Annotated in this window: 416 protein-coding genes, 2 tRNA genes, 1 other RNA gene, 10 pseudogenes and 1 riboswitch (2 of these 430 cut by a window edge); of the genes and pseudogenes, 197 read left to right on the forward strand and 232 right to left on the reverse strand. The window is 60.3% G+C overall.

What is annotated here, in order from left to right; translation table 11 throughout:
• The 4 genes from K3819_RS22120 to acs form a co-directional block, all read right to left on the reverse strand.
• A protein-coding gene (locus tag K3819_RS22120) for an ABC transporter permease (protein WP_039772064.1) crosses the window boundary here: on the reverse strand, positions 1–304 show its 5' portion. 395 nt of this gene lie to the left of the window's left edge; the window shows 304 of its 699 coding nt (coding positions 1–304); it begins with the start codon at positions 302–304; its stop codon lies beyond the left edge, outside the window.
• Positions 301–990 (reverse strand): ABC transporter permease, encoded by a 690-nt coding sequence (locus K3819_RS22125; protein WP_007951063.1) that lies wholly within the window; start codon positions 988–990, stop codon positions 301–303. The genes K3819_RS22120 and K3819_RS22125 overlap by 4 nt, the downstream gene beginning before the upstream one ends.
• A gap of 91 nt (positions 991–1,081) precedes the next feature.
• The gene (locus K3819_RS22130; RefSeq protein ID WP_011335541.1) at positions 1,082–1,855 is read right to left on the reverse strand and encodes an ABC transporter substrate-binding protein; all 774 of its coding nucleotides are present in this window, start codon (positions 1,853–1,855) and stop codon (positions 1,082–1,084) included.
• A 715-nt stretch (positions 1,856–2,570) separates the two neighbouring features.
• Complete coding sequence (gene acs, locus K3819_RS22135) at positions 2,571–4,526, reverse strand: acetate--CoA ligase (protein ID WP_007951065.1); 1,956 nt, start codon at positions 4,524–4,526, stop codon at positions 2,571–2,573.
• Between the two features lie 452 nt (positions 4,527–4,978).
• Here acs and K3819_RS22140 point away from each other — a divergent pair, with 452 nt between their 5' ends.
• The 9 genes from K3819_RS22140 (at position 4,979) to K3819_RS22180 (ending at position 15,584) form a co-directional block, all read left to right on the forward strand.
• Entirely contained in the window at positions 4,979–5,239 is a 261-nt protein-coding gene (locus K3819_RS22140) for a DUF2790 domain-containing protein (protein ID WP_007912695.1), read from the forward strand.
• A gap of 553 nt (positions 5,240–5,792) precedes the next feature.
• Positions 5,793–7,043 (forward strand): ribonucleotide-diphosphate reductase subunit beta, encoded by a 1,251-nt coding sequence (locus K3819_RS22145; protein ID WP_007951068.1) that lies wholly within the window; start codon positions 5,793–5,795, stop codon positions 7,041–7,043.
• Between the two features lie 255 nt (positions 7,044–7,298).
• Complete coding sequence (locus tag K3819_RS22150) at positions 7,299–8,279, forward strand: DNA cytosine methyltransferase (protein WP_221397942.1); 981 nt, start codon at positions 7,299–7,301, stop codon at positions 8,277–8,279.
• Between the two features lie 58 nt (positions 8,280–8,337).
• Entirely contained in the window at positions 8,338–10,455 is a 2,118-nt protein-coding gene (locus tag K3819_RS22155) for an ATP-binding protein (RefSeq protein WP_221397943.1), read from the forward strand.
• Positions 10,455–11,741, forward strand: a complete 1,287-nt coding sequence (locus K3819_RS22160; protein ID WP_221397944.1) for a hypothetical protein — start codon at positions 10,455–10,457, stop codon at positions 11,739–11,741. The genes K3819_RS22155 and K3819_RS22160 overlap by 1 nt, the downstream gene beginning before the upstream one ends.
• Before the next feature lie 175 nt (positions 11,742–11,916).
• The gene (locus tag K3819_RS22165) at positions 11,917–13,104 is read left to right on the forward strand and encodes a restriction endonuclease (RefSeq protein WP_221397945.1); all 1,188 of its coding nucleotides are present in this window, start codon (positions 11,917–11,919) and stop codon (positions 13,102–13,104) included.
• Positions 13,105–13,524 carry a very short patch repair endonuclease gene (locus K3819_RS22170; protein ID WP_221397946.1) on the forward strand — a complete coding sequence of 140 codons (420 nt, stop codon included), beginning with the start codon at positions 13,105–13,107 and terminating at the stop codon, positions 13,522–13,524.
• A 390-nt stretch (positions 13,525–13,914) separates the two neighbouring features.
• The gene (locus K3819_RS22175; RefSeq protein WP_221397947.1) at positions 13,915–14,424 is read left to right on the forward strand and encodes a Bro-N domain-containing protein; all 510 of its coding nucleotides are present in this window, start codon (positions 13,915–13,917) and stop codon (positions 14,422–14,424) included.
• Positions 14,425–14,597: 173 nt separating this feature from the next.
• Positions 14,598–15,584, forward strand: coding sequence for a hypothetical protein (locus K3819_RS22180; RefSeq protein ID WP_221397948.1), 987 nt, complete (start codon positions 14,598–14,600; stop codon positions 15,582–15,584).
• Positions 15,585–15,587: 3 nt separating this feature from the next.
• Here the strand turns inward: K3819_RS22180 and K3819_RS22185 are convergent, their stop codons facing one another.
• From K3819_RS22185 to K3819_RS22195, 3 genes are all read right to left on the reverse strand, one after another.
• Positions 15,588–16,784, reverse strand: coding sequence for a hypothetical protein (locus K3819_RS22185; RefSeq protein WP_221397949.1), 1,197 nt, complete (start codon positions 16,782–16,784; stop codon positions 15,588–15,590).
• 86 nt (positions 16,785–16,870) lie between these two features.
• Entirely contained in the window at positions 16,871–17,590 is a 720-nt protein-coding gene (locus K3819_RS22190) for a DUF6933 domain-containing protein (RefSeq protein ID WP_221397950.1), read from the reverse strand.
• 55 nt (positions 17,591–17,645) lie between these two features.
• Positions 17,646–18,461: a sulfite exporter TauE/SafE family protein gene (locus K3819_RS22195; RefSeq protein WP_221397951.1), complete on the reverse strand. Its 816-nt coding sequence runs from the start codon at positions 18,459–18,461 to the stop codon at positions 17,646–17,648.
• 112 nt (positions 18,462–18,573) lie between these two features.
• On the opposite strand from K3819_RS22195, the gene K3819_RS22200 reads away from it, so the two are divergent.
• The 3 genes from K3819_RS22200 (at position 18,574) to K3819_RS22210 (ending at position 20,024) form a co-directional block, all read left to right on the forward strand.
• Positions 18,574–19,341 (forward strand): helix-turn-helix domain-containing protein, encoded by a 768-nt coding sequence (locus K3819_RS22200; RefSeq protein ID WP_221397952.1) that lies wholly within the window; start codon positions 18,574–18,576, stop codon positions 19,339–19,341.
• A 93-nt stretch (positions 19,342–19,434) separates the two neighbouring features.
• Positions 19,435–19,752 (forward strand): XRE family transcriptional regulator, encoded by a 318-nt coding sequence (locus K3819_RS22205; protein WP_221397953.1) that lies wholly within the window; start codon positions 19,435–19,437, stop codon positions 19,750–19,752.
• Between the two features lie 11 nt (positions 19,753–19,763).
• The gene (locus K3819_RS22210; protein ID WP_163976215.1) at positions 19,764–20,024 is read left to right on the forward strand and encodes an XRE family transcriptional regulator; all 261 of its coding nucleotides are present in this window, start codon (positions 19,764–19,766) and stop codon (positions 20,022–20,024) included.
• A gap of 43 nt (positions 20,025–20,067) precedes the next feature.
• Here K3819_RS22210 and K3819_RS22215 read toward each other — a convergent pair whose 3' ends face one another.
• Complete coding sequence (locus K3819_RS22215) at positions 20,068–21,120, reverse strand: MBL fold metallo-hydrolase (RefSeq protein ID WP_221397954.1); 1,053 nt, start codon at positions 21,118–21,120, stop codon at positions 20,068–20,070.
• Positions 21,121–21,335: 215 nt separating this feature from the next.
• Here K3819_RS22215 and K3819_RS22220 point away from each other — a divergent pair, with 215 nt between their 5' ends.
• The 4 genes and pseudogenes from K3819_RS22220 to K3819_RS29765 form a co-directional block, all read left to right on the forward strand.
• The gene (locus K3819_RS22220; RefSeq protein ID WP_221397955.1) at positions 21,336–21,944 is read left to right on the forward strand and encodes a TetR/AcrR family transcriptional regulator; all 609 of its coding nucleotides are present in this window, start codon (positions 21,336–21,338) and stop codon (positions 21,942–21,944) included.
• A gap of 146 nt (positions 21,945–22,090) precedes the next feature.
• On the forward strand, positions 22,091–23,143 hold the full coding sequence (locus tag K3819_RS22225) for a diguanylate cyclase (protein ID WP_221399726.1): 1,053 nt from the start codon (positions 22,091–22,093) through the stop codon (positions 23,141–23,143).
• A 265-nt stretch (positions 23,144–23,408) separates the two neighbouring features.
• A pseudogene (locus tag K3819_RS29760) lies at positions 23,409–24,044 on the forward strand (PAS domain-containing protein); the annotation flags it as partial.
• 156 nt (positions 24,045–24,200) lie between these two features.
• Positions 24,201–24,638, forward strand: a pseudogene (locus K3819_RS29765) (methyl-accepting chemotaxis protein); the annotation flags it as partial.
• Between the two features lie 6 nt (positions 24,639–24,644).
• Here the strand turns inward: K3819_RS29765 and K3819_RS22235 are convergent.
• Positions 24,645–25,586, reverse strand: coding sequence for a LysR family transcriptional regulator (locus K3819_RS22235; RefSeq protein WP_221397956.1), 942 nt, complete (start codon positions 25,584–25,586; stop codon positions 24,645–24,647).
• A gap of 15 nt (positions 25,587–25,601) precedes the next feature.
• Between K3819_RS22235 and K3819_RS22240 the strand changes: the two genes are divergently transcribed.
• A complete protein-coding gene (locus K3819_RS22240) occupies positions 25,602–26,309 on the forward strand; it encodes a CTP synthase (RefSeq protein ID WP_221397957.1) in 708 nt (235 codons plus the stop codon).
• Positions 26,306–26,620: an antibiotic biosynthesis monooxygenase gene (locus K3819_RS22245; RefSeq protein ID WP_085610752.1), complete on the forward strand. Its 315-nt coding sequence runs from the start codon at positions 26,306–26,308 to the stop codon at positions 26,618–26,620. The genes K3819_RS22240 and K3819_RS22245 overlap by 4 nt, the downstream gene beginning before the upstream one ends.
• Positions 26,621–26,767: 147 nt before the next feature.
• Here the strand turns inward: K3819_RS22245 and K3819_RS22250 are convergent, their stop codons facing one another.
• Positions 26,768–27,094: a DUF2025 family protein gene (locus tag K3819_RS22250; protein ID WP_039773311.1), complete on the reverse strand. Its 327-nt coding sequence runs from the start codon at positions 27,092–27,094 to the stop codon at positions 26,768–26,770.
• A 218-nt stretch (positions 27,095–27,312) separates the two neighbouring features.
• Here K3819_RS22250 and K3819_RS22255 point away from each other — a divergent pair, with 218 nt between their 5' ends.
• Positions 27,313–28,440 carry a glycerophosphodiester phosphodiesterase gene (locus K3819_RS22255; RefSeq protein ID WP_221397958.1) on the forward strand — a complete coding sequence of 376 codons (1,128 nt, stop codon included), beginning with the start codon at positions 27,313–27,315 and terminating at the stop codon, positions 28,438–28,440.
• A gap of 138 nt (positions 28,441–28,578) precedes the next feature.
• Complete coding sequence (locus K3819_RS22260) at positions 28,579–28,884, forward strand: PepSY domain-containing protein (protein ID WP_007963131.1); 306 nt, start codon at positions 28,579–28,581, stop codon at positions 28,882–28,884.
• A 122-nt stretch (positions 28,885–29,006) separates the two neighbouring features.
• On the opposite strand, the gene K3819_RS22265 is transcribed toward K3819_RS22260, so the two are convergent.
• Both K3819_RS22265 and K3819_RS22270 read right to left on the reverse strand, forming a co-directional pair.
• Complete coding sequence (locus K3819_RS22265; RefSeq protein ID WP_221397959.1) at positions 29,007–29,450, reverse strand: hypothetical protein; 444 nt, start codon at positions 29,448–29,450, stop codon at positions 29,007–29,009.
• A 112-nt stretch (positions 29,451–29,562) separates the two neighbouring features.
• On the reverse strand, positions 29,563–31,185 hold the full coding sequence (locus K3819_RS22270; RefSeq protein ID WP_221397960.1) for a methyl-accepting chemotaxis protein: 1,623 nt from the start codon (positions 31,183–31,185) through the stop codon (positions 29,563–29,565).
• A 275-nt stretch (positions 31,186–31,460) separates the two neighbouring features.
• Here K3819_RS22270 and K3819_RS22275 point away from each other — a divergent pair, with 275 nt between their 5' ends.
• Positions 31,461–32,483, forward strand: a complete 1,023-nt coding sequence (locus K3819_RS22275; RefSeq protein ID WP_064598851.1) for a transporter — start codon at positions 31,461–31,463, stop codon at positions 32,481–32,483.
• 108 nt (positions 32,484–32,591) lie between these two features.
• Entirely contained in the window at positions 32,592–34,205 is a 1,614-nt protein-coding gene (locus K3819_RS22280; RefSeq protein ID WP_064598853.1) for an inorganic phosphate transporter, read from the forward strand.
• Positions 34,206–34,258: 53 nt separating this feature from the next.
• On the opposite strand, the gene K3819_RS22285 is transcribed toward K3819_RS22280, so the two are convergent.
• Positions 34,259–35,155 carry a LysR family transcriptional regulator gene (locus K3819_RS22285; RefSeq protein WP_221397961.1) on the reverse strand — a complete coding sequence of 299 codons (897 nt, stop codon included), beginning with the start codon at positions 35,153–35,155 and terminating at the stop codon, positions 34,259–34,261.
• Positions 35,156–35,275: 120 nt separating this feature from the next.
• Between K3819_RS22285 and K3819_RS22290 the strand changes: the two genes are divergently transcribed.
• The gene (locus tag K3819_RS22290; protein ID WP_221397962.1) at positions 35,276–36,031 is read left to right on the forward strand and encodes an SDR family NAD(P)-dependent oxidoreductase; all 756 of its coding nucleotides are present in this window, start codon (positions 35,276–35,278) and stop codon (positions 36,029–36,031) included.
• 60 nt (positions 36,032–36,091) lie between these two features.
• Here the strand turns inward: K3819_RS22290 and K3819_RS22295 are convergent, their stop codons facing one another.
• Positions 36,092–36,529: a multidrug/biocide efflux PACE transporter gene (locus K3819_RS22295; protein WP_074688259.1), complete on the reverse strand. Its 438-nt coding sequence runs from the start codon at positions 36,527–36,529 to the stop codon at positions 36,092–36,094.
• Between the two features lie 88 nt (positions 36,530–36,617).
• On the opposite strand from K3819_RS22295, the gene K3819_RS22300 reads away from it, so the two are divergent.
• Positions 36,618–37,472 carry a LysR family transcriptional regulator gene (locus K3819_RS22300; RefSeq protein WP_221397963.1) on the forward strand — a complete coding sequence of 285 codons (855 nt, stop codon included), beginning with the start codon at positions 36,618–36,620 and terminating at the stop codon, positions 37,470–37,472.
• 1 nt (position 37,473) lies between these two features.
• On the opposite strand, the gene K3819_RS22305 is transcribed toward K3819_RS22300, so the two are convergent.
• Entirely contained in the window at positions 37,474–38,310 is an 837-nt protein-coding gene (locus K3819_RS22305) for a LysR family transcriptional regulator (RefSeq protein ID WP_221397964.1), read from the reverse strand.
• Between the two features lie 111 nt (positions 38,311–38,421).
• Between K3819_RS22305 and K3819_RS22310 the strand changes: the two are divergent.
• Positions 38,422–39,147, forward strand: a pseudogene (locus K3819_RS22310) (SDR family oxidoreductase).
• Between the two features lie 122 nt (positions 39,148–39,269).
• On the opposite strand, the gene K3819_RS22315 reads toward K3819_RS22310, so the two are convergent.
• From K3819_RS22315 to K3819_RS22325, 3 genes are read right to left on the reverse strand one after another with little or no spacing between them, the layout of a single operon-like run.
• Entirely contained in the window at positions 39,270–40,499 is a 1,230-nt protein-coding gene (locus tag K3819_RS22315; RefSeq protein WP_221397965.1) for an RNA polymerase sigma factor, read from the reverse strand.
• Entirely contained in the window at positions 40,492–40,836 is a 345-nt protein-coding gene (locus K3819_RS22320) for a YciI family protein (RefSeq protein WP_007951101.1), read from the reverse strand. Before K3819_RS22320 ends, K3819_RS22315 begins: the two co-directional genes overlap by 8 nt.
• A 40-nt stretch (positions 40,837–40,876) precedes the next feature.
• Positions 40,877–41,302: a nuclear transport factor 2 family protein gene (locus tag K3819_RS22325; protein ID WP_221397966.1), complete on the reverse strand. Its 426-nt coding sequence runs from the start codon at positions 41,300–41,302 to the stop codon at positions 40,877–40,879.
• Positions 41,303–41,443: 141 nt separating this feature from the next.
• Between K3819_RS22325 and K3819_RS22330 the strand changes: the two genes are divergently transcribed.
• Both K3819_RS22330 and K3819_RS22335 read left to right on the forward strand, forming a co-directional pair.
• Positions 41,444–41,929, forward strand: a complete 486-nt coding sequence (locus K3819_RS22330) for an N-acetyltransferase (protein ID WP_221397967.1) — start codon at positions 41,444–41,446, stop codon at positions 41,927–41,929.
• Between the two features lie 17 nt (positions 41,930–41,946).
• Positions 41,947–42,552 carry a pyridoxamine 5'-phosphate oxidase family protein gene (locus K3819_RS22335; protein WP_221397968.1) on the forward strand — a complete coding sequence of 202 codons (606 nt, stop codon included), beginning with the start codon at positions 41,947–41,949 and terminating at the stop codon, positions 42,550–42,552.
• Positions 42,553–42,687: 135 nt separating this feature from the next.
• On the opposite strand, the gene K3819_RS22340 is transcribed toward K3819_RS22335, so the two are convergent.
• The 3 genes from K3819_RS22340 to K3819_RS22350 all read right to left on the reverse strand — a co-directional run bounded on the left by K3819_RS22340 (position 42,688) and on the right by K3819_RS22350 (position 44,719).
• Positions 42,688–43,176 (reverse strand): GNAT family N-acetyltransferase, encoded by a 489-nt coding sequence (locus K3819_RS22340; protein WP_064383694.1) that lies wholly within the window; start codon positions 43,174–43,176, stop codon positions 42,688–42,690.
• A 317-nt stretch (positions 43,177–43,493) separates the two neighbouring features.
• Positions 43,494–43,988: a GyrI-like domain-containing protein gene (locus K3819_RS22345; RefSeq protein ID WP_085647330.1), complete on the reverse strand. Its 495-nt coding sequence runs from the start codon at positions 43,986–43,988 to the stop codon at positions 43,494–43,496.
• A 68-nt stretch (positions 43,989–44,056) separates the two neighbouring features.
• A complete protein-coding gene (locus K3819_RS22350) occupies positions 44,057–44,719 on the reverse strand; it encodes a LysE family translocator (RefSeq protein ID WP_064598875.1) in 663 nt (220 codons plus the stop codon).
• A 140-nt stretch (positions 44,720–44,859) separates the two neighbouring features.
• Between K3819_RS22350 and alaC the strand changes: the two genes are divergently transcribed.
• Positions 44,860–46,071 (forward strand): alanine transaminase, encoded by a 1,212-nt coding sequence (gene alaC, locus K3819_RS22355; protein WP_221397969.1) that lies wholly within the window; start codon positions 44,860–44,862, stop codon positions 46,069–46,071.
• Positions 46,072–46,167: 96 nt separating this feature from the next.
• Here the strand turns inward: alaC and K3819_RS22360 are convergent, their stop codons facing one another.
• Together K3819_RS22360 and K3819_RS22365 are read right to left on the reverse strand one after the other, a co-directional pair.
• Positions 46,168–47,520, reverse strand: a complete 1,353-nt coding sequence (locus K3819_RS22360; RefSeq protein ID WP_085610768.1) for a GntP family permease — start codon at positions 47,518–47,520, stop codon at positions 46,168–46,170.
• Positions 47,521–47,603: 83 nt separating this feature from the next.
• Complete coding sequence (locus K3819_RS22365) at positions 47,604–48,137, reverse strand: gluconokinase (RefSeq protein ID WP_064598881.1); 534 nt, start codon at positions 48,135–48,137, stop codon at positions 47,604–47,606.
• Between the two features lie 216 nt (positions 48,138–48,353).
• Here K3819_RS22365 and K3819_RS22370 point away from each other — a divergent pair, with 216 nt between their 5' ends.
• Positions 48,354–49,385, forward strand: a complete 1,032-nt coding sequence (locus K3819_RS22370) for a LacI family DNA-binding transcriptional regulator (RefSeq protein WP_221397970.1) — start codon at positions 48,354–48,356, stop codon at positions 49,383–49,385.
• A gap of 1 nt (position 49,386) precedes the next feature.
• Here K3819_RS22370 and K3819_RS22375 read toward each other — a convergent pair whose 3' ends face one another.
• Positions 49,387–50,259: a LysR family transcriptional regulator gene (locus K3819_RS22375; protein ID WP_221397971.1), complete on the reverse strand. Its 873-nt coding sequence runs from the start codon at positions 50,257–50,259 to the stop codon at positions 49,387–49,389.
• 121 nt (positions 50,260–50,380) lie between these two features.
• Here K3819_RS22375 and K3819_RS22380 point away from each other — a divergent pair, with 121 nt between their 5' ends.
• The 4 genes from K3819_RS22380 (at position 50,381) to K3819_RS22395 (ending at position 53,657) form a co-directional block, all read left to right on the forward strand.
• The gene (locus K3819_RS22380) at positions 50,381–50,821 is read left to right on the forward strand and encodes a PACE efflux transporter (RefSeq protein WP_064598890.1); all 441 of its coding nucleotides are present in this window, start codon (positions 50,381–50,383) and stop codon (positions 50,819–50,821) included.
• 125 nt (positions 50,822–50,946) lie between these two features.
• A complete protein-coding gene (locus K3819_RS22385) occupies positions 50,947–52,368 on the forward strand; it encodes an MFS transporter (RefSeq protein WP_221397972.1) in 1,422 nt (473 codons plus the stop codon).
• Positions 52,369–52,521: 153 nt separating this feature from the next.
• The gene (locus tag K3819_RS22390) at positions 52,522–53,088 is read left to right on the forward strand and encodes a hypothetical protein (protein WP_085647327.1); all 567 of its coding nucleotides are present in this window, start codon (positions 52,522–52,524) and stop codon (positions 53,086–53,088) included.
• Between the two features lie 200 nt (positions 53,089–53,288).
• Positions 53,289–53,657, forward strand: a complete 369-nt coding sequence (locus tag K3819_RS22395) for a hypothetical protein (protein WP_221397973.1) — start codon at positions 53,289–53,291, stop codon at positions 53,655–53,657.
• 90 nt (positions 53,658–53,747) lie between these two features.
• Here the strand turns inward: K3819_RS22395 and K3819_RS29770 are convergent, their stop codons facing one another.
• The 6 genes and pseudogenes from K3819_RS29770 to K3819_RS22420 all read right to left on the reverse strand — a co-directional run bounded on the left by K3819_RS29770 (position 53,748) and on the right by K3819_RS22420 (position 59,081).
• Complete coding sequence (locus K3819_RS29770) at positions 53,748–54,287, reverse strand: methyl-accepting chemotaxis protein (protein WP_371320920.1); 540 nt, start codon at positions 54,285–54,287, stop codon at positions 53,748–53,750.
• 57 nt (positions 54,288–54,344) lie between these two features.
• A pseudogene (locus K3819_RS29775) lies at positions 54,345–55,067 on the reverse strand (PAS domain-containing protein); the annotation flags it as partial.
• Between the two features lie 590 nt (positions 55,068–55,657).
• The gene (locus tag K3819_RS22405; RefSeq protein ID WP_064598898.1) at positions 55,658–56,671 is read right to left on the reverse strand and encodes an ABC transporter substrate-binding protein; all 1,014 of its coding nucleotides are present in this window, start codon (positions 56,669–56,671) and stop codon (positions 55,658–55,660) included.
• A complete protein-coding gene (locus K3819_RS22410; RefSeq protein WP_085647325.1) occupies positions 56,668–57,213 on the reverse strand; it encodes a sigma-70 family RNA polymerase sigma factor in 546 nt (181 codons plus the stop codon). The genes K3819_RS22405 and K3819_RS22410 overlap by 4 nt, the downstream gene beginning before the upstream one ends.
• A gap of 127 nt (positions 57,214–57,340) precedes the next feature.
• Positions 57,341–58,132, reverse strand: coding sequence for a phosphate/phosphite/phosphonate ABC transporter substrate-binding protein (locus K3819_RS22415; RefSeq protein WP_221397974.1), 792 nt, complete (start codon positions 58,130–58,132; stop codon positions 57,341–57,343).
• Between the two features lie 7 nt (positions 58,133–58,139).
• A complete protein-coding gene (locus tag K3819_RS22420) occupies positions 58,140–59,081 on the reverse strand; it encodes a fatty acid desaturase (protein WP_221397975.1) in 942 nt (313 codons plus the stop codon).
• Between the two features lie 337 nt (positions 59,082–59,418).
• Between K3819_RS22420 and K3819_RS22425 the strand changes: the two genes are divergently transcribed.
• A complete protein-coding gene (locus tag K3819_RS22425; protein ID WP_064598907.1) occupies positions 59,419–59,838 on the forward strand; it encodes a GNAT family N-acetyltransferase in 420 nt (139 codons plus the stop codon).
• Here K3819_RS22425 and def read toward each other — a convergent pair whose 3' ends face one another.
• The 3 genes from def to K3819_RS22440 all read right to left on the reverse strand — a co-directional run bounded on the left by def (position 59,839) and on the right by K3819_RS22440 (position 61,700).
• The gene (def, locus tag K3819_RS22430; RefSeq protein ID WP_221397976.1) at positions 59,839–60,378 is read right to left on the reverse strand and encodes a peptide deformylase; all 540 of its coding nucleotides are present in this window, start codon (positions 60,376–60,378) and stop codon (positions 59,839–59,841) included. It abuts the gene before it with no gap.
• Between the two features lie 2 nt (positions 60,379–60,380).
• Entirely contained in the window at positions 60,381–61,331 is a 951-nt protein-coding gene (locus K3819_RS22435) for a YihY/virulence factor BrkB family protein (protein WP_039766115.1), read from the reverse strand.
• A gap of 177 nt (positions 61,332–61,508) precedes the next feature.
• Positions 61,509–61,700, reverse strand: a complete 192-nt coding sequence (locus K3819_RS22440) for a CsbD family protein (protein ID WP_064598911.1) — start codon at positions 61,698–61,700, stop codon at positions 61,509–61,511.
• Positions 61,701–61,897: 197 nt separating this feature from the next.
• On the opposite strand from K3819_RS22440, the gene K3819_RS22445 reads away from it, so the two are divergent.
• Entirely contained in the window at positions 61,898–62,275 is a 378-nt protein-coding gene (locus K3819_RS22445; protein WP_007951149.1) for a hypothetical protein, read from the forward strand.
• Positions 62,276–62,439: 164 nt separating this feature from the next.
• On the opposite strand, the gene fadD1 is transcribed toward K3819_RS22445, so the two are convergent.
• Positions 62,440–64,137 carry a long-chain-fatty-acid--CoA ligase FadD1 gene (gene fadD1 / locus K3819_RS22450; protein WP_074688296.1) on the reverse strand — a complete coding sequence of 566 codons (1,698 nt, stop codon included), beginning with the start codon at positions 64,135–64,137 and terminating at the stop codon, positions 62,440–62,442.
• A 346-nt stretch (positions 64,138–64,483) separates the two neighbouring features.
• Positions 64,484–66,172: a long-chain-fatty-acid--CoA ligase FadD2 gene (gene fadD2, locus K3819_RS22455; protein ID WP_221397977.1), complete on the reverse strand. Its 1,689-nt coding sequence runs from the start codon at positions 66,170–66,172 to the stop codon at positions 64,484–64,486.
• A gap of 248 nt (positions 66,173–66,420) precedes the next feature.
• On the opposite strand from fadD2, the gene K3819_RS22460 reads away from it, so the two are divergent.
• The gene (locus K3819_RS22460) at positions 66,421–67,365 is read left to right on the forward strand and encodes an alpha/beta hydrolase (protein WP_221397978.1); all 945 of its coding nucleotides are present in this window, start codon (positions 66,421–66,423) and stop codon (positions 67,363–67,365) included.
• A gap of 42 nt (positions 67,366–67,407) precedes the next feature.
• Positions 67,408–67,878: a MaoC family dehydratase gene (locus tag K3819_RS22465; protein WP_003227420.1), complete on the forward strand. Its 471-nt coding sequence runs from the start codon at positions 67,408–67,410 to the stop codon at positions 67,876–67,878.
• A 70-nt stretch (positions 67,879–67,948) separates the two neighbouring features.
• Here the strand turns inward: K3819_RS22465 and K3819_RS22470 are convergent, their stop codons facing one another.
• Complete coding sequence (locus K3819_RS22470) at positions 67,949–68,416, reverse strand: PA2169 family four-helix-bundle protein (RefSeq protein WP_064598919.1); 468 nt, start codon at positions 68,414–68,416, stop codon at positions 67,949–67,951.
• Positions 68,417–68,620: 204 nt separating this feature from the next.
• Between K3819_RS22470 and K3819_RS22475 the strand changes: the two genes are divergently transcribed.
• Both K3819_RS22475 and K3819_RS22480 read left to right on the forward strand, forming a co-directional pair.
• Positions 68,621–68,857 carry a DUF3820 family protein gene (locus K3819_RS22475; RefSeq protein WP_003213031.1) on the forward strand — a complete coding sequence of 79 codons (237 nt, stop codon included), beginning with the start codon at positions 68,621–68,623 and terminating at the stop codon, positions 68,855–68,857.
• A gap of 30 nt (positions 68,858–68,887) precedes the next feature.
• Positions 68,888–70,069, forward strand: a complete 1,182-nt coding sequence (locus K3819_RS22480) for an aminotransferase class V-fold PLP-dependent enzyme (RefSeq protein ID WP_085610781.1) — start codon at positions 68,888–68,890, stop codon at positions 70,067–70,069.
• On the opposite strand, the gene K3819_RS22485 is transcribed toward K3819_RS22480, so the two are convergent.
• The 4 genes from K3819_RS22485 to zwf form a co-directional block, all read right to left on the reverse strand.
• On the reverse strand, positions 70,066–70,782 hold the full coding sequence (locus K3819_RS22485; RefSeq protein ID WP_221397979.1) for an intradiol ring-cleavage dioxygenase: 717 nt from the start codon (positions 70,780–70,782) through the stop codon (positions 70,066–70,068). The genes K3819_RS22480 and K3819_RS22485 overlap by 4 nt on opposite strands.
• A gap of 183 nt (positions 70,783–70,965) precedes the next feature.
• Positions 70,966–71,631 carry a bifunctional 4-hydroxy-2-oxoglutarate aldolase/2-dehydro-3-deoxy-phosphogluconate aldolase gene (locus tag K3819_RS22490; RefSeq protein ID WP_221397980.1) on the reverse strand — a complete coding sequence of 222 codons (666 nt, stop codon included), beginning with the start codon at positions 71,629–71,631 and terminating at the stop codon, positions 70,966–70,968.
• A gap of 17 nt (positions 71,632–71,648) precedes the next feature.
• The gene (gene pgl / locus K3819_RS22495) at positions 71,649–72,362 is read right to left on the reverse strand and encodes a 6-phosphogluconolactonase (RefSeq protein WP_221397981.1); all 714 of its coding nucleotides are present in this window, start codon (positions 72,360–72,362) and stop codon (positions 71,649–71,651) included.
• Complete coding sequence (gene zwf, locus K3819_RS22500; protein WP_221397982.1) at positions 72,349–73,815, reverse strand: glucose-6-phosphate dehydrogenase; 1,467 nt, start codon at positions 73,813–73,815, stop codon at positions 72,349–72,351. The genes pgl and zwf overlap by 14 nt, the downstream gene beginning before the upstream one ends.
• A gap of 226 nt (positions 73,816–74,041) precedes the next feature.
• On the opposite strand from zwf, the gene K3819_RS22505 reads away from it, so the two are divergent.
• On the forward strand, positions 74,042–74,902 hold the full coding sequence (locus K3819_RS22505; RefSeq protein WP_169842436.1) for a MurR/RpiR family transcriptional regulator: 861 nt from the start codon (positions 74,042–74,044) through the stop codon (positions 74,900–74,902).
• Positions 74,903–75,039: 137 nt separating this feature from the next.
• Here K3819_RS22505 and K3819_RS22510 read toward each other — a convergent pair whose 3' ends face one another.
• The 11 genes from K3819_RS22510 to edd all read right to left on the reverse strand — a co-directional run bounded on the left by K3819_RS22510 (position 75,040) and on the right by edd (position 88,476).
• Positions 75,040–75,894, reverse strand: a complete 855-nt coding sequence (locus tag K3819_RS22510; protein WP_085610785.1) for a D-hexose-6-phosphate mutarotase — start codon at positions 75,892–75,894, stop codon at positions 75,040–75,042.
• 116 nt (positions 75,895–76,010) lie between these two features.
• Positions 76,011–77,357: a carbohydrate porin gene (locus K3819_RS22515; RefSeq protein ID WP_039766091.1), complete on the reverse strand. Its 1,347-nt coding sequence runs from the start codon at positions 77,355–77,357 to the stop codon at positions 76,011–76,013.
• A gap of 132 nt (positions 77,358–77,489) precedes the next feature.
• The gene (locus tag K3819_RS22520; RefSeq protein ID WP_221397983.1) at positions 77,490–78,650 is read right to left on the reverse strand and encodes an ABC transporter ATP-binding protein; all 1,161 of its coding nucleotides are present in this window, start codon (positions 78,648–78,650) and stop codon (positions 77,490–77,492) included.
• Between the two features lie 2 nt (positions 78,651–78,652).
• The gene (locus K3819_RS22525; protein WP_007951164.1) at positions 78,653–79,498 is read right to left on the reverse strand and encodes a carbohydrate ABC transporter permease; all 846 of its coding nucleotides are present in this window, start codon (positions 79,496–79,498) and stop codon (positions 78,653–78,655) included.
• Positions 79,491–80,399 carry a carbohydrate ABC transporter permease gene (locus K3819_RS22530; RefSeq protein ID WP_011335609.1) on the reverse strand — a complete coding sequence of 303 codons (909 nt, stop codon included), beginning with the start codon at positions 80,397–80,399 and terminating at the stop codon, positions 79,491–79,493. The genes K3819_RS22525 and K3819_RS22530 overlap by 8 nt, the downstream gene beginning before the upstream one ends.
• A 142-nt stretch (positions 80,400–80,541) precedes the next feature.
• On the reverse strand, positions 80,542–81,843 hold the full coding sequence (locus tag K3819_RS22535; protein WP_085610788.1) for an ABC transporter substrate-binding protein: 1,302 nt from the start codon (positions 81,841–81,843) through the stop codon (positions 80,542–80,544).
• A gap of 118 nt (positions 81,844–81,961) precedes the next feature.
• Positions 81,962–83,221 carry an AGE family epimerase/isomerase gene (locus K3819_RS22540; protein WP_085610789.1) on the reverse strand — a complete coding sequence of 420 codons (1,260 nt, stop codon included), beginning with the start codon at positions 83,219–83,221 and terminating at the stop codon, positions 81,962–81,964.
• Between the two features lie 104 nt (positions 83,222–83,325).
• On the reverse strand, positions 83,326–84,753 hold the full coding sequence (locus K3819_RS22545) for an ATP-binding protein (protein ID WP_201816532.1): 1,428 nt from the start codon (positions 84,751–84,753) through the stop codon (positions 83,326–83,328).
• Positions 84,754–84,784: 31 nt separating this feature from the next.
• The gene (locus K3819_RS22550) at positions 84,785–85,516 is read right to left on the reverse strand and encodes a response regulator (RefSeq protein ID WP_011335612.1); all 732 of its coding nucleotides are present in this window, start codon (positions 85,514–85,516) and stop codon (positions 84,785–84,787) included.
• A gap of 177 nt (positions 85,517–85,693) precedes the next feature.
• On the reverse strand, positions 85,694–86,653 hold the full coding sequence (locus K3819_RS22555) for a glucokinase (RefSeq protein ID WP_221397984.1): 960 nt from the start codon (positions 86,651–86,653) through the stop codon (positions 85,694–85,696).
• The gene (gene edd, locus K3819_RS22560; RefSeq protein ID WP_085610793.1) at positions 86,650–88,476 is read right to left on the reverse strand and encodes a phosphogluconate dehydratase; all 1,827 of its coding nucleotides are present in this window, start codon (positions 88,474–88,476) and stop codon (positions 86,650–86,652) included. The genes K3819_RS22555 and edd overlap by 4 nt, the downstream gene beginning before the upstream one ends.
• Before the next feature lie 220 nt (positions 88,477–88,696).
• Here edd and gap point away from each other — a divergent pair, with 220 nt between their 5' ends.
• The 9 genes and pseudogenes from gap to K3819_RS22600 all read left to right on the forward strand — a co-directional run bounded on the left by gap (position 88,697) and on the right by K3819_RS22600 (position 99,247).
• A complete protein-coding gene (gene gap, locus K3819_RS22565; RefSeq protein ID WP_064598953.1) occupies positions 88,697–89,698 on the forward strand; it encodes a type I glyceraldehyde-3-phosphate dehydrogenase in 1,002 nt (333 codons plus the stop codon).
• A gap of 189 nt (positions 89,699–89,887) precedes the next feature.
• Positions 89,888–90,406: an RNA polymerase sigma factor gene (locus K3819_RS22570; RefSeq protein WP_064598955.1), complete on the forward strand. Its 519-nt coding sequence runs from the start codon at positions 89,888–89,890 to the stop codon at positions 90,404–90,406.
• A 124-nt stretch (positions 90,407–90,530) separates the two neighbouring features.
• Positions 90,531–91,496 carry a FecR domain-containing protein gene (locus K3819_RS22575; protein WP_221397985.1) on the forward strand — a complete coding sequence of 322 codons (966 nt, stop codon included), beginning with the start codon at positions 90,531–90,533 and terminating at the stop codon, positions 91,494–91,496.
• A 122-nt stretch (positions 91,497–91,618) separates the two neighbouring features.
• On the forward strand, positions 91,619–94,204 hold the full coding sequence (locus K3819_RS22580; RefSeq protein ID WP_221397986.1) for a TonB-dependent receptor: 2,586 nt from the start codon (positions 91,619–91,621) through the stop codon (positions 94,202–94,204).
• 111 nt (positions 94,205–94,315) lie between these two features.
• Entirely contained in the window at positions 94,316–94,912 is a 597-nt protein-coding gene (locus tag K3819_RS22585; protein ID WP_221397987.1) for a biliverdin-producing heme oxygenase, read from the forward strand.
• A gap of 163 nt (positions 94,913–95,075) precedes the next feature.
• Positions 95,076–95,471: a YbaN family protein gene (locus K3819_RS22590; RefSeq protein WP_221397988.1), complete on the forward strand. Its 396-nt coding sequence runs from the start codon at positions 95,076–95,078 to the stop codon at positions 95,469–95,471.
• Between the two features lie 453 nt (positions 95,472–95,924).
• Positions 95,925–96,884, forward strand: a pseudogene (locus tag K3819_RS29780) (chemotaxis protein); the annotation flags it as partial.
• A 381-nt stretch (positions 96,885–97,265) separates the two neighbouring features.
• Positions 97,266–97,790 (forward strand): annotated as a pseudogene (locus K3819_RS29785) (methyl-accepting chemotaxis protein); the annotation flags it as partial.
• A 107-nt stretch (positions 97,791–97,897) separates the two neighbouring features.
• On the forward strand, positions 97,898–99,247 hold the full coding sequence (locus K3819_RS22600) for a CoA transferase (RefSeq protein ID WP_221397990.1): 1,350 nt from the start codon (positions 97,898–97,900) through the stop codon (positions 99,245–99,247).
• A 230-nt stretch (positions 99,248–99,477) separates the two neighbouring features.
• Here the strand turns inward: K3819_RS22600 and K3819_RS22605 are convergent, their stop codons facing one another.
• Positions 99,478–100,329, reverse strand: a complete 852-nt coding sequence (locus K3819_RS22605; RefSeq protein ID WP_221397991.1) for a DNA-3-methyladenine glycosylase — start codon at positions 100,327–100,329, stop codon at positions 99,478–99,480.
• Entirely contained in the window at positions 100,326–101,753 is a 1,428-nt protein-coding gene (arcD, locus tag K3819_RS22610) for an arginine-ornithine antiporter (RefSeq protein ID WP_064598968.1), read from the reverse strand. Before arcD (K3819_RS22610) ends, K3819_RS22605 begins: the two co-directional genes overlap by 4 nt.
• Positions 101,754–102,201: 448 nt before the next feature.
• Between arcD (K3819_RS22610) and arcD (K3819_RS22615) the strand changes: the two genes are divergently transcribed.
• From arcD (K3819_RS22615) to K3819_RS22640, 6 genes are all read left to right on the forward strand, one after another.
• A complete protein-coding gene (gene arcD / locus K3819_RS22615) occupies positions 102,202–103,629 on the forward strand; it encodes an arginine-ornithine antiporter (protein ID WP_039766045.1) in 1,428 nt (475 codons plus the stop codon).
• Positions 103,630–103,663: 34 nt separating this feature from the next.
• The gene (arcA, locus tag K3819_RS22620; RefSeq protein WP_064598972.1) at positions 103,664–104,920 is read left to right on the forward strand and encodes an arginine deiminase; all 1,257 of its coding nucleotides are present in this window, start codon (positions 103,664–103,666) and stop codon (positions 104,918–104,920) included.
• A 69-nt stretch (positions 104,921–104,989) separates the two neighbouring features.
• Positions 104,990–106,000, forward strand: coding sequence for an ornithine carbamoyltransferase (locus K3819_RS22625; RefSeq protein ID WP_039766039.1), 1,011 nt, complete (start codon positions 104,990–104,992; stop codon positions 105,998–106,000).
• A gap of 180 nt (positions 106,001–106,180) precedes the next feature.
• Positions 106,181–107,110 carry a carbamate kinase gene (gene arcC / locus K3819_RS22630; RefSeq protein ID WP_127799554.1) on the forward strand — a complete coding sequence of 310 codons (930 nt, stop codon included), beginning with the start codon at positions 106,181–106,183 and terminating at the stop codon, positions 107,108–107,110.
• 62 nt (positions 107,111–107,172) lie between these two features.
• Positions 107,173–107,535 carry a DUF5064 family protein gene (locus K3819_RS22635; RefSeq protein ID WP_039766036.1) on the forward strand — a complete coding sequence of 121 codons (363 nt, stop codon included), beginning with the start codon at positions 107,173–107,175 and terminating at the stop codon, positions 107,533–107,535.
• A 265-nt stretch (positions 107,536–107,800) separates the two neighbouring features.
• Complete coding sequence (locus K3819_RS22640; protein ID WP_064598978.1) at positions 107,801–109,309, forward strand: sigma-54-dependent transcriptional regulator; 1,509 nt, start codon at positions 107,801–107,803, stop codon at positions 109,307–109,309.
• A gap of 20 nt (positions 109,310–109,329) precedes the next feature.
• Here K3819_RS22640 and K3819_RS29790 read toward each other — a convergent pair.
• Positions 109,330–109,416: pseudogene (locus K3819_RS29790) on the reverse strand (metal ABC transporter ATP-binding protein); the annotation flags it as partial.
• Between the two features lie 329 nt (positions 109,417–109,745).
• On the opposite strand from K3819_RS29790, the gene gcvH reads away from it, so the two are divergent.
• The 6 genes from gcvH (at position 109,746) to K3819_RS22670 (ending at position 116,996) form a co-directional block, all read left to right on the forward strand.
• Positions 109,746–110,129, forward strand: a complete 384-nt coding sequence (gene gcvH / locus K3819_RS22645) for a glycine cleavage system protein GcvH (protein ID WP_074688335.1) — start codon at positions 109,746–109,748, stop codon at positions 110,127–110,129.
• Positions 110,130–110,139: 10 nt separating this feature from the next.
• Positions 110,140–112,992, forward strand: coding sequence for an aminomethyl-transferring glycine dehydrogenase (gcvP, locus tag K3819_RS22650; protein WP_221397992.1), 2,853 nt, complete (start codon positions 110,140–110,142; stop codon positions 112,990–112,992).
• A gap of 206 nt (positions 112,993–113,198) precedes the next feature.
• Positions 113,199–114,575, forward strand: coding sequence for an L-serine ammonia-lyase (locus tag K3819_RS22655; protein ID WP_221397993.1), 1,377 nt, complete (start codon positions 113,199–113,201; stop codon positions 114,573–114,575).
• Between the two features lie 93 nt (positions 114,576–114,668).
• Positions 114,669–115,793 carry a glycine cleavage system aminomethyltransferase GcvT gene (gcvT, locus tag K3819_RS22660; protein WP_085610804.1) on the forward strand — a complete coding sequence of 375 codons (1,125 nt, stop codon included), beginning with the start codon at positions 114,669–114,671 and terminating at the stop codon, positions 115,791–115,793.
• A 404-nt stretch (positions 115,794–116,197) separates the two neighbouring features.
• Entirely contained in the window at positions 116,198–116,410 is a 213-nt protein-coding gene (locus tag K3819_RS22665; RefSeq protein WP_003237709.1) for a cold-shock protein, read from the forward strand.
• A 97-nt stretch (positions 116,411–116,507) separates the two neighbouring features.
• Positions 116,508–116,996: an RDD family protein gene (locus K3819_RS22670; RefSeq protein WP_085610805.1), complete on the forward strand. Its 489-nt coding sequence runs from the start codon at positions 116,508–116,510 to the stop codon at positions 116,994–116,996.
• Positions 116,997–117,054: 58 nt separating this feature from the next.
• Here the strand turns inward: K3819_RS22670 and nadA are convergent, their stop codons facing one another.
• The 19 genes from nadA to K3819_RS22765 form a co-directional block, all read right to left on the reverse strand.
• Entirely contained in the window at positions 117,055–118,113 is a 1,059-nt protein-coding gene (gene nadA / locus K3819_RS22675) for a quinolinate synthase NadA (RefSeq protein ID WP_064383746.1), read from the reverse strand.
• Between the two features lie 271 nt (positions 118,114–118,384).
• Positions 118,385–118,460 (reverse strand) — tRNA-Lys (locus K3819_RS22680).
• A 62-nt stretch (positions 118,461–118,522) separates the two neighbouring features.
• Positions 118,523–119,215, reverse strand: a complete 693-nt coding sequence (gene queC / locus K3819_RS22685) for a 7-cyano-7-deazaguanine synthase QueC (protein ID WP_221397994.1) — start codon at positions 119,213–119,215, stop codon at positions 118,523–118,525.
• A gap of 1 nt (position 119,216) precedes the next feature.
• Positions 119,217–119,864, reverse strand: coding sequence for a 7-carboxy-7-deazaguanine synthase QueE (queE, locus tag K3819_RS22690; RefSeq protein WP_085647304.1), 648 nt, complete (start codon positions 119,862–119,864; stop codon positions 119,217–119,219).
• Positions 119,865–120,028: 164 nt separating this feature from the next.
• A complete protein-coding gene (gene ybgF / locus K3819_RS22695) occupies positions 120,029–120,868 on the reverse strand; it encodes a tol-pal system protein YbgF (protein ID WP_221397995.1) in 840 nt (279 codons plus the stop codon).
• 6 nt (positions 120,869–120,874) lie between these two features.
• Complete coding sequence (gene pal / locus K3819_RS22700; protein WP_003178634.1) at positions 120,875–121,372, reverse strand: peptidoglycan-associated lipoprotein Pal; 498 nt, start codon at positions 121,370–121,372, stop codon at positions 120,875–120,877.
• Positions 121,373–121,424: 52 nt separating this feature from the next.
• On the reverse strand, positions 121,425–122,705 hold the full coding sequence (tolB, locus tag K3819_RS22705) for a Tol-Pal system beta propeller repeat protein TolB (protein ID WP_166742344.1): 1,281 nt from the start codon (positions 122,703–122,705) through the stop codon (positions 121,425–121,427).
• A gap of 17 nt (positions 122,706–122,722) precedes the next feature.
• On the reverse strand, positions 122,723–123,802 hold the full coding sequence (gene tolA / locus K3819_RS22710; protein WP_064383749.1) for a cell envelope integrity protein TolA: 1,080 nt from the start codon (positions 123,800–123,802) through the stop codon (positions 122,723–122,725).
• A complete protein-coding gene (tolR, locus tag K3819_RS22715; protein WP_162130475.1) occupies positions 123,802–124,254 on the reverse strand; it encodes a protein TolR in 453 nt (150 codons plus the stop codon). The genes tolA and tolR overlap by 1 nt, the downstream gene beginning before the upstream one ends.
• Positions 124,255–124,277: 23 nt before the next feature.
• Positions 124,278–124,973 carry a protein TolQ gene (gene tolQ / locus K3819_RS22720; RefSeq protein ID WP_039766018.1) on the reverse strand — a complete coding sequence of 232 codons (696 nt, stop codon included), beginning with the start codon at positions 124,971–124,973 and terminating at the stop codon, positions 124,278–124,280.
• Positions 124,963–125,430 carry a tol-pal system-associated acyl-CoA thioesterase gene (gene ybgC / locus K3819_RS22725; protein ID WP_007951203.1) on the reverse strand — a complete coding sequence of 156 codons (468 nt, stop codon included), beginning with the start codon at positions 125,428–125,430 and terminating at the stop codon, positions 124,963–124,965. The genes tolQ and ybgC overlap by 11 nt, the downstream gene beginning before the upstream one ends.
• Before the next feature lie 127 nt (positions 125,431–125,557).
• A complete protein-coding gene (gene ruvB, locus K3819_RS22730; RefSeq protein ID WP_085610808.1) occupies positions 125,558–126,619 on the reverse strand; it encodes a Holliday junction branch migration DNA helicase RuvB in 1,062 nt (353 codons plus the stop codon).
• Entirely contained in the window at positions 126,620–127,228 is a 609-nt protein-coding gene (ruvA, locus tag K3819_RS22735; RefSeq protein ID WP_007951205.1) for a Holliday junction branch migration protein RuvA, read from the reverse strand. It abuts the gene before it with no gap.
• 114 nt (positions 127,229–127,342) lie between these two features.
• Complete coding sequence (gene ruvC, locus K3819_RS22740) at positions 127,343–127,870, reverse strand: crossover junction endodeoxyribonuclease RuvC (protein WP_007962095.1); 528 nt, start codon at positions 127,868–127,870, stop codon at positions 127,343–127,345.
• A gap of 157 nt (positions 127,871–128,027) precedes the next feature.
• Positions 128,028–128,774, reverse strand: a complete 747-nt coding sequence (locus K3819_RS22745; protein WP_003227527.1) for a YebC/PmpR family DNA-binding transcriptional regulator — start codon at positions 128,772–128,774, stop codon at positions 128,028–128,030.
• 125 nt (positions 128,775–128,899) lie between these two features.
• Entirely contained in the window at positions 128,900–130,675 is a 1,776-nt protein-coding gene (gene aspS / locus K3819_RS22750) for an aspartate--tRNA ligase (protein WP_064599001.1), read from the reverse strand.
• Between the two features lie 108 nt (positions 130,676–130,783).
• Entirely contained in the window at positions 130,784–131,005 is a 222-nt protein-coding gene (locus K3819_RS22755) for an FmdB family zinc ribbon protein (RefSeq protein ID WP_007951210.1), read from the reverse strand.
• Positions 131,006–131,118: 113 nt separating this feature from the next.
• On the reverse strand, positions 131,119–131,466 hold the full coding sequence (locus K3819_RS22760) for a ribbon-helix-helix domain-containing protein (RefSeq protein WP_085610809.1): 348 nt from the start codon (positions 131,464–131,466) through the stop codon (positions 131,119–131,121).
• A 245-nt stretch (positions 131,467–131,711) separates the two neighbouring features.
• On the reverse strand, positions 131,712–132,182 hold the full coding sequence (locus K3819_RS22765; protein ID WP_007951212.1) for a Dps family protein: 471 nt from the start codon (positions 132,180–132,182) through the stop codon (positions 131,712–131,714).
• A gap of 308 nt (positions 132,183–132,490) precedes the next feature.
• On the opposite strand from K3819_RS22765, the gene K3819_RS29595 reads away from it, so the two are divergent.
• The gene (locus K3819_RS29595) at positions 132,491–133,093 is read left to right on the forward strand and encodes a cold-shock protein (RefSeq protein WP_011335647.1); all 603 of its coding nucleotides are present in this window, start codon (positions 132,491–132,493) and stop codon (positions 133,091–133,093) included.
• 94 nt (positions 133,094–133,187) lie between these two features.
• On the opposite strand, the gene K3819_RS22775 is transcribed toward K3819_RS29595, so the two are convergent.
• Both K3819_RS22775 and K3819_RS22780 read right to left on the reverse strand, forming a co-directional pair.
• Complete coding sequence (locus K3819_RS22775) at positions 133,188–133,394, reverse strand: SlyX family protein (RefSeq protein WP_039766003.1); 207 nt, start codon at positions 133,392–133,394, stop codon at positions 133,188–133,190.
• Between the two features lie 3 nt (positions 133,395–133,397).
• Complete coding sequence (locus tag K3819_RS22780) at positions 133,398–133,823, reverse strand: HIT domain-containing protein (RefSeq protein WP_041475414.1); 426 nt, start codon at positions 133,821–133,823, stop codon at positions 133,398–133,400.
• Positions 133,824–134,713: 890 nt separating this feature from the next.
• Here K3819_RS22780 and K3819_RS22785 point away from each other — a divergent pair.
• Positions 134,714–136,060, forward strand: a complete 1,347-nt coding sequence (locus K3819_RS22785) for an OprD family porin (RefSeq protein WP_085606620.1) — start codon at positions 134,714–134,716, stop codon at positions 136,058–136,060.
• A gap of 122 nt (positions 136,061–136,182) precedes the next feature.
• On the opposite strand, the gene K3819_RS22790 is transcribed toward K3819_RS22785, so the two are convergent.
• On the reverse strand, positions 136,183–137,022 hold the full coding sequence (locus tag K3819_RS22790) for a mechanosensitive ion channel family protein (protein WP_064599011.1): 840 nt from the start codon (positions 137,020–137,022) through the stop codon (positions 136,183–136,185).
• Positions 137,023–137,160: 138 nt separating this feature from the next.
• Positions 137,161–137,646 (reverse strand): YajQ family cyclic di-GMP-binding protein, encoded by a 486-nt coding sequence (locus tag K3819_RS22795; RefSeq protein ID WP_011335651.1) that lies wholly within the window; start codon positions 137,644–137,646, stop codon positions 137,161–137,163.
• 140 nt (positions 137,647–137,786) lie between these two features.
• Here K3819_RS22795 and K3819_RS22800 point away from each other — a divergent pair, with 140 nt between their 5' ends.
• Genes K3819_RS22800 through K3819_RS22810 form a run of 3 tightly spaced genes read left to right on the forward strand, consistent with a single transcriptional unit; the run spans position 137,787 to position 141,374 of the window.
• On the forward strand, positions 137,787–138,704 hold the full coding sequence (locus K3819_RS22800) for a putative 2-dehydropantoate 2-reductase (protein ID WP_221397996.1): 918 nt from the start codon (positions 137,787–137,789) through the stop codon (positions 138,702–138,704).
• Positions 138,705–138,749: 45 nt separating this feature from the next.
• Complete coding sequence (locus tag K3819_RS22805; RefSeq protein WP_085610811.1) at positions 138,750–140,786, forward strand: HAMP domain-containing sensor histidine kinase; 2,037 nt, start codon at positions 138,750–138,752, stop codon at positions 140,784–140,786.
• 3 nt (positions 140,787–140,789) lie between these two features.
• Positions 140,790–141,374, forward strand: a complete 585-nt coding sequence (locus K3819_RS22810; RefSeq protein WP_221397997.1) for a cob(I)yrinic acid a,c-diamide adenosyltransferase — start codon at positions 140,790–140,792, stop codon at positions 141,372–141,374.
• A gap of 136 nt (positions 141,375–141,510) precedes the next feature.
• Here K3819_RS22810 and K3819_RS22815 read toward each other — a convergent pair whose 3' ends face one another.
• The 4 genes from K3819_RS22815 to secA form a co-directional block, all read right to left on the reverse strand.
• Positions 141,511–142,455: a Nudix family hydrolase gene (locus K3819_RS22815; RefSeq protein ID WP_085610813.1), complete on the reverse strand. Its 945-nt coding sequence runs from the start codon at positions 142,453–142,455 to the stop codon at positions 141,511–141,513.
• A complete protein-coding gene (locus K3819_RS22820) occupies positions 142,452–143,084 on the reverse strand; it encodes a glutathione S-transferase family protein (protein ID WP_221397998.1) in 633 nt (210 codons plus the stop codon). Before K3819_RS22820 ends, K3819_RS22815 begins: the two co-directional genes overlap by 4 nt.
• Positions 143,085–143,146: 62 nt before the next feature.
• Complete coding sequence (gene argJ, locus K3819_RS22825) at positions 143,147–144,364, reverse strand: bifunctional glutamate N-acetyltransferase/amino-acid acetyltransferase ArgJ (RefSeq protein ID WP_039765981.1); 1,218 nt, start codon at positions 144,362–144,364, stop codon at positions 143,147–143,149.
• 122 nt (positions 144,365–144,486) lie between these two features.
• Positions 144,487–147,225 (reverse strand): preprotein translocase subunit SecA, encoded by a 2,739-nt coding sequence (gene secA / locus K3819_RS22830; RefSeq protein WP_221397999.1) that lies wholly within the window; start codon positions 147,223–147,225, stop codon positions 144,487–144,489.
• Between the two features lie 307 nt (positions 147,226–147,532).
• Here secA and K3819_RS22835 point away from each other — a divergent pair, with 307 nt between their 5' ends.
• Positions 147,533–147,988, forward strand: coding sequence for a DUF721 domain-containing protein (locus K3819_RS22835; RefSeq protein ID WP_085610816.1), 456 nt, complete (start codon positions 147,533–147,535; stop codon positions 147,986–147,988).
• Between the two features lie 11 nt (positions 147,989–147,999).
• Here the strand turns inward: K3819_RS22835 and K3819_RS22840 are convergent, their stop codons facing one another.
• Positions 148,000–149,487 (reverse strand): helicase HerA-like domain-containing protein, encoded by a 1,488-nt coding sequence (locus K3819_RS22840; protein WP_085610976.1) that lies wholly within the window; start codon positions 149,485–149,487, stop codon positions 148,000–148,002.
• Between the two features lie 331 nt (positions 149,488–149,818).
• On the opposite strand from K3819_RS22840, the pseudogene K3819_RS29795 reads away from it, so the two are divergent.
• From K3819_RS29795 to K3819_RS22860, 5 genes and pseudogenes are all read left to right on the forward strand, one after another.
• Positions 149,819–150,658, forward strand: a pseudogene (locus K3819_RS29795) (cache domain-containing protein); the annotation flags it as partial.
• A 141-nt stretch (positions 150,659–150,799) separates the two neighbouring features.
• Positions 150,800–151,564: a methyl-accepting chemotaxis protein gene (locus tag K3819_RS29800; RefSeq protein WP_371855245.1), complete on the forward strand. Its 765-nt coding sequence runs from the start codon at positions 150,800–150,802 to the stop codon at positions 151,562–151,564.
• A 159-nt stretch (positions 151,565–151,723) separates the two neighbouring features.
• Positions 151,724–152,836, forward strand: a complete 1,113-nt coding sequence (locus K3819_RS22850) for a glycosyltransferase family 1 protein (protein ID WP_085610818.1) — start codon at positions 151,724–151,726, stop codon at positions 152,834–152,836.
• A complete protein-coding gene (locus tag K3819_RS22855) occupies positions 152,829–153,605 on the forward strand; it encodes a DUF2334 domain-containing protein (RefSeq protein ID WP_085610819.1) in 777 nt (258 codons plus the stop codon). The genes K3819_RS22850 and K3819_RS22855 overlap by 8 nt, the downstream gene beginning before the upstream one ends.
• Positions 153,602–154,600, forward strand: a complete 999-nt coding sequence (locus tag K3819_RS22860) for a lysylphosphatidylglycerol synthase transmembrane domain-containing protein (RefSeq protein WP_221398000.1) — start codon at positions 153,602–153,604, stop codon at positions 154,598–154,600. Before K3819_RS22855 ends, K3819_RS22860 begins: the two co-directional genes overlap by 4 nt.
• Here the strand turns inward: K3819_RS22860 and K3819_RS22865 are convergent.
• Together K3819_RS22865 and purU are read right to left on the reverse strand one after the other, a co-directional pair.
• Positions 154,584–154,760 (reverse strand): hypothetical protein, encoded by a 177-nt coding sequence (locus K3819_RS22865; protein WP_007951232.1) that lies wholly within the window; start codon positions 154,758–154,760, stop codon positions 154,584–154,586. The two genes, K3819_RS22860 and K3819_RS22865, sit on opposite strands and share 17 nt — an antisense overlap.
• A 58-nt stretch (positions 154,761–154,818) precedes the next feature.
• Positions 154,819–155,667: a formyltetrahydrofolate deformylase gene (gene purU, locus K3819_RS22870; protein ID WP_011335666.1), complete on the reverse strand. Its 849-nt coding sequence runs from the start codon at positions 155,665–155,667 to the stop codon at positions 154,819–154,821.
• A 339-nt stretch (positions 155,668–156,006) separates the two neighbouring features.
• Here purU and mvaT point away from each other — a divergent pair, with 339 nt between their 5' ends.
• Positions 156,007–156,384, forward strand: coding sequence for a histone-like nucleoid-structuring protein MvaT (mvaT, locus tag K3819_RS22875; protein ID WP_007951234.1), 378 nt, complete (start codon positions 156,007–156,009; stop codon positions 156,382–156,384).
• Between the two features lie 100 nt (positions 156,385–156,484).
• On the opposite strand, the gene sbcB is transcribed toward mvaT, so the two are convergent.
• Positions 156,485–157,915, reverse strand: a complete 1,431-nt coding sequence (gene sbcB / locus K3819_RS22880) for an exodeoxyribonuclease I (RefSeq protein ID WP_221398001.1) — start codon at positions 157,913–157,915, stop codon at positions 156,485–156,487.
• A gap of 180 nt (positions 157,916–158,095) precedes the next feature.
• Here sbcB and K3819_RS22885 point away from each other — a divergent pair, with 180 nt between their 5' ends.
• From K3819_RS22885 to K3819_RS22920, 8 genes are all read left to right on the forward strand, one after another.
• Positions 158,096–158,821 carry an RDD family protein gene (locus tag K3819_RS22885; RefSeq protein ID WP_064599028.1) on the forward strand — a complete coding sequence of 242 codons (726 nt, stop codon included), beginning with the start codon at positions 158,096–158,098 and terminating at the stop codon, positions 158,819–158,821.
• Positions 158,818–159,795 carry a stage II sporulation protein M gene (locus K3819_RS22890; protein ID WP_221398002.1) on the forward strand — a complete coding sequence of 326 codons (978 nt, stop codon included), beginning with the start codon at positions 158,818–158,820 and terminating at the stop codon, positions 159,793–159,795. Before K3819_RS22885 ends, K3819_RS22890 begins: the two co-directional genes overlap by 4 nt.
• Positions 159,782–161,326, forward strand: coding sequence for a DUF4129 domain-containing protein (locus K3819_RS22895; protein ID WP_221398003.1), 1,545 nt, complete (start codon positions 159,782–159,784; stop codon positions 161,324–161,326). The genes K3819_RS22890 and K3819_RS22895 overlap by 14 nt, the downstream gene beginning before the upstream one ends.
• Positions 161,323–162,489 (forward strand): DUF4350 domain-containing protein, encoded by a 1,167-nt coding sequence (locus K3819_RS22900; protein ID WP_221398004.1) that lies wholly within the window; start codon positions 161,323–161,325, stop codon positions 162,487–162,489. Before K3819_RS22895 ends, K3819_RS22900 begins: the two co-directional genes overlap by 4 nt.
• On the forward strand, positions 162,486–163,487 hold the full coding sequence (locus K3819_RS22905; protein WP_221398005.1) for a MoxR family ATPase: 1,002 nt from the start codon (positions 162,486–162,488) through the stop codon (positions 163,485–163,487). The genes K3819_RS22900 and K3819_RS22905 overlap by 4 nt, the downstream gene beginning before the upstream one ends.
• Complete coding sequence (locus K3819_RS22910; RefSeq protein WP_221398006.1) at positions 163,484–164,818, forward strand: DUF58 domain-containing protein; 1,335 nt, start codon at positions 163,484–163,486, stop codon at positions 164,816–164,818. The genes K3819_RS22905 and K3819_RS22910 overlap by 4 nt, the downstream gene beginning before the upstream one ends.
• A gap of 194 nt (positions 164,819–165,012) precedes the next feature.
• Entirely contained in the window at positions 165,013–165,228 is a 216-nt protein-coding gene (locus K3819_RS22915; protein ID WP_041475416.1) for a hypothetical protein, read from the forward strand.
• Positions 165,229–165,770: 542 nt separating this feature from the next.
• Entirely contained in the window at positions 165,771–166,175 is a 405-nt protein-coding gene (locus tag K3819_RS22920) for a DUF6124 family protein (protein WP_011335674.1), read from the forward strand.
• 44 nt (positions 166,176–166,219) lie between these two features.
• Here the strand turns inward: K3819_RS22920 and K3819_RS22925 are convergent, their stop codons facing one another.
• Together K3819_RS22925 and K3819_RS22930 are read right to left on the reverse strand one after the other, a co-directional pair.
• Positions 166,220–166,579, reverse strand: coding sequence for a PilZ domain-containing protein (locus K3819_RS22925; protein WP_007951248.1), 360 nt, complete (start codon positions 166,577–166,579; stop codon positions 166,220–166,222).
• Positions 166,580–166,797: 218 nt separating this feature from the next.
• Positions 166,798–167,184 carry a tol-pal system YbgF family protein gene (locus K3819_RS22930; protein WP_011335675.1) on the reverse strand — a complete coding sequence of 129 codons (387 nt, stop codon included), beginning with the start codon at positions 167,182–167,184 and terminating at the stop codon, positions 166,798–166,800.
• Between the two features lie 173 nt (positions 167,185–167,357).
• On the opposite strand from K3819_RS22930, the gene pyk reads away from it, so the two are divergent.
• Positions 167,358–168,809, forward strand: a complete 1,452-nt coding sequence (gene pyk, locus K3819_RS22935) for a pyruvate kinase (protein ID WP_007951250.1) — start codon at positions 167,358–167,360, stop codon at positions 168,807–168,809.
• 292 nt (positions 168,810–169,101) lie between these two features.
• Here pyk and K3819_RS22940 read toward each other — a convergent pair whose 3' ends face one another.
• The 3 genes from K3819_RS22940 to K3819_RS22950 are packed head-to-tail and all read right to left on the reverse strand — an operon-like array spanning position 169,102 to position 171,915.
• Positions 169,102–169,851, reverse strand: coding sequence for an enoyl-CoA hydratase-related protein (locus K3819_RS22940; RefSeq protein WP_064599042.1), 750 nt, complete (start codon positions 169,849–169,851; stop codon positions 169,102–169,104).
• 29 nt (positions 169,852–169,880) lie between these two features.
• Positions 169,881–170,816 carry an iron-sulfur-binding ferredoxin reductase gene (locus K3819_RS22945; protein ID WP_221398007.1) on the reverse strand — a complete coding sequence of 312 codons (936 nt, stop codon included), beginning with the start codon at positions 170,814–170,816 and terminating at the stop codon, positions 169,881–169,883.
• Positions 170,809–171,915, reverse strand: a complete 1,107-nt coding sequence (locus tag K3819_RS22950; RefSeq protein ID WP_221398008.1) for a diguanylate cyclase — start codon at positions 171,913–171,915, stop codon at positions 170,809–170,811. The genes K3819_RS22945 and K3819_RS22950 overlap by 8 nt, the downstream gene beginning before the upstream one ends.
• A gap of 311 nt (positions 171,916–172,226) precedes the next feature.
• Between K3819_RS22950 and K3819_RS22955 the strand changes: the two genes are divergently transcribed.
• From K3819_RS22955 to K3819_RS22980, 6 genes are all read left to right on the forward strand, one after another.
• Positions 172,227–173,750 carry a fumarate hydratase gene (locus K3819_RS22955; protein ID WP_007960181.1) on the forward strand — a complete coding sequence of 508 codons (1,524 nt, stop codon included), beginning with the start codon at positions 172,227–172,229 and terminating at the stop codon, positions 173,748–173,750.
• 247 nt (positions 173,751–173,997) lie between these two features.
• Positions 173,998–175,758 carry an ATP-binding protein gene (locus K3819_RS22960; protein ID WP_221398009.1) on the forward strand — a complete coding sequence of 587 codons (1,761 nt, stop codon included), beginning with the start codon at positions 173,998–174,000 and terminating at the stop codon, positions 175,756–175,758.
• Positions 175,758–177,086 carry a sigma-54 dependent transcriptional regulator gene (locus tag K3819_RS22965; RefSeq protein ID WP_221398010.1) on the forward strand — a complete coding sequence of 443 codons (1,329 nt, stop codon included), beginning with the start codon at positions 175,758–175,760 and terminating at the stop codon, positions 177,084–177,086. The genes K3819_RS22960 and K3819_RS22965 overlap by 1 nt, the downstream gene beginning before the upstream one ends.
• 295 nt (positions 177,087–177,381) lie before the next feature.
• Positions 177,382–178,701 carry an MFS transporter gene (locus K3819_RS22970; protein ID WP_085610836.1) on the forward strand — a complete coding sequence of 440 codons (1,320 nt, stop codon included), beginning with the start codon at positions 177,382–177,384 and terminating at the stop codon, positions 178,699–178,701.
• 297 nt (positions 178,702–178,998) lie between these two features.
• Positions 178,999–179,316 carry a hypothetical protein gene (locus tag K3819_RS22975; RefSeq protein ID WP_085610837.1) on the forward strand — a complete coding sequence of 106 codons (318 nt, stop codon included), beginning with the start codon at positions 178,999–179,001 and terminating at the stop codon, positions 179,314–179,316.
• Between the two features lie 124 nt (positions 179,317–179,440).
• Positions 179,441–180,070, forward strand: a complete 630-nt coding sequence (locus K3819_RS22980; RefSeq protein WP_039765924.1) for a flavin reductase family protein — start codon at positions 179,441–179,443, stop codon at positions 180,068–180,070.
• Between the two features lie 4 nt (positions 180,071–180,074).
• Here the strand turns inward: K3819_RS22980 and K3819_RS22985 are convergent, their stop codons facing one another.
• A complete protein-coding gene (locus K3819_RS22985; protein ID WP_007960172.1) occupies positions 180,075–180,317 on the reverse strand; it encodes a hypothetical protein in 243 nt (80 codons plus the stop codon).
• Between the two features lie 43 nt (positions 180,318–180,360).
• Positions 180,361–180,714 carry a putative quinol monooxygenase gene (locus tag K3819_RS22990; RefSeq protein ID WP_064599069.1) on the reverse strand — a complete coding sequence of 118 codons (354 nt, stop codon included), beginning with the start codon at positions 180,712–180,714 and terminating at the stop codon, positions 180,361–180,363.
• A 337-nt stretch (positions 180,715–181,051) separates the two neighbouring features.
• Here K3819_RS22990 and K3819_RS22995 point away from each other — a divergent pair, with 337 nt between their 5' ends.
• Complete coding sequence (locus K3819_RS22995) at positions 181,052–181,981, forward strand: AraC family transcriptional regulator (protein ID WP_064383794.1); 930 nt, start codon at positions 181,052–181,054, stop codon at positions 181,979–181,981.
• Between the two features lie 112 nt (positions 181,982–182,093).
• Here the strand turns inward: K3819_RS22995 and K3819_RS23000 are convergent, their stop codons facing one another.
• The 6 genes from K3819_RS23000 to K3819_RS23025 all read right to left on the reverse strand — a co-directional run bounded on the left by K3819_RS23000 (position 182,094) and on the right by K3819_RS23025 (position 189,507).
• Positions 182,094–183,149 (reverse strand): ABC transporter ATP-binding protein, encoded by a 1,056-nt coding sequence (locus K3819_RS23000; protein WP_085709574.1) that lies wholly within the window; start codon positions 183,147–183,149, stop codon positions 182,094–182,096.
• Positions 183,150–183,166: 17 nt separating this feature from the next.
• The gene (locus K3819_RS23005) at positions 183,167–184,015 is read right to left on the reverse strand and encodes an ABC transporter permease (RefSeq protein WP_221398011.1); all 849 of its coding nucleotides are present in this window, start codon (positions 184,013–184,015) and stop codon (positions 183,167–183,169) included.
• Positions 184,012–184,920, reverse strand: coding sequence for an ABC transporter permease (locus K3819_RS23010; RefSeq protein ID WP_039765919.1), 909 nt, complete (start codon positions 184,918–184,920; stop codon positions 184,012–184,014). The genes K3819_RS23005 and K3819_RS23010 overlap by 4 nt, the downstream gene beginning before the upstream one ends.
• 180 nt (positions 184,921–185,100) lie before the next feature.
• Positions 185,101–186,204 (reverse strand): ABC transporter substrate-binding protein, encoded by a 1,104-nt coding sequence (locus K3819_RS23015; protein ID WP_085606688.1) that lies wholly within the window; start codon positions 186,202–186,204, stop codon positions 185,101–185,103.
• 217 nt (positions 186,205–186,421) lie between these two features.
• The gene (locus tag K3819_RS23020) at positions 186,422–187,870 is read right to left on the reverse strand and encodes an aldehyde dehydrogenase family protein (RefSeq protein WP_221398012.1); all 1,449 of its coding nucleotides are present in this window, start codon (positions 187,868–187,870) and stop codon (positions 186,422–186,424) included.
• Positions 187,870–189,507, reverse strand: a complete 1,638-nt coding sequence (locus K3819_RS23025) for a 5-guanidino-2-oxopentanoate decarboxylase (protein ID WP_221398013.1) — start codon at positions 189,505–189,507, stop codon at positions 187,870–187,872. The genes K3819_RS23020 and K3819_RS23025 overlap by 1 nt, the downstream gene beginning before the upstream one ends.
• 139 nt (positions 189,508–189,646) lie before the next feature.
• On the opposite strand from K3819_RS23025, the gene K3819_RS23030 reads away from it, so the two are divergent.
• Positions 189,647–190,525: a LysR substrate-binding domain-containing protein gene (locus tag K3819_RS23030; RefSeq protein WP_064599082.1), complete on the forward strand. Its 879-nt coding sequence runs from the start codon at positions 189,647–189,649 to the stop codon at positions 190,523–190,525.
• 242 nt (positions 190,526–190,767) lie between these two features.
• On the opposite strand, the gene K3819_RS23035 is transcribed toward K3819_RS23030, so the two are convergent.
• Together K3819_RS23035 and K3819_RS23040 are read right to left on the reverse strand one after the other, a co-directional pair.
• Positions 190,768–191,382, reverse strand: a complete 615-nt coding sequence (locus tag K3819_RS23035; RefSeq protein WP_085647272.1) for an NAD(P)-dependent oxidoreductase — start codon at positions 191,380–191,382, stop codon at positions 190,768–190,770.
• A gap of 46 nt (positions 191,383–191,428) precedes the next feature.
• Positions 191,429–192,307: an MBL fold metallo-hydrolase gene (locus tag K3819_RS23040; protein ID WP_221398014.1), complete on the reverse strand. Its 879-nt coding sequence runs from the start codon at positions 192,305–192,307 to the stop codon at positions 191,429–191,431.
• Positions 192,308–192,422: 115 nt separating this feature from the next.
• On the opposite strand from K3819_RS23040, the gene K3819_RS23045 reads away from it, so the two are divergent.
• Entirely contained in the window at positions 192,423–193,328 is a 906-nt protein-coding gene (locus K3819_RS23045) for a LysR family transcriptional regulator (RefSeq protein ID WP_221398015.1), read from the forward strand.
• 86 nt (positions 193,329–193,414) lie between these two features.
• Positions 193,415–193,591, forward strand: coding sequence for a hypothetical protein (locus K3819_RS23050; RefSeq protein ID WP_007953274.1), 177 nt, complete (start codon positions 193,415–193,417; stop codon positions 193,589–193,591).
• A gap of 8 nt (positions 193,592–193,599) precedes the next feature.
• On the opposite strand, the gene K3819_RS23055 is transcribed toward K3819_RS23050, so the two are convergent.
• Positions 193,600–194,496 (reverse strand): helix-turn-helix domain-containing protein, encoded by an 897-nt coding sequence (locus tag K3819_RS23055; RefSeq protein WP_085610843.1) that lies wholly within the window; start codon positions 194,494–194,496, stop codon positions 193,600–193,602.
• Positions 194,497–194,683: 187 nt separating this feature from the next.
• Between K3819_RS23055 and pobA the strand changes: the two genes are divergently transcribed.
• Both pobA and K3819_RS23065 read left to right on the forward strand, forming a co-directional pair.
• Entirely contained in the window at positions 194,684–195,868 is a 1,185-nt protein-coding gene (pobA, locus tag K3819_RS23060) for a 4-hydroxybenzoate 3-monooxygenase (protein ID WP_221399727.1), read from the forward strand.
• 79 nt (positions 195,869–195,947) lie between these two features.
• Positions 195,948–197,465 carry an MDR family MFS transporter gene (locus K3819_RS23065; RefSeq protein ID WP_085610845.1) on the forward strand — a complete coding sequence of 506 codons (1,518 nt, stop codon included), beginning with the start codon at positions 195,948–195,950 and terminating at the stop codon, positions 197,463–197,465.
• A 44-nt stretch (positions 197,466–197,509) separates the two neighbouring features.
• Here K3819_RS23065 and K3819_RS23070 read toward each other — a convergent pair whose 3' ends face one another.
• The 4 genes from K3819_RS23070 to K3819_RS23085 all read right to left on the reverse strand — a co-directional run bounded on the left by K3819_RS23070 (position 197,510) and on the right by K3819_RS23085 (position 201,461).
• Positions 197,510–198,358: a cache domain-containing protein gene (locus tag K3819_RS23070; protein WP_163976312.1), complete on the reverse strand. Its 849-nt coding sequence runs from the start codon at positions 198,356–198,358 to the stop codon at positions 197,510–197,512.
• A gap of 122 nt (positions 198,359–198,480) precedes the next feature.
• Positions 198,481–199,356 (reverse strand): ATPase, encoded by an 876-nt coding sequence (locus K3819_RS23075; protein ID WP_221398016.1) that lies wholly within the window; start codon positions 199,354–199,356, stop codon positions 198,481–198,483.
• 116 nt (positions 199,357–199,472) lie between these two features.
• Positions 199,473–200,465 (reverse strand): NAD(P)-dependent oxidoreductase, encoded by a 993-nt coding sequence (locus tag K3819_RS23080; RefSeq protein WP_039765898.1) that lies wholly within the window; start codon positions 200,463–200,465, stop codon positions 199,473–199,475.
• 108 nt (positions 200,466–200,573) lie between these two features.
• Positions 200,574–201,461, reverse strand: a complete 888-nt coding sequence (locus K3819_RS23085; protein WP_085610848.1) for a LysR family transcriptional regulator ArgP — start codon at positions 201,459–201,461, stop codon at positions 200,574–200,576.
• Between the two features lie 96 nt (positions 201,462–201,557).
• Between K3819_RS23085 and K3819_RS23090 the strand changes: the two genes are divergently transcribed.
• The 10 genes from K3819_RS23090 (at position 201,558) to K3819_RS23135 (ending at position 215,547) form a co-directional block, all read left to right on the forward strand.
• Positions 201,558–201,959 carry an ACT domain-containing protein gene (locus tag K3819_RS23090; RefSeq protein ID WP_085610849.1) on the forward strand — a complete coding sequence of 134 codons (402 nt, stop codon included), beginning with the start codon at positions 201,558–201,560 and terminating at the stop codon, positions 201,957–201,959.
• A gap of 5 nt (positions 201,960–201,964) precedes the next feature.
• On the forward strand, positions 201,965–202,567 hold the full coding sequence (locus K3819_RS23095) for a LysE/ArgO family amino acid transporter (protein ID WP_085610850.1): 603 nt from the start codon (positions 201,965–201,967) through the stop codon (positions 202,565–202,567).
• A gap of 176 nt (positions 202,568–202,743) precedes the next feature.
• On the forward strand, positions 202,744–203,340 hold the full coding sequence (locus K3819_RS23100) for a superoxide dismutase (protein ID WP_003227660.1): 597 nt from the start codon (positions 202,744–202,746) through the stop codon (positions 203,338–203,340).
• A 354-nt stretch (positions 203,341–203,694) separates the two neighbouring features.
• Positions 203,695–205,746 (forward strand): bifunctional diguanylate cyclase/phosphodiesterase, encoded by a 2,052-nt coding sequence (locus K3819_RS23105; RefSeq protein WP_039765890.1) that lies wholly within the window; start codon positions 203,695–203,697, stop codon positions 205,744–205,746.
• 194 nt (positions 205,747–205,940) lie between these two features.
• Positions 205,941–207,287: an imelysin family protein gene (locus tag K3819_RS23110; RefSeq protein WP_085610851.1), complete on the forward strand. Its 1,347-nt coding sequence runs from the start codon at positions 205,941–205,943 to the stop codon at positions 207,285–207,287.
• A 287-nt stretch (positions 207,288–207,574) separates the two neighbouring features.
• Entirely contained in the window at positions 207,575–209,002 is a 1,428-nt protein-coding gene (locus tag K3819_RS23115; RefSeq protein WP_221398017.1) for a di-heme oxidoredictase family protein, read from the forward strand.
• Positions 209,003–209,028: 26 nt separating this feature from the next.
• On the forward strand, positions 209,029–210,093 hold the full coding sequence (locus K3819_RS23120) for an imelysin family protein (protein WP_085610853.1): 1,065 nt from the start codon (positions 209,029–209,031) through the stop codon (positions 210,091–210,093).
• A gap of 14 nt (positions 210,094–210,107) precedes the next feature.
• The gene (locus K3819_RS23125; RefSeq protein WP_207983804.1) at positions 210,108–211,208 is read left to right on the forward strand and encodes a DUF1513 domain-containing protein; all 1,101 of its coding nucleotides are present in this window, start codon (positions 210,108–210,110) and stop codon (positions 211,206–211,208) included.
• Between the two features lie 147 nt (positions 211,209–211,355).
• Complete coding sequence (locus tag K3819_RS23130) at positions 211,356–212,504, forward strand: efflux RND transporter periplasmic adaptor subunit (protein ID WP_085610855.1); 1,149 nt, start codon at positions 211,356–211,358, stop codon at positions 212,502–212,504.
• A 13-nt stretch (positions 212,505–212,517) separates the two neighbouring features.
• Entirely contained in the window at positions 212,518–215,547 is a 3,030-nt protein-coding gene (locus K3819_RS23135) for a multidrug efflux RND transporter permease subunit (RefSeq protein ID WP_221398018.1), read from the forward strand.
• Positions 215,548–215,619: 72 nt separating this feature from the next.
• Here the strand turns inward: K3819_RS23135 and K3819_RS23140 are convergent, their stop codons facing one another.
• The 5 genes from K3819_RS23140 to colR form a co-directional block, all read right to left on the reverse strand.
• Positions 215,620–215,847, reverse strand: a complete 228-nt coding sequence (locus tag K3819_RS23140) for a hypothetical protein (RefSeq protein WP_011335717.1) — start codon at positions 215,845–215,847, stop codon at positions 215,620–215,622.
• Between the two features lie 2 nt (positions 215,848–215,849).
• Positions 215,850–216,563 (reverse strand): lipopolysaccharide kinase InaA family protein, encoded by a 714-nt coding sequence (locus tag K3819_RS23145; protein ID WP_064599119.1) that lies wholly within the window; start codon positions 216,561–216,563, stop codon positions 215,850–215,852.
• 4 nt (positions 216,564–216,567) lie between these two features.
• Positions 216,568–217,236: a class I SAM-dependent methyltransferase gene (locus K3819_RS23150; RefSeq protein WP_221398019.1), complete on the reverse strand. Its 669-nt coding sequence runs from the start codon at positions 217,234–217,236 to the stop codon at positions 216,568–216,570.
• Positions 217,237–217,398: 162 nt separating this feature from the next.
• Positions 217,399–218,673: a HAMP domain-containing sensor histidine kinase gene (locus K3819_RS23155; protein WP_064599121.1), complete on the reverse strand. Its 1,275-nt coding sequence runs from the start codon at positions 218,671–218,673 to the stop codon at positions 217,399–217,401.
• Entirely contained in the window at positions 218,663–219,346 is a 684-nt protein-coding gene (gene colR, locus K3819_RS23160) for a two-component system response regulator ColR (protein ID WP_085610857.1), read from the reverse strand. Before colR ends, K3819_RS23155 begins: the two co-directional genes overlap by 11 nt.
• Before the next feature lie 218 nt (positions 219,347–219,564).
• Between colR and K3819_RS23165 the strand changes: the two genes are divergently transcribed.
• A complete protein-coding gene (locus K3819_RS23165; protein ID WP_221398020.1) occupies positions 219,565–220,308 on the forward strand; it encodes a phosphatase PAP2 family protein in 744 nt (247 codons plus the stop codon).
• Between the two features lie 75 nt (positions 220,309–220,383).
• Here the strand turns inward: K3819_RS23165 and groL are convergent, their stop codons facing one another.
• The 4 genes from groL to K3819_RS23185 form a co-directional block, all read right to left on the reverse strand.
• A complete protein-coding gene (gene groL / locus K3819_RS23170; protein WP_039765873.1) occupies positions 220,384–222,030 on the reverse strand; it encodes a chaperonin GroEL in 1,647 nt (548 codons plus the stop codon).
• A gap of 49 nt (positions 222,031–222,079) precedes the next feature.
• The gene (locus K3819_RS23175) at positions 222,080–222,373 is read right to left on the reverse strand and encodes a co-chaperone GroES (RefSeq protein WP_003227685.1); all 294 of its coding nucleotides are present in this window, start codon (positions 222,371–222,373) and stop codon (positions 222,080–222,082) included.
• 257 nt (positions 222,374–222,630) lie between these two features.
• Positions 222,631–223,107, reverse strand: coding sequence for an FxsA family protein (locus tag K3819_RS23180; protein ID WP_085610860.1), 477 nt, complete (start codon positions 223,105–223,107; stop codon positions 222,631–222,633).
• A gap of 65 nt (positions 223,108–223,172) precedes the next feature.
• Complete coding sequence (locus tag K3819_RS23185; RefSeq protein ID WP_085610861.1) at positions 223,173–223,904, reverse strand: HugZ family protein; 732 nt, start codon at positions 223,902–223,904, stop codon at positions 223,173–223,175.
• Positions 223,905–224,064: 160 nt separating this feature from the next.
• On the opposite strand from K3819_RS23185, the gene K3819_RS23190 reads away from it, so the two are divergent.
• Positions 224,065–224,823, forward strand: a complete 759-nt coding sequence (locus K3819_RS23190) for an SDR family oxidoreductase (protein WP_011335726.1) — start codon at positions 224,065–224,067, stop codon at positions 224,821–224,823.
• A 68-nt stretch (positions 224,824–224,891) separates the two neighbouring features.
• Here K3819_RS23190 and apbC read toward each other — a convergent pair whose 3' ends face one another.
• A complete protein-coding gene (gene apbC / locus K3819_RS23195) occupies positions 224,892–225,986 on the reverse strand; it encodes an iron-sulfur cluster carrier protein ApbC (RefSeq protein WP_221398021.1) in 1,095 nt (364 codons plus the stop codon).
• Between the two features lie 155 nt (positions 225,987–226,141).
• On the opposite strand from apbC, the gene metG reads away from it, so the two are divergent.
• The 8 genes from metG to K3819_RS23235 all read left to right on the forward strand — a co-directional run bounded on the left by metG (position 226,142) and on the right by K3819_RS23235 (position 233,177).
• Complete coding sequence (gene metG, locus K3819_RS23200; protein WP_221398022.1) at positions 226,142–228,193, forward strand: methionine--tRNA ligase; 2,052 nt, start codon at positions 226,142–226,144, stop codon at positions 228,191–228,193.
• 131 nt (positions 228,194–228,324) lie between these two features.
• Positions 228,325–228,894 (forward strand): electron transport complex protein RnfA, encoded by a 570-nt coding sequence (locus tag K3819_RS23205; RefSeq protein WP_103387009.1) that lies wholly within the window; start codon positions 228,325–228,327, stop codon positions 228,892–228,894.
• Positions 228,891–230,105: an electron transport complex subunit RsxB gene (gene rsxB / locus K3819_RS23210; RefSeq protein WP_221398023.1), complete on the forward strand. Its 1,215-nt coding sequence runs from the start codon at positions 228,891–228,893 to the stop codon at positions 230,103–230,105. The genes K3819_RS23205 and rsxB overlap by 4 nt, the downstream gene beginning before the upstream one ends.
• On the forward strand, positions 230,092–231,075 hold the full coding sequence (locus tag K3819_RS23215; RefSeq protein WP_221398024.1) for an RnfABCDGE type electron transport complex subunit D: 984 nt from the start codon (positions 230,092–230,094) through the stop codon (positions 231,073–231,075). Before rsxB ends, K3819_RS23215 begins: the two co-directional genes overlap by 14 nt.
• Positions 231,072–231,677, forward strand: a complete 606-nt coding sequence (locus tag K3819_RS23220) for an RnfABCDGE type electron transport complex subunit G (protein ID WP_221398025.1) — start codon at positions 231,072–231,074, stop codon at positions 231,675–231,677. The genes K3819_RS23215 and K3819_RS23220 overlap by 4 nt, the downstream gene beginning before the upstream one ends.
• Positions 231,674–232,255 carry an Rnf-Nqr domain containing protein gene (locus K3819_RS23225; protein WP_221398026.1) on the forward strand — a complete coding sequence of 194 codons (582 nt, stop codon included), beginning with the start codon at positions 231,674–231,676 and terminating at the stop codon, positions 232,253–232,255. The genes K3819_RS23220 and K3819_RS23225 overlap by 4 nt, the downstream gene beginning before the upstream one ends.
• Complete coding sequence (gene nth, locus K3819_RS23230; RefSeq protein WP_039765852.1) at positions 232,252–232,890, forward strand: endonuclease III; 639 nt, start codon at positions 232,252–232,254, stop codon at positions 232,888–232,890. Before K3819_RS23225 ends, nth begins: the two co-directional genes overlap by 4 nt.
• Positions 232,891–232,997: 107 nt before the next feature.
• Positions 232,998–233,177 (forward strand): PA3496 family putative envelope integrity protein, encoded by a 180-nt coding sequence (locus K3819_RS23235; protein WP_039765850.1) that lies wholly within the window; start codon positions 232,998–233,000, stop codon positions 233,175–233,177.
• Positions 233,178–233,265: 88 nt separating this feature from the next.
• Here the strand turns inward: K3819_RS23235 and K3819_RS23240 are convergent, their stop codons facing one another.
• Positions 233,266–233,892 carry a response regulator transcription factor gene (locus tag K3819_RS23240; RefSeq protein ID WP_007953203.1) on the reverse strand — a complete coding sequence of 209 codons (627 nt, stop codon included), beginning with the start codon at positions 233,890–233,892 and terminating at the stop codon, positions 233,266–233,268.
• A gap of 398 nt (positions 233,893–234,290) precedes the next feature.
• Here K3819_RS23240 and K3819_RS23245 point away from each other — a divergent pair, with 398 nt between their 5' ends.
• The gene (locus K3819_RS23245; RefSeq protein ID WP_221398027.1) at positions 234,291–234,872 is read left to right on the forward strand and encodes a hypothetical protein; all 582 of its coding nucleotides are present in this window, start codon (positions 234,291–234,293) and stop codon (positions 234,870–234,872) included.
• A 133-nt stretch (positions 234,873–235,005) separates the two neighbouring features.
• Here K3819_RS23245 and K3819_RS23250 read toward each other — a convergent pair whose 3' ends face one another.
• Together K3819_RS23250 and K3819_RS23255 are read right to left on the reverse strand one after the other, a co-directional pair.
• Entirely contained in the window at positions 235,006–236,223 is a 1,218-nt protein-coding gene (locus K3819_RS23250) for an argininosuccinate synthase (RefSeq protein ID WP_007953201.1), read from the reverse strand.
• Positions 236,224–236,352: 129 nt separating this feature from the next.
• Entirely contained in the window at positions 236,353–237,261 is a 909-nt protein-coding gene (locus K3819_RS23255; protein ID WP_007953200.1) for an OmpA family protein, read from the reverse strand.
• Between the two features lie 160 nt (positions 237,262–237,421).
• Here K3819_RS23255 and pyrC point away from each other — a divergent pair, with 160 nt between their 5' ends.
• Both pyrC and rnt read left to right on the forward strand, forming a co-directional pair.
• Complete coding sequence (gene pyrC, locus K3819_RS23260; RefSeq protein WP_221398028.1) at positions 237,422–238,468, forward strand: dihydroorotase; 1,047 nt, start codon at positions 237,422–237,424, stop codon at positions 238,466–238,468.
• Positions 238,465–239,139 (forward strand): ribonuclease T, encoded by a 675-nt coding sequence (gene rnt, locus K3819_RS23265; RefSeq protein WP_007953196.1) that lies wholly within the window; start codon positions 238,465–238,467, stop codon positions 239,137–239,139. Before pyrC ends, rnt begins: the two co-directional genes overlap by 4 nt.
• A gap of 74 nt (positions 239,140–239,213) precedes the next feature.
• On the opposite strand, the gene K3819_RS23270 is transcribed toward rnt, so the two are convergent.
• Positions 239,214–239,816: a peroxiredoxin gene (locus K3819_RS23270; protein WP_007953195.1), complete on the reverse strand. Its 603-nt coding sequence runs from the start codon at positions 239,814–239,816 to the stop codon at positions 239,214–239,216.
• Positions 239,817–240,107: 291 nt separating this feature from the next.
• Between K3819_RS23270 and K3819_RS23275 the strand changes: the two genes are divergently transcribed.
• Together K3819_RS23275 and bfr are read left to right on the forward strand one after the other, a co-directional pair.
• The gene (locus K3819_RS23275; protein ID WP_085610872.1) at positions 240,108–240,326 is read left to right on the forward strand and encodes a bacterioferritin-associated ferredoxin; all 219 of its coding nucleotides are present in this window, start codon (positions 240,108–240,110) and stop codon (positions 240,324–240,326) included.
• Positions 240,327–240,525: 199 nt separating this feature from the next.
• Positions 240,526–241,002, forward strand: coding sequence for a bacterioferritin (bfr, locus tag K3819_RS23280; protein WP_064599145.1), 477 nt, complete (start codon positions 240,526–240,528; stop codon positions 241,000–241,002).
• A 105-nt stretch (positions 241,003–241,107) separates the two neighbouring features.
• Here the strand turns inward: bfr and grxD are convergent, their stop codons facing one another.
• The 3 genes from grxD to K3819_RS23295 all read right to left on the reverse strand — a co-directional run bounded on the left by grxD (position 241,108) and on the right by K3819_RS23295 (position 244,074).
• Positions 241,108–241,449 carry a Grx4 family monothiol glutaredoxin gene (grxD, locus tag K3819_RS23285; protein ID WP_039765841.1) on the reverse strand — a complete coding sequence of 114 codons (342 nt, stop codon included), beginning with the start codon at positions 241,447–241,449 and terminating at the stop codon, positions 241,108–241,110.
• Between the two features lie 97 nt (positions 241,450–241,546).
• Positions 241,547–243,652: a molybdopterin oxidoreductase family protein gene (locus K3819_RS23290; protein WP_221398029.1), complete on the reverse strand. Its 2,106-nt coding sequence runs from the start codon at positions 243,650–243,652 to the stop codon at positions 241,547–241,549.
• A gap of 131 nt (positions 243,653–243,783) precedes the next feature.
• Positions 243,784–244,074 (reverse strand): hypothetical protein, encoded by a 291-nt coding sequence (locus tag K3819_RS23295; RefSeq protein WP_085610874.1) that lies wholly within the window; start codon positions 244,072–244,074, stop codon positions 243,784–243,786.
• 406 nt (positions 244,075–244,480) lie between these two features.
• Between K3819_RS23295 and argF the strand changes: the two genes are divergently transcribed.
• Together argF and K3819_RS23305 are read left to right on the forward strand one after the other, a co-directional pair.
• Positions 244,481–245,401 carry an ornithine carbamoyltransferase gene (argF, locus tag K3819_RS23300; protein WP_064599150.1) on the forward strand — a complete coding sequence of 307 codons (921 nt, stop codon included), beginning with the start codon at positions 244,481–244,483 and terminating at the stop codon, positions 245,399–245,401.
• The gene (locus tag K3819_RS23305; protein ID WP_064599152.1) at positions 245,398–246,507 is read left to right on the forward strand and encodes an ABC transporter ATP-binding protein; all 1,110 of its coding nucleotides are present in this window, start codon (positions 245,398–245,400) and stop codon (positions 246,505–246,507) included. Before argF ends, K3819_RS23305 begins: the two co-directional genes overlap by 4 nt.
• 50 nt (positions 246,508–246,557) lie before the next feature.
• Here the strand turns inward: K3819_RS23305 and K3819_RS23310 are convergent, their stop codons facing one another.
• Both K3819_RS23310 and ybaK read right to left on the reverse strand, forming a co-directional pair.
• The gene (locus K3819_RS23310) at positions 246,558–247,340 is read right to left on the reverse strand and encodes a PhzF family phenazine biosynthesis protein (RefSeq protein ID WP_221398030.1); all 783 of its coding nucleotides are present in this window, start codon (positions 247,338–247,340) and stop codon (positions 246,558–246,560) included.
• An 89-nt stretch (positions 247,341–247,429) separates the two neighbouring features.
• Positions 247,430–247,900 carry a Cys-tRNA(Pro) deacylase gene (gene ybaK, locus K3819_RS23315; protein ID WP_007953184.1) on the reverse strand — a complete coding sequence of 157 codons (471 nt, stop codon included), beginning with the start codon at positions 247,898–247,900 and terminating at the stop codon, positions 247,430–247,432.
• A gap of 360 nt (positions 247,901–248,260) precedes the next feature.
• Between ybaK and K3819_RS23320 the strand changes: the two genes are divergently transcribed.
• From K3819_RS23320 to K3819_RS23370, 11 genes are all read left to right on the forward strand, one after another.
• Entirely contained in the window at positions 248,261–249,112 is an 852-nt protein-coding gene (locus K3819_RS23320) for an MIP/aquaporin family protein (RefSeq protein ID WP_085610878.1), read from the forward strand.
• 78 nt (positions 249,113–249,190) lie between these two features.
• Entirely contained in the window at positions 249,191–250,693 is a 1,503-nt protein-coding gene (gene glpK / locus K3819_RS23325) for a glycerol kinase GlpK (RefSeq protein WP_221398031.1), read from the forward strand.
• Positions 250,694–250,788: 95 nt separating this feature from the next.
• Positions 250,789–251,544: a DeoR/GlpR family transcriptional regulator gene (locus K3819_RS23330; protein WP_007953179.1), complete on the forward strand. Its 756-nt coding sequence runs from the start codon at positions 250,789–250,791 to the stop codon at positions 251,542–251,544.
• A 248-nt stretch (positions 251,545–251,792) separates the two neighbouring features.
• A complete protein-coding gene (gene glpD / locus K3819_RS23335; RefSeq protein ID WP_064599158.1) occupies positions 251,793–253,331 on the forward strand; it encodes a glycerol-3-phosphate dehydrogenase in 1,539 nt (512 codons plus the stop codon).
• Positions 253,332–253,671: 340 nt separating this feature from the next.
• A complete protein-coding gene (locus tag K3819_RS23340; RefSeq protein ID WP_039765825.1) occupies positions 253,672–254,586 on the forward strand; it encodes a glutamate/aspartate ABC transporter substrate-binding protein in 915 nt (304 codons plus the stop codon).
• A gap of 194 nt (positions 254,587–254,780) precedes the next feature.
• Positions 254,781–255,527 carry an amino acid ABC transporter permease gene (locus K3819_RS23345; RefSeq protein WP_007953174.1) on the forward strand — a complete coding sequence of 249 codons (747 nt, stop codon included), beginning with the start codon at positions 254,781–254,783 and terminating at the stop codon, positions 255,525–255,527.
• The gene (locus tag K3819_RS23350) at positions 255,527–256,198 is read left to right on the forward strand and encodes an amino acid ABC transporter permease (RefSeq protein ID WP_007953172.1); all 672 of its coding nucleotides are present in this window, start codon (positions 255,527–255,529) and stop codon (positions 256,196–256,198) included. Before K3819_RS23345 ends, K3819_RS23350 begins: the two co-directional genes overlap by 1 nt.
• Entirely contained in the window at positions 256,195–256,929 is a 735-nt protein-coding gene (locus K3819_RS23355) for an amino acid ABC transporter ATP-binding protein (protein ID WP_007953170.1), read from the forward strand. The genes K3819_RS23350 and K3819_RS23355 overlap by 4 nt, the downstream gene beginning before the upstream one ends.
• Positions 256,930–257,094: 165 nt before the next feature.
• Entirely contained in the window at positions 257,095–259,008 is a 1,914-nt protein-coding gene (locus tag K3819_RS23360; RefSeq protein ID WP_085647247.1) for a sensor histidine kinase, read from the forward strand.
• A 44-nt stretch (positions 259,009–259,052) separates the two neighbouring features.
• Positions 259,053–260,333: a sigma-54 dependent transcriptional regulator gene (locus K3819_RS23365; protein WP_235375867.1), complete on the forward strand. Its 1,281-nt coding sequence runs from the start codon at positions 259,053–259,055 to the stop codon at positions 260,331–260,333.
• Between the two features lie 20 nt (positions 260,334–260,353).
• Positions 260,354–260,683, forward strand: coding sequence for a GlpM family protein (locus tag K3819_RS23370; RefSeq protein ID WP_162831789.1), 330 nt, complete (start codon positions 260,354–260,356; stop codon positions 260,681–260,683).
• A 1-nt stretch (position 260,684) separates the two neighbouring features.
• Here K3819_RS23370 and K3819_RS23375 read toward each other — a convergent pair whose 3' ends face one another.
• Together K3819_RS23375 and metE are read right to left on the reverse strand one after the other, a co-directional pair.
• Complete coding sequence (locus K3819_RS23375) at positions 260,685–261,719, reverse strand: alpha/beta fold hydrolase (protein WP_221398032.1); 1,035 nt, start codon at positions 261,717–261,719, stop codon at positions 260,685–260,687.
• A 130-nt stretch (positions 261,720–261,849) separates the two neighbouring features.
• Positions 261,850–264,162: a 5-methyltetrahydropteroyltriglutamate--homocysteine S-methyltransferase gene (gene metE, locus K3819_RS23380; protein WP_221398033.1), complete on the reverse strand. Its 2,313-nt coding sequence runs from the start codon at positions 264,160–264,162 to the stop codon at positions 261,850–261,852.
• A 111-nt stretch (positions 264,163–264,273) separates the two neighbouring features.
• Here metE and metR point away from each other — a divergent pair, with 111 nt between their 5' ends.
• Entirely contained in the window at positions 264,274–265,191 is a 918-nt protein-coding gene (metR, locus tag K3819_RS23385) for a transcriptional regulator MetR (RefSeq protein WP_007953158.1), read from the forward strand.
• Here the strand turns inward: metR and K3819_RS23390 are convergent.
• The 4 genes from K3819_RS23390 to K3819_RS23405 are packed head-to-tail and all read right to left on the reverse strand — an operon-like array spanning position 265,175 to position 268,220.
• Positions 265,175–265,705 carry a GNAT family N-acetyltransferase gene (locus tag K3819_RS23390; RefSeq protein ID WP_085647243.1) on the reverse strand — a complete coding sequence of 177 codons (531 nt, stop codon included), beginning with the start codon at positions 265,703–265,705 and terminating at the stop codon, positions 265,175–265,177. The two genes, metR and K3819_RS23390, sit on opposite strands and share 17 nt — an antisense overlap.
• 2 nt (positions 265,706–265,707) lie before the next feature.
• A complete protein-coding gene (locus K3819_RS23395) occupies positions 265,708–266,346 on the reverse strand; it encodes a LysE family translocator (protein ID WP_085610884.1) in 639 nt (212 codons plus the stop codon).
• A 23-nt stretch (positions 266,347–266,369) separates the two neighbouring features.
• Positions 266,370–266,804 (reverse strand): NUDIX domain-containing protein, encoded by a 435-nt coding sequence (locus K3819_RS23400; RefSeq protein WP_221398034.1) that lies wholly within the window; start codon positions 266,802–266,804, stop codon positions 266,370–266,372.
• A 57-nt stretch (positions 266,805–266,861) separates the two neighbouring features.
• Positions 266,862–268,220, reverse strand: a complete 1,359-nt coding sequence (locus K3819_RS23405) for an HD domain-containing phosphohydrolase (protein WP_064599172.1) — start codon at positions 268,218–268,220, stop codon at positions 266,862–266,864.
• Positions 268,221–268,476: 256 nt separating this feature from the next.
• Between K3819_RS23405 and K3819_RS23410 the strand changes: the two genes are divergently transcribed.
• From K3819_RS23410 to K3819_RS23430, 5 genes are read left to right on the forward strand one after another with little or no spacing between them, the layout of a single operon-like run.
• Complete coding sequence (locus K3819_RS23410; protein ID WP_221398035.1) at positions 268,477–270,750, forward strand: EAL domain-containing protein; 2,274 nt, start codon at positions 268,477–268,479, stop codon at positions 270,748–270,750.
• On the forward strand, positions 270,747–272,621 hold the full coding sequence (locus K3819_RS23415) for a bifunctional diguanylate cyclase/phosphodiesterase (protein ID WP_221398036.1): 1,875 nt from the start codon (positions 270,747–270,749) through the stop codon (positions 272,619–272,621). Before K3819_RS23410 ends, K3819_RS23415 begins: the two co-directional genes overlap by 4 nt.
• On the forward strand, positions 272,618–273,565 hold the full coding sequence (locus tag K3819_RS23420; RefSeq protein ID WP_085647238.1) for a cytochrome-c peroxidase: 948 nt from the start codon (positions 272,618–272,620) through the stop codon (positions 273,563–273,565). Before K3819_RS23415 ends, K3819_RS23420 begins: the two co-directional genes overlap by 4 nt.
• The gene (locus tag K3819_RS23425) at positions 273,562–275,376 is read left to right on the forward strand and encodes a DAHL domain-containing protein (protein WP_085610889.1); all 1,815 of its coding nucleotides are present in this window, start codon (positions 273,562–273,564) and stop codon (positions 275,374–275,376) included. The genes K3819_RS23420 and K3819_RS23425 overlap by 4 nt, the downstream gene beginning before the upstream one ends.
• On the forward strand, positions 275,373–276,776 hold the full coding sequence (locus tag K3819_RS23430) for an ATP-binding protein (RefSeq protein ID WP_085610890.1): 1,404 nt from the start codon (positions 275,373–275,375) through the stop codon (positions 276,774–276,776). Before K3819_RS23425 ends, K3819_RS23430 begins: the two co-directional genes overlap by 4 nt.
• A gap of 7 nt (positions 276,777–276,783) precedes the next feature.
• On the opposite strand, the gene K3819_RS23435 is transcribed toward K3819_RS23430, so the two are convergent.
• Complete coding sequence (locus tag K3819_RS23435) at positions 276,784–278,109, reverse strand: APC family permease (RefSeq protein ID WP_221398037.1); 1,326 nt, start codon at positions 278,107–278,109, stop codon at positions 276,784–276,786.
• Between the two features lie 146 nt (positions 278,110–278,255).
• Positions 278,256–279,071: a carbon-nitrogen hydrolase family protein gene (locus K3819_RS23440; RefSeq protein ID WP_221398038.1), complete on the reverse strand. Its 816-nt coding sequence runs from the start codon at positions 279,069–279,071 to the stop codon at positions 278,256–278,258.
• A gap of 125 nt (positions 279,072–279,196) precedes the next feature.
• Between K3819_RS23440 and K3819_RS23445 the strand changes: the two genes are divergently transcribed.
• Together K3819_RS23445 and K3819_RS23450 are read left to right on the forward strand one after the other, a co-directional pair.
• The gene (locus tag K3819_RS23445) at positions 279,197–279,997 is read left to right on the forward strand and encodes a LuxR C-terminal-related transcriptional regulator (protein WP_011335770.1); all 801 of its coding nucleotides are present in this window, start codon (positions 279,197–279,199) and stop codon (positions 279,995–279,997) included.
• 36 nt (positions 279,998–280,033) lie between these two features.
• Positions 280,034–281,653, forward strand: a complete 1,620-nt coding sequence (locus tag K3819_RS23450; RefSeq protein WP_085610893.1) for an FMN-binding glutamate synthase family protein — start codon at positions 280,034–280,036, stop codon at positions 281,651–281,653.
• Positions 281,654–281,657: 4 nt separating this feature from the next.
• On the opposite strand, the gene K3819_RS23455 is transcribed toward K3819_RS23450, so the two are convergent.
• From K3819_RS23455 to K3819_RS23470, 4 genes are all read right to left on the reverse strand, one after another.
• Entirely contained in the window at positions 281,658–283,226 is a 1,569-nt protein-coding gene (locus tag K3819_RS23455; RefSeq protein WP_221398039.1) for a glycosyltransferase family 39 protein, read from the reverse strand.
• On the reverse strand, positions 283,223–283,597 hold the full coding sequence (locus K3819_RS23460) for a GtrA family protein (RefSeq protein ID WP_085610895.1): 375 nt from the start codon (positions 283,595–283,597) through the stop codon (positions 283,223–283,225). The genes K3819_RS23455 and K3819_RS23460 overlap by 4 nt, the downstream gene beginning before the upstream one ends.
• A gap of 108 nt (positions 283,598–283,705) precedes the next feature.
• Entirely contained in the window at positions 283,706–285,211 is a 1,506-nt protein-coding gene (locus K3819_RS23465) for a glucosyltransferase domain-containing protein (protein WP_221398040.1), read from the reverse strand.
• A 171-nt stretch (positions 285,212–285,382) separates the two neighbouring features.
• Positions 285,383–286,804 (reverse strand): amino acid permease, encoded by a 1,422-nt coding sequence (locus K3819_RS23470; protein WP_115079077.1) that lies wholly within the window; start codon positions 286,802–286,804, stop codon positions 285,383–285,385.
• A gap of 498 nt (positions 286,805–287,302) precedes the next feature.
• On the opposite strand from K3819_RS23470, the gene K3819_RS23475 reads away from it, so the two are divergent.
• Positions 287,303–290,434: a transglycosylase domain-containing protein gene (locus tag K3819_RS23475; RefSeq protein WP_085610897.1), complete on the forward strand. Its 3,132-nt coding sequence runs from the start codon at positions 287,303–287,305 to the stop codon at positions 290,432–290,434.
• 290 nt (positions 290,435–290,724) lie between these two features.
• A complete protein-coding gene (locus K3819_RS23480) occupies positions 290,725–295,644 on the forward strand; it encodes an NEL-type E3 ubiquitin ligase domain-containing protein (protein ID WP_260328992.1) in 4,920 nt (1,639 codons plus the stop codon).
• Between the two features lie 64 nt (positions 295,645–295,708).
• On the opposite strand, the gene K3819_RS23485 is transcribed toward K3819_RS23480, so the two are convergent.
• From K3819_RS23485 to K3819_RS23505, 5 genes are all read right to left on the reverse strand, one after another.
• Complete coding sequence (locus K3819_RS23485) at positions 295,709–296,209, reverse strand: CS1 type fimbrial major subunit (protein WP_221398042.1); 501 nt, start codon at positions 296,207–296,209, stop codon at positions 295,709–295,711.
• Between the two features lie 33 nt (positions 296,210–296,242).
• Entirely contained in the window at positions 296,243–296,986 is a 744-nt protein-coding gene (locus K3819_RS23490) for a pilus assembly protein (RefSeq protein WP_085610899.1), read from the reverse strand.
• A 43-nt stretch (positions 296,987–297,029) separates the two neighbouring features.
• The gene (locus tag K3819_RS23495) at positions 297,030–298,244 is read right to left on the reverse strand and encodes a hypothetical protein (protein WP_221398043.1); all 1,215 of its coding nucleotides are present in this window, start codon (positions 298,242–298,244) and stop codon (positions 297,030–297,032) included.
• A 4-nt stretch (positions 298,245–298,248) separates the two neighbouring features.
• Positions 298,249–300,771, reverse strand: a complete 2,523-nt coding sequence (locus K3819_RS23500; protein ID WP_064599205.1) for a CS1-pili formation C-terminal domain-containing protein — start codon at positions 300,769–300,771, stop codon at positions 298,249–298,251.
• 81 nt (positions 300,772–300,852) lie between these two features.
• On the reverse strand, positions 300,853–301,347 hold the full coding sequence (locus K3819_RS23505) for a CS1 type fimbrial major subunit (RefSeq protein WP_064599207.1): 495 nt from the start codon (positions 301,345–301,347) through the stop codon (positions 300,853–300,855).
• 478 nt (positions 301,348–301,825) lie between these two features.
• Here K3819_RS23505 and K3819_RS23510 point away from each other — a divergent pair, with 478 nt between their 5' ends.
• Both K3819_RS23510 and K3819_RS23515 read left to right on the forward strand, forming a co-directional pair.
• A complete protein-coding gene (locus tag K3819_RS23510) occupies positions 301,826–302,401 on the forward strand; it encodes a PadR family transcriptional regulator (protein ID WP_221398044.1) in 576 nt (191 codons plus the stop codon).
• Positions 302,398–303,183 carry a siderophore-interacting protein gene (locus tag K3819_RS23515; RefSeq protein ID WP_221398045.1) on the forward strand — a complete coding sequence of 262 codons (786 nt, stop codon included), beginning with the start codon at positions 302,398–302,400 and terminating at the stop codon, positions 303,181–303,183. The genes K3819_RS23510 and K3819_RS23515 overlap by 4 nt, the downstream gene beginning before the upstream one ends.
• A gap of 18 nt (positions 303,184–303,201) precedes the next feature.
• On the opposite strand, the gene K3819_RS23520 is transcribed toward K3819_RS23515, so the two are convergent.
• Both K3819_RS23520 and K3819_RS23525 read right to left on the reverse strand, forming a co-directional pair.
• Complete coding sequence (locus K3819_RS23520; RefSeq protein ID WP_221398046.1) at positions 303,202–303,840, reverse strand: Pr6Pr family membrane protein; 639 nt, start codon at positions 303,838–303,840, stop codon at positions 303,202–303,204.
• A 1-nt stretch (position 303,841) separates the two neighbouring features.
• Entirely contained in the window at positions 303,842–304,072 is a 231-nt protein-coding gene (locus K3819_RS23525; RefSeq protein WP_007956650.1) for a VF530 family DNA-binding protein, read from the reverse strand.
• 301 nt (positions 304,073–304,373) lie between these two features.
• Between K3819_RS23525 and K3819_RS23530 the strand changes: the two genes are divergently transcribed.
• The 10 genes from K3819_RS23530 (at position 304,374) to cmoB (ending at position 316,427) form a co-directional block, all read left to right on the forward strand.
• Positions 304,374–305,735, forward strand: coding sequence for a carbohydrate porin (locus tag K3819_RS23530; RefSeq protein ID WP_221398047.1), 1,362 nt, complete (start codon positions 304,374–304,376; stop codon positions 305,733–305,735).
• A 135-nt stretch (positions 305,736–305,870) separates the two neighbouring features.
• Complete coding sequence (locus tag K3819_RS23535) at positions 305,871–308,282, forward strand: glucose/quinate/shikimate family membrane-bound PQQ-dependent dehydrogenase (protein WP_221398048.1); 2,412 nt, start codon at positions 305,871–305,873, stop codon at positions 308,280–308,282.
• Between the two features lie 394 nt (positions 308,283–308,676).
• Positions 308,677–309,045 (forward strand): DUF6124 family protein, encoded by a 369-nt coding sequence (locus K3819_RS23540; protein ID WP_221398049.1) that lies wholly within the window; start codon positions 308,677–308,679, stop codon positions 309,043–309,045.
• Positions 309,046–309,792: 747 nt separating this feature from the next.
• Positions 309,793–312,216 (forward strand): endopeptidase La, encoded by a 2,424-nt coding sequence (gene lon, locus K3819_RS23545; protein WP_085610905.1) that lies wholly within the window; start codon positions 309,793–309,795, stop codon positions 312,214–312,216.
• Positions 312,217–312,384: 168 nt separating this feature from the next.
• Positions 312,385–312,762 carry a hypothetical protein gene (locus K3819_RS23550; RefSeq protein WP_085610906.1) on the forward strand — a complete coding sequence of 126 codons (378 nt, stop codon included), beginning with the start codon at positions 312,385–312,387 and terminating at the stop codon, positions 312,760–312,762.
• 121 nt (positions 312,763–312,883) lie between these two features.
• Positions 312,884–313,276: a protease inhibitor I42 family protein gene (locus K3819_RS23555; protein WP_085610907.1), complete on the forward strand. Its 393-nt coding sequence runs from the start codon at positions 312,884–312,886 to the stop codon at positions 313,274–313,276.
• Between the two features lie 2 nt (positions 313,277–313,278).
• Positions 313,279–313,929 (forward strand): lysoplasmalogenase, encoded by a 651-nt coding sequence (locus K3819_RS23560; protein ID WP_221398050.1) that lies wholly within the window; start codon positions 313,279–313,281, stop codon positions 313,927–313,929.
• Between the two features lie 123 nt (positions 313,930–314,052).
• Positions 314,053–314,538, forward strand: a complete 486-nt coding sequence (locus tag K3819_RS23565) for a hypothetical protein (RefSeq protein ID WP_221398051.1) — start codon at positions 314,053–314,055, stop codon at positions 314,536–314,538.
• A gap of 228 nt (positions 314,539–314,766) precedes the next feature.
• Positions 314,767–315,474 carry a carboxy-S-adenosyl-L-methionine synthase CmoA gene (gene cmoA, locus K3819_RS23570; RefSeq protein ID WP_234420636.1) on the forward strand — a complete coding sequence of 236 codons (708 nt, stop codon included), beginning with the start codon at positions 314,767–314,769 and terminating at the stop codon, positions 315,472–315,474.
• Positions 315,471–316,427: a tRNA 5-methoxyuridine(34)/uridine 5-oxyacetic acid(34) synthase CmoB gene (gene cmoB / locus K3819_RS23575; protein WP_064599221.1), complete on the forward strand. Its 957-nt coding sequence runs from the start codon at positions 315,471–315,473 to the stop codon at positions 316,425–316,427. Before cmoA ends, cmoB begins: the two co-directional genes overlap by 4 nt.
• Positions 316,428–316,550: 123 nt before the next feature.
• Here cmoB and tadA read toward each other — a convergent pair whose 3' ends face one another.
• The 3 genes from tadA to K3819_RS23590 are packed head-to-tail and all read right to left on the reverse strand — an operon-like array spanning position 316,551 to position 318,590.
• On the reverse strand, positions 316,551–317,048 hold the full coding sequence (tadA, locus tag K3819_RS23580) for a tRNA adenosine(34) deaminase TadA (protein ID WP_221398052.1): 498 nt from the start codon (positions 317,046–317,048) through the stop codon (positions 316,551–316,553).
• Positions 317,048–318,424, reverse strand: coding sequence for a multicopper oxidase family protein (locus K3819_RS23585; protein ID WP_221398053.1), 1,377 nt, complete (start codon positions 318,422–318,424; stop codon positions 317,048–317,050). Before K3819_RS23585 ends, tadA begins: the two co-directional genes overlap by 1 nt.
• A 13-nt stretch (positions 318,425–318,437) precedes the next feature.
• The gene (locus tag K3819_RS23590) at positions 318,438–318,590 is read right to left on the reverse strand and encodes a hypothetical protein (protein WP_158090085.1); all 153 of its coding nucleotides are present in this window, start codon (positions 318,588–318,590) and stop codon (positions 318,438–318,440) included.
• Between the two features lie 31 nt (positions 318,591–318,621).
• On the opposite strand from K3819_RS23590, the gene K3819_RS23595 reads away from it, so the two are divergent.
• The 3 genes from K3819_RS23595 (at position 318,622) to K3819_RS23605 (ending at position 328,523) form a co-directional block, all read left to right on the forward strand.
• A complete protein-coding gene (locus K3819_RS23595; RefSeq protein ID WP_221398054.1) occupies positions 318,622–321,699 on the forward strand; it encodes a membrane-targeted effector domain-containing toxin in 3,078 nt (1,025 codons plus the stop codon).
• Positions 321,700–321,983: 284 nt separating this feature from the next.
• On the forward strand, positions 321,984–326,216 hold the full coding sequence (locus K3819_RS23600; protein WP_409348358.1) for a membrane-targeted effector domain-containing toxin: 4,233 nt from the start codon (positions 321,984–321,986) through the stop codon (positions 326,214–326,216).
• A gap of 234 nt (positions 326,217–326,450) precedes the next feature.
• Complete coding sequence (locus K3819_RS23605) at positions 326,451–328,523, forward strand: TerD family protein (protein ID WP_221398056.1); 2,073 nt, start codon at positions 326,451–326,453, stop codon at positions 328,521–328,523.
• Between the two features lie 163 nt (positions 328,524–328,686).
• Here the strand turns inward: K3819_RS23605 and guaA are convergent, their stop codons facing one another.
• The 4 genes from guaA to K3819_RS23625 form a co-directional block, all read right to left on the reverse strand.
• Complete coding sequence (gene guaA / locus K3819_RS23610) at positions 328,687–330,264, reverse strand: glutamine-hydrolyzing GMP synthase (protein ID WP_064599229.1); 1,578 nt, start codon at positions 330,262–330,264, stop codon at positions 328,687–328,689.
• Between the two features lie 99 nt (positions 330,265–330,363).
• Entirely contained in the window at positions 330,364–331,833 is a 1,470-nt protein-coding gene (gene guaB, locus K3819_RS23615; RefSeq protein ID WP_011335798.1) for an IMP dehydrogenase, read from the reverse strand.
• 115 nt (positions 331,834–331,948) lie between these two features.
• A complete protein-coding gene (locus K3819_RS23620; protein WP_085610914.1) occupies positions 331,949–332,497 on the reverse strand; it encodes a sugar ABC transporter ATPase in 549 nt (182 codons plus the stop codon).
• Between the two features lie 163 nt (positions 332,498–332,660).
• Entirely contained in the window at positions 332,661–333,428 is a 768-nt protein-coding gene (locus K3819_RS23625) for a sulfite exporter TauE/SafE family protein (RefSeq protein WP_074691031.1), read from the reverse strand.
• 100 nt (positions 333,429–333,528) lie between these two features.
• Between K3819_RS23625 and K3819_RS23630 the strand changes: the two genes are divergently transcribed.
• The 4 genes from K3819_RS23630 (at position 333,529) to leuA (ending at position 338,654) form a co-directional block, all read left to right on the forward strand.
• The gene (locus K3819_RS23630; protein ID WP_221398057.1) at positions 333,529–334,416 is read left to right on the forward strand and encodes a LysR family transcriptional regulator; all 888 of its coding nucleotides are present in this window, start codon (positions 333,529–333,531) and stop codon (positions 334,414–334,416) included.
• Between the two features lie 10 nt (positions 334,417–334,426).
• Complete coding sequence (xseA, locus tag K3819_RS23635; protein ID WP_007956669.1) at positions 334,427–335,806, forward strand: exodeoxyribonuclease VII large subunit; 1,380 nt, start codon at positions 334,427–334,429, stop codon at positions 335,804–335,806.
• A gap of 3 nt (positions 335,807–335,809) precedes the next feature.
• Positions 335,810–336,631: a peptidoglycan DD-metalloendopeptidase family protein gene (locus K3819_RS23640; protein WP_221398058.1), complete on the forward strand. Its 822-nt coding sequence runs from the start codon at positions 335,810–335,812 to the stop codon at positions 336,629–336,631.
• Between the two features lie 343 nt (positions 336,632–336,974).
• A complete protein-coding gene (gene leuA / locus K3819_RS23645; protein ID WP_064599237.1) occupies positions 336,975–338,654 on the forward strand; it encodes a 2-isopropylmalate synthase in 1,680 nt (559 codons plus the stop codon).
• Between the two features lie 202 nt (positions 338,655–338,856).
• Here the strand turns inward: leuA and K3819_RS23650 are convergent, their stop codons facing one another.
• From K3819_RS23650 to trmJ, 21 genes are all read right to left on the reverse strand, one after another.
• On the reverse strand, positions 338,857–339,648 hold the full coding sequence (locus K3819_RS23650) for an amidohydrolase (RefSeq protein ID WP_221398059.1): 792 nt from the start codon (positions 339,646–339,648) through the stop codon (positions 338,857–338,859).
• The gene (locus K3819_RS23655; RefSeq protein WP_085610919.1) at positions 339,636–340,784 is read right to left on the reverse strand and encodes a pyridoxal phosphate-dependent aminotransferase; all 1,149 of its coding nucleotides are present in this window, start codon (positions 340,782–340,784) and stop codon (positions 339,636–339,638) included. Before K3819_RS23655 ends, K3819_RS23650 begins: the two co-directional genes overlap by 13 nt.
• A gap of 119 nt (positions 340,785–340,903) precedes the next feature.
• Complete coding sequence (gene der / locus K3819_RS23660; protein WP_007956675.1) at positions 340,904–342,376, reverse strand: ribosome biogenesis GTPase Der; 1,473 nt, start codon at positions 342,374–342,376, stop codon at positions 340,904–340,906.
• A 136-nt stretch (positions 342,377–342,512) separates the two neighbouring features.
• Positions 342,513–343,664 (reverse strand): outer membrane protein assembly factor BamB, encoded by a 1,152-nt coding sequence (gene bamB / locus K3819_RS23665; RefSeq protein WP_085610920.1) that lies wholly within the window; start codon positions 343,662–343,664, stop codon positions 342,513–342,515.
• On the reverse strand, positions 343,657–344,298 hold the full coding sequence (locus K3819_RS23670; RefSeq protein ID WP_011335807.1) for a tetratricopeptide repeat protein: 642 nt from the start codon (positions 344,296–344,298) through the stop codon (positions 343,657–343,659). The genes bamB and K3819_RS23670 overlap by 8 nt, the downstream gene beginning before the upstream one ends.
• A gap of 41 nt (positions 344,299–344,339) precedes the next feature.
• The gene (gene hisS / locus K3819_RS23675) at positions 344,340–345,629 is read right to left on the reverse strand and encodes a histidine--tRNA ligase (protein WP_064383908.1); all 1,290 of its coding nucleotides are present in this window, start codon (positions 345,627–345,629) and stop codon (positions 344,340–344,342) included.
• Positions 345,630–345,651: 22 nt separating this feature from the next.
• On the reverse strand, positions 345,652–346,761 hold the full coding sequence (gene ispG / locus K3819_RS23680) for a flavodoxin-dependent (E)-4-hydroxy-3-methylbut-2-enyl-diphosphate synthase (protein WP_007956680.1): 1,110 nt from the start codon (positions 346,759–346,761) through the stop codon (positions 345,652–345,654).
• Between the two features lie 3 nt (positions 346,762–346,764).
• Positions 346,765–347,823, reverse strand: coding sequence for a RodZ domain-containing protein (locus tag K3819_RS23685; protein ID WP_085610921.1), 1,059 nt, complete (start codon positions 347,821–347,823; stop codon positions 346,765–346,767).
• Positions 347,823–348,581 (reverse strand): type IV pilus biogenesis/stability protein PilW, encoded by a 759-nt coding sequence (pilW, locus tag K3819_RS23690; protein ID WP_007956682.1) that lies wholly within the window; start codon positions 348,579–348,581, stop codon positions 347,823–347,825. Before pilW ends, K3819_RS23685 begins: the two co-directional genes overlap by 1 nt.
• A gap of 12 nt (positions 348,582–348,593) precedes the next feature.
• Positions 348,594–349,742: a 23S rRNA (adenine(2503)-C(2))-methyltransferase RlmN gene (gene rlmN, locus K3819_RS23695; protein ID WP_007964428.1), complete on the reverse strand. Its 1,149-nt coding sequence runs from the start codon at positions 349,740–349,742 to the stop codon at positions 348,594–348,596.
• Positions 349,743–349,770: 28 nt separating this feature from the next.
• Positions 349,771–350,196, reverse strand: coding sequence for a nucleoside-diphosphate kinase (ndk, locus tag K3819_RS23700; RefSeq protein WP_039765715.1), 426 nt, complete (start codon positions 350,194–350,196; stop codon positions 349,771–349,773).
• A gap of 88 nt (positions 350,197–350,284) precedes the next feature.
• Positions 350,285–350,485, reverse strand: coding sequence for a Fe-S cluster assembly protein IscX (iscX, locus tag K3819_RS23705; protein ID WP_008084655.1), 201 nt, complete (start codon positions 350,483–350,485; stop codon positions 350,285–350,287).
• A 14-nt stretch (positions 350,486–350,499) separates the two neighbouring features.
• Positions 350,500–350,841, reverse strand: a complete 342-nt coding sequence (gene fdx, locus K3819_RS23710; RefSeq protein WP_007956685.1) for an ISC system 2Fe-2S type ferredoxin — start codon at positions 350,839–350,841, stop codon at positions 350,500–350,502.
• Positions 350,841–352,706 carry a Fe-S protein assembly chaperone HscA gene (hscA, locus tag K3819_RS23715; RefSeq protein ID WP_007956686.1) on the reverse strand — a complete coding sequence of 622 codons (1,866 nt, stop codon included), beginning with the start codon at positions 352,704–352,706 and terminating at the stop codon, positions 350,841–350,843. The genes fdx and hscA overlap by 1 nt, the downstream gene beginning before the upstream one ends.
• 51 nt (positions 352,707–352,757) lie before the next feature.
• Positions 352,758–353,279, reverse strand: coding sequence for a co-chaperone HscB (gene hscB / locus K3819_RS23720; protein ID WP_039765708.1), 522 nt, complete (start codon positions 353,277–353,279; stop codon positions 352,758–352,760).
• An 8-nt stretch (positions 353,280–353,287) separates the two neighbouring features.
• Entirely contained in the window at positions 353,288–353,611 is a 324-nt protein-coding gene (gene iscA / locus K3819_RS23725) for an iron-sulfur cluster assembly protein IscA (RefSeq protein ID WP_003227904.1), read from the reverse strand.
• 34 nt (positions 353,612–353,645) lie between these two features.
• On the reverse strand, positions 353,646–354,032 hold the full coding sequence (gene iscU, locus K3819_RS23730) for a Fe-S cluster assembly scaffold IscU (protein WP_003227907.1): 387 nt from the start codon (positions 354,030–354,032) through the stop codon (positions 353,646–353,648).
• Positions 354,033–354,133: 101 nt separating this feature from the next.
• Entirely contained in the window at positions 354,134–355,348 is a 1,215-nt protein-coding gene (locus tag K3819_RS23735) for an IscS subfamily cysteine desulfurase (RefSeq protein WP_007956689.1), read from the reverse strand.
• 50 nt (positions 355,349–355,398) lie between these two features.
• Entirely contained in the window at positions 355,399–355,890 is a 492-nt protein-coding gene (iscR, locus tag K3819_RS23740) for a Fe-S cluster assembly transcriptional regulator IscR (RefSeq protein WP_007956690.1), read from the reverse strand.
• A gap of 168 nt (positions 355,891–356,058) precedes the next feature.
• Complete coding sequence (gene cysE, locus K3819_RS23745) at positions 356,059–356,835, reverse strand: serine O-acetyltransferase (RefSeq protein WP_007956691.1); 777 nt, start codon at positions 356,833–356,835, stop codon at positions 356,059–356,061.
• Positions 356,836–356,837: 2 nt separating this feature from the next.
• Entirely contained in the window at positions 356,838–357,608 is a 771-nt protein-coding gene (trmJ, locus tag K3819_RS23750) for a tRNA (cytosine(32)/uridine(32)-2'-O)-methyltransferase TrmJ (RefSeq protein ID WP_221398060.1), read from the reverse strand.
• 145 nt (positions 357,609–357,753) lie between these two features.
• On the opposite strand from trmJ, the gene suhB reads away from it, so the two are divergent.
• A complete protein-coding gene (gene suhB, locus K3819_RS23755; protein WP_007941397.1) occupies positions 357,754–358,572 on the forward strand; it encodes an inositol-phosphate phosphatase in 819 nt (272 codons plus the stop codon).
• A gap of 97 nt (positions 358,573–358,669) precedes the next feature.
• Here the strand turns inward: suhB and K3819_RS23760 are convergent, their stop codons facing one another.
• From K3819_RS23760 to queA, 6 genes are all read right to left on the reverse strand, one after another.
• The gene (locus tag K3819_RS23760; RefSeq protein WP_007956693.1) at positions 358,670–359,218 is read right to left on the reverse strand and encodes a glycine zipper 2TM domain-containing protein; all 549 of its coding nucleotides are present in this window, start codon (positions 359,216–359,218) and stop codon (positions 358,670–358,672) included.
• Positions 359,219–359,338: 120 nt separating this feature from the next.
• A complete protein-coding gene (gene secF, locus K3819_RS23765) occupies positions 359,339–360,253 on the reverse strand; it encodes a protein translocase subunit SecF (protein WP_007956694.1) in 915 nt (304 codons plus the stop codon).
• Between the two features lie 9 nt (positions 360,254–360,262).
• Positions 360,263–362,131 carry a protein translocase subunit SecD gene (gene secD / locus K3819_RS23770; protein WP_039765691.1) on the reverse strand — a complete coding sequence of 623 codons (1,869 nt, stop codon included), beginning with the start codon at positions 362,129–362,131 and terminating at the stop codon, positions 360,263–360,265.
• Positions 362,132–362,195: 64 nt separating this feature from the next.
• On the reverse strand, positions 362,196–362,531 hold the full coding sequence (yajC, locus tag K3819_RS23775; RefSeq protein ID WP_007956696.1) for a preprotein translocase subunit YajC: 336 nt from the start codon (positions 362,529–362,531) through the stop codon (positions 362,196–362,198).
• 43 nt (positions 362,532–362,574) lie between these two features.
• Positions 362,575–363,690 (reverse strand): tRNA guanosine(34) transglycosylase Tgt, encoded by a 1,116-nt coding sequence (gene tgt, locus K3819_RS23780; RefSeq protein WP_161794909.1) that lies wholly within the window; start codon positions 363,688–363,690, stop codon positions 362,575–362,577.
• A gap of 14 nt (positions 363,691–363,704) precedes the next feature.
• Positions 363,705–364,754, reverse strand: coding sequence for a tRNA preQ1(34) S-adenosylmethionine ribosyltransferase-isomerase QueA (gene queA, locus K3819_RS23785; protein ID WP_221398061.1), 1,050 nt, complete (start codon positions 364,752–364,754; stop codon positions 363,705–363,707).
• Positions 364,755–364,862: 108 nt separating this feature from the next.
• Here queA and K3819_RS23790 point away from each other — a divergent pair.
• From K3819_RS23790 to K3819_RS23810, 5 genes are all read left to right on the forward strand, one after another.
• Positions 364,863–364,947, forward strand: a tRNA-Leu gene (locus K3819_RS23790).
• Positions 364,948–365,040: 93 nt separating this feature from the next.
• Positions 365,041–365,370, forward strand: a complete 330-nt coding sequence (locus tag K3819_RS23795; RefSeq protein ID WP_085610937.1) for a hypothetical protein — start codon at positions 365,041–365,043, stop codon at positions 365,368–365,370.
• Positions 365,371–365,525: 155 nt separating this feature from the next.
• A complete protein-coding gene (locus K3819_RS23800; protein WP_085610938.1) occupies positions 365,526–365,897 on the forward strand; it encodes a hypothetical protein in 372 nt (123 codons plus the stop codon).
• A gap of 119 nt (positions 365,898–366,016) precedes the next feature.
• The gene (locus K3819_RS23805; RefSeq protein ID WP_085610939.1) at positions 366,017–366,763 is read left to right on the forward strand and encodes a hypothetical protein; all 747 of its coding nucleotides are present in this window, start codon (positions 366,017–366,019) and stop codon (positions 366,761–366,763) included.
• 71 nt (positions 366,764–366,834) lie between these two features.
• Positions 366,835–368,754, forward strand: a complete 1,920-nt coding sequence (locus tag K3819_RS23810; RefSeq protein ID WP_221398062.1) for an alkaline phosphatase D family protein — start codon at positions 366,835–366,837, stop codon at positions 368,752–368,754.
• Between the two features lie 53 nt (positions 368,755–368,807).
• Here the strand turns inward: K3819_RS23810 and K3819_RS23815 are convergent, their stop codons facing one another.
• On the reverse strand, positions 368,808–369,980 hold the full coding sequence (locus K3819_RS23815; RefSeq protein WP_221398063.1) for an aspartate aminotransferase family protein: 1,173 nt from the start codon (positions 369,978–369,980) through the stop codon (positions 368,808–368,810).
• 102 nt (positions 369,981–370,082) lie between these two features.
• Between K3819_RS23815 and K3819_RS23820 the strand changes: the two genes are divergently transcribed.
• From K3819_RS23820 to K3819_RS23835, 4 genes are all read left to right on the forward strand, one after another.
• Entirely contained in the window at positions 370,083–370,988 is a 906-nt protein-coding gene (locus K3819_RS23820) for a LysR family transcriptional regulator (protein ID WP_007956710.1), read from the forward strand.
• Between the two features lie 45 nt (positions 370,989–371,033).
• On the forward strand, positions 371,034–371,438 hold the full coding sequence (locus K3819_RS23825; RefSeq protein ID WP_085610942.1) for a GNAT family N-acetyltransferase: 405 nt from the start codon (positions 371,034–371,036) through the stop codon (positions 371,436–371,438).
• A gap of 64 nt (positions 371,439–371,502) precedes the next feature.
• Positions 371,503–372,027, forward strand: coding sequence for a hypothetical protein (locus K3819_RS23830; protein WP_221398064.1), 525 nt, complete (start codon positions 371,503–371,505; stop codon positions 372,025–372,027).
• Between the two features lie 173 nt (positions 372,028–372,200).
• Positions 372,201–372,905 (forward strand): hypothetical protein, encoded by a 705-nt coding sequence (locus tag K3819_RS23835; RefSeq protein WP_085610944.1) that lies wholly within the window; start codon positions 372,201–372,203, stop codon positions 372,903–372,905.
• Between the two features lie 70 nt (positions 372,906–372,975).
• Here the strand turns inward: K3819_RS23835 and K3819_RS23840 are convergent, their stop codons facing one another.
• The 9 genes from K3819_RS23840 to hmpA form a co-directional block, all read right to left on the reverse strand.
• On the reverse strand, positions 372,976–373,467 hold the full coding sequence (locus tag K3819_RS23840; protein ID WP_064599271.1) for a RidA family protein: 492 nt from the start codon (positions 373,465–373,467) through the stop codon (positions 372,976–372,978).
• A gap of 230 nt (positions 373,468–373,697) precedes the next feature.
• Positions 373,698–374,585 (reverse strand): heme o synthase, encoded by an 888-nt coding sequence (cyoE, locus tag K3819_RS23845; protein WP_085668163.1) that lies wholly within the window; start codon positions 374,583–374,585, stop codon positions 373,698–373,700.
• 10 nt (positions 374,586–374,595) lie between these two features.
• Complete coding sequence (gene cyoD, locus K3819_RS23850) at positions 374,596–374,931, reverse strand: cytochrome o ubiquinol oxidase subunit IV (RefSeq protein ID WP_007956718.1); 336 nt, start codon at positions 374,929–374,931, stop codon at positions 374,596–374,598.
• Complete coding sequence (locus K3819_RS23855) at positions 374,931–375,557, reverse strand: cytochrome o ubiquinol oxidase subunit III (RefSeq protein ID WP_007956720.1); 627 nt, start codon at positions 375,555–375,557, stop codon at positions 374,931–374,933. Before K3819_RS23855 ends, cyoD begins: the two co-directional genes overlap by 1 nt.
• 3 nt (positions 375,558–375,560) lie before the next feature.
• Positions 375,561–377,591 (reverse strand): cytochrome o ubiquinol oxidase subunit I, encoded by a 2,031-nt coding sequence (gene cyoB / locus K3819_RS23860; RefSeq protein WP_064383941.1) that lies wholly within the window; start codon positions 377,589–377,591, stop codon positions 375,561–375,563.
• A 3-nt stretch (positions 377,592–377,594) separates the two neighbouring features.
• Positions 377,595–378,536: a ubiquinol oxidase subunit II gene (gene cyoA, locus K3819_RS23865; RefSeq protein ID WP_011335843.1), complete on the reverse strand. Its 942-nt coding sequence runs from the start codon at positions 378,534–378,536 to the stop codon at positions 377,595–377,597.
• 825 nt (positions 378,537–379,361) lie between these two features.
• Positions 379,362–379,871 carry a disulfide bond formation protein B gene (locus K3819_RS23870; RefSeq protein ID WP_007956723.1) on the reverse strand — a complete coding sequence of 170 codons (510 nt, stop codon included), beginning with the start codon at positions 379,869–379,871 and terminating at the stop codon, positions 379,362–379,364.
• Between the two features lie 25 nt (positions 379,872–379,896).
• Positions 379,897–380,457: an ester cyclase gene (locus tag K3819_RS23875; RefSeq protein ID WP_011335845.1), complete on the reverse strand. Its 561-nt coding sequence runs from the start codon at positions 380,455–380,457 to the stop codon at positions 379,897–379,899.
• A gap of 210 nt (positions 380,458–380,667) precedes the next feature.
• Complete coding sequence (hmpA, locus tag K3819_RS23880) at positions 380,668–381,849, reverse strand: NO-inducible flavohemoprotein (RefSeq protein WP_221398065.1); 1,182 nt, start codon at positions 381,847–381,849, stop codon at positions 380,668–380,670.
• A 163-nt stretch (positions 381,850–382,012) separates the two neighbouring features.
• On the opposite strand from hmpA, the gene norR reads away from it, so the two are divergent.
• The 5 genes from norR (at position 382,013) to K3819_RS23905 (ending at position 386,321) form a co-directional block, all read left to right on the forward strand.
• Positions 382,013–383,569, forward strand: a complete 1,557-nt coding sequence (gene norR / locus K3819_RS23885; RefSeq protein ID WP_221398066.1) for a nitric oxide reductase transcriptional regulator NorR — start codon at positions 382,013–382,015, stop codon at positions 383,567–383,569.
• A gap of 147 nt (positions 383,570–383,716) precedes the next feature.
• Positions 383,717–384,619, forward strand: coding sequence for a chemotaxis protein CheV (locus K3819_RS23890; RefSeq protein WP_011335848.1), 903 nt, complete (start codon positions 383,717–383,719; stop codon positions 384,617–384,619).
• A 27-nt stretch (positions 384,620–384,646) separates the two neighbouring features.
• Positions 384,647–385,105: an N-acetyltransferase gene (locus K3819_RS23895; RefSeq protein WP_085610948.1), complete on the forward strand. Its 459-nt coding sequence runs from the start codon at positions 384,647–384,649 to the stop codon at positions 385,103–385,105.
• A gap of 61 nt (positions 385,106–385,166) precedes the next feature.
• Positions 385,167–385,484 (forward strand): hypothetical protein, encoded by a 318-nt coding sequence (locus K3819_RS23900; protein WP_039765638.1) that lies wholly within the window; start codon positions 385,167–385,169, stop codon positions 385,482–385,484.
• A gap of 87 nt (positions 385,485–385,571) precedes the next feature.
• Positions 385,572–386,321: a YkgJ family cysteine cluster protein gene (locus K3819_RS23905; protein ID WP_221398067.1), complete on the forward strand. Its 750-nt coding sequence runs from the start codon at positions 385,572–385,574 to the stop codon at positions 386,319–386,321.
• Here the strand turns inward: K3819_RS23905 and K3819_RS23910 are convergent.
• The 4 genes and pseudogenes from K3819_RS23910 to K3819_RS23920 all read right to left on the reverse strand — a co-directional run bounded on the left by K3819_RS23910 (position 386,318) and on the right by K3819_RS23920 (position 388,776).
• The gene (locus K3819_RS23910; protein ID WP_409348359.1) at positions 386,318–387,382 is read right to left on the reverse strand and encodes a methyl-accepting chemotaxis protein; all 1,065 of its coding nucleotides are present in this window, start codon (positions 387,380–387,382) and stop codon (positions 386,318–386,320) included. The two genes, K3819_RS23905 and K3819_RS23910, sit on opposite strands and share 4 nt — an antisense overlap.
• 243 nt (positions 387,383–387,625) lie before the next feature.
• Positions 387,626–387,907 (reverse strand): annotated as a pseudogene (locus K3819_RS29805) (PAS domain-containing protein); the annotation flags it as partial.
• Between the two features lie 147 nt (positions 387,908–388,054).
• Positions 388,055–388,282 carry a hypothetical protein gene (locus tag K3819_RS23915; RefSeq protein WP_039765632.1) on the reverse strand — a complete coding sequence of 76 codons (228 nt, stop codon included), beginning with the start codon at positions 388,280–388,282 and terminating at the stop codon, positions 388,055–388,057.
• Between the two features lie 134 nt (positions 388,283–388,416).
• Positions 388,417–388,776: a DUF6124 family protein gene (locus K3819_RS23920; RefSeq protein WP_085610952.1), complete on the reverse strand. Its 360-nt coding sequence runs from the start codon at positions 388,774–388,776 to the stop codon at positions 388,417–388,419.
• Positions 388,777–389,668: 892 nt separating this feature from the next.
• Here K3819_RS23920 and K3819_RS23925 point away from each other — a divergent pair.
• The 7 genes from K3819_RS23925 to K3819_RS23955 all read left to right on the forward strand — a co-directional run bounded on the left by K3819_RS23925 (position 389,669) and on the right by K3819_RS23955 (position 399,526).
• Positions 389,669–390,829, forward strand: a complete 1,161-nt coding sequence (locus tag K3819_RS23925; protein WP_074691007.1) for an efflux RND transporter periplasmic adaptor subunit — start codon at positions 389,669–389,671, stop codon at positions 390,827–390,829.
• Entirely contained in the window at positions 390,826–393,927 is a 3,102-nt protein-coding gene (locus K3819_RS23930) for a multidrug efflux RND transporter permease subunit (protein WP_221398069.1), read from the forward strand. The genes K3819_RS23925 and K3819_RS23930 overlap by 4 nt, the downstream gene beginning before the upstream one ends.
• 8 nt (positions 393,928–393,935) lie before the next feature.
• Positions 393,936–394,613, forward strand: coding sequence for a heavy metal response regulator transcription factor (locus K3819_RS23935; RefSeq protein WP_011335857.1), 678 nt, complete (start codon positions 393,936–393,938; stop codon positions 394,611–394,613).
• Complete coding sequence (locus K3819_RS23940) at positions 394,603–395,967, forward strand: heavy metal sensor histidine kinase (protein ID WP_221398070.1); 1,365 nt, start codon at positions 394,603–394,605, stop codon at positions 395,965–395,967. The genes K3819_RS23935 and K3819_RS23940 overlap by 11 nt, the downstream gene beginning before the upstream one ends.
• Before the next feature lie 210 nt (positions 395,968–396,177).
• Entirely contained in the window at positions 396,178–396,399 is a 222-nt protein-coding gene (locus K3819_RS23945; RefSeq protein WP_039766234.1) for a hypothetical protein, read from the forward strand.
• 196 nt (positions 396,400–396,595) lie between these two features.
• The gene (locus K3819_RS23950) at positions 396,596–397,912 is read left to right on the forward strand and encodes an OprD family porin (protein ID WP_221398071.1); all 1,317 of its coding nucleotides are present in this window, start codon (positions 396,596–396,598) and stop codon (positions 397,910–397,912) included.
• A gap of 108 nt (positions 397,913–398,020) precedes the next feature.
• A complete protein-coding gene (locus K3819_RS23955) occupies positions 398,021–399,526 on the forward strand; it encodes a sensor domain-containing diguanylate cyclase (RefSeq protein ID WP_085610957.1) in 1,506 nt (501 codons plus the stop codon).
• Positions 399,527–399,657: 131 nt separating this feature from the next.
• Here K3819_RS23955 and lpxC read toward each other — a convergent pair whose 3' ends face one another.
• The 18 genes from lpxC to rsmI all read right to left on the reverse strand — a co-directional run bounded on the left by lpxC (position 399,658) and on the right by rsmI (position 419,211).
• The gene (gene lpxC, locus K3819_RS23960; RefSeq protein ID WP_007956752.1) at positions 399,658–400,569 is read right to left on the reverse strand and encodes a UDP-3-O-acyl-N-acetylglucosamine deacetylase; all 912 of its coding nucleotides are present in this window, start codon (positions 400,567–400,569) and stop codon (positions 399,658–399,660) included.
• A 112-nt stretch (positions 400,570–400,681) separates the two neighbouring features.
• The gene (gene ftsZ / locus K3819_RS23965; RefSeq protein ID WP_007956754.1) at positions 400,682–401,878 is read right to left on the reverse strand and encodes a cell division protein FtsZ; all 1,197 of its coding nucleotides are present in this window, start codon (positions 401,876–401,878) and stop codon (positions 400,682–400,684) included.
• Between the two features lie 67 nt (positions 401,879–401,945).
• Positions 401,946–403,205, reverse strand: a complete 1,260-nt coding sequence (gene ftsA, locus K3819_RS23970) for a cell division protein FtsA (protein ID WP_007956755.1) — start codon at positions 403,203–403,205, stop codon at positions 401,946–401,948.
• 15 nt (positions 403,206–403,220) lie between these two features.
• Complete coding sequence (locus K3819_RS23975) at positions 403,221–404,087, reverse strand: cell division protein FtsQ/DivIB (protein WP_039766241.1); 867 nt, start codon at positions 404,085–404,087, stop codon at positions 403,221–403,223.
• Positions 404,088–404,091: 4 nt separating this feature from the next.
• Positions 404,092–405,066, reverse strand: coding sequence for a D-alanine--D-alanine ligase (locus tag K3819_RS23980; protein WP_064383956.1), 975 nt, complete (start codon positions 405,064–405,066; stop codon positions 404,092–404,094).
• On the reverse strand, positions 405,063–406,523 hold the full coding sequence (gene murC / locus K3819_RS23985) for a UDP-N-acetylmuramate--L-alanine ligase (protein WP_085610958.1): 1,461 nt from the start codon (positions 406,521–406,523) through the stop codon (positions 405,063–405,065). The genes K3819_RS23980 and murC overlap by 4 nt, the downstream gene beginning before the upstream one ends.
• Positions 406,516–407,586: an undecaprenyldiphospho-muramoylpentapeptide beta-N-acetylglucosaminyltransferase gene (gene murG, locus K3819_RS23990; RefSeq protein ID WP_221398072.1), complete on the reverse strand. Its 1,071-nt coding sequence runs from the start codon at positions 407,584–407,586 to the stop codon at positions 406,516–406,518. The genes murC and murG overlap by 8 nt, the downstream gene beginning before the upstream one ends.
• Positions 407,576–408,793, reverse strand: a complete 1,218-nt coding sequence (ftsW, locus tag K3819_RS23995) for a putative lipid II flippase FtsW (RefSeq protein ID WP_409348310.1) — start codon at positions 408,791–408,793, stop codon at positions 407,576–407,578. The genes murG and ftsW overlap by 11 nt, the downstream gene beginning before the upstream one ends.
• Positions 408,790–410,136: a UDP-N-acetylmuramoyl-L-alanine--D-glutamate ligase gene (gene murD / locus K3819_RS24000; protein ID WP_221398073.1), complete on the reverse strand. Its 1,347-nt coding sequence runs from the start codon at positions 410,134–410,136 to the stop codon at positions 408,790–408,792. The genes ftsW and murD overlap by 4 nt, the downstream gene beginning before the upstream one ends.
• Before the next feature lie 5 nt (positions 410,137–410,141).
• Positions 410,142–411,224, reverse strand: coding sequence for a phospho-N-acetylmuramoyl-pentapeptide-transferase (mraY, locus tag K3819_RS24005; protein ID WP_007956769.1), 1,083 nt, complete (start codon positions 411,222–411,224; stop codon positions 410,142–410,144).
• Entirely contained in the window at positions 411,224–412,591 is a 1,368-nt protein-coding gene (gene murF / locus K3819_RS24010) for a UDP-N-acetylmuramoyl-tripeptide--D-alanyl-D-alanine ligase (RefSeq protein ID WP_085610961.1), read from the reverse strand. The genes mraY and murF overlap by 1 nt, the downstream gene beginning before the upstream one ends.
• Complete coding sequence (locus K3819_RS24015; protein WP_221398074.1) at positions 412,584–414,047, reverse strand: UDP-N-acetylmuramoyl-L-alanyl-D-glutamate--2,6-diaminopimelate ligase; 1,464 nt, start codon at positions 414,045–414,047, stop codon at positions 412,584–412,586. Before K3819_RS24015 ends, murF begins: the two co-directional genes overlap by 8 nt.
• Positions 414,047–415,786: a penicillin-binding protein 2 gene (locus tag K3819_RS24020; protein WP_221399729.1), complete on the reverse strand. Its 1,740-nt coding sequence runs from the start codon at positions 415,784–415,786 to the stop codon at positions 414,047–414,049. Before K3819_RS24020 ends, K3819_RS24015 begins: the two co-directional genes overlap by 1 nt.
• Entirely contained in the window at positions 415,786–416,079 is a 294-nt protein-coding gene (gene ftsL / locus K3819_RS24025) for a cell division protein FtsL (RefSeq protein ID WP_007956777.1), read from the reverse strand. Before ftsL ends, K3819_RS24020 begins: the two co-directional genes overlap by 1 nt.
• On the reverse strand, positions 416,076–417,023 hold the full coding sequence (gene rsmH / locus K3819_RS24030) for a 16S rRNA (cytosine(1402)-N(4))-methyltransferase RsmH (protein ID WP_039766256.1): 948 nt from the start codon (positions 417,021–417,023) through the stop codon (positions 416,076–416,078). Before rsmH ends, ftsL begins: the two co-directional genes overlap by 4 nt.
• The gene (gene mraZ, locus K3819_RS24035) at positions 417,020–417,475 is read right to left on the reverse strand and encodes a division/cell wall cluster transcriptional repressor MraZ (RefSeq protein ID WP_007917012.1); all 456 of its coding nucleotides are present in this window, start codon (positions 417,473–417,475) and stop codon (positions 417,020–417,022) included. Before mraZ ends, rsmH begins: the two co-directional genes overlap by 4 nt.
• Before the next feature lie 403 nt (positions 417,476–417,878).
• Positions 417,879–418,232: RNase P RNA component class A (rnpB, locus tag K3819_RS24040), an RNA gene on the reverse strand.
• A 73-nt stretch (positions 418,233–418,305) separates the two neighbouring features.
• Entirely contained in the window at positions 418,306–419,211 is a 906-nt protein-coding gene (gene rsmI, locus K3819_RS24045) for a 16S rRNA (cytidine(1402)-2'-O)-methyltransferase (RefSeq protein ID WP_373874503.1), read from the reverse strand.
• A gap of 177 nt (positions 419,212–419,388) precedes the next feature.
• Between rsmI and K3819_RS24050 the strand changes: the two genes are divergently transcribed.
• From K3819_RS24050 to K3819_RS24065, 4 genes are all read left to right on the forward strand, one after another.
• Complete coding sequence (locus tag K3819_RS24050) at positions 419,389–421,200, forward strand: penicillin-binding protein activator (protein WP_064599306.1); 1,812 nt, start codon at positions 419,389–419,391, stop codon at positions 421,198–421,200.
• Positions 421,200–421,562, forward strand: a complete 363-nt coding sequence (locus K3819_RS24055) for a YraN family protein (protein ID WP_085610965.1) — start codon at positions 421,200–421,202, stop codon at positions 421,560–421,562. Before K3819_RS24050 ends, K3819_RS24055 begins: the two co-directional genes overlap by 1 nt.
• Positions 421,563–421,664: 102 nt before the next feature.
• Positions 421,665–422,258, forward strand: a complete 594-nt coding sequence (locus K3819_RS24060) for a phosphoheptose isomerase (RefSeq protein ID WP_007928463.1) — start codon at positions 421,665–421,667, stop codon at positions 422,256–422,258.
• Complete coding sequence (locus K3819_RS24065; protein WP_011335871.1) at positions 422,255–422,833, forward strand: BON domain-containing protein; 579 nt, start codon at positions 422,255–422,257, stop codon at positions 422,831–422,833. The genes K3819_RS24060 and K3819_RS24065 overlap by 4 nt, the downstream gene beginning before the upstream one ends.
• Before the next feature lie 98 nt (positions 422,834–422,931).
• On the opposite strand, the gene K3819_RS24070 is transcribed toward K3819_RS24065, so the two are convergent.
• The 7 genes from K3819_RS24070 to rplM form a co-directional block, all read right to left on the reverse strand.
• A complete protein-coding gene (locus K3819_RS24070; protein WP_007956787.1) occupies positions 422,932–423,345 on the reverse strand; it encodes a ClpXP protease specificity-enhancing factor in 414 nt (137 codons plus the stop codon).
• A gap of 16 nt (positions 423,346–423,361) precedes the next feature.
• The gene (locus K3819_RS24075; RefSeq protein WP_011335872.1) at positions 423,362–423,979 is read right to left on the reverse strand and encodes a glutathione S-transferase N-terminal domain-containing protein; all 618 of its coding nucleotides are present in this window, start codon (positions 423,977–423,979) and stop codon (positions 423,362–423,364) included.
• A gap of 147 nt (positions 423,980–424,126) precedes the next feature.
• Positions 424,127–424,909 carry a cytochrome c1 gene (locus K3819_RS24080; protein ID WP_085668170.1) on the reverse strand — a complete coding sequence of 261 codons (783 nt, stop codon included), beginning with the start codon at positions 424,907–424,909 and terminating at the stop codon, positions 424,127–424,129.
• Positions 424,909–426,120, reverse strand: coding sequence for a cytochrome bc complex cytochrome b subunit (locus K3819_RS24085; protein ID WP_007956792.1), 1,212 nt, complete (start codon positions 426,118–426,120; stop codon positions 424,909–424,911). Before K3819_RS24085 ends, K3819_RS24080 begins: the two co-directional genes overlap by 1 nt.
• A complete protein-coding gene (gene petA, locus K3819_RS24090; RefSeq protein ID WP_007917031.1) occupies positions 426,120–426,713 on the reverse strand; it encodes a ubiquinol-cytochrome c reductase iron-sulfur subunit in 594 nt (197 codons plus the stop codon). Before petA ends, K3819_RS24085 begins: the two co-directional genes overlap by 1 nt.
• A gap of 268 nt (positions 426,714–426,981) precedes the next feature.
• Positions 426,982–427,374: a 30S ribosomal protein S9 gene (gene rpsI, locus K3819_RS24095; protein ID WP_039766266.1), complete on the reverse strand. Its 393-nt coding sequence runs from the start codon at positions 427,372–427,374 to the stop codon at positions 426,982–426,984.
• Between the two features lie 14 nt (positions 427,375–427,388).
• Entirely contained in the window at positions 427,389–427,817 is a 429-nt protein-coding gene (rplM, locus tag K3819_RS24100) for a 50S ribosomal protein L13 (protein ID WP_003228062.1), read from the reverse strand.
• Positions 427,818–428,061: 244 nt separating this feature from the next.
• Here rplM and K3819_RS24105 point away from each other — a divergent pair, with 244 nt between their 5' ends.
• Positions 428,062–429,102: an NADP(H)-dependent aldo-keto reductase gene (locus tag K3819_RS24105; RefSeq protein ID WP_085610968.1), complete on the forward strand. Its 1,041-nt coding sequence runs from the start codon at positions 428,062–428,064 to the stop codon at positions 429,100–429,102.
• Positions 429,103–429,167: 65 nt separating this feature from the next.
• Here the strand turns inward: K3819_RS24105 and K3819_RS24110 are convergent, their stop codons facing one another.
• On the reverse strand, positions 429,168–430,304 hold the full coding sequence (locus K3819_RS24110) for an acyl-CoA dehydrogenase family protein (protein WP_221398075.1): 1,137 nt from the start codon (positions 430,302–430,304) through the stop codon (positions 429,168–429,170).
• A gap of 246 nt (positions 430,305–430,550) precedes the next feature.
• Here K3819_RS24110 and K3819_RS24115 point away from each other — a divergent pair, with 246 nt between their 5' ends.
• Positions 430,551–431,447, forward strand: a complete 897-nt coding sequence (locus tag K3819_RS24115) for a GlxA family transcriptional regulator (RefSeq protein ID WP_178076451.1) — start codon at positions 430,551–430,553, stop codon at positions 431,445–431,447.
• A gap of 62 nt (positions 431,448–431,509) precedes the next feature.
• On the opposite strand, the gene zapE is transcribed toward K3819_RS24115, so the two are convergent.
• The 3 genes from zapE to K3819_RS24130 all read right to left on the reverse strand — a co-directional run bounded on the left by zapE (position 431,510) and on the right by K3819_RS24130 (position 434,704).
• Complete coding sequence (gene zapE, locus K3819_RS24120) at positions 431,510–432,604, reverse strand: cell division protein ZapE (protein ID WP_064599321.1); 1,095 nt, start codon at positions 432,602–432,604, stop codon at positions 431,510–431,512.
• A 90-nt stretch (positions 432,605–432,694) separates the two neighbouring features.
• Positions 432,695–434,050: a tryptophan--tRNA ligase gene (locus tag K3819_RS24125; RefSeq protein ID WP_221398076.1), complete on the reverse strand. Its 1,356-nt coding sequence runs from the start codon at positions 434,048–434,050 to the stop codon at positions 432,695–432,697.
• Positions 434,051–434,074: 24 nt separating this feature from the next.
• Positions 434,075–434,704, reverse strand: coding sequence for an alpha/beta hydrolase (locus K3819_RS24130; RefSeq protein WP_085610982.1), 630 nt, complete (start codon positions 434,702–434,704; stop codon positions 434,075–434,077).
• A 144-nt stretch (positions 434,705–434,848) separates the two neighbouring features.
• On the opposite strand from K3819_RS24130, the gene K3819_RS24135 reads away from it, so the two are divergent.
• Positions 434,849–435,283: a YhcB family protein gene (locus K3819_RS24135; RefSeq protein WP_039766275.1), complete on the forward strand. Its 435-nt coding sequence runs from the start codon at positions 434,849–434,851 to the stop codon at positions 435,281–435,283.
• A gap of 67 nt (positions 435,284–435,350) precedes the next feature.
• On the opposite strand, the gene K3819_RS24140 is transcribed toward K3819_RS24135, so the two are convergent.
• Together K3819_RS24140 and K3819_RS24145 are read right to left on the reverse strand one after the other, a co-directional pair.
• Complete coding sequence (locus K3819_RS24140; RefSeq protein WP_007956806.1) at positions 435,351–436,082, reverse strand: OmpA family lipoprotein; 732 nt, start codon at positions 436,080–436,082, stop codon at positions 435,351–435,353.
• Positions 436,083–436,196: 114 nt separating this feature from the next.
• The gene (locus K3819_RS24145) at positions 436,197–436,841 is read right to left on the reverse strand and encodes an MBL fold metallo-hydrolase (RefSeq protein ID WP_085610971.1); all 645 of its coding nucleotides are present in this window, start codon (positions 436,839–436,841) and stop codon (positions 436,197–436,199) included.
• A 199-nt stretch (positions 436,842–437,040) separates the two neighbouring features.
• On the opposite strand from K3819_RS24145, the gene K3819_RS24150 reads away from it, so the two are divergent.
• Positions 437,041–443,373 carry a M10 family metallopeptidase gene (locus tag K3819_RS24150; RefSeq protein WP_221398077.1) on the forward strand — a complete coding sequence of 2,111 codons (6,333 nt, stop codon included), beginning with the start codon at positions 437,041–437,043 and terminating at the stop codon, positions 443,371–443,373.
• A 98-nt stretch (positions 443,374–443,471) separates the two neighbouring features.
• On the opposite strand, the gene K3819_RS24155 is transcribed toward K3819_RS24150, so the two are convergent.
• The 5 genes from K3819_RS24155 to K3819_RS24175 all read right to left on the reverse strand — a co-directional run bounded on the left by K3819_RS24155 (position 443,472) and on the right by K3819_RS24175 (position 452,481).
• Entirely contained in the window at positions 443,472–446,207 is a 2,736-nt protein-coding gene (locus K3819_RS24155; protein ID WP_221398078.1) for a LuxR C-terminal-related transcriptional regulator, read from the reverse strand.
• A 187-nt stretch (positions 446,208–446,394) separates the two neighbouring features.
• Positions 446,395–447,759 carry a DUF1329 domain-containing protein gene (locus tag K3819_RS24160; protein ID WP_085613376.1) on the reverse strand — a complete coding sequence of 455 codons (1,365 nt, stop codon included), beginning with the start codon at positions 447,757–447,759 and terminating at the stop codon, positions 446,395–446,397.
• Between the two features lie 27 nt (positions 447,760–447,786).
• Positions 447,787–449,676: a DUF1302 domain-containing protein gene (locus K3819_RS24165; RefSeq protein ID WP_064383978.1), complete on the reverse strand. Its 1,890-nt coding sequence runs from the start codon at positions 449,674–449,676 to the stop codon at positions 447,787–447,789.
• Between the two features lie 336 nt (positions 449,677–450,012).
• Entirely contained in the window at positions 450,013–451,695 is a 1,683-nt protein-coding gene (locus K3819_RS24170; protein WP_085613377.1) for a fatty acid--CoA ligase, read from the reverse strand.
• Positions 451,696–451,851: 156 nt separating this feature from the next.
• Positions 451,852–452,481, reverse strand: coding sequence for a LysE family translocator (locus tag K3819_RS24175; protein ID WP_007956831.1), 630 nt, complete (start codon positions 452,479–452,481; stop codon positions 451,852–451,854).
• Positions 452,482–452,572: 91 nt separating this feature from the next.
• Between K3819_RS24175 and K3819_RS24180 the strand changes: the two genes are divergently transcribed.
• From K3819_RS24180 to K3819_RS24190, 3 genes are all read left to right on the forward strand, one after another.
• Positions 452,573–453,538 (forward strand): 2-hydroxyacid dehydrogenase, encoded by a 966-nt coding sequence (locus tag K3819_RS24180; protein WP_221398079.1) that lies wholly within the window; start codon positions 452,573–452,575, stop codon positions 453,536–453,538.
• Between the two features lie 33 nt (positions 453,539–453,571).
• Positions 453,572–454,570 (forward strand): class I SAM-dependent methyltransferase, encoded by a 999-nt coding sequence (locus K3819_RS24185; protein WP_085613380.1) that lies wholly within the window; start codon positions 453,572–453,574, stop codon positions 454,568–454,570.
• Positions 454,571–454,610: 40 nt separating this feature from the next.
• Positions 454,611–454,733, forward strand: a riboswitch (yybP-ykoY riboswitch).
• A gap of 88 nt (positions 454,734–454,821) precedes the next feature.
• Complete coding sequence (locus K3819_RS24190) at positions 454,822–455,406, forward strand: TMEM165/GDT1 family protein (RefSeq protein ID WP_007956837.1); 585 nt, start codon at positions 454,822–454,824, stop codon at positions 455,404–455,406.
• A gap of 44 nt (positions 455,407–455,450) precedes the next feature.
• Here K3819_RS24190 and K3819_RS24195 read toward each other — a convergent pair whose 3' ends face one another.
• Positions 455,451–456,269: a M48 family metallopeptidase gene (locus K3819_RS24195; protein WP_039766290.1), complete on the reverse strand. Its 819-nt coding sequence runs from the start codon at positions 456,267–456,269 to the stop codon at positions 455,451–455,453.
• Positions 456,270–457,710: 1,441 nt separating this feature from the next.
• On the opposite strand from K3819_RS24195, the pseudogene K3819_RS29810 reads away from it, so the two are divergent.
• A pseudogene (locus tag K3819_RS29810) lies at positions 457,711–457,767 on the forward strand (hypothetical protein); the annotation flags it as partial.
• A 201-nt stretch (positions 457,768–457,968) separates the two neighbouring features.
• Complete coding sequence (locus K3819_RS29815; RefSeq protein ID WP_409348360.1) at positions 457,969–458,673, forward strand: methyl-accepting chemotaxis protein; 705 nt, start codon at positions 457,969–457,971, stop codon at positions 458,671–458,673.
• Positions 458,674–458,677: 4 nt separating this feature from the next.
• Here K3819_RS29815 and K3819_RS24205 read toward each other — a convergent pair whose 3' ends face one another.
• Genes K3819_RS24205 through K3819_RS24215 form a run of 3 tightly spaced genes read right to left on the reverse strand, consistent with a single transcriptional unit; the run spans position 458,678 to position 459,790 of the window.
• Positions 458,678–459,301, reverse strand: a complete 624-nt coding sequence (locus tag K3819_RS24205) for an SOS response-associated peptidase (protein WP_085613382.1) — start codon at positions 459,299–459,301, stop codon at positions 458,678–458,680.
• A gap of 36 nt (positions 459,302–459,337) precedes the next feature.
• On the reverse strand, positions 459,338–459,598 hold the full coding sequence (locus tag K3819_RS24210) for a putative signal transducing protein (RefSeq protein ID WP_011335895.1): 261 nt from the start codon (positions 459,596–459,598) through the stop codon (positions 459,338–459,340).
• A gap of 9 nt (positions 459,599–459,607) precedes the next feature.
• Positions 459,608–459,790 carry a CPXCG motif-containing cysteine-rich protein gene (locus K3819_RS24215; RefSeq protein ID WP_011335896.1) on the reverse strand — a complete coding sequence of 61 codons (183 nt, stop codon included), beginning with the start codon at positions 459,788–459,790 and terminating at the stop codon, positions 459,608–459,610.
• A gap of 142 nt (positions 459,791–459,932) precedes the next feature.
• Here K3819_RS24215 and K3819_RS24220 point away from each other — a divergent pair, with 142 nt between their 5' ends.
• Positions 459,933–461,096 (forward strand): 1-acyl-sn-glycerol-3-phosphate acyltransferase, encoded by a 1,164-nt coding sequence (locus tag K3819_RS24220; RefSeq protein ID WP_221398081.1) that lies wholly within the window; start codon positions 459,933–459,935, stop codon positions 461,094–461,096.
• Between the two features lie 49 nt (positions 461,097–461,145).
• Here K3819_RS24220 and K3819_RS24225 read toward each other — a convergent pair whose 3' ends face one another.
• Positions 461,146–461,373, reverse strand: partial view of a hypothetical protein gene (locus K3819_RS24225; RefSeq protein ID WP_007951673.1) — the 3' portion only. The gene runs 51 nt beyond the window's last position; only the last 228 of its 279 coding nucleotides appear in the window; its start codon lies beyond the right edge, outside the window; it ends in the stop codon at positions 461,146–461,148.

Below are 461,373 nucleotides of genomic sequence, written 5' to 3' on the forward strand. Positions count from 1 at the left end.
GGCACGCACAGAACGTTGCGCTGGACAGCCACGGCCACAAGAAGCTTTCACGCACCGCTTCGAACTGGGCCAGACCGTAGTAGATCAGGAACAGTTGCACCAGCATCGGCGTGCCACGAATCACGTAGGTGTACAGCCAGGCCGCGCCGTTGACCACGGCGTTCTTGGACACACGCATCAGCCCCAGCGGCAGGGCCGCGAGCAGGCCGAAGAACAGCGACAGCGCGAGCAACTTGAGGGTCGTGACCAGACCGCCGAAGTACAGCGGCAGGGCCTCCCAAATGACGTTGTAGTCGAAGATCATAGATCAGCCGCCCTTACGCCTACCGAGTAGCGCTTCTCAAGGTGACGCAGCGCCAGCAACGAGACACTGGTGATCACCAGGTACATCGCCGCCACTGCGAGGAAGAAGGTGAAAGGCTCGCGGGTGGCGTCGGCCGCCTGCTTGGCCTTGAACATCATGTCCTGCAGACCGACCACGGAAATCAGCGCGGTGGCCTTGGTCAATACCAGCCAGTTGTTGGTGAAGCCCGGAATCGCCAGACGGATCATCTGTGGCACCAGCACGCGGAAGAACACCTGGAAGCTGCTCATGCCGTACGCCATGCCGGCTTCGGCCTGACCTTTGGGGATCGCCATGAACGCGCCGCGGAAGGTTTCCGACAGGTACGCACCGAAGATGAAACCAAGGGTGCCGATACCGGCGGCCAGCGGGTTCAGGTCGATGTAGTCGTCATAGCCGAGCATCGGTGCGACGCGGTTGAGCAGGTCCTGACCGCCGTAGAAGATCAGCAGGATCAGCACCAGGTCGGGAATCCCGCGAATCACCGTGGAATACAGATCGCCCAGCCACGCCAGCCAGCGTACCGGCGACAGGCGCAACGCGACGCCGATCAGCCCGAGAACGATGGCCAGGGCCATGGACGACAAGGCGAGCTGAAGCGTCAGCCAAGCGCCATCGAGGATGACAGCCCCGTAGCCTTTCAACATGATTCAGGTCCTCGAAAGTTGGGATGAAAAAATGGCGCAAACCGCAGAGATCCTGTTGCTTGCGCCATTTCGGACGGGTCGAGCGACGTCTTTACTTGCCGTAAATGTCGAAGTCGAAGTACTTGTCCTGGATTGCCTTGTACTTGCCGTTCTCGCGGATGGCCGCGATGGCGGTGTTGATCTTGTCTTTCAGGGCGTCGCCCTTGCGTACCGCGATGCCTACGCCGTCGCCGAAGTATTTGACGTCGGTGAACGCCGGGCCCACGAACGCGAAGCCTTTGCCGGCGTCGGTTTTCAGGAAGCCGTCATTCAACAGCGTAGCGTCCGCCACGGTGCCGTCGAGGCGGCCGGCGGCCACGTCGAGGTAGATTTCGTTCTGCGAGCCGTACGGCTTGATCTCGGCACCCAGCGGGGCCAGGACTTCGCGGGCGAAACGCTCGTGGATCGAACCACGCTGCACACCGATGTTCTTGCCTTTCAACTCAGCCAAACCTTCGCTGACCTGAGTGCCTTCCTTCATCACCAGGCGAGCCGGGGTGTTGTAGTACTTGTTGGTGAAGTCCACGGACTTCTTGCGGTCGTCAGTGATCGACATGGACGACAGGATCGCGTCGATCTTGCGCACTTTCAGTGCCGGGATCAGACCGTCGAACTCTTGCTCGACCCACTGGCACTTGACCTTCATTTCTTCGCACAGCGCGTTGCCGATGTCGTAGTCGAAACCGACGATGCTGCCGTCCGGCGCTTTGGATGCGAATGGAGGGTAAGCCGCTTCGATACCGATTTTCAGAGGCTTTTCATCGGCGAATGTCGGCAGGGACAGCACGGACAGTGCCAGGGCGCCAAGCAGCACAAGTTTCTTCATCTTGGGACTCCATCGGTAAAGGGCAAAAACGGCAGAGTGAGCGACAGCCCAATATGCGAATGGGTGTAACGAAATCGGTTGCTGCGTGCGTGGGACAGTTCCAGTCAAAACCGCGAAGGCTTCAACGCAAGCCACGACGAGCGAGTGATCGGCATTCTAACGACAGGCCCGAAGCCGATATTTCTTCAATGCGACAACTAATTACAGATGCACCGAGAAACCCGCTTGAGCACATTGACAGCCCTGCAATTTCATGCAAGAGCGAAAGACAGTGAACCGATCTATGCTGCAAATTGCGGGCCTATTATTCGCAAACCCTTCTAATCCGGCAAGCGCGGGGTTATGTCTTATTTTTCACCGGGTGTTTTGAGGCTCTAAAACGGGGCGATGCGTTTCTCATTGCCCCGTTGCGGGGCGGGAGGTTACACATTCGGTTACTTGAAGGCGAACGGGTAACAGTGGGAATGTTCTGACAAGTGAAACCGATAATTATTGGCTGGATGCCGATGAGGTAAGACAGCGGAACACTGCGGAGAATGACAGGCCGTCTTCGCGAGCAAGCCCGCTCCCACACTTGATCCGCGCCAAACACAATCCCAATGTGGGAGCGGGCTTGCTCGCGAAGAGGCCCATCCCGACGCTACAAAAACATCAGACACAAAAAAGCCCCACCCGGCGAAACCGGACAGGGCTTTCTGCACTTCAGACCCGCCGCTTACGCGACGTTCATGGTCTTGTGCGTATCGATCAGGTGCTGCACCACACCCGGATCGGCCAGGGTGGAGATGTCGCCCAACCCTTCGTATTCAGCCGTGGCGATCTTGCGCAGGATGCGGCGCATGATCTTGCCCGAACGGGTCTTCGGCAGCCCCGGCGCCCACTGAATCACGTCCGGCGAAGCGATCGGACCGATCTCCTTGCGCACCCAGTTCTTCAGCTCCAGGCGCAGTTGCTCGCTCGGCTCTTCGCCATTTTTCAGGGTGACGTAGACATAAATGCCCTGCCCCTTGATGTCGTGCGGCACACCGACCACCGCCGCTTCGGCGACTTTCGGATGAGCAACCATCGCGCTTTCGATCTCGGCAGTACCCATGCGGTGGCCGGAGACGTTGAGCACGTCGTCCACGCGACCGGTGATCCAGTAGTAACCATCGGCATCACGGCGCGCACCGTCCCCGGTGAAATACATGCCACGGAAAGTCTTGAAGTAGGTATCGACGAAACGGTCGTGGTCGCCGTACAGGGTGCGCGCCTGACCTGGCCACGAATCGAGAATCACCAGATTGCCTTCGGCCTCGCCCTCGATGATGTTGCCAAGGTTGTCCACCAGCGCCGGCACCACACCGAAGAACGGACGTGCCGCCGAACCCGGCTTCAGCGCATGGGCGCCCGGCAGCGGGCTCATCATGTTGCCGCCGGTTTCGGTCTGCCACCAGGTATCGACGATCGGGCAACGGGATTTGCCGACGTTCTTGTAGTACCAGTCCCAGGCTTCCGGGTTGATCGGCTCGCCCACCGAACCCAGCAGACGCAGGCTGCTGCCGTCCGCGCCTTCAACGGCGGCGGTGCCGGAGGCCATCATCGCGCGGATCGCGGTCGGTGCGGTGTAGAGGATGTTGACCTTGTGCTTGTCGACGATCTTCGCCACCCGGGTGATGTCCGGATAGTTCGGCACGCCTTCGAACAGCAGCGTGGTCGCGCCGTTGGCCAGCGGGCCGTAGACAATGTAGGAGTGACCGGTGACCCAGCCCACGTCGGCGGTGCACCAGTAGATTTCGCCCGGACGGTAGTCGAACACGCGCTCGTGGGTCATCGCTGCATACAACAGATAACCGCCGGTGGTGTGCTGCACGCCCTTCGGCTTGCCGGTGGAGCCGGAGGTATAAAGGATGAACAGTGCTTCTTCGGCGCCCATCTCTTTCGGCGCGCAAACGGTGCCCGCCACTTTCATCAGGTCTTCGTACCAGATGTCGCGATGCTGGTTCCACTTGATGTCGCCGCCGGTGCGCTTGCACACGATGACTTTCTGGATGCTGCTGGTTTCCGGGTTGGTCAGGGCGTCGTCGACGTTGGCCTTGAGGGAAATCTTCTTGCCGGCACGGATGCCTTCGTCAGCGGTGATCACCACTTTCGAGCGGCAGTCGATGATGCGACCGGCCAGGGCTTCCGGCGAGAAACCGCCGAACACCACCGAGTGAATCGCGCCGATCCGGGTACAGGCCAGCATGGCGACCACGGCTTCGGGGATCATCGGCATATAAATGGTCACCACGTCGCCGCGGTGCACGTCCTGGCCACGCAGGGCGTTGGCGAGTTTGCACACTTGTTCGTGCAGTTCGCGGTAGGTGATGTTGCGGCTTTCGGAAGGATCGTCGCCTTCCCAGATGATGGCGACCTGGTCGCCGCGCTCGGCCAGATGACGGTCGAGGCAGTTGTAGGAAACGTTCAGGGTGCCGTCGGCAAACCACTTGATGTCGACATGGTGATCGTCGAACGAAGTCTGTTTCACCGTGGTGAAAGGCTTGATCCAGTCGAGGCGCTTGGCTTGTTCACGCCAGAAGCCGTCAGGATTGACGACCGACTGTTGGTACATGGCTTTGTAGGTCGCCTCGTCGGTCAGCGTATTGGCCAGAACCTCGGGACGAACGGGATACAGGGAAGCCGCACTCATCTTTCCTACCTCGGTGTAATAGTTGTTTTTGTATGACCCTGTTGTAGCCGGGGCGCCCGTATAGAACCATTCGACGATGGTAGTAACAAGCCCCTACAAAACATCCAGAAATGCCACAGACACCCCTGAAGCAAACCCCGCAACCCTTGTGGGAGCTGGCCTGCCAGCGATTCAGACGACCCGGTTTCCCGAGAAAACCGCAGCGCTGGTAACACCCTCTCCAAGGATTGTTACCAAATCTGCCAAAGGTGTTTATCAAAACCGGGTCTGTTTACCCCTGCCCCGCCTCCCTAAAATTCACCTCGCCGACAAGGCAAAGCGATTAACAAGGTTACAGCCCCCACGAAGGCCGTTAATCCAGTTCTGAAGTAACAAAGCAAAACGATGAAGTTCCACACGCAACCCCAAAAAGGTTGCGTGACCCCACTCGACCTCAAGAAGGTAAATTTCAAATGAAAGCTTTATTGGTTCTGGCCCTCAGCAGTCTGTGCGCAACCGCCATGGCAGACGAGGTTCCGACTGATGTCGCACAGCAACAACCGGTTATCGAGGAATACACTTACTCCACTCACCTGGACATCGCCAAAGTTGTATCGATGAGCGAAGTTCCAAATGTCTGCGAAGTTGTTCCGGCAAAAATGGAGTACGACGACTCCAAGGGTCAGCGTCACATCCTGCGTTACAGCATCATGGGCAACGGCTGCACCAATTGATGCGTTGAGACTGCACCGAATCGGATCACTCAGCGCAACATCGAGGGTCGATTCCAGCCCGGCTTCGGTCGGGCTCAGTTGTGTTTGAAGCGGCGCAAAAGGGTTGCAAAACACAAGATATAGTGAAAAACGCGGTTTTTTGCTCGTTTTTTGAGCAATCAATCACACGCCAAAAAATTAATGAAAAAAAATTCTCCGGGGCCAATCCCGGCGAAAGCCCTGTAAACCCTCGCTCCGATCGAAATCACCCGCGCGCTCGACCGCCCTGCGCTGTTTCGCCCTCCCCCACGCCCGTGTTTTTTTCCCTATAATGCCGCCCTAATCGGGTCAGCAATATTCCCTTACAGGGATCAAAGCCATTCTGAAGCCCCGCAGCAGCGACAACGCTGACCTGCGCCCGTCAGAGGCTCTCGGAAACCCGTAAAATTTTCTGTTTATTGCCTGCGTAGCACCGCTGCAAAAAACGACATCCAACGCGGCCTGTACGGCCGTGTGAAAAACCAACAATCAGTTTTCACACGGGCACAGGCCCTCACGCAGGAGACGACACGTCATGCTGAGCTGGGACGAATTCGACAAAGAAGACAGTGAAGTAGCAGCAGTGAAAGGCGCCAACGCCGGCCACGCTAGCGAAGCCAACATGGACCGCCTCGACAGCGCCGGCGGTGCCGCCGCCCTCGAAGCCCGCGCCGTGACCGCCGAAGACTCGGCCGCCGTGGCCCGCGCCAAGGCTGCACTGGATTCCCTCGACGTCGCCGAAGGCCTCGCCGAACTCGAAGGCTCCGCCGCCCGTGTCGCCGTTGACGAAAAGCGCATGATCAACTGCCGCGCCGACCTCAACCAGCTCGTGCCATTCAAGTACGACTGGGCCTGGCAGAAATACCTGGACGGCTGCGCAAACCACTGGATGCCGCAAGAAGTCAACATGACCGCCGACATCGCCCTCTGGAAAAACCCGGAAGGCCTGACCGACGACGAGCGCCGCATCGTGATGCGCAACCTCGGCTTCTTCTCCACCGCCGACTCCCTGGTTGCCAACAACCTGGCCCTGGCCGTGTACCGCCTGATCACCAACCCGGAATGCCGCCAGTACATCCTGCGCCAGGCGTTCGAAGAGGCGATCCACACCCACGCCTACCAGTACTGCATCGAATCGCTGGGCATGGATGAAGGCGAGATCTTCAACATGTACCACGAGATCCCGTCGGTCGCGAAAAAAGCCGCCTGGGGCCTGAAATACACCCGCGCCATCTCCGACCCGGAATTCAACACCGGCACCGTAGAAACCGACAAAGAACTGCTGCGCAACCTGATCGCCTACTACTGCGTTCTGGAAGGCATCTTCTTCTACTGCGGCTTCACCCAGATCCTCTCCATGGGCCGCCGCAACAAAATGACCGGCGTCGCCGAGCAGTTCCAGTACATCCTGCGCGACGAATCCATGCACCTGAACTTCGGCATCGACGTGATCAACCAGATCAAAATCGAAAACCCACACCTGTGGGATGCCGAAATGAAGGAAGAAGCTTCGCAGATGATCCTGCAAGGTACTCAACTGGAAATCGAATACGCGCGTGACACCATGCCTCGCGGCGTACTGGGCATGAACGCGGCGATGATGGAGGACTACCTGAAGTTCATCGCTAACCGTCGCCTGTCGCAGATCGGTTTGAAGGAAGAGTACCCAGGGACCACTAACCCGTTCCCTTGGATGAGCGAGATTATGGACTTGAAGAAAGAGAAGAATTTCTTTGAGACTCGTGTGATTGAATATCAGACTGGTGGTGCGTTGAGCTGGGATTGACTTCTACGCTCCTTGGATACTGGCCTCAATCGAGGCCAGATTACAAAAGCCCTGACTTGCTCAGGGTTTTTTTTATCCTAGAGTATCGGTAATCGAAAAATGCGTAGACACACCATGTCTCTTGAGAAAGGTTTTTAGGTATATTCCGGATCTGAACCTGACCAATCGATAGACATTTTTTAAAGCCTCACCTTGACCAAGGCTAGAAAACCAATTGAGCCGTTCAAGGAAATCTATACACCCAAGGAAAACGCAATGGAAGAAATCCGAGCTTTTGACATGTTTTGCGGAGCCGGGGGAAGTAGTCTAGGTGCATACGAAGCTGGGGTTAAGATCGTTGGCGGCGTCGATCTTTGGAAACCCGCAGCTGACTCATTCCTACTAAATTTTCCAAATGCGACAGTTTTCAATGAAGATCTTCGTCCACTCGCTCCAGAAGACGTACTGAAAAAAACAGGGCCTATCGATTTACTAATTTCCTCACCTGAATGCACTCATCATACCTGCGCTCGAGGAAGCAAGCCGAGGTCTGATGAAAGTAAAGATACCGCATTCGACGTAGTGCGTTTTGCAGCAGTTATGAAGCCAAGATGGATCACTCTTGAAAATGTAGTACACATGAAACCTTGGCCACGATACCGAGAACTAAGAGAGGAAATTGAAGCTTTAGGATATAAGGTTCGAGAGCAAGTAATTGATGCTTCGCTGTTTGGGGTCCCTCAGCGACGAAAGCGCCTTTTCATGATCGCGGATCTAAATGGAATGCCAAGCGAAGTAACACCACTAGTATCCGATCAAAAAACCGTACTCGACATTCTAGATAAAACCGATCGGTACAAGATGACTCCGTTGCGCATTCCAAAGCGAGCGAAGGATACCTTAGCAAGAGCAGATAGAGCGATTGCAGCTTTAGGAGAAAGTGAACCTTTTCTGATTGTTTATTATGGCACTGATGGCAGTGGTGGCTGGCAGCCCTTAAACACTCCGCTACGAACCATAACTACCGTAGACCGCTTTGCCTATGTCCAACCGACAGATAGAGGACATATGATGAGAATGTTGCAACCAGAAGAACTACGTCAGGCAATGGGCTTTCCCGACACATATAAATTTCCTGATGTCACACGCAGAGAAAAAGTTAAATTAATGGGAAATGCGGTGTGCTCTCCGGTAATGAAAGCTATCGTCGAGTCACTAATTCGAGACGCTGCAAACCTTAAAATAAAAGCAGCTTAAAGAAATAGCTGGCAAACTGAACCATCTAGCGCATTAACTTTAACAGAAGAGAATCTAAGTGAGCACTTCAGACCTAGAATTCAAACAACCCTTCCGCCCTCGCGCTAGAGTCCTTCAGCTACTTGGCGATGAACTTATAGGCAGCCCGCGCCTCGCTGTATTTGAATTAGTAAAAAATGCCTATGACGCCGATGCGAACGAATCGATCGTAACCCTTGATCTAAAAGACGAAGAAAACCCAAAAATTACGATCTTCGATGACGGCACAGGGATGTCTCCACAAATAATCAAAGATATTTGGTTAGTACCTGGAAACAACCATCGACAAGAACAACGCAAACTAGAATTACGTACAGAAAAGCACAAACGACTACCTCTTGGTGAAAAGGGGTTAGGCCGCTTTGCAGTCCACAAACTTGGAAATCGCATAACACTTACCACAAGAGCTTCCAATGAACTTGAGTGTGTTGTTGAAATAAACTGGAATGAAATAATTCAAAAGCCTTTCTTAGATGATGCCCCAATCAGCGTAAAACTGAGAAACCCTATCGTATTCACTGAGAACACCACTGGAACCAAAATTGAAATAACAGACCTAAGATCCAAAAAATGGACCCGAGGAGATGTTCGTCGCCTACACAAACAAATAACGTCGATTTGCTCACCCTTCAATAGTCCAGAAGGCTTCAAAGCTGAACTGTTAGTTCCTGGTCACTCCGAATGGACTAAAGATCTACTAGACCCAGAAGCGATTCTTAGAAGAGCACCGTGGAAATTCAAGTTTCAAATAAAACCCAACGGGTCCTTTACCTGGGATTATAAATTTCAGCCCTCACCTGGAATAAAAATCGAAGGGCGAAATAACGAAGAGGTTGACGTTCCCCTTCTAATCCCACCGCTTAAGGGAACAACAAAAAAAAATGAAATTGCTAACGCCGAAACATTAAGCGGGATAGGCGAAATCAGTGGAGAGTTTTATATATACGACAGAGATCGTGAAACTCTAAAACTCATGTCCGACACTCAAACCCTTACAGAATACCTCGATGAAAATGGTGGCATACGCGTATATCGTGATGGCGTACGAGTATACAACTATGGAGAGCCTGGAGAAGACTGGCTTGGTCTTGATCTAAGACGAGTGAACAAACCAACGAAAGGGATAAGCAACAACCTTATAATTGGCGCCATACATCTGTCCCTGAAAGACTCTACTGACTTAGTTGAAAAAACCAACCGCGAAGGTTTTATGGAGAGCGCCGCCTTAACCAATCTCCAACGCGTAGTCTTAGGCTTGCTTGCATCAGTGGAGACAGAGCGAAAAATCGACAAAGATCGCATTCGAAAAATAATTGACAAAAGCCAAGACCCCATCGCTGCAAATGTCGAAAGGCCTATTGAAGAACTACGCGCAGCATTAAAAAAACATGGTGTCATTGAAAAATTCGAACCTTATATAAAAAAGCTGGAAGAAGATTATCACACGATGCAAGAAACCCTGCTTTCAGCAGGTATGTCTGGTCTAAACTTAGCGGTAGTTTTCCATGAAGTAGAGCGTGGTGTAAGAACTCTGCACAAAGCCATAGAGAGCGGAGCCGACTTGCAAAGCGCGGCCGATCAAGCCAGAGACCTAACAAAGCTGCTTGATGGCTTCTCTAACTTACTGAGGCGTGATGATCAAAAACCTCATAGTGCTCGAACTCTTATCACACGAGCTAGGGATCTTACAAAGCCTAGATTCCGTTTTCATGAAACCACATTAAGCTGCTCCTTTTTAGAAAAAGAAGAAGATGGCTTCAAATCCATTTTTGCCTTCGGCTTAGTGCTGAACGCAGTAGTAAACCTCATCGACAACTCCATCTACTGGCTACAAGTTAGATGGCCAGAGTCGAAGGCCGCAAGTCGAAAAATATACCTTGGAATATCTCACGACTTCGAACTAGGACCAGCATTAATAATCGCGGACAACGGACCAGGCTTTCAAGATGATCCTGAAAACTTAGTTCGACCTTTTTTCACGAGAAAGCCAATTGGCATGGGACTTGGCTTGTACTATGCAAATCTAGCCATGGAGCTTAACGGTGGGATTTTAGCGTTTCCTGAGAAAGGCGAAGTTGATTTACCAGAAGAGTTTGATGGCGCCGTCATCGCATTAATTTTTAAGGATTCTAAATAATGCTCCCTTCACCAAGAATTGTAGCCATTGATGATGACGCGCGCGAGCTTTACGCTTTGGTAAATGCACTCAATGAAAAAGGCCACTCTTGCCTAGCCATTCAGTACTCGTCCGCGGGTATCAATCACAACATAAAAGATGCACGCGTTATCTTTTTTGACCTACACCTTAACGGAAACTCCGCTGCTCCACTAAATATTCACTTTAGTATAATCCTTTCCATATTGGAGTCTCTCGCCCCCCAAGGTCCATACGTAATAATACTTTGGACCAAGTATGGTCAGAGCGAAGGAACTCATGCAGACACCGAACTTCAACAGTACCTATCAGCCCGACTCGACGAAAATTTAGCTCGCCCCTACAAGGTACTTGCTTTAGACAAAGCCGGACACCTCCTGAATGGCAAAGTCACAAATCCAGATGTACTTATTACAGAAATCGAAACATTGCTTTGCTCACACCCTCAAATTAGAGCACTTTTAAGCTGGGAAAGTAATGTCCAATCGGCTGCAGCCCAAACACTTGGGCACCTACTACAACTTACCTCTCCTAATGGACTAGAGACCGCTTCTGTAATGGCAGTACTTGCGGATGCTGCCGTGGGAAAAGCAAATATAGACATAGACCGATACCATGCATTAAATCAGGCACTGATCCCTATACTCTCTGACTACATTTCAAACCTATCGATCCCAGAGAAAGAGCAAAAAATTTGGGAACAAGCCTATTCCGCATCAAACTACGGCAGTGTATTGACTTCCGACCAAAAAGCGGACTTCAATAAATTTATAAACCTTTCAACAAGAACACATGGAATTTCTTTAGCTGATAGGGGCGCAATTTCAAGCCTAAATAATATATTGACTGCTAAAGACTTTATAAACACATTCGGCATAAGCCAAGAGCAGGCGGCAATAGAGTTATTTTCCGTGACAAAACCCGAGCATCTTTCAGAAGCACGCTGGGTCATTTGTCAAGCTCATGCGGCGTGTGACCACGCTCAGAACAAATCAGTTCCTATGAGCTATTTTGTTGGTTTGGAAATAGAAGACCGATTTCTTAAACCTAGGAAAAACAGACCTGAATTCCTTTGGGTTTCACCGGCTTTTAAAATTAATGGAAAAGTTCGTTCCCTGGTATTTAATGCCGGCGCCAACATTCCATTACCAACGATCCGCACCAAAAAAGTAACCGCCTTATATCGCCTCAACGAATCGATACTCAACGATTTATTGTTCAAGCTTAGAACCCATCTTGCACGACCTGGAATTATTGGGGTTTATTAAAAACAGTCTAAAAAAGCGGCACGTGAGTGCCGCTCCTATCCGAAGTCTTATACCTGCCCACTGACACTTAATAAACTCATCATTTTTCGCCATCAGCGCTACTCAAAACCTATCTGATGGAAAAGTCTTAACTTTTCAGGCACCATTCACACAGTGATGGCACCTGGACAGCACCATGATGAAAAATGAAATTTTTTCAGTAGATGAACTGGCGAACGCAGACTTAGTTATTGATGCTCGATATTCCGGCAGCAGAAATGGAAACGCGAGTGATGACCCACTTAACAAGCTGCTAAAACTAAGCAATCAAGGTGGGTTTAGGATAAGAGGGAAAAGAGAATCCCCCAACGTGATTGCTCTATTATCAAGCATGGAAGATCTAGATTGGCCCGACGAACTCGACCTCTCAACCGGGGTGTTCACCTATTACGGCGACAACAAGAAGCCCGGGCGTAAATTGGACGAAACCAATCGCTATGGCAACAATCTTTTGGAGCTGATTTTCGAGCGACAACACTCAGGCTCCCGGGCAGATATCCCACCTATTTTCGTTTTCACTAAAGCTGGGATCTATCGAGATGTGATTTTCAGAGGGCTTGCCGTCCCTGGTCGGATCGGAAGCACCCACAATGATGATTTGGTGGCCGTATGGCATGCCAGCAAGGGCCAGCGTTTTCAGAATTACAGAGCGACTTTCACAATTCTCGACCTGCCTGAGATTTCAAGAGATTGGCTGACGGACATCATTAATGGCGTGCGCGCAAGCGATAGCGAGCATGCACCGCTCGATTGGTTGAAATGGGTGCGATCCGGACAATACACACCTCTGATTGCCAAGCGGTCTCAGCCTATTCGCTCCAAAAAGGAACAACTGCCATCTTCGAAAGAAGACATGAAAATGCTTTCGATCCTACACAAGCATTTCGAGTCAGATCCCTATGCATTTGAAGAATGTGCGGCGCATCTGGTAAGAGTCTGTTTGCCTGACACAGTCGAGCTCGATCTGACGAGACGTTATCGTGATGGTGGGCGGGACGGTACAGGTAAGCTCAGAATTGGAAGGCCTGAGACGTCGGTTTTGGTGGATTTTGCAATCGAGGCTAAATGCTACGGGATCGCCAGCTCAGTTGGCGTCCGTCATGTTTCCAGGCTTATTTCTCGCCTACGACATCGGCAATTTGGGGTAATCATCACCACATCCTGGCTTAACGACCAAGCCTACAAAGAGATCGTGGAAGACGGCCACCCTGTGATGATTCTTGCTGGAAGAGATATTGTTGAGCTTCTTCGCGAAACTGGGCTTCAGGACGGCAATGCAGTGATGGCATGGTTGAACATGAATTTCCCTTTGACCGAGGTGTGAATGAGTGCAGACATAGTCTCCCCCGAGCATCGCTCGAAGATCATGTCCAAGATCAGAGGGAAGAACACCAAGCCAGAAATGGTGGTGCGCTCGCTATGTCACGAAATGGGGTTTCGCTTCCGTTTACATAGAAGAGATCTGCCGGGAACGCCTGATCTGGTCTTCCCGAAGCATGGTTTGTGTATGTTCGTTCACGGGTGTTTTTGGCACCGACATCCCGAGTGCAAATACGCGTACATGCCTAAAAGCAGAGTGGATTTTTGGCAAAACAAGCTAGCAAAAAATGTCGAAAGAGATCTTAAAACCCAGCAAGCGCTAATCAATATGGGCTGGCGAGTTGTGACCATCTGGGAGTGCCACACAAAAAACAGAGATCTCCTACGCCTTGAAATCCAAAATGCATTCAAGCGTGATGCCTAAGGCCTACGACTCTTTTTGCATCAAAACATTTGTCGCTTCTGAAGGGTTGACCATGCTGGGTTGAGCCCATAGGCTCCCAGTTCGGCGCCTAAGAAACGCCACAACCAGAGCGGTCCTCCGCACCCGACAGTCATGCGGCTTTTTTTCGTCTGCGGTTTCTCTACGCCTGCGAAAAGTCCCGTTATGTCGGGAGTGGGCGAATACAAGACCCGAAAGGGGAATATGTCCGGCCCGTCTCTGGTGGGTTTCTTAGCTCCCGACACCCTTAACGAATGCCCTAAGAAAGCAGCCAGAGGTAAATGGAAATGCCTGACTACTCAGCCTTCATGATGAAGGCGACTCGCTGTACCCGCCGTTTGAATCCCGTGCTCCCGACTCGGGAGGCACGCCATGTCTGAACCACTTCTTCCAACTCGATTTGTCCGTAACCAAACCCACCTGCATGCCCTTCTGGTGGAGAACCAGGCCTGGTTCTGCGTCCATGAACTGGGGCGGCTGATGGGCAAATATCTGGATGAGCGACAGCTGCGCAAACTCGATGCCGATCAGCGGCAGATGATGTGCGTGGAGACCTACGGCGAGCCCGGAGAACATCTGATGGTGAGCGAGTCAGGTGTGTATGCGTTGCTGATCTATCACTACTGCCCCGAGTATCGGCAGCTTCGTGAGTGGGTGACGCATCAGGTTGTGCCTGCGCTGCGAGATGCCCGTCCGATGCGCTCGGTTGAGCGTCCAACGTTGAGCGTTTTGAGCTGGCCCAAGATGTCGTTGAGCACGCTGCACTGGCAGGATGAGCCGTGGATTCGGTTGCGGGACATGCCGTGTTTGCTGGCGGAAGATCCGTTCAATCGGCAGGAATCCTGGTGGCGTAAAGCTTCACGAGTGCTGCGTAGTTACTGATATCAAAAAGACCGCTGCTTGAAAACTCAAGCAGCGGTTTTTTATGACCCGAAGTGTCGGGGACAGCCAGTCCTCGGCAGACGGGTTCCGCATCATCCTGAAAACAATCAGTGCAACCCACCCCACCACCCGCTATTAATACCCCTCCCCCACTCAAGGACCCGAGCCCCACCATGAAATTCGACCTCGCCTACTGCCTCAGCCTCGACGACAAGTTGTCGATCTATGACGTTCGCGATCTCAATTTCGATGAGACGGTGGCGTTCGATTCTGCGAAGGAGCACTTCCAGTGCCCCAACGACGCCTGTCGTTCGGTGTTCGATGCTTCCAACGAGTTGGGTACGTTCAACGCCAAGAACGTGAATTACGTGCGCACGCCGCACTTCAAGAATCTGCCCGGTACGCAGCATGTGGCGGGTTGTCCGTATGTGAGTTTGAAGACGTCGGCGTCGGGGGTTGAGGCGGGGGATGGGGAATCGGATGACGGGCGGGAGGAGCATTTTCCGTCGGAGTTGTTGCTGACGCGCCGTGAGTATGTGCGCAAACCTGCTGCGCCAGCGGGGGCGGCGGATGTGTTGCGGGATGATCCGGTGCGGGTGGCGGCTACCCCCTCAAAAGAATCGCCGAGTCGTGAAACGGCGCCGGACAAGACCAGTGTCTTCGCTCACCCCGTGGAGTGTTTTGTGTCGAACTTCGCGGACAAGGATTTGCTCAAGCGCATGCCGTTGAAGATTGGCGAACATACGGCGCCGTACAGTTCGTTCTTCAAGAAGATTGAGTATTTGATGGACAACAAGGGGCTGATTTACTGGGGCAGGATCAAGAAGATCGAGGACTTTCACAGCGCCAGTTTCCGGATCGATTTCGAGGACAAGGTCTGGTTCAAGAAGCCGGATGACAGCAAGAAGAAGCCTTATCCGGTCAGTGTCTATCTCAATAAAAAGCTGATCGACAACTACCGCAAGCGCAAGGCGTTTCTGGAAGAGATCAACCACGCGATCGACAGTGACAAGGAGTTGTTCTGCTTCTTTTATGGCGTGACGCCGGAGTTGAAGCAGGTGCCGGGCAAGAAGAACCCCGAAAAGCCTTTCGAGGTCTTCAATGCCAATATCGAGAACCTGGATCACTTCATCATTCGTGAAGCGCCGGGGCTGGCGTGATGGTCAGCCCTGGGGCAGTTGCAGTTGGGCGGCGCCGGGGTGTTGTTTGACGACTGAGTACGGCAGGACTGACCAGTCCGGCGCATCGCAGGCGCGGGCGACGCGAGCGAAGTAGGCGCCCAGGTACAGGCCTTTCGGAGTGAAGTGCCAGGACGGATAACCCCAGATGCTTTCATCGGTGTAGTCGCAACTGTCCTCATCGCCCTCCGCCGGTTTCTTCATTTCATCTGGGTAGAGCGCGGTGAGTTGTTTTATCAGCCACGGCACCAGCACTTCGCGCTGGTAAGTCGAGTGCGCTGCACTTTCTTGTTCGTTCAGCGGCTGATCGCCCAGGCTGTCGCGCTCGGCGTGCAGCAAAGGTTTGCCCTCGCCTACCCACAACACATCTTCCAGCGACAACGGATGGCCGGTGTTCACGTCGATGTTGAGCGGCGAATCGCCGAAGTCCGGATGCGCGCCGCCGCAGTAATAGCTGGTCGAGATATTCAGGCTGACCACGGCTGGCGAGATCAGTTGCGGTTGTGCCTGCTGCATGAACTCGACGTTTTCCCCGCCCTGCAACTGGCAGCCGTGATAGCTGATGACTTCGCTCCACAAGCGCCCGAGCAACTGTTGGTTGACCCGCTGCAGGTCATCTTTCGGCAGGCCGGATTCCACGGTAAACAAGGCAATCTTTGACTCGGGCTCCGTCCACCATTGCAAGGTGTAGCCCATGAAATCTTCTTTCTTCGTGGCTTTGAGCTTGAGCCCCTGTAGCCGCAGATATTCGTACGGTTCGCTGGCGGGCAGCGTGGCGATGAAGGGCAACATGGTGGCGGTCGGCGTAGCGATTTTGGCCTCGGAGAGTTGTACCGCAAGTTTTTTGCCCTGAGGGCTTTGCCATTCGCCCTGCCAGCCGTTGGCGGTTTCTTCCAGCTTGAGGGTCGGCAAAGGCTTGTCATCGCCGTAGCGATTATTGCCCTCGACCAACGTCAGCGTGCTGTCCTGCAATGCGCCGCTGAGGGCCAAATCGCGGTGATACTTCTCGTAGAAGTAACGGCCGGTCACTTCATCCTGCTGCTGAGTGTTGAGTTCCACCACAATCGGCGTCTTGCCCAGCGTGCCGGTGAACACACGTCTGCCGTCGTCAGCCTGAGCAGTGGAAAGCAGTGAAAACAACGCGGCGGCGTATGGCGCCAGGCGCAACAGTCCCTTGAGCATGGATCGATCCCTGAGTGAGTCGGAGGTCGCGCCGGGACGTGAGTGCCGGCGCTAGTGAATGCGGGGCGGATTATGGCGGGGGTGGCTTAAGTAATCGAGTTTTGTCGGTTGTACTCTTCCAGCCAGGCTTCGCGCTCGACTGCTGCTATCTCCCGATACACTTGCATGCGGCGCGTCTTTGCCGCTTGAACTTCGTCCTCATCCAGCGCGCAATAACGACGAAGCCAATGAACGGTCATCTCCTCATCCGGGTAGTAGTAACCCTTGGCGCCCTTGCTGTTTCTCGGGGTGTCGTTCATCTGCGCGTCGAACACCATGGCTGCGACTTCATCAGGCGGTAAACAACCGGCCCCTGCGGCCTTGTCCTGGAAGACCCAGGCAATTTCATCGATGTGTTTTTGTGCGCTGCGATGGCTGCGGCGATAGAACTGCTGCGGTCGACACATCCATCGGAATCGCTCAATCAACGGTTCGATATCAATCCACTCGGAGAGTCCGTGATGGGTTGCATGAAGCATGACACCGTTGAACCAGCGATCAGCGAATTGCCCCACAAATGCATCCAGATCCGCCTTTTTCATGTCGGCGAAAACCATGCAATCGCGAGTCTTGATGTGCATGGCGAACAGCACATGCTTTCGTTGCAAAGTGATCGCATGCACCAACCACTGCTCGACAGCACTGTCCATCTCATCATCTTCGATGGTTGATGATGGCGGGGCGAAATCCACCGGGGTGATCTTTTTTCCCTGGTGGACACGACTGAAGAACTTGCTGGCAGCTTCGGTGCAATTGAAGATCAGCATCCTTGATCTCTAATAAATAATCGGGAGGATTAAACAGGGGACTGTCGACTCACGACTACTTCACCGACATTCCCAACATCACAATAACCAACAATCCAATATAAACCCAAGCATGCACCCGATCCGGTATCCGCCCGATCCATCGTGTGGCCAGTCGAATCCCCAGCATCGAGCCCAGCGTCAGCACCGCAAACGCGAGCAGATCCACATACCCGATAAACCATGGCCCAAGTTTTGTCTCGCTGAGTCCCGCCATCGCCATGTACGTCAGGGTTCCCGCCAATGCCACGGGCACGCTCAACGGGTTGGCCATCGACGTCGCCTGCGACATGCTCAAACCGCAACGCCGCAATAACGGCACGGTCATGACGCTTCCTCCTACACCGAGAAAGGTTGCGATGGTGCCAATGCCTACACCGCCGCCAGACGTTTCCAGTGTTCCCAATCGCCGTGGGATGGCGCCTTCGGACTGCGTAAGAAATCCGCGTCGCAGCAGGCAATCGACAATCGTCACGCCGAGGTAGGCGATGAAGGCATAACGAATGATTTCGCCGCTGACCCACACCGCGGCGATTGCGCCGACGACCGCGCCTAACCCGATGAACCCGCCCAAGGGCCACAGGTAATCACGGATGAGGTTGCCGGCGCGGCGATGTTTGCCGGTGGCGACCAGGGCGTTGACGATCATCACGCAGGTCGAGGTGGCGACGGCGATGTGCATGGCGGATTGGCTGATCGGGTCGTCGGCGCCGTGGCTTGCGGTGAGCATGCGGTACAGCAGCGGCACGACGACGAAGCCGCCGCCGAAGCCGAAGAGCACGGCGGTGACGCCGGTCAGGCAGCCGAAGAGTGTCAGCAGGAGGTAGAACATGGCGCGTCATCCGTTGGTTGGGAGCGGTCGACGATAGAGCGGCGGCGCTTGGCCTGCTTCAGCAACCCAGCCAATAATGTTTGCGTTTACGCCAACTGCTGGATGCCGCTCGATGCGCAATGTTTCGATTAATCTGCTGGATGACACGCCGCGCCCGGTGGTGGCGATCGGTACGGATTATTCCCACGGCTATCTGTTGCCACGTCATACGCATCGACGGGCGCAATTGTTGTACGGCGCGACCGGGGTGATGCAGGTCAGCACGCATGATGGCAACTGGGTGGTGCCGCCGCAGCGGGCGGTGTGGATTCCGCCGGGGGTGGCGCATGAGGTGTTGATGCTGGGGGTCAGCACGCGCAGTTTGTATATCGAGCCGGGGGCGGTGGATCTGGGTGAGCGTTGTCAGGTGGTCAGTGTGTCGCCGTTGATGCGGCATTTGCTGATGGAAGCCGTGGAGTTGCCGCTGACCTATGACCTGACCGGGCGCGACGGCGTGCTGATCGATCTGTTGCTGCATGAATTGGTGCGCAGTGCACCGTTACCGTTGCATATCCCGCTGCCGTCTGACGGACGACTGCTCGAGCTGTGTCAGACCTTTCTGCATCAGCCGAATGCCCACCAATCACCCCAGCAATGGGCCGATCAGCTGCACGTAAGCTTACGTACCTTCAACAGGTTGTTTCGTCAGCAGACCGGCTTGAGTTTCAGTCAATGGCGCCAGCGCGCCTGCGTGGTATTGGCACTGGCACGGCTGGCGGCGGGTGAAGCAGTGACGCGGATTGCCCTGGATTTCGGCTATGACAGCCCGGCGGCGTTCTCGACGATGTTCCGTCGGACCCTCGGTCAGGCACCGTCCGTCTGGTTGGAGGCGGCGAACTAGGGCAAATCAAAAAATGCGTTTGATCCCGGTCGAAAACAACTGTACAAAAACACAGTACATTTTCCATCAGCACTCTCGAGCCCGGAGCACACCATGGCCTCTTCAGCGATGAACCTCATCCTCGAACGTATCGCCCTTTTCCAGTTCACCCCGACCCATTGCGCCCAGGCCCGAGGGATGTTGGGCTGGAGCATTGAACAGTTGTCGCGGGAGGCCAAGGTTTCAGTAGACGACATTCAGCGGTTCGAAGCGCAGCTGGACGTGGCGGATGAGGTGCGGCTGGCGTTGACCTATCGGTTTGAAGCGCAGGGGTTGGTGTTCTTTCCGGGGTTTGCGCCGGGGCGCTCCACAAGCATCAAAGGAACCACGGCCGAGTCGGTGGAACGTGGGAATTATGCAATGGCAGACTGAGGACTCAGGACTTGATCGAAATTGAGGAAAGCACAGGTAACGTTTATCAAGACCTAGGGGTTGGTGATGCATGCGAGATGCAGACCAAATCTGAAGCGGTGATGAAGTTGGCTGCACTGATGGAAACTGCGCAGTTGAGCGGAAGTGAAGCGGCGGACAAACTTGAGATATCGCTGGAGAAACTAGAGGAAATTCTCCGTGGGCGGTTCCGCGACGTTCCATCCGCCGCAATTTCAAAATACCTGAATCAGATATCGGTAAACGAAGCCTGAAAGAGCGGTTCGCTCCCGTGGGGGAGCGAACCTGAGAAACTCGTCAGGCCCCTTGCACCACCGCTTCACTCTCCCCTTCAACCGCCAACCACCATGCATTCCCCCGTTGCGGTTGTGCCAGGTTGAATGCCTCGCCCATTTTCGGCGTGGTAATCGACACGCTGCGTTCCCAGGCCAGCGCCAGAATGCGGTCAAACGGCTCATGCCAGGCATGCATCGCCAGGTCGAACGTGCCGTTGTGGATCGGGAACAGCCAGCGGCCCTTGAGATCGATGTGGGCTTGCAGGGTCTCTTCCGGCTGCATGTGCACGTGGGGCCATTCGACGTTGTAGGCGCCGGTTTCCATCAGGGTCAGGTCGAACGGGCCGTATTGTTCGCCGATGCGTTTGAAACCGTCGAAGTAGCCGCTGTCGCCGCTGAAGAAGATGCGAGTGTCTCCGTCGATGATGACCCACGAAGCCCACAGCGTCTGATTGCCATCGAACAAACCACGGCCGGAGAAGTGCTGCGACGGAGTGGCGATGAAGCGGATGCCGGCGACTTCGGTGCCTTGCCACCAGTCGAACTGGCGAACCTTGCCGGCATCGATGCCCCATTTGATCAGGGTGTCACCGACGCCCAGCGGGGTCAGGAACACGTTGACCTTGTCCGCCAGTTTCAATACGGCCTCGTAGTCGAGGTGGTCGTAATGGTTGTGCGACAGGATCACAGCTTCGATCGGCGGCAACTCGTCAATGCTGATCGGCGGCTGGTGAAAACGTTTCGGCCCGGCCCATTGCACAGGCGAGGCGCGCTCGGCAAACACCGGGTCGGTGATCCAGAACTTGTCTTGCAGTTTCAACAGCAAGGTCGAGTGGCCGAGGCGGTAGACACTCTGGTTGGGAGCGGCGATCAGGTCGGCGCGGGTCAGTGGCTGCACCGGGATAGCTGCCGCCGGCCGAGTGTTACGTGGTTTGTGGAAGATCATGTTCCACATGATGCGCAGCATCTTGCGCAAACCTTCGCGCTGCACCGGCGCGTGGTTACGGAAAGTCCCCTCGGCCTGGCGCGAAGCTTCAGGTGCTGGACTAACCGCGGAAGAAATTGATTTGGCCATGACTGAAAGACTCCAGGTAAACCGCGCAATTCACGGCTTTCCACGGTGGGACGATAAATGGCCAAGGCACGCACGCATCAGCCGGACATCTGGTTTTAGGGTGCACCGATTAAGGCAACATTACACTGATCGGTGTAGTTTCTAGGTTGCATCAAACCGGATGCCAAGTAAACTGCCGAGTGTAATTCTCTCCTTTTTCCTGCCGAATCCAATTTATGACAGCTCCAACGCGCCTCACCGACCGCAAACGCGAAGCCATCATCCTCGCGGCCATTGCCGAGTTCCGGGCCAACGGTTTCGAGGTCACCAGCATGGACAAGATCGCGGCCACGGCCGGGGTTTCGAAGCGCACGGTGTACAACCATTTCCCCAGCAAGGAAGAGCTTTTCGCCGAAATTCTCAATCAGTTGTGGGCACGGATCAGCACTGAGCAGGCCGTGGCGTATCAGCCCGATCAGCCCTTGCGGGATCAGTTGCGAACGATGCTGTTGGCCAAGTTGCAAATGATGGCGGACGACAACTTCATGAATCTGGCCCGTGTCGCCATCGCGGCTGCGATCCACTCGCCGGAACGCGCGCAGAACATGGTGGCGCGCATGGGCGAACGTGAGGAAAGCGTGACCGTGTGGATTCGTGCCGCACAGGCGGATGGTCGATTGAAACCGGTCGATCCAGAGTTCGCCGCCCATCAAGTGCAGGGGCTGCTGAAAACCTTTGCCTTCTGGCCGCAGATCTCCCTGGGCCAGCCCTCGCTCGAGAGCACGATGCAAAATGCCGTGGTCGATTCTGCAATCGACATGTTCCTGGCCTGCTACCAGCTCTAGATCAGGCCTGCGCCACGGTAAATGGCTCACAAGGACACTGAATTTTCCCGCTGGAATAAATGACAATGCCTGCCATTGGCCGATGAACGGTCACGCTGAAGAATTACACTGCAAAGTGTTTCAGAATGAATCTGGCGCAGAACACCATGGAAAACCAACGCGGCAAAGGCTTGTCATTCGCCAGACGCATTTACCTGCCGCGAGCCATCGGGCTTGGCATCGGCTTCTTCAGCGTGGGCGCCGCGGTGTATCCGTTGAACATGCCGTCCTGGCTATGGACCTTGTTGCTGTTTAACGGCTTTCTCTGGCCGCATGTGGCCTATCAATGGTCGACCCGCTCGGCCTTTCCCTATCGCGCCGAACGCCGCAACCTGCTCTATGACTCAGTGTTCGGCGGTTTCTGGACCGCGTGTTTCCAGTTCAACCCACTGACCACCGTGACCATTCTGTCGATGATGACCATGAACAACGTGGCCGCCGGTGGCGTGCGCCTGTTCTGGCTCGGCGCGCTCGCCCAGGTGATCGGCGTGCTGCTGGGCTGGTCAATGTTCGGGGTCAAGTTCACTCTGACGGCCACGCAGACTCAAGTCTGGGCCTGCCTGCCGATGCTGACGCTTTATCCGCTGGCTTTGGGAATGGTTTGCTACCGGTTGGCGATCAAACTCGCCGAACACAAACGCACTCTAAGCGCCCTGAGCCGCACCGACAGCCTGACCGGCCTGCTCAACCACGGCGCCTGGAAAGACCTGCTACATCTCAAGTTCCAGCAGTGCCGGCAGCACAATTCCCAAGCGATTCTGGCGCTGATCGACATCGATCATTTCAAGTCGATCAACGACAGTTACGGACACATCGTCGGCGATGCGGTGCTGCGGCAATTGAGTCACGAGCTGAAGTTCGTGCTCGACGGAAGCGAGCTGGCCGGACGATACGGCGGCGACGAATTCTGCGTGATCCTGCCCAACCTGCCCCTGAGCAAGGCCGAAGCGCTGATGAAGCAATTGCGTCAGGGAATGGATCGATACCGCCATCCCGACGTCCCCGAGCTGCGAGTCAGCCTGAGTATCGGGCTTGCTCGCTATCAAACCTCTTACGCCGATGCCCTTGAGTGGTTCGAAGATTCCGACAAGGCGCTGTACACGGCCAAGCACACGGGACGTAACACAATCAGCGTAGCGTTGAGCCGATCGCCCGCCTGAAAAAACTTGTACAAAATTGAGAAAAATCGATTTCTTGTACAAGTTTATAAAGTTTTGTATAAGTTAATCCGCCAGCCGGGATGCTGGCACACTGCTTCCAGCCATCGAGATATCTGGCTGGCTGACGCGGAAACAGGGACCCCACCTTCAGTCCTATTTCCAGAGTGCCATGAACATGATTTTCAACCGCCACAAGACTGCCCTCGTCGATCTCCAAAACACCATCAACCAACAAGCCGGCCTGCTGGAGGCGATCAACCGCTCCATGGCAGTGATCGAATTCGATGTCGACGGTGTGGTTCTGCGCGCCAACGACAACTTCCTGAAAACCATGGGTTACACCCGCGAACAGGTGATCGGGCAGCCCCATCGCCATTTCTGTTCTCCCGAGTTTGCCCGTGGCAATCAGTACACCGAGTTGTGGTCGCGATTGAAAAGCGGCCAATTCCAATCTGGCACCTTTGAACGCATCGACAGCCAGGGCCGTCCGATCTGGCTCGAAGCCAGCTATAACCCGATCAAGGATGACTCGGGTCGCGTGGTGAAAGTGGTCAAGTACGCCATGGATGTCACCGCCAAAGTGCAGCAGGAAAGCGAAGCCAATGCGAAATTGCAGGCGATCGACCGCGCCATGGCGGTGATCGAATTCGATCTCGACGGCAATATCCTCACCGCCAATCAGAATTTTCTGACGCGCATGGGCTACACCCTCGCCGAACTGAAAGGCAAACATCACCGTTTGTTCTGCCCCGCGCAACTGGTCAACAGCAGCGCCTACCAGGATTTCTGGCGCCGACTGAATCAGGGCGAACTGTTTCAGGGCCAGTTCGAACGCGTCGACAAACGCGGGCAGACCGTGTGGCTTGAAGCCAATTACAACCCGGTCTACGACGCCGCCGGCCGCTTGTGCAAAGTGGTGAAGTTCGCGTCGGACGTGACCGCCCGGGTCGAGCAGCACGAGCAGGATGCGCGCAGTGCCAGCGCCGCCTATCACATCTCGGTGGCCACCCGAAAAGTCGCTGAGCAAGGTACGCAAGTGATTCAGCAAGCGGCCAGTGAAATGCGCGAAATTGCCGACGACATCGCCGAATCCTCAACCCTGATCGCACAACTCGGCGAGCGCTCCGAGCAGATCACCGCCATCGTCAACACCATCCGCGCGATTGCCGATCAGACCAATCTTTTGGCCCTGAACGCCGCCATCGAAGCTGCGCGTGCCGGCGAGCAGGGTCGCGGCTTTGCCGTTGTAGCCGATGAAGTGCGGCAACTGGCGGCACGCACCAGCGGTTCTACGGCGGAGATTTCCAACATGATCGGCCTGATCCAGACGGAAACCCGTCAGGCGATCAAAAGCATGGATGGCACCCGTGGTCGCGCGGCGCAGGGTGTCGAACTGGCGGATCAGGCCGGTACGGTGATTTTGCAGATTCGTGACGGCGCCAGCGAAGCGGTGGAAGCCGTGAGCATGTTCGCCAATGACCGGGCGCCGGGTTAAACGCGATCACGGCCACCGCAGCGCCCGCCCCAGTTCATCGAACAGCGTGACCACCGAGCGCAATGCGCGGCAGTCCGGGCGGGTGAGCAACCACAACGCGGTGTCGTAACCGTGCAAGGGTTCGCTCAGGGCTTGCAGACCATCACCGATCAGAAAGTCCGGCAACGCCGCCACGCCCAGTCCGGCGCGGACCAGTTCCGTGACAGACAGCATGCTATTGCAGCGATAGCTCGGCGTCACACCGGGCAACTGCTGACGGCGCCAGGCGACGGTCGGGTGATCAGGCAAAAAGTCGTCAGGGGCGATCCAGGTCAGCGCCGCCAGATCGGCCGCTTCAACCTTTTGTAGATAACGCTGACTGGCGCAGACCCGGTAGGAAATCTTCGCCAGCTCCCGTCCGACCAGATGCTCCGGCGGTGTGCGTGTCAGACGCAGGGCGATGTCGGCATCGCGGCGGCTGAGGTTGGCGAAATCGTTGGAGGTGCTCAGCTCGATGGTCAGTGCCGGATAGTTCGGCATGAACTGCGCGAGCGCCGGCAGCAGCAGACCTTGCAACACCGAATCGGTACAGGTCAGGCGCACCGTGCCGCTGACCACTTCGCCGCCCTGCTCCACACCGATACGCGCCGCTTCCAGTGCTTGCTCGGCACGTTCGGCCTGCTCGGCCAAGGTCTGCGCGAGGCTGGTGGGCAAATAACCGGCGCGGCTTTTTTCGAACAGTTGCTGGCCGAGTGACGCTTCCAGTCGGCGCACGGCGCGAAACACCGTCGACACATCGACCCTCAACAGCTGCGCGGCCCGGGCCAGAGAGCCGCCGCGCACTAAAGCGAGGATCAGGGCCAGATCCGGGAAATCCAGTTGGTATTGCGTGGCTGCATTGATCACTTGGGCAAACGCCAATTTCGAGTGCGTGAACGCCAATCTATAGTGAGCTTCGTCCCTCAACAAGCACAGCGAGTCCTCATGGAATCCAGAGCCCTGCGCATCGCCCTGATCGGTGATTTCGACCCGCAAGTCACCGCCCACCAAGCCATCCCGGTCGCCCTTGGACTGGCGGCGGAACACCATCGCCGTCCGATCGATTTCGAATGGTTGGCCACCGACCGAATCCTGCCGGAGACACCGCTGGAACATTTCGACGGCTTCTGGTGTGTGCCGGCCAGCCCCTATAAAAGTGAAGACGGGGCCCTGCGGGCCATCCGCTTTGCCCGCGAGCAGCAGCGCCCTTTCCTCGGCACCTGCGGCGGTTTTCAGCATGCGGCGCTGGAGTTTTCCCGCCACGTGCTGGGCTGGGCCGACGCCGAGCATGGCGAAACCTCGCCAGACTCCAGCCGCGCGGTGCTCACACCGCTGACCTGCTCGCTGGTGGAGGCAGTGGACAGCATTCATCTGGTGCCCGGTTCGTTGATCGCCAGGGCGTACGAAACGTCGGAAATTCGCGAAGGCTATCGCTGCCGCTACGGTGTGAATCCGCAGTTCGAAAGGGAGTTGCTGACCCATGAACTACACGCCGTGGGTCACGATTCGGCAGGCGATCTGCGCGCCATCGAACTGCAAAACCATGTGTTCTTTGTCGCCACACTGTTCCAGCCGGAGCGTGCGGCGCTCAAGGGGAACTTGCCACCGCTGGTGCGAGCGTTTGTCGAAGCCTGCTCGGAGCACTGTCGATGAATCCGAACACTGCGTGTTTCGCCGTGATCTTCACTTCGACCCGCACCGAGGGCGATAACGGCTATGCCGAGGCCTCCGAGCGCATGATGCAATTGGTTGCCGAGCAACCGGGTTTTCTCGGCGTCGATTCGATCCGGGGCGCGGACGGGGTGGGGATTACGGTTTCGTACTGGGAGAGTGAGGCGGCAATTCTGGCGTGGCGCGAGCATCCGGAGCACCGGATGATTCAGGCGCGTGGACGGGCCGAGTGGTATTCGGCGTATCAGACGCGGGTGTGTCGGGTGGAGCGGGAATATCGGTTCGGCCAGTGACTATTAAGGTGTACTCACTGGCCCCTTCGTCGGAACGCCGCCCGGAGCAAGCCCGCTCCCACAGGGTACTGCGTTGTTCTCAAGATCACGCGGTACCTGTGGGAGCGGGCTTGCCCGCGAAGGGGCCAGAACAGTCGCAGCAGAATCTCAGCCCTTCACCAGACTACGCACCGCCTCAATCTCCGGCACTTCGCGTTTACTCATATAAACGCGCAACGGCTCGGTAATGTTGATCCGGTCATCGATATTCTGGTCCAGCAGCAACTGGATCAGTTCGCGCTTGAGGGTCATGGTCTGTTCGGTGGTCGGTGCCCAGACGAATTCGCTGCACGGAATGATGCCGTCATCGGCCACGTCCATGCCGAACGAATCCTCACTGAAGCGCACGATGTACTGGCCGGTCTTGCGGTTGAGGCCGACAAAGCCCTTGAGGTCGTCGGCGGCCTGGCAGATGAGTTGCGATGTGATGCGCATGGTAAACCTCACAAAAGTGATCGAAGGTTTACACGCAGGGCAATGGGTGGCGCGCCCTCTGCCGGGGCGGTTGCCGTGGCCAAGCGTACTGCAAACGAACGCACAAAAGTGCGCAAATTTTCGCTTTCAGTACGTTTATGTCGGTCTCGCGATAGCAGGTTTTCGTTTGAGTTGCTAAAAGGTACATCTTTGAAAATGCCTGCGAAAGGAACTCGATAATGCCCGCCACTTTCACCAAAAGCGCACTGCTGCTGAGCCTGATGCTCGGCCTCGGTCAGGCCCACGCCGCCAACCAGTCGAGCCCCGTCGCACTGGCCGCCACTCACGGCATTCCGCACCCGGCGGTGATCGCCCACCGTGGCGCCTCCTTCGATGCCCCGGAATCCACCGCTGCGTCCTACAAACTGGCCCGCGACCTGGGCGCCGATTACCTGGAAATGGATTTGCAACGCAGCAAGGACGGCGTGCTGTTCGCCCTGCACGACGACAACCTGCAACGCACCACCGACGTCGCCACCAAGTTCCCGGAGCGCAAGGACAGCCCGGCCAATGCCTTCACCATGGCCGAACTGAAAACCCTCGACGCCGGCAGCTGGTACAACGCCAAGTACCCGGATCGCGCCCGCCCGTCCTACGTCGGTCTGAAGATTCTGACCCTCGACGAAATCATCGACATCGCCCAGGCCAACCCAAAGCACAAACCCGGCCTGTACATTGAAACCAAGGAGCCGAAGCTGTTTCCGGGGATCGAGCATGACCTGAAGGAAAAACTCCAGGATCGCGGCTGGTTGAGCCCGGCCGGTTCGAAACTGGCGAAAAGCGCTCTCGGTGTCGGTCAGGGCAAAGGCAAGGTGATCCTGCAGACGTTCGAGAAGAGCAGCCTGGAAATGCTGCAGAAGGAAATGCCGCAGGTGCCGAAAATCCTGTTGCTGTGGGTCGGCGAAGGCAGCATCGAGCCGAAATCCAAAGTGACCTTTGCCGAATCCGGCGAGAAGGACAAGAACGCTTTCTACGGTAAGCAGGAGCCGAAATCCGAAGCCGAGTTCAAGCAGTGGATCGACTACGCCAAGGCTCAGGGCGCGATCGGCACTGGTCCTTCGGCGAAGCTGACCCACGGCGGCGATCAGAGCTATTCGGATCTGGTGCAGCCCTGGATGAACCAGTACACCCACGATCAGGGCCTGCTGGTGCACGTCTACACCGTGGATGAGCCGGTGGACTTCGAGAAAGTCATGGCCGCCGGCGTCGACGGCATCTTCACCAACCGCGCCAGCGAACTGCTGAAGTTCTACAAACGCCCGGCCGCCGCCAGTGTGGATCAGGTGTTGAAGAACAACGGCTTCTGATCTGCAAATTCGGGCGTCAGTATCGCGAGCAGGCTCGCTCCCTCGGGGAGTCCGGCCTGCTCGCTGCGTTTTAAGGGTGAATTAAGTTGCGGCGATTAACCTGAACTCACTTAAACGAATCACCCAAAGGAATAACCGATGAAAACTTTGACTGCCCTGTTTACCGCTGCCGCCCTGACCCTCACCGCTGGCCTGGCCCAGGCTGACGTTCGCGTTGACCAGATCCCGCAACTGGTCAAGGAAGGCAAGATCAAATCGCTGGAGTCGATGAACGCAGAAGCGCTGAAACTGCATCCGGGTGCGACCATTACCGACACCGACCTGGATAACCACTTCAATGGTTATGAGTACGAAGTTGAACTCAAAACTGCCGATGGCAAAGAATTCGATGTGGACTTCGATGCCACCACCGGCAAAGTGTTGAGCAACAAGCAAGACACTTGATTCACCCCAACAATCCCCGTGGGAGCGAGCCTGCTCGCGATAGCGCTGGATCAGTCAATATTGAATCGGCTGACCGGACGCCATCGCGAGCAGGCTCGCTCCCACATTGTTTTGTGGTGACCTTAAGCTGAGGTGCTGACCAGCGAGCCGGAAGTACCGCTGTCCGAATCCTGCAACGCCGCCAACAACGCCGCCGTCGCCGTCTGCAACGAAGCCGACGTCGTCGCGATCTGCGATTGTGCAGCCGCCACATCCGCAGCCTTGGCGTCCTGACTTTCCTGCTTGGCCTGAGCCGCTTGCAACGCCTGCTGCTCTTCCTGCAACTGCTTCTGCAGCTCGGCAATCTGCTTGCGCAGTTCCTTCACCGTATCCGATTCATCGCTGCTGGAACTGCTGTCGCCCGCCGGCGCCGCGCCACCGCCCGCCGCCACTTTGCTGGTGTCTGCCTTCACGCCAGTGCTGGCCGCCGCAGTGGTCGAGGTGTCGTCGCCCGTGTCGGCAATCGAGGTTTTGCTGGTAGACGTAGTGACGGTCTGATTGATCGAAACAGACGTGATGCTGACCATGGGAAATCTCCAATGCCGGTGATAGATAACCGGGCATCGGCGGCGGTCTGCACGAATTGAGATCGACTGTGTACCGACTCGGTATCCGAACCGGTACACAGTCCCTGGCCGGTCAGACGCTCAGGCGAGCGGTGACGTCGTTCAGTTGGCCGGACAGGCCATGCAGGTTCTGGCTGGCGCTTTCGGTGCGCTGCACGTTGTCGAGGTTGGTGCTGGCGATCGAGGTGATCTCGGTCAGGTTGCGCGAGATGTCTTCGGCCACCGAGGTCTGCTCTTCGGCTGCCGTGGCGATCTGACGGTTCATGTCGCGGATTGCTTCCACCGCGTGGGTGATGCGCTCGAGCATGGCGCCGGCCTGGGTCACTTGCTCGACGCTTTCATCGCTGCGGGTCTGGCCGCTGTCGATGGCGTGGGCCGCATCCACCGCGCCGGTCTGCACGCTGTGGATGATCTGGTTGATCTCGATGATCGACTCCGCCGTACGCTGCGCGAGGTTGCGCACCTCATCGGCAACCACCGCAAAACCACGCCCGGCTTCACCGGCACGGGCCGCTTCGATGGCGGCGTTGAGCGCCAGCAGGTTGGTCTGCTCAGCGATCCCGCGAATCACTTCCAGCACCTTGCCGATGCGGCCGCTGTCGGCTTCCAGACGACGGATGACCGTGGCGGTGTTGGCGATTTCGCCACGCATCTGGGTGATGCTGTGGATGGTGCTCTGCATGACCTTCTCGCCCTGTTGCGCGGACTGGTCGGCATCGTCGGCAGCACGAGCGGCGTCGGCCGCATGACGGGCGACTTCCTGGGCAGTGGCGGACATTTCGTTCATCGCCGTGGCCACCTGATCGGTGCGGCTGAACTGCTCATTGGTGCCGCCGGCCATGACGGTGGCGATGGCGTTCAACTCACCGCTGGCACTGTCCAGATCCTTGGCGCTGCGTTGCAGATGATTGAAGGTTTCGGCGAGGAAATCGCGCAGGGTGTTGGCGGCAGCCGCCAGGTTGCCCAGTTCGTCCTGACGGTCGCTGACCACGCGCTCGACCAGACGGCCCTTGCTCAATTGGGTGACATAGTCGATGAGCTTGCGGATCGGCTCGACCAGGTTGCGGTTGACCAGCCACAGGCTCAGCAAACCAATCAGCAAACCCGACGCGAGCATCACCAGCAGCCCCAGCCACACAGTGCGATCAGCACTGGCGCTGATCTGCGCCGATTGCTCGGTGCCCTGCTTGCGCAACTCGGCGACCAGTTCGCTCATCTGATCGCTGGCGGCACGGTCAACGCCTTTGACGGCGGCATCGCCAGCAGTCGGATCGGCACCGGCGGCGACGTAGGCATCACGACCCTTCTGGTACGCAGCGCCGAGCAGACGATGTTCTTCGCGCAGGCGTTCGATGCGGGTTTTCAGCGCAGGCTCGAGGCCTTTCTGGTTGGCCAGCTCACCGAGGATGCCCTGCACATCGCGCTGACGGTCTTCGAACTGGCCCCAGTACTTGGCCAGATCCGCCGGTTGCTTGCCGCGCAGCAGGACGTTTTTCCACTCCTGGACCTGCACCTTGAATTGCAGGTTGGCTTCGTCGATCAGTTGCGAAGTGTGCAAGGGGCCGGCGATCAACTGGCTGTAACTCTGCACGCCGTTGGACAGGAAGTGAAAGCAGGCCAGCGCGATCAACAGCATCGCCAGCAGGCTGCCGCTCAGCAGGGCGAGAATTTGCGCTCTCAGGGATTTTTGCAGCATTGCAGGTACTCGGGACAGGGATGAGGCACGTCCGGTAAGACGTGATTTTTTAGCCGGACATCCGTGTCGGCGGACCTTGGCTCTTGGCCGAAGGCGCGCAACCTAACTCATGCGTGATCGGCGTGCCAGAGGCCTTCTTGAGTCATTTCCGACGGCCGGTAACGCGTTGATTTGACGTCATTTTGCTGTCACACAAGCGTCATGTGACATTGCGATGATGCGGCTCAGGTGAATCTGCAAATCCCGCGACAGACGCCTCCTCGCAGCGAGCCTTCATGAACCACAGCCTCGATATCAGCCATCGCGATCCTGACCTGTTCGGCCTGCTTTACGGCTTTCGATTTCGCCCCGGCGAACGCGGGCGCGAGGTGGATTCGGCGACCGCCCTGCGCTGCCTGCAAGACGATAGCGACAGCGATGAGTTTCTCTGGCTGCACCTGAACCTGGCCCACGCCGCGTGCGAGCGCTGGATGAAAAGCCATCTGCAGTTGCCCGAAGAATTTTTCGAAGCGCTGCACGAAGGTTCGCGTTCGACCCGCATCGAGCATGTCGATTCGGCGTTGCTGGCGGTGGTCAACGATGTGGTGTTCAACCTCAGCAGCATGGTTTCTTCAGACGTTTCGACGTTGTGGGTCTGCGTGCGCAGCAAACTGATCGTCAGTGCGCGTCTGCAACCGCTGCACTCAGTGGACAAGCTGCGTTCGTCGGTGAAGTCCGGCGAGTGTTTTCGTTCGCCGCTGGAACTGCTGGTGCACCTGCTGCGCGATCAGGGCGAAGTGCTGACCCAGATCGTGCGCAAGACCAGCATGAGCGTCGATCAGGTCGAGGACGAATTGCTCTCCTCGCGGCTGTCGACCAACCGCGCCGAACTCGGTGCCAACCGGCGAGTGCTGGTGCGCCTGCAACGACTGCTGGCGCTGGAACCGGGTTCGCTGCTGCGCCTGCTCAATCGGCCGCCGCCGTGGCTGCAGAAGGAAGACGTGAAGGAGCTGCGCAAGTCCACCGAGGAGTTCGCGCTGATCATCAACGACCTCACGGCTCTGGGCGAGCGGATCAAGCTGTTGCAGGAAGAGATCGCCGCCAACCTCAACGAACAGAGCAACCGCACGCTGTTCACCCTGACCGTGGTCACGGTGCTGGCGCTGCCGATCAACATCATTGCCGGTTTCTTCGGCATGAACGTCGGCGGTGTGCCACTGGCCACCGACCCGGAGGGGTTCTGGATTCTGGTGGCGCTGGTGGCAACGTTTACCGTGATCGCCGGGCGCTGGGCGTTTCGCAAACGCCGGGATTATTAAGACCGGCGGCGCGGCTAATCCGCCAAACACTGATCTGTCGCAGCCTCTCTGTAATATTTAGCAACGATCATGGGCGACACTCCTTCCCCCGCTCAGGATTGTCCGCCCATGGCTACTCCCTCCCTGACCGTCAGCCCGGCCTCCGCTGCCAGTGGCAGGCCGGCGCTCGACAAAAAAACCGGCCCCTTCACTTACGTGGTGTTCTTCGCCGTGCTGGCCATGGGAATGCTGTTCACCGCCTACAGCCTGATGCACGACATGCACGAACTCGGCACGGTGGTCACCACCTGGACCCCGTTCCTGCTGCTCGGCGTGGCGCTTCTGATTGCGCTGGGCTTCGAGTTCGTCAACGGCTTCCACGACACCGCCAACGCCGTGGCCACGGTGATCTACACCCACTCTCTGCCGCCGAATGTGGCCGTGGTGTGGTCGGGATTCTTCAACTTCCTCGGCGTGCTGCTGTCCAGCGGTGCAGTCGCGTTCGGCATCATTGCGCTGCTGCCAGTAGAGTTAATTCTGCAGGTCGGCTCGTCCGCCGGTTTCGCGATGATCTTCGCCCTGCTGATCGCGGCGATCCTGTGGAACCTCGGCACCTGGTGGCTGGGCCTGCCGGCCTCGTCGTCGCACACGCTGATCGGTTCGATCATCGGCGTCGGCGTGGCCAATGCCCTGATGCACGGTCGCGATGGCACCAGCGGTGTGGACTGGGCCCAGGCGACCAAGATCGGTTACGCGCTGCTGCTGTCGCCGCTGGTGGGTTTCGGTTGCGCGGCGCTGTTGCTGCTGGCGTTGCGCGCGTTCGTGAAAAACCGTTCGCTGTACAAGGCGCCGGAAGGCAATACCCCGCCGCCGTGGTGGATTCGTGGCTTGCTGATTTTGACCTGCACCGGCGTGTCGTTCGCTCACGGTTCCAACGACGGTCAGAAAGGCATGGGCCTGATCATGCTGATTCTGGTCGGCACCCTGCCGATGGCTTATGCACTGAACCGCACGATGCCGGAAGAACAGTCGCTGCAATTCGCCGCCGTCGCCCAAGTGACCCAGCAAGCGCTGGTGAAAAGTGCACCACTGCCGGCACCGGCCGATCCGCGCGCCGTGCTCTCCGACTACGTGCGCAGCAAGGAAGCCACGCCACAACTGATCCCGGCCCTCGCCGTCCTGACCGGGCACATCGGTGAAGAAGTCAAAGGCTACGGCTCGCTGGCGAAAGTCCCGGCCGAGGCCATGGGCAACGTGCGTAACGACATGTACCTGGCCAGCGAAACCATTCGCCTGATGGACAAGAACAAGGTCGGCACCTTCGACGCCGACACCAGCGGCAAGCTGCAACTGTTCAAGCAACAGATCGACAACGCCACCCGGTTCATTCCGTTGTGGGTGAAGATCGCGGTGGCGATTGCGTTGGGGCTGGGCACCATGGTCGGCTGGAAGCGGATCGTGGTCACGGTCGGCGAGAAGATCGGCAAGACCCACCTGACCTACGCCCAGGGCGCCTCGGCGGAAACCGTGGCGATGCTGACCATCGGCGCCGCCGACATGTTCGGTCTGCCGGTGTCGACCACTCATGTGTTGTCCTCGGGCGTGGCCGGGACCATGGTCGCCAACGGTGGCGGTTTGCAGATGAAGACCATCCGCAATCTGCTGATGGCGTGGGTACTGACATTGCCGGCGGCGATTCTGTTGTCGGGCAGCCTGTATTGGCTGTTTACCCAGATTTTCTGATCCAGCGGAATCCCTGTGAGAGCCCTTGCTCCCACAGGGATTTGCGGCAGAAATCAGAGCGTCGAACGAATCAAATCCCCCAGCCAGTCCATGAACACCCGCACCCGCAACGGCAGCTGCCGCTGCCTCGCGTACAACAGTGAAATGCCCATCGCCGGCGCGGTGTATTGCGGCAACACCGTCACCACCTCACCGGTGTCCAGATAGGTATTCATGCCGGTGCGCGGCACCTGGATCAGACCAAACCCGCCCAGACATGCCGACTCGTACGCATCGGTGCTGTTGACCGTCACACTGCCGGCCATCGGCACCCGGTGGACCTGTCCGTCCTGCTCGTAGACAAACCCTTCCGAACGCGAACCCAGCACACCGACGTAGTGCACCAGTCGATGCTGCGCCAGATCTTCAATGGTCTGCGGCACGCCGTAGCGCTCCAGGTACTCGGGGCTGGCGCAGTTGATCATGCTGAAATCCCCCAGGTGCCGCGCCACCACCGATTGATCGGGCTGCGCGCCGATGCGCAGCACGCAATCGAAACCTTCGGCGAGCAGGTCGACCCGGCGATCAGTGCTGCTGATTTCCAGTTCCAGGTTCGGATGACGGGCCATGAATTCCGGCAGCTTCGGCATGATCAGCCGCCGCGCCAGAATGTTCGGCATGTCAATCCGGATCCGCCCGGTCAGCGACGCTTCGTCCTGACGGAACAGGTTTTCGATTTCGTCCATGTGCGACAGCAGATCCTTGCTCCGCTCATACAGCGCGAGGCCGTCCTGAGTCGCCTGGACCTTGCGCGTGGTGCGTTGCAGCAGGCGCGTGCCGAGCAGGCTTTCCAGCGCCTGCACCTGCTCGGATACCGTTGAGCGCGGCAGCCCCAGACTCTCCCCCGCCATCGTGAAACTCGACAATTCGCTGACCCGGACGAAGGTGCGCAGCAGTTCCAGTTTGTTCATGGGCCACCCGTTGATTGTTCGGACAGTTCGACCAGTGATTCCGGTTTCAGTCTGTTTATCACCTCATGGCGGATAAATAAACTGTGCCCCATCAACCGTCACCGCCATCGAGGAAAACCCATGAACCGCAAAATCGCATTGATCACCGGTGCCAGCCGTGGCCTCGGCAAGAACGCCGCCCTGCACCTCGCCGCGCAAGGCGTGGACATCATCGGCACCTACAACAGCCGCACCGATGAAGCCCAGGCGCTGGTGCAGGAACTGCAAACACTCGGCGCCAAAGCCGTGATGCTGCAACTGGATGTCGGCCGCAGCGAAGGCTTTGCCGATTTCGCTGTGCGAGTCGAACAGGCGCTGCAACAGCTCGAGTGTCCGCGCTTCGATTTCCTGATCAACAACGCCGGAATTGGCGTGCATGCGTCGTTCGCCAACACCACGCCGGGGCAGTTCGACCTGCTGATGAACGTGCAGTTGAAAGGGCCGTTCTTCCTGACTCAGCAACTGCTGCCGCTGATCAACGATGGTGGGCGAATCATCAACATTTCCAGCGGTCTGGCGCGCTTCACCCTGCCGGGTTATGCCGCTTACGCTGCGATGAAAGGCGCGATGGAAGTGTTGACCCGTTATCAGGCCAAGGAGCTGGGGGCGCGGCAGATCGCCGTGAATATCCTGGCACCGGGCGCCATCGAAACCGACTTCGGCGGCGGCGCGGTGCGCGACAATTCGGCGTTGAATGCAATGGTCGCCAGCAACACCGCCCTGGGCCGTGCCGGGCAGCCGGATGACATCGGCGGTGCGCTGGCGCTGCTGCTGTCGCCGGGGGCGCAGTGGATCAACGGTCAGCGGATTGAAGCGTCGGGCGGGATGTTTCTCTAAACCCTGCAAAAATCCCGGACAAAAAAAATCGCAGCCCTCACAGGCGGCGATTTTTTGTTTTCAGCTCTGGCAGACGCTCCGCATCACCAGTCGCTCGCGCACCACGTCATAACCCCAGTGGTAGACGTAGGTGTACGGCAGGAAGAACAGCAGCACGCCGATGTCGAGCAGGAACGCCTGCCACAGGCTGACCGACAGCCACCAGGCAATCAGCGGCACGCCCATCACGATCAACCCGCCCTCGAACAGCAGCGCGTGCGCCACTCGCACCCAGGCGTTGTGGGCGATGTTCCAGCGCTTGAGCATCCGGTCGAAGAAGCCGTTGAACACCACGTTCCAACCCAAGGCCAGCAACGCGATGGCGATAGTGACGGCGCCCATTTCGACCAGCGGTTTGCCCATGATCCACGCCAGCAACGGGGTACAGATCAGGATCGCCAGCAGTTCGAAACCGATGGCCTGGAAGATACGCTCAGTGATGGATTTGTTGGCAGTCATGGCCGAAGTCCTCTGTGAAGATGGTTGTCATGATCCAGCACCACACCGATACTTCATAACCAATAACCATCGATCAAGGCGATAGTTCATGGCATCTCAGGAAGTGTTGCTCGCGTTTGTACAGGCGGCGACTCAAGGCTCGTTTTCAGCGGCAGCGCGCAAACTCGGGCGCAGTCAGTCGACCGTGAGTGCGGCGGTGGCGAGTCTGGAGATTGATCTGGATCTGGTGCTGTTCGACCGCAGCAGCCGCAAGCCGACCCTGACCCCGGCCGGGCACGTGATGCTGCAACGGGCCGAGGCGATTCTGTCGGCCACCAGCCGAATGGAAATGACCGCCCGGCAATTGGCCCAGGGCGTCGAGCCGAAACTGACGGTGGCGATTTCCGACACTTATCAGTCCGACCGCTTCGAAGCGGCACTGGTGGGGTTCGAGCAGCGTTATCCGGATCTGGAGCTGGAATGCCTGATCGCCGAGTGCGATGACCTGATCGAACTGGTGCAGCGCGGTCGGGCGCACCTGGCGTTCGCCGAGATGCAGGAAAACTACCCACCGGATCTCGCGAGCGCGACCGTCGCCGAGCGTACGGAAATCGCCTTGTTCGTGGGACGTGGCCATCCGTTGGCGACACAGGAATCCATCGATCAAACGGTCCTTGAACAGCATCGCGAGCTGCGCCTGGCCACCATCGTCAATCCCTATGACAGTCGCGGCAAAGGCCGGGTGTGGTCGGCGCCGAGTTATCTGATGTTGCTGGAAATGGCCGAGAAAAGTTTCGGCTGGGCGCCGCTGCCGCGCTGGCTGGTGGAGCGTTTCGGCAATGACTTGCTGGTGGAACTGAAGGTGCGCGGCTGGCCGAAACCGGTGTTCGTCGATGCCCTGTGGTCGCGGCTGTACCCGCCGGGGCCGGCGGGGAGCTGGTTGCTGAGCAAGATGCTGGAATAGCTCAGGCCGCCTCGATGGCTGCCGGGCGGTTCACCTGAAAATACTCGTGCAACCCGCGCATCGTCGGCAACTCCAGCGCTTGCGCCGCGTAACACAATCCCACCCGTCGGGTCGGTGCCGGCAGGTGCAGCGCGCGCACGACAATGCGCTCATGCCCGCTCACCAGCGACTGCGGCAACATCGCCACGCCGACACCCGCCGCCACCATGTGCAACGCCTGTTGCAGTGAACCGGCGTGCCCCGCCACCGCTTCCGGCGAGCGTCCGTACAGCGCCATCAACCGTTGATGCGAAGGATGTTGCGGACAGGTGATCCAGTCTTCGATCGGCGCCCAGCCTGCCTGCGCGTTGGCCATCGGATGGTCGAGAGGCAGCGCCATCACATACGACTCTTCCCACAGCGGCAGGAACAGTTCGTCCTCGCAGCACATGTCCTCGACCGCCAATCGACCATCGCCGTGGCAGCCCTCTTCCAGGGTCAGCAGCAGATTGGGCAATGCCTGATGGGCCATCCGCACGAAGGCTTCGATGTGGCTGGCGGCGATGTCGCCCTCGATGCCGAGGGTCAGCGGTACGCGATTTTCGCGGCCGCGAAACATCCGGCTCAGCGCCTCGGATTCGGCCACCATCCGGCGTGCCTGCGGGTACAGCAGTCGCGCTTCGTCGCTGACGTCCACACCACGGGGCTGACGCACGAACAGCGTCGCGCCGAGTTCTTCTTCCAGCTGTTTGATGGTCACCGACAACGTGGGCTGGCTGATGAACAGCCGTTGCGCGGCAGCGGTGATGTTGCGTTCTTCGAACACCGCGAGGAAGGCTTTGAGATGGCGGAGATCCATAGGAGATTCCGATAGCAGACAGAGGAATAAGGCATTTTTCAGCCTCCAGCGGGCTAAATATACTGCGTCACGAATCTGGTTATTTGTTTTTCTTATTTCAGGAGTTCAACCATGAGCAAGCCCTTGATCATCATCACCGGCGCCAGCTCGGGCATCGGCGAAGCCACCGCCCGCCGCTTGAGCGCGGCCGGCCATCCACTGTTGTTGCTGGCCCGGCGCATCGAACGCCTTGAAGCTCTGGCACTGCCGAACACCCTCAGCCGCCGCGTCGACATCACCGACCGCGGCGCTTTGCTGGAAGCTGTGGCCGAAGCGGAAGCGCAATTCGGGCCGGCCGATGCGCTGATCAACAACGCCGGGGTGATGCTGCTGGGCGAGATGAGCAAGCAGGATCCGGCGCAGTGGGACCAGATGCTCGACGTCAACGTGAAAGGCCTGCTCAACGGCGTGCACGCGGTGGTGGCCGGGATGATCGAGCGCAAGCATGGCACCATCATCAACGTCAGCTCGGTGGCCGGGCGCAAGACCTTCCCCAACCATGTGGCCTATGTCGGGACCAAGTTTGCGGTGCATGGGCTGTCGGAGAATCTGCGTGAAGAGCTGTAGCCGCATAACGTGCGGGTGACCACGATTGCGCCGGGTGCGGTAGAGACCGAGTTGCTGAGCCACACCACGGATGAGGCGATCAAGACCGGGTATCAGGCCTGGAAGCAGGACATAGGGGGGACGGTGTTGAGTGCTGAAGATGTGGCGACGGCGATTGCCTATGCGTATGGGCAGCCGCAGGGGGTTTGTATTCGCGAGATTGTGATGGCTGCCACGCGCCAGCAAGCCTGATCCATTGTTACAGACCTTGATGGCCCCTTCGCGGGCAAGCCCGCTCCCACATTTGATCGCATTCCAATTGTGGGAGCGGGCTTGCCCGCGAAGAGGCCAATATTGCCAACGATCCTTTCGGATCAGTCCAATGCTTTAAGCCGCCCCTCGATAAACCGCCGCTCCGGCTCCTGCCGGGTCAATTCCAAGGCTCGCCGGTAAGCCACCCGCGCCTCCTCAACCCGCCCCAACTGCCGACAAAACTCCGCCCGCGCCGAATGCGCCAGGTGGTAATCCTGCAACTCCCCACGCCCCAGAATCCCCTCGATCAAGGTCAACCCCGCCAGCGCCCCGTCACGCTTGGCCACCGCCACCGCCCGGTTCAATTCGATCACCGGCGACGGCACCGCTCGCAGCAACACGTCATACAGCCCGACGATCTGCGCCCAGTCCGTTTCCCCCGCCGTCGGCGCTTCGGCGTGCACCGCCGCAATCGCTGCCTGCAGGCAGTAAGGCCCAAAGCGTCCCGTGGTCAGCGCCTTTTCCACCAGATCACAGCCTTCGGCGATCAGCTCGGCATTCCACAATCCGCGATCCTGATCATCCAGCAGAATCAGTTCTCCATCCGGCGTCGACCGCGCCGAGCGCCGCGATTCATGCAGCAGCATCAACGCCAGAAGCCCCATGACTTCCGGGTCCGGCAACAACTCCAGCAGCAACCGCCCGAGGCGGATCGCCTCACGGGTCAAGTCTTCGCGGGTCACCTGGGCGCCACCGGATGCCGAGTAGCCTTCGTTGAACACCAGATAAATCACCCGCAACACGCTGTCGAGGCGTTCGGGCAATTCGCTCAGGCTCGGTACTTGATAAGGGATTTTCGCGTCGCGGATCTTGGCCTTGGCCCGCACGATGCGCTGGGCAATCGCCGCCGGGGCCGAGAGGAATGCCCGGGCGATTTCCTCGGTGGTGAGGTCGCAGACTTCACGCAGGGTCAGCGGCACTTGCGCGTCCGCCGCCAGCGCCGGGTGGCAGCAGGTGAAGATCAGGCGCAGGCGATCGTCTTCCACGTCTTCGGCGTCCCATTCGGACTGTTCCAGTTCTTCCAGTTGCGCCAGCAACAACGGTTGCGAGGCCTTGAACCGTGCGCGACGGCGCAACACGTCAATTGCCTTGAAGCGTCCGGTGGACACCAGCCAGGTCCGCGGATTGTCCGGCACGCCGTCGCGCTGCCAGCGTTCGACCGCGACGAAGAACGCCTCGTGCAAGGCTTCTTCGGCGAGGTCGAAATCGCCGAGCAAGCGAATAAGGGTCGCGAGGATCCGCCGCGAGTCTTCGCGATAGACCTGCTCGACCCGCGCCCTGACTTCAGACATTCAACTGGCGCACGGGACGCACTTCGACGCTGCCGACCCGGGCCGCCGGAATGTTGCCGGCGACCTGAATCGCTTCGTTGAGGTCCCGCGCGTCGATCAGGTAGAAGCCGGCCAACTGCTCCTTGGTCTCGGCGAACGGGCCGTCGGTGATCGACAGCTTGCCGTTACGCATGCGCACCGTGGTGGCGGTCTGCACCGACTCCAGCGCTTCGGCGGCGACCATTCGGCCGCTGCCCTGGATCGACTCGGCGTAGGCCCAGCATTCGGCATCTTCCGGGCTGTCGGGCGACGAATGCAGCAGGCGCTCATCGCTGTAGACCAGGCATAAATACTTCATGGCGTTCTCCTGAATCGGACGAATCAACTATGGCTGAAGATCAGGGTTTCGCATCGAACAGGGTCGAGCCGGTCATCGGATCGAACGGCGCCGACCAGTGCTCGTGGGCAATTTTCCAGGCACCGCCGACCAGCCGATAACAGGCGGTGGCGCGCATCCAGCAACTCTGGGTTTCGCCCTGTTCATTGGTACCGCCGCAGTTGGCAACCCAGTGGGCGAAGGCGATGTTGTCGCCTGTTTCGATCGCGATTTCGTGGAACTCGAAGATGTGCGGGCCGGGGCACATTTCCATGCAATCCACCCAGTGCGCGCGGTAGGCCGGTTTGCCCTTGAATTGCAGGGCCTTGATCGCATCGAACGAGAGGATGTCGTCGGCGTACAGCGCCATGACTTTCTCGACGTCCTTGGTCATGACGGCTTCGCGGTAGGTGGTGATCAGGGTCTGGATATCGCTTTGTGCGCTCATGGTGTTCTCCGTGGTTTTTGTTGTGAAGACACACTTAGTCGTTCGGCGATTTGCCGGATCGACAGCTGAAACAAAAAAATTCCAGCGAACGCAAAGTCGCTAGAATCCGAGGCTCATCTTTGTAGGAAAAAGGAAATTCCCTTGTCAGCCAAACTCGTGCCGTACGAGAGCCTTAACGCCTTGCAGCGCCAGCAGGTCGAAGCGATTGAAATCCACGCCGAGCAGATCAAGTTCTCCGGCGACATCCACGGCGCCCTGCACACGCTGCTGTCGAAACCCGGCCCCGGCGTAAAGGGTTTTGCCCTGCTGGCAGAAGATAAGCCAGTGGCGTTCCTGCTGCTCAAGCGCCCGCCGGTTCTGCCGGAATGGGCCGATGAACACAGCGCCACCCTGCATGCGTTGCAGGTCGATCACCGCGCACAGGGCAAGGGTTACGGCAAGGCCTGTCTGCTGGCGCTGCCGGAAGTTGCGCGCCAGACCTGGCCGGAAATCAAAGGGCTGGAGCTGTCAGTGGACGCCGACAACGACGCTGCGATTGCGCTGTACGCCAAGTACGGCTTCGTCGACAGCGGCGAAGCGTACAAGGGCCGCATCGGTTACGAGCGGCGCATGGGGTTGTTCTTCTAATCGTCGAGGGAGCAACGATGATCGATTCAATCGAAGCGCTGGAAGCCATCTACGGCTTGCCCCACGAGCGAGCGGTGCGCAAGCAGATCGGTTTTCTCAACGAGGATTATCAGGCGATGGTCCGGGTTTCGCCGTTGGTGATTGTCAGCTCGGTGGGTGCCGACGGCATCGACGGTTCCCCGCGTGGTGATGCGCCGGGGTTTGTGCGGATCATTGACGAGCGCACCCTGGCCCTGCCGGATCGTCCGGGCAACAACCGCATCGATACCTTGCGCAACGTGTTGCACGATCCACGGGTGTCGCTGTTGTTCATCATTCCGGGAATTGGCGAAACGTTGCGGGTCAACGGTACGGCGACCATCAGCGCTGATCCCGAGTTGCTGGATAGCTTCGCGGTGAACGGCAAACCGGCGCGTACGGTGTTGCTGGTGACGGTGGAGGCGGCGTTCTTTCATTGCTCCAAGGCATTCGTGCGTTCGGATGCGTGGAACCCTGAAACGCACTTGCCGCGCTCGACGCTGCCGACGGCGGGCGCGTTTCACAAGCGTCTGAATGATGGGCAGTTTGATGCCGAGGCTTACGACCGCGAGGCCCCGAAGCGAGTGCTCGACACGCTGTACTGACCAAAACTTGCAAACACCATTTTCCCTTGTGGGAGCGGGCTTGCTCGCGAAGGCGGTGGGTCAGTCAAACTAAATATCGACTGACACGACGCCTTCGCGAGCAAGCCCGCTCCCACAGGGGATTTGCAGTGTTCTTCAGAGAGTCAGAATCATCTCGTGCCACGCCATCCCGCCGTGGTCGGATTCGGACGGTTTGATGTAGGCAAAACCGAACCCGGCGTACAGCGGGATGTGCCGTTCCTTGCACATCAGGTGAATCGTCGCCTTGCCCTGCTCGCGCATGCGTTCGATGAATTCGCCCAGCAGACGCTTGGCCAGGCCCAGGCCCTGATAGTCCGGGTGCACCACCACCGACATGATCACCACGTTCGGCCCCGCCGGGTCGTGGCCGATCAACTCCTTGAACGCCTCGTCGGACATCTGCACGTCAAATGCCGCACCGGAGTTGATGAAGCCGGCAACCTGCCCGTCCACCTCGGCGACGATGAAACCGTCCGGCCAGGTGGCGATGCGCGTGGCGATCTTCTCGCGGGTCGCGGCTTCGTCGCCCTCGTAGGCGAGGGTTTCGATGGCGTAGCAGCGATCCAGGTCGGCGGCGGTGACGTGGCGGATGAGGGTGTTCATGGCGGCTCGAAATCAGTGGAAACAAGGCCGCCAAGGATAAAGGAATAAGGTGTTCATATCGATCCGCGCAGGGGGCGTAAAGCCTGCGTATAAGCGCTTTTCTTCGGATTCGGGACGGTCTATTTCTGGTGCCTGTCTCTGATCACCCGAGGGGGGAACCGTTTATGAGCAGCGTGGAAATCGGTTTGTTGATGGTGTTGGGCATCAGCTTCTTCGGCTTCATTACCCTGGGCATTGATCTGTTGCGGGCACGACGGATCAAGGGCAAGTAAGGCTCGACCGGCAGCGCGAAGCGGGGTCGCGCTGCCGGTTGCCGATCAGGTTTTCTTTTCCACCGGGACGCAGATTTCCAGCTTGCCGGTATTGAGCTTCGGGTTGAAATCGGCGCTGTAGCGTTCCAGCTCCGGGGCGTTGAGCCCTTTGTATTCGGATGCCGGCAGCCAGGTTTTGTAGATGTAATCAATGGTCTGCGGCAACTGATCCAGCGAACCCTTGTGTTCGAACACCGCGTACTGGCGCGGGAGGATTTCGATCCACGGATACTTTTCCTGTGGAAACTCATCGAGCTTGCTGATCTCGACCCCGGCCATGTAGTCAAAACCGCCGTTGCCGTCGAAATTGCTGCAGACACCGTAGGTCACTTCGCCCTTCTGCCCCGGAATATGTCCGATGTGCGGGATCAGTTTTTCCCACAGCGCAGGGATGTCCTGAACGGTCTCTTTGGTGAAGCGATCGCGAAAACCTGCAATCAGCAGGAAGTGTCCATGTTCGAAGCGAGGTTCAGCCACTTCGACGCGTTTTTGCTCATCCATGACTCGACTCCTTGAACGAAAAAAGTGGGTTCGGCTGGGAGTATAGAAGCCAAACCCGATTCGCACATTTACAGCGTATGCAGGGCCTCGGCGGCCCCGGAGCCGACAAACTCGTTATAACCGGATACGATCACGTAGACCGCGAAATAGCAGAAGATCGCGGCAGATGCCATGTACGAATAGCGCAGCAGTTTGTCGCCCAGCAACTTGCCGCCATGGCTCGCGGCGAAACACAGTCCCGCCGACCACAGCAGCCCGGCGCACAGGAAACCACCGAGAAACAGCGCAGAGCTGAGTGGACCGCCGCCACCGGAACGGGCGATCAACGTACCGCCCACCGCCGCAAACCAGAGGATGGCGCTCGGCGACGACATGGCGAGAAAAATCCCACGGAAGAACTCCTTGCGATGGGAGTTCTGGCCGACCTCGGCGGTCGCCGCCAATTGCGCCTCGTGGTGGATCGCCGAATAGATCATCTTCGCCGCGAAGTAGATCAAGAGCGCCGAACCGCCGATCCACAGCACCCAGCGCACGGTTTCGTATTGCAGCAGAACGGTCATTCCGGCTAGCGCCAGCACCGCGTAGACCAGGTCACCGACGCAGGTGCCGAGGCCCAGTGCAAAGCCTTGAAAATAGCCGCGCTGCATCGCCAGGGTGATCATCGCGATGTTGGCCACGCCGATATCCAAGCACAGCGAAAGGCTCAGCAAGAAGCCGCTGGTAAATTCCATCAACCGGTTTTCCTTGAGAAAAATTTGTTTACAAAGGCTCTGGACAGTATGCCATCGCTGACCTTATCGTCCGCCACAGGTCACCGCAGTGACCAGCGTCGCTCGGACGGTTCCGGGCGCTTACGTTATCCGAGGCAACAATGGCTGAACAAGGTTCGCCGCGCCGCTTTGCGCGCATTGATCGACTCCCCCCTTACGTTTTCAACATCACCGCCGAGCTGAAGATGGCCGCCCGACGTCGTGGCGAAGACATCATCGACTTGAGCATGGGCAACCCCGACGGCGCCACGCCGCCGCACATCGTTGAAAAACTGGTGCAGGTTGCGCAACGCGAAGACACCCACGGTTACTCCACGTCCAAGGGCATTCCGCGCCTGCGCCGGGCGATTTCCAACTGGTACAAGGAGCGCTACGCGGTCGATATCGACCCGGAAAGCGAAGCCATCGTCACCATCGGTTCCAAGGAAGGCCTGGCGCACCTGATGCTGGCGACCCTGGATCAGGGCGACACCGTGCTGGTGCCAAATCCGAGCTACCCGATTCACATCTACGGTGCCGTGATTGCCGGCGCCCAGGTGCGGTCGGTGCCGCTGGTGCCGGGCGTGGACTTCTTCGCCGAGCTGGAGCGGGCGATTCGCGGCTCGATCCCGAAACCGAAGATGATGATCCTCGGCTTCCCGTCGAACCCGACCGCGCAGTGCGTGGAGCTGGACTTCTTCGAACGGGTGATCGCCCTCGCCAAACAGTACGACGTGCTGGTGGTGCACGACCTGGCCTACGCCGACATCGTCTACGACGGCTGGAAAGCCCCGTCGATCATGCAGGTGCCGGGCGCCAAGGACATTGCGGTGGAGTTTTTCACCCTGTCCAAGAGCTACAACATGGCGGGCTGGCGCATCGGTTTCATGGTCGGCAACCCGGAACTGGTCAGCGCCCTGGCGCGGATCAAGAGCTACCACGACTACGGCACCTTCACCCCGCTGCAGGTGGCCGCGATTGCTGCGCTGGAAGGCGATCAGCAATGCGTGCGCGATATCGCCGAGCAATATCGCCAGCGCCGCAACGTGCTGGTCAAAGGCCTGCATGAACTGGGCTGGATGGTCGAAAACCCGAAAGCTTCGATGTACGTCTGGGCGAAGATTCCCGACGCCTACGCGCACCTCGGTTCGCTGGAATTCGCCAAGAAGCTGCTGGCCGAGGCCAAGGTCTGCGTCTCGCCGGGTGTCGGTTTTGGTGAGTATGGCGACGATCACGTGCGCTTCGCGCTGATCGAAAACCAGGACCGGATTCGCCAGGCGGTACGCGGGATTCGCGGGATGTTCCGGGCGGATGGTCTGGTGACCAAATCCTGAGGTGATGATTGTTCCCACGCTCTGCTTGGGAACGATCAATCCACCAAGCACAAAAAAACCGCATCGCTGCGGTTTTTTTGTGTCTTGCGTTCGAGGTTAAACGAACAGCGACAACAACAGAATGAAGCCCAAACCCACCACCGACAGGATGGTTTCCATCGCGGTCCAAGTCTTGAAGGTCTCGGCGACGGTCATGTTGAAGTACTGCTTCACCAGCCAGAAACCGGCGTCGTTGACGTGGGACAGAATCAGCGAGCCGGCACCGGTGGCCAGCACCAGCAGCTCACGGTTCACGCCCGGAATCATCCCCACCACCGGCACCACAATGCCTGCACCGGTGATGGTCGCCACGGTGGCCGAACCGGTCGCGATGCGGATCACCGCGGCCACCAGCCATGCCAGCAGGATCGGCGAGATCTGCGCGCTGACCGCCATGTGGCCGATCACGTCGCCCACGCCGCTGGTCACCAGCATCTGCTTGAAGCCACCACCGGCACCGATGATCAGGATGATCGCGGCAGTCGGCGCCAGGCTCGCGTCGAGCCATTTGAGCATCTGCTGAGAACCGATGCCCTGCTTGTGACCGAAGGTGTACAGCGACAGCAGCAATGCCAGCAACAGTGCCGAAATCGGGTGACCGATCATGTCCATCCAGGTGCGGAAGAAATGACCGTCCGGCAGCGCCACGTCAGCGAAGGTTTTTAGCAGCATCAGGAACACCGGCAGCAGCACGGTGACCAGGGTGATGCTGAAGCTCGGCAGATTGGCCGAATCGTTTTCACGGGCCAGTTGATCGACCAGTTCCTGGTTCGGATGACCCGGAATGTGCTTGGCGATGAACGTACCGAAGATCGGACCGGCGATGATGGCGGTCGGCAGTGCGACGATCAGACCGTAAAGAATGGTCTTGCCGATGTCGGCACCGAACACGCCGATGGCCAGCAGCGGGCCCGGGTGCGGCGGCACCAGACCGTGCACGGCGGACAGGCCGGCGAGCAGCGGGATACCGATCTTGATGATCGACACACCGGTGCGGCGAGCCACGATGAACACCAGAGGAATCAGCAGCACGAAGCCGATTTCGAAGAACAGCGGAATGCCCACCAGGAACGCGGCGAACATCATCGCCCACTGAACCTTGTCCTTGCCGAAGGCGCGGATCAGGGTCTGGGCGATCTGATCGGCACCGCCGGATTCGGCCATCATCTTGCCGAGCATCGTACCCAGCGCGAGGATGATGCCGACGAAACCGAGCACGCCACCGAAGCCGTCCTGGAACGCCTTGATGATGGTGCCGATCGGCATGCCGGAGGTCAGGCCGAGGAACGCGGCGGCAATGGTCAGGGCAATGAAGGGGTGAATCTTGAATTTGGTGATCAGGACGATGAGTCCGATCACCGTAACCACTGCATCGAGCAGCAGGTAGGCGTCATGGGACATGCCAAACATGAGGGGGTGTCTCCTGGTTTGTTGTTGTTATTAAAGCGGGTTAATCAGAAGTCGCATGGACAGCGCTATCTTCGCAATCACACTCATACCGCCTGTTTCAGGCCATGGGCCTGCCACCAGACGTGGGCTTGCGATGCGAGCTCTTCAACGCTGTGGATCGAAGCATTCAGGGCCAGGGTCAACGGCTCGCCCTTGGGCGATTCGAGGGTGGCGAACTGGCTTTCGATCAAGGTGGCCGGCATGAAGTGGCCCGGACGGTGGGACACACGTTCGGCGGCGACTTCAGGCGTCAATTCGAGGAACACGAAACCCAGACCCGGCAAGGCGCTGCGCAGCACTTCGCGATAACTGTGTTTGAGGGCCGAGCAGGTCAACACCGGGCGTTCGCCCAGGGCGTCGACGCGGCGCAGTTCGTCGCACAGGCTGTCGAGCCAGCCGGCACGGTCTTCGTCGTTCAGGGGGATCCCCGCGCTCATCTTTTCGATGTTCGCGGCCGGATGGAAAGTATCGCCTTCAATGGCAGTGGCGCCGCTCAATTGGCACAGGGCCTCGCTGACGCACGTCTTGCCGCAACCGGCAACGCCCATGATGACCAGGGCGGTGATGGGATGATTCATGTAACACCTCAGCGCGCAGACAGCGCTACCTTTGCTAGCTATGACTCTAGTGCACAGGCAGAAGTTGCCGACGCCTTCTTGTCGTTTTTTTGGGTTGCAGCAGGTTTTGTCCGTACGCCAAAAAGCGAGGATCAGGCAGGACCTCGCTTACGCATTTGCAGCTGCATAAGGACAGCGCTACCTTAGTGCCTTGATTTTTGTTTGGCAAGCTGCCCGATGACCACCCCTAAAAACGATAAAAACACCCGCACCACCGGCCGTCCCACCCTTAATGAAGTCGCCCGTCTGGCCGGCGTCAGCCCGATTACCGCTTCCCGCGCCCTGCGTGGGGTCAGCACGGTTGCCACCGAACTGGTGGAAAAAGTCCAGAAAGCCGCGCTGGAACTCAACTATGTGGTCAACCCCGCCGCCCGCGCCCTGGCCTCGGCCCAGAGCCATTCGGTGGTGGTTCTGGTGCCTTCGCTGTCCAACCTTTTATTCATCGACACCCTGGAAGCCATTCATCGGGTACTGACGCCCAAAGGCTTCGAAGTGCTGATCGGCAACTTCCACTATTCGCGCGATGAAGAAGAAAACCTGCTGCGCAACTACATGGCCTATCAGCCACGCGGTTTGCTGCTGACCGGTTTCGACCGCACCGAAAGTTCGCGGCGGATGATCGAGGCCAGCAACATTCCCTGCGTGTACATGATGGAACTGGACAGCGCCGCCGGGGTGAACTGCGTCGGCTTCTCGCAGCTCAGCGCCGGCGAAACGGCTGCCGAACATTTGCTGTCCCGTGGCCGCAAGCGTCTGGCGTACATTGGCGCGCAGCTTGACCAACGCACCCTGCTGCGCGGCGAAGGCTTTCGCAAAGCGCTACAGAAGGCCGGTCGCTACGATCCGGATCTGGAAGTGCTGACCCCGCGCGCATCGTCCGTGGGCCTGGGTGGCGAGTTGTTCCTGCAATTGCTGGCGGCGCATCCGGATGTCGATGCGATCTTCTTCGGCAATGACGACCTGGCTCAGGGCGCCCTGCTCGAAGCGCTGCGCAACGGGATCAGGATCCCCGAACAAGTGGCGATCCTCGGCTTCAACGACCTGCCGATGTCCGAGCACATGGTGCCGCGCCTGAGCAGCATCAACACGCCCCGCGAGGCGATCGGCAAGCGTGCAGCGGAACAGATGCTGACATTGATGGCGGGCAACAGTGTGGCGTGGCCGGTGGAAGACATGGGCTTCGAACTCAAAATCCGCGAGAGCACCTGACTCAACCGCCCAGCAACTCCACCAGAGCCAGCGCGCCCTTCTGAAGCGGCTGGCTCTTGAGCCATACCGCATGCACCGGCAGCACCAGGCCGTTTTCGATGTTGCGGAAATTCAGCCGTTTCAGCCGTCCGCTATCAAGCCAGGGCTGCACCACCGACAGCGGAAAATTGCCCCAGCCCAACCCTGCCTCGACCATCTCCAGCGCCGTTTCCAGGTTGTCGGTGCGCCAGTGGGATTCGGCCACCAGCGGCCGGGTTTCGCTGATCGGCAAATCACGACTGCCGACGACGATCTGCCGCACATGCACCAGATCCTCGAGAAACAGATCCTGTCCCTGCAACAGCGGGCTATCCGCCGCCAGCGTGGCGATCATTCGCTCACTGCCGACGAACTGAAACCGTTCCAGCACATTCACGCTCAACCCGGCGAACGCCAGGCACACGCTGACCCGGCCACTGTGAAGCATTGCCAGCACATCATCCTGCGGCGCAGTCAGCACTTCGATGTCGAGCAGCGGATGACGTTCGCTGAGGTCCTTGATCGCTGTCAGCAACCGTCGGCGGTCGATATCCGCCGCCACGCCGATCGACAACTTGCTCTCCAGCCCCAGCGACAACTGCACCGCGTGTACCTGCAATTGCTTGAGCTGATCGGCGATCAGCCGCGCATGGGGTACCAGCGACAGCGCCATCGCAGTGGGTTGCGGTTCGCGATGGCTGCGATCAAACAGCGAGTAACCGAGTTCGGCCTCCAGATTGCCGATGGCCATGCTCACCGCCGACGGGACTTTGCCTAATGCCCTGGCCGCGGCGGAAAACGAGCCGCGCTCGATCACGGCAAGAAACAGCTCGATGCTTTCACTGTTGAAATTCACGTCTCACACCTGTCAATAAAACTGAAAGCTACTGACTTTTTCTGTCACCTCTATTGAAGCTATCTTTCGTCGCCTTCGCCAGTCCCACTGGCCACAAGTCGCAAGAAAGAGGCAATTCCCCATGCAAGGCGTTAAACGCAAACTGGTCTATGTGTCGCTCTATGAAGTGATCGGCATGACCTTCTCGGCCCTTGGCCTGGCCCTGTTGTCCGGCACTTCGCCCGGCAGCACCGGCCCGCTGGCGGTGATCATCACCACCATCGCCGTGACCTGGAACTTTATCTACACCTCGCTGTTCGAACGCTGGGAAAGCCGTCAGGTGTCGCGCACCCGCACGGTGAAACGGCGCATCGCCCACGCCGTCGGCTTCCAACTGACGCTGATCGTGTTCCTGATTCCGCTGATCGCCTGGTGGATGAACATCAGTCTGGTGCAGGCCTTTTTGCTGGATCTGGCGCTGATCGTGTTCATCCCTTGCTACACCTTCGCGTTCAACTGGCTGTTCGATAAGGTGTTCGGCCTTCCGGCCTCGGCATTGCCGGATCCGCAGCCCGCGACATAAATCGTTAATTGGTAAGCGAATATTGCAAGAAATCGGCGGTTTTCCCGTGCCAACCGCCGATATAAACAATCCTTGATTTCCGATAGCAGGCTAAGCTTTTCCATCAATAAAAAATGGATCAGCCCATGACTGCAAACGCCCCCGCCGTGCAATGCGACGGCATCGACCCGATACGCGCCGCCGAGATCTCCGCCCGCATCGACCGCCTCCCGGCAGTCGCCACCCTCTGGCGGCTGGTGGCGCTGCTGTCGATTGGTGGTTTTTTCGAACTCTACGACCTGTTCCAGACCGCCTACATCAGCCCCGGCCTGATCCGCGATGGCATCTTCGCCACCGGCAATCAGGGCGTGTTCGGTTTCTCCGATCAGGCTGCGTTCGCCTCAGCGACGTTCCTCGGTTTGTTTCTCGGCGCCAGTCTGCTGAGCCCGATGGCCGATCGGTTCGGTCGGCGGGCGATCTTCACCTTCGCGCTGGTCTGGTACACCGTGGCCACGGTACTGATGGGCGTGCAGAGTTCGGCGTTGGGGATCATCTGCATGCGTTTTCTGGTGGGCATCGGCCTCGGCATCGAACTGGTGACCATCGACGCCTACCTCTCGGAACTGGTGCCCAAGCGCATGCGCAGTTCGGCGTTTGCCTTCGCATTTTTCGTGCAGTTCCTGTCGGTGCCGGCAGTGGCGTTGATATCCTGGTGGCTGGTGCCGCAAGCGCCGTTCGGGGTGTCCGGCTGGCGTTGGGTGGTGTTGGCCAGCGCAGTGTTTGCACTGTTCATCTGGTGGCTGCGCAAACGTCTGCCGGAGTCGCCGCGCTGGCTGGCGCAGCATGGCCGCTTCGATGAGGCGAACCGGATTCTCGATAACATCGAGGCGCGCTGCGAGAAGGATCACCGCAAGCCACTGGATGCACCGGAAGCGGTAGCCGTCGATGTCGAAGGCAAGGGCCGTTTCGCCGATATCTGGCTACCGCCCTATCGCCGCCGCGCGTTGATGCTGATCGTCTTTCACATTTTCCAGGCCATCGGTTTCTTCGGCTTCGGCAACTGGCTGCCGGCGTTGCTTTCCGGTCAGGGCGTCAGCGTCACTCACAGCTTGATGTACGCGTTCATCATCACCCTCGCCTACCCCCTCGGCCCGCTGCTGTTCGTCAAATTCGCCAACCGTTTCGAGAACAAGTGGCAGATCGTCGGCTCGGCCCTCGGCGCCATGACCTTCGGCACCCTGTTCGCGTTGCAGACCAGCGCCTTCGGCCTGATCTTTTGCGGCGTGATGATTACCTTCTGCAACGCCTGGCTGAGCTTCAGTTATCACTCCTATCAGAGCGAGCTGTTCCCCACCAACATCCGCGCCCGGGCGGTGGGCTTCTGCTATTCGTTCAGTCGCTTGTCGACGGTATTCAGCAGCCTGTTGATCGGTCTGTTCCTCGACCACTTCGGCACACCGGGCGTGTTGGCGTTCATCGTCGCCAGCATGCTGATCGTGATGCTGACCATCGGCTATTTCGGCCCCCGCACCCGAAACCTGGCGCTGGAAAACATTGCCCATCGCTGACGGACAACGGTCATCCTCTGCCGCCCACCGGCAAGGGATGACCGCTTTACCTGTTCACGAAAAACGACAAGCCATTGATAAATATTAATTTATTCAACAGGCACGGTAATTGCTGCCTAGGGCTGACAGTCATTACCTACAGGTTCATTCATCATGTTGGTCAGTGCAAAACAACAACAAATCATTCATCTACCCAAGCAGCTGAATGACGATGCAACCGCCACCGCCGCAGCCGGACTGCAAGGCGGCCTGCACGGCGCGATGCTGCAAACCCTGCAAAACCAGGCCCAGGCGCAAACCGCCGAAGCCACCGCCAAGGTGCAGGAATCGGCCACGCAACTGGCGACCCAGCAAGTCAGCGAAGCCACGCGCATCAGCGACAACGTCGACGAGGCGTTCGCCAAGACCCGTGTCGCTCTGCAAACCTCCGATTCTTCGCAGACCAAATCCACGGGCTCATCGGCTATGGATGAGTTCAAGGACTACATGAGCAAAACGCCGGAACAGCGTCTGCGCGACAGTATCCTCCAGGAAATGGGCCTGACCGAGGACGACATCAAAGCCATGCCGCCGGAGAAACAACTGGCAATCGGCAAAGAGATCGCCGAGCGTCTGCAGGACAAGATGAAGCTGGCCGAAGCCGAGAAGCAGAACAAGCAAGACGCCAACTCGGCGAAGATCAGCGACGAGTCGGCTGACAAGTTCCTCGCCTCACTTTAATACCCGTAGACAGTACTCAATCGAGTACTGTCTGCTCTGTTTCCCGGTGTTTGTCTCGCACACCACCTTGACCACTCATCGGAAAGAACGACTTACCTGTCAGATATGACAGTAGCCATCGTCAGATCAGATCCGTTTAATCGAGCTGGTAGCTGCCATGCATCTACACAAAGATTAATGACGCTGAGCAGGAGTTCATCATGAGAAGGGATGGTTTCGTTGGTCATTTAAAAGCAAAGAGTTTCTTCAACAACGTGGAATTGGGAAAGGACTACGATTCGGAGCGTATCGAATTCACCGTTGAGCAGTTCCTTGCCTACGCACCAGTCGGCAATGTGGTCATCGTTTATGGCGTCCCGATCTCGGAGGGCCTCAACACCATCCGGGTGGGGACGGGCCACAATGGCCTCATGACATATCTGGGATACCATTGCGACGGGGAGGTAAGGTTGACAGTTGATCCTACTTTCGCTCATCACACTGCGACTTTCACTGTGTACTATTACGATGGCATAGGCCGGCTCTTGAAGTTAGAGGGAGAGTTTGACGGAACGTATGACCTACTGTAACAAGCATCAAGGGCTCTGAATGTTGCCAGAGCCCTTGATTCTAATCGAGGCTTACTGAACGAGCGGCATTACCATCACTCGCAGACTTAATTAATTTAGCTGCAACGTCTCGTTGAACTGGCTGATCGCATCCACCACATGCCGCGAGCCCTGCTGAATCTCCCGAATCGCATCCCCCGCCTCGTTCGCCAGTTCCACCCCGAGCCCGGTGCGGCTCAGGCTCGACTGCATGCTCGACACTGCGCTCAATGACAACTCGTGGTTCTTGCGCACCACATCAACGATCTCCAGGGTTGCCTGACTGGTCCGCGCCGCGAGGCTGCGCACCTCGTCCGCCACCACGGCAAAACCCCGCCCGTGCTCACCCGCCCGCGCCGCTTCAATGGCGGCGTTGAGCGCCAGCAGGTTGGTCTGATCGGCAATGCCGCGAATGGTCTGAACGATGGTGCCGATGATGTCCGACTGTTTGCTGACCGCATCGATGCTCAGCGCCGCTTCGTTGAGGTCGCGGGAAATGTCCTGAATGATCTGCACCGTTTGCTGCACGACCTGTGAGCCTTTTTGCGCACAGGCGTCATTTTGTACCGAGGTGCTGTGAGCCGATTCCGCAGCAGTCTGTAAGGTAGTCATCTGGTGGGTGATGTCGCTGGCGAACTTCACCACTTTGTACAACCGGCCCTTGGCGTCGAACAGCGGGTTGTAAGAAGCTTCGAGGTAAACGGTCTGCCCGGACTTGTTCTTGCGCTCGAAGCGGTGCGAGTGATATTCGCCGCGATTGAGCGAAGCCCAGAACGCCTTGTATTGCGCGGATTCGGCTTCGACCCGGTGACAGAACAGACTGTGGTGATGGCCGACGATTTCGTTGAGCGAGTACTGCATGGTTTTGAGAAAGTTGTCGTTGGCCGTGATCACATTGCCTTCCGGGGTGAACTCGATCACCGCCATAGAGCGACCGATGGCGGCCAGCATGCTCTCCTCTTCCTTCTCCTTGTTCACTCGCGCGGTGATGTCCGCCGCCACTTTGATCACACTTCGGACCTGTTTGTCCGGGCCATACACCGGCATGTAACTGGCTTCGAGCCAGATCTCCCGACCGCTTTTGTTCAAACGCAGGAAAGTGCCGCTGATGGGTTCGCCCCGGGCCAGGTCACGCCACAATTTGGCGTATTCCTCGCTGCGGTAAAACTCCTCTTCACAAAAGATCCGGTGGTGTTTGCCACGCACTTCATCGGCGCTGTAGCCCATGGTCTTGCAGAAGTTGTCATTGGCATCCAGAACGATGCCCTCGGGGGTGAATTCGATCATTGCCATCGAACGGCTGATCGCCGCCAGCTTGGCGTTGGCTTCGGTCAGGGCACAGCTGAAACGTTCGATTTCCTGCAGATCAGCCTTGTGATGTAGGTTGAACATGTCTCTATCACCTTCCGCGCGTTCTTTTGATTTGATGAAAGTTCAGGTCTTTCAGAATCCACCACTACGTTCCACAGAACAGGCACACGCCTTCCTCCACGGGAGGAAGTTGTCAGGTGATAAACGATGACTAATCAAAGAGTCCATGCAGCGACGCTCTAATCAAGACATCCTTTTCTTGATAGCCCGCAGGCGGGCCATTCCTAACATGCAGAAGAACTTCCATTTAAAAAACAGCTCCTTGTCGGTCAAGTGTCGGTGCCTTGGATTGCGCACTCTGGCAGCTTTGTTCACGGCTAACCGATTGCCGCCGGAGCGCTTTGAATGGCGGTCGACATAGTTAGTTATGAATGAGCATAGACAGCGCAAGGCCTTGCGCAAGGCCACTAGTCGGCCAGTAATGCGGGAGTTCGGACAGGAAGCGGACGAGAAACGGTTCAGCGCAAAAACGTTTTTGCCGGTCGGACGCCATCGCGGGCAAGCCGCGCTCCCACAGGTACCACGCTGGCTTTAACATTGCGCACAACCCTGTGGGAGCGGGCTTGCCCGCGATGGCGTCGGTGCAGCACTACAGAAATATCGGAAAAGAACTACAGACTCCCACTCACCTTGTTCGCCACATCACCCGGCACCCAAGGCTTCCACACTTGCGGTTGATCGCGCAGGAACGCCTCGGCCACCTGCCGTGGCTGCTGGCGCTTTTCGCTCATCCCGGCCAGAGTCTGGTTCAGCAGATCGATCGGCAAGTCGACCTTTTCAAAGAACGTCACCAGCTCCGGATACTGCGCCTTGAACGGCGCCGACACGCCAATCGCCAGGCTCGCCGGCATCGAACGGGTGCCTCTCGGATTGGGGTTGTTGGCATCGGCCAGGGTTTTCCAGGCTTCGGCGTCGAACGGTGGCTCTTCCAGCTTCACCAGTTTGAAGCGACCGAGCAGCGGCGTCGGCGACCAGTAGTAGAACAGCACCGGTTTGCCCCGCTTGATCGACGACGCCACCTCGGCATCCAGCGCCGCGCCGGAGCCGGTGCGGAAGTTGACGTAACTGTCGTTCAACGCATACGCCTTGAGTTTCTGGCTGTTGACGATTTCAGAAGTCCAGCCGGTCGGGCTGTTGAGGAAGCGCCCGCGGCTCGGGTCTTCCGGGTCCTTGAACACATCCTTGTAGCGCGGCAGATCGGCCACGGATTTCAGTTCCGGCGCCAGCGGTTTGATCCCGCGCTCCGGGTCGCCCTTGATCACGTATTCCGGCACCCACCAGCCTTCGGTGGCGCCCTTCACCGTGTCGCCGAGGCCAAACACCTTGCCCTCGGCGGCAGCCTTGACCCACGCGGGACTACGCCCTGCCCACTCTTCGCCGATCACCTGAATGTCGTTTTTCGCCAGCGCCGCCTCCAGGCTGACGGTGCTGCCCGGCAGGGTGTCGGTCGGGTAGCCGTAGCCTTTCTCGACGATCAGGCGCAGCACTTCGGTGATGAAACTGCCGCTTTCCCAGGTGATGTCACCGAAGTGGATCGGCGCGGTTTTTTCCGCTGCCACGGCGTGGCCGGCGGTCAGGGTCAGGGCCAGCAGCGAACTGCCGAGCAGGGTTTTGAGCGATCTCATGCGGACCTCTTGTTCTGGGAGGAAATCAGGGTTTGGTTGGCGCTGTGGCGGTTGCACAAGGCCTGGGAGCGGGTCATGTACAGGCTCACCGAACGTTGGGAGATACCCAGTTCGGCGGCGATTTGCGGGTAGGTCAGGCCGTCGATTCGCGCCAGCAGGAAGGTCGAACGCACCTTGCCCGGCAGGCGCTGGAGCGTCCGGTCCAGGTGCTTGAGGCTCTGCGACAGGTCGGCGAGTTCTTCGGGAGACGGCGGGTGATCGAAGTCACCCTGATGAAGCTGATGCAAATGCCGACGCTCCAGATCACGCCGCCGCCAGCGCTCGTACAGCAGGCGTTGGGCGATGGTGGTGAGCAAGGCGCGGGGTTCACGGATGGCGGTCAGGCCCGGCGATTCGAGCAGTTGCGCGAAGGTTTCGGCGGCGATGTCTTCGGCGGTGGCCGCATCATTCGATTGCCGACGCAGACGTGTGCACAACCACTGGTAATGGTCGCCAAACAACGTGTGCACATGATTGCGATGGGATGAGTCGGCGCCGGACATGGGGGCTCCTTGGTCAAGGGTCGCTGAATGTCCGGTCGTCCGGTGGCGCGATCCTAGCAAGGCGCCTTATGCGTTAAAAATACTTAAAAAGAATTTTTATATTCCATTAGTGAATTACAAGAGACTGCTAGCGCAAGCGGCCATAACCCAGTTCTTCGGCCTCGCGCTGATAATCCAGCAGGACGAGGTAATCACTTTCACTGGCGGGCAGGACTTCGGGCAAACCGAGGATGCGGGCCACATCGGGCAGGTCTTGAAGGCTGCGATTCATCGCCCGGCGCAGGTGTTCAATCTGTTCGTCCGTCGTGCTGGCAGCGGTGATGAAGGGCAAGGTCGGGCTGAACGCACTGCGTGCCACCACCCGCAAGCCGCTGACCTCTGCGGCGGCGTATTGCGCCAGATACGCAAAGGTCACGCTGTCGATGGCCGCCAGATCGGCGCGGTCTTCGCGCAACCAGCGCAGGCTTTCGCGATGCCCGCCACTGATGCCCACAGAGGCGAAAAACTGACCGTCCCGAAGCAGCGGCGCCAAACGCTGACGCAACAGGTTCATGCCGCTGTTGGAGTCCTCGCTGTTGATCACCCCGCGACTGTCGAAGAACTCCGCCAGATTGCGGCGCGGATCCTCGGCCCGGGCGAGGATCAGGCTGCAATGGTTGCCGGCGCTGGCGTCGGGCAATTCGTAACGCGGACGACCGACAATCCTGACCTGCCCACGCAGCGCGGTCATCAGCGGGTAGCCGCAGGTCTGGGTCAGCAACAAATCAGGCGAGCGCCAAAGTTCAAGCAACGACAAGCCGTCGGCATCGAGCCGCGAACGGCCGAGGTGTTCGAGAATCCGCGCCAGCCACTGCTCGTTCGCCGCGCGAATCGGCTCGGGTGCGATGTACATCAACAGTTCTGCGTAACCTGACGTCATGGTCGCCTCAAATAAACGGATGCTGCGGGCTGTCGATCGGCTTGATGCCGTGCCGGCGCCACAGTTGCCCATAACCTTGCACCAGAAACCCGCCGCTGCGCGCCACCCACTGTTCCCGGCGCATGCGGTAGGCCTCGGGCAAGTCGTACCACGAAAGCTTCGGCAAGTCGTGGTGCACCAGATGGAAATTCAGGTTCAGGAACAGCCAGCGCCACGGCCATCCGGCTTCGTTGAGCACCGTGCGCTGCTCCGGTTGCGTGTGCGGTCGGTGTTCATAGTAGGAGCGAACCATCGCGATCGACAGCGCCGGCACGCTGATCAAAAACAGGTAATGCCACACCGGCAATACGCTGTAGCGGGCGATGAAAAAAAGCATCAGCACGGTCAGGGCGCCGTGGGTCAACCACATCAGCCAGGCCTGGCGCTCGCCGCTTTTCAGACGTTGCAGTTCTTCACCGGCCAGCGCCAGCAACGCCAGCGGCGCGCCAAGAATGAATCGGCCCAATACGGTTTTGTTCAGCCAGTGCAGGCTGCGTTCGAACAACGAACGGCCCTGCCAGCGCTCGGCACTCAAGTAACGGCTTTCGGGATCGACGCCGGGAATCGTCAGGTCTTCATCGCGATGGTGCTGCAAATGGCTGTCGCGATAGAGCGTGTAGGGATACCACACCGCGAATGGCGCATAGCCGAGGATTTTGTTGACGAAGGTCCAGCGCGTCGGATGACCGTGGAGCAATTCGTGCTGCACCGACAGCCACAGCACCAGTAACGGAATCAGCAGCAGCGTGCTCCACCAGACGCCGAGCCATTCGCTGCCCAGCACAATCGCGAACCAGCCACCATATACGCCAATCAGCAGCAGCCAGGTCGGCCACTCGGTGCGGGCGGTGAAGCGCTGGCACAGGGTTTCGATCTGTAGGCGATGGGCATCGTCGAAATAGTGGGGCATGGCGTGGCTCGGAACGAGGGTCTGATCGTTCTGTGCAACACCAACGGGAAATCTTGCAGATTATTTTTGCGGGCTGTTTTCAAGGGCAAGACAGGAGCCCGGATCCGGGCTCCCGAACGGCGTGATCAATGGCCAAAGATGTCGACTTTTTTCGCCCTCTTCTCGTGGCGTTTTTCGATGGCGGTCTTGGCCGGTTTCTTCTTCGCGGCTTTCTTCGAATCCATACCTTTGGACATGATGCGTACTCCACTCAGAGGGGATGTGAGATCAGGTATACACCTATCCCGGCGGGCACGTTGTTTTATAATCCGCAGCTTTTGCACCGGCAGTCCGATTCATGACCGACATCCGTTACAGCCAGCTCGACGACCTCTCCTGGCCGTTGATGAACAAGTTCTACCGCCAGCATCAATCGTCGATGAAAGCCGTGCGCGAGGCGCAATTGTGGGTGGCGCGGCGGGAGGAAATCGTGGCGGCGCTGTGCCTGCGGCCGGTGTTCGGCGGACATTGGTTGACCGGGTTGTTCGTCGATCCGGCCTGCCGTGAGCAAGGCATTGCCGCACAGCTGATTGCCGAAGCGGTGAAGGACGTCGAGGGGCCGGTGTGGTTGTTCTGCCACCCGGACTTGCGCGGATTCTACGAGCGGCGCGGCTTCACCTTCGACCCCGCCCTGCCCCAGGCCATGGCCGAACGCTTGAGCCGGTATGCGCGGAGCAAGCCGATGATTGCCATGGAACTGGCACCGCGCGCGGGCTAGTCAGTCGTCAGCGTTGGGATCGAGATCCGGAAACATCACTTCGGTAAAACCGAACTTGCTGAAATCGGTAATGCGCGACGGGTACAGCCGCCCGATCAGGTGATCGCATTCATGCTGTACCACCCGCGCATGGAACCCTGAGGCCTCCCGCGAGATCGGCCCACCCTTGGGGTCGACGCCTTCGTAAAGGATCCGCTGGTATCGATCCACCGCGCCCCGCAGGCCCGGCACCGACAGGCAGCCTTCGAAGCCCTCTTCCATCAGCGGACTGAGCGGCGTGATCAGCGGGTTGATCAGGATCGTCTGCGGCACTGCTTCGGCGTCCGGATAACGCTCGCTGTGCTCGAAACCGAAGATCACCAGTTGCAGATCGACACCGATCTGCGGCGCGGCGAGACCGACGCCGCCGACGCTTTCCATGGTCTGGAACATGTCGTCGATCAATTGCCACAGCTCGGGACTGTCGAGCATTTCGGCGGGCACTGGCGGGGCGATGCGCAACAGGCGGTCATCGCCCATCTTCAGGATTTCACGGATCATGATCAGGCTTCGTCAGTGTTCGGCTTGAGCGAGTGATCGCGCCCGAGGCCGGAAACGTGTTGTTTGGGATGTTCATCGAGTTCGCCGGGGACTTTCTCGCCCGAATCCTTGCCCTCGCTGGACATGTGTTCGATCACCGCATTCATCTCCGCACCGAGCAACAACACGGCGGCGGAAATGTAGAAATACAGCAACAGCACGATGATTGCACCGATGCTGCCATACATGGCGTTGTAGTTGGCGAACGTCTTGACGTAGAACGCGAAGCCCAGGGACGCGATGATCCACACCACCACCGCCAGCACCGAGCCCGGCGTGATGAAGCGGAATTCCTGTTTGACGTCGGGCATCACGTAGTAGATCAGCGCCACGGCCACCATCATCAGGATCACGATCACCGGCCAGCGGGCGATGGTCCACAGGGTGACGATGACTTCTTCGAGCCCGACCTGCGCGGCGATCCAGCCCATCACCTGCGGGCCGAGCACCATCAGCGCTGCGGCCACCAGCAACATGCCGGCAATGCCGACGGTGTAGATGATCGACAGCGGAAAGCGCTTCCACAGGGGCCGCCCCTCGACCACGTCGTAGGCGGCGTTCATCGCGCTCATCATCAGGCGCACGCCGGCAGACGCGGTGTACAGGGCGATGACGATACCCACCGAAAGCAGGCCGCCCTTGGATTGCTGCAGTTGATCGATCACCGGGTTGACCTGCTCCAGCGCCTGGGGCGGCAACACCAGCTCCGATTGCAGGCGCAGCCAGGAGAAGAAGTCCGGCAGGTGCAGGAAACCGATCAGGGCAATCAGAAACAGAATGAACGGGAACAGCGAGAACAGCATCTGGTAGGCCAGTGCCGAGGCATAGGTCGACATCTCGTCGTCGACGAATTCGGTGACCGTGCGCACCATCACCCGGTGCAGGGGCAGACCTTTCATGTCGGGGAAAATCATTCGCGTCTCCTTTCGCCGCAAAACAGGTTGAAGTCGTGGCGACTCAGGGGCCGTTTTTCTCTCATCAAAGTAGCTTACTTGGCGACTTTGAAACACTGTGTTCCTTGACCGCATGTGAGCGGGATACGAAAACGGCCATCCTTGGATGGCCGCTTCGCTGTTTCGTTCAAGGCCTGATCAGGCCTTGTCGACGCCTTTCTTGACCGCGTCCTTGGCTTTGCCCACCGCTTGCTGGGCCTCGCCTTTCTTCTCTTGCACTTTGCCTTCGGCCTGCAGTTTGGTGTTATCGGTGGCTTTACCGACACCTTGCTTGACGTTGCCGACCGCTTCGTTGGCCATGCCTTTCACTTTATCGCTCGTGCTACCCATGGTGATTCTCCTTGGAACATTAACGGGGAAAGTCAGTACGTAATGATTGACTGACCCGGTTTGCGCCAAGTTTCATTTATTTTCAGGGCTTCATTTCGTCGCGGTGTGCAGGTTGGGCTTTATGTTTACGAGCGTACCCCCGAGAATGCCCATCAAAAGGGCGCCAGGCGCCACAGAACCGACCCCGCAGGAATGTTATGAAACTCGATAAAAAGCAGGCCATCGCCCGTCGCAACCAGGAATTGGGCGGTGCCGTGCTCGGCACCAACAACTGCCACTTCGCCGAACTGAACCGTAACCGCAACATCTGGTGGTTCGACCTGCCGGTGTCGCGCCTGGCGATCGGTCAGTACGAGTGGATCCACCTGTTGATGCACACCCCGGCCACCGACGAACTGCTGCACCTGAAAGTGCCGACCGTGTTCCTGCGCGAGAAACTCGAAGGCCTGGTGATCCGCAACGAAGGCAAACGCAAGGCGGCCCTGAGCCTGGAACTGAGCGCCGACAAGGACTCGTACCTGCAGGACATGCGCCCGGCGGGCACCAACGTGAACTTCGCGCCGTTCCGCCAGTAGCAGAAAAAGCTTCGCGAGCAAGCCCGCTCCCACATTCGCCTGTATTCCAATTGGAGGAACGCGGTTGAATGTGGGAGCGGGCTTGCTCGCGAAAGCGACCTCACAGTCACTACAAATCTACAACCTGCACTAACAAAAAGCCCCGCATCTGCGGGCTTCCTGTTTTACGCGGCGTTCTTCGCCTTGATCTTCTTCAGCTCTTCGTCACGCAGTTCGCGACGCAGGATCTTGCCGACGTTGGTGGTCGGCAACGCATCGCGGAACTCCACGGAACGCGGCACCTTGTAGCCGGTGACGTTGGCGCGCATGTGCTCCATCACCTGTTCCTTGGTCAGGGTGACACCCGGTTTGGCGACGATGAAGATCTTGATCGCCTCGCCGGATTTTTCGTCCGGAACGCCGATGGCTGCGCACTGCAACACGCCCGGCAGGGCCGCCAGCACGTCTTCCAGTTCGTTCGGATACACGTTGAAACCGGACACCAGAATCATGTCTTTCTTGCGATCGACGATGCGCATGTAGCCGTCCGGCTGGATCAGCGCGATGTCACCGGTCTTCAGCCAGCCTTCGCTGTCGAGCATTTCATCGGTGGCTTCCTGACGCTGCCAGTAGCCTTTCATCACTTGCGGGCCCTTGACGCACAGCTCGCCGATTTCGCCCAGCGGCTGCTCGACACCGGCGTCGTCAATGACTTTGCACAGGGTCGACGGCACCGGAATGCCGATGGTGCCGATCTGGATGTTCTGGATCGGGTTGACCGTGGCCACCGGGCTGGTTTCGGTCATGCCGTAACCTTCGCAGATCGGGCAACCGGTGACCGCTTTCCAGCGCTCGGCTGCGGCCAGTTGCAGGGCCATGCCGCCGGACAGGGTGACTTTCAGCGCCGAGAAATCCAGCTTGCGGAAACCTTCGTTGTTGCACAGGGCCACGAACAGCGTGTTGAGGCCGACGAAGCCGCTGAACTTCCACTTCGAGAGTTCCTTGACCATCGCCGGCAGGTCGCGCGGGTTGCTGATCAGGATGTTGTGGTTGCCGATCAGCATCATCGCCATGCAATGAAAGGTGAACGCATAGATGTGGTACAGCGGCAGTGGCGTGATCAGGATCTCGCAACCTTCATTAAGGTTGGAGCCCATCAGCGCCTTGCACTGCAGCATGTTGGCGACGAGGTTGCGATGGGTGAGCATCGCGCCCTTGGCCACGCCGGTGGTGCCGCCGGTGTATTGCAGCACCGCGACGTCGCCGCTGTCCGGGTTGGCTTCTGCCACCGGCTGGCCCTGGCCCTTGCTCAGCACGTCGTTGAACTTGACGGCTTTTGGCAGGTGATAGGCTGGAACCATTTTCTTCACGTACTTGATGACGCTGTTGATCAGCAGGCGCTTGATCGGCGGCAGCAGGTCGGCGACTTCGGTGACGATGACGTGTTTGACGCCGGTTTTCGGCACCACGGCTTCGGCCAGGTGCGCCATGTTCGCCAGGCACACCAGCGCCTTGGCACCGGAGTCGTTGAATTGGTGTTCCATTTCCCGCGCGGTGTACAGCGGGTTGGTGTTGACCACGATCAGCCCGGCACGGATGGCACCGAAGACGGCGACCGGGTACTGCAGCACGTTGGGCAGTTGCACGGCGATTCGATCACCGGGCTGCAAATCGGTATGCTGTTGCAGATAAGCGGCAAACGCACCGGACAATTCGTACAGTTCACCGTAGGTGATGGTCTTGCCCAGGTTGCTGAACGCCGGTTTGTCGGCGAAGCGTTGGCAGGATTGCTTCAACACTGCCTGAATATTCGGGTACTCGTCTGGATTGATGTCGGCAGCAATTCCAGCGGGGTACTTATCCTTCCAAAAGTCTTCGATCATGGAAGCCCACTCCTCAGCAACGCGAATTCAGCACCGCATTTGATGCGATTATTATTGGTGTTTGTTTATTGGTGAGTCTGGCTTTTTACAAGGCCGAGAAGTCACAAAGCGCGCCGAGAGTAGCAGCTTTGCCAAGGGTCGACTAGAGCCAAAAGCGGCCCCTACAGTCATTTTCATGACTCAAGAACTACTGGCAGTCATTTTAGAGCAAAAATCCTATAACACCTTGAAAGTCCCGGTTTTCGGGGGCTTGAAACAAAAAAATCGCGAGCGGGCTCGCTTCCACAGGTTCACTGATGATCCTGTGGGAGCGAGCCCGCTCGCGATAGAGTGAAGCGCAATTCTTTTATGCGATATCGCGTAACTCTCTGCGCAGAATTTTCCCGACAGGCGTCATCGGCAACGACTCACGCAGCACGATGTGTTTTGGCACCTTGTAAGCGGTGAAATTTTCTTTGCAGTAGGCCTTCAGCTCTTCCAGGCTGACTCCAGTTTCCCGCGCCACCACAAACAGCTTCACCGCCTCGCCGGAACGCTCGTCCGGCACGCCGATCACTGCGCAGTTGGCAACTTTCGGGTGGGCCATCACCACGTCTTCGATTTCGTTCGGATACACGTTGAAACCGGAGACGATGATCATGTCTTTCTTGCGGTCGACGATGCGCACGAAACCGTCCGGGTCGATGACTGCAATGTCGCCGGACTTGAACCAGCCCTCGGCATCCAGCACTTCGGCGGTGGCCTCGGGTTTGTTCCAGTAGCCCTTCATGATCTGCGGGCCCTTGATGCACAACTCGCCGCGCTCGCCCAGCGGCTGCTCGACGCCGTCGTCGTTGATGACTTTCAACAAAGTGCCCGGCACCGGCAGACCGACCGTGCCGATCCGCGACAGCTCGCCGTACGGGTTGGTGCAGGCCACCGGCGAGGTTTCGGTCAGGCCGTAACCTTCGGTAATCCGGCAACCGGTGATCTGCTCCCAACGCTCGGCGGTGGCCTTGACCAGCGCGGTGCCGCCGGAGTTGGTGAGCTTGAGGGTGGAGAAATCCAGGGTCTTGAAGTCCGGGTGGTCCATCAGCGCGACAAACAGCGTGTTGAGCCCCAGCAGCGCCGAGAATTTCCAGTTCTTCAGCTCCTTGATGAAGCCGCCGATGTCCCGCGGGTTGGTAATCAGAACGTTGTGGTTGCCCGACACCATCATGCACATGCAATTCGCGGTGAAGGCATAGATGTGGTACAGCGGCAGCGGCGCAATCATCACCTCCTGCCCTTCGCGCAACAGCGGCTGGCCGTCGCTGCCGAACTGACCAAGGCAGGCGCGCACCTGCTGCATGTTCGCCACCAGATTGCCGTGGGTGAGCATCGCGCCCTTGGCCAGGCCGGTGGTGCCGCCGGTGTATTGCAGGACGGCGATGTCATCCAGGCCGACCTTCAACGGCTTGATGCCCAGGCCCCGCCCCATGCGCAACGCGCTCTTGAAGGAAATCGCCTGGGGCAGCGAATACGCCGGCACCATCTTCTTCACTTTGCTGACCACAGTGTTGACCAGCCAGCCCTTGGCGGTGGGCATCAGGTCGCCCATCTTCGCTTCGATCAGATACTGGATGTCGGTGTCCGGCAGCACTTCCTGGACCTTCTGGCCGAACATGTTCAGGTACACCAGCGCCCGGGCGCCGGAGTCCTTGAACTGGTGACGCATCTCCCGCGCGGTGTACAGCGGGTTGGTGTTGACCACGATCAGCCCGGCGCGCAACGCGCCGAACACGGCAATCGGATAATGCAGGACGTTGGGCATCTGCACCGCGATGCGATCCCCCGGCGCCAGATCGGTGTGGGCTTGCAAATAACCGGCGAACGCGGCGCTCTGGCGCTCAAGCTCGGCGTAGGTCAGGGTCACGCCCATGTTGCTGAACGCCGGGCGATCAGCGAATTTCTTGCAGGAACGCTCGAACACCTCGATCACCGACTTGAACTCACCCGCGTCGATGTCCAGGGGTACGCCCGCCGGGCGTTTGTCATTCCAGAAATCAGGTTGCATTGTTCTTGTCCTCTTTACCTGAGCCGATCCGGGGCCGCTTCGCTGTCATTTCTTTCGGTCCCTGAAAAAGCCGAGAGCAAAAAGCGGGGCTTCACGGACACTAGCAGCTATGGTCAATCAGGCAAATATGGGCAAGGTCGTCATTGATCGTGTGAATCTTCCTGCCGTGGCGTGAGCTGATCGGACGCGCTATACAATGCAAGCTCTGCAAGACGCTTGAGCAAAAACAGGCCGCAAAAGGAATCGCCATGATCCACGACACCTTCTGGCTGGACGCGAGTGACCGCAGCCGTCTCTTCGTCAACCTGTGGCTGCCGAACGCGCCGCTGAAAGCGGTGATTCTGCTGGCCCACGGCATGGCCGAACACAGCGCCCGCTACGCTCGGCTGGCAGAGGCGTTCTGCGCCGAAGGCTACGGTGTGTACGCTCTTGACCAGCGTGGCCATGGCAAAACCGCCGATCATGGGACGCTCGGGCATTTCGCCGATGACGACGGCTGGTGCAAGGTGGTTGGAGATATCGCGAGCCTCAACCAGTTCCTCGGCCAGCGTCATCCAGGGATTCCGATCGTGCTGCTCGGGCACAGCATGGGCAGTTACATTGCCCAGGCTTATTTACTGCATCACAGCGCCAGCCTGCATGGCGCGATTCTCAGCGGCTCGAATTTCCAGCCGGTTGCGCTGTACCGCGCGGCCCGGCAGATCGCCCGGTTTGAAAAGCTGCGCCAGGGCGCCAAGGGTCGCAGCGCGCTGATCGAATGGCTGTCGTTCGGCTCGTTCAACAATAAATTCAAACCGGCGCGCACCGCATTTGACTGGCTGAGTCGCGACCCGGCCGAGGTCGACAAGTACGCCACCGACCCGCTGTGCGGCTTTCGCTGCACCAATCAGATGTGGATCGACTTGCTCGGCGGGTTGCAGCAAATCAGCAAAGCGTCCAATCTCGCCCAGATTGATCCGGGCCTGCCGCTGCTGGTGATCGGCGGCGAATGTGATCCGGTGAGCGAAGGCAAGCGTCTGACTGATCTGGCCAATGCCTTGCGCGCGGCCGGCAGCCAGAACCTGCAACTCACGATCTACCCGCAGGCGCGGCACGAATTGTTCAACGAGAGCAACCGCGACGAAGTGACCGCCGATGTGCTGGCTTGGATCGACCAGGCCCTGAGCCATCGCCGGCCGCACCGCAGCGAATAATTTTTTGTGGATTCATTTCATCCGTCACAGGAATTCAGACCCATGACCCAGGTTACCAACATCCCTTACGAAGCCCTCGAAGTGGGCCAGACCGCGAGCTACAGCAAGACTGTCGAGGAACGCGACATTCAGCTGTTCGCCGCGATGTCCGGTGACCACAACCCTGTGCACCTGGACGCCGAGTTCGCCGCCGCCAGCATGTTCAAGGAACGCATCGCCCACGGCATGTTCAGCGGTGCGCTGATCAGTGCGGCCGTGGCTTGCGAGCTGCCTGGACCGGGCACCATTTATATTGGCCAGCAGATGAGCTTCCAGAAGCCGGTGAAGATCGGCGACACCCTGACAGTACGTCTGGAGATTCTGGAGAAACTGCCGAAATTCCGCGTGCGTATTGCCACGCGCGTATTCAACCAGCGCGATGAGCTGGTGGTGGATGGCGAAGCCGAGATCCTGGCCCCGCGTAAACAGCAAACCGTTACCTTGCCGACCTTGCCGGCCATCAGCATCGGCTGATGGTCCCCCGGTTAAATCCGGACACAAAAAAACGCCAGACCAGCTGGCGTTTTTTGTGAGCTTCGAACGCTTACGAGCGTGCGCGAGCCTGGTTACGCAGCGCCTTCACCTGATCGTGATTGCGTTGCACGCCGTGGTACTGGCGCTCCACCAGGTCACGAATGCCGACCAGGTTGTGCTTGTTGATCTTCTCGATCGCTTCACGATAAGCCTTCAGGGCGTGGTCTTCACCGCGCTCGGCTTCGTTGAGCACAGCCTCTTCGTCCTTGCCGGTGAACATCGCTTTGACGTCGACCCAGCGACGGTGCAGATCACCGCTGACGCTGGTCGAGGTTTCCGGATCGCCGCCCATCGAACGCACGGCCGCCTGCAACTCGGCCGCCGCCGTGGCGCAATCGGCAGAGCGCTGGGTGAACAGGGCTTTCAGTTCTGGGTGCTTGATGTCTTCAGCGCAGGTCTTGAAGCCTTCCTGACCGTCCTTGCTGGTTTCGATCAGGTCGTTGAGGACGGAGATGGCTTCTTTATTCATGTCAGTCATTTTTCAATTCCTTGCGTGGTGAAAGATGCAAGGAGTGTTGCAGTGGTCGTGCCAGCTTTTCGAAAAGAAATTAATCGTTAATTTTCAATGACTTAAAAATAAAACGAAAATCTGTATGCCTGTTATTTGCATGATCTGTCATTTGGCCTGCATGCAGAATGCCTGTATTTTCCAACGTGTTTTCCAACCCAGACGATTCCAACGATGAACCCCGAAAAGCTCGAACTGTTGATCACCCGCGAAATGCCCTTCGGCAAGTACAAGGGCCGGATCATTGCCGACCTGCCGGGCCCGTACCTGAACTGGTTCGCCCGGGAAGGTTTTCCCCATGGAGAACTGGGCGGGCTGCTGGCATTGATGCAGGAAATCGATCACAACGGCCTGTCGGAACTGCTCGAACCGCTGCGCGCCAAACATGGCAAGCCTGCCCCGCGCCACTGAGGCGTCATCCTGATCCGAGTCGAGTCGACCATGCCCGATAACACCCGCCGCGCCCGAGATGAAGCCTTCTGGCAAACCTTCGCCGACCGTTACGATCGCCACCCCGGCCCCGTGAACCTGGAGAACGGCTACTTCGGACGGATGTCACGCACCGTGATCGAGGAGTATCAGCGCAACGTCGAGCTGATCAACAACAGCAACTCGATCTACGTGCGCCAACGTTTCGAACAGCACGACCTCCTCGACATCCGCGCGCAACTGGCCGAGCTGATCGGCGTCCGCGCGCAAAGCGTGGCGTTCACCCACAACGCCACTGCCGGCCTGCAATCGCTGATCCGCAACTACAACCGCCTGCAGCCAGGCGACCAGGTGCTGATCTGCGATCTGGAGTACGACACGGTCAAGGGCGCCATGCGCTGGCTGGCGCAGCATCGCGGGGTCGAGGTGATCGAGATCGAGCACGCCCACCCGGCCAGCTTCGACAGCCTACTGGCAACTTACCGCGAAGCCTTTACCCGCTATCCGAAGCTCAAATTGATGGCTTTGACTCACGTCACCCACCGCACCGGGCTGGTGATGCCGGTGCAGGCCATTGCCTCGCTGGCCAAGGAGCATGGCGTCGATATCATCCTTGATGGCGCCCATGCTCTCGGGCAGATCGAGTTCGACCTCGAAGCGTTGGGCATCGCCTTCGCCGGGTACAACCTGCACAAGTGGATCGGCTCGCCGCTGACCCTCGGCTTTATCTACATTGCACCGCAGCGCCTGGCCGACATCGACCCGGACATGGGCGAGATGCATTTTTCGGCTGACGACATCCGTTCGCGCACGCCTTACAGCACGCCGAACATTCCGGCGTTGATGACCTTGCCACTGGTGTTCGAGGAACACCGCGCACTGGGTGGCGCGGCCGCCAAAGGCGCGCGGATGAATTACTTGCGCAACCTGTGGGTGAGCGCCGTGCGCAATCTGCCGGGCATCGAAGTCACGACCCCGGACGATCCGCGTCTGTATTGCGGCATCACCTCGCTACGCTTTACCCGTCATGCCGACCAGCAGGCGATGGTCGAACGCCTGCTCAACGACTACAACCTGTTCACCGTGGTGCGCAACGGCGCGGCCTGTGGGCCATGCATCCGTATCACGCCGTCGCTGACCACCACGGCGACGGAAATCCAGCTGCTGGTTCAGGCGCTGAACGAACTGCGTTAAACCGTGTACTTGTCGAAGTCCTCGGGCTTGATCTGCGACGACACCGCAAAGGTGTCGATGCCGATCGTGAGGTGGCCAAAGTAGCCGTCCTCGTGCGAGTCGCGGCCGATCGGCCAGACGGTCAGGGTCGATGCTTCTCCGCCCATAGTGGTGTAGTAGGCATCGTCAGCGTTACACACCGGCGCCGAGCCTCGCCCGCGATAGGCCTTGTTGTTGAGCACGCCGCGGGAGACCACCTCCGGGAAATACAGTTGGCCGACCCAGGCTACATTGCGCTCCTCCAGATATTCATTGCCGGCAACGATGCGCACCGCCACGTGAATGTGCAGGGCTCGCCCGGCGTAGAAACCCGGATAGATCGTGGTGAAGCGCACCCTGCCCTTGTGGTCGCTGAACTGACCACCGCGCAGGTAGGTGTCATCGTCGGTTCGCGGGATCGAGCCGATGTCCTCGACGTCGACTTCCAGATCCGGATTCACCCGACTCCAGCCGGAATACGCGCCACGTGCGTTGCAGTGCCAGATATCCACCAGCGCACCACTGACCGGCTCGGCGGTCATGGCATCGACGATGGTCAGGCGCAGCAGCAACGGCAGGCCCTCGGCGCCTTCGCTGATGTTGCGGCGCAGCAGTTTGGGATTGCGAAAATAAGGCCCCGCGACTTGCTCGGGGGCCAGTTGATAAACCGATGGAGCTGAAGACTGGTTATCCATGACGCATTCTCTCTTCCATAAGATGAACGCAGGTTAGCGCCACACGCGAGGCCGGGTGCGGTAACTATGTATCTCGAGATAACGAAGGTTTTTTCGGGCAAAAAAAACGGCGCACCGACCAAGCGCACCGTTAAAGCCGTAGAACACACAACGAAGTGTAGGGTTGCAACTAATTGAAAAGTATCAGTCCAGCAGCGCCAACGCCTCGGCAGTGCATTCCTGAATGCGGGCCCAGTCGCCGTTCTTGATCCACTCCGGATCGAGCATCCAGCTACCGCCCACGCACATGACGTTTTTCAGCGCCATGTAGCTCTTGATGTTGGCCGGGCCGACGCCGCCGGTCGGGCAGAATTTCACTTCGCCAAACGGGCCGCCGAGGGCCTTGATTGCCGCTACGCCACCGCTGACTTCAGCCGGGAACAGCTTGAAGCGGCGATAACCCAGGCCATAACCTTCCATGATGCCGGAGGCATTGCTGATGCCCGGCAGCAGCGGGATCGAGCTTTCGACACTGGCTTCCAGCAGGTCACGGGTGATGCCCGGGGTGACGATGAATTGCGAACCGGCGGCTTCGGCGGCGGCCAGCATATTGCGGTCGAGCACGGTGCCGGCACCGGTCACCAGTTCCGGGCGCTGTTCGCGCAGGATCTGGATCGCCTTGAGGCCGAACTGCGAACGCAGAGTCACTTCCAGCGCGGTCAGACCGCCGGCAGCCAGAGCGTCGGCCAACGGCAGCACGTCCTGTTCACGGGCGATGGTGATCACCGGCAGGATCCGCGCCTTGGCGCAGAGGCTGTCGATCAGGGCAACTTTGTCCGCCATGGAAACGGTCGGGGATGGAATTGTCATAGCGGCTGTTCCTTGGCTCATGGGCACCAGTAAATCTCTAACGTAGGTTGCAGAAACGCGCGAACCGGCATGGCGGCGACGTCGTTGGATGCCAGTGCGGCATTCAGGGTGGTCAGTTTCGACTGACCGGAAATCGACAAAATCTTGTGCCGCGCCGAGGCCAGCAGCGCCCGGCTCATGGTCAGGCGCTGGCGTGGCACGCTTGGTGCGAGCATCGGCCAGCAGCGACGGGGGCCGTCGGCTTGCAGGGCTTCGGCCAGGTTCGGGCTGTCCGGGAACAGTGATGCGGTGTGACCGTCATCACCCATGCCCAGCACCAGCACGTCAATGGGCGGCAATTCGGCGAGCAAACGATCAGCCTGCTCCGCAGCCTGCTCGACGTTGGCCGCCGCGCTGTAGAGGCTGAGGAACTGCGCCTTGGCCGCCGGGCCCTTGAGCAGATATTGCTTGAGCAGACCGGCGTTGCTGTCGGCATGTTCGACCGGTACCCAGCGTTCGTCGGCCAGGGTCACGACGACCTTCGACCAGTCCAGTTCCTGCTTGGCCAGGTGCTGAAAAAACGCCACCGGGCTACGGCCGCCGGACACCACCAGCACGGCGTTGCCACGTGCCGCCAGCGCTTCGCTCAACTGCTTGGCGACATTCAGCGCCAGGCCTTCGGCGAGCAGCACCGGGCTCTTGAATTCGCGGGCATTCACGCCCTCGGGCAGTTTCACATCAGATATCGCCATACCACGACCTCCCGTCCCGCGTGATCAATGCAATGGAGCTCATCGGCCCCCACGACCCGGCCGCATACGGCTTGGGCGCGTCACCGGATTTTTTCCACCCGGCGATCAGCTGGTCACACCATTTCCACGCGGCTTCGATTTCATCTTTACGGACAAACAGGTTCTGATTGCCGTTCATCACTTCCAGCAACAAACGCTCGTAGGCATCGGGGATCCGAGCGCTGCGCCAGGTGTCGGAAAAATTCAGTTGCAGCGGACCGCTGCGCAGTTGCATGCCCTTGTCCAGGCCTTGCTCCTTGGTCATCACGCGCAAGGAAATGCCTTCGTCCGGTTGCAGGCGGATGATCAGTTTGTTGCTGATCTGCAGGCGCTGTTCGGGGGCGAAGATGTAGTGCGACGGTTCCTTGAAGTGGATGACGATCTGCGACAGTTTCTGCGGCATGCGCTTGCCGGTGCGCAGGTAGAACGGCACGCCGGCCCAGCGCCAGTTGCGGATGTCGGCACGCAGCGCGACAAAGGTTTCGGTGTCGCTCTGGGCGTTGGAATTCGGCTCTTCGAGGTAGCCCGGCACGGACTTGCCTTCACTGTGCCCGGCGATGTACTGGCCGCGCACCACCTGCGTGGTGAGGCCTTCCGGACTGATTGGCGCCAGGGCCTTGAGCACCTTGACCTTCTCGTCGCGGATGCTATCGGCGGACAGGTCGGCCGGCGGATCCATGGCGATCAGGCAGAGCAGTTGCAGCAGGTGGTTCTGGATCATGTCCCGCAGTTGGCCGGCCTTGTCGAAGTAACCCCAGCGGCCTTCGATGCCGACCTTTTCGGCCACGGTGATTTCCACGTGGGAGATGTAGTTCTGGTTCCACTGGGTTTCGAACAGGCTGTTGGCGAAACGCAGGGCGATCAGGTTCTGAACGGTTTCTTTGCCCAGGTAGTGGTCGATGCGGTAGGTGCGGTTCTCCGGGAAGAACTGCGCCACGGCGTCGTTGACCTTGCGCGAGGATTCGAGGTCGGAGCCGATCGGTTTTTCCAGCACCACGCGGGTGTTTTCCGCCAGACCGACGTTCGCCAGGTTCTCGCAGATCGCGCCGTACACCGCCGCCGGAGTGGCGAAGTAGGCAATCATGCGCTGCGTGCTGCCGGCCAGTTCGGCCAGCGCCACATAATCTTCAGCCTTGAGGAAGTCGACGTGCAGATAAGTCAGGCGCGCCAGAAAGCGCTCGGCCACGGCCTCGTCCAGTTCCTTGCCCACGTAACGGCGCAGCTCGGCGGCGATGAACGCCAGGTGCTGCTGCTCGCTGCCCGCCTCACGGGCCAGTGCGATAATGCGCGTGTCCTCGTGCAGCAGGCCGGCGCCATCCAGGTGATAAAGGGCAGGAAACAGCTTGCGCAGGGCCAGATCGCCCAAGGCGCCGAACAAGGCGAAGGTGCACGGTTCAACCGTAATCGAAGGCATGATGTTTGTTCTTTTATCAAGTTAAGCTACAAATACCTTTTTTCAAGGCATCACTCAAGGGAAAATGTAGTAATAACCACAACATTTTCGCAAAATACAGATTCCGAGTGGTGGTCGGTTGGAGCCATCAGTAGGATAGGCCACCGTCACGGGCCACATCAAAGGCCCAATTTGCATAGCCGCGCGCTTATCGGCGCCGGTGAATCTAGGAATTCTTATGGACCGCGTGCGAAATTTACTGGAACAGATCCAGAGTCGCCTTGAAGAGCTGAACAAGGCCGAACGCAAAGTCGCTGAAGTGATCCTGCTCAACCCACAGCAGGCCACCCGCTTCAGCATCGCCGCCCTCGCCCAGGCAGCGTCGGTCAGTGAACCGACGGTCAACCGTTTCTGCCGTTCGTTCGGCGTCAGCGGCTACCCCGAACTCAAGTTGCAACTGGCCCAGAGCCTGGCCAGCGGCGCGGCCTATGTCAGCCGCGCAGTGGAAGCTGACGACAATCCCGAGGCCTATACGCAGAAGATTTTCGGCAGTGCGATCGCCTCGCTGGACAGCGCGTGCCAGGCACTGGACCCGAACCTTATCAGCCGCGCCGTCGACCTGTTGATCCAGGCCCGGCAGATTCACTTCTTCGGCCTCGGTGCTTCGGCTCCGGTGGCGCTGGATGCGCAGCATAAATTCTTCCGCTTCAACCTGGCGGTGACTGCTCACGCCGATGTGCTGATGCAACGGATGATTGCCTCGGTGGCGCACACCGGCGAGCTGTTCGTGATCATTTCCTACACGGGCCGCACCCGCGAACTGGTGGAGGTGGCGCGCATCGCCCGCGAGAACGGCGCTTCGGTACTGGGCCTGACGGCAGAGAATTCGCCGCTGGCCAAGGCCAGTACGCTGAGCCTGAATATTCCGCTGCCGGAAGACACCGACATCTATATGCCGATGACTTCGCGGATCATTCAGTTGACCGTGCTGGATGTGCTGGCGACGGGGATGACGCTGCGTCGCGGGGTGGATTTCCAGCCGCATCTGCGCAAGATCAAAGAGAGCTTGAATGCGAGCCGGTATCCGGTGGGTGACGAGTTCAACTGATCCGAATTTTGGGCTGAATTGTCCGGCCTATTCGCGAGCAAGCCCGCTCCCACATTCGACTGTATTTCTCCAGATGGAATGCAGTCACCTGTGGGAGCGGGCTTGCTCGCGAAGGCGTCAGCCAACTCACCGCAAATCTAGGCCGCAGCCCACGCCTGCAAACTCAAATGCGCCTTCTCCCCCGGCGCCAGATGCAGGCTGTCGGTGCCACCCGCCGCCGCTTCAACACACACAAACTCCGAGATCTCATCCCAGGTTACGCCCAGCAATGGCCGCGCGCCCGGATGCCACACCACCGTGTCCGCGCTGTCACCGGTATCGATGCACAACTCGCGCTGCCAGGCGTGATCCTTGAGCTGCAATTCGCCGTCATGCTGGAACACTCGCTGACAGCCGCCATCAACCCGCAACTCGCCTTCCTGCTGGCAAACCTCACGGTTCAACTGGTCATAACCCTGCGCCCCTTCGAGCCCAGACAGCGCTATCTCACTCACGTCACCAATACGCCAGTAAGCGTGCAAAGCCTGGCTCAACTGGCACGGCATGTCGTCCTGATGCTCGGTGCTCAGGCGCAATTCCATGCGTTCGCCCAGGTGTGCGTGCAGGTCCACCTGCCAGTCGCACAGCTGCAATTGCCAATGCAGGCGCACGCCGTCCTCGGCGCTGCTGCTGTCGAGCAGTTTCCAGTCCAGCAGGCGTGCCCAGCCATGGGATGGCCATGCGTTTTCGCTCGGGTGACGGCCATACCATGGCCAGCACACCGGCACGCCGCCACGAATCGCGCCGACATGCGGCCATTTCGCCGCGCACCACAACCACGGCTTTTGCCCGCGCGGTTGAAAATGCAGCAATTGCGCGCCCTGGCGACTGAACACCGCCTGACACAGCGGATGATCGATCACCAGCACATCGCGCATCTGATAGCGCTCCCAGGCGAACACCGGACGTTCGCGCAAGGATTTGAAGAAGCGTTGCAGCGGATGCTCATGCATGGGCCACGGTTCCAGATTCAACTTTCATGGGCTGCGACACCCCTGTCCAAAAAAAAGCGGACAGCCTTGGCTGTCCGCAAATATGCGCACATAGAGAGGAGCTTATCGCAGACGCGTCAGAACGTAGACTGAATTTTCAGGCCAGCGACCAAAGCGTTATCCACTTCATCCACACCGCCCGGATGAGTGATGTATTGCAGGTTCGGGCGCACGGTCAGCCAGTTGGTCACGTGGAAGCCGTAGTTGATCTCGTAGTTGTATTCGGTTTCACGAATCGGCGAGAACACCGGATTGTCGTAATCCGAAACGCCATTGGAGACGTTAAGCAGTTCGGCGTTTTTCTTCACGTCATCGTTGACGTGAATACGCGCAGCACCGATACCGAAGTCATCCTTCGGACGCGCATCGAACAGACCTTTGTACACAAACATCACGGACTGATAGTTGTCGATGAAGTTGGTGTCCTTGTCGTGGAACGTGGCGTTGGCGGCGATGCTCAGACCACGGCTCTTGTCACCGTTGTGGCTGGTGAGTTGTTGCTGTGCAACGAACCAGTAACCGTGCTTGCTGCTGTGGGTACGGTAGGCATCACCGGTGGTCGCCGCGTCGAAACCGTTGACGTCTTCGCGAACGTCGTCGGCATCGGCCGTGCTCTTGTAATAACCGACACGGTATTCGCCCGGCAGGCTGTTCGGGTTAGGCAACCAGACCAGTTCCACTGGCAATACGGTGCCTTTGGTGCCACTGCCGCTCAACTTGAAGCCGTTGCCATGTTCCAGCTGCGACGGGTTCTGGTTGTACGCACCGATCTGCGCGTAGAGCTCGTCGTTGATGTTGTATTTGACGCGAATGGCCGCCTGGCTGACCGGCCAGTTGTACCAGATGTTGGTCGCCCAGTTACCCACTTGCGAGCCGCAGAACGCCAGGTTCTGGAACTCGCACGGGAAGGTGTTGAAGTCTTCGCCTTCGCCGAAGTAACCGGCCTTGACGTCGAGTTTGTTGTCGAAGAACTGGTGTTTGATCCACAACTGGGTCAGCCGCACCATGTGGCCACGACCGTAGACTTCCTGCGAGGAGCTGAGTGTCCCGGCACGCGGATCGCCAACACGGTCGTTGGAAATGTTTTCGCCATTACGGTTGGTCAGCTGGATCTTGGCCTGGGTGTTGTCCCAGCCCCACAGTTTTTGCAGGTCCAGCGCCACGCCCAGACCGAACTGGTCGGAGTAACGCGCCGTCTTGTCGTTGTTGTAGCCGCCGTGAAGGTTGCCGCCCACCTCACCGACGTAGTCCATCTTGATGTCGATGCCCTGCTCGATCAGCTTGGTCCGCTCGCCACCCCAGTCCCCGGTCATCCACTCCGAATCGGAGCTGAACGCGTCAGCCGCGTGGACGCTGCCGGCCAGCATCATTGCCGCAACTGCTGACAACTGGCCGATTCGCTGAGCGTTGTTGTTCTTCTTCATCCCTACATCCTCGTTTTATTGTTATTAACTGTTCTTCTTATTTAACGCGGTTTACATCTGATGCGGCGCGCGACAGGCCACGCACCGCGTGCTCCCTGCGGGAACGGGCCTGCCCGCTCCCGCCTGTGTTCATCAGCGACCCTTGAACTGGGCCACGTTGGCGCTGTGCGGTTCGGCTTTCGGCAGGCCCGCAATCCCCAGGCGTTCGCCGGACTGGGCGTCGAACAGCAGCACTTTCGACGGATCGAACTGCAGGGTCAGGGTTTCGCCCACCTGCGGTGCCACATCCGGCGCCAGACGGCAGCAGACCTTGGTGTCGTTAAGGTTGACGAACACCAGGGTGTCCGGACCGGTCGGCTCGGTAACCTGCACTTCGGCCTTGATACTCGGCAGACCGTTGCCCTCGCCGTAGGCCAGCGCGATCTGCTCCGGGCGCAGGCCGAGGATCACTTCGCGGTCTTCGAGACCGGCGTCCTGCATTGCCATCGGCAATTCGCACCGGGCCTGGCCGCTGTCGAGCAGCGCCACCAGACGGCCGTCCTTGCGCTGCAGGCGCAGTGGAATGAAGTTCATCGGCGGCGAACCGATGAAGCTCGCCACGAACAGGTTGGCCGGGTCGTTGTAGATCTCTTTCGGCGTACCGAACTGCTGAATGATCCCGTCCTTCATCACCGCCACTTTATCGCCCAGGGTCATTGCTTCGATCTGGTCGTGTGTCACGTAGACCGTGGTGGTTTTCAGGCGCTGGTGCATCAGTTTCATTTCGGTACGCATCTCGACGCGCAGCTTGGCGTCGAGGTTGGACAGCGGTTCGTCGAACAGGTAGATCTTCGGACGACGCGCCAGCGCACGGCCCATCGCCACGCGCTGCTGCTGACCGCCGGAGAGCTGGCCCGGCTTGCGATTGAGCAGGTGCTCGATCTGCAACAGCTTGGCCACGCGGGCGACTTCTTCGTCGATCGCCGACTGGCTCATCTTGCGGATCTTCAGACCGAACTCGATGTTCTCGCGCACGCTCATGGTCGGGTACAGCGCGTAGGACTGGAACACCATGGCGATGTCGCGATCCTTGGGGCTCATGCCGCTGACGTCCTGGTCACCGATCATGATCGCGCCGCCGGTGATGGTTTCCAGGCCGGCGATGCAGTTCATCAGGGTCGACTTGCCGCAGCCCGAAGGCCCGACGAGGATCAGGAACTCACCGTCCTTGATCGACAGTTCGATGTTCTTCAGGGTGTCCGGCAGGCCGGCACCGTAGGTCTTGTTTACATTGCGAAGTTCGAGCGTAGCCATGATTACCCCTTGACTGCGCCGGCCGTCAGCCCGCGCACGAAATACTTGCCTGCGACCACATAGACCAGCAGGGTCGGCAGCCCGGCGATCATCGCCGCCGCCATGTCCACGTTGTATTCCTTGGCCCCGGTGCTGGTGTTGACCAGGTTGTTCAGCGCCACCGTGATCGGTTGCGAATCACCACTGGAGAACACCACGCCGAACAGGAAGTCGTTCCAGATCTGGGTGAACTGCCAGATCAGGCAGACCATGATGATCGGCGTCGACATCGGCAGGATGATCTGGCGGAAGATCGTGAAGAAGCCCGCGCCATCGAGACGCGCCGCCTTGATCAGCGCATCCGGAATGCTCACGTAGTAGTTACGGAAAAACAGCGTCGTGAACGCCAGACCGTAGACCACATGGATGAACACCAGGCCGGTGGTGGTACTCGCCAGGCCCATTTTGCCGAGGGTGAACGAGGCCGGCAGCAGCACGGTCTGGAACGGCAGAAAGCAGCCGAACAGCAACAGGCCGAAGAACAGCTGCGAACCGCGAAAGCGCCAGAACGACAGCACGTAGCCGTTCAACGCACCGATGGCGGTGGAGATGATCACGGCCGGCACGGTGATCTTGATCGAGTTCCAGAAGTAGCCGTCAACGGTGGCCCAGGCTTTCACCCAGCCAATGCCGCTGACCACGGTCGGCCAGCTCAGCAGGTTGCCGGTGGAGATGTCTTCCGGGGTCTTGAAGCTGGTCAACAGCATGACCACCAGCGGTACCAGGTACAGCAGGACCGCGAGGATCAGCACCGCGTAGATCGCGATGCGACTCAAGCTGATGGCAGGTTTCGAAGCGAGACTAGTCATGACGCTTGGTCCTCAGCTCGGAGTACAGGTAAGGCACGATGATCGCGAGGATCGCACCGAGCATCAGGATTGCACTGGCCGAGCCCATGCCCATCTGTCCACGGCTGAAGGTGAACGAGTACATGAACATCGCCGGCAAATCGGAGGAATACCCCGGGCCGCCGGCCGTCATGGCCGCCACCAGGTCGAAGCTCTTGATCGCGATGTGCGCCAGAATCATCACCGCACTGAAGAACACCGGACGCAGGCTTGGCAGCACCACTTTCCAGTAGATGCGCGGCATGCTCGCGCCGTCGATCTGGGCAGCACGGATGATCGATTGATCGACGCCACGCAGACCGGCGAGGAACATCGCCATGATGAAGCCCGAGGCTTGCCAGACCGCCGCGATCACCAGGCAGTACACCACGCGATCCGGGTCGATCAGCCAGTCGAGACGGAAGCCTTCCCAGCCCCAGTCCCGCAGCAATTTGTCCAGGCCCATGCCCGGGTTGAGCAGCCATTTCCACGCAGTACCGGTGACGATCATCGAGAGCGCCATCGGGTACAGGTAAATGGTGCGGATAAAGCCTTCGCGACGGATGCGCTGGTCGAGGAACACTGCCAGCAGCACGCCGATCACCAGGGTGATGCCGATGAACATGCCGCCGAACACGGCCAGGTTCTTGCTCGCCACCCACCAGCGGTCGTTGTCGAACAGGCGCTCGTATTGCGCCAGCCCTGCCCACTTGTAGTTCGGCAGGAAGGTCGACGTGGTGAACGACAGGACAAACGTCCAGAGGATATAGCCATAGAAGCCCACCAGAACGATGAACATGCTCGGCGCCAGCACCAGTTTCGGTAGCCAGCGCTGCAATGCGTCGAACGGCGAGGCCTTGCTGAACACAGCAACAGAACTCATGGGAAGATCCAGTAGAAGGATTAAGAATTACGGATGCGATCCCTGTGGGAGCCAGCCTGCTGGCGATTGCGTTGTGTCAGTTCACACTTTCGGTGGCTGACGGTCCGCTATCGCGAGCAGGCTCGCTCCTACAGGCCAAGCATTACTTGGCAGCCTTGATGGCAGTGCCGAGTTTCTTGGCAGCGTCGGCCGGGTCGGCTTTCGGGTCGTTGATGAAGTTGGTCACGACATCAAAGAACGCACCCTGCACGGCCAGCGTGGTCGCCATGTTGTGCGCCATGCTCGGTTGCAGGCCGCCGCTCTTGGCGTCTGCCAGGAAGTCCTTGGCAGCGGTCTGGGCGCAGGAATCGAAACCGTACTTGCCCATGTCGGCGAGCATGTCGTTGCGCACCGGAATCGAGCCCTTGTTGATGCTGAAGACTTTCTGGAAGTTTTCACCCAGCACGACTTTGGCGATGTCCTGCTGACCGGCCGCGGTGCCCGCGTCCTTCTGCTTGAACACGGCCAGCGAGTCGATGTTGTAGGTGAACGCCTTGTCGGTGCCCGGGAACGCTACGCACTCGTAGTCCTTGCCGGCGACTTTCTTGGCGGCGGTCCATTCGGACTTGGCCCAGTCACCCATGATCTGCATGCCGGCCTTGCCGTTGATGACCTTGGCCGCTTCCAGGTTCCAGTCCTGGCCTTTGCCGTCCTGGTCCATGTAGGTCGCGACTTTCTTCAGCTCGGTCAGGGCCTTGACCATTTCCGGGCCGGTCAGGGCAGCGTTGTCCAGGTCGACCAGGGCTTTCTTGTAACCATCAACGCCCATCACCGACAGCACGACCGCTTCGAACACGGTGCTGTCCTGCCAAGGCTGACCGCCGTGGGCCAGCGGGATGAAGCCCGCAGCTTTCAGCTTGTCGCCGGCGGCGTAGAATTCTTCGAGGGTGGTCGGGGCTTTTTCGATACCGGCTTTCTTGAAGACTTCCGGGTTGATCCACAGCCAGTTCACGCGGTGAATGTTCACCGGCACGGCCACGTAATCACCTTCGAACTTCACGGTGTCGGAGACTTTCTTGTCGAGCAGGCTGTCCCACTTCTCGGACTTGGAAACGTCCTTCAGCACGTCAGTGTCGAGCAGACCGGTCGACGCCCATTCCTGGATGTCCGGGCCCTTGATCTGGGCAACGCCTGGCGGGTTGCCGGCTACTGCGCGGCTTTTCAGCACGGTCATGGCCGTTGCACCGCCACCGCCGGCGACAGCGCCGTCTTTCCAGGTGAAACCGTCTTTCTCGACTTGTGCCTTGAGCACATCGACGGCAGCTTTTTCGCCACCGGACGTCCACCAATGCACGACTTCCACCGAACCTTTGGATTCGGCAGCGGAAACACTCAGGGGCAGCACAGCGAGCGGGAACAGGGAGGCGACAGAAATGACAGTAGCGAGGCGAGAAATCGCATTCATCTGAGATGTACCTTTCTTGTTGTTATGCATGCAAGTCTGGTGCTTGCGCTGCACACGAGTTTAAACAGAGCGTTTCCCCCCGCAGGTAACGAAGGGACGCGCGAATGTCACCACATGGTTACACAGGAACGCTTCGAGACAGGTGTGCCAGAGCACTGGCCATGCTCGGTGCCAGCGGCAGACGCGGAATCAGAACAGCCTGCCAGGCGTGGTACAGATCCGGTTTGCCCGCCCAGATATCGGCACTTGGACGGTTTTGCGGGTCGAGTTCGTGATGCCAGCTGCCGTCGCAGCGGTCGATGAAATACGTTTCGCAAAATTCCCAGAACAGGCGATACCAGGTTTCGTACTGCGCATCGCCGGTGCGTTTGAGCAAGGCACTGGCGGCAGCGCTGGCCTCGGCGTGGGTCCAGTGCAGGCGATGACGCACCACCGCTTTGTTGTTCCAGTCGAGGGTATAGACGATGCCCGGCGCACCATCGACATCCCAGCCATGGCGGCAGTTTTGTTCGAACAGCTTTTGCGCATCGGTGGCCAGCCAGCCGGGCGTGAGCATGCCGGCCTGAACCCGCGCGGCTTCGAGGTGCAGCAACAGCCGCGCCCACTCGAAACCATGGCCCGGCGTGGTGCCGTAGGGACGGAAACCGTCGGCGGGATTGTCGTGGTTGTAGTCGCGCAGCGGTTGCCAGTCGCGGTCGAAATGCTCGATCACCAGGTAATCGTTGGCGGCAGCGTGCCCGTGAATCACCCGCTCGACGATGCGTTGCGCACGCACCAGCCAGCGTGGGTCTTCGGTGACATCGGCCAGCGCAAGGAAGGCTTCGGTGGCGTGCATGTTGCTGTTGGCGCCGCGATAGGCTTCCTCTTCACGCCAGTCGCGATTGAAGAACTCGCGCATGGCGCCCTCTTCTTCGCTCCAGAAATAGGTGTCGATGATGTCGATGGCGTCATCCAGTAATGCCTGCGCACCGGGGCGTTGCGCAACCACCGCCGAACTCGCCGCGAGGGCAACGAAAGCATGCAGATAAGCGTTCTTGCCGGTGTTGCCGTCGCGGTGTTCGGCGACGGCGAACCAGCCGCCGTGCAGCGCATCGCGCAACGGGCCGCGCAGGGCTGCAATGCCGTGATCGACCAGCTCGGCGAATCCCGGCAGGCCCTGAATGTGGGCCATGGCGAAGCTGTGGGTCATGCGTGCGGTGTTCATGGTTTCGGCTTGCGCGCCGGCCTGGAGCTGGCCGCGCTCATCGAGATTGCCAAACCCTTCGGGCAGCCGTGAAGCCTTGGCAAATGCCAGCAGGCGCAGGCCTTCATCGGCGAGCCATTGCTGGTGGGCAGGGGCGTTCAGCCAACTGCTGAAGCCCGGATTGAAATGATCCATGGGTGGCCTTTTTTGTTGTTATGACTGCGGGCAGTCTAAACAACGGGCCGGGAGGGGCTTGTAACGAAGGGGGCGGGTTTTGTCACCGACTAGTGACAATCAGATCAATCCGCCGAACGCGGCAATTGCAGGGTCACGCGCAATCCGCCTTCGCGCAGGTTCTGCAGCGTCACTTCACCGCCATGGCTATGGGCAATGTTGCGGGCGATCCCCAAACCGAGACCGTAACCCTGCTGCTGTCCCGCCAAGCGGAAGTGCGGCTCGAACACCTGCTCCAGCCGCTGCTCCGGTACGCCCGGCCCTTCATCGTCGACATGCAGCACGAATGCGCTTTCGTCGTCATCGATGTGCAAGTGCGCGTTCTGGCCGTACTTCAACGCGTTGTCGATCAGGTTGCCGATGCAGCGCTTGAGCGCCAATGGCTTGCCCGGATACGCCGCCAGCGCCCGCCCCTGCTGGGTCACGCGGCCGTTGCCGTTGGGCGCCAGATACGGCTCCACCAGACAGTCGAGCACATGGTTCAGATCCACCGGCTCGATGTTTTCGTGGATGTCGGTGTCCTTCACGCATTGCAGTGCGCCTTTGACGAGCAACTCCAACTCGTCCAGATCACGGCCGAACTTGGTCTGCAATTTTTCGTCTTCCAGCAGTTCGACCCGCAGTCGCAGGCGAGTGATCGGCGTGCGCAGGTCATGGGAAATCGCGCTGAACAACTGGCTGCGCTCGGTCAGGTAACGGCTGATCCGCTCACGCATGGTGTTGAAGGCGCGGCCCACTTCGACCACTTCACTGCCGCCGCCCTCGGCCACCGGCTCGACATCGGCGCCCAGCGACAAATCCCGCGCGGCCCGTGCCAGACGCTTGAGCGGCCGACTCTGCCAGTGCACCAGCAGGCCGATGAACAACAACAGAAAACCGCTGGTGAAGACGATGAACCACACCTGCTGAGTCGGCAGGCCTTGTTCTTCGAGACTGGTGTAGGGCTCGGGCAACAGCGAGGCGATGTACAGCCACTCACCCGGCGCCAACTGAATCTGAGTCACGAGCACCGGCGGATTCACCGGCTCAAGCGTCAGCGCGTAATGCGCCCAGGAACGCGGCAACTCATCGAGCTTCAACCCGGCGTTGAAGATCCGTAGGTCATCGGGGCTGACGAAGGTCACCAGAATGTCGGTGTCCTGGCCCAGCGACTGACGCAGCACTTCATCCACCGCTTTCAGCACCGCCGCCTTGCGCGGCGTCACCGGCAGCACTTCCATGCCCAGCGGTTTGTCATTGAGCGTCACCACAAAACGCGTGCCGCCCATGCTGCGCAATTGGTCGAGCACCAGAGGCCGATAGGCCACCGGCAACGAGCGGAAATAACTGACGCTGGCGGTCATCGAATGGGCGAGGCTGCGGGCGCTGGTGACCAGCCCTTCGAGCTGGGTCGCACGCAGTTGGGACACCCAGATCACGCTGGACAGCGTCTGGGCGAACAACACCGCGAGCAACGTCAGCAGCAGCATTCGCCCAAGCAGCGAACGCGGCATCGGCACTTTGCGCGCGGTGGTGCGCAGGAACTCAATGACCATTGCCGGCAACCACATTGGCTGCCAGTTGGTAGCCGCTGCCGCGCACGGTGCGGATCAGGCGTGGCGGTTTTTCGGTGTCGCGCAGACGCTGGCGCAGGCGGCTGACGGCCATGTCGACGATGCGGTCGAGGGGCATCAGGTCGCGGCCACGGGTGGCGTTGCCGATGGTGTCGCGGTCGAGGATTTCCTGGGGATGATCGAGGAACAGTTTCAACAGGGCGAAGTCGGCGCCGGACAGAATCACTTCCTCGCCGTCGGCGTGAAACAGCCGATGGCTGACCATGTCCAGCCGCCATTCATCGAACGCCAGCACTTCACTGCCGCCACGTTCCTGGCCGAATTGGGCGCGGCGCAGCAGGGCCTTGATCCGGGCTTGCAGTTCGCGGGGGCTGAAAGGTTTGCCGAGGTAATCGTCGGCGCCGAGCTCCAGGCCGATGACCCGGTCGGCTTCGTCGGAACTGGCGGTGAGCATGATGATCGGCACCTGGGCCTGACGCGGATGCTGGCGCACCCAGCGGCACAGGCTGAAGCCGTCTTCATCGGGCAGCATCACATCGAGGATCACCAGATCGCTCGGCGCTTCATTGAGCGCCTGACGGAAACCGGCGCCATCCGCCGTGGCCCGTACCTGAAAACCCGCGCGGGTCAGGTAGGTTTCCAGCAACTCGCGTATCTCCTGGTCGTCATCGACCAACAAAATCGACTTGTTGACTGAGCTCACTTCGAAGGCATCCTTGTTGTTGGAATTGGGCGGATTATGCCTTAAGCATCGAACTTGCAAACACCACAGAACCACTGTGGGAGCGGGCTTGCTCGCGAAAGAGGTATATCAGAGACATCAAGGTGACTGACACACCGCTTTCGCGAGCAAGCCCGCTCCCACAGTTTTTACCGTATTTCAGGTCGGGATTGATTGATTCAGGGCCACGCCGGCGCCAACCAGGCCGGAATACGGCGCTGTCACCAACCACACCGGAATTCCCTTGAAGTAATCGCTCATGCAGCCCTTGTCGGCGAAGCTGCGGGCGAAACCGCTTTCGAGGAAGAAATCGGCAAAGCGCGGAATCACGCCGCCCACGATGTACACCCCGCCACGGCCGCCGGTGGTCAACACGTTGTTGCCGGCCACGCGACCGAGCCAGCAGCAGAACTGCTCCAGCACTTCCAGGGCAATCGGGTCGCCTGCAAGACCTGCCGCAGTGATGGCTTCCGGTGTGTCGAGTTTCGGTTCATGACCATCCACCGCGCAGATCGCCCGGTAGACCCGAGGCAAGCCGCCGCCGCTCAATGCGGTTTCCGCGCTGACGTGGCCGATCTCGTTGTGGATGTGCTGCCAGAGCTGGGTTTCACGCGGACTGCTCAGCGGCAGATCGACGTGACCGCCCTCTCCCGGCAACGCGGCAAACCGACCTTCCCCCAGATCGAGCAAGGTGCCGACGCCCAGGCCAGTGCCCGGGCCGATCACCACTGCCGGACGCAACGGCTCCGGCGTGCCTTCGCAGACCACGCGGAATTCGCCGGGCTGCAAACGGGTCATGCCCAGGGCCATGGCCGAGAAGTCATTGATCAGCAACAGCTGATCGACCTGCAAGGTCTGGCAGAACGCCTTGCGGCTCAGGCGCCAGTGGTTGTTGGTGAACTTGAATTCATCACCGCTCACCGGCCCCGCCACCGACAGGCACACCGAACCGATGGCGCCCGGCGCCAGACCGAGCCCGCTCAGGTAGAGGCCGATCGCCTCTTCCGGGCTGGCATGGTCGGCCGTGGCCAGCACCTGAACCGATTCGAGCTGCTGATCTTTCCACAACGCAAACCGCGCGTTGGTGCCTCCGATGTCACCGACCAAAGCCAGTTTCAATTAAGCGTCTCCAGGGCAGAAGTGAAGGCGCTGGCGCCCTGCTCCGCCGAGCTGAAGGCCAAACGCATGAAGCCAAACAGTTCGCGACCGCTGCCGATGTTGTTGCCCAACAGGCCTTTGGCAGGTTCGCGCGCTGCGAATTCGGCGGCGTCCACCTTGAGTTCCAAGGTGCCTTTGACGCCATCGACGCGGATGATATCGCCCTCTTGCACGCGCGCCAAAGCGCCGCCGACATAAGCTTCAGGGCTGACATGAATGGCCGCCGGGATTTTCCCCGACGCGCCGGACATGCGCCCGTCCGTCACCAGCGCCACCTTGAAGCCGCGATCCTGCAGCACGCCGAGGAACGGCGTCATCTTGTGCAGCTCAGGCATGCCGTTGGAACGCGGCCCCTGGAAGCGCATCACCGCGACAAAATCCTTCTCCAGCAGACCGGCCTTGAAAGCGTCGGCCAGATCCTGCTGATCCTGGAACACCATGGCCGGTGCTTCGACGATCTGGTTTTCCAGCGCCACGGCGGACACCTTCATCACGCCGCGACCGAGGTTGCCTTCCATCACCCGCAAGCCGCCCTCTGCCGAGAATGCACGGGCCACCGGACGCAGGATGTTTTCGTCGAGGCTGTCGGTCGGGCCTTCGCGCCACACCAGCTTGCCGTTATCGAGGAACGGCTCTTTGGTGTACTGGCTCAGGCCGTGGCCGAGCACGGTGTTGACGTCTTCGTGCAACAGGCCGGCTTCGAGCAGTTCGCGGATCAGGAACGACATGCCGCCCGCCGCCTGGAAGTGGTTGATGTCGGCCTTGCCGTTCGGATAGACGTGGCTCAGGGTCGGCACGACTTCGGAGAGGTCGGCCATGTCCTGCCAGGTCAGTTGAATGCCTGCCGCCATGGCGATGGCCGGCATGTGCAGGGTGTGGTTGGTCGAACCGCCGGTAGCGTGCAGCGCGACGATCGAGTTGACCAGCGCCTTCTCGTCGACGATTTCGCCGATCGGCAGGAAGTTGCCATTCTGTTTGGTCAGGCGCGTGACCTGATGCGCGGCTTCGCGAGTCAGGGCCTCACGCAGCGGCGTGTTCGGGTTGACGAACGATGCGCCCGGCAAGTGCAGGCCCATCACTTCCATCAGCAACTGGTTGGTGTTGGCAGTGCCGTAGAAGGTGCAGGTGCCCGGGCTGTGGTAGGACTTCATTTCCGATTCCAGCAGCTCTTCGCGGGTTGCCTTGCCTTCGGCGTACTTCTGCCGCACGTCGGCTTTTTCCTTGTTGGAAATCCCCGAGACCATCGGCCCGCCCGGGACGAAAATCGTCGGCAAGTGACCGAAACGCAGGGCGCCCATCATCAGGCCCGGCACGATCTTGTCGCAGATGCCGAGCATCAGCGCGCCGTCGAACATGTTGTGGGACAGCGCCACCGCCGTCGACATCGCGATCACTTCGCGGCTCGGCAGGCTCAGTTCCATGCCCGGCTCGCCCTGGGTCACGCCGTCGCACATGGCAGGCGTGCCGCCGGCGAACTGGCCGACCGAGCCGATTTCGCGCAGGGCGTTCTTGATCTGTTCCGGGAAGACTTCGTACGGCTGATGCGCCGAGAGCATGTCGTTATATGACGAAACAATTGCGATGTTCGCCGAGTTCATCATCCGCAGGCTGTGCTTGTCTTCGCTGCCACACCCGGCCACGCCGTGGGCGAAGTTGGCGCATTGCAGTTTGCCGCGCATCGGCCCGTCGGTGGCGGCGCCGCGAATCAGCGCAAGGTAAGCCTGACGCGTGGCGCGGCTGCGGGCGATAAGCCGTTCGGTGACCTCAAGAACGCGGGGATGCATGTGTAGAACTCCAGGCTAACGGATGTGGCGACCTGATTGTCTATGCTGATCAAAAGCCCGTTCGCGTGGGATGACGAACGGTTTTCTTGATCATTCGGACCAGTTGATTCAGGTCACTCGTTGTAGATAAAACAAAATATTGCCACTAAAAAGGCTTGTTTTCTATTTTTATGCGAATAATCTTGTAATTCCAACAACAAAACGACGGCGGCGCTGTTCAATGACTCTTCGAATCGCAATCAATGGTTTTGGCCGCATCGGCCGTAATGTCCTGCGCGCACTGTATACCCAAGGCTATCGTCAGGATTTGCAGATCGTCGCCATCAACGATCTGGGCGACAGCGCGATCAATGCGCATCTGCTCAAGTACGACACCGTTCATGGCACATTCGACGCCGAAGTGGCTCATGACAACGAGAGCCTGACCGTCAACGGCGACCGCATTTCGGTCAGCGCCATCCGCAACCCGGCCGACCTGCCTTGGGCCGCGGAAAAGATTGACGTGGTGTTCGAATGCACCGGTCTGTTCACCGACCGCGCCAAAGCCGCTGCGCATATTACCGCCGGCGCACGCAAAGTGATTATCTCGGCCCCGGCCAAGGGCGCCGATGCCACCGTCGTTTATGGTGTGAACCACGACATTCTGCGCCAGTCGCACCAGATCATTTCCAACGCCTCGTGCACCACCAACTGCCTGGCCCCGGTGGCTCAGGTGCTGCACCGCGAACTGGGCATCGAAAGCGGCCTGATGACCACGATTCACGCCTACACCAACGACCAGAACCTGACCGACGTTTACCACACCGACCCGTACCGCGCCCGCTCCGCCACCCAGAACATGATCCCGAGCAAGACCGGCGCTGCCGAAGCCGTGGGCCTGGTGCTGCCGGAACTGGCCGGCAAACTGACCGGCATGGCCGTGCGCGTGCCGGTGATCAATGTGTCGCTGGTTGACCTGACCGTGCAGTTGAAGCGCGAAGCCTCGGCCGATGAAGTCAATGCACTGATGAAAGCCGCGAGCCAGCATTCGAAGATCCTCGGGTACAACACCCTGCCGCTAGTATCGAGCGACTTCAACCACAACCCGCTGTCGTCGATCTTCGACGCCAACCACACCAAATCCACCGGCAAACTGCTGAAAGTGCTGGCCTGGTATGACAACGAGTGGGGCTTCTCCAACCGGATGCTCGATAACTGCCTGGCGCTGTGCAACGCGGAATAAAACGCCTAACCCCTGTGGGAGCGGGCTTGCTCGCGAATGCGGTGGGTCAGTCGACATATTTATTGCCTGACACGACGCTTTCGCGAGCAAGCCCGCTCCCACAGGGTTGATTTCAATCTGAAATCAACACTTGACCACTCGGGCGGATGATAAGCATTATCATTCGCTCGAAATGGATCAGGTCTTCCCGTGAGTCAATCACACTTCAATCACGTGTTCCTCGCCCAGCGCACATCGCTGCTGCGGACCCTGGAACGGATGGTCAACAACCACAGCACCGCCGAAGACCTGTTGCAGGAAACCTACCTGCGCGTCACCCGGGCGCTGAGCGAACGGGCCATCGATCACCTTGAACCCTTTGTCTTCCAGACCGCGCGCAATCTGGCGCTGGATCATCTGCGTGCGCGCAAGATTCATTCGCGCACGATGGTCGACGACGTGCCGCAAGACGTGGTGCACAGTGTCGCCGCTCCCGCCAGCAGCGCCGAAGACGCCGCCCACGCCGAACAATTGCTGGAGCGCCTGAACGTGAGCCTCGGTGAACTCAGCCCCCGCCAACAGCAAATCTTCATCCTCAGCCGCCTGCACGGGCACAGCTATCAGGAAATCGCCGAAGAACTGAGCGTCTCTCTCAGCACGGTGCAGAAAGAACTCAAACTGATCATGACCATCTGCATCGGTGTCGCCGAACGCTTGAACAACGACTGATGGCGTAGGGCTTTTCTGTAAACCTCAGGATCGACTGCACTGATCATCGGGCTTTGTTACCCTTGCCCGACTTTTACGCTTCACTAAAAAAACAGCCGTGCACAGACACTGCCGAGGAAACACCGTGACGGACACCCACCGCTCCCCTTCGCCTTCATCGGCGCAGGACGCCGCCAGCGCAATGGACCAGGCTCTGGACTGGCTCATCGTGCTCGGCAGTCCGGACGAGGAGCAGACCCGGCAATTCCATGCCTGGCTGGCGGCCGATCCGTTGAATGCCGAGGCGTTCGCCAAGGCCCAGGCAATCTGGGACGGCCCGCAGATCGCCCAGTGCGCACAGAACCTCGCGGCCAAACCGAAGAAAGTCACCGTCCTCACTCGTTTGCGCCCGCACTGGAAGCCGCTGGCCACCGCCGCCGCTCTGCTGCTCGGGCTGTTCAGTTTCAGCAACCTGCCGATGCGTCTGCAGGCCGATCACCTGACCGTGGTCGGCGAGCGTCAGCGCCTGCAGCTTGAGGACGGTTCGAAAGTCCTGCTCAACACCAATTCCGCGTTCTCCAGCACGATCAACGATCAGCAGCGAGTCGCGCGGCTGTATCAGGGCGAAGCGTTTTTCGAGATCCCGGCCAGCCGCAGCCAGCCGCTGGAAATCGATGCCGGCCCGGTGAAAGCCAGCGTGCGCGATACCGCATTTGCCGTGCGTTATCTGGACGGCGTGGCGCAGGTGCGGGTGCAGCGCGGCGATGTCGATTTGCGGGCGACCCGCGACGACGCACGGGTGCGGCTGACCGCCGGGGAAAGCATCCGCATCGGTCCCAACGGTTTCGACCGTCCGGCCAAGGTCGACGCCGCCACCGATCTGGCGTGGGTGCAGGGTCGGCTGATCTTCGAAAACTGCCCGCTGAATCAGGTGCTGGCCGAACTGCGCCGCTACTACCCGGGCTTCATCATCAACGCCAACGAACAGTTGGCCGACGTCGCCGTCACCGGCAATTACCGTCTCGACCAGCCGCTGGACGTGGTGCGTTCGCTTGCTCACATCACCTCGGCCAGGCTTCGGGAATTCCCGGCGCTGGTGATCTTGAACTAAATGAGAATTATTTTTACTCGATAGCCAAAGCTCGTTCGTCTCGTTATAGCCAATGCAATTGATTCGCATCTCGCGAGATCAATCAGCACCTATAAAGATTCGTGCGACACGGAGCGCTATCGATGTCCTCACGCCTTACCCGCCAGACTTCTTCCCCTTCCCGCGTGCTGTCGCTGCTGACCGCCGCCATCCTGATGGCCGGCACCGCGCCGCTGATGGCCGCCACCGAACAGCCGACGCGCAACATGGGCGACTACTCGTTCGCCATCGGCCAGCAGCCGCTGGTGTCGGCGCTCAATGCGTTCACCGCCGTCACGGGCTGGCAGGTCGGTTTGCCGGCGCAACTGGGTCAGGATGTGTCGTCGCCGGGTGTGCGCGGTTCGCTGCCACCGGAAAAAGCCCTGGAGCGCCTGTTGGTGGGGACCAACCTGAGCTTCCGCAAACTGAGCAACAACAACGTCGTGCTGGAAAAACGCGCCAGCGGCGGCGCACTCAATCTTGATCAGGTGACCATCAGCGCCACCCGTCAGGAACAGTCGGTGAGCAGCGTGCCGGCCACCGTCTCCGTGCAGACCCGTCAGGATCTGGACCGCAACAACGTCAACACCATCAAGGATCTGGTGCGCTACGAGCCGGGCGTCTCCGTCGGCGGCGCCGGCCAGCGTGGCGGGATCAGCGGCTACAACATTCGCGGCATCGACGGCGACCGGATTCTGACTCAGGTCGACGGCGTCGAAGTGCCGGACGGTTTCTTCAACGGCCCATACGCCAAGACCCAGCGCAATTACGTTGACCCGGAAATCGTCAAACGCGTCGAAATCCTCCGTGGCCCGGCCTCGGTGCTGTACGGCAGCAACGCCATCGGCGGCGCCGTGAGCTACTACACCCTCGACCCGGACGACATCATCAAGCCCGGCAAAGATGTCGGTGCCCGCCTGAAAACCGGCTACAGCTCCGCCGACGAGAGCTGGCTGAAATCCGCCACCGTCGCCGGCCGCGCCGACCAGTTCGACGGCTTGCTGCACTACAGCCAGCGCGACGGTCACGAAACCGATTCCTACGGCAGCAACAACGGCACGGGCCTGGAGCGCACCGCCGTCAACCCGGAAGACGTGAAAGCCAGCAACGTGCTGGCCAAGATCGGCTGGAACTACAACGAAGGTTCGCGCCTGGGCCTGACCTACGAAAAGTACAAGGATGATCGCGACACCGATCAGAAAAGTGCTTACGGCGGCCCGTACTTCAACGGTGCCCCGACAATCCCGGACAGCGTGCTGCCCGGCGGCATGTACCAGTGGCGCACCGGCAACGACACCATCACCCGCGAGCGTTTCGGCCTGGAGCACAGCTTCGAGCTCAACAGCCTGCTGGCGGACAACGTGAAGTGGAGCCTCAACCACCAGACCGCCAAGACCGATCAGAGCACCGACGAGTTCTACTACCCGATCACCCGCAAAGTGCTGCGTACCCGCGACACGATTTACGAAGAGAAACAGTGGGTCTTCGACGCGCAACTGGACAAGGCATTCGCCATCGGTGACACCGATCATGTGCTGACTTACGGCACCACCATCAAGCAGCAGAAAGTCACTGGCTCGCGCAGCGGCGACGGCAAGTGTCTGGCGGTCGGTCGCGGCTGCACCGCCATCGGCGCCACCAGCGCGGCTGACGTGCTGAAAAAATCCAGCGACTTCCCGGACCCGACCATCAACACCTACAGCCTGTTCGCACAGGATCAGATCAGCTGGAACAACTGGACCTTCCTGCCGGGCCTGCGCTACGACTACACCCAGCTCAAGCCGCACATCACCCAGGAATTCCTCAACACCGTGGCCGCCGACGGCCAGGGCACGGTCAGCGATTCGAACAAGACCTGGCACAAAGTCTCACCAAAATTCGGCCTGACCTACGCACTGACTGAAAACTACACCTGGTACGGTCAGTACGCCGAAGGCTTCCGCACCCCGACCGCGAAAGCGCTGTATGGCCGCTTCGAGAACAGCACCACCGGCTACAACGTGGCGCCGAACCCGGACCTGGAACCGGAAAAAAGCAAAAGCTATGAAACCGGCCTGCGCGGCAACTTCGAGCAAGGCTCGTTCGACGTGGCGGTGTTCTATAACAAGTACCGCGACTTCATCAACGAAGACGCTGTCACCCCTGGCTACGACGAGTTGACCTTCCAGTCGAGCAACATCAAGCACGCCACCATCAAGGGTGCCGAAGTCAAAGGTCGCCTGAATCTCGATTCCTTCGGCGCGCCGCAAGGCCTGTATACCCAGGGTTCGATCTCCTACGCCTACGGACGCAACAACGACAACGGCGAGCCGCTCAACAGCGTCAACCCGCTGACCGGCGTGTTCGGCCTCGGTTACGACCAGGACAACTACGGCGGCCTGCTGAGCTGGACCGTGGTCAAGAAGAAGGATCGCGTCGACGACAGCAACTTCAAGTCGCCGGACGGTGTGAGCAGTCAATTCAAGTCGCCGGGCTTCGGCATTCTCGATCTGGCCGGTTATTACAAGGTCACCGACGACGTCACCGTCAGCGGCGGCATCTACAACCTGACCGACAAGAAGTACTGGCTGTGGGATGACGTGCGCGGTTACGACAGCGTCGGCGAAGCTTCGGTGACACAACCGGCCAACCTTGATCGCCTGACCCAGCCGGGTCGCAACTTCGCGATCAACCTGGTCTGGGATATCTGATCCGGATGACCTAACGGCGCGTGTGCATGGCCGCGCCGTGAGGTTTTTTTACTGTCCGGCGCTTGCCCGTACGTCTCGTTATCAAGCGCCTCTTCTTTTCAAGGACATCTCATGAGCACCCCGGAAAAAGCCCTGCGTTCGCAACGCCTGAACCAGATCACCCACGAGCCGCACAGCAAGCTCGATGCGCTGGTCAAGGCGCACGCACCGTTCGAGGCCCGCGCCAATTTCGCCCGTTTCGTGGTCGCGCAGTACCTGTTCCAGTCGGAACTGGTGTCGCTGTACAACGATGCCGAACTGACCGCCATCGTCCCTGACCTGCCGGCCCGCTGCCGCGCCGAAGCTGCCAGGGCCGACCTCGCCGACCTCGACACCGAAGTGCCTGCGCCAGTCGCCGGCGCCGTGAAAAACCCGAGCAAGGCCCGCGCCCTGGGCTGGATCTTCGTCTCCGAGGGCTCCAAGCTCGGCGCCGCGTTCCTGATCAAACGCGCGGTTGCGCTGGAGCTGAGCGAAACTTTCGGCGCCCGTCACCTGGGCGAACCTGAAGGCGGTCGTGCAGAAGGCTGGAAGCGCTTTGTGCGCACCCTCGATTCGCTGCAATTCAGTGCTGAAGAAGAAGCGGAAGTGGAGCAAGGTGCGATTGATGCGTTCAACCGCTTCACCGTGCTGCTGGAACAGGCTTACGCCACAGAAGCCGAGCCGGCCTGAAGCCACACCGACTGCCCATTGTGGGAGCTAGCCTGCTAGCGATTGCGGCCTGACATTCAATTCAGATGTCGACTGATATACCGCCATCGCGAGCAGGCTCGCTCCCACATGGGAACCGAGCAAGTCTGTAGAATCCCCGTTTCGCCGCATACACATCGAGCCCATGCCCCAACCCGCCGCCTCCCGACTCGCCCGCCTGCTGTTCGGCCTGCTCGCCTATGTCAGCCTCGGCATCGGCCTGGTCGCCATCGTCGTGCCCGGCCTGCCGACCACCGAGTTCATCCTGCTCGCCGCCTGGGCCGCGACCCGCAGTTCGCCGCGCCTGAGTGCCTGGCTGGAAAACCATCGACTGTTCGGGCCGATCCTGAGCAACTGGCGCAACGGCAAGATCATCGCCCGCAAGGCCAAGGTCAGCGCCACGGTCAGCATGCTGCTGTGCGCCACGCTGATGCTGGTGATGCTCGATCACGGCTGGCCGATTTATCTGGCGATTGCCGGGATGACCCTGGGCAATCTGTGGATCTGGTCGCGACCGGAAGCGTTGCCGAAGATTTCCTGATTTTCCCCTTGCTTTCAGGGTATTTACCCGCGCAAACGTTTAGCCGTGACCGCTCGTCGGCTGGTAATTCATGCCTCTGCGCCTCGCGCCGATGAGCATTGAATGGCGCTGAATGGATTTGGCGAACCCGGCACCTTCCTGCCTCATAGCCAACAGCTCATCCATTCGCGAGAACGTCCCATGTTCGACTCTCTGTCCATCCGCCTGAAAATCGTCCTGCTCTCCGGCCTGTGCCTGCTCGGTGTGGTGGCGCTGATCGTTGGCATCAACATTTACCAGACCAACCAGAACGACGAACTGGTCAGTGCTTCCAGCAGCAAGATGCTCACTGCCAGCGTGCAGGACCTGCTGCAGGCCAAGGCCGCCGAGCAAGCGGTGCGGGTGCAGAAAACCTTCGGCGAGAGCCTGTTGGTGATCACCGCCCTGGCGGACCAGATCAAGGACATGCGAGTGATGGCCGCCAAGCGTTCGCTGGACGCCGGCGCCCTGCGTGAAGAGTTGAACCTGAGCCTGAAAACCGCCTTCGAGCGCAACAGCAAGGTGCTTGGCATCTGGCTGGCGTTCGAACCCAACGGACTGGACGGCAAGGACAGCGAATTCGCCAACGATGCCGCGCATCAGTCCAATGAAGCGGGACGTTTCGCCAGTTACTGGAGCCGTGCTGCGGGTCCGTCGTTGAACACGATCATGGTCGAAGACGACATGAACAAGACCACCCTCAGCGTCAGCGGCACGCCTTACAACAGCTGGTACACCTGCCCTCGCGACAACAAACGCACCTGCCTGCTCGACCCTTACGCCGACACCGTGGGCGGCAAGGAAATGCTCATGACCACCATTTCCGTGCCCCTGCTGGTGGACGGCAAGGCCATCGGCGTAGTCGGTGTCGACATCGCCCTCGATGCCCTGCAAGCGGCGGCCGTGGACTCTCAGCGTGACCTGTTCAACAGCGCCGGGCACATGCTGATCGTCTCCGGCAGCGGCGTGCTCGGTGCCTACAGCGCGGATGCCGGCAAGGTCGGCAAAAGCATCGGCGACACCCTCGGCGTCGAGGGCAAGGACGTGCTGCAACTGCTGAGTGCCGGCACACCGAAGATTCTCGAACGGGGCGACCTGATCCGCGCCGTGTATCCGGTCAACCCGATTGCCGACTCCAAGGCCTGGGGTGTGGTCATCGACCTGCCGAAACAAGTGCTGCTGGCCGACTCGGTCAAGCTCCAGGCAGTGCTCGACGACGCGCAGCAAACCGGCACCATTACCGCCCTCGCAGTTGCAGTGATCGCCGGCCTGATCGGTCTGCTGCTGATCTGGCTCACCGCCTCCGGCGTGACCCGTCCGATCAACAGCGTCGCCGAGATGCTGAAGAACATCGCCAGCGGCGAAGGCGACCTGACTCAGCGCCTGAACTACACCAAGCAGGATGAACTGGGCGAACTGGTGAACTGGTTCAACCGCTTCCTCGACAAGCTGCAACCGACCATCGCCCAGATCAAACAGAGCATCACCGAGGCTCGCGGCACCGCCGATCAATCGTCGGAAATCGCCCGCCAGACCAGTGAAGGCATGCAGGTGCAATTCCGCGAGATCGATCAGGTGGCCACCGCCTCCAACGAAATGAGCGCCACCGCCCACGACGTGGCCAACAGCGCCTCGAACGCTGCCAACGCCGCGAAAGGCGCCGACCAGTCGGCCAAGGACGGCATGTCGATCATCGAGCGCAGCACCCGTGACATCAATCAACTGGCCGATGAAGTCAGCAGAGCGGTGACCGAGGTCGAAGAGCTGGCGGTGAACAGCGAGCAGATCGGTTCGGTGCTGGAGGTGATCCGCAGCATTGCCGAGCAGACCAACCTGCTGGCGCTGAACGCCGCGATCGAAGCGGCCCGTGCCGGCGAAAGCGGTCGTGGTTTTGCCGTGGTGGCCGACGAAGTCCGTAACCTCGCCAAGCGCACCCAGGATTCGGTGGAAGAAATCCGCGTGGTGATCGAACGCATCCAGACCGGCACCCGTGGCGTGGTCGCGACCATGCATTCGAGCCAGACCCAGGCCCACAACAACGCCGGGCAGATCCGTCAGGCCGTGGATGCCCTCGGCAAGATCAGCGACGCGGTCACCGTGATCAGCGACATGAACCTGCAAATCGCCAGCGCCGCCGAACAGCAGAGCGCCGTGGCCGAAGAGGTCAACCGCAACGTCTCGGCGATCCGCACCGTCACCGAAACCCTGACCGAACAGGCCACCGAATCGGCGGCGATCAGCAGCCAGCTCAATGCATTGGCCAGCCAGCAGATGAAATTGATGGATCAGTTCCGCGTCTGAAAATCACCACTGCCCGCTCCCACAGGGGCCAGTGCTTGTACCAGAGCTTTCATCTGCCCAAACTTTGTTTTGCACTATCATCGCCCTCTCGTCCCGGAGGGCCTTCGATGACTGATCTGCTCACGTCCATTCAAGCCGCGCTCGGCTTGTCCCGCATGCCGATTCCGTTCACCGGCGAGGGCGCCCTGCCCTCGGCGTTTGCCGTCACCGACCTGGCCTGCGCAAGCATTGCTGCTGCCGGGCAAGCGGTCGCCGAACTCCTTCAGCAGCAAACCGGCCACTTGCCCGAAGTTGAAGTCGACCGCCGCCTCGCCTCTTTCTGGTTCGCCACCTCGCTGCGGCCGATCGGCTGGGAAGCGCCGCCGCTGTGGGATCCGGTCGCCGGCGACTACGCAACCCGAGACGGCTGGATCCGCCTGCACACCAACGCCCCGCATCACCGCACCGCCGCTGAAAGTGTACTCGGCACCTGTGTCGACCGCGCGGCCATGGCAGCAAAAGTCGCGCAATGGGCCAGTGCCGATCTGGAGCAAGCGGTGGTCGAGACCAAGGGCTGCGCCGCCGAAATGCGCAGTTGGGAACAGTGGCAGCAACATCCGCAAGGGTTGGCGGTGAACGCCGAACCCTTGGTGCATTTCAGTGATGGAGAAGAACAAGACAGTCAGCCATGGCAAGGCTCGGTGGCGCGGCCATTGGCGGGGCTCAAGGTGCTTGATCTGACCCGCGTACTGGCCGGCCCAACCGCCAGCCGCTTCCTCGCGGGGCTGGGCGCCATCGTGCTGCGCATCGATCCGCCGACCTGGAACGAACCCGGTGTGGTGCCGGAAGTGACCCTCGGCAAACGCTGTGCGCGGCTGGATCTGCATGAGCCGGCAGATCGCGCAGTGTTCGAAAGTCTGCTCAAGGATGCCGACATTCTGTTGCACGGCTATCGCGCCGACGCCCTTGAACATCTCGGCTTCGGCGTCGAACGCCGCCGACAACTGGCGCCGGGGCTGATTGATGTCTGCCTCAACGCCTACGGCTGGAGCGGCCCGTGGCAGAACCGGCGCGGCTTCGACAGTCTGGTGCAGATGAGCAGCGGGATTGCCGAGGCCGGGCAACGCTGGAAGCAGGCTGACAAACCGACGCCGTTGCCAGTGCAGGCGCTGGACCATGCGACGGGGTATCTGATGGCGGCGAGTGTGCTTCGGTTGCTGGCTGAACGGTTACGCAGTGGTCGAGGTGGATCGGCGCGGTTGTCGCTGGCGCGGACGGCGAAGTTGTTGGTTGAGCATGGGGCTGGGACGGACGAAGCGTTGCGTCCGGAGGAGGTAAAGGACCAGAGCTTGCAGATGGAACACACGCCATGGGGGCCGGCACGTCGGCTTCAAACGCCGCTGCGTATTGCTGGAGCGCCGTTGCAGTGGGCTTTGCCGGCGACTGAGTTGGGGTCGCATCGTCCGCAGTGGTTTTGAGATTTGTGCATGGTTTGAGATCGCTGCCCTCACCCCAGCCCTCTCCCGGGGGGAGAGGGAGCCGACCGAGTTTTCTGGCGCCATGCATCGACCTGAGAGATCGAGTCGATTTTGGATTCGATGCAGAACGTTCAAGTCGGTGTACTTCTCAAATATCCCCCAATCGGCTCCCTCTCCCTCCGGGAGAGGGCTGGGGTGAGGGCCGCGATCTCAAGCCGTACACCACAATCTCAATCGAATCGGCTCAAAGACGCCCACAACACCTGCGCCGCATACCCCCGAAACGGCCGCCACGCTTCAGCGCGGGCAGACAACTCCCGTGCCGTCATCCGCTCCCCTTCCAGCACCTCCAACGCCCGCAGCAACCCCACATCGCCAGTCGGAAACCCGTCCATGTCCCGCAACTGGCGCAAGGCAATGTACTGCGCCGTCCAGTCGCCAATCCCGTGCAGCGCCAGCAACCGCGCCGTCCCGGAGGCAAACAGCAGCGGATCCTCCATCGACGCCTGCGCCACCCCGGACAAGGTGCGCCCGCGACTTTTCGGCATGCCCAGCGCCGCCAGATCAGCGTTCGCCAAAACCTTTGCCTGAGGAAAGACGTGAGTCAGGCCCGGCACTGCAGAACGCAAAGGCTCGCCATACTGCGCCACCAGTTTTCCCGCCAGCCGAATCGCCGCGACCACGGTGATCTGTTGCCCCAGTACCGCCCGAAACGCCAGTTCCAGACCATCCCACGCCCCCGGCACCCGCAACCCCGGCCGCTCGGCGATCAGCCGCGCCAGCAGCGGATCTACCGCCAGATGCCGCTGCATCCTGGGTAGATCCGCATCCAGATCAAACATCCGTCGCAAGCGCACAACAATCTCGGGAACCGCCGACGGATCCGGGAAATCCAGCTCCACCTCCAGCGCATCAGCGTCACCGGGCCAGACCGAAACCGTGCCGTGAAACCCGTTCAACCCGATGCTGCGCGAATACACGCCATCGACCACCGTCTCCATCCCCGCCACCGCCCGCGCTGCCAAAAACCCGAGCATCGCCGGCCAGTCGCAAGATCCGTGATAGTCGAGCCGTAACCTCACAGAGACAACACGCCGCTGTACAACCCATACGCCGCAAGCCCGGCCCCGGCGATCACGCAGGTGAAAATCCCCTTCTCGAGCGTGGTGAACAACGGCTCGCCCTGCTCATGCTTGGCCTTGGCGAACAGGATCACCCCCGGCGCATATAGCAGCGCCGACAGCAGCAGGTACTTCACCCCGCCGGCATACAACAGCCACACCGCGTAACACAGCGCGATGCCGCCGATCAGCAGATCCTTGGTGCGTTCGGCAGAGGCATGTTCATAGGTTTCTCCCCGCCCGCTCAACAGCACCGCATAGGCTGCCGACCACAGGTACGGCACCAGAATCATCGACGAGGCGAGGTAAATCAGACTGGTATAGGTGCCGGCGGAAAACAGCGTGATCAGCAGGAAAATCTGGATCATCACGTTGGTCAGCCACAACGCGTTGACCGGCACATGGTTGGCGTTTTCCTTTTTCAGGAACGCCGGCATCGTATTGTCCTTGGCGGTGGCGAACAGGATCTCCGCGCACAACAGCGCCCACGACAGCAACGCACCGAGCAACGAAATGGCCAGGCCCACGCTGATCAGCAACGCGCCCCATGGCCCGACGATGTGTTCCAGCACCGCGGCCAGTGACGGGTTCTGCAAGGTCGCCAGTTCCGGCTGACTCATGATCCCCAGCGACAACACATTGACCAGCACCAGCAGCGCCAGCACACCGATGAAACCGATCACCGTGGCGCGGCCCACATCCGTGCGCTTCTCCGCCCGGGCCGAGTAAACGCTGGCGCCTTCGATACCAATGAACACGAACACGGTGACCAGCATCATGTTGCGCACCTGATCCATCACGCCGCCGAAATTCGGGTTGCTGCGGCCCCAGATGTCGCGGGTAAAAATCTCGGCCTTGAACGCCACGGCGGCAATGACCACGAACATGATCAACGGAATGATCTTGGCCACGGTGGTCAACTGATTGATCAGCGCCGCCTCCTTGATCCCGCGCATCACCAGAAAATGCACGGCCCACAGCAACACCGAGGCGCAACCGATGGCGATCGGCGTATTGCCTTGGCCGAACACCGGAAAGAAGTAACCGAGGGTGCTGAACAGCAACACGAAATACCCGACGTTGCCCAGCCAGGCACTGATCCAGTAACCCCACGCCGAAGAAAAGCCCATGTAGTCGCCGAACCCGGCCTTGGCGTAGGCATACACGCCGGAGTCCAGTTCCGGTTTGCGATTGGCCAGGGTCTGGAACACGAAAGCCAGGGTGAGCATGCCGATCGCCGTGATGCCCCAGCCGATCAGGATGGCGCCGGCATCGGCCCGGGCTGCCATGTTCTGCGGCAGGGAAAAAATCCCCCCGCCAATCATCGAACCCACCACCAGGGCGATCAGTGCGCCAAGGCGCAGCTTTTGCGTCGGTTGCGACATTCCAGCGTCTCCAGGTTCCCGAGGTCGGCATTGGCCGCCCATGGTGATGTAACCGGTATTAACCAAACGGTTAGAGCGTAAGTACGTTTATTGAATAACGCCAATCAGCGTCTTTTATATATAGCGGATGGCACTAATGCGTAGCACGGATAGGCAGTTTTGTGTGCGAATCCTGATAATTCGATTCTGTACTGAAAACAGAGGCGAAAAATTTGCCAAACCTTGAAAACGGACTAGCGTGATAACTCGAAAGTAATAGGAAAAGTTCCCAACTACATATGCCGAAAGCCTCTGGGACAGGCCTTACAGGCAGGAGCCTTATGCCATCAGACGTTTCATAAGTCATTCATTAACAATGGAATGTGACCATGCACTGATCTAAGTCAGCTGTTTGAATAGCCAACAGAACTACGCTGTGAACTCTTCTCTCCTGCAATGGAGTCATGCAATGTCTGAAGCTCCCGGAAAACTGCGACTAGGTGCACTGGTTGCATTGGTAGTCGGCTCAATGATCGGTGGCGGGATATTCTCTTTGCCACAAAACATGGCCGCCAGTGCCGACGTCGGCGCGGTTCTGATTGGCTGGGCCATCACCGCTGTCGGCATGCTCACCCTCGCTTTCGTCTTTCAAACCCTCGCCAATCGCAAGCCTGACCTGGACGGCGGTGTCTACGCCTACGCCAAGGCCGGTTTCGGCGATTACATGGGTTTCTCCTCGGCCTGGGGTTACTGGATCAGTGCCTGGCTGGGCAACGTCGGTTACTTCGTTCTGCTGTTCAGCACCCTCGGGTATTTCTTTCCGGTTTTTGGAGAAGGCAACACCGTTGCTGCTGTGATCGGCGCCTCTGTGCTGTTGTGGGGCGTGCACTTTCTGGTGCTGCGCGGAATCAAGGAGGCGGCGTTCATCAACCTGGTGACCACCGTCGCCAAGGTCGTGCCGCTGCTGCTGTTCGTGCTGATCGCGATCTTCGCCTTCAAACTGGACATCTTCACCGCTGACATCTGGGGCGTGAAAAACCCGGATCTGGGCAGCGTGATGAACCAGGTGCGCAACATGATGCTGGTCACCGTGTGGGTGTTCATCGGCATCGAAGGCGCGAGCATCTTCTCGGCCCGGGCGGAAAAACGTTCGGACGTCGGCAAGGCGACCGTGATCGGTTTCATCACCGTGCTGCTGTTCCTGGTGCTGGTGAACGTGTTGTCGCTGGGCATCATGACCCAGCCGGAACTGGCCAAGCTGCAGAACCCGTCGATGGCCGCGGTGCTGGAGCATGTGGTCGGTCACTGGGGCGCGGTGCTGATCAGCGTCGGTCTGATCATCTCGCTGCTGGGGGCGCTGCTGTCGTGGGTGCTGCTGTGTGCGGAGATCATGTTCGCCGCCGCCAAGGACCACACCATGCCGGAGTTCCTGCGCAAGGAGAACGCCAACCACGTGCCGGTCAACGCCCTGTGGCTGACCAACGCGATGGTGCAGCTGTTCCTGATCATCACTCTGTTTTCGGCCAGCACTTACCTGTCGCTGATCTACCTCGCCACTTCGATGATTCTGGTGCCGTACCTGTGGTCGGCGGCCTACGCCCTGCTGCTGGCGGTGCGCGGCGAAAGCTACGAAGGCTTCGCGGCCGAACGGCGCAAGGACCTGATCATCGGTGGCATAGCCCTGATCTATGCGGTGTGGCTGCTCTACGCCGGTGGCGTGAAGTACCTGCTGCTGTCGGCCCTGCTCTATGCCCCCGGCGCGATCCTGTTCGCCAAGGCCAAGCTCGAACTCAAACAACCGGTTTTCACCAACGTCGAGAAGCTGATTTTCGCCGCAGTGGTCGTGGGCGCCCTGGTGGCAGCCTACGGACTGTATGACGGCTTCCTGACTCTGTAATTGCCCAACGTTTTCTCTCTGGAGGATCACTGAAATGACCACGGAAAAAGTCAAGTACGGCGTCCATTCCGAAGCCGGCAAACTGCGCAAAGTCATGGTTTGCTCCCCAGGTCTGGCCCATCAGCGGCTGACCCCGAACAACTGCGATGAACTGCTGTTCGACGACGTGCTGTGGGTCGCCCAGGCCAAGCGCGACCACTTCGACTTCGTGACCAAGATGCGTGAGCGCGGGATCGACGTGCTGGAAATGCACAACCTGCTGACCGACATCGTCGCCATCCCTGAAGCGCTGGACTGGATCCTCGAACGCAAGGTCACCGCCGATTCGGTGGGCCTGGGCCTGATCAACGAAGTCAAATCCTGGCTGAAAAGCCTGGAGCCGCGACACATCGCCGAATTCCTGATTGGCGGTGTGTCCGCCGATGACCTGCCGGACAGCTTCGGTGGCAAGACCATCCAGATGTTCCGCGACTTCCTCGGCCACTCCAGTTTCATTCTGCCGCCGCTGCCGAACACTCAGTTCACCCGCGACACCACCTGCTGGATCTACGGTGGCGTGACGCTGAACCCGATGTACTGGCCGGCGCGTCGTCAGGAAACCCTGCTGACCACCGCCATCTACAAATTCCATCCGCAATTCACCAACGCCGATTTCGAAATCTGGTACGGCGATCCGGACAAGGATCACGGCAGCTCGACCCTCGAAGGCGGCGACGTGATGCCGATCGGCAACGGCGTGGTGCTGATCGGTATGGGCGAGCGCTCGTCGCGTCAGGCCATCGGCCAACTGGCGCTGAACCTGTTCAAGAACAAAGCCGTGGAAAAAGTCATCGTTGCCGGCCTGCCGAAGTCCCGCGCCGCGATGCACCTGGATACCGTGTTCAGCTTCTGCGACCGCGACCTCGTCACGATCTTCCCGGAAGTGGTCAACCAGATCGTCGCCTTCACCCTGCGCCCTGACGAAAGCAAACAGGGCGGCATCGACATCCGTCGCGAAGAAGGCACGTTCCTCGACGTCGTGGCCAAAGCCCTCAACCTGCCGAAACTGCGCGTCGTCGAAACCGGCGGCAACAGCTTCGCCGCCGAACGCGAGCAATGGGACGACGGCAACAACGTGGTGGCCGTGGAGCCGGGCGTGGTCATCGGCTACGACCGCAACACCTACACCAACACCCTGCTGCGCAAGGCGGGCGTGGAGGTCATCACCATCAGCGCCGGCGAACTCGGTCGTGGCCGCGGCGGCGGCCACTGCATGACTTGCCCGATCATCCGCGACCCTATCGATTACTAAACGACCATCTCCCCGGCCGCACCTATCCCGTAGTGGCCGGGCCGATTACCGAATCCAAGGAGAATCATCATGGCGTTCAACATTCACAACCGTAACCTGCTCAGCCTGGAACACCACACCCCACGCGAGCTGCGTTACCTGCTAGACCTGTCCCGCGACCTCAAGCGCGCCAAGTACACCGGCACCGAGCAGCAACACCTGAAGGGCAACAACATCGCCCTGATCTTCGAAAAAACCTCGACCCGCACCCGCTGCGCGTTCGAAGTCGCCGCTTATGACCAGGGCGCCAACGTCACCTACATCGACCCGAACTCCTCGCAAATCGGCCACAAGGAAAGCATGAAGGACACCGCCCGCGTGCTGGGTCGCATGTACGACGCCATCGAGTACCGTGGCTTCAAGCAGGAAATCGTCGAAGAGCTGGCCAAGTTCGCCGGCGTGCCGGTGTTCAACGGCCTGACCGATGAATATCACCCGACCCAGATGATCGCCGACGTGCTGACCATGCGTGAGCACGCCGACAAGCCGATCCACGAGATCAGCTACGCCTACCTGGGCGACGCGCGCAACAACATGGGCAATTCGCTGCTGCTGGTGGGCTCCAAACTCGGTATGGACGTGCGCATCTGCGCGCCGAAAGCCCTGTGGCCGCACGACGACCTGGTGGATCGCTGCAAAAAATACGCAGAGGAAAGCGGCGCCCGCATCACCCTGACCGAAGACCCGAAAGCCGCGGTCAAGGGCGTGGACTTCATCCACACCGACGTCTGGGTATCGATGGGCGAGCCGGTGGAAGCCTGGGCCGAGCGTATCCAGCAACTGCTGCCGTATCAGGTCAACGCCGAGCTGATGAAAGCCACCGGCAACCCGCGCACCAAGTTCATGCACTGCCTGCCGGCGTTTCACAACAGCGATACCAAGGTCGGCAAACAGATCGCCGAACAGTATCCGCACCTGAAAAACGGCATCGAAGTGACCGACGACGTGTTCGAGTCGCCAGCCTGCATCGCCTTCGAGCAAGCGGAAAACCGCATGCACACCATCAAGGCGATTCTGGTGTCGACTTTGGCTGATCTGTAACCCACTGAGGGAACCGCCTCCCCATGTGGGAGCGGGCTTGCTCGCGAAAGCGGAGTGTCATTCAACAGTGATGTCTACTGATCTGACGCCTTCGCGAGCAAGCCCGCTCCCACAAGGGATCCTGGTTTCAACATGGACACGAGTCGTTTGCCATTCCTCTGTACAAGAAGGACATGCACCATGCGTATCGTCGTAGCCCTGGGCGGTAACGCCCTGCTCCGCCGTGGTGAGCCGATGACCGCTGACAACCAGCGCGCCAACATCCGCATCGCCACCGAGCAAATCGCCAAGATCCATCCCGGCAATCAACTGGTCATCGCCCACGGCAATGGTCCGCAAGTCGGCCTGCTGTCGTTGCAGGCAGCGGCCTACACCTCCGTCACCCCTTACCCGCTGGACGTGCTCGGTGCCGAAACCGAAGGCATGATCGGCTACATCATCGAACAGGAACTGGGCAACCTGCTGGACTTCGAAGTCCCGTTCGCGACCCTGCTCACCCAGGTCGAAGTCGATGCCAACGACCCGGCCTTCAAGAACCCGACCAAACCGATCGGCCCGGTCTACGAGAAGGCCGAAGCAGAAAAACTCGCCGCTGAAAAAGGCTGGGCCATCGCCCCGGACGGCGACAAGTTCCGCCGCGTGGTGGCCAGCCCACGGCCCAAACGCATCTTCGAAATCCGCCCGATCAAGTGGCTGCTGGACAAGGGCAGCATCGTGATCTGCGCCGGCGGTGGCGGGATTCCGACCATGTACGACGAGAACCGCAATCTCAAAGGCATCGAAGCGGTGATCGACAAGGACCTGTGCTCGGCACTGCTGGCCGAACAGCTGGAGGCGGATTTGCTGGTGATCGCCACGGACGTCAACGCCGCGTATATCGACTTCAAGAAACCCACCGAGAAAGCCATCGCCCAGGCTCACCCGGACGAACTCGAACGCCTGGGCTTCGCCGCCGGCTCCATGGGGCCGAAGGTGCAGGCAGCCTGTGAATTCGCGCGCCATACTGGCAAGGTCGCGGTGATCGGTTCGCTCTCGGACATCGAAGCCATCGTCCAGGGCACCGCCGGTACGCGGGTCAGCACGGCAGCGCCGGGCATCACCTACCGATAAAAAGAAACTCCGGGGGCAGACCTCAGGTCTGCCCTTCTCCCATGCCTTGAAAGGAGAAAACCATGGCCCAGTTCGAACCCGGTCATTTGCATATCGAGCGGCACGCGTTGACTGACGACGACGTCAATTACAACGTGCACCTCGACTATGAAGTGTTCACCGACCCTCAGAAAGGCAAAGGGATACAGTTCACCCTGCATGGCAGCATGCAGGGCAAAGAGGTCAACGAACCGTTCTTTCTGCCCAAGGAGGAAGCCTACAACTTCGCTCGCAACGTGACGCAGATTGCCGAAAAGTACGGCATTCCCAAGAGCCACAGCCAGATCGGCTCGGTGCACAAGCATTACGACCTGATGTTTGAGGACATCCGCAAGCAGCTGAATATGCAGTCCGGGGATCCGGTCAATCCCGAGCATTTCGAGTAACCCCAAAAGCCCCCTCACCCTAACCCTCTCCCGGAGGGAGAGGGGACTGACCGAGTTGCTCGCTCAAGGTACACCGACCTGAATTAGCGAGCCGAACTCAAGTTTTGAAAAGCCCCCAATCTGCTCCCTTTCCCCCTCGCCCCTCTGGGGAGAGGGCTGGGGTGAGGGGTGGATTTCAAGTACGACGCCGATCTCAAGATTTCACCCCAGTCCCCCATCAAGGCATACTTGCCCCCCTCCGCACTCCAGAACCCAGAACCGCCCCATGCGTATCCACGTCAGCTTCATCGACCGCGTCGGCATCACCCAGGAAGTCCTGGCTATCCTCGGCGGGCGCAATCTCAATCTGGATGCGGTGGAGATGATCCCGCCCAACGTCTACATCGACGCCCCGACCCTGAGCCCGCAAGTGCTCGAAGAACTCAAAGATGCGCTGTTTCGCGTGCGTGGTGTAGAAGCAGTGACCGTGGTCGACATCCTGCCCGGCCAACGTCGGCACTTGCAGCTCGACGCGTTGCTCGCGGCGATGACCGACCCGGTGCTGGCGCTGGACAGCGCCGGCAAGGTGCTGCTGGCCAACCCGGCGCTGATCGCCCTGTACGGTCGCGAGCCGGCGGGCGAAAGCGTTTCGGAACTGTTCAACGATCCGGGTCTGCTCGAAACCCTGCTCGAACAAGGCTTCCGCCTGCCGCTGCGGGAAATCACCGTCAATGGCCAGACCCTGTTGCTCGACGCCACGCCAATCACCGACGCCGGCGCCCTGCTCACGCTGTATCAACCCAACCGCATCGGCGAACAACTGTCGGCGCTGCATCACGACCATGCCGAAGGTTTCGATGCGCTGCTCGGTGAATCGCCGCCAATCCGCACCCTCAAGGCCCGCGCCCAACGGGTAGCGGCCCTCGATGCGCCGCTGTTGATCCAGGGTGAAACCGGCACCGGCAAGGAACTGGTGGCCCGCGCCTGTCACGCCATCAGCGCCCGACACAACGCGCCCTTCCTCGCACTGAACTGCGCGGCCCTGCCGGAGAACCTCGCCGAGAGCGAACTGTTCGGCTACGCCCCCGGCGCCTTCACCGGCGCACAACGCGGCGGCAAACCGGGGCTGATGGAGCTGGCCAACCAGGGCACGGTGTTCCTCGACGAGATAGGCGAGATGTCACCGTACTTGCAGGCCAAACTGCTGCGTTTTCTCAATGACGGCAGCTTCCGTCGGGTCGGCGGCGATCGTGAGGTAAAGGTCAACGTGCGGATTCTCAGCGCGACCCACCGCGACCTGGAGAAAATGGTCAGCGAAGGCCTGTTCCGCGAAGACCTGTTCTACCGCCTCAACGTGCTCAACGTCGAAGTGCCGCCACTGCGCGAACGCGGTCAGGACATTCTGTTGCTGGCGCGCTATTTCATGCAGCAGGCCTGCGCGCAGATCCAGCGCCCGGTCTGCCGCCTCGCCCCGGGCACTTACCCGGCGCTGCTCGGCAACCGCTGGCCGGGCAACGTGCGGCAATTGCAGAACGTGATCTTCCGCGCCGCCGCGATCTGCGAAAGCAGCCTGGTGGACATCGGCGACCTCGACATCGCCGGCACCTCGGTAGCACGCCAGACCGACACCGACGTCGACAGCCTCGAAGAAGCCGTTGAAGCCTTCGAGAAATCGCTGCTGGAAAAGCTCTACGTCAGCTACCCCTCGACCCGCCAACTGGCCAGCCGCCTGCAGACCTCGCACACCGCAATCGCGCATCGGCTGCGCAAGTACGGCATCCCCAACAAACCCTGAACCGGACTCGGTCAAAAATGTGGGAGCGGGCTTGCTCGCGAATGCGGTGTGTCATTCAACATTGATGTCGACTGATCTAACGCCTTCGCGAGCAAGCCCGCTCCCACAGCGGGTCATGTGGTGAATTAAAAATCCGTTCAAAAGCGACCTCCATCTGTACTGAAAGCGCTACACCGGAACGATATCGATACACACTCCTCCGATCACCGCTGTGCAAGGCTTTGATCCGCTTCAGCTTTTTTCTTCGCCCCAAGCTGTAGCGATTTCGCTACACACCTTCCCCTCAAAGCCTAGCAAATAAATATCAACTAATTGATTTATAACGATATTTTTACGTTGGCCGCGTTCTTGCTAAGCAACCGTTCATAAAATCAGGGCATTGCCGCCCGAGTATTCCACCGCGTCCACCAGACGAGTCTGGCCCCTAGGAGATTCCATGAGCGAGTTGCGTTTTACTGAAGATCACGAATGGCTGCGCGCCGAAGCCGATGGTTCTGTCACCGTTGGCATCACCGCTTTCGCGCAGAACGCCCTGGGCGACGTGGTGTTCGTGCAACTGCCTGAATTGCAGGCGTACGACAAAGGCGCCGAAGCCGCCACCGTGGAATCGGTAAAAGCCGCCAGCGGCGTTTACATGCCGCTGGACGGTGAAGTCCTGGCCACCAACCCGGCCCTGGAAGACAGCCCTGAGCTGGTCAACGAAGATCCGCTGGGCGAAGGCTGGTTCTTCCGCTTCAAGCCGGCCGACGCTTCGGCCGTCGCCAAGCTGCTGGATCAGGACGCCTACGACCGTCTGATCAAAGCCCAAGCCGAAGCCTGAGGAACCTGACATGACCCAAGTAAATCTCGGCACCGCCAACGAATTCATCGCCCGTCACATCGGCCCGCGCGCCGGTGACGAGCAAGCCATGCTCAACAGCCTCGGCTTCGACTCGCTCGAAGCCCTGAGCGCCAGCGTCATCCCGGAAAGCATCAAGGGCACCAGCGTGCTCGGCCTCGACGACGGCCTGAGCGAAGCCGATGCCCTGGCAATGATCAAAGGCATCGCCGGCAAGAACCAACTGTTCAAGACCTACATCGGCCAGGGTTACTACAACTGCCACACGCCATCGCCGATCCTGCGCAACCTGCTGGAAAACCCGGCCTGGTACACCGCCTACACCCCGTACCAGCCGGAAATCTCTCAGGGCCGTCTCGAAGCGCTGCTGAATTTCCAGACCCTGATCAGCGACCTTACCGGCCTGCCGATCGCCAACGCCTCCCTGCTCGACGAAGCCACCGCCGCTGCCGAAGCCATGACCTTCTGCAAACGCCTGAGCAAGAACAAGGGCAGCCACCAGTTCTTCGCCTCGATCCACAGCCACCCGCAAACCCTCGACGTGCTGCGCACCCGTGCCGAGCCACTGGGCATCGACGTGGTCGTGGGCGATGAGCGTGAGCTGACCGACGTGACGCCGTTCTTCGGCGCACTGCTGCAATACCCGGCCAGCAACGGTGATGTGTTCGACTACCGCGAACTGACCGAACGCTTCCACGCTGCCAACGCCCTGGTGGCCGTAGCCGCTGACCTGCTGGCCCTGACACTGCTGACCCCGCCGGGCGAATTCGGCGCCGACGTGGCCATCGGCAGCGCGCAACGCTTCGGTGTGCCGCTGGGCTTCGGTGGCCCACACGCGGCTTACTTCTCCACCAAAGATGCGTTCAAGCGCGACATGCCCGGCCGTCTGGTCGGTGTCTCGGTTGACCGCTTCGGCAAACCGGCCCTGCGTCTGGCGATGCAGACCCGCGAGCAACACATCCGCCGCGAGAAAGCCACGTCGAACATCTGCACCGCACAAGTGCTGCTGGCCAACATCGCCAGCATGTACGCCGTCTACCACGGCCCGAAAGGCCTGACCCGGATCGCCAACCGTGTGCATCACCTGACCGCGATTCTGGCCAAGGGCCTGAGCGCACTGGGCGTGACCGTCGAGCAAACCAGCTTCTTCGACACCCTGACCCTGGCCACCGGCGCACAAACCGCCGCGCTGCATGACAAGGCTCGCGCTCAACAGATCAACCTGCGTGTGATCGATGCCCAGCGTCTGGGCCTGTCGGTCGACGAAACCACCACCCAGGCCGACATCGAAACCCTGTGGGGCCTGTTCGCCGACGGCAAGACCCTGCCGGATTTCGCTGCTCTGGCCGCTGCCGCGCAAAGCACCATTCCAGCCGCACTGGTGCGTCAGTCGCCGATCCTCAGCCACCCGGTGTTCAACCGCTATCACTCGGAAACCGAGCTGATGCGCTACCTGCGCAAACTGGCGGACAAGGACCTGGCACTGGATCGCACCATGATTCCGCTGGGCTCGTGCACCATGAAACTCAACGCCGCCAGCGAAATGATCCCGGTGACCTGGGCCGAATTCGGCGCCCTGCACCCGTTCGCCCCGGCCGAGCAAAGCGTCGGTTACCAGCAACTGACCGACGAACTGGAAGCGATGCTCTGCGCCGCCACCGGTTACGACTCGATCTCGCTGCAACCGAATGCTGGTTCCCAGGGTGAGTACGCAGGTCTGCTGGCGATTCGCGCCTATCACCAGAGCCGTGGCGAAGACCGTCGCGACATCTGCCTGATCCCGTCGTCCGCCCACGGCACCAACCCGGCGACCGCCAACATGGCCGGCATGCGTGTGGTCGTGACTGCGTGCGACGCCCGTGGCAACGTGGACATCGAAGACCTGCGCGTCAAGGCCATCGAGCACCGCGAACACCTCGCGGCGCTGATGATCACTTACCCGTCGACCCACGGCGTGTTCGAAGAAGGCATCCGCGAAATCTGCGGCATCATTCATGACAACGGCGGCCAGGTGTACATCGACGGCGCCAACATGAACGCGATGGTCGGCCTCTGTGCACCGGGCAAGTTCGGCGGCGACGTCTCGCACCTGAACCTGCACAAGACTTTCTGCATTCCGCATGGCGGTGGCGGTCCAGGCGTCGGCCCGATCGGCGTGAAATCGCACCTGACTCCGTTCCTGCCGGGCCACGGCCACATGGAGCGCAAGGAAGGCGCGGTCTGCGCAGCACCGTTCGGCAGCGCGAGCATTCTGCCGATCACCTGGATGTACATTCGCATGATGGGTGGCGCAGGCCTGAAGCGCGCTTCGCAGCTGGCGATCCTCAACGCCAACTACATTTCCCGTCGCCTGGAAGAGCACTACCCAGTGCTGTACACCGGCAGCAACGGTCTGGTGGCGCACGAGTGCATTCTGGATCTGCGCCCGCTGAAAGACAGCAGCGGCATCAGCGTCGATGACGTCGCCAAGCGCCTGATCGACTTCGGCTTCCACGCCCCGACCATGTCGTTCCCGGTGGCCGGCACGCTGATGATCGAGCCGACCGAAAGCGAATCCAAAGAAGAGCTGGACCGCTTCTGCGACGCCATGATCCGCATTCGCGAAGAAATCCGCGCGGTGGAAAACGGCACGCTGGACAAGGACGACAACCCGCTGAAGAACGCTCCGCACACCGCAGCGGAACTGGTGGGCGAGTGGACTCACCCGTACAGCCGCGAACAAGCGGTGTACCCGGTGGCGTCGTTGATCGAAGGCAAGTACTGGCCGCCGGTCGGTCGCGTCGACAACGTGTTCGGCGACCGCAACCTGGTCTGCGCCTGCCCGTCGATCGAAAGCTACGCTTAAACGAATAGGGGGGCAGGTTTACCTGCCCCGATTTCAGCATCACCACAGATCCCCCTGTGGGAGCGGGCTTGCTCGCGAATGCGGTGTGTCAGGCAACATTGATGGCGACTGATTCACCGCATTCGCGAGCAAGCCCGCTCCCACAAGGAAATGCATCAAGCCTGATATTCCGCCAATTCCTATAACAAGAAACCGGAGAACAACTCATGTCGTTAAGCGTGTTCGACCTGTTCAAGATTGGCATCGGCCCCTCCAGCTCCCACACCGTCGGCCCGATGCGCGCAGCTGCGCGCTTCGTCGAAGGCCTGCGCCGGGAAAACCTGTTGTCGGCCACCACCAGCGTCAGGGTCGAGTTGTACGGATCCCTCGGCGCCACCGGCAAGGGCCACGGCAGCGACAAGGCCGTGCTGCTGGGCCTGGAAGGTGAACACCCGGACACCGTGGATACCGAAACCGTCGCCGCCCGTCTCTCGGAGATTCGTGGCAACGGGCGTTTGAACCTGCTCGGTGAACACAGCATTGCGTTCAACGAGAAAGAACACCTGGCAATGATCCGCAAACCGTTGGCTTATCACCCCAACGGCATGATCTTCCGTGCCTTCGATGCGGCGGGATTGCAGATCCGCAGCCGCGAGTATTACTCGGTCGGCGGTGGTTTCGTGGTCGACGAAGATGCGGCTGGCGCCGACCGTATCGTCGAAGACGCCACCCCGCTGACCTTCCCGTTCAAGAGTGCCAAGGACTTGCTCGGTCACTGCGCCACCTATGGTCTGCCGATCAGCCAGGTGATGCTGACCAACGAAAGCGCCTGGCGCCCGGAAGCGGAAACCCGCGCCGGCCTGCTGAGAATCTGGCAAGTGATGCAGGACTGCGTGGCCGCCGGCTGTCGCAACGAAGGCATCCTGCCGGGAGGCCTGAAGGTCAAGCGGCGGGCGGCGGCGTTGCACCGGCAGCTGTGCAAGAACCCGGAATCGTCGCTGCGCGATCCGCTGTCGGTGCTGGACTGGGTCAACCTCTACGCGCTGGCCGTCAACGAAGAAAACGCCAACGGCGGGCGCGTGGTCACGGCACCGACCAATGGCGCAGCGGGGATCATTCCTGCGGTGCTGCATTACTACATGCGCTTTATTCCCGGCGCGAACGATGACGGCGTGGTGCGTTTTCTGCTGACTGCGGCGGCCATCGGCATCCTGTACAAGGAAAACGCCTCGATTTCCGGCGCCGAAGTCGGCTGTCAGGGCGAGGTCGGCGTGGCCTGTTCGATGGCAGCTGGTGCGTTGTGCGAAGTCCTCGGCGGCAGCGTTCAGCAAGTGGAAAACGCCGCTGAAATCGGCATGGAACACAACCTCGGCCTGACCTGCGATCCGATCGGCGGGCTGGTGCAAGTGCCGTGCATCGAGCGCAACGCCATGGGCTCGGTCAAGGCGATCAACGCCGTGCGCATGGCCATGCGCGGAGACGGGCAGCACTTCGTCTCCCTCGACAAGGTCATCCGCACCATGCGCCAGACCGGCGCCGACATGAAAAGCAAATACAAGGAGACCGCCCGTGGCGGTCTGGCGGTCAACATTATCGAGTGCTGATCGCGCCATAAACTCGCTCTCCCTTTAGGAGAGAACACAAAACTGGCCCCCTCTCCCTCCGGGAGAGGGTTGGTGTGAATCAAGGAGTCACGCATGTCCACCGAACAACTGTCGAAAACCCCGCTGCACGCTCTGCACCTCGAACTCGGCGCCCGCATGGTGCCGTTCGCCGGCTACGACATGCCGGTGCAATACCCGCTGGGCGTGATGAAGGAACACCAGCACACCCGTGAGCAGGCCGGGCTGTTCGATGTCTCGCACATGGGCCAGATCCGCCTGACCGGCGCCAATGCCGCCAAAGCCCTGGAAACCCTGGTGCCGGTGGACATCATCGACCTGCCGGTGGGCATGCAGCGCTACGCGATGTTCACCAACGAAACCGGCGGTATCCTCGATGACCTGATGGTCGCCAACCTCGGCAATGACGAGCTGTTCCTGGTGGTCAACGCCGCATGCAAGGACCAGGACCTGGCCCATCTGCAAAAACACATCGGCGATCAATGCAAGATTGAACAACTGTTCGAAGAACGCGCCCTGCTCGCCCTGCAAGGCCCGGCTGCCGTGACCGTGCTGGCACGCCTGGCGCCGGAAGTGGCGAAAATGACTTTCATGCAATTCACCCGCGTGAAGCTGCTGGGCGTTGACTGCTTTGTCAGCCGTTCGGGCTACACCGGTGAAGACGGTTTCGAAATCTCGGTTCCGGCAGCCGACGCGGAAAAACTCGCCCGCGCCCTGCTGGCCGAACCGGAAGTCGCCGCCATCGGCCTTGGCGCCCGTGACTCGCTGCGCCTGGAAGCCGGCCTGTGCCTGTACGGCCACGACATGAACACCGAGACCACGCCGATCGAAGCCAGCCTGCTGTGGGCAATCTCCAAACCTCGGCGTGCCGACGGTGCGCGTGCCGGTGGTTTCCCGGGTGCAGAACAGGTCTTCGCTCAGCAGCAGAACGGCGTTCAGCGCAAACGCGTCGGCCTGCTGCCGCAAGAGCGTACGCCGGTCCGTGAAGGTGCAGAGATCGTCAACGAAGCGGGCGAGATCATCGGCAGCGTGTGCAGCGGCGGGTTCGGCCCGACCCTGGGCGGCCCGTTGGCCATGGGTTACCTGGACAGCGCCTACGTCGCACTCGATACGCCCGTTTGGGCAATTGTTCGTGGGAAAAAGGTGCCATTGCTTGTAAGCAAAATGCCATTTGTTCCACAACGCTACTATCGTGGTTGATCGACTGTTTCTATAAGTAACGCGATTGCGTTATGCGTGCACTAATGTGTAACGCAATCGCCATAAAACAGTGCACTCCACTTACATGCGATTCGAATTTGAACTTGGCTTATAACGTTCGAAAACAATTGAACAAGCTAATCGTATAAGCCGTACTAGTGAATCGACTAAGTGCCAGCAAGCGCAGGAAAACCGGGGCCTTCGCGGGGCTTGTTTTTTCTCCCGTAGTTGGCGTAGAGTTTGTCCACTGTGTTTGCATGGGTCAGCTTGGAATCGTGACCTGGGCAGTAGCCTACAAGTTAGCTACATCCCGTTCGACGTCTTCTTACTCTCCTGCAACCAGCCCCAGTACTCTTTCATGAGAAGGAGACTGTCATCAATTTTTGCGTCAAAGGAAATAAGAAATGTCCACACGTCAGAGCGGTACCGTCAAGTGGTTTAACGACGAGAAAGGTTTTGGTTTTATCACTCCAGAAAGCGGTCCGGATCTGTTCGTGCATTTCCGCGCCATTCAGGGCAACGGCTTCAAGAGCCTGAAAGAAGGCCAGAAAGTGACCTTCGTTGCAGTGCAAGGCCAGAAAGGCATGCAGGCTGACGAAGTACAAGCCGAAGGCTGATCTTCTGTTACGAAAAAGCCCCTGATATTGATATCAGGGGCTTTTTTGTGGGCGCAAATCCGTAAAATGGCGCTTCACTTTCCGTCCAGAGGCTGCCATGTCGAAACACCTGCTCACCCCCCAGGGCGATTTCCCCGCCGTCGGCCTGGGTCGTCGTCTGGCAGCGATGTTCTATGACTTTTTGCTGTGCACCGCTCTGCTGATCGTGACCGGTTTTGTTTACAAGCTGATCCAGGCGGCAATCATCGGCGAAGAGCGCCTGCGCGTCATGACCGACGCCGGGCAGCTGGATGGCGATCCGCTGTACTCCACGGTGTTGCTGTTGGTGCTGTTTGGCTTCTTTGCCAAATTCTGGACCCACGCCGGGCAGACCCTGGGCATGCAGGTCTGGGGCATTCGCGTGCAGAACGCCGATGGCACTGCGATCAGCCTGTGGCAGGCGTTGCTGCGGTTCATGGTGTCGATGGCGTCGTGGCTGTGCCTGGGCCTGGGTTTCTTCTGGTCGCTGCTCGATAAGCAGAAGCGCGCCTGGCATGACATCTACTCCGACACGCAGCTCGTGCGAATTCCGAAGAAAACCAAATAATCCTCCAGATGCAAAAACGCCCCGATCCAATCGGGGCGTTTTTGTTTGCGTCGCAAGGTCAGGCGTTGCCGGCCAGCTTCATCCGCGCGGCCTGAGTGAAATCGAGCATGCGCTTGAGCGGGCGGATCGCCTGAGGAATGAGAGCCGGGTCGACAAAGATCTCGTTCGAGCCGTCCTTCAGGCACTTCAGCGTGCGCTCAAGGGTGTTCATGGCCATCCACGGGCAATGTGCGCAACTGCGGCATGCCGCGCCGTTACCGGCGGTTGGTGCCTCGATGAAGACCTTGTCCGGGCACAGCTGCTGCATCTTGTAGAAGATACCGCGATCGGTGGCGACGATCAGGGTCTTGTTCGGCAGCGATTGAGCGGCGGCAATCAGCTGACTGGTGGAACCGACGGCGTCCGCCAACTCGATCACCGAAGTCGGCGACTCCGGATGCACCAGAATGGCCGCGTCCGGGTACAGCGCTTTCATGTCTTCCAGCTGCTTGGACTTGAACTCTTCGTGGACGATGCATGCACCATCCCAGAGCAGCATGTCGGCGCCGGTCTGACGCTGGATGTAGGTGCCCAGGTGCTTGTCCGGGCCCCAGATGATGGTTTCGCCGTTGTCCATCAGGCTTTCGACGATTTCCAGTGCACAACTGGAGGTCACTACCCAGTCGGCCCGGGCTTTGACGGCGGCCGAGGTGTTGGCATACACCACCACGGTGCGTTCAGGATGCTGATCGCAGAACGCCGAGAACTCATCCACCGGGCAACCCAGATCCAGCGAGCAGGTGGCTTCCAGGGTCGGCATCAACACACGTTTTTCAGGGTTGAGAATCTTCGCGGTCTCGCCCATGAATTTCACGCCGGCAACCACCACGGTCTTGGCCGGATGGGCGTTGCCGAAGCGCGCCATTTCCAGGGAGTCGGAAACACAACCGCCGGTTTCTTCGGCGAGGGCCTGGATGATCGGATCGCAATAAAAGTGGGCAACCAGCACCGCGTCCTGAGCCTTGAGCTCGGCGGCGATGGCGGAACGGTAATAAGCCTCCTCCTCGGCTGTCAGCGGCTTGGGCTGCTTGGCGTCGAGATGGGCTTGTACCAGAAGGCGTTCGGAAATCTGCGTCATGTTCGCAAGACCTGCAGGCGCATTCGCGCGAAAGTCGAGTATACACCCGGCTCCGGACCGCTTGAGGGTACCGCCGGGAAAGTGAGTATTATCAGGCACGGACAGCAATGAAGCTGCGCAAGGCTACAGAATATCCCGTTGATACAAAAGATGATTCTGACCTGCGTCACGGCGGGAAGAAACGAAGGGAGAGATGCACGAATCTCAGGCAAAAAAAAACCCGGAAATCCTCACTTTCGTGGGCCTTCCGGATTTTCTAAACCGCCAAATATGGTGGGTCGTGTGGGATTCGAACCTACGACCAATTGGTTAAAAGCCAACTGCTCTACCAACTGAGCTAACGACCCGCTGTGTGGTGGCGCGTATAATACTGATTTTTAAGGACTATTCAACACCTAATTTAAAAAAATCAAAAATAAGGTGTCGGGTCGCTGATTCCGGCCGCCGCGAAGCCTTCTGCACGCAGTCGGCAGCTGTCGCATTTGCCGCAAGCGCGGCCATCATCGTCCGCCTGATAGCAGGAAACGGTCAGCCCGTAATCTACTCCAAGCTTCACGCCTGCCTGGACGATCTGCGCCTTGCTCAGGTTCTGCAGCGGTGCCTGGATGCGGAAACCATTGCCTTCCACACCGGCCTTGGTTGCCAGATTGGCCATGCGCTCGAACGACTCGATGAACTCGGGACGGCAATCCGGGTAACCGGAATAGTCCACTGCGTTGACGCCGATAAAGATGTCGCGGGCGCCGAGCACTTCAGCCCAGCCCAAGGCCAGCGACAGGAAAACCGTGTTGCGCGCCGGCACATAAGTCACCGGAATGCCTTCGCCCAGCTCTTCCGGGATATCGATGCTAGTGTCGGTCAGGGCCGAACCACCCATGCCGTTCAGGTTCAGGCCGATCACCTTGTGCTCGACAACGCCCAGGTCGCGGGCAACGCGAGCGGCGGCATGCAGTTCGGCGTGGGAACGCTGACCGTAATCGAAACTCATGGTGTAGCAGGCGTAGCCTTCAGCGCGGGCCATGGCCACGACAGTGGCCGAGTCCAGGCCACCCGACAGCAGGATTACCGCACGTTTTTCGCTAGTGTTCAGTTGTTCAGTCATCTCAGCGCCCCGGCTCATCATTCCATAGATATTTATGCAGCTGCAGTTGCAGGCGCACTGGCAGGTTATCCGCCACGATCCAGTCCGCCAGATCCCGAGCATTCAGGTCGTGGTGACTTGGGGAAAACAGCACTTCACCCGTACGTCGCTCAAGACCGTACTGGATCAGCTTCGATACCGCCCAGTCATAGTCGTCCCTCGAGCAGATGACAAACTTCACCTGATCGTTGGGCGTCAGCAGTTCGATGTTCTCGTAACGGTTACGATGGGCTTCTTTGGAGTCTGGCGTCTTCAGGTCGACCACCCGACTGACCCGTGGATCGACCGCCGAGATGTCGAGGGCGCCACTGGTTTCAATCGAGACTTCATAGCCGGCATCGCACAATTGCTTGAGCAAAGGGATTGCATTGGGCTGTGCCAACGGCTCACCGCCAGTGACGCAGACGTAGCGCGGGCGAAAGCCGGCCACTTGCTCGAGGATGTCGTCGAGGGTACGGATCGTGCCACCGCTGAACGCGTAGGCGCTGTCGCAGTATTGGCAACGCAATGGGCAACCGGTCAGGCGCACAAAAACAGTGGGCAACCCGGCAGTCCGCGTTTCCCCCTGCAACGAGTAGAAAACTTCGGTAATTCTCAATGTGTCTTGCATAGTCGCCACGGGCGTAACAGCTAAACAGGCTGTCCGCCTCCGTCAGGCACCTCTGGCAACCCCGCCAACGCGTAGATCACCAGAAGCGTGTTTCATAAAAGGGCGTGAATTCTAACGAAAAAACCCGCGACAAGCGCGGGTTTCTTCCAAACGGGTCAACGCTGTTACATGCGTTGCAGATCGCGCTGGGCCAACTGAGCGGCGGACGTACCCGGATACTGGGCCACCACCTGCTGCAGAATGCCTTTGACCTTGTCGGTATGACCGAGGCGGCGCTCTACGTCAGCCAGCTTGTACAGCGAATCCGGCACTTTGGCGTGCTTGGGATACAGCTGCGAAACCTTGGCAAAAGCCTGACCTGCACCTTGCAGATCGCCTTTGGCCAGGTTCACTTCACCCAGCCAGTACTGGGCGTTGCCCGCGTATTGGCTGTTCGGGTATTTACGCAGGAATGCGGCAAACGCCTGGCTGGCCTTGTCGAAATCCTTGGCTTTGATCAGGTCGAAAGCTGCGTCGTAATACAGCTTTTCCTTGGCCGGATCAGCCGGTTCGCTACCTGCGGCAGGTGCCTGGGCGGCAGCAGCGGCGCCGGCTCCAGCAGCAGCACCGGCAGCAGCACTTGCATCGCCACCGGCAGAAGAATTCTCGGGAGTCGCGGCTGGTGCAACGCCGGATCCTATGCGCCGATCAAGATCCTGGTATCGCTCCAGGGATTCCTGCTTCATGCGCGCAACCTGATTCTGCAGTTCTTCGATCACGCCTTGCTGGCGAGATATCTGATCCTGCATTTGTTGCAGTTGGTTGAACAGCATGCCTTGTGCCGAGGCAGGGGCCGAAGCCGCTCCCCCGGCATAGGCGCCGTTCGTACCGTAACCTGCAGGCGGATAACTGCTCCCGCTATTGTTATAACCGGAGTTGTCATCGACCACAGGAACCGCAGCCCACGCCGCAAGCGGCGCGAGGCTGAGAGCCAGAACAGTTACAGCACGACGGCACGTTCGCATATCGAATTACTTACGCAGTTCGACGCGACGGTTTTGAGCCCAGGACTGCTCGTCGTTGCCGGTAGCAACTGGACGCTCTTCGCCGTAGGAAACCAGTTCCAGCTGAGCTGGGGAAACACCTTGCAGTACCAGGTAGCGCTGAACGGCTTTCGCACGACGCTCGCCCAGTGCCATGTTGTACTCACGAGTACCACGTTCGTCGGTGTTGCCTTCCAGAACAACGCGAGCGCCGTTTGCTTTCAGGTCTTTGGCGTGAACGTCCAGAGCGCGCATGGCTTCTGGCTTCAGGTCCGAGCTGTCGTATTCGAAGTAGAAGGTGGTGATTGCGCGCAGAGCAGCTTCTTCGCTCAGGGAACCGTCAACTGCACCAGTGTTTGCGCCGTAACCAGCGTTTGGATCAACAGCGCCTTCACCGGCGTTGTCGCCGCCTTTGGACGAGCAACCTACAGCTACAGCCATGGCCAGAGCCAGCGCAGCAAATTTACCAAACTTCAGCATTTCCATCGTGAAACTCCTAATGAACCCCAGTGTGTTAAGTAAAACGTAAAGCGCCGCGTCAGTTCAGGTAAGGGGACCAGGACGGTTCTCTGACTTCGCCTTGAGCGGTAGGAAGCGGGAGCCTCACGCGTCCATTAATGGACACGAGCATCAAGACTCCCCGGCCCTGCTGGCGGGTGGCGTAGATTACCATGGTGCCGTTGGGCGCAACAGTAGGCGACTCGTCCAGAGTGCTATCAGTGAGGATTTTTACACTTCCGCGCTGCAAATCCTGAGCCGCCACTTTGAAATTGGTGAAACCGTCCTGACGATGGATCATCACCAGGGTCTTTTCATCCGCCGAAAGCTTGGGGTTGGCGTTGTAGTTGCCCACGAACGTCACACGCTCGGCACCGCCACCGCCAGCACTGGTCTTGTAGATCTGCGGTTTGCCGCCACGGTCGGAGGTGAAGTAGATGGTCGAACCATCCTTGCCCCAGTACGGTTCGGTATTGATGCCAGGGCCTGCGGTTACGCGGGTGATCTGACGCGAACCTAGGTTCATCACGTAGATGTCCGGGTTACCGTCTTTCGACAGCACGAACGCCAGGCGATTGCCATCCGGCGACCAGGCTGGCGCGCCATTCAGGCCTTCGAAGTTGGTGATCTGCTCGCGGCGACCGGTGTCGATGTTCTGCATGAAGATGCGCGGACGCTTCTGCTCGAACGACACATAGGCGATACGCTTGCCGTCCGGTGCAAAACGCGGCGACAGGATCGGCTCACGCGATTGCAGCAGGGTCACGGCACGGGCGCCGTCATAGTCCGAACGCTGCAGGGTGTAACGGGTGTTCTTCTCGGAGAAACGCTCGGCCGTGACGTACAGCAGGCGAGTCGAGAATGCACCTTTGATACCGGTCAGTTTTTCGAACGACTGATCGGAGATGTAGTGCGCCATGTCGCGCAGCTGTTCGGTGGTACCGGACACGCTGCCGTCAGCCACTTTCTGTTCGGTGGCGACGTTGAACAGAGCCCACTGCACCTGCAGACGGCCACCGGCCGGCACGATGCTGCCGACCATCATGTATTGCGCGCCCACCGCCTTCCAGTCACGGAAGATGATTTCGCTTGGCTGGCTTGGCTGGCTGATCATGTTTTGCTTTGGAATCGGCGAGTAATAGCCCGAGTTGCGCAAATCGTTACCAATGATTTCAGCCATGTCATCCGGCAGGACGGCACCGCCCTGGAAACCGAACGGTACGACCGCGATCGGCGTTGCCCGATCGCTGCCGCTGGTGACCAGAATGTTCTTTTCATCCGCCATCGCGATCCCTGCCATGCAGCAGATCACGACCAGCATTCCTCGAAGAAGGTTTCTCACAAGGCTAGATCCTCAGGTGTGAATGTCATCTTGAATGAACGATACGGAGCGAAATCGCTCGGCTTCATTCCCTGCATTTCCGTCAAACGTCCAATATTCTTGACCGCTGCCACTGCCGACGCATCGAACGGACCGTCGCCACTGGACTTGGCCACGCTGACCGAGGTCACCGTACCGTCCGGCAACATGCCGATCTGCAGCACAACCGTCATGCCTTTGCGTGCTGAAGGTGGACGCGCCCAGCCTTCTGCTGCCCGCGCACGAATCAGGTCATCGAAACTGCCCGCGACTTCGTCGCCCTGCTCATCGGCCAAGGCCTGCTGGCGCTGCGGCGTGTCGGAAAGCAAATCTGCCAGGGCCTGAGCCTTTTTGTCTTCGGCGGATTTACGTGCCGCTTCCTGCGCTTTCTTCTTCGCAGCATCGGCAGCAGCTTTCTTCTTCGCGTCTTCGGCGACTTTCTTCTTCGCCTCTTCAGCTTCAGCTTTCTTCTTGGCGTCTTCGGCGGCTTTCTTTTTCGCGTCTTCGACGATCTTCTTCTTGGCTTCTTCAGCGGCCGCTTTCTTGGCCTCTTCTTCAGCAGCCTTTTTGGCTTCTTCTTCGGCTTTCTTCTTGGCTATATCAGCCAATTGTTTCTCTTCTGCCTTCTTGGCTTCGGCGGCTTTCTTGGCGTCGTCGGCTTTCTTGGCTTCATCAGCCTTCTTCGCCTCGTCCGCTTTCTTCGCCTCATCGGCCTTCTTGGCTTCCTCGGCCTTTTGAGCCGCTTCTTCTTTCTTTTGTTCCGCAGCCTTCACCGCTTCCTGCTCGACCTTTTTCTGCTCCATCTGCTCGACTTCGGTCTGGCGCGCGGCGGATTTCTTCGCCTCACCCGCAATCTTCTGATTGGTCTGAGTGGTTGCCTGACTTTTCGATTTCAGCTGGTACAGGGTCGCCTGGACAATCGGCTTGGCTGGCGGCAGCTCCGGGGTCAGGGCGAAACTGACAAACAGCATGCCGAACACCAGCACGTGCAAGCCAATCGCCCAGACACTAGGCCAGAAGTAGCTTTCCGAGGCGGACGGCTCTCGCTGTTGCTGCATCAGGGCGCCTCGGTGATCAAGCCAACGTTACCGACCCCGGCTTTCTGCAACCCGCCCATGGCGCCCATGACGGAGCCATAATCGACGGACTTGTCGCCACGGATGAAGACCTGGGTACGCTTGCCACCTTCAGTGCCGGCGCGAATGATCTTGGTCACCGCGTCGGTCATCTGTGGCAGGGTCATGGCCCGGTCCTGCTGCTTCTCGGTGTCGACTTCGCTGCCAAGGTTCCAGTAGTAGGTCTTGTCCGACTTGATCGAAATGGTCAGCACCTGGGTGTTGTTGTCCTGCGGCAAGGCTTCGCTGGAAACCTTGGGCAGATCCACTTTCACGCCCTGATTGAGCATCGGCGCAGTCACCATGAAGATGACCAGCAGCACCAGCATCACGTCGATGTAAGGCACTACGTTCATCTCGGCGACCGGCTTGCGCTTGTGTCGGGCTCGAGTGATTAAAGCCATCGGGAAATACCTGCTTATTCTTCGCTGGTGTGCACTTTGCGGTGCAGGATCGCCTGGAACTCATCGGCGAAGGTGTAGTAGCGGCTCAGCAAGGTTTCGCTGCGGGCAGAGAAACGGTTGTAAGCGATAACGGCCGGGATCGCGGCGAACAGACCGATCGCGGTGGCGATCAGGGCTTCGGCGATGCCGGGTGCCACGGTGGCCAGGGTGGCTTGCTGGGCGCTGGCCAGACCACGGAAGGAGTTCATGATCCCCCATACGGTACCGAACAGACCGATGTACGGGCTGACGGAACCGACGGTGGCGAGGAACGGCAGGCTCTGCTCGAGCTTTTCTTCTTCGCGGGAGATGGCGACGCGCATGGCACGGGCCACACCTTCCATCACCGCTTCAGGATCGACGCCTGGCTGCTGACGCAGACGGGAGAACTCCTTGAAGCCGGCACGGAAGATCTGCTCGACACCCGAATCCGGATCCGGGTTGCTGCCGGCCTGACGGTAGAGTTTGGACAGGTCGATACCCGACCAGAAGCGCTCCTCGAAGCTCTCGAGGGCACGTCGACCGGCGCGTATCAGATTGCTGCGCTGAAAGATCATGATCCATGAGGTCACCGATGCGGCCACCAGAGTCAACATTACCAACTGCACCACGATGCTGGCATTGCTGACCAGGCTCCACATGGAGGAATGGTCGACGACGTTAGCTTCCACGCTTTATCTCCTGCTTTGAGTGTGTACCCGTGCCGACCGCGTCGGCAAAGGCCGCACGCAGGTCTTCGGGAAGGGCCCGGGGTTTCAAACTGTTAGTGCGCACACAGGCCACCAGAAACTGCCCTTCGCAGAGCAGCACATTATCCGTTGCCCGCCTGACCTGCTGTCGGAAGCGCAGGCTGGCACGGTTCAATTCGATTACATCAGCGCTTACCAGAAGCTCGTCGTCCAGTCGCGCCGGCGCGTGATAACGCGCTTCGCTGGAATGCACGACGAACAACAGGTCCTCCCCGGCCAGCGCCGATTGGGCAAAGCCCAGCTCCCGGAGCCGTTCGGTTCGAGCCCGTTCCATAAACTTGAGGTAATTAACGTAATACACGATGCCGCCCGCATCGGTGTCCTCGTAATAAACGCGACAACGATGTGCGAACGGCTCAAGCCCGTTTTGCGCGCGCATACTCTAGTGCTTACTCCTCGGGTTGCCAATCCAGCCAGGCAACTGTTTTTCATTGTTGGAAGGCTTTATCGCAAAAGTACCGTCCTGTGACAGTACAAACGCTGAATAAATCGACAATAAATGTGTATCAATCGTCCACGGCATCGAGAAACTCGTCTGCCACGGGCATTTCGCCCATTCGTGTCGGAATGTTTAAACCAAAATGCAGGTACGCGTGGCGGGTCACCACCCTGCCCCGCGGCGTACGCATGATGTAGCCCTGCTGAATCAGGTACGGCTCGAGCACGTCTTCGATGGTGTGGCGCTCTTCGCTGATCGCCGCCGCCAGACTGTCGATGCCCACCGGACCGCCGTCAAACTTCTCGATCATGGTCAACAGCAGACGCCGGTCCTGATGATCGAAACCATGCTCGTCGACGTCCAGCAGGTTCAGCGCCAGATCTGCGACGGACTTGGTGATGTGGCCCTTGGCCCGGACTTCGGCGAAATCCCGCACCCGGCGCAGCAGACGGTTGGCGATCCGCGGCGTGCCACGGGCGCGGCGGGCAATCTCGAAAGATCCTTCCGGATCCAGCGGCAAACCGAGGATATTCGCCGAACGGCTGACAATCGTCGCCAGGTCAGCGGTGCTGTAGAACTCGAGGCGCTGGACGATACCGAAACGGTCACGCAAAGGGTTGGTCAGCATGCCCGCCCGCGTGGTTGCACCGACCAGGGTGAACGGTGGCAGATCGAGTTTGATCGAACGCGCCGCCGGCCCTTCACCGATCATGATGTCGAGCTGGAAATCTTCCATCGCCGGGTACAGTACTTCTTCGACGATCGGCGACAGACGATGGATTTCATCGATGAACAGCACGTCGTGCGGCTCAAGATTGGTCAACAGCGCCGCCAGATCCCCCGGACGCTCCAGCACCGGACCGGAAGTGCTCTTGATCGACACGCCCATCTCCTGGGCAATGATGTTGGCCAGCGTGGTTTTACCCAGCCCCGGCGGACCGAAGATCAGGGTGTGGTCGAGGGATTCGCTACGGCCACGGGCGGCCTGGATAAACAGTTCCATCTGCTCGCGAACGGTCGGCTGGCCGATGTATTCGGCCAGGCTGACGGGACGTATCGCCCGATCCTGGACTTCTTCGCGCTCACGCGGACTGTGCGTGGCGGCGATCAGACGATCAGCTTCAATCACTTAAATCATTCCCTTCAGGGCGCGTCGAATCATGTCTTCGCTGCTCAGGCCTTTCTCTTTGATCGCGGAAATCGCCTTGCTCGCTTCCTGTGGCTTGTAGCCCAGGGAAATCAGTGCACTGACCGCATCGTTCTCGGCGGTGTTGACCGGCGCCGGGCCGTCCGGCTGGTTCGGCACCAGGGCGAACATGGCCGGCGAGGTTTCCCAGGCCTTGAAGCGATCCTTCAGTTCGACCAGCAGACGCTCGGCGGTTTTCTTGCCCACGCCCGGCACCTTGGTCAGCGCCGAAGTGTCCTGTGATTGCACGCAGCGGATCAGTTCGTCGACTTCCAGACTCGACATCAAGGCCAGGGCCAGTTTCGGTCCAACACCATTGAGACGGATCAACTCGCGAAAAAAGTCTCGCTCACGCTTGCCGGCAAAACCATAGAGTAACTGCGCGTCTTCGCGTACGACCAAATGGGTGTGCAAGGTCAGCGGTTCACCGACCGACGGCAGACGATAAAGGGTGGTCATGGGCACTTCCAGCTCATACCCGAGGCCGTTTACATCCAGAATCAGGTGCGGCGGCTGTTTCTCAGCCAGAGTGCCGCGCAAGCGTCCAATCACGTTTCAGATCCTTGAGCGTTGGCCAGCCGTGGGCTGGCGACCGACAGAGCATGGATTCACGGCCGACAACCCAGGCACGAAATCCACATTCCGTAAAAATGACTGCTGATGCTATCAGAGACGCAGGCGCCCGCCACGACTGCGTGCCGTTCCCAAGCCGTGCGGCAACAGACTGGAGCGCGTGTGAGCGTGACAAATGGCAATCGCCAGGGCATCCGATGCATCGATTTGCGGTTTGCTGGTCAGCTTGAGCATGTGCATGACCATCATCTGCACCTGCTCTTTATTAGCGGCACCCGTGCCGACCACGGCCTGCTTGACCTGGGTGGCCGTGTACTCGGCGATTTCCAGGCATTCTTCGGCGCCGGCAACGATAGCGGCCCCCCGGGCCTGCCCGAGCTTCAGCGCCGAATCGGCGTTTTTCGCCATGAACACCTTTTCGATGCCCATGGTGACCGGACCGTAGGTCTGGATGATTTCGCGCACGCCGCGATAAACGATCTGCAGACGTTCATGCAACTCGCCAGCGCCGGTACGAATGCAGCCCGATGCCACGTAGATGCAGCCGCCGCGTCCGGTATCGCGAACAATCCCGTAACCGGTGATACGCGAGCCGGGGTCGATACCAAGAATTAAAGTCATAACGCCTGCGGGTTCGGTAAAAACACAAAAATCAAAACATCAAATAACCAATGCGGGAGCGGGCTTGCTCGCGAAGGCGGCGTATCAGCAAGCATCAATGCTGGAGACACCCCGCCTTCGCGAGCAAGCCCGCTCCCACCGTGAAGCCTAGCCGCTCTTAGCCTAACTGAGCGGCCACGTCTTCCGGAATGTCCGCATTGGAATAGACGTTTTGCACGTCATCCAGATCCTCAAGCATATCGATCAGCTTGAGCACCTTCTCGGCGCCCTCCAGGTCCAGTTCGGCGCTGGTGGTCGGCTGCATGACGATTTCCGCGTCATCACCCTTGAAGCCAGCAGCTTCCAGGGCATTGCGCACTGCGTAGAAACTGGTGAACGAGGTGAACACGTCGATCGAGCCGTCTTCGTGGCTGACCACGTCGTCGGCATCGGCTTCAAGTGCCGCTTCTGTCAGTGCGTCTTCGTCGACACCCGGTGCAAAGCTGATCTGGCCCTTGCGTTCGAACAGATACGCCACCGAACCGTCGGTACCGAGGTTGCCGCCACACTTGCTGAACGCGTGGCGCACTGCCGCTGCGGTACGGTTGCGGTTGTCGGTCATGCACTCGACCATCACCGCTACGCCACCCGGGCCGTAACCTTCGTAGGTCAGCTCCTCAACATTGTCGGCCTCGGTCGCGCCGGCGCCACGGGCCACGGCGCGGTCGATGATGTCCCGGCTCATGTTGGCGCCCAGCGCCTTGTCCAGCGCCAGACGCAGACGCGGGTTGGAGCCCGGATCACCGCCGCCCTGACGGGCCGCCACGGTCAGTTCGCGGATCCACTTGGTGAAAATCTTGCCTCTCTTGGCATCCTGGCGTTCTTTGCGGTGCTTGATGTTCGCCCACTTGGAATGACCTGCCATAACTCGCTCCGAATTCTCTTGAACCAATGCCCGCCATGCATTCGCATCGGCCAGCAAAAAAATCTTGTTTTCAATCACTGCAGAAAGAAAAAAGGCGCATCCGAAGATGCGCCTTCAGGCCCGTCTTACTCGGCCTTTGGCGTTTCGCGCAAACGAATGTGCAATTCGCGCAATGCCTTGGCATCCACTACACCCGGCGCCTGCGTCATCACGTCGGCAGCACTCTGGGTTTTCGGGAAGGCGATCACTTCACGGATCGACTGGGCGCCAGTCATCAGCATCACCAGACGGTCCAGACCGAAGGCCAGACCACCGTGCGGCGGCGCACCGTATTTCAGGGCGTCGAGCAGGAAGCCGAACTTCTCTTCCTGTTCCGCTTCGTTGATGCCCAGCAGACGGAATACCGCCTGTTGCATCTCCTTGCGGTGGATACGGATCGAACCGCCACCCAGCTCGGTGCCGTTCAGCACCATGTCGTAGGCACGGGACAGAGCGCCCGCCGGGTTGGCTTCCAGCTCTTCCGGCGAGCACTTCGGCGCGGTGAACGGGTGGTGCAGCGCCGAGAAGCTGCCGTCATCGTTCTCTTCGAACATCGGGAAGTCGACGACCCACATCGGTGCCCACTCGCAGGTCAGCAACTTGAGGTCGTGACCGAGCTTGATACGCAGCGCGCCCAAGGCTTCGCTGACGATCTTGGCCTTGTCGGCGCCGAAGAACACGATATCGCCGTCGACTGCACCGACGCGATCGAGGATCACGTTCAAGTTGGCTTCCGGGATGTTTTTCACGATCGGCGATTGCAGACCATCAACACCGGCAGCACGCTCGTTGACCTTGATGTACGCCAGGCCCTTGGCACCATAGATGCCGACGAACTTGGTGTAGTCGTCGATCTGCTTGCGCGGCATGCTCGCCCCGCCTGGAACGCGCAGTGCGGCGATACGGCATTTCGGATCGTTGGCAGGGCCGCTGAAGACCTTGAAATCCACTTCTTTCAGCTGATCGGCCACGTCGACCAGCTCCAGCGGGTTACGCAGGTCCGGCTTGTCGGAGCCGTAACGGCGCATGGCTTCTTCGAACGTCATGTGCGGGAATTCGCCGAATTCCAGACCCAGCACTTCCTTGAACAGGTTGCGGATCATGCCTTCGGTCAGGCCCATGATGTCTTTTTCGTCGAGGAAGCTGGTTTCGATGTCGATCTGAGTGAACTCAGGCTGACGGTCGGCACGCAGGTCTTCGTCGCGGAAGCACTTGGCGATCTGGTAGTAGCGGTCGAAGCCGGCGACCATCAGCAGTTGCTTGAACAGCTGTGGCGATTGCGGCAACGCGAAGAACGAACCGGCGTGGGTACGGCTCGGCACGAGGTAGTCGCGCGCGCCTTCTGGCGTGGCACGGGTCAGGATCGGTGTTTCGACGTCGAGGAAGCCGTTTTCGTCGAGGTAGCGACGGATGCTGGTGGTCATGCGCGAACGCAGACGCAGCTTCTCGGCCATTTCCGGACGACGCAGGTCCAGGAAGCGATAGCGCAGGCGGGTTTCTTCGCCGACGTCGGAGAACTCGTTCAGCGGGAACGGCGGGGTTTCCGACTCGTTCAGCACTTCCAGCTCGTAGCCCAGCACTTCGATCATGCCCGACGCCATGTTGGCGTTAGTGGCACCGGCCGGACGCAGACGCACCTTGCCGGTGATCTTCACCACGTATTCGCTGCGCACGCGATCGGCGGCGGCGAAGCTCTCGGCGCGATCCGGATCGAACACTACCTGGGCCAGACCGTCACGATCACGGATATCGAGGAAAATCACCCCGCCGTGGTCGCGACGACGGTGAACCCATCCGCAAAGGGTAATTTCCTGGCCTTCCAGGCTTTCGTTCAGTTGGCCGCAATAATGGCTGCGCATCATGGTAGTGGTTCGCTTCTCGTAATTCGAAATTCGGTGGAGATCCCGCTGCACTCAAGCACTGTGCAACTTGTGGAAACTCGCGCGTGTCGTTCGACCTGGGTCTGAACCCTAGTCAGATTTGTCGCCACCGGCCAGGTTCTTCTTCGCGCCGGTCTTGAAATCGGTTTCGTACCAGCCACTGCCGCTGAGGCGAAAGCCCGGCATGGACAGCTGCTTCTTGAGTTCCGGCGCCTGGCAGGCAGGGCAATCGACCAGTGGTGCGTCGCTGATCTTTTGAATGGCTTCCAACTGATGACCACAGGAAGCACATTGGTAATCGTACATCGGCATGGGGTTGTCTCGGCAATCAGATTGCCAGCACGCGCAGGGCTGTGCGGCGAAAGGGCGGGATTATAGCCATTAAATGCGGCCTGTGCAGCCGGAAGACTGCACAGGCCGTCTCGTCAGTGACACCCCCCGTTATTGATCCCGGGAGAATCCCGCAGGCCGTGCACCACACACACCACCCGCACCAGACCGCTGAAGTTTTTCACCCCGCCATGGCGCAGGTGCACTTCACGATCAACGCGGGACAACAGCGTGCCGACCGAACAGCAATTGTCCTCGGCCATCCGGCCCAGAATGTTCCAGTAAACCTGCTCCAGCCGCATGCAGGTCGCGAACCCGTTCAAACGTACCGATCGGGACGACGGCCGGATCAACTCCATGTCGAATCCGCCGAGAAAGGGCTCCACGATTTTCTCTTGCTGCGAACCGCCAGCGATCTCTATTCGCCTGTCTCCACCTTCCATATCGTTGACACTCCTTTGCCATTTCTGCGCTTGTTTTCAAGGCAACATCCTGTGACCTCATTAAAAGCGCAGGCGCAAAGGCAGATCCAGATGACTTTTTGACCATCCGCGTAGGATAAGCCAACGCGATACGGAGGATCATGGAGCGGTGGGGCGTCTTCCTTGCTTCCTACATTCGCGAATGACTTTTCCGGGCAAAAAAGAGAACAGCGCACGAATGAAGTGAGTCCGTGCGCCTTCCGCCGTCAGGCCTCGAGCAGTGCGCGCAACATCCACGCGGTTTTCTCGTGAACCTGCATACGCTGAGTCAGCAGGTCGGCGGTCGGCTCATCGCTGACTTTATCCAGCAGGGGGAATATCCCCCGCGCCGTGCGAGTGACTGCCTCCTGACCCTCGACCAATTGTTTGATCATGTCCTCGGCACTCGGCACCCCCTCCTCCTCTTTAATGGAAGACAGCCGCGCATAGGTCGCGTACGCGCCCGGGGCGGGAAAACCCAGGGCCCTGATACGTTCGGCAATCGAATCCACCGCCAGGGCCAGTTCGTTGTATTGCTCCTCGAACATCAGATGCAGGGTCCGGAACATCGGCCCGGTGACGTTCCAGTGGAAGTTGTGGGTCTTCAGATACAGCACGTAGGTGTCCGACAGAAGGCGCGAGAGCCCTTCGACGATGGATTTGCGGTCTTCTTCACTGATACCGATATCGATTGCCATGTTTACCCCCTAAAGGCGATTGAATTCATCCAACAGGTGCCGCTGCACTGTAGCAAGGCCACCCCCGCCCCGCAGCCCCCGCATGACCCCGATAGACGCGACAAATCGTCCGACGCCTGCCGCTGGCCGGCGTAATTTGAGTACCCGCAGGCTTTGCTGTTAAATAGGCAGTGTGTCGCTACGCCCCGTTTTCCGGGCCTGCGCATAGGCTGATGCCGGGTACGTGTCCAACGCCTCTTTATTGTTCCGAAGCGAACCGTGCGCCTTCAGCTCTTCCTTGTGAGCCGTCATAACGTGAGTCAATAAAAATGTTGAAAATCGTCCACCTGCTAATGGGCGCAGCAGCCTTGCTGCTGTCCTTCATACCTAGCCTGAAGTCCGAAGCGGTACCTTACCTGCAACAACCCGATGCACTTTACCTGGCCTTTTTCGGCCTGCTGAACCTGATCCTTGCGCCAGTCATCCCTTACTGGAACAAAGGTCCGCGCCAGCATCTGCAAAACCTGGTCAGCGCCTTGCTGGTCCTGACCGTCGTCCTGCAAACCCTGACCCTGATCGCGCCGATGCCTGTCATCGCCGGCCAGCCAGCCGTACTGTTCAGCCTGGTGATTGCACTGGTTGCCGTGGTCCTGCACCTGGCCGTCAGCTTTTATAAATCCTCACCGGCCGCCGCTACGCAAAGCTACGACATGAGCAACCGCGATACCGGCACCGTCAAGTGGTTCAACACCTCCAAGGGCTTCGGCTTTATCTCCCGGGATTCCGGCGATGATATTTTCGTGCACTTTCGCGCCATCCGTGGCGAAGGCCACCGCGTTCTGGTCGAAGGCCAGCGCGTGGAGTTCTCGGTGATGAACCGTGACAAGGGCCTGCAGGCCGAAGACGTGATCGCCGCCCTGCCGCGTCGCTGATTCACGCCTCCCGGCAATAAAAAACCGCGAACAGCCTGGCTGTTCGCGGTTTTTTAATGCGCGCTTTTTTCACGGGAGCATGCCCGAACGCCTCTCAATAGTGTGGCGGCGGCGCGTCTTCCTCAAAGGATCCGATCTGGCCGACCATCTCTTCCTGACGCTTGAGTACAGCTGCCATCTGCAATTGCAGACGCTCAACCACCCGCTGCTGCTCCACCAGCACATCGTTCAATGCCTGAATGGTGTCGTCCTGAAACGCCAGGCGGCTTTCCAGCTCGGTAACACGTTGTTCGAGGCTCATGACTCAGCCCTCCAGAAAGGTGAAATCTTCGTCCAGCACCAGACGCAGGCGCTCGCGGATCGCGGCCACTTGCTCGGCACTGTAAGGCTTGGCGGGGTGCTTGCCCCAGACCGGCGCCGGCCAGGCGGCATCGTCCCGTTTACGCACGATGACATGCATATGCAGTTGGCTGACAACATTACCCAGGGTCGCGACATTCATCTTGTCGGCATCGAAGGAGTCCTTGAGCACTTCGGCCAGGGCCGTGGTTTCCTGCCACAAGCGCTGCTGGTCGGCGACATCCAACTGAAACAACTCGCTGATATCGTCGCGGCGTGGCACCAGGATGAACCACGGGTAGTTGGCATCGTTGGACAACAGCAGTCGGCAGAGCGGGAAATCGCCGATGGTCAGGGTGTCCTGTTGAAGTCGTGAATCTAAAGCAAACACTGCGCGCACTCCCGGCGGTTGACCTGTTTTCAGCTTAGCGCCCCACTGCGAAAGCAGCGCGCCAAACGACTGGACGGCAGCATACCTGCGATTGTGGAGTCCTTCACGGCGAATGCGCTACTGCAAGGATTTCCAGCGCCCCGGAATGAGCCATTTGCAGCATGAGCGCACCAGTACGGAACCTGCCAATGAATACGGCGCAAGGACCGGGTCATATCGTGGCGTTTACGGCCCTTCAACCGCTCAACTGTATGAATTCAGTACAGCCATTGAAATTTTTTGCACCAAAACCGCACAGCACGTCTACGCTCAGTGCGTCGGGCATCCGCCGAATACTCACTGACGGGGTGAACCGGTAACGTTTTTGGTTGTCGCGCTGCGACTTTCAGGGAGCAACACCATGCGAAGGATGGCGTCAAGCCTGTTCGAAAGACCCTCGAAGCCCCCGGTTTTATGAGGTTTTTACAGCATCAGACGAGCACCTTGAAAAAAACCGGAACAATTCAGCGGTTTGTGCACGCTTGTTGCATTCATACCCATATGGACTATAAGCGCACCACAAGAAGTGATGCCTTGAGCCCCATAAAAACAGTGGCAGGGTTGCCCGATGGAGATTCAAGCGTTTTGCCAAGGGACTCTTTTTTACCGATGCTCAAGCTCTGTAAAACAGCGCTGAAGTTGTCAGTCCCATTGCATTTGGACTGTAAATTTGCGACATCTACCAAGCCGTTTGCGACACGCTCGTAAAGAAGCTGAAAGGTTGGATTCGCAAGTATCGCCAACATGGTCGGCGTGATATAAGTTTGCGCCGACACAAAAAGAAAGAGCCGCCCAGATAATAAAACAGGTGGGACGGCAGTACTCTTCTAAAACCAAAGGAGCAAATCACGATGCGCGTGATGAAGTGGAGCATGATCGCACTGGCAGTTGCTGCAGCAGCCAGTACTCAAATGGCTACGGCCGCCCCGTTTGTAAGTGACCAGGCTGAAGCGAAAGGCTTCGTTGAAGACGCGAAAGCTGACTTGCTGATTCGCAACTATTACTTCAACCGTGACAACAAAGACGGTGCCCGTGACGTTAAAGACTGGACCCAGGGTATCTGGGGCAACTTCAGCTCCGGTTACACCCAAGGTACTGTTGGCGTCGGCGTTGATGCGTTCGGCTACCTGGCCATCAAACTGGACGGCGGCGCCGGCACCAGCGGCTCCGGCAACATGAGCCGCAGCAACGAATTCAATGCAAACGGTTCCCGCGACCCTGACGACAGCCAAGGCAAAGCCGGCGCTGCCATCAAGTTCCGCGTATCGAAAACCGAGCTGAAAATCGGTGACATGCAGCCTAGCACCGCTCCGGTGTTCGCTGTCGGCGGCTCCCGTATCCTTCCGCAAACTGCCAGCGGTTTCCAACTGCAGAGCAGCGAGATCAAAGACCTTGACCTCGAAGCCGGTCACTTCTACTCGGCAACCAGCCAGGACCGCAACTCCCGTGAAGGCGGTCTGTACGCGACCTACGCCGGCGTTGAAGCCAACACCATCGACTACTTCGGTGGCAAGTACGGCATCACCGAAAACCTGAGCGCATCGCTCTACGGCGCCAAACTGGAAGACATCTGGAACCAGTACTACGCCAACGTGAACCTCACCACTCCGTTCGGTGGTGACACCTCGCTGAACACCGACTTCAACATCTATCGCACCACCGACACCGGTAGCGCGAAAGCCGGTGACATCAGCAACACCGCGTTCTCCCTGGCCACCGCTCTCTCGTTCCTGAAAGCGCACACCATCACCCTGGCCTTCCAGAAGGTCAACGGCGACACTCCGTTCGACTACATCGGCGTGGGCAAGAACAACCGTGGCGGCGACTCGATCTTCCTCGCCAACTCCATCCAGTACTCTGACTTCAACGCCCCGGGCGAGAAGTCTGCCCAGATCCGTTACGACATCAAGATGGCCGAGTACGGCGTTCCAGGTCTGAGCTTCATGACCCGCTACGTTAAAGGCTGGGACATCGACGGCACCCACACTCCAGCAGGCAGCGCCTACGCTGGTCTGTATGGCGAAGATGGCAAACACAACGAAACCAACTTCGAAGCCAAATACGTAGTTCAGTCTGGCCCGGCCAAAGACCTGTCCTTCCGTATTCGTCAAGCCTGGCACTTCGCTAACGCCGACGAAGGCGAAGGCGATACCAAAGAGTTCCGTCTGATCGTCGACTACCCGCTGTCGCTTTTGTAATCGCACCGAGTTAGTTGCAGTAACAAAACAAAAAGGCCCATCTTCGGATGGGCCTTTTTATTGCCTGTCACTTGTAATAGATGCCTGACCGATAAGTCAGGCAATTAATTAGCAACCTATCATTACACTGCCGATTCCTGAACCACACGAATCACTCGTTGTGGAAAAGGAATATCAATGCCTGCAGTCTTTAAACGATCACGCGACTGTTCGTTAAACATGAACATCACATCCCAGTAATCCGCAGTTTTAACCCATACCCGCAGGGAAACAGTGATCGAACTGTCACCCAGTGTCGAAATAACGGCCTGAGGTGCCGGATCCTGCAGAACGCGCTCATCCTTGGCCAGATCCAGCAGCACCTGACGGGCCTTTTGCAGATCGGCTTCGTAATCCACACCTACATCAAACACAACCTTGCGCGTTGGCTGACGGTTGGTGTTGGTGATGATGCCGTTCGACAGGTTGCCGTTCGGGACAATGATGGTCTTGTTGTCGCCAGTGCGCAGCACGGTGTGGAAAATCTGAATGCTGTCGACGGTACCCGCCACACCCTGAGCTTCGATCCAGTCACCGATGCGGAACGGACGGAACAGCAGAATCAGCACGCCGCCGGCGAAGTTCGCCAGGCTGCCCTGCAACGCCAGACCGATGGCCAGGCCGGCCGCACCGATTGCCGCGACGAACGAGGTAGTCTCGACGCCGATCATCGACGCCACGCTGACGATCAGCAGCACCTTGAGAATGATGTTGGCCAGGCTGCTGATGAAACCTTGCAGCGCCAGGTCGGCATTGCGCAGGGCCAGCAGGCCGCCGAGCTTTTGCGTGACCTTGTTGATCAGCCACCAGCCGATGGCCAGGGTAATCACCGCCAGCAACACACGGCTGCCGTATTCCATGATCATCGGAATCCACGCCTGGGACGCCTTGACCAGGTTGTCCACCTCAGCATTCAAATCCATCTTTTATCTCCTGATTGCCGGCTTCCCGGGCTGTAAAAAACCAGCGGCAGAAAGACCGAACCGAACAGGGCTCAATCGTTTCTGCCGTCGCTTGGGCCTCGGACGCATTAAACGCCGAGAGGTTCCCGACCGAAAAGCTTAGTCGCGGAAGTTGTTGAACTGCAGTGGCATGCCAAATTCCTTGGCACGCAGGGCCGCGATGGCTTCCTGCAGGTCGTCACGCTTCTTGCCGGTCACACGTACCTGCTCGCCCTGAATGGCGGCCTGCACCTTGAGCTTGGCTTCCTTGATGTGGCCGACGATTTTCTTCGCCAGTTCCTTGTCGATGCCTTCCTTGAGGACGGCGTCCTGCTTCATCAGCTTGCCCGAGGCGAAGGAGTCTTTGACTTCGAGGCACTGCACGTCGATCTTGCGCTTGACCAGGGCCAGCTTGAGGATCTCGATCATCGCTTCCAGCTGGAAATCGGCTTCAGCGGTCAGGTGGACGGTCAGGTCCTTTTCCTTGTATTCGAAGCTGCCCTTGCCTTTCAGGTCATAACGACGATCGAGTTCCTTCACGGCGTTCTCGACCGCGTTGGTGAGTTCGTGTTTGTCCAGTTCGGATACCACGTCGAACGACGGCATGTAAGTTCTCCAATAAAAAGGCGCGCTCGTACGGGACGCGGCGCGCTTGGCTTGCGGTTAAAATCGGGCTCATTATAACGGGTCTTTTCCCACCGACACGGCGAGCCTTGCATGCCAGTACCTTACCGAGTGAAAAACTGATGTCCACCCCCTGGCACGTCCTCGGCGCCGGAAGTCTCGGCACGCTCTGGGCCACACGCCTGGCCCGGGCCGGCCTGCCGGTTCGGTTGATCCTGCGCGACATTGACCGCTTGCACGACTATGCGACGGCGGGCGGCCTGACCCTCGTCGAGCAAGGCGTGGCCAGCAGCTACGCCATCCCTGGCGAAACCCCGGACAGCCCCGAACCGATCCGCCGCCTGCTGGTGGCCTGCAAGGCCTACGACGCCGATACGGCCGTAGCCGGGCTTGCCCATCGCCTGGCACCGGACGCCGAACTGATTCTTTTGCAGAACGGCCTCGGCAGTCAGGAAGCAGTCGCCGCGCGAGTCCCGCAGGCCCGCTGCATCAGCGCCTCCAGCACCGAAGGCGCTTTTCGCGATGGCGACTGGCGCGTGGTATTCGCCGGCCATGGTTACACCTGGCTCGGCGACGCCGCTCATCCCGTGGCGCCATTCTGGCTGGACGATCTTGAGGCGGCAAAAATCCCCCATGAGTGGAGCGCCGACATCCTCACCCGCCTGTGGCGCAAACTGGCGCTCAACTGTGCGATCAATCCGCTGACGGTGTTGCACGATTGCCGCAATGGCGGCTTGCAGCAACATCACTGCGAAGTCGCCACGCTGTGCGGCGAACTGACCGAACTGCTCGAAAACAGCGGGCAACCGGCCGCGGCGGACAACCTGCAACAGGAAGTCGAACGGGTGATCCAAGCCACCGCGGCGAATTTCTCGTCCATGTACCAGGACGTGGCCAGTAAACGCCGCACCGAGATCAGTTATCTGCTCGGCCACGCCTGCAAGGTTGCAGAGCGTCATCAGTTGAACCTGCCTCATCTCAAGCAATTGCAGGAGCGCCTGAGCGCTCATCTGCACAGTCTCGGATTGCCCGTCGACTGAGCAGCGGCTACGCTGGCCACTTGTTCCTTTGCTGCGATAAACCTGATGCCATTGCGCCAGCGTCTTGAAAACCTGCCGGTCGGCCAGAAATTGTTGGCCGCCCTGCTGGTGCTGTTGACCACTGTGTTGCTGGTCGCCAACCTGACCTTTATCAGCGCCGCCTATTACATCTCCCAGGAAAGTATGGCCCCCCAGGCGTTGCAGACCATCGGCCGGCTGGTGTCGAACCCGAGCCTGGTGGCCGACGCCTTGCAGTCGCCACAAAGCGCCGAGCGTTTGCTCAAGGAGCTCGACAGCTATTCCCCGCTGCGTGCCGCCGCGCTGTATGACGGCAAGGGCGAACGCTTGGCGCAGTTGCAGCACGGCGACAAACTCAACCTGCCGGAACGCTACCGGCACATCGAAGCCTGGCAACTGACCGAGTTCCGCAGCAACCAGTTGATCACCCTGCCCCGCCCCGGCACCGCACCGGGCCACCTGTTGCTGGTGGCCAGCAGTGAACTGCCGGTGGCGTTCTACACCGGCACGCTCACCGCCAGTCTGGGGATTCTGATTTTCAGTGTGCTGCTGTGGCTGGTCATCGCCCGGCAGATCAAGCGCCTGATCACCCGGCCGATCCATCAGCTCGAAGAACTGTCCCGCCAGGTCACCCGCGAAGAGAACTACGCCCTGCGCGCCTCCCGGGGCAACCATGACGAAATCGGCAGTCTGGCCGAAGCGTTCAACACCATGCTCTCGCGCATCGAGGCCCGGGAGCAGCAACTCAAGCGCGCCCGCGATGACTCGCAAGCCGCCTACGATCAGGCCCAGGGTCTGGCTGAAGAAACCCGCCACACCAACCGCAAGCTGGAACTGGAAGTCCAGGTGCGCAGCAAGATCGAAAAAAAACTCACCGGGTTCCAGAACTACCTCAACAGCATCATCGACTCCATGCCCTCGGCGCTGATCGCCCTCGACGAACAGCTCTACGTCACCCAATGGAACCAGGAGGCCAGCGCCCTTTCCGGTACCCGGCTGGACGAAGCGCTCAACCAGCCGATCTTCCTCGCGTTCGAGCCGCTCAAGCCGTTCCTGCCGCAACTCAAGCAGACCGTCGAACAGCACACGGTGGCGAAAATCGAGCGGGTGACATGGTTCAAGGACGACGAGCCCAAGCACTACGCCCTGACCTTCTATCCGTTGATGGGCGGTGCCGGACGCGGCGTGGTGATCCGCATCGACGACATCACCCAGCGTCTGTCGCTGGAAGAAATGATGGTGCAGTCGGAGAAAATGCTGTCGGTCGGTGGCCTCGCCGCCGGCATGGCCCACGAAATCAACAATCCGCTGGGGGCGATCCTGCACAACGTGCAGAACATTCGCCGACGTCTGTCGCCAGACCTGCCGAAGAACCTCGAGCAGGCCGAGCAACTGGGCATCGAACTCGATACCGTGAACCGCTACCTGCAAGGCCGGGAAGTCCCGCAACTGCTCGACGGCATCCAGCAGGCCGGTGCGCGGGCGGCGAAAATCGTCACCCACATGCTCAGTTTCAGTCGCCGCAGCAACCGCCAGATGGCGCCGTGCGACCTGCCGGCGCTGATCGATCAAGCCGTGGAGATCGCCGGCAACGACTTTGACCTGGCCATCGGCTTCGACTTCAAGGGTCAGGCTATCATTCGCCAGTTCGACCCGGCGCTGGGCCCGGTGCCCGGCACTGCCAACGAACTCGAACAGGTGCTGCTGAACCTGCTGAAAAACGCCGCGCAGGCGATCCACCAGCGCGAAGATGACAGCGAGCCAGGGCGAATCACCCTGCGCACCCGTCTCAATCCACCATGGGCCGAGATTCAGGTCGAGGACAACGGCATCGGCATGAGCGAGAACGTGCGCAAGCGCACCTTCGAACCGTTCTTCACCACCAAGGAAATCGGCCAGGGCACGGGGCTCGGGCTGTCGGTGTCGTACTTCATCATCACCAACAACCACAAAGGGCAGATGGAAGTGCAGTCGGCGCCAGGGCAAGGCACCTGCTTCACCCTGCGCCTGCCACTGGCGCAACCGGCGCCCATCGCCGCCGAAACCAATCTACTACCGAGGTAAACCATGGGCTTTCGCTTGTCGAAGATCTACACCCGCACTGGCGACAAGGGCGAAACCGGACTCGGCGACGGCCGCCGGGTACCCAAGGATCATCCGCGCATCGAGGCCATTGGCGAGGTCGATACGCTGAACAGTCAGGTCGGCGTGCTGCTGGCCGGATTGATCGCCGAGCGCGAAACCTGCCCCGGTCTGAATGAACTGATCGACGTGTTGGCGCCCTGCCAGCACCGGTTGTTCGACCTTGGCGGTGAACTGGCGATGCCGGAGTATCAGGCATTGAACACAGCAGAAATCGAACGGCTGGAAGCCGCCATCGATGTCTGGAATGAAGAATTGGGGCCGCTGGAGAATTTCATTCTGCCGGGCGGTTCGATGCTGATTGCCCAGGCCCATGTCTGTCGCAGCCTGGCGCGCAGTGCCGAGCGGCGTTGCCAGCATTTGAATGCGATCGAACCGTTGGCCGGGGTTGGCCTGGCGTATATCAATCGCTTGTCGGATCTGTTGTTTGTGGCGGCGAGGTTGATTGCGCGGCGCCAGGGTATCGTCGAGATTCTGTGGCAACCGGCGGCGAAACCTTCAGAGGTGTAGCGCCGATCAGGACGCCTTCGTCGGAACGCCGCCCGGAGCAAGCCCGCTCCCACAGTTGATCGAGTTCCTCCTGCGGCAATGCAATCAACCGTGGGAGCGGGCTTGCTCGCGAAGGGACATCAGCCTCAATAAAGAATCAGGCCTCAGGCCAGAACGCTCGAATCCCCGCCACACCCTGAGCCCCGGCATTCCACGCTTGTTCACGCTCCGCCGGTCCGACTCCGCCCAGCAGAAACACCGGCTTGCTGAAACCTTCGATCAGCGTCGACGCCTGCTCCCAGCCCAACGGCTGCGCATCCGGGTGAGTCAGGGTCGGTTGCACCGGCGACAGGGTCACGAAATCCACACCCATCTGCTCGGCCAGTGCCAGTTCTTCAGCGTTGTGGCAGGACGCCGCCAGCCAGCGCTCCGCCGGCAGCGGACGCCCCGCAGCCGCATACTTGCGCAACTGTGCCGAGGTGATGTGCCAGCCGGCGGCCGGGAAATCGCCCAGCCACTCGAACGGGCCCTTGATCATCAACTGCGCCTTGCCGGCGCACAGGCCGACCGCATCCACCGCCAGATCGCGGTACTTCGGGTCATAACCATTGGGCGCACGCAGCTGGATCAGCTTGATACCGCCGGCAATCGCCTTCTGGATACCGCGCAGCAAGGCCGGGGTTTCCAGGTCTTCCGGGGTGATCAGGTATTCAGCGGGCAGACGCGCCGCCGCGACGATCGGCTGGTTGGCCGCCGGGAATTCGTAATCCGTCAGCGCTCTGGCAGAAACCCAGGCCAAAGGCTGGCCTTCGGCGCCATGAGGTTCGCCGGTGAAGCTCGACACTTCCCAGACATCCAGCAACACCTGCTTGTCCGGATAATCGTGGCGCACTTTGATCAGCGGCCGGGCAGCGCCGACAACGATGCCCAACTCTTCGTGCAGCTCGCGGGCCAGGGCGGTCTGCACCGACTCGTCGGCTTCGACCTTGCCACCGGGAAATTCCCAGAGGCCGCCCTGATGCTGGGTATCGGCACGGCGGGCGATCAGAATTTTGCCGCTGCCATCACGAATGACGGCGGCGGCGACGTGTACGCGTTTCACGACTGCAATTCCTCCAGTCCGGCCTTTTGCCAGGCCTTGAAGGCTGGCCATTGGTAGACGGTTTCAACATAGGCTTGATCATCAGCCGGCAGCTTCACCTGATAGGTGCGCAGACGCACGGCAATCGGGGCGAAGAACGCATCGGCCAGCGACACCCGACCAAACAGGTAAGGCCCCGGTTCGGTCGCGACAGCACGGCATTCGGCCCACAGCGCGAGCATGCGCTCGACATCGACCTTCACTTCCGGCGGCACCGGATTGAGCGGCGCGTCGTGGCTCAGATTGAACGGCATGTGGTTGCGCATGGCGAAAAAGCCGCTGTGCATCTGCGCGCAGGCGGATCGCGCCTGGGCTCGGGCGAAGATATCGGTCGGCCAGAGTTGCTCGGAAGGAAACTGTTCGGCCAGGTATTCGGCAATCGCCAGCGAATCGGCAATGGTGCCGCGGGCGGTTTTCAGCAGCGGCACCTTGGCGGTCGGCGAATGGGTAAGCAACCGCTCGCGGGTGTCGGGCTTGCCGAGTTTGACCAGTTCTTCGGTGTAGGGCGCGCCGGTCAGTTCAAGCGCCAGTGCCGCGCGCAGGGACCAGGAGGAAAGCAGTTTGTCGCCGATGATCAGGTGAAGGCTCATGTTCGGGTCCTTTCATGGGACAGAAGAAAAGGAGGTCCGCAGACCTCCTTCTTCGGCAGGGATCAGGTGCGGTATTCGGCGTTGATCTTCACGTACTCGTGGGACAGGTCGGTGGTCCAGATGGTTTCGCTGCAATCGCCGCGACCCAGTTCGATACGGATGGTGATTTCTTCCTGTTGCATCACCGCCGAGCCCTGGGCTTCGGTGTAAGTCGCGGCGCGGGCGCCACGGCTGGCGATGCACACCTCGCCAAGGAATACGTCGATCTTGCTTACGTCCAGGTCCGGCACGCCGGCCCGACCAACGGCAGCGAGGATTCGGCCCCAGTTCGGGTCGGACGCAAACAGTGCCGTCTTGATCAGCGGCGAGTGGGCCACGGTGTAGCCGACGTCCAGGCATTCCTGGTGATTGCCGCCGCCGTTGACTTCAACGGTCACGAACTTGGTCGCGCCTTCGCCGTCACGCACGATGGCCTGGGCCACGTCCATGCACACCTCGAACACGGCTTGTTTCAGCTTGGTGAACAGCTCGCCTTCGGCACGGGTGATTTCCGGCAGCGCAGCCTTGCCGGTGGCGATCAGCATGCAGCAATCGTTGGTCGAGGTGTCGCCGTCGATGGTGATGCGGTTGAACGACTTGTTGGCGCCGTCCAGGATCAGGTTGTGCAGCACGTCGCGAGAGACTTTGGCGTCAGTGGCGATGTAACCGAGCATGGTCGCCATGTTCGGACGGATCATGCCCGCGCCCTTGCTGATGCCGGTGACGGTGATGGTCACGCCGTCATGCTGGAACTGGCGGCTGGCGCCTTTTGGCAGCGTGTCGGTGGTCATGATGCCGGTGGCGGCGGCTTCCCAGTTGTTTTCCGACAGGTCGTCCAGCGCGGCCTGCAGGGCGCCTTCGATCTTCTCGACCGGCAGCGGCTCGCCGATCACGCCAGTGGAATACGGCAGGATCTGGCTGGCATCCACGCCGGTCAGTTCAGCCAGTTTGGCGGTGGTGCGCTCGGCAGCAGCCAGGCCCGGTTCGCCGGTGCCGGCGTTGGCATTGCCGGTGTTGGTCAACAGGTAGCGCACAGCGTTCTGCACGCGTTTCTTGGCCAGGATCACCGGCGCTGCACAGAAAGCGTTCAACGTAAACACGCCCGCCACGGTGGAACCTTCGGCGCAACGCATCACGACGACATCCTTGCGCCCCGGGCGCTTGATGCCGGCCGAAGCGATACCGAGTTCAAAACCGGCAACCGGGTGCAACGTTGGCAAAGGACCAAGACCAACAGCCATGAATGCGCTCCTTACTCAATGATGTCAGCACCGCCAAGCGTAGTGACGGTGGTGTAAATGGCAAAACGCCGCGACGGCTGGTGCCGGTCGCGGCGCGGGTATTTCAGCGATTGAAACGGGTTTTACTGGATCTGCCCGTGGCAATGCTTGAATTTCTTGCCCGAACCGCAGTAGCACAGTTCGTTGCGGCCCAGCTTCTGCTCGTTGCGCACCGGGGCGGTGGCGAGGGCCACATCGACCTCTTCACCGACCAGTGCTTCCGGTTGATCCAGACCTGGCGCTTCAGCGTGTTCGAACTGCATGCGGGCGGCCAGTGCTTCGGCTTCCTGACGCAGGCGTTGCTCTTCCTCGGCCGGATCTTCGCGGCGAACCTGAACGTGCGACAACACACGGATCGAGTCGCGCTTGATCGAATCCAGCAGCTCGGAGAACAGCGTGAAGGACTCGCGCTTGTATTCCTGTTTCGGGTTTTTCTGCGCATAACCACGCAGGTGGATACCGTGACGCAGGTGATCCATGGTCGACAGGTGGTCTTTCCACAGGTCGTCCAGAACGCGCAGCACGATCTGCTTCTCGAACGAGCGCAGGGCTTCAGCGCCAGCCTGGTCTTCTTTTTCGTTGTACGCGGCGATCAGCTCGTTCATCAGCTTTTCGCGCAGGGTTTCTTCGTACAGGTGATCGTCTTCGTCGAGCCATTGCTGGATCGGCAGTTTCACGCCGAAGTCGCTGGCGATCGACGCTTCCAGACCGGCCACGTCCCACTGCTCTGGCAGCGATTGCGGCGGAATGTGCGCGCTGACGGTGGCGTTCAGAACGTCCTGGCGGAAGTCAGCGATGGTTTCGCCGATGTTGTCCGCAGCCAGCAACGTGTTACGCATGTGATAGATCACTTTACGCTGTTCGTTGTTGACGTCGTCGAACTCGAGCAGTTGCTTGCGAATGTCGAAGTTGCGGCCTTCAACCTTGCGCTGTGCCTTCTCGATGGCGTTGGTCACCATGCGGTGTTCGATCGCTTCGCCAGGCTGCATGCCCAGGGCTTTCATGAAGTTCTTCACCCGGTCGGAGGCGAAGATACGCATCAGGCTGTCTTCCAGCGACAGGTAGAAGCGGCTGGAACCGGCGTCACCCTGACGGCCGGCACGGCCACGCAGCTGGTTGTCGATACGACGGGATTCGTGACGCTCGGACGCGATTACCTGCAGACCGCCGGACTCCAGCACTTGCTGGTGACGCTTCTGCCAGTCGGCCTTGATCTGGGCGATCTGCTCAGGGGTCGGGTTTTCCAGCGACGCGACTTCAACTTCCCAGTTGCCGCCCAACAGGATGTCGGTACCACGACCGGCCATGTTGGTAGCGATGGTCAGTGCGCCCGGACGACCGGCCTGCGCGATGATTTCAGCTTCTTTTTCGTGGAACTTGGCGTTCAGAACCTTGTGTTCGATGCCTTCCTTCTCGAGCAATGCGGACATGTGCTCGGAGGTTTCGATGGTCGCAGTACCCACCAGCACCGGACGGCCGGCGGCCATGCTTTCCTTGATGTCATTGACGATCGCCGCGTATTTCTCTTCGGCGGTCAGGAACACCAGGTCGTTGTAATCCTTACGGGCCAACGGCTTGTTGGTCGGGATCACGATGACCTGCAGGCCATAGATCTGATGGAATTCGAACGCTTCGGTGTCGGCGGTACCGGTCATGCCGGACAGCTTTTCGTAGAGGCGGAAGTAGTTCTGGAACGTGGTCGATGCCAGGGTCTGGCTCTCGGCCTGGATGTTCAGGCCTTCCTTGGCTTCGATAGCCTGGTGCAGACCTTCTGACAAACGACGGCCGGGCATGGTACGGCCGGTGTGTTCGTCGACCAGTACGACCTGACCGTCCTGCACGATGTATTCGACGTTGCGATGGAACAGCTTGTGCGCACGCAGACCGGCATAAACGTGAGTCAGCAGGCTCAGGTTATGCGCCGAGTACAGGCTCTCGCCTTCGGCCAGCAGACCGATGCTGGTCAGTTGGTCTTCGATGAACTGGTGACCGGCTTCGTTGAGTTCGACCTGACGGGTCTTCTCGTCGACGGTGTAATGGCCTTCCTGGGTGACTTCGCCTTCGACTTCTTCGACGTGCAGCTTGAGTTTCGGGATCAGCTTGTTGATCTCGATATACAGCTTGGAGCTGTCCTCGGCCTGACCGGAAATGATCAGCGGGGTACGCGCTTCGTCGATGAGGATGGAGTCGACTTCGTCGATCACGGCAAAGTTGAGTTCGCGCTGGAATTTCTCTTCCATGCTGAACGCCATGTTGTCGCGCAGGTAGTCGAACCCGAATTCGTTGTTGGTACCGTAGGTGATGTCGGCAGCGTAGGCGGCGCGCTTCTCTTCCGGCGGCTGGAACGGCGTCACGATACCGACGCTCAGACCGAGGAATTCATACAGCGGACGCATCCAGTTGGCGTCGCGGCGGGCCAGGTAATCGTTCACGGTCACAACGTGCACGCCCTTGCCGGACAGCGCGTTGAGGTAAACGCCCAGGGTACCCACCAGGGTCTTGCCTTCACCGGTGCGCATTTCGGCAATCTTGCCTTCGTGCAGGGTCATGCCGCCGATCAGCTGGACGTCGAAGTGGCGCATGCCCATGACACGCTTGCCGGCTTCGCGGGCGACCGCAAAGGCTTCCGGCAACAGCTTGTCGAGGGTCTCCCCCTTGGCAATGCGGTCCTTGAACTCTGCGGTCTTGGCGCGCAGTTGATCGTCCGAGAGGGCGACCATCTTCTCTTCGAAGGCATTGACGAGCTGCACCGTCTTGAGCATGCGTTTGACTTCACGCTCGTTCTTGCTTCCAAAAAGTTTCTTTAACAAAGGCGCAAACATATCGGCAGGATCTTCCACACTAAAGGGATGGAGGGCGGCCCCGTGAGTCGCCCGTGCAGCCCTCATGGCCGCATGCGAACGAGCATTCTACCCGGAAACGGTGGTGAGGAAAGTGGGGATATTCCACGATGCTGGCACTGCGCTTTGACGGGGCTCACTTAAAATAGGGGCGTTTTGCTCAACTTCAAGCCGTACAGGGAAGAAGTTAGTCGTTGATTTAATGGGCAAAGCAGGGACAAAAGCAATGGGCGAGTGAAATGGGTGCCATCTGCTACCATGGCGCCTCTGTCACTTCAGGTCCTAGATCATGGCATTTCGCCCTCTCACAGCCAGAGCGCCCGCCGTTCTGCTACGCGAAGCCAGGCCGTTGAAAGCCATCCTCGGTCATGCCCAGCGTCTGGCCCATCTGCAACGTCTGCTCGAAAGCCAGCTGCAACCTGCCGCCCGCGCGCACTGCCACGTGGCCAAGTGGCGCGAAGGCGAGCTGCTGCTGATCGTCACCGACGGCCATTGGGCTACGCGCCTGCGCTATCAGCAGAAACGCCTGCAACGGCAACTGCAGATGTTCGATGAGTTCGCCAATCTGACACGGATCAAATTCGCCGTGCGGCCACCGACCCTCCAGCGCGAGGCGAACGGGCCGACGATCGACCTGTCGACGGATGCGGCGGCGACCATCCAGGCCACCGCCGACGGGATCAGCGATCCGAATCTGCGAGCGGCACTGGAACGACTGGCCGCCCACGCCAAACCTAAACCCTGAGCCTTGGTTGATCAGCGGCGTTTGCTGCCCCCGAGCAATGACCCCATCAGACCGCGCACCAACTGTTTACCCAGCGAATTCGCCGCCTGGCGCATCGCAGACTTGAGCGCCTGCCCCGCGGCCGTACCAAGGAACTCCCCAGCCTTGTCCGCCAGGCTCGGCTCCTCAATCGCCGGTTTGCCCGGCGCCGCTTCCGCCTCCGGTCCCAGCCCCTTGCGGCCCATCAGAATTTCATAGGCCGACTCCCGGTCGATCGGCTTGTCATAACGCCCCTTGAACGGCGAACCGGCAATCAACACCGTGCGTTCGGTCTCGGTCAACGGTCCGATCCGCGATTGCGGCGGTGCCACCAGCACCCGCTGCACCATTTCCGGCGTGCCCTTCTCTTGCAGCGTGCCGACCAAAGCCTCGCCGATCCCGAGTTCGGTGAGCACCGTTAACGTGTCGAACGCCGGATTCGGCCGGAAGCCATCCGCCACCGCCCGCAGGGATTTCTGTTCCTTGGCGGTAAATGCGCGCAACCCATGCTGAATCCGCAGCCCCAGTTGCGCCAGCACGTCGTCCGGCAGGTCGCCCGGCGACTGGGTGACGAAATACACGCCCACGCCTTTCGAGCGAATCAGCCGCACAACTTGTTCCAGGCGCTCCTGCAAGGCCTTGGGCGTGTCGCCGAACAACAAATGCGCCTCATCAAAAAACAATGCCAGTAGCGGTTTGTCGGCATCGCCGCGTTCCGGCAATTGCTCGAACAGCTCGGCCAGCAGCCACAACAGGAAGGTCGCGTAGACCTTCGGCGCCTCATGCACCAGACGACTGGCGTCGAGCAGATGAATGCGGCCGCGACCATCGGCGGTCGGCTGCAGAATGTCCTCCAGTTGCAGCGCCGGCTCGCCGAACAACGCCTCGGCGCCCTGCTGCTCCAGCGTGGCCAGACGCCGCAACAGCGCCTGGCTGGAGCCGGTGGTGAACAGCGCCGCGTCTTCGCCCAACAGCTGCGGATTGTCCTTGAGGTGATTGAGCAGCGCTTTCAGGTCTTTGAGATCCAGCAGCAACAGGCCTTCGCGATCCGCCACCTTGAAAGCGGCGTACAGCGCCGATTGCTGGCTGTCGGTCAGCTCCAGCAGGGCGCCGATCAGTAGCGGGCCCATTTCGCTCAGCGTGGTGCGCAACGGATGACCGGACTGACCGTGAATGTCCCACAAGGTCACGGGATACGCTTGAGGCTTGTGATTGAGCCACGGCATGCCGGCGATGCGCTCGGCAATCTTGCCCTGGGGATTGCCGGCAGCACCGAGGCCGCACAGGTCGCCCTTGACGTCGGCGGCGAACACCGCGACGCCGGCGTCGCTGAACGCCTCGGCCAGACGCTGCAAGGTGACGGTCTTGCCGGTACCGGTGGCCCCGGCCACCAGCCCGTGACGGTTGGCCAGGCGCATGGCCTGGGCGATGGGTTGCCCGGCGAGGTCGGCGCCGATTACGAGTTGCAAGGAGTCAGGCATTTGGTCACCCAATGGTTAATCTTTGTCGAGCATGGCCGATAGCTAAAGGTGACAGATGCGACTGACATCCGCATCGGAGATTTCCCTAAGGAGAAGCGGAAATACCTGCTTGTACTCATCAAGCCCACCTAGCGAGCATCTATAGAAGCACGCCCTGAATAATAAGACCTTAGCGGAACCCCAAGCCATGAACAAAAATCTGCGTTTCAGCCATAAAATTTTGCTTGCCGCCGCCCTCATCGTCATTGCCGCCTTCGCCTCGTTCACGCTGTACAACGACTGGTTGCAACGCAATGCGATCCGCGAGGACCTGGACAATTACCTCAACGAGATGGGCGAGGTCACAGCCGACAACATCCAGACCTGGCTCAGCGGGCGCATCCTGCTGATCGAGAACGCTGCCCAGAACATCGCCATCAATCCCGAGCCTGCCGCCGTCGCCAGCCTGCTGGAACAGAAAGCTCTGACCTCGACCTTCATGGCGTCCTACCTCGGCGATGCCACCGGGCACTTCACCATCCGCCCGGATGCGAAGATGCCGGACGGTTTCGATCCGCGCGTTCGCCCCTGGTATAAAGGTGCGGAAAGCAGCAGCACCTCGACCCTGACCGAACCGTACATCGACGCCGCCACCGGCCAGACCATCATTTCCATCGCCACTGCCGCGAAAAAGGCCGGCCAGAGCGTGGGCGTGGTGGGCGGCGATCTGAGCCTGCAAACCCTGATCAACACCCTCAGCGCCCGGGACTTCTCCGGCATGGGCTACGCGTTCCTGGTCAGCGCCGACGGCAAGATCCTGGTGCACCCGGACAAGGCCCTGGTGATGAAATCACTGAAGGAAGCCTATCCGCAGGACACCCCGCGCATCAGCAGTGACTTCACTGAAGTCACCGTCGACGGCAAGACCCGCATCGTCAACTTCACCCCGATCAAAGGCCTGCCGTCGGTGAACTGGTACATCGGCCTGTCGGTGGACAAAGACAAAGCCTTCTCGATGCTCAGCGAATTCCGCACCTCGGCCGTGATCGCGACCGTGATTGCAGTGGCGATCATCATTGCCCTGCTCGGCATGCTGATCCGCATCCTGATCCAGCCGCTGCATGTCATGACCCGCGCCATGGAAGACATCGCCGACGGCGAAGGCGACCTGACCAAGCGCCTGACCATTCAGAACCAGGACGAATTCGGCGTGCTCGGCACGGCGTTCAACCGTTTCGTCGAACGTATCCACGGCTCGATCCGCGAAGTGTCGTCGGCCACCGGCCAGGTCAACGAAGTCGCCCTGCGGGTAGTCGCGGCCTCGAACTCGTCGATGTACAACTCCGACCAGCAAGCCTCGCGCACCAACAGCGTGGCGGCGGCGATCAACCAGCTCGGCGCCGCCGCCCAGGAAATCGCTCGCAACGCCGCACAAGCCTCGACCCAGGCCAGCGACGCCCGTGGCCTGGCTGAAGACGGCCAGCAAGTGGTGGAGCGCAGCATCAAGGCAATGAATCAACTGTCGAGCATGCTCAGCGCATCCAGCAGCAATATCGAATCGCTGAACAGCAAAACCGTGAACATCGGCCAGATTCTGGAAGTGATCACCAGCATTTCCCAGCAGACCAACCTGCTGGCGCTCAACGCGGCCATCGAGGCAGCACGTGCCGGTGAAGCCGGGCGCGGATTTGCGGTGGTGGCGGACGAGGTGCGCAACCTCGCCCACCGCACCCAGGAATCGGCGCAACAGGTGCAGACCATGATCGAGGAACTGCAAGTCGGCGCCCGCGAATCCGTCAGCACCATGAGCGACAGCCAGCGACACAGCCAGGACAGCGTGGACATCGCCAACCTCGCCGGCGAGCGCCTGAACAGCGTGACCCAGCGCATTGGTGAAATCGACGGGATGAACCAGTCGGTGGCGACCGCGACCGAGGAACAGACTGCCGTGGTCGAGTCGATCAACGTGGATATTACCGAGATCAATACGCTGAACCAGGAAGGTGTCGAGAACTTGCAGGCGACGTTGCGTGCCTGCTCGGATCTGGAGCAGCAGGCTTCGCGCTTGAAGCAACTGGTTGGCAGCTTCCGCATTTAAAGCCGTTCTGCCGGTCGTCTTCGTCGGTTCATTGCCATCCGACGAAGACGACCGGCAATCCCTCCGAAACCGACCTTGCGCCCCACCGCGAAACCCCGACCGAACATCTATTCTTGATAAAGGTCAACCAAGGGAGATCACTGCGGAGGGACGTTCACCGTGCATATCGCTGACATCACCATGTTCTACGCCCCGGCCAGCGGCGGCGTGCGCACCTATCTGGATGCCAAGCACCGTCGGCTGGGGGTCAAGCCCGGCATCCGCCACAGCCTGCTGATCCCCGGGGCGGATTTTGGTGAGTCTGATGGCGTTTATACGGTTCCCGCCCCTGCCCTGCCCTTCGGCAAGGGCTATCGCTTTCCCCTGCGCCTGGCCCCTTGGCGAAACGTTCTGCAGGATCTGCAACCCGATCTGATCGAAGTCGGCGACCCGTACCTCACCGCCTGGGCCGCGCTCGATGCACGGCGACAACTGGATGTGCCGGTGATCGGTTTCTACCACTCGGACCTGCCGCTGCTGGTGGGCAACCGCATGGGCCATTGGGTCACGCCAAATGTCGATGCGTATGTGCGCAAGTTGTACGGCAATTTCGACCGGGTGCTGGCGCCCAGCCAGGTCATGGCCGACAAGCTCAGCAGGCTGGGGGTACGCAACGTATATGTGCAGCCCCTGGGCGTTGACCTTCAGACCTTCCACCCGGATGCCCGCGACGCTGGATTACGCGCCGAGCTGGGGATCGCCGAGGACACGCGCCTGCTGATCTTTGCCGGTCGCGGTTCCAAAGAGAAAAACCTGCCGGTGCTGCTCGATTGCATGAAACGCCTGGGGCCGCGTTATCACCTGCTGCTGGTCGGCTCGTCGATGCCGGCGTCCGTCCCGGACAATGTCAGCGTGATCGATCGGTTCTGCCCGGCCGCCCAGGTCGCGCGGTTGATGGCCAGCGCCGACGCGCTGATCCATGCCGGCGATCAGGAAACCTTCGGTTTGGTGATCTTGGAGGCCATGGCTTGTGGCATTCCGGTGGTGGCGGTGGCGGCAGGAGCGTTCGAGGAAATCGTCAGCGAATCCTGCGGCCTGCTCTGCGCGCCGAACAATGCGCAAGCCATGGCCAATGCCGTGCGCGAACTGTTCAGTCGCGGGACTGACGTACTCGGTCGACAGGCACGCCAACATGTCGAACGGTATTACGCCTGGGACACGGTGGTCGACAGCCTGCTGAGCCATTACCACGCGGTACTCGGCGATTCGGTTCCTCGGGTGGCCAATGGCTGAATTTCACGAACGTCCGGCGGTAATGCTGGTGCTGCATGACGTAGCACCCTCCACATGGGCCGATTATCGAGCCTTCGTCGAAGCCGTTGACCGGTTGGGCAATGTCCCGATGACGTGGCTGGTGGTCCCGGACTTCCATCGCCACGATGCCCTTGAGGTCCACCCCGAGTTCTGTCGAATGCTCGACCAGCGCGTCGCACGCGGCGATGAACTGGCCCTGCACGGCCACTTTCATGAGGACACCGAGCCCGGCCCGCGTACTGCTCGCGACTGGTTCATGCGCCGGGTCTACACCCATGAAGGCGAGTTCTATCAGTTGTCCCGTGAAGCCGCCCTCGCCCGCCTGCGCCCGGGCATCGATCTGTTTCGACGCCACGGCTGGCCGCTGCACGGTTTCGTGGCCCCGGCCTGGTTGATGAGCGCCGGCACCCGTCAGGCACTGCGCGAATTGCCGCTGCGCTACACCAGCGATCCACAGCATCTTTATCACTTGCCGGATTTCGCGGCGGTCGAGGCCCCCGGACTGGTGTGGAGCGCGCGCAGTGCCTGGCGTCGCGGGGTGTCGAAGATCGTCAGCGAACAGCGAGAGCAGCGCTGGCGTCAGGCGCCGGTGATTCGTCTAGGCTTGCACCCGGTGGACATGCGTCACCGCTTTTCCCGGGATTACTGGTGGCGCACCCTTGAACGACTGCTGGCGGACGGACGCGTGCCCATGACCAAAATCGACTGGCTGACACGCCAGCGCACTCAAGCCGAGCGTGCCGCTTGAGCCGCGGCATTCTGCTGATGATCGGCCTGTTGGTGGCCGTGGCGGTGCCCGTCCTGCTCGGCGGCGGTGAGACCTGGGAGCGCTTGCAGGCTTTTCCGCTGAATTGGCTGTTGATCATGTTCGCCATGGTGCTGCTGTGCTGGGGCATCAACACCTTGCGCCTGCGGCTGCTGCTCGGCGATCAGCGTGACAGGGTCACGCCCGTGAAAAGCCTCGGGGTGGTGATGGCGGCCGAATTCGCCTGGTGCGCCACGCCCGGCGGTAGCGGAGGGCCGTTGACGATCATGGCGCTGCTGGCCCGCAGCGGCGTGCGCCCGGCCCGGGGCAGCGCCGTGTTTGCGATGGATCAGTTGAGCGATCTGCTGTTTTTTCTCTGCGCCCTGAGCGGAATTCTGATCTACGCGCTGTTCCAGCATCTGAGCGATCGTATGGAATGGCTGCTGATTGTCAGCGCCGTGTCATTGTCCGGGGGCTTGCTGAGCTGCACATTGGTCGCGCGCTATCACCGCCGTTTGATCCGCTTGAGCGGACGACTGCTGGCCGGGATGAACATCGAACCGCGAACTCGACGGCGCTGGGCGCGGCAGTTACTGCACTTTCTGGCAGCTTTCACCGATGCGCTGAAGTTGCCCTGGGCGACATTGATCAAGGTGTTCGTCCTGACCTGCGTGCATTGGTCGCTGCGATACAGCGTGCTGTATCTGGCGTTGCGCGGGCTGGGGACGGATGTGCAGTGGGCCTGGACCTTTCTGATCCAGATGCTTTCGCTGGGAGCGGGGCAATTCAGCCTGTTGCCGGGCGGTGCCGGTGCAGCGGAATTGACCTCGGCGGCGCTTCTGGCGCCGATGGTCGGCAAGTCCACCGCGGCGGCGGCGATCCTGATCTGGCGGGTGGTGACGTATTACTTCTATCTGCTGGTGGGTGGCCCGGTGTTTCTATTGATGCTGGGCCGGCCGTTGCTGAAAAAGCTGCTGAGCGTCAGACAGGCTTCTTGAGGTCATCCTCTTCGTCCTTGAGTTGTTCCCACAGTTCGGCAGCGCCGGGAAACTCCGTGCCGTCCTCCGGGCTCAGGTCATCCGGGTCATAGCGGCTCAGGCAGCCCTCGCCCAAGGTGGCGGGCGCCTTGGAAGTGGCTTTGTCCAGTGGATCGCTCATCGGTCACTCCTCACGGTCCATGGATCGCTCCCACGCTCTGCGTGGGAGCGAACCTGAATCAGAACACCACGGTCTTGTTGCCGTGCACCAGCACGCGGTCTTCCAGGTGATAGCGCAGGCCACGGGCCAGCACCATCTTCTCGACGTCACGGCCGAAACGCACCATGTCTTCAATACTGTCGCTGTGGCTGACACGCACCACGTCCTGCTCGATGATCGGGCCGGCATCCAGCTCTTCGGTCACGTAGTGGCAGGTCGCACCGATCAGCTTCACGCCGCGCATCGAAGCCTGATGGTACGGCTTGGCACCGACGAACGACGGCAGGAAGCTGTGGTGAATGTTGATGACCTTGTGCGCGTATTCGCGGCACATGTCCGGCGGCAGGATCTGCATGTAGCGCGCCAGCACCACCACTTCGGCGTCGTGCTGCTTGACCAGACGCGACACTTCGTCGAAGGCCGGTTGCTTGTCCTGCGGATTGACCGGCACGTGGTAATAAGGAATGCCGTGCCACTCGACCATGCTGCGCAGGTCGTCGTGGTTGGAAATCACGCAGGATATCTCGCAATCCAGCTCGTCGCTGTGCCAGCGGTGCAGCAGATCAGCCAGGCAGTGGGATTCGCGGCTGGCCATCAGCACCACGCGTTTTTTCTGCTCGGTGTCGGTGATGCGCCAGTCCATCGAGAACTCTTCGGCGATCGGTGCAAACTTCTCGCGCAACACCTCGATACCGAAAGGCAGGGAATCGGCACGGATTTCGTGACGCATGAAGAACCAGCCGACCTGGTTATCCGAGTGGTGGCTCGCTTCAGTGATCCAGCCATTGTGGGCCGCCAGAAAGTTACTGACTTTGGCAACGATGCCAACGCGGTCCGGGCAAGAAATCACCAACCGAAAAGTGCGCATGAGGGGGAAACTCCAGAACTTCGCAAAGGCCGCCATTCTAGCGACTGCGCGGGAAAACTGCAGTATTGATGACCCAAGGAGCCTCACCGCAGCCCGTCGCAGCTTTTTTGACGCGCGTAAACGCCAGAATGATGGCGTTGCAATAGCCATGCTTGAACAGAGCTGTGTGAATATCTGTGAAGACTCCATCACAATATTTAACTGAACATTCAATTCAGGGCTTTTCAACGTAACTAATTCAAATAAAAACCCCGGTTAAATGTTTACTTGATGAAACAGCCTGACTATTATTGCCGCACTGTCCCCTGCCATCGCGCACTCCCACATAAGGTAGTAATCATGTCCTTGATCAACGAATATCGTGCCACCGAAGAAGCTATCAAAGAGCTGCAAGCCCGTTTGAAGAACCTGTCGCAAGACGACAAACTGCAAGCCGAGCTGGAATTCGAAGGCAAACTGCGCACACTGATGGGCGAATATTCCAAATCCCTGCGCGACATCATCGCGCTGCTGGATCCAGAGTCCAAAACCAAGGCTCCACGTGGCGGCGCAGCCAAAACTACCGGCACCAAGCGTGCTCGCAAAGTTAAGCAATACAAGAACCCGCACAACGGCGAAGTCATCGAAACCAAAGGTGGCAACCACAAAACTCTGAAAGAGTGGAAAGCCAAGTGGGGCGGTGACGTGGTTGAAGGCTGGGCTACCCTGCTGGGCTAAGCCGCAACCCTTGTCGCAGAGCGCTTCTGTGATACAAAAAACGCCAGCGAACGCTGGCGTTTTTTTATGCCCGACATTCAAGCGCCGGACATGTTCGATTTCAAAGATTCAAACGTTTGCGCAATGCCTGGACATAGTTCTGCCATTCAACCAGCACCTCGGCCTGCATCGGCGCAGCACTAACCCGCCATTGCTCCATGGCCTCGGCAAAAGATTGCAAGGTATTAGGCGCCCCCCACTCCGGCTCGGACAGGCGTTGCCGACAAAAGATTTTCCAGCGCTCTTGCTCTTCGAAATTCAACGTATCGGGAAAGTTACGTGCTCGATATCGAAACAACAATTCAGGCAAACGTTCGTCATCGAACGGCCATTGCTCTCGCGCCAATTGAGCAGGATCGGTCGCCCTCACTTGCTCACATAAACGACGATCGCGATCACCGATAAATCCGTCGTACAACTGTTGTTCGGGATCTTCACTCGAGGTGAAATCTTCGCTGGCATAAATCGCCGAGACTTTATCTTTCCAAACTTGTTGTGCGTCACTTAGTCGCAAGGCACGTGCCTGATACAACGCCATGTCCAGACCCAGACGCTGTTGATCTTCAGCACGCAGCACCGCCAACGGCGCCACCACCGGGCACTTGTTGATGTGAATGAGTTTGAGCGGCACCGGCAACTCGTCTTCGGCCAGCTCGTCACGCCGGGTATACAGGCGCTGACGCAAAGTTTCGGCATCCAGGTCGAGCAGCCCCTGCGGATCCAGGTGCAGATCACAAACGATCAACGCGTTCTTGTTGCGTGGGTGCCAGGCCAGCGGCAGCACCACGCCGATATAACTGCGCGCGGCCGAGAAGCGGCCGGAAATGTGCACCATCGGCTGCAACAGGCGAATCTGGTCCATGACCTTCTGTTTGCTGCGCAACTGGAACAGCCAGTCATACAGCCTCGGCTGCTTCTGGCGGATCAACCGGGCCAGGGCAATCGTGGCGCGAACATCCGACAATGCTTCGTGAGCATTGCCGTGATCGATGCCATTGGCGGCGGTCAGGCGTTCGAGCTTGAGCGTCACCCGGCCTTCATCATCGGTCGGCCAGACCAGACCATCGGGGCGCAATGCGTAGGCGGCGCGCACCACATCGATCAAGTCCCAGCGACTGTTACCGCCCTGCCATTCACGGGCGTAGGGATCGAAAAAGTTGCGGTACAGGCTGTAGCGGGTCATCTCGTCGTCGAAACGCAGGGTGTTGTACCCGGCGCCGCAGGTGCCGGGAGCCGCGAGCTGGGCGTGGACCCGGGTCATGAAGTCGGCTTCGCTCAAGCCTTGCTCGGCGAGACGACTCGGCGTGATGCCGGTGATCGCGCACGCCGCCGGGTGCGGCAGGATGTCTTCGCTGGGCTGGCAGTAGAGATTGACCGGCGCATCGATTTCGTTGAGTTCATGGTCGGTGCGGATCCCGGCCACCTGCAACGGGCGGTCGCATCGGGGATTGATGCCGGTGGTTTCGTAGTCGTACCAGAAAATGGAAGTCACGGGCGGTTCCTGAACTGAAGATCGGCAAAGTCTAGGCGTTCGACCGCCGTCGCGGCCAGCACCGCATCATTCAGTCACCTTTGGTTGAAAGATGTGTATGACATAGTTATGTCGTTCCCCCCCGAGAGACTGCTAGCATCGGACGCACTTGCATCCCGATCCGGCAACATCAGGTAGCCCATGCTCGAGACCACAGCACCGCCAAGGAAAGCACCGCTGGCCCCGCCACTGGACACGCGGCACCAGGTCGAAACGCCGGAAGGCATCGACCTGCCGCTGCGTCCCGCCGGCCTGATGGTGCGCGCCGTGGCGTTCACCATTGATCTGGGGTTGCGCGGGCTGATCCTGGGCCTGCTGCTCATGTTGCTGGCGCTGCTCGGCAAGCTTGGCATCGGCCTGGGCTCACTGCTGCTGTTCGTGGTGAGCTGGTGGTACATGGTGTTGTTCGAAGTACTGCGTCAAGGCCGTTCGCCGGGCAAGCAATGGATGGGCTTGCGAGTGGTGCACGACGATGGCACGCCGGTCGGCTGGTCGGCTTCCCTGCTGCGCAACCTGCTGCGTTTTGTCGACCTGATGCCGTTCGGCTATTTCCTCGGTGCGATCAGTTGCCTGCAACACCCGACCTTCAAACGCCTCGGCGACATCGCGGCCGGCACGCTGGTGATCTACAGCGAACGCCCGCTCAAGCGTCCGCACTTGCCCGATGCCGAACCCCGTCGTTCGCCGATCCCGCTGACCCTGACTGAACAACGCGCCCTGCTCGCCTTCGCCGAGCGCCAGGGCGAACTGTCGACGGCACGGGTCAACGAACTCGCTGCCTTGCTGGCCCAGCCGCTGCACATCAGTGCGCCGAAAGCCGTCGGTGAACTCAACGGCATCGCTCGCGGCCTGTTGGGGCCGACATGAAGCAAAGCCTTTTCGAATCGCGCCACAAGTCCGAATGGGAGCGTTTCAGCCTCGCCCTCGAACGTCTGGAACGGGGCAAGGACACCTCGCAGGTCGCGGAATTTCCCAAGGCTTATCGCCGACTCTGCCAGCATCTGGCCCTGGCGCAGGACCGTGGCTACAGCAGTTTTCTGGTCGACTCCCTGCAACAGCAAGTACTGCGCGGCCATCAACAGCTTTACCGTCATCGCAGTCAGCTCGGTGCTAACGTGCTGGGTTTCATCCTGGCCGGTTTTCCACGGTTGGTCCGCGCAGAATGGCGTTTCGTGCTGGTCGCCACCCTGTTGTTCTTCGGCAGCCTGGCCGGTTTCGGTTTGCTGGTGTTCCTGTTTCCGGAGCTGGTCTACAACCTGATTCCCGCCGATCAGGTGCGCGAGATGCAGAGCATGTACGACCCCGCCGCCGGCCATCTCGGGCGTTCGGCCGAACGCGCGGCGAGCGAAGACTGGGTGATGTTCGGCTACTACATCATGCACAACATCGGCATCGCCTTTCAGACCTTCGCCAGCGGTTTGCTGCTGGGAGTGGGCAGTGCGTTTTTCCTGTTCTACAACGGGTTGATCATCGGCGCGGTGGCCGGACACTTGAGCGAGATTGGCTTCGGCCAGACCTTCTGGTCATTCGTGATCGGACACGGTGCGTTCGAACTCAGCGCCATCGCCCTGGCCGGTGCGGCAGGACTGAAACTGGGTTGGGCGTTGATCGCGCCGGGACGCCTGACACGAATCGAAGCCCTGCAGATTGCGGCGCGCCAGAGCATCCGGCTGATCTGCGGCGTGATGCTGTTTCTGTTGATCGCGGCGTTTATCGAAGCCTATTGGTCATCGCGCACCGGGGTTTCGCCGCAGACCAAATACCTGGTCGGCACCGGGCTCTGGCTCGGCGTGGCGATCTATCTGCTGTTCGCCGGAAGGTCCCGCCATGCGCCTGAGTGACGCAACCGTGGCGATCCGTCCGCGTACCACCTGGGAGGCGATGGACCTGGGCGTGCTCATGAGTCAGCAGCACCAGCGTCTGCTGATGACCAGTTGGGCGATCGTCACCCTGCCGCTGTTCGCGGTGCTCAGCCTGTTGCTGTGGGATTCACCGTCACTTGCCGTGTTCATCTTCTGGTGGCTGAAACCGGCGTACGAGCGTTTGCCGCTGTACATCCTGTCCAAGGCACTGTTCGGCGAAACACCCACCTTGAAACAGGCCTTGCGCCAATGGCCGCGCCTGCTCAAGCCGCAACTGCTCGCCAGCCTGACCTGGCGTCGCTTCAGCCTGAGCCGCAGCTTCCTGCTGCCCGTGCTGCAACTCGAAGGCCTCGACGGCACCGCTCGCCAACAGCGTTTACAGGTGCTGCTGCAACGCAATGCCGGCGCCGCGCAATGGCTGACGATCATCGGCGTGCATCTGGAAACGGCGCTGTGGATCGGCCTGATGGTGTTGTTCTATCTGCTGCTGCCGCAACAGGTCGAAACCGATTGGGACTGGCAAAGCCTGATCTTCGCGGCCGACTACGAATGGCGCTGGCTGGAGCATCTGACCAATGCGTTCTATGCGTTGATCCTGGTGATCTGGGAACCGGTGTATGTCGCCTGCGGGTTCAGCCTGTATCTGAACCGCCGCACCACCCTCGAAGCGTGGGACATCGAACTGGTGTTCCGCCGCTTGCGCCAGCGTTTGAACAGCAGCGCAATCGGCTTGCTGCTGGCGGTGTGTCTGCTGTTGCCGGGGTTGCCCTCAGCCTGGGCTGCCGAGCCTGCCAAAGCTCCGGATGCACCGCGTCTGTTGAACCAGCCACTGACCAGCGAGGCATCACGCGACAGCATCAGGGCCTTGCTCGAACAACCGCCGTTCAAGAACAAGGAAACCGTCACCCGTTATCGCTTCGGCGAAGATCCCGCTGCTGCCGAAAAAACCAGGGAAGGCGAGGCACCGCAATGGTTGAAAACCCTGCTTGGCTGGCTGGACGGCCGACACCTCGACGGCCTGGCCAAGGCGATCGAAGTCGTGCTGTGGGGCGCGGTGATCGCCGGGCTCGGCTGGCTGGTCTGGCGTTATCGAGATCTTCTGCAAACGTTCGTCGGCCGTCGTCCGCGCTTGCCCGAACCGAACAAAAGACCCTTGCCGCAACAGGCCTTCGGTCTGGACCTGCAAAAGGAAAGCCTGCCAGATGACATCGCCAGCCACGCGGAACAGCTCTGGCAAACCGAGCCGCGCGCGGCACTGGGTCTGCTGTACCGGGCATTGCTCAGTCATCTATTGCACGACTTCAACCTGACCTTGAAACCCGCCGACACCGAAAACGAAGTGCTGGCCCGGATCGAACAGTTGCAGCGCCCGGATCTGCTCACTTATAGCCGTCACCTCACCGGTCACTGGCAGAACATGGCCTACGGGCACCGCGTGCCGGCGGCGCATCTGCAACAGGAATTGTGTGATGGCTGGCGGTCCCTGTTCGGCCACGGAGTTGCCCGTTGAACCGGCGCGCACTCTGGCTTTTGGGCGGCGCGTTGATCGTCGCCCTGCTCGGTGCGCTGGGCATTTATCTGTACCTCAAGGCCACGCCTTACCAAGCCGAGGTCGATCACGGCCCGTCCCCCGCTGCGCAAGCCAATCCTTATCTGGCAGCGGAGATGTTTCTGCGCGAACGCGGGATCGACGTCAGTCATGCCGAAAGCCTCGCCGTGTTGCCTGACATCGATCCGCGCCAACACACGCTGCTGATGTTCAACGACCGCTCGAAAATGACTCCACGCCAGGTCGATCAGGTTCTGAACTGGGCCCGGGCCGGCGGAAGGCTGGTGTTTGTCGCCGAGTCGATCTGGGATGAAAAGACCGGGCAGAGCAACGACCTGCTGCTCGACCGCGTGCAACTGCATCAACTCTTCAGCAAGGATCTCAAGGATCCGCCACCGGATGACGCCGAAGACGCCTTCCCGAATCTGACCAAACTCTATCTGGAAGACGAGGACGCACCCGCCTACGCCGGATTCGACACCGCCTTCCATCTCGAGGACCCGAAAAACCTCGCCCAGGCCTGGGCCAACAGCGCGAAAGCCACGCACATGATGCAACTGGCTTTCGGCCTCGGCACGATCACCGTGGTCACCGATGCCGATCTGTGGAAAACCCCGGCCATTGCGCAACACGACAATGCCTGGCTGCTCTGGTATTTGAGCGCCGACACGGCCGTGACCTTGTTGTACAACACTGAACACGACAGTCTGCTGACCCTGCTCTGGCGTTATTTCCCGCAAGCCATCGTCGCCCTGCTGGCGTTGATCGGTCTGTGGCTGTGGCATGTCGGCGTGCGTCACGGCCCGGTGCAGGCGCCGTCTCCGAGTGGTCGTCGTCAGTTGATGGAACACCTGCGCGCCAGTGCCGATTTCATCCTGCGTCACAACGGCCAGCAGACCTTGCTGCAAGCGTTGCAGCAGGACGTTCTGCGCCGCGCCCGTCATCGACATCCCGGTTTCGACCAACTGAATGTCGCCGAACAATGGCTGGTGCTGTCGCGCCTGACCCGCCAACCGACCCGTGCCATCAGCCAGGCCCTGAGCCCGGCACCGCAGCGGCGCCTGTCCAGCGCCGAATTCTGCCGTCAGGTCGCCCACCTGCAAGCCTTGAGGAACACGCTATGACCGAACACATCGAACCCGGCTCGCCCAGCCACGTGGCCCAGCAACGCCAGCGCGCCAGCCAGTTGGCCCAAGCCGTGCGCGGCGAATTGCAAAAAGCGCTGATCGGCCAGAACCCGGTGATCGACGATGTGCTGACCGCGCTGATCGCCGGCGGCCACGTGCTGCTCGAAGGCGTTCCCGGCCTCGGCAAGACCCTGTTGGTACGCGCTCTGGCGAAGTGCTTCGGCGGCGAGTTCGCGCGCATTCAGTTCACCCCGGACCTGATGCCCAGCGACGTCACCGGCCACGCGGTCTACGACCTGCAAACCGAGCAGTTCAAACTGCGCAAGGGCCCGCTGTTCACCAACCTGCTGCTGGCCGACGAGATCAACCGCGCCCCGGCCAAGACCCAAGCCGCCCTGCTCGAAGCGATGCAGGAACGTCAGGTCACCCTCGAAGGCCGGGCCCTGCCGATTGCCCAGCCATTCATGGTGCTCGCCACGCAGAACCCGATCGAACAGGAAGGCACCTATCCGCTGCCCGAAGCCGAGCTTGATCGCTTCATGCTCAAGGTGCGCATGGATTACCCCGACGCCGATCAAGAGCTGAACATGGTGCGTCAGGTCAGCCGCTCGACCCGTGCCGACATGCTCGACGTGCAACCGCTGCGCACGGTGTTGCAGGCCAAGGACGTGCAAGCCCTGCAACGCATCGCCAGCGATTTGCCGCTGGACGATCAGGTGCTCGATTACGCCGTGCGTCTGGCGCGCAGCACCCGCACCTGGCCGGGGCTGAGCCTAGGCGCCGGGCCACGCGCCTCCATTGCACTGGTCCGTTGCGCCCGCGCCCGGGCCTTGCTGCGCGGTGGTGAATTCGTGATTCCCGACGACATCAAGGGTTGCGCACTGGCGGTGTTGCGTCACCGGGTACGCCTCGCGCCAGAGCTGGACATCGAAGGCCTGCAAGTCGATCAAGTCCTTCAGCAACTGCTTGACCAGATCCCGGCGCCGCGCCTGTGAAACCCTCGCGCCTGCTGTTGATCTGGCTGGCGATCCTGCTGGCCATCGGCATTGTGCTGGGCGCGTTGCAGGCGCTGGATGTGGAAGTGCCATCGAGCCTGTTGTCGATCAACTGGGGTTTGTTGCTGGCGCTGTTTGCGCTGAGCCTGCTGGACGCGCTGCGTCTCAAGCGTCTGCCCTCGCCCCGCGTGCAACGACAGGTGCCCGGCAGCCTGGCCCTCGGTCGCTGGAGCGATATCCGGCTGGAAGTCGAACACGAGCTCGAGCAGCCACTGGCCATTCAAATCTTCGACCACGTACCCGACAGCCTCGGCTACGAAAACCTGCCGCTCTCCACCGAGCTGCAACCCGGCCAGCGCAGCCTGATCGGCTATCGCCTGCGCCCGCTCAAACGCGGCCACTACACCTTCGAAACCTGCGAACTCAACCTGCCGAGCCCCTTCGGCCTGTGGTCCGGCAAACGCCTGCTGACCATCACCGACCACACCCGCGTCTACCCCGACTTCGCCCGCCTCTACGGCGGCCAGTTGCTGGCGGTCGACAACTGGCTCAGCCAGCTCGGCGTGCGTCAGCGCCAGCGTCGTGGCCTGGGAATGGAATTCCATCAGCTCAGGGAATTTCGCGAAGGCGACAGCCTGCGTCAGATCGACTGGAAAGCCACCGCCCGCCACCGCACACCGATTGCCCGGGAGTACGAAGACGAGCGCGATCAACAGATCATTTTCATGCTCGATTGCGGGCGACAGATGCGCAGTCAGGATGGGGAGCTGTCGCACTTCGACCATGCACTGAATGCGTGTCTGCTGTTGAGTTATGTGGCCTTGCGACAGGGGGATGCGGTGGGCTTGTCCACCTTCGCCAGCGATCAGCCGCGGTTCATTGCACCGGTCAAAGGTGCGGGGCAGCTCAAGGTGTTGCTCAACGGTGTTTATGACCTGGATAGCACGCGGCGTTCGGCGGATTATCCGGCGGCGGTAAATCAGTTGCTGGCGAGGCAGAAGCGTCGGGCGCTGGTGGTGTTGGTGACGAATGTGCGGGATAAGGATGATGAGGAATTGCTGAACGCCGTCAGACAATTAAGCCAACAGCATCAAGTACTCGTGGCCAGCCTGCGTGAAAGCACGCTTGAAGATAGACGGAATTCGCAGGTGCAAACGATTGAGCAAGCGCTTGAATACTGCGCAACAGTGGATTACCTGAACGCCCGATCGGTGCTCCATGAAAAATTGAGTGCCCAAGGAGTGCAAGTGATAGATGCCCCCCCAAGTGAATTGAGTACAGACGTAATTTCGCGGTATCTGAGCTGGAAAAAATCTGGAGCACTCTGCTAACACATTGTGAAATTCACACGGGAAGGCCAGATTAAAACTACGAAAAATCAAAAGCTCTAAACAATAAGCTGGCTCAGTTCACCCGAGGAGCATCACAAGCTGATGCATCTCACCAGTCGAGTAGAAATCGCTAGCCAACTAACACTCGCAGATGCCACTGCTATGCTTGTTTTTTTGCAAAAAGGAGCCTAAGAATGGCCGTTCAATACTCTCTATCAGACGTGTTGGAAAGGATGTATCAGAATCAACTCGGCTTGGAAGCCGCTCTAATGGAATTAGTACTCCTGGTCGAAGCACAGGGAATGGTGGATACCGGAAACAACGTCCGAGAAGCACTTTTTACAATCGGAGAAAACGCTGGCTTCATCAATCAAGGTTTGGCCAAGCTGAAAGGAAAACGTCCCAGCTAAAGCTTTCGGACTTTCGCCTATGTCTCCAAGATCTTTCGATGTATTTCTTCTACGGTTCGTGTCCTCTAGAACCAATAATTAACTGGGGGTTTTCTTACAGCTCGGTTCTCAAGAAAACTCCCTTTGCCTACGACTACACTAGCTCTGCCCCACGTGTAAAAACCTTCAAAAGAGATGCAAAACTGTTGTTCTCTCACTTTTTGTGGACAACAAAAAAACGGTGGAATTGAGGCTACAACACGTGACGCTTTTGCCTACATGTAAGCGCGAATCCGCCGGCTTGTGCACCTTGGCGTTGCCCCGTAACTTGATCCCCGTCGCTGCCAATCAGCGGCCGGGTTTAGTCGCCCGAGGTAAGATAGGTTTGCAAACGCATCGTCCAGTCGGGTATTCCCTATCCCTGCACTCGATGGTGGCTGTGAGCAGGGTGCCCCCGGGCACGCCGGAAAAGCCTACTTCCCCGGTCGACTAACCTGCTTACAGCTGCCACCCCCTCGTTTAGTCGCGAAGCGGTAACAGCCCAACTTATTAGGAAGTTAGGTATGTTCAAAGCTACACCAAATCCGCCTTCGGATATCGATCCAACTGACAAGACTGATCAAACCGATCCGGTCTCCCCCTACGCCTCCGTCGATTCAAAAAAACTCCACGACGCGGCCCATCGGGCCCTCGACTTTTACCTCAACCCCAAAGCTGAAAAATCACGCAACTCCGTGGATCGTGGCATGCAGATGTTCAAAGTCGATCCGGACATCAACCCGGAAGCCATCGCCATCCAGACCTACGAAACCTTTTCCTCGGTCAGCATTCTGTTGCTGGATCTGGCCGACAGCCTGGACGACAAGCCGCGGCATCTGGCGATGGCGATCTATCAGTTGAGTGAATTGGGGTTGTTGCTGGTGGAGAAGACACTGGATAACGAACGGGCGATTGCGATAAACGAGTAAGAAAAAGGGCCACAACCTTCGGCAGGTTGTGGCCCTTTTGGTTTTCAAGCCGAGGCCGGCAACGGCTGAAAGCTGAAGTACTGCTTCAACGCCTCGACCAGTTGCCCATACTCGGGCGGCGTCCGGTACAGGCTGAAGCCGGCGTCGTAGTGTCGGGGGGTCGCGTCTTCGTGGCACCACAGGCAGCACGCGGTGAGGTCGATGACCTGCTGACAGCCCTCGCCCAAGGGAATTTTCAGGCGCAGGTTGAACTCGGCACCGATCATCATCGGCAACTGGCTGATGAGCATCAAACCGTCTTCGGACACGTTGCCCAGAAAGCCGATGGGTTTGTCGGTGACGCTGTTGAATACTCGCAGAAAATACGGCAGCTGATGCCGTTCGATTCGACGGTCGGTAAACATAAGCAATTCGCCATGCAAGGCTCCATTACAGAGCCGCACTCTCGCTTCGGAACGGACCTGTGCGTCAGGTTCGCTCTCCCCGCACCCGGTGTGGCGCTCGCTACGCGCATCTCATGCCAGTCGCAGGTGTTGCGCCGGTACAGATATCGATCTGCACCGGTGTCATTCGACTATAGCTCACCCTATACAAGCAGCCAGCTTTTGTATGGCAACCGCCATCAGAACCGGGTTGGACGTACCACGGCGGCAGCGCTGCGCGTCGGGTAGTGACCCAAGCTCTGCAGGGTTTCCAGACGCGCGCGGGCGCGGTAGGCGTATTCGCTGTTGGGGTACGAGGCGATGATGAACTGATAGGTCTGCGCCGCATCGACGAACATTTTCTGCCGTTCGAGGCACTGGCCGCGCATCATCGACACTTCCGGCCACACATAAGGGCGGGCGCGGCTGGCGCGTTCGACCTTGGACAGTTCAAGCATCACCTGCTCGCAATTGCCCCGGTCATAGGCGCTGTAGGCGTTGTTCAAATGATGGTTCATCGACCAACGGGTGCAGCCCGAAGCGGCGAGGACGCTGAGGGCAAGGGCGGCAATGGGCACGAATCGCATGGGGGTTCTCCTGTCTTGTGCTCTGTATCGACCCCTGGTCGGAAATCTTCAGGCGCGTTTGTCCCAAAGTTGCCGTGTTCAATAAAGAAAGTATTAAGTAGTGCAAACGAACAATGACTACACCCTTCGAGCATAGTAGCCTTCGCTGGCGCTTGAACCTGAGGAGTCTTTGCATGTCCGTCCGTCGTACCAAAATCGTCGCTACCCTTGGCCCGGCCAGTAACTCGCCGGAAGTTCTCGAACAGCTGATTCTGGCTGGCCTGGACGTCGCCCGTCTGAACTTCTCCCACGGCACCCCCGACGAGCACAAGGCTCGCGCGAAGCTGGTGCGTGACCTCGCGGCCAAGCACGGTCGCTTCGTCGCCCTGCTGGGTGACCTGCAAGGCCCGAAAATCCGTATCGCCAAATTCGCCAACAAGCGCATCGAGCTGAAGATCGGTGACCAGTTCACCTTCTCCACCAGCCATCCGCTGACCGAAGGCAACCAGCAAGTGGTCGGCATCGACTACCCGGACCTGGTCAAGGACTGCGGCGTGGGCGACGAGCTGCTGCTCGACGACGGCCGCGTGGTGATGCGCGTTGAAACCGCCACCGCGACCGAGCTTAACTGCGTCGTGACCATCGGCGGCCCGCTGTCCGACCACAAAGGCATCAACCGTCGCGGTGGCGGCCTGACCGCGCCGGCCCTGACTGAAAAAGACAAGGCCGACATCAAGCTCGCCGCTGAAATGGAAGTCGACTACCTCGCCGTGTCCTTCCCGCGTGACGCCGCCGACATGAACTACGCCCGTCAACTGCGCGACGAAGCCGGCGGCACCGCCTGGCTGGTGGCGAAGATCGAACGCGCCGAAGCCGTGGCCGACGACGAAACCCTCGACGGTCTGATCAAGGCTTCCGACGCGGTGATGGTTGCCCGTGGTGACCTCGGTGTGGAAATCGGCGACGCCGAGCTGGTGGGCATCCAGAAGAAAATCATTCTGCACGCACGCCGCCACAACAAGGCGGTGATCGTGGCGACCCAGATGATGGAGTCGATGATCCAGAACCCGATGCCGACCCGCGCCGAAGTGTCCGACGTGGCCAACGCCGTGCTCGACTACACCGACGCCGTGATGCTGTCTGCCGAGTCCGCTGCTGGCGCTTATCCGCTGGAAGCCGTGCAGGCGATGGCGCGCATCTGTGTCGGCGCTGAAAAGCACCCGACCAGCAAGACCTCCAGCCACCGTATCGGCAAGGAATTCGAGCGCTGCGACGAAAGCATCGCACTGGCGACCATGTACACCGCCAACCACTTCCCGGGCGTCAAGGCGATCATCGCACTGACCGAAAGCGGCTACACCCCGCTGATCATGTCGCGTATCCGCTCCTCGGTGCCGATCTACTGCTTCACCCCGCACCGAGAAGCCCAGGCTCGCGCGGCAATGTTCCGTGGCGTGTACACCGTACCGTTCGACCCGGCTTCGCTGGCACCGAACGAAGTCAGCCAGAAAGCCATCGACGAACTGGTCAAGCGCGGCGTAGTGGAGAAAGGCGACTGGGTCATCCTGACCAAGGGCGACAGCTACCACACCACCGGCGGCACCAACGGCATGAAGATCCTGCACGTGGGCGATCCGCAGGTCTGAGTGACCGGCTGCTGAAAACGAAAAACCCCGCCATTTGAATGGCGGGGCTTTTTCATTTCAGGAGTGTTGATCGTTACTACGTTGATCGTTCCCACGCTCTGCGTGGGAATGCCTCAATGGGCGCTCCGCGTCCGCTTCGGCATGGGACGCGGAGCGTCCCGGGCTGCATTCCCACGCGGAGCGTGGGAACGATCGGTGCGCGGAGTGCGGCGGCGGTCCGTGCGCGCAGTGTGGCCGCGGTCGATGCGCGGAGTGCGGGGGCGATCGATGCGCGGAGCGGTCGGCGGATATCTCAATGCCGTTTGATGAACCCGGTCAACGCCGCCAGCGCCTCCGGCGAGCGCAGCCGCTGGGTGAACAGTGCGCCCTCTTCCTCGATCACCTTGCGAATCAACTCGCGATCCGGCGCGCGCATCAACTGTTTGCTGATGCGCACCGCTTCAGCCGGCAACTCGTCAAACCGCAGCGCCATCTCCCGCGCCTTGGTCAATGCGGCTTCGCCGCTGCCCAGCGCCTCGGTGGCGATCCCCCATTGCGCGGCTTGCTCACCCGTGAAGCCTTCACCGAGCAGCAGCAACTCCGAGGCTTTGGCCTGCCCGAGCAAGCGCGGCAGGATCAGGCTGGAGCCAAACTCGGGGCACAATCCTAGATTGACGAACGGCATGCGTAACCGTGCATCCCGCGCCACGTACACCAGATCACAATGCAGCAACAGCGTCGTGCCGATCCCCACCGCCGCCCCGGCCACGGCGGCGATCACCGGTTTACGGCATTCAAGCAAGTTGAGCATGAAATGAAACACCGGGCTGTCGAGGTCGCTCGGCGGTTGCTGGATGAAGTCGGCGATGTCGTTGCCGGCGGTGAAGCACTCGGCGCTGCCGGTGATCAGCACGGCGTTGATTTCGGGGTCGTGATTGGCTTGCTTGAGCGCTTCGGCCAACTGGCTGTACATGGCCCGGGTCAGGGCGTTTTTCTTGTCCGGGCGGTTGAGCCGCAGGGTCAGCAAACCGCGTTCGCGGTGCAGCAGGATGGCATCGGTCATGGTGTGTCTCGCGTCTGAAGAATCAGCGCTCAACCACGGCTCAGGAAGACATCGGCCAGCAGTTGATTGCGCGGCAGTCCGGCCAGGAACAGACGCTTGGCAAACGCGTCGACGCTGGCCGTCGAGCCGCAGACTAAGGCCAGGGTTTGCCGGGAAACAAGGCGCAGTTGCGCCAAAGCGCCCGGCAACTCGGCCGCCGTCCACAGTTCGACGCTGAGGTTTTCCCGCTGAGCAGCGAGTGCTTCAAGGGGTTTGGCCAGGTAATGCCCGTCGGCATCATGGGCCAGGTGAATGACGCGGATGGCGCCCCGATGATCCTGGCGCAAGGCTTCGCGCAACACGCCGAACAACGGGCCGAGCCCGGTGCCGGCGGCCAGCAGCCACAGCGGCCGGTCGTGCCAGTCCGGGTCGTAATGCAGCGCGCCGCCGCGCAGTTCGCCGAGGCGGATCGGGTCGCCGATCTGCAAGCGTCGCGCGGCATCGCTGAATTCGCCGGGCTGGCGGCAATCGAGGTGGAATTCAAGAAAGCGGTCTTCCTCCGGCAGGCTGGCCAGCGAATACGGCCGCGCAACGTGGCCGGCCCACAGCACCAGATGCTGACCGGCGCTGTAGCGCAACGGCCGCTGGGGTGTCAGGCGCAGACGCAACACGCTGTCGCCGAGCCAGTCCAGCGCCTCGACCGTGGCCGGGCGACCATCGGTGAAGGGATCGAAGGTGTGCACCTGCAAATCGTCGATCACTTGACACTGGCATGCCAGCCGCCAGCCCTGATCACGCTGTTCGGCGCTCAGGGCATCGGGGCGACTGTCGGCAGGCAAGCCCTGGATGCATTGCACCAGACATGCATGGCAACTTCCGGCGCGGCAGCTATAAGGCACCGCCACACCGTTTTGATTGAGGGCATCGAGCAGGTTGCTGCCCGACGCCACCGACCACTGTCGTTCACCCACTCGCAGTTCAGGCATCGACGTTCTCCCATGCCGCCGCGCAACGGTTACGCCCGTCACGCTTGGCCCGGTACAGCGCCTGATCGGCGCGCTGCAAGGCGTCGTCCAGATCATCGCCCAGTTCCAGCAGGGTCATGCCGGCGGACAGGCTCAGGTTTTTCACATTCAGGCCCACCAGTTCAACGTCGGTGAAGGCGATGCGCAGGCGCTCGCAACAGGCGGTCAGGCTTTCAGCGTTGCAATCGGGCAGCAGCACCACGAATTCCTCACCACCATAACGCGCCAGCACGTCGCCGTCGCGCAGACAGGCACCGGCGACCCCGGCGAAGGCTTGCAACACCTGATCACCGGCGGCGTGGCCATGAATATCGTTGATGCGTTTGAAGTGGTCGAGGTCGATCAGCGCCAGACCGTGCAGCACGTCGGGCTCCATCGCATTCAACTCGCGGGTGGCCAGGCGCAGGAAATGCCGGCGGTTGAACAGCCCGGTCAGTTCGTCGGTGGCAACAAGGTCTTCGAGTTGGCGCATCATCCCGCGCAGGGTGTCCTGATGCGCCTGCAGGGCGAACCGGCGCTGACGCATGCGTTGGCGCGAGGTCTGGACGAAACGCGCATAGATCACCAGCCAGGCCAGCACGATCAGCAGGATGCAGGCCTGCAACGCGGAAAGCGCCGGATCGTGCAGACGGAAGTGGTAACCGTCCCACAGCGTGATGGCGCAGAAGCTGAAGAACACCAGCATCGCGCAGCGTACGAACGCCCGCTGTGACAGATGGAACAGGCCGAACAGCAGGACCAGCACATAGAAAACGAGAAACTCGCCCCGGGCCTCCTCCAGATGAGCAATCAGCCACGTCTGCCAGCCAAGGCCCAGCAGCACTTGGGCTTCGGTCAGGCTAGGGTCGGAAAAGCGCAAATTGCAGCCGGTAAAGAACAGGGCGAACAGGACCGCCTGACTGATCACCACCAGGGCACTGCCGACGGCGACGCCGGCCAGTGAATCGTTGTAGTGACCGGTGAAATACGCCAGCCACAGCAGCAGCAAAGCCAATCCGTAGGTGGCTGCAGCGAGGGCGAAGCGTTTGAGCAAAAGACGTTGAATGGCGTTATGGGTCAATCGTTGACTCACCGTGCGATAAGAGGCTGACCGAGTGTCCTACCCTACAGACCGGCTGCCACTTTAGTGGCGCAGGCGATAAATGACCATTGATTTTCGGGCCGGGTATTTGGCGTCAAAAACCTGCAGCCATGCGACCAACGAATGACTCCCGGCAGATGTGCCCGCCCCCGAGGCGCGGTATACTGCCGCGCCTTTTTAGCGTCGCGCCAGCAGCCCCGGCGTGCCTTGAAAGGTGTCTGCGACCGACCGATGCACCCAAGCCGCAGGCACCTTATTGAATGTTCCCGTCTTTTAGAGGAGCGCGACTCATGACCGTGATCAAGCAAGACGACCTGATTCAGAGCGTTGCCGACGCCCTGCAGTTCATTTCCTATTACCACCCCGTGGACTTCATCCAGGCGATGCACGAAGCCTACCTGCGCGAAGAATCGCCAGCGGCCCGTGACTCGATGGCGCAGATCCTGATCAACTCGCGCATGTGCGCCACCGGCCACCGGCCGATCTGCCAGGACACCGGCATCGTGACCGTGTTCGTGCGGGTGGGCATGGACGTGCGTTGGGATGGCGCGACCATGAGCCTGGACGACATGATCAACGAAGGCGTGCGCCGCGCCTACAACCTGCCGGAAAACGTCCTGCGTGCCTCGATCCTGGCCGACCCGGCCGGTGCGCGTAAAAACACCAAGGACAACACCCCGGCAGTCATCCACTACTCCATCGTTCCGGGTAACACCGTGGAAGTGGACGTGGCGGCCAAGGGTGGCGGCTCCGAGAACAAGTCGAAAATGGCCATGCTCAACCCGTCCGACTCGATCGTCGACTGGGTGCTCAAGACCGTTCCGACCATGGGCGCCGGCTGGTGCCCGCCGGGCATGCTGGGTATCGGCATCGGCGGCACCGCCGAGAAAGCCGCTGTCATGGCAAAAGAAGTGTTGATGGAATCCATCGACATTCACGAGCTCAAGGCCCGTGGCCCACAGAACCGCATCGAAGAAATGCGTCTGGAGCTGTTCGAGAAGGTCAACCAGCTGGGCATCGGCGCCCAGGGCCTCGGTGGCCTGACCACCGTGCTCGACGTGAAGATCATGGACTACCCGACTCACGCCGCTTCCTTGCCGGTGTGCATGATCCCGAACTGCGCCGCCACCCGTCACGCGCACTTCGTGCTCGACGGTTCCGGCCCTGCTTCGCTGGAGGCGCCACCGCTGGACGCCTACCCGGAAATCGTCTGGGAAGCCGGCCCTTCGGCCCGTCGCGTCAACCTCGACACTCTGACCCCGGAAGACGTGCAGAGCTGGAAGCCGGGCGAAACCGTCCTGCTCAACGGCAAGATGCTCACCGGTCGCGACGCCGCGCACAAGCGCATGGTCGAGATGCTGAACAAGGGCGAAACCCTGCCGGTTGATCTGAAAGGTCGCTTCATCTACTACGTCGGCCCGGTTGATCCGGTCGGTGACGAAGTGGTTGGCCCGGCTGGCCCGACCACCGCCACGCGGATGGACAAGTTCACCCGACAGATCCTCGAGCAGACCGGCCTGTTGGGCATGATCGGCAAGTCCGAGCGCGGCCCTACCGCGATCGACGCGATCAAGGACAACAAGGCTGTGTACCTGATGGCCGTCGGCGGCGCCGCTTACCTGGTGGCGCAAGCGATCAAGAAGTCCAAGGTTCTGGCGTTTGCCGAACTGGGTATGGAAGCGATCTACGAGTTTGAGGTCAAGGACATGCCGGTCACCGTTGCGGTGGACAGCAAAGGTGAATCGGTACACATCACCGGTCCTGCGATCTGGCAACAGAAGATCAGCGAAAGCCTGGCGGTAGAAGTGCAGTAAGCTATTTGCCATATAAAAACGGCCGGCTCATCCAAATGGATGAGCCGGTCGTTTTTTTTGAGTGTATAAAATCCGTACATCCAAACAACTATATGCAGAGCGGTTTTTTTCGTGCGCAATTGTCGATGCCTTCAGTGATCGGTATCGGTAAAAAGTACCGCATGCTCATAGCGCCTATGAACGGGAGCCCCGCCTACACATCTGCATGGTATCGTGCCCGCCCGTCCTGCCATCCGTTTGCCACAGCATGCTGCCGACTTCCCGTACCCTGCGCCTGTCGTTGTATACCCTGCTGATCATCGCCGGTGCCGCCCTTGCTGCAACGCTTGCGATCCGCCACGCCGAGCGCCAGGCGCTGGAAGAAGACGCCGCGCGGGCCAATCAACAGCTGGCGCTGTACGCCAACTCGCTGCACACCCTGATCGACCGCTACCGCGCCCTGCCCGCCGTGCTGGCGCTGGACCCGCAGCTGCGTGCGGCGCTGGCCGGTCCCGTGAGCGCCGAACAGCAAACGGCACTCAATCTGAAGCTGGAAAAGATCAACGGCGCCGCACAGTCCTCGACCCTTGAACTGCTCGACCGCACCGGCCTCGCGGTGGCCGCCAGCAACTGGCGCCTGCCCAGCAGTTACGTCGGTCACAACTATGGCTTTCGCCCCTATTTCAGCCAGACCCGCACCCAGGGCACCGGGCGTTTCTACGCGGTCGGCGTGACCAGCGGGATTCCCGGTTACTTCCTGTCCAGCGCGGTACTCGGCGACAACGGCGATTTTCTCGGGGCGATGGTGGTCAAGCTCGAATTCCCCGAACTCGAACGCGAATGGAGCCAGGGCAGTGACACCCTGCTGGTCAGCGATGCGCGCGGGATCATCTTCATCGCCAACCAGCCCGGCTGGCGCTATCGCCTGCTGCACCCGCTGAGCCCGGCCGATTACCGCGAGATCAAGGCCACCCGCCAATACGACAAACAGTCGCTGGTGCCACTGACGCATCTGGCGCTGCGCAGCTTCGATGACAACAGTGATCTGCGCCGCGTCGAAGGCCCGCAAGGCACGGCGGATTACCTGTGGGAATCGCTGCCGCTGACCGCCGAAGGCTGGACCCTGCATCTGCTGCGCCGCCCGCAATTGTCCTTTGAGGACCAGCGCAATGCCGGGCTCGCCGCTGCCGGAGTGTGGCTGGCGCTGGTGTTCCTGTTGCTGTTTCTCAATCAGCGCTGGCGTCTGGCGAAGATGCGCCAGCGTAGCCGCGAAGAGCTTGAGCAACTGGTCGAGGAACGCACCCGGGATTTGCGCACGGCGCAGGACGGTCTGGTGCAGTCGGCCAAACTCGCGGCACTGGGACAGATGTCCGCCGCGCTGGCCCACGAAATCAATCAGCCGCTGACCGCCCAGCGCATGCAGCTTGCAACTCTGAGACTGCTGCTCGATCACGGTCGGGTCGATGACGCCTACAAGGCGCTCAAACCGGTGGATGACATGCTCACGCGCATGGCCGCCCTCACCGGCCACCTGAAAACCTTCGCCCGCAAGAGCCCCAGCGGCTTGCGCGAACGGCTGGATTTGGCGACGGTGGTTGATCAGGCCCTGCAATTGCTCGATGCGCGAATGCGCGATGAACAGGTCAGTCTGGTGCTGCACCTGACGCGCCCGGCCTGGGTGCGCGGCGATGCGATCCGTCTGGAGCAGGTGCTGATCAACCTGTTGCGCAATGCCCTCGATGCCATGCAGGGCAAGCCCTGCAAGCGTCTGGAAATCCGCCTGGAAACCGACGAGCAACTGTGGCGCCTTAGCGTTATCGACAATGGCGGCGGCATCGCCGAAGAACATCTGGGTCAGGTGTTCGATCCGTTCTTCACCACTAAACCTGTGGGTGACGGGCTGGGTCTGGGGCTGGCAGTATCGTTCGCCATCGTCCATGAATCCGGCGGGCGCCTGTGCGCCGAGAATGGCGACAACGGCGCGGTGTTCAGCCTGACCTTGCCGATCGATCTGGAGGCGCACATCTGATGCTCAACGCGGTGATGGTGGTCGATGACGAAAGCAGCATTCGCAATGCCGTCGAACAATGGTTGAGCCTGTCCGGGTTCGAGGTGCAGCTGTTCAGCCGTGCCGAGGAATGCCTGGCGGCGCTGCCCAGGCACTTTGCCGGGGTGATCCTCAGCGATGTGCGCATGCCGGGCCTCAGCGGTCTTGAACTGCTGGCCGAAGTGCAGCGCCGGGATCCCGATTTGCCGGTGATTCTGCTGACTGGCCACGGCGATGTGCCGATGGCGGTCGAAGCGATGCGCGACGGCGCTTACGATTTTCTGGAAAAACCCTTCAGCCCCGAGACCCTGCTCGGCAGCCTGCGCCGGGCGCTGGACAAGCGCCGGCTGGTACTGGAAAACCGCGCACTGCACGAGCAGGCCGACAACCGCGCCAAACTCGACGCGACGCTGCTCGGCGTGTCCCGTGGTTTGCAGACCTTGCGCCGACAGGTACTCGATCTGGCGACGCTGCCGGTCAATGTGCTGATCCGTGGCGAAACCGGCAGCGGCAAGGAGCTGGTCGCCCGCTGCCTGCACGACTTCGGCCCGCGTGCCGACAAGCCGTTTGTGGCCCTGAACTGCGCGGCGATCCCCGAGCAACTGTTCGAAGCCGAGTTGTTCGGGCACGAGAGCGGCGCGTTCACCGGGGCGTCCGGCAAGCGCATCGGCAAGCTGGAATACGCCGATGGCGGCACGCTGTTTCTTGATGAAATCGAAAGCATGCCGCTGGCCCAGCAGGTGAAACTGCTGCGGGTGTTGCAGGAACAGAAACTGGAACGGCTGGGGTCAAACCAGAGCATTCGCGTGGACTTGCGGATCGTCGCCGCGACCAAACCCGATTTGCTGGACGAAGCGCGGGCCGGGCGTTTTCGCGAGGATCTGGCGTATCGCCTGAACGTCGCAGAGCTGCGATTGCCGCCGCTGCGTGATCGTCGCGAAGACATTCCGTTGTTGTTCGAGTCCTTCGCCCAGAGCGCCGCCCAACGTTTGGGCCGGACGTTCCCGCCGCTCAGTGGTGCGCAGTTGAGCCACCTGCTCAGCCATGACTGGCCGGGTAATGTTCGCGAGTTGGCGAACGTGGCCGAACGTCAGGTGCTGGGGCTGGATGAACCGATGCAGGGGATTGATCCGGGCCAGTCGCTGGCGGCGCAGCAGGAGGCGTTTGAGGCGCAGTGTCTGCGGGCCGCTTTGACACGGCACAAGGGCGATGTGAAAGCCGTGCTTGAGGAACTGCAACTGCCGCGTCGCACGTTTAATGAAAAGATGCAACGGCATGGTTTGACCCGGGAAATGTTCGTACCCGACTGATCGTTCGATGATTGATCGTTCCCACGCTCCGCGTGGGAATACCTCAATGGACGCTCTGCGTCCGCTTTGGGACGCAGAGCGTCCCCGGCTGCATTCCCACGCAGAGCGTGGGAACGATCACGCTGAATGAGCGGAAATCCGCTCATTCATTCCGGATCATCGGCAAAATCCCGCTCAACCCATTTCCCCAACCCTTCTAAACCGGCCCTCCCCCCGTTGGCACAGCTCCTGCTATAGCCCTCGCAGGCCGCGTTCCAACGCGCTCCACAACAACAATTAAATGAAGGATCCTTCAATGGATAACTCCAACGCCCTGCCCCTTGGGTCGGCTGCCGTGCCGGCCAAAGAACGAACCACCGCCAGTCGCATCAAGTCGATCTTCAGCGGTTCCGTCGGCAACATGGTCGAGTGGTACGACTGGTACGTCTATGCCGCCTTCTCGCTGTACTTCGCCAAAGCCTTCTTCCCCAAAGGCGACACCACCGCCCAACTGCTCAACACCGCCGCGATCTTCGCCGTGGGCTTCCTGATGCGCCCGATCGGTGGCTGGCTGATGGGCCTGTACGCCGACAAGGTCGGACGCAAAAAAGCCCTGATGGCCTCGGTTTACCTGATGTGCTTCGGCTCGCTGATCATCGCCCTGAGCCCGGGCTATGAAACCATCGGTGTCGGCGCGCCGATCCTGCTGGTGTTCGCCCGCCTGCTGCAAGGCCTGTCGGTCGGTGGCGAATACGGCACCTCGGCGACCTACCTGTCGGAGATGGCGACCAGGGATCGTCGCGGCTTCTTCTCCAGCTTCCAGTACGTGACTTTGATTTCCGGCCAGCTCATTGCGCTGGGCGTGCTGATCGTGCTGCAACAGTTCCTGACCACCGAAGAGCTGTACGCCTGGGGCTGGCGTATTCCGTTCGCCATCGGCGCGCTGTGTGCAATCGTCGCGCTGTACCTGCGTCGCGGCATGGAAGAAACCGAGTCGTTCACCAAGAAGGAGAAGTCCAAGGAAAGCGCCATGCGCACCTTGCTGCGTCATCCGAAGGAACTGCTCACCGTGGTCGGCCTGACCATGGGCGGTACGCTGGCGTTCTACACCTACACCACCTACATGCAGAAATACCTGGTGAATACCGTCGGCATGAGCATCTCCGACTCCACCACCATTTCGGCGGCCACGCTGTTCCTGTTCATGTGCCTGCAACCGATCATCGGCGGCCTGTCCGATAAAATCGGTCGTCGCCCGATCCTGATCGCCTTCGGCGTGCTCGGGACGATCTTCACCGTGCCGATCCTGATGACCCTGCACACCATCCAGACCTGGTGGGGCGCGTTCTTCCTGATCATGGCGGCGCTGATCATCGTCAGCGGCTACACCTCGATCAACGCCGTGGTGAAAGCCGAGCTGTTCCCGACCGAAATCCGCGCCCTGGGCGTCGGCCTGCCGTACGCGCTGACCGTGTCGATCTTCGGCGGCACCGCCGAATACATCGCGCTGTGGTTCAAGAGCATCGGCATGGAAACCGGTTACTACTGGTACGTGACCGCGTGCATCGCGGTGTCCCTGCTGGTGTACATCACCATGAAAGACACGCAGAAACACTCGCGCATCGTCACTGACTGATCCCGCAACGCGAATCAAAAAAGGGGCAGACCTTCACGGGTCTGCCCCTTTTTTCGTTGGCCGATCAGCGGTTCCTGGCGATTAATCGCTGGTTAATTCGCCGAGGCGATTCTGCACCTACCTGATCGATGACCTGCGCGACGCTCGCTCCGACGACGAAAGCGAATTGAATGCGCCGCCCTTAATATCAAGTTAATCGATTGTTTTTAGCATTATCTTGCGCTTTTCAATCAATTTAGTTGGCGTAGCATGAACCCCATGCGAAACACATCGCCAACGAACCCGGAGACAACGACCATGAAAACCAAATTGATCCTCGCCCTGACCCTGTCTGTACTGGCCGCCAACACCTTCGCCGCCGATGGCTCGGACAAAACCAAATCCGCCGACTTCATTTCCGGCGCCAGCGCCGCCATCGAAACCAGCCACACCGGCACCTACGCTGCTGACGGCTTCGACAAGACCAACGTCGGCAAAGCCGTTGCTGCGGATGGTTTCGACAAGACCGGCACTGCCAACGCTATCGCCGCAGACGGTTTCGATAAAACCGGTACTGCCAACGCCATCGCTGCCGACGGTTTCGATAAAACCGGCACTGCCGCAGCCATCAGCTGATCATCAAATACACACACCACAGCCCGGCTTCGGCCGGGCTTAGTCATGTCTGGAGGGCTGGAAATCAGCCGCCCGTCCTTGCACTATGGCCGCTCTCTGACAGCCGTTTCCAGGACCACCCGCCATGCCCGATGACATCCATTTCTACGAACCGGCCAACGGCCACGGCCTGCCCCACGATCCGTTCAACGCCATCGTCGGCCCGCGGCCCATCGGCTGGATTTCTTCGCAGGATGCCGAGGGCCGGCTGAACCTGGCGCCCTACAGCTTTTTCAACGCGTTCAACTACATTCCGCCGATCATCGGGTTCTCCAGCGTCGGGCGCAAAGACAGCCTGAACAACATCGAGCAGACCGGCGAATTCGTCTGGAACCTCGCCACCCGCCCGCTGGCCGAGCAAATGAACCAAAGCTGCGCGATGGTCGGGCCGCAGGTCAATGAGTTCGAACTGGCGGGGCTGACACCGGTGGCGTCGAAGGTGATTGCCGTGCCACGCGTAGGCGAAAGCCCGGTGTCCTTCGAATGCAAGGTCACCCAGATCATTCAGTTGCAGCGCGCCGACGGCGAGACCGTGCCGAGCTGGCTGGTGCTCGGCGAAGTGGTCGCCGTGCACATTGCCAAGTGGCTGTTGAAGGACGGGATCTACGACACCGCCGCCGCCGAACCGATACTGCGGGGCGGCGGGCCGGCGGACTACTTCCAGCTGGGGCCGGAGGCATTGTTCAAGATGTGGCGCCCGGGGGCGACGAAGTAAGCGTTTACCAGATCAGCTCGGCGTCGTCGGTGACGCCCTTGAGCTTGTCCAGTTCATTGATCGCGGCTTCATCGGCCGCGATGGCGCCGGGGAAAACCTGATCGTTCAGCAGTTTGTGAAAGCGCGGCGCGCCGCCGTCGACCAGGGCCTTGACGGCGATCGCCGCGTGATAACCCTTGTTGCCGCCCAACTCGACGGGGACTACAGCGGAAACCGCTTCGAAGTGTTCGAACTCTTTACGTGCCATATCGCAGGTCCTGGCTCAGTCGGATAAGCCGGACATTAAACATTCAACCGGCAAGTTTGTGTACCGGCGCAGTGCATTGCCCTACGGCCTGTGCGGCCGAGACTTCCTTGAACGTGTGGAAATCCAGGCTGTTGACCACCAGGTCCTGCACCAGCTCGGCAAAGACTTCCATCGACGGGCTGCTGAAGTACGCGGTCATCGACTGCTGGTTGCTCCAGAAACCGGAGACCAGCCACAACTCGGGATCACACTGCGAATGCTGCAAGGCAAAGCTCAGGCAGCCGGGGGCGGCGCGGGACGGTTCGATCAGGGCGCTCAGGCGCATGCCGAGTTCCGCCGAGCGTCCGGCACGCGCTCGAACGAAGGCCATATGACTGACGGGAATCTGCTTGGACATGTTCAACCCTCCCAGGGAGTCGCGTGGCAGCCGGGGACGGGCTGCGACAGGATTCAAGGTTAAGGGCCGCCCCCCGTTCGCCGTTAGTCGATTCCTGCCGTCGCGTTGCACAATCCTGCGAGACTGTCTTGCAGACCTGTAACAAGTCGTAAATTCCTGTCACCGTCCTGTCACACCGGTTTCGGGCAACTCTGACCACCTGCGTCCTGCTATGGCTGGATGGGCCAACAACCCAATGCAGGATCAGGCAAGCATTTCGCAGGATGTGTCTACCGCCCTGGCTTGCACAAACTTATGCTCTGCTCCATTCCCACCGACTTTGCCGAGGATGCCGCACGTGACGTCATTCGATCGTTTTCAAGCGCCGCCCGATGCCGACATGGAAAAGCAGCGCGCGGAACTGGCGGCGATCATCCGCCGCAACACGTCCGAAGATGGCAGTTATGCCACTGCCGTCGGTTCGCTGTTCATGTCGCGCCACACCCAGTCCCATGACTTCGCCCCGGTGCTTGCGCAACCGGCGCTGTGCATCATGGCCCAGGGGCGCAAAGAGGTACGGCTGGCGGATGAGTTCTTCAATTACGACCCGCTCAATTATCTGGTGGTGTCGGTCTCGATGCCGTTGAGTGGACGGGTGGTGAATGTCTCGCCGGAGGAGCCGATCCTCGCCGTGCGCCTGGACATTGATCCTGCGGAAATCACCGCGCTGATCGCCGACGCCGGTCCGATGGGCGTACCGACCCGGCCGACCGGGCGTGGTCTGTATGTGGAGAAAATCGACAGCGCGATGCTTGATGCGGTGCTGCGTCTGGCGCGTCTGCTCGACGCGCCGAAAGACATCGCCATGCTCGCGCCGCTGATCCGCCGGGAAATTCTCTATCGCCTGCTGCGCAGCCCGCAGGGGCATCGGCTGTACGAAATCGCTATCGCCAACAGCCAGAGCCACCGCATCAGCCAGGCGATCAAATGGCTCAACGGCAACTTCGAACAGCCGCTGCGCATTGATGACCTGGCGAAGGAAGTGAACCTCAGCGTCTCGACCCTGCATCATCGCTTCAAGGCGATGACGGCGATGAGCCCGTTGCAGTATCAGAAGCAGCTGCGCCTGCAGGAGGCGCGGCGTTTGATGCTGGCTGAGGGGCTGGAGGCTTCGGCGGCGGGGTATCGGGTGGGGTATGAAAGTCCGTCGCAGTTCAGTCGTGAGTACAGCCGGTTGTTTGGGGCGCCGCCGCTAAGGGATCTGGCGCGGTTGCGGCTGACGGTCTGACCCGTTTTTTTATTGCGGCCACTGGCCCCATCGCGAGCAGGCTCGCTCCCACATTGGATCGGTGTACAACTGAACCTGTGGGAGCGAGCCTGCTCGCGATGGGGCCTTTGATTCAAGCGCCGAGCACCCGACACGCCTCACTGGGCAACGTCACCGACACCGGATGCCCGATCCCCAACCCAATCCCCTGACACGGCGTACTCAGCGCCGTGAAGGTCACCCCGGAACATTCCACCGTAGTCTCGATGGTCGCGCCAATATCCCGCACGAACGTCACCTTGCCCAGCAGGCGATTGCCCGCCGTGGCCTGCGGCGCCGACAGTTGCAGGTCTTCGGGGCGGATCAGCATTTTCACTTTCTGCCCGACCACGATGCTGCTGCAGATTGGCACTTGCAGGGCATCGCCACCCGGCAGCACGACCTTGCCATCGCCCAGTGCGGTAGCCGGGAAGATATTGCCGGAGCCGATAAAGTCCGCGACGAATTCGTTGGCCGGGTGCCGATAGATTTCAATCGGCGTACCCACCTGCTGCACCCGATGCTCGCCCAGCACCACCACGATATCGGCCATGGTCATGGCCTCGCGTTGATCGTGAGTGACCATGATCGTGGTGATGTTCAGGCGTTGTTGCAGCTGGCGGATTTCCACCTGCATCGACTCGCGCAACTTGGCATCCAACGCCGACAGCGGTTCGTCGAGCAACAGGATTTTCGGGTGCGAGGCAATCGCCCGGGCAATCGCCACTCGCTGACGCTGGCCGCCGGAGAGCTTGGCCACCGGGCGATCAATCATCGGTTGCAGTTGGATCAACTCAAGCAACTCCACGACCCGCGCCTGTTGATCGGCCTTGCTGACGCCGCGCAGTTTCAGCGGATAGGCGATGTTTTCGCCCACGGTCATGTGCGGGAACAGCGCCAGCGACTGAAACACCATGCCGAAGTTGCGCAGGTGCGCAGGGGTGTGGCCGATGTCCTCGCCGTCCAGGCGGATCTCGCCGCCGGTGAGGGTTTCCAGCCCGGCGATCATCCGCAGCAACGTGGTCTTGCCGCAGCCCGACGGGCCGAGGAAGCACACCAGTTTGCCCTCGGGCAAATGCAGGTTGACGTCTTTTACCGCGCAGGCCGAGCCGTAGTGTTTCTCGACGTTTTCCAGAATCAGACCAGACATAAAATCACCTCAAGAAATCAAAAGGAAACGCCGCCCTCACCGACCAGCTTCTCCAGCGCCCAGATCAGGACGAAGTCGATCAGCACGATCAGCACGGCAAACGAGAACACGGTAGGGTCGAGCGATGACACGGTGCGGCTGTACATCCAGATCGGCACGGTCATGACGTCGATGGTGTAGAGGAAATAGGTCACGGTGAATTCGTTGAACGAGACGATGAACGCCAGCAGCATCCCCGCCAGAATCCCCGACTTCATCAACGGCACCACCACATCGACGATGGCCCTCAATGGCGACGCGCCAAGCATCTGCGCGGCTTCTTCGACTTCGCTACCGATGGAGAGCATGGCCGCCGTGCAGTTCTTCACCACGAACGGCAGCGCCAGAATCACGTGGGCAATCACCAGTCGCGAGGTGGTCATGTGGAACGGCAGGCTGTCGAATACCAGCAGCAAGGCCAACCCCAGCACCACCATCGGGAACACCAGCGGAAGCGACATCAGTTGCAGCGCCACACCCTTGCCACGGAACTCGCAACGGGTCAGCGCGTAGGCCGCCGGCACCGCGATCAGCGTGGCGAAAATCATCGTCAGGCACGCCACCAGCAAACTGGTGCCCATGGCCTGGCCGAGACTCAACACATCGCTGGCATCGGGCGAGACGAAGGTGTGCCACGCCGCCTTGTACCACTGCAGGCTGTAGCTGCTCGGCGGGAAGTCGAGGTTCGACGCACCGCTGAACGACATCACGATCATGGTCAGGATCGGCAACACGGCCAGCAGCAGAATGATCCCGGAGAGGATGCCGGCAAACTTGCCGGTGTCGCCCGGCAACAGCGACTGACGCTTCTTGAACAGAGCACTCATTGCGAAGCCTCCAGCAGACGGCGACGGCGGCCGGTGATGTATTCGGACAAGGTCATGATGGCGAGCGTGGTGACGATCAGCACCACCCCGGCGGCGGACGCGGCAGGCCAGTTCATCAGCGGGGCGATCTGGTCATGCACCATCACCGCGAGCATCGGCACGCGCCGACCGCCGAGCAAAAGCGGCACCACGAAGCTGCTGGCGTTGTAGGCGAACACCAGGGTCGCGCCGGTGATGATCCCCGGCAGGCTCATCGGCAGCACCACCTGACGGAACACCTGAAAACGACTGGCGCCCAGCGTCGCGGCAGCCTCTTCGTAGCTGCGGGCGACGCCGCGCATGGCGCTGGCAATCGGCAGCACGGCCAGCGGAAACGCGGTCTGCACCAGGCCCATCAACACGCCATTCTGGTTGTACAGCAACATGATCGGCCGCTTGATCAGACCCAGGCCCATCAGGGTCTGGTTGAGCATGCCGCCGGGGCCGAGGATCACTAGCCAGCCATAGCTTTGCAGCAGCAGGTTGACCAGCAGCGGCAACAGCACCGCCGCCAGAAAGATCCGCCGCACGAACGGCGAGGTCAGACGCGACATGGTGTACGCCACCGGGATCGCCAGCACCACCGCGATCACCGCGCTGATCAGCGCCAGACGCAAGGTCAGCAGCAACGATTTGAGGTAGTAGGGTTCGAGCAACTGCGCGTAACTGGCCAGGCTGAAGCCCGACCACTCCGCGCCCTTGGTGCCGACGCTCATGCGCAGCACCAGCAGGCTGGCGGCAATCAGCACGCCGAGAAACAGCATCGACGGCGTGAGGAAAAACCACGCCCGCGCCGTCGGCGAAACACCGCGCGCCGGGCGCACGTCACCCGTGCCGACCGGTTGGGTCAGGGATTGATGTTCCATAGCAATGATCTCGTCAATGGAAAAACAACGGCTTCAAGCTCACCTGGCCCTCTGTGGGAGCGAGCCTGCTCGCGATGCGGACTGACATTCACCAACAACGTCGGCTGACAGATTGCTATCGCGAGCAGGCTCGCTCCCACAAGAACTTTCAGTGCTTGAGAGCCTGTGTACGTCACTCGATCAGGAAGAAAAGATTTCCGTGTAGCGACGAATCCACTGGTCATGCACGGTCGCCAGGAAGGCGTTGTCGTGCATGATCGCCTTCTCCGCGATCTGCTCCGGCGTGAGGATGAAGGGGCTCTTGCGCGCTTCGGCGGAGATGATCGCCTTGGCGTTGACCGGTCCGTTGAAGATGTCTTCGGCCATCTTGCCCTGCACCAGCGGGTCGAGGGAGTGGTCGATGAAGGCGTAGGCCAGGTCGGTGTCGCCCGGACGGTTCTTCGGCATTACCGAAAGCATCAGGTCGGTGTAGAAACCTTCCTTCATGCCGAACGTGGCACCGAGGCCATAGTTCGGATCACGGATCTGCTTGGGGAAAAACGCCGGGGCGTAGAGGCCGCCCATATCCAGGGACCCGGTGCGGAACAGCTCGGCGATCTGGTTGGGGTTTTCGCCAAGGGTCACCACGCGGTCTTTCAGCTCGGCGAGTTTCTTGAACCCTGGCTCGATGTTGTGCTCGTCACCACCGGCCAGTTTGGCGGCGATGATGATCAGGTCCATGGCCTCGGTCCAGTTCGGCGGCGGCAGGAAAATGCTCGGTGCCAGATCGGCGTCCCACAGTGCGGCGTAACTGTCCGGCGCTTCCTTCTGGGTGCGGGTGCTGTAGACCAGACTGTTGCACCACAGCAGGTAGCCGATGCCGTGACCGTTGGCGCCGGTGCGGTATTTTTCCGGGACGTCGACCAGATTGGGAATGCGGTTGAGATCGGGTTTTTCCAGCAGCCCGGCAGCGGCCAGACCTTCGGCGCCAACGCCAGCCAGAGTGATGATGTCGTACTGCGGACGGTCACCGCCGGCCTTGAGTTTGGCGACCATTTCCGAGGTGCTGCCGGTGCGGTCGGCAATCACTTTGGCGCCAGTCTTGGCTTCGAACGTTGCAGCGATGTTGCGCAGCGCGGCCAGGCCCGTGTCATCGGACCAGGTCAGCAGCCGCAGGGTCTTGCCGGCGAAGCGGGTGTCGCTGGCACTGGCCCGGATGAAGGGCATGCTCATGGCCGCCGCAGCCACCGAAGCCACGCCGACGGTTTTGATGAATTGACGCCTGTTCAGATCGTGCTCGCCCATTTGGGACTCCCATTATTCTTGTAAGTATGAGATTGATCGCAACCCTTGCATCTGCTTGACCGATATTGCTCAAGCGCCCGGTTTCAAAGGGCTTGAGCGTGGTCTGCGGGTTCATCCTGAGGTCGTGCAAAACACCTGACTATCGATAAAAACTCATTGGAGCCATGACGCCGGCGCATGCCTCGTTGCGAGGCATGCGCTGACCTTTTTCGGGCATTCAGAGCGCGCGGATCACGTGCTTGATTTCCTGAAATGCCGCCAGGCCCCACGGCCCCAATTCGCGGCCGAGGCTGCTCTGTTTGTAGCCGCCCCACGCGGTCTGCGGGAAGATCACCTGCGGCGCGTTGAGCCACACCAGCCCCGCCTGCAAGGCGTTGGCGACCCGATCCGCGGTCTCGGCATTGCGCGTGACCACGCTGGCCACCAGACCGAACTGGCTGTCGTTGGCCAAGGCAATCGCCTCGGCTTCCGTAGCGAAACTGCGCACGCAGATCACCGGGCCGAAAATCTCTTCGCACCACAGCGCACTGTCGAGGGGCACTTCGGTGAAGATTGTCGGCTGCAAGAAATAGCCGCGCGGCAGATCGGCGGGACGATTGCCGCCACAGATCAGCTTTGCACCGGCACTCAAACCACGGTCGATGTGACCGAGCACCCGTTGGTACTGCACCTGATTGACCAGCGCGCCCATCTCGACGTCAGGATCGAACGGATCGGCGACACGGATTTTTTCCGCGCGAGCCTTCAGACGAATCAGGAATTCATCGGCCAGTTCATCGGCGACCAGTACCCGGCTGGTGGCCGAGCACATCTGCCCGGCGTTGAAGAAACCACCACCGCAAGCCAGCTCCACCGCCAGATCAAGGTCGGCATCTTCGAGAATCAGCAGCGAGGATTTACCGCCCAGTTCCAGGCTCACGCCCTTCACGGTTTCAGCGGCGCGCTGCATCACCTGCACACCGGCGGCGTTGCTGCCGGTGAAGGAAATCTTGGCGATGCGCGGGTCCGCCGACAGCGGCGCGCCGACTGCCAGACCGGTGCCGCACACCAGGTTGAACACGCCTTTGGGCAAACCGGATTCGGCGATGATGGTCGCCAGCTCCAGTTCCGGCAGCGGCGTGACTTCAGACGGCTTGAGCACCACGCAGCAACCGGCGGCCAGGGCCGGGGCGAGTTTCCACGCGGTGGTGACCATCGGGAAATTCCACGGCACGATCAGCCCGACGACACCGCACGGCTCGCGGCGCAGACGTGCGCTGAAGTCGTCGCTGGGCAGCGGCACGTTGCTGTCCTGTTTCGCATCGAGGCCTTCGGCGAGTTCGGCGTAGTACTCGAAGGTGGCGATCACGTCATCGACATCGATGCCCGCTTCGAACTGCGGTTTGCCGTTGTTGCTCGACTGCAACTTCATCAGATGTTCGCGGCCGTTGCGCACGCCATTGGCGATGTTGCGCAGGATCGCGCCGCGCTCGGCACCGGTGGTTTTCGACCAGCCCTTGAAGGCTTCGGTCGCCGCCGTTACCGCTTGATTGACGGCGCTTTCGTCACCGCCGTTGACCGTGGTCAGCAGTGCTTCGGTGGCCGGGTTGATCACGCGCAGGTGTTCGCGCCCAGCGGACCATTGGCCGTTGATGTACAGGCCGTCGAGTGTGGTCGGGAAATTCATCATTGGGCCACCGCCTTCATCCATTGGGTCTGGTCGATCTCGATCAGGGTCGGGCCCTGACGATCGGTGGCGGCGCGCAATGCACTGCGCAGGTGTTCGGCGGAGCTGATCGCCTCGGCCGCGCAACCCAGGGCCTTGGCCACACCGATGAAGTCCGGGGTGTAGATGTCCACGCCCACCGGCTCGATGGCACGGTTGACCATGTATTTCTTGATCTCTTCGTAACCCTGGTTATTCCACAGCAGGATGATCACCGGCGTGCGCGCTTCCACGGCGCTGGCCAGTTCCGGCAGGGTGAATTGCAGACCGCCATCGCCGATCAGGCACACCACCGGCGGACGCGCGCCGTGTTCGAGGTTGCCGCCGAGCCACGCGCCAATCGCCGCCGGCAAGGCGTAACCGAGGGTGCCGTAACCGGTGGACGAGTTGAACCAGCGGCGCGGGCGCTCCGGGTTGAAGGTCAGGTTGCCGGTGTACACCGGTTGCGTGGAGTCACCGACGAACACCGCATCCGGCAACTCGTGCAGCACGGTTTCGAGGAAACGGGTCTGGGCCAGGGTCGGGGCATCCCAGGTTGCGGCCAGGTCTTCACGCAGACGCGCGGCGCGTACCTGACCCCAGTCGTTGCGGCGCTCGGCCAGCGGCTTGTGCGACAGCGCGCTGAGCAATGCTTGCGCGGAATTGCGCGAGTCGGCCACCAGCGCCACGTGCGGCGGGTAATTGCGCACGGTCTGGTCCGGATCGATATCGACGCGCAGCAACTTGCCGGGGATTTCGAAACCGCCGGCGAAGGTCACGTCGTAATCGGTTTCCGCCAGTTCGGTGCCAATCGCCAGGATCACATCGGCATCGGCCACCAAGGCGCGCGTCGCCACGAGGCTCTGAGTCGATCCGATCAACAGCGGGTGGCTGGACGGCAGCATGCCTTTGGCGTTGATGGTCAGGGCCACCGGTGCGTCGAGCAGTTCGGCCAGTTCGGTGAGTTCGGCAGCTGCGTCGATGGCGCCGCCACCGGCGAGGATCAGCGGACGCTGGGCGCCGGCCAGCAGTTCAGTCATGCGGCTCACGGCGGCCGGCGCAGCACCGGCGCGGTCGATGTTGACCGGCACGCTGGTCAGCAGTTCGTCGGCTTCTTCGACCAGCACGTCCAGTGGAATCTCAATGTGCACCGGACGCGGACGCCCGGCCTGGAACAGCGCGAAAGCACGGGCCAGCACGCCCGGCAATTCGGACGCCGACATCAGGGTGTGGGAGAACGCCGCCACGCCGCCGACCAGTGCGCTCTGGTTCGGCAGCTCATGCAGCTTGCCGCGACCGCCGCCCAGTTGACTGCGCGACTGCACGCTGGAAATCACCAGCATCGGGATCGAATCGGCGTAAGCCTGGCCCATGGCGGTGGTGATGTTGGTCATGCCCGGGCCGGTAATGATGAAGCACACACCCGGTTTGCCGCTGGTGCGGGCGTAGCCGTCGGCCATGAAGCCGGCGCCCTGTTCATGGCGCGGGGTGACGTGGTTGATGCTCGAACGGGCCAGCCCGCGATACAGCTCCACGGTATGCACACCGGGAATGCCGAACACCTGCTCGACCCCATAATCTTCGAGTAACTTGACCAGTACTTCGCCACACGTCGCCATGTCTTTGCCCTTCTTGTTCGTTGAGGCACCGGGCTTTAAAGGAACCGGTGATTGGCCTCATTGAAACGGGCGACCCGTAGCCGCAACAATCGATAAAAGCTCATACTAGCCATGTCCTCACGTCATACCTTGGATCCACATGAAACGACTGCCTCCCCTGCCCGCCCTGCACACGTTTCTGATCACCGCGCAGTGCTGCAACTTCACCCGGGCCGCCGAGCAGTTGCACATCACCCAGGGTGCGGTGAGCCGGCAGATCGCCGGGCTGGAGGAACATCTGGGTTATGAGCTGTTCATTCGCCTGGCCCGGGGCCTGGAGCTGACGGCCGAAGGTCGCGAATGGCTGCCACGGGTGCAGCAGGTGTTCAGCCTGATCGGCGATTCGGTGGAGCAGATCGGCGCCAAACGCGAAACCCTGCAACTCAAGGCGCCGAGCTGCGTGATGCGCTGGCTGTTGCCGCGTCTGCTGCAATGGCAGCGCGAGCGCCCGGACGTGCCGGTGAAACTCACGGCATCGCTGCAACACGGGGTGGACTTTCATCGCGAGCAGTTCGACGCGGCGGTGATCTACGGCACCGCGCCACACGACTCTCCTGCGACCCTGCATCTGTTCGATGAACAACTGACGCCAGTCTGCTCACCGACGCTGCTCAACGGCGGACCGGCCCTGCACACACCGGCAGATCTGCAACAGCATCTGCTGCTGCACCCGACTCACACCGATGACGACTGGACACTCTGGCTCAACGCCGCCGAACTGCACCTGAGCAATATCGCCAGCGGTCAGCATTTCGAGACGCTGGATCAGGCGATGTCGATGGCGTCCCATGGGACGGGGGTGGCGATCGGCGACTGGTCACTGATCGGCGACGACTTGAACGCCGGGCGACTGGTGATGCCGTTCGATCTGAAGGTGAAGACGGGACTGGGCTATTACATCGTCGCGCCGGCGTCGGAGCCGTCGGCGAAATTGCAGGAATTGATGGGGTGGTTGGTTGAGCAGGCTCATACGCGGTGAGGCCATGCCCTCACCCCAGCCCTCTCCCGGAGGGAGAGGGAGCCGATCGTGGGATGCTCGAAAATTACGCCGACCTGAACGTGCTGTACCGAATCCATAATCGACTCGAACTTTCAGGTCGATGAATCACGTCAGACAACTCGGTCGGCTCCCTCTCCCTCCGGGAGAGTGCTGGGCGGGCGGCGTTCCGATGAGGGCCAATTTTCGGATCAGACACAAACCCCGAAAACCACCCAAAACCCTCAATAACCGACGGTAAACCGCTGACGCGAATGCTTAGGCGTTTCCACTTCGTCGATCAGCGCAATCGCGTAGTCGGCAAAGGTGATCGAACTCTGACCGTCATCACTCACCAGCAAGTCATCCTTGCCGACCCGGAACTTACCGGTGCGCTCGCCTTCGACAAACAGCGCCGACGGCGACAGGAATGTCCAGTCCAGTTCCTTCTCCTGACGCAGTGCATCAAGGAACGCCGCACCGGCGCTGGCCTCAGCCTTGTACTCGGCCGGGAAACCGGCGCTGTCGATCACGCGGGTGCCGTCCGGCAGCAACAGCGAGCCGGCACCGCCGACCACCAGCAGACGTTTCACCCCAGCCTGTTTCACCGGACCGATCAGCGCGTTGGCCGGCACCGTGGCGAAATGCGCGGCGCTGATCACCACATCGTGACCGGCGACGGCGTCCTGCAACGCGGCGGCGTCCAGCACGTCGACATTCTTGCTGACCACACCGGCACGAGCGCCGATCTTCGAGGTATCCCGGGCGATAGCGGTGACGCTGTGGCCGCGACGCAGGGCTTCTTCCAGCAGTTGGCTGCCGGCACGGCCGGTGGCACCAATGATTGCGATCTTGCTCATGACATTCTCCAGTTGGCTTGAGAGTGCTGCGTTTTTCAGAATCGGATTACCACTGCATTTCGCCCTTGGCGACTTTGGCGCTCAGCTCCAGCGAGCTTTCTTCGCCCAGTGTCGGGTAGCGTTTTTTCATCGCGGCGATCAGCGCGGCAGAGTCCTTGGCCTTGGCAGTTTCGGCATCGAACGCCTTGATGTAGTCGGCGGTGAATTTCACGGCCGCCAGCGAACGGGCGCTGTCACCCAGGTAGTGACCGGGCACCACGGTTTTCGGTTTCAGGGTTTCGATCGAGTGCAGGGTTTGCAGCCAGTCGGCATGGGATTGCGCGGTCTGGGTGTCGGCCATCCACACGTGGATGTTCTCGGCGACGACCACACCGCCGACCACCGCTTTCAACGAAGGAATCCACACGAAGCCGCGATCCGGCTGTTTGCCGTCAAGGCCGATCACCTGCAGTTTCTGCCCTTCGAGCATCAGGCTGTCGCCTTTGAGCACGCCCGGTACGATGGTTTTGGCCGGCACGTCGGCGCCCATTTTCGAGCCCCAGAAGGCGAGTTTGCCGTCGACGGTTTGCTTGATGTGATCAACGGTCGGTTGCGAGGCCAGCACCTTGGCATTCGGGAATGCCTTGGTCAGGGTGTCGAGACCGAAGTAGTAATCCGGGTCACCGTGGCTGATGTAGATGGTGGTCAATTGCTTGCCGCTGGCGCGGATCTTTTCCACCACTTGCTCGGCCTGGGATTTGCCGAATTGCGCGTCCACCAGAATCGCGTCCTTCTCGCCGCTGACCAGTACCGAAGTCACCGGGAAGATCGCGTTGGTGCCCGGGTTGTAGACGTCGAGGGTCAGGTTCGCGGCCGCTGCATGGGCAGCAAAACCGAGGGTGGCGGTGGCCAGTAAAACGCGCTTGAGGGTGGTGAAGCCGATCATGGGTTGCTCCGCTGTTCGAATGCCGTGCTTGGCGATGGGGACAGAGCTTAGTTGCCAGACTCGTTACAAAAAATGCGATGCTTGAACATAGTTTGTTTCTGAAAGCGGGCAAATCATGGATCGTCTCCAAGCAATGCGGGTGTTTGTCACGGTGGTGGATCTGGGCAGCCAGTCGGCGGCGGCCGATCACCTGGACCTGTCGCGGCCGGTGGTGTCGCGGTATCTGGCGGAACTGGAAGACTGGGTCGGGGCGCGTCTGATGCACCGCACCACCCGCAAGTTGAGCCTGACCGCCGCCGGCAACGAAATCCTGCCGCGCTGCCGGCAGATGCTGGAGCTGTCCGGTGACATGCAGGCCGCCGTCAGCGAACCCGCCGATGCACCAAGGGGGTTGCTGCGGATCAGCGTCAGCACCTCGTTCGGTCAGGCGCAACTGGCCGATGCCATGGCGGTGTTCGTCAAAGCGTATCCGGGGGTGAGCATCGACCTGCAAATGCTCGATCGCACGGTGAACCTGGTGGACGAACGCATCGACCTGGCGATCCGCACCAGCAATGACCTCGACCCCAACCTGATCGCCCGGCGTCTGACGGTCTGCCGTTCGGTGGTCTGCGCCGCACCCGCCTATCTGCGGGAACATCCGCAGCCGCAGCGGGTTGAAGATCTGAGCCGGCACAACTGCCTGACCCATTCCTATTTCGGCAAGAGCCTGTGGCATTTCGAGGAGGATGGCGAACCGGTTTCGGTGCCGGTGCAGGGCAACATCAGCGCCAACGAAGCCAGCACCCTGCTGCGCGCGACCCTGGCCGGCGCTGGCGTGGCGATGCTGCCGACCTATCAGGCCGGGGTGCATGTGCACAGCGGCGAACTGGTTCGCCTGCTGCCCCACGCCGAGCCCCGGCAGATGAACATCTACGCCGTCTATGCCTCACGCAAGCACATGCCGGCAGCGTTGCGCTGCATGCTGGACTTTCTGGTGCAGCGTTTTCCCGAAAACCCGCAGTGGGATATCGGACTGTAAAGCCGTTCACAGAGCCGCTGGCAACTCCACGGCGCTGACCTATGCTGAAAGTAGTACCCAAGGGTATTCGTTCAGAGGTCAACGCCATGAACACCAGAACAAGAAGATACCTCGCGATTTTCATCACCTGCGCGGCCACGCTGGCGCTGTACGGCACCGCGGCATGGCGCGTGGAGCAGTTGCGGCAACTGCCCCGTGAATACGCGAGCTGCAACTTCGAGCGCTGCATCCCTCACAACGCCACCCTCAACGCCCTGCGCTGATAAAGGGCTCAGGCGTCGTCGTTCTGCTCGGCCTTCAAGCGGTCGCGGAACGCCTTTGGCGAGATCCCCACCCGGCGCCGGAACAAGCGCGTGAAGTTGGTCGGATCGGAAAACCCCAACACCTCGGACATCTCGTAAATGGTCATGCTGGTGTATGTCAGCAGACGCTTGGCTTCCAGCAACTGACGCTCGTGCATGATCTGCAACGCCGGCTGCCCCGCCAGTTCACGGCAGGTGCCGTTGAGGTGCGAGACGGAAATCCCCAGCCGATGGGCCAGGTCTTCGACCTTGACGTGCTGGCGGTAGGTTTCTTCCACCAGTTGAATGAACCCGTTGAGGTATTCGCGCTGACGCTGCGGGCGTTGCGTGGCGTTGTGACGGCGGATCGCCTGACGGCTGACCCAGACCATGATCACACTGACCAGCGAATGCATGAGCATTTCACGTGCCGGTTGATGGCCGTTGTACTCGGCCTGCAACGCGGCAAACAGACTGTTGAGGTAATCCGCGTCCTTGCCCGCCGGATAGCTTTCGGCCTGGGCCAGGGCCTGCACCGCGCTGCCCAGTTGCGCCTGCAAATGGTTGATCAACGGAGTGGCGAGGGTGACGACAAACCCTTCGACGTCCTCGGAAAAACGGAATCCATGCACCGATAACGGCGGCAGGATCTGGATCGCGGTTTCGTTCAGTTGCGTGCGTTGGCCTTCGATTTCAAGCTCTGCCTGACCTTTGAATACGAAGAGCAACTGGCACAAATCGGCGTGGCGGTGGGGTTTGATTTCCCATTGGTGTTCGCGGCTGCGTTTGGAAATGGTTTCACAGTGCAGCAAGTCAGGGGTCGGCCAGTCCAGGCTTTCACCGTAGAGCTTGAACACCGGAATCGAAGGCAGGTCAGGCTTGTTCATCACTTCAATCCAGGCCTCGAGGTTTGCGGGCGATAATCGCACCGATTGGCAGAATGTACAGGTATCGGCTCAGTTTTCACCTTCAATTGACAGACCCGCAAGGGAAAAATGCAAGCACTCGAATCCCCAAACTCATTCACCGGCCGTTGTCGCGTGATGCTTGCGAGTCATAAAAACAATGAAAACGCTGAAAACCCAAGTCGCCATCATCGGCGCCGGTCCGTCCGGATTACTGCTCGGCCAACTGCTGCACAACGCCGGCATCGACACCCTGATTCTGGAGCGCCAGACACCTGACTACGTGCTCGGCCGAATCCGCGCCGGCGTGCTTGAACAAGGCATGGTAGAGCTGTTGCGCGAGGCTGGCGTGGGTCAGCGGATGGACGCCGAAGGGCTGGTGCACGGTGGTTTCGAACTGGCCCTCGACGGGCGCCGGATCCACATCGACCTGCAAGCCCTGACCGGTGGAAAAACCGTGATGGTCTATGGCCAGACCGAGGTCACTCGCGACCTGATGGCCGCTCGTCGGGAGACCGGTGGGCAGACAATTTACGAAGCCAGCCATGTCGTTCCCTGTGACATGAAAAGCGACGAAGCCTACGTGACCTTCGAAAAGGACGGCGAAACCTGGCGCGTCGATTGTGACTACATCGCCGGTTGCGACGGTTTCCACGGCGTGGCCCGGCAGTCGATTCCCGAGGATTGCCTGAAAGTCTTCGAACGGGTTTATCCGTTTGGCTGGCTGGGGATTCTCGCCGACACGCCACCGATTCACGAGGAACTGGTCTACGCCCGCCACGAGCGCGGCTTCGCCCTGTGCAGCATGCGCTCGGCGACACGCACCCGTTATTACCTGCAAGTGCCGGCCGAGGAAAACGTCGACGACTGGTCGGATGAGCGTTTCTGGGATGAACTGCGCAAGCGTCTGCCGGAGGATTTGGCGCAGAAACTGGTGACCGGTCCGTCGATTGAAAAGAGCATCGCGCCGCTGCGCAGCTTTGTGGTCGAGCCGATGCAATACGGGCGGATGTTTCTCGTTGGGGACGCGGCGCACATCGTTCCGCCGACCGGCGCCAAGGGGCTGAATCTGGCGGCCAGCGATGTCAGCACGCTGTTCAGGATTTTGCTGAAGGTTTACCGCGAAGGTCGCACTGACTTGCTGGAGAAATACTCGGAGATCTGCCTGCGCCGGGTGTGGAAAGCCGAGCGGTTTTCCTGGTGGATGACTTCGATGCTGCACCGCTTCGATGAGCATGATGATTTCAGCCAGCGGATCTGTGCTTCGGAACTGGACTACTTTGTCAGCTCGGAGGCCGGTCAAAAAACCATTGCAGAAAATTACGTCGGGCTTCCTTATGAGGCTATCGAATAGCTTCCTACCGACTTACACTGGCGAGCACTCACCCGCTCGCCCTGGCACTGCGGGTCAATCACTGCCCGCAGGTTCGCCCGTGACCAATCTCAACCATCCCGAAACGCCCAAACCGGCCATTCGCAGCGTGCTGGTCGCGCTGATGATGGCGATCTTCCTTGGCGCGCTCGACCAGACCATCGTCGCCGTTTCCATGCCGGCCATTTCCGCACAGTTCAAGGACGTCAGCCTGCTGGCCTGGGTGATTTCCGGCTACATGGTGGCGATGACCGTGGCGGTGCCGATCTACGGCAAGCTCGGCGATCTGTACGGGCGGCGCAAACTGATGCTGTTCGGCATGGGCCTGTTCACCCTCGCCTCGCTGTTCTGCGGCATGGCCCAGAGCATGGAGCAACTGGTGCTGGCGCGGATTTTCCAGGGCATCGGCGCCGGCGGGATGATTTCGGTAAGTCAGGCGATCATCGGCGACATCGTCCCGCCCCGCGAACGCGGGCGCTATCAGGGCTACTTCTCCAGCATGTACGCGGTGGCCAGTGTGGCCGGCCCGGTGCTCGGCGGTTACATGACCGAGTACCTGTCATGGCGCTGGGTGTTCCTGATCAACCTGCCGCTGGGCCTTGGCGCGTACTGGGTCGCGCGACGCAACCTGATCGGCCTGCCGATTCCCCAGCGCAAACCGGTCATCGATTATCTCGGCACACTGTTGATGATCATCGGCCTGACCGCTCTGTTGCTGGCGATCACTCAGGTCGGCCAAGGCCATGCGTGGCGCAGCAGCGAAGTGCTCGGTCTCTTCGCTTGCGCGGTGGCGGTGCTGGCGGTGTTCGTCTGGCACGAGCGGCGCGCCCGGGAGCCGTTGTTGCCGATGCACCTGTTCACCAACCGCAGCGCCCTGCTGTGCTGGTGCACGATTTTCTTTTGCAGCTTCCAGGCGATTTCCCTGATCGTGCTGATGCCGCTGCGCTTCCAGAGCGTGACCGGTGCTGGGGCGGACAGCGCTGCATTGCACTTGCTGCCGCTGGCGATGGGATTACCGATCGGCGCGTATTTCGCCGGACGCCGCACTTCGATCACCGGACGCTATAAACCGCAGATTCTGAGCGGCGCGCTGCTGATGCCGATCTCGATCCTTGGCATGGCCTTCAGCCCGCCCGATGCCACGCTGCTCAGCAGCCTGTTCATGCTGCTCAGCGGGATCGCCGGCGGCATGCAGTTCCCGACTTCGCTGGTCGGTACGCAGAACTCGGTCGAGCAAAAGGACATTGGCGTCGCCACCAGTACCACCAACCTGTTCCGCTCTCTGGGCGGCGCGGTGGGCGTGGCGTTGATGTCGGCGCTGTTGCTGGCGTTGTTGCAGGACTCCAGTTTCGCCCACCTGGCCGGCAGCTCGCTGATGAGCGAAGGGCATTCCGGCAACGTGCTGCTCGACGGCCTGAACGCGGCGCCCGGCGATGCGCAGAATGCCTTGCGTGCCGAACTGCTGGTGACGTTCCGGCATTTGCTGATGGTCAGCGCGGCGGTGTCGCTGCTCGGGCTGGCGGCGGCGATTGCGATGCCGAACCGGTTGCTGCGGGGCCGTGAGCACGGCACCCGCTGATTGATGCCGATCGCTCCCACGCGCGGCATGGGAGCTTTCAGCAATCAAGCACTGTAATAACCGACCGCCACCAGCATGTTCCCGACCTTTTTCAGGTAGGCATGCTTGTTCTCGACCTTGCCGGTCACCGGATTTTTCCAGCGGTACTCGTACTCGCCCTCATCCTGCTTGCCGATCAGCGCCAGAATCGGTTCGCCCACCGGTTTGCCCTCCGGGTCGTCGACCTTTGCGAAGTCGGTGTTGATCAGCCGCAGGTTGGTGCCATGGGCAACGTAGCGGTGGTTGTCGAGATTGACCACGAACACATAGAGGTCGTCCTGCAGGTAACCGCCCTTGAGCGAGTTGATAGCGGACAGCGTGCCCTTCTCGTCCTTGGTCAGGTCGGTGGCGGCTTTGTCGAGCAACGCTTTCGCCTGCTCCGCGGATGCTCGCGGCAGGTAATAACCCACCGCCAGAATCCGCTGACCGATGCGTTGATAGTAAACGTGCTTGCGCTCGACCTTGCCGTCTGACCAGTTCTGCCAGCGGTATTCGGCCTGTTGGATGCCGTTGCCTTCCGGCACCTTCAGGGCGTCCTTGAAGGACTTCTGCAAGTCCGGCCCGAGGACTTCGCTGACGTCGCGACCGATCAATGCCGACGACGGCCCGCCGCTGGCGAGCATCACGCCCTTGGTGTCGACCACGAACACGTAACGGTCCTTGTCGACGAATTCGCCCTGGCGGCTGAACGCTGCGAACGCCTTGTCGCCGTTGTCGTGGTAATAGGCCAGCGCCTTTTCCAGCAAGGCGATGGCGGCCTTGCTGTCGTCTTTTTCCGTGGTGGCCGCGTTGGCCTGACCGAAACTCAACAGCAGCACCGCGCCGAGCCAAGCCAGCTTGTGCACAAACCCCATGACGCATCCCTCGTTCTTGTTGGTGTTTCAAGAGCGTAGACGGCCTGAAGGCATGTATGGATATTCAGAACGCTTCTGAATGTTGCTGTGGCGAGGGCGCGCGCCCTCGCCACACAAGAGGCTTACGGACGCGCGTTGAGTTGCTGTTGCAGGTTCTGGATCTGCGCCTGCAGGGTGTTGATGTTGCGGGTCATCTGCGCGCGGAACGCGTCGAACTCGGCGGTGTTGGTGCCACCCTGCGAAGCGGCCGGACGGTTGTCCTGCTCGCTCTTGAGGATGACGATTTCCTGCTCCAGACGATCGATCGCAGGGTTCGACCCAGTTTGTTTTTTCAGGGCCGTGATGTCGGCACCGAGGCTCTTGAACTGCGCATCGAACCCCTTCACCTGAGCATCGAAGCTCTTGAGCTGGGCGTCGACCTTGCTGGTGTCGGCCGAGGTGCTTTTCAGCGTTGCCAGTTCGGCGCTCAGGGCTTTGACCTGGGCTTGCAACTGGGTGTTGGCGTTCTGCAGTTCGGTGGTCTGGGCAGTCATCTGCGCCAGGCGCTTGTCCAGATCCGTCGCCTGCCCGGCCACGCCCTGCTGCTGTTTGCTCTGATCCTGAAGCGCACTTTGCAGCTGTTTGATCTGCAGCTTCAGGGCTTCGCTGTCGGTGGTGACGTTGGTCTGGCTGGCCACGACCTTGCCGGAAATGTCCTGCAGGCGCCCCGCCGCTTCCTCACTGATGCGCGCGAAACTTTCCTGGGTCGCCACCAGTTGCTGCTCCATCAGCGAAATCTGCTGGAAGCTCCACCAGGCCAGACCAATGAATGCGAAGAACAGCGCGCCAACCAGTGCCCATAACGGCCCGGTGCTGGCGGCCTTGACCTTGACCACGGGTGGCGTGCGCGAATGCACGGTGGTGCGGGCGGTGACCGGAAAATCGTCGTCATCGAGGGTATCGGCGCGCAGGCTCGGTACATCGTCGAAATCGTCGTGGGCATCGTTACGCATGGACATTGAGGCAACCTTTGTGAAACGCGGTGATGGCAGATTGGCGCGAAGTATAAACCCCGCGGCCGCTGGGGTTGACCCTCAAGCCGTGGCGCGGTTCAGTGCCGGCCGGCAGATTCGTATCAACGAATGTCCTGAGCCTTCCACCAGCCACAGAACTCATCGAGGGCCGTCCACAGACTGACTTTCGGATCGTAGTCCAGATAATGCCGGGCGCGACTGATGTCGAGGGTGAAATTTTTGTTCATCACCTGCATGCCCAGGCGCGACAGGGTCGGCTCGGGACGCCCGGGCCAGAGCTTGCACACACCTTCGTTGAGCGCCGCCACGCTGTAGGCCAGGCCGTAGGAACGATACTTGGTGACCTGTGGGACTTCCATCTTGCGCATCACGTAATTGACCACATCCCACAGCGGCACCGGAGCGCCGTTGCTGATGTTGTAGGCCTTGCCCAGCGCGGAGGCGTCGGCCAGCAGGCTGCTGAGCAACGCTTCGTTGAGGTTGTGCACGCTGGTGAAATCGACCTTGTTCAGACCGTTGCCGATGATTGCCAGACGGCCCTTGCGCTGCATGTTCAGCAAGCGCGGGAAGATGCTCATGTCGCCGGCGCCGGTGACGAAGCGCGGTCGCAGGGCGAGGGTTTCGAGGCCGAATTCCTGAGCGCCGAAGACCTTTTGCTCGGCCAGGTATTTGGTCGCCGCATAGTGATGCTTGAAGCGCTTGGGCACTTGCTCTTCGGTCAGCCCGAGGTGGTCGCGACCGTCAAAGTAGATCGAGGGCGACGACAGATGCACCAGCCGCCGAACCCGTTGCTTCAGGCAGGCCTCGACCACGTTTTCGGTGACTTGCACATTGCCCTGATGGAAGTCCTGATAGCGGCCCCACAGGCCAACCGCGCCGGCGCAATGCACCACGGCTTCGACGTCATTGCACAATTCCCGCACCAGATCCGGATCGCTCAGATCGCCTTGAACGAACTCGGCACCGCGACGCACCAGATGCTCGACACCCTCGGCCCGGCGACCGTTGACCCGCACGTCCAGGCCCTGCTCCAGGGCGAAACGCGCAAAGCGTCCGCCAATGAAGCCGCTTGCGCCGGTGACCAGAATTTTCATGTAGAGCTCCAACAAAACCAGCTGCAAGCTTCGAGCTTCGAGCTGCAAGGTAAAAACAGTACGCAAGCGCTTTACTTGGCGCTTGCAGCTTGACGCTCGTAGCTGCTTTCAGGCCACCAGCCATTGCGCCGACGAGCGCACCAATTGCTCGGTCAACAGCCCGAGCAACTGACCGCCATTGCGCCAATGATGCCAGTACAAGGGCACGTCGATCGGTTTATCTGGCAACAGTTCGCGCAGCACGCCGCGCTCCAGTTGCTCGCGGACCTGCAATTCCGGCACCAGGCCCCAGCCGAGCCCGGCTTCGGTCAGGCGGAGGAAACCTTCGGACGACGGGCACAGGTGATGTTCGAAACCGCCATCGACGCCGAGGGACGCGAGGTATCGATGCTGGAGAAAATCGTCAGGGCCGAACACCAGCGCCGGGGTGCGCGGTAATTGTTCGGCCCGCACGCCGTCGGGGAAATGCCGCTCGATGAACGCCGGGCTGGCCAGCGCTCGATAGCGCATCGCCCCGAGCAACACGCTGCGTGCCCCCGCCACCGGCCGCTCGCTGGCGCACAGGCAACCGGCCACTTCACCGGCGCGCATGCGTTTCAGGCCGACGGTCTGGTCTTCGACGATCAGATCGAGCAATAGATGTTGTTCGGCGCAGAAGTCGCCCACCGCCTCGGCCCACCAGGTGGCGAGACTGTCGGCATTCAGGGCGATACGCAGGCGCTCCGGCAGGCCCTCTTCGTCCAGCGCAGGCACCAGCGTCTGCAAATCCCGTTCGAGCAGGCGCACCTGCTGCACATGGTTGAGCAGGCGCCGGCCAATTTCGGTAGGCGACGGCGGCGTGCCACGCACCAGAACCGGCTGGCCGACCCGCGCTTCCAGCAATTTGATCCGCTGGGAGATCGCCGATTGCGAAAGGCCCAGCACCTGCGCCGCCCGTTCGAATCCGGCCTGCTCGACCACGGCGGCCAAAGCAGAAAGTAATTTGTAGTCGAACATCAGTTTTCCTAATGAGCGATCAGCACTATTGGTTTTTCTTATACAACGTCAACCGGGAGAATAGCCAGCAAGCACTCTTTATCAAGGATCACCCCCATGGCTGGCGAAACCTCGTTGACCACCCTGCTGCGCAGCATGAGCCCGCAGCTCAATGCCGGCGAATTCGTGTTCTGCACCTTGTCCGACGGCGAGTTGCCGAGCGGCCTGGAAGTCGTAGGCAGTTTCCGTGAACAGGAAGGCCTGACGGTGATTCTCGAACGCTCCCACGCCGAGCGCGCCGGGTTCAGCTTCGACTATGTCGCGGCGTGGATCACGCTGAACGTGCATTCGGCACTGGAAGCCGTCGGCCTGACCGCCGCCTTCGCCACCGCACTGGGCAAGGCCGGCATCAGCTGCAACGTGATTGCCGGCTATTACCACGATCATCTGTTCGTCGGTCAGGCCGACGCCGAACGTGCCATGCAAGTGCTGCGCGACCTCGCAGCCAACGCGGAGTAATCGTCATGTGGCAAAGCTATACCAACGGTTTGCTGGTGGCGTTCGGGCTGATCATGGCGATCGGCACGCAAAATGCCTTTGTCCTGGCCCAGAGCCTGCGGCGTGAGCATCACCTGCCGGTCGCCGCGCTGTGCGTCGCCTGTGATGCGCTGCTGGTGGCGGCGGGTGTGTTCGGTCTGGCCACGGTGCTGGCGCAGAACCCGACATTGCTGGCGGTCGCCCGCTGGGGCGGCGCGGTGTTCCTGATCTGGTACGGCAGCCAGGCGTTGCGCAGGGCGTTTTCGAAACAGAGCCTGCAACAGGGTGAAAACCAGACCGTGCGTTCGCTGCGCGCGGTGATGCTAAGCGCACTGGCGGTGACCCTGCTCAACCCGCACGTCTATCTCGACACCGTCTTGCTGATCGGTTCTCTCGGCGCACAACAGTCGGTGCCCGGCGCCTATGTCGTGGGCGCGGCGAGTGCTTCGCTGCTGTGGTTTTTCACCCTCGCCCTCGGTGCAGCATGGCTGGCACCGTGGCTGGCACGGCCGAGTACGTGGCGGATTCTCGATCTGTTGGTGGCGGTAATGATGTTCACCGTGGCAGGGCAATTGATATTGGCTTCATGATTTATTCCAAACAGCTCTGGAACCTCTATCCCACACAGTTGTTGCGTGGTTAAGCCGCACCCCCGGTGCTATGATCCGAACCCTGCGCCGCAAAGAGTAAAAACTCGCCGGTGCATTTCTGGCCGCCCGTGATCGGCCTTGCGCTCACCGCAACAGACCTGATTAGGAGAATCATCATGGCTTTCGAATTGCCGCCGCTGCCTTACGCACACGATGCCCTGCAGCCGCACATTTCCAAGGAAACCCTGGAATTCCACCACGACAAGCACCACAACACCTACGTCGTGAACCTGAACAACCTGGTGCCAGGCACCGAGTTCGAAGGCAAGACCCTGGAAGAAATCGTCAAGACTTCCTCGGGCGGCATCTTCAACAACGCCGCTCAGGTCTGGAACCACACCTTCTATTGGAACTGCCTGGCGCCAAACGCCGGCGGTCAACCAACCGGCGCACTGGCTGAAGCCATCAACGCGGCTTTCGGTTCGTTCGACAAGTTCAAGGAAGAGTTCAGCAAAACTTCGATCGGCACCTTCGGTTCCGGCTGGGGCTGGCTGGTGAAAAAGGCTGACGGTTCCCTGGCCCTGGCCAGCACCATCGGCGCCGGCAACCCGCTGACCAGCGGCGACACCCCGCTGCTGACCTGCGACGTCTGGGAACACGCTTACTACATCGACTACCGTAACCTGCGTCCTAAGTACGTCGAGGCGTTCTGGAACCTGGTCAACTGGAAGTTCGTGGCCGAGCAGTTCGAAGGCAAGACCTTCACCGCTTAAGCTGCACGCCAGACAAAAACCCGGCTTTGCCGGGTTTTTTTATACCTGCGGAAATAATCGTGAGTGCGTTGCATCACAAACAAGGCTTTTTCCCACACCTGAAGCAGCCCTTCTCGCCTTGCTCCCAAGCCACGGCGAACTAACATCAAAAGAGGAAAAATTGTCCGACGTCCCTCAAGTTGGAGACCGAAACTACCGACACAGTACAACCAGGGCAAATACTCCAGACAGCAGCATATCGGCCAAGGCCACGGACAAATTTTCCGCGGCTCGATTGTCCCTTTGACTGCCAACACGGGATTGCCAATACTCATGGCAACTTGACGCTACCCGCACGGAACAAGGAATAACCCTTTGAAGCTGGAACTCAAGAACAGCTTGTCGGTGAAGTTGCTCCGGGTCGTGCTCCTGTCGGCATTGATCGTCGGCGTGGTCTTGAGCTGCGCGCAGATCGTGTTCGATGCCTATAAAACACGCCAGGCCGTCGCCGGCGATGCCGAACGCATCCTCGACATGTTCCGCGATCCCTCCACCCAGGCGGTCTACAGCCTGGACCGGGAGATGGGCATGCAGGTGATCGAAGGCCTGTTCCAGGACGACGCCGTGCGTCAGGCGTCCATCGGCCATCCCAACGAAGCGATGCTCGCGCAAAAGTCGCGTGAGCTGCAGCAATCCAACAGCCGCTGGCTGACCGACCTGATCCTCGGCCAGGAACGCACGTTCACCACCCAACTGGTGGGGCGCGGGCCGTACAGCGAATATTACGGCGACCTGAGCATCACTCTCGACACGGCCACCTACGGTCAGGGTTTCATTGTCAGTTCGGTGATCATCTTCATTTCCGGCGTGTTGCGCGCCCTGGCCATGGGCCTGGTGCTGTATCTGGTCTATCACTGGCTGCTGACCAAACCGCTGTCGCGGATCATCGAGCACCTCACCGAGATCAACCCGGACCGCCCCAGCGAACACAAGATTCCGCAGCTCAAGGGTCACGAAAAAAACGAACTGGGGATCTGGATCAATACCGCCAACCAGCTACTCGAATCCATCGAACGCAATACCCACCTGCGCCATGAAGCGGAAAACAGCCTGCTGCGCATGGCCCAATACGATTTCCTCACCGGCCTGCCGAATCGCCAGCAATTGCAGCAGCAGCTGGACAAGATTCTGGTGGATGCCGGCAAGCTGCAACGGCGGGTCGCCGTCCTTTGCGTAGGTCTGGACGATTTCAAAGGCATCAACGAACAATTCAGCTACCAGACCGGTGACCAGTTGCTGCTGGCCCTGGCTGACCGGCTTCGTGCCCACAGCGGTCGCCTTGGCGCCCTCGCCCGTCTTGGCGGCGACCAGTTCGCGCTGGTGCAGGCCGATATCGAGCAACCCTACGAAGCGGCGGAACTGGCGCAAAGTATCCTTGATGACCTGGAAGCCCCGTTCGCCCTTGATCATCAGGAGATCCGCCTGCGCGCGACCATCGGCATCACCTTGTTCCCGGAAGACGGCGACAGCACCGAGAAGCTGCTGCAGAAAGCCGAGCAGACCATGACCCTGGCCAAGACCCGCTCGCGCAACCGCTATCAGTTCTACATCGCGAGCGTCGACAGCGAGATGCGCCGCCGTCGCGAACTGGAAAAAGACCTGCGCGACGCCTTGCTGCGCGATCAGTTCTACCTCGTCTATCAGCCGCAGATCAGCTACCGCGATCATCGCGTAGTCGGGGTCGAGGCATTGATCCGCTGGCAGCATCCGGAACACGGCCTGGTGCCGCCGGACCTGTTCATCCCGCTGGCGGAACAGAACGGCACCATCATCGCCATCGGCGAATGGGTGCTGGATCAGGCCTGCAAGCAACTGCGCGACTGGCACGATCAGGGCTTCGTCGACCTGCGCATGGCGGTCAACCTGTCCACCGTGCAACTGCACCACGCCGAGCTGCCACGGGTGGTCAACAACCTGCTGCAGATGTACCGCCTGCCGCCACGCAGCCTGGAGCTGGAAGTCACCGAAACCGGCCTGATGGAAGACATCAGCACCGCGGCCCAGCACCTGCTGAGCCTGCGCCGCTCCGGCGCACTGATCGCTATCGACGATTTCGGCACCGGCTATTCCTCGCTGAGTTATCTCAAGAGTCTGCCGCTGGACAAGATCAAGATTGACAAGAGCTTCGTCCAGGACCTGCTGGATGACGACGATGATGCGACAATCGTTCGCGCCATCATCCAACTGGGCAAGAGCCTGGGCATGCAGGTGATCGCCGAGGGCGTGGAAACCGCCGAACAGGAAACCTACATCATTTCCGAAGGCTGCCACGAAGGTCAGGGCTACCACTACAGCAAACCGCTGCCGGCGCGCGAGTTGGGCATTTATCTCAAGCAGGCCCAGCGCAGCAACGCGGCCATCCTCTGAAACGTGCCTGCCAGGCCCGACGCAACCCGGGTTCTGCCGGGCATCAACCTCGCTGTTGATCCAGCGCAGACCCCGCGCAAATAAGAAATATTTCCAGCTACAACCCTTTACACATAATGCGAAAGATTTGCATTATGTCGCAGTTTTGCGCACCCCGCGCCTGTCCACTCAATCACCGAAGCAGGATGTTCGCCATGATTCGTACGCCTCTGGCTACCGCCAGTCTGCTGGCCATCGCTATTTCCCTCGCCGGTTGCGGCGAAGGTAAAGACAAAGAAAAGGCCGCCGCTCCTGCGCCGACTCCGGCTGCGAGCACCGCTGCACCGGCTGCGCCTGCTGCTGCCGGTAAAGTCGACGAGGCCGCCGGCAAAGCCGTTGTCTCGCACTACGCCGACATGGTCTTCGCCGTTTACAGCGATGCCGAATCCACCGCGAAAACCCTGCAAACCGCCGTCGACGCGTTCCTCGCCAAGCCGAACGCCGACACCCTGAAAGCCGCCAAGGCTGCCTGGGTCGCTGCCCGCGTTCCTTACCTGCAGAGCGAAGTGTTCCGCTTCGGCAACACCATCATCGACGACTGGGAAGGTCAGGTGAACGCCTGGCCTCTGGACGAAGGCCTGATCGACTACGTCGACAAATCCTACGAACACGCACTGGGCAACCCGGGCGCCACCGCCAACATCATCGCCAACACCGAAGTACAGGTCGGCGAAGACAAGGTCGACGTCAAGGACATCACCCCGGAAAAACTCGCCAGCCTGAACGAGCTGGGCGGTTCCGAAGCCAACGTTGCCACCGGCTACCACGCCATCGAATTCCTGCTCTGGGGCCAGGACCTGAACGGCACCGGCCCTGGCGCCGGCAACCGTCCGGCCTCGGACTACCTGGAAGGCAAAGGCGCCACCGGCGGTCACAACGAGCGTCGTCGTGCCTACCTGAAAGCCGTGACCCAACTGCTGGTCAGCGACCTGGAAGAAATGGTCGGCAACTGGAAGCCGAACGTGGCCGACAACTACCGCGCCACCCTGGAAGCCGAACCGGCTGAAAGCGGCCTGCGCAAGATGCTGTTCGGCATGGGCAGCCTGTCCCTGGGCGAGCTGGCCGGCGAGCGCATGAAAGTGTCCCTGGAAGCGAACTCCCCGGAAGACGAACAGGATTGCTTCAGCGACAACACCCACAACTCGCACTTCTACGATGCCAAGGGCATTCGTAACGTTTACCTGGGCGAGTACACCCGCGTCGACGGCACCAAACTGACCGGCGCCAGCCTGTCGTCGCTGGTGGCCAAGGTCGACCCGGCTGCCGACACCGCGCTGAAAGCCGATCTGGCCGCCACCGAAGCCAAGATCCAGGTCATGGTCGATCACGCCAACAAGGGTGAGCACTACGACCAGTTGATCGCAGCCGGCAACACGGCTGGTAACCAGATTGTTCGCGACGCCATCGCTTCGCTGGTCAAGCAGACCGGTTCGATCGAGGCCGCAGCCGGCAAGCTCGGCATCAGCGACCTGAACCCGGACAACGCTGATCACGAGTTCTGATCACAGCGTCCGCGTTAAAAAAGGCGACCTTCGGGTCGCCTTTTTCGTTTCCGCCATATACAAAACCTGTGGGAGCGCGCTTGCTCGCGAAAGCGTCCTGTCAGGCAACGCATCAGTGGCTGAACCAGCGCTTTCGCGAGCAAGCTCGCTCCCACAAGATTTGCACCCAGCCTTAAGATTTCTGAAACCCCTACCCTGCATCAAGCAAACGATAATTCCTCTTATTCAAACCCACTCGCCCTGTTAGACTTTGCGCCTTTAAATTCGCCCCTCTTGCAGGAAGTCTGATGCCCTCGCTGCCTCTTCGCTTGTCCGCACTGTTTCTGGCCCTGGGCCTGAGTGCCTGCGATGACGCCCCGCGTTTCACCAAGGCCGAGCCGGGTGAAGCCCGTTCCGGCGGCGCGGCGACCGTGCGCAAGAGCGATCAGAACGCGTTCTCCCTGCCGTCGGCCAACCTGCCGCCCTCGCGGCGGGTGGACTTCAGCGTCGGCAACAGCTTCTTCCGCAGCCCGTGGGTGATCGCGCCGTCGACCACCACCGCCCGCGACGGCCTCGGCCCGCTGTTCAACACCAACGCCTGCCAGAACTGCCACATCAAGGACGGCCGCGGCCATCCGCCGACGCCGGATGCGGCCAACGCGGTGTCGATGCTGGTGCGCCTGTCGATTCCCGATGCGCCGGCCTATGCCAAGGTCATCGAACAGGTGGGCGTAGTGCCCGAGCCGGTCTACGGCGGCCAGTTCCAGGACATGGCCGTCCCCGGCGTCGCGCCGGAAGGCAAGGTGCGGGTCGATTACACGCCGGTGCCGGTACGCTTCAAGGACGGCACCGAAGTCGAGTTGCGCAAACCGGTCCTGCAGATCACCCAGCTCGGCTATGGCCCGATGCACCCGGACACACGTTTCTCGGCCCGCGTTGCACCGCCGATGATCGGCCTGGGCCTGCTCGAAGCGATCCCGGAAGAAGCGATCCTCGCCAACGCCGCCGCGCAGGCCAAAGAGAACAACGGCATCAACGGCCGGCCCAACCGGGTCTGGGATGATGAGCAACAAAAGACCGTCATGGGGCGATTTGGCTGGAAAGCCGGCCAACCAAACCTCAATCAACAAAATGTTCACGCGTTTTCTGGTGATATGGGCCTCACGACCAGCCTGAGACCGTTTGATGACTGCACCGACGCGCAAACCGCCTGCAAACAGGCGCCGAACGGCAATGGCCCGGACGGCGAACCGGAAGTCAGCGACAACATTCTGCGCCTGGTGCTGTTCTACAGCCGTAACCTCGCCGTTCCCGCCCGCCGTGGGGTCAACGATGAGCAGGTGCTGGCCGGCAAGAACCTGTTCTTCCAGGCAGGCTGCCAGTCCTGTCACACGCCGAAATACACCACCGCCGCCAACGCGGCCGAACCTGAACTGGCCCATCAAGTGATTCGCCCGTACAGCGATCTGCTGCTGCACGACATGGGCGAAGGCCTGGCGGACAACCGCACTGAATTCCAGGCCTCCGGCCGCGACTGGCGCACCCCGCCGCTGTGGGGTATCGGCCTGACGCAAACGGTCAGCGGCCACACCCAGTTTCTGCATGACGGCCGCGCCCGCAATCTGCTCGAAGCCGTGCTCTGGCATGGCGGCGAAGCGAAAGCGGCGCAGCAACAGGTTTTGTCTTTCAACGCCGAGCAGCGTGCCGCGCTGCTGGCGTTCTTGAACTCACTTTAAACACTTGAACGAATCGGGAGCCCGACATGTTCCGTCCCAAGCTGTTGTTCACCAGCCTTGCCGCACTGGCCCTCGGCGCGTGCTCGCCGCAGGATCCGCAAGCCGTCACCTCGGCGGCCATCGCCAAATCGGTGATCCTGCCGACCTACACCCGCTGGGTCGAAGCCGACAAGCAACTGGCCGTCAGCGCCCTCGCCTACTGCCAGGGTAAAGAGTCGCTGGACACCGCCCGTGCCGACTTCCTGCATGCGCAGAAAGCCTGGGCCGAGTTGCAACCGCTGCTGATCGGCCCGCTGGCCGAGGGCAACCGCTCGTGGCAGGTGCAATTCTGGCCGGACAAGAAAAACCTGGTCGGCCGTCAGGTCGAGCAACTGGTCAGCGCCCAGCCACAGATCGACGCCGCCGCCCTGGCCAAGTCCAGCGTCGTGGTTCAAGGCCTGTCCGCTTACGAGTACATCCTGTTCGACGCCAAGCCTGACGTCGCCAACGACGCGCAGAAAGCCAAATACTGCCCACTGCTGGTGGCCATCGGCGAGCGTCAGAAACAACTGGCCGAAGAGATTCTCAGCAGCTGGAACAACACCGACGGCATGCTCGCGCAGATGAGCAAATTCCCCAACCAGCGCTACGCCGACTCCCACGAAGCGATCGCCGATCTGCTGCGGGTTCAGGTCACCGCCCTCGACACCCTGAAGAAAAAACTCGGCACGCCGATGGGCCGCCAGAGCAAAGGCGTGCCTCAGCCATTCCAGGCTGACGCATGGCGCAGCCAGTCGTCCATGGAGTCGCTGGAAGCCAGCCTCGCGGCGGCCAAAACCGTCTGGGAAGGCGTCGACAACAAAGGCCTGCGCGGCTTGTTGCCGGCTGAGCAAAAGCCGTTGGCGGACAAGATCGATGCAGCCTACGCGGCGTCGCTCAAACTGTTCGGCAGTACTCAGCGCTCGCTGACCGAAATGCTCAACGATGACGCCGGTCGCCAGCAGCTCAACGACATTTACGACAGCCTCAACGTCGTCCACCGCCTGCACGAAGGCGAGCTGGCCAAGGCGCTGGGCATCCAACTGGGCTTCAACGCCAACGACGGTGACTGATGAGGGCACGTGCCATGCTGCGACGCCAGGCTCTGACTTTAGGTAGTTTGCTGCTGGGAGCAGTGACACTGGGCGGCTGGACGCTGTTCAAACGCAAGGACCAAAGCCCGCTGCTGCTGTCGGCGCGGGACGACACCGACGGCAAGCACTACGCCGTCGGTTATCGGCTGGACGGCACCCAGGTGTTCGCCACCGAAGTCGGCCAGCGTTGCCACGACATCATCAATCACCCGACGCTGCCGATCGCGCTGTTCGTCGCCCGCCGGCCGGGCACCGAGAGCTACCTGATCGACCTGCGCAACGGTGCATTGCTGCAAACCGTGACCTCGCAGCCGAACCGGCATTTCTATGGCCACGCAGTGATCCATCACAGCGGCGACTACCTGTACGCCACCGAAAACGACACCACCGATCCGGGCCGTGGCCTGCTCGGGGTGTACAGATTCGAAGGCGAGCGGCTGGTGCACAGCGGCGAGATTTCCACCCACGGTCTCGGCCCGCATCAGGTGTCGTGGATGCCCGACGGTGAAACCCTGGTGGTGGCCAACGGCGGGATCCGCACCGAGGCCGAAAGCCGGGTCGACATGAACCTCGACGCCATGGAGCCGAGCCTGGTGCTGATGCAACGCGACGGCACCCTGCTGAGCAAGGAAACCCTCGCCCAGCAGATGAACAGCGTGCGCCACCTGGGGATTGCCAGCGACGGCACCATCGTTGCCGGCCAGCAATTTATGGGGCCTTCCCACGAGCGTTCGGAGCTGCTGGCGATCAAACGTCCCGGCCAGCCATTCGTGGCGTTCCCGGTGCCGGAGCATCAGTTGCAGTCGATGGGGCATTACACCGCCAGCGTCGCCGTGCACAGCGACCTGCGGCTGGTGGCACTGACCGCACCGCGTGGCAACCGTTTCTTCATCTGGGACCTGGACAGCGGCGAAGTGCGCCTCGACGCCCCGTTGCCCGACTGCGCCGGTGTCGGTGCGGTGAAGGACGGGTTTGTCGTGACCTCCGGTCAGGGACGTTGCCGCTACTACGATTGCCGCCAGGATGATCTGCTCGCCAAACCGCTGGATTTGCCCGCAGGGCTCTGGGACAACCATCTTCATCTGATGGCCTGAAATTCGCCGCCGACCGCTCGGTCGGCGGCCCCGCTTTTCTCCACCTTCCTCCCTTACACCCGGAAAAAACTGGCAGTTGGAATCCCTGCCGGACTCGGGGTAATGTGCCCGCCTGTCTCGCCTGATTTTCTCCAAGGAACTGGAAATATGCTGCGTCGCCGCATGCTGATCATGTTGGGTGTTGTACTGCTGATCGTTCTGCTTCTCGCCGGTTACAAGGCCTTCTCGATCTATACGATGATCCAGGGCTTTTCCAAACCGAAGCCGCCGATCAGCGTCGCCGTGGCCACGGCCGTCGAGCGCCCGTGGCAGATGCGCCTGCCCACCGTCGGCACGCTGAAGGCCTTGCAAGGTGTCGACCTGAGCCTGGAGAACGCCGGCACCGTCACCGAGCTGAAGTTCGAATCGGGGCAGAAGGTCAAGGCCGGCCAACCCTTGCTGCAACTGGACAGCGCGGTCGAAGCCGCCTTCCTCGAAACCGCCAAGGCCGATCTCGGTCTCGCGCAGCTGGATTACGGTCGCGGCAGCCAGCTCGTCGGCAGCAGCGCCATCTCCAAAGGCGAATTCGACCGGCTCTCGGCGCAGTTGCAAAAGAACAAGGCCACGGTCAATCAACTCAATGCGGCGCTGGCGAAAAAACGCATCGTCGCGCCCTTCAGCGGCACCATCGGCATCCGCCTCGTCGACATCGGCGACTACCTCGCCAGCGGCACCAAGATCGCCACTCTGCAGGATCTGAGCAGTCTCTACGCCGACTTCTACGTGCCCGAACAATCGGTGCCGAAACTGGCTATCGGTCAACCGGTACAGATCACGGTCGCGGCGTATCCCGGCCAGCATTTCACCGGCGCCATCAGCGCCATCAACCCGATCGTCGAAAGCACCACCCGTAACATCCTCGTGCGCGCCACACTGGCCAACCCCGACGGCAAGTTGCTGCCGGGCATGTTCACCAGCGTCGAGGTGCTGCTGCCGGATCCGCAGAAACACATCGTGGTCCCGGAAAGCGCGATCACCTACACCCTCTACGGCAACTCGACGTACGTGGTCACCCAGAAGAAAGCCGAAGACGGCACCGTCGAGAAAGACGACAAGGGCCAACCGGTACTGATCGCCGAGCGCAGGTTCGTCGAGACCGGCGAACGCCGTGATGGTCAGGTGATGATCAACAAGGGCGTGCAGAGCGGCGAACAGGTGGTGACGGCCGGCCAGATCAAACTGGACAACGGCGCCCACATTGCCATCAGCGACGACAAGACCCTCGGCGAGCAGAACAGTCCGCCCCGCGCCGACTGATCAAGGAAACCCCATGGCTTTTACTGATCCGTTCATCCGCCGCCCGGTGCTCGCCACCGTGGTCAGCCTGCTGATTGTGCTGCTGGGCTTCCAGGCCTGGAGCAAACTGCCGCTGCGCCAGTACCCACAAATGGAAAACGCCCTGATCACGGTGACCACCGCGTACCCCGGGGCCAACGCCGAAACCATCCAGGGCTACATCACCCAGCCGATGCAACAGAGCCTGGCCAGCGCCGAAGGCATCGACTACATGACCTCGGTCAGTCGCCAGAACTTCTCGGTGATTTCGATCTATGCGCGCATCGGCTCCAACAGCGACCGTTTGTTCACCGAATTGCTGGCCAAGGCCAACGAGGTGAAGAACAAACTGCCCCAGGACGCCGAAGATCCGGTGCTGAGCAAGGAAGCCGCCGACGCCTCGGCACTGATGTACATCAGCTTCTTCAGCAAGGAGCTGAACAACCCGCAGATCACCGACTACCTGTCGCGGGTGATCCAGCCGAAACTGGCGACCCTGCCGGGCATGGCCGAAGCGGAGATTCTCGGCAACCAGGTGTTCGCCATGCGCCTGTGGATTGACCCCGTGAAACTCGCCGGCTTCGGCCTCAGTGCCAGCGACGTGACCAATGCGGTGCGCCAGTACAACTTCCTCTCCGCCGCCGGCGAAGTGAAAGGCGAATACGTGGTCACCAGCATCAACGCCAACACCGAACTGAAGTCCGCCGAAGCCTTCGGCAAGATTCCGCTCAAGGTCAGCGGCGACAGCCGGGTGCTGCTCAGCGATGTGGCGCGGGTCGAGATGGGCGCGGAGAACTACAACTCGATCAGTTCATTCGGCGGTACGCCCTCGGTATACATCGGGATCAAGGCCACGCCCGGGGCCAACCCGCTGGAAGTGATCAAGGAAGTACGCAAGATCATGCCGGAGCTGGAAGCCCAGCTGCCGCCCAATCTCAAGAGCGAAATCGCCTACGACGCCACGCTGTTCATCCAGGCGTCCATCGACGAAGTGGTGAAAACCCTGTTCGAGGCGGTGCTGATCGTGATCGTGGTGGTGTTCCTGTTCCTCGGTGCCCTGCGTTCGGTAGTGATTCCGGTCGTGACCATTCCGCTGTCGATGATCGGCGTGATGTTCTTCATGCAGATGATGGGCTACTCGATCAACCTGCTGACCCTGCTGGCAATGGTGCTGGCCATCGGGCTGGTGGTCGACGACGCGATTGTGGTGGTGGAAAACATTCACCGGCACATCGAGGAAGGCAAGACACCACTGGAGGCCGCACTCGAAGGCGCCCGGGAAATCGCCATGCCGGTGGTGTCGATGACCATCACCCTCGCGGCGGTCTACGCACCGATCGGCTTCCTGACCGGGCTGACCGGGGCGCTGTTCAAGGAGTTTGCGTTGACCCTGGCCGGGGCGGTAGTAATCTCCGGCGTCGTCGCGCTGACCCTGTCGCCGATGATGTGCGCCATGCTGCTGCGCCACGATGAAAACCCCACTGGCCTGGCCCACCGCCTCGACCGGATTTTCGACAGCCTCAAGCGGCGCTATCAAGCCATGCTGCACGGCACGCTCAATACCCGGCCGGTGGTACTGGTGTTTGCGGTGATCGTGCTGTGCCTGATTCCGGTGCTGCTCAAGTTCACCAAGTCGGAACTGGCGCCGGACGAGGATCAGGGCATCATCTTCATGATGGCCAACGCCCCGCAGCCAACCAACCTCGATTACCTGAACACCTACACCGACGAGTTCATCAAGATCTTCAAGGAGTTCCCGGAGTACTACTCATCGTTCCAGATCAACGGTTATAACGGCGTGCAGAGCGGCATCGGCGGCTTCCTGCTCAAGCCCTGGAACGAGCGCAGCCGCACGCAAATGGAAATCCTCCCCGAGGTGCAGGGCAGACTCGAGGGCATTCCGGGCCTGCAGATCTTCGGTTTCAACCTGCCATCCCTGCCCGGCACCGGTGAGGGCCTGCCGTTCGAGTTTGTGATCAACACCGCCAACGACTACGAGCTGTTGCTGCAAGTGGCCGACCGGATCAAGAAGCGCGCCATGGAGTCGGGCAAGTTCGCCTTCGTCGACCTTGATCTGGCTTTCGACAAACCCGAAGTGGTGGTCGACATCGACCGCGCGAAGGCTGCGCAGATGGGTGTGTCGATGCAGGATCTGGGCGGTACGCTGGCGACTTTGCTGGGCGAGGCGGAAATCAACCGGTTCACCATCGAAGGCCGCAGCTACAAGGTCATCGCCCAGGTCGAACGGGCCTACCGCGACAACCCGGACTGGCTGAACAACTACTACGTGAAAAACACCCAGGGCGAACTGCTGCCGCTGTCGACCCTGATCACCGTCACTGACCGCGCGCGACCGCGACAGCTCAACCAGTTCCAGCAACTCAACGCGGCCAAGCTGTCCGGGTTCCCGCTGGTGAGCATGGGCGAAGCCATCGACAGCGTGTTGCAGATCGCCCGGGAAGAAGCCCCGGCCGGTTTTGCCTTCGATTACGGCGGCGCCTCCCGGCAGTTCGTCCAGGAAGGCAGCGCGCTGTGGGTGACGTTCGCCCTGGCGCTGGCGATCATTTTCCTGGTGCTGGCGGCGCAGTTCGAAAGCTTCCGCGATCCATTGGTGATTCTGGTGACCGTGCCGCTGTCGATCTGCGGGGCGCTGATTCCGCTGTTCCTCGGCTGGTCGAGCATGAACATCTACACCCAGGTCGGGCTGGTGACGCTGATTGGGCTGATCAGCAAGCACGGGATCCTGATCGTCGAGTTCGCCAACCAGCTGCGCAAGGAGAAGGGCCTGACACCCCGCGAGGCGGTGGAGGAAGCAGCGGCTATTCGTCTGCGCCCGGTGTTGATGACCACGGCGGCGATGGTGTTCGGCATGGTGCCGCTGATCGTGGCCACCGGCGCCGGTGCGGTCAGCCGCTTCGACATCGGGACGGTGATTGCAACCGGGATGTCGATCGGGACGCTGTTTACGCTGTTTGTCCTGCCGTGTGTTTACACCGTGCTGGCGAAACCCGATCCCAAGGCATGACGCAGTAAAACAAGCCATGACGCAATAAAAAAGGCCTCGCATTGGCGAGGCCTTTGGCTCTAATCGAACGATTCAACTCTGCGGCCTCATCCCTTGAGAAAGTCCGAACATGAACAGCAATAGATCATGATCGGGTTGTGTGGCCACGGCGGCTTTCGCCACCCGAGGCATCGGGCAATGCGGATCACTGGCCGATGCGCCAATGACCTGCATGCGTGGCTGTTCCCAGGCCGCCACCGCCAATGATGCAACTGCCAAGGCTCCTACCAGAAACAAACCTCGTGCAATTTCTAGTTTCATCGCTATAAACCTTTGATAGCGCTGCCAAACGCCGTCTCATAAAAGTAGACGAGTTTTTTCCAGTCCGTAGCGCTGAACGACGAGTGGCGACGCAGTTGCTTCATGTCATGGGCGGCCGCGCGATGAGCGGTCAGACGCTGACGGCATTTTTCCAGATCGATCAGAGCGACTTCGACCTTGGCCGATTCACCTGCGCCCGTCACCCGCACGAACACGTGCTTGATGTAGATGCAGCTGTGCTGCCAACGGCCCTTGTGCATGCGCGCCAGGTTTTCGGCGAGGTCCTTGAGCACGCGTTCATAGACGGCTTCGCCATATTGCTCACGACCGCCGGCGGCCTTCCATTGCTCAAACTCCTGAAAGCCATCGAGGGATTTGGTCACCAACAGCGCGCGCCAATTGAATTTCGGATCGGGCTGCGCACCACAGAACACGATTTCAGGAACACGAACCCCGAGACGGGAAACCCCGGTCAGCGCATCCAGTTCACGCAACACGGTAGGCCGCCCGAACGGGTGCCGCCAGCTGCGATAGATATGTCCGGTCTGGCGCTTGGCATACAGCAGTTGACCATCGCGCCCCACCACCCGCTGCACACCACTTTCGCCACCACGACGCACATTGGGTTCTTCCACCCACTCACCGCGCTGGTTCCAGTAGTAGTCGAAGCGATCCTCGGGAGCGACTTCCGCTTCTGCTGCAAATTGCACTGCCATCCTCTTACCTCTTGCGTAATACGTAGACTCGCCACATGGCATAGAGCGGAATAAAGTCCAGTTGTTCCTGGATCCGGAATCCTGCTTCTTCGAATTCCTTTTCAACCGTTGCGGCCGGTAACACAAATCGATTCTGGTAACCTTCCTGCCCACGCTTGCGCTCGGCGCGCTTGCGTTTCCAGGACTTGAAATTGCCGTCCACCCACAGCGAAATGATTACGCTGTCCCGGGTGACACGCTCGAACTCGCGCAGAATCGCCCGGCGGTGCTCGGCTTCGCCGATGTGATGCAGCAGTCGCATGCAAAAAATGCTGTCGACGGCGTTATCAGGCAAGGCAATGTCGAACGCAGATGTGTGCAAGGGTTGTACCCGTTTCACCACATCCGCCGGCTGGGCCTGCATGGCGGTCTTGATCATCGACTCGGAGTTGTCCGCCCCGATGATCACCCGATTGGGTTTTTCCGCCAGCAGTGGCCAGAAACGTCCAGCACCGCATGGCAGGTCCAGCACCAGGCCCGGCTCGCCAACAAGGGTCAACGCCTTGCGGGCCAACTGCTGATCTCGCCAATTGGACAAACGACGCCCCAGACCGTCCTGATGTTTACGCAGGTACTTCTGCGCATGGTTGTCGTCGTATTTTTCGGAAAAATCGAGCTTGATCGGGCCGGCCATCACCAGGACTCCTGAAATTACTGATGACGTCACCTTAAGCAGCGGCGTGTCAGCGTCAGGTCATCCCTTTGTGAAAAAAACGTCATGTAAACCGGCAAACTATTTCAAGGTTATACAGGATTTGGACAGGTTGGAGGCACTCTCGTGTCAGATGCACCGCTTTCAGCGCTTGCCCAGATCCACCTCGAAACGGCAGCCATTAGGCTCCATCGTGCTCAAAGTGACACTCCAGCCCTGGTTCTCGCAGATGCGTTGAACCAGTGACAGACCCAATCCCAGCCCTTCTCCGCGTTTTTCGTTGCCGCGCACAAAAGGCTGGAACATCGCCTCGCGCTTTTCCTCGGGAATGCCGACGCCCGAATCCTCGACCACGAATCCGTTGGCATTGAGGGTCAAGCGAATGAATCCCTGTTCGGTGTAGTGCAAGGCGTTACGCAACAAGTTGCCCATCACGGCATTGAGCAGCGTTGCGTTGTAACGGGTGTCGGGCGGATTGCCCGGTTCGAAAATCAGCTGCAAGCCCTTGGATTCGATGGGCTCTCGCCACAGGCACAGCAAACTGTCAGCCACTTGCGAGAGGCTTTGCTGGGGCGCTGCGCCGGCGTCTTCACGCTGGGCCCGTGCCAGCATCAGGAAGGTCTGCACCAGTTCGCGCATTTCCTCACTGGCGCGCGCGATGCGCTGAACCTGAGCCTTGCCGCGCTGATCGATACCCGGGTTTTCCAGCAGCAGTTCACAGGAGCTGGCCAGCACCATGAGCGGTGTACGCAACTCATGGCTGACGTCGCTGGTAAACAAGCGTTCCCGCGTCAGTGCCTGACGCAATCGCCCAAGTGTCGCGTCGAACGCCACCGCAAGCTCGCCCACCTCGTCCGCCGCGTAGTCGGGCGCCAGCGGAGGCGCCAGTCCGAGCAACTGATCGCGATGACGTACCTGGCGGGCCAGCCGCACCACCGGGGCCATCACCTTGCGGGCCAGCACCCAGCCGAGGAACACCGCCAGTGCCAGACTGAGCACGAAGCCCACCAGCACCACGGCGAACAATACGCGCTCGCGCTCTTCAAAATCGCTTTGATCCTGCAGCAGCACATAACGCCGACCATCAACGATCTCGACCATTGCGTGATACGACAGCTGCTCGCGAAAGACTTCATGGAAACCTGAATCCAGGTGTCGCAGGTCCTTGGGCAGCTCGAAATCCCCCGGCCCGCCACTGAAATAAAACAACTGATCCGGTTCTGGTCGATGGCTCCAGTCCGAGACGTTGTCCATCAACAGCAGGCGTTGCAGGTCGCCGCCCAGCCCGGCGGAAATCAGTTTTTCCTCGACCAGGTGCACGGTCGCGACGATGCCCATGGCAAACGCCCCGGCTACCAGCGCGCTCATCAGCGCAAAGGCGATGATGATCCGCTGGGCAAGGCTTTGCTTAAACTCCATCGCGGCCCTCGGCCAAGCGGTAACCCACGCCATGCACGGTGTGCAGCAATGGCTTGGAGAATGGTTTGTCGATCACCTGGCGCAATTGGTGAACATGGCTGCGCAGGCTGTCGCTGTCCGGGCAGTCATCGCCCCACAGCGCTTCTTCGAGAATTTCCCGACGCAGGACATGCGGGCTCTTTTGCATCAGCACCGCCAGCAGTTTGAGGCCGACCGGGTTGAGCTTGAGCAATTTGCCTTCGCGGGTCACTTCGAGGGTATCGAGGTCGTAGCTCAGATCGCCGACCTGCAGGGCACGACGGCCGCCGCCCTGGGTGCGGCGCATCACGGCTTCGACCCGGGCCGCCAGTTCCGACAGCGCGAACGGCTTGACCAGATAATCGTCGGCACCGGACTTGAAGCCCTGCAAGCGGTCATCGAGCTGATCGCGGGCGGTGAGCATGATCACCGGCGTATCACGACGGGCGTCTTCGCGCAGGCGCTTGCACAGGGTGTAGCCGTCGATCCCCGGCAGCATGATGTCGAGCACGATCAGGTCGTAATGCTCGGTGGCGGCCAGATGCAGCCCCGACAGACCGTCCTGGGCGCAATCGACGGTGTAGCCTTTGAGCCCCAGGTAATCGGCCAGATTGGCCAGGATATCGCGGTTGTCTTCGACCAATAGAATTCGCATGGGCACCTCCTCCGTACACGGTAGCGGCCGTCTTGGCCCGCGCAGCTTACGGCCAAGTGTGGCTCACGGCTAGGCGCGGGGCAGGTTGATTTGACTTAATTGCACGGATCGCCGGACTTGACGAGTTTTTCACGAGCGGTCGACAAATCGCCGACAGAACCGGGAGCAGACTCACGCGGTTTTGCTTCTTTGAAGACCTTACCGATGAAGGAATTGCCATGGTTTCAATCTCTGCCCGACCTGCCTCAAGGCCTTTGAATGTATGGCTTTGCCTGGGTATTCCCGCCGTTGCGGCGGTCATTCTGGTCTTGCTGGAGCTGACCGATCTGGACATGGATCTGGCCCGGCTGTTTTACGATCCGGTCGCGGGCGACTTCATCGGCCGGCACAGTTATTTTCTCGAAGACATCCTCCACGACCGCGCCAAACAAGTGGTGATCGCCTTTTCGGTGTTCTCCATCCTCGGGTTCATCGGTGCGTTTTTCATCGATAGGCTCAAACCGTTCAAGCGTGAGCTGGGCTGCCTGGTGCTGTCGCTGGGTTTGGCCACCTCGTTTGTCACGCCGGTGAAAGCGGTGACGGCAGTGCAATGCCCATGGAGCCTCGAACAGTTCGGCGGCCACGAAACCTACAGCAAACTGCTGGAGCATCGCCCGCCTACCGACAAGCCCGGTCGTTGCTGGCCGGGTGGTCATGCGGCTACAGGTTTTACCTTGTTTGCGCTGTTCTTCGTGCTGCGTGACCGTCGCCCGCGGCTGGCCCGTCAGGCGTTCATCTTTGCCTTTGCACTGGGGTCGGTGTTTTCGATCAGCCGGATGATGCAGGGCGCACACTTCTTTTCCCACAACGTGTGGACGGCGATCTTCTGCTGGCTGATCTGTCTGGGGTCGTATTACTGGATTCTGTATCGCCCGGCAGCAAAGACCCAGGCCACGACTCTGGTACAACCGGCCAACGCCTGAACCCTGAAACGCGGGCAATAAAAAACCCCGTCTGCTCTCGCAGACGGGGTTTTTCGTTACAGGAGTAAGGCTGGCTTACATCATGCCGCCCATGCCACCCATGCCGCCCATGTCTGGCATACCGCCGCCAGCTGCACCTTCTTTCTTCGGTGCGTCAGCAACGGCAGCTTCGGTGGTCAGGATCAGACCGCCGATGGAGGCTGCAGCTTGCAGAGCCGAACGGGTCACCTTGGTTGGGTCCAGGATGCCCATTTCGATCATGTCGCCGTACTCGCCGGAAGCAGCGTTGTAACCGAAGTTACCTTTGCCGTTCTTCACTTCGTTGACGACTACGCTTGGCTCGTCACCGGAGTTGGCAGCGATCTGACGCAGCGGCGCTTCAACAGCGCGACGCAGCACAGCGATACCGACGTTCTGGTCAGCGTTGTCGCCGGTCAGTTCGGTCAGGGCTTCCAGAGCACGGATCAGCGCAACGCCACCGCCAGGTACCACGCCTTCTTCAACGGCTGCGCGGGTTGCGTGCAGGGCGTCTTCAACGCGGGCTTTCTTCTCTTTCATTTCTACTTCGGAACCAGCGCCAACCTTGATCACTGCAACGCCGCCGGACAGCTTGGCCAGACGCTCTTGCAGTTTTTCACGGTCGTAGTCCGAGGAGGTCTCGGCAACCTGGGCACGGATCTGAGCGATGCGGGCTTCGATGTCGCCTTGAACGCCAGCACCGTCAACGATGATGGTGTTTTCCTTGGACAGGGTGACGCGCTTGGCGTTACCCAGATGCTCCAGAGTGGTGCTTTCCAGGCTCAGGCCGATCTCTTCGGAGATGACGGTACCGCCGGTCAGAACGGCGATGTCCTGCAGCATGGCCTTGCGACGGTCGCCGAAGCCTGGAGCCTTGACGGCTGCGACTTTAACGATGCCACGCATGTTGTTCACAACCAGAGTCGCCAGGGCTTCGCCTTCAACGTCTTCGGCCACGATCAGCAGTGGACGGCCGGCTTTGGCAACGGCTTCCAGCACTGGCAGCATTTCGCGGATGTTCGAGATCTTCTTGTCGACCAGCAGGATCAGCGGGCCGTCGAGCTCGGCGACCATGGTGTCCGGCTTGTTGACGAAGTACGGGGACAGGTAGCCACGGTCGAACTGCATGCCTTCTACAACCGACAGTTCGTTTTCCAGGCCCGAGCCTTCTTCAACGGTGATCACGCCTTCTTTACCGACTTTTTCCATGGCTTCGGCAATGATGTCGCCGATGGAGTTATCGGAGTTGGCGGAGATGGTGCCGACCTGAGCGATGGCCTTGGTGTCAGCGCATGGCTTGGACAGGGCTTTCAGTTCTTTGACGATCGCGATGGTCGCTTTGTCGATACCGCGCTTCAGGTCCATCGGGTTCATGCCGGCAGCGACGGCTTTCAGGCCTTCGTTGACGATCGACTGAGCCAGAACGGTAGCGGTGGTAGTACCGTCACCGGCGTCATCGTTGGCACGGGAGGCAACGTCTTTGACCAGCTGCGCGCCCATGTTTTCGAAGCGATCTTCGAGTTCGATTTCCTTGGCGACGGAAACGCCGTCCTTGGTGATGGTCGGAGCGCCGAAGCTCTTCTCGAGGATCACGTTACGGCCTTTCGGGCCCAGGGTCGCTTTTACCGCGTCAGCCAGAACGTTGACGCCTTTGAGCATCTTGGAGCGAGCGGCATCGCCGAACTTAACTTCTTTAGCAGCCATGATCGATATTCCTTAAATACTTTGTAGTAGCGGGAAAATGAGCGGGGTATCAGCCTTCCAGTACAGCGAGAATCTCGTTCTCAGCCATTACCAGCAGGTCTTCGCCGTCGACTTTCACAGTGTTGCTGCCGGAGTAAGGACCGAACACAACCTTGTCGCCGACTTTAACGGCCAGCGCACGCACTTCACCGTTTTCCAGAGTCTTGCCTGGACCTGCAGCGACGATCACACCGTGGTTGGCCTTTTCAGCAGCCGAACCTGGCAGGACGATACCGCCAGCGGTTTTCTTTTCTTCTTCGCTGCGACGGATGACGACGCGGTCATGCAGAGGACGAAGCTTCATTGTCGATCTCTCCTAATTGTGGTTTTCATCGGCCGGTGTAGTCCCGGCGGGTTTAACGAATCCGGCCTGCGCCGGTTGCGGCTCGTCGAGCGAGCCGCGAAAGTCTGTCCGACTCATATGCCGGAACCTTGCGGTGACCGATACATAAGGGCGCATAAGCTTATTACAAGGGCTGGAGACAAAAAATTTTCATGCGGCTGCATGAATTCGTGCCATAGACGAACACGGCACCCGAAGGTGCCGTGTCGATGCAGAATTTACTTGCTGTCGCGGTGTTCGAACTCGCCTTCGATCACATCGCCTTCACGGCCAAGAGGCTGGCGCGGCGCGGGACCGCCGCGAGGTTGCAGGTCATCGGCGAACGCTCGCTGGCGCATGGCCTGTTCTTCGGCGCGCTGGCGCATCTTGTTGGCGACCAGCCGACGGCTGAACGGCAACAGCAGCACCAGACCGACCACGTCGCTGATGAAGCCCGGCAGGATCAACAGACCACCGGCCAGGGCCAGCATCAGGCCTTCGAGCATGGTCTGCGCAGGCAGTTCGCCGCGGTTCAGGCTTTCACGGGCACGCAGTGCGGTGGCCAACCCGGCGATGCGCAGCACGAACACGCCGAACATCGAGCCGAGAATGATCAGCAGCAGGGCCGGGAAAAACCCGATAGCCCCTGCCACTTTGACGAATACGAACAGCTCCAACACCGGGAACAGCAGAAAGAGCAACAAAAAAGGGCGCATCAAAGTTTCCTCAACGCAAGAAATGCCTTGCAGTAAGCCTTAGATGACGTCGCCCTTTCGTGAATTCAAGCGTCGGCCAGCGCATTTTTTGGCCAGACCTCGGCGTGAGCCAGAGAAACCAAGGCCTCGCGCACTTGTATCGGCGTATGACAGGGGGTTTGAAACGGCAGCCAGTACAACGCCTGTCCGATGCGCAGGTGCATGCCTTCAGTGTCGATCCCGGCCAGTTGCGCCGGTACGGTTTTCGGCAGACCGGCGAGGTCCACGTAATGCGCGATGGCCTTGGCGTGGTCGCTGTTCATGTGCTCGACCATGCTGATCTCGGCCTTGCCGGCGAACGGGTTGGCCAGTGTCAGTTGGTCGACCCAATGGATCGCGCCGAAGCCGCCTATATAGCGGTGGCGTACCGGCTTGAGCACCCAGAAGTCGAAATCGTGGGCCTTGTGGTAATTCTGCGAGTCGGGAAAGTAGCGGTAGTAACGCTCGGCGGCGGCTTCGATGGCGGCAGCGTCTTCGAGTTTTTCCGCCTCGGCCAGATAGGTCAGGCGACCAACGGCTTGCACATCGTCGGCCTCGCGCTCACCCACCAGCAGCGAACATTTCGGATCTTTCTGCAGGTTGTGGGTGTGCTGGGCGATACGGCTGATCAGGATCAGCGGCCGGCCCTGCTCGTCCAGGCAGTAGGGAACCACAGAGCCGAACGGAAAACCGGGCATCGATCTGGAGTGGGTCGACAGCACGCCACGGTATTCCTTGAGAAGCAATTCTCGGGCATTCTTAGCCGCTTCAACGCTCAATTTATGACTCCTTAAATAGAATCCGTCGACAAAACGGACAGGCGCATGGGTTTTGTCCCACTCGCCATCGGGCAGTTCTCATGTGCAACAGGCTGCTGGCCGGTGCAGATCGAGAGGCTACCTGTAAGGACCACTCTGACCTGCTCTCGGGGGCATGCGAATGCAACTCAACGACAAAGTAATCATTATCACTGGCGGTTGCCAAGGCTTGGGCCGCTCGATGGCCGAGTATTTCGCGGGCAAGGGCGCGAAGCTGGCGCTGGTCGACCTGAACCAGGAAAAACTCGATGACGCGGTCGCGGCCTGCAAGGCCAAGGGTGTCGAGGCGCGCAGCTACCTGTGCAACGTCGCCAACGAAGAGCAAGTGACGCATATGGTCGCCCAGGTCGCCGAAGACTTCGGCGCGATCCACGGTCTGATCAACAACGCCGGGATCCTGCGCGACGGCCTGCTGCTCAAGGTCAAGGACGGCGAGATGACCAAGATGAGCCTGGCCCAGTGGCAGGCGGTGATCGACGTCAACCTGACCGGCGTGTTCCTCTGCACCCGTGAAGTGGCGGCGAAAATGGTCGAGCTGAAGAACAGCGGCGCGATCATCAACATCTCGTCGATCTCCCGCGCGGGCAACGTCGGCCAGACCAACTACTCCGCCGCCAAGGCCGGCGTCGCTGCGGCGACCGTGACCTGGGCCAAGGAACTGGCGCGCTACGGCATTCGCGTGGCCGGTATCGCACCGGGCTTCATCGAAACCGAGATGACCCTGGGCATGAAGCCTGAAGCGCTGGAAAAAATGACCTCGGGCATTCCGCTCAAGCGCATGGGCAAGCCGGAAGAGATCGCCCATTCGGCGGCGTACATCTTCGAGAACGACTACTACACCGGCCGGATTCTGGAGATGGACGGCGGGTTGCGTATCTGACCCCTGCCACGCAATGAAAAACGCCCCGGTGCACAGGCACCGGGGCGTTTTTGTTCAAACCGCAGGCATCAATCGTCGCTGATGGTGATGTTCGGCATTGCCGGCGACGCCGCTTCCTGCAGCACGATCCGCGCGCCGACGTGACGTGCCAGTTCCTGATAGACCATGGCGATCTGGCTGTCCGGCTCGGCAATCACCGTCGGCTTGCCGCCGTCGGCCTGCTCGCGGATCAGCATCGACAGCGGCAACGAGGCCAGCAGCTCGACGCCGAACTGGGTCGCCAGCTTCTCGCCACCGCCCTCACCGAACAGATGCTCGGCATGCCCGCAGTTCGAGCAGATGTGCACGGCCATGTTTTCCACCACGCCCAGCACCGGAATGTTGACCTTGCGGAACATCTCCACGCCTTTACGCGCATCGAGCAGTGCCAGATCCTGCGGTGTGGTGACGATCACGGCGCCGGCCACCGGGACTTTCTGCGCCAGCGTCAGCTGAATGTCGCCGGTGCCTGGCGGCATGTCGATCACCAGATAATCCAGGTCGCCCCAGGCGGTTTGCGTGACCAGTTGCAGCAGCGCGCCGGACACCATCGGCCCGCGCCAGACCATCGGCGTGTTGTCGTCGGTCAGGAACGCCATCGACATCACTTCCACGCCGTGGGCCTGCAGCGGCACGAACCACTTCTGATCCTTGACCTGCGGGCGGGTGCCCTCGGGAATGCCGAACATGATGCCTTGGCTCGGGCCGTAGATATCGGCGTCGAGAATTCCGACCTTCGCGCCCTCACGGGCCAGCGCCAGTGCCAGGTTGGCGGCGGTGGTGGACTTGCCCACACCGCCCTTGCCGGAGGCCACGGCGACCACGTTCTTGACATTGGCCAGCCCCGGGATCTGCGCCTGGGCCTTGTGCGCGGCGATCACGCTGTTGACCTCGACCTTCGCAGTCACCACGCCGTCGAGGTTTTCGATGGCCAGTTGCAGCAATTGCGCCCAGCCGCTCTTGAACAGACCGGCGGCATAGCCGATTTCCAGCTGCACGCTGACGCGATCGCCGGTGATTTCGATGTTGCGCACGCAACCGGCGCTGACCGGATCCTGGTTCAGGTAAGGGTCGGTGTATTGGCTGAGGACGGCTTCCACCGCTGCGCGAGTGACGGCACTCATGGGCAACTCCGATAACAAGACTGGGAAAAGATGGCGGGTATCCTACCCCTTCTGTCCTCCGGACGGCATGCCCGGCAACGATTTGCAGAGGTGAAATATCTTTCCCGGCGCTTTATAGTGGCCGACCTCCGTTTCATCAAGTAGCGAAGCCCCACATGTCCGAACCACGCAAGATTCTCGTCACCAGCGCCCTGCCCTACGCCAACGGTTCGATCCACCTTGGCCACATGCTGGAATACATCCAGACCGATATGTGGGTGCGCTTCCAGAAGCATCGCGGCAATCAGTGCATTTATGTCTGCGCCGACGACGCCCACGGTTCGGCGATCATGCTGCGCGCGGAAAAGGAAGGCATCACCCCGGAACAACTGATCGCCAATGTCCAGGCTGAACACAGCGCCGACTTTGCCGAGTTCCTGGTGGACTTCGACAACTTCCACTCCACTCACGCCGAAGAAAACCGTGAGCTGTCGAGCCAGATTTATCTGAAGCTGCGTGACGCCGGGCACATCGCCCAACGTTCGATCACCCAGTATTTCGACCCGGAAAAGAAAATGTTCCTGGCCGACCGCTTCATCAAGGGCACCTGCCCGAAATGCGGCACTGAGGACCAATACGGCGACAACTGCGAAAAATGCGGTGCAACCTACGCACCGACCGACCTGAAGGATCCGAAGTCGGCCATCTCCGGCGCCACCCCGGTGCTCAAGGATTCCCAGCACTTCTTCTTCAAGCTGCCGGACTTCCAGGAAATGCTCCAGGCCTGGACCCGCAGCGGCACCCTGCAGGACGCCGTGGCCAACAAGATCGCCGAATGGCTGGACGCCGGCCTGCAACAGTGGGACATCTCCCGCGATGCGCCGTACTTCGGTTTCGAGATCCCGGGCGAGCCGGGCAAGTATTTCTACGTGTGGCTGGACGCGCCGATCGGCTACATGGCCAGCTTCAAGAACCTCTGCAACCGCACGCCGGAGCTGGACTTCGACGCGTTCTGGGGCAAGGACTCCACCGCCGAGCTGTACCACTTCATCGGCAAGGACATCGTCAACTTCCACGCCCTGTTCTGGCCGGCGATGCTCGAAGGTGCGGGTTTGCGCAAGCCGACCGGGATCAACGTACACGGCTACCTGACCGTCAACGGCCAGAAGATGTCCAAGTCCCGCGGCACCTTCATCAAGGCCCGTACCTACCTGGATCACCTGTCGCCGGAATACCTGCGCTATTACTACGCGGCCAAACTCGGCCGTGGCGTGGATGACCTCGACCTGAACCTCGAAGACTTCGTGCAGAAGGTCAACTCCGATCTGGTCGGCAAAGTCGTCAACATCGCCAGCCGTTGCGCCGGTTTCATCCAGAAGGGCAACGCCGGTCTGCTGGTGGACACCAACGCCGCACCGGAACTGACCGAAGCCTTCCTGGCTGCCGCGCCGAGCATCGCCGACGCCTATGAGGCCCGCGACTTCGCCCGTGCCATGCGCGAAACCATGGCGTTGGCCGACCGCGCCAACGCCTGGATCGCCGACAAGGCGCCATGGTCGCTGAACAAGCAGGAAGGCAAGCAGGATGAAGTCCAGGCAGTCTGCGCCACGGCGATCAACCTGTTCCGTCAGCTGGTGATCTTCCTCAAACCGGTGCTGCCAGTGCTGGCCGCCGATGCCGAGGCGTTCCTCAACGTCGCGCCGCTGACCTGGAACGACCACACCACCCTGCTGGCCAACCACCAGTTGAACGAATTCAAACCGTTGATGACCCGCATCGACCCGGTAAAAGTGCAAGCCATGACCGACGCCTCGAAAGAAGACCTGACCGCCAGCCAGACCGACACCGGCGCCGCCGCGCCTGCCGGCAATGGCGAACTGGCCAGGGATCCGCTGTCGCCGGAAATCGACTTCGACACCTTCGCCGCCGTCGACCTGCGCGTCGCGCTGATCGTCAAGGCTGAACACGTTGAAGGTGCGGACAAGCTGCTGCGTCTGACCCTCGACATCGGTGACGAGCAACGCAACGTGTTCTCCGGGATCAAGAGCGCTTACCCGGATCCGTCGAAGCTCGACGGCCGCCTGACCATGATGATCGCCAACCTCAAGCCACGGAAAATGAAGTTCGGCATCTCCGAAGGCATGGTGATGGCAGCCGGCCCTGGTGGTGAAGAAATCTACCTGCTGAGCCCGGACAGCGGCGCCAAGCCGGGTCAGCGCATCAAGTAAGATTCTGCCCTGACAGATCCCACAGGCGTGCTCCGTGCGCCTGTGGGATTTTTCATATCTGGCCCGCCCTCCACGGCTGCCGGATAATGCCTAACCTTAAGTGACACACGCCCGCTTCCACCGGCAGACCCATGACCGAACTCGTGCTTACGCTCTTCAGTGCTGCGCTGATCAACAACTTCGTGTTGCACTGGCCGCTGGGCGTCGATCCGCTGCTGGGCAGTGAGCGTCGACAAGTGCATGCGCTGGGGCTGGCGACGTTGTGTCTGATGCTGCTTGTCGGTGTGGCGGGTTACGTGCTCTGGCATTGGCTGCTGGTGCCGTTGCAACTGGAATTCCTGCGCCTGTTTGTGTTTATGCCGTTGAGCATCTTGCTGATCACGCCGTTGCTGAAGCTGTTGGCGTATTGGCTCCCCGCTCTGCCATTCGATGGTTTGTGGCCGCTGCTGCTGGGCAATGCCGGTGTGCTGGGACTGACGCTGATCAACGCGCAAGCGGACACGGGTCTGTTGCATGCGACAGCGCTGAGCCTTGGCGCCGGCTTGGGTTTCTGGCTGGTGTTGAGCCTGTTCAACGATTTGCGCGAACGCACAGCCGACAACGATATTCCCCTGCCCTTTCGTGGCCTGCCGATCCTGTTGATCGGCGCCGGACTGATGGCCGTGGCTTTTCTCGGATTCAGTGGACTGATCAAAACATGAGTCTGATTCAACGCATCGATGCCTTGCTGCCGCAGACCCAATGCGGCAAGTGCGGCCATCCCGGATGCAAACCCTACGCTGAAGGCATCGCCAACGGCGAGCCGATCAACAAGTGCCCGCCGGGTGGCGACGAAACCATCGCGGCGCTGGCCGAACTGTTGAAAATCCCGGTGCTGGAGCTGGACACCAGTCGCGGTTCGGCGCCGCCGCAAGTGGCCTACATCCGCGAGGCCGAATGCATCGGCTGCACCAAGTGCATCCAGGCCTGCCCGATCGACGCCATCGTCGGCGCAGCGAAGCTGATGCACACCGTCATCATCGACGAATGCACCGGTTGCGATCTGTGCGTGGCGCCCTGCCCGGTCGACTGCATCGAAATGCACCCGTTGCCGCTCGGCACGCTGCCGGTGGTGGGTGGTCTGGCCACCAGCCTTGAAGAACAACAGGCTCGTGCGGCCAAACGGGATCACGCCCGCCAGCGTTTCGAACGACGCAATGCTCGCCTGCAACGTGAAGAACAGCAGAAGCAGGCCGAACGCGAAGCCCGGGCGCAGCGCGCGGCCCAGGTCGAAGTCGCCGCCACCACGCTCGATCCGGTGCAGGCAGCGCTGGAACGGGTGCGCGCACAAAAAGCCGCGACCGCCGATGCTGCGCTGAAAAAAGCCAAGATCGACGTGGCCATGAGTCGGGCGCAATTGAACAAGTCGCTCAAGGCCTTCGGTCATCCGCCGACCTTCGATCAGCAATCGCAACTGATCGTCCTGCAACAACAGTTCGAAGCGGCCGAACAGGCACTTGCGAAGCTGGAAAGCAGCGCGGCACCTGCGCCGGTCGTGGCCGCCCCGGCAAAGGACGCCGATCTGAAACGGGCGAAAATCCAGTTGGCGATGCGCCGTGCCGAACTGAAAAAAGCGCAAACCGCAGAGGCCCCGCCAGCCGAGATCGCCTTACTGGAGCAAGCGCTGCGTGACGCCGAACAGGCGCTGCACAACGCCGAAGCCGCCAGCGATCAACCGGCGCCGGAGCTTGTGCGTGTCGAGAAACGCCCGATCGACGATCAGCTGCGTCAGCTGAAAACCGAACTGGCCTACGCTCGCGCCGATCTGAACAAACTGCAACGGCGCGACGGCACGCCCGCCGACATCCTCGAAAAGGCCCGCGCCCGCCTGCAAGAAGCAGAGCGGCAGGTACAAGCCCATGTCATCCATTGAAACCAGAGACGAGCGCCTGCAACAGGCAATGAAGCTGGTTTTGCTGGCGACATTGCCGGGATGGCTGGCGTTGTTCTGGTTTTACGGTTGGGGCGTGCTGATCAACCTGATCCTGTCCGTCGTCACGGCCTTGGGGGTTGAAGCTGCCGTGACTTATCTGCGCCGGCAACCGCTGCAGTCCACCTTGAGCGATGGCAGCGCGGTGGTCAGCGCCACGCTTCTGGCGATCGCGCTGCCGCCCTATTGCCCGTGGTGGCTGACGGTCACTGCGATCGCCTCGGGCCTGCTGCTGGGCAAACATCTGTACGGTGGCGTGGGCCGAAACCCTTTCAACCCGGCCATGCTCGGCTTTGCCTTGGCCATGGTGATGTTCCCTCAGCCGATGACCCACTGGCCGGCCCACGGCATGGAGCTGACGGCGGCTTTTGGCCAGGTGTTCAATCTGGGCGCGCAACCGGACGCCTGGGTTCAGGCCACCGCGCTGGACAGTCTGCGCATCAATAAAAGCCTGACCATGGATGAACTGTTTGCCGGCGATCCGGCGTTCGGTCGCGTTGGCGGGCACGGCGTCGAATGGGTGAACCTGGCGTTCCTCGGCGGTGGGTTGTTGCTGTTGCAGCGTCGGGTGTTTGGCTGGCACGCGCCGGTCGGCATGCTCGCCAGCCTGTTCGTGATCAGCCTGTTGTGCTGGAACGGTTCGGGATCGGACTCCCACGGCTCGCCACTGTTTCACCTGCTGAGCGGCGCGACGATGCTGGGGGCGTTCTTCATTGTTACTGAACCGGTATCGGGGGCAAAAAGCCCGCTCGCCCGTCTGTTGTTCGGCGCGGGCGTGGGGTTGCTGACTTATGTGATTCGCACTTGGGGCGGTTACCCCGATGGCGTGGCGTTTGCGGTGCTGTTGATGAACCTGTGCGTGCCGGCGCTTGAGCGTTTCGCCATGGCCCGTCAGACGCAGGTGACGCCATGAACCGCACGAGCAGCCTGATCACATTGGCTTTGATTACTGCGTTGGGCATCGGCGTGACGTGGTTGGTGCAACGCAGCAACGCACCTCAGATCGCCGCCGAACAGCGTCTGCTTGAAAGTCGCAAGCTGTTGGACGTGCTTCCGCTCGACGCTTACGACAATCAGCCGCTTGAACAACCTCTGGCGCTGACCGACATCAACCTGAGCCACAGTCTGTTGCTGGGCGGTTATCGGGCGAGCAAAAGCGGCCAACCCGTGGCAGTGCTGTTACGCAGCCAGGCCCAAGGTTATGCCGGCAATATCCAGTTGCTGATTGCCATCGACGCCAACGGTCGATTGCTCGGTGTCAAAACCCTCGAGCAAAACGAAACGCCTTCGCTGGGTGGACATATCGGCGACTGGCCAAATAGCTGGCTTCAGACCTTTAGCGGAAAATCGAGCAACCAACCGACGGACGCCGGGTGGGCCTTGAAGAAGGATCAGGGGCAATTCGACCAGATCGCGGGCGCCACCATTACGTCTCGTGCGGCGATCAACGCACTCCACGATGCCCTGCGTTATTTCGATGAACACCGGACCACCCTGCTCGGGAGCGCGCAATGAATACGTCAGCGACTCTGTCCAATTCAATGATGCTGGTGCTGTTGATCGGTGCCACCGACTCCGTGGCGGGTGCGCTGGCGACGCTGTTGATGTTTACGGTTGTCGTGGGCGTTTACAGTTTGTGCATGGCACCGCTGCGCTCGCGCCTGAGCAGCGAGAGCCTGTTGCCGGTCAGCCTGGTGCTGGCCGCAACCCTTGCGGGCTGCGCCGATATTGTTCTGCAACGCGGTGCGCTGCAGTGGCATCAACTGATCAGTCTTTATGCCGGGTTGATTGGCTTGCAGTGCGTCGTGCTGGAGCACGATGGATTTTTTCGCCAGCCTGTACGTGAACGTCTGAAACAGTGCGGGCTGTTTGTCGCGCTGATGATTGCGCTTGCGATGTTGCGTGAGCTGATCGGTCAGGGCAGCATCGGCCATCATTTGTCGGAACACTGGCAAGGTTTGATTCTGTTCGGCGACAGTCTTCATTTCGCGACGCTGGCTCCCGGCGCCTTCATATTGCTTGGACTGTTACTGGCCGCCCGTCAGGCCTGGACTCGCCCTGCCGACCTACCCGAGGAAACGCATCACCCATGAATGCCGCAAAACGTCTGGAGATCTTCCGCCGGTTTCACGAGGACAACCCCGAACCCAAGACCGAGCTGGCCTATTCTTCGCCTTTCGAACTGTTGATCGCAGTGATTCTGTCCGCGCAATCGACGGACGTCGGGGTGAACAAGGCGACGGCCAAACTGTTCCCGGTGGCGAATACGCCGGCGGCCATTCATGCCCTTGGCGTCGAAGGACTGTCCGAATACATCAAGACCATCGGCCTCTATAACAGCAAGGCCAAAAACGTGATCGAGACCTGTCGTCTCCTGGTCGAGCTGCACAATGGCGAAGTCCCGCAGACTCGCGAAGAACTGGAGGCCTTGCCGGGCGTTGGCCGCAAAACTGCCAATGTCGTGCTCAACACTGCGTTCCGACAGTTGACCATGGCCGTTGACACCCACATTTTCCGGGTCAGCAACCGCACCGGCATTGCACCGGGAAAAAATGTGGTCGAGGTGGAAAAGAAGCTGATGAAGTTCGTGCCAAAGGAATACCTGCTCGACTCGCACCACTGGCTCATTCTTCACGGACGCTATGTGTGTCTGGCACGCAAGCCCCGCTGTGGCAGCTGTCGGATCGAAGATTTGTGCGAGTACAAGCACAAGACTTCCGACGATTGAGCGGCTATTGGAGTTATTGATTTATCGATTGAAAAAATCTTTTTTACCATCTGCTGGAATATCGATATAAGGGGCGCCAAAGGCAGTCTTAGCCTGGAGTTGACCTTATGACTGACAGCAAAGAACAACTGGATGTAGACGACGATTTCATCGCTGCCGAAGCCGAAGACGCCGAACCGGTGGTTGAAGTTGCCAAGACCAATCTCAGCAAGCGCCGAACCATCGACAACCTGCTTGAGGAGCGCCGACTGCAGAAGCAACTGGCCGATTACGACTTTGATCTCTGATATTTGAAAGCCTCCCGAAACGGAGGCTTTTCTCTTTCTGGCATACGCTGATTCCGATCCGCCCATGATCCGTCAGCCACAGAAACTCTCAGACCAGGCCGTTCCGCTGCGCCAACTCAATCAGATCCACCAGCGACCGCGCATTGAGCTTTAAAAGCAATCGGGTCTTGTAGGTACTCACGGTCTTGTTACTGAGGAACATCCCGTCGGCGATTTCCTTGTTGGTCTTGCCGCGCGCCAGTTGCTGCAACACCATCATTTCACGCCCGGACAGGCGATCCACCATATCGGCCTCGCTGGCGTTTCCCAGGCTGGTCCTCACCGTATGCAACGCCTGATTCGGAAAATAGCTGTATCCGGACAGTACCGCCTTGATTGCACTCAGCAACTCCGTCAGATCCTGTTGCTTGCAAACATAACCCGCCGCCCCCGATTGCATGCAGCGCATGGAAAAGTGCCCAGGCGACTGGGATGTCAACACGAGCACCTTCAACGGCATCGCACTTGTCGTAAGACGCGCAATGACTTCCAGTCCATCCAGTTTCGGTATGCCGATATCCAGTATTACGATATCCGGCATCTGATCACGGGCAAGTTGTAATGCATCCACTCCATTGTCGGTTTCTGCAATGACTTCGTAGCCATGACGTTCCATCAGCATACGCACCGCAAGACGAATGACGGGGTGATCATCCACGATCAGCACTTTATTCATGGGCAAGTCCAGTTTCGCTGTTCGAATTTTTAGAACCGGCACAATAACGCAGTCATTTCACTCATGGCATGGAGAAGTTCATTCATACCGGCATCAAGAGACAACTCCTACAGCCAATAAAGATTTTTCCTACAGAAAAGGACCACGAGAAAAATGACAGTCTTGAAGAACATAAAACCCGCCACCCAACCGTTCGAAACTCGACAATATTTTGACAAAGCCCCCCCAACAAAAAAACCAACCAAAAGAAATAAAAACCAGAAACAACATACCTATATTAATTCAACGACATTTCCGATAAACACCAACTAACCAGCGTCAGACCATCAATCTGACAGCCCGCTATACAAATCATTAGAAACCCCATAACGAGACCAACAACTTCATGAGCAGAGCACATGTTAAAAACCGACAGAAAGATCAACAACCCCATAAACATTATCGCCGTATTTGCATTGATAACCGAGACTTCCGCAGCGGTTTCCTTGCCCTTTCTGGATAACGAAGACCGGAAGATCTACATCTGGCTTCTAATCAGTTTTCCTTTTTTCCTGTCGTTCCTTTTCTTCATAACCCTTAATTTCAACTATCGGTCCCTTTATGCACCTTCGGATTTTGAAAACGACGACAGCTTTTTAAAGGCTTTTGAGGAAACTGCATCCCACTTGCATGAAACAGCGACTCAGCACGATATAGAATTGCACACAGTAAAACTGCAAAAATCTTTCACTACGCTATATATCGTTGATATCAGGGGACGAAGTGTCGAATTTGACACAGACGCGCTATTGAAAAAAATCCCACCCTCTTCCAAGCACTCGCTCAGAATATTCCTGTTCCTGACCCGCTCGATATCGGACGTTTCATTAACAGAAAACGTCTTAAAATCGTTTAAACAAGCAAAGAAGGCTGCCGGAACTACCTACTGCATTGCTTACGACGTGGATTCAATGAGTATGATCCAGGTGGAAAAGGTTTGAACGCGCTGCAGAAGACGGGCACAGCAACCGCAACGAAAATACAGATCCGGATCAGTTTGAAGAACGGAGCGCCCAGAAACACAAAGGCCTTGTCTTACGACAAGGCCTTTGTTTCACATCCGAACCAAACGATTCAGAACAACTTGCGGCCCTTGTTGGCAGCGATGCGCATGCGCAGTGCGTTGAGCTTGATGAAGCCCGCCGCATCGGCCTGGTTGTAGGCGCCGCCGTCTTCTTCGAAGGTCGCGATGTTGGCGTCGAACAGCGAATCGTCGGACTTGCGGCCGGTCACGATCACGTTGCCCTTGTACAGTTTCAGGCGCACGACGCCATTCACGTTGACCTGGGAAGCGTCGATCATCTGTTGCAGCATCAGACGCTCAGGGCTCCACCAGTAGCCGGTGTAGATCAGGCTGGCGTATTTCGGCATCAGCTCGTCTTTGAGGTGAGCGACTTCGCGGTCCAGGGTAATCGACTCGATTGCGCGGTGAGCGCGCAGCATGATGGTGCCGCCCGGAGTTTCGTAGCAGCCACGGGACTTCATGCCAACGTAACGGTTCTCGACGATGTCGAGACGACCGATGCCGTGCTCGCCACCGATCTTGTTCAGGGTCGCCAGTACGGTGGCCGGGGTCATTTCGACGCCGTCCAGCGCAACGATGTCGCCGTTGCGGTAGGTCAGTTCCAGGTATTGCGGGGTGTCGGGAGCCTTCTCCGGGGAGACGGTCCAGCGCCACATGTCTTCTTCGTGCTCGGTCCAGGTGTCTTCCAGCACGCCGCCTTCATAGGAGATGTGCAGCAGGTTGGCGTCCATCGAGTACGGAGATTTCTTCTTGCCGTGACGCTCGATCGGGATCGCGTGCTTCTCGGCGTAGTCCATCAGCTTCTCGCGGGACAGCAGGTCCCACTCGCGCCATGGAGCAATTACTTTCACGCCTGGCTTGAGTGCGTAGGCACCCAGTTCGAAACGCACCTGGTCGTTGCCTTTGCCGGTGGCGCCGTGGGAAATGGCGTCGGCGCCGGTTTCGTTGGCGATTTCGATCAGACGCTTGGCGATCAGCGGACGCGCGATGGAAGTACCCAGCAGGTACTCGCCTTCGTAAACGGTGTTGGCGCGGAACATCGGGAACACGAAGTCACGCACGAATTCTTCGCGCAGGTCGTCGATGTAGATTTCTTTGACGCCCATGGCCTGCGCCTTGGCGCGAGCCGGCTCGACCTCTTCGCCCTGACCCAGGTCAGCGGTGAAGGTCACGACTTCACAGTTATAAGTATCCTGCAGCCACTTGAGGATCACCGAAGTGTCCAGGCCGCCGGAATACGCCAGAACGACCTTGTTTACGTCCGCCATGCCATCACTCCACGGGGTTCTACGGAAAGCCGAGGAGTCTACCGCCCAAACGCGATAATTTACAGAGGCGCGACAGCTTAAGACGACAAAGCGACAGAATCTGTCGAGAGGGCGACGATGACCGGCAGGTCAGGAAGTCGCCGCCGTGTTGGCCGGAGTGCTGGCCTGAGGCGCCGGTGCGGTAGTCGGTGCCACCCGCGCCAGGTGCACGTTGACCCGGCGGTTCTTGGCCCGGTTGGCGGCATTGGTGTTCGGGACCAACGGGTAGCGTTCGCCATGGAAACGTACGGTGATCTGCGATTCCTGGATGCCGTTGGCCTTGAAGAAGTCGACCACGGCCAGCGCGCGGCGGCGCGACAGCTCGCGATTGGTCAGGCGATTGCCGCTGTTGTCGGAGTGGCCGTCGAGCTCAATGTGATTGACCGTCGGATCGGCCTTCATGTACTCGAGCATCACTTGCAGCTTGGCCTTGGCGGCGGCGTCCAGCTCGATGCCTTCGCCGGGGAAGCCGATCTGCGATTGTTTGACCTGATCGAAATTCTGCGGGAGCAGTTTCGCCACGCAGGTCTGATAGTCATTGAACGCCTTGCTGAACTTGACCGGCAGCAGGCGCACTTCCGACACCCGACCATCGCCTGATGCCCGACGTACCACCGGGCTGCGACCGTCCATCAGCCCGCTGATCAGTTGCCCGGCCTGGGACTGCGAACTGTTGAACAGCACGTTGCCGCTGCCCAGTCGAACCGTGCCCAGATTGATGTCGCCACGCCCCGGCTGCCACGGCGCAGCCGCCGCCAGCAAAGTCGCCGAACCGCCGCCCAGCATGGCGTTGTAGGCGTTCAGGCGAAAGGTCGCCTGCTCGCCGGCCTTGCGCACGAATTGCCCCGAGCCGAAGTCGGTGATCGGCTGCGTCAGACGGCACTCGAACTTGTCGCCCTCGACCGTCCACTCAATGTTCTCCAGACGAGTCTGGTAGGTCAGTGCCATCGCGGGAAGGCTGGCAAACACACTGAGCAAGGCTAAATATCGCTGGCGCACGGGAGGCTCCATTGGCTTCTACAACAAAAAAGACCGAGACATACATCTTTACGGCATACCTATGGGATATCGGACGCTCGTCGCAAAACTTGATAGCGAGTGCCTGCAAGAGTCTTTTCCGGTAGCATTCGCCTCAGTTTGACCCGCCTGGAATCCCCTCATGTCCGACCGCCTGACCCTGCTGCGTCCCGACGACTGGCACATTCATCTTCGCGATGGTGCCGTGTTGACCAACACCGTTGCGGATGTCGCGCGCACCTTTGGTCGCGCCATCATCATGCCCAACCTGGTACCTCCGGTGCGCAACGCCGCTGAAGCCGACGGCTATCGCCAGCGGATTCTCGCTGCCCGCCCGGCCGGCAATCGTTTCGAGCCGCTGATGGTGCTGTACCTCACCGACCGCACCCAGCCCGAAGAAATCCGTGAGGCCAAGGCCAGCGGTTTCGTGCACGCCGCCAAGCTGTACCCGGCCGGCGCCACCACCAACTCCGATTCCGGGGTCACCAGCATCGACAAGATTTTCCCGGCGCTGGAAGCCATGGCCGAAGTCGGCATGCCGCTGTTGATCCACGGTGAAGTCACCCGTGGCGACGTCGACGTGTTCGACCGCGAAAAAATCTTCATCGACGAGCACATGCGCCGCGTGGTCGAGCGTTTCCCGACGCTGAAAGTGGTGTTCGAACACATCACCACCGGCGATGCCGTGCAGTTCGTCAACGAGGCGTCCGCCAACGTCGGCGCAACGATCACCGCGCATCACCTGCTCTACAACCGCAACCACATGCTGGTGGGCGGGATCCGGCCGCACTTCTATTGCCTGCCGATCCTCAAGCGCAACACGCACCAGGAAGCCCTGCTTGACGCCGCCACCAGCGGCAGCGCGAAGTTCTTCCTCGGCACCGACTCGGCGCCGCACGCCCAGCACGCCAAGGAAGCCGCCTGCGGCTGCGCCGGCTGCTACACCGCGTACGCCGCCATCGAGCTGTATGCCGAAGCCTTCGAACAGCGCAATGCGCTGGACAAGCTCGAAGCATTCGCCAGCCTCAACGGCCCACGTTTCTACGGCCTGCCGGCAAACACCGATCGCATCACCCTGGTTCGTGACGAATGGACCGCCCCAACCAGCCTGCCTTTCGGCGAGCTGACCGTTATCCCGCTGCGCGCCGGTGAAAAACTGCGCTGGCGCCTGCTGGAGGAACACGCGTGAGTGAAGACCATTTCGACGACGAACTGGACGGTCAAGGTGGTGGTGGTTCGCGCCATCCAATGGCAGCACGCTTTCGCGGCTACCTACCGGTTGTCGTCGACGTAGAAACCGGTGGCTTCAACTCGGCCACCGACGCTCTGCTGGAGATTGCCGCGACCACCATCGCCATGGATGAAAAGGGTTTTGTCTATCCGGATCACACCTACTTCTTCCGCGTCGAGCCGTTCGAAGGCGCCAACGTTGAAGCGGCGGCACTGGAGTTCACCGGGATCAAGCTCGATCACCCGTTGCGCATGGCCGTCAGCGAAGAGACGGCGCTGACCGACATCTTCCGTGGCGTGCGCAAGGCCTTGAAGGCCAACGGCTGCAAGCGGGCGATTCTGGTCGGCCACAACAGCAGCTTCGATCTGGGCTTCCTCAACGCGGCCGTCGCGCGGCTGGACATGAAGCGCAATCCGTTCCACCCGTTCTCCAGCTTCGACACCGCGACCCTCGCCGGTCTGGCTTACGGTCAAACCGTGTTGGCCAAGGCCTGTCAGGCAGCCGACATCGACTTCGATGGTCGTGAAGCGCATTCGGCGCGTTACGATACCGAGAAGACGGCCGAGCTGTTCTGCGGCATCGTCAACCGCTGGAAACAGATGGGCGGCTGGGAAGATTTCGACGACTGAGGGTCGCCGGGTTAAATCCCGCGCATGAAAAAACCGGCTCAAGAGCCGGTTTTTTTGTACCTCGACGATGCGCCTTACAGGGCAGCCGCGTTCTCGGTCAGGTAAGCCGCAACGCCTTCTGGCGAAGCGTTCATGCCTTTGTCGCCTTTTTTCCAGTTGGCAGGGCAGACTTCGCCGTGCTCTTCGTGGAATTGCAGAGCGTCGACCAGACGGATCAGCTCTTCCATGTTACGGCCCAGCGGCAGGTCGTTGACGATCTGCGAGCGGACAACGCCTTTGTCGTCGATCAGGAACGCGCCACGGAAAGCCACGCCGCCTTCGGACTCAACGTCGTAGGCCTTGGCGATGTCGTGCTTCATGTCGGCAGCCATGGTGTATTTCACCTGGCCGATGCCGCCATTGTTGACCGGGGTGTTGCGCCAGGCGTTGTGGGTGAAGTGCGAGTCGATCGATACGGCGATCACTTCAACGTTGCGAGCCTTGAAGTCGGCCATGCGGTTGTCCAGGGCGATCAGCTCGGACGGGCAGACGAAGGTGAAGTCCAGCGGGTAGAAGAACACCAGGCCGTATTTGCCTTTGATGGCCGAGGACAGAGTGAAGCTGTCAACGATCTCGCCATTGCCGAGTACGGCCGGGACGGTGAAGTCAGGGGCTTGTTTGCCTACGAGTACGCTCATTGATATCTCCTGGTGTAGAAACTTGAAGTTCAGGGTCCGGGCCAGCCTGCCACCCTCAGGCGACAGCCCTGTGACACGAACCCCCTTCGCAAGGGCCGACCATCATACACTGCGTTTTTCGACTGGCCTTAACGGTTTTTCGCGAAATCCCGGCTGGCATTCAGCCATGCACCACCGTTCGTCAGTCACAGCCGTTGGCGATGAAAACCCTTCGGAAAGCACTTTGACAATCATTCTCGTTAACATTAAGATCCATCGCAATTGAGTCACAACCAGCGACGGTTCTCACTTATGTATGTTTGCCTCTGCACTGGCGTCACCGACGGACAAATCCGCGAAGCGATCTATGAAGGTTGCTGCAGCTATAAAGAAGTCCGTCAGGCCACCGGCGTCGCCAGCCAATGCGGCAAATGCGCGTGCCTGGCGAAGGAAGTGGTTCGCGAAACCCTGACCACGCTGCAAACCGCCCAGGCCGCGATCCCCTACCCGGCAGAATTTACAGCCGCGTAATTATCCCGATTTCGAAGAACCGGACTTAAGTCCGGTTTTTTTATGCCTGAAAATCAACTGCTTAGCGTCTAGACGCGGAACACAAACATTCTTATTCCGATTAATTTTCATTTATTATTCAATAACTTAGGTTTGACACTTATAAATACCAAGCTCAAACTCTGCCTTATATACCGCTACTTAGGGCAGGACTCCCATCATGAAAGGCGACGTAACAGTCATCCAGCATCTCAACAAGATCCTTGCCAATGAGCTGGTCGCGATCAATCAGTACTTCCTGCATGCGCGCATGTATGAAGATTGGGGCCTGAACAAGCTCGGCAAGCACGAGTACCACGAATCCATCGACGAGATGAAGCACGCGGACAAGCTGATCAAGCGCATCCTGTTCCTCGAAGGCCTGCCGAACGTGCAGGACCTGGGCAAGCTGCACATCGGCGAGCACACCCAGGAAATGCTGGAATGCGACCTGCGCATCGAGAAGACCGGCCATGCTGACCTGAAGGCCGCCATCGCCCACTGCGAGTCCGTCGGTGACTTTGGCAGCCGCGAACTGCTCGAAGACATTCTTGAATCCGAGGAAGAACATATCGACTGGCTGGAAACCCAACTGGGCCTGATCGATAAAGTCGGTCTTGAGAACTATCTGCAATCGCAGATGGGCGAAGACGAGTAATCAGCCAGCGCTAAACTCGAGACATTAAAAAGCCCCGCCCTCTTTCGAGAGGCGGGGCTTTTTATTGCCCGGACTTCAGCTCGCCGAAATCCGGGCAGAAGCCAATCAGGCTTCGGACTTGGCCGCAGCAGCCTTGGCGGATGCTTCCTTGACCAGGGTCTGCAGCTCACCGTTGGCGAACATTTCAGCCATGATGTCGCTGCCGCCGACCAGTTCACCGGCTACCCACAGCTGCGGGAAAGTCGGCCAGTTGGCGTACTTCGGCAGGTTGGCACGGATTTCCGGGTTCTGCAGGATGTCGACGTAGGCGAACTTCTCGCCACAGCCCATCACAGCCTGCGCAGCTTTCGCGGAGAAGCCACACTGCGGGGCATTCGGCGAGCCTTTCATGTAAAGCAGAATGGTGTTGTTGGCAATCTGCTCTTTAATCGTTTCGATGATATCCATGGAGCACCTCGGCTGAACTTTCCGACTCATGGGTCGGCACGGTGGCGCATTGTAACGGAATCCCGAGCGCGCTGCTCGGTCTCCCCGACAGACTTGCTCAAGCCGCCGCCACCGTCACCGGCACGCCATTGAGCGCCGCATTGCCTGACAGCTCGTCGAGCTGGCATTCATCGGTCAGGTCATTGGCGCTGGAGCCGGGTTGGCCGCTGGCAATCGCCAACTGCACACCCGGACGGGCGTGGCCCCATCCGTGCGGCAGGCTGACCACGCCTTTCATCATGTCCGCGCTGCCCAGCACCTCGACCTCGATCTGCCCGACCCGCGAACTGACCCGCACAAGCTGACCATCACTGAGCCCGCGACTGGCGAGATCGTCCGGGTTCATCAGCAGCTGATGACGCGGTTTGCCCTTCACCAGTCGATGGTAATTGTGCATCCACGAATTGTTGCTGCGCACATGACGGCGGCCGATCATCAACAGCTCATCGGCGGCCGGCGCCTGCAAAGCGGCGAAACGCGCCAAGTCAGCGAGTATTTCCGGCGGCGCTGCCTGAACTCGTTGATTGGCGCTCTTCAATCGCGATGTCAGGTTAGGTTTGAGCGCCCCAAGATCGACCCCGTGCGGATGATCGAACAGTGTTGCCAGCGACAATTTGTGTTCGGACGCATCGCCATAGGCGCCCATGCGCAACCCCATATCGATCATCTTCGCCGGCGGCATCGTCGGTTTCAGCTCCTTGCCGGTCTTCGCGGCAAAGGCCTTGGCCAGGCCGACGAAGATCTCCCAGTCGTGCAGTGCCCCCTCCGGTTTGGCGAGGATCGCCCGATTGAAACGGCTGACGTTGCGCACCGCGAACAGGTTGAAGGTGGTGTCGTAGTGATCGTTCTCCAGCGCCGAGGTCGACGGCAGGATCAGGTCGGCATAGCGCGTGGTTTCGTTGATGTACAGGTCGACGCTGACCATAAACTCCAGCCCGTCCAGCGCCTGCTCCAGTTGCCGGCCGTTGGGCGTGGACAACACCGGATTGCCAGCGACGGTAATCAGCGCGCGAATCTGGCCCTCGCCTTCGGTGAGCATTTCTTCGGCCAGCGCCGAGACCGGCAACTCGCCGCCGTATTCAGGACGCCCGGATACGCGGCTCTGCCATTTGTTGAAATGCCCGCCCGAAGTCGACGCCACCAGATCCACCGCAGGCTCGGTGCACAAGGCACCGCCGACGCGGTCCAGGTTGCCGGTGACCAGATTGATCAACTGCACAACCCAATGACACAGCGTGCCGAAGGCCTGAGTGGAAACACCCATTCGGCCGTAGCAAACGGCACTTGGTGCAGCGGCGAAGTCCCGGGCCAGTTGGCGGATCTGCTCGGCGGGAACGGCGCACAACGGGCTCATGGCTTCGGCGGTGAAACCCGCTACCGCCGCGCGAACTTCGTCCAGTCCGTCCACCGGCAAATGACTGTCAGATGTCAGCCCTTCGCTTAACAGCGTGTTGAGCACACCAAACAGCAACGCCGCATCGCCGCCGGGGCGCACGAACAGATGCTGATCGGCCATCGCCGCCGTCTCGCTGCGCCGAGGATCGACCACCACCACTTTGCCGCCCCGGGCCTGAATCGCCTTCAGACGCTTCTCGACATCCGGCACGGTCATGATGCTGCCATTGGACGCCAGCGGATTGCCGCCCAGAATCAGCATGAAATCGGTGTGATCGATATCCGGGATCGGCAGCAGCAAGCCGTGGCCGTACATCAAGTAGCTGGTCAGGTGATGGGGCAGTTGATCGACCGACGTCGCCGAATAGCGGTTACGGGTTTTCAACAGGCCGAGAAAGTAATTGCTGTGCGTCATCAGCCCGTAGTTATGCACGCTGGGATTGCCCTGATACACGGCAACCGCGTTCTGCCCATGACGCTCCTGAATCGCCGAGAGTTTTTCGGCGACCAGCTCGAACGCTTCGTCCCACTCGATGGGCAGCCATTCGTTGCCGACCCGGCGCATGGGCTGGCGCAGGCGATCCGGATCGTTCTGGATGTCTTGCAGCGCCACGGCCTTGGGGCAGATGTGCCCACGACTGAACGTGTCCTGAGCATCGCCCTTGATCGAGGTGATTTGCACCTGACCGTCGGTTTCGGTGGTTTCGATGGTCAAGCCGCAGATGGCTTCACACAGGTGGCAGGCACGGTGATGGAGAGTCTTGGTCATGGCCAGTCTCTGTCTTGTTCTGGGCAGGCAATCACGCCTGCGGGAACAAAACTATGGCCCGCAGCCCGATGCAGCGCCAGCGACGTTCGTCTTGTGAATCGGCGGCCATCAGGCCGGCCGATAGACCCGCGTCAGTTCGCCGGAAGCTGTGGCGGCGCGGCCAGCTGGATTTCCTGGATGGTCTCGATCTGCTCGTGGGCGACGTGGACGCCGGTGAGTTCGCCGATCAGTCGCCAATGCTCGTCGAGCCCGGCGCTGATGGTCGCCATACGGTCGATCATCTGTCGACTGGCGGCCTTGACCACGTCGTCTTCGCTGCGCATCAGTTCGAAGGACATCGAGGTCATCGAGGCGGTGAGGTGGGTCAATGAGCGTGCCGTGTGGCCCAGCAGTTCCATTAACAGTTTTTCTTTCGATTCCATGCGGAGGCTTCCTGCGTCGCTCGTGATTTATTTATAACCCAGCACTTTGCTTTAGCAAATGTTTCAACCTGCGCATCCGACCAAGCGAACCGGTGGCTCACCGGTCGCAAACCGACCAGAGCGCTGCCATCCCCGCCGCGCCGGATTGCCAAGCCCGGTGGGGCCAGTGTACAAAGACCTCGCTGCCCTCTCGAAAACTGACCGGAAATCACAGTATTCGCACTGCTGACACCCCGGCGCATTTCTGCAAAAACCGTAGCCTATTGGAAAAACGCGACATTTAGTGTCAATATCGCGCCTTCCCCTATTTCGTCGCCCCCGTGCGGCTTACGCCGCAGGTCTCGCCCGTTGTTCCGATAAACAAGGCTTTGAGCATCTGCGGTTTGTAGCAAAAAGGTAGTCAATGATGAGCGCAAGGCACTTTCTCTCCCTGATGGATTGCACGCCCGAAGAGCTGGTCAGCGTGATCCGTCGAGGCGTTGAGCTCAAGGACCTGCGTAACCGCGGCGTACTGTTCGAGCCTCTGAAAAACCGCGTCCTGGGGATGATCTTCGAGAAATCCTCGACCCGCACACGCATCTCCTTCGAAGCCGGCATGATCCAGCTCGGCGGCCAGGCGATCTTCCTGTCGCCGCGCGACACCCAGCTGGGCCGCGGCGAGCCGATCGGCGACTGCGCCATCGTCATGTCGAGCATGCTCGATGCGGTGATGATCCGTACCTTTGCCCACAGCACCCTGACCGAATTCGCCGCCAACTCACGCGTGCCGGTGATCAACGGCCTGTCCGATGACCTGCACCCGTGCCAGTTGCTGGCCGACATGCAGACCTTCCTCGAACACCGCGGCTCGATCCAGGGCAAGACCGTGGCCTGGATCGGCGACGGCAACAACATGTGCAACAGCTATATAGAAGCGGCGATCCAGTTCGACTTCCAGTTGCGCGTGGCCTGCCCCGAAGGCTACGAACCAAACCCTGAATTCGTGGCCAAGGCCGGTGACCGCGTGACCATCGTCCGCGACCCGCAAGACGCCGTGCGCGGCGCGCATCTGGTGAGCACCGACGTCTGGACCTCCATGGGCCAGGAAGAGGAGACCGCCAAGCGCCTGAAGCTGTTTGCGCCGTTTCAGGTCAACCGTGCCCTGCTCGACCTGGCAGCCGATGACGTGCTATTCATGCACTGCCTGCCCGCTCACCGCGGTGAGGAAATCAGCCTCGACCTGCTCGATGACCCGCGCTCCGTCGCCTGGGATCAGGCAGAAAACCGTCTCCACGCACAAAAGGCCCTGCTCGAGTTCCTTGTTGAACCGGCATATCACCACGCATGAGTCATGAATTACTGCTGAACCTGCGCAACCTCGCTTGCGGCTATCAAGATCAACGTGTGGTGCAGAACCTCAATCTGCACCTCAACGCCGGTGACATCGGCTGCCTGCTTGGCTCCTCCGGCTGCGGCAAGACCACCACCCTGCGTGCGATTGCCGGTTTCGAACCGGTGCACGAAGGGGAAATCTCTCTCGGCGGTGAAGTGATCTCCAGCGCCGGTTTCACCCTCGCCCCGGAAAAACGCCGGATCGGCATGGTGTTCCAGGACTACGCGCTGTTCCCGCACCTGAGTGTCGCGGACAACATCGCCTTCGGCATCCGCAAGCACCCGAACAAGGAGCGCGTGACCGAGGAGCTGCTGGAACTGGTCAACCTGAAGAACCTCGGCAAACGCTTCCCCCATGAGCTGTCCGGCGGCCAGCAACAACGTGTCGCCCTCGCCCGCGCCCTGGCGCCGGAGCCACAACTCTTATTGCTCGACGAGCCGTTCTCCAACCTCGATGGCGAATTGCGCCGCAAGCTCAGCCACGAAGTGCGCGACATCCTCAAAGCCCGTGGCACCAGTGCAATTCTGGTGACTCACGATCAGGAAGAAGCCTTCGCCGTCAGCGATCACGTGGGCGTGTTCAAGGAAGGCCGGCTGGAGCAGTGGGACACGCCCTACAACCTCTATCACGAGCCGGCGACACCGTACGTGGCCAGTTTTATCGGTCAGGGTTACTTCATTCGCGGCCAATTGGGCAGCCCGGAATCGGTGCAGACCGAACTCGGCGAACTGCGCGGCAATCGCGCCTACACCTGGCCGATCGGTGGCGCGGTGGATGTGCTGCTGCGTCCGGACGACATCGTTTACGCGCCGGACAGCGGGTTGAAAGCGCGAATCGTCGGCAAGACCTTCCTCGGCGCCTCGACCCTGTATCGCCTGCAACTGCCGACCGGCGCACAGCTGGAATCGATCTTCCCGAGCCATGCCGACCATCAGGTGGGTGCGGATGTCGGGATTCGTGTGGCGGCGGAACATCTGGTGCTGTTCCAGGCCTCCGGCAGCACCGCTGCGCAGATTCCGGCGGTGGAAAACGGCGTTCGCCGTTACAGCACCGCGCACTGATCTGCACACAAACAATGAGGGAGCCTGATGGCTCCCCTGTTTTTTTGCTCTCAGCCCAGCATCAATGTGCCGCTGGCCACCAGCGTCGCATTCCCGCCGATCTTCACCCGCTCACCTTCCAGCCGACAGAACAGCTCGCCGCCCCGCGCCGAGCGCTGGCATGCAGTCAGACTGGATTTGCCCAGACGTTTCGACCAGTACGGTATCAGGCTGCAATGGGTCGAACCGGTCACCGGGTCTTCATTGATGCCGATGGCCGGAGCGAAATAGCGCGAGACGAAGTCATGCTGATTGCCCCGCGCGGTGACGATCGCACCCAACCACGGTAGCTTGGCGAGGGCGACCATGTCCGGCGTGCAATCGAGCACCGCCTGCTCGGACTCCAGCACCACGAACAACTCGTTGGAACTCAGGACATCCACTGCCTGAACATTCAGTGCCCGCTCGATCTCCACGGTGACGCCTTTCTCCACCGCTTCGATGGCCGGAAAATCCAGCCACAACCGGCCACCTTCGCGGCTGACACTCAACGGCCCGGACTTGCAGGTGAAGTCCAGACGCTCGGCGCTTTCCTTATAGATCTCGAACAGCACATAGGCGCTGGCCAGGGTCGCGTGACCGCACAGCGGCACCTCGGTGGTCGGCGTGAACCAGCGGATGTGCCACGCCTGCCCCTCGCGCACCAGAAACGCGGTTTCCGCCAGATTGTGCTCGGCGGCGATCTTTTGCATCAGCTCATCCGCAAGCCACGCGTCGAGCCGATAGACCATTGCCGGATTGCCACTGAACGGCCGATCACTGAACGCGTCGACCTGATGAAACTCGAGCTGCATAACCTTCTCCCTGTGTCAGTCGAACGAGCATGCAGCGCCGGCCGGATCAGCGCCAGTGACAGTGCCGGCCAATTTTCTTCATACAGACGTCAAGGGCGACCGATGTCGGCAAATTTCGCCTGGGTGTGTTCCGCCAATACCGCCGGCGCCAGTTCCACTTCCAGCCCGCGCCGACCGGCGCTGACATATATGGTCGCAAAAGGCTGGGCCGAATTATCGATGAAAGTACGCAGGCGTTTTTTCTGCCCCAGCGGACTGATGCCGCCCAACAGATAACCGGTGGAGCGCTGCGCGGCGGCCGGGTCGGCCATCTCGACTTTTTTCACGCCGGCGGCGTGGGCAAGCCCCTTGAGGTCGAGACTTCCGACGACCGGCACCACCGCCACCAGCAACTCACCCTTCTCACTGGCCGCCAGCAGCGTCTTGAACACCTGCGCCGGATCGAGCCCCAGTTTCTCCGCGGCCTCCAGACCATACGACGCGGCCTTCGGGTCATGTTCGTAACTGTGCACGCGATGTTCGGCACGAACTTTTTTCAACAAGTCCAACGCAGGGGTCATGGCAGCTCCGGGCTCGGCAGTGGCAAAAAATCCTGCGGCGGATTTTAGGCCATCGCTGGGCAAAAGGCTCTACCACGCGCCACGTTTCCCGGGGTTTGCAGGCCAGTAACAACCGCGCAGGCCGGGTGACCCGCAGGATCATTCACATGACTGATAGTTTATTTGTGACTGGCGGTTCACTTTCGACCTTTGACAGGTTTGTTTCTTGTCTATATTTTTTCGAATCTGAATAATGTAAGAATTATCGTCATCGCAGCACCCAGCAGTAAACCGGGAACAGGATGGGGATCCTGCCTCGGCGAAAATAGCGCCTTGCCCTGTCGGCAACGCGCCAGACAACAACAAAAACCGAGGTTTTCAATGACAACTGCGTTACAGCAACCATCGCTCTCGAGCCAGTGCCTGGCCGAGTTTCTGGGTACTGCACTCCTGATCTTTTTCGGTACGGGTTGTGTCGCCGCGCTCAAGGTCGCGGGCGCCAGCTTCGGCCTGTGGGAAATCAGCATCATCTGGGGCGTCGGCGTCAGCATGGCGATCTACCTCACCGCCGGCGTTTCCGGTGCGCACCTGAACCCCGCCGTCAGTATTGCCCTGAGCATTTTCGCCGACTTCGAAAAGCGCAAACTGCCGTTCTACATTCTGGCCCAGATCGCCGGTGCCTTCTGCGGCGCGCTGCTGGTCTACACGCTGTACAGCAACCTGTTCTTCGATTTCGAACAAACTCACCATATGGTCCGTGGCACTGAAGCCAGCCTCGAACTGGCGTCGGTGTTCTCCACCTTCCCGAACCCTGCGCTGTCGACCGCACAAGCATTTCTGGTCGAGATGATCATCACCGCGATCCTGATGGGCGTGATCATGTCCCTGACCGACGACAACAACGGCCTGCCGAAAGGCCCGCTGGCGCCGCTGCTGATCGGTCTGCTGATTGCCGTGATCGGCAGCTCGATGGGCCCGCTGACCGGTTTCGCGATGAACCCGGCCCGGGACTTCGGCCCGAAACTGATGACTTTCTTCGCCGGCTGGGGTGAAATTTCCTTCACCGGCGCACGTGAAATCCCGTACTTCCTGATTCCGATTTTTGCACCGATTGTCGGTGCCTGCCTCGGCGCTGCCGGGTATCGCGGGCTGATTGCCCGTCACCTGACCGGCGCCACACCTGCTACAAAGGATGCAGAACCGGCCATTGACGGCAAACCAAGAACTTCTTGAAACAGTCGGCGCGGGTTCCTGCCCTTATAGAGCCCGCGCCCCGGCCCACTCTCCCTTATTTCGTCCAAGGCAATCGACATGACCGACATTCAGAACAAGAACTACATCATTGCCCTCGATCAGGGTACGACCAGCTCCCGCGCGATCATTTTCGACCGTGACGCGAACGTGGTCTGCACCGCACAACGCGAATTCGCCCAGCATTACCCGCAAGCCGGTTGGGTCGAACACGACCCGATGGAAATCTTCGCCACCCAGAGCGCAGTGATGGTCGAAGCGCTGGCCCAGGCCGGCCTGCACCATGACCAGGTCGCCGCCATCGGCATCACCAACCAGCGTGAAACCACCGTGGTCTGGGACAAGACCACCGGCCGCCCGGTGTACAACGCGATCGTCTGGCAATGCCGCCGCAGCACCGAGATCTGCCAACAGCTCAAGCGCGACGGTCATGAAGACTACATCCGCGACACCACCGGCCTGGTCACCGACCCGTACTTCTCCGGCACCAAGCTGAAGTGGATCCTCGACAACGTCGAAGGCAGCCGTGAGCGCGCGCGCAACGGCGAACTGCTGTTCGGCACCGTCGACAGCTGGCTGATCTGGAAATTCACCGGCGGCAAGGTCCACGTCACCGACTACACCAACGCCTCGCGCACCATGCTCTTCAACATCCACACCCTGGAGTGGGACGCGAAGATGCTTGAGATCCTCGACATCCCGCGCGAGATGCTGCCGGAAGTCAAAGCCTCTTCGGAAATCTACGGCCGCACCAAAAGCGGCATTGCCATCGGCGGTATCGCCGGCGACCAACAGGCTGCGCTGTTCGGCCAGATGTGCGTCGAGCCTGGCCAGGCAAAAAACACCTACGGCACCGGTTGCTTCCTGCTGATGAACACCGGCGACAAAGCGGTGAAATCCCGGCACGGCATGCTCACCACCATCGCCTGCGGCCCGCGCGGCGAAGTGGCCTACGCCCTGGAAGGCGCGGTGTTCAACGGCGGTTCGACCGTACAGTGGCTGCGCGATGAACTGAAAATCGTCAACGACGCCCACGACACCGAATACTTCGCCAATAAAGTGAAGGACAGCAACGGCGTCTATCTGGTGCCCGCCTTCACCGGCCTCGGCGCGCCCTACTGGGACCCGTATGCCCGTGGCGCCCTGTTCGGCCTGACCCGTGGCGTGCGTGTGGATCACATCATCCGCGCTGCGCTGGAATCGATCGCTTACCAGACCCGCGACGTCCTTGACGCCATGCAACAGGACTCCGGCGAACGTCTCAAGGCCCTGCGCGTGGACGGCGGTGCGGTGGCGAACAACTTCCTCATGCAGTTCCAGGCCGACATCCTCGGCACCCAGGTCGAACGTCCGAAAATGCGCGAAACCACGGCGCTGGGCGCCGCTTATCTGGCCGGCCTGGCGTGCGGTTTCTGGGGCAGCCTGGAAGAACTGCGCGGCAAAGCGGTGATCGAGCGCGAGTTCGAACCGAGCCTGGACGAAGCGGCCAAAGAGAAGCTCTATAAAGGCTGGAAAAAAGCCGTCAGCCGTACCCGTGATTGGGAACGTGAAGACGCTGAATAAGCCAAGCTGAGTACTCGTAACCTGTTGTAACTGGTAGGGAGCGGATTCCTGCGGCATCATGGGCAAATTTTGCACGGCAGCCCAAAGGAAGCCCCATGAATCTGCCTCCCCGTCAGCAGCAAATCCTCGAGCTGGTCCGCGAACGCGGCTATGTGAGCATCGAGGAAATGGCCACGCTGTTCGTTGTTACCCCGCAAACCATCCGCCGCGATATCAATCAACTGGCGGAAGCCAATCTGCTGCGTCGCTACCACGGCGGCGCCGCCTATGATTCCAGCGTCGAAAATACCGCCTACGCGATGCGCGCCGATCAGATGCGCGATGAAAAGCAACGCATCGGCGAAGCCATCGCCGCACAGATTCCCGATCACGCCTCGCTGTTTATCAATATCGGCACGACGACCGAATCGATTGCCCGCGCCCTGCTCAATCACAGCCACCTGAAGATCATCACCAACAACCTGCACGTCGCTTCGATGCTCAGCGCCAAGGATGATTTCGATGTGCTGCTGACCGGCGGCAACGTGCGTCGCGACGGCGGCGTGGTGGGTCAGGCGAGCGTGGACTTCATCAACCAGTTCAAGGTCGACTTTGCGCTGGTGGGCATCAGCGGTATCGACGAAGACGGCAGCCTGCTCGACTTCGATTACCAGGAAGTGCGGGTGTCCCAGGCGATCATCGCCAATGCCCGGCAGGTGATCCTGGCGGCGGACTCCAGCAAGTTCGGGCGTAACGCGATGATCCGCCTCGGCCCGATCAGCCTGATCGATTGCCTGGTCACCGATCAGCAACCGGTGCCGGCCCTGGCGCAACTGCTGAGCCAGCACAAGATTCGTCTGGAAGTCGTTTAACCCTCTCCCGCATAACTCCCTCCCGGCGAATTCTCGTTCCCACGCTCTGCGTGGGAACGATCAGTCACGCCCTGATCCGCGCCCTGACGCGCATTTCATGTTCGAATATTTTCCTTTTTCGGCCCTTCGATGAGTTTTTTCAATCGAAGTCGACTGGCTGCGCGCGTCTTTATGGGCTACCATTTTCGCAAATGAACATTCATGTTCGATTTCCAAGACAGAAAATCAAAAGAGCCCGAGGCCAGCCGATGTCCACATCTACCTTGCGTACGCCCCCTATCTCCGAGATCTACGACATCGCCGTCATCGGCGGCGGGATCAATGGCGTGGGGATCGCAGCGGATGCCGCCGGTCGCGGTCTTTCGGTGTTCCTTTGCGAAAAGGATGATCTGGCCAGCCACACCTCGTCGGCCAGCAGCAAGCTGATCCACGGTGGCCTGCGCTACCTCGAACATTACGAATTCCGTCTGGTGCGCGAAGCCCTGGCCGAACGCGAAGTGCTGCTGGCCAAGGCCCCGCACATCGTCAAGCCAATGCGTTTCGTGCTGCCGCACCGCCCGCACCTGCGTCCGGCGTGGATGATCCGCGCGGGCCTGTTCCTTTATGACCACCTCGGTAAGCGCGAAAAACTGGCGGGCTCGAAAAGCCTGAAGTTCGGCGCCGACAGCGCACTGAAAAGCGAAATCAGCAAAGGCTTCGAGTACTCCGACTGCTGGGTCGACGACGCCCGCCTCGTGGTTCTCAACGCCATGGCCGCCCGTGAAAAAGGCGCGCACATTCACACCCAGACCCGTTGCGTCAGCGCCCGCCGCGCCAAGGGCCTGTGGCACCTGAACCTGGAACGCGCCGACGGCAGCCTGTTTTCGATCACCGCCAAGGCATTGGTGAATGCCGCTGGCCCGTGGGTCGCCAAGTTCATCCGTGACGACCTGAAGATGGAATCGCCGTACGGCATCCGCCTGATCCAGGGCAGCCACATCATCGTGCCGAAGCTGTACGAAGGCGATCACGCGCACATCCTGCAAAACGAAGATCAGCGCATTGTTTTCACCATTCCGTACCTGAACAACCTGACCCTGATCGGCACCACCGACCGCGAATACACCGGCGATCCGGCCAAAGTGGCGATCACCGACGGCGAAACCGATTACCTGCTCAAAGTGGTCAACGCCCACTTCAAGAAGCAGATCAGCCGTGACGACATCCTGCACACCTACTCGGGCGTGCGTCCGCTGTGCAACGACGAATCCGACAATCCTTCGGCCGTGACCCGCGACTACACCCTGGCGCTGTCCGGCAGCACCGAAGAAGCGCCGCTGCTGTCGGTGTTCGGCGGCAAGCTGACCACCTACCGCAAGCTCGCCGAGTCGGCGATGGCGCAGTTGATGCCGTTCTTCACCCAAATGCGCCCGAGCTGGACCGCCACCGCTACCCTGCCCGGCGGCGAAGACATGACCACGCCACAGGCCCTGAGCGCGCAGATCCGCGACAAGTTCGACTGGGTACCGACCGAAATCGCCCGCCGCTGGGCCACCACCTACGGCAGCCGCACCTGGCGCATGCTCGAAGGCGTCGACACTCTGGCCGACATGGGCGAACACATCGGCGGCGGGCTTTACACCCGTGAAGTCGACTACCTGTGCACCGAAGAATGGGCCACCACCGCGCATGACATTCTTTGGCGTCGCAGCAAACTGGGCCTGTTCACCACGGCGGCGGAGCAAGAGCGCCTGGCGGCTTACCTGAACAAGGTCGAGCAGAACCGCAGCAAGATCGAAGCGGCCTGATCCGTTCCTCGTTGAACAAAAAGCCCCTGAATCGAATGATTCAGGGGCTTTTTGCATTCAAGGCGAAACAAGGCGTGTCGCAGACGTTCGGTTTTCCGAACGCGACCTGACGGTCAATTCGGTTAACCGGATCAGATCCACGAAAAAACACCATCACAAAACTTTAATAACCTTATAAATCAATGCATTAGCGTGTAGCGACTGGTCTGGCACGACTCATGCTCTACACTCCTTCGACGAATGCCTGTTGCGCCAACACAACAGGAGCCGTCAGGCATTCGAAGCTCAAAAGGGCCCGCTCAACCGGCTCCATAAAAAAAACAATGTCGAGGAAAATTTGATGCGCATCGTTCCCCATATCCTGGGCGCAGCCATTGCTGCCGCTCTGATCAGCACACCAGTTTTCGCTGCCGAACTCACCGGCACCCTTAAGAAGATCAAAGAGTCCGGCGTCATCACCCTGGGCCACCGTGACGCTTCCATTCCTTTCTCCTACATCGCTGACGCTTCCGGCAAGCCGGTCGGCTACTCCCACGATATCCAGCTGGCCATCGTCGAAGCGATCAAGAAAGACCTCGACCTGCCAAACCTGCAGGTCAAATACAACCTCGTCACCTCGCAAACCCGTATCCCGCTGGTGCAGAACGGCACCGTGGACGTCGAGTGCGGCTCCACCACCAACAACGTCGAGCGTCAGCAACAGGTCGACTTCTCCGTCGGCATCTTCGAAATCGGTACCCGTCTGCTGTCCAAGGCTGACTCCAAGTACAAGGATTTCGACGATCTGAAAGGCAAGAACGTCGTGACCACCGCCGGCACCACTTCCGAGCGCATCCTCAAGGCGATGAACGCTGACAAGCAGATGGGCATGAACGTGATCTCCGCCAAGGACCACGGTGAATCCTTCCAGATGCTGGAATCGGGTCGTGCCGTTGCGTTCATGATGGACGACGCCCTGCTGGCCGGCGAAGCCGCCAAAGCCAAGAAAGCCTCCGACTGGGCCGTGACCGGTACTCCACAGTCGTACGAAATCTACGGCTGCATGATGCGCAAGGGCGACGCGCCGTTCAAAAAGGCTGTCGACGACGCCATCAAGGCGACCTACGCCTCGGGCGAGATCAACAAGATCTACGAAAAATGGTTCATGCAGCCGATTCCGCCAAAAGGCCTGAACCTGAACTTCCCGATGAGCGACGAGCTCAAGGCCCTGATCGCCAATCCGACCGACAAAGCGGCTGACGACAAGAAATCCTGATTTCTGACTAACCTTATCCCCTGAGGAGGCGCCTGCCTTTTCAGGGGATGGTCACTCCCTGCTGGCACTTATTGGAAACACTCGAACCGGTGGCTGTCGAGCCGATCGCGTGTGCCTGATTTTCACAATCAGGGCGGGAACGGAGCTTCCCCAGGCGGGCACTTGTACATCGATCGAATCGAGGGGAGACCCTAATGAATTACAACTGGGACTGGGGCGTGTTCTTCAAGTCCACCGGCGTGGGCAGCGAGACCTATCTCGACTGGTTCATTTCCGGTCTGGGCTGGACCATCGCCATCGCCATCGTCGCCTGGATCATCGCCCTGCTGCTCGGCTCGCTGCTGGGCATCATGCGCACCGTGCCGAACCGCATCGTGTCGGGCATCGCGACCTGCTACGTCGAACTGTTCCGTAACGTGCCGCTGCTGGTTCAGCTGTTCATCTGGTACTTCCTGGTGCCCGATCTGCTGCCGCCGGATCTGCAGGAGTGGTACAAGCAGGACCTGAACCCGACCACCTCGGCCTACCTGAGCGTTGTCGTGTGCCTGGGCCTGTTCACCGCCGCCCGGGTCTGCGAACAGGTTCGCACCGGTATCCAGGCGCTGCCACGGGGCCAGGAATCCGCCGCCCGCGCCATGGGTTTCAAGCTGCCGCAGATCTACTGGAACGTGCTGCTGCCCCAGGCCTACCGGATCATCATTCCGCCGCTCACCTCGGAATTTTTGAACGTGTTCAAGAACTCCTCCGTGGCGTCCCTGATCGGTCTGATGGAGCTGCTGGCGCAAACCAAACAGACCGCCGAATTCTCGGCCAACCTGTTTGAAGCCTTCACCCTGGCGACCCTGATCTACTTCACCCTCAACATGAGCCTGATGCTGCTGATGCGCATGGTCGAGAAGAAAGTCGCCGTGCCCGGCCTGATCTCCGTGGGGGGTAAATAATGGAATTCGATTTCAGTGGCATCGTTCCGGCCATTCCCGGCCTGTGGAACGGCATGCTGATGACCCTCAAGCTGATGGCGCTGGGCGTGGTCGGCGGGATCATCCTCGGCACCATCCTCGCGCTGATGCGCCTGTCCCACAGCAAACTGCTGTCGAGCATCGCCGGTGCGTACGTCAACTATTTCCGTTCGATCCCGCTGCTGCTGGTGATCACCTGGTTCTATCTGGCAGTGCCGTTCGTGCTGCGCTGGATCACCGGCGAAGACACCCCGATCGGCGCGTTCACCTCGTGCATCGTGGCGTTCATGATGTTCGAAGCGGCGTACTTCTGCGAAATCGTCCGGGCCGGCGTGCAGTCGATCCCCAAAGGCCAGATGGGCGCGGCGCAGGCACTGGGCATGACCTACGGCCAGATGATGCGCCTGATCATCCTGCCTCAGGCGTTCCGCAAGATGACCCCGCTGCTGCTGCAGCAGAGCATCATCCTGTTCCAGGACACCTCGCTGGTCTACACCGTGGGCCTGGTGGACTTCCTCAACGCCTCGCGCGCCAGTGGCGACATCATTGGCCGCTCGAATGAGTTCCTGATCTTCGCAGGTCTCGTGTACTTCACCATCAGCTTTGCCGCCTCGGTGCTGGTCAAGCGTCTGCAAAAAAGGTTCGCCGTATGATCTCTATCAAAAACATCAACAAGTGGTATGGGGACTTCCAGGTGCTGACCGATTGCAGCACCGAGGTCAAAAAGGGTGAAGTGATCGTGGTTTGCGGCCCGTCCGGTTCGGGCAAGTCGACCCTGATCAAGTGCGTCAACGCACTGGAGCCGTTCCAGAAGGGCGACATCGTGGTCGACGGCACATCGATTGCCGATCCGAAGACCAACCTGCCGAAACTGCGTTCGCGCGTCGGCATGGTGTTCCAGCATTTCGAACTGTTCCCGCACCTGACCATCACCGAAAACCTGACCATTGCGCAGATCAAGGTGCTGGGCCGCAGCAAGGAGGAAGCCACCAAGAAAGGTCTGCAACTGCTCGAACGTGTCGGCCTGTCGGCTCACGCCCACAAGCATCCGGGGCAACTGTCCGGTGGTCAGCAACAGCGCGTGGCGATTGCCCGTGCGCTGGCGATGGACCCGATCGTCATGCTGTTCGACGAACCGACCTCGGCGCTGGACCCGGAAATGGTCAACGAAGTGCTCGACGTGATGGTGCAGCTGGCCCACGAAGGCATGACCATGATGTGCGTGACCCACGAAATGGGCTTCGCCCGTAAAGTGGCCGACCGCGTGATCTTCATGGACGCCGGCAAGATCATCGAAGACTGCAAGAAAGAAGAGTTCTTTGGCGACATCAGCCAACGCTCCGAACGCGCGCAGCATTTCCTCGAGAAAATCCTGCAGCACTAAAACCGCACACCGCTCCCCAACTGTGGGAGCGGGCTTGCTCGCGAAGGGGCCGGCACTTTCAACATCACCGTTGGCTGCCCCAGTGCTTTCGCGAGCAAGCCCCCTCCCACATTGGATCGATGATGATCCTGAGATTTGTGTTGTGGTTGACCCAAGGCAACTGTGATGAAATGCGACCCCACTCTCTATCGCGCCACGCCGCCATCACTTGCCGTGAAACCCCGTCTGATCCGCCACCTGTTCCTGCCGCCGCTGGTCATCGCTCTGATGATCGGACTGGGTTACATCGGCTTCTGGACCAGCGAACATTTCGGCATCCGCAGCCTCGGCGAAAACGGCCAGCGCCAACTGGAACTGCACGCCCGCGCGGTCGAAAGCGAGATCAGCAAATACACCTACCTGCCCAGCCTGCTGGAGCTCGAATCGAGCGTTTCGCAGCTGCTGGACGACCCGACCCCGGAACACCGGCAAACGGTCAACGATTACCTTGAAGGTCTGAACCGGCGCAGCCGCAGTCGGGCCATCTACGTCATGGACACCACCGGCCGGGTCATGGCCACCAGCAACTGGCGTGACGTCGACAGCTACCTCGGTGAAGACCTGTCGTTCCGCGCCTACTTCCAGAATGCCATCCGCGGCCAGCCCGGACGCTTCTACGGGATCGGCAGCACCAACGGCGAGCCCGGTTATTACCTGGCCCACGGCCTCGAAGAACACGGCAAGATCATCGGCGTGGCGGTGGTCAAGGTGCGCCTGGAAGCCATGGAAGAACGCTGGCAGCGGGCGCGCCTCGAAGCATTCGTCAGTGATGAAAACGGCATCATCATTCTGTCCAGCGATCCGGCCCGGCGCCTGAAATCGGTCATACCGCTGAGCGACGAGACCAAGGAAAAACTCGCCCGCAGCCTGCAGTACTACTGGTTCCCGCTGAACGAGCTGCAACCGCTGGCCCGGGAAACCCTGTCCGAAGGCGTGGAAAAACTCACCTTCCCGGCCAACAGCGAAGTGCCGAGCCAACAGGATGGCGATGAAGAAAGCATCAGCTACCTGGCGCAAACCCGACCGTTGAGCGATACCCCGTGGAATTTCACCCTGCTCACGCCGTTGCAGGATCTGCGGCGCGAGGCAATCAATCAGGGGATTCTGGTGGCCGTGGCGTTTGCCCTGGTGGCGTTTCTGCTGATCGCCTGGAACGAACGGCGCAAGGTCATCGCCACCCGCCTCGCCGCCCGCGAAGCCTTGCAGGAAGCCAACAATCAACTGGAGCGTCGGATTACCGAACGCACCGCCGACCTGCGCGCCAGCAACGACCGGCTCAAGAGCCAGATCCGCGAACGGCGTCAGGCCGAAGAAACCTTGCGCCGCGCCCAGGACGAACTGGTGCAGGCCGGTAAACTCGCAGCCATCGGCCAGATGTCCACCAGCATCGCCCACGAACTGAACCAGCCGCTGGCGGCGATGCGCACGCTGTCGGGCAACACCATTCGCTTCCTTGAGCGCGGCCAGCTGGATGTCGCCAGCACCAACCTCAAGACCATCAACGACCTGATCGATCGCATGGGCCGGATCACCGCCAGCCTGCGCTCCTTCGCCCGACGCGGCGACGACAAGGGCCGCGCCAGCCTTGGCAAAGCGGTGGACGCCGCCCTGCAAGTACTCGGTGCTCGCGTCGAAAGTGCCTCGCTGCAACTGCATCGCCAGTTCGACGATGTGCAGGTGCAAATCGACCAGACGCGCCTGGAACAGATTCTGGTCAACCTGATCGGCAACGCCCTCGACGCCATGCAGGCGCAACCGCTGCCGGAACTGTGGCTGGAAGGCGAAGAATTCAACGGCAAATATCGCCTGCGGGTGCGCGACAACGGCCACGGCATCGACGCCGAAGCGCGCAAGCATCTGTTCGAACCGTTCTTCACCACCAAGCCCGGCGAACAGGGTCTGGGCCTCGGCTTGACCCTGTCGGCCAGTCTGGCGGCCGCCACCGGCGGGCATCTGGGTGTCGAACACCCGGCCAGCGGTGGTACCACTTTCGTCCTCAGTTTACCGTTGGTAAGCCCTACTCCTGCCGAGCCAATATGAACAACGACCTCAGTGTATTGATCGTCGAAGACGACCCCCATGTCCTGCTCGGCTGCCAGCAGGCGCTGACGCTGGAAGACATTCCCTGCATCGGCGTCGGCAGTGCCGAAGAAGCGCTGGAGCAGGTCGGTGACAATTTCGCCGGGATCGTCATCAGCGACATTCGCCTGCCGGGCATCGACGGCCTGGAGCTGCTGACCCGGCTCAAGCAGCGCGACCGCAGCCTGCCGGTGGTGTTGATCACCGGCCACGGCGACATATCCATGGCGGTCGGCGCGATGCAGAAAGGCGCCTACGACTTCATGGAGAAACCGTTCTCCCCCGAGCGTCTGGTCGATGTGGCCCGCCGTGCCCTGGAGCAACGCAGCCTGAATCGCGAAGTCTCGTCCCTGCGTCGGCAACTGGCCGAACGTGATTCACTGGAAGGACGGATCATCGGGCGTTCGCCGGCCATGCAGAACCTGCGCGAACTGATCGCCAACGTCGCCGATACCTCGGCTAATGTGCTGATCGAAGGCGAAACCGGTACCGGCAAGGAACTGGTCGCCCGTTGCCTGCATGATTTCAGCCGCCGTCACAGCAAACAGTTCGTTGCGCTGAACTGTGGCGGGCTGCCGGAAAACCTGTTCGAAAGCGAAATTTTCGGCCACGAAGCCAACGCCTTCACCGGCGCCGGCAAACGGCGGATCGGCAAGATCGAACACGCCGACGGCGGCACGCTGTTCCTCGATGAAGTGGAAAGCATGCCGCTGCCGTTGCAGATCAAACTGCTGCGGGTGTTGCAGGAACGCACCCTCGAACGCCTCGGCTCGAACCAGAGCGTGGCGGTGGATTGCCGGGTGATTGCGGCCACCAAGTCCGACCTCGACGAATCAAGCAAGGCCGGGGAATTTCGCAGCGACTTGTACTACCGCCTCAACGTGGTAACGCTGGAACTGCCGCCCCTGCGCGAGCGCCGCGAAGACATCCTGCAACTGTTCGAACACTTCACCCAGCAATCAGCCCTGCGTTTCGACCGGGCGCTGCCGGAGCTGGACAACCAGACCCTGTCGAGCCTGATGAGCCACGACTGGCCGGGCAACGTACGGGAACTGCGCAACGTCGCCGAGCGTTTTGCCCTCGGTTTGCCGGCGTTCAAGAAAACCGGCGCGGGTAGCGCGGGCCAGGGTCTGGCATTCGCCGAAGCAGTGGAAGCGTTCGAGCGCAACCTGCTCAGCGACGCCCTGCAACGCAGCGGCGGCAACCTGACCCAGGCCAGCCTGGAACTGGGAATGGCCAAGACCACGCTGTTCGACAAAGTGAAGAAATACGGCCTGAGCCATTAAGCGAGAACGAAGTGGATCTGATTTTCAAGGCAATGCTCGGCGCGGCCGTGGTGGTGATCCTCGCCATGCTGGCCAAGACCAAAAACTACTACATCGCAGGGCTGGTGCCGCTGTTCCCGACCTTCGCCCTGATCGCCCACTACATCGTCGGCAAGGGCCGTTCGATAGACGACCTGAAGACCACCATCGTGTTCGGCATGTGGTCGATCATTCCGTACTTCGTCTATCTGGCGACCTTGTACGTGATGGTCGACCGTATGCGCCTCGAAGCGTCGCTGGCGGTCGCGGCAGTGGCGTGGCTGATGGCGGCGACGGTGCTGGTGTCGGTGTGGGTGCGGCTTCACGCCTGAATCAGAGCAGGTTGTGTTCCGCCACCGGTTCGATCTGCGCCCAGTGCGACGTGTCTTCGCGATGCTCGCGCAAATACGGCAACACCGCCGCCAGCAACGGTTCCTTGAACGCTTCCTGAAAGCGGTGCGCCAGCCCCGGAATCAGCCGCAGCTGACTGCCGCGAATGTGCGCCGCCAGGTGCACGCCGTGCATCACCGGCAGCAGCGGATCCGCCGTGCCATGCACCACCAGCGCCGGCACCCGCAGCTGGTTGAGCAACGCCACCCGGCTCGGTTCGGCGAGGATCGCCATGATCTGGCGCTTCACGCCTTCGGGATTGAACGCCCGGTCATAGGACAGCGCCGCCTGATGCAGCAAGGCCTGCCGGTCATCGCTCACTGAAGGGCTGCCCAGCGCGGCCAGCAGATCGGCCTGTTGCTCCAGCGCAATCTGGCGATTGGGCGCGCCGCGCCGTGACAACAACTGCACCAGCGCCGCGCTCGGCGCCGGCAGCCCTTCGGCACCGGAGCTGGTCATGATCAGCGTCAGGCTCTCGACCCGTTGCGGCGCCATCGCCGCCATGTGCTGGGCGATCATCCCGCCCATGCTCGCGCCAAGCACGTGGAATTGCTCGACGTGCAACGCGTCCATCAGGCCCAGCGCATCGTCGGCCATGTCGGTCAGGGTGTAGGGCGCCGCCACCGGCAGGCCGAGTTTGTAGCGCAGCACTTCAAAGGTCAGGTTGGCTTCCACCGGCGTCTGGCGCCAGGTCGACAGACCGACATCGCGGTTGTCATAACGGATCACCCGAAAGCCCTGCTGACACAGCGCGACCACCACTTCATCCGGCCAGTGGATCAACTGGCCGCCCAGGCCCATCACCAGCAACAGCGCCGGATCCGACGCACGGCCGATGCTTTGGTACGCCAGGCTCACCTGCTCCAGATCGACCCGCTCGGTCGGTACATTGACGTCGCAACGCGACGCCGCATAGGACGCCGGAACGCAAAAAACCGCGGCCAACAACGCCGCGATTGCAAAAAATCCCTTGAACATGAAAAACACCGAAACGCAGAACCCCAGTAGAGCGCGAGTCTGATGAAGTTTGTTCAAGCGCGCTGCCACAGTTCGATGACAGTTTGATGAAGAGTGCCGAGCGGTCGACACCCTTCATTCGGTGTTGCCGTTACGCCAACTGACTGCGCAACTGCCGAGCCGCCGCGACCATGTTGACCAATGCGGCTTCGGTCTCCGGCCAGGCGCGAGTCTTCAGGCCGCAATCGGGGTTGACCCATAGCCGCTGCGCCGGAATGCGCTTCACGGCTTTGCTCATCAGTTTCACCATCTCGGCGGTGTCCGGCACGCGCGGCGAGTGGATGTCGTAGACGCCCGGGCCGATGTCGTTCGGATAGTCGAACGCTTCGAAGGCCTCGAGCAACTCCATGTCCGAACGCGAGGTTTCGATGGTGATCACATCGGCGTCCATGTCGGCGATCGCCTTGATCACGTCATTGAATTCGCTGTAGCACATGTGGGTGTGGATCTGGGTTTCATCCTTCACTCCCGACGCTGTCAGGCGGAACGCCTGCACCGCCCAGTCGAGGTATTCCTGCCATTGTTCACGGCGCAGCGGCAGGCCTTCGCGGAACGCCGCCTCGTCGATCTGCACGATCTTGATTCCGGCGTTTTCCAGATCGACCACTTCGTCACGCAGGGCCAGCGCCAGTTGTTGCGCCTGGACTTTGCGCGACACGTCTTCGCGGGGGAACGACCACATCAGCATGGTCACGGGACCGGTCAGCATGCCTTTCATCGCCTTGTCCGTCAGGCTCTGGGCGTAGCTGATCCAGTCAACGGTCATGGCGTTCGGACGGCTGAGGTCGCCATAAATCACCGCCGGTTTCACGCAGCGGGAACCGTAGCTCTGGACCCAGCCGAAGCGGGTGAACAGGTAACCGTCGAGCTGCTCGGCGAAGTACTCGACCATGTCGTTGCGCTCGGCTTCACCGTGCACCAGTACATCCAGGCCCAGACGTTCCTGCACCTGCACCGCGTGGCGGATTTCGCTGCGCATGGCATCGTGGTAGTCGTTGGCCGACAGCTTGCCCTGCTTGAATGCCTGACGGGCCAGGCGAATCGAGCCGGTCTGCGGGAACGAACCGATGGTGGTGGTCGGGAACATCGGCAATTTCAGACGCGCCTGTTGCGCGGCGATGCGTTTGGCGAACGGCGAATGCCGCTGGCTGTCGCTGGCATTGATCGCCTCGATCCGCGCTTGCACGTCGGCCTTGTGAATACGCGGCGAGCGGGCGCGGCTCTCTTGAATCGCGCGGCTTGCGGCCAGTGCGTTTTGCACGTTCGGCGCTTGCGGGTCGTTCAGCGCATCACGCAACACCGAGATTTCGCTGCACTTCTGTACGGCGAATGCCAGCCAGCTTTTCAGTTCCGGATCGAGCTTGTCTTCACGCTCGACATCCACCGGGCTGTGCAGCAACGAGCAGGAACTGCTGACCCACAGGTTGTCGCCAAAGCGCTCCTGCGCCGGCTGCAGTTGCGCCAGCGCCTGCTCCAGTTCGCAGCGCCAGACGTTGCGCCCGTTGACCAGCCCGACCGAGAGAATCTTGTAGGTCGGCAGACGATCGAGCACCTGACCGAGCTGATCCGGTGCCCGCACAGCGTCGATGTGCAGGCCTTGCACCGGCAGGCCGACGGCCAAACCGAGGTTGTCTTGCAAACCACTGAAATAGGTCGCCACCAGTTTCTTCAGCGGCGAATACTGCAGGATGTGATAGGCGCGTTCGAAGGCGCTTTTCCAGGCTTGCGGCAGATCGAGGGTGAGGATCGGCTCGTCGATCTGCACCCACTCCACGCCCTGTGCAGCGAGACGACCGAGGATTTGGTTGTACACCGGCAGCAGGCGCTCGAGCAGATCGAGCTTGTCGAAGCCGTTGCCTTTCGCCTTGCCCAGCCACAGGTAAGTCAGCGGGCCGATGATCACCGGTTTGACGTTGTGACCGAGGGCTTTGGCTTCTTCGACTTCATCGAACAGCTGTTCCCAGCTCAGCTTGAATGGCTGGTCGGCGGTGAATTCCGGGACCAGGTAGTGGTAGTTGGTATCGAACCACTTGGTCAGTTCCTGGGCGTATTGAGTCTTGCCGTGCTCACCGCCGCAGCAGGACGCCGTGGCGCCGCGGGCCATGGCGAACAGGGTGTCGAGGGTCGGCAGACCGCGTTCGTCACGCACACCGTCGAAACGCTCGGGGATCACACCGAAGGTCAGCGAGTGGGTCAGCACCTGGTCGTACCAGGCGAAGTCGCCGACCGGCAGCAGGTCGATGCCGGCGTCCTTCTGCAATTGCCAGTGCCTGGCGCGCAGCTCGCGGCCGACCTGATTCAGAGCGGCCTGATCGAGATCGCCTTTCCAGTAGGCTTCGAGGGCTTTTTTCAGTTCGCGGTCGGCGCCGATGCGCGGGAAACCCAGGGTGTGTGCCACGGCCATGTCGAGTGTTCTCCATTGCGTAAAAGATGGCGCCATTGTCGACAGTCAGAGCAACATGAGACAAACTCAACCTTTTCGTGTTGATCACAAATTTTCCTCATGGAGCCTGCGGTGCTTGAGATCCGTCACCTGAAAACCCTGCATGCCCTGCGCGAAGCCGACAGCCTGGTCGATGCGGCCGACCGCCTGCACCTGACCCAGTCGGCGCTGTCCCACCAGTTCAAGGAGCTGGAAGAGCGCATGGGCATGCCGTTGTTCGTGCGCAAGACCAAACCGGTGCGCTTCACCAGCGCCGGCCTGCGCCTGCTGCAACTGGCCGACGCGACCCTGCCGCTGCTGCGCGCCGCCGAACGTGATATCGGGCGTCTGGCCGGTGGCACCGCCGGGCGTCTGCACATGGCCATCGAATGCCACAGCTGCTTCCAGTGGCTGATGCCGACCATCGACCAGTTCCGCGATGCGTGGCCGGAAGTCGAACTCGACCTCGCTTCGGGTTTCTCCTTCGCACCACTGCCGGCCCTGGCCCGGGGTGATCTGGATCTGGTGGTGACGTCCGATCCGCTGGAAATCGCCGGCATCACCTACGTGCCGCTGTTCACCTACGAGGCGATGTTGGCGGTCGCCAACCAGCACGCACTGGCAAGCAAACCGTACATCGTCCCCGAAGATCTGCTGACCGAAACCCTGATCACTTATCCGGTGGAACGTGACCGCCTCGATATCTTCACCCGCTTCCTCGAACCGGCCGACATCGAGCCGGCGCAGGTACGCACGTCAGAGCTGACGGTGATGATGATGCAGCTGGTGGCCAGCGGCCGTGGCGTGTGCGGCATGCCGCACTGGGCGCTGCATGAATACAGCTCGCGCGGTTACGTGAAGGGCAAGCGGCTGGGCGAGAAAGGTCTGTTTGCGACGCTGTACGCGGCGATCCGCGCCGACATGCTCGACGCGCCGTACATGCGCGACTTCCTGCTGACGGCCAAGGACACCTCGTTCTCGACCCTGGATGGGGTCAGCGCGGTTCGTTGAGACTGGCGGTTGGCACGAAAGGCTGGGACCACATGTGGATCTTGTCGAAGTAGTCCTCGCCGACCCGCACCGCCATCGGCTCGAGGCCGAACTGGACGAAGCCGCAGCGCTGGTACAGATGAAACGCCGCGTCATTACCGGCGGTGACGGTCAATTGAATGACTTTCAGCGCCGGATGCTGCTGCGCTTCCCCCAGCACCGCCTCCATCAATTTCAGCCCCAGCCCGCGCTGACGAAACTCGGCCGACACATACATGCCGAACACCGTTGCCTTGTGCCGGGCCTTCTCCCGAGGCTCGAACGCCAGGCCGACGATCCCCACCAGCCGGCCCTCTTCAAACGCGCCAAACACTGCGTCGAGCTTGCTGGTCAGGCGTGATTCCCACCAGCTCAACGGCATCACTGCACGCTCGCGCACACTGGAGGTGAACGCCTGCGGATGCCGGTCATACGCCTCCAGCATCAATTCGCGATAGGCCAGCGCATGACTGGCGTCCAGCCGCTCGATCCACATGTTCAGGCGGCCTTGCGCTGTTCAAGCATCAGCCGCACGGCCAGGCCGCCCAGCACGAATCCCATGAAATAACGCTGCGCCGCCAGCCAGGTCGGGTTGTTGACGAACCACGAAGCGATCCCCGCCGCGAACAGCGCGATCAGCAGGTTGACGCTGAAACTGACGCTGATCTGGGTCAGGCCGAGGATGATGCTCTGGGTGAACACCGAGCCGTGCTCGGGGGTGATGAACTGCGGGAATACCGAGAGGTAGAACACCGCGATTTTCGGGTTCAAGGCACTGGTGAGAAAGCCCATGGTGATCAGTCTGCGCGACGAATCCGCCGGCAACTGTTGCGCCTCGAACGGCGAGCGGGCGCCGGGTTTCACCGCCTGCCAGGCCAGCCACAACAGGTACAGCGCACCGGCCCACTTCAACACTTCATAGGCCATCGGCACGGCGAGAAACACCGCGGTCAAACCGGCGGCCGCCGCGAACAGGTGCACGAAGAATCCCGCCACCACGCCGAGCAGCGAGGTCACCCCGGCGCGACGTCCCTGGCAGATCGACCGCGAGATCAGGTAGATCATGTTCGGCCCCGGCGTCAGTACCATCAGCAGTGCGGCGGCGGCGAAAATCAACAGGTCTTGAAGCGGGATCATGACGAAGTCCTTTGCACGAATGATCAGGCGATCGCAGTCAGCGAGGCTCGATAAAACGGCAGGATCAGGTCGCGTGTCAATGGGGCGAGAAGCACATCGCCGTCGGTGGTCGGGTCGATCCAGATCACCTCTTCGATCTCGGCCGCCGGAGACACCTTGGCGTCGATGGTCAATTGAAAGATGTCGGCCTGCACGACGAATCCCGGCTCGTTGGCGGCGGGTGCCGAGAACTGACCGAGAAAGCTTGCCTGCGCCGGATCGATCACCAGTCCCAGTTCTTCCTCCAGCTCACGGGCCAGCGCATGCACCGGCAGTTCATCGGCTTCAATCTTGCCGCCCGGTTGCATGAACGCCGTGGTGTTGCGCTTGCGCACCAGCAGGGTCTGGCCGTCGGGACCGATCAGCAGCGCGGCGGCGATACGGATGATGCGGGGGGAAACTGCGGATACAGAAGTCATGGGTCAGCCACCGGCCTTGAGAAAAGCCGCAAGGATCCCATGCCGGCCGCGCCAGCGTCATCCACCCTGGGCCGCGAGCGTCGTCTCGGGCTCTTGCGGCACCTTCACGAATACCTTGTATTTGCCGCCCTCCATGGCCTCGAAACTGATCAGTTTTTCAACCAGCGGAGCGCTCAGCACTTTGCCGGCGTTGAGCAGCAACATGCCGTTGTCGGCATTGAGGTTGCGCGCGAGGATCATCCCCGCCGCCAACTCCCGGGTGCCCATGACCTTGACGTCCGGATCGGCCAGGGTGATGTCGCTGACCATTGCGCAGACCTTGATGAAATCCTCGATCAGCTCGGGATCGTAGAGTTTGCCGGCGTACTGGCGCAGGTACAGCAAGGCTTCATCGCTGTTCATCTGCCGCTCGAGAATCAGCCCGCGCTGCAACTCGACAAAATCCACCGCCAGTTTCAACAGCCGCGAGCCCAAGGGAATGGCCTCGCCCTTGAGCCGGTCGGGAAACCCGCTGCCGTCCCAGTGCTCCTGATGGTGCAGGATCAGCCGCGCGGCATCCTTCATCGGGTCCAGTGTCATCAACAGCGATTCGCTCTGTTTCGGATAAGCCCGATAGCGGTCCCGCTCGGTGCTGTGCAGCAAGTCCGACGGCGTGGTCATCATGCTGTCGGTCCAGCTCAGCTTGCCGATATTGTAGAGCGCGGCGGCCATGGTCAGGTCGCGGCTGGCGGCTTCGTCCAGACGGTGCATCTTGCAGTAGCCGCGTACCAGCTCGATGATCTGCCGATTGGTCTGCTTCGCCGGCGGCAGGCGCAGGTTGGCCAGCAACGAGAACATTTCGGTGCCTGTCAGGAAACTGCGCTTGAGCTCCTCGTAGGCGAGGTCGAGCATGTCGGCGGTCTGCTGCAGTTCGGCGGTACGGGCGGCGACGTGTTTTTCCAGGGTGCTGTTGAGCAATTTCAATTGTTCGTTTTGCACTCGCGTCAGTTTTTCCAGACGTTCGCGCTCGCGTGCCAGATGCTGATGCTCGAGGGCCTGACGCAAGGTCAGCAGCATTTCCTCGTCGTTCCAGGGTTTGCTGATGTAACGGTGGATCTGCCCTTCGTTGATGGCCTTGATGATCGCCGAAGGATCGGCGTAGCCGGTGAGCATGATCCGCGCGGTCGCCGGATACCGCTCATGAACAAGAGCCAGCAGCGTGGCCCCATCCATGTTGGGCATGCGCGCGTCGCTCATCACCAGATTCACCGGTTGCTGCTCGAGTATTTCCAGCGCCTGGGCACCGCTGGTGGCCAGCAAGACGTCATAAGGCTGGCCGCGCAGCAGACGGCGCAGGCTGTTGAGGATCGGTTCCTCGTCATCGACCAGCAGCACTTTGGGCCGGGGCGGCGAAATCGGGGCGGACGGCTCTTCCATGGCGAAGCCTCGTGAAAAACGTTGGACATGACTGACGCGCCGGCAGACCTCCCCTGCTTACCCGCGCTTGAATCACAGGCTAGATGATTTTCGCCGGGGCCGTGTAAATCCTCTGTTACACCGCGACAGGCGAAGTTGCGCCCCTGCAACTATGCTCAAGTCGCTGGACGACACCATCGGCCTGCGCGCAGGCATTTGATGAGGGGAAAGGGATGCTCCCGATGACGAATGTGCGTGAACACACGGGTATTGCGTCATGAGTGCGCAACCCGGACACACCAACCGCCGCGTGCTCATCGTCGACGATACCGCGTCGATCCATGACGATTTCGCCAAGATCCTCAAACCGGCCACGGCTGAAGCCGACAGCCTGGATGAAACGGAAAGCCTGCTGTTCGGCGATGCGTCCTCCGCCCCCGTCGCACCGAAAGACCGTTTCGAACTGGACTCGGCCTATCAGGGCCGCGAAGCGCTGGACAAAGTCGAAGCCGCACTTGCCGCCGGGCGCCCGTACGCCATGGCCTTCATCGACATGCGCATGCCGCCGGGCTGGGATGGCCTGGAAACCATCGAGCGGCTGTGGCAGGTCGATCCCAAGCTGCAGGTGGCCCTGTGCACCGCCTACTCCGATTACTCGTGGGAAGACATCGACCAGCGGCTGGCCCTGACCGATCGCCTGCTGATCCTGAAAAAACCCTTCGACGCGATAGAAATCCGGCAGATGGCCAGCGCCCTGACGGTCAAGTGGCAAATGACCGAAGACGCCGCCATGAAGATGAACCTGCTGGAGCAGGCGGTTCAGGAGCGTACCCGGGAACTGTCCGACGCCAACATCATCGTGCAGAACAGCCCGACCATCCTCTACCGGTTGCGCGGTGAACCGTCGTTTCCGCTGATGTACATCTCCCACAACATCACCCGCTACGGCCATGTCGCGGCTGATCTGGTGGGTTCGGCCAACTGGGCGCAGACGCTGATTCACCCGGACGATCAGGTCAGTGTCGATACCGCCATGGGCCGGGTGCTCGATCGGCATGCCGAAGGCGCCACCATCGAGTTTCGCCTGCGTACCGGCGCGGGCGACTGGCGCTGGGTGGAAAACCGCTACATCCCGGTGCGCGATCACGACGGCCGGCTGCTGGAAGTCGAGGGGATCATTCTTGACATCACCGAACGCCGGCTGGCCGAAGAGAAAATGGCCTTGCTGGCCCGCACGGACGGACTCACCGGACTGGCCAATCGCGCCACGCTGATCGAGCGTCTGCATCAGGCCTTCGCCGCCGCGCGTCGGGGAGCGGCACCTTTTGCGGTGTTTTACCTGGATCTGGATCACTTCAAGCGGATCAACGACACCCTCGGCCATCCAGTCGGCGATCTGTTGTTGCAGGCAGTGGCGCAACGGATCAAATCCAATGTACGGGAAAATGACGTGGTCGCACGTCTGGGGGGAGACGAGTTCGCGATCCTGCAACTGGACGTCAGCGACCCGACCCAGTCTGCTGCCATCGCGACCAAGATCCGCGATGCGCTTCTGGAGCCCTACCAACTGGCAGGCAATGCCTTGCGCATTTCCGTCAGTATCGGCATCTGCCTGTACCGCGCCAACAGTCTGGATGCCGACAGTCTGCTGGCCGGCGCCGACATGGCGCTGTACCGCGCCAAGGAAACGGGGCGCAATCAGTACCAGTTCCATTCCGAGCAAATCACTCGCGAAGTCGCCGAGCGCATGGCCCTGGCCGAGGAATTGATGACCGCCCTGACTCAGGGAGGACTGAAGCTCGACTACACGCCGGAAGTGGACATGCACAGCGGCAAGATTCTCGGCATGGCCGCGCAGGTCAAATGGCAACATCCCCGGCTTGGTCTGCTGCCGGCGTCGGCCTTCGTACCGGCAGCGGAAAAGACCGGTGCAATCATCCCGCTCGGTCGCTGGATACTGGATCACGCCTGCTGGCAGATGCGCCAGTGGCAAAACGAGGGAGTGGCGCCTCCGGTGATGGCGATCAGGATTTCCCTGGCGCAACTCAAGAGCGGCCCCGAACTCATCTATGACGTGCTGCGCACCACCGCCCGCTGGGAACTGGCACCGTGGGATCTGCGTTTCGATGTCACCGAAGCGACCCTGGCCCAGACCAAATGGACCCACAACGATGTGCTGCCGCGCCTCAGCGAGCTTGGGGTAAAGATCGCCATCGACGATTTCGGCACCGAATACTCATCGTTCGATTACCTGAAAACCTACCGGGTCAATCACCTCAAACTCGCCCAATCCCTGATCGACAGTGCAGCCCAGGATGAAGGCAGCGCCAATACCCTGCGAGCGATCGTCAATTTCGCCCGGGATCTGGCGATCGACATCAGCGCCGAAGGCGTCCAGCCCGCAGATCGGGATGACGCCCTCACCTCTTCGGCCCCGCTGAAAAACGTGCAAGGCCTTTGCTTCAGGGAAGCTGTCAGCCCCGAGCAAGCAGCCCGCCTGCTGAAGGACGGAAACGCGACTGCCCCGCTGCCCAGGGAGGATGAGGGATGAAAACACCTTTTCCCCAGACCAACCGGCGCATATTGATCGTCGACGATACCCCGGCGATCCATGATGACTTTCGCAAGATACTGACCCCGGACGCCAGCGGTGCAGCAGACCTGGATACGCTCGAACAAACGCTGTTCGGCACCCGGCAATCATCGCACCTGACGTTCCAGCTCGACTCCGCCTATCAGGGGCAGGAAGCGCTGAAACTGGTGCAGCATGCGGTGGAAGAAGGCCGGCCTTATGCCCTCGCGTTCACCGACATGCGCATGCCGCCCGGTTGGGACGGCCTGGAAACCATCGAAAAACTGTGGGCGGTCGATCCGAATCTGCAAATCGCCTTGTGCACCGCCTATTCCGACTACAGCTGGGAGGCCATGGCCGAACGACTGGAATTCGGCGATCAGTTGCTGATCCTGAAAAAACCGTTCGACACCCTGGAAATCCGCCAGATGGCCAATGCCCTGACCTGGAAATGGCAGTTGGCCCAGGATGCGGCGCTGAAAATGCTCAGTCTCGAGCAGACCATCGAAGCCCGCGTGCATGAATTGCTCAAGGTCTCGCACCTGTTGCAGTACGACAGCCTCACGGGCCTGCCCAACAGCACCTTGCTCGGTGACCGTTTGACTCAGTCGCTGGCCGCTTGCCGGCGCCATGACAAACAACTGGTGGTGATGTTTCTTGGGCTGGATCGCTTCAAGCGCATCAACAATGCCCTGGGCCATCCGGCGGGCGACGAGATGCTCAAACGGGTCGGCCAGCAATTGCTCGCCTGCGTGCGCGAATCGGATTCGGTTTTTCGTTATGGCTCCGACGAATTCGTGGTGATGCTCAGCGACATCAATCACCCGCAGCAGTCGCGCAGCATCGCCGAGAAACTACTGAGCACTATCCGCACACCACAGACAATCGTCGGGCATGACGTGAGCGTCACGGCCAGTCTGGGCATCAGCCTCTACCCCGATGACGGGCTCGAGGCCATCGAGCTGATCAAGAAAGCTGAAACGGCCATGCGCAGCGCCAAGGAAAACGGACCGAACGAAATCGGCTTTTTCATCGAAGCCATGAACCAGCGCGCCCGGGAACAGCAAAGCATCGAGTCGGGCATTCGCCAGGCCCTGCAACGCCAGGAATTCGTCCTGCATTACCAGCCGAAAATCGAGCTGGCCAGCGGCCGGGTAGTCGGTGCCGAGGCACTGGTGCGCTGGCAGAAACCGGGGCATGGCTGGGTCTATCCCTCGGAGTTCATCCCGGTGGCCGAAGACAGCGGCCTGATCGTGCCGCTGAGCAAATGGGTGCTGGCCGAGGCCTGTCGTCATACCCGTGAATGGCAACAGGCGGGATTGCCGCCGATTCGCATGTCGGTCAACACCTCGGCCATCGACTTTCGTCAGCGCCATTTCGTCGAGGGCATCGAGCAGGTACTGGCACAGACCGGGCTCGATCCCCGTCTGCTGGAACTGGAGATCACCGAAGGTGTGCTGATGCAGAACGTCGACGCAACGATGAACGCGCTGGGCAGGCTGAAGGCGCTGGGGGTTCGGCTGGCCATCGATGACTTCGGCACCGGTTATTCCAGCTTGAGCTATCTGCGCCGCTTTCCCATCGATGTGCTGAAAATCGATCAATCGTTCATTCGCGGCCTGAGCCATGACAGCGGTGATGCCGCCCTGGTCGGCGCGATCATCAGCCTGGGCAAGAGCCTGAACCTCAACGTCATTGCCGAAGGTGTGGAAACCGCGCATCAGTTGGCATTTCTAAAAGCTCATCACTGCGAGGAAGGCCAGGGCTTCTATTTCAGCAAGGCCTTGCCGGCAGAGGCCTTCGCCCGGTTGCTGGAGTCTGCTCAACCTGGCACGTGGGGTGTTTCATGAATCGCCCGGGGTCGTTGGTTCTACTGCTCGGTCTGTGCGCAAATGCCATCGCCGCACCGCTGGACGAGCCGCTGAAACCCTTGCCGCCAAAGCCGCACCTGGATGCCAGGCGGGTCGAGCTCGGGCGCCAGTTGTTCCATGACCCGCGATTGTCGATCAATAACACGCTGTCCTGCGCCAGCTGCCATCAACTGGATAAAAGCGGTGCCGACACCCGCGCCTTCTCCAACGGCTTCGATGGGCAACCGGTGGCGGTCAACACACCAACCGTATTCAACGCCAGCCTCAATTTCCGCCAGTTCTGGGATGGCCGCGTCGAAACCCTGGAAGAACAAAGCAACGTCGTGATCACCAGCCCCCACGAAATGGGCAGCGACTGGAACACCGTCGTGCAACGGATCGCTGACGACGCAGCCTATGGTCAGAGCTTTCGTGCCGCCTACCCCGATGCCGTGAGCCGGGCCAATATCCAGAATGCGCTGGCCACCTATGAGCGCACGCTGCTGACCCCCGACTCCCGTTTCGATCAGTACCTGCTGGGCAATACCGATATCCTGACCCTCGAAGAAAAATACGGCTATCAGCGTTTCAAGGAGTACGGCTGCATTGCCTGCCATCAGGGCGTCAACATCGGCGGCAACATGTTCCAGAAATTTGGCGTGTTCGGCGACTACATCGCCGATCGCGGTAACCCGACGGTGGCCGACCAGGGCCGTTTCAACGTGACCGGCGACGAAGCCGACCGCGCCGTGTTCAAGGTGCCGAGCCTGCGTAATGTCGCGCTGACCGCACCGTACTTCCATGACGGCTCGGCGCCCACCCTCGAACGGGCCGTGGACGTGATGTTCCAGTATCAGTTGGGGCGCATGCCGAGCGAAGAAGACAAGACCCTGATCATCCTGTTTCTCAAGACCCTGACCGGCCATCCGGAGGGCCAGCCATGATGAAGGTTTCACGCCGTGTCAGCCTGATGTTGATCGGGCTCGTCGCCGTGCTGCTGGCCTCGATCCTGGTGTTTCTCTACCTCAAGTCCAGCACCGAGCAGACGACGGCCTACACCGAGTCCCGGGACCTGATCCGCCAGATCAAGCAGCAGGACTCGCTGTGGGAAAACGAAATTCTCAAGGCGCGGGTGGCGATCTCCCACAATTACGACCCGCTGGTCTCGCCGATGAGCGAGATGAACCGCCTGTGGGAACGCTTCGACACCATGGAGTCCGGCCACGGGCGCAACGACTCGACACAATGGGACGAAGCCCACGAGAGTTTTCTCAAGGCGATGCAGGAAAAGACCCGGCTGGTGGAGCAGTTCAAGTCGCACAACGCCTTGCTGCGCAACTCTCTGGCGTTCCTGCCGACCGCCGAAGATGACATTCAGGCACAACTGGCCGGCCTGTCCGATCTCGACAAGATTCAGGTGCAGAACATCGCCACCGATACCTATGACCTGCTGCTCAGCGCACTGGAGTTCTCTCAGGTCACCTCCGACGACAAGGCCGCCGATATCGTCCTGGGCCTGAACAAACTGGCGGTGAACGCGCAACGCCTGCCCCAGGACTTTCAAGCCCCGATCAGGATCCTGAGCAATCACATCAGCCTGATCCTGCGCGAGCAGCCGATCGTCAACCGCTTGCTCGAGGAGATTGAGGCGGTTCCGGTGGCCGAGCGCCTGGACAACATCACCAACATGCTCAACCGGGATCAGCAGCGGGTCGAAAAAATCGACAGGAAATATCACTTCTATCTGCTGCTGTTCTCGGTCCTGCTGATGCTGTCGCTGCTGTGGCTGGCCATCCGTCTGATCCGCAGTTTCGCCGAGATCAACCGGGTCAACGCAGCCCTGCAAACCGCCAACGATGTGCTGGAGCAACGGGTCGACGAGCGCACCCGGGAGCTCAAGAACGCCCAGAGCGAACTGCTCGACGCCGCACGCCAGGCCGGCATGGCCGAAATCGCGACCAACGTGCTGCACAACGTCGGCAACGTGCTCAACAGCGTGAACATTTCCTCCGACCTGATCGCGCGCAAGTTACGCAACAGCAAGACCCTGGGGCTGGGCAAGGCCATGCAGCTGATCAACGAACACCCCGACGACCTCGGCCAGTTCCTCAGCGAAGACCCCAAGGGCAAATTGCTGCCCGGTTATCTCAATCAACTGGTCGTTGCCATCGCCCAGGAACAGCAGGAAATGGTCGACGAACTGAACCAGATGAACAAAAGTGTCGATCACATCAAGGACATCGTCGCCACCCAGCAATCCTATGCCGGGGCCAGCAGCCTGACCGAGCCGCTGTACATCAGCGAACTGCTCGAAGACGCCCTGCGCATGAACGCCGGAGCCCTGACCCGGCACCACGTCACAGTGGTCAAGGACTACGCCGAAGTGCCGCAGGTGATGGGTGACAAACACCGTTTGCTGCTGATCCTGATCAACCTGATCAGCAACGCCAAATACGCGATGTCCGACCTCAGCAACCGCCCGCGCACCATCACCCTGGGCGTAAAAATCGTCGACGGGAATTATCTGGAAATCAGCGTCAAGGACGATGGCGAAGGTATCGCCCCGGAAAACATGACGCGGATCTTTGCCCACGGTTTCACCACCCGCAAAGAGGGCCACGGCTTCGGCCTGCACAGTTGCGCCCTGGCGGCCATCGAGATGAACGGCCACCTCACGGCCCACAGCGACGGACCTGGCCAGGGCGCCCTGTTCACCTTGCAGATTCCGCTGATCGCGGTAACGGAGAACGCATGAGCGAATTGTCGAACCGCCGCATTCTGCTGATCGATGACATGCCGTCGATCCACGAAGACTTTCGCAAGATCCTTGCCCCGGCTTCAGCGCAGTCGGCAGAGATGGACGAAATGGAAGCCGCGCTGTTCGGCGAAACCGCCAGACCCCGGCGAGCGGTTTTCGAACTGGACTCGGCCTACGGAGGGGAAGAAGGCCTGGCCAAACTCAACCTGGCCTTGCAGGAACAATGTCCCTACGCCCTGGCGTTCGTCGACATGCGCATGCCCGACGGCTGGGACGGGGCGCAAACCATCGAAGCGCTGTGGCAGCGGGATCCGCAGTTGCAGGTGGTGGTCTGTACCGCCTATTCCGACTATTCCTGGGACGAATTGCTGGATCGTCTGCACGCCCATGACCGGCTGCTGATTCTGAAAAAACCCTTCGACAACATCGAAGTCCAGCAGATGGCCAACACCCTTCTGACCAAATGGCAGATGACCGAGCGCGCGTCGCTGCAAATGCATCACCTGGAACATCTGGTGGATCAGCGTACCGCCCAGTTCAAGCAGGCCAGCGAAGCCTTGCAGCGGGAAATCGACGAACGCAAACAGCTGGAAGGCCAGTTGGTGCAATCGGAGAAGCTCGCTTCGCTGGGGCAACTGGCCGCTGGCGTCGCCCATGAAATCAACAATCCGATCGGTTTCATTTCCTCCAACCTCGGCACGCTCGACGGCTATTTCCAGCAACTGCTGGCCATGCTCGGCGCCTATCACACCGCCGGGCAAACTCTGCCCGCCGAACTGGCTGGGCAGTTGCAGCAATTGCGCGAGGACCTCGAACTGGATTTTCTGCTCGAAGACATTCCGGTGCTGATCAGGGAATCCAAGGAAGGCATCGCTCGGGTCGGCCAGATCGTCAGGGACCTGAAGGATTTCTCCCGGGTCGACAGCCATCAGCAATGGCAGTGGGCCAATCTGCAACAGGGCATCGAATCGACCCTGAACATTGTCGCCAGCGAGCTCAAGTACAAGGCCGATGTGATCAAGGAGTATCAGGAGCTGCCGGACATCGAATGCCTGCCCTCGCAAATCAATCAGGTCATCATGAACCTGGTGGTCAACGCGGCGCAGGCAATGGGCCCGGAGCGCGGCACCATCACCCTGCGCACTGGCGTGCAGGGAGAATCGGCAGTCATCGAAGTCGCCGATACGGGCTCGGGCATTGCACCCGAAACCCTGCAAAAGATCTTCGACCCGTTCTTCACCACCAAACCGGTCGGCCAGGGGACGGGCCTGGGCCTGTCCCTGTCCTATGGCATTGTGAAAAAACACGGCGGTGACATTTCCGTCAGCAGCAAACCGGGATTCGGTACGACGTTCCGCGTGCAACTGCCGTTGCGCCAAACCCGGCCGGCGGCCTGATGCCTGATCAGGCCGCTTCCTGAAAGTCCATCTCCGGTGGTTGGCGACGGAAGCCACCGGTCAGCACCGCCAGATACAGCACACCAATCGCCAGCCAACTCAGGCCCAGATACACCGCCAGGTGATCGAGGCTGACCATCAGCCACAAGTCGGCCAGCAGACCGATGAACGGGAAGACCAGGAACAGAACCAGTTCGCGCAGACCTTTTTTATCCCCGCCGATCCAGTAGTGAAAAATCACCGACAGATTGACCAGACTGAACGCCAGGAACGCGCCGAAGTTGATGAACGAGGTCGAGGTGGTCACGTCGAGTTTCAGCGCCAGCAAAGCCACCACCGCACACAGCAGGATGCTGTTGACCGGCGTACCGAAGCGCTCGTGCAAGGTGCCGAAAAACGACTTGGGCAGCACACCGTCACGGCCCATCGCAAACAACAGCCGCGAACCGCTGGCTTGGGCGGACAGACCCGAGGCGAACTGACCGACGATCAGGCCGATCAGGAAGATCGACACGAACAGATCACCGCCGATGTTGCGTGCAATCTCGTAGGCCGCCGAGTCGACGCTGTCGAACTGGAACGACGGATGGGCGATCTGCACAAAATAAGAGACACCGACGAAAATCAGCCCGCCGATGAGGGTGATCAACATGATTGCCCGAGGGATGGTGCGACGTGGATCGCGGGTTTCTTCGGTGAGTGTGCTGACGGCATCGAAGCCGAGGAACGAATAGCAGGCAATGGCCGCGCCGCTCATGATCAGCGGCATCTGCATGTCGCCGTTGAAGAACGGTTTGATCGACCACAGCGGCGCGCTGGCATCACCACCGACGTAATGCACGCACAGCGCGACGAAAGCGATCAGCACCAGGAATTGCACCAGCATCAGCAAGGCGTTGATGCCGTTGGCCAGTTTCAGGCCGATGATGTTGATCGCGCTGGTGATGCCGATGAACGCCAGAACCCAGACCCACTGCGGGATCGACGGGAAGGCCGAAGCCAGATACGCGGCGCCGATCAGCCAGATCGCCATCGGCAGAAACAGATAATCGAGCAGCACCGCCCAACCGGCGATGAAGCCGAGTTTCGGGCTGATGGCCTTGCGCACATAGCTGTAGGCCGAGCCGGCCACCGGGAATGCGGCGGCCATGCGCCCGTAGCTCATGGCGGTGAAGAACATCGCCACCAGCGCCGCCAGATACGCGGCGGGCACCATACCTGCAGTGGATTGGGCGAGGATGCCGAATGTGCCGAGGACAATGATCGGCGTCATGTAGGCGATGCCGAACAGCACCACCGACCCTGGCGAAAGGGTGCGTTGCAAACGAGCCATGGGCGACTTACTCCGGATTTTATTGGATTTATGGCAGAGGCCGAGTTCGGCGAATGTTTCGGGTGTTGCGTTGTTGTTTTTTGGGTAAGGCTTAAAGGTGCGTGATCGTTACCACGCTCTGCGTGGGAACGATCAGGTACAACGGGTCAAGGGATCAGCAGCTCACGTACTCCTGAGGCGTGTTCAACCACCTCCCCCGGCAACCTCAACCGCTGATCATCCAGATACCGATAATCCTTGCGCGCCAGCTCCAGCTGAGCGAAATCCAGCTCGACACTGAACCGCCCTTCCTCACGCCCGGCCTCGAACAGCACCGTGCCCAGCGGATCCACCAGCGCACTGCCGCCGGCAAACATCAACCCGTCATCCCCGGCTTCCACACGGTTGACCATCAGCGCAAACGCCTGGTTTTCCTGGGCCCGGGCCATGATCGCGGTGCGGTGGGTCGGGCCGTACGGGTCCATGTTGCCGTTGGTCACGATCAACAACTCCGCGCCCAGTTGCGCCAGGGCCCGGGCCGATTCCGGGAACTCGATGTCGTAGCAGATCAGCAGACCGACCCGCACACCGTTCCACAGGCAGGTGGCGTAACGGTCACCAGCCTCGAACACACCGCGATCCGAGGCCCAGAGATGGGTCTTGCGATATTTCAGGGCGATGCCTTCGGGGGTAATCAGCAGCGTAGTGTTGTAGAAGCGGCCGTTGTCGTTCTCGGCCATGCCGATCACCACGGCGAGGTTGCGTTCGCGGGCGGCAGCCTGCACCGCGCTGACGGTCGGGCCGTCTACCGGCTCAGCGATCTGCGCCACGGTGGCGGCGGTCGGGAACCCCATCAGGTGGGTCTCGGGGAATACGATCAATTGCGTGTCGGCGGCGCAGGCCGCAATCGCCGCGAGGGCGCGTTCGAGGTTGTACGCCGTGTCTTTGTCACGGCCCGCCAGTTGGGCGAGTTCGACTTTCATGGGCAGTCCTTGTTATGGGCGCCGGGTGCCGAAAGATTGCCCGGCGGCTGTCTGTGGGCCAGTATGCTTCGCATTCGACCGGCCAGGGAATTACGCGGCCGGGGTAACCCGATAGGGGTAGAGGCATGACTCTTTCGTTTGACGACATCACCTGGCACCGCGCCGTCGGACAGTTGATCGACGCCCTCGACAAGCCGAATTTCTGGGCGCAACTGGTGCGCCTGCTCGACCAGTACGTGCCGTTCGATAGCTGGGTGGCGCTGCTGTTCAGCGCCGACCGCCACCCGCAGGTGTTCGCCGAATGCCCCGGTGCCGACGGCAGTCCCGATCAGCTGTTTCAGGATTACCTGCGCGGTCTGTACCTGCTCGACCCGTTCTACATCGCCTGCCGCGAGCAGTCGCGCACCGGGTTGTATCGCCTGTCGGAGGTCGCGCCGGAGCACTTCGAACTGACCGAGTATTACCAGCGATACTTTCGTCTGAATGTGGTGGCCGACGAAATCCAGTTCAATTGCCAGCTCGAGGGCGACCGCACGCTGTGCCTGTCGCTGGGCAGCCAGCAACGCTTCACCGGCGAGCAGATTGCCCTGTTGTCATTGATCCAGCCGTGGGTGCTCGGCCTGTTGCGCCAGCGCCTGCCCTATGAAATCAACGAAACCGTGGCATTGGCTCCGGCGCCTGCGCAACCGGACTGGCGGGTGCAGCTCGAGGCGTCGGTGCAGCAGCTCAAGGGCGCGCAGTTGACCGCGCGGGAACTGGACGTTGGGCGCCTGATGCTCAGCGGTTGCTCCAGTAAAGAAATCGCCCGTAAGCTGGAAATCTCTGTTGAAACCGTGAAAGTCCATAAGAAACACATGTACAGCAAGCTGGGGATCAAATCCCAGTCGGAGCTGTTTTCGATCTTTCTGCAGGCGCAGAACGCCTGACTGCCGCAAAAAAACCGTCCGAACCAAGGAAACCGTATGAGCCTGTCACTCCTGAGCCGCTACGCCTTCTTTGCCGTCTGCGTGATGTTCACCCTCGCCAGCCTGCCCTTTCTCGAACACGACTGGCTGTGGCCGATCACCGCCGTCACCGGGGTGCTGAGCCTGATCGGTCTGTTCGACCTGCTGCAGAGCCCGCATGCGGTGCGCCGCAATTATCCGATCCTGGGCAACATCCGTTATCTGGTCGAAGGCATCCGCCCGGAGATCCGCCAGTACCTGCTCGAATCCGACAGCGACGCCCTGCCCTTCTCCCGCGCCCAGCGTTCGCTGGTGTACTCGCGGGCCAAGAATGAAACCGCCGACAAGCCGTTCGGCACCCTGATCGACGTCTATCAGTCCGGCTTCGAATTCATCGGCCACTCGATGCGTCCGGCGCCGTTGAGCGACCCGAGCAGTTTCCGCGTCACCGTCGGTGGCCCGCAGTGCACCCAGCCGTACTCGGCGTCGGTGTTCAATATTTCGGCCATGAGCTTTGGCTCCCTCAGCGCCAACGCGATCCGTGCGCTGAACCAAGGTGCGAAGCTCGGCAATTTCGCCCACGACACCGGCGAAGGCAGCATCAGCCCCTATCACCGCGAACATGGCGGCGACCTGACCTGGGAACTGGGCAGCGGCTACTTCGGCTGCCGTACCAGCGACGGCCGCTTCGACCCGGAACGCTTCGCCGCCCAGGCGCAGACTCCGCAAGTACGGATGATCGAAATCAAGATGAGCCAGGGCGCCAAACCCGGCCACGGCGGGATCCTGCCCAAGCACAAGGTCACCCGGGAAATCGCCGACACCCGCGGCATCCTGATGGGCGAAGACTGCATTTCACCGTCGCGCCACAGCGCGTTCTCCACGCCGATCGAGATGATGCATTTCATCCAGCAACTGCGTGAACTGTCCGGCGGCAAACCGGTGGGCTTCAAGTTCTGCCTCGGTCATCCGTGGGAGTTCATGGGCATCGCCAAGGCCATGCTGGAAACCGGCATCCTGCCGGACTTCATCGTGGTCGACGGCAAGGAAGGCGGGACCGGCGCCGCACCGGTGGAGTTCACCGACCACATCGGCGTACCGATGCGCGAGGGCCTGTTGTTCGTACACAACACCCTGGTTGGTCTGAATCTGCGGGACAAGATCAAACTCGGCGCCAGCGGCAAGATCGTCAGCGCCTTCGACATCGCCAGCGTGCTGGCCATCGGTGCCGACTGGGCCAACTCGGCGCGCGGCTTCATGTTCGCCATCGGCTGCATCCAGTCGCAAAGCTGCCACACCAACAAGTGCCCGACCGGCGTCGCCACCCAGGACACCCTGCGCCAGCGCGCGCTGGTAGTGCCGGACAAGGCCCAGCGGGTCTACAACTTCCACCGCAATACACTCAAGGCACTGGCGGAAATGCTCGCCGCCGCCGGCCTCGATCATCCTTCGCAACTGTCGGCCAAGCATTTGGTGCGGCGCATGTCGGCGACTGAAATCAAACTGTTCTCGCAGCTGCACGTGTTCCTGAAACCGGGGGAATTGCTCACCGGGGAAGTGAACGGCGAGTTCTATTCGCGGATGTGGCAGATGGCACGGGCGGATAGTTTTGAGCCGCAGGATGGGGTGGCTGCCTGAGTGCTTATTGCATGTCGGCGTCCATGGATGTCGGCACAGAATCCGGGGCAAACAAATAAGCCGAAATGGGAGCGCCGTGGATCGTGATAGAGGGCGTGCATCCCTTGGCGAAAAGCGGCCTGTCAGCATGTAAATCGGCGTCTGTGATCCACCAGATCCTTTGGCTATGACAATCCAGAATCGTTACGCCGTCGAGATAGGTATTCATTACTGGATCCTGAATCAGGCTCAAGGCGTTGCGACGGGTGAGTTTCAAGAAGCCATCCATCGATGAGATCTCAAACCTGGGAGCGATGCCGGTGACGTTGAAATAAGCAAATGTCGGGTACCAAAAAGCGTTGGTTACTACGATTTCGTCTCCCGGGCGAGCTTTTTGATTCAATTGCGCCATCAACTGAGAAAACTGGGTGTCTCTGCGTCTCTCGGTTCCATTCAACCCATCTGTTTGCCAATACACCGTACTCAGCCCATGCAATTGCGCAAAGACGAAAAGCGGCAATGCCGCACTCGCCAACATAAAACGACGCGGCCACCAGATGTCCAAAGCGAGCGCCGCAATCATCGGCAGAGCTGGCGCGGTAAAAACCAGATATCGGGGTACAAGCAACGGTAGAAACAAAGAGATCAGGTAAACAGCAACCAGCGGGATAAAGAAATAGCCCACCAACAGAACACTGTATCGTCGCTCACCCTCGTTATTGATAATGGCTGTCACGGCACACGACACCACCAGAGCAAGGGGCATCAGGTGCCATAGACTCGGTTGGGAGATGCCGTCCCCCATTACGGTGAACTGCCAGACTAATGTCATTGCCCCCTGTAAGGTCACAGGCTCGATCCATCCCAAGCCCTCGGTGAGCGCAAGCTGCGATAAGAGGTGAGGTATCCAGGGCAAATATAGAAAAACGATGGCGACATTCGCGACTAACCATTGCTCTCCCGCCATTCTCGTTGCGTAGCGCTGCACTCCGCTTTGCCACCAAAACAGCCAATGCACCAACATGCACAAACCCGCGAAGTAGTGGGTATAAAACGCTGTAGTCATCAACAACACATACCAAGCCGCGAACCTGGTTTGCTCCGGCCTCCTGGCCCAACACACCAACGCCACCGTAGCGCCCATCAACCAGAACCCCAGCAAGGTATACATCCGCACTTCCTGACTGTAACGAACTGAAACCGGCAATAAAGCCAACAGCAATGCAGCCATCCACACCGCCCGGCGTGTGGCAATCAGGCTCATCAACTTGATACTCAGCAGCAACGTCCCGACATCCGCCAGTGCACTCAGCGCACGGGCCGGCAGCGCTCCTTCGCCCCACAGCAGCACCCAGTAATGCAGCAGGACGTAATAAAGCGGCGGATGCACATCCAGCGCCGTCAATGCCCAGATGCGTGTCGGTGTTTCTCGGGCCAGTAACAGACTGTAGGCCTCGTCATACCAGATACTCGGCACATCAATGGCGTAGAACCGGACGAACAGGGCGAGGGATACAACCGCCAGAAGGGCCAGTCTGTCGATCCTCAAGGAAGTGAACCCGGCGGAGGCGGCAACACTCGCAAGGCTTTTCATGCCTGACGCCCACGAAACAATACAAACCGGAAAAAGCAGTACCCCAGCAACAGATCCAGCAGTGAAAACACCGACACCGTCACCAGTCCGGGCAGACTCCATGCATCGGCGATCACACCTGTGCCGTAACTCAACGCCCCCATCACGCTGATAAACATCAGGTACGCCAGCACCGACGTTCCGGTCTCGAACGTGTAGAGCGCGTTCATGTAAAACGCGAAGGATGCGGCGATGCAAAACGCAGCGAAGTTGCTTGCCGCCTGATCGAGCTGAACCGCACTGGTCAGTACGAAAAAAACCTGCCAGTGGACCAGCGTTGCGGCGAGGCCGATTGCCGTTTGGGCGGGAAATCCTTTCCACAAGATCCTCATCGTCAATCCTTGCTGTCACTGCAACGGGCGGAGCTTTCACGCTAGGGCAAGGTACGGGTGCGGTCTACTGTCAGAAATTACAGGTAGGCGCTGGTTTCTGACCAACGGTCACCATTGCAATAACCGCCCGTGGGGCGGCTCTTTCATGACGATGAAGCCGTAGTCGCCGATCAGGTAGAGGCGGTAATAAAGGCTGTCCACCAAGGGTGGATAGCCCATCAGACCGGCGTGGGTCGCGTTGCGTCGTTCGCGTTCTGCAACCACATTGGTGATGCCCGCCGATGGCAGGGTTTCGGCGAGCATGAAGTAGTCGATGTTCAGCAAGTAACGCAGCACCGGCAGTTGTTTGAACGTCCCTTCCGCCCCCGCGAGCCAGCGGTCGGAGTACGTCACCGAGAGATAAATCCGTTTGGCTTCGCGCAGTTCTCGATGGGACGAGATGTCGTGGCTGAGGCTGTAGAGCGCACTGCTGGCGAAGGTTTTTTCCATCGTCAGCACCCGGCCATAAGCGAAGGACAGTGACAGCGTGGCCAGAAGCGGAATCGCCAACACCAAAGGCAACCGTTGATGCAGCGGCATCAACCCCAGCCAAGCCAGATAGAACAGCAGCATCAACAGCACGCCAAACCCCATCAGGGTGCGTGCGCCTTCGTTGAAGTCGCGAAACAGCAGGGTAAAGCCCGGCACCAGCAGCACAATCAGCGACCATGCCAGCAGGCAACTGAAGCTCAGGAGCAAACCCTTGGCGCGCGGCATTTCGCGCTCGCGCACTTGGCGCCCCAACTGCACGGCGCCGAAGACGGCGCACAGCACCAACACAATACAAACCACCGTGTAGCCGCCGTGAAACAGCAGCGCAACCTTCTCCATCACCCGACCGATATTGACGCCGATCTGCAGCAACGGGTCAGCGCTCGGATTCAGCAATTGCGTGCGTCCGGCGTCAGTGAATGGATAAGCCGTGACGCTGTAGATCGACACTGCCAGCAGCAGTTGCGCCAGCCGCCAGCCCGACCGGTGCCAGAGTTCATCCCATGGCACTCGCCGGTGAACATTCCTGAGCAATTCCAGGCAGCACAACCCGAGAAACACATTCAGGCTGATCTGATACAACCCGATCACCAGCGCCAGCAGCACCGACGGCACCAGCCAACGCTGAATGCGTGAAGCGCCATAAAAAGTGATCGCATAAATCACCGCGACCAGGCTCAGGGCCATGCCGGCGCCGTCGTATTGATAGGACAGGTTCTGCAACAGGAACGGGTTGTACCAGAGTGGCAACGGCACCAGACAACAGGCCAGGGTCGGTTCGGGAAAATAGTGGAAGGTCAGCCGGGTCAGAGCGAACGACATCGCTACGGTGGCGAGCAACAGCGGCAGTGGAAAAATATTCGGCGCAGCGCCGGTGAAGCTCAGCGCCTGATACAGCCAATCCATGAACAACCGCCCCTGCCCCGCCCAGGCGTTGCCGGCAGCGAGGGTGCGCCAGTTGTCGTCGATGTAGGGGAAGTCGGCAAGAATCAGCGGCAGGATGTAGAGCAGCGTGGCGAGCAGGAAGAACAGCACGACCTGACGGCGGCCGAGTTCTCTTACGAGAAAATCGCTGATCCTCATACCTGCGCCTCTGTTCACGGCTGCGCGGGAAACAACGTAGATAAACCTTCGAACATGACTCTGAATCAGAAGTCGTTTTTTGCGCTGATTTCAGACCAGCGGCATCAACCTCGCACCCACGAAAAAGCCCCGGACTTTCGACCGGGGCTTTCAAGTTTCAGCAACAACGAATTACGAAGCCGAACGCACCGCGCCCTGGGACGCATCGCTCGGTTGAAGCTTGAACACGTAGAACAACACGGTCAGCAGCACCAGGAACGCCGGGCCTACATACAGCGCCACACGAGTATCCGGGAAGTACGCCATCAAGCCGACCACCAGCACCAGGAACGCCAGCGCCAGATACGAGCTGACCGGGAACAGCCACATCTTGTACTTCAGGCCCGCACGTTCGCTGGCGCTCAGGCCTTTGCGGAATTTGAGCTGGGCCAGCAGGATCATCACCCAGGTCCAGATCGCGCCGAAGGTGGCAATCGAGGTCACCCAGACGAAGACTTTTTCCGGCACCAGATAGTTGAGCAGCACGCCCAGCAGCAAGGCGAAGATCGACAGCAGCAACGCCCGACGCGGTACGCCGTTGCTCGAGGTGCGAGCGAATCCGGCCGGCGCCTGGCCGTTCTGCGCCAGGCTGTAGAGCATGCGCCCGGTGCTGAAAATGCCGCCGTTGCACGACGACAGTGCAGCGGTAATCACCACGAAGTTGATGATGCCGGCGGCGGTCTTGATGCCCAGACGCTCGAAGGTCATCACGAACGGACTGCCCTGGGTGCCGATTTCGTTCCACGGGTAGATCGACAGGATCACGAACAGCGCGCCGACGTAGAACAGCAGGATCCGCCAGAACACCGAGCCGATTGCATTCGGGATGGTCTTCTGCGGGTTCTTCGCTTCACCGGCGGTCAGGCCGATCATTTCCACACCGAGGTAGGCGAACATCACCATCTGCAGGGACATCAGCACGCCCGTCACGCCGTTGGGCATGAAGCCGCCGTGGGCCCACAGGTTGGAAATCCCCAGCGCCACGCCGTCATTGCCGAAACCGAAGGCGATGATGCCGATGCCGCCGAGCACCATGGCGATGATGGTGACGATCTTGATCAGGGCGAACCAGAACTCGAATTCACCGAAGGCCTTCACCGCGATCAGGTTGATCGAGCCCATGCTGACCAGCGCCGCCAGCGCCCAGATCCAGCGCGGTACATCGGGGAACCAGATGCCCATGTACACCGCCACCGCGGTGATTTCGGCGACGCAGGTTACCAGCCACAGGAACCAGTAGTTCCAGCCGGTGAGAAAGCCCGCCAGCGGGCCGAGGTAATCCTGTGCATAGCGACTGAAGGAGCCGGCAACCGGGTTGTGCACGGCCATTTCGCCGAGGGCGCGCATGATCACCAGGATCGCCAGACCGCCGATGATGTACGAGAGCATGATCGCCGGGCCGGCCATTTCGATGGCCTTGGCCGAACCGAGAAACAGACCGACACCGATACAGGCGCCGAGCGCCATCAGGCGAATATGCCGTTCACCAAGTTCGCGTTTGAGCGGACCGCCTTGAGCGGTTTCGCCATGGGGCGGGTGATTGCCGACTGGCATGGGGGAGTTCCTCGTCTTGTTATTGGATGTGACCACCGAGTGTTCAAGCGTCGGCCGATAAGCCTGCGCCTGGGTAAAACCGGCCCTGCTTCGTGGGCAGGATCGTCCCGCAGAAGCAACCTGCGGGATCAGCGGGGCGTGCAGTATAAAAAGCTTGCGACAGGTTTTTTCACTCTATAAGGCATCTGATTCAGACTTAAACCTCGTCTATTGCGAGGTTTACGAGACAAACCATCCTGCATTTCGAGGATTATTCACGGCGCAAATGGGCGCCGAGTATTGCACAGCAATGGTGCAACGTCATGCCGCGACCAAAGTCGCAGCTGCCTCAGGACCTCTCTGTTCCGGACTTTTCAGGCCTGCGATCACTTGCCGGAGGGTTGCAGCCGGATGTGCAGATTTGTTCAGGGTCCCGCCTTCACAATTTTTTCACCCGCGCCAACCACCGACTAAGCTTCAGACAAGTCCGATCAATCTGCGTGAATGGATCAATCGACTATGGGCGCTTTGTGGCAAACCGATTCGAGTGAAAAAGTGGTTCCGACTGAACGTGTGGATGAAGCGCCTTTACCTGAAAAACCCCGCCGCAACCGGCACGGGTGGAAGGCTTTCTGGCTTCTGGTGGTGATCATCGCGATTGTCGTGGGCCTGGCCGCGATGAAGGAAATGCGCACCTCGCGCTTTCAGTCCCGCGAGGTCAGCCAGTACGCCGCCAAACTCAAGTACGAATTGCAACCGGGGCCCAGCGAAGCGATCCGCTATCCGGGCAACGGGCCGTTCGACCTGCGCCTGGGCTACAGCTCGCTGGACGAGTTCCTGCCACGGCTGCTCAAGCGCAACTACGTGATCACCGAGCAGACGCGCTTCTCCCCGGCCCTGCTCAATTACACCGACAAGGGCTTGTTCGTGCCCTACTCCGAGAAGATCCAGGCCGGGCTGTCGATCACCGATTGCCGCGCAGCGCCGTTGTATCAGTACAACTATCCGCAGCAGCTGTACGCGAGTTTCGATTCGATCCCGCCGGTGGTGGTCAACAGCCTGCTGTTCATCGAAAACCGTTTTCTGCTCGACCCAAAGCAACCGCTGGCCAACCCGGCGGTGGACTGGCCGCGCTTCGGCATGGCCGCGTGGTCGCAGGTCGCCAAGTTGCTGCACTTGCCGGGGCAGTCGGCCGGTGGCAGTACTTTGGCCACGCAACTTGAGAAATACCGCCACTCGCCTGACGGCCTGACGGTGTCCGGCGCGGAGAAGATTCGCCAGATGATTTCCGCCAGCGTGCGCGCCTATCAGGGCGGCCCGGACACCTTGCCGGCGCGGCAGAACATCATTCGTGACTACCTCAACAGCGTGCCGCTGTCGGCGGTGCCGGGACATGGCGAAGTGCACGGCATGGCCGAGGGCCTGCGGGTCTGGTACGGCGCCGATTTCAACGAGGCCAACCGCAAACTCTCCAGCTCGGCGACCGATCCGCAGTCCATGGCGGACAAGGGCCTGGCCCTGCGCGAAATGCTCTCGCTGATGATCGCTCAGCGCCGTCCTTCGCATTACCTGACCAAGGGCCGCGAGGAACTGGTCGAACTGACAAACAGCCACCTGCGCCTGCTCAAACAGAACGGTGTGATCGACGCCGCCCTGGCCGATGCCGCGCTGGCCAGCACCATCAGCTATCGCGACTGGCAGACCCAGCCGACGATTCAACCGATCGAGACCAACAAGGGCATCAGTGTCGCCCGCAGCCGGTTGGCATCGATGCTCAACCGTCCGCTGTACGACCTTGACCGCCTCGACCTCTCCGCCACCAGCACCCTGCAAGGCGAGCTGCAAACCCAGGCCACCGCCTATCTGAAACGACTGGCTGACCCGGCCTATGCGACCGAAGTCGGCCTGATGGGCGAACGCCTGCTGACGCCCACCAGCACTACTCAGGTGCGTTACAGCTTCACCCTGTTCGAGCTGACCCCGGACGGTTCACGTGTGCGGGTGCAGACCGACAGCACCGATCAGCCGTTCGACATCAACGAAGGCAGCAAACTGGAGCTGGGCTCCACGGCGAAAATGCGGGTGCTGACCACCTACCTGCAAATCATCGCCGAGCTGCATGACAAATACGCCGCCATGAGCGTGCCGGAGCTGAAGAAAGTCGAGGTCCCTGAACAGGATCGCCTGAGCCGGTGGGTGGTCGATTACCTGATCCAGAACAAGGATCGCGATCTGTCGAAATTGCTCGGCGCAGCCCTTGATCGCAAATACTCGGCCAGTCCCGGCGAAGCTTTTTTTACCGGTGGCGGGCTGCACACGTTTCATAACTTTCGCAAGGAAGACAACGGCCGCCTGCCGACCCTGCGCGATGCCCTGCGCGAATCGATCAACCTGCCGTTCATTCGCCTGATGCGCGATCTGGTGCGCTACACCACCTACTCAGGCCCCAACAACAGCGCCGAGCTGCTCAAGGACGACCGCGACCCAAGACGTCAGGAATACCTCGCCTCGTTCGCCGATCGCGAGGGCACCTCGTTCCTGCTCAAGTTCTGGAAGAAGTACCGCAACAAGGACACCCAGGCCCGGCTCGATACCTTCCTCGACAGCATGCGCCCGACCCCGATCCGAATGGCCGCCGTGCACCGTTACCTGCTGCCCAACGCCAGCCAGGAGGACTTCAACACCTTTGTGCGCTCGCACCTCAAGGGCGTAAAAATTACCGAGAAACTCACCGACGAACGCCTGGAGCGGCTCTATCTGGCCTACGGCCCCGGCACCTACGACCTGCCGGATCAGGGCTTCATCGCCAAGGTTCACCCGCTGGACCTGTGGATGATCGGCTACCTGCTCAACCACCCCGATGCGACCTTCAAGGACATCGTCAAGGCCAGCCAGTTCGAGCGCCAGGAAGTCTACAGCTGGCTGTTCAAAAGCCGGCACAAGGGCGCACGTGACAGCCGCATCCGCACCATGCTGGAGATCGAAGCGTTCCTCGACATTCATCAGCGCTGGCAGAAAGTCGGCTACCCGTTCGATCACCTGGTGCCGTCGCTGGCCACCGCCATCGGCAGCTCCGGGGATCGCCCCGCCGCATTGGCCGAACTGATCGGCACCATCCTCAACGACGGTGTGCGCATGCCGACCCTGCGCATCGACAGCCTGCACTTTGCCGCTGGCACGCCTTACGAAACGAAACTGGTCAATGATCCTCATGTGGGCAAACGGGTGATGCCGTCCGAAGTCGCCACGGCGATGCGTGAAGCGCTGTCGCAAGTGGTGGACTCGGGAACCGCCAAACGTGTTTCCGGCAGTTTCAAACTGGCCGATGGAACACCGCTGACCATGGGCGGCAAGACCGGCACAGGCGACAACCGGATCGAAGCGATTGGCTCCGGAGGACGGATTCTCAGTTCGAAGTCGATCAACCGCACGGCGACCTTCGTGTTCTACATCGGCGACCACCATTTCGGCACGCTCACAGCGTTCGTTCCGGGGCGCTCGGCCGAGAACTTCAAATTCACCTCGGCCCTGCCGGTGCAAGTGCTCAAGGGCATGGCACCGATCCTGATGCCGTACCTGCAACCGGGCAGCGACTCGCAGTGCCTGCCCCCTGCAAACACAGCGGTGGCGGCACTGAGTACGGGCACTTGAAACGGATTCAAAGCCGGGGTGTTATTTATATGTTTTATACATATCAATATTCAATGGATCCGCGATAAACCCCAGCATTCCCAAACAGGCTTTTGAACTAATCATTCCGAGTCTTGAACGTTAGTCTGAAAACTCACGACTTATTCAAGGCTTCACCAATGACTGCAATAAATGAATACAAAGGGCAACATTACGAATTGATAAAATCGCGTATCGACGCTGTTTATCTTGATATGCGCTGGCATCGAAACAATGCATTGCGACATGTTCCGCTGCATCGTCATATGTGGATGACCGATTTGCCGGCCAACCATGCCGAACGCCTGGACAGCGCCAACAAAAAGGCCTGGAGCACGCAGAACAAGGTTGACCGGATACTGTCGCGTTTGCAGGACATTCGTGCATTCGCCGAGCCATTGTTGCGGGCAAAGTTGTTTGAGCAATACAAAATCAATGTCGACGTCGAAAACACCTGTTTGCGACTGTATGTCCCCAAGGAAAGCAGTTGGTGGGTGATTCAAGTTTCAAAAGGATATAGCGCAAGAACCGTGTCGCTCCTCGATGCGGCCCTTCATAACTTCGCCTATGACGAAACATTCGCAAAAGACTCGGCTTTCGTCGTCAAGACCGATCCTGCGCGCGACCTGTTCGATGTATCACCGATCAATAGCCGGATCAGTGTCAGCCAGTTTCAGGCGCTGTGCCGCGAACTGGACATCGGCGCGCAGTACAAGGCCCACCTCGAAACGTTCCTGCTCGAGCGGGACCCGGTCTCTGTTGCCTATCTGAAACTCCAGGTCCAGCGCAGCCAGCAATCGGCGCTCAAGGCTGCCGCGCACATCGCGCTGGCGAAAAACGACATCAGCCGTCAGGGGCACGCACTGGTCCGCGAACTGCTCGAAGGTCGGCAGCAATTGAAGCTCGATCAGCAATCCATGCAGCTCTGCGATCTGGGCATGATGGACCTCACGCTCACCGGGATCCTGATCATCAGGCCCGATCCCGATACACCGCAGCGCTCACAGAAAATGATCGCCTATGTACCTCACGACCCCGAGCATCCGCTCAAGGAATACCCGTCCATCCCGGATTTCATGAACGAACTGAGCCGGCAACTGCGCGACAACAACGTCCTGCCATCGACCGGCATGACCTACCGTCAGTTCTTCAGCCAGTTTGTCGATCACGAACAACGCGGACATTTTTTCGCCGACCTCGAGCAACGTCTCACGTACGTCAAGTGGTATCCGAGGGAGCCGGGTGATCCGCGTCCGTCCTGGCGTGAAACTCCGGTGAGCAATCCCCAGTTGCAGTTCAGCGCCCCGCCGATCAACCAGCCGCTGTGGACTCACCTTTACCAGCAACGACTGAACAAGATTCTCAATGACGCCCGGGGCATCGCGGTGCCCACTGCCGACGCGGACAGCCAGGCGCGCTGGGCCTGGTGGGAAAACTTCAAGAAAATCGCTTCGGATATCTTCAATGCAGCGCTGCTGGTGATGACACCTTTCGTACCGTTTCTGGGCGAACTCATGCTCGCCTATACCGCGTACCAGCTTACGAACGAAGCAGTCGAAGGCATGGTGGACCTGGCCGAGGGGCATTTCGCCGAAGTGGGCGAACATGTGCTGGGGGTGGTGACCGACGTCCTGCAACTGGCGGCATTCGGCGCCGGCGTGACGATCGGCAACACCTTTCGCCTGAAGCTTTCACCGCTGATCGAAGGGATGAGGCCCGTGCGCTCGTTCGACGGCAAGACCCGCCTCTGGCACCCGGATCTCACACCCTATGAGCAACCGACACTGGCACCGAACCCGACATCGAAACCCGACACCCTCGGTCTGCACCAGGTCGCGGGCAGAACCGTCCTGCCCCTGGAGGGCAAGCATTACCAGGTGCTGTACGACATCTCCAGCGACCAATATCGAATCCTGCACCCGACGCGCTCACAAGCCTACGCTCCCCAATTGCGCCACAACGGCCTGGGTGCCTGGGTCCACGAAGGCGAACGGCCCCAGGACTGGGAAGGATCGACCCTGATGCGACGGATCGGGCATTCCGTCGATGACTACACGCCCGCCGAGCTGGAAACACTGCGCCGCATCAGCGGCACGCCGGATGACTCATTACGCCGGATGCATGTCGACAACGCCGCTCCGCCACCGCTGCTGGCCGACACCGTCGCCCGTTTCGATACCTGGGATCGAACCCGCGGTGCGAGCCAGCTCGTGCGTCACGGGCAACCCTTGCCCGCCGACTCCTACTGGTTTGAAACCATCGCGGCGAACCTGCCGGGATGGCCAGCGGATAAAGGGCTGAGAGTCTTCGAGCAAGCCGACCTGACCGGCAGCCACCGCCAGTACGGCAACGCCGCAGCGCCCTCCGACAAGATGCTGGACATCAGTCTTGCCGACCTGATGGCTGGCCGGCTGCCGGAGCGTCTGCCCGGTTTTCTGAGTGAATCCGACATGACCGCCGTGCTGGGCAGACATTACCCCCAGGACTTGCAGGTCCAGGCGCTGCGCAATCGGATGGCGCAAGCCGTCGAGGCGCGAACCCCCGAGATTTTCGATTACGAGTACCGATTCAGGAACCGCTCCGGCAATCCGCAGGTGAATCTGCTGCAGCGCCGACTCCCGCAACTGCCATCGGCGGTCGCTCAGCCCCTGCTGGAGCAGGCGACGCCCGCGGAACGACAGCTCATGTCCGAACAGCAGCGCATTCCCCTGCGCCTGAAGAACCTGGCCCGTGAAAGTGCCTTCGAAGCGCGGGCGGCCCGTGCCGTCGAAGGCCTCTACGAACCGGCATTGCTGGTGCCCGATACCGAGCGCCTGGCTCTCAATGCCCTGCGACTGCATGTCGACGCCTTCGCCGACTTGCGCATCGAAGTACGCGACGGCACCACTGAAGGACCGCTGCGTTGCCGTGCCGGGGCCGAAGACGCGATCACCGTGCGAATCCTGGTCAGGGACGAGCATGGCCGCTATGAAGTGCACGATGGCGAGAACAGGCTGCTCCACGGTGCCGACAGTCTCTATGAAGCCGTCCTGTCAGCCCTGCCGGTGACAAAACGCAACGCACTGGGCTATCGCCCGGGGCAAGGGGAACTGTTCAGGCAATGGGTGATGGCCAAGGCCCATACACCCGCCGAGCGCCGGACACTGCTTGCCCGGCCGCCCCTGCGGGCGTTCGTGCCACGGCAGACCGAACTGCTGGTGCAGGGCAAGGGGCTGTCCAAGGTACGCTGGCCGTTCACCGAGAAAACCGTCGAAACCAAGGTGCAGGAACTCTATCCGCACTTTGACCGGGGCGAGGTGGCTGCCTTCACCCGTTCGTTGCAGGCCAAGGGCGATCCCCACCAGGAAATCGAACGGCTGAAGCTTGAGCGGACAAACCTGAGGAACACCCTGGAGAACTGGCGCCAACGCTATCTGAGCGGATTCGAGCCGGACGACGCCGGCCGCCTGCCCGACGCCTACTGGGAGTTCGAGCGCAAGGGCGGTCGGCTGATCATGGAGCGTCTGGTGGATTGCTTCGACAGGATTGGCGAGGTGTTCGGCGAACGCGGCACCCGTCTGGAGGACGGTTACACCCTGGACCTGTCCTCACAACTACTGCCGCACAATCTCGAACGCTGGTGGCCACCCTTGCCGGAACTCAAACCGTATCTGGAACAAATCACGACGCTGAGCCTCGATGCCCAGCAGTTCTCACCCGGGCCACGGGGTCTGCTCAAGAACTTTCCCAATCTGCAGCAACTCAGTGCCAGGAACTGTGGCTTGCGAAGCCTGCCCGACAACATCGGCAATATGACGCAGCTCAGAACCCTGCGACTCAGTGACAACATGATCGAGCTGACGCCGTCCGCCATCGAGCAGATGCAGAGACTCGAACGCCTGGAAATCCTGCGACTGGACAACAATCCATTGGGCGACCCGCCGCCCGTGCAGCGCATGCCCTGGCTCAAGGTCCTGAACCTGTCCAATACCGATCTCAAGGCCTGGCCGCCCGGGGTATTCAGTCTTGCCCGACCGAAGGGCTTTTTCCTCGATCTGCGCAGAAATCGGCTGCGTTCCATACCCGACGTCGCCCCAGGCTCGGACAAGGCCCTTCTCATCGCCCGTACCCGAGTCGACCGGGAAAAACTGCCGCCCGACCTTCGCATGACTTACGAACAGTACCGGGAGTCCGTGGGGTTGATGCCTGCCGTCAAGTATCGGTTGCCTGCCGCAGATCTGCTGGAGAAATGGACGCCCGACGAAGATGCATCGCTGTACAGCGAATCACCCGGCATCGGTATCCACCGCGCAGAGGATTGGCATGAACTGATTAACGAGCCGGATTCCGAAGGTTTTTTCAAGGTCATCCAGGACCTGACCCGTTCCGCCGACTACCGCCAGGGGGGACGCGCTCGCGCACAACTGACCGACCGCGTATGGCGCATGGTGGACGCCATGACACTCGACCCGATGCTGCGCGAAGAACTGTTGCTCATGTCCACCGAACCGGAGGGCTGTGAGGACGCCGGCGCCCAGCTGTTCAACAACATGGGGGTAAAAGTGCTGGCCACGGAAGCCTTGAGCTTCTCCACTACCCTCGCCGAAACCGAAGCCCGACTGGTGACGCTGGCCAAAGGGTCGGCGCGCCTTGAGCAAGTGGGTGAAATTGCCCGTGCCGATATCAAGGCACGTGGGCCGGACAGCAACCCCGATCAGGTCGAGGTGCATCTGGCGTATGAAACCGGACTGGCCAGGCGTCTGGATCTGCCCTGGCAGTCCGAGGCCATGAGGTTTCGCCCGGTGGCAGGCGTCACTGACGAGGCGATCGACAAAGCCTACGGGAAGATCATTGCAGCCGAAGCCGGCGACGGGCTGGTCAATCAAATGATCGAGCAACCGTTCTGGGATCGCTATCTGCGCCAGACCTACCCGAGCGATTTCGCCAGTAATACAGCGCTGTTCCATGACCGGCTGGAGCTGCTGTCATTGCGCCGGGAATGGCAGCGGGCACCCAGCCAAAGCGAGCAGCAGACCCTGTTGAAAAGCCTGGTGAGACTGGCGGACAAACTGTCCATCCCGCTGGACCAGGTCCTGACGGAGGAGCCATTGACCGATGCCGTCTACGAGAGCCTGCAACGCGACATCGGTTACGAGGAAAAGGGACTGAGCAGACGCCTGACCCGCGAAGCCATGGCCCGGGCCGGGATCTGATCTTCGACCGGTGTACGTGAGGCAAGCGCGCAATACCCTTCGCAACGCCATGCCAGGCCCGGGATCACGCTCCCGGTGCCCTGGCATTGAACAGCAGCATCACGGTGCCGCTGTAATCCCCCGGCCGGAATCCTCCGGTCGGTTTCAACGGTTCTATCTCCAGCAGCACTCGCTTGCCCACCGCCGCCTCCTCCTGTGACAGCACGAGTCGGGAAGGCACTTCAGGCCCGAGCACTACGCCATTGAAAGTGACCTTCAGCCAGATGTCCTCGCTCGACCTGCCGTTCGACAGATGCGCAGGGCTGTCCAGACGTGCCTCTATAGCGCTGGAGTCATGCCGCACATCGAAGTGCTTGCTCAGCGTGCTAAGCGTCTCGCTGCCGGGATTCCAGACCAGGCGCTGGACCCGGTGGATCCAGTCCGGTTCGGCGGGCACGATATAGAACGGCCGACTTGGAATCGTCAGGGACACCTCGAAAACGTGTTCCTCGCGGGCCCCCCATGTCGGGTGACTGGTCAGTGCGGTGATTGCCATCAATGCAAGGACGGCACATTGCTTGTTCATGTTCTTTACCTGCCGCGTCAATGGAAACCGCCGTCAGCGGCTCGTCACCCTCAAGTCTTTTTTGCTGTCGCCTTCGATCAACTTGAAGCGGTACTCGCGGCCCTTCTCCTTGTCGAAGGCAAACGTCTTGCCGGCCAGGATATGGTGCTTGGTGGTCGCGCCGCAGTCGGTTTCGTTACTCAGGGAACAGCTCTTGAACTCATCGACGATGACCACGGTGTTGCCGCTGTTGCGCAGCTCATAGCGATCGCCCGTTTCATTGACGACGGTCTCGAACCGGGCGTCCCTGGGCCGTACGAAAAAGATCGTGCCGAAACCGGTCATCAGGTTGACCCCGGCCGACAACGCCTCCTTGTAGGCGTCACGCTCCTGCTCGCTCACCACGAATTCATCCTCCTTCTCAGGCACCACCGGCACGAAACGCACCCGGAAATAGCGCTCGCGATCCCGCTCGCCCATGTACAGCAGGCGTGTGCCCTGCATGCCTTTGGTCGGCACGATCAACCGCGCCGGGCTGGCCATGAGGCCATTGCGCGACGCGCCGTCGGTGGCCGTCTCGATCGGGATTTCCTGCGGTTTGCCCTGATCGTCATAGACGATTTCCAGCACGTTGACCTTGACGAAGGCCGTGCTGTCGCCGCTGTTGAATACACGTTTGAGGTAGGTGCTCTTGTCACCATCCAGATAGTCGTACACCGTGCCGACATTGATCTGCGGCCCGGCCAGTGCGGGTCCGCCGAGCAGCCCGAGCAGTGAAAGCAGAAACAGGCGTGTCATCGTCTTCAACCTTTTGAAAGATGTAAGGGGTTGATCCGGAGGGTCAGACTTCCGAGTCCCAGATAATGGTGATGCGCCCCGTGAGCGTGTCGTTGACGCCGGGTCGCAATAGAAACTCGATGTCCCGCTGAGAAATCGAAAAATGCAGGTTGCCGGGCTTGCGGTCCACATAGTGGGTGGGCTGGAAAGGGCCTATCCACAAGTTGTGGTGCAGCGTGCCCGTCCAGCCATCGCCACCACCCGGGCCGACGATTCCCCCCGGCACACTGAGCTTGACGGTCGCCCTGGTGGATCGGCCTGTCGGACTGCGCAAATTGCACTCCTCACCGCCCAGCGAATCGCACGTCATCTGGATCTTGAAGCGTGACGACGCCGAGAGAAAGTAAGGCTGATCACGGAAGATCTTGGTCGGCTTGCGGCCGCTGTCGAGCCAGCTCTGCCAGCCCCCGGCCGGTTCAAGGGTGACCTTGTTGCCTCCCGGTGGCAGATCGACCTTCAGGGTGTGTTGTACATCCAGTACGAAATCCAGAGTCAGGTTGCTGTCGTCCGGGTACATCTGCATGCCGAGATCGAAATCACCACCGGGACCAAGGGTGTAGGACAACGAGCCGGTATAGAGCCCCGACGACATGCCCAGCGGATTGGGCGTGCGCAGTTCGTAAGCGAAATCCATCGTTCTGAAAGCCATCCCCGGAATCAGGAAAGCCGTTACCTTGGTACAGCTTGCTTCCACCGGCGTTTTCCAGAAAAACCGATACGTCGAAGGCGTGTAGGCACCCACGCCGCTGTACTGACAGGGCGCCGGCGCGTAAACCCAACTGCTGGTGGTCCAGAGTTTTTGATGACCTTCGAGGATGTCCGATACTCCGACCAGATTGGCGGCCGTATCGCTCAGCACAAAATCGGAGCCGATGCCGATGACCCGCACTTCGACGGTTTCGGTTTCCTGGGTGTCCCGGTTGGTGACTGTCAATGGCCTCCAGTTGGCTGGCACCTTCAGTGAAAGCGGAAACCCGGCTGTCATGAAGCGACTGGAAGTGAAACGAATCGGCAACTCGATACTGAACATCTGGTTGTCGACGCATTGATCCGGCCATACCGCGCAATAACCGCTGTTGGGCGTCTGGTTGATGAATACATTTTTGTTCGGATGCGCAGGATCAGGCTGGAACAAGGCACGGATTTCCTGATTCGCCGCCCCTGCCTGCGAGGCGCTCAGCGCCGTCAGCAACCCCAGCCAACACGTCATCTTTTTCATGGTTTCAACCCGCCTTCTGCTCGGTAGAAGTGACATCGGCCAGGGTGTCCGGGGTGCACCGCAGATCACCGATCATCAACACGTTGTTTTCACTGCGATGGCTGTTCGCATCGAGGCGGAACTGACACAGCAACTGGTTGCCCTGACGCACTTCCAGGGTTGGCGCCCCGGCGTTCATTTCCATCGAGAAGAAGCCATCGACTTCCGTCACCCCCCGGCTCGCGTGGTTGATCACGTGATGGCCCTTGAGCGGCCGGCCCTGGGCATCGACCAACCGACCCAGCACAGTCAGGGTTCTCATCACCCGGACCTTGCGGTACTCCACCCCGCCCTTGTTCATGTGGTAACGGGTCCGCGCCGGCTCAATGGTCGCGGCCGGGGCGTGATTGCCCTGGAAGTCGAAGCTCACCGAACTGTTCTGGTACGCGGTGATCGGGATGAAATTGCGCCCCGGTTTCAATGCCGCACTGCCGCCGCTGTAATCGTCGGCGCGCAGGGCGATGCCATCGATGTCCGACTCGACGTCGACGATCATCCCCGCGCCGCGGGTTTCGCTCTGACTGGTCAGGATCATCTGGTCGGCGCCCATGACCAGCGTGCTGTCGAGGTTCAGGCCACCGGTAAAGTTGCCGTTGTAGGAGGAGCGCTGCACGAATCCGTCGCCATAAACGACATCCGTGTGGAAACTCGCCAGGCTCGACAGGCCCACGCCATAGGTGTCGCTCAGCGCGGTGACCGACACGTTCTGCAGCACGTGATCCTTGAAGTCCTTGCGCCAGCCCAGGGACGCATTGTTGTCACGCCCGCCTTCACGGGCGGTGCGCGAACCGATGCTGCCGGTGATCTGCTGGCCGGGCGGCCCCAGAGCCAGATTGATACTCAGATCGACCCCGCGATTACGCTCGTCACCGCTGCTGAACGTGCCCGGTCGGTCAAACAGCGACAGACGCCAGTTGGCGTCGCTGCCCAACAGCGTCGTGCGCTGGGTCCAGCCAAGATCCACGCCGACGCCTTCGGTGTTGCCATCGCTGTGGGAAACCCGGGCGTTGAGCGAATTGCGGCTGTCGAGTCGATGGTTGAGTGCCAGCGATGAGTTGCTGGTCTGCCCGACGAACACATTGCGCTGGCGAATCCGCGTGCCATCCGGCAGGGTTTCGTAGAGATCGGTGGTATCGAGCCAGCTGCGGTTATGGCTGACCACCAGACTTCCGGCGCCGTAGTTGTACAGCCCTTGCAGGTCGAGGCCGGTGCCATGGTCCTGGGTTTCATAGATGTTGGCGAACAGGCTGACGCTGTTGGCCAGCGTCCAATCGATGGACGTGCCGTACTGCAAGGTGTCGCGTATCTGGCGTGCCGACAGGCCGAGAATCATGCGCGGGTGCAGCAGATAGTTGATCGAAGCCCCGGCCGTGGGATCGCCGGTGACCTGGTTGTCCCAGTTGCTCAGCAGTTTGCTTTCCTCACCGGCAAACAGGTTGTAGCGCCAGCGGTCATCGAGATTGCGCCAGTTGTTCGGCTTGTAGACCAGCTCCTGAGTGGTCGAGGTGATCTGGCCGTCCTCGATCAACCGCACCTCCACGTCATAGATACCGCCCGGCAAGGGACGCGTGTCGAGGGTCTGCAGGCCCGCAGGCACCGACTGGGTGTTGATCAATAAACCGTCACGCAGGATCTCTACCGACGCCTGACGGTTGGCCGTGACGTAAATCGGGTACACGCTGGGCTGAGGCGAATTGATCGCCAGACTGTCGGAGCTGCCATACATCACCCCGACCGTGGTGTCGGGGCTGGCACCGAAGGAACGAGGCTGGCGCATCAGGCCTTCGGAGGCCGGCGTGAAATACCCCAGACGCAGAAAACTGCCCTGCAGTTCGCGCTGGGTGTGCAGCTCATGGACGGCGTGATAAAGCTTGTCGTCCGGGCCGCCGAGGCGGGCCAGCTGCATGTTGAATGTCTGGGTCCAGTTGCCCAGGCTGCCGCTGGCCGCCAGGCCGAAGCGCCCGCCCAGATCCTGATCCTGGCCACCATTGAGGTTGAGCTGATTACGCACGATCAGGCCGCTGCTGCCACCCTCGGGTTGCTCATGGAAACGCTTGGCCTCGGTGTCACGTTCGGCATTGGCCGTCACGATCGACACCAGCGAGCTTTCCAGGTTGTAGTGCAGCGCAAGCATCTGCTCGGGGCATCGTCCGCTACAGGCACCCAGTGCGACGCCGGGCTTGAGATAGTCGGCCCAGACGTCCCGCTCGAAGGCGCTGAAACGGCTGTCGCTGGTGTCGGTGAATTCCAGCAGCGTCAGGCGATCGTCACGGGACAGCACCACCATGGCCTCGCCCAGAGGCTGTTGGTCGAGTTCGACCCGTACCGCCAGCGGAACATCAAAAAAGTGCTCTTCAAAATCCGCCGGCAAACCTTTGGCCTGCGCCAATAAACTTCGCGGTGTCGTACCAGAGGCGGCAGGAGCCGCCATGGCTGCGGCACAAAACAGCAACGCAAGTGCAGCCGCGATGGGCGTCATCGGGAACATGAACAGTTACTCTGATTGCAAACAGACAAGAAGTCCGACTGACAGAAACTTCCGTCAGCCGGATTTTGTTACTTCCAGACGTTAGAGCGAGCCGAGTACCGGATCCACGGCATCGAACATCATGGTGACCGCGCCGGTGTAATCACCCGGGGTGAAAGTGGAGCCTTTGGCGGTGATGCTGATCGGTGCGCGATAGTTCACATTGGATTCGGTTTCACCGACCACCAGTTGCGGTGTCTGGGTGAGCACGACGTTGTTGAACTTGACCTCCAGATCGATGATGCTCGAGCCGCCCACCAGCTTCGGCACGCCTTCCAGGTAACCATGCACCGAGCCGTTGTTGTTACGAGTGTCGAAGAAGCCGTTGACCGGTTTCATGCTGCCGGTGATCGGGCTGAAGCTCATGTCCTGGTCCTTGTTGACCAGATCCGGATCGACCGGAACCACATAGAAACCATTGGTTGGAACGTGAGCGATCAGGCTGATGGAGTGACGGGCTTCGCCGGCAGCAAACGCCATGGAAGAACCCAGTGCCAGAACAGCCAGTGGAGCAGCGAGTGCGATTTTCTTGAACATCGTTCATTACCCTGTCTTTATAAGATTGAGCATTGAAAGTTCAAACAACGCCGGCCGATATCGACGGTGTGGCTTTGAAGTTTCAACGCCGGGGCATGATCGACTGTTCGCCATTGAATGTAAGCAGGCAACTTCCCACGAACGCGTAGTTAATCACCCCTGCAACTGGAAAGAAAAAAGAACAAAATCTTCAAATATAAAACAATGACTGTAAGTTATAGACTACCGACACTTTTCTCTGAAAAACCATACAGCAACTTCAGCAAGAAGAATGGGGGGCCGAGTGCAAATTAGAACATAAGCTCAACGATTAATAGAGTGATGACTTTAACTTTTTAGTTATGGTCGTATGGATGAGGTTTCCAGACTCACTGCCACGCACCGTTCGTCGCTGGCGTCGTCTTCGGGTCAGAAAATCCTTGCTCGCACGAAAAGATATATCTTAAGTTGTATCTAAATACGACGAGAGAAGACTGAAATGAGAGACCATCATTCCCCCCACCGCGAGCATGGCGACAGCCGTGACGGCTTCGAAAAACGCCACGGCCGCGAGCGCGGCGGTCGCGGCCCACGGGTGTTTGCCCCCGGCGATCTGAAACTGCTGTTGCTGGCGCTGATCGCCGAACAGCCCTGCCATGGCTACGACCTGATCCGCCAGATCGAAACCATGTTCGACGGCGCCTACAGCCCCAGCCCCGGCGTGATCTACCCGACCCTGACCTTTCTTGAAGAAAGCGAAATGATCAGCGGCGATGCCGACGGCGGGAAAAAACGCTACGCCGTGACCGATGCCGGTCGCCAGTCCCTGAGCGAACAGGCGGTGGCTCTGGACGGCGTGCGCATGCGCATCGACGTCAGCAAGCGCTCGCTGCGCGGCCATGATCGCCCGCCGGAAATCCACGAAGCGGTGCATAACCTGCGCCATGCCCTGCAGATGCACCACGGACGCTGGAGCCCGGAAGAAATCCTGCGGGTGCGCGACCTGCTCAATGACACCGCCAAAGCCATCGTCGACGGCCCCGCCGTTCAATCTGCCCCGGAGAAAGTCGAATGACTGAAGTACAGACCCAAGGCATCCATCGTGTGATGCACGAAATCAAACGTCGCCGCCTGGAAGTGTTGCGCGTCGTCGACCTGACTCCGCGCATGCGCCGCATCACCCTCGGCGGGCCGGAACTGGCCGGCTTCATCAGCCTCGGTACCGACGATCACGTCAAACTGCTGTTCCCGCAGAACGCCGAACAGGCCGCGGCGCTGGAAACCCTGGTGCTCGGCGCTGGCAAGAGCGACGTGCCGATGCCCGAAATGCGCGACTACACCCCGCGCCGCTACGACCTCGACAAGCTTGAGCTGGACATCGATTTCGTACTGCATGGCGATGGCCCTGCCTCGACCTGGGCGGAGCAGGCCAAGCCCGGGCAATTCCTGCACATCGGCGGCCCGCGTGGCTCGATGATCGTGCCGGACATCTTCGACAGCTACCTGCTGATCGGCGACGAAACCGCCCTGCCCGCCATCGCCCGCCGCCTCGAAGGGCTGGCGGCCAATCGCAAGGCGCTGGTGGTCATCGAAGTGGAAAACGGCAAGGAGCAGCGAACGCTGGAAAGCGCGGCGCAGGTCAACGTGATCTGGGTTTTGCGCGAGGGCGGCAAAGACAATCTGCTGACCACCGTCAAACAATTGCAGGTGCCCAAGGGCAATCTGTATGCGTGGGTGGCGACCGAGACCAAGGTTTCGCGGCAGGTCCGCCGGGTGCTGCTCGATGAGCACGGACTCGACGAGAAGTTCGTCAAAGCGGTCGGTTACTGGCGCGCAGAAGGCTCCGAAGAAGAGTGAATACGAGCGGCGGCGCTGCTAAAGGCGCCGCCCCTGCCAGCGGTCGATGCCAATCACCAGCAACGCAATCAGCACAAACCCCAGCAGAATCCCCCCGGCATTGATGAACACCTGTGGATAACCCAACAGCGCCACGTCGATGAACGGATACGCGTAAGCCCCCAGCAAATGCCCGCGCAACAGCGCATAGGCGAAGTACACCAGCGGATAAATCAGCCACAGCGGCAGGTGCTTCAGACGCAAGCTGCCCTTCGGCACGTACAACCACCAATAAGCCAGGAACAGCAGCGGCATCACGTCGTGGAGCAATTCGTCAGCGATAAACTGCCAGCCCTGCGGGTGCCACAGATGTCGCAGCAGAATGCTGTAAGCCAGGCCCACCACCGCAATGCTGACGGCAATCCCGCTGCTGACCCACGGTTGCAGAAACCAGCGTTGTGCTGCGGATTCGCGATCCGTCACCGCACAGGTCAGCACCACCGCCACCAGGGTGTTGGTGATCACGGTGAAGTAGCTGAAGAAACTGACCAGCCCGCCCAGCAGACTGGCGCCGACGCTCAGCCGGGCGAAGAAAATCAGGTACAGCTGAATCCCCAGCCCGGCCCAGCCCAGCACCGCAGCCGAAGTGATCAGGCGTCGCCGCCATACGGCGTTCATCTCAGAGCGGACGCTTGGTGCGCATCAGTTTCACGTACAGCCGCTCGACTTTCTCCCGCGCCCAAGGTGTCTTGCGCAAAAAGGTCAGGCTCGACTTGATGGTCGGATCGCTCTTGAAGCAACGGATGTCGATGCGCTCGGCCAGGCCCGACCATTCGTAGTGGGTCACCAGTGCATTGAGGATCTGTTCGAGGGTCACGCCGTGCAGCGGATCGGGATTGTGGTCGTTCATGCCGGGCCTTTGGGCGAAGTGAAAATACAGAAGCCGCGCACCTTAGCCGAGGGCATGGGCGGGTGGAAGGCCTTGGGTTAAATGTAGGCCAACCGAAGAAGATCGCAGGTCTGCGCCAACGCCCGCAATGCGCTGTATTGCCGCACTGTTACCGAATCCGAAAGGGTTCATGTCTGCAAAAGCCCTTTGTGTTTTTGTAACAGAACATTATCCTGCCGCCCTTCTGCTGAACCGCTTCACTGCCTGCGTCAAATCGTAGCGGCCAGCTTATCCCCCAAAAAGATCAAGAAAGACCCTATTCATGCCCGATTTTCCGTTCTCCCGAGACAGCGCTATCTCCACCCTGCGCCTGATCGGCGGCTGCACCGCCCTTGGCCTCGCCACCTGCACCCAGGCCGCTCCGGCCTTCGACAGTGAATCACCGTGGATGCTTGGTGACTGGAACGGCACCCGCAGCGAGCTCGCGGCAAAAGGTATCGACTTCAAGCTCGACTACACCGGCGAAATGGGCAGCAATCTGCACGGCGGCTACGACCACGACCGCACCGCGCGCTACAGCGACCAATGGGGCCTCGGCACCCATCTGGACCTGCAAAAACTGCTGGGCTGGAACGACGCTGAATTTCAGCTGACCGTGACCAAACGCAGCGGCAACAACATCAGCAACGACCGCATCAACGACCCGCGCGTCGGTGGCTTCACCTCGGCCCAGGAAGTCTGGGGCCGTGGCCAGACCACCCGCCTGACGCAGATGTGGTACCAGCAGAAATTCTTCGACCAGAAGCTCGACATCAAGGTCGGCCGCTTCGGCGAAGGCGAAGACTTCAACAGCTTCCCGTGCGACTTCCAGAACCTGGCGTTCTGCGGCTCGCAGGTCGGCAACTGGGTCGGCGGCATCTGGTACAACTGGCCGGTCAGTCAATGGGCGCTGCGCGTCAAATATCACCTGACGCCAGAGCTGTACGCGCAAGTCGGCGCCTACGAGCAGAACCCGTCGAACCTCGATCGCGGCAACGGATTCAAGCTCAGTGGCAGCGGCACCCAGGGCGCAATCCTGCCGATCGAACTGGTGTGGAAGCCGAAGCTCAACGGCCTGCCGGGCGAATACCGCGCCGGTTACTACTACAGCAACGCCAAGGCCACCGACGCCTATAAAGACAGCAACGGCCAGCCCGCTGCCCTGAGCGGCGAAGCCTATCGCAGCGCTTCGAGCAAACACGGCGTGTGGCTCGGCGTGCAGCAACAGATCACCAGCGTGGCCAGCGACAACTCCCGTGGTCTGAGCGTGTTCGCCAACGGCACGATGCACGACAAGAAGACCAACGCCATCGACAACTACGTCCAGGCCGGCGTGGTCTACAAAGGCCTGTTCGACGCCCGTGCAAAAGATGACATCGGTTTCGCCCTGGCCCGCGTTCACGTCAACCCGGCCTACCGCAAGAACGCCGAGGCGACCAACCAGGCCCACGCTGTCTACGACTACGACGATCCGTCCTTCCTGCCACCACAGGACACCGAATACAGCGCCGAACTCTATTACGGCGTGCACGTCACCAACTGGCTGACCGTGCGCCCGAACCTGCAATACATCCGCCATCCGGGCGGTGTGGACAAGGTCGATGACGCGCTGATCGGCGGGATCAAGATCCAGTCGTCGTTCTAATCCAGCGCACGCGGCTCAGTCCTGCGAAAGAAATTCGATAGCAAGACAAGTTTTTATCTGAACCATGCCTGCGCCCAATCGTCATCTACAGTGACTACAGCGCGGGACTACATAAACGTCACGGAGAATCACACTATGAGCACTGAAGGTGCTTCGAGTCGAAGCCGTCTTCTGCCGAACCTGCTCGGCATTCTGCTTCTGCTGATGGGCCTGGCCATGCTGGCCGGGGGAATCAAGCTGAGTACGCTCGGCGGCTCGCTGTATTACCTGCTGGCCGGTATCGGCATCACGCTGACCGGCATTCTGATGCTGATGCGCCGTCGCGCAGCATTGGGCCTGTACGCCATCGTGCTGTTTGCCAGCACCGTCTGGGCGCTGTGGGAAGTCGGCCTGGACTGGTGGCAACTGGTGCCGCGCCTGGCACTGTGGTTTGTCCTCGGTTTCGTGATGCTGCTGCCGTGGTTCCGTCGCCCGCTGCTGCTCGCAGGCCCGGCGCCGATGGGCACCGGCGGCCTGACCGTGGCCGTGATTCTGGCCGGCGTCACCGCCCTGGCCAGCCTCTTCACCCACCCGGGCGAAACCTTCGGCGAACTGGGTCGCGACACTGCCGACACCACCAGCACCGCCCCGCAAATGCCGGACGGCGACTGGCAGGCCTACGGCCGCACCGAATTCGGTGACCGCTACTCGCCTCTGAAGCAGATCACTCCGGCCAACGTCGGCAAGCTGCAAGAAGCCTGGCGCATCCAGACTGGCGACCTGCCGACCGCCGATGACCCGGTCGAGCTGACCAACGAAAACACCCCGCTCAAAGCCAACGGCATGCTCTACGCCTGCACCGCCCACAGCAAAGTGCTGGCGCTGGACCCGGACACCGGCAAGGAACTGTGGCGCTTCGACCCGCAGATCAAGAGCCCGGTCGGCTTCAAGGGCTTCGCTCACATGACCTGCCGTGGCGTGTCGTACTACGACGAAGCCGCTTACGCCAAGTCTGAAAACGCGGCGTCCGCTGTCATCTCCGAGGCCGGCAAAGCCGTCGCCCAGGCCTGCCCGCGTCGCCTGTACCTGCCGACCGCCGATGCACGCCTGATCGCACTGAACGCCGACACCGGCAAGATCTGCGAAGGCTTCGGCACCAACGGTGTGGTTGACCTGACCCAGGGCATCGGCCCGTTCACCGCCGGTGGCTACTACTCCACCTCGCCTGCCGCGATCACCCGTGATCTGGTGATCATGGGCGGCCACGTCACCGACAACGAATCGACCAACGAGCCATCGGGCGTGATCCGCGCTTTCGACGTGCGTGACGGTCACCTCGTCTGGAACTGGGACAGCGACAAGCCAGACGCCACCGAGCCTTTGGCGCCGGGCGAAACCTACAGCCGCAACTCGGCCAACATGTGGTCGCTGGCCAGCGTCGATGAAAAACTCGGCATGGTTTACCTGCCACTGGGCAACCAGACCCCGGACCAATGGGGCGCCGACCGCACCCCGGGCGCCGAGAAATTCAGCGCCGGCGTCGTGGCACTGGACCTGGCCACCGGTAAAGTGCGCTGGAACTACCAGTTCACCCACCATGACCTGTGGGACATGGACGTCGGCAGCCAGCCAACCCTGCTGGACATGAAAACCGCCGACGGCATCAAACCTGCGCTGATCGCTCCGACCAAACAGGGCAGCCTGTACGTCCTCGACCGTCGCGACGGCACGCCGATCATCCCGATCAAGGAAATCCCGGTGCCCCAAGGCGCCGTGAAAGGCGACCACACCGCCCCGACCCAGGCCCGTTCGGACCTGAACCTGCTGGCCCCGGAACTGACCGAAAAAGCCATGTGGGGCGCCAGCCCGTTCGACCAGATGCTGTGCCGCATCCAGTTCAAGGAACTGCGCTACGAAGGCCAATACACGCCTCCGTCGGAACAGGGCAGCCTGATCTACCCGGGTAACGTCGGTGTGTTCAACTGGGGCGGCGTCTCGGTCGACCCGGTTCGCCAGATGCTGTTCACCAGCCCGAACTACATGGCCTTCGTCTCGAAAATGGTGCCACGCGAGAAAGTCGCGGCCGGCAGCAAGCGCGAGAGCGAAACCGCTGGCGTACAGCCAAACACCGGCGCGCCATACGCGGTGATCATGCACCCGTTCATGTCGCCATTGGGCGTACCGTGCCAGGCTCCGGCCTGGGGCTACGTCGCCGGTATCGACCTGACCACCGGCAAAGTCGTCTGGAAACGCAAAAACGGCACCAGCCGCGACAGCTCGCCAATCCCGATCGGCTTCACCCTGGGCGTGCCAAGCATGGGCGGCTCGATCGTCACCGCCGGCGGCGTCGGCTTCCTCAGCGGCACCCTCGACCAGTACCTGCGCGCCTACGACGTGAACACCGGCAAAGAACTGTGGAAATCGCGTCTGCCTGCCGGCGGCCAAGCGACCCCGATGACCTACACCGGCAAGGACGGCAAGCAATACGTCCTGCTCGTGGTGGGTGGTCACGGTTCGTTGGGCACCAAGATGGGTGACTATGTGATTGCGTACAAACTGCCGGAATAAGTTGTAACGGCGGTAAAGAGAAAGGCGATGCCCTGTGAGGGGTGTCGCCTTTTTTGTGGGCTGCGTTTTTTTACACAGGGTGTGTATGTCCTACAGACAGAGTGTTTGCAGGGGATGTTTCTGACATGTCGCGTCGGTTGTGGCTCGGAAATGGTGTGGATAGGCTTTGGGGGTCGCTGCAAATTCAGCGAACGGGCGTCGCGGCCCTACTTCTGAGGCATAATTGCCGCCGCTTAACAGCAGCACCTCAAGTGCTTGTTTATGGTGGCTGTGCGCGGGATACCTTCGGGTATGCCGAATGCCTCAGGTCGGTCCGCGAACCCGCGTACAGCTGCCACCCCTCTTTTTGCGTCGCGGCAATTAGAGGAATGGACCAATTCCTGAGGAGTAAAAAATGAAAAAACCAACACCCAATCCCCCCGAATCAAACGACACCTCGCCATACGAATCCCCTGATTCAAAGAAACTCCACGACGCCGCCGAACGCGCGCTCGACCACCATTTCAATCCCATCCCCAAAAAATGCCCCGGCCGCCGACCGAGCAAGATGTTCCAGATCTCCCCGGACATGGACGATGAAACGCTGCTAGCCCATGCCTGTGAGTCTTTGGCCACCGCCAGTGTCATGGCCAGTGATGTAGCGGCTTTTGTCGATACCCCGCAGCGGCATCGGATCCTGGGGATTCAGCAGGTGATCATGCTGGCGGAACTGGCGGTGAATCGGGTGCTGGATAATGTCGAGGTCAGTCGATATCCGGCATAAATGCTGATGAGGTCTCTGCGGGAGTCAGGCTTGTGGTGAGTCAGTCATGACGCTGCCCTCACCCTAGCCCTCTCCCGGAGGGAGAGGGGACCGACCGAGTTGTCTGGGAGAGGTACGCCGACGTGAAAAACCGAGTCGCACTCAGGTTTTAAAGCCCCCAATCGACTCCCTCCTCTTCGCACCACCACCACCACCACCACCACCACCACCACCACCACCACCACCACCACCACCACCACCACCACCACCACCCTCTCCTTTCTCCCCCCTGCTCTTCACCACTCACCACGATGAGCGTTAGCTCGAGTACCGCTTTTGACGTGCCGGCCCCATCGGCAGGCTGAGTGGAGGGATTTATCCGGGGGTGGGAGCGCAGCGACCGTTTGGCGAAGCCAAACACATCGAGAGGAGGTGCAGCGAAGCAAACCGTAGGCGATGCCCCCGGATGAATCCCGGAACGAAGGGACGCCGAGCCACAGCGAGGCGCCGAACGCAGGGGCCTAGACCTTTGGTTCCTTTGGGGCGTTTGCCAAAGGGACTCGCCGTAAGGGCGAAACCGCCAGCGGGCGCACCCGAAGAAACGGATATGTACTCGATAAATCCCCAGCATGGCCGGCCCAAAGGCCGCCAGGCCCAACCCCAAAACCCTGTCAAAACCCTGAACACACAGGCAGAAACACCCACCCCCATTGAAACCACCCAAACCCTGCCCCATCTAACAGCCATACCCAATTGCGCAGGTGCCCCATGAGCGACCAGCAAGAATTCCCCGAGAACCCCGACGACATCACCGAAACCGACGCCGAACACATCGAACACCACGTCCCAGGCAAAGGCCTCGCCCTGCCCGGCCAGAACCTGCCGGACAAGGTCTACATCATCCCGATCCACAACCGCCCGTTCTTCCCGGCGCAGGTTCTGCCGGTCATCGTCAACGAAGAACCCTGGGCCGAAACCCTCGAACTGGTCAGCAAATCCGAACACCACTCCCTGGCCCTGTTCTTCATGGACACGCCCCAGGAAGACCCGCGCCACTTCGACACCAAGGCGTTGCCGCAATACGGCACCCTGGTCAAGGTGCACCACGCCAGCCGCGAAAACGGCAAACTGCAATTTGTCGCCCAGGGCCTGAGCCGCGTACGCATCAAGACCTGGCTCAAGCACCATCGCCCGCCGTATCTAGTGGAAGTCGAATACCCGCACCAGCCCACCGAGCCGACCGACGAGGTCAAGGCCTACGGCATGGCGCTGATCAACGCGATCAAGGAACTGCTGCCGCTCAACCCGCTGTACAGCGAAGAGCTGAAGAACTACCTCAACCGCTTCAGCCCCAACGATCCGTCGCCGCTGACCGACTTCGCCGCCGCCCTCACTTCGGCGACAGGTAATGAGCTGCAGGAAGTGCTGGACTGCGTGCCGATGCTCAAGCGCATGGAAAAAGTCCTGCCGATGCTGCGCAAGGAAGTCGAAGTCGCGCGCCTGCAAAAAGAAATCTCCGCCGAAGTGAACCGCAAGATCGGCGAGCATCAGCGCGAGTTCTTCCTCAAGGAACAGCTCAAGGTCATCCAGCAGGAACTCGGCCTGACCAAGGACGACCGCAGCGCCGACCTCGAACAGTTCGAGCAGCGCCTGGAAGGCAAGGTCCTGCCGACGCAGGTGCAGAAACGCCTCGAAGAAGAGATGAACAAGCTGTCGATCCTCGAAACCGGATCGCCGGAATACGCGGTCACCCGCAACTACCTCGACTGGGCGACCTCGGTGCCGTGGGGCGTGTACGGCGAGGACAAGCTCGACCTCAAGCACGCGCGCAAGGTGCTGGACAAGCACCACGCAGGGCTCGAGGACATCAAGGACCGGATCCTCGAATTCCTCGCGGTGGGTGCCTACAAAGGCGAGATCAGCGGCTCCATCGTGCTGCTGGTCGGCCCGCCGGGCGTGGGTAAAACCAGCGTCGGCAAGTCCATCGCCGAATCCCTCGGCCGGCCGTTCTACCGCTTCAGCCTCGGCGGCATGCGCGACGAAGCCGAAATCAAGGGCCACCGCCGCACTTACATCGGCGCGCAGCCGGGCAAACTGGTGCAGGCGCTGAAAGACGTCGAAGTGATGAACCCGGTGATCATGCTCGACGAGATCGACAAGATGGGCCAGAGCTATCAGGGCGACCCGGCCTCGGCGCTGCTGGAAACGCTTGATCCGGAACAGAACGTCGAATTCCTCGACCACTATCTGGACCTGCGGATGGACCTGTCGAAAGTCCTGTTTGTCTGCACCGCCAACACCCTGGACTCGATTCCCGGCCCGTTGCTGGACCGGATGGAAGTGATTCGCCTGTCGGGCTACATCACCGAAGAAAAAGTCGCCATCGCCAAGCGTCACCTGTGGCCGAAACTGCTGGAAAAGGCCGGCGTGTCCAAGGGCAGCCTGAGCATCAGCGACACGGCGCTCAAGGCCTTGATCGACGGTTACGCCCGTGAGGCCGGCGTGCGCCAGCTGGAAAAACAGATGGGCAAACTGGTGCGCAAAGCGGTGATGAAGCTGATCGAGGATCCGAAAGCGGTGATCAAGATCGGCCCGAAAGACCTCGAAGCGTCCCTCGGCCATCCGGTGTTCCGCAACGAGCAGGTGCTGTCCGGCACTGGTGTGATTACCGGTTTGGCCTGGACCAGCATGGGCGGCGCGACCTTGCCGATCGAGGCCACGCGGATTCACACGCTCAATCGTGGTTTCAAACTCACCGGGCAACTGGGCGATGTGATGAAAGAGTCGGCGGAGATCGCCTACAGCTACGTCAGTTCGCACCTCAAATCCTTCGGTGGCGATCCGAAATTCTTCGACGAAGCTTTCGTTCACTTGCACGTCCCTGAAGGTGCGACACCGAAAGACGGCCCGAGCGCCGGCGTGACCATGGCCAGTGCCCTGCTCTCCCTCGCCCGTAACCAGCCGCCGAAAAAAGGTGTGGCGATGACCGGCGAGCTGACGCTGACCGGGCATGTGCTGCCGATTGGCGGGGTTCGCGAGAAGGTGATTGCGGCGCGGCGGCAGAAGATTTTCGAACTGATTCTGCCGGAGCCGAATCGCGGCAACTTCGAAGAGCTGCCGGATTACTTGAAGGAAGGGATCACCGTGCATTTCGCCAAGAAGTTTGCGGATGTGGCGAAGGTCTTGTTTTAACCCGATGTAACCAAGGCGTTGCCTCTATTGGAATGCCTTGGTCTAAATAACCAAGCGAAGATTCGATATCGCAAAAAACGATAAAAAACTGTCAATTACTACAGTAGCCTGTCGCCACATCTCCCTCCAGACTTCCCTTTCGAACTTAGTCATTCAGGGAGTCCATCAATGTCAACACAATCGAATATTTCCGATTATTTTACGGTTACACAAAATGGCCAAAAACTCTTCGAAACCGACCATATCGCGGTAAAGCAAGAACAAGGCTACATAACAATCGAAGGTTCCAAGGAACTGGGTTTTCCGAATGGACAGGCAATCAAACTTACAATTGATCCATCAACGCCTGACGGCGAGCACGAATTCAAGAGAGGTGAGAAGCTACTGGAAGTTTTCTACCTCAACAAAAAGGGAACACAGTACGCCTACAGGGGAACGTTTACTTCCGAGTTGGACAACACCAACAGGAAATATCGAATTGGCTTTGAACTTGATTTCCACGGCCATCACGATCCTATTCAGGTGCAACTCGACGTTAGTGGATAAACACTCCCCAGACTCAGGCTGATCGACAGCGCGCAGCCTTGGCCTGCGCGGCTTTGGTCACACTTTGTCTCATCTTCAGTTATGCTCGCCGTTCGTCGCCAACGCCGGAGCCACTGAATCCATGTCCCCCCTTCGCCTGTTTGTCCCCCTGTCCCTCGCCCTGCTGGCCGCCTGCGCCACGCAACCGAAAACCAACGTGACCGTGGAAAAACAGAGCGAATGCCCGGTGCGCCTGACCAACGGGCAAAACCTGATCGTCATGCTCCCGAGCAACCCCACCACCGGCTACCGCTGGGCCATCCAGGATTCTGCCGGCGGCATATTGCGCGCCCTCAGCCCCGAGGTTTACAGCAATCCGGAAGATGCCGGCGTGGTCGGCGCGGCCGGCCTCTCGACCTGGCGCTTCCAGGCTTTCGCCCCCGGCACCGGGCGTCTGCGCCTGACTTCGCAGCAACCCTGGGCGCCGGAAGTGTTGCCGGTGGAGACCTTTGACTGCGCCATTTCGGTGAACTGATCGTGGGCTGGCTGATCCTCGCGCTGATGGGTGCAGTGACCTTTCTCTATGGCCTCAGCACCCATGCGGCGCTGCTGTGTCTGTTGGTCAAACCGTTGCCGGTGCTGGCGTTGCTTGGCTGGCTGCATGACGCGCCACCCAGCGACTATCGGCGTTGGATCAGCCTCGGCCTGATTTTCTCGCTAGTCGGCGATGTATTGCTGGCGTGGCCGGGAGACCTGTTCGTGTTTGGTCTGGGTACGTTTCTGCTGGCGCATCTGGCGTACCTCAAGGCTTACCTCAGCGATTGCCGGCGCCTGGCCCTGCTGCCGCTGGTTCTCGCCTTGGGCGTCGAAGCAGTATTGCTCGGGATTCTTGTTTCCAACGGATTGGGGCCATTACTGTTTCCCGTCATCGTCTACGGCACGGCGGTCAGCGCGATGCTGTGGCGCGCACTCGCCCGTTTGGGAACTGCTGTGCCTAAACGCTCGGCGTTACTGGCGGCTGCGGGCGCACTGGCATTTGTGTTCTCCGACAGCGTGATTGGCATCAACCGTTTCGTCTCGCCGTTCCACACTGCGCCGTACATCATCATCCTCAGCTATTGGCTGGGCCAATGGGGTATTGCTGCTTCGGCCTTTAATAAAAGCGAACGACTCAAACAGTTTCCATAGCAATAACCTTAATTTCGATACGTTATAAAAGACTGTCAGATCTGACAGTGGCTCAGTTTTCGCTCCCTGATTACTCTTCCCTTGGCATCAATCAACCCCAAATGCAAAACAAGGAAGAGAACCATGAACGTATTCAAAAATAGCGCATCGGCGAATGCGGCAGAACCCTTTGTATCTGTCAACTGCGATTTTAAAGCATCGATTTCAAACCGCGTGGATTTCCGCTCTCAAAACATTCAGTACTTCGAGGACTACACAAGCGATGATATCGCACTTATTGCACGGTCATACGAGACTGGTTTTAATGATTCCAAAAAAGGGATGTTTTTGATTTTCCCCAAAGACATCCAATCGGGAAGTTACAAGCCATCTGATGAGAACTTTCCGTTTAAAAAATTCGAGTATTATGAAAATGCATCCAATGGAAACTATACAACTTCCTATACCTACGAAGCACAGAGCGGCACTGTTAATGTCGAAGTCATTTCAAACGACTCCAAGGCATTGCGCTGCCTGATCCAATTTGATTTCAAAGGCAAAGACAACAGGACCGAAGAACTGCGCGTACAAGGCGAAGCACAAATAAATATCTTCACACGCGCTTTATGATCTGGCGCTAGACAATGAATGACCAGTCGTCCCTTTTCGATTTGGTCATTCATCAGACTTTTCGGGTTTTACCCGCCGCCAAGCCCCTCTTCACATCCTCTGCGGTTTCCCACGTTTTATCAGACAACCCGCGCATCTGCGCGTCAGTTTGGCTAAAATGCCGGCCTTTTCATCGACACCGCCGGAACCGCCGTGAGCAAAGAACCCGATCGCATTTTCGCCCAGCCGATGGCCCAGGTGCCTGACTTCGCCTTCAACGAAGACGTGGTGCGGGTGTTCCCGGACATGATCAAGCGCTCGGTGCCGGGTTATCCGACCATCGTGGAAAATCTCGGTGTGCTCGCAGCGCAGTTCGCCCAGCCGAACAGCGTGCTCTACGACCTCGGCTCATCGCTCGGTGCGGTGACCCAAGCCCTGCGTCGCCATGTGCGCACTGACGGTTGCCGGGTGATCGCGGTGGATAACTCGGCGGCGATGGTCGAGCGCTGCCGCGAGTACCTCAACGGTCAGGATTCGATGTTCCAGGAGTTGCTGCCGGTCGAGGTGATCGAAGGCGACATCCTCGCCCTCGACTTCAAACCGGCCTCGGTAGTGGCGCTGAACTTCACCCTGCAATTCATTGCTCCGGAACAGCGCACGGCGTTGCTGTCGCGCATCCGCCAGTCGCTGCTGCCGGGCGGCGCGCTGATTCTGTCGGAGAAGCTGCGCTTCAACGATGCCGAAGAACATGCGCTGCTGACCGATCTGCACGTCGCGTTCAAGCGCGCCAACGGTTACAGCGAACTGGAAATCGCCCAGAAGCGCAGCGCCATCGAAAACGTCATGAAGCCCGACAGCCTCGAAGAACACCGCGAACGCCTGCTGGCCGCCGGGTTCTCGAAAGTCGTGCCGTGGTTCCAGTGTCTTAACTTTGCCTCGTTGATTGCCTTGCCATGATTGATCTGTCCCCCCTCGCCCGCCGTCTGGCCGGCACGCCGCTGGCCGAATGGGCCAGCACCCTGCAAGTGCAGCTCGACAAGAAAATGGAGAAGGGCCACGGCGATCTCGAGCGCTGGCAAAGTGCGCTGGACGCCCTGCCGAAGATCCAGCCAACCGAAGTCGACCTGCTCGACGGCCTGAAACTCGACACCGATTGCGACGACGAAACCCGCGCCCAGATGCGCACCGCGCTGATGGGGCTGTCGCCGTGGCGCAAGGGGCCGTTCGATCTGTTCGGCGTGCACGTCGACACCGAATGGCGCTCGGACTGGAAGTGGTCGCGGGTCTCTCCGCATCTGGATCTGAAGGGCAAACGCATCCTCGATGTCGGTTGCGGTAACGGCTACTACATGTGGCGCATGCTCGGTGCCGGCGCCGACAGCGTGATTGGCGTCGATCCGAACTGGCTGTTCTTCTGCCAGTTCCAGGCGGTGCAGCGTTATCTGTCAGAGCCGAATGCCTGGCACCTGCCTTTCCCGTTCGAAGACCTGCCGCCAAACCTCGAAGGCTTCGACACGGTGTTTTCCATGGGTGTTTTCTATCACCGCCGCTCGCCGATCGAGCATTTGCTGGCGCTGAAGGATTGCCTGGTGAAAGGTGGCGAGTTGGTGCTGGAAACGCTGGTGGTTGAAGGCGACAAGCATCAGGTGCTGGTGCCGGAAGACCGTTATGCGCAGATGCGTAACGTGTGGTTCCTGCCGTCGGTGCCGGCGCTGGAATTGTGGTTGCGTCGTGCCGGTTTCACCGATGTGAAATGCGTGGATGTCAGCACCACCACCGTTGAAGAACAGCGCGGGACCGAGTGGATGAAGTATCAGTCGCTGAGCGATTTCCTTGATCCTGAGGATCACAGCAAGACGATCGAAGGACTGCCGGCGCCGATGCGGGCGGTGATTGTCGCGAAGAAGTAAATCTTCCAAACACCACAAAACCTGTGGGAGCGGGCTTGCTCGCGAAGGCGGTGTGTCAGGTACATCAATGTCGCTTGGAACTCCCTATTCGCGAGCAAGCCCGCTCCCACATTGGTTTTGTGTTCAGTCTGCCGGTTTCGCGCGCCGCGCCCTGAAGAACTCGGTCAACACCGCCCCACACTCATCCGCCAACACCCCACCTTCATACAACACTCGATGGTTGAGAAAGCCCTGGGTAAAAAACTGCCCCTGACTCTGCACAATCCCGGCCTTGGGCTCCAACGCGCCGTACACCACCCGCGCAACCCGCGAATGCACGATCAGCCCGGCGCACATGCTGCAAGGTTCCAGCGTCACGTAGAGCGTGCTGCCCGGCAGACGATAGTTATCCACCACTTGCGCGGCGGCGCGGATCGCGACCATTTCTGCGTGTGCGCTGGGATCGCTGGTGCTGATCGGGCAGTTGAAACCACGACCAATGATCTCGCCGTCCTGCACCAGCACCGCACCCACCGGCACTTCGCCGAGGGCCGCGCCTTGGGCCGCCAACTCCAGCGCCTCGCGCATGAAGTCGCGGTCTCGGCTGCGGTCGATGATCGCCGCGGGGCGAATCTGGCGCATCACTTCACCTCGATGGCGGCCATCAGGCCGGTTTCCATGTGGTCGATCACGTGGCAGTGGAACATCCACACCCCCGGGTTATCCGCCACCAGCGCCACTTGCGCGCGCTCGTTCTTGCCCAGCAGGTAGGTGTCGGTGAAGTACGGCACGATCTTGTGCCGGTTCGACGCAATCACCTTGAAGCTCATGCCGTGCAGGTGGATCGGGTGCTGGTACTGGGTCATGTTCTTCAGTTCGAAAATATAGCTCTGGCCCAGTTTCAGGCTGGCGATCGGCCGATCGGCGCAGGTCTTGTCGGTGATGTCCCAGGCCTTGCCGTTGATCTGCCAAAGGCTCGGCGGCTTGCCGTTGTCGACATTCACCGACACCGACCCGACCCATTCGAAATTGAAGTTGAGTTTCTCGGCATTGGCCAGGTCCGGCTCGGCCACCGGGTTGGCCGGCAGCGCTTTCGGCCAGTCGGTCGGCGCATCATTGTTGGCCACCGAACGCAGGGTGCCCAGACGCACCGGGCCATTGCGCAGCGACAGTTCCTCACCGGCCGGCGGTGCCTTGATCGCCAGGCAGATGCGCATGCCGGGACCGAGCCAGTACTCCTTGCCCAACGGGCGCGGCTCGACCGGGTTGCCGTCCAGCGCATAGATCTGCGCTTCGACGCCGGGAATGTTGATGCGATAGGTCAGCGTGTTATCGAGGTTGAGCAAGCGTACGCGGGTGATCTGCCCCGCCGGTAACTCAATCACCGGCGAAGGCACACCGTTGATGGTCGACAACCGCCCCGCCGTACCGCCACGAGCCGCTTCACGGGGAATGCTGAACTCGACGAAGCGACCCTCGTCGTCGATGTGCCAGTTCTTCAGGCTCAGCGTCTTTTCGTACTTGAATCCGGTCGGCTCGCGCTCCTCGACAATCAACGGCCCAACCAGCCCGCGACCGAGTTCTTCGCTGCTGCTGACATGCGGGTGATACCAGTAGCTGCCGGCATCCGGCACACGGAATTTGTAATCGAAGTATTCGCCCGGCAGCACCGGTAGTTGCGACACGTACGGCACGCCGTCCATCTCCAGCGGCAGGCGAATGCCGTGCCAGTGAATGGTCGTCGCCACCGGCAGATGGTTGATGAAGCGCACCCGCAGCCACTCACCCTGACGCACGCGCAATTCGGTGCCCGGTGCCGACGGGCCGAAGGCCCAGGCTTCAGTCTTGTGCCCTGGCACCAACTCGACATCCAGTGGCGCGGCGATCAGTTCGTAGTCGTGACCGGCGTTGGCATCCGCAACCTTGCCCAACCAGTAACGCGTCGCGCCGCCGGCTCCCGCGCCAACCACTGCCAGACCGGCCAGGCCACCGAGGATTTGTCGACGGGAAAAGGACATGGACACAACTACCTCACAGATCAGCCGCAGGCCAGGGCGCCCGCAAAAGGCGAATACGATACACCTGCGCCTGGGAAACAGTAAGGGTGACGCGGCGGATGGCCGCAGATTCGCTCACCTGCGGGTGGTACATATGTACCGCACTGTCCTGGAACGAACGGCTCATTCTCGAGCTCTCTTCTCAAGGATCAGAGCCAATGAACCCAGCAGAAACCCGCACACTGCCGAACGCCGCCGACAAGGCCGCCCTCGGGCACATGGCCACGCAGGTCGTCACCGCTTGCCCGAGCCTGAACGACACGGCCCGTCAGGTCGCCACAGAGCTGATGACCAGACACGGCATCACCGGCCTCGACCCCGATCACGTCTATTACCACCGGTTCAGAACCGCGCAGAGCCTGTCCGTCTCCTTCACCGGCTGGCAGCACTATGGTGAAAAACCCTATGAGAGCCTGACCCTGACGCAACTGGTGATTCAGCGATTCCGAGTCACCGATCAGGACAATGCCGACTTGCTGGATCTGTACGGGGGCTTTTACAGCGCAGGGCCTGACGCCGAAAACTTCGATGCAACCAACGAGGTTCGCCTGCACGGCAACGAGGTGCTCAGGGCGTTCTGGGACATCAACTTCAGCGAGCGTTACCGCAACGAACTGCAAACCTTCTGGAACAACCACTCCGGCGAGTTCCGCACCCTGGCAAAATGCAGCTTCCTCGGCAAAGCCGTCGAAGCGCGGGAGCTCGGTCACCTGAGTGACGATGACTTTCTGACAGTGGTCAATGCGGTCATCGGCCCGCTGACCTGGCCCGTCGACCTGCACACCCTGCAAACAGAAACCGGGGGCGTCCATGGCGCGCAGGTCTACACCCTGGATATCGCCGGTCATGTCGCCACGGACATCCTGCGCATCATCGATTCAAAGGGGCGGCATATCGTTTACGTCCCCGGAGACACTCAGGCATTCCATGTACTGAATACACCTTACGAGCTGCACTGGTGGGCTCTGCAACAACTGAACGAAAACGCGCCGCGCGAGCTGTTCCTCAAACACTTCCCGCTGGCCGACCGGCACTCGATGACCGAGAACATCAGCGATCTGATGAATCGCCTGGTCGCCACCTGGGGGCACGGCGATCATCACCTTATCAATCAGAATGAACAGGCAGTCAGCGAGGACGCGTTCAGCTGGCTTCGTGATTCCACCCGCAACGCCATGTTCGCTGAAGCCGACCTTTCCCTGACCTCAAATGGCGATCTGCGCAAGAAACTGTGGATCGGCTACTTGAGCGCCGGTCTCAAAGTACTGGGTCCGATGGCCGTCGTCGGCTGGCCCGTGGCATTGCCGGTGATCGGCGCCAGCCTCGCCAGCATGGGGCTGAACATTGATCAGGCGGTCAACGGCAAGACTACCGCGGAGCGCAAGGATGGAGTGATCGGAGCAATCGTCAGTGGTATCGATGCGTTGTTCAACCTGCCGTTTCTTGCCGAGTTCGATGGTGCATCGCCAGCCGTCGAGGCCGGAGAAATGGCTGAGGCCGATACGGCAACCGAACTGGAGCCGGAACATCCGAATGAAGTGTTTCCAGCCCTGGAGGAGTTGTCTTCGACAGCGCCTGAAACCGTGCAGGTGCCTGAGATTCCTCCACACTATCGATCGAACGAACTGCTGGAAGGTCTGACACCGGTATCCGAGACTGGCAAGTTTCAGGGTATCTACAGGCTGAATGCCGACCCTCCCTACGCCATCGTCTTGAAAGACACGGCTTATTACGTCCGCTACTTCACCGACTCACAGGGCGGCGGATTCTGGGCGATCGTCGATCCGGTGAGACCCAATCAGCTTATCCATGCAATGCCGGTGCGCTTGAATGACGAAGGGGTTTGGGAGCGCATGACTCAGTTGGGCCTCAAGGGCGGCGGTCAATGCCTCGGCAAACAATGCACCGTAGACGTGGTACTGGAACTCGACGAGCTCGAGCCGACACCCGAGGAATCCGCGCAGCTCGTAGAACCCGTCGCTTCACCTGCCCCACCCCCTGCCGAACCCCAGCCTTCGACCTCCAATGCGATCCATCAGGTCCAGACGCCCTACGACGTTGCCGGGGCACGACGGCTCGAGCTGAAACGCTGGGCGCTGCAACTGCGCGAAACCCATGTCCGTCTGCAGATTGGTCCCGATGGCGGGTTTATCGCTCCAGACCGTTATGCGCTGTATTTCGCCGACAAGGCGAGCGCACTCCTGACTTCCGCCAGACGCTTCTTCGGCAACCTTCCATGGGCGAACCTGCCTCCACGCCCGCCGATTCCGGCGGTCACGCCCTCGACGACCTTCGCCGACTTCATTGCACAGGCACTCGAAGAAGCGCCCGGCCTGGTCATTGGCGAGACCCCGGACCGTATCACCAGCATGCGATTGATCATCCAGAACATGCCCGTGCTGGCGCGCAATGGAGTCAAGACACTCTACCTACGTCGATTGCTCAATGACTTTGCCCAGGTCGAACTGAATGACTACTTCAGGTCCGGCGTCATGTCCGAAGACCTGCAACTGTACCTGAGCCGGCTCGGCACCGATCCCGCAGCGCAGTTTGACGAACTGGCGCTGGTCAGGACGGCCCGACAAAACGGTATTCGGGTCCAGGCCACCGATTGTGCGGCGACCTACAAAAAACCCGTTGCGCTCACGCTGCCTGAACAGCAGATGGCGACCACCCACCTGACAGCCGACATCATGTTCATCGACGAGACCATGAATGACGTTGGCAAGTGGGTGGTGCTGACGGGAGTCGAAAATACCAATACGTTCAGGGGGGTGGCCGGTATCAGCGAACTGAAAGGTGGAATCGGCGTTCGGATCGAGGAAGTCGATCCGGGACAGGGCGAGCGCATTGAGCCAGACCCAGGCGTTGCGATAGAACGCGGCCCCCATCCACAGACACAGACATTGCGCGGAACCGTCGATACCCATTTCGCCGATCTGCTATTGCGCGCAGAAGCGCCTTTGGTAAGCCGCAGCGAGTTGCAGATCCATCAATTGCTTTATCGCGCAGGCATGTATGTTTTCGATCGTTTCGAAGGGGTCTACCGATTGTTTCACCGCAGCCAGACGGGCGAGGTTGTACAAACCCCCGTTCAGACTTTCGCGGATGGGCGCTACTACATTGATCGACCATCCTGGGGGACGGTCAACCGCGTTCCCTACGATAATCTTGAACAGTTATCCAGCGCACTGAAGCAGATGGGACTGCAACTCCAAAGCCGTCTTCCAGCTTGATCGGAAACCGGGCGGGTCAATTTCGACCCGCCCGGGTTACGGATCGCTCGTTCGCTGCGGAGTTTTCCTATCCGGTTTTCCCCAAATACGACAATCAATCGTCACCCTAGCTGACAGACGTGTCGTGCCTGCACTTGAAATGATCGCGGTGTTTTTTCAACCACCACGCTCAAGGAAAGACTGTGGACACAACAAAAGACATCGCCCTGCCCAACGCCGACGACCGGAAGGCGCTCAAGGCATTGGTGCCGACACTGGTCGCGGCCTGCCCCGACATGTACGAAATGGCCTGCGCCATCGCCAAGGACATCCTCGCCAGACATGACCTCGCTCACCTGGAACCCGAACAGGTTTATTGGCATCGGTTTCACGCAGCACAAAGCAGCTCTCGAACGTTCACAGGCTGGGAGCACCTGTTCGAAACTCCGCGTGAATCGATGACCCTGCCACAGCTGGTGATCCAGCGATTCAGCGTTCACGACCAGGACAACGCCGACCTGCTCGACGCCGATGCCGGTTTCTACACCGCAGGACCGGAGGCGGGCACCTACAACGAGAGCAACGAGGTACGCCTGCACAGCAGTGATGTATTGAAAGCGTTCTGGGGAATCAACTTTGCCGATCGTTACCGGAAAAAAGTCGATGCGTTCTGGAGCAAACAGGCAAAGACCTTCAGGGCCCTGGCCAAATGCACCTTTCTGGCAAAGGCCATGGAGGATCGTGAAAGTGGTCGGCTGTCGGATGACAACTTCAGAACGGCCGTCAAAGCGGTCGCCGGCAATGTGAGCTGGCCGGTCACCCGCCAGATGCTCGAAGACGAAGCCCTGCCGGCTGACGGCTTGCGGATCGGCCTGCTGAAAATCGGCGGTTTCGTCGCGACCGACATCCTGTGCATCACCGATGGCCATGGCGGCGTGATCCTTTACGTACCGGGGGAAATCTGGGGGGTGCATGCCTTGCAAAACGCTCGCGACCTGCATTGGTGGGTGCTGTCGCAAATCAGAAAACCTTCCGATCGAAAACGCTTCATGGCGCATTTCCAGGTCGCCGATCACGACATCATCGAAGACACATCATGGCGTGCGGTCGCGAAACGGCGATGGCTCTGGGCACTAGGCCCGCTCGCCGGAGTCGTCTCGGAACTGTGGCGCGCCCCGCATATCGAGAATGTCGGACTCAATCATGCGCTGGATCTCTTGGTCAGTACCTGGGACAGCGACGATCACTCCCTCGTCGCCCGTACAGGCAATGCACTGACCACCGATGTGTTCACTTTTCTGGGAACCGCCACCCACGCCCGCATGATCAGCGATGGGGAATTCATGATGCATTCCAATGGCGATCTGCGTAAAAAACTGTGGGTCGGCTATCTGAATGCTTTCAATCGCATGTTCGGTCCCATGGCAGCCGTTGGCTGGCCGGTGGCGTTGGCGGTGGTCGGTGCAGGCATCGCCAACGTTGGCCTGCAGATCGACCAGGCAGTCAATGGCAAGACGCCAGAGGCGCGCAAGACTGGCGTGACCGGGGCGATATTCACGGCCATCGATACCGTGTTCAACGCCCTTTTCATCAAGGGCGGCGCGCTTCTGCCCGAAATTGCCGAAACCGAAACATTCATCGAACCGGAAGAAGAACTCGCTCATACGGCGCTGTCCATCTCACCGCAAGAAAAACTCGCCGAAGCGGCACTGGCCCGTTCGCCGCTGCCAACGCTGGCCGAGATCGCGCCGAAACAGGTATTGCCTGCGGCACCGGAGGATTTTCTCGCATCGTTCAAGACCGAAATCGGCGAAAGCACCCGGATGGAGACCGGCAATCCGAAACTGCAGGGGATCATTCAAACCGCTTCCGGCAAGCATTACATCTATATGCGCCGTGCCGGATCCGACGGCTTCTACCAGGTGCGCTACGTCGAGCAGATGCGCGGCTGGGTTATCGTCGATCCGAGCAATCCCTATTCGTTTTATCGCAACGTGCCGGTGCGCCTGAACGAAGCACTCAAGTGGCAACCTGTCGCACGCCCAGGCCTCAGGGGAGGCGGAAAAATATTCGGCGACTGGCCCTGGGGACATACTGCCGATCCGCTGCCCGAAGTGGCGATGCAACCCATGCCGTATGACATTCCTCAACCCTACAGAGCGACGCTGCGCTGGGTAGCGCAAGGCCAGACCGATGACTTTGCGCTGGACACCCTGCAGGGAGGCGACAATGTTTATCAGGACTTCAAGATGCTGCGTCGCAGCCTGTATGACGCCTCCATCGACTCGTTCAGCGCCCCGAATCTGCCTCCGCGTCCAGCCCTACCACCACTCAAGCCTGCAAAACCCTTCGCGGAGATGACCAAGCGTCTGCTCAAGGAAGTCCCGGGGCTGGTGCTCGGTCAGGACAACGCCGCCTCAGGCGCCCGTGGTGTATTGATCGACAACTTCAAGGCACTGAACAAACAGAAGGTCAGAACCCTGTATCTGGATCATCTGCTGACCGACTTCCATCAGGCGGAACTGGACTTGTTCCACAAGACTGGCAAGCTGCCACCCGCACTTGAGGACTATCTCAAAGCCCTCGACACCCGATTCGCTGCCGATCCTGCCGGCCCCCATTCCTACACGGAACTGGTGAAAGCCGCCCAGAAAAACCATATCCGCATACAAGCTATCGATTGCATGGCCAGCCGCCGCTTTCCGAATATGGAGAACACCTCCGAGGTCAGCAGCCGGAAGATGATGAATTATTTTTCCGACGCGGTGATCCGGGCCGATCAAGCAGCACGAGGATCCCATCGCTGGATAGCCCTGGTAGATGAGACACGCGCCAGCACCTTCGACAAGGTCGCCGGACTCAGCGAGCTGGAGGGTGCCGCTTCATTGCGCATCGAAGAACTGCCCGTGGGCAAGGCTGGCGTGTTATCGACCGACCCGGGCAAGAAGGTGCGGGACCTGTTGGGCAACCCCATCGATCTGATCAAAAGCGACATGCGTTTGCAATTGAATGCGCCGCCCCCGTTGGCCTCCGCCCGCACGCTGGAAGAGGCCTTGCCCGCAAGAGGCATGTTCATGCTTCAGGAACCGTCCACGCTGGTCCACCGCAGCGGCGACGGGACGCTGGTACATACGCCGATCCAGCAGGATGCCGGAGGTTTTTTCATCGTTCGCCCCCGATGGGCGACAGTCAGCGGCCGTCATTTCGACAGTGTGCATGAGCTGACACAAGCGCTGGCAGATGAAGGCTTGACGCTCAAACGGGTGCGAATAGATCCGATGGTAACGCCAGAAACCCCAGGCATCGAACCTGCCGACGCAGGTACGTTGGCCACTCCTGAAATGCCGCTGACTGACACCGCTGTCACCCATTCGCCCTATGACATTCCCAAGCCGTTTCGCAGCGAACTGAAGAACGCCGCCATCATCGGCAATGAACGCATACTGGGCGATGCATTCGAGAGCCTCGACAGTCACTCCCCCCTCAACGCATTCAGGGCTCTGCGCAGGCAGCTGCGTGAAGCAGCCACGCATTTTTTCGCAGAGCTGAACTTACGTCCGCGTCCGGTCCTGCCTACTGTAGACCCGACCGTGACAGCCGAGTCATTCATCGAACAATTGCTCGCTCGGTTCCAGGGGCTGGTCATCGGTGAGAGCCATGCCGATATCGGCAGTAAACAGTGGCTCATCGAACAGATGCCGACCCTGGCCCGCAAAGGTGTGAAAACGCTTTACATGGAACACCTGCTCACGGACTTCCATCAGGCAGCCCTGGACAACTTCGCCAGGACTTCCGTGATGTCCCAGGACCTTGAGCTTTATCTGGAAAGCCTCGACCAGGGTCACATGACCGACCCGACACGGCGCTACACCTTTCTCAATCTGGTGAAAGAGGCCAACCGCCACGGCGTGCGCATCCAAGCCATCGACTGCATGGCCAGTTACAGACTGGAAGGCATGCGAGGCCTCGACCCGACAATCCGCCAGAAGATGATGAACTTCTTCGCCCACACGATCATCGAGGCCGACCAGGCCGCACGCGGCCCGCACAAATGGGCCGCGCTCATGGGCAATTCACACTCCAATACCTTCGAGGGCGTCGCAGGGGTCAGTGAGCTGGAAGACGCCGTCGGCCTGCGCATCGAGGATGTCGGCTACGGCGAGGCTCGTGGATTCGAACCGGATCCTGGCAAGACTTTTCTTGACCATAACGGCAATCCGACCGGCCGCGTACAAGGTGATATCCGCCTGCAAGTGCAAACACCGTGGAAAGCCGGGACGAAAAAGGAGATCGATCAATTGCTGAGTCGTCCGGGGATGTACACCTTGAAACAGGAGCCCCGCGAAACGCTGCTTCTGCACCGCGGTCGCGACAACGTGATTGCACGTACGCCGATCCACTTTGAATCCGGTCGCTATTTTATCGAGCGTCCCGCCTGGCCCACGCTCCATGAGAAGCGCTTCGGCAGCGTCGAAGCCTTGCTCAAGGCGCTGAACGAACGGGGCCTGACCCTGGCCGGCTGGCACGGGCCTTTGTAAGCGGCAACAAAAAGGCAGAAGTAGCTTGTTACTGTTGATAGGCACAACAGCCTGACAAAAAGCAAAAACCTTCCGTAGAATGCCGGCGTGGCTATGGAACACCTTCCTTCTAAACCCTCCGAACTAGGGGTTCCGCTCTCCACACCGCGCCTGCTCCCAGCAGGCGTTTTCATATCGGCTGTAGACATGATCCTGCAGCTAGCTCACGACGGCGACCCAAGGAGAAAATCAAGAATGAATCAGGAGCTGTACCTGCGTCGCCGGAGCAAAGTTCACGTCCCGATGGGCACTGGCGGCGCCACGCGCGCTCAGGTCGCGTCGGCTGTCCGGGAAATCGCGGCGTTCCGATGCGTACTGTCAGAGCCTCTGATTAAACAAATCGGCCTGTTGTCGGCGACAGAACTTAAGTACTGGTTGCGTGACATTGTCGGAGTTCTTCGGCGCAGGAGTGGCGCTCATGTGCACCACCGGCCGTTTTATCCTGACTTTCCTGAGCAGATTCTGACGGCCTCGGAGGCCGATCTGTACCTCAACGCCGTCATGCATTACCTCACGCTTCGACGTTTACCAGCGACTGAAGAATCTCGACCTCCATTGCTGGAAGGCAAGCTCGTACCCTGGGTTATCGAATCGGGAAGCATCCCCGAGTTCGAGTCACTTTTGGAGCCGCTGGTTTCATCTCGCACATCACTCTGCGAAGAAGAAACTGCCGATGTCATCTGGTTTATCCGTCACTACAAAAGTGATGTGTTCCGCCTGCTGCCTGACGTCGTCCCGTTCCGGGAGATCCGGGCACAGGTTGGCGGCGCACTGATCCTGTATGTCGCTGGCGATGCTCGGGTGGATGCATTCCTGGAGCAAAACGTCGAAACAGCGACTGACGTGCTACGACTTGCGATCGCGTTGAATGGAGGAGACGTGTCACTGGCAACAGCTTCGACACGTTTCAACGCGATGAAGCGCTCGATGCGCCGTCTGTTGTTGAGCCTGCTCGATCGAATACCCAACGCTACAGAAGACGTGATGCGGCAAGCCGAGCGATGGAAACGCCTGGCTGAAGTACTTCATCCGGGTGACTACCCCGATAAGTACCCAAGAGCGCTGGCCGCCATTACCGCAGCACGTCGCAACGAAGCGCCTGCCTCATTTGGTTCACGTGTCGAAACATTATTCGCCCAGCGTGATATTGCCAAGCTTGTGCCCGTGCTACAGAGCCGTCCCGGTGAGTTCGCACGACGGCTGGACGCGACCCTGCGGCGCGCGACGGAACCTGAGTCGGTTCTCGATGCGTTCGAGATTGTTGCACCACAAGTGTCTTCGCCTGTCCTGCTGCAGTTGCTGGCCCAGTCACGTGCGCCGCGCCCCCTGCCACTTCGGGCGTTCACACCGAAAGGTTCATTCGCGAAAATCTATGGCATCAAGGATGACCGAGAGCCTCTCGCACCCGCAGTGCTAGCTCGTGCAGCCCGAATCTGCGAGGACGCTCTGATAACGCGCTTTGCGACACTGCCGCTATTGGGTCGCTGTTACATCGATTCAGAATTACGCGAATACAGGGTACCGTTGGCACAACGCGCTTCTTCGAAATCGCTACGGACACTGGTGCGGGGCAGCCGATTGCCGATGCCCGACACACGTTTCATTCGCCTTTTTCTGTGGTGGAAAAACGGTCGTTCACGTACGGACATCGATCTGTCCGCCGCATTCTTCGATGTCGACTTCGTGTTCAAGGAAACGGTTGCGTACTACAACCTGAGAGATTACGGCGACTGCCATAGCGGCGACATCGTCGACGCACCCGAAGGGGCTTCGGAGTTCATCGACCTCGACCTTGAAGTCCTCGTCGAGAAGGGTATTCGTTATGTCGTCACGTCCATCAACTCGTACACCCAGCAGCCCTACTGCGATCTTCCAGAATGCTTCGCTGGCTGGATGGCCCGCACCGATACGGCATCGGGCGAAGTATTCGAGCCGCGAACCGTGTTCGATCGAATCGATATCGCATCCGACACACAGATCTGTCTGCCATTTGTGATGGACTTGAGAGAGCGACGCGTGATCTGGGCCGACCTTGGACTGACCGCTGCTCCCCGGTGGAACAATGTCGGGAACAACCTCAGCGGAATATCTTTGATGCTGCGGGCTTTGGTACATACACCACGACCTGATCTGGAGACGCTGTTCGACTTGCATGTACGAGCACGAGGCGAACGAGTGGCTTCGCCGCAGCAGGCACAAGCGGTGTTTGCACCTGATCAAGGGATAACGCCGTTCGATACGGATTTAATTCGGGCACAGTTCCTCTAACACTTGCACGTGTCTTTGCCATTCATTTGGAACGGCAACTCTTGCCTCGGCACTTTCCGCCCAAAAACAAAAATGCCAGTCAGCTTAGCTGACTGGCATTTTCTATATCCCCTCTTGCACCTCAGTGAATCCAACCTTGAATTCTAGAGGGCGAGGCGCGGGCTCACTCCCACTCAATCGTCGCCGGCGGCTTGCTCGACACGTCGTAAGTAACGCGCGAGATACCCTCGATTTCATTGATGATGCGGCCGGAAACGGTTTCCAGCAATTCGTAAGGCAGGTGTGCCCAACGGGCGGTCATGAAGTCGATGGTTTCCACCGCACGCAGGGCCACGACCCAGGCGTAACGACGGCCATCGCCGACCACGCCAACCGATTTCACCGGCTGGAACACGACGAAGGCCTGGCTGACCTTGTGGTACCAGTCGGCCTTGCGCAGTTCTTCGATGAAAATGTGGTCGGCGCGACGCAGCAGGTCGGCGTATTCCTTCTTCACTTCGCCAAGGATCCGCACGCCCAGGCCCGGACCCGGGAACGGGTGACGGTAGACCATGTCGTACGGCAGGCCCAGTTCCAGACCCAGACGACGGACTTCGTCCTTGAACAGTTCGCGCAGTGGTTCGACCAGTTTCAGGTTCATTTCTTCCGGCAGGCCGCCCACGTTGTGGTGCGACTTGATCACGTGGGCCTTGCCGCTTTTCGCGCCAGCCGACTCGATCACGTCCGGGTAGATGGTGCCCTGGGCCAGGTACTTGATGTTGTCGAGCTTGCAGGATTCGGCATCGAACACGTCGATGAAGGTGCGGCCGATGATCTTGCGCTTCTTCTCTGGATCGGCTTCGCCGGCCAGGTTGTTCAGGAACTGGTCTTCGGCGTTGGCGCGGATCACCTTGACGCCCATGTTCTCGGCGAACATGGCCATCACTTGCTCGCCTTCGTGCAGACGCAGCAAGCCGTTATCGACGAAGACGCAGGTCAGTTGATCACCGATGGCCTTGTGCAGCAGCGCCGCAACCACCGAGGAATCCACACCGCCGGACAGACCCAGCAGCACGTTGTCGGTACCGACCTGTGCGCGGATGTTGGCGATGGCGTCTTCGGCGATCTTCGACGGGGTCCACAGGGCTTCACAGCCGCAGATGTCCAGCACGAAGCGCGACAGGATGCGACCGCCCTGCTTGGTGTGGGTCACTTCCGGGTGGAACTGCACGCCGTAGTAGGCGCGCTCGTCGTTGAACATGCCGGCGATCGGGCAGCTCGGGGTGCTGGCCAGGATGTGGAAATCGCTCGGCATCCTGGTGACCTTGTCACCGTGGCTCATCCACACGTCGAGGCCGAACAGGCCGTCAGCGTCGATATGGTCTTCGATGCCGTCGAGCAGGCGACTCTTGCCGACCACGTCAACGCGGGCGTAACCGAACTCACGCAGCTCGGAGCCTTCAACCTTGCCGCCCAGTTGTTCGGCCATGGTCTGCATGCCGTAGCAGATACCGAAGACCGGTACGCCCAGGTCGAACACCGCTTGCGGGCAGCGCGGGCTGTTGGCTTCGTGCACGGACTCGGGACCGCCGGCGAGGATCACGCCTTTTGGCGCAAATTCGCGGATCGCATCTTCGTCCATGTCGAACGGGTGCAGTTCGCAGTACACACCGATCTCGCGCACGCGGCGGGCGATCAGTTGGGTGTATTGCGAACCGAAGTCGAGGATCAGGATGCGGTGAGCGTGAATGTCGAGGGCCATGATTCAGTCTCGTCTAAATAATTCAGAAACAGTCTTGATTCAGAAACGACTCGGGGCTGAATAAAACAGCCCCGGTCATTTAACGTTTTGCTTGAAGCCTCAACCTACGCGGTAGTTTGGCGCTTCCTTGGTGATCTGCACGTCGTGAACGTGGGATTCGGCCATGCCGGCACCGGTGATCCGCACGAACTCAGGCTTGGTGCGCATTTCTTCGATGTTGGCGCTGCCGGTGTAACCCATGGAAGAACGCAGACCGCCCATCAACTGGTGGATGATCGCGCTCAGGGTGCCCTTGTAAGGAACACGGCCTTCGATGCCTTCCGGAACGAGTTTCTCGGCGCCTGCCGAGGAGTCCTGGAAGTAACGGTCGGAGGAACCTTGAGCCTGGGACATGGCGCCCAGCGAACCCATGCCGCGATAAGCCTTGTAGGAACGGCCCTGGAACAGTTCGATCTCGCCCGGCGCTTCTTCGGTACCGGCGAACATCGAGCCCATCATCACGCAGGAAGCACCGGCAACGATGGCCTTGGACAGGTCACCGGAGAAACGGATGCCGCCGTCGGCGATCAACGGAACACCGGTGCCTTCAAGGGCAGCGGCGACGTTGGCGATGGCACTGATTTGCGGAACGCCGACACCGGCGACGATACGGGTGGTGCAGATCGAGCCAGGGCCGATACCGACCTTGACCGCGTCGGCGCCGGCTTCGGCCAGGGCCTTGGCGGCTGCGCCGGTGGCGATGTTGCCGCCGATCACCTGCACTTCAGGGAAATTCTCTTTGACCCAGCGAACGCGGTCGATCACACCTTTGGAGTGACCGTGAGCGGTGTCGACCACCACCACGTCCACTCCGGCATTGACCAGAGCGGCAACGCGGTCACCGGTGTCTTTACCGGTACCGACCGCAGCGCCAACGCGCAGACGACCCTGGTCGTCCTTGCTGGCCAGCGGGTAGGCCTTGGCTTTTTCGATGTCTTTGACAGTCATCATGCCTTTGAGGGCAAACTTGTCGTCGACGATCAGGACTTTTTCCAGGCGGTGCTTGTGCAGCAGCTCGCGGACTTCGTTCTTGTCGGCGCCTTCGCGAACAGTGACCAGACGCTCTTTCGGCGTCATCACTTCACGAACGGTGGCATCCAGACGGGTTTCGAAACGTACGTCACGGGAAGTGACGATGCCGACCAGGTCGCCATCGTGCAGCACCGGAACACCGGAAATGTTGTGCATGCGGGTCAGTTCGAACAGATCACGAACCGTGGCGTCAGCCTCGATGGTGATCGGGTCCTTGACCACACCGGCTTCGAACTTCTTGACCTTGCGAACTTCGGCAGCTTGCTGCTCGATGGTCATGTTCTTGTGGATAATGCCGATGCCACCTTCCTGAGCCATGGCGATTGCCAGACGGGCTTCGGTGACGGTGTCCATGGCGGCAGAAACCAGAGGAATGTTCAGCTCGATGCCACGGGTAAGGCGGGTCTTCAGACTGACTTCGTTAGGAAGCACCTCGGAATAACCGGGCACTAGGAGAATGTCGTCGAAGGTCAGAGCTTCTTGGCTGATACGCAGCATCGCGGGGGCTCCCGAGCGGGAAAATGGAAGCGCGCCATTATACTCAGACACCCTACCGGGCTCAATGTAAAACTTGTCTTATATCAATGTTGCTGATGTACGGGAAAAACGCCCCCTACAACTCGACCTTGACCCAGCTCACCGGTTGATCCAGCCAATCGGCGAATTCGTCGATGAAACTCTGCTTGAACCCCGCCTCCAGCCAGTTGTTGAAGATGAAACCGAGGTTGGAAAACCCGCACTCCTGCAAATACAGAAAACCGTTGATGTCGTCCTCATGCCCGCATTCCGGGCAGGTGAAGTTATCGGTGCGGCCCGGCATCCAGTCTTCCAGGCTTTCGAACAGCGCTTCGCCGATTTCCTGACGGCATTCGGCACAACCGGCTTCTTCGAGAAACCCCTTGGCCGGGGTGTAGATGCAGCGCTTGGTGATGACCTCGAGACCGTTGATCGGCTCGCCGAACGGCAGCGCCTCGGGGTACAGCACCACCGCACGGGCACCATCGGCGATGGCGTAGGCCATGCGATTGCCGGTACGTCCGCAAGTGCTCAGCTCTTCCTTGACGATGTTCTTGCGCACCAGCCAGCGCAGAATCGCCCGAGCGCGGGGCTCGTGCACCGGCAGGTTGGAGATTTTCGGGACGATGATGCTCTGCGAATTCATGAAAAGTCCTGCGGTATGGCTTCTGACGCCTTCGCGGGCAAGCCCGCTCCCACAAGGTTCTCAGTCGCTCACACATCCTGTGTACATCTGAGAAATCTGTGGGAGCGGGCTTGCCCGCGAAGAGGCCCTAAAGGCCGGCAGCTTAATCCCTGAGCCACTCAGGTCAAGTGCTTAAATAGCGGCCGATCAGCGCAATCCCGCTCGCCAGCACCAGCCAGGTCACCAGCCGCACGAAGGCCTCGCGGGACAGGCGCATGGTCAGCCGCCGTCCGACCCACAAGCCCAGCGCCATGGCCGGCAACAGGCACAGCGCAAGCATCAACAAGGGTAGCTCGGCATACACCCCGGCGATGGCGAACAGGCTCAAACGCACCACCGTGCTGCAACTGATCAGCGCACTTTGCGTGGCCCGCGCCGCGTCTTTTGGCAGTCGGCTGTTGAGGTAGATCGCATAAAGAAAGCCGCCACTGCCGAACAACGCCCCGAACAAACCGCCCACCGTGCCCATCGGCAACGCCCACCCAGCAGATAACTGCGCCGGTCGCGCCTTGATCCACAAGCTGTAGATCGCATAGGCACTGATAAACAACCCCATCAGCAGCAACAGCAGATCGGACTTGAGGTTGAGCAGGAAAATCACCCCCAGCGTGCAGCCCACCGCCATGCACGGCAACAGCCGCAGCAATTCCGGTTTAGCCACGTCGCGCCGCGACGGCAGCAGGTTGCCGAACGCCGCGACGAAATCCAGCAGCACCAGCAACGGCACGATTTTCGATAGCGGCATGAACAGAATCAGGATCGGCCCGGCCACCAATGCGGTACCGAAACCGGCAATCCCGAACACGATGTAGGCCAACGCGATGGCCAACCCGATCACCACCCAGCCCTGCGCGCCCCACGACCATTCGCTCAACAACCCCGCCACGCTCATTCGCTCGCTTCCTTTATAAGCCTGCGATGACTTTAGCCAGCGCCGAGGGTTGCGACTAATATCATCGAAACCGCCAAGCCATCTCGAAAAGGCATGTCTCGTGCTTTCAACCCGCCAATTGCGCTACTTCGTGGAAATCGCCGAGAGCGGCAGCTTCAGTGCCGCTGCCGAACGGCTGTTCATTGCTCAGTCGGCGCTGAGCCGGCAGATCAAGGACATGGAAACCCGCCTGCAAACGCCGCTGTTCGAACGCACCGCACGCCAGCCCCGGCTCACCGCCGCTGGCGAAGCGTTCCTGCCCCGGGCGAAAAACCTGCTGAATGAATTGAACAAGGCCAGCACTTTGGCCTCGGAAATTGGCCAGGGCCAGCGCGGCACCTTGCGCCTTTGTCACTCCAGCACCGTGCCGATCAGCGGCCGACTGTTGCACGACATGAGCGCATATCTGGAGCAGCAACCCGGCGTTTCGCTGGACATCGGCTCGCTCTCCTCGGAAGCACAACTTGAAGAACTGGCCGAGGGCCGCCTCGATATCGGCCTTCTGCGGCTGCCGGTGCTGCGCCAGCGCGAGGGCGTTCAGATTGTGCCGCTCTACACCGAACGTTTGCTGCTTGCCGTGCCGGCGGATCATCGACTGGCTTTGGCGGAGGCAGTCGACCTGGCGCAACTGAAAGACGAAGCATTCATTTCCATCCCGCACCCGCAGCGCGGCGGGCTGAGTTATTTGTGCGCCGACCTGTGTATGCGTCACGGTTTTTTCCCTCAGGCTGCGCGGGTGATGTCGCGCAAAACCACGCAATTGCAGTTGATCCAGGCCGGATTCGGCATTGCTCTGTTGCCGGAATCGATGCAGGACATCGCGCCCGCCGGCGTGAGATTTCTGCCGCTGACCAGCGATTGCCAGAGCATCGTCGCCCTCGCTTCTCGGCAAAATCCCACACCTCTGGTGCAACACTTCCTCCAGACATTCACCGGCGAATGCCTTTAAACTGCGCCCCATGATTAAAGATCCCTTTGCAAGACTCGGCCTGGACCGCGAAGTCCTGACCGTCAGCCAGCTCAACGGCCGCGCGCGGGTGTTGCTCGAAGACGTGTTCAGCAACATCTGGGTCGAAGGCGAAATCTCCAACCTCGCCCGCCCGGCGTCCGGCCACGTGTATTTCACGCTCAAGGACAGTGGCGCGCAGGTGCGTTGCGCGCTGTTCCGCCAGAATGCGGCGCGTGTGCGTCAGGCGCTGAAGGATGGCCTGGCGGTCAAGGTGCGCGGCAAGGTCTCGCTGTTCGAAGGGCGTGGCGACTATCAGCTGATCCTCGACACCGTGGAGCCGGCCGGTGACGGTGCCCTGCGCCTGGCCTTCGATGCCTTGAAGGAAAAGCTCAGCGCCGAAGGCCTGTTCAGTGCCGAGCGCAAGGTGCCGCTGCCGGCGCACCCGCAGCGCATCGGCATCATCAGTTCGCCGACCGGCGCGGTGATTCGCGACATTATCAGCGTGTTCCGCCGCCGCGCGCCGCAGGTGCAACTGACGCTGATTCCCACCGCCGTTCAGGGCCGCGAAGCCACCGCGCAGATCGTCCGCGCCCTGAAACTGGCGGATGCCCGTGGGTTCGACGCGCTGATCCTGGCCCGTGGCGGCGGCTCGCTGGAAGACCTCTGGTGCTTCAACGAAGAGGCGGTGGCCCGGGCGGTGGATGCCTGCGTCACGCCGATCGTCAGCGCAGTCGGCCATGAAACCGATGTGTCGATCAGTGACTTCGTGGCGGATGTGCGTGCGCCGACGCCGTCCGCTGCTGCTGAACTGCTTGCCCCGGATTCCAGCCATCTGATCCGGCAGGTCGAAAGCCTGCATCGCCGGTTGGTGATGCGCATGCGTGACCGCTTGATGCGCGATCGCCTGCGCCTTGAAGGCATGACCCGCCGCTTGCGCCATCCTGGCGAGCGTCTGCGTCAACAGGCACAGCGCCTGGATGATCTGGACATGCGCATGCGTCGGGCGTTCGAGCGCCAGCTCAATACCCGTCGTGAACGCCTGATCCGCCTGGAAACCCGCCTGGCCGGGCAGCATCCGGGACGCCAGCTGGCCCTGTTGCGCCAGCGTCTCGACAGCCTCGCCGAGCGCCTGCCACGCGCGATGAACGAAGGCTTGAAACGCCGTCGCCTGCAGTTGCAAAGCCAGATGCAGACCCTGCACGTGGTCAGCCCGCTGGCGACTCTCGGCCGTGGCTACAGCATTCTTCTGGATGAGCGCGGCAACGCGATTCGCAACGCCGCGCAGACTCACACCGGCCAGCGCCTCAAGGCCAGACTGGGCGAAGGCGAACTGCAAGTGCGCGTCGAGGACAATCACCTGACGCCTGTCACTCTCTCTTTACTGGACTGATCCATGCCGCGTTTTCTTGCTCCGCTGCTGTTCCTGTGCCTGACCTTCAACGCCCACGCCGACAGTTACATCACCCGCCTGCTGAACAAACCGGTGCCGGGCGGCGTGGCGGTCGTCGATCTGGGGACCGCTGCGCAAGCGCCTAAAGCCACGTATCAGGGCAAACCGGTGCTGGTGGTCAAGGAGCAGAACAACTGGCTGGCGATTGTCGGCGTTCCGTTGACCGTCAAACCCGGCGTTCAGCAGATCAGCAGTGGCGGACGTAACCTCAACTTCAATGTCGGTAACAAGAAATACCCGGAACAGCACATCACCCTGAAGAACACTCAGCAGGTCAACCCGAACCCGGCCAACCTCAAGCGCATCGAGGGCGAACTGGCCGAGCAGATCAAGGCCTACCGCAGCTTCAGCCCGAACACGCCGAGCAACCTGTTGCTGGACAAGCCGGTCAACGGGCCGCTGTCGAGCAAGTTCGGCGTGCGCCGTTTCTTCAACGGTGAAGAGCGCAATCCGCACGCAGGTCTGGACTTCGCGGTGCCGGCGGGCACACCGATCAAGACCCCGGCGGCGGGCAAGGTGATCCTGATCGGCAACTACTTCTTCAATGGCAACACCGTGTTCGTCGACCACGGCCAGGGCTTCATCAGCATGTTCTGCCATATGTCGAAGATTGATGTGCAGAACGGCCAGCAACTGGCGCGCGGTGCGGTGGTGGGCAAGGTTGGCGCTACAGGTCGGGCGACCGGGCCGCACATGCACTGGAACGTCAGCCTGAACGATGCGCGGGTCGATCCGGCGATTTTCATTGGGGCTTTCCAGCCTTGATTTCAGTCTGAACCCCCACCAGCAGGGATTGCGCACGACGAATGGTCCGCGCAATCCCGGCCAACAATAAGCGCGATTTCAAGAATAAAATCTCGGAAAAAACCGCTTTCCGGGTATTCCTCTCAATTTTTTCCGACTGCTTGCCATCCTCATCCCTCGCGGTTAGGGTTGAGGGCATGAAAACCTCTCACACCCTCATTCAGCTTCGCCAGCACCGCAGCCTGTGCCTCGTCAGCGCACGACTGCCGGGCTGAATCGCTGCGCCTCGTCCCACGCTTTTCCAAGAACGTTCGTTACACCGGCAGGCCGCCTCTTTTCGGCCCAGACAATAAGGAATTTCCCGATGAGCATGCTCAAAGACCCGTCTTCGAAATACCGCGCGTTTCCTGTGATCAACCTGCCGGACCGCACCTGGCCGTCGAAAACCATCAATGCCGCGCCGATCTGGTGCAGCTCCGACCTGCGTGACGGCAACCAGTCGTTGATCGAGCCAATGGACGCGGTGAAAAAACTGCGCTTCTGGAAAACCCTGGTGCAAGTGGGCGTGAAGGAAATCGAGGCGTCGTTCCCGGCTGCTTCGCAAACCGACTTCGACTTCGTGCGCACTTTGATCGAAGACGGCCACATCCCGGACGACACCACCATTCAAGTGCTGACTCAGGGCCGTGAAGACCTGATCGAGCGCACTTTCGAATCCCTGCGCGGGGCGAAAAAAGCCATCGTTCACCTGTACAACGCCACCTCCCCTTCTTTCCGTCGCATCGTTTTCAACCAGGACAAGGACGGGATCAAGGCCATCGCCGTCAACGCTGCCAAGCTGTTCGTCAAATACGCCGCCATGCAGCCGGACACCGAGTGGACCTTCGAGTACTCGCCGGAAACCTTCAGCGCCACCGAGCTGGAATTCGCCAAGGAAGTCTGTGACGCGGTGATCGAGGTCTGGAACCCGACGCCTGAGCACAAGATCATCCTCAACCTGCCGGCCACCGTTGAATGCGCGACGCCGAACGTCTACGCCGACCAGATCGAGTGGTTCCACCGCAACATCAATCGTCGTGACAGCGTGATCATCAGCCTGCACACCCACAACGACCGTGGCACCGGCGTGGCCGCCACCGAGTTGGGCCTGATGGCCGGCGCCGACCGCGTCGAAGGCTGCCTGTTCGGCAACGGCGAGCGCACCGGCAACGTCGACCTCGTGACCGTGGCACTGAACATGTACACCCAGGGCCTCGACCCGCAACTGGACTTCTCCGACATCGACGGCGTGCGCAAAGTCGTCGAAGAGTGCAACCAGATCCAGGTTCACCCGCGTCACCCATACGTCGGCGACCTGGTGCACACCGCCTTCTCCGGCTCCCACCAGGACGCGATCCGCAAGGGCTTCGCCCAGCAGAAATCCGATGCACTGTGGGAAGTGCCGTACCTGCCGATCGACCCGGCCGACATCGGCCGCAGCTACGAGGCGGTGATCCGCGTCAACAGCCAGTCGGGCAAGGGTGGCATCGCCTACTTGCTGGAGCAGGAATACGGCATCAGCCTGCCACGTCGCATGCAGATCGAATTCAGCCAGGTCGTGCAGCGTGAAACCGACCGCCTGGGCCTGGAGATGACTGCCCAGCAAATCCACGCGCTGTTGCACAGCGAATACCTGCAAGCCAACACCCCGTACGCGCTGGTCAGCCATCGCCTGCAGGAAGAAAACGGCAACAGCGCCGTCGAAGTGGAAGTGGCGAGCAAGGGTCAGGGCGAAACCAACCTGCACTGGCGCGGCAAGGGCAACGGCGCGCTGGAAGCGCTGGTGGCCGGTCTGCCGATTCCGGTGGAGATCATGGACTACAACGAACACGCCATTGGCGCGGGCACCAACGCCAAGGCGGCGGCCTACATCGAATTGCGTGTGAACGGCGAACGTGCGGTGCACGGCGTGGGCATCGATGAAAACATCACCACCGCCAGCTTCAAGGCCCTGTTCAGCGCGCTGAACCGCTCGCTGAGCCAGCCGGAAGCGAAAGCGGCGTAACTGACCGCTGCAATACGAAAGGCCCCGGAGTGCGAACTCCGGGGCCTTTTTTTGCCTGCCATTTTAGTGCTGTCTGTAATGACCCCTTCGCGGGCAAGCCCGCTCCCACAGAGAACGCGGGTGCACCCCAGACTCATGCACACCATAGAACACTGTGGGAGCGGGCTTGCCCGCGAAAAGGCCTTTGCAGACTCTGCAAATGTCAGGTGAACTCGAAGGTGTCGGCATCCAGATTCGCCGGGAACCGCTCGCGGTAAGCCGCCAGCGAACCCGCTTCCAGAACCACTTTGAACACCCCGTCCGCCTCTCCGGCCGCGAGCAACGTCTCGCCCTGGAAATCCAGCACCTGACTGTCGCCGGTATACGCAAAACCCTTGCCATCGGTTCCAACCCGGTTGACCGCCGCCACATAACAAAGGTTTTCAATGGCCCGAGCCGGCAGCAACCGGTTCCAGTGCTGCCGTCGCGCACCCGGCCAGTTGGCGGTGTACAGCAGCAGATCGGTGTCCTGAGCGTCGCGACTCCACACCGGGAAGCGCAAGTCGTAGCAGATCAGCGGCCGCACCCGCCAGCCCTTGAGCTCGAACTGCACCTGGCGCTCGCCGGGGGTGTAGTGGTTGTGCTCGCCGGCCATGCGGAACAGGTGACGCTTGTCGTAATGCAGCACCTCGCCGTCCGGCCGCGCCCACAGCAAACGGTTGCGGTGGCTGCCATCGGCGGCCTGGATGATCACGCTGCCCGTGACGACCGCGTTCAGCTTCGCCGCCTGGGCCCGCAGCCATTTGCTGGTCGGGCCGTTTTCGGCTTCGGCCAGGGTTTCGGATTCCATGGAAAATCCGGTGGTGAACATTTCCGGCAGGATGATCAGGTCGGCACCGCGCGCCTGTTCGAGCAAAACGTCGAAATGCTCGAGATTGGCCTGACGATCATGCCAGGCCAGGCTGGTCTGGATCAGCGCCAGATTCAGATCGGGCAACGCACTCAGATCACGCATAGTTTGGCCGCCGCTTCCCGCAGCGTCTCCTCACGTTTGGCAAAGCACAGGCGCACCAGACGCTGGCCTTGCGGTGGATTCTGGTAGAACACCGACACCGGAATGCTCGCCACGCCGTGCTCGCGGGTCATCCACATCGCCATCTCGACATCGTTCAGATCGGGGCGAATCTGCGAGTAATCAACCAGTTGGAAATAGGTGCCGGTGACCCGGGTGAAACTGAATCGCGACGGCGCCAGCAGATCACAGAACAGATCGCGCTTGGCCTGATAGAAACCCGGCAGCTCTTCAACGTGTTCCGGATGCTCGGCCATGTAATCGGCCAGGGCGTACTGCAACGGTGTCACGCCGCAGAAACTGACGTACTGGTGCACTTTACGCAGCTCTGCCGTCAGGGCCGGCGGCGCCACGACGTAGCCGGTTTTCCAGCCGGTGACGTGATAAGTCTTGCCGAACGAGCTGACCACGAAGGCGCGCTGATACAGCTCTTCATGGGCCAGCACGCTGACGTGCGGCACGCCGTCGAATACCAGGTGTTCGTAGACTTCGTCGCTGATCACGTAGATGTCGCGGTCACGGATCAACGCCGCCAGTTGATCCAGCTCGGCACGGCTGATCAATGCACCGCTCGGGTTGTGCGGGGTGTTGAGGATGATCATCCGCGTGCGCGGGCTCAAGGCTGCGCTGAGCTTGTCGAAGTCGATGGAGAAATCCTTCAGCCCAAGTTGCACATGCACGCAGCGCCCACCGGCCAGTTCCACCGACGGCTCGTAGCTGTCGTAGGCCGGGTCGAACACGATGACTTCGTCGCCGCTGTGGATAACCGCCTGGATCGCACAGAAAATCGCCTGGGTGGCGCCGGGGGTCACGGTCACTTCATTGTCGGCATCGACGTTGGCGCCATAACTGCGGGCGATCTTTGCCGCAATCTGCTGGCGCAGCGCCGGCAGGCCGGTCATGGGCGAATACTGGTTATGGCCACTGGCGATGTGTCGACCGACTGCGTCGCGCAGTGCCTGCGGGCCGTCGAAATCGGGAAAACCCTGGGAAAGGTTGATCGCTCCGGTCTGCGCCGCGAGCTGAGACATCTGCGTGAAAATAGTGATGCCGACATTCGGCAGCTTGCTGGTGATCATCGGGGTTCCCTGCTCTGCCCCGGCTCTGACGACGGCGCGGGAGAGCCCGAGGATAGCCCATCCGGCGCCCATAAAAAAAGGGCGCCAAACGGCGCCCCTTCTCTCTGTTCGCAACGACCTTACTTCTTGTCGCGGCGCTTCTTGCTGGCTTTCTTGTTGTGCGACATCAAGCGACGCTTCTTGTTGACCTGGCGGTCGGTCAGCGTGTTCTTGTTGCCTTCGTACGGGTTCTCGCCACCCTTGAACTCGATACGGATCGGCGTACCGACCAGTTTGAGCACACGGCGGTAAGTGTTTTCCAGATAGCGCACGTACGACTTCGGCACTTTCTCGATCTGGTTGCCGTGGATCACAATGATCGGCGGGTTCGCACCACCCAGGTGAGCGTAACGCAGCTTGATCCGGCGGCTGTTGACCATCGGCGGCTGGTGCTCGCTGACCGCGTCTTCGAGAATCTGCGTCAGGCGGCTGGTCGGCCAGCGGGTGACCGCCGACTTGAACGAGTTCTGCACCGAGGCGTAAAGGTTGCCCACGCCGGTACCGTGCAGTGCCGAGATAAAGTGGATATCGGCGAAATCAACGAAGAACAACCGACGCTGCAACTCGACCTTCACGAAGTCGCGCTCGCTTGGCGTCATGCCGTCCCATTTGTTGATCGCGATCACCAGCGCACGACCTGCTTCAAGGGCGAAGCCCAGCAGGTTGAGGTCGTGATCGACCACGCCTTCGCGGGCGTCCATCACGAAGATCACCACGTTGGCGTCTTTGATCGCCTGCAGGGTTTTGACCACGGAGAATTTTTCGACTTCTTCGTGGATCTTGCCGCGCTTGCGTACACCGGCGGTGTCGATCAGCGTGTACTTCTCGTCGTTACGCTCGAACGGGATGTAAATACTGTCGCGGGTGGTGCCGGGCTGGTCGTAGACGATTACCCGGTCTTCACCGAGCATGCGGTTGACCAGGGTCGACTTGCCGACGTTCGGCCGGCCGATGATGGCGATCTTGATCCCGTCTTTTTCGCTCGGACCAGGAATGCGCTTGGCTTCCTCGCCTTCGGCGACCACTTCTTCCTCTTCACCTTCCGCCGGCTCGTCATCGTCGCGCGGGAAGTCGCTCAGGGCGGCTTCCAGCAATTGCGTGATGCCGCGACCGTGGGCGCCGGCGATCGGAATCGCGTGGCCCATGCCCAGCGGGGCGAATTCGGCGCGGGCCATTTCCGGGTCGATGTTGTCGACCTTGTTGGCCACCACGTGGGAACGCTTGTTACGTTTGCGCAAGTGTTCGGCGATCATCTGGTCGGCGGCAGTGAAACCCGCCTTGGCATCTACCAGGAACAGAACGACATCCGCTTCTTCGATGGCCAGCAGCGACTGCTCGGCCATTTTTTCGTCCATACCATGCTCGTCACCGGAGATACCGCCGGTGTCGATCAGAATGTAGGAACGCCCTTGCCACTTGGCCTCACCGTACTGGCGATCACGGGTCAGACCGGACAAGTCGCCGACGATGGCGTCACGAGTCCTGGTCAGGCGGTTGAACAAGGTGGACTTGCCGACGTTCGGTCGGCCCACCAGGGCGATTACGGGAACCATGCGGCTCTCCACTTCGTTATTTCAGAAAATACAAAAGCCGCTGCGAGGCAGCGGCTGGTGCTCGGGGCAACACCCGTGGGTGCTGCAAACCCTGCAGAAGCAAGGCCGCCTGGGGAATTAACCCCAAGCATAGTTGTTACTTGATGGTCAGGGCTTCCAGTTTGCCGCTGTTGCCATACACATAAATCGTGTCACCCACCACCAGCGGACGGGCACGCAGGCCGTCGCTGTCGATGCGCTCGCGGCCGACGAAACGACCGTCCACCTGACTCAGCAGGTGCAGGTAACCTTCCAGGTCACCGACAGCAACGTAACTGGAGAACACTTCCGGCGCCGACAGTTGACGACGGGCCAGCGAGTCGTTGCTCCACAGGGCTGTGGTGGAACGCTCGTCGACGCCTTCAACGGTGCCCGACGACAGGCTTACGTAGACGTTGCCGAAACCCTGGGCAACACCGGCGTAGCTCGACGCGTCGCGCTGCCAGAGTTGACGGCCGCTTTCCAGATCCAGTGCCGCAACGCGACCCTGATAGCTGGCAACGTACAAGGTACCGCCGGACAGCAGCAGACCGCCGTCGATGTCGACCACGCGCTCCAGTTCCGAACGACCTTGTGGAATCGCGATCCGCTGTTCCCAGACCGGCACGCCGTTGGAAATGTCGAGAGCGACCACTTTACCGGTCGACAGGCCAGCCACCGCGAGGCGGTTGGTGACAATCGGTGCGCTGGTGCCGCGCAGGGTCAGTACGGCTGGCGTGCTGTCATACACCCAACGTTGGTTGCCGGTGGCCGCGTCCAGACCGATCAGACGATCGTCCTGGGTCTGTACCACCACCACGTCACCGTTGCTGGCCGGTGGCGCGAGGACTTCGCTGTTGACGCGCGAGCGCCACTTTTCTTCACCGTTGATGGCGTCGAGGGCAACGACTTCACCGCGCAGGGTGCCGACCATGACCAGACCGTAACCCACGCCAACGGCGCCGGACACAGGCAGTTCAAGGTCTTTCTTCCATTTCACGTCGCCGTTGCCGCGATCCAGGCCCATCACGATACCGGTCACATCGGCCGCGTAGATGGTGTCACCGTCGATCGCCGGCACCAGCATGTTGTAGGTTTCGCCCTGACCGTCACCGATCGAACGGCTCCACTGCTTGTGCAGGACCACTTCTTCTTTGAAGTCGGTCAGCTCGGCCGGTGGCAGTTCTTTTTTGCTGTTGCTGCTGCAACCCGCGGCCAGAATGGCCAGAGCCAGCAATGCTGCATGCTTCCAACGGATCACGTCACGCATCCCCTTTGGCCAGGTCGTCCAGCTTGATTTGAAGGCCACCGACCGCCGCTTCATCCGACAGTGCCGCCTTGGCTTTTTGATACGCCGCGTTCGCTTCGTCGGTACGGCCCAGTTGTACCAGCAGGTCGCCCTTGAGTTCTTCGCGAGTGGCCAGGAACGACTTGTCGGCATCGCCTTCAAGCAGTTTCAGGGCTTCATCGGCCTTGTTCTGTGCGCCCAGTACCTGCGCCAGCCGCTGACGGGCGATTTCGCCCAGCGCCGGGTTGGCCGGTTTGGCAACGATGGCCTTGAGTTCGGTCGCCGCGTCGTCCAGCTTGCCGCTGTCGACCGCGACCTTGGCCACGAACAGGCTACCGTACTGCGCGTAGGCAGAACCGCCGAATTCGCTGTTGAGCTTGCCGGCCAGATCCGCAACGCGCGCGGCGTCAGGCTTGCCGTCCGGGGTCAGCGTGGTTTCCAGCAATTGCTGATAGAGCACCGAGGCGCCTTGCGACTGGTTGCTCTGATACTTGTGATATGCCTGCCAGCCGAACACGATGACCAGCGCCAACAGGCCGCCAGTGACCAGAGGTTTGCCGTTGCGTGTCCACCAGTCCTTCAAATCCGCCAACTGTTCGTCTTCGGTACTCGACACCCCAATACTCCTTAATCGCTAAATCGGCTGTTTGGACAGCTTCAACCCTGCACGACGCAGGTGGCCAGGTGTGCAGCGAGCGCATCCCAGGCAATGCTTTGTTGTTCGCCCTGGCCACGCAGGGGTTTGAAACCTACCACTTGCTGGGCCATTTCGTCGTCACCGAGGATCAGTGCGTACAGCGCACCGCTCTTGTCGGCTTTCTTGAACTGGCTCTTGAAGCTGCCGGCGCCGGCATTGACTTGCAGGCGCAGGTTGGGCAGTTGGTCGCGTACCCGCTCGGCCAGGGCCAGACCGGCCAGCTCTGCTTCTTCGCCGAAGGCGCAGAGATAGACGTCAACCTGACGGGAGATTTCTTCCGGGATCTGCTCCAGGGTTTCCAGCAGCAGTACCAGACGCTCGATGCCCATGGCGAAACCGACGCCCGGGGTCGGCTTGCCGCCCATCTGCTCGACCAGACCGTCATAGCGCCCACCCGCGCAGACGGTGCCCTGGGCGCCGAGCTTGTCGGTGACCCATTCGAATACGGTTTTGCTGTAGTAATCCAGACCACGCACCAGCTTCGGGTTGAGCACGTAAGGAATGCCGACGGCATCCAGACGGGCCTTCAGGCCTTCGAAGTGGGCACGGGATTCGTCATCCAGGTAGTCGGCCATTTTCGGCGCATCGACCAGCACGGCCTGGGTGTCGGCATTTTTGGTGTCGAGCACGCGCAGCGGGTTGGTTTTCAGGCGACGCTGGCTGTCTTCGTCCAGTTTGTCGTGGTGCGCCGAGAGGTACTCGACCAGCGCTTCACGATAACGGCCGCGGGACTCGCTGGTGCCGAGGCTGTTGAGCTCGAGCTTGACCGCATCGCGGATGCCCAGCTCGCCCCACAGGCGCCAGGTCATGATGATCAGTTCGGCGTCGATGTCCGGACCGTCGAGGTTGAACACCTCCAGACCGATCTGGTGGAACTGGCGATAACGGCCTTTCTGCGGACGCTCGTGACGGAACATCGGGCCGATGTACCAGAGTTTCTGCACCTGGCCACCGCCGGTGATGCCGTGCTCGAGCACCGCACGCACGCACGCGGCCGTGCCTTCCGGACGCAGGGTCAGCGAGTCGCCGTTGCGGTCTTCGAAGGTGTACATCTCTTTTTCGACGATGTCGGTCACTTCACCGATCGAGCGTTTGAACAGCTCGGTGAACTCGACGATCGGCATGCGGATCTGCTTGTAACCGTAGTTATCCAGCAGGCGCGAAACGGTGCCTTCGAAATAGCGCCATACCGGCGTCTGTTCCGGCAGGATGTCGTTCATGCCACGAATGGCTTGCAGAGACTTGCTCACAGAAATTCCTTAGTTCGTTCGATCAGCCGCGCGCAATAACCGCTGCGTCAGCTTCGACCTTCTCGGCCGCTTTCTCGCGGATCAGCTTTTCCAGCTCGTCCACCAGATTGTCATTCGTCAGTTTCTGCGACGGCTTGCCGTCGATGTAAATCAGGTTTGGCGTGCCGCCGGTCAAGCCGATATGGGCTTCCTTGGCTTCGCCGGGGCCGTTGACCACGCAACCGATCACCGCGACATCCAGCGGCACCAGCAGGTCTTCAAGGCGCCCTTCCAGCTCGTTCATGGTCTTGACCACATCGAAGTTCTGCCGCGAGCAGCTCGGGCAGGCGATGAAGTTGATGCCACGGGAACGCAGATGCAAAGACTTGAGAATGTCGTAACCGACCTTCACTTCCTCGACCGGGTCGGCCGCCAGCGAGATGCGGATAGTATCGCCAATCCCCTCGGCGAGCAGCATACCTAGGCCCACGGCGGATTTCACTGTACCGGAGCGCAATCCACCGGCTTCGGTGATGCCCAGGTGCAGCGGCTGGACGATTTCCTTGGCCAGCAGACGGTAGGCTTCAACGGCCATGAACACGTCGGAAGCCTTCACGCTGACCTTGAAGTCCTGGAAATTCAGGCGCTCGAGGTGCTCGACGTGACGCAGGGCGGACTCGACCAGCGCGGCCGGCGTCGGCTCGCCGTATTTCTTTTGCAGGTCTTTTTCCAGGGAACCGGCGTTGACGCCGATGCGGATCGGGATCCCGCGGTCACGGGCGGCATCGACCACCGCACGCACGCGGTCTTCGCGACCGATGTTGCCCGGGTTGATGCGCAGACAGTCCACACCCAGTTCGGCCACGCGCAGAGCGATCTTGTAGTCGAAATGGATGTCGGCAACCAACGGCACCTTGACCAGTTGCTTGATCTTGCCGAACGCCTCGGCGGCGTCCATGTCCGGTACCGAAACACGGACGATGTCGACGCCGGCGGCTTCCAGACGGTTGATCTGCGCGACGGTGGCAGCGACGTCATTGGTGTCGCTGTTGGTCATGCTCTGCACAGCGATAGGGGCATCGCCGCCCACGGGCACGTTACCGACCCAGATCTTGCGCGATTCGCGACGTTTGATTGGAGATTCGCCGTGCATGACTTATTGACCCAACTTCAGGCGAGCGGTCTCGCCACTGGTGAACGGAGCGACATCGACCGGCTGGCCGTTGTAGCTGACCTGCGCGCCACGGGCAACGCCCAGACGCACGGCAAACGGAGGCTTGCCGACGACAGACAGGCTGTCGCCCTTACGCTTGAGGCCGCTGTACAGCACTTTGCCGCTGCCATCGGTCACTTGAGTCCAGCAATCGGCGATGAATTGCACCTGAACCTGGCCCTGACCTGCAGCCGGAGTAACTGGCGCTGTCGGCGCGGGTGCAGCGACGGCCGGGGCTGCCGGGGCAGCAACGGTCGGTGCAGGCGTGGCCGGAGCGGCAGGCGCTGGAGTTGTCGGAGCAGCCACCACAGGCGCTGGCGTATGAACCGGTGCAGCCGGAGTCGCGGCTGGCGCAGCAGATGCAGGAGCAACCGGTGCGGTCGCAGGAGCTGCGGCCTCGGTCTCGGCGCCGGTCGATTCAGCTGAAGTTTCCGATTGAGGCAGCGCCAGAGCGGTCGAGCCCTCGGCTTCGCCTTCCGCAACGGCCTGGTCTTCCGGCTCGTCCAGCGGATGAATCTGGGTGGTGCCGTCAGCGCCTTCGACTTCGACGTGCTCCGGCGCCAGGCCGATCAGGTCCTTGGTACGCAGCGAGGTCTGATCCTGCCACCAGACGAAACCGCCGCCGATGACCGCAATCAGCAGCAACAGGCTGACGATACGCAAAATGGTGTGGGAAACCCGTACTGGCTCTTCAATACGACCCAGAGCGTGGACGTTGCTGCCCTGGGAATCGGTGCCGGTGGACTGGTCGAATTGCTGGACCAGAACGGTCTGATCCATGCCGAGCAATTTGGCGTACGCGCGAATGTAGCCGCGAGCGAAAGTATGCCCGGGCAACTTGTCGAAGGCGCCGGCTTCAAGATTGCTCAGGGAAGTCACGGTGAGGTTGAGCTTGAGGGCCACTTCGGCCAGCGACCAGCCATTGCTTTCGCGGGCCTGGCGCAGGGTCTCACCGGGGTTAACGCGATTCGCTGCTACAACTTCGGGATGCGCCGCTTTCATCATTGCTCCGACAGGTATTGCTGATATTCCGGCGTACCGGGATAGAGTCGTTTTAATTGCAGGCCCGCACTGGCGGCCTTGTCGCGATCTTCAAATACTTTTGCCAACCGAACGGCGAGCAACAGACTACGTGCATTTTGCTCGGAGAGCTGGCTGAAACGGTCGTAATAGTCACGCGCGGGCACATAATGCCTGTCTTCGAATGACAACTCAGCCATTTCCAGCAATGCCCGTGGCTGCTGGCGGTTCAAACGCAGCGCTTTTTCCAGCTGCTGCTGCGCCAGATCACGCTGCCCGAGCTTCGCCGCCGTCATGCCGAGGTTCTCGAACACCCGCGAACGCTCAGGATACAGGGTATCGGCGGCCGCCTGTTCAAAACGCTCGTAGGCTTCCTTGTAACGCTGTTCTTCGTAGAGAAAACTGCCGTAGTTGTTGAGGATGCGCGCATCGGCGGGACGGGAGGACAAGGCTTTGCGGAAGTGTTCGTCAGCAAGCGCAGGTTCCATTTCGGCCTGGAACACCAGCCCCAGCGCGGCATTGGCGTCGGGATCCGAACCGTCCAGCTCCAGGGCTTTTTTCAGTGGAACCTTGGCCCGTTCGGTCATGCCCTGCTGCAAGTATCCCAGCCCCAGCTGCACGTAGGCAGCCCGCGCTTCGTCACGGCCCTTGCTGGTCTTCATCGGGTTGTAATCGCCCGACAGGACACAACCAGCACACAGGCTGGCCAACAGCAACAGCAGCGCAAAGCGCAGGGACATAGAGATCCTCTCTTAGTTAGTGTTCGCGGCGTTCTGTGCCAAATCGCTGTCGGCGCTCAATTCGCGCACGGCGATGTAACGTTCGCTGCGACGGGTGCGATCCAGCACCTGCCCTACCAATTGACCACAAGCCGCGTCGATGTCTTCACCACGGGTGGTGCGCACGGTGACGTTGAAACCGGCCTGGTGAAGCTGATCCTGGAACCGGCGGATGGCGTTGTTGCTCGGCCGCTCGTACCCGGAATGCGGGAACGGGTTGAACGGAATCAGGTTGATCTTGCATGGAATATCTTTGAGCAGCTCGATCATTTCCACGGCGTGCTCAAGCTTGTCGTTGACGTCCTTGAGCAAGGTGTACTCGATGGTCAGCACACGTTTCTCGCCAAGGGCGGACATGTAGCGCTGGCACGACTCGAGCAGCATCTTAAGCGGATATTTCTTGTTGATCGGCACCAATTGGTTACGCAATGCGTCATTCGGTGCGTGCAGGGACAACGCCAGGGATACGTCGATGTGCTTGGCCAGCTCATCGATCATCGGCACCACGCCCGATGTGGACAGGGTCACGCGGCGCTTGGAGATCCCGTAGCCCAGGTCATCCATCATCAGATGCATGGCGGCCACGACGTTATCGAAGTTCAGCAGCGGTTCGCCCATGCCCATCATCACCACGTTGGTGATGGCGCGGTCGATGGTAGCCGGAACACTGCCGAAGGATTTGTTGGCAATCCACACCTGACCGATGACTTCGGCGGCGGTGAGGTTGCTGTTGAAGCCTTGCTTGCCGGTGGAGCAGAAACTGCAGTCCAGGGCACAGCCTGCCTGGGACGAAACGCACAGAGTGCCGCGCTTGCCCTGGGGAATGTAAACGGTCTCGACACAGCTGCCGGACGCCACGCGCACCACCCACTTACGGGTGCCGTCGCTGGAAATGTCCTCGCTGACCACTTCGGGACCACGGACCTCAGCAACAGCCTTGAGCTTCTCGCGCAAGGCCTTGCTGACGTTCGTCATGGCGTCGAAATCATCGACGCCAAAGTGGTGAATCCATTTCATTACCTGACCGGCACGGAAACGCTTCTCCCCGATTGAGTCGAAGAATTTTTCCATTTCCGGCTGGGTCAGACCCAGCAGGTTGGTTTTAACAGTCGATGTAGTCATGGATTCACCTTCACTCTTAAGCCAATGCTTAGCGAGTGGTTACTTCAGTAGCTGCGAAGAAGTAAGCGATTTCGCGAGCAGCAGCGGCTTCGGAGTCCGAACCGTGAACAGCGTTGGCGTCGATCGATTCAGCGAAGTCAGCACGGATAGTGCCTGGAGCAGCTTCTTTAGGGTTGGTAGCGCCCATCAGCTCACGGTTGCGAGCGATGGCGTTTTCGCCTTCCAGAACCTGAACGACAACTGGACCCGAAGTCATGAAGGCAACCAGGTCGCCGAAGAAACCACGAGCGCTGTGCTCAGCGTAGAAGCCTTCGGCTTCGGCTTTGGACAGTTGCTTCAGTTTCGAAGCTACAACGCGCAGGCCAGCGTCTTCGAAGCGAGTGGTGATCTTGCCGATCACGTTTTTAGCAACGGCGTCAGGCTTGATGATGGAGAAAGTACGTTGAACAGCCATGGTGTAACTCCAGAAACGGTAATTTGCGAAAAATTAAACCCGCGAATTATACGCGGGTTCTTGGGTATTGCCTAACCTGCGAGGACGATCAGTCCAATTCTTCGGCCCAAAGAGTCTGAACCGCCTCCAACACCTTCTCGCCAACACGACCAGAGGTATTGTCGAAATCCGGCAGCTCTTTGATCCATTGCTGCAGGTCGACGAAATTGACAGAAAACGGGTCTACACCCGGTTTGGCTTCCGCCAGCTCTTCTGCAATACGTTGAACATCATTCCAACCGTAGCTCATGACAGTCTTACCAGTCAGTGCGGCGCTTCGGCCGCATGGTTAAGCGAATATTTCGGAATTTCGACGGTGATGTCTTCTTCACCGACGATCGCCTGACAAGCCAGGCGCGACTGGGCTTCCAGACCCCAGGCACGATCAAGGAAATCTTCCTCCAACTCGTCGGCTTCTTCCAGCGAGTCAAAACCCTCGCGAATGATGCAGTGACAAGTGGTGCAGGCGCAGACGCCGCCGCAGGCGCTTTCCATCTCGATATGGTGTTCGTGAGCCAGCTCAAGGATCGACGTGCCAGGTGCTGCGTCGACAACCATGCCTTCAGGGCAGAACTTCTCGTGGGGCAGAAAAATGACCTGCGGCATCAGATATCCTCGATTTCATTCAGATTGCGCCCGGACAGAGCGGCTTTCACCGTCTGATCCATACGGCGGGCAGCAAAAGCATCGGTCACTTGCGACAGACGCTTGGTCTGCTGCTCGATGGCATAACCATCAGTGCCTTTCATCAGTTCGGTCAGTTCCTGCACCTGCAGATCGATGACCATGCGCTCTTCAGCGTCGAGCAAACGCTCGCCATCCGCCTCAAGAGCGCCCTGCACCGCTTCGATCAGGCGCTGGGCATCGACCTGCTGCTCGCGAAGAACGCGGGCGACTTTGTCATCGTTGGCGTGCTGGAACGAATCTTTCAGCATCTTGGCGATTTCGCCATCGGTCAGGCCATAGGACGGCTTGACCTGAATGCTCGCTTCAACGCCCGAACCCAGTTCACGGGCAGAAACGCTGAGCAGACCATCGGCATCGACCTGGAAGGTCACACGAATTTTTGCCGCACCGGCTACCATCGCCGGGATGCCGCGCAATTCGAAGCGAGCCAGGGAGCGGCAATCGGAGATCAACTCACGCTCGCCCTGCAACACGTGGATCGCCATGGCCGACTGGCCGTCTTTATAAGTGGTGAAGTCTTGAGCGCGAGCGACGGGGATGGTGGTGTTACGCGGAATCACCTTCTCCATCAGGCCGCCCATGGTTTCCAGCCCCAGGGACAGCGGAATCACGTCGAGCAACAGCAGTTCGCCGCCATCGCGCTTGTTGCCGGCCAGCGTATCGGCCTGGATCGCGGCACCGATGGCCACCACTTGATCCGGGTCGATTTCGGTCAGCGGTTGACGACCGAAGGCTTCGGCGACGGCTTCGCGAACACGTGGAACGCGGGTCGAGCCACCGACCATGACCACGGCGTGCACGTCTTCCAGCTCGACGCCGGAATCGCGCACGGCGCGGCGGCAGGCTTTCAGGCTGCGAGCGACCATTGGCTCAATCAGCGCATCGAAGGCTTCGCGGGTCAGCTGTGCTTTCCAGTCGCCGTAGGCAACTTCAACACTGTCGGCATCAGTAAGGGCTTCTTTGGCTGCGCAGGCGGCTTGCAGCAGGCTGCGCTGTGCGCCCGGATCGAGGTCGGCGGACAAACCGGCGCTCTCGATGATCCAGCCGGCAATCGCATGATCGAAGTCATCGCCGCCCAGCGCGCTATCGCCGCCAGTAGCGAGGACTTCGAAGACACCGCCGGTCAGGCGCAGAATCGAAATGTCGAAGGTGCCGCCGCCCAGATCGTAAATGGCGACCAGGCCTTCGGCATGCTGATCCAGACCGTATGCCACCGCCGCAGCGGTCGGCTCGTTGAGCAGACGCAACACGTTCAGACCGGCAAGTTTCGCCGCGTCCTTGGTAGCCTGGCGCTGAGCATCGTCGAAATACGCCGGAACGGTGATCACCGCGCCCACCAGCTCACCGCCAAGGGTGGCTTCAGCGCGCTGACGCAATACTTTCAGGATATCGGCGGAGACTTCGACCGGGCTCTTCGGGCCCTGCACGGTGTCGATGAACGGCATGTGCGATTCGCCGCCGACAAAGCGGTACGGCAGTTGATCGCCCAATTGCTTGACGTCGGACAGACCACGACCCATCAGGCGCTTGACCGACAGCACGGTGTTCAGGGGATCGGAGGACGCAGCCAGTTTGGCCGACTCGCCGACTTCGACGCGATCGGCGTGATAACGCACGGCGGAAGGCAGGATGACCCGTCCTTCGGCGTCGGCCAGCGGCTCGGAAAGACCACTGCGCAACGCAGCGACCAGCGAATTGGTAGTGCCCAAGTCGATACCCACAGCCAGACGACGCTGGTGCGGTTGAGGACTTTGGCCGGGTTCGGCGATCTGCAGTAGGGCCATCGTGATCAGGACTTATCTGTATATCAGGCGTGCGACCGGAGCGGCACTGGGTTAATCGTCGAGGCGCTCTTCTAACTGGCGCACTTCGTAGGTGAGCTTGTCGAGGAACTGCATGCGCCGCATCAGGCGTTCGGCCTGTTCGCGCTGCGCTGCATCATCCCAACAGGCTGCGAAGCTTTCGTTGAGCTCTTCCTGGGCGGTTTTCAGGCGACGCTTGAAAGCCGCGACACCGTCCAGGTCGGCACTGTCCTGCAGATCTTCGAGTTCTTCGCGCCATTGCATCTGCTGCAGAAGAAACTCGGGATCGTGGACGGTGACTTCCATCGGCACTTCATGCCCGCTGATGGTCAGCAGGTAGCGTGCACGCTGGGCCGGACTCTTGAGCGTCTGGTAGGCATCGTTGAGCCGTGCAGACTGCTCGAGCGCCGACCGCTGCTCGCGCTCGGAAGCATCGGCAAAGCGGTCAGGATGAACGGCGCGCGCCAGCTCGCGATAGCGCGTGGCCAACTGCTCAAGATCCAGACGGAAGCCCGGCTGCAGCTCGAATAAAGCGAAATGACAAGGAATACCCACGACAAGCCTCAGATGTTGAAGCTTTCGCCGCAGCCACATTCACCGCGTACGTTGGGGTTGTTGAACTTGAAGCCTTCGTTCAACCCTTCCTTGACGAAGTCGAGCTCGGTGCCGTCGAGGTAGGCCAGGCTCTTCGGGTCGATGATCACTTTCTCGCCGTGACTTTCGAACACCTGATCTTCTGCAACCACCTCGTCGACAAACTCCAGCACGTAGGCAAGGCCGGAACAGCCCGTGGTGCGAACCCCCAGACGAATCCCTTCACCCTTGCCGCGCCCGTCGAGGGAGCGCCGCACGTGTCGAGCAGCCGCTTCTGTCATGCTGATAGCCATCGTTGACTCCTTACTCGTCGCCAAATCTTGAAAGTCAGATCAAGCCTTTCTTCTGCTTGTAATCGCGAACGGCCGCCTTGATGGCGTCTTCAGCGAGAACCGAGCAGTGGATTTTCACTGGCGGCAGGGCCAGTTCTTCGGCCAGCTGAGTGTTCTTGATGGTTTCAGCTTCGTCCAGGGTCTTGCCTTTCATCCACTCGGTAGCGAGGGAGCTGGAGGCGATAGCCGAACCACAGCCGTAGGTCTTGAACTTGGCGTCTTCGATAACGCCCTGATCGTTGACCTTGATTTGCAGACGCATCACGTCGCCGCACGCCGGAGCGCCGACCATGCCGGTGCCGACATCAGGATCTTCCGCGTTCATCTTGCCGACGTTACGCGGGTTTTCGTAGTGGTCGATGACCTTTTCGCTGTAAGCCATGATTCTCAATCCTCACTCATCAGGGCCGCTCTTGAGACCCTGCAACTGCGCTGCGTAAACCGCCGCGTCGCTACAGGATCTGTATCCGGCGGCTTCTATATTTAGTGTGCCGCCCACTCGATCTTCGAGATATCGACGCCGTCTTTGTACATGTCCCACAGCGGCGACAGAGCGCGCAGCTTGGTAACGGCCTCGCAGACTTTCTGCGCGGCGTAGTCGATTTCTTCTTCGGTGGTGAAACGGCCGAAGGTGAAACGGATCGAGCTGTGTGCCAGTTCGTCGTTGCGGCCCAGGGCGCGCAGTACGTACGAAGGCTCAAGCGACGCCGAGGTGCAGGCCGAACCGGACGAAACCGCCAGATCCTTGAGCGCCATGATCAGCGACTCGCCTTCAACGTAGTTGAAGCTCAGGTTCAGGTTGTGCGGAACGCGGGCGGTCAGGCTGCCGTTGACGTACAGCTCTTCCAGGTGCTCGACCTGCTTGTAGAAGCGGTCGCTCAACGCCTTGATGCGGACGTTTTCGGCAGCCATGTCTTCCTTGGCCACACGGAACGCTTCGCCCATGCCGACGATCTGGTGAGTCGCCAGGGTGCCGGAACGCATGCCGCGCTCGTGACCGCCGCCGTGCATGGTCGCTTCGATGCGCACACGCGGCTTGCGGCTGACGTACAGCGCGCCGATGCCTTTAGGGCCGTAGGTCTTGTGAGCGGAGAACGACATCATGTCGACTTTCAGTTTCTGCAGGTCGATTTCGACCTTGCCGGTGGACTGAGCGGCGTCGACGTGGAACAGAATGCCCTTCGAACGAAGCAGCTCGCCGATGGCGGCGATGTCGTTGACGGTACCGATTTCGTTGTTCACGTGCATTACCGACACCAGGATGGTGTCTTCGCGCAGCGCGGCTTCGATCATGGCCGGGGTGATCAGGCCATCTTCGGTCGGATCGAGGTAGGTGACTTCAAAACCTTCACGCTCCAGTTGGCGCATGGTGTCGAGGACAGCCTTGTGTTCGATCTTGGAGGTGATCAGGTGCTTGCCCTTGGAGGCGTAGAAATGTGCCGCACCCTTGATTGCCAGGTTGTCGGACTCGGTGGCACCGGAGGTCCAGACGATTTCACGCGGGTCGGCGTTGACCAGATCGGCCACCTGTCGACGGGCGTTTTCGACGGACTCTTCGGCTTTCCAGCCGAACACGTGGGAACGGGACGCCGGGTTACCGAAGTTTCCGTCGACCAGCAGGCATTCACTCATTTTTTGCGCAACGCGCGGATCGACCGGGGTGGTCGCAGAGTAATCAAGGTAAATCGGCAATTTCATGGACTATCTCCTAAATCAGGCTGGCTGGCGTGCCGCTAGCTCTCTGGCTGTCATTCGACGGCGGACGCTTCAATCTTGTCCAGGCGCGGCGCCTTGCCATTGCAACGACGCTGATCCTGACGCTGGGCCACTTCCTGCACCTCACGGCGAGTTACGAGGTCGGCCAAGCTGATACCGCTGAGAAATTCGTGAATCTGCAGGCTCAGGTCGCACCACAGGTGATGGGTCAGGCAGGTGTCACCGGAGTGGCAGTCGCCCTGGCCCTGGCATTTCGTTGCATCGACCGATTCGTTCACCGCATCGATCACCTGAGCCACCTGGATGCCCTGCATGTCGCGGGACAACTGGTAGCCACCGCCCGGACCGCGAACGCTGGAAACCAGGTTACTGCGGCGCAGCTTGGCGAAAAGCTGTTCGAGATAGGACAGGGAGATGCCTTGGCGCTCGGAGATATCGGCCAGGGACACCGGCCCGTGTTGCGCGTGCAACGCCAGGTCAAGCATGGCGGTCACGGCGTATCGGCCTTTTGTAGTCAGTCGCATGGACAATTACCACGGAGTTCGGAATGGGCGGGAGTATGCAATTCCCGAGCATTTAAGTCAACTATAAGACCTAGTGCTTTAGTCGGGTTTACCCGCAAAAGAGCGCGCGAATGATAGCAGGGTCTGCGGCCTAATGGCACACCGGTTGGCAGCAGCCCTGCAAGTGCGTCAGTGGAGCTTGGATTCGTCCTTACCCTTGACGCAGGCGAAGTCTTCTTCACGCAGCTCGGGCAGATCTTTCGCACAGTAATTACTGCCCAGATCCTTCAGCGCACCGCACATCCCCTCCAGACGCCCATCCACCGCTTGCAGGTGATCGAGCAACTGGCCGATGGCGCGCGCCACCGGGTCGGGCATGTCTTCGCTGACGCCGTAGGCATCGAAGCCGATCTTCTCGGCCATCGCCTTGCGTTTGGCGTCGGCCTCGTCATCGGACTTGACGATGATCCGCCCCGGAATCCCCACCACGGTGGCACCCGGAGGCACTTCCTTGGTGACCACGGCATTGGAACCGACCTTGGCGCCGGCACCCACAGTGAACGGACCGAGCACCTTCGCGCCCGCTCCCACCACCACGCCATCGCCGAGGGTCGGGTGACGCTTGCCCTTGTTCCAGCTGGTACCGCCGAGCGTCACGCCCTGATAGATCGTCACGTCATCGCCGATTTCAGCGGTTTCGCCGATCACGATGCCCATGCCGTGGTCGATGAAGAAGCGTCGACCGACCTTGGCGCCCGGATGGATCTCGATCCCGGTCAGCCAGCGACCGAAGTTCGACACCAGCCGCGCCAGCCATTTCAGATCATTGCGCCAGAGCATGCCGGCCAGTCGATGAATCCAGATCGCATGCATGCCGGGGTAGCAGGTCAGGACTTCAAAAGCGTTACGCGCCGCCGGGTCTCGGTGGAATACGCTCTGGATATCTTCACGCAAACGCTCGAACATCATTAATCCTTCCGCTTAAGGAGCTCGCCACGGGCCGCTTTCTGGGTTTCCGTGAGGATGCCACGCAAAATATTCATTTCCGCCCGACTGACCGAGCTGCGTCCGTACAACCGGCGCAGGCGCGCCATCAAGTGCCGTGGTTTTTCCGGATCGAGGAATTCGATGGCCACCAAGGTCTGTTCCAGGTGTTCATAGAACCGCTCCAGCTCATCCATGGTCGCAAGCTCTGCGCTTTTCACGGAGGCCACTTCTTCCTTCTCGATCTTGGTCGGCTGACCTTGTGCAGCCAGCCACGCCATGCGCACTTCATAGCTCAACACCTGCACCGCCGCCCCGAGGTTCAGCGAGCTGAACTCAGGATCCGAGGGGATGTGCACGTGATAGTGACATCGCTGCAGCTCGTCATTGGTCAGGCCGGAATCTTCACAACCGAACACCAGCGCGATTTCCGCGCCCTGCCCGGCCTCCTCGACCACTTTGGTCCCGCACTCGCGCGGGTCCAGCAATGGCCAGGGAATGCGCCGATCACGGGCACTGGTGCCGAGCACCAGATTGCAACCGACCAGGGCGTCTTCCAAGGTGGCGACGACTTGCGCGTTTTCAAGGATGTCACCGGCACCGGAAGCGCGGGCATCGGCTTCGTGATGCGGAAAGACGCGCGGATCAACCAGCACCAGACGCGACAGGCCCATGTTTTTCATGGCGCGCGCGGTCCCGCCGATGTTTCCCGGATGGCTGGTATTGACCAGGACGACACGAATATTTTGCAGCACGGCGGGCGCTCTCGGACTCGGCAAAGGGGTGCAAATCTTACAGAACAGCCTACCGTTAAGCTATGAAAGCGAACAGCGACCTTCACCTGAAGAAAAGTTCTGATAGAATGCGCGGCTTTCTTTAACAACCTTAGGTGACACATCCATGCAGCCCATGCTGAATATCGCGCTGCGCGCCGCCCGCAGCGCCAGTGAACTGATCTTCCGCTCCATCGAGCGCCTGGATACCATCAAGGTCGACGAAAAAGACGCCAAGGATTACGTATCCGAGGTCGATCGCGCCGCCGAACAGAAAATCATCGACGCTCTGCGCAAGGCTTACCCGAATCACTCGATCATGGGTGAAGAGACCGGCCTGCACGCCGGCACCGGCATCGAAGGCGAAGAATACCTGTGGATCATCGATCCGCTGGATGGCACCACCAACTTCCTGCGCGGCATTCCTCACTTCGCTGTCAGCATTGCCTGCAAATACCGTGGTCGCCTGGAACACGCCGTTGTTCTGGATCCGGTTCGCCAGGAAGAATTCACCGCCAGCCGTGGTCGCGGCGCTCAACTGAACGGTCGTCGCCTGCGTGTCAGCGGTCGTACCAGCCTGGACGGCGCTCTGCTCGGCACCGGTTTCCCGTTCCGTGACGACCAGATGGACAACCTCGACAACTACCTGGGCATGTTCCGCGCCCTGGTTGGCCAGACTGCCGGCATCCGCCGAGCCGGTTCGGCGAGCCTGGACCTGGCTTACGTGGCCGCCGGCCGTTTCGACGCGTTCTGGGAGTCGGGCCTGTCCGAGTGGGACATGGCTGCTGGCGCCCTGCTGATTCAGGAAGCAGGCGGCCTGGTGAGCGACTTCACCGGCGGTCACGATTTCCTTGAGAAGGGCCACGTCGTTGCCGGCAACACCAAATGCTTCAAGGCAGTTCTGACGGCGATCCAGCCGCACCTGCCGGCCTCGCTGAAGCGCTAAGCGTTTCGCGAAACCAAAAAAAACACCCTTCGGGGTGTTTTTTTATGGGCATGAAAAAGCACCCCGAAGGGTGCTTTTTTTATAAGCCGTCAACCAGTCACTGGCCCGGCTCGTTCTGCGACAGGATCAGCTTGCCTTCCTTGTCGACCGGAATCTGGTTGCCCGGATCACGATCCATCCGCACCTTGCCTTCCTTGCCGTCCAGCGAATATCGGACGTCATAACCCACGACTTTGTCGCTGATGTCATTCACCGTGTTACAGCGAGTCTGAGTCGTGGTGTAGGTATCACGCTCCTGCATACCCTCCTGAACCTTGTTACCGGCGTAACCACCACCGACCGCACCGGCCACCGTGGCAATCTTCTTGCCGGTGCCGCCGCCGATCTGGTTACCCAGCAGACCACCTGCCAGCGCACCGACCACGGTGCCGGCAATCTGATGTTGATCTTTCACCGGCGCCTGCCGGGTCACTGTCACATCCTTGCACACTTCACGTGGAGTCTTGATCTGTGTTTTGACCGGTTCTACGGCCAGCACTTGCGCATACTCAGGGCCGCTTTTAACCAGGCTGTAGGTGGCAACAGCACCCCCGGCAGTCACACCGACAGCACCCAATACCGCACCAACCAGCAACGACTTGTTCACATGAACCTCCTGACCATCATATGCGGGACGCGCCCGCGCTTCTCCCAGCCTTGGAGCAAAAAAAAAGACGCGAGTTCAACTCGCGTCTTTTTTGACTGACCGCCGGGAAAACGATGGCCGTTATGGACGGTCGTCGACTTCCTTCTCGGTGTTGACCGGCGGAATCAGGTCTTCCGTCGACAGGTTCAGCCAGATCAGCACCACGTTGGCGATGTAGATCGACGAGTAGGTACCCGCCAGAACACCCACCAGCAGCGCCAGGGAGAAGCCGTACAGGTTGTCACCGCCGAAGAACAGCAGCGCCGCGATCGCCAGCAAGGTCGAAACCGAGGTCGCGATGGTCCGCAGCAAGGTCTGCGTGGTCGAGATGTTGATGTTCTCGATCAGCGTGGCCTTGCGCAGAACACGGAAGTTCTCACGCACCCGGTCGAACACGACGATGGTGTCGTTGAGCGAGTAACCGATGATCGCCAGTACCGCCGCCAGCACCGTCAGGTCGAAGGTGATCTGGAAGAACGACAGGATACCCACAGTCACGATCACGTCGTGGATCAGCGACACGATGGCGCCGACCGCAAACTTCCACTGAAAGCGGAAAGCCAGGTAGATCAGAATGCCGCCGAGCGCCAGCAGCATGCCCATGCCGCCCTGGTCGCGCAGCTCTTCACCGACCTGCGGGCCGACGAACTCGACGCGCTTGACGGTCGCCGGGTTGTCACCGCCGACCTTCTGCAGCGCTTCCGCCACCTGATGGCCCAACTGCGGGTCTTCACCCGGCATGCGTACCAGCAGATCGGTGGTCGCGCCGAAGTTCTGTACGACGGCTTCGTGATAACCGGAAGAAACCAGCTGCTCGCGCACCTTGGTGACATCGGCCGGACGCTCGTAGGTCAGCTCGATGAGCGTACCGCCGGTGAAGTCCAGACCCCAGTTCATGCCCTTGTGGAACACGCTGAAGATTGCCAGCAAGGTCAGGAATACGGTGACGCCGAACGCAAAATTGCGGACGCCCATGAAGTTGATTGTACGTAACATGGCAGCCCCTTAAATCCACAACTTCTTGAAGTCACGACCGCCGAAGATCAGATTGACCATCGCGCGGGTGACCATGATGGCCGTGAACATCGAAGTCAGAACCCCGAGGGACATGGTGACTGCGAAGCCCTTCACCGGGCCGGTGCCCATGGCGAACAGGATGCCGCCGACCAGCAAGGTGGTCAGGTTGGCGTCGAGAATCGCAGTGAATGCCCGACCGAAGCCTTCGTTGATTGCACGCTGCACGGTCATGCCGGCGGCGATCTCTTCACGAATCCGCGAGAAGATCAGTACGTTGGCGTCGACCGCCATACCCATGGTCAACACGATACCGGCGATACCCGGCAGGGTCAGCGTGGCGCCCAGCAGCGACATCAGCGCCAGCAGCAGCACCATGTTCACCGCCAGAGCAACGGTGGCGATCAGGCCGAAGAAACGGTAGATGGCGATGATGAACAGCGAGACGAACAGCATGCCCCACAGCGATGCATCGATACCCTTGGTGATGTTGTCCGCACCCAGGCTCGGGCCGATGGTGCGTTCTTCAGCGAAGTACATCGGAGCAGCCAGACCACCGGCACGCAGCAGCAGCGCCAGTTCGGACGACTCGCCCTGGCCGTTCAGGCCGGTGATACGGAACTGCGCACCCAGCGGCGACTGAATGGTCGCCAGGCTGATGATCTTCTTCTCTTCTTTGAAGGTCTGCACCGCGACGTCTTTCTCGACGCCGTCGACCACTTGCTTGGTGTAAGTGGTGACCGGACGCTGCTCGATGAAGATCACCGCCATGCTGCGACCGACGTTGCTGCGGGTCGCGCGGCTCATCAGCTCGCCACCGTGGCCATCCAGACGGATGTTCACTTCAGGGGTACCATGCTCGCCGAAACCGGCCTTGGCGTCAGTCACCTGGTCACCGGTGATGATCAGGCCACGCTCGATCTGGGCAGGAGGACGATTGCCTTCGCGGAATTCGAAAGTTTCGGAAGTGGCTTTCGAAGCACCCGGCTCTGCCGCCAGACGGAACTCCAGGTTGGCCGTCTTGCCGAGGATACGCTTGGCTTCGGCAGTGTCCTGCACGCCCGGCAGCTCAACCACGATACGGTTGGCGCCCTGACGCTGGACGATCGGTTCGGCAACACCCAGCTCGTTGACGCGGTTACGTACCGTGGTCAAGTTCTGCTTGATGGAGTACTCACGGATTTCCGCCAGCTTGGCCGGGGTCATCGCCAGACGCAGCACCGGTTGACCGTTGAGGTCGGCCGGAACAATGTCGAAATCGTTGAAATTCTTGCGGATCAGCGCACGGGCCTGTTCACGGGAATCAGCATCGCTGAAGCCCAGCTGAATGGCACCATTGAGTTGCGGCAGGCTGCGATAACGCAGTTTCTCTTTGCGCAACAGGCTCTTGACGTCGCCTTCGTAGACTTTCAGGCGGGCGTCGAGGGCTTTGTCCATGTCCACTTCCAGCAGGAAGTGCACACCGCCGGACAAGTCCAGACCCAGCTTCATCGGGTGCGCGGCCACGCTGCGCAGCCACTGCGGGGTGGTTTGTGCCAGGTTCAGCGCGACGACGTAGTCATCACCCAATGCCTTGCGGACAACGTCTTTGGCCGGCAGCTGGTCTTCAGCCTTGGTCAGACGGATCAGACCGCCCTTGCCGTTCGCAGCCAGGCTCGAAGCCTTGACGTTGATCCCGGATTCCTTGAGCGCGGTGCTCACGCGATCCAGATCGGCCTGGTTGACCTGCAGGGCCGTGCTGGCGCCGCTGATCTGAATGGCCGGGTCATCGGGGTATAGATTCGGAGCGGAATAAATCAGACCGATCGCCAGCACCGCCAGGATCAGAATGTATTTCCACAGAGGATATTTGTTCAGCATCACGCCGCCCGTTATGAACGCGGGGCGCCTTGCGCGCCCCGTCGATTGAGTAGAAGTTGGAACCTTAGATCGCTTTCAGCGTGCCTTTTGGCAGCGTGGCGGCGATGGCGCCCTTCTGGAACTTCATTTCCACGGTGTCGGAAACTTCCAGAACCACGAAGTCATCGGCCACTTTGGTGATCTTGCCGGCGATGCCGCCGGTGGTGACCACTTCGTCGCCCTTCTGCAGGCTGCTCAGCAGGTTCTTCTGCTCTTTGGCGCGCTTGGCCTGTGGACGCCAGATCATCAGGTAGAAGATGACCAGGAAGCCGACCAGGAAAATCCACTCGAAGCCGCCGCCCATAGGCGCTGCAGCCGGTGCAGCCGCGTCAGCCATGGCATTAGAGATAAAAAAGCTCATTTAGCACTCCAGTTGCAAATGTTGAATCTTGGGGTCAGAAAACTCAGTCCAAAGGCGGAACAGGAAGCCCGCGTTTGGCGTAGAAGGCATCGACAAAGGCGGCCAATGTACCCTGTTGAATAGCCTCGCGCAAACCAGCCATCAGCACCTGATAATGGCGCAAATTGTGGATGGTATTGAGCATGCTGCCGAGCATTTCGCCGCACTTGTCCAGATGATGCAGATAAGCGCGGGAGAAGTTCTGGCAGGTATAGCAATCGCAGGTCGGATCCAGCGGCGAATCATCATGGCGATGGAACGCGTTACGGATCTTCAGCACGCCTGTATCAATGAACAGATGCCCGTTGCGGGCATTACGGGTTGGCATCACGCAATCGAACATGTCCACACCGCGGCGCACACCCTCAACCAGATCTTCCGGTTTGCCAACGCCCATAAGGTAACGAGGTTTGTCAGCCGGCATCATGCCCGGCAGGTAGTCCAGCACCTTGATCATTTCGTGCTTGGGCTCGCCCACCGACAGACCGCCGATGGCCAGGCCGTCGAAACCGATCTTGTCCAGGCCTTCCAGCGAGCGCATGCGCAAGTCCTGGTGCATGCCGCCCTGGACAATACCGAACAGCGCCGCCGTGTTGTCGCCATGGGCATTCTTCGAACGCTGAGCCCAGCGCAGCGACAGCTCCATGGACACACGGGCGACGTCTTCGTCAGCCGGGTACGGGGTGCATTCGTCGAAGATCATCACGATGTCCGAGCCCAAATCGCGCTGGACCTGCATCGACTCTTCCGGGCCCATGAACACTTTCGAGCCGTCGACCGGGGAGGCGAAGGTCACGCCCTCCTCCTTGATCTTGCGCATGGCGCCGAGGCTGAACACCTGGAAACCGCCGGAGTCGGTCAGGATCGGGCCTTTCCACTGCATGAAATCGTGCAGGTCGCCGTGTTCCTTGATCACTTCGGTACCCGGGCGCAGCCACAGGTGGAAGGTGTTGCCCAGAATGATCTCCGCGCCGGTGGCGACGATGTCACGCGGCAACATGCCCTTGACCGTGCCGTAGGTGCCCACCGGCATGAAGGCCGGGGTCTCGACGGTGCCACGAGGGAAGGTCAGACGACCACGACGAGCCTTGCCATCGGTGGCAAGTAACTCGAACGACATACGACAGGTGCGACTCATACGGATTCCTCTGGGCCGCGGGGAGCGGGATTACGGGTGATGAACATCGCATCACCGTAGCTGAAAAAGCGGTATCCGTTATCGACCGCGGCTTTGTAGGCAGCCATGGTTTCCGGATAACCGGCGAATGCCGAAACCAGCATCAACAGCGTGGATTCGGGCAAATGGAAATTGGTGACCAGCGCATCGACCACATGGAACGGCCGGCCCGGGTAAATAAAGATGTCGGTGTCGCCGCTGAACGGCTTGAGTACGCCATCGCGGGCGGCGCTTTCCAGCGAACGCACGCTGGTGGTGCCGACAGCGATGACTCGACCGCCGCGCTCACGGCAAGCGGCGACTGCATCGACCACGTCCTGACCGACTTCCAGCCATTCGCTGTGCATGTGGTGATCTTCAATCTTCTCGACACGCACCGGCTGGAACGTGCCGGCGCCGACGTGCAGCGTGACGAACGCAGTCTCGACGCCCTTGGCGGCGATTGCCTCCATCAGCGTCTGATCGAAATGCAGCCCGGCAGTCGGCGCCGCCACCGCGCCGAGCTTCTCGGCATACACGGTCTGATAGCGCTCGCGATCCGAACCTTCGTCCGGGCGGTCTATATAAGGAGGCAACGGCATGTGCCCGACGCGATCGAGCAGCGGCAGCACTTCTTCGGCAAACCCCAGCTCGAACAGCGCATCGTGACGCGCCAGCATCTCGGCTTCACCGCCGCCGTCAATCAGGATCTTCGAACCCGGTTTCGGCGACTTGCTGGAACGCACATGAGCCAGCACGCGGTGGGTATCGAGCACGCGTTCGATGAGGATTTCCAGCTTGCCGCCGGACGCCTTCTGCCCGAACAGGCGCGCCGGAATCACCCGGGTATTGTTGAACACCATCAGATCGCCGGGGCGCAAATGCTCCAGCAGATCAGTGAATTGACGGTGTGCCAGGGCGCCGCTGACCCCATCCAGGGTCAACAGGCGACTACCGCGACGCTCGGCCAAAGGATGGCGGGCAATCAGCGAATCAGGAAGCTCGAAGGTAAAGTCAGCAACGCGCATGATGGGGTTCGTCTAGCAGGGCCGGAAAGTCTAGCGGAAATATCGAAAATTGACCATGAAACGTGATTGACCAACGGTAGGCACCTCTCTATACTTCGCCGCCATTGAGCCCTGATGGCGGAATTGGTAGACGCGGCGGATTCAAAATCCGTTTTCGAAAGGAGTGGGAGTTCGAGTCTCCCTCGGGGCACCAAAATTAGAAAAGGTCTTGCTTAGCAAGGCCTTTTTTTTCGTCTGCCGGAAAGTGCCGCTGGCTTTCCGGCGAGATCCCACACAGGTTCACCCCATGGAAACGTCACTGGAAACTGTCGCCCTGTTCTCCCTCAAACTCGCGTATGAGGAAGAAGGCCTGAGCCCGATCCTGCGCGATGACATGGTCATGGGCGACTATCAGAAAGACGTGTTCGAACTGCTGGTGCGCCGGGGTGATGTCGAGACGATCCAGTTCAAAATGAACGAGTGTCTGGCGCTGGCGATGGACGCCCTGGGCGGTTTGGAAAAGCCGTTGGGGCGGGAGTTGCACAAGTTGTCCGCCGATTTCAACCAGGCACGTTCGATGGAGCAGTTGGACGCACCGCTCCTTGCACTCAAGGGCTATTTGAAAGACGTACTGTAAGGCCTTACAGAAATGCCGGCAGTGGCATCTGGCACTTCAGTTGGGGAGGATGAAGATAGTGGCGCTACGACACTGTTTTGCTATCTTGCGACCTTATTGAAAATAGAGGCACTGACGTCCTCTCAAGTGAAATGTCTTTCAGGAAAAAGATCGCAATGGACGCTTGGCTTTTCATGTTTGTCCACGTTGTGACCTGGATCTGGGTCGTGGGCGAAAGGGGCCGCTGGAATTTGCTGGTAGCGAACTGCGCCGGCTTCATCAGCGGCTGGATCGTAGGCTGGGTGTTTGTGATCCTGTACCAGTGGATCTTCGCTGGCGCGAATATGGCGATGCCACCGATTCCGGCGCGCAGCCTGCTGATTGTGATGAGCGGCGCGGGAGCACTGGTCGGCATGTGGATGTGGGTCGCACAGCTCAAGCGACCTGAGTCCAGTCTGCTCCGTCATCTGATCGGGGCTGTCTATGGGACCGCGGCGGGAGCTATTGCCCTGCTACTGACCACCCGACTTATCTATCCAGGCGCTTGACTGAATATCCATGCCATGGAGTAACGATCGACGCGTTGATGGCGCGATGCACCAGGTTTGGTATCTTGACGCCCCCGTCGTGTTCCGGGTTTTGCGAAAGGTTAAAAGGAAAGGATCGAATGGAGTTTCTGCGTTTTCTGGCATTTGTCGCGGCCTGGGGTTTCATGTGGCGCTGGGTAGTGAAAAACCGCGGCAGCTGGCACTTGTTCTACGGCCACCTGGTCGGTGCGGCAGGCGGTTTCATTGTGGCGATGGTGGTGTTGGCGATCAGCTTTTCACTGCTCCCGTCGGCGCATCATTACGAAGCCGCGCAGACTGCAAACGTCGTGGCACAGCAGCACGCCGAGCCGACCTCGTTGCTGCCGGAAGCCGAGGCGGTTGCAAGCCCTGCTGCGCTGAAAGACGCGCCGGTGTTTGCCGCTATCGAGCCGGACAACAAGCCCTCTCCAGCGGATTCCGCGTTGCTGCCGAACTACGCCAGTCGGGCGCCGAAGACGATGTCGGTGCAAACCGTGATCGACCAGAGTGACGATCAGGGGCGCAAGGCCCTGACGGCGCTGAGCAAAAAATTGCGCGCCGACGCCCAGGGCGACAAATCGATGCTCGCGTACGTGATGTGCAGCCCGTTCGTGACCGGCACCTTGCGCTTCCCCGCCTCTGCCCGGTTTGCTGACAGCAAAAGCCTCACGCCGCAGCGCTTCAAGGATCAGGTTTACTCCTTCAGCAACACCGTCACCGCGCGGAACATGAATGGCGACGACGTGACGTACCGCTTCGACTGCTCCGTACAGGAACAGCAAAGAGTCGATGCGACACCTGCCGAATGGCGCCTGTTGGCGCTGAAGCTGGAAAAAACAGGCTCTTAAGCCTGGTTTAAGGGTTCGAGGCGCCGGCTGCGCTATCATCGCCGGCCTGTGCGCCTTGAGCTTTTCCCCCGATGCCTCCGACACCTGATGACCTGAGCCCGCTGCCCGCTGTTCTGGCCGGGCCGTTGCTGCGACGGCTGGAACCAACGCGCTTAGTGCTTTGGCTGGTGGGCAGCCGCGAGCTGTCGCTGACCCTGCGCCTGCAAGGCGTAGGAGACATTCCACTGGGTGCAGGTAAATGCACGATCATTCCGGTAGGCACCCGGGCGTTTGTTCACCTGATCGACGTTCCGCTGGAAACCGCCCTGCCCTGCGACACCCGCATCGACTACGACCTGTTGATCGATGGCTTGCAGCCCATCGCCGACTGGGCGCCACACCTGCTCTACGACGACGCCACCTGCCCGAACTTCGTCCTGCGCTCGCGCATCGACCAGTTGCTCCACGGTTCCTGCCGCAAGCCCCATCACCCGGCCGCCGACGGCCTGCTCTGTGTTGACCGGTTGCTGGCCGCCGAAACCGATCCACAGCAACGTCCCGCCCTGTTGATGATGAGCGGTGATCAGGTTTACGCCGACGATGTGGCCGGTCCGATGTTGCGGGCGATTCATGCCTTGATCGAGCGCCTCGGTCTGTTCGGTGAACATCTCGAAGGCGCGGTCGTCAGCGACAGCGCGAAACTTTACGAACACCCGGCCAGCTACTACCACCGCGCGGATTTGCTGCCGGCACTGGAAAGCAACGAGACATTGCGCGAGCGTTTCTTCGGGGGTGCGCGCAAGCCGATTTTCACCAGCAGCAGCGCTGACAATCACCTCGTGACGTTCGCCGAAGTCATGGCCATGTATTTGCTGGTGTGGTCGCCAACGCCCTGGACGCTGGTCAATCCGCAGCCGCCAGCGCTAACGCCGGAACGCCTCAAGCGCTACGCCCTCGAACAGACCCGCATCGACGGTTTCAAGGCCGGTCTCGGCCAGGTGGCCCGGGCATTGGCGCACTTGCCGAGCCTGATGATCTTCGATGACCACGACATCACCGACGACTGGAACCTGTCCGCGCAATGGGAGGAAACGGCCTACGGCCACCCGTTCTCCAAACGCATCATTGGCAACGCGCTGATCGCCTACATGTTGTGTCAGGGCTGGGGGAACAATCCGGATGCATTCAGCGCAGTGCTGGAGAAAACCCGCGGCCTGAGTGCCAGCGGTGACGACCGCTATCTCGACGCTCCCGTGCAGGACGGATTGATTGAGGAACTGTTGCGCTTTCAGCAGTGGCATTTCGTCTTGCCGACCAGCCCGGCACTGGTGGTGCTCGACACTCGCACCCGACGCTGGCGCAGCGAAATGGCGCTCAAGCAACCGTCGGGTTTGCTGGACTGGGAAGCCTTGAGCGAACTGCAGCAGGAACTGCTCGACCATCCTTCGGCGATCATCGTTTCGCCGGCGCCGATCTTCGGCGTGAAGCTGATCGAAACCGTGCAGCGAGTGTTCAGCTGGTGCGGTTATCCACTGCTGGTGGACGCGGAAAACTGGATGGCCCATCGCGGCGCCGCCCAGGTGATCCTGAACATTTTCCGACACTCACGTACACCGGGCAGTTACGTGGTGCTGTCAGGCGACGTGCATTATTCCTTCGTCTACGAAGTCCTGATCCGACACCGCAAGGCCGGGCCGCGCATCTGGCAGATCACCAGCAGCGGCATCAAGAACGAATTTCCCCCGACCCTGCTGGAATGGTTCGACCGTCTCAACCGTTGGCTCTACTCACCGCGCTCGCCACTCAACTGGCTGACCAAACGCCGCCGCATGCGCATCGTCCCGTACGTGCCGGAACACGCCGAAGCGGGTGAACGGTTGTGGAATTCGGCGGGGATCGGTCAGGTATTTTTCAATCATCAGGGACAGCCGAGCGACATCATCCAGCACAACGCGAACGGCGCACCGAAGACCCGGATGCTGGCGCCGGATTTGTCGGATTATCCTGATTAAGCAAAAAATGGCTGCCGAAAAAACGGCAGCCATTTCAGACGCAAGCGGGAAAATCAGCTCTCGCCCAGCGCTCGCGCCACCCCTCTGACAATCATCCCCACCTCCCGCTCATCAATCGTCAGCGGCGGCAGCAGCCGGATTGTCTTGCCGCGAGTAACGTTGATCAGTAGTCCATGATCCCGCGCGGCAATCAATGTCAGGTCGCGGATCGGCTGTTTGAGTTCGATGCCGATCATCAGCCCTTGCCCACGAATCGCCAGCACATTCGGATTGTCCGCTAGTTCTGCACGCAAGCGGGTCAGCAGGCACTCGCCTTGAACCCTGGCATTTTCCAGCAGACCCTGTTCCTCGATGATCTCGAGCACGGTGCAACCTACCCGACACGCCAGTGGATTGCCGCCGAAGGTGCTGCCGTGGCTGCCGGGGGTGAACAGATCCGCTGCCCGGCCCCGTGCCAGGCAGGCGCCGATCGGCACGCCGTTGCCCAGGCCCTTGGCGAGAGTCATGACGTCGGGAACGATGCCTTCGTGCTGGAACGCGAACCAGCGGCCGGTGCGGCCGATGCCGGTCTGGATTTCGTCGAGCATCAGCAGCCAGGCGTGGCGGTTGCACAATTCACGCAGGGCCTTGAGGTAGCCGGACGGCGCCAGTCGCACGCCGCTTTCGCCCTGGATCGGCTCGACCAGAATCGCCACGATTCGCTGGCCATGCTTGCGCTGTACCTGCTCCAGCGCTTGAAGATCGCCGAACGGCACTTTGACGAAATCCCCGGGCAAGTCATTGAAGCCCAGGCGCACCGCCGGGCCATCGCTGGCGGACAAGGTGCCGAGGGTACGGCCATGAAACGCGTTGGCCATCACCACCACCAGCGGCTGCTCGATGCCTTTGCGCCAGCCGTAAAGGCGCGCCAGTTTCAGCGCGGTTTCATTGGCCTCGGCACCGGAATTGTTGAAGAACGCCCGCTCCATCCCCGCCAGCCGCGTCAGCTTCTGCGCCAGCGACTGTTGCCAGTCGATGCTGTAGAGGTTGGAGGTGTGCAGCAGCAATCCCGCCTGCTCGCTGATCGCCGACACGATGCGCGGGTGCGAGTGACCGACATTGGTCACCGCCACGCCCGCCACCGCGTCCAGATACTCGCGGCCCGCCTGATCCCAGAGTCGGGTGCCCAGGCCCTTGATGAAGCTCAGGTCCAGCGGTTGATAGGTGTTCATCAGGGCGGCGGTCATGTCGGCAAACTCCAGCGAGGTGAGAGGTGCTGGCAGTATGGTTATCCACCTGAACTGGATAAACTCGGCAAAACTTCAATCATTTAGAAGCCAGGCTTGATAATGGATCTGTTCCAGTCGATGAGCGTATACGTCAAGGTTGTGGAGTCCGGCAGCATGACGGCGGCCGCGCTGCAGTGCGAAATGTCCACGACCATGGTGGGCAATCACCTGCGGGCACTGGAGCAACGGCTTGGTGTGCAATTGCTGCAACGCACCACCCGCCGCCAGCGACTGACCGAGTTCGGCAGCGTTTACTACCAGCGCTGCCTGGAGGTATTAGGTCTGGTCGCCGACTCCGAACGGCTCGCCGAACAGACGCTGGATGAACCGCGCGGCATCCTGCGGGTGACCGCGCCGCTGACCTTTGGCGTCGAACGCCTGGCCCCGGCGCTCAGCGAGTTTTCCCTGCAATGTCCGCAGGTCAAACTCGACGTGATCCTGACCAACCGTCGCCCGGATCTGTTGGAAAGCGGTCTCGACGTGGCCTTCCGACTGGGCCACTTCGACCAGTCCAACCTGATCGCCCGCCCGCTGATCGACTACACCCTGACCGTCTGCGCCTCCCCGGAATACGTGGCCCGACGCGGCATGCCGCTCACGCCTGAAGAACTGCGCCAGCACGACTGTCTGTCCTTCGCCTACCCCGCCGGCGATGACTGGCAATCGGTGGAAAAACAGTGGCGCCTCAGCGGCCCGGACGGCGAAATCATGGTCGACGTCAAAGGCCCGATGCTGATCAACAGTTCCGCCGGCCTGCATCAGGCCGCGCGCACCGGCATGGGCATCGTGATGCTGCCGGACGCACTGGTGGAACAGGACCTGCGCGACGGCAGACTGGTCGTCGTGATGCCGGACTACCAGCCGCCGAATCGCCCGATGCACCTGCTTTACGCGCCGGATCGCTATCGGCTGCCGAAACTGCGTCGCTTCGTCGAGTTCGCCATGCAGATGTGGGGCAGACCGTAAGCAACGCGACTACTGTTGGAAACACACCAGGGACGGGATCAACGAATGAACAAGGACATTTCAATACGCGACCTCCTGCCGACGGAAGTCGAGGCCGCAAGGCAGTTTCTGGGGCGGCACGGCTGGGGTCATCGCACCGGCACCGCCGAGCATTTCGCAAAGCTTGTTCAGAACTCCCAACGCACTGCCGTTGCATTGAGCGGCCAGCAGGTTGTCGGTTTCGCCCGTGGCATCACCGATGGTTTGTCCAACGGTTACCTGTCGATGGTCGTGGTCGACGGGCAACACCGGCGCGCGGGAATCGGGCGGGCGCTGGTCGAACATGTGATGGGCGACAACACCGACATTACCTGGGTTCTGCGTGCCGGCCGCGAAGGTGCGGAAGCGTTTTTTGCCAGCCTGGGGTTTGAAACCTCGGTGATCGCGATGGAGCGTTTGCGACTGAAATAGCCGACGGTTACTGTGACCCCGACTATGCTCCACCCTCCTCTTTTTCCAGCATGGATGCTGCGCAATGCTCACGATTCTGCAAAACACTCCGATACGGGTTTACCTGATTTTTCTGCTGGTGGTTTATTTCGGCATCAAGTCGTTTTCTCCCCGACGCGAGAGCCGTGCCTCGATGTTGATAACGCCCCCGGCGTTTTTGGCATGGTCGCTGTACTCACTGAACCTGACGATCAACCCGGGCCTGTTTTTCAGCACCTGGTTCGCGGCGCTGTTGCTGGGCAGCCTGTCGGCCTGGCTGGTGTTCTCCCGCCGGGGCGTGGTGCTCGACGACTCCGCGACAGGCCTGATCATGCCGGGCACGGTAAAAATCCTGATCATGTACCTGATGTTCTTTTCTGCGAACTACTACTTCAATTACCAGCATGACGTGCATCCGGAGCGTTCCGCCTCCCCGGACATGCTGTTGATCAAGTCGATTATTTCGGGGTTCCTGGGCGGCCTGATCGGCACCCGCTCGTTGAAGCTCTACTGGACACTGCGTGCTCTGGCGTCCGGGCGGTTGCCGAGGAATGTCGCCGCCAATGAATAAGGCACAGCGCTCGCGGTGCCAGGTTGCTCAACACAAATCATCCGGATAAATAATCGGCACCGCCGGCCCCTTGCTCCGTGACAACGCTGCCGCGCTCCCCTAAATTAGTCGGCCTGAAAAAGCCCCCAGCGCTTTCTCGTCTCATCTCAAGTTAAAAAAGTAGTGAAATTTCAATGTCCGATTTCAACACCGCTGAATCCGTAGTCACTCTGTCGTCCAAAGCGGAATACGAAAACTCCATCAATCTTTCACAACATATCCCACAGGCGAAGATCATCAGCGAGATGGTGCTGGACGCGTTCCAGTCGAGCCGCGAAAGCGATCAGATCCGCGAACTGCGCGCCGCGATCCGTCAGGCCCACGACCGCTTCGATGACGACCAGGCTTACGAGTTGATGGGCGAACTCAAGCGCCTGAAGGACGCCGAGGCTGCCGACATCGCCGCCCTCGAAGATCTGAGCAGCAAATTCCCGATCAGCCGCATCCTGTCCAGCTTCAAGGACGATCCGGCGTTCCAGGAAATCGTCTACGGCCTGGCCCTCAAGGTGCTGAACCAGACCCATCAGGCGATCAGCAACCCCAGCGGCGGCAAGAGCAAGGCCGCACGCGCCAAGAAAGACGTCGAAGTGTTCAGCATCAGCAAGGACGGCATCAGCGTGACCCTGCCAATGCGCACACCGCGTTCGCGCCTGAGCGTGGATCGCGAGGCGCTGGAATTCCTCGGCTTCACCTTCGTCGGCGAAGGCGACGAGGCGGAAATCGAAGGCGAAACGTTCGTCGACAACACCGGCGCCGAACACGCCATCAATCGCAAGAACATCATCACCGCCCTGCAACAGCAGACCGCGTTTGATGGCTACAGCATCGCCGCCCAGTAATACCGGGCGCTGACAAAAAAGCCCCGCACTGAAATTCAGGCGGGGCTTTTTGTTGTGCGGCTTTCAGCGATTACGCCGAAGGATGCACTGCGGCGATCATATCGACTTCGATGGCTGCGTTTTTCGGCAACTGATAAACGCCGACGGTGGTGCGGGTGTGTCGCCCGACATCGCCCAACACATAACTGAACACATCCGACGCGCCATTGGCGACTTCGCTGAGGTCAACGAAATCCGGCGTGGACTTCACGTACACCGTGACCCGCAACAACGACCTGACCTTGTCCAGCGAACCGACTGCATCGACGATAAAGGCCAGGCAGCGCATCGCGCTGATGCTTGCCGCCGCCTGCGCATCCTTGAGCGTCAACTCCTGCCCCACTCGCCCTGGATACTGAATCCTGCCCTCGGTGCGCGGCACCATGCCGCTGATGTAGATCTCATCGCGATGACGGATCAACGGCGCGTAATTGCCACCCACCGTGTTCTCGCCATTGATGTCGTAGTTCAGCTCTTTTGCCAGGGCAATGAATCGCTCGTCGCAGGTCATCCTCTCAGTCATTTCGCCCAGCCTCTTGATCGATGCATGTAGTTGGATCCGAATCTAGGGCTTTTGCCTATCGACCGCAACCTGTCGATTTCTAGCTAGTCGTTTCGAGGGAATGGCTGATTACCCCACCCTTTTGGGAGAGAGTCTGTTCGCGACAAAGGACGTCGTTTCTCCATCAACCGAGCAACAAAAAACCCCGCTCATCTCTCGATGAACGGGGTTTCTCGTACAACGTTCGAACCTTACGGCGCGTACGTCAGCAGCAGCTCGGTCGGCACCTTGAAGTCCAGGGACATCATGACGCTCAGCGCGGTGATGGTGAAGATCGAGAACACGAACAGCTTGCGTGCCCAGACCGTGTCATCCACCGCCTTGTAGCCGGTCCAGGCCATGTACAGCCAGTACATGCCCATGGCCGCGGCGACGGCGAGGTAGCTCATGCCAGCGTAACCGCTGAAGGTCAGCATCAAGGTCGCCACGAGGAAGGCCAGGATGTAGAGCAGGATGTGCTTCTTGGCCACCTGGATCCCGCGCTTCACTGGCAGCACCGGAATCGATGCGGCCAGGTAATCGTTGAAGCGGAAGATCGCGATGGCGTAGGAATGCGGCATCTGCCACAGGCTGAACATCACCAGCAGGGTCAGCGCGGCCATGTCGAAGCTGTTGGTCACGGCCACGTAACCGATCACCGGCGGCATCGCGCCCGACAGACTGCCCACCAGCGTGCCGTGAACCGACTTGCGCTTGAGGTACAGGCTGTAGAAGCCGACGTAGATGATGAAGCCGATCACGGCGAACAGGGCAGCCAACGGGTTGGCCACCTTGTACAGCAACGCAACGCCGGCGACACCCAGGACGGTCGCATAGACCAGAGCCAGTTTCAGGGAGATCAAGCCCTGGACCAGCACCCGGTTCTTGGTGCGCTCCATCTTCAGGTCGATGTCGCGGTCGATGCAGTTGTTGAACACGCAACCGGAGGCCACGACCAGGGAAGTGCCGATCATGGCTGCCAGAAACACGGCCAGATCGACATGCCCTTTCGAGGCCAGGAAGAACCCGCCTGCCACAGAAAGCACGTTACCGAAAATGATCCCCGGTTTGGTGATTTGGATAAAGTGCTTGAGCGACATCGGGTTTACCTCACTTCGCCATCATGTAGGTGTGGATGCTGAACATGATCCACAGCGACAGACCGACCAGCAGCACGATCACGATGGCCGTAAAGACGAACGCAATCACGTTGTTACGTTGAGCGATGGAACGGTCCAGGTGCAGGAAGTAATACAGGTGAACGATAACCTGGATCACGGCGAACAGCAGGACGATTGCCAGCGTCGTCGACTTCGGCAGGGTCGGGAACATCACCAGGCCGAACGGGATGACGGTCAGGATTACCGACAGGATGAAGCCGATGGCGTACGACTTTACGCTGCCGTGGCCAGCATCATGGCTGTCATGGGAGTGTGCATTAGCCATTACAGGGTCCCCATCAGGTAAACAACGGTGAATACGCAGATCCACACCACGTCCAGGAAGTGCCAGAACAGGCTCAGGCAGCTCAGACGGGTCTTGTTGGTCGCCGTCAGGCCGTGCTTGTTGACCTGGTACATCATGATGCCCATCCAGATCAGACCGGCGGACACGTGCAGACCGTGGGTACCGACCAGCGTGAAGAACGCCGACAGGAAGCCCGAACGGCTAGGACCGAAGCCCTCGGAGATCAGCAGGTGGAACTCGTTGATCTCCATGGCGATGAAGCCTGCGCCGAGCAGGAAGGTCATGAACAACCAGCCCAGAACCTGCTGCTTTTTACCCTTGTACAACGCCAGCATGGCGAAGCCGTAGGTGATCGAACTGAACAACAGCAGAGCGGTTTCGCCGAGCACGTATGGCAGTTCGAAGATGTCGTGGCCCGACGGGCCACCGGCGACGTTGTTTACCAGTACCGCGTACACCGCGAAGATCGACGCAAACAGAATGCAGTCGGTCATCAGGTAGAGCCAGAAACCGTATACGGTCATCTCGCCCGAGTCGTGGTGATGGTCATCGTGCCCATGGTCATGACCATGGGCGTGTCCAGCATTGGTCACTAAGTTCGACATTGTTTAAGCCTGTTCCAACTTGGTTTCAACACGGGTTGCGGAAGCAGGGATCTTCCCGGCCGCTACCAGACGCTTGTGCTGCTCGGCTTCGATGCGCTCGATCACGTCGACCGGCACCATGTAGCCCTGATCGTCACGTGCTGCGTGGATCACGAAGTAGATGACAGTGCCGGCCAGGCTGGCGATCGCCAACCACCAGATGTGCCAGATCATCGCGAAACCGAACACGGTCAGCAGTGCGCCCATCACCACGCCAGTGGCGGTGTTGTTCGGCATGTGGATCGGTTCGTACTTGGCCGGAGCCTTGTACGCGGTACCGTTTTCCTTGGCCTCGGTGAACGGATCGATGCAGTCTGCCTTTGGCAGTACAGCGAAGTTGTAGAACGGAGGTGGCGACGAGGTCGACCATTCCAGGGTATGGGCATTCCACGGGTCACCGTGTTCGCACATGTTTTCCGGTTTCTTGCGGTCACGCACCGACACGTACAGCTGGATCAGCTGGCAGGCGATACCCACAGCAATCATCACCGCACCGAACATGGCAACGTACAGGTACGGTACCCACTCAGGGTTGGTGGTGGCGTTCAGACGACGGGTCATGCCCATGAAGCCCAGAGCGTAGAGCGGCATGAACGCGACGAAGAAGCCCGAGATCCAGAACCAGAACGCTGCTTTACCCCAGCCTTCGTGCAGCTTGAAGCCGAACGCTTTCGGGAAGTAGAAGCCGAAGCCTGCGATGTAGCCGAATACCGCGCCGCCGATGATCACGTTGTGGAAGTGCGCGATCACGAACAGGCTGTTGTGCAGAACGAAGTCAGCACCCGGGATGGCCAGCAGTACGCCGGTCATGCCGCCGATGGCGAAGGTCACCATGAAGCCCAGGGTCCACAGAACCTGGCTGGTGAAGCGCAGACGGCCCTGGTAGATGGTGAACAGCCAGTTGAACAGCTTCACACCCGTCGGGATGGAAATCAGCATCGTCGCCAGACCGAAGAAGGCGTTGACGCTGGCACCCGAACCCATGGTGAAGAAGTGGTGCAGCCAAACCATGAACCCCAGTACCGAGATCGCGCCCGAGGCGTAGATCATCGAGTGGTGGCCGAACAGTTTCTTGCCGGTGAAGGCCGAGATGACTTCCGAGAAAATGCCGAATGCCGGCAGGATCAGGATGTAAACCTCAGGGTGGCCCCATGCCCAGAACAGGTTGACGTACATCATTGGATTGCCACCAAGTTCATTGGTGAAAATGTGGAAATCCATGTAACGGTCAAGGGTCAGCAGTGCCAGGGTAGCGGTCAGGATCGGGAACGAAGCCACGATCAGAACGTTTGCCCAGGTGCAGGTCCAGGTGAAGATCGGCATGTCCATCAGTTTCATGCCAGGGGTACGCATTTTCAGCACGGTCGCGAGGAAGTTAACCCCGGTTAACGTTGTACCCAGACCCGATAGCTGTAGCGCCCAGATGTAGTAGTCCATCCCCACGCCAGGGCTGTATTGCAGACCCGACAGCGGTGGATAGGCAACCCAGCCGGTCTTGGCGAATTCGCCGACGCCCAGGGACAGGTTGATCAGCACGACGCCGGACACCAGCAGCCAGAAGCTCAGGGAGTTCAGGAACGGGAACGCAACGTCACGCGCGCCGATCTGCAGCGGCACTGCAAGGTTCATCAGGCCGGTGAAGAATGGCATCGCCATGAAGATGATCATGATCACACCGTGAGCGGTGAAGATCTGGTCATAGTGTTCAGGTGGCAGGTAGCCAGGCGAACCCTCGGTGGCCATGGCCAGCTGGGTCCGCATCATGATGGCGTCGGCAAAACCGCGCAGCAGCATGACCATGGCGACGATGATGTACATCACGCCGATTTTCTTGTGGTCGACCGACGTCAGCCACTCGGTCCACAGGTAAGTCCACTTCTTGAAGTAGGTGATTGCAGCGAACAACGCCAGACCACCGAGCGCGATCATCGAGATGGTGACCATCACGATCGGCTCGTGGAAAGGGATCGCTTCCCAACTTAATTTACCAAACATCGTTTACTCCTCTGCCCCGGCAGCTGAATGCGAATTCGAGTCCATATCCGTTGCCGCCACTTCTTTCTCTTTCTTCTCGTGCTTCAGCGGCTTACCTGGTTTCATGCCTTCGTACTTGTCGACGATGGTCTGGAACAGGTTCGGCGTGACCGAGGAGTAGAGCTCGACTGGATTGTTCTGGCTTGGCTTGGCAAGGGCTGCGTATTCAGCGGCTTCAAGCTGTTTAGGTGCCTTTTTGACTTCACTTACCCAGGCGTCGAAATCTTCCTGAGAAGTTGCGATCGCTTTGAATTTCATACCGGTGAAACCAGCGCCGCTGTAGTTGGCGGAGATACCGTCCATTTCAGCGTTGCGGTCAGCGATCAGGTGCAGCTTGGTGGTCATGCCCGCCATCGCGTAGATCTGGCCGCCCAGGCCCGGGATGAAGAACGAGTTCATCACCGCGTCCGAAGTGATCCGGAAGTTAACCGGGGTGTGCGCCGGGAACACGATCTTGTTGACCGTGGCGATGCCTTGTTCCGGGTAGATGAACAGCCACTTCCAGTCCAGCGCGACCACTTCGATGGTCACCGGCTTGACGTCGGATTCGATCGGACGATACGGATCCAGCGAGTGGGTCGACTTGTAGGTGATGTAACCCAGGGCAATGATGATCAGGACCGGGATGGTCCAGACTGCCACTTCGATCTTGGTCGAGTGCGACCATTTCGGGGTGTAGACGGCGTTCTTGTTGGAGGCGCGGTACTTCCAGGCGAACAGGAAGGTCATGACGATGACCGGCACAACGACCAACAGCATCAGCAGCGTGGCGGTGATGATCAGGTTGCGCTGTTCCAGGCCGACCTGGCCCGTTGGATTGAGCAAGGTCATGTTGCAGCCTCCCAGCAACAACGTGCCGAGCAGCGGCACTAGGCCTAGTAATCTGGGGTACCTGTTTTTACTCATCTCACGACCTCTAAAGCAGCTTGCGCAATGCAGTTGGGTTTTGATCGCCAACACTTCACCCTGCCAAGGGTTGGCATTTTCTTTGGATTGAATAAGGGCCGCCCGTCGCGCGTCAGACGCTCGACAAAACCTGGGACAGCGGTCAGTTCTTATTCGAATTCGTGGTCAAAGGCCTTGTTACAGACCAATTCCATTTGGTGCGGAAAGTTGGAAAGGCACCGACACCTGGGTGTCTCGCAAGCCTCTCGGCTGCCCGACACCCGACTTCCTGCTCGCCTCCTTAATAAAGGCTGAACAGTGCCGGGAATTCAGTGCGGGCGATTGTAGATAGGTAGCGCCCTATACACCATGTCTTATCCCGAAATAATTTTTATCGCTCAGAGCAACAATCCATCATCGTTTTTGTAAAAGTGCCCCATGTTATCGAAATCGATTCTCAACAAAAACATCAAAAAATGTAGGCCTATCGGCCTCAGTTCAGACAGCTCCGAGAGCTTTTTCCCACGGCGCGATCCGCGCAAAGCCCGATATGCCAAGGCTTTTGGCCATCTGTCAGAGTCTGTTAAAACTGCCTGATCCGGCACTCCCGTGCAAAAACCAAAAAACTCTGAAACAGACCAATCCTTTTTTGTAACAGCACTCCAATCCGGGCCTGTGAACCGCGCTGCGACTGGGCGCGTGTGACAACATGTCGCACACCTGTCGCACCCTTACTTGCCGTTCGTCACGGTGTTTTCACCAAGACCCTGAAATGCAAAACGCCTCAATTTCCGTCACCGCAAATCGAGGCGTTTGTTTTATCGGCTCACGCGCCGAAAAGTTGATTCAGCGCAACGCTTTTCGGTTACGCGAGGTCAGCAGCGGCACCAGAATCACCACCAGCACGAAGGCCACCAGCGCCCATTGCGCCAGCGACAGACCGAGGATCGGCGGGTACGGCGTCGAGCAGAAACCGTCGACCTGGAAGCCCAGCGGGAAGATCTTCGCCAGCGGCAGGTCATCAACGATCGGCTGCAACACATCGATGCCGCAGCTCACCGCCGGATAGAACTGGGTGTACACGTGATGCCCGGCGACACCGGCCCCGGCGATGGCACAAATCACCACCAGCACCTCGAACACGGTGATGCTGCGCCGGGTGCGCATGGCCGCGCCGATGAACGCGAACAACGCGATCAGCAGCAACGCATAACGCTGCAGGATGCACAGCGGGCACGGCGCCTCGCCCAGCACGATCTGCATGTACAGCGCGCCGCCGATCAGCGCCAGGCAGATGATGCCCAGCAACACCAGATAGCGCCGTTCACGTCCCAATCGAATCGTTTCCTCGCTCATCGCGTTTCCCTTTCAAGTCCATGGTTCAGCTGGCCGGCGGCTGCGCTTGCAGTTGCGCCATCAGGCTGATGTTGTCTTCGATATGCCAATTGGCCGCGATGCGACCGTTGTCGATCTGATAAATATCGGTTGCCCGGAAGTCTACACGCTGGCCCTGCCCTTTGAGAGCCTTGAAGGTGCCGGTGAAATGCCCGCGAAAGTGCAGGTGCACCACCACGCGATCCCCGGCGACGATCATTTGTTCGATCTCGCAACTCAAGTCCGGCACCGCCGTGCGAAAGAACTTCGACGCCAGCAGTGGCCCGGTCGGCCCCTGCACCCGGCCTTCCGGCGGGGTCTTGTCGACGAACTGCGGCGACAGGGCGGCGGTGGCCAACGCCTCTTCGCCCGTGTTCCAGAAACTGCCATAACGCCGCGCCGCCAGTTCCATTGCATCTCGCTGGGCCTTGGGCAGGCTCTGATCGACGATCAGGGTCTGGGGTTCGATCAAGGCGGATTCGGCGAAGGCGAACGGACTGGACAGCAAGGCAACCGACAGGCCCAAAGTGGCCAGGCTGAAACGACGGGAAGAGGCGAAGTGCGACATGGGGACGATCCTGATCATGTAAACGAACGAGCGCCTATCATCAGCATCGGGGAATAAACGATAAACCGGTTAAGAAACGATTAACCTTTAAACAGAATTTAAGAATCAAGTCCGCGTAACGGCCAATCGCGGGCAAGCCCGCTCCCACATTGAAATGCATTCCAATGTGGGAGCGGGCTTGCTCGCGAATGAAGGCGACTCGGTTCCGGATTATTCCAGAGCAGCAGCCGGCCCGAAGAACTCATACCGGCTCTGCTTCTCAGGCACGCCCAGCGCCTTCAGGTGACGCTTGATCGCCCCCATGAAACCTTTCGGCCCGAGGAAGTAAGCGTCCACATCACGCTCCGGCGGCAGCCACTCGCCCAGTTGCTCTTCATTCAACAACCCGACCTTGTCCGCCGCCGGGCTCACGCCGTCATCTTCGGCGTAGCAATAGAAGCGCTTGAGCTGCGGATGGCGCGCGGCCAGCCCGTCGACCCAGTCACGAAACGCATGCACGCTGCCGTTGCGCGCACTGTGAATGAAGTACACCGGACGCTCGGTTTCCAGCGCCGCTTCCAGCATCGCCAGCGTCGGCGTGATGCCGACGCCGCCGCTGATCAGCACCAGCGGTTTGTCGCTGGCAGTCAGAGTGAACTCACCCGATGGCGGGAACAGCTGAATGCTGGCGCCGACGTGCAGTTGATCGTGCAGGTAATTGGAGGCACGGCCGCCCGGTTCGCGTTTGACGCTGATGCGGTACTGACCTTTGTTGGCCAGGGCAGACAGCGAGTAGTTGCGGCGGATTTCTTCGCCGTCGAGGATCAGCTTCATGCCGATGTACTGACCCGGCTCGGCGGCGAGGATCGGGCCCTTGTCCGCCGGTTCGAAGTAGAACGAGGTGATTTCCGCGCTCTCCTCGACCTTGGCCGCGACAATGAACTCCCGCGCCCCGCGCCAGCCGCCGACGGCTTGTTCTTTCTGGTCATAGATCGCGGTTTCGGCGCCGATCAGGATATCGGCCAATTGACCGTAGGCTGCGCCCCAGGCACTCATCACTTGCGGGGTGGCGATTTCTTCGCCGAGCACTTCGGAGATGGCGCGCAGCAGGCAGGTGCCGACGATCGGGTAGTGCTCCGGCAGGATTTGCAGGGCCACGTGCTTGTTGATGATCTTGGCCACCAGATCGCCCAACTGGTCGAGTTGATCGATGTGGCGGGCGTACATCAACACACCGTTGGCCAGAGCGCGAGGCTGGTCACCGCTGGCCTGGTGAGCCTGGTTGAACAGCGGGCGGACTTCCGGGTACTCGGAGAGCATCATCCGGTAGAAGTGGGTGATCAGCGCTTCACCGCCGCTTTCCAGCAGAGGCACGGTGGACTTGATGATGGCTCGATCCTGGACGCTAAGCATAAGGGTGACTCCTGAGCTTTCTCTAAAAGTGCCTTATCCATTCCAGTATTCGTGCCAACTATTTTTTCTATATAAATCAATAGCTTGAAAATTATGTAGTCAGATCGACACAGGCCGCTCTATAGTCGCTTCGACTACAACGTGTCTCTTTGACTACAAGCCTATGTCCGCCAAATCATTGCTCACCGCCCTGCTCCCACTGGTTTCCGACCTGTCCCGCGAACTGCCCGAGGGTGAGCGCTACCGGCGCCTGCTCGAAGCCATGCGCGCCCTGCTGCCCTGCGATGCCGCCGCATTGTTGCGCCTCGACGGAGAATGGCTGGTGCCGCTGGCGGTGGACGGTTTGAGCACCGACACCCTCGGCCGGCGCTTCAAGGTCAGCGAACACCCGCGCTTCGAAGTGCTGCTGGCCGGCCAAGGGCCGACCCGCTTCGCCGCCGACAGCGATCTGCCCGATCCGTATGACGGGCTGGTCGACGGCCTCGACGATCACCTCGAAGTTCACGATTGCCTCGGTTGCCCGTTGTTCGTCGATGAAAAACTCTGGGGCCTGATCACCCTCGACGCCCTCGATCCGGAGCGTTTCGAACCGATCGAACTTGATGCTCTGCAAGCCTTCGCCAGCCTCGCCTCGGCCACTGTGAATGCCGCCGAACGCATCGAACGTCTGGCGATCCGCGCCGAAGACGAACACCAGCGCGCCGAGGTCTATCGCCAGGCCAGCGGCCAGCAGAACCGCGAAATGATCGGCCAGAGCAAGGCGCATAAACGGCTGGTGGAAGAAATCAATCTGGTCGGCGGCAGCGACCTGACCGTGTTGATCACTGGCGAAACCGGAGTCGGCAAGGAACTGGTGGCGCAGGCGATTCACGCTGCCTCCAAGCGCGCCGACAAACCGATCATCAGCCTCAACTGCGCCGCCCTGCCGGATACCTTGGTGGAAAGCGAACTGTTCGGCCATGTGCGCGGCGCCTTCACCGGTGCCACCAGCGACCGGCGCGGCAAGTTCGAACTGGCCAATGGCGGCACGCTGTTTCTCGATGAAGTCGGCGAGTTGTCGCTCACCGTCCAGGCCAAGCTGTTGCGGGTGTTGCAGAGCGGTCAGTTGCAGCGCCTGGGTTCGGACAAGGAACATCAGGTCGACGTGCGCCTGATCGCTGCGACCAACCGTGATCTGGCCGAAGAAGTGCGCAGCGGCCGCTACCGCGCCGACTTCTACCATCGCCTCAGCGTCTACCCGTTGCGGGTGCCGGCGCTGCGTGACCGGGGGCGCGATGTGCTGCTGCTCAGCGGCTATTTCCTGGAACAGAACCGCTCGCGCATGGGCCTCAACAGCCTGCGCCTGAACAGCGACGCCCAGGAAGCGCTGCTGGCCTACACCTGGCCGGGTAACGTGCGGGAACTGGAACACCTGATCGGACGCAGCGCACTGAAAGCGCTGGGCAACTGCAAGGTGCGGCCGAAGATTCTCAGCCTCAGTGCGCTGGATCTCGATCTGCCGCGCGAGGTTGTGGATAACTCACCGGCGCCGTCCGCAGCAGCCACCCTCCAGCCGTTGATCAGCGGCGACCTGCGCACCGCCACTGAGCAGTATCAGCGGCAGTTGATCAGTGCAGCGCTTGAGCGCAATCGGGACAACTGGGCCAGTGCGGCGCGGGAGCTGGGGCTGGACCGGGCGAATCTGGGGCGGATGGCGAAGCGGTTGGGGATGAAAAGCTGAAATGTGCTTCAAGTTCAAAAGCGCCTTCATCGGAACGCCACCCGACAACTAACCTAAAGCCCAACCTTTTGGCGCCGATAACCCGGCATCAATAGTTTCTGGCGACTTCCACCCTCGCCCACCCACCTTTCTCCACAGAAGGTTTTTATGTCTTCCAACAAAGCCCGCGCAGATTCACTTTCGCTTCTGCTGTTTACCTTGCGCAGCGGCAAGCTGATGGCGATCAACCTGCTGAAGGTCAGTGAAATCATCCCCTGCCCGCCGCTGACCAAGTTGCCGGAGTCGCACCCGCACGTCAAAGGCATCGCCACCCTGCGCGGTGCTTCGCTGTCGGTGATCGATCTGAGCCGGGCCATCGGCGAGCGGCCGTTGGAAGATCCGAACGGCGGCTGCCTGATCGTCACCGACGTCAGCCGTTCGAAACAGGGCCTGCATGTGCAGGCGGTGAGCAAGATCGTGCATTGCCTGACCACCGACATCAAACCGCCGCCGTTTGGTTCCGGCGGTTCGCGCGCCTACATCACCGGCGTGACTTCGGTCGACGGCACGCTGGTGCAGGTGCTGGACATTGAAAAAGTCATCCACGGCATCGCCCCGGCACAGATCGAAATGGCCCCGACCGAGCTGAGCATGGAAGACGCCGAAGTGCTGGGCAACGCGCGGATCCTGGTGGTCGACGACAGTCAGGTGGCACTGCAGCAATCGGTGCACACCCTGCGCAACCTCGGCCTGCAATGCCACACTGCGCGCAGCGCCAAGGAAGCCATCGACTGCCTGCTGGACCTGCAAGGCACGGCGCAGCAGATCAACCTGATCGTCTCCGACATTGAAATGTCCGAGATGGACGGTTACGCCTTCACCCGCACCCTGCGCGAAACCCCGGACTTCGCCCACCTCTACGTGCTGCTGCACACCTCACTCGACAGCGCGATGAACAGCGAAAAGGCCCGCCTCGCCGGAGCCAACGGCGTGCTGACCAAGTTCTCCTCGCCGGAGCTGACCCACTGCCTGATCGAAGCGGCCAAGCATGTCGCTGCTCAGGGTCACTGAGTCTTGAGCGAGACGTTCTGTTTTCTGATGCGGCGCGACCTGAGCCAGGACGTGCCGACCATCGAATGGCCGAACGGCATCGAACTCACGACTTACAGCGCCGAACGCGCATCCGCCGTGCATGAACTGATGCAGATCGGCTACCGCGAAGGCGGTGGCCGGGTGCCGGCGCTGGACGTCTGGCAACAGCAGTTCGAAACCGATCCGGAATACGATCCGGCACTGTGTTTCATCGCCAGCGATGCCGAAGGCGTCATTGGCGTGGCGCAATGCTGGACCAGTTCCTACATCAAGAATCTGGTGGTGCATCCTCGGGGGCAAGGTCGGGGATTGGGTCGGGCGTTGCTGCTTCATGCGTTCAAGGCGTTTCGGGATCGACGCGAAGGGTTTGTCGATCTGAAGGTGCTGGAGAGCAATCAGCGAGCGCAGCGCTTGTACGAAATGTCTGGAATGTATGTGGTTCGCCGGGAATTGGTGCCGGACTGACAAACTAAAATCCTGCGGCATACTCCAACCTTGGCGATCAACTTCCAAGGATGCCCGAACCATGAAACGCCTCGCCCTCTCCGTACTTTGCCTCATCGCCCCGTTGGCCCACGCCTCCAGCCCCGACGCCTGGGCGGCCTACGACAAAGCCGTGCTCGCCAGCTGCACCAAGGCCAGCGGCCTGAAAAACGCCAAACCGGTCGGCAACGCCGCGCAATTCGATGACCGCGTCGGCTACACCGCGCTGTTGTTGCAAGGCCAGTACCCGCAAAAACACATGAAGGGCCAGCAAGGCACCGAGCTGTGCCTGTACAACAAAAAGTCGAAAACCGCGTTCGTCACCGAATGGGACTCGATCCGCCCGACCGCCAAACCCTGAGCGAATGGCGCACAACTTGCTTCACTCCGGGCCTGTACGGCGGCTTTATGTCGCCGATTCACACCCTGATTGAAGATTGCCCGCTCAATGAATACGACCTTTTCCTGCGTAGGCTGCGGCAAATGCTGCACCGATCACCATGTGCCCCTGACCCTGGCCGAAGCCCGTATGTGGGCGGACGACGGCGGTCAGGTGATCGTGCTGGTGGAGGCGTTTCTTGCCAACGGCCTGGGCCTGCCGGAACAGCAGCGCGAGCATGCGCAACGCCGTTCGGCAGTTGTCCGCAGCGGAATGTCCGACGCCCATGTGGCGATCACTTTCGCCGCCTACAACGTCGGCCCCTGCCGGAATCTTGACGAAGACAAGCTGTGCCGCATCTACGAGCGTCGGCCGCTGGTGTGTCGCATTTATCCCGCCGAAATCAATCCGCACATCCCGCTGAACCCTGCCGCCAAGGACTGCCCGCCAGAATCGTGGGAGCAAGGGCCGCAACTGATCGTCGGCGGTGAGCTGGTGGATCAGGAACTGGTGACGCTGATCCAGCGCTCGCGTCAGGCCGATCGCGACGACATCCGGATCAAGGACGCGATCTGCGGTTTGCTCGGCATCCGCACCACCGCGCTTAAGGGCGATGGGTTCACCGCGTACCTGCCGGACATGGGCGCGTTTGCCTCGGTGATCGATCAGGTCGCGGCGCAGCCATTGAGCGAAGTTTCCAGCGAATGGCTGTTCCATGTCTCCGGCGACGACATCGCCGGGCAAGTGCGGGCGGCCGGGGCACAGGTGGTGTCCGAGCCGCCGCAGACCTACGCGTTCATTTCACTGCGAGCAGCCTAAGCGCCCTGCCGCCGCCCCCAGAACTCCCGCGCCAGCGAACGCAAATCCCCCGCCAGCCCCGCCACATCCTCTGAGTTGAGCTGGCTCTGGCGCCCTTCATCCACCGTCAACTCGCACGCCGTGCGAATACTGACGATGTTGCGGTTGATGTCCTCGCTCACCGCGCTCTGCTCCTCGACCGCTGCGGCAATCTGCAGACTCATCTCGGTGATCTGCTCGACCCGCCCGCTGATTCCGTCCAGTGCCCGGGCCGCACGCTGGGCCTGTTCGACGCTGTTATCCACATGCTCGCTGCTCTGCTGCATCACCAGCACCGCATCCCGCGCGCCGTTTTGCAGGGTGCTGATCATCCGTTGAATCTCGTTGGTCGACTGCTGAGTACGCTGAGCCAGGCCACGCACCTCATCGGCCACCACTGCAAACCCGCGCCCGGCATCCCCGGCCCGCGCCGCTTCGATCGCCGCGTTGAGCGCCAGCAGATTGGTTTGCTCGGCGATGCTGCGAATCACCTCCAGCACCCCGGAAATCTCGATGCTGTGGCCTTCGAGCTGATGAATCACCTCGGTCGCCCGCCCCAACTCCTCGGCCAGCCGCAACACTGCACTGCGACTCTCGCCCACCAGCAGATGACCTTCACGGGTTTCCGTACCCGCCATGTCCGCCGCCACCGACGCCTGCTGCGCATGGCTGGCCACCTCGGCCACACTGGCCGCCATCTGATGAATCGCCGCCGCCACCTGATCGGTTTCCGCCTGCTGCGCCAACGTGCTGGTGTGACTGCTGTGCAGATGATCCACCAATTGCGCCGCATGCCCGGCCAGCCGCTGCGATGCATCACCGATCCGCCCCACCACCGCGCCGACCTGCGCTTCCAGCATCTGCAAGGCAAACTCGATCTGCCCGAACTGATCCCGCCGCCCGGTATAAATGCCCTGGCTCAACGGGTTATCGGCAATCAGCCGGGCACGCTCGGTCAAATGCTCCAGCGGCCGCAATAACCAACCCACGCCCAGCGCACAGGCGCCACTGCCGGCCACCAGCGCAGCGGCTTCGATGCCCATGGACTCCGGCCGCAGCCAGGCTTCCATCCCCAGCACCAGCGCCAGCACCGAACTGGTCAACGCCATGATCTTCGCCCGCAAACTCAGGCTCGGCAGCCACTGCCACCGCGCCACCCGCCCCTCGCGCAACTGCGCATACGCCCGCTCCGCCGCCGCCATCTGCCGCGCATCCGGCCGTGTACGCACCGACTGATACTCCACCGCCGCACCGTTCTGCGTGACCGGCGTGACATAAGCACTGACCCAGTAGTGATCACCGTTCTTGCAACGATTCTTCACCAGCCCCATCCACGACCGCCCACGCTTGAGCGTCTCCCACATATGGGCAAACGCCTGCGCGGGCATGTCCGGATGACGCAGCAAATTGTGCGGCGCACCCAGCAGCTCGTCGCGGCTGTAACCGCTGATCCTGATGAAGTCGTCGTTGGCGTAGGTGATCGCGCTGGTCAGATCGGTGGTCGAGAGAATGTTCGCATCCGGCGCAACATCGACATTGCGCCCGGTCACCGGGAGATTGATCTTCATGAAAAGCGCGCTCGTTTTATTGGAAAGAGTCGGCAGGGCTGCTGACTCTAAGCGCACTCACTGGTTAAACGTTGATCTGGCTCAGGAACTGAGCAATTAGCCATCACTGTGACCGAAAATCACAGCGTCGGCCGAGGCGGGAATGAATCAGCGCTTGCCCATCGAACGGCGAGTACCCGAAGGCGCCACACCCGGAATCTTGGCGTGACGATCACCGTCCTTGCCCTTGAATTGCGGCTGCTTGGCCGCTTTGGCCGCCGCCAGCTCACCTGGCTTGAACGGAAACTTGAACGCAGGAATGGTCGGCTTGGATTCGCCGGCCTCGGCCAGCTCTGCCGGGACATCGCTCACAGCGTTGTCGATTGGGGAAGTCATGAAAGCTCCGCGAAGCAAAAAGTCCGGCCCGGTGGACGAGCCGCGAAAGCGCGCAGTATACCTGCGTGTGCGGAGTTTAAAGAGTCCCCAAAAGGGTACGACCGGTCCCTTTTGGGAACTCTTCGACTAGCGGATCACGTTTGCGGATCAACCCGATCCAGCGCCCTGTTCACCGCCAACTCGGCCAGCATGATGATCTGCTGGATTCCCAGCGCCGTACTGCGCTGCGGGCCCGAAAGCTCATTGGCGAAATTGCTGGCGATGGTACTGGCCGAGGCCAGGGATTCGCAGGCATTGGCCAGCAGGCTTTCGGTGTCGACGTTGGGAGTGACCATATACATCGTGCTCGGGCGAGGTTTGGCAGGGTTGGGGCAGAGGTAATAATCGAGGGCGCGTTTGATGGCTTCGCGGTTACGGGCGAGGTCTTCGGCGCGCATGGCCTCTTCGAGTGGGGTGGGGGATTCGAGGGGTGGGTCGGGTATCAGTTTGTCCATGAAAAACTCCTACTTGGCTATGGAGCCATCCCTTGTCGTTTCCACACGACAAGAGGTGGCAGCTGTACGCAGGGTGGAAAACCGATAAGTAGGCAACCGGCCAGACCGAAGTCTGCCTGCGCACAGCCGCCGCGACGCAGTTTGCAGACGAAAGAAGACATCGGCAACGATTACGGGGAGATGCTTTGCAACTACTTGAAATCAGGTTTCCACACCTGTTCGCTGAATTGGCAGCGACAGCCAAAGACTAGAGAGCGCACTTCCGACGGACAACCTGAAAACATTGTGGGAAGGATCGCCGAAACAGACACAACTTTTAAACATTCGAGAATGGAACGCGGAGCGTCCCGGGCGGCATTCCCACGCGGAGCGTGGGAACGATCAAACAGTCTGCAGTTGTTTTCCGTTTTCCGCTGTTCGCTTCCCACCACTCAAAACAATGAGCGTTAGCTCGAGTACCGCTCTTGACGTGCCGGCCCCATCGGAAGGCTGAGTGGAGGGATTTATCCGGGGGTGGGAGCGCAGCGACCGTTTGGCGAAGCCAAACACATCGAGAGGAGGTGCAGCGAAGCAAACCGTAGGCGATGCCCCCGGATGAATCCCGGAACGAAGGGACGCCGAGCCACAGCGAGGCGCCGAACGCAGGGGCCCAGACCTTTGGTTCCTTTGGGGCGTTTGCCAAAGGGACTCGCCGTAAGGGCGAAACCGCCAGCGGGCGCACCCGAAGAAACGGATATGTACTCGATAAATCCCCAGAATGGTCGGCCCAAAGGCCGCCAAGTCAAAAGCCGAAACTGACAGCGCCGTCAGTTAGCCGTCACCCTCCTGACCCCCAAACAAGTTTATAAAGACAAAACCTGCCCAAACCCCGTCCCCCTGGCGCCCCACAAGCATGCAAATCCAGAAGAAAAAAGCCCTGCTCGCCACCCTGTTGATCGCCCTCGCAGCCGCAGGTCTGTGGTACGCATACAAACCCGCCCCGGCCAAACTGGCAGCCCCCACCGCCATCCCGGTCAGGGTCGTCGCCGTCAGCGAAAAAGACGTCCCCCGCTACACCAGCGGCATCGGCTCGGTCCTCTCACTGCACAGCGTCGTGGTGCGCCCACAGATCGACGGCATCCTCACCAAGCTTTTGGTCAAAGAGGGCCAACTGGTGAAACAGGGCGACCTGCTCGCCACCATCGACGACCGCTCGATCCGCGCCAGCCTCGACCAGGCCCGGGCGCAACTTGGCGAAAGCCAGGCGCAACTGCAAGTCGCGTTGGTCAACCTCAAACGCTACAAACTGCTCAGCGTCGACGACGGCGTCTCCAAGCAGACCTACGACCAGCAACAGGCACTGGTCAACCAGCTCAAGGCCACCGCCCAAGGCAACCAGGCCTCGATTGACGCGGCACAGGTACAACTTTCCTACACCCAGATTCGTTCCCCGGTCACCGGCCGCGTCGGGATTCGCACGGTCGACGAAGGCAACTTCCTGCGCATGACCGACACCCAGGGTCTGTTCACCGTGACCCAGATCGACCCGATCGCCGTCGAGTTCTCCCTGCCCCAGCAAATGCTGCCGACCCTGCAAGGCCTGATCAGCGACCCGCAGCGCGCACTGGTCAAGGCCTACATCGGCGCCGACACCGATGGCGAAACCGGCAACCTGCTCGGCGAAGGTCACCTGACCCTGATCGACAATCAGATCAACGCCAACACCGGCACCATCCGCGCCAAGGCCGAGTTCGACAACCCCAACCAGAAACTCTGGCCGGGCCTGCTGGTGACGGTAAAGATTCAGACAGCGCTGGATAAAGATGCGCTGGTGGTCCCGCCCACCGTCGTACAGCGCGGTCTCGACCAACACTTCGTTTATCGGGTCAACGGCGACAAGGTTGAAGCGGTGCAGGTGCAGATGGTTTATCAGGGCAGCGGTCAGGACATCATCAAGGGCGTGAAGCCCGGCGACGTGCTGGTCAGTGATGGCCAGTCGCGGCTCAAGCCCGGTTCGACCGTGCAGGTCATGAGCGAACCGCCGCAGGTGGTGCAAGCGGAGCCCAAGCCATGAAGCAGCACAAAGGCGTTTCGACCTGGTGCATCGATCACCCGGTGGCGACGATTCTGCTGACCATCGCGCTGGTACTGGTCGGGGTGATTGCCTTCCCGCGCCTGCCGATTGCCCCACTACCGGAAGCGGAATTTCCGACGATCCAGGTCTCCGCCCAACTACCCGGCGCCAGCCCCGACACCATGGCTTCGTCCGTGGCCACGCCGCTGGAGGTGCAATTCAGCGCCATCCCCGGCATGACCCAGATGACCTCCAGCAGTGCGCTGGGCTCCACGTTGCTGACCTTGCAATTCACCCTCGACAAGAGCATCGACACCGCCGCCCAGGAAGTGCAGGCCGCGATCAACACCGCCGCCGGCAAACTGCCGAAAGACATGCCGACCCTGCCGACCTGGAAGAAGGTCAACCCGGCCGACAGCCCGGTGCTGATCCTCAGCGTCAGCTCCACGCAAATGCCAGGCACTGAACTCAGCGACCTGGTTGAAACCCTGCTTGCGCGTCAGATCAGTCAGATCGACGGTGTAGGCCAGATCAACATCACCGGTCAGCAACGTCCGGCAATCCGCGTTCAAGCTTCGGCGGACAAACTGGCGGCCATCGGCCTGACCCTCGCCGACATTCGTGTGGCGATCCAGCAGACCAGCCTCAACCTCGCCAAGGGCGCGCTGTACGGCGAATCGAGCATTTCCACGTTGTCGACCAACGACCAGTTGTTCCACCCCGAGGAATACAGCCAGCTCATCGTTTCCTACAAGGACGGCGCCCCGGTTCACCTCAAGGATGTCGCCAAAGTCGTCAACGGTTCAGAAGATGCCTACGTGCAAGCCTGGGCCGGCGATCGACCGGGGGTCAATCTGGTGATCTCGCGCCAGCCCGGCGCCAACATCGTCGAAACCGTCGACCGGATTCAAGCCGCCCTGCCCGGCCTCGAAGCCATGCTGCCGGCCTCGGTGCAGGTCAAAACCCTGATCGACCGCACCCAGACCATCCGCGCCTCGCTGCATGAGGTGGAAATCACCCTGCTGATCGCGATCCTGCTGGTGGTGGCGGTGATGGCGCTGTTTCTGCGCCAACTGTCGGCGACGATGATTGTCTCGGCGGTGCTCGGCGTGTCGCTGACGGCCAGTTTCGCCTTGATGTATTTGCTCGGTTTCAGCCTGAACAACCTGACCCTCGTGGCCATCGTGGTGGCGGTGGGCTTCGTGGTCGACGATGCCATCGTGGTGGTGGAAAACATCCACCGTCACCTCGAGGCCGGCGACAGCATGCGCGACGCCGCGATCAAGGGCGCCGGCGAGATCGGTTTCACCGTGGTCTCGATCAGTTTCTCGCTGGTGGCGGCGTTCATTCCGCTGCTGTTCATGGGCGGCGTGGTCGGGCGTTTGTTCAAGGAATTCGCCCTGACGGCCACCTCGACCATCATGATTTCCGTGGTGGTATCCCTGACGCTGGCGCCAACGCTGGCAGCGCTGTTCATGCGCAAACCGGTGCATCACGCCCATGACAAACCAGGCTTCAGCGAACGCCTGCTCGGCTGGTACGAAAAAGGCCTGCGCCGCGCCCTCGCTCACCAGAAATTGATGATCGGCGTGTTCGGCATTTCCGTCGCGCTGGCGATTGGCGGCTACGTGTTTATCCCCAAGGGTTTCTTCCCGGTGCAGGACACCGGTTTCGTCCTCGGCACCACCGAAGCCGCCGCCGATATCTCCTACAGCGACATGGTGAAAAAACACCTGGCGATGGCCGAAATCGTCGCCGCCGACCCGGCCGTGCAGGCGTTCTCCCACTCGGTGGGCGTGTCCGGCAGCAACCAGACCATCGCCAACGGCCGCTTCTGGATCGCCCTGAAAAAACGCGGCGATCGCGATGTTTCGGCCAGCCAGTTCATCGATCGCATTCGTCCGCAACTGATGAAAGTCCCCGGCATCGTGCTTTACCTGCGCGCCGGCCAAGACATCAACCTCAGTTCCGGCCCGAGCCGTGCGCAATATCAATACGTGCTCAAGAGCAACGACGGGCCGACCCTCGCCACCTGGACCCAGAAACTCACCGAGAAACTGCGCAGCATCCCGGCGTTCCGTGACATTTCCAACGACCTGCAATTGGGCGGCAGCATCACCCATATCAGCATCGACCGCAGCGCCGCCGCGCGTTTCGGCCTGACGGCGAGTGATGTCGACGAGGCGCTGTACGACGCCTTCGGCCAGCGGCAGATCAACGAGTTCCAGACCCAGGTCAACCAGTACAACGTGATCCTGGAACTGGACACCAGACAGCGCGGCAAGGCCGAAAGCCTCAACTATTTCTACCTGCGCTCGCCGCTGAGCGGAGAGATGGTGCCGCTGTCGGCGCTGGCCCGATTCGACGCGCCGACCATCGGCCCGCTGTCCATCGCCCACGACGGCATGTTCCCGGCCGCCAACCTGTCGTTCAACCTGGCGCCCGGTGTGGCACTGGGCGATGCGGTGATTCTGCTCAATCAGGCCAAGGCCGAGATCGGCATGCCGACCGCGATCAGCGGCAACTTCCAGGGTGCGGCCCAGGCGTTCCAGAGTTCGCTGAAAAGTCAGCCGTGGCTGATTCTCGCGGCGCTGGTGGCGGTGTACATCATTCTCGGCGTGCTCTACGAGAGCTTCGTCCATCCGCTGACGATCATCTCAACCTTGCCAGCGGCGGGTCTCGGCGCGGTGATCATGCTGTGGATCTGTGGCCAGGACTTTTCGATCATGGCGCTGATCGGGCTGGTGCTGCTGATCGGTATCGTCAAGAAGAACGGCATCCTGATGATCGACTTCGCCCTGGAGGCGCAGCGTCATCGCGGGCTGTCGCCGCAGGATGCGATTTTCGAAGCGTGTATCACCCGCTTCCGGCCGATCATCATGACCACCCTCGCCGCGCTGCTCGGCGCCCTGCCGCTGATGCTCGGTTACGGCACCGGCGCGGAACTGCGCCAGCCGCTGGGGATCGCCGTTGTGGGTGGTCTGCTGGTCAGCCAGATGCTGACGTTGTTCACCACGCCGGTCATATACTTGTGGCTCGAGCGGCTGTTCCACAAGCCCAAACCTGCGCCCATTGCGGCGCTGGCAACGACAGACTGAGGCGGGTCATGCGCGTTCTGATTATCGAAGACGAAGAGAAAACCGCGGACTACCTGCACCGCGGCCTGACGGAACAGGGTTACACCGTGGATCGGGCCCGCGACGGCGTCGAGGGCCTGCATCTGGCGCTGGAAAGCGACTACGCGGTGATCGTCCTCGACGTGATGCTGCCGGGCCTCGACGGCTTCGGCGTACTGCGCGCTTTGCGTGCGCGCAAGCAGACGCCGGTGATCATGCTCACCGCCCGCGAGCGGGTCGAAGACCGAATCCGCGGCCTGCGCGATGGCGCCGACGATTACCTCGGCAAACCGTTCTCCTTCCTCGAACTGGTGGCGCGCCTGCAAGCGCTGACCCGGCGCAGTGGCGGCCATGAACCGGTGCAAGTGAGCATCGCCGATCTGTGGATCGATCTGATCAGCCGCAAGGCCACCCGCGCCGGGACGCGGCTGGATCTGACGGCGAAGGAGTTTTCCCTGCTCAGCGTGCTGGCCCGGCGTCAGGGCGAAATCCTCTCGAAAACCGCGATTGCCGAGATGGTCTGGGACATCAATTTCGACAGCGACGCCAACGTGGTCGAAGTCGCGATCAAGCGCCTGCGCGCCAAGCTCGACGGGCCGTTCGACGAGAAGCTGCTGCACACCATCCGGGGCATGGGTTATGTGCTGGAGAGCCGTGGTGTCCAGTAACTCTATCGCGCTGCGCTTGAGCGGGATGTTCACGCTGGTGGCGCTGCTGGTGTTCCTGTTGATCGGCGGCGCGCTGTATCAACAAGTGGACAAAGGCCTGGGCCTGCTGCCGGAAGCGGAACTGGATGCACGTTACAGCGTGCTCGAATCGGCGCTCAACCGCTATGGCACCCCCGAGCACTGGGTGAAGATCAACGCCAAGCTCAAGCTGCTCGGCGAAGAAGACAAGCGCATCCGGTTCTGGGTGGTCAGCGGCAATCCGGGCTATGAATTCGGCGAGCCCGATGTCTCGATCCGCGCGTTTGCCCAAGGCCCGCTGGGCATGCGCGACCTGCAACTGCCCGACCATCCCTATCCGCTGAAAGTGCTGCTCACCGAACTGCCGGCCAAGGATCAACGCCCGCCGCTGCGCTTCATGATCGGCATCGACACCGAGACCTTTCACCAGACCCAGCATCAGTTGCTGATCGCGCTGGTGAGTCTGGCGGTGATCGGCGTGCTACTGGCTTCGGCGTTGGGTTACTGGGTGGCGCGAATCGGCCTCAAACCGCTGATCAAACTGTCCCACGAAGCCCAGCGGCTGGCACCGCCGTTGCGGGCCGGGCGTCTGCGACTGTCGCCGTTACCGCCGGAACTGGAGCAGTTCGTCGACTCGTTCAACTCGACGCTGGAGCGGGTTGAGCAAGCCTATTCACGTCTCGAATCCTTCAACGCCGACGTCGCCCATGAACTGCGCTCGCCGCTGACCAACCTGATCGGCCAGACCCAGGTCGCCCTGACTCGCGGGCGCTCGGCCGAGCATTATTTCGAAGTGCTGCAATCCAACCTCGAAGAGCTGGAACGCCTGCGTTCGATCATCAACGACATGCTGTTCCTGGCCAGCGCCGATCAGGGCAGCAAGGCCACCAAACTGACGTCGACTTCGTTGGCCGATGAAGTGGCGACTACTCTCGAATACCTCGATTTCATCCTTGAGGATGCGCAGGTCCAGGTTCGGGTAAGCGGCGATGCGCAGGTGCAGATCGAGATTGCTCATCTGCGCCGGGCCTTGATCAATCTGTTGAGCAACGCAGTGCAACATACCGCGCCGGGACAGGTGATCGAGGTGCATATCACGGTCGAGGAACATCAGGTCAGCATCGGCGTGGCCAACCCCGGCGCGCCGATTGCCAGCGAGCATTTGCCGCGCTTGTTCGAGCGCTTCTACCGGGTCGATGCGTCGCGCAGCAACAGCGGCAACAACCACGGATTGGGGCTGGCGATCGTCAAGGCGATTGCGCTGATGCATGGCGGGGATGTGTTTGTGCGCAGTGATCGCGGAATGAACACTTTCGGGATTCATTTGCCGGTCTGACCCCACCCCTCATCGTTCCCCACGCTCTGCGTGGGAACGCCGCCCGGGACGCTCCGCGTCCCTCTCAAGCCGAGCCCGGAAACGACCTCCCCCGCTGATCTTTGCTTCTGCTGTAACAGTCATTTATGAAAATCACGCTGTTTCCCAACGCCCGGCAACCTTATCTTTGCCCGCACCAAACAGCACTTGCCAAGCAAGAAGGTTTTCAAGATGTCCAACAGTATGGGTATTGCCAGCGCTTTCGTTTTGTCCTCATTGATCCTGTCGCCGATGGCGATGGCTGAAGAATCCCAGACGTTTGTAGCGCAAAACGCCGCTCGCGCTCACGCATTCGAACAGCATCAGGCAGAAGTGATGGCCAAGGCTCAGGACGCTACGCAAGCCCCGCAGGCCTTAAATTCTCAGGCTCAAGCCTCCGAGAAAGACAGCTGAGTCGCGCACCGCGCAACGTTTCCCTCGACGCGGTTGTTTGGCTCTTCCCGTTCAACCGTCGTCCTTGCAGGCCGCTGATTTTCAGCGGCTTTTTTTCGTTGTGGTCTGAAAGCTGTCTGGTACGTCTTTAACAACTGGAAATATCCCGCACCTCAAGACATTGAAGTGTCAGTTGACCCAAGGAGCTTTACCGCACGTGCGTTACCCAGTTCGCTTCACCCCGCTGTTCATTGCAATTGCCGCAACGATTGCCCCCGCCGCCCACGCTGCCGAAGCCGAGCAGCAAGGTTTCGTCGAAGGCTCGAGCCTGAACCTCAATGCCCGCAACTACTACATGAACCGCAACCGTCTGCAGCAGACGGACGACAACATCGAGTGGGGCCAGGGGTTCCTCGGCAAATTCGAGTCGGGCTACACCGAAGGCACAGTCGGCTTCGGCATCGATGCCCACGCCATGCTCGGTCTGAAACTCGACGGTGGTGGTGGTACGGACAATTCCAGCATCCTGCCGGTCAGCGACGGCAGCGGCAAAGCGCCGGGGTCGTTCTCCACGGCGGGCGCCACCCTGAAAATGCGGGCGTTCGATACCGAGTTGAAGGCCGGCGACCTGTTCCTTGCCAACCCGGTGATCGCCGGTGGCGAGACGCGCATGCTGCCGCAGACCTTTCGCGGCCTCAGCCTGACCAACCACAGCTTCGAGGGCTGGATGATCGAAGGTGGTCAGGCCAGTTTCACCAAACCCTACAACCAGAGCGGGCACAAACGCATCGGCACCTCTTACGGCACCCTCGCCGACGGCGACAAGAGCCAGCACCTGAACTGGGCCGGCGTGGCCTGGAGCGGTGTCGAAGGCCTGACCAGCAGCCTGTATGCCTCCGAGTTGAAGGACATCTGGAACCAGTACTACTACGACCTCGACTACACCTGGGCGCTGAATGATCGGGTGACCCTCAACCCGGGCCTGCACTTCTATCACACCCAGGACACCGGCGACGCGCTGCTGGGCAACATCGACAACAACACCTACAGCCTGCATTTCACCGTGGGCATCGGCAGCCACAGCGTTACCGCCGCGTATCAGCGGGTCAACGGCAATACGCCGTTCGATTACATCAGCCAGGGTGATAGCGTCTACCTCGACAACTCGCAGCAGTACTCGGACTTCAACGGCCCGAACGAACGCTCTTGGAAACTCAAGTACGCCTACGACTTCGCCGGCGTCGGCCTGCCGGGGCTGACCTCGTCGCTGTCTTACTCACGCGGTACGCTGGACCTGACCAAGGCCGATCCGGACAGCAAGGGTTACGCCTCGTGGTACAGCGCCGAAGGCCGCAACGCCAAACACTGGGAGCGCGACATCGACCTCAAATACGTGGTGCAGAGCGGCCAGGCCAAAGACCTGGCGGTATGCCTGCAATGGGCGACCAACCGCGGCGGCAACGGTTACGGCGCAATCGATACGGACACCGATGAATACCGTGTGATCATCGACTACCCGATCAACGTCTTCTAAGATCGGCACTGCGATAAAAGGCCAGCCTGACGCGCTGGCCTTTTTCTTGCCTGTGGCAGCGAGCGGGTACAACTACGCTTAGAAGAATCCCAAACCGAAAACCGGACCATGATCGCGAGCCGCACCCCTACCGTTCCCGGCACGACCGGACGCTCCGAGCTGCTGTTGATCTCAGGCAGCCTGCTGAGCGTGATCGCGATTGTGTGCATCGTCACGTTCCTGCTGATCCGTGAACGCGCCAACGCCCAGGAATCGGCCACCCGTGGCGCCACCACCATCGCCCAGCTGATCGACGCCGACGTGCTGCGCACCGTCGAGCTGTATGACCTGACGCTGCAAGGGCTGATCGCCGCCGCCCAGCGTGACGACCTGAAAGACGTGTCGCCGCAGATCCGCCATCTGGCGTTGTTCGACCGCTCCACCACGGCGCGCTTCAAGGGCGACATCCTGTTGCTCGACAAGTATGGCGAGGTGATTGCCGACTCCTCGCGGGTCGATCCGCTGCCGGGCAATTTCGCCGACCGTGACTACTTCCTCGCCCACGCCTTCAACCGCGACACCGGCATGTTCATCAGCCGTCCGTTCAAACCCCGCTGCGACTGCGATGACGCGAACCAGTGGCGGATCAGTTTCAGTCGGCGCATTTCTTCAGACACCGGTGAGTTTCTGGGCGTGGCCGTGGCGTCGATGAAGCTCGATTACTTCGATCAGTTGTTCAACAGCCTCGACATCGGCATCGACAGCACTCTCAACATCATCAACAACGACGGCATCCTGCTGGCGCAGAAGCCTTATCTGCAGAGCGACTCGATCGGCAAGAGCTTTGCCGCCCGGCCCAATGTGGTGCGGATTCTGCGCGACAACAACGGCAATGGCAGTTTCAACAGCATCTCGAGCATGGATTATCAGCAACGGCTGTACACCTATTCGCGGGTCGGCAATCTGCCGCTGACGGTAATCGTTGCCCTGTCCAGCGAGGAAGTGTTCGGCGCGTGGCGACGCACGGCGATCCTGATCAGCGGTGCTACCGGCGTGTTGTGTGCCGGTCTGCTGTGGCTGACCTGGCTGCTGGCCCGGGAGCTGCGCCTGCGTCAGCGGGCCGAACATGAACTGGCACAACTCGCCGCAACTGATGCCCTGACCGGGGTCGCCAACCGGCGGATGCTCGATCAGTCACTGCGCCACGAGTGGTTCCGCGCCCAGCGCTCGGGCAAGCCGCTTTCATTGCTGATGATCGACGCCGACCACTTCAAGGCCTTCAATGACCGCCACGGGCATCAGGCCGGAGATCAGGCGTTGCGTGAACTGGCCAGGGTGATCACCGCCAATGTGCGGCGTCCGGCGGATCTGGTGGCGCGGTATGGCGGTGAGGAGTTTTCGGTGATCCTCGCGGAAACCGACAGTGCCGGGGCGCAGCAGATCGCCGAACACATTCGTGCAGCGGTGGAGCAATTGCCGAGCCTGAATCAAGACCAGTCACCGATGACCGTGAGCGTCGGTATCAGTACCTGGACGGCGACGAGCGAAATCAGTCTGGAGCAGCTGTTGTTCGCGGCGGACAAGGCGTTGTATCAGGCCAAGGAAGGTGGGCGAAACCGGGTCGTCGTCGCTTGATGGGTGTTTTGGCCTTTCTGGCCTCATCGCTGGCTTGCCAGCGATGAGGCCGGTACAGCCAATGCAAAACCTGCGGGCATAAAAAAAGGCCACCGAAAGGTGGCCTTCAAAAAACTAGAGAGGTTTTTTACTTACACCGCCGCAACCGGGCGCATGTAAGAGATTGGTGCAGTGCTGGCGTCTTCGAACGTCACGACTTCCCAGGCATCTTTCTGCTCAATCAACTTGCGCAGCAGCTGGTTGTTCAGTGCGTGGCCGGACTTGAAGCCCTTGAACTCACCAATCAGGCTGTTGCCCAGCAGGTACAGGTCGCCAATCGCGTCGAGGATCTTGTGCTTCACGAATTCGTCTTCGTAGCGAAGGCCGTCTTCGTTCAGTACGCCATCGGCATCGACCACGATCGCGTTTTCCACGCTGCCGCCGAGTGCGAGGTTGTGCTTGCGCAGGTACTCGATGTCACTCATGAAACCGAAAGTACGGGCGCGGCTGACTTCTTTTACGAACGAAGTGCTGGAAAAATCCACGCTTGCACTTTGGGTGCGGTCCCGGAAAACCGGGTGATCGAAATCGATCTCGAAGCTCACCTTGAACCCTTCGAAAGGGACGAAAGTGGCGCGCTTGTCGCCGTCTTCCACTGTCACTTCACGCAGGATGCGGATGAATTTCTTGGCGGCGTCCTGTTCTTCCAGGCCAGCCGATTGAATCAGGAATACGAAAGGTCCTGCGCTGCCATCCATGATCGGGACTTCAGACGCGGAGAGCTCGACGTAGGCGTTATCGATGCCCAGGCCAGCCATGGCCGAGAGCAGGTGCTCCACCGTGTCTACCTTCACGTCACCGTTGACCAGCGTCGTCGACATGGTTGTCTCGCCGACGTTGGCCGCGCGAGCCGGTATCTCGACAACCGGATCGAGATCGGCACGACGAAAGACGATCCCGGTGTCGACAGGTGCAGGCTTGAGGGTCAGGTAAACCTTCTCCCCGGAGTGCAGACCTACACCGGTGGCACGGATAATATTTTTCAGTGTGCGTTGTTTAATCATGGCATGGGCCGCTTCAGCGCAAATTGCGAACTGGTATCAACAAAGGCTGGCGATGATAGCAGACCGAGCCTTTGCTGAACACCAATCACCTGAATACCCCTGATACATTTCATCAATCGGCCTGACGACGCAGGAAAGCCGGGATGTCCAGGTAGTCCAGGTCATCTTGCGGATTCATCTTCGCGGCAGTCGCAGCACCGGCCTGAGCCTGGTTGCGCATGACGGTAGGACGGTCCAGGTCACGGTAATTCACCGCTGGCTGCTCCTGACGAGCGGGTGCCGGTTGCTGCACTTGAGCAGCCGCCATCGAGGTGTGAACGGTGTTGTCGATGACCTTCACAGGCTTCTCGATTTTCGCGCCCAGACCGGTGGCAACCACGGTCACGTGCAGTTCGTCGCGCATGTCCGGATCGATAACGGTACCGACCTTGACCATCGCGTGCTCGGAAGCGAAGGCTTCGATGATCGAACCCACATCGGAGTACTCACCCAGGGACAGGTCAGGACCGGCAGTGATGTTCACCAGGATGCCGCGTGCGCCTTGCAGGTTCACGTCTTCCAGCAGTGGGTTGCGGATGGCCGCTTCAGTGGCTTCACGTGCACGGTTCGGACCGCTGGCGCAGCCAGTGCCCATCATCGCCATGCCCATTTCGCTCATCACGGTACGTACGTCGGCGAAGTCGACGTTGATCATGCCCGGACGCTTGATGATGTCGGAGATACCGCGAACGGCACCGGCCAGTACATCGTCAGCCTTGGCGAAAGCCGACAAGAGGCTTGCGTCCTTGCCGAGGATGGTCAGCAGTTTTTCATTCGGAATGGTGATCAGCGAGTCGACGCTTTCCGAGAGCATGCGGATGCCTTCGTCGGCGATCTGCATACGCTTGCGGCCTTCGAACGGGAACGGACGAGTCACGACCGCAACGGTCAGGATGCCCATTTCCTTGGCCACTTCGGCGATGATCGGCGCCGCACCGGTACCGGTACCGCCGCCCATGCCGGTGGTGATGAACACCATGTTGGTGCCGGCCAGCACTTCAGCGATGCGCTCGCGATCTTCCAGCGCAGCCTGACGGCCGACTTCCGGGTTGGCGCCGGCGCCCAGGCCTTTGGTCACGCCGGTGCCCAGTTGCAGAATGGTGCGCGCGCCAATGTTTTTCAGCGCTTGAGCATCGGTGTTGGCGCAGATGAATTCCACGCCTTCGATGTTGCTCTTGACCATGTGATTGACAGCGTTGCCGCCGCCACCGCCAACACCGATAACTTTGATTACCGGGCTTGCGGGGATGTTGTCTACGAGTTCGAACATTTTCCCTCTCCTTACATTCTCTAGTTTTTTCGCCTACTGCTGTTTGTTGCGGTGCTGCGGTAAAGCATTAGAAGTTGCCTTGAACCCACTTCTTCAAACGGTCCAGCAACGGCGCCTGCGGCTCATCGTTGCTGTAGCTGTCGCGGCTGCCGATGCCCGAGAACGAGATCCCGTCGGACTGCTTCTGCAGGCCGTACATCAACAAGCCAACGCCAGTGGAATAAATCGGGTTGCGTACCACGTCATCCAGACCTTTCACGCCGTGGGGCACGCCCAGGCGGACCGGCATGTGGAAGATTTCTTCGGCCAGTTCCGTGGCGCCTTCCATCTTCGAGGTACCACCGGTCAGCACGATGCCGGCCGGGATCAGGTCTTCGTAGCCGCTGCGACGCAGCTCGGCCTGGATCAGGGTGAACAGTTCGTCGTAACGCGGCTCGACCACTTCGGCCAAGGCCTGACGGGACAGTTCGCGCGGCGGACGATCGCCGACGCTCGGCACCTTGATGGTCTCGCCGGCACCGGCCAGTTTGGCCAGGGCGCAGGCGTAGCGGATCTTGATCTCTTCGGCGTACTGGGTCGGGGTGCGCAACGCCATGGCGATGTCGTTGGTCACCTGGTCGCCCGCAATCGGGATCACCGCCGTGTGGCGGATCGCGCCTTCGGTGAAGATCGCGATGTCGGTGGTGCCGCCGCCGATGTCGACCAGGCACACGCCCAGCTCTTTCTCGTCGTCGGTCAGGACCGAGTAGGCCGAGGCCAGTTGCTCGAGAATGATGTCGTCGATTTCCAGACCGCAGCGACGCACGCATTTTTCAATGTTCTGTGCGGCGTTGACGGCGCAGGTGACCACGTGAACCTTGGCTTCCAGACGCACGCCGGACATGCCCAGCGGCTCGCGCACGCCTTCCTGGTTATCGATCACGTAATCCTGCGGCAGGGTGTGCAGCACACGCTGGTCGGCCGGGATCGCCACCGCCTGGGCGGCGTCGAGTACGCGCTCCAGGTCAGCCGAGCTGACTTCGCGATCACGAATCGCCACGATGCCGTGGGAGTTCAGGCTGCGAATGTGATTGCCCGCCACGCCGACGAACGCCGAGTGAATGCGGCAGCCCGCCATCAGTTGGGCTTCCTCGATCGCGCGCTGGATCGACTGCACGGTGGACTCGATGTTGACCACCACGCCTTTTTTCAGGCCGCGGGACGGATGAGTGCCGATCCCGACGATTTCCAGCGAGCCGTCGTCCGCAACCTCGCCGACCAGCGCCACCACCTTGGAGGTGCCGATATCGAGACCGACGATCATTTTGCCGCTTTGCACGTTTGCCATGGGTCCTGCCTCTTCTTAATTCTTTGCGACAGCGGGTTGGGCTGTCGTCGGCGCTACTGGTTCCCGCCAGCCAACAGCGAGGCCGTTGGCGTAGCGCAGATCGATGCGCGCAATGTTCGTAATCTGTTCTTTGAGCGTCTTGTCATAGATGGCAATGAAGCGGCGCATCTTTTCCACCAGGTTGCCGCGTCCCAGCAGCAGCTCGATCCCGGGGCCGGAACTGCCGGCTCCGGTGGTCAGGAACCAGCTGCCGCGTTCACGCAGCTCCAGCCGCGCAATCGAGAAGCCCAATGGCCGGAGCATCTGGCTCAGCACCTGGTATTGCTGCATCACTTGCTGCTGGGCCCGCTGTGGACCGAACAGCTGCGGCAGGTGTTCGTAGTTCGCCAGTTCCTTGGGCGTGAACGCCTGGCCCTGGTTGTTGAGCAACGACTCGTCGCCCCAACGGGCCACCGGCAGTTGCTCTTCGAGGCGGATCACCACCTGGTCCGGCCACACCCGACGTACTTCGGCGTGGGCGATCCACGGCATCTGTTCCAGCTCGGTGCGCATGCTCGCCAGGTCGATGGTGAAGAAGCTCGACGCCACATACGGGGCGATCCGCTGCTGCACCGCTTGCTGACTGATGTAACTCAGGTCGCCCTGTACCGCGATCTTGGTGATCGGCCGGTCGGCGTACGGCAGCAAACGCTGTGCGCCTTCGTAAGTGCCGAACCCCAGAGCCACCAGCAGCACCGGCCAGAACAGACCTTTCAAAAAGCCGAAGTTGGCTTTTGGCAGGCGCGCGGACATCGGCTCTTTGGCCACCATTCGGCTGGCACCCCGCGGCACCGGCTTGCGGCCGGGTGCGGGTGGCTGATGTCTGAGATGAGCGCCTTGCATGGTCTTAACCTCGCGCCTCTTTCTTGCCATCGGCATCGACACTGGCGGCCAGAATGGCCAGGACCAGTTGCTGGAAATCCAGACCGGCCGCTTTCGCCGCCATCGGTACCAGGCTGTGATCGGTCATGCCGGGAGCGGTGTTGACTTCCAGGAACCAGAATTTGCCGTCGGCGTCCTGCATCACGTCCGCCCGGCCCCAACCGGCAATACCCAGCGCCTCGCAGGCTTGCGCCGTGAGGTCCATGAGTTCTTTTTCCTTGGCGGCATCGAGCCCGCACGGAATCCGATACTGGGTATCGTTGGCGATGTACTTGGCGTCGTAGTCGTAGAACGTGTGCGGCGTACCCAGGGCGATAGGAGGCAACACCTGGTCACGCAGGGTGGCGATGGTGAACTCGGGACCGTGGATCCATTGCTCGACCAACACTTGCGAATCGTAGGTACTGGCCGCTTTCCATGCGTCGATCAACTCGGACGCGGAAGTCACTTTGGCCATCCCGATACTTGAACCTTCATGCGCCGGTTTGACGATCAAAGGGAAGCCCAGTTCCGTCGCTGCCGAAATACAATCGGCCTCGCTGCGCAGCACGGCGTGACGTGGCGTCGGAATCCCGAGCGTGTGCCAGACCTGCTTGGTGCGCAGTTTGTCCATCGCCAGTGCCGAAGCCAGGATGCCGCTGCCGGTGTACGGAATGCCGGCCACTTCGAGCAGGCCCTGCATGCTGCCGTCTTCACCGCCGCGACCGTGGAGGATGATGAACGCGCGGTCGATCTTCTCGCTCAGCAGGCGCTGCAGGATATCGGCGCCGACGTCAATGCCGAACGCGTCCACACCCGCGCTTTGCAGCGCAGTGAGCACGGCATTGCCGGACTTCAGCGAGACTTCACGCTCGGCACTCAGGCCACCGAACAGCACGGCCACACGGCCGAAGTCCTTCGGGGCGATGGTGGAGAACAGGTTGGCGTAGGCAGCAGTCATTTCAACTTCCCCTCGACCGACGCCGCCACGGCACCGGCGAACAACTCGCTTTTCAACAGTTTCGGTGCGAGGCCGCCGATGTCACCGGCGCCCTGGCACAGCAGAATGTCGCCGGCACGCAGCAACGGCTTGACCACCGGCGCCAGGTCGACACCGCGCTCGATGTAGATCGGGTCGAGCTGACCGCGCTGGCGGATGCTGTTGCACAGCTTGCGGCTGTCGGCGCCCGGAATCGGCTCTTCGCCGGCCGGATAAACTTCCATCAGCAGCAGCACATTGGCGTCGGCCAGGACATTGACGAAATCGTCGTACAGGTCGCGGGTGCGGCTGTAACGGTGCGGCTGGTAGACCATCACCAGACGGCGCTCCGGCCAGCCACCACGCACGGCTTTGATAACTGCGGCAACTTCGGTCGGGTGGTGACCGTAGTCGTCGACCAGCATCACGTTGCCGCCGTCCACCGGCAGTTCGCCGTAGACCTGGAAGCGTCGGCCGACACCCTGGAACCCGGACAGGCCCTGGACGATGGCTTCATCGCTGACGCCTTCGTCGGTGGCGATGCAGATGGTCGCCAGGGAATTGAGCACGTTGTGGTTGCCCGGCATGTTCACGGACACATCAAGAGGCTCGCGATCAGGGCGCAGCACGGTAAAGAAGGTCTGCATGCCCTGCTGACGAACATTGATCGCGCGCACGTCGGCGTCTTCGCTGAAGCCATAGGTCACGGTCGGACGCTTGACCAGCGGCAGGATTTCACGCACCACCGGATCGTCCAGGCACATCACCGCCAGACCGTAGAACGGCAGGTTGTGCAGGAACTCGACGAAGGTTTTCTTCAGTTTGTTGAAGTCACCGTCGTAGGTCGCCATGTGGTCGGCGTCGATGTTGGTGACTACGGCCACCAGCGGTTGCAGGTGCAGGAAGCTCGCGTCGCTTTCATCGGCCTCGGCGATCAGGTAACGGCTGGTGCCGAGCTGGGCATTGGTGCCCGCGGCGTTCAGACGGCCACCGATGACGAAGGTCGGATCCAGGCCACCAGCGGCGAACACCGAAGCGATCAGGCTGGTGGTGGTGGTCTTGCCGTGGGTACCGGCGACGGCGATGCCGTGGCGGTAGCGCATCAGTTCGGCGAGCATTTCGGCACGCGGCACCACCGGAATGCGGCGTTCCAGCGCAGTCGCGACTTCCGGGTTGGAGGTGTTGACGGCGCTCGACACCACCAGCACGTCGGCGGCTGCGGCGTTCTCGGCACGGTGGCCAATGAATATCTGCGCACCGAAGGATTCCAGGCGCTCGGTCACCGGCGAAGCTTTCAGGTCCGAACCGGACACTTCATAGCCCAGGTTCAGCAGCACTTCAGCAATACCGCACATGCCCACGCCGCCGATGCCGACGAAGTGGATGCGACGGATGCGGCGCATTTCCGGTTGCGGCATGGCTTTCTGATTCTCAACCATGGGCCACCTCCAGACAGGTATCGACCACGCTGCGGGTGGCTTCGGGTTTCGCCAGACGGCGGGCCGCTTGGGCCATTTGTTCGAGTCGTTGCGGTTGCATCAAGACCTCTGTCAGGCGCGCGGCAAGGTCCGCGGCACCAGTCGTTCTTTGCGGCATCAGGAAGGCAGCGCCTTCGCGGGCCAAATAATCGGCGTTGCGGGTCTGGTGATCGTCGATCGCGTGGGGCAAGGGCACCAGCATCGAGGGCAGACCGGCGGCGGCCAGTTCGCTGATGGTCAATGCGCCGGCGCGGCACACCACCAGGTCAGCCCAGCCATAGGCCTGGGCCATGTCTTTGATGAACGGCTGCACCTGCGCATCCACGCCGGCGGCGCGGTAGCGCTCTGCAGTCACTTCATCGTGGTTTCTGCCCGCCTGATGGAACACTTCCGGACGCAAGTCGGCAGCGACTTGTGCCAGGGCTTCAGGCAGCAACTTGTTCAACGGCTCTGCGCCCAGGCTTCCGCCCAGGATCAGCAAACGCGCCTTGCGTCCGACCAGGGCCGGGCGCGGTGTTTCGAGGAACAGCTCGCTGCGCACCGGGTTACCGGTGGTACGGCGGCTGTCCGACAGGGTAAAGGTGTCGGGGAACGCTTCACACACCCGGGCGGCGAACGGCACCAGCAACCGATTGGCGGTGCCGGCCACGGCGTTCTGCTCATGAACGATCACCGGCACGCCGGCCAGTTTGGCGGCAAGACCACCGGGACCGGTCACATAGCCGCCGAATCCGACCACACACACCGGCCGCAAGCGGCGAATGATCGCCCGCGCCTGCCATACCGATTTCAGCAGCATGAACGGCGCCTTGAGCAGCGACAGCTTGCCCTTGCCACGCAGGCCACTGGCGTTGATGCGGTGCAGTTCAATACCTGCCGCCGGCACCAGATCGTTCTCGATCCCGCGCGGCGTCCCGAGCCAGTGCACGGTGTAGCCGCGCGCCTGGAATTCGTGGGCACAGGCCAGCGCCGGGAACACGTGGCCACCGGTGCCGCCGGCCATGATCAATACGTTAGCGCCCATGGATCGGCTCCTCGGCGAAGTCGCTCTCATGGAATTCCATCTCTTCACTGCCCAGGTGGGTCCGGCTCTCCCACTCGATCCTCAGCAACAGGCCAAGGCAGGCGCAGCAGATCACCAGGGAACTGCCGCCATAACTGAGGAACGGCAAGGTCAGGCCCTTGGTCGGCAACAGGCCGACGTTCACGCCGATGTTGATCAGGAACTGGCCGATCCACAGGAACGACAGGCCGTAGGCAACATAAGCGGCAAAAAACTGTTTGGCCTTCTCGGCCCACAGACCGATGTACATCCCGCGAATACACACGAACACGAACAGCGCCACGGTGCACAGCGAGCCCACGGCGCCGAGCTCTTCGGCGAGAACCGAGAACACGAAGTCGGTGTGCGCTTCCGGCAGGTAGAACTGTTTCTGCACGCTGTTGCCCAGGCCAACACCCAGCCATTCACCGCGACCGAACGCGATCAAGGCTTGCGACAATTGATAACCGGCGCCGAACTGGTCGGCCCACGGGTCGGCGAAGTTGGTCAGACGCGCCATCCGGTACGGCTGCATCTGAATCAGCAACACCACCGCACCGACGGCCAGCACCACCATGAGCGAGAACCGGAACAGCCCGACCCCGCCGAGGAACAGCATCGCCGCCGCAGCGCCCATCATCACGACGGTGGCACCGAAGTCCGGCTCCATCAGCAGCAGGCCCGCCATCGGCAGCAGCACGATGAATGGCTTGAAGAAGCCCATCCAGCTCTCGCGCACCTCTTTCTGGCGACGCACCAGGTAACCGGCGAGGTAGATCACCACGAACACCTTGGCGATCTCGGACGGCTGTACGTTGAAGAAGCTGAAACCGATCCAACGCATCGAACCGTTCACCTCACGGCCGATCCCCGGGATGATCACCATCACCAGCAGACCGAACGCACCGATCAGCATCATCCAGCCGAGGCGCTGCCAGGTGGCGATCGGAATCATCATGGTGACGATGCAGGCACCGAGGCCCAGCACCACGTAGATCAGGTGACGAGTCATGTAATAAAGAGCACTGCCCGACTGCGCCGCGCCGACTTCTGTCGATGCCGAGGCGATCATGATCAGGCCCAGACCGAGCAGCGCCAGGCAACCGGCGAGCATCGGGAAGTCGAGGTCGATTCCGCGTCCGGTAATCAGCGGCGACGGATATGGCTTGATGATGTTTCTCAAGCTCATGCCAGATCCTCCACGGCGCGGACGAACTGGTGACCACGGTCTTCGTAGTTCTTGAACATGTCGAAACTGGCGCAGGCCGGCGACAGCAGCACCACGTCACCCGGCTGGGCGGCGGCGCGGCATTGGGCGACCGCGTCGACCAGCGTGATCGCACGAATCAGCGGAACGGCATCGCCGATCGCTTCGCCGATCTTGTCGGAGTCGCGACCCATCAGGATCACGGCGCGGCAGTGGGCCGCCACCGGATCGCGCAGGTCCTTGAAGTCGGCACCCTTGCCATCGCCACCGGCGATCAGCACGACCTTGCCGTCGATGTCCGCACCCAGACCTTCGATGGCGGCCAGCGCAGCGCCGACGTTGGTGGCCTTGGAATCGTTGTAGTAACCGACGCCGTCCAGATCACGCACCCACTGGCAACGGTGTTCGAGACCGGCGAAGGTGCGCAGCGCTGCCAGCATGGCGTCGAACGGCAGCCCGACCGCGTGGCCGAGTGCCAGCGCCGCCAGGGCGTTGGACTGGTTGTGGGCGCCGCGAATCTTCAACTCGCGCACCGGCATCAGGTTCTGGAATTCGAAGGCCAGGTATTTCTCGCCATTCTCTTCGCGCAGGCCGAACGCCTTGAAATCGGGTTTGGTCAGGCCGAAGGTCCAGCACGGCTGGCCCTCGCCCATCAGCGGACGGGTCAAAGCGTCCTGGCGGTTGACCACGAACTGCTTCGCGCCCCGGAAGATCCGGTGCTTGGCCAGGTGATAGGCCGGCAGACCGCTGTAGCGGTCCATGTGGTCTTCGCTGATGTTGAGCACGGTCGCCACTTCGGCGTTGAGCTGGTCGGTGGTTTCCAGCTGGAAGCTCGACAGCTCCATCACGTACAGCTCGACGTCATCGCTGAGCAGATCCAGCGCCGGCGTACCGAGGTTGCCGCCCACGGCCACGCGCTTGCCGGCCGCAGCCGCCATCTCGCCGACCAGGGTGGTGACGGTGCTTTTCGCATTGGAACCGCTGATGGCCACGATCGGCGCCTTCGCGTTGCGCGCGAACAGCTCGATGTCGCCGGACAGCTTCACGCCACGGGCCGCGGCGGCTTGCAGGGCCGGGGTCGCCAGCGCCAGGCCGGGGCTCACGTAGAGCTCGTCGGCACGGCACAGGAATTCGACGTCCAACTCGCCACAACGCACTTCCACGTGCGGATAGTCACGCTGGAGCGTGGCCAGTTCCGGTGGATTTTCCCGCGTATCGGCCACAGCAAACGCCACGCCCCGGTTCGCCAGGAAGCGAACCAGGGACATGCCGCTCTTGCCGAGGCCGACAACGATGCGGAAGTGGTCAGAAGCGATCAGAGACACTCGTTCTACCTCAGCTTCAGGGTGGCAAGGCCGATCAGCACGAGAATCACGGTGATGATCCAGAAACGGACGATCACGCGCGGCTCGGGCCAGCCCTTGAGTTCAAAGTGGTGGTGAATCGGTGCCATGCGGAACACACGGCGACCGGTCAGCTTAAAGGACGCAACCTGAATGACGACTGACAGGGTTTCCATCACGAACACGCCGCCCATGATGAACAGGACGATTTCCTGACGGACGATCACCGCGATGGTGCCCAGGGCCGCGCCCAGCGCCAGTGCGCCGACGTCGCCCATGAAGACTTGTGCCGGGTAGGTGTTGAACCACAGGAAGCCCAGGCCGGCACCGATCAGTGCGCCGCAGAACACGATCAACTCGCCTGCGCCCGGTACGTAAGGAATCAGCAGGTATTCCGCGAATTTCACGTTACCCGACAGGTAGCAGAAGATGCCCAGACCACCGCCCACCATCACTGTCGGCATGATCGCCAGGCCGTCGAGGCCGTCGGTGAGGTTGACCGCGTTGCTCGAGCCAACGATCACAAAGTACGTCAGCACGATGAAGCCTGCGCCCAGCGGAATGCTGTAGTCCTTGAGCATCGGCAGGATCAGGGTGGTTTCCACCGGTGTGCTGGCCGTCATATAAAGGAAGATTGCCGCGCCGAGGCCGAACACCGACTGCCAGAAATATTTCCAGCGGCTCGGCAGACCACGGGAGTTCTTCTCGATCACCTTGCGGTAGTCGTCGACCCAGCCGATGGCGCCGAACAGCAGGGTCACCAGCAGCACGACCCACACGTAGCGGTTGCTCAGGTCAGCCCAAAGCAAAGTGCTGACGCCGATCGAAGACAGAATCAGCGCGCCACCCATGGTCGGCGTACCGGATTTGGACAGGTGCGATTGCGGGCCGTCGTTACGAACCGATTGGCCGATCTGACGGTTCTGCAGGGTGCGGATCATCCACGGGCCGTAGCACAGCGACAAGACCAGCGCGGTCAGCACACCGAGGATCCCGCGCAGGGTCAGGTACTGGAAGACCGCGAAGCCTTTGTAGAACTGTTGCAGATACTCCGCTAGCAGCAGCAGCATTAATGTTTCTCCAGACTGGACCCGCACAGGGCCGCAACGATGTTTTCCATCGCTGCGCTGCGCGAACCCTTGATCAAAATGGTGGTGTTTGTGTCCTGCTCGGCGCCGAGGGCGTGGATCAGTTCGGCTTGTGTGCCGAAGTGCTGCGCCTCGTTACCGAATGCGTTCACGGCGTGGACCATGTTCGGCCCGACAGCGTAAAGCGCGGAAACCTTGCCCCGGGCGTATTCGCCCACGTCGCGGTGCCCCTGCTCCGCCCAGTCGCCCAACTCGCCGATATCCCCGAGCACCAGAACGGTGCGGCCGGAAAAGCCGGCGAGTATATCAACGGCCGCGCACATCGAGGTGGGGTTCGCGTTGTAAGTGTCATCGATCACGCGCATGCCGTTTTTCGCCAGTTGCGCGACGGTGCGACCCTTGACCGGTTGTACCGCGCCAAGCCCGGTGGCAATGCCGAACAGCGACACGCCCAGGGCGTGAGCGGCAGCGGCGGCGGCCATGGCGTTGGCGACGTTGTGGGTGCCGAGCAGGTTCAGTTGAACCCGTTCCACACCTTCAGGAGTGTGAAGGTTGAACGCCGGGCAACCACGGGCATCGGTGGCCAGGTCGCTGGCGTAAAAATCCGCCTGAGTGTTGCTCAGGGCAAACGTCAGCACCTTGCGCGCGCCGGCGCGGGTCTTCCAGATACCAAACGCCTTGTCATCGAGGTTCAGCACGGCGACGCCATCGGCCGCCAGCCCGTCGATGATCTCGCCCTTGGCTTCGACGATTTTTTCCGGACCGCCGAACTCACCGACGTGGGCGGTCCCGGCGTTGTTGAGGATCGCTACGTGCGGCTTGGTCAGTCCCACGGTGTAGGCGATTTCACCCAGACGCGAGGCGCCCAGTTCGATCACCGCCGCGCTGTGTTCCGGGGCGAGTTCGAGCAGGGTCAGCGGCGCACCCAGATCGTTATTCAGGTTGCCACGGGTCGCCAGCACCGGACCGCGTGTGCGCAGGATGCTTGCGAGCATTTCCTTGACCGTGGTCTTGCCACTGGAGCCGGTAACCGCAGCGACCGGTTTGGTGAACGCGGCACGGTTCAAGGCACCCAACTGGCCGAGCGCCTGGCGAGTGTCCTTGACCAGCAATTGCGGCAGCGTGCTGTCGGCGACTTCGCGCTCGACCAATGCAGCAACGGCGCCTTTGGCGGCGACTTCATTCAGATAGTCATGACCGTCGAAACGCGGGCCGGTCAGGGCGATAAACAGTTGGCCAGCCTTGATCGCGCGGCTGTCGATGCTCACGCCGTCAAAACTGGCGTCGGCGCTGATCAGGCGGGCGTCGAGCGCGCTGGTCAGCTCGCTGAGTTTCAGGGCCTTAAGCATGGGCCACCTCCCACGCGGTCAGGGCGTGATCCGCCTCGACCAGATCAGAGAATGCATGGCGCTCGCCGTTGATTTCCTGATAGTCCTCGTGACCTTTGCCGGCCAGAACGATCACGTCATCCGCCGAAGCGCCGGCAATCAGTTGCGCGATGGCCTGGCCACGACCGGCCACGAACGTCACCTTGTCCACAGCCGTGAAGCCGGCGCGGATATCATCGAAAATCACCGCCGGGTCTTCGGTGCGCGGATTGTCATCGGTGACCAGCACGCGGTCGGCCAGACGCTCGACCACTTCAGCCATCAGCGGACGCTTGCCGCGATCGCGATCACCGCCGCAGCCGAACAGGCACAGCAATTGGCCTTTGACGTGCGGGCGCAATGCGGTCAGCACTTTTTCCAGCGCGTCCGGAGTGTGGGCGTAATCGACCACCACCAGCGGCTGAGTGCCGCCGCCGAGACGCTGCATGCGTCCGGCCGGGCCTTCGAGTTTCGGCAGCACCTTGAGGATTTCGTCGAGGGCGTAGTCGAGACCGAGCAATGCGCCGACGGCGGCCAGTACGTTGCTCAGGTTGAAACGGCCGAGCAGCGTGCTGCGCAGATGGCGTTCGCCTTGCGGCGTGACCAGCGTGGCGCGCACGCCTTCGTCGTCGAACTGCGCTTCACGCACATAGAGATAGGCGCTGCTGTCGAGCAGGCTGTAAGTGATCAAACGTGACTCGCGCTTTTCAGCGGCCAGTTGCCGGCCGAAATCGTCGTCGAGGTTGACCACGCGGCACTTCAGGTCATTCCAGGCGAACAGCCGGGCCTTGGCCTCGGCGTACGCTTCCATGGTGCCGTGGTAATCGAGGTGATCGCGGGACAGGTTGGTCATCACTGCCACATCGAATGCCAGCGCGGTAACCCGGCCCTGATCCAGACCGTGGGACGAGACTTCCATGGCCACGGCTTTGGCGCCGGCCTTTTTCAGGTCGCCCAAGGTCGCTTGCATGGCAATCGGATTCGGCGTGGTGTGCAGGCCGCTTTGCAGCGAACCGTGGAAACCGGAGCCGAGGGTGCCGACGATACCGCAATGCTGACCGAGCAGATCCAGCGCCTGCGCCACCAGTTGGGTCACGCTGGTCTTGCCGTTGGTGCCGGTCACGCCCACCAGATTCAGGTGATGGCTCGGCTCACCGTAAAAACGCCCGGCGATGTCCGAAAGCTGCGCCGCCAGCCCCTTGACCGGAATCAGCGGCACTTCGGTGATCGGCAGCACCGTTGCGCCTTCCACTTCATAGGCCACGGCAGCAGCACCGCGCTGCAAGGCGTCGGCGATGTGCGCACGCCCGTCGAACTTGCCGCCCGGCACCGCGAGGAACAGATCACCCGCGCGTACATTGCGACTGTCGAGCGCCAGTTCACGGATCAACAGATCGTGGCCGGCGTGGGGGAAAATCTTGTTCAGACTCAGAGACATCAGCCGCGCCCTCCATTGGCTTTCAGCGGAACGACCGGGGTGGCGTTGGCCTGTTGTGTGGTTGGCAGGTTGTCCGGGGTGACGTTCATCAGGCGCAGGGTGCCCGACATCACACGGCTGAACACCGGCGCCGAGACCAGGCCACCGAAGTAACCGGCCTTGGTCGGTTCATCGATCACCACGACGATTGCATAACGTGGATCGCTCATCGGGCCGAAACCGGCGAACAGCGAGCGGTAAGAATTTTCGGCGTAACCCTTGGTGCCGACCGATGTCTTACGCGCGGTACCGGACTTGCCGCCCACGTGATACGCCGGCACCTGCGCACGGAACACGCCGCGCGGGGCCTCGATCACTTGTTGCAGCATGCCTTGCATGGTTTTCGCGACGGCTTCCGGCAGCACCTGGGTGGTCTGCGGCGCCTTGTCGGTTTTGATCAGGGTCAGTGGTGCCAGACGCCCGTTATTGGCCAGCGCCGAGAACGCGTGCACCAGCTGGATCGCGGTCACCGAGATACCGTAGCCGTAGGACAGCGTCGCGGTCTCGGCTTTGCGCCACTCGCGGTAGTTCGGCAGGTTGCCGACACGTTCGCCCGGGAAGCCGAGGCCGGTGTCCTGGCCGAGGCCGACTTTCTGTGCGAGGCGGAAAATGGTTTCGCCGCCGATATCGAACGCGACCTTACTCATGCCGACGTTACTGGAATTGATCAGAATGCCGGTCAGGTCGAGTACCGGACCTTCGGTCTTCGATACGTCCTTGATCGTGTATTTGCCGATCTGCAGGGAGCCCGGATACACCTCGACGGTGTCGCTCGGTTTCCAGCGGCCAGTTTCGATCGCGGCGCTCATCGAGATCGCTTTCATGGTCGAACCGGGTTCGAACACATCGATCATCGCGCGGTTACGCATCATCGCCGGTTGCAGGTTGCGACGGTTGTTCGGGTTGTAGGTCGGCTGGTTGACCATGGCGAGAATCTCGCCGGTCTTCACGTCCATGATCACCAGACTGCCGGCCTTGGCGCCGTTCTCGATGATCGCGTTGCGCAGTTCGCGGTTGGCCAGGTATTGCAGGCGCAGGTCAATCGACAACGCCAAGGGCTTGCCGGCCTTGGCGTTTTTGGTGACCTGGACATCCTTGATCAGCCGTCCGCGCCGATCCTTGATGACTTGCCGCTTGCCGGGCACGCCGGCCAGCCATTCATCGTAGGCCAGCTCGACGCCTTCACGACCGTGGTCATCGATGTCGGTGAACCCGACCATGTGCGCGGTGACTTCACCGGCCGGGTAGAACCGGCGGAACTCTTCGATGCCGTAGACGCCCGGCACTTTCAGGTCGAGCACGGCCTGGCCCTGCTCGGGGGTCATCCCGCGCACTAGATAAATGAATTCTTTGTTGGCCTGGGCTTCGAGGCGTTCGGCCAAGGCTTTAGGATCCTGCCCCAGCGCGGCAGCCAGCGCCGGCCACTTCTCTTTGGCGGTCTGCATTTCCTTGGCGTTGGCCCACAGCGTGGTCACCGGGGTACTCACGGCCAGCGGCTCGCCGTTACGGTCGGTGATCAGACCACGGTGAGCCGGAATCGGAATGTGCCGAAGACTGCGCGCGTCGCCCTGGCCTTTGAGGAAGTCTCGGTCAACCACTTGCAGGTCGATGATGCGCCAGCAGATGGCCGCGACCATCACGCCGAGCAGTGCCACCATCAGACGGAAGCGCCACGGGAAAAGAGCCCCCTCGAGTTTCATCATGGCGCCACCATCTTCACGTCAGCCGCGCCAGGGATGTGCATCTTCAGTTGTTCGGTGGCCAGTACTTCGATCCGGCTGTGGGCGGTCCAGGTGCTTTGCTCCAGGATCAGGCGCCCCCATTCGGCCTGCGCCTTGTCGCGCACGCTCAGTTCGTTGTAAAGGGTGTTGAGCAACTGCCGGTTCCAGTGGGCGCTGTAAGACACGCCGATGGCCGACACGAGCACGCCGATGAACAACAGCAGCATGAAAAAGCTGCCGCCGGGCAGTGGCTTGGCGAAAAGCTTGCTCACCGCAGCTTCTCCGCGACGCGCATGACGGCGCTTCGGGAACGTGGGTTGGCTTTGAGTTCGGCGTCGGAGGCCGTCTGCGCTTTGCCATGGACTTTGATTTTCGGTTCGAACGCAACGTGGCGAACCGGCAGGTTGCGCGGCAGGTTGTCGGCTTCGCCTTTCACCAGCTTGCGCATGAACAGTTTGACGATACGGTCTTCCAGCGAGTGGAAGCTGATCACGACCAGACGACCGCCCACTTCCAGGCATTCGAGCGCGGCTTCAAGACCCGCTTCCAGATCGCCCAGTTCGTTGTTGACGTGAATGCGCAGGCCTTGGAAGGCTCGGGTTGCCGGGTTCTTGCCCTTTTCCCATGCCGGGTTGGCGACTTTCAGCACTTCGGCCAGATCGGCGGTGCGCTCGAACGGCGTAATGTCACGACGCTCGGCCACGGCACGGGCCATGCGACCGGAGAAACGTTCTTCGCCGTATTCCTTGAACACACGGGCGATTTCTTCCACCGGCGCGGTGTTGACGAACTCGGCGGCGCTGATGCCACGGGACGGATCCATGCGCATGTCCAGCGGACCGTCGTTGAGGAAGCTGAAGCCGCGCTCGGCATCATCGAGCTGCGGCGAAGACACGCCCAGATCCAGCAGAATGCCGCTGACTTTGCCGGCCAGACCCTGCTCGGCAACCACCGAACCGAGCTCGGCAAAGCTGCGCTGCACAACGACAAAGCGGCCGTCTTCGGCCGCTAGCGTTTGCCCGGTGGCAATCGCCTGAGGATCCTTGTCGAATCCGATGAGCCGACCATCCGGCCCGAGCTTGCTCAGGATCAACCGGCTGTGCCCGCCGCGACCGAACGTGCCGTCCAGATAGCAGCCATCAGGACGTACGGCGAGAGCCTCGACGGCTTCGTCAAGCAGTACGGTGATGTGGTTAAAGCCGCTATCAATAGTCACAGGATCAGATCACGCAGTTCGTCAGGCATGGCGCCCGGTTGTTGTATGGCAGCCAGGTCAGCGGCAGAAACCGCGTTCCAGGCATCTTCGTCCCACAGTTGGAACTTGTTCAGTTGGCCCACCAGCATCGCGCGCTTGTCGAGCTTCGCGTATTCGCGCAGGCGCGGCGGCACCAGGAAACGACCACTGCCGTCGAGCTCGAGGTCAACGGCATTACCAATCAATAAACGTTGCAGACGACGGTTCTCTTCGCGAAGCGAAGGAAGCGCGCGCAACTTGGTTTCAATAATTTCCCACTCATCGAGCGGGTAGACACACAAACATGGATCAACGGCATCAATGGTCACGATCAACTGGCCGGAGCTGCGCGAATCGAGCTCGTCACGGTACCGGCTCGGCATGGCGAGACGGCCCTTTGCATCGAGACTGATAGCGTTAGCTCCGCGAAACACGTCTGCGTTTCTCCAATTTTTATCGTTTTGAGCTCAAAAAACCCACTTCATGCCACTTTCCGCCACTTGCGCACACTATAGGAATGCGCCCACCACACCGTCAAGGCGCGGATTAAAGGAAAACCCTTACAGAACGGAGATTTAGGAGCATAAAAGGAGGAGCAACGAGAATCTGGCGGATGCTTTTATCCAATAACTTGAAGCAGCACTGAAAGCTGCGCTCGAAAGTTAAAGTAATTTGTTAAGAGTAAGATTTTTTCGGTATTACAAAAGCGCTTCTGCTGTTGATTGAAGCAAGGTGGGAAATGGCTATTACTGCGTTTGCCGCTGCCGGGTTTCCAGCGCAGGCCTGCTGATAATAAACAGCCCTGTCGCCTTTAATTCAAGCAGGGAAAAGAAAAAGGTGGAGAGTCGATCTGTAAGCCGGGTTCTGTCTTGAACAGTCATTCGTCTACGATGGCCATCACTGGACATCTTTAGCAACCTACCCGGTCCCAGCGCGGGCCACGCCTTGGGACCCTATTTGGTCTTGCTCCAAGTGGGGTTTACCTAGCCACGAACTGTTGCCAGACGTGCGGTGCGCTCTTACCGCACCTTTTCACCCTTACCGGCGCCGAAGCGCTTAGGCGGTTATTTTCTGTGGCACTTTCCGTAGGCTCACGCCTCCCAGGCATTACCTGGCACTTCGCCCTATGGAGCCCGGACTTTCCTCCCCCCCCTAATTTTCATAGAGGGCAGCGACTGTCCGATCGACTCTCCGCCGCGCAGGTTAACGGCAGAGCGGCCGAAGAACAAGCGCTAATAGCCCGCAAACCGGTCTGCGCGACGGGTTACGCGCCTTTTTGCTGATCCAGTGCCACTTGGTACAACACGTTTTTGCGCTCACCGGTGATTTGCGCTGCCAGGGCCGCCGCACGCTTGAGCGGCATCTCTTCCAGCAACAGATTGAGGATGCGCATCGCCTCACTGCTGACGGCGTCTTCGGATTCCGGCGCGGTCCAGCCCGCCACTACCACAACGCATTCGCCGCGCTGCTGATTACTGTCCGCCTCGACGAACGCCCGCAACTCGCTCAACGGCAATCCCTTGAGGGTTTCAAAAGTCTTGGTGATTTCACGAGCGAGCAATGCAGGACGATCAGCGCCGAATACCGCCTCCATATCCTGCAGGCATTCCAGAATGCGATGCGGCGCCTCGTAGAAAATCAGCGTGCGCGGTTCTTCCTTGATCGCTTCCAGGCGCGCCTTGCGCCCCACCGCCTTGGCCGGCAGAAAACCCTCGAAGATAAAGCGGTCGGACGGCAGACCGGCAGCCGACAACGCCGCGATCAATGCGCACGCACCTGGCACCGGCACCACATTGATCCCCGCAGCACGAGCCTGCCGTACCAGGTGATAACCGGGATCGGAAATCAGCGGCGTACCGGCATCGGAAATCAGCGCGACGTTGTCACCTGCCAAAAGACGGGTAATGAAACGACTGCCTTCGTCCCGCTCGTTGTGCTCATGACAGGCTGCCAGCGGCGTGGAAATGCCGAAGTGCTGCATCAGGCGCTGGGAGTGACGCGTATCTTCGGCGGCGATCAGCGCCACCTCGCGCAGGATCTTCAACGCCCGGGCGCTGATGTCATCCAGGTTGCCGATGGGCGTCGCCACCACATAAAGCGAGCCCGCAGCGGAATTCAAAGGACCTGGAGCAGTCAAAGCGCACACCTCATGATCGGTAAAAGCCGCCATTGTAGCGCGTCGCACGCCGGACGACGCGTCCGGGTCGGACACGGTTTGTCGCACCATTGTGAGGCTGCGCACTCTTTGTATCAGCTAAATTGACGGTTTCACGCCAGTAACATCGCGCCCCGGCCAGTGCTTGGGTACAATTCGACGCTAATTTGATCGAGTATCAGGAACACTTACATGATCGCTTGCCTGCGGCTGTTCACTGCCCTCTGCCTCGCTGCCTTGCTGGCGGCTTGCGCCAGCTCCCCTTCCTCCAGCCTTGGCGAACTTCCACGGACCCCGGATGCCACTATCGAGCAACTGCTCGAACAGGCTGCCCAGGCCAAATCGCCGGACAAGGCTGCGCTGCTGCGCCTGAGTGCGGCAGACATGGCGTACCGCCAAGGCAATGCCGGACAGTCCGCGCAAATCCTGCAGCAAGTGCCGATGGAACAACTCCAGCCGGGCCAGCAGGCATTCGCCAGCACCCTGTCTGCTGAACTGGCCATGACCCGCAATCAGCCGAAAGCCGCGCTGACCGCCCTGAGCCACCCAAGCCTGCAACGCCTGAGCGAAATGTCCGTACCGCTGCAAGTTCGCGCCGGCACCGTTCACGCCCGCGCCCTTGAAGCCGACGGCCAGACCCTGGCGGCCGCCCGCGAACGCATCTTCATCGCGCCGATGCTGGAAGGCGAAGCCGCCAGCAAGAACCACGAAGCGATCTGGACCCTGATTGCGTCGCTGCCGGCCGATCAACTGCAAGCGAACACCACCGATGACCTTGGCGGCTGGATGAGCCTGGCTCTGGCAGTGAAAACCGCCGGCACCCTGGAGCAACAGCAAGCCGCCATCGACAACTGGCGCAACCAGCATCCGAAACACCCAGCTGCAATCAACCTGCCGCTGCCCCTGACCAAACTCAAGGAGCTGGCTAGCCAGCCTCTGAGCAAGATTGCCCTGCTGTTGCCACAGGACGGCCAGTTGGCCTCGGTCGGCAAGGCCCTGCGTGACGGCTTCATGGCCGCGCACTATCAGGCTCAGCAAGCCGGCCAGAAACCACCGGCCATCGAATTCTATGACAGCTCGAAACTGACCAACCTCGACGAGTTCTACCGCAAGGCCCAGGCCGATGGCGTGCAACTGGTCGTCGGCCCGCTGGAGAAGCCGCTGGTCAAACAGCTGAGCACTCGCCCGCAACTGCCGATCACCACCCTCGCTCTGAACTACAGCGAAGGTGACCAAGGCCCGGCGCAGCTGTTCCAGTTCGGCCTGGCCGCTGAAGACGAAGCCCGCGAAGTCTCCCGCCGCGCCCGTGCCGACGGCCTGCACCGCGCCGCCATCATGGTGCCGAAAGGCGAATGGGGCGACCGCGTCCTGCGCGCCTTCAGCCAGGACTGGCAAGCCAACGGCGGCAGCATCGTCGCCACCGAACGCGTCGATCAGCCAGTGCAACTGGCCCAGCAGATCGCCGACATGTTCCAGCTGCGTCAAAGCGAAGCTCGCGCCAAGAGCCTGCAGAATGCCGCCGGCACCAACGTTGCCGCCCAGCCTTCGCGTCGCCAGGACATCGAATTCATCTTCCTCGCCGCCACCCCACAACAGGCGCAGCAGATCAAGCCGACCCTGAACTTCCAGTACGCCGGTGACGTGCCGGTCTACGCGACCTCCCACGTGTTCAGCGCCAGCGGCGACGTGAACCAGTACAACGACATGAACGGCGTGCGTTTCTGCGAAACCCCGTGGCTGCTGGAAACCAGCGATCCGCTGCGTCAGCAGGTCACCGCGCAATGGCCGCAAGCCGCCGGCAGCCTGGGCCGCCTGTACGCGATGGGCGTCGACGCCTACCGCCTGGCGCCACGACTGGATCAGCTCAAGGCACTGCCGGACAGCCGTATCGAAGGTCAGTCGGGCAGCCTGGGCATGACCCAGTCCCAGCGCGTTGTGCGTCAGTTGCCATGGGCGCAGTTCGTCAGCGGTCAGATCCAGCGTCTGCCGGACACTCCACGCTGATGCCCGACAGGTCAAACCTGCAAAGCGGCAAGGATGCCGAGCGCCAGGCGCTCGAGCATCTGCAACACCAGGGTCTGCGCCTGCTGGCGCAGAACTGGTTATGCAAACGCGGTGAGCTTGATCTGGTCATGCTTGATGGCGATACAGTAGTATTCGTCGAAGTCCGTTACCGAAAGAACACTCAATGGGGTGGCGCACTCGACAGCATCGATGAGCGCAAACGGCAGAAACTGATTTTCGCCGCACAGTATTTTCTTCAGCGCGAGTCGCGTTGGGCCAATTCCCCCTGCCGCTTCGACGTGGTGGCCATCGACAGCCGCCACGGTCAGCTGAACTGGTTGCAGAATGCGTTCGACAGTTGACCGCCTGCTCCGACCCGGACACTTTCACTCAACACTTTTGCTCTTTGCTTTGCGGGCTGCACATTCACGTGCCGGACAGCCGCGCTAATTAAGGTCACACAGATGGACATGCAATCCCGAATTCGCCAGCTTTTCCAGGCCAGCATCGACACCAAGCAACAGGCGATGGACGTACTTGCACCGCACATCGAGCAAGCCAGCCAGGTGATGGTCAACGCCCTGCTCAACGAGGGCAAAATGCTCTCGTGCGGTAACGGCGGCTCGGCCGGCGATGCCCAGCACTTCTCCTCGGAACTGCTCAACCGTTTCGAGCGTGAGCGCCCGAGCCTGCCAGCCATCGCGCTGACCACCGACAGCTCGACCATCACCTCGATCGCCAACGACTACAGCTACAACGAAGTGTTCTCCAAGCAGATCCGCGCACTCGGCCAGCCGGGTGACGTGCTGCTGGCAATTTCGACCAGCGGCAACTCGGCGAACATTATTCAGGCGATCCAGGCCGCACATGATCGCGAAATGATTGTCGTAGCATTGACCGGACGCGATGGCGGCGGCATGGCTTCGCTGCTGCTGCCTGAAGACGTCGAGATTCGCGTACCGGCCAATGTCACCGCACGTATTCAGGAAGTCCACTTGCTGGCGATCCATTGCCTTTGCGATCTGATCGACAGCCAACTGTTCGGGAGTGAAGAATGACCCCTAATCGCCTTGGCCTTCTGGCCTTGACCCTGTGCCTCGGCATCAGCGGCTGCACCTCTGTGGTGAATGCCAGCCGTGAAGCGCCGATCGAAGACGACCGCGGTACCCGCACTTTCGGCAGCAAGATCGATGACTCGCTCATCGAAACCAAAGTCGGTGTCAACGTGGCCAAGGCCGATCCGGCCCTGGACAACGACTCGCACATCGTCGTCACCAGCTTCAACGGCGTTGTGCTGCTGGCCGGTCAGACCCCGCGCGCGGACCTCAAGGAGAAGGCCGAACAGGCCGCCGCCAACGTTCAGCGCGTGAAAAAGGTCCATAACGAACTGCAAGTGTTGCAGCCCTCCTCCCTGCTGGCCCGCCAGAACGATGCCTGGCTGACCACCAAGATCAAGACCCAGATGCTCACCGACGCCAGCATTCCCGGCTCGCGGATCAAGGTCGTGACCGAGAACGGCATCGTCTACCTGCTGGGCCTGCTGACCAAACAGGAAGCCGCCCAGGCGACCAACCTGGTGCAGGGCGTTTCCGGTGTGCAGAAGATTGTGAAGCTGTTCGAGTACATCGACTGAGAACGACTTGCCCTCGGTGGCGCTTACGAAAGCGCTATCGCGAGCAGGCTCGCTCCCACTGGCACAAAAAAGGCGATCCAACCGGATCGCCTTTTTTATTACTTCACCACTTTCAGGCTTGGCCGGCCGCTTGGGCGTGGCGGCTCGCTGTCCGGTGGCGGAACGTCGTCGTCCTGCTCGATCTCGTCCTCGTCATCCATCGGCGACTCGAGATCGAACACCATGCCCTGACCGTTTTCCCGGGCGTAGATGCCCAGGATTGCAGCAATCGGCACGTACAGACTATGCGGGACGCCGCCGAAGCGACCTTCGAAGGTCACAACGTCGTTGTCCATGTGCAAATGCCGCACGGCACTTGGCGAAATGTTCAGGACAATCTGCCCGTCGCTGGCAAATCCCTGTGGCACCTGCACCGCCGGGTACTCGGAATTGACCAGCATGTGCGGGGTGCAATCGTTATCTACAATCCACTCGTAGAGCGCGCGGACCAGATAAGGTCGACTGGAGTTCATAGCGGCTCCTTAAGCCTTAGCGCATGTCGCGTTCGACACCAGACAGACTCGCCTGGAATGCCTCACGCGCAAACTGACGCTCCATATAATCAAGCAGCGGCTTGGCCGGCCGCGGCAGTTCTATACCCAGAATCGGCAAACGCCAGAGTATTGGCAATAGGCAGCAATCCACCAGACTTTGTTCCTCACTGAGGAAAAACGGCTTGTCGGCAAACAGCGGCGACACGCCCGTCAGGCTTTCGCGCAATTCCTTGCGCGCCACGGCACGAGCCGCTTCCTTGGTGCGCGAATCCAGAATCAGATCCACCAGACCACACCAGTCGCGCTGAATACGATGAATCAGCAGACGGCTGTTGGCACGTGCCACCGGGTATACAGGCATCAACGGTGGATGCGGGTAACGCTCATCCAGATACTCCATCACCACGGTCGACTCCCACAACGCCAGGTCACGATCGACCAGCGTGGGCAGACTGCCGTAAGGGTTCACTTCAATCAGTTTAGGCGGCTGACGACCAGCCTCCACAAAAATGATTTCGGCGCTGACACCCTTCTCTGCAAGCACGATGCGCACTCGGTGGGAATAGTGGTCGGCGGGGTCGGAGTAACAGGCCAACCGATTGGTCACGCCCATGGCGATCCTCCTCGCTTGTTGAAATAGTCGGAGCCGGAAAAACGCGCGCGCCCAGAGGGCGCCTCCCGCAACGGCTGGTGAACCAGGCGTTGCGTTTTCAGAGGCGCCCTTGGGCGCGCGCGATTAACAGCAATTGCTTGAAGCGTATCAGTGCACGTCTTTCCAGTATTCACGCTTGAGCAGGTAGGCGAACACAAAGAAGAACGCCAGGTACAACAAGACGTAAGTACCGATGCGCTGATGTTGCAGCTTAACCGGGTTAGCCGAGTAAGCCAGGAAGGTTACCAGATTCTTGACCTTCTCATCGAACTGCTCTTCGTTGAGGGTTCCGGTTTTCGGCACGATGGTCAACTGATCGCACGCTTCATGAGTCAAAGGCGTACCGGTCAGCGGGTCATATTGCTTCTTGCCGTCTTCGACGATCTGTACCTGTTTGCAACCCACGACCTGACGACCTTGCAGGCCGACCAGCACGTTAGGCATGCCGACGTTCGGGAAGACCTTGTTGTTCACGCCCCATGGACGTGCAGGATCTTCGTAGAACGACTTGAGGTAACCGTAGAGCCAGTCGGTGCCGCGAACACGAGCCACCAGCGTCAGATCCGGCGGCGCTGCGCCGAACCAGGTCTTGGCGTCGGCCGGCTGCATACCGATGTTCATGTGATCGCCGATCTTGGCACCGGTGAACACCAGCTTCTCCAGCATCATTTCGTGCGGAACGCCGAGGTCATCGGCGACACGCTCGTAACGCTGAAACTTGGCACTGTGGCAACCCATGCAATAGTTGGCGAACGTACGCGCACCATCCTGCAGGGCAGCCTTGTCGGAAACGTCGATGTCGACCTTTTCCAGTTCCGGCCCCCCGTGTTCGGCCGCGAAAGACAGCACTGGCAGAGCAGCAAAAATCAGAGCAAAAAATAACTTTTTCATCAGCCAGTCACCCTTTCCGGAACCGGTTTGGTCTTCTCGAGCCTGGTGTAGAACGGCATCAGAATGAAGTAGGCGAAGTACAGGAAGGTGCAGACCTGCGACAGCAGCGTACGGCCTGGCGTCGGGGCCAGAACGCCCAGAATGCCGAGGATCACGAACGAAATGCAGAACACCACCAGCCAGATCTTGCTCATCCAGCCTTTGTAGCGCATCGACTTGACCGGGCTGCGGTCCAGCCATGGCAGGACGAACAGCACCGCAATCGCGGCACCCATGGCGATAACGCCCATGAGCTTGTCAGGGACCGCCCGCAAGATTGCGTAGAACGGTGTGAAGTACCAGACCGGTGCAATGTGCTCAGGGGTCTTGAACGGGTTGGCTTGCTCGAAGTTAGGCTTTTCGAGGAAATAACCGCCCATTTCCGGGAAGAAGAACACAATGAAGCAGAAGATGAACAGGAACACCACGACGCCGACGATATCTTTCACGGTGTAATAAGGATGGAAGGCAATGCCATCCAGCGGGATACCGTTTTCGTCTTTGTGCTTCTTGATGTCCACGCCGTCCGGGTTGTTCGAACCGACTTCGTGCAGCGCCAGGATGTGCAGCACCACCAGACCGAGAATCACGATCGGCAGCGCAACCACGTGCAGGGCGAAGAAGCGGTTCAGGGTGATCCCGGAAATCAGGTAGTCACCACGGATCCACTGGGTCAGGTCGTTGCCGATCACCGGGATCGCGCCGAACAGCGAGATGATCACCTGGGCGCCCCAGTAGGACATCTGGCCCCACGGCAGCAGGTACCCCATGAAGGCTTCGGCCATCAGCGCCAGATAAATCAGCATCCCGAAGACCCACACCAGCTCGCGCGGTTTCTGGTACGAACCGTAGAGCAGGCCACGGAACATGTGCAGATAGACCACGATGAAGAACGCCGAAGCGCCGGTGGAGTGCAGCAGGCGCAGGATCGAACCGTACTCGACGTCGCGCATGATGTATTCGACGGAAGCGAACGCTTCTTCCGCCGACGGGGTGTAGCTCATCGTCAGCCAGACGCCGGTGACGATCTGGTTGACCAGAACGAGCAGCGCCAGCGAGCCGAAGAAATAGAAGAAGTTGAAGTTTTTTGGAGCGTAATACTTGCTGAGATGGTCTTCCCACATTTTGGTGGCGGGGAAGCGTGCATCAACCCAATCCATGAACTTGCTCATCACGCTTTCTCCGTATCGACGCCAATGACAATCAGGTCATCGGTCTCATAGGAATGCGGGGGTACTGGCAGGTTCAAAGGCGCAGGTTGCGACTTGTAGACGCGGCCAGCCAGATCGTAGTGGGAACCGTGGCAAGGGCAGAAATAACCGCCTACCCAGTCTTTGCCCAGATCCGCGGGTGCCACTTCGGGACGGAAGGTCGGTGAGCAACCCAGGTGAGTGCAGATCCCGATCAGCAGCAGGATTTCCGGCTTGATCGAGCGCACTTCAGGGTCGACATAAGTGGGTTGCGTGGAGTTTTTGGAGGTCGGATCGGAGAGTTGGCCTTCGATCTTTTTGAGATTCCCCAGGATTTCCTCGGTACGGCGGACAATGAACACCGGCTGGCCTCGCCATTCAGCAATCATCTGCTGTCCTGGCTCGATTTTGCTGACATTCACTTTCACCGGTGCTCCGGCAGCCTTCGCCTTGGCACTGGGAAACCATGACCCCACGAACGGGACCGCAGCCCCCACCGCTCCTGCAGCACCCACCACGGATGTGGCTGCTACCAAGAAGCGACGCCGGCCTGCATTCACGCCGTCATTGCTCATTCAGTCCTCTCCCATCAGCTTTGTGGCCTGTTAAATCAGGCGTCTACTAAATTGAAACTATGTACTTATAAAAATTTTGCCGAATGGTAATGAAAACCCCCAATTCTGACAAGGTAATTACCCGGAGGGCTGGCCCTCAAGCCTTGTAGTATAGGGGGTCTACGAATGTGGCAAGTTGTCACAGCGCAATTATTCAAGAAATCGCACGCATAAAAAAACGCCCGGTTCCGTGAGGAATCGGGCGTTCTTTTTGAACGTGGAAGCGAAATTAACGCTTCGAGTACTGCGGACGCTTACGCGCTTTACGCAGACCAACTTTCTTACGTTCAACTTCACGGGCGTCGCGAGTAACGAAGCCAGCTTTGCGCAGAGCGCCACGCAGGGTTTCGTCGTAGTCCATCAGAGCGCGAGTGATGCCGTGGCGGATTGCGCCAGCCTGACCACTTACACCACCACCGATGACGGTGACGTAGATGTCGAACTTCTCGACAGTCTCAGTCAGTTCCAGCGGCTGACGAACTACCATGCGGGCAGTTTCGCGACCGAAGAACGTGTCCAGGGAGCGGTTGTTGATGGAGATGTTACCAGTACCCGGACGCAGGAAAACGCGTGCGGTTGCGGTCTTGCGACGGCCAGTGCCGTAATTTTGAGTCGCCGACATAATGAACTATTCCGTTAAATCTTCAGTTCTTGGGGCTGCTGAGCAGTATGAGGGTGTGCAGCGCCCGCATAGACTTTCAGCTTACGGTACATGTCGCGACCCAGTGGGTTTTTAGGCAGCATGCCTTTAACCGCGGTCTCGATCACGCGCTCAGGGGCCTTGGCGATCAGCTTTTCAAAGTTGATCGACTTGATGCCGCCCGGGAAACCGGAGTGGGAGTAGTACATTTTGTCAGTGGTTTTAGCGCCGGTAACACGGATCTGCTCAGCGTTGATTACGACGATGTAGTCGCCGGTGTCAACGTGAGGAGTGTACTCAGGCTTGTGCTTGCCACGCAGACGGCTCGCGATTTCGGTGGCCAGACGACCCAGGGTCTGACCAGCAGCGTCGACGACAAACCAGTCGCGCTTTACTGTTTCCGGTTTAGCAGTAAAAGTTTTCATTCTTTATAGCCTCAGGGGCCGCCTGTAAATAAGACGGCGGATCTTACTGAATAGTGCGTACTTTGACAAGTCAAAGGCAGCCGGATACAGACGCTTTCGGGGGCTCGGGTCGGCGCGTCCGTTCAACGGCAAGATTCTTCGGCGGCGGGGCATCACTTCCACTGCAGAAAGAGGTCGGCAATTATGCAGATTGCGAAAAAAATTTCAACCTGCTTTTATGCTTGTTTTGCCCAAGGAGCACCCGATGGACTATCGCCAGCTAGGCCGTACCGACCTGAACGTAAGTGCAATCTGCCTCGGCACCATGACCTGGGGCGAGCAAAACACTGAAGCTGAAGCCTTCGCCCAGATCGAACGGGCAAAAGAGGCCGGGATCAATTTCCTCGACACCGCCGAGATGTATCCGGTGCCACCCAAAGCCGACACCTACGCCACCACCGAGCGCTACATCGGCAATTACTTCAAGAGCCGCGGCGACCGCGCCGACTGGATCCTCGCCAGCAAGATCGCCGGCCCCGGCAACACCATCGACTACATCCGCGACAGGAACCTGCGCCACAACCGCCAGCACATCACCGAAGCGGTGGATGCCAGCCTCAAGCGCCTGCAGACCGACTACATCGACCTCTACCAGTTGCACTGGCCGGAGCGCAGCACCAACTTTTTCGGACAACTGGGCTACAAGCACCAGACCGAAGCCAACCTGACGCCGCTCGAAGACACCCTTGAGGCGCTCGATGAGCAAGTGAAGGCCGGCAAGATCCGCCACATCGGTCTTTCCAACGAAACGCCGTGGGGCACAATGCGTTTTCTCGCCCTGGCCGAAGCGCGGGGCTGGCCGCGCGCCGTGTCGATCCAGAACCCGTACAACCTGCTCAACCGCAGCTTCGAGATCGGCCTGGCAGAAATCGCCATCCGTGAACAGTGCGGCCTGCTCGCCTATTCGCCGCTGGCGTTCGGTTTCCTGTCGGGCAAGTACGAAGGTGGGGCGCGTCCGCCGAAAGGCCGCCTGAGCCTCTACAGCCGCTTCAGCCGCTATTTCAACCCGCAATCGGAAGCAGCATGCAGCCGCTATGTGGCACTGGCCCGTGAACATGGCCTGGATCCGGCGCAAATGGCCCTGGCGTTTGTGAATCAGCAACCGTTCGTCACCAGCAACATCATCGGCGCGACGACGTTGGAGCAACTGGACAGCAACATCGCCAGCTACGAGCTGAAACTGTCGAAGGAAGTGCTGGAAGGGATCGAAGCGATTCACAAGGATCATCCGAACCCGGCGCCTTGATCCAAGACGATGATCGTTCCCACGTCGAGGCGGCGAACCGTCTGCGTGGGAACGATCACACTGCATTACAGCGACCGCGCAATGATCTCCTTCATGATTTCATTGGTCCCGGCATAGATCCGCTGCACCCGCGCATCCGCCCAGGCCCGAGCCACCGGGTATTCCCACATGAAACCGTAGCCACCATGCAGTTGCACGCACTCATCGAGCACCTTGCATTGCAGATCGGTCCCCCAATACTTGGCCATCGCCGCTGTCGGCACGTCGAGCTTGCCTTGCAGGTGCAGCTCCAGGCAGCGGTCGACGAACACTCGGCCGATCTGAATCTCGGTGGCCATTTCCGCCAGTTTGAAGCGGGTATTCTGGAAATCGGCGATCGACTTGCCGAACGCCTTGCGCTCGCGGGTGTAATCCAGCGTCCATTGCAGCGCCGCCTCGGCTGAAGCCAGACCGCCAATCGCCACAGTCAGACGCTCCTGCGGCAGCTCCTGCATCAGATAGGCAAACCCCGCCCCGGCCTGACCCAGCAGGTTTTCCTTCGGCACGCGCACGTCCTGGAAGAACAATTCCGACGTGTCCTGCGCCTTCATTCCGACCTTCTCCAGGCGTTTGCCCTTGTCGAAGCCCGGCGTGTTCGCCTCCACCAGAAACAGGCTGGTGCCCTTGGCGCCGGCCTTGGGATCGGTCTTGGCGACGACGATCACCAGATCCGCCAGGAAGCCATTGGTGATAAAGGTTTTCGAACCGTTGATCACATAGTCGTCGCCATCCAGCACCGCGGTGGTCTTGACCCCTTGCAGGTCGGAACCGGCGCCCGGCTCGGTCATGGCGATCGCGGTGACCATCTCGCCGGACACCAGCTTCGGCAGGTATTTCTGCTTCAGCGCCTCGCTGCCGTAATGCAGGATGTACGGCGCAACGATGTCCGAATGCAGCGAGAAGCCGATGCCGGTCAGGCCCAACCGGCCGACTTCCTCGATCACCACCGCGCTGTAAAGAAAATCTGCGCCCAACCCGCCGTATTCCTCCGGCAGGTGCGAACAGAGCATCCCCGCCTCCCCCGCCTTGTTCCACAGTTTGCGGTCGATGTAGCCTTGTTTTTCCCATTGCCCATGGAACGGCACGGCCTCTTTTTCGAGGAATGTTCGTACGCTGTCGCGGAACAATTCGTGCTCGGAGCTGAACAAGGTTCTGGGAATCATGCGGCACCTTTTCTTTATTGTTGGAGGGATCAGACCTTCAGAGACTAAGCCTCACTTCCGATACAGGACACTGGACACATCCGACAAAAAATAAGACGATCCAGCCGTCTGGTGACCACTTTCCCTTATAAAAACAAAAGTTGAATTATGTCCAAGCACGTCTCCCCGCCCTTGCGGCGCGTCAGCATCCTGGCGATCGACCGGGTTTTCGCTTCCACTCTCATGCAAGCCAAGGATTTCTTCCATCTGGCCAGCCTGCGTTACGGCAAACAACTGGGCCACGGCCTGACTCCGGCGTTCGAAACCCGCCTGGTCAGCCCCGACGGCAAACCGGTGAACAGCTTCAGTGACGTGGTCATGCCGGTGGACGGCGGCCTGGAAAACGCCGACGTCATCATCCTCCCGGCGTTCTGGGACGATTTCGATACCCTGTGCCAGCGTTATCCACAGGTCCTGCCGTGGCTGCGCGAACAGCATGCCCGGGGCGCCGTGCTATGTGGCGAGGCCACCGGGGTGTTCTGGCTGGCCGAGGCCGGATTGCTGAACGGCAAGGAAGCGACGACCTACTGGCGTTTCTTCAACGCCTTCGCCGAGCGCTTTCCGCAGGTCTATCTCAATCAGGACAAGCACCTGACCGACGCCGACAACCTGTATTGTGCCGGCGGCACCACCTCGGCCTGCGATCTCTACATTTACCTGATCGAGCGCTTCTGCGGCGCCAACGTGGCCCAGGCAGTAGCTCGCGACATTCTCTATGAAGTGCAGCGCAGCTACGCCCCGGGACGCATCGGTTTCGGCGGTCAGAAGCTGCACCAGGACGTGATCATCCTGCAGATCCAGCATTGGCTCGAAGAGCATTTCGCCGACAAGTTCCGCTTCGAGGATGTGGCCCGCGAGCACGGCATGAGCATTCGCAACTTCATGCGCCGCTTCCAGACCGCCACCGGCGACAAACCGCTGCACTATCTGCAACGGCTGCGCATCGAGACCGCCAAAGGCCTGCTCTCCGGCAGCCGCAAGAGCATCAAGACCATCAGCTACGAAGTCGGCTACGACGATGCGAGCTTCTTCGCACGGCTGTTCCGCCAACACACCGAACTGTCGCCGAACCAGTATCGACAGCAGTTTCAGCAGGCTGCCTGACGACTCGACCAGACACAAAAAAGGGCCTGCATCTGCAGGCCCTTTTTGTTTGCCGAATCCGCTTAAGGCTTGTGTGCCCGGGACAGGAATTCGTGCGATTGCATCTCCAGCAGACGGCTGAGGGTACGCTGGAACTCGAACGTCAGACGCCCGCCGGTGTACAGGTCTTTCAACTCGACTTCGGCAGAAATGATCAGTTTGACGTTACGGTCGTAGAACTCGTCGACCATGTTGATAAAGCGTCGGGCGATGTCGTCGGTGGTGACGCTCATCTGCTCCACGCCACTGAGCAGCACGGCATGGAAGATCTTGCCCAATTCGATGTAGTCGTTCTGGCTGCGCGGGCCGTCGCACAGTTCGCGGAAGTCGAACCAGGCCACGTCGTCGCAAGTGCGCAGGGCCCGGATTTCGCGGTTCTCGATGATCAACACATCGTTTTCCACCGCCGCCGTGCATTCCGGCGTCAGCGCGCGGAAGCTCTTGCGCAGGCTTTCATGAGCGGCTTCGTTGAGCGGGAAGTGGAACAGTTCCGCTTGTTCGAGGTGGCGCAGACGGTAGTCGACGCCGCTGTCGACGTTGACGATTTCGGTGTTCTGCTTGATCAGCGCGATGGCCGGCAGGAAGCGCGCGCGTTGCAGGCCGTCCTTGTACAGGCCGTCCGGCACGATGTTCGAAGTGGCGACCAGGGTCACGCCGTTCTTGAACAGCTCTTCCATCAGCGTGCCGAGGATCATGGCATCGGTGATGTCCGAGACGAAGAACTCATCGAAGCAGATGACCCGCGACTCCGTCGCAAAACGCTTGGCGATGATGGTCAGCGGGTTTTTCTCGCCGCCGAGGGTTTTCATCTCTTCGTGCACACGCTTCATGAAGCGGTGGAAGTGAGTACGGGTCTTTTCCTTGAATGGCAGCGCTTCGAAGAAGGTGTCCACCAGGTAAGTCTTGCCGCGACCCACGCCGCCCCAGAAATACAGACCCTTGACCGGCGTCTGATCCTTTTTGCCAAACAGCTTGCCCAGCAAACCCGGCTTGTTCTGCTCGGCCGCGATCAGATCGTCGTACAGGCGTTGCAGATGACGAACGGCAGTTTCCTGCGCGGCATCATGGAAGAAGTCCGGGCGTTTCAGATCAGCTTGATATCGTTCTAGGGGCGTCATAATTCGTTAGCAAGGCAACAAAAACGGGCCGTCACTGTAGCGATGGCCCGTGGGAATGGCAATCGGCCCTTGGTCGGGCCGGCCCGTTGATTATTCCTGAACCGGCGTCAGAGCGATCCGCAAAGCCTCGACAGCTGCATCCCGCGCAGCCACGTCGGCGAACGCCGGGCTGTCGCCGACGCACTCGCCTTCCAGCCAGACACTGAAGCCCAGGCCTTCGCTACGTACATCCAGCGCCTGACCCGATTGCAGCTGCTTGGTCACCTGACCGGCGGTTTTACCGTCGGCGAAGTTGCGCGACAGCAGCAGTTGCTCGCCGTCAGCCGCCAGCAGACGGAAACGGAAGCTGCTGTCGTCTTCACGGAAGCTGACGAAACGTGCGGCTTTCGCAGCTTTCTTCTTGGTGGTTGCGGCCACCTGAACCTGATTGACGAAGGAACGCAGGCCGACCGCTTCGCGCAGCTCGTTGAGGAACGGCGTCGCCACCGCACGGGCCTTCTGGGCGCCGTGTTGCAGGATGTCCTCCAGATCTGCCGGACGTTCGATCAACTGGTGATAACGCTCGCGGGATTCGCCCAGCTCGTTGTCGAGCAGCTGGAACAGACGGTTCTTCGCCTCGCCCCAACCCAGACCGCCCAGCAGTTCGCTGCGGAACTCGTCGGCCTGCGCCGGCGTGGAGAACGCCAGGAACAGGGTGAACAGGTGCGAATTGTCCGGATCTTTCGCTTCGCCCGGCGCGCGGGAGTCGGTAACGATGCGCGAGATCGCGTCCTTCATTTCCTTGGCGCTGGAGAACAGCGGGATGGTGTTGTCGTAGCTCTTGGACATCTTGCGACCGTCCAGGCCCGGCAACGTGGCCACGCTTTCCTCGATCAGCGCTTCAGGCATGGTGAAGAATTCCTTGCCCTGGCCAAACAGGTGGTTGAAGCGCTGACCGATGTCGCGGGCCATTTCCACGTGCTGGATCTGATCGCGACCGACCGGCACCTTGTGCGCGTTGAACATCAGAATGTCCGCCGCCATCAGCACCGGATAGCTGTACAAGCCCATGGTGATGCCGGCATCCGGGTCTTCGCCGGTCTCGACGTTCTTGTCCACCGAAGCCTTGTAAGCATGGGCGCGGTTGAGCAGGCCCTTGGCGGCGACGCAGGTCAGCAGCCAGGTCAGCTCGGGGATTTCCGGGATGTCGGACTGACGATAGAAGGTCACGCGATCCACATCCAGGCCACCGGCCAGCCAGGTCGCGGCGATTTCCAGACGCGAGCGCTGGATGCGCAGCGGGTCATCGCACTTGATCAGGGCGTGATAGTCGGCCAGGAAGTAGAACGAATCGGCATGGCTTTCGCGGCTGGCGAGAATCGCCGGGCGGATGGCGCCGGCGTAGTTGCCCAGGTGCGGGGTGCCGGTGGTGGTGATGCCGGTGAGGATGCGGGTACGGTTCGTCATGGGTAATCGCTTGTCAGACTGCAATCAATTCGAGAGACGCGGCAGGATCAGATCCTTGAGATCGGTCAGCTTGCCATGAAAAAAGTGTCCGCATTCTGCCACTTTCAGCAGCTCATGGGGGCGCTGGAGTTTGTCAGACCAGTCGTAGACCAGCTGCGGATCGATCACTTCGTCGGTTTCCGGCTGGATCACGGTCAGCTCGCCCTGCTGCGGCAGTTGATCCTGCTCGCCCAGACGCATCACCGCCGGCGCAACCATGAACAGGTGCTTGAGCGTGACGCCTTGGGCTTCGAGACGGCCGCCGAGACTTGCGGCAACAAATCCGCCGAAGGAGAAACCGAACAGGGTCAGCGGCAGATCCGGGTGTTTTTCCAGCAGCCATGCGGCAGCGGCCTGGGCGTCATCGACTTCACCGGTGCCCATGTCATGGGAGCCTTCGCTGGCACCGACGCCGCGATAGTTGAAGCGCAAGGTGATCAGACCGGCGTCGCGCGCGGTGCGCTGCAGGGTCGAGACGACCTTGTTGAGCATGGTGCCGCCCTGCACCGGGTTAGGATGGCAGATCAACGCGATGCCGCGCGGCTGCTCGTTGTCCAGATACAAAGACTCAAGTTGCCCTACCGGGCCATCAATCACTACAGGGGTTTCACGCATCAGCAAGGAAGGAACTCCGTGACCTCGAATCGGGTCGACTCGTCTAGCAAATTGTCTGTGCCAGTCTATTGCGAGTGAATCGCGGTATACAGCGCAGGTTCGAGCCGTTAACGTAAAGCAAAGCCGTTTATAGAGGAAGGACTCGTGGAACACTCGCTCTTAGTTTGGTTGTTACCGACTCTTGCCCTGGTTGTGGGTGTCGCCATTGGTTTCCTGATCGCTCGCGTTGCGCCGAACGCCGCGCCCAGCCGCACGCAGCGTCAACTGGACGATATTCAGGAACGTTTCGACAGTTATCAGAACGAAGTGGTGACCCACTTCAACAGCACCGCCAATCTGGTCAAGAAACTGACCCAGAGCTATCAGGAAGTGCAGGATCACCTCGCCGAGGGTGCCAACCGTCTGGCGCTGGACGAACAGACTCGTCAACGCCTGCTGGCCTCGCTGCACTCCGAAGCAGCACAGGCCCCACGGGAACGCCTGACGCCACCACGGGATCAGGAACCGCCGCGTGACTACGCGCCGAAGACCCCGAACTCGCCGGGCATGCTTGATGAGCATTACGGCCTGAAGAAGTAATCAACCTTCGCGCCAGCAAAAAGCCCCCGGACAATCACTTGTCCGGGGGCTTTTTTGTAGCTGACGGTTACGGGTATTGCTGAACCGTGCCCGGTTGTTGCTGACCACCGTACTGCTGGCCCGGGATCGCCTTGAGGTTGACTTCGACGCGGCGGTTCTGCGCCCGGCCGTTGACGTCACCGTTGCTGGCGATCGGATTATCCGGACCGGCACCGCGGGCACTCAGGTTGGCACCGCTGACGCCTTGCGAAGTCAGGTAGGTGGCCACGCTCTGCGCACGACGCTGGGACAGGTCCATGTTGTGCTGACGGCTGCCGGTGCTGTCGGTGTAGCCGACGATTTCGATCTGGTTCTGGTTGAACTCCTTCAGGGAGTTGGCCAGGTTGTTCAGCGGTTGATAGAAGCTGGAAGCGATGTTCGCCGAATCGGTGGCGAAGGTGATGTTGCCCGGCATGATCAGCTTGATCTGATCGCCCTGACGCTGCACTTCAACCCCGGTATTGGCCATGCTGGCGCGCAGTTTTTTCTCCTGCTGGTCGGCGTAGTAGCCGTAACCAGCGGCCGAGGCACCGACGACGGCTGCGCCGATCAGCGCGCCCTTGCCCCGGTTGTTGTGATCGATGGCGGCACCGGCCAGCGCGCCGGCCAAAGCACCGAGGCCACCGTATTTGGCGGTTTTGCTCATGCCCTGGGAGCCACCGTCGGCCTGACCCTGATTGTCATACGGGTTGGGCGAGGCGCAGCCGGACAAAACGGCCACGGCAGTAGCGACAATAATCAAACGACGCGTGGTGAACATGGAGTGCTCCTACATTTTGCATTCTGTGGTGCAGCGGACATTGGCAACTGGCCCGTGCGGGCGTTGGATCATGACAATGCACAAAAATTCCACTGGGCACCCGTGACAAAATGTTTAGGCACGCACAAACGGGTTCTCGCGCATTTCATCCCCCAGACGCGTATCCGGACCATGCCCGGCCACAACAGTCGCGTCTTCATCCAGGGTGTACAGCCGCTGCTTGATCGATCGCACGATGGTCGCCTGATCGCCGCCCCACAAATCCGTGCGCCCTACTCCGCGACGAAACAGCGTGTCGCCTGCTATCAACAGCTTAGCCTCGGAAAACCAGAAGCTCATGGAACCTGGCGTATGTCCCGGCGTGTGCAGCGCCACGCCACAGCCGCAGGCCAGTTCTTCGTCGTCGCTCAGCCAGCGATCCGGCGACGGCACTGGGGTGTAAGGCACGCCGAACATCTGGCATTGCATCTCGAGGTTGTCCCACAGGAACTGATCTTCCTTGTGCAGATGCAAGGTGGCGCCGGTCTTTTCTTTCATTTGCCCGGACGCCAGGAAGTGATCGAGGTGTGCGTGCGTGTGAATGATGCTGACCACTTTCAGGCCCAACGCATCGAGGCGGGCCATGATCAGGTCAGGGTTGCCGCCCGGGTCAACGACGATGGCCTTTTTGGTGAGCGGGTCGCCGATGATCGTGCAATTGCACTGAAGGGGGCCGACGGGGAAGGTTTCGCGCAGAAGCGCAGGATTTGGGGCAGACATTGAATCCTCGACAGACGGCAATACGCGTTCGCTAATGATTCTATCCCACAAGCCGATATAGATCGCCGGGTCAGTAATTTGACGCCACCAATCGGAAAATGATGGCTCAATGATGTCAAATGTACAAAATCTGGTGCAAAATCGCTTTTTTTTGTAGCGGTCGCATTCAGGAAGGGCCGCAGCGCATTCAGGAAATCCCATGCCGACGCCCAAGACGTATTCCCCTACCTTCACCGCCACCCTGACTGGCAATGCCATTGTCGACAGTCTGATCTCCGGCACCTTCTGGCTGGGTTCCAACTGGACGCCCAACGGGCCGACCAACCTCAGTTACAGCTTCATGGCTCCGGTGACCTCGTACTTCATCACCAACTACAGCCCTGACAATGAATACAACGCCCTGTATGAGTTGACGGCCGGTCAAAAGACCGCGGTGACCAGCGCGCTCAATGCATGGAGCGCCGTCGCGAACCTGAATTTCACATTGACCACCGATACCTTGTTCAACGTCGGCGACCTGCGCTTTGGCGCATACCGATTGATGGATGACAAAACGGCAGCCTGGGCTTATTTCCCTGCCGATACACCGACTGCGGGCGACGTCTGGATCGGGCCTCAGACCAATGATCCCAATCCGGGCAAAGGTAGCTACGACTACCTGACATTCGTCCATGAAATCGGCCATGCGCTGGGTCTCAAACATCCTTTCGATGCGAGCAACACCAACAAGCTATTGCTTGATCCGTCACTCGACGACGTCCACTTCACAGTGATGAGTTACAACAGTAACTACTCCTATCAGCCAACGACGCCGATGGTTCTGGACATCATCACGATGCAGAGCCTGTATGGCGCCAACATGCTGTGGCAGACCGGCGACAACGTTTACAAGTGGGATGCCAACCAGTCGATTTTTGAAACAATCTGGGATGCGGGTGGCAATGACACGATTGATGGTAGCAACCAGCTTGGTTCGGTCATCATCAACCTGAATGAAGGCAGCTACAGTCAGATTGGCAAGGCGTTCGTTGACCTCAACAACAATACCGCCATCAATGACGGGCTGGCGATTGCTTATGGGGCGAAGATCGAAAACGCCACGGGGTCTCAGTTCAATGACACCCTGATCGGAAACGCGCTAAACAACACGCTCAATGGCATGGCCGGCGCCGATGCCATGGCCGGCGGTGATGGCAACGATACCTACTATGTAGACAATGCAGGTGACGTCATTGTCGAACAGGCAACTGTGGGATCTGGCATCGACACAGTCATTTCGTCAATCAGCTACACTCTGGGCAGTAATCTGGAAGACCTTACCCTCATCGGTTGGAACGACCTGACCGCCACCGGCAATGCCCTGAGTAACACGCTCACAGGCAACAACGGCAACAATATCCTCGATGGTGGCCTTGGTGCCGACACCATGATCGGTGGCACGGGCAACGACACTTATATCGTCGACAACGCTTCCGATGCGGTCATTGAGAACAGCGAACTGCCGAATGAGATCGACACCGTCCTTTCGTCCGTCAGCTTCACTCTCGGCGCCAATATTGAAAACCTGACCCTGACGGGCTCGGACAACATCAATGCGATTGGCAACAATCTGAACAACGTTCTGATCGGCAATGCCGGGAACAATCTGCTGGGCGGTGGCGGTGGCCTGGATACCATGATTGGCGGTGCGGGTGACGACCTATACAGTCTCGATCAAGCCGGGGAGCTGGCGTTGCTGCAAGAAAACGCCAACGAGGGCCTGGACACTCTCAACATTGTCTACAACGCCAATGCCCAGACCTATGTTGTAGACCTCACCCAGACCAACCTGTTGAACGTCGAAAACGTCATGGTCAGTGGTGCAGGTGCGTTCACCTTGATTGGTAACGACAGCAACAACATCCTGGTCGGCAACGCAGCCAACAACATCCTGCAAGGCGGCACCGGCAACGACCAGTTGGACGGAGGTGCAGGTGCCGACGCCATGAGTGGCGGTGTGGGCGATGATACGTTCATCGTCGATAACGCCAACGATTCCGTTATCGAATTGACCGGCGAAGGTCATGACCTGATCAAGACCTCTGTCAGCTATACCCTCTCGACCAATGTCGAGGACGGCCAATTGACCGGTTCCGCCGCTATCGACCTGTTCGGCAACAGCCTGAACAACGTCCTCACCGGCAACAGCGGCGCCAACACACTCAACGGCGGTCTGGGCGCAGACACCATGATCGGCGGCGATGGTGTCGATACCTACTACGTCGACAACGTCGGCGACGTGGTGATCGAGACCGATGCCTCGCCGACCGCCTACGACCGGGTCTTCGCCTCCATCGACTACACCCTCACCGCCAACGTCGAGAACCTGCTCCTGAGCGGTATCGACAATCTCAACGGCACCGGCAACAGTTCGGGCAACCGCATCACCGGCAACGATGGCAACAACATCCTCGACGGTGGCCTCGGTGCCGACACCATGATCGGCGGCCTGGGCAACGACACCTACATCGTCGACAACGCCAGTGACACCATCATTGAAACCAGCACCCTGGCCAGCGAAATCGACACCGTGCGTTCTTCGGTGAACTGGACCCTGGGCGCCAACCTGGAAAATCTGGTACTCACCGGCACGGCCAACCTCAACGGCACTGGCAACGGTCTGAACAACACCCTGACCGGCAACGATGGCAACAACATCCTCGACGGTGGCCAGGGCGCAGACTCCCTGACTGGTGGCCTCGGCGACGACATCTATGTGATCGACAACGCCAATGACACTGTGCTCGAACTCGCCAACCAGGGCCGTGACCTGATCCGCACCTCTGTCAGCTATACCCTCTCGACCAATGTCGAGGACGGCCAATTGACCGGTTCCGCCGCTATCGACCTGTTCGGCAACAGCCTGAACAACACCCTGACCGGCAACAGCGGCGCCAACACCCTCAACGGCGGTCTGGGCGCAGACACCATGATCGGCGGCGACGGTGTCGATACCTACTACGTCGACAACGTCGGCGACGTGGTGATCGAGACCGATGCCTCGCCGACCGCCTACGACCGGGTCTTCGCCTCCATCGACTACACCCTCACCGCCAACGTCGAGAACCTGTTCCTGACCGGCACTGCCGATCTCAACGGCACCGGCAACAGTTCGGGCAACCGCATCACCGGCAACGATGGCAACAACATCCTCGACGGTGGCCTCGGTGCCGACACCATGATCGGCGGCCTGGGCAACGACACCTACATCGTCGACAACGCCAGTGACACCATCATCGAAACCAGCACCCTGGCCAGCGAAATCGACACCGTGCGTTCTTCGGTGAACTGGACCCTGGGCGACAACCTGGAAAATCTGGTACTCACCAGCACGGCCAACCTCAACGGCACTGGCAACGCACTGAACAACACCCTGACCGGCAACGATGGCAACAACATCCTCGACGGCGGCCAGGGGGCAGACTCCCTGACCGGTGGCCTCGGCGACGACATCTATGTGATCGACAACGCCAATGACACTGTGCTCGAACTCGCCAACCAAGGCCGTGACCTGATCCGCACCTCTGTCAGCTATACCCTCTCGACCAATGTCGAGGACGGCCAATTGACCGGTTCCGCCGCTATCGACCTGTTCGGCAACAGCCTGAACAACACCCTGACCGGCAACAGCGGCGCCAACACCCTCAACGGCGGTCTGGGCGCAGACACCATGATCGGCGGCGACGGTGTCGATACCTACTACGTCGACAACGTCGGCGACGTGGTGATCGAGACCGATGCCTCGCTGACCGCCTACGACCGGGTCTTCGCCTCCATCGACTACACCCTCACCGCCAACGTCGAGAACCTGTTCCTGACCGGCACTGCCGATCTCAACGGCACCGGCAACAGTTCGGGCAACCGCATCACCGGCAACGATGGCAACAACATCCTCGACGGTGGCCTCGGTGCCGACACCATGATCGGCGGCCTGGGCAACGACACCTACATCGTCGACAACGCCAGTGACACCATCATCGAAACCAGCACCCTGGCCAGCGAAATCGACACCGTGCGTTCTTCGGTGAACTGGACCCTGGGCGACAACCTGGAAAATCTGGTACTCACCGGCACGGCCAACCTCAACGGCACTGGCAACGGTCTGAACAACACCCTGACCGGCAACGATGGCAACAACATCCTCGACGGCGGCCAGGGCGCAGACTCCCTGACCGGAGGCCTCGGCGACGACATCTATGTGATCGACAACGCCAATGACACTGTGCTCGAACTCGCCAACCAAGGCCGTGACCTGATCCGCACCTCTGTCAGCTATACCCTCTCGACCAATGTCGAGGACGGCCAATTGACCGGTTCCGCCGCTATCGACCTGTTCGGCAACAGCCTGAACAACGTCCTCACCGGCAACAGCGGCGCCAACACCCTCAACGGCGGTCTGGGCGCAGACACCATGATCGGCGGCGACGGTGTCGATACCTACTACGTCGACAACGTCGGCGACGTGGTGATCGAGACCGATGCCTCGCTGACCGCCTACGACCGGGTCTTCGCCTCCATCGACTACACCCTCACCGCCAACGTCGAGAACCTGTTCCTGACCGGCACTGCCGATCTCAACGGCACCGGCAACAGTTCGGGCAACCGCATGACCGGTAACGACGGCAACAACATCCTTGATGGCAAGGCCGGTGCCGACACCATGATCGGCGGCCTGGGCAACGACACCTACATCGTCGACAACGCCAGTGACACCATCATCGAAACCAGCACTCTGGCCAGCGAAATCGACACCGTGCGTTCTTCGGTGAACTGGACCCTGGGCGACAACCTGGAAAATCTGGTACTCACCGGCACGGCCAACCTCAACGGCACCGGTAACGAGTTGAACAACACCCTGACTGGCAACAGCGGCGCCAACACCCTCAACGGCGGTCTGGGCGCAGACACCATGATCGGCGGCGATGGTGTCGATACCTACTACGTCGACAACGTCGGCGACGTGGTGATCGAGACCGATGCCTCGCCGACCGCCTACGACCGGGTCTTCGCCTCCATCGACTACACCCTCACCGCCAACGTCGAGAACCTGCTCCTGAGCGGTATCGACAATCTCAACGGCACCGGCAACAGTTCGGGCAACCGCATCACCGGCAACGATGGCAACAACATCCTCGACGGTGGCCTCGGTGCCGACACCATGATCGGCGGCCTGGGCAACGACACCTACATCGTCGACAACGCCAGTGACACCATCATCGAAACCAGCACCCTGGCCAGCGAAATCGACACCGTGCGTTCTTCGGTGAACTGGACCCTGGGCGACAACCTGGAAAATCTGGTACTCACCGGCACGGCCAACCTCAACGGCACTGGCAACGGTCTGAACAACACCCTGACCGGCAACGATGGCAACAACATCCTCGACGGCGGCCAGGGCGCAGACTCCCTGACCGGAGGCCTCGGCGACGACATCTATGTGATCGACAACGCCAATGACACTGTGCTCGAACTCGCCAACCAGGGCCGTGACCTGATCCGCACCTCTGTCAGCTATACCCTCTCGACCAATGTCGAGGACGGCCAATTGACCGGTTCCGCCGCTATCGACCTGTTCGGCAACAGCCTGAACAACGTCCTCACCGGCAACAGCGGCGCCAACACACTCAACGGCGGTCTGGGCGCAGACACCATGATCGGCGGCGACGGTGTCGATACCTACTACGTCGACAACGTCGGCGACGTGGTGATCGAGACCGATGCCTCGCCGACCGCCTACGACCGGGTCTTCGCCTCCATCGACTACACCCTCACCGCCAACGTCGAGAACCTGTTCCTGACCGGCACTGCCGATCTCAACGGCACCGGCAACAGTTCGGGCAACCGCATGACCGGTAACGACGGCAACAACATCCTTGATGGCAAGGCCGGTGCCGACACCATGATCGGCGGCCTGGGCAATGACACCTACATCGTCGACAACGCCGGTGACACCATCATCGAGACCAGCACCCTGGCCAGCGAAATCGACACCGTGCGTTCTTCGGTGAACTGGACCCTGGGCGACAACCTGGAAAATCTGGTACTCACCGGCACTGCCAACCTCAACGGCACTGGCAATGGTCTGAACAACGTACTGACCGGCAATGCCGGCAACAACCTGCTCAATGGGGGGGCCGGCAACGACACACTTATCGGCGGGCTGGGCACTGACACCTTGACCGGTGGCAGCGGTGCAGACGTGTTCACGTTCAATGACTGGAACGAGAGTGGAGTGGGCAATCTGCGCGATGTCATCACTGACTTCAACAGCGCACAGGGGGACAAAATCGATCTGACGAAGTTTGATGCCAACCTGCTGACCGCCGGTTTCAACGGCTTCACCTTCATCGGTGCGGGCGACTTCACTGGCGCGGGCCAACTGCGGTTCATCGATCACGTGCTCTCAGGCAACGTGAGCGGTAACACCGGTGCGGACTTCGAAATCCAGCTGGTGGGTGTGAACAGCTTCAGTGCCAACGATCTGGTGGCCTGATACAACCCGACACCCGACCTGTTTTCACAGGTCGGGAGCCAAACAGAAACGCCCCGATGATTCGGGGCGTTTCTGTTTACGTCAATAACGCCGAATGTCTAGTTCAAAACCCCGAGTTCCTTGGCTCGCGCCACCGCCTGTGTCCGCCGCTCCACGCCCAGCTTGCTATTGATATGACTGGCATGGGTTTTCACGGTATGCAGCGAGATGAACAACTGCTCGCTGATTTCCTGATTCGAGCAGCCCTGGGCAATCAGCCGCAGGACTGCCAGCTCCCGGCTACTCAATTGTTCGGTGATAGAAGTGTCCTGTGCCATGCGCGACGCTGGAGTCGGAAAATGCTCGAGCAACTGCTGACCGACAGGATTCACAGTGGTCAGCGACAATTGCGCTCGCAACCAGTCAGCGTGATCCTTGATCAGCACATCGAATGGCTGCAACACCCCGCCACTGGCAGCATCGATGGCCTGGGCCAATGCTTTGCGGGCCTCGGCTTCTCGACCGCTCACCAGCAGCAACGCCACCTTCTGTGTCAACGCCATCACACTCAACAACTGCCGCCCGGTTTGCTGACCGTTCTCCAGCAATGCGTTCAATCGGCCTTCGGCGAGCATCGGTTGCCCCTGAATCATGTCAAGCAACGCCCGCTGCAATTCGACATGCAACGGCAACTGCGGATGAAACTCCGGTGGCGCCGCCGCGCGTTCACCGGTGTAGGTCTGGCCCAGTCGAGCCAGCCAGGCTTCAGCCAGATCGATGCGCCCTTGGGCCAGCCACAGCTCACATTTGACCAGAGTGATCATCGCCAGATAATAGATCGGCGGAACGTCCCAGATGTGCATCAGACGTTCGGCCTCGGCCAGCTCGGCGAAGGCCTTGGCGAAATCGCCGCTGCTGCCGTCGAGTCGTGCAATCACGCAGTGGCCGATCAACACACTGATGTCACGACAGGCCCGCGCTTCCGTCAGGCCTGCCTGCAATCGCGCCCTTGCCGCCTGCGGCTGCAACCGCATGGCCAGCAGAAACCCCTCATACAGCGTCAGGCGCGCACGCACGGCGTACAAACGCTGTGCGGACAATCCGCGCAAGCGCTCCAGCCCCTGGTGCACTTCATCGAGCGCGCGCAGGATTTCGCCGCGCGCCTGCAGGACCCGGGCACGATCGTAATGCGCCAACGCCTCGAACAAGGGATTGCCGACGCGCTGCGCCAGTTCAAGCGACTCGCGGTTCAGGCCCCGTGCACGCCACAGATCACCGTCGGCGATTGCCAGATTGGATAAGGTTGAGAGGCACATAAGGCGCTGGCCGTAACGCTTGGCCGGCAGGCTTTCCAGTGCCTCGCTGCAATACTCGATGGTCTGCTCGCGATGGCCCCGTCCACGGGCGATGATGCCTTTGAGCGCCAGCCATTGGGCCAACATCGATTTCTGTGCAGTGGCCGAGGGTGCCGGCAGAAACCGGCTCAGGTGACTGGCGAGTTCTTCGGCAGCATCGAGCTGGCACGCCAATCCCAAAGCCCAGCTGTACAAAACGATCAACCGTGGCGTGCTGATCAACAGGCTGTCGGGCAAGTCCATTTTCCAGCGCAGCAGCATGCCGACGTTCTGTTCGGCCAGCAGCTGTTCCTCGGACAGGTTCTGTACCAGATTGGCTGCGACATCCAGATGTCCTGCGCGCAGGGCCTGCTCCACCGCTTCATCCAGCAGGCCCTGGGCATTGAACCAGCGGCAGGCGCGCAAGTGCAGCGTGGCGGCCGGGACTATCGCCCGGGTGATCGGCCGACTGCGCAACAGATCGGAAAACAGATGGTGATAGCGATACCAGTGACCGTGCTCGTCCAGCGGCACCAGGAACACCTGATGCGCCAGCAGGAAACGCAGGATTTCGGCACTGTCGTGGGCTTCGCGCACAGCATCGCAAAGCTCGCTGCAAAAGCGCTCCTGCGGTGCGGTGTCATAAAGGAACGCTTGCACCTCGGCCGGCAGACAGTCGATGACTTCCTCCAGCAGGTATTCACGGATCAGCCCTTCCCCGCCGTTCAAAGCCTGCGGCAACGCCGATTCGGTACCTGCTTCAGAAATCGCCAGCAACCAGAATCGCAACCCCGCCACCCAGCCTTCACTGCGCTGGATCAGGCTTTCCAGCGCTTCACCGCGCAAAGAGCTGCTGTGGCGATCGAGTAACGTGAGGGCTTCGTCATGGGTCAGGCGCAGATCCTGCTCATGCAACTCCAGCAACTGCCGCGACAGACGCAAGCGCGCCAGATGCCAGTCCGGGCGCTGCCGACTAGTGACCATGACCAGCAGACCATCGGGCAAATGGTTGAGGAAAAATTGCAGGCAACGATCGAGCACCGGCCCTTGGGCGAGGTGGTAATCGTCGAGTACCAGCAGCAGCGGCGAGGTCGGTAGCAGGTGCAGTGCCAGCTCATCGAGCAAGCCGTCGAGCCATTCTTCGAAGGCGAACGGCTGATGACGCTGGCGCATTTTCAACAAACCGAGTGCGCGGCTGCCGAGTTCGGGAAAGTAGTCCTGCAGGCCCTCGAGCAAGCGCTCGAGGAAGCGTCCCGGATCACTGTCGCGAGCGCTAAGTCCCAGCCACAGGCTTTGCCAATGACCCGGCAGGCTTTGACAGAATTCCACGGCCAGCGAGCTTTTGCCAAACCCGGCCGGGGCGCTGACCAGCAACAGACGTCCACCGAGCCCGGCTTGCAGGCGCTCGCAAAGTCGTGGTCGCAATACGTACCCATCAGGCAGCGGAGGACGGAAAAAACGTCCGTCCAGTGCCGCGACGGCAACGCTTGCGAGACCCGGAAGTGGGGACAGATCAGTCATGGCCGGCTCTTGTTCGTATGGCTGTTGGCGGCGTAGCAGATGCCCGCAGACTAGCCTTAAACGGAGCGGTTATGAAGGTCGTTGCTACAAATGGCTACAAAAAGCCTACGGAAAAACTGCAAGCAAAAAAAACGCCCCGAACCTGTCGGGGCGTTTTCACGAGGATGCGGCCTCGATTTACAGGAGCTTAGCGAACACCATCCTGACGCAGGGCGGCCGGGGTGAAGTCGCTGGTGGTGGCAGTGAAGCCGAAGTCATACGCCGACTTCTCTTCGTTCTTCATGCCCAGTGCCAGGTAACGACCGGATTGCAGGTCGTAGAGGGTTTCCAGGGTGTACCAAGGCACCTGCACGTTGTAGTAGTCCTGGGAGTGGGCTTCCGCCACGCGCCACAGTTGATTGCGACCGTCGTAATGATCGATCACCGCCGCTTGCCAGGTGTCTTCGTCGATGAAGAAGTCACGCTTGGCGTAGATGTGGCGCTGACCTTCCTTCAGGGTCGCGGTCACGTGCCATACACGACGCAGTTCATAGCGCGCCAGATCCTGGTTGATGTGCCCGGCCTTGATGATGTCGGAGTACTTGAGCTTCGGATCGTCGAGCTTGTAACTGTCGGAGGCGATGTACATCTCTTGTTTGCCGACCAGTTTCCAGTCGTAACGGTCCGGCGCACCGTTAAACATGTCCAGGTTATCGGAAGTACGCAGGCCATCCGCCGCTGTACCCGGTCCGTCGTAGGACACTTGCGGAGCGCGACGTACACGACGCTGACCGGCGTTGTAGACCCACGCCGAACGCGGCTCCTTCACCTGGTCGAGAGTTTCGTGTACCAGCAGCACGCCACCAGCCAGACGTGCCGGCGCGGTCACTTTCTGCTTGAAGTAGAACAGGATATTGCCAGGGTTCGCCGGATCGTAGTCCTTCATCTTGTCGCGGAACACGAACTGGTCCTGGAAGTACACCAGGCTGAACGAGCCGTTCGGTTGCGGCGTGGCCTGGGTCACCAGACGGGTCACGCTGCCGCCCCGATAGCGGGTGATATGGTTCCAGATCACTTCCACACCGGTTTTCGGAATCGGGAATGGCACGGCGGTATCGAAGTTTTCCAGGCCGTTGCCGCCCGACACCAGGGTCGTGGTGGTGGCGTTCTTCTTGATGGCTGCGAACACCGCATCCGGCACGGTGGCACCGCGATGGGACGGATAGACCGGCATCTTGAAGGTGTCAGGATAGCGCTGGAACATCGCGTACTGGCCCGGCGCGAGCTTGGCCTTGTACTGATCGACGTTCTGCTTGGTGATGGTGAACAGCGGTTTCTCACTGGCGTACGGATCGGACAGGAAACCTTTGCTGTCAACGGTGCCGGCATTTTTCGACATCGGTTTCCAGGCCGGGATCGAGCCGTCGGCGTTGCCGGCCATTTCGGCGCCCATCGGGGTCAGGCTCTTGCCCAGCTTGTCCGCTTCGGCGGCAGGCACCGCCGCCATGACACCGGTCGCCAGCAGCGACAGGCCCAGAACACCGGCGTGGAACAGACTCTTTGTTATTTTCATAAATTCGTTCGTCCTGAAATGCAGTGCTTAGAAGTTCACGCCGAGGCTGAGCGCCACAAAATCGCGGTCATCCACGGTGGTGTACTTGCCGTCGAAGAAGTTGGTGTAAGCCAGGCTCGCGGTGTAGGTGTTCTGGTACTCGGCATCGACGCCCAGGCTGACGGCCTTGCGACCTTCCTCGAAGTTGCCGCCAGGGCCCGGCGAGTAGCCGCTGACGTCGTGGGACCAGGCCACGTTCGGCTTGAGGTTCACGCCGGCGAAGACATCGTTGTATTCCCAGATTGCACGGCCGCGGTAGCCCCAGGACATCGACGTGGTGAAACCGTCGTTGTCGCAATTGCGGCTGCGGTTGTTCTGCGGCGAACCTGGTCCGGCGCCGTTGATGGTGCCGTTGTTGAGGATGTTGACGCAGGTGTTGGTGGTACCGGTGGCTGGCAGCTCGCCCGGGCCATAGACCGGATCGCGGCCATAGCGCTTGTCGGATCGGCTTTCCAGACCGCCCACGTAAGTCATGCCCACTTCACCCACCAGGGTCAGACGGCTGGCGCCCATGACCTGATCGAAGAAGTGCGTGAAGGTGGTTTGCAGTTGAGTGATTTCCTTGCGCTCGTAGCCATGCAGATCCTGACCCGGCACGCCATTGAGCAGCGATGCGTTGGCGTAAGGGCCACCCAGTGGACGCACACCGGCGAACAGGATGTCGGTGGAGTTCAGTTGCACCGGTGCATTCGGGCGATAGCTGATCTCACCGCTCCACGCCGTACCGGTAGGCAAGGTGGTGGAGAAGCTCAGACCGTAGAGGCGGATGTCTTCAGGGTATTCGACGAAGTACTTCGAATTGCCGGCAACCAACAGAGGCCCGAGTGCCTGAAACGGACCTGGCAATGCAGCTACGCCGTTGTAGACCGATTGCGGCGCGCCGGTGGCACTGAAGATCGGCGCACGACTGTGGTAATTCATGAAGTAGGCACCGAATTCGGTGTCCAGCGGTTCGAACATGTACTTGAGGGACGCGCCCCACTGGCCGCTGTCCCGCGCATCGCGATCGGCGCCGCGCGGCACCAGCACACCTTCTTCATTGACGTTGACGCCGTTGGCCGCCAATGGCCCCAGGGCAATGGCCGGGATCTGCGAGCGCTTGTTCAGTACGCGCAGGTTGTCGGTGCAACCGTCGGCAATGATGTCCGGCTGGGAGAAGAACGTGCCGCAGTTGTCGACGACGGTCTGGTCCCACTCCAGCTGATAGAAGGCTTCGGCCGACAGGTTGTCGGTCAGGCTCTGGGACACGTAGAACATGTTGACCGGGATCAGGCCTTCCTTGATCTCGGCGCCCGGACGACGGAAAGCGGAAACGTCGATCGGGTTGATCGAGTTGATGCCGCCGCCGATGAAGGTACTTTCACCCCAGCTCACCACCTGTTTGCCCAGACGCACGGAGCCCGGCTGATCGGCGATCGCGTAGTTGTGGTAGACGAAGGCGTCGAGGATCTGACCGCCGGCGGACTTGGCGCCTTCCTTGCGGTTGCTGTCGCTGATGTCCTTGAACTCGCGGCTCTCGTCTTTCAGTTCGAAGTCATACCAGTACTTGCCACGGACGAACACGCCGGTGTCGCCGTATTTCAGTTCGAGGTCATGAATGCCCTTGAAGATCTTCGAGAAGGTTTCGCCGCTCTTGAAGTTGGCATGGCCGTCGTCGGAAGTCTGGGACAGACCGTGACCGCCGTTGTTGACGCCGATGAGGTTCTTGTTCGGGCTCTGGGTGGACCAGCTGGCACCGATCGACAGGGAGGAGTCGAACTGGCCTTCGATTTCACCGACGTTGAAACTGACGCCGAATGCGGGCCCGGCGAGCGAAGAAGCAAGACTGACGGCCAGAGGCAGCTTTGCCCGGCGCCAGAACTGGTTTACTGAGGTCATCGACGCTACTCCATGTGCATTATTGTTATGGCAGTGAGTACTTTTAAAAACGCCTGAAGGACCGGGTGCCAGCGGCTTCCCGAAATCGCTTCAATGTTGCATCGCCCCGTTTGTGCGTGTGCCCCGTTCTTAAAAATCCTTGAGCGGACTATAGCCAGCAGGTGGTACTGCTTGATCCCTCTAAAGTGTGATTTGCAGCTGCCGGCCACTCTGGAACAGTCCTTTCGCCAGTCCGACACATGTCGGCACGGCAAGGATGGCTGAAAATTCGAATTTCACAAGCCAAGCGCTTGCTTGGTGGGTCTGGCGCGCCGTTTTCGGCGCGCCAGCGGACGCTCAAAGCGTCGAGAGGAAGGTGCTGTTGTTGGCCTGCCATTCAGTGATGTCGAGGCGGATGCGCTTCTTGTCGAGTTTGCCGACACTGGTCTTGGGAATTTCAGTAACAAGCGCGATCTGGCTTGGTATCGCCCACTTGCTCAAGTGCCCCAGTTCAACGAACGGCTTGAGGTGCTCCTTGAGCTCGCGTGCCCCGATGGCATGCCCTTCGCGGACCACCAGCAAGGCAAACGGACGCTCGCCCCACTGCGGATCGGCGATCCCCACCACTGCTACTTCACGTACCGCGATGTGACGACTGATCAGGTCTTCGAGGTCCAGCGAGGAGATCCATTCGCCGCCGGTCTTGATCACGTCCTTGATCCGGTCGCGGATGTCGATCACACCCATGGCGTCGAGCGTCGCCACGTCGCCGGTGTGCAGCCAGCCGCCGGCCCACAGCTCGGCGCCCTTCTGCGGTTCGTTGAAATAGCCTTCGGTCAGCCACGGTGCGCGCAGCACCAGTTCGCCCTGGGTCTCGCCGTCGGCCGGGAGAAAATTGCCTTCGGTATCGACGATCGCCGCTTCGACCAATGGCCCCGGCACGCCGGCCTTGATTCGATAGGTGGTGCGCTCGTCTTCGGTGCCCGCCATCAACTCATCATTCAGATGCGCGCACGAAACCAGTGGCCCGGTTTCCGACATGCCGTAAGCAGCCGTCAGCTGAATGCCTTTGCTCTTCGCCGTTTCATACAGCGTGCGGTTCAGCGCACTGCCGCCGATGACGATTTTCCAGCCGCCGAAATCGGTGCCCTGCGCGCCCTTGGCATTGAGCACCATCTGCAGGATGGTCGGCACACAGTGGGAGAACGTGACCTTTTCCTTGCGCCACAACTCGACCAGGAATTCCGGGTCATAACGCCCCGGATAAACCTGCTTGAGCCCGAGCATGGTCGCCACATACGGCAGACCCCAGGCATGCACGTGGAACATCGGGGTGATCGGCATGTACACGTCGTTGGTGCCCAGCAACCGCACGCTGTCGATGGCGCCCATGATGGTCGACACACCCATGGTGTGCAGCACCAGTTGCCGATGGGTGAAATACACGCCCTTCGGATTGCCGGTGGTGCCCGTGGTGTAGAACGTGGTGGCGACCGAGTTTTCGTCAAAATCCTGGAAGTCGTACTGCGGACTCGCGGCCGCCAGCAGTTGCTCGTACTCGCCGACCAGATTCGGCAGATCGGCGGTTTTTTCCGGCAGATCGGTCAGCAGCAGGGTTTTCTCCACCGTGGTCAGGTGTGGCGCAATGGCCTGGTACAGCCCGACGAACTCGCTGTTGACCAGCACGAAGCGGTCCTCGGCGTGGTTCATGGTGTAGAGGATCTGTTCCGGCGACAGGCGCACGTTGATGGTGTGGATCACCGCGCCGATCATCGGAATCGCAAACATGCACTCCAGGTAGCGATGGCTGTCCCAGTCCATCACCGCCACGGTGTCACCAGCCTTGACCCCGGCCGCCGTCAGCACGTTGGCCAGCCGCGCGACCCGCTCGATCAGGGTCGGGTAGCTGTAGCGCAGCTGGTCACGGTAGATGATCTCGCGGGTTTTCTCGTAACGGGCACCGGACATCAGCAGCCGTTTAATCAGCAGTGGATACTGGTACGCCCCTTCGGCGGGCGGAATGACGCGAGTCTGCAACATAAGAATCCCTTTTCTGACTGCACGGTGTTGGCTTTGGAGTTTCGTACTCTAGAACCGTTATACGTCAGCCAAATCAGCCAAAGGAATGATTTGCAGAGCCGTACAAATGCTAGCTTTGCGCCAGCATTTGCCGAAACAGATGACAGCGCAGAAGGATCAATGCATCTCGGTGAACGCGAGTTTCACGCCGATGGCGATCAGCACCGCGCCCATGGTGCGGTCGAACCAGTGGCCCATGCGGGCGAAACCGGCGCGCACGCGTTGCTGGCTGAACAACATGGCCACCAGGCAGAACCAGGTGGCGGTCGCAACGGCGAGATAAATGCCGTAACCGGCCTGGACTGTCAGCGGGGTGTGCGGGTTGATCACCACGGTGAACAGCGACAGGAAGAACAGCGTGGCTTTCGGGTTCAGGCCGTTGGTCACGAAACCCGAGGTGAAGGCGCCACGGGCGGTGCGCTCGCCGGCCTCTTTATGCAGATCATCGGTCACGGTTTTCGCCGGTTGCGCGCGCAGGGCCTTGAAGCCGATGTACAGCAGGTACGCGGCGGCGGCCCATTTGAGGGCGTTGAACAGCACGATCGATTGGGAAACGATCAGGCCGATCCCCAGCAGCGAATAGCCGACGTGCAGGAAAATCGCCGTGCCCACGCCCAACGCGGTCCAGGTCCCGGCGCGTCGACCGTGGGTCACGCTTTCGCGCACCACCACGGCGAAATCAGGACCGGGGCTGGCAACGGCCAACAGGTGGATCAGGGCAACGGTCAAGAATTCGGTCCAGTACATGGGGGCTCCTTTCGGCCAAGCGTAACGAGTTGTTTCATTTGGTAGGCTCGGCAGATTACGCCTTCCCTTCAAAGCACGACAGGTACAGTTGATGACGAACGCCCACCACGCCGTATTCCTCGATCACCCTTCGCTGGATCTTGGCGATCTCGATCTGAGCCCTTTGCGTGACTGCTTCAGTGATCTGCAACTGTTCGCCCAGACGTTGCCTGCGCAGGTAGCCGAGCGCCTGCAAGGTGCAACCGTGGCGATCAGCAACAAAGTGCTGATCGATGCTGCCGCCATGGCCGCCAACCCACAACTGAAACTGATCCTGATCACCGCGACCGGCACCAACAACGTCGATCTGGCCGCCGCCCGCGCCCACGGCATCACCGTGTGCAACTGCCAGGGCTACGGCACCCCGTCGGTGGCGCAGCACACGATCATGCTGCTGCTCAACCTCGCCACGCGCCTGGCCGATTATCAAAAAGCCGTCGGTGAAGGTCGCTGGCAGCAGGCGAAACAGTTCTGCCTGCTGGATTACCCGATCGTTGAGCTGGAAGGCAAAACCCTTGGCTTGCTCGGTCACGGCGAACTCGGCGGCGCGGTCGCGCGTCTGGCCGAAGCCTTCGGCATGCGCGTGTTGTTGGGGCAGATTCCGGGGCGACCGGCCCGTCCGGATCGTCTGCCGCTGGAAGAATTGCTGCCGCAGATCGACGCCCTCACCCTGCACTGCCCGCTCAACGAACACACTCGGCACTTCATCGGCGCCCGCGAACTCGCTTCGATGAAACCCGGCGCTTTCGTGGTCAACACCGCCCGTGGTGGACTGATCGACGAACAGGCCCTGGCCGATGCCCTGCGCAGCGGTCATCTGGGCGGCGCGGCCACCGATGTGCTGAGCGTCGAACCGCCGACCCAAGGCAATCCGCTGCTGGCCGCCGACATCCCGCGCCTGATCATTACCCCGCACAACGCCTGGGGCAGCCGCGAAGCGCGGCAGCGAATCGTCGGCCAACTGGTGGAAAACACCCAGGCGTTCTACAGCGGTAAGGCGCTGCGGGTCGTCAGTTGATAAACTGCGGCACTTTTTTTCACAGGAGCAGTTATGGATCCGCGCAGTGAAGTACTGCTTCGTCAGGCCGAGTTATTCCAGGGTTCAGTGTTGCTGGCCGGTTTGCCTGCCGATGATCTTTTGGGGCGCCTGCCCGAGGCGTTTGGCTGGTGCTGGCACGCCGGCGACCAGGCTGCACTCGATGCGCGTTTCGAAGGCCGCAGCCATTTTGGCGTGAACGTGCCGGAGCGCGAATTCACCAACGCCGTGGTGTTCCTGCCCAAGGCCAAGGACCTGACCGATTACATCCTCAATGCCGTGGCTTCACGCCTGGCCGGACGCGAGGTGTATCTGGTTGGGGAAAAACGCAGCGGTATCGAAGGCGCCTCCAAACAGCTCAACCCGTTCGGCAAGCCGCGCAAGCTCGACAGCGCGCGCCATTGCCAATTGTGGCAAGTGACGGTGGCCAACGCTCCCGAAGCCAAACCGCTGGAAAGCCTGGCGCAGACCTACGAACTGCCGCTGGCCGAAGGTCCGTTGAAAGTCATCAGCCTGCCAGGCGTATTCAGCCACGGCCGACTGGATCGCGGCAGCGCCCTGCTGCTGGAACATCTGGACAAACTGCCGAGCGGCCATCTGCTGGACTTTGGTTGCGGCGCCGGCGTGCTGGGTGCGGCGGTCAAGCGTCGTTACCCGCACAATCAGGTCACGTTGCTCGACGTTGATGCCTTCGCTGCCGCCAGCAGCCGTTTGACCCTGGCGGCCAACGGTCTGGAAGCCGAGGTGCTGACCGGTGACGGCATCGATGCCGCGCCGATGGGTTTGAACGCGATCCTGAGCAACCCGCCGTTCCATGTCGGTGTGCATACCGACTATTTCGCTACCGAAAACTTGCTACGAAAAGCGGCCAAACATCTGAAAAACGGTGGCGAACTTCGCTTGGTTGCCAACAGCTTCCTGAAATATCAACCGCTGATCGAAGAGCATCTCGGGGTCTGTGCGATCAAGGCCGAAGGCAATGGATTCCGGATTTACCGGGCCAAGCGCGGCTGAAAATTAGCACTTGCCGAATGGATTCTGCCTAGGCAGAATCCGCTCCGTCCTAGGGGAGTAGTCTCCCACGAGCGCCATGCTCGTCCGGCATACGTCAACATACTTGATCCTCAGATCATGGCGTATGCGACCCAAGCGTCCGCAGCAGACGGATCGCAGGGTTTGACAAGACCTATGACACGCACACCTTACCCGGGGCGGGAAGGCTGTACGTGTCATAGCCGTGTCGACCCGCCCCTTAGGAAATCCTGATGCTGGACTCGTTACTCGTTCCCACCGCAATCGTTGCCTTGGCCGAAATCGGCGACAAGACGCAACTGCTCGCGCTGATTCTGGCCGCTCGCTTTCGCAAACCCTGGCCGATCATCGCCGGTATCGTCGCTGCGACCCTGGCCAACCACGCGGCAGCCGGTGCGGTCGGCGCCTGGTTCGGCAGTTTCTTCTCCGATTCGGTCCTGCACTGGATTCTTGCCGCGAGCTTCGCCGCCACCGCCCTGTGGACGTTGGTGCCGGACAAGATGGATGACGATGAAGCCAGCACCGCCCGCAAGTTCGGGCCATTCCTGACCACGCTGATTGCGTTCTTTCTTGCGGAAATCGGCGACAAGACTCAGATCGCCACCGTGATGCTGGCCGCGCAATACCCGGAGCTGTGGCTGGTGATTATTGGCACCACGGCGGGCATGCTGATCGCGAACGTGCCGGTGGTACTGGCGGGTAATTTTGCGGCGGAGAAACTGCCGCTGACCCTGATCCGTCGACTGGCGGCCTCGGCGTTCCTGATCCTGGCGATTGTCGCGGTGTACAAGGCGATGCAGAGCAGCGGCTGGGTTTGATCCGGCAGATCGCTCCCGCATTGAGTGCGGGAGCGATCATGGCTTCAGGACTTGGGCGCCTTTTCGTAAAGCGGCATGACCTTCGGAATCGCCGCCTGCAACGCAGCCGTGCGGCTGCTGGAAGACGGGTGAGTGCTCATGAACTCCGGCGGCGCGCCTTCAGAGGCCTTGCTCATCTTGTCCCACAAAGTGATGGCGGCGTTCGGGTTGTACCCGGCACGCGCGGCGAGTTCCAGACCGATCAGGTCGGCTTCGTTCTCGTTGGCGCGGCTGTTGGGCAGGGTCATGCCGTAGTTGGCCACGGTATCGGCCAGCGCCAGGCTGTCCTGACCCAGGCCGAGCAACGCACCGGCGCCCTGCTTGGCCATTTCGATGCCATAGGCCTTGGACATCGCTTCACGACCATGCTCGCGCAAGGCGTGGGCGATTTCATGGCCCATGACTGCGGCGATTTCATCGTCGGTGAGTTTCAGGCTGTCGATCAGCCCGGTGTAGAAAATGATCTTGCCGCCAGGACCGCAGTTGGCGTTGAGCTCGTCGCTCTTGATCAGGTTGACTTCCCATTTCCACTGCGCAGCGTCCGGGCGGAAGTTCGGTGCCTGAGCGATCAGACGGTTTGCAATCGCCTGAACACGCTTGGCATCGTTGCTGGTCTTGTCCAGCACACCTTTGCTGGACGCTTCGCCCACGGTCTTCTGATAGGACTGGGCATACATCTGGTCGACCTCTTGCGAGGACAGCATGCTGAACATGTACTGCTTGCGTTCCACGCCCACGGCACCGCCGCTGGTGGTGTTGACCGACTGACAACCGGCCAGCAACAGCGCTGCGCTCAGTGCACTTACAACCAATGTCTTGTTCATTCAAAAGCTCCCTGAAAACCTGTCGCGTATCCTAGGCGGGTAATTGTATCGGCGCCAGATACAACGGACGTGATGCATCCACTTTCGCAAGCCCCGCCCGCCCCTGTAGGAAAAGATTCACATCCGCCGCCAATCCCTCTGCCACAGCGTCGCGCACTGATCCATTTGCGACATCCGCCCTCAATTGATCCCTCGTCACCTCATGGCGCAATAGTGGCTGCCGATACAACAGCGCAGACGTCCTCTCGCGTGCGGAGCTCCCATGAAGTTCAAGTCGATCCAGTTTTCCGTGGCCGCCCTGGCCGGCGCCATCGTACTCAGCGTGGTCGCCGCGCTGGTGCTGTATGCGCTGTTCTCCGGTGCCCGCACCCAGGAAATGGTCCAGCAACGGACCCAGGCCCAGTTCGAGCAAGTCATCGAACAGCGCCTGACGTCGCTGGCGCAGACTCAGGTCAGCCAGATCCAGCGCGAACTCGAAGCGCCGCTGCTGATTGCCGGCGGACTGGTACGCGTCAACGCCCTGCTCGGCACACCGGGCGCCGACGGCCAGCCACGACTGACCGTCAGCCGTGAGCAACTGATCAGCCTGATCAAGGAAAACGTCGAGAAGAATCCGAAGATTCTCGGCACTTACATTGGCTGGGAAAAAAACGCACTGGATCACAATGACGCGGCCTACGTCGGCACCCAGGTTGTCGGGATCGACCCTGGCAACGGGCGCTTCCTGCCGTGGTGGTTCCGCAATGACGACGGCACCCTGGGCCTGGACAAACTGGTGGACGTCGACGACCAGAAAGTCCTGTCCACCGGCGTGCGCGCCAGCGAGTACTACCTGTGCTCGAAAGAAACCAAAAAGCCCTGCGTGATCGACCCGGCCCCGTACAAGGTCGGCGACAAGATCGTCATGCTCGCCTCCTTCATTGAACCGATCATGCTCAACGGCGCCTTCCAGGGCATCGTCGGCGCCGACCTGTCAGTGAACTTCATCCAGGAAATGCTCCTGAGCGCCAACCAGAAACTGTACAGCGGCGCCGGGCAAATGGCCCTGATCGGCGGCAACGGCCGGATCGTCGCCTACACCAAGGACCCGAGCAAATTCGGCGAGAAGGTCAGCGACATCCTCGACGCCCAGCAGATTGCCAACATGGCCAATCTCAAGCGCGGCGAAGTGACTTACACCGTCAATAAAGAGCAAGGCCGGATCGAGTTGTACCTGCCATTCGGCATCGGCCAGACCGACGCACGCTGGACGCTGATGCTGCAACTGCCGCTCGACGCGGTGATGGCCGATCTGCAAAAGCTCCAAGGCGACCTCGACGCCCAGCGCAAATCCGACACCTTCGGCATGGCCATGGTCGGCCTGATCATTGCCGGCCTCGGCCTGCTGGTGATCTGGCTGGTGGGCCACGGCATCGCCCGTCCGCTCAAACAAATGGTGACCATGCTCGATGACATCGCCCAAGGCGAAGGCGACCTGACCCGTCGCCTGACCAGTGATCGCAACGACGAACTCGGTTCAATCGCCAAAGGCTTCAATACCTTCCTCGCCAAATTGCAGGGGATGATCACGCAGGTGGTGTCGTCGGTACAGAGCGTCAGCGATTCCTCGGAGCACACGGCGGACATCGCGATCCGCACCAATATCGGCATTCAGAAACAGATGGCCGAAATCGATCAGGTCGCCACCGCCGTGCAGGAAATGACTGCCACCGCGCAAGACGTGGCGCGTAACGCGACCCAGGCAGCACAAGCGGCCAGCCACGCCGATCAGGCCGCCAGCCAGGGCATGCAGATCGTGCGCGACACCTCCAACTCGATTGGCGTACTGGCCGTGGAAATCGGCAAGGCTGTGGACGTGGTGCAGACCCTGGCCAAGGACAGCGAGAACATCAACGCGATCCTCATCGCCATTCGCGGGATCGCCGAGCAGACCAATCTGCTGGCCCTCAACGCGGCGATTGAAGCGGCTCGTGCGGGTGAACAAGGACGCGGTTTTGCGGTAGTGGCCGATGAGGTGCGCAACCTGGCGCAGAAGACCCAGAAGGCCACCGAAGAAATCCAGAGCATGATCCAGCAACTGCAACAGGGCACCCGCGATGTGGTGCGGGTCATGGAGGACAGCCAGAACCGCACCGACGAAAGCGTGCAGCACGCGGCCAAGGCCGCGGAGGCGCTGGAGACCATTACTCAGGCGGTGTCGGTGATCAACGACATGAACACCCAGATCGCCAGCGCCGCCGAAGAACAGAGCGCGGTGGCCGACGATATCAACCGCAATGTGATCAATATCGGTCAGGTGGCGAACGAAGTGGCGGGTGGTGCGGATGAGTCGAGTTCGGCGAGTGCCGATCTGACCAAACTGGCGGAGCAGCAGCGGCGGTTGATCAATCAGTTCAAGGTCTGACCGATCAGGCCGGAGTCAGGCACTCCGGCCCGTTGAGCTTCGGATCATTGACCAGGTTCGCCAGCACCCGCTCGCGCAAGGCGGCGGGTTCGCTGGCGAGCAGGCCTTGCAGGACATGCAGCGGCGTTTCCGGATCAAGCCACGCCGCCTGCCCCGCCTCATCGAGAATCAATGGCCGGCGCTGACTGGCCGCCGACTGGGTGATCACAGCCGTGCTCAGCCACACCTGTTCCTGCACCGGATACGCCTCCCAGATCGCCGCAAAAAACAACGAAGCCCCCTCCCCCGGCGTCAGCCAGTACGGCCGTTTGCGCACATTGCCGCGCCATTCGTAGAAACCGTTGGCCGGCAGCAGGCAGCGGCGCAGGCGCAGGGCCTCGCGAAACATCGGTTGCTCGGCGACGGTTTCGGCCCGGGCGTGGGCCGGGGTGCGCGACAGGTCGGTCAGCCACGGCGGTGTCAGCCCCCAACGGGCACGGGCCAGCGTGCGCTGGCCGTCGGGTTCGGCGCGCAGCATCAACACCGAATCGTTGGGGGAAATGTTCCACTGCGCCTGCTGATCGGCAGGAAAACCTGGCAGGCTCGCGAAATCGCGGTTCCAGCGAAACAGGGCATAACGTCCACACATGGGGCAGCACGACTCACAAATAAAACGAACGCCAGCCTAACAGACCAGCGTCCCGGGATAGCTGTCCGGTTCATCGCCGGGCAGCGGCAGCGCGGCATTGTACGCACTGATCAGCTCGCGGGCGTATTCGGCCTGGTCGTTATCGACCGACAGGCCCAACAGGCCAAAGATCGGCAACTCGCCCGTGCCGCCCAGCAGATCGCGCCCGACCAGATGCGCCTCGATGCCCTCGCTGGCGAGCATGCCCTTGAGCATCTCGCCCTCCATCAGGTTTTCCGGTTCGTAGATTCGCTGCATGGGCGCGCCTCACTCGTTTTCGCTGAAGACTTCCAGAAACCAGTCCTCTCCATGGACCTGCAACACAAAGGTGATCGGCCGACAACACACCTGACAGTCTTCAATATAGGTCTGGTCGCCAGCGGAGAGATCCACGGTCGTCTCGACCTCTTCACCACAATACGGACATTCATATACTGCGCTTTCCAGCATCGCGGTCTCCCAGGTGACTTGTGCGTATAATCGCCGGTCTATTTGCAGGGCTATTTTTGTCTGGCTACTTTTTCAGACCGTGCCCCGTTGGTTTTCGATCAAAACCTTTACTTACCCTAGCCGTTTCCAACAAGAGAGCATGATGGGCGAATTCGATGCCATCCGACCTTACGACGACAGCGAAGTACCTGCGGTACTGGCGCGACTGCTCGGCGACAAGGCGTTTCTAGATATCCTCACCCACTTCCGCTTCCCGCGTTTTGCCGGTGCCTTCGGCTGGATGCTCAAACCACTTATAGCCCATCGGCTGCGTCGTGAGTTTGCCGACGTGACCTCCGTGGCCACTTTGCAGGACAAGGTCGAGTTCTACGTCGACCACACCATCGAGCGCGCCACCGACGGCGTGACCTACACCGGTGTCGAGCAATTCAAGTCCGGCAGCGCTTATCTGTTCATCGCCAACCACCGCGACATCGTGATGGACCCGGCCTTCGTCAACTACGCCGTGTACCACGCCGGCCTGCCGACGCCGCGCATCGCGATTGGCGATAACTTGCTGCAAAAGCCGTTCGTCAGCGACCTGATGCGCTTGAACAAGAGCTTCATCGTGCACCGTTCGATCACCGGGCGCCGCGAGAAAATGGCCGCCTATCAACTGCTGTCGGCGTACATCAACCACTCGATCCGCAACGACTGCGCCTCGATCTGGATCGCCCAGGCCGAGGGCCGGGCCAAGGACGGCGATGACCGTACCGAGTCGGCGATTCTCAAGATGTTCCACATGAGTCGCAAGGACGAGCCGTTCGGCGAAGTCATTCAGTCGCTGAACCTGACCCCGGTGTCGATCAGCTACGAATACGACCCGTGCGACCAGGCCAAGGCCCGCGAGCTGTACATCCGCGCCACCACCGGCACCTACAGCAAGGCGCCGGGCGAGGATGACGTGAGCATCGCCAAGGGCATCACCGGCTACAAGGGCCGGGTGCACGTGAACTTCGCCGCGCCGATCACCGAGCTGTACGAGGACACCAAGCAATTGGCGGTCGAGATGGACAAGCAGATTCTCGGCGGCTACCGGCTGTTCCCGGTGCATTACCTGGCGTATGCGCAATGGGCGGATGCCGATCCGCAGCTGAACGTACCGAAGGCTACCGACGTGTTCGGTGCCGAGGAACTGGCCAAGGCCCAGGAAGAATGGCAGAACCGTCTGGACGCCTGCCCTGAGGAGCATCGTCCGTATCTGGTGCTGCAATATGCGACGCCGGTGCGCAATCAGTACCGGGTCAAGGCTGGCCTGCCGCTGTAAGCGGTTTCGGCAAGAGACAAAAACGGCGCCTTCGGGCGCCGTTCTTCGTTCAGAAGCGGGTACTGATCCACGACACCAGCAGCGCCAGGCCCAGGCAGGCAAAACCGAAGCGGTAGAAGAAGCGGTTCATGCGCAGGGTCGCCCAATCGAGCACCGGTTCCTGATTCGGCTGACTCTGGCGCTGGGCCGCGATACTGGCCATCGCCCGTTGTTCACGGCGACGGGTCGCGTGCAGCAGCCAACTGCCGGGAAAGGCCAACAGCAGGGCGAGCAGATT

The sequence above is a fragment of the Pseudomonas sp. 3-2 genome (genome assembly GCF_019710535.1).
Classification (GTDB): domain Bacteria; phylum Pseudomonadota; class Gammaproteobacteria; order Pseudomonadales; family Pseudomonadaceae; genus Aquipseudomonas; species Aquipseudomonas pharyngis.

What these genes read in the sequence shown, in the direction of transcription:
- K3819_RS22125 (WP_007951063.1), bottom strand. Translation starts at nt 990, where the DNA reads ATGTTGAAAGGCTACGGGGCTGTCATCCTCGATGGCGCTTGGCTGACG.
- K3819_RS22130 (WP_011335541.1), bottom strand. Translation starts at nt 1,855, where the DNA reads ATGAAGAAACTTGTGCTGCTTGGCGCCCTGGCACTGTCCGTGCTGTCC.
- acs (WP_007951065.1), bottom strand. Translation starts at nt 4,526, where the DNA reads ATGAGTGCGGCTTCCCTGTATCCCGTTCGTCCCGAGGTTCTGGCCAAT.
- K3819_RS22140 (WP_007912695.1), top strand. Translation starts at nt 4,979, where the DNA reads ATGAAAGCTTTATTGGTTCTGGCCCTCAGCAGTCTGTGCGCAACCGCC.
- K3819_RS22145 (WP_007951068.1), top strand. Translation starts at nt 5,793, where the DNA reads ATGCTGAGCTGGGACGAATTCGACAAAGAAGACAGTGAAGTAGCAGCA.
- K3819_RS22150 (WP_221397942.1), top strand. Translation starts at nt 7,299, where the DNA reads ATGGAAGAAATCCGAGCTTTTGACATGTTTTGCGGAGCCGGGGGAAGT.
- K3819_RS22160 (WP_221397944.1), top strand. Translation starts at nt 10,455, where the DNA reads ATGCTCCCTTCACCAAGAATTGTAGCCATTGATGATGACGCGCGCGAG.
- K3819_RS22165 (WP_221397945.1), top strand. Translation starts at nt 11,917, where the DNA reads ATGATGAAAAATGAAATTTTTTCAGTAGATGAACTGGCGAACGCAGAC.
- K3819_RS22170 (WP_221397946.1), top strand. Translation starts at nt 13,105, where the DNA reads ATGAGTGCAGACATAGTCTCCCCCGAGCATCGCTCGAAGATCATGTCC.
- K3819_RS22175 (WP_221397947.1), top strand. Translation starts at nt 13,915, where the DNA reads ATGTCTGAACCACTTCTTCCAACTCGATTTGTCCGTAACCAAACCCAC.
- K3819_RS22180 (WP_221397948.1), top strand. Translation starts at nt 14,598, where the DNA reads ATGAAATTCGACCTCGCCTACTGCCTCAGCCTCGACGACAAGTTGTCG.
- K3819_RS22185 (WP_221397949.1), bottom strand. Translation starts at nt 16,784, where the DNA reads ATGCTCAAGGGACTGTTGCGCCTGGCGCCATACGCCGCCGCGTTGTTT.
- K3819_RS22190 (WP_221397950.1), bottom strand. Translation starts at nt 17,590, where the DNA reads ATGCTGATCTTCAATTGCACCGAAGCTGCCAGCAAGTTCTTCAGTCGT.
- K3819_RS22195 (WP_221397951.1), bottom strand. Translation starts at nt 18,461, where the DNA reads ATGTTCTACCTCCTGCTGACACTCTTCGGCTGCCTGACCGGCGTCACC.
- K3819_RS22200 (WP_221397952.1), top strand. Translation starts at nt 18,574, where the DNA reads ATGCGCAATGTTTCGATTAATCTGCTGGATGACACGCCGCGCCCGGTG.
- K3819_RS22205 (WP_221397953.1), top strand. Translation starts at nt 19,435, where the DNA reads ATGGCCTCTTCAGCGATGAACCTCATCCTCGAACGTATCGCCCTTTTC.
- K3819_RS22215 (WP_221397954.1), bottom strand. Translation starts at nt 21,120, where the DNA reads ATGGCCAAATCAATTTCTTCCGCGGTTAGTCCAGCACCTGAAGCTTCG.
- K3819_RS22220 (WP_221397955.1), top strand. Translation starts at nt 21,336, where the DNA reads ATGACAGCTCCAACGCGCCTCACCGACCGCAAACGCGAAGCCATCATC.
- K3819_RS22225 (WP_221399726.1), top strand. Translation starts at nt 22,091, where the DNA reads ATGGAAAACCAACGCGGCAAAGGCTTGTCATTCGCCAGACGCATTTAC.
- K3819_RS22240 (WP_221397957.1), top strand. Translation starts at nt 25,602, where the DNA reads ATGGAATCCAGAGCCCTGCGCATCGCCCTGATCGGTGATTTCGACCCG.
- K3819_RS22245 (WP_085610752.1), top strand. Translation starts at nt 26,306, where the DNA reads ATGAATCCGAACACTGCGTGTTTCGCCGTGATCTTCACTTCGACCCGC.
- K3819_RS22250 (WP_039773311.1), bottom strand. Translation starts at nt 27,094, where the DNA reads ATGCGCATCACATCGCAACTCATCTGCCAGGCCGCCGACGACCTCAAG.
- K3819_RS22255 (WP_221397958.1), top strand. Translation starts at nt 27,313, where the DNA reads ATGCCCGCCACTTTCACCAAAAGCGCACTGCTGCTGAGCCTGATGCTC.
- K3819_RS22260 (WP_007963131.1), top strand. Translation starts at nt 28,579, where the DNA reads ATGAAAACTTTGACTGCCCTGTTTACCGCTGCCGCCCTGACCCTCACC.
- K3819_RS22265 (WP_221397959.1), bottom strand. Translation starts at nt 29,450, where the DNA reads ATGGTCAGCATCACGTCTGTTTCGATCAATCAGACCGTCACTACGTCT.
- K3819_RS22270 (WP_221397960.1), bottom strand. Translation starts at nt 31,185, where the DNA reads ATGCTGCAAAAATCCCTGAGAGCGCAAATTCTCGCCCTGCTGAGCGGC.
- K3819_RS22275 (WP_064598851.1), top strand. Translation starts at nt 31,461, where the DNA reads ATGAACCACAGCCTCGATATCAGCCATCGCGATCCTGACCTGTTCGGC.
- K3819_RS22280 (WP_064598853.1), top strand. Translation starts at nt 32,592, where the DNA reads ATGGCTACTCCCTCCCTGACCGTCAGCCCGGCCTCCGCTGCCAGTGGC.
- K3819_RS22285 (WP_221397961.1), bottom strand. Translation starts at nt 35,155, where the DNA reads ATGAACAAACTGGAACTGCTGCGCACCTTCGTCCGGGTCAGCGAATTG.
- K3819_RS22290 (WP_221397962.1), top strand. Translation starts at nt 35,276, where the DNA reads ATGAACCGCAAAATCGCATTGATCACCGGTGCCAGCCGTGGCCTCGGC.
- K3819_RS22295 (WP_074688259.1), bottom strand. Translation starts at nt 36,529, where the DNA reads ATGACTGCCAACAAATCCATCACTGAGCGTATCTTCCAGGCCATCGGT.
- K3819_RS22300 (WP_221397963.1), top strand. Translation starts at nt 36,618, where the DNA reads ATGGCATCTCAGGAAGTGTTGCTCGCGTTTGTACAGGCGGCGACTCAA.
- K3819_RS22305 (WP_221397964.1), bottom strand. Translation starts at nt 38,310, where the DNA reads ATGGATCTCCGCCATCTCAAAGCCTTCCTCGCGGTGTTCGAAGAACGC.
- K3819_RS22315 (WP_221397965.1), bottom strand. Translation starts at nt 40,499, where the DNA reads ATGTCTGAAGTCAGGGCGCGGGTCGAGCAGGTCTATCGCGAAGACTCG.
- K3819_RS22320 (WP_007951101.1), bottom strand. Translation starts at nt 40,836, where the DNA reads ATGAAGTATTTATGCCTGGTCTACAGCGATGAGCGCCTGCTGCATTCG.
- K3819_RS22325 (WP_221397966.1), bottom strand. Translation starts at nt 41,302, where the DNA reads ATGAGCGCACAAAGCGATATCCAGACCCTGATCACCACCTACCGCGAA.
- K3819_RS22335 (WP_221397968.1), top strand. Translation starts at nt 41,947, where the DNA reads ATGATCGATTCAATCGAAGCGCTGGAAGCCATCTACGGCTTGCCCCAC.
- K3819_RS22340 (WP_064383694.1), bottom strand. Translation starts at nt 43,176, where the DNA reads ATGAACACCCTCATCCGCCACGTCACCGCCGCCGACCTGGATCGCTGC.
- K3819_RS22345 (WP_085647330.1), bottom strand. Translation starts at nt 43,988, where the DNA reads ATGGATGAGCAAAAACGCGTCGAAGTGGCTGAACCTCGCTTCGAACAT.
- K3819_RS22350 (WP_064598875.1), bottom strand. Translation starts at nt 44,719, where the DNA reads ATGGAATTTACCAGCGGCTTCTTGCTGAGCCTTTCGCTGTGCTTGGAT.
- alaC (WP_221397969.1), top strand. Translation starts at nt 44,860, where the DNA reads ATGGCTGAACAAGGTTCGCCGCGCCGCTTTGCGCGCATTGATCGACTC.
- K3819_RS22360 (WP_085610768.1), bottom strand. Translation starts at nt 47,520, where the DNA reads ATGTTTGGCATGTCCCATGACGCCTACCTGCTGCTCGATGCAGTGGTT.
- K3819_RS22365 (WP_064598881.1), bottom strand. Translation starts at nt 48,137, where the DNA reads ATGAATCATCCCATCACCGCCCTGGTCATCATGGGCGTTGCCGGTTGC.
- K3819_RS22370 (WP_221397970.1), top strand. Translation starts at nt 48,354, where the DNA reads ATGACCACCCCTAAAAACGATAAAAACACCCGCACCACCGGCCGTCCC.
- K3819_RS22380 (WP_064598890.1), top strand. Translation starts at nt 50,381, where the DNA reads ATGCAAGGCGTTAAACGCAAACTGGTCTATGTGTCGCTCTATGAAGTG.
- K3819_RS22385 (WP_221397972.1), top strand. Translation starts at nt 50,947, where the DNA reads ATGACTGCAAACGCCCCCGCCGTGCAATGCGACGGCATCGACCCGATA.
- K3819_RS22390 (WP_085647327.1), top strand. Translation starts at nt 52,522, where the DNA reads ATGTTGGTCAGTGCAAAACAACAACAAATCATTCATCTACCCAAGCAG.
- K3819_RS22395 (WP_221397973.1), top strand. Translation starts at nt 53,289, where the DNA reads ATGAGAAGGGATGGTTTCGTTGGTCATTTAAAAGCAAAGAGTTTCTTC.
- K3819_RS29770 (WP_371320920.1), bottom strand. Translation starts at nt 54,287, where the DNA reads ATGACTACCTTACAGACTGCTGCGGAATCGGCTCACAGCACCTCGGTA.
- K3819_RS22405 (WP_064598898.1), bottom strand. Translation starts at nt 56,671, where the DNA reads ATGAGATCGCTCAAAACCCTGCTCGGCAGTTCGCTGCTGGCCCTGACC.
- K3819_RS22410 (WP_085647325.1), bottom strand. Translation starts at nt 57,213, where the DNA reads ATGTCCGGCGCCGACTCATCCCATCGCAATCATGTGCACACGTTGTTT.
- K3819_RS22415 (WP_221397974.1), bottom strand. Translation starts at nt 58,132, where the DNA reads ATGACGTCAGGTTACGCAGAACTGTTGATGTACATCGCACCCGAGCCG.
- K3819_RS22420 (WP_221397975.1), bottom strand. Translation starts at nt 59,081, where the DNA reads ATGCCCCACTATTTCGACGATGCCCATCGCCTACAGATCGAAACCCTG.
- K3819_RS22425 (WP_064598907.1), top strand. Translation starts at nt 59,419, where the DNA reads ATGACCGACATCCGTTACAGCCAGCTCGACGACCTCTCCTGGCCGTTG.
- def (WP_221397976.1), bottom strand. Translation starts at nt 60,378, where the DNA reads ATGATCCGTGAAATCCTGAAGATGGGCGATGACCGCCTGTTGCGCATC.
- K3819_RS22435 (WP_039766115.1), bottom strand. Translation starts at nt 61,331, where the DNA reads ATGATTTTCCCCGACATGAAAGGTCTGCCCCTGCACCGGGTGATGGTG.
- K3819_RS22440 (WP_064598911.1), bottom strand. Translation starts at nt 61,700, where the DNA reads ATGGGTAGCACGAGCGATAAAGTGAAAGGCATGGCCAACGAAGCGGTC.
- K3819_RS22445 (WP_007951149.1), top strand. Translation starts at nt 61,898, where the DNA reads ATGAAACTCGATAAAAAGCAGGCCATCGCCCGTCGCAACCAGGAATTG.
- fadD1 (WP_074688296.1), bottom strand. Translation starts at nt 64,137, where the DNA reads ATGATCGAAGACTTTTGGAAGGATAAGTACCCCGCTGGAATTGCTGCC.
- fadD2 (WP_221397977.1), bottom strand. Translation starts at nt 66,172, where the DNA reads ATGCAACCTGATTTCTGGAATGACAAACGCCCGGCGGGCGTACCCCTG.
- K3819_RS22460 (WP_221397978.1), top strand. Translation starts at nt 66,421, where the DNA reads ATGATCCACGACACCTTCTGGCTGGACGCGAGTGACCGCAGCCGTCTC.
- K3819_RS22465 (WP_003227420.1), top strand. Translation starts at nt 67,408, where the DNA reads ATGACCCAGGTTACCAACATCCCTTACGAAGCCCTCGAAGTGGGCCAG.
- K3819_RS22470 (WP_064598919.1), bottom strand. Translation starts at nt 68,416, where the DNA reads ATGACTGACATGAATAAAGAAGCCATCTCCGTCCTCAACGACCTGATC.
- K3819_RS22475 (WP_003213031.1), top strand. Translation starts at nt 68,621, where the DNA reads ATGAACCCCGAAAAGCTCGAACTGTTGATCACCCGCGAAATGCCCTTC.
- K3819_RS22480 (WP_085610781.1), top strand. Translation starts at nt 68,888, where the DNA reads ATGCCCGATAACACCCGCCGCGCCCGAGATGAAGCCTTCTGGCAAACC.
- K3819_RS22485 (WP_221397979.1), bottom strand. Translation starts at nt 70,782, where the DNA reads ATGGATAACCAGTCTTCAGCTCCATCGGTTTATCAACTGGCCCCCGAG.
- K3819_RS22490 (WP_221397980.1), bottom strand. Translation starts at nt 71,631, where the DNA reads ATGACAATTCCATCCCCGACCGTTTCCATGGCGGACAAAGTTGCCCTG.
- pgl (WP_221397981.1), bottom strand. Translation starts at nt 72,362, where the DNA reads ATGGCGATATCTGATGTGAAACTGCCCGAGGGCGTGAATGCCCGCGAA.
- zwf (WP_221397982.1), bottom strand. Translation starts at nt 73,815, where the DNA reads ATGCCTTCGATTACGGTTGAACCGTGCACCTTCGCCTTGTTCGGCGCC.
- K3819_RS22510 (WP_085610785.1), bottom strand. Translation starts at nt 75,894, where the DNA reads ATGCATGAGCATCCGCTGCAACGCTTCTTCAAATCCTTGCGCGAACGT.
- K3819_RS22515 (WP_039766091.1), bottom strand. Translation starts at nt 77,357, where the DNA reads ATGAAGAAGAACAACAACGCTCAGCGAATCGGCCAGTTGTCAGCAGTT.
- K3819_RS22520 (WP_221397983.1), bottom strand. Translation starts at nt 78,650, where the DNA reads ATGGCTACGCTCGAACTTCGCAATGTAAACAAGACCTACGGTGCCGGC.
- K3819_RS22525 (WP_007951164.1), bottom strand. Translation starts at nt 79,498, where the DNA reads ATGACTAGTCTCGCTTCGAAACCTGCCATCAGCTTGAGTCGCATCGCG.
- K3819_RS22530 (WP_011335609.1), bottom strand. Translation starts at nt 80,399, where the DNA reads ATGAGTTCTGTTGCTGTGTTCAGCAAGGCCTCGCCGTTCGACGCATTG.
- K3819_RS22535 (WP_085610788.1), bottom strand. Translation starts at nt 81,843, where the DNA reads ATGAATGCGATTTCTCGCCTCGCTACTGTCATTTCTGTCGCCTCCCTG.
- K3819_RS22540 (WP_085610789.1), bottom strand. Translation starts at nt 83,221, where the DNA reads ATGGATCATTTCAATCCGGGCTTCAGCAGTTGGCTGAACGCCCCTGCC.
- K3819_RS22545 (WP_201816532.1), bottom strand. Translation starts at nt 84,753, where the DNA reads ATGCCGCGTTCGCTGCTTGGGCGAATGCTGCTGCTGACGTTGCTCGCG.
- edd (WP_085610793.1), bottom strand. Translation starts at nt 88,476, where the DNA reads ATGCATCCCCGCGTTCTTGAGGTCACCGAACGGCTTATCGCCCGCAGC.
- gap (WP_064598953.1), top strand. Translation starts at nt 88,697, where the DNA reads ATGACTCTTCGAATCGCAATCAATGGTTTTGGCCGCATCGGCCGTAAT.
- K3819_RS22580 (WP_221397986.1), top strand. Translation starts at nt 91,619, where the DNA reads ATGTCCTCACGCCTTACCCGCCAGACTTCTTCCCCTTCCCGCGTGCTG.
- K3819_RS22585 (WP_221397987.1), top strand. Translation starts at nt 94,316, where the DNA reads ATGAGCACCCCGGAAAAAGCCCTGCGTTCGCAACGCCTGAACCAGATC.
- K3819_RS22590 (WP_221397988.1), top strand. Translation starts at nt 95,076, where the DNA reads ATGCCCCAACCCGCCGCCTCCCGACTCGCCCGCCTGCTGTTCGGCCTG.
- K3819_RS22600 (WP_221397990.1), top strand. Translation starts at nt 97,898, where the DNA reads ATGACTGATCTGCTCACGTCCATTCAAGCCGCGCTCGGCTTGTCCCGC.
- arcD (WP_064598968.1), bottom strand. Translation starts at nt 101,753, where the DNA reads ATGTCGCAACCGACGCAAAAGCTGCGCCTTGGCGCACTGATCGCCCTG.
- arcD (WP_039766045.1), top strand. Translation starts at nt 102,202, where the DNA reads ATGTCTGAAGCTCCCGGAAAACTGCGACTAGGTGCACTGGTTGCATTG.
- arcA (WP_064598972.1), top strand. Translation starts at nt 103,664, where the DNA reads ATGACCACGGAAAAAGTCAAGTACGGCGTCCATTCCGAAGCCGGCAAA.
- K3819_RS22625 (WP_039766039.1), top strand. Translation starts at nt 104,990, where the DNA reads ATGGCGTTCAACATTCACAACCGTAACCTGCTCAGCCTGGAACACCAC.
- arcC (WP_127799554.1), top strand. Translation starts at nt 106,181, where the DNA reads ATGCGTATCGTCGTAGCCCTGGGCGGTAACGCCCTGCTCCGCCGTGGT.
- K3819_RS22635 (WP_039766036.1), top strand. Translation starts at nt 107,173, where the DNA reads ATGGCCCAGTTCGAACCCGGTCATTTGCATATCGAGCGGCACGCGTTG.
- K3819_RS22640 (WP_064598978.1), top strand. Translation starts at nt 107,801, where the DNA reads ATGCGTATCCACGTCAGCTTCATCGACCGCGTCGGCATCACCCAGGAA.
- gcvH (WP_074688335.1), top strand. Translation starts at nt 109,746, where the DNA reads ATGAGCGAGTTGCGTTTTACTGAAGATCACGAATGGCTGCGCGCCGAA.
- gcvP (WP_221397992.1), top strand. Translation starts at nt 110,140, where the DNA reads ATGACCCAAGTAAATCTCGGCACCGCCAACGAATTCATCGCCCGTCAC.
- K3819_RS22655 (WP_221397993.1), top strand. Translation starts at nt 113,199, where the DNA reads ATGTCGTTAAGCGTGTTCGACCTGTTCAAGATTGGCATCGGCCCCTCC.
- gcvT (WP_085610804.1), top strand. Translation starts at nt 114,669, where the DNA reads ATGTCCACCGAACAACTGTCGAAAACCCCGCTGCACGCTCTGCACCTC.
- K3819_RS22665 (WP_003237709.1), top strand. Translation starts at nt 116,198, where the DNA reads ATGTCCACACGTCAGAGCGGTACCGTCAAGTGGTTTAACGACGAGAAA.
- K3819_RS22670 (WP_085610805.1), top strand. Translation starts at nt 116,508, where the DNA reads ATGTCGAAACACCTGCTCACCCCCCAGGGCGATTTCCCCGCCGTCGGC.
- nadA (WP_064383746.1), bottom strand. Translation starts at nt 118,113, where the DNA reads ATGACGCAGATTTCCGAACGCCTTCTGGTACAAGCCCATCTCGACGCC.
- queC (WP_221397994.1), bottom strand. Translation starts at nt 119,215, where the DNA reads ATGACTGAACAACTGAACACTAGCGAAAAACGTGCGGTAATCCTGCTG.
- queE (WP_085647304.1), bottom strand. Translation starts at nt 119,864, where the DNA reads ATGCAAGACACATTGAGAATTACCGAAGTTTTCTACTCGTTGCAGGGG.
- ybgF (WP_221397995.1), bottom strand. Translation starts at nt 120,868, where the DNA reads ATGCGAACGTGCCGTCGTGCTGTAACTGTTCTGGCTCTCAGCCTCGCG.
- pal (WP_003178634.1), bottom strand. Translation starts at nt 121,372, where the DNA reads ATGGAAATGCTGAAGTTTGGTAAATTTGCTGCGCTGGCTCTGGCCATG.
- tolB (WP_166742344.1), bottom strand. Translation starts at nt 122,705, where the DNA reads ATGCTGGTCGTGATCTGCTGCATGGCAGGGATCGCGATGGCGGATGAA.
- tolA (WP_064383749.1), bottom strand. Translation starts at nt 123,802, where the DNA reads ATGCAGCAACAGCGAGAGCCGTCCGCCTCGGAAAGCTACTTCTGGCCT.
- ybgC (WP_007951203.1), bottom strand. Translation starts at nt 125,430, where the DNA reads ATGCGCGCGCAAAACGGGCTTGAGCCGTTCGCACATCGTTGTCGCGTT.
- ruvC (WP_007962095.1), bottom strand. Translation starts at nt 127,870, where the DNA reads ATGACTTTAATTCTTGGTATCGACCCCGGCTCGCGTATCACCGGTTAC.
- K3819_RS22745 (WP_003227527.1), bottom strand. Translation starts at nt 128,774, where the DNA reads ATGGCAGGTCATTCCAAGTGGGCGAACATCAAGCACCGCAAAGAACGC.
- aspS (WP_064599001.1), bottom strand. Translation starts at nt 130,675, where the DNA reads ATGATGCGCAGCCATTATTGCGGCCAACTGAACGAAAGCCTGGAAGGC.
- K3819_RS22755 (WP_007951210.1), bottom strand. Translation starts at nt 131,005, where the DNA reads ATGCCGATGTACGATTACCAATGTGCTTCCTGTGGTCATCAGTTGGAA.
- K3819_RS22760 (WP_085610809.1), bottom strand. Translation starts at nt 131,466, where the DNA reads ATGGAAGGTGGAGACAGGCGAATAGAGATCGCTGGCGGTTCGCAGCAA.
- K3819_RS22765 (WP_007951212.1), bottom strand. Translation starts at nt 132,182, where the DNA reads ATGGCAATCGATATCGGTATCAGTGAAGAAGACCGCAAATCCATCGTC.
- K3819_RS29595 (WP_011335647.1), top strand. Translation starts at nt 132,491, where the DNA reads ATGTTGAAAATCGTCCACCTGCTAATGGGCGCAGCAGCCTTGCTGCTG.
- K3819_RS22775 (WP_039766003.1), bottom strand. Translation starts at nt 133,394, where the DNA reads ATGAGCCTCGAACAACGTGTTACCGAGCTGGAAAGCCGCCTGGCGTTT.
- K3819_RS22785 (WP_085606620.1), top strand. Translation starts at nt 134,714, where the DNA reads ATGCGCGTGATGAAGTGGAGCATGATCGCACTGGCAGTTGCTGCAGCA.
- K3819_RS22790 (WP_064599011.1), bottom strand. Translation starts at nt 137,022, where the DNA reads ATGGATTTGAATGCTGAGGTGGACAACCTGGTCAAGGCGTCCCAGGCG.
- K3819_RS22795 (WP_011335651.1), bottom strand. Translation starts at nt 137,646, where the DNA reads ATGCCGTCGTTCGACGTGGTATCCGAACTGGACAAACACGAACTCACC.
- K3819_RS22800 (WP_221397996.1), top strand. Translation starts at nt 137,787, where the DNA reads ATGTCCACCCCCTGGCACGTCCTCGGCGCCGGAAGTCTCGGCACGCTC.
- K3819_RS22805 (WP_085610811.1), top strand. Translation starts at nt 138,750, where the DNA reads ATGCCATTGCGCCAGCGTCTTGAAAACCTGCCGGTCGGCCAGAAATTG.
- K3819_RS22810 (WP_221397997.1), top strand. Translation starts at nt 140,790, where the DNA reads ATGGGCTTTCGCTTGTCGAAGATCTACACCCGCACTGGCGACAAGGGC.
- K3819_RS22820 (WP_221397998.1), bottom strand. Translation starts at nt 143,084, where the DNA reads ATGAGCCTTCACCTGATCATCGGCGACAAACTGCTTTCCTCCTGGTCC.
- argJ (WP_039765981.1), bottom strand. Translation starts at nt 144,364, where the DNA reads ATGGCTGTTGGTCTTGGTCCTTTGCCAACGTTGCACCCGGTTGCCGGT.
- secA (WP_221397999.1), bottom strand. Translation starts at nt 147,225, where the DNA reads ATGTTTGCGCCTTTGTTAAAGAAACTTTTTGGAAGCAAGAACGAGCGT.
- K3819_RS22835 (WP_085610816.1), top strand. Translation starts at nt 147,533, where the DNA reads ATGGCATTTCGCCCTCTCACAGCCAGAGCGCCCGCCGTTCTGCTACGC.
- K3819_RS22840 (WP_085610976.1), bottom strand. Translation starts at nt 149,487, where the DNA reads ATGCCTGACTCCTTGCAACTCGTAATCGGCGCCGACCTCGCCGGGCAA.
- K3819_RS29800 (WP_371855245.1), top strand. Translation starts at nt 150,800, where the DNA reads ATGTACAACTCCGACCAGCAAGCCTCGCGCACCAACAGCGTGGCGGCG.
- K3819_RS22855 (WP_085610819.1), top strand. Translation starts at nt 152,829, where the DNA reads ATGGCTGAATTTCACGAACGTCCGGCGGTAATGCTGGTGCTGCATGAC.
- K3819_RS22865 (WP_007951232.1), bottom strand. Translation starts at nt 154,760, where the DNA reads ATGAGCGATCCACTGGACAAAGCCACTTCCAAGGCGCCCGCCACCTTG.
- purU (WP_011335666.1), bottom strand. Translation starts at nt 155,667, where the DNA reads ATGCGCACTTTTCGGTTGGTGATTTCTTGCCCGGACCGCGTTGGCATC.
- mvaT (WP_007951234.1), top strand. Translation starts at nt 156,007, where the DNA reads ATGTCCTTGATCAACGAATATCGTGCCACCGAAGAAGCTATCAAAGAG.
- K3819_RS22885 (WP_064599028.1), top strand. Translation starts at nt 158,096, where the DNA reads ATGCTCGAGACCACAGCACCGCCAAGGAAAGCACCGCTGGCCCCGCCA.
- K3819_RS22890 (WP_221398002.1), top strand. Translation starts at nt 158,818, where the DNA reads ATGAAGCAAAGCCTTTTCGAATCGCGCCACAAGTCCGAATGGGAGCGT.
- K3819_RS22895 (WP_221398003.1), top strand. Translation starts at nt 159,782, where the DNA reads ATGCGCCTGAGTGACGCAACCGTGGCGATCCGTCCGCGTACCACCTGG.
- K3819_RS22905 (WP_221398005.1), top strand. Translation starts at nt 162,486, where the DNA reads ATGACCGAACACATCGAACCCGGCTCGCCCAGCCACGTGGCCCAGCAA.
- K3819_RS22915 (WP_041475416.1), top strand. Translation starts at nt 165,013, where the DNA reads ATGGCCGTTCAATACTCTCTATCAGACGTGTTGGAAAGGATGTATCAG.
- K3819_RS22920 (WP_011335674.1), top strand. Translation starts at nt 165,771, where the DNA reads ATGTTCAAAGCTACACCAAATCCGCCTTCGGATATCGATCCAACTGAC.
- K3819_RS22925 (WP_007951248.1), bottom strand. Translation starts at nt 166,579, where the DNA reads ATGTTTACCGACCGTCGAATCGAACGGCATCAGCTGCCGTATTTTCTG.
- K3819_RS22930 (WP_011335675.1), bottom strand. Translation starts at nt 167,184, where the DNA reads ATGCGATTCGTGCCCATTGCCGCCCTTGCCCTCAGCGTCCTCGCCGCT.
- pyk (WP_007951250.1), top strand. Translation starts at nt 167,358, where the DNA reads ATGTCCGTCCGTCGTACCAAAATCGTCGCTACCCTTGGCCCGGCCAGT.
- K3819_RS22940 (WP_064599042.1), bottom strand. Translation starts at nt 169,851, where the DNA reads ATGACCGATGCCATCCTGCTGCACCGCGAACGCGGTTTGCTGACCCTG.
- K3819_RS22945 (WP_221398007.1), bottom strand. Translation starts at nt 170,816, where the DNA reads ATGCCTGAACTGCGAGTGGGTGAACGACAGTGGTCGGTGGCGTCGGGC.
- K3819_RS22955 (WP_007960181.1), top strand. Translation starts at nt 172,227, where the DNA reads ATGACCGTGATCAAGCAAGACGACCTGATTCAGAGCGTTGCCGACGCC.
- K3819_RS22960 (WP_221398009.1), top strand. Translation starts at nt 173,998, where the DNA reads ATGCTGCCGACTTCCCGTACCCTGCGCCTGTCGTTGTATACCCTGCTG.
- K3819_RS22965 (WP_221398010.1), top strand. Translation starts at nt 175,758, where the DNA reads ATGCTCAACGCGGTGATGGTGGTCGATGACGAAAGCAGCATTCGCAAT.
- K3819_RS22970 (WP_085610836.1), top strand. Translation starts at nt 177,382, where the DNA reads ATGGATAACTCCAACGCCCTGCCCCTTGGGTCGGCTGCCGTGCCGGCC.
- K3819_RS22975 (WP_085610837.1), top strand. Translation starts at nt 178,999, where the DNA reads ATGAAAACCAAATTGATCCTCGCCCTGACCCTGTCTGTACTGGCCGCC.
- K3819_RS22980 (WP_039765924.1), top strand. Translation starts at nt 179,441, where the DNA reads ATGCCCGATGACATCCATTTCTACGAACCGGCCAACGGCCACGGCCTG.
- K3819_RS22985 (WP_007960172.1), bottom strand. Translation starts at nt 180,317, where the DNA reads ATGGCACGTAAAGAGTTCGAACACTTCGAAGCGGTTTCCGCTGTAGTC.
- K3819_RS22990 (WP_064599069.1), bottom strand. Translation starts at nt 180,714, where the DNA reads ATGTCCAAGCAGATTCCCGTCAGTCATATGGCCTTCGTTCGAGCGCGT.
- K3819_RS23000 (WP_085709574.1), bottom strand. Translation starts at nt 183,149, where the DNA reads ATGTCTGGTCTGATTCTGGAAAACGTCGAGAAACACTACGGCTCGGCC.
- K3819_RS23005 (WP_221398011.1), bottom strand. Translation starts at nt 184,015, where the DNA reads ATGAGTGCTCTGTTCAAGAAGCGTCAGTCGCTGTTGCCGGGCGACACC.
- K3819_RS23010 (WP_039765919.1), bottom strand. Translation starts at nt 184,920, where the DNA reads ATGGAACATCAATCCCTGACCCAACCGGTCGGCACGGGTGACGTGCGC.
- K3819_RS23015 (WP_085606688.1), bottom strand. Translation starts at nt 186,204, where the DNA reads ATGGGCGAGCACGATCTGAACAGGCGTCAATTCATCAAAACCGTCGGC.
- K3819_RS23020 (WP_221398012.1), bottom strand. Translation starts at nt 187,870, where the DNA reads ATGAATTTCCCGACCACACTCGACGGCCTGTACATCAACGGCCAATGG.
- K3819_RS23025 (WP_221398013.1), bottom strand. Translation starts at nt 189,507, where the DNA reads ATGGCGACGTGTGGCGAAGTACTGGTCAAGTTACTCGAAGATTATGGG.
- K3819_RS23030 (WP_064599082.1), top strand. Translation starts at nt 189,647, where the DNA reads ATGAAACGACTGCCTCCCCTGCCCGCCCTGCACACGTTTCTGATCACC.
- K3819_RS23035 (WP_085647272.1), bottom strand. Translation starts at nt 191,382, where the DNA reads ATGAGCAAGATCGCAATCATTGGTGCCACCGGCCGTGCCGGCAGCCAA.
- K3819_RS23040 (WP_221398014.1), bottom strand. Translation starts at nt 192,307, where the DNA reads ATGATCGGCTTCACCACCCTCAAGCGCGTTTTACTGGCCACCGCCACC.
- K3819_RS23045 (WP_221398015.1), top strand. Translation starts at nt 192,423, where the DNA reads ATGGATCGTCTCCAAGCAATGCGGGTGTTTGTCACGGTGGTGGATCTG.
- K3819_RS23050 (WP_007953274.1), top strand. Translation starts at nt 193,415, where the DNA reads ATGAACACCAGAACAAGAAGATACCTCGCGATTTTCATCACCTGCGCG.
- K3819_RS23055 (WP_085610843.1), bottom strand. Translation starts at nt 194,496, where the DNA reads ATGAACAAGCCTGACCTGCCTTCGATTCCGGTGTTCAAGCTCTACGGT.
- K3819_RS23070 (WP_163976312.1), bottom strand. Translation starts at nt 198,358, where the DNA reads ATGGGGTTTGTGCACAAGCTGGCTTGGCTCGGCGCGGTGCTGCTGTTG.
- K3819_RS23075 (WP_221398016.1), bottom strand. Translation starts at nt 199,356, where the DNA reads ATGTCCATGCGTAACGATGCCCACGACGATTTCGACGATGTACCGAGC.
- K3819_RS23080 (WP_039765898.1), bottom strand. Translation starts at nt 200,465, where the DNA reads ATGAAAATTCTGGTCACCGGCGCAAGCGGCTTCATTGGCGGACGCTTT.
- K3819_RS23085 (WP_085610848.1), bottom strand. Translation starts at nt 201,461, where the DNA reads ATGTTCGACTACAAATTACTTTCTGCTTTGGCCGCCGTGGTCGAGCAG.
- K3819_RS23090 (WP_085610849.1), top strand. Translation starts at nt 201,558, where the DNA reads ATGGCTGGCGAAACCTCGTTGACCACCCTGCTGCGCAGCATGAGCCCG.
- K3819_RS23095 (WP_085610850.1), top strand. Translation starts at nt 201,965, where the DNA reads ATGTGGCAAAGCTATACCAACGGTTTGCTGGTGGCGTTCGGGCTGATC.
- K3819_RS23100 (WP_003227660.1), top strand. Translation starts at nt 202,744, where the DNA reads ATGGCTTTCGAATTGCCGCCGCTGCCTTACGCACACGATGCCCTGCAG.
- K3819_RS23110 (WP_085610851.1), top strand. Translation starts at nt 205,941, where the DNA reads ATGATTCGTACGCCTCTGGCTACCGCCAGTCTGCTGGCCATCGCTATT.
- K3819_RS23115 (WP_221398017.1), top strand. Translation starts at nt 207,575, where the DNA reads ATGCCCTCGCTGCCTCTTCGCTTGTCCGCACTGTTTCTGGCCCTGGGC.
- K3819_RS23120 (WP_085610853.1), top strand. Translation starts at nt 209,029, where the DNA reads ATGTTCCGTCCCAAGCTGTTGTTCACCAGCCTTGCCGCACTGGCCCTC.
- K3819_RS23125 (WP_207983804.1), top strand. Translation starts at nt 210,108, where the DNA reads ATGCTGCGACGCCAGGCTCTGACTTTAGGTAGTTTGCTGCTGGGAGCA.
- K3819_RS23130 (WP_085610855.1), top strand. Translation starts at nt 211,356, where the DNA reads ATGCTGCGTCGCCGCATGCTGATCATGTTGGGTGTTGTACTGCTGATC.
- K3819_RS23135 (WP_221398018.1), top strand. Translation starts at nt 212,518, where the DNA reads ATGGCTTTTACTGATCCGTTCATCCGCCGCCCGGTGCTCGCCACCGTG.
- K3819_RS23140 (WP_011335717.1), bottom strand. Translation starts at nt 215,847, where the DNA reads ATGAAACTAGAAATTGCACGAGGTTTGTTTCTGGTAGGAGCCTTGGCA.
- K3819_RS23145 (WP_064599119.1), bottom strand. Translation starts at nt 216,563, where the DNA reads ATGGCAGTGCAATTTGCAGCAGAAGCGGAAGTCGCTCCCGAGGATCGC.
- K3819_RS23150 (WP_221398019.1), bottom strand. Translation starts at nt 217,236, where the DNA reads ATGGCCGGCCCGATCAAGCTCGATTTTTCCGAAAAATACGACGACAAC.
- K3819_RS23155 (WP_064599121.1), bottom strand. Translation starts at nt 218,673, where the DNA reads ATGGAGTTTAAGCAAAGCCTTGCCCAGCGGATCATCATCGCCTTTGCG.
- colR (WP_085610857.1), bottom strand. Translation starts at nt 219,346, where the DNA reads ATGCGAATTCTATTGGTCGAAGACAACCGCGATATCCTGGCCAATCTG.
- K3819_RS23165 (WP_221398020.1), top strand. Translation starts at nt 219,565, where the DNA reads ATGGTTTCAATCTCTGCCCGACCTGCCTCAAGGCCTTTGAATGTATGG.
- groL (WP_039765873.1), bottom strand. Translation starts at nt 222,030, where the DNA reads ATGGCTGCTAAAGAAGTTAAGTTCGGCGATGCCGCTCGCTCCAAGATG.
- K3819_RS23175 (WP_003227685.1), bottom strand. Translation starts at nt 222,373, where the DNA reads ATGAAGCTTCGTCCTCTGCATGACCGCGTCGTCATCCGTCGCAGCGAA.
- K3819_RS23180 (WP_085610860.1), bottom strand. Translation starts at nt 223,107, where the DNA reads ATGCGCCCTTTTTTGTTGCTCTTTCTGCTGTTCCCGGTGTTGGAGCTG.
- K3819_RS23190 (WP_011335726.1), top strand. Translation starts at nt 224,065, where the DNA reads ATGCAACTCAACGACAAAGTAATCATTATCACTGGCGGTTGCCAAGGC.
- apbC (WP_221398021.1), bottom strand. Translation starts at nt 225,986, where the DNA reads ATGAGTGCCGTCACTCGCGCAGCGGTGGAAGCCGTCCTCAGCCAATAC.
- metG (WP_221398022.1), top strand. Translation starts at nt 226,142, where the DNA reads ATGTCCGAACCACGCAAGATTCTCGTCACCAGCGCCCTGCCCTACGCC.
- K3819_RS23205 (WP_103387009.1), top strand. Translation starts at nt 228,325, where the DNA reads ATGACCGAACTCGTGCTTACGCTCTTCAGTGCTGCGCTGATCAACAAC.
- rsxB (WP_221398023.1), top strand. Translation starts at nt 228,891, where the DNA reads ATGAGTCTGATTCAACGCATCGATGCCTTGCTGCCGCAGACCCAATGC.
- K3819_RS23215 (WP_221398024.1), top strand. Translation starts at nt 230,092, where the DNA reads ATGTCATCCATTGAAACCAGAGACGAGCGCCTGCAACAGGCAATGAAG.
- K3819_RS23220 (WP_221398025.1), top strand. Translation starts at nt 231,072, where the DNA reads ATGAACCGCACGAGCAGCCTGATCACATTGGCTTTGATTACTGCGTTG.
- K3819_RS23225 (WP_221398026.1), top strand. Translation starts at nt 231,674, where the DNA reads ATGAATACGTCAGCGACTCTGTCCAATTCAATGATGCTGGTGCTGTTG.
- nth (WP_039765852.1), top strand. Translation starts at nt 232,252, where the DNA reads ATGAATGCCGCAAAACGTCTGGAGATCTTCCGCCGGTTTCACGAGGAC.
- K3819_RS23235 (WP_039765850.1), top strand. Translation starts at nt 232,998, where the DNA reads ATGACTGACAGCAAAGAACAACTGGATGTAGACGACGATTTCATCGCT.
- K3819_RS23240 (WP_007953203.1), bottom strand. Translation starts at nt 233,892, where the DNA reads ATGAATAAAGTGCTGATCGTGGATGATCACCCCGTCATTCGTCTTGCG.
- K3819_RS23245 (WP_221398027.1), top strand. Translation starts at nt 234,291, where the DNA reads ATGTTAAAAACCGACAGAAAGATCAACAACCCCATAAACATTATCGCC.
- K3819_RS23250 (WP_007953201.1), bottom strand. Translation starts at nt 236,223, where the DNA reads ATGGCGGACGTAAACAAGGTCGTTCTGGCGTATTCCGGCGGCCTGGAC.
- pyrC (WP_221398028.1), top strand. Translation starts at nt 237,422, where the DNA reads ATGTCCGACCGCCTGACCCTGCTGCGTCCCGACGACTGGCACATTCAT.
- K3819_RS23270 (WP_007953195.1), bottom strand. Translation starts at nt 239,816, where the DNA reads ATGAGCGTACTCGTAGGCAAACAAGCCCCTGACTTCACCGTCCCGGCC.
- K3819_RS23275 (WP_085610872.1), top strand. Translation starts at nt 240,108, where the DNA reads ATGTATGTTTGCCTCTGCACTGGCGTCACCGACGGACAAATCCGCGAA.
- bfr (WP_064599145.1), top strand. Translation starts at nt 240,526, where the DNA reads ATGAAAGGCGACGTAACAGTCATCCAGCATCTCAACAAGATCCTTGCC.
- grxD (WP_039765841.1), bottom strand. Translation starts at nt 241,449, where the DNA reads ATGGATATCATCGAAACGATTAAAGAGCAGATTGCCAACAACACCATT.
- K3819_RS23290 (WP_221398029.1), bottom strand. Translation starts at nt 243,652, where the DNA reads ATGACCAAGACTCTCCATCACCGTGCCTGCCACCTGTGTGAAGCCATC.
- K3819_RS23295 (WP_085610874.1), bottom strand. Translation starts at nt 244,074, where the DNA reads ATGGAATCGAAAGAAAAACTGTTAATGGAACTGCTGGGCCACACGGCA.
- argF (WP_064599150.1), top strand. Translation starts at nt 244,481, where the DNA reads ATGAGCGCAAGGCACTTTCTCTCCCTGATGGATTGCACGCCCGAAGAG.
- K3819_RS23305 (WP_064599152.1), top strand. Translation starts at nt 245,398, where the DNA reads ATGAGTCATGAATTACTGCTGAACCTGCGCAACCTCGCTTGCGGCTAT.
- K3819_RS23310 (WP_221398030.1), bottom strand. Translation starts at nt 247,340, where the DNA reads ATGCAGCTCGAGTTTCATCAGGTCGACGCGTTCAGTGATCGGCCGTTC.
- ybaK (WP_007953184.1), bottom strand. Translation starts at nt 247,900, where the DNA reads ATGACCCCTGCGTTGGACTTGTTGAAAAAAGTTCGTGCCGAACATCGC.
- K3819_RS23320 (WP_085610878.1), top strand. Translation starts at nt 248,261, where the DNA reads ATGACAACTGCGTTACAGCAACCATCGCTCTCGAGCCAGTGCCTGGCC.
- glpK (WP_221398031.1), top strand. Translation starts at nt 249,191, where the DNA reads ATGACCGACATTCAGAACAAGAACTACATCATTGCCCTCGATCAGGGT.
- K3819_RS23330 (WP_007953179.1), top strand. Translation starts at nt 250,789, where the DNA reads ATGAATCTGCCTCCCCGTCAGCAGCAAATCCTCGAGCTGGTCCGCGAA.
- glpD (WP_064599158.1), top strand. Translation starts at nt 251,793, where the DNA reads ATGTCCACATCTACCTTGCGTACGCCCCCTATCTCCGAGATCTACGAC.
- K3819_RS23340 (WP_039765825.1), top strand. Translation starts at nt 253,672, where the DNA reads ATGCGCATCGTTCCCCATATCCTGGGCGCAGCCATTGCTGCCGCTCTG.
- K3819_RS23345 (WP_007953174.1), top strand. Translation starts at nt 254,781, where the DNA reads ATGAATTACAACTGGGACTGGGGCGTGTTCTTCAAGTCCACCGGCGTG.
- K3819_RS23350 (WP_007953172.1), top strand. Translation starts at nt 255,527, where the DNA reads ATGGAATTCGATTTCAGTGGCATCGTTCCGGCCATTCCCGGCCTGTGG.
- K3819_RS23355 (WP_007953170.1), top strand. Translation starts at nt 256,195, where the DNA reads ATGATCTCTATCAAAAACATCAACAAGTGGTATGGGGACTTCCAGGTG.
- K3819_RS23360 (WP_085647247.1), top strand. Translation starts at nt 257,095, where the DNA reads ATGAAATGCGACCCCACTCTCTATCGCGCCACGCCGCCATCACTTGCC.
- K3819_RS23375 (WP_221398032.1), bottom strand. Translation starts at nt 261,719, where the DNA reads ATGTTCAAGGGATTTTTTGCAATCGCGGCGTTGTTGGCCGCGGTTTTT.
- metE (WP_221398033.1), bottom strand. Translation starts at nt 264,162, where the DNA reads ATGGCCGTGGCACACACCCTGGGTTTCCCGCGCATCGGCGCCGACCGC.
- K3819_RS23390 (WP_085647243.1), bottom strand. Translation starts at nt 265,705, where the DNA reads ATGTGGATCGAGCGGCTGGACGCCAGTCATGCGCTGGCCTATCGCGAA.
- K3819_RS23395 (WP_085610884.1), bottom strand. Translation starts at nt 266,346, where the DNA reads ATGATCCCGCTTCAAGACCTGTTGATTTTCGCCGCCGCCGCACTGCTG.
- K3819_RS23400 (WP_221398034.1), bottom strand. Translation starts at nt 266,804, where the DNA reads ATGACTTCTGTATCCGCAGTTTCCCCCCGCATCATCCGTATCGCCGCC.
- K3819_RS23405 (WP_064599172.1), bottom strand. Translation starts at nt 268,220, where the DNA reads ATGGAAGAGCCGTCCGCCCCGATTTCGCCGCCCCGGCCCAAAGTGCTG.
- K3819_RS23410 (WP_221398035.1), top strand. Translation starts at nt 268,477, where the DNA reads ATGAGTGCGCAACCCGGACACACCAACCGCCGCGTGCTCATCGTCGAC.
- K3819_RS23415 (WP_221398036.1), top strand. Translation starts at nt 270,747, where the DNA reads ATGAAAACACCTTTTCCCCAGACCAACCGGCGCATATTGATCGTCGAC.
- K3819_RS23420 (WP_085647238.1), top strand. Translation starts at nt 272,618, where the DNA reads ATGAATCGCCCGGGGTCGTTGGTTCTACTGCTCGGTCTGTGCGCAAAT.
- K3819_RS23425 (WP_085610889.1), top strand. Translation starts at nt 273,562, where the DNA reads ATGATGAAGGTTTCACGCCGTGTCAGCCTGATGTTGATCGGGCTCGTC.
- K3819_RS23430 (WP_085610890.1), top strand. Translation starts at nt 275,373, where the DNA reads ATGAGCGAATTGTCGAACCGCCGCATTCTGCTGATCGATGACATGCCG.
- K3819_RS23435 (WP_221398037.1), bottom strand. Translation starts at nt 278,109, where the DNA reads ATGGCTCGTTTGCAACGCACCCTTTCGCCAGGGTCGGTGGTGCTGTTC.
- K3819_RS23440 (WP_221398038.1), bottom strand. Translation starts at nt 279,071, where the DNA reads ATGAAAGTCGAACTCGCCCAACTGGCGGGCCGTGACAAAGACACGGCG.
- K3819_RS23445 (WP_011335770.1), top strand. Translation starts at nt 279,197, where the DNA reads ATGACTCTTTCGTTTGACGACATCACCTGGCACCGCGCCGTCGGACAG.
- K3819_RS23450 (WP_085610893.1), top strand. Translation starts at nt 280,034, where the DNA reads ATGAGCCTGTCACTCCTGAGCCGCTACGCCTTCTTTGCCGTCTGCGTG.
- K3819_RS23455 (WP_221398039.1), bottom strand. Translation starts at nt 283,226, where the DNA reads ATGAAAAGCCTTGCGAGTGTTGCCGCCTCCGCCGGGTTCACTTCCTTG.
- K3819_RS23460 (WP_085610895.1), bottom strand. Translation starts at nt 283,597, where the DNA reads ATGAGGATCTTGTGGAAAGGATTTCCCGCCCAAACGGCAATCGGCCTC.
- K3819_RS23465 (WP_221398040.1), bottom strand. Translation starts at nt 285,211, where the DNA reads ATGAGGATCAGCGATTTTCTCGTAAGAGAACTCGGCCGCCGTCAGGTC.
- K3819_RS23470 (WP_115079077.1), bottom strand. Translation starts at nt 286,804, where the DNA reads ATGCCAGTCGGCAATCACCCGCCCCATGGCGAAACCGCTCAAGGCGGT.
- K3819_RS23475 (WP_085610897.1), top strand. Translation starts at nt 287,303, where the DNA reads ATGGGCGCTTTGTGGCAAACCGATTCGAGTGAAAAAGTGGTTCCGACT.
- K3819_RS23480 (WP_260328992.1), top strand. Translation starts at nt 290,725, where the DNA reads ATGACCGATTTGCCGGCCAACCATGCCGAACGCCTGGACAGCGCCAAC.
- K3819_RS23485 (WP_221398042.1), bottom strand. Translation starts at nt 296,209, where the DNA reads ATGAACAAGCAATGTGCCGTCCTTGCATTGATGGCAATCACCGCACTG.
- K3819_RS23490 (WP_085610899.1), bottom strand. Translation starts at nt 296,986, where the DNA reads ATGACACGCCTGTTTCTGCTTTCACTGCTCGGGCTGCTCGGCGGACCC.
- K3819_RS23495 (WP_221398043.1), bottom strand. Translation starts at nt 298,244, where the DNA reads ATGAAAAAGATGACGTGTTGGCTGGGGTTGCTGACGGCGCTGAGCGCC.
- K3819_RS23500 (WP_064599205.1), bottom strand. Translation starts at nt 300,771, where the DNA reads ATGTTCCCGATGACGCCCATCGCGGCTGCACTTGCGTTGCTGTTTTGT.
- K3819_RS23505 (WP_064599207.1), bottom strand. Translation starts at nt 301,347, where the DNA reads ATGTTCAAGAAAATCGCACTCGCTGCTCCACTGGCTGTTCTGGCACTG.
- K3819_RS23510 (WP_221398044.1), top strand. Translation starts at nt 301,826, where the DNA reads ATGAGAGACCATCATTCCCCCCACCGCGAGCATGGCGACAGCCGTGAC.
- K3819_RS23515 (WP_221398045.1), top strand. Translation starts at nt 302,398, where the DNA reads ATGACTGAAGTACAGACCCAAGGCATCCATCGTGTGATGCACGAAATC.
- K3819_RS23520 (WP_221398046.1), bottom strand. Translation starts at nt 303,840, where the DNA reads ATGAACGCCGTATGGCGGCGACGCCTGATCACTTCGGCTGCGGTGCTG.
- K3819_RS23525 (WP_007956650.1), bottom strand. Translation starts at nt 304,072, where the DNA reads ATGAACGACCACAATCCCGATCCGCTGCACGGCGTGACCCTCGAACAG.
- K3819_RS23530 (WP_221398047.1), top strand. Translation starts at nt 304,374, where the DNA reads ATGCCCGATTTTCCGTTCTCCCGAGACAGCGCTATCTCCACCCTGCGC.
- K3819_RS23535 (WP_221398048.1), top strand. Translation starts at nt 305,871, where the DNA reads ATGAGCACTGAAGGTGCTTCGAGTCGAAGCCGTCTTCTGCCGAACCTG.
- K3819_RS23540 (WP_221398049.1), top strand. Translation starts at nt 308,677, where the DNA reads ATGAAAAAACCAACACCCAATCCCCCCGAATCAAACGACACCTCGCCA.
- lon (WP_085610905.1), top strand. Translation starts at nt 309,793, where the DNA reads ATGAGCGACCAGCAAGAATTCCCCGAGAACCCCGACGACATCACCGAA.
- K3819_RS23550 (WP_085610906.1), top strand. Translation starts at nt 312,385, where the DNA reads ATGTCAACACAATCGAATATTTCCGATTATTTTACGGTTACACAAAAT.
- K3819_RS23555 (WP_085610907.1), top strand. Translation starts at nt 312,884, where the DNA reads ATGTCCCCCCTTCGCCTGTTTGTCCCCCTGTCCCTCGCCCTGCTGGCC.
- K3819_RS23565 (WP_221398051.1), top strand. Translation starts at nt 314,053, where the DNA reads ATGAACGTATTCAAAAATAGCGCATCGGCGAATGCGGCAGAACCCTTT.
- cmoA (WP_234420636.1), top strand. Translation starts at nt 314,767, where the DNA reads ATGGCCCAGGTGCCTGACTTCGCCTTCAACGAAGACGTGGTGCGGGTG.
- cmoB (WP_064599221.1), top strand. Translation starts at nt 315,471, where the DNA reads ATGATTGATCTGTCCCCCCTCGCCCGCCGTCTGGCCGGCACGCCGCTG.
- tadA (WP_221398052.1), bottom strand. Translation starts at nt 317,048, where the DNA reads ATGCGCCAGATTCGCCCCGCGGCGATCATCGACCGCAGCCGAGACCGC.
- K3819_RS23585 (WP_221398053.1), bottom strand. Translation starts at nt 318,424, where the DNA reads ATGTCCTTTTCCCGTCGACAAATCCTCGGTGGCCTGGCCGGTCTGGCA.
- K3819_RS23590 (WP_158090085.1), bottom strand. Translation starts at nt 318,590, where the DNA reads ATGAGCCGTTCGTTCCAGGACAGTGCGGTACATATGTACCACCCGCAG.
- K3819_RS23595 (WP_221398054.1), top strand. Translation starts at nt 318,622, where the DNA reads ATGAACCCAGCAGAAACCCGCACACTGCCGAACGCCGCCGACAAGGCC.
- K3819_RS23600 (WP_409348358.1), top strand. Translation starts at nt 321,984, where the DNA reads ATGGCCTGCGCCATCGCCAAGGACATCCTCGCCAGACATGACCTCGCT.
- K3819_RS23605 (WP_221398056.1), top strand. Translation starts at nt 326,451, where the DNA reads ATGAATCAGGAGCTGTACCTGCGTCGCCGGAGCAAAGTTCACGTCCCG.
- guaA (WP_064599229.1), bottom strand. Translation starts at nt 330,264, where the DNA reads ATGGCCCTCGACATTCACGCTCACCGCATCCTGATCCTCGACTTCGGT.
- guaB (WP_011335798.1), bottom strand. Translation starts at nt 331,833, where the DNA reads ATGCTGCGTATCAGCCAAGAAGCTCTGACCTTCGACGACATTCTCCTA.
- K3819_RS23620 (WP_085610914.1), bottom strand. Translation starts at nt 332,497, where the DNA reads ATGAATTCGCAGAGCATCATCGTCCCGAAAATCTCCAACCTGCCGGTG.
- K3819_RS23625 (WP_074691031.1), bottom strand. Translation starts at nt 333,428, where the DNA reads ATGAGCGTGGCGGGGTTGTTGAGCGAATGGTCGTGGGGCGCGCAGGGC.
- xseA (WP_007956669.1), top strand. Translation starts at nt 334,427, where the DNA reads ATGATTAAAGATCCCTTTGCAAGACTCGGCCTGGACCGCGAAGTCCTG.
- K3819_RS23640 (WP_221398058.1), top strand. Translation starts at nt 335,810, where the DNA reads ATGCCGCGTTTTCTTGCTCCGCTGCTGTTCCTGTGCCTGACCTTCAAC.
- leuA (WP_064599237.1), top strand. Translation starts at nt 336,975, where the DNA reads ATGAGCATGCTCAAAGACCCGTCTTCGAAATACCGCGCGTTTCCTGTG.
- K3819_RS23650 (WP_221398059.1), bottom strand. Translation starts at nt 339,648, where the DNA reads ATGCGTGATCTGAGTGCGTTGCCCGATCTGAATCTGGCGCTGATCCAG.
- K3819_RS23655 (WP_085610919.1), bottom strand. Translation starts at nt 340,784, where the DNA reads ATGATCACCAGCAAGCTGCCGAATGTCGGCATCACTATTTTCACGCAG.
- der (WP_007956675.1), bottom strand. Translation starts at nt 342,376, where the DNA reads ATGGTTCCCGTAATCGCCCTGGTGGGCCGACCGAACGTCGGCAAGTCC.
- bamB (WP_085610920.1), bottom strand. Translation starts at nt 343,664, where the DNA reads ATGCGTGACGTGATCCGTTGGAAGCATGCAGCATTGCTGGCTCTGGCC.
- ispG (WP_007956680.1), bottom strand. Translation starts at nt 346,761, where the DNA reads ATGCACGGCGAATCTCCAATCAAACGTCGCGAATCGCGCAAGATCTGG.
- K3819_RS23685 (WP_085610921.1), bottom strand. Translation starts at nt 347,823, where the DNA reads ATGAAAGCGGCGCATCCCGAAGTTGTAGCAGCGAATCGCGTTAACCCC.
- pilW (WP_007956682.1), bottom strand. Translation starts at nt 348,581, where the DNA reads ATGTCCCTGCGCTTTGCGCTGCTGTTGCTGTTGGCCAGCCTGTGTGCT.
- rlmN (WP_007964428.1), bottom strand. Translation starts at nt 349,742, where the DNA reads ATGACTACATCGACTGTTAAAACCAACCTGCTGGGTCTGACCCAGCCG.
- ndk (WP_039765715.1), bottom strand. Translation starts at nt 350,196, where the DNA reads ATGGCTGTTCAACGTACTTTCTCCATCATCAAGCCTGACGCCGTTGCT.
- iscX (WP_008084655.1), bottom strand. Translation starts at nt 350,485, where the DNA reads ATGAGCTACGGTTGGAATGATGTTCAACGTATTGCAGAAGAGCTGGCG.
- fdx (WP_007956685.1), bottom strand. Translation starts at nt 350,841, where the DNA reads ATGCCGCAGGTCATTTTTCTGCCCCACGAGAAGTTCTGCCCTGAAGGC.
- hscA (WP_007956686.1), bottom strand. Translation starts at nt 352,706, where the DNA reads ATGGCCCTACTGCAGATCGCCGAACCCGGCCAAAGTCCTCAACCGCAC.
- iscA (WP_003227904.1), bottom strand. Translation starts at nt 353,611, where the DNA reads ATGGCTATCAGCATGACAGAAGCGGCTGCTCGACACGTGCGGCGCTCC.
- iscU (WP_003227907.1), bottom strand. Translation starts at nt 354,032, where the DNA reads ATGGCTTACAGCGAAAAGGTCATCGACCACTACGAAAACCCGCGTAAC.
- K3819_RS23735 (WP_007956689.1), bottom strand. Translation starts at nt 355,348, where the DNA reads ATGAAATTGCCGATTTACCTTGATTACTCTGCGACCACCCCGGTCGAT.
- iscR (WP_007956690.1), bottom strand. Translation starts at nt 355,890, where the DNA reads ATGCGACTGACTACAAAAGGCCGATACGCCGTGACCGCCATGCTTGAC.
- cysE (WP_007956691.1), bottom strand. Translation starts at nt 356,835, where the DNA reads ATGTTCGAGCGTTTGCGTGAAGATATCCAGAGCGTATTCCACCGAGAC.
- suhB (WP_007941397.1), top strand. Translation starts at nt 357,754, where the DNA reads ATGCAGCCCATGCTGAATATCGCGCTGCGCGCCGCCCGCAGCGCCAGT.
- secF (WP_007956694.1), bottom strand. Translation starts at nt 360,253, where the DNA reads ATGTTACGTACAATCAACTTCATGGGCGTCCGCAATTTTGCGTTCGGC.
- secD (WP_039765691.1), bottom strand. Translation starts at nt 362,131, where the DNA reads ATGCTGAACAAATATCCTCTGTGGAAATACATTCTGATCCTGGCGGTG.
- yajC (WP_007956696.1), bottom strand. Translation starts at nt 362,531, where the DNA reads ATGAGCTTTTTTATCTCTAATGCCATGGCTGACGCGGCTGCACCGGCT.
- tgt (WP_161794909.1), bottom strand. Translation starts at nt 363,690, where the DNA reads ATGTCGTTCGAGTTACTTGCCACCGATGGCAAGGCTCGTCGTGGTCGT.
- queA (WP_221398061.1), bottom strand. Translation starts at nt 364,754, where the DNA reads ATGCGCGTTGCTGACTTTACCTTCGAGCTTCCTGATTCGCTGATTGCC.
- K3819_RS23795 (WP_085610937.1), top strand. Translation starts at nt 365,041, where the DNA reads ATGGAAACGTCACTGGAAACTGTCGCCCTGTTCTCCCTCAAACTCGCG.
- K3819_RS23800 (WP_085610938.1), top strand. Translation starts at nt 365,526, where the DNA reads ATGGACGCTTGGCTTTTCATGTTTGTCCACGTTGTGACCTGGATCTGG.
- K3819_RS23805 (WP_085610939.1), top strand. Translation starts at nt 366,017, where the DNA reads ATGGAGTTTCTGCGTTTTCTGGCATTTGTCGCGGCCTGGGGTTTCATG.
- K3819_RS23810 (WP_221398062.1), top strand. Translation starts at nt 366,835, where the DNA reads ATGCCTCCGACACCTGATGACCTGAGCCCGCTGCCCGCTGTTCTGGCC.
- K3819_RS23815 (WP_221398063.1), bottom strand. Translation starts at nt 369,980, where the DNA reads ATGACCGCCGCCCTGATGAACACCTATCAACCGCTGGACCTGAGCTTC.
- K3819_RS23820 (WP_007956710.1), top strand. Translation starts at nt 370,083, where the DNA reads ATGGATCTGTTCCAGTCGATGAGCGTATACGTCAAGGTTGTGGAGTCC.
- K3819_RS23825 (WP_085610942.1), top strand. Translation starts at nt 371,034, where the DNA reads ATGAACAAGGACATTTCAATACGCGACCTCCTGCCGACGGAAGTCGAG.
- K3819_RS23830 (WP_221398064.1), top strand. Translation starts at nt 371,503, where the DNA reads ATGCTCACGATTCTGCAAAACACTCCGATACGGGTTTACCTGATTTTT.
- K3819_RS23835 (WP_085610944.1), top strand. Translation starts at nt 372,201, where the DNA reads ATGTCCGATTTCAACACCGCTGAATCCGTAGTCACTCTGTCGTCCAAA.
- K3819_RS23840 (WP_064599271.1), bottom strand. Translation starts at nt 373,467, where the DNA reads ATGACTGAGAGGATGACCTGCGACGAGCGATTCATTGCCCTGGCAAAA.
- cyoE (WP_085668163.1), bottom strand. Translation starts at nt 374,585, where the DNA reads ATGTCGCTCAAGCACTTTATCCAAATCACCAAACCGGGGATCATTTTC.
- cyoD (WP_007956718.1), bottom strand. Translation starts at nt 374,931, where the DNA reads ATGGCTAATGCACACTCCCATGACAGCCATGATGCTGGCCACGGCAGC.
- K3819_RS23855 (WP_007956720.1), bottom strand. Translation starts at nt 375,557, where the DNA reads ATGTCGAACTTAGTGACCAATGCTGGACACGCCCATGGTCATGACCAT.
- cyoB (WP_064383941.1), bottom strand. Translation starts at nt 377,591, where the DNA reads ATGTTTGGTAAATTAAGTTGGGAAGCGATCCCTTTCCACGAGCCGATC.
- cyoA (WP_011335843.1), bottom strand. Translation starts at nt 378,536, where the DNA reads ATGAGTAAAAACAGGTACCCCAGATTACTAGGCCTAGTGCCGCTGCTC.
- K3819_RS23870 (WP_007956723.1), bottom strand. Translation starts at nt 379,871, where the DNA reads ATGAGCGAGGAAACGATTCGATTGGGACGTGAACGGCGCTATCTGGTG.
- K3819_RS23875 (WP_011335845.1), bottom strand. Translation starts at nt 380,457, where the DNA reads ATGTCGCACTTCGCCTCTTCCCGTCGTTTCAGCCTGGCCACTTTGGGC.
- hmpA (WP_221398065.1), bottom strand. Translation starts at nt 381,849, where the DNA reads ATGCTTAGCGTCCAGGATCGAGCCATCATCAAGTCCACCGTGCCTCTG.
- norR (WP_221398066.1), top strand. Translation starts at nt 382,013, where the DNA reads ATGTCCGCCAAATCATTGCTCACCGCCCTGCTCCCACTGGTTTCCGAC.
- K3819_RS23890 (WP_011335848.1), top strand. Translation starts at nt 383,717, where the DNA reads ATGTCTTCCAACAAAGCCCGCGCAGATTCACTTTCGCTTCTGCTGTTT.
- K3819_RS23895 (WP_085610948.1), top strand. Translation starts at nt 384,647, where the DNA reads ATGCGGCGCGACCTGAGCCAGGACGTGCCGACCATCGAATGGCCGAAC.
- K3819_RS23900 (WP_039765638.1), top strand. Translation starts at nt 385,167, where the DNA reads ATGAAACGCCTCGCCCTCTCCGTACTTTGCCTCATCGCCCCGTTGGCC.
- K3819_RS23905 (WP_221398067.1), top strand. Translation starts at nt 385,572, where the DNA reads ATGAATACGACCTTTTCCTGCGTAGGCTGCGGCAAATGCTGCACCGAT.
- K3819_RS23910 (WP_409348359.1), bottom strand. Translation starts at nt 387,382, where the DNA reads ATGGGCATCGAAGCCGCTGCGCTGGTGGCCGGCAGTGGCGCCTGTGCG.
- K3819_RS23915 (WP_039765632.1), bottom strand. Translation starts at nt 388,282, where the DNA reads ATGACTTCCCCAATCGACAACGCTGTGAGCGATGTCCCGGCAGAGCTG.
- K3819_RS23920 (WP_085610952.1), bottom strand. Translation starts at nt 388,776, where the DNA reads ATGGACAAACTGATACCCGACCCACCCCTCGAATCCCCCACCCCACTC.
- K3819_RS23925 (WP_074691007.1), top strand. Translation starts at nt 389,669, where the DNA reads ATGCAAATCCAGAAGAAAAAAGCCCTGCTCGCCACCCTGTTGATCGCC.
- K3819_RS23930 (WP_221398069.1), top strand. Translation starts at nt 390,826, where the DNA reads ATGAAGCAGCACAAAGGCGTTTCGACCTGGTGCATCGATCACCCGGTG.
- K3819_RS23935 (WP_011335857.1), top strand. Translation starts at nt 393,936, where the DNA reads ATGCGCGTTCTGATTATCGAAGACGAAGAGAAAACCGCGGACTACCTG.
- K3819_RS23945 (WP_039766234.1), top strand. Translation starts at nt 396,178, where the DNA reads ATGTCCAACAGTATGGGTATTGCCAGCGCTTTCGTTTTGTCCTCATTG.
- K3819_RS23955 (WP_085610957.1), top strand. Translation starts at nt 398,021, where the DNA reads ATGATCGCGAGCCGCACCCCTACCGTTCCCGGCACGACCGGACGCTCC.
- lpxC (WP_007956752.1), bottom strand. Translation starts at nt 400,569, where the DNA reads ATGATTAAACAACGCACACTGAAAAATATTATCCGTGCCACCGGTGTA.
- ftsZ (WP_007956754.1), bottom strand. Translation starts at nt 401,878, where the DNA reads ATGTTCGAACTCGTAGACAACATCCCCGCAAGCCCGGTAATCAAAGTT.
- ftsA (WP_007956755.1), bottom strand. Translation starts at nt 403,205, where the DNA reads ATGGCAAACGTGCAAAGCGGCAAAATGATCGTCGGTCTCGATATCGGC.
- K3819_RS23975 (WP_039766241.1), bottom strand. Translation starts at nt 404,087, where the DNA reads ATGCAAGGCGCTCATCTCAGACATCAGCCACCCGCACCCGGCCGCAAG.
- K3819_RS23980 (WP_064383956.1), bottom strand. Translation starts at nt 405,066, where the DNA reads ATGACTGCTGCCTACGCCAACCTGTTCTCCACCATCGCCCCGAAGGAC.
- murC (WP_085610958.1), bottom strand. Translation starts at nt 406,523, where the DNA reads ATGGTTGAGAATCAGAAAGCCATGCCGCAACCGGAAATGCGCCGCATC.
- murG (WP_221398072.1), bottom strand. Translation starts at nt 407,586, where the DNA reads ATGGGCGCTAACGTATTGATCATGGCCGGCGGCACCGGTGGCCACGTG.
- ftsW (WP_409348310.1), bottom strand. Translation starts at nt 408,793, where the DNA reads ATGAGCTTGAGAAACATCATCAAGCCATATCCGTCGCCGCTGATTACC.
- mraY (WP_007956769.1), bottom strand. Translation starts at nt 411,224, where the DNA reads ATGCTGCTGCTGCTAGCGGAGTATCTGCAACAGTTCTACAAAGGCTTC.
- murF (WP_085610961.1), bottom strand. Translation starts at nt 412,591, where the DNA reads ATGCTTAAGGCCCTGAAACTCAGCGAGCTGACCAGCGCGCTCGACGCC.
- K3819_RS24015 (WP_221398074.1), bottom strand. Translation starts at nt 414,047, where the DNA reads ATGTCTCTGAGTCTGAACAAGATTTTCCCCCACGCCGGCCACGATCTG.
- K3819_RS24020 (WP_221399729.1), bottom strand. Translation starts at nt 415,786, where the DNA reads ATGAAACTCGAGGGGGCTCTTTTCCCGTGGCGCTTCCGTCTGATGGTG.
- rsmI (WP_373874503.1), bottom strand. Translation starts at nt 419,211, where the DNA reads ATGGCGGCTTTTACCGATCATGAGGTGTGCGCTTTGACTGCTCCAGGT.
- K3819_RS24050 (WP_064599306.1), top strand. Translation starts at nt 419,389, where the DNA reads ATGATCGCTTGCCTGCGGCTGTTCACTGCCCTCTGCCTCGCTGCCTTG.
- K3819_RS24055 (WP_085610965.1), top strand. Translation starts at nt 421,200, where the DNA reads ATGCCCGACAGGTCAAACCTGCAAAGCGGCAAGGATGCCGAGCGCCAG.
- K3819_RS24060 (WP_007928463.1), top strand. Translation starts at nt 421,665, where the DNA reads ATGGACATGCAATCCCGAATTCGCCAGCTTTTCCAGGCCAGCATCGAC.
- K3819_RS24065 (WP_011335871.1), top strand. Translation starts at nt 422,255, where the DNA reads ATGACCCCTAATCGCCTTGGCCTTCTGGCCTTGACCCTGTGCCTCGGC.
- K3819_RS24070 (WP_007956787.1), bottom strand. Translation starts at nt 423,345, where the DNA reads ATGAACTCCAGTCGACCTTATCTGGTCCGCGCGCTCTACGAGTGGATT.
- K3819_RS24075 (WP_011335872.1), bottom strand. Translation starts at nt 423,979, where the DNA reads ATGGGCGTGACCAATCGGTTGGCCTGTTACTCCGACCCCGCCGACCAC.
- K3819_RS24080 (WP_085668170.1), bottom strand. Translation starts at nt 424,909, where the DNA reads ATGAAAAAGTTATTTTTTGCTCTGATTTTTGCTGCTCTGCCAGTGCTG.
- K3819_RS24085 (WP_007956792.1), bottom strand. Translation starts at nt 426,120, where the DNA reads ATGAGCAAGTTCATGGATTGGGTTGATGCACGCTTCCCCGCCACCAAA.
- petA (WP_007917031.1), bottom strand. Translation starts at nt 426,713, where the DNA reads ATGAGCAATGACGGCGTGAATGCAGGCCGGCGTCGCTTCTTGGTAGCA.
- rpsI (WP_039766266.1), bottom strand. Translation starts at nt 427,374, where the DNA reads ATGTCGGCGACTCAAAATTACGGCACTGGCCGTCGCAAGACCGCAACC.
- rplM (WP_003228062.1), bottom strand. Translation starts at nt 427,817, where the DNA reads ATGAAAACTTTTACTGCTAAACCGGAAACAGTAAAGCGCGACTGGTTT.
- K3819_RS24105 (WP_085610968.1), top strand. Translation starts at nt 428,062, where the DNA reads ATGGACTATCGCCAGCTAGGCCGTACCGACCTGAACGTAAGTGCAATC.
- K3819_RS24110 (WP_221398075.1), bottom strand. Translation starts at nt 430,304, where the DNA reads ATGATTCCCAGAACCTTGTTCAGCTCCGAGCACGAATTGTTCCGCGAC.
- zapE (WP_064599321.1), bottom strand. Translation starts at nt 432,604, where the DNA reads ATGACGCCCCTAGAACGATATCAAGCTGATCTGAAACGCCCGGACTTC.
- K3819_RS24125 (WP_221398076.1), bottom strand. Translation starts at nt 434,050, where the DNA reads ATGACGAACCGTACCCGCATCCTCACCGGCATCACCACCACCGGCACC.
- K3819_RS24130 (WP_085610982.1), bottom strand. Translation starts at nt 434,704, where the DNA reads ATGCGTGAAACCCCTGTAGTGATTGATGGCCCGGTAGGGCAACTTGAG.
- K3819_RS24140 (WP_007956806.1), bottom strand. Translation starts at nt 436,082, where the DNA reads ATGTTCACCACGCGTCGTTTGATTATTGTCGCTACTGCCGTGGCCGTT.
- K3819_RS24145 (WP_085610971.1), bottom strand. Translation starts at nt 436,841, where the DNA reads ATGTCTGCCCCAAATCCTGCGCTTCTGCGCGAAACCTTCCCCGTCGGC.
- K3819_RS24150 (WP_221398077.1), top strand. Translation starts at nt 437,041, where the DNA reads ATGCCGACGCCCAAGACGTATTCCCCTACCTTCACCGCCACCCTGACT.
- K3819_RS24155 (WP_221398078.1), bottom strand. Translation starts at nt 446,207, where the DNA reads ATGACTGATCTGTCCCCACTTCCGGGTCTCGCAAGCGTTGCCGTCGCG.
- K3819_RS24160 (WP_085613376.1), bottom strand. Translation starts at nt 447,759, where the DNA reads ATGAAAATAACAAAGAGTCTGTTCCACGCCGGTGTTCTGGGCCTGTCG.
- K3819_RS24165 (WP_064383978.1), bottom strand. Translation starts at nt 449,676, where the DNA reads ATGACCTCAGTAAACCAGTTCTGGCGCCGGGCAAAGCTGCCTCTGGCC.
- K3819_RS24170 (WP_085613377.1), bottom strand. Translation starts at nt 451,695, where the DNA reads ATGTTGCAGACTCGCGTCATTCCGCCCGCCGAAGGGGCGTACCAGTAT.
- K3819_RS24175 (WP_007956831.1), bottom strand. Translation starts at nt 452,481, where the DNA reads ATGTACTGGACCGAATTCTTGACCGTTGCCCTGATCCACCTGTTGGCC.
- K3819_RS24180 (WP_221398079.1), top strand. Translation starts at nt 452,573, where the DNA reads ATGACGAACGCCCACCACGCCGTATTCCTCGATCACCCTTCGCTGGAT.
- K3819_RS24185 (WP_085613380.1), top strand. Translation starts at nt 453,572, where the DNA reads ATGGATCCGCGCAGTGAAGTACTGCTTCGTCAGGCCGAGTTATTCCAG.
- K3819_RS24190 (WP_007956837.1), top strand. Translation starts at nt 454,822, where the DNA reads ATGCTGGACTCGTTACTCGTTCCCACCGCAATCGTTGCCTTGGCCGAA.
- K3819_RS24195 (WP_039766290.1), bottom strand. Translation starts at nt 456,269, where the DNA reads ATGAACAAGACATTGGTTGTAAGTGCACTGAGCGCAGCGCTGTTGCTG.
- K3819_RS29815 (WP_409348360.1), top strand. Translation starts at nt 457,969, where the DNA reads ATGACTGCCACCGCGCAAGACGTGGCGCGTAACGCGACCCAGGCAGCA.
- K3819_RS24205 (WP_085613382.1), bottom strand. Translation starts at nt 459,301, where the DNA reads ATGTGTGGACGTTATGCCCTGTTTCGCTGGAACCGCGATTTCGCGAGC.
- K3819_RS24210 (WP_011335895.1), bottom strand. Translation starts at nt 459,598, where the DNA reads ATGCAGCGAATCTACGAACCGGAAAACCTGATGGAGGGCGAGATGCTC.
- K3819_RS24215 (WP_011335896.1), bottom strand. Translation starts at nt 459,790, where the DNA reads ATGCTGGAAAGCGCAGTATATGAATGTCCGTATTGTGGTGAAGAGGTC.
- K3819_RS24220 (WP_221398081.1), top strand. Translation starts at nt 459,933, where the DNA reads ATGGGCGAATTCGATGCCATCCGACCTTACGACGACAGCGAAGTACCT.